Origin of the sequence: Bacillus cereus group sp. MYBK101-2 (genome assembly GCF_051918845.1) — a bacterium.
Taxonomy (GTDB): domain Bacteria; phylum Bacillota; class Bacilli; order Bacillales; family Bacillaceae_G; genus Bacillus_A; species Bacillus_A paranthracis.
Genome location: NZ_JBQAIE010000001.1, coordinates 630,032 through 998,710, shown reverse-complemented (window position 1 = coordinate 998,710; position 368,679 = coordinate 630,032). Strand labels below are relative to the sequence as shown.

The window sequence follows — 368,679 nt, the reverse complement described above, 5'->3', positions numbered from 1 at the left end:
ATTTGGTTGTGGTGACTTAATTATATCAAAGATGGACGATTCTTTTTTATATTTTCTGTAAAGAAAGAGGTTGCCCAAAAGTAGCTATTCAGCTACTTTTGGGACAACCTCTTAAGGTAAAAAAGCAATTATGTTGGTCAAAATATGTAATATTATAGCTGGAATAATAGATTTAGTTTGTTTGTACAATAAACAAGCGAAAATTCCAGTCACAAATGCACTAACCATAATTCCTACAGAATACGTATGGGCAATACCGAAAAGTAAACTGGAGAGAATTGCAGCTGGCCAAAAAGTAAACTTTTCTTCAAAAAAACGAAGAAAAATACCTCTGCATATAAGTTCTTCAAAAATAGGCGCAAAAATTCCACCAGCTAGAAGTAAGAGAAGTGGATAGTGCTCTAGTGTTGAAAGTTGTAATGCATTAGACTGTTCTTGTATGGATGAAGGGAATAATTTATCTAGCACAAACATATCTACAAACAAGGTGATTACATAATAAATGAGAACATAGATGTACATCCGAAAAGATTTTAAAACTCGAAAATCGAATATAGGTAATACTAGTTCTTTCAGTGGTTTATATTTCGTGATAAATGCAATTAGTAAAAGTAAGGCAACTAATTCATAACTTACATTTTCTATGGAATTAAGCAAAAATTTATTTGTATTTGGGTTAATGTATCCATATAACTCAATAGGTAAAAATGTAAGAATTATATTTATTAATGAGAGACATGGAAAGAGAATGAATAAAACTCCAAGAAATTGTAACCATGACATAGAGTATTTTTTTTCATAAGGAAGTTGTGTAGCGGGTTGCATATGTAAAATCACCTCTTTATATTTGTATATTTGATTATAAAGCATTTTATTTTCGAGTGTAATATTAAAATATTACATATAAAGGTGTATTTTCCATAAAATAATAAAAGAGGTATCACCCTATAGTGATGCCTCTTTCTCATTGATAACTATGTTCTGCCTTGTTATTTGATTTTGATTGCTCTATTTGCAATTCACGCTCTACTAATCGATCTAACTGCTGAATAGCTTTTAATGCTTTTTCATAAGAAATTGTTCTATAATGGTGCGCTCCGCCCGGTTCTTCATCTGCTTCGTCTGCCCATTTAATAATGTTTTGAAGAGATGTTCTTTCAATTTCTTGTTGTACTAAGAAAGAATCTGTATGAAGAAGAATTGCGATAGAAATTTCTTTTGCTAGTTTCGGATGTTCTCCTAATCTAATAAGCAATTTATGAGCTCGTTCTGCTCCTTTAATTGCGTGTATATCATTCTTTTTGTATAAATCATAGTCCCATTCGCCGCCTGTGTACCACGTATGATGTCCGATATCATGAAGGAAACCAGCTTTTGTAGCAGCATCGACTGAGGCGTGATGCTTTTTAGCTAAGTGAAACGCATGGTAAGCGACAGCGATCGCGTGGACCATTCCAGAACGGTTTACGTATTTTTGTGTAATGTGGTGTTTAAAAATTTGTTCAAGCGTAATACGGTGCATAAAACATTCACTCCTTTTATCTAATGGTGTCTATAAAGAAAATCGATCGGTTTAAATGTATTTTGAACATTGTACTCCATCATAGTTCGTTAGTAAAGTAGAAATGTTTAGGAGAAGAAAAAATTTTCTGCAAAAAAATCACCTTAGCTTATGCAAAGGTGATTTTCAAATTGCTTATTTTTTTAATCCTTGCTCTAGTGTTTCTAACATTTCGTGCTTTTCATTTTCATCAGCATTTTTCCAAATGACTTCAAATAAAACACCCAGACCTGGAAGCATCTTTTCTTCACCACTTTGAATTGCATCGACAATTGTTTCTTGTAATTGATCTTGTGTATTACCAGATACATTTGCTAATACAGCACCGCGTAAATTAAAACTCATTGTTTTCACCTCTTCTTCAGAATTGAAACTGACATTAGTTTTTGTTCTTTTTTATGTAAATATGTATGAAAAATAGGCTATAATGATAAGACAAGAAGAGAGGGAAATACATATTATGAAAAACATTGATTCAGTACAAAATCCGCGTGTGAAGCAGTGGAAAAAGCTGCAAACGAAAAAAGAGCGCGATAAAAAAGGTTTATTTTTTGTAGAAGGATTCCATTTAGTAGAGGAAGCTTTAAAAGCAGGAGTTGTAACAGAACTTATCGTTTCAGATCAGACAGACCTTCCGAAAGATTGGACAGTTAATGATGTAGAAATGTATATCGTACCTGAAGCTATCGTAAAAGTACTTCGTGAAACAGAAACGACGCAAGGTGTATTTGCTGTTTGTGAAAAGCATGAGAAGGAAGTAGCTCTTGCTGATGGGAAATTTCTTTTATTGGATGGCTTGCAAGATCCAGGTAACTTAGGGACAATTATTCGTACAGCTGATGCAGCCGGTATTCATGCCGTTGTGCTTGGAGAAGGATGCGTTGATGCATATAATAGTAAAGTGCTTCGCTCTACACAAGGTTCTATTTTCCACTTACCAGTTGTAAAAGGTAACTTAGAAGAATGGGTAGACAAGCTAAAAGAAAATAACGTTCCTGTATATGGAACAGCTCTTGAAAATGGAGTTCCTTATGGTGAAGTAACACCAGCTGGTAGTTTTGCATTAATTGTAGGAAATGAAGGAAATGGCGTACGCCAAGAAATTCTTGCGAAAACGGATCAAAACTTGTATATTCCGATTTACGGCGGGGCAGAATCATTAAATGTTGCAGTTGCAGCAGGGATTTTAACGTATTATTTGCAAAGCCCAGTTGCGAACAAATAAAAAACTTCTTATAATAAGTTGAAGTACATTATATTAAAAGTTAAATAACGAAAAACGTTGATAGAGAAGAGTAGCTTACAAAATCGCCATATAGGGAGAGAATGCCGTAGACTGAAAGCATTCTTATGGTAGACGGAAGTGAATTCACCTCTGGAGTTGACGCCAGGACCATGTAAATGTAAAGGCGTTCCGGTCAGAATTGATCGTTATAACTAATGAGTGGGCAGACATGTTCTGTCAATTTAGGGTGGTACCGCGAATTTACCTCGTCCCTTTTTGGGAGCGAGGTTTTTTTATTTTTAAAATTAGGAGGGTTCCAAAATGGAAGCACGTTTAAAAGAGCTAAAGCAAAAAGCGTTAGAGCTTATTGAAGAAGCGAAAGAGCTAAAAGGCTTAAACGACGTACGCGTAGCGTATTTAGGAAAAAAAGGTCCAATTACAGAAGTATTACGCGGTATGGGAAAATTATCAGCAGAAGAGCGTCCACGTATGGGAGCATTAGTAAATGAAGTACGTGAAGCGATTCAAACTCGTTTAGACGACAAAATTAGTAATTTAGAAAAAGCAGTAATCGAAGCGAAATTAGCTAATGAAACAATTGATGTTACATTGCCAGGTCGTCCTGTTGAAACAGGTTGTCATCATCCGTTAACAGCTGTTGTTGAACAAATTGAAGATGTATTCATCGGTATGGGTTATGAAGTAGCTGAAGGAACAGAAGTAGAAAAAGACTACTACAACTTCGAAGCATTAAACTTACCGAAAGATCACCCAGCGCGTGATATGCAAGATACATTCTACATTACAGAAGAAACGTTATTACGTACACATACATCTTCTGTGCAAGCGCGTACGATGGAAAATAATAAAGAAAAAGGCCCAATTAAAATTATTTGTCCTGGTAAAGTGTATCGCCGCGATGACGATGATGCGACTCATTCACACCAGTTCATGCAAATTGAAGGTCTTGTAATCGATAAAAACATTCGCATGAGTGACTTAAAAGGTACACTGCAAGTATTCGTGAAAAAGATGTTCGGTGAAGATCGTGAAATCCGTCTTCGTCCAAGTTTCTTCCCATTCACAGAGCCATCTGTAGAGATGGACATTTCTTGTATGATGTGTCATGGCAAAGGTTGCGGCACTTGTAAAGGAACTGGTTGGATTGAAATTTTAGGCGCAGGTATGGTTCACCCGAACGTACTTGAAATGGCTGGTTATGATTCGAAAGAATATCAAGGTTTCGCATTCGGTATGGGCGCAGAGCGTATCGCAATGTTGAAATACGGCGTAGATGACATTCGTCATTTCTATACAAATGATGTACGTTTCTTACAACAATTCAAACGAGCGTAAGGGAAGGAGAGGATAAGTATGTTCGTATCATATCGTTGGTTACAAGAGTATGTAGATATTAAAGATGTAACAGCACAAGAACTAGCAGACAAAATCACGAAAAGTGGTATTGAAGTAGAAGGTGTTGAAGTATTAAATAAAGGTGTAAAAGGTGTTGTAGTTGGTCACGTATTAGAATGTGAAAAACACCCAGAAGCTGATAAATTAAGCAAATGCTTAATTGACATCGGTGAAGAAGAACCAGTTCAAATTATTTGTGGAGCTGCTAACATTGCAAAAGGTTTAAAAGTACCAGTTGCAAAAGTTGGCGCTGTACTTCCTGGTAATTTCAAAATTAAAAAAGCAAAACTACGTGGTGAAGCTTCTCACGGTATGGTTTGTGCTCTTCAAGAGCTTGGCATTGATGGAAAGTTAGTTTCAAAAGAATACGCAGATGGTATCTTCATCTTCCCAAGTGACGCTGAAGTTGGTGCAGATGCACTTGAAATTTTAAACTTACATGATGAAGTACTTGAGCTTGGTTTAACACCAAACCGTGCAGATTGCTTAAACATGTTAGGGGTTGCATATGAAGTAGCTGCTATTTACGGCCGTGAAGTAAAACTTCCAGCTATCGATTTACAAGAAACAGCAGAAAAAACTGCCGATTACATTTCTGTAAGTGTAGAAGCGAAAGAAGAAAATCCATTATACATTGCAAAAATGGTGAAGAACGTAAAAATTGGTCCATCACCAATGTGGATGCAAACTCGCCTTATGGCAGCTGGCATTCGTCCGATTAGCAACGTAGTTGATATTACAAACTACATTTTAATGGAATACGGTCAACCGTTACATGCATTCGATTACGATAAATTAGGTTCAAAAGAAATCGTTGTTCGTCTTGCAAAAGAAGGCGAAAAAATTGAAACGTTAGATGATCAAGAGCGTACGTTACAAGACCATCATCTTGTAATTACAAACGGAACAAAAGCTTTAGCTGTTGCTGGTGTAATGGGCGGAGCGGATTCAGAAGTTACAAATGAGACAGTAAACGTTCTAATTGAGTCTGCATACTTTGCAGGTCAAACAGTACGTCGTACATCAAAAGACTTAGGTCTTCGCAGTGAATCAAGTGCACGTTTCGAAAAAGGAATCGATCCAACACGTACATTTGAAGCAATTCAACACGCAGCCGCTTTAATGGCGAAATATGCTGGCGGAGAAGCGCTTGAAGGTGTAGTAGAAGTTGATAACTTACAAGTACAGGAGCGTACAGTATCTGTTACTGCTGAAAAAGTAAACCGTGTATTAGGTACAAATATTTCTGCAAGTGAAATGGGTACAATGTTCACAAACTTAAAATTCCCATTCACAGAAGTAGAAGGAACATTCCACGTGAATGTACCAGCACGTCGTCCTGATATTACAATTTCAGAAGACTTAGTAGAAGAAGTGGGCCGTCTATACGGTTATGATCACATTCCGGTTACATTACCTTCTGGAACGATGACACGTGGTAAATTAACAGCAGCGCAAACGAAACGTCGTAAAGTACGTCGCTTCTTAGAAGGTGCTGGTTTATATGAAGCAATCACATATTCATTAACAAGCGCTGACAAAGCGAAACAATATATGGTGGAGCCAAACGAAAAAGCGCCTGTAGCTCTTGCACTTCCAATGAGTGAAGAACGCAGCCAACTTCGTTTAAGCCTAGTGCCACAATTGTTAGAAGCAGTTTCATACAACGTTGCACGTAAAAACGATAGCGTTGCTTTATATGAAGTAGGTTCTATCTTCTTACCAACAGAAGATGGAGAACTTCCGAAAGAAGAACAACATCTTGCAGGTGTTATGACAGGTCTTGCTCTTCACCATGCATGGCAAGGTGAGAAGAAAGTAGTAGACTTCTTCGTTGTGAAAGGTGTACTAGAAGGATTATTCGACGTACTTGGCGTTTCAAACCAAATCACTTATGCACCAGCAAAACGTGAAGGTATGCACCCAGGGCGTACAGCTGACATCGTATTAGATGGCGAAGTAATTGGTTATATCGGTCAATTGCACCCAGAAGCAGAAAAACAATTAGATGTGAAAAATACATTCGTATTCGAACTATCTCTTGTAAAAGTATTCGGTGCAGACGCAGAAGAAACTTACTACTCAGCAATTCCACGTTTCCCATCTATGACACGTGACATGGCTGTTGTCGTAACGAAAGAAACAAAAGCTGGCGAAATGAAGCAAGTTATTGCTGAAGCTGGTGGAGAACTGCTGAAAGACGTAACGCTATTTGACTTATACGAAGGTGAAAAAATGGAAGAAGGCAAGAAATCACTTGCATTCTCTATGAACTACTTCGATCCAGAGCGTACGTTAACAGACGAAGAAGTAACAGAAGCACATAACCGTGTATTAACAGCGGTAGAAGAGAAATTTGGTGCGGAGTTACGTAAGTAATAAGAAATTGCCGGATCTATTCCGGCAATTTTTTTAGTGGATTGGTTGTCGGAAAATGTCGGTAAGTCGATATATTACAAAAATCGCCGATATATTTTCCGACATCTTGCATCTTTCTCTCGAATGTAGTACATTAATTTTAGTTTAACAAAATGAAAGACGATGATAAGGAAAAGTAGTATATACTATAATCCAAAGCGAGTCAGGGACGGTGAGAGCCTGATGAGGCGGTATATGTGAAGAACACCTTGGAGTTGCTAACCGAAATTGAATCTTGTATTCAAGAGTAGACTTAGACGGGAATCCGGCCTGTTACAAACCGGGAAGTATGTATTACATACGAGTTAAAGTTGGTCTTTATGACAAATTGGGTGGTACCGCGAAGTTTAACCTTTCGTCCCTTTATGGATGAAAGGTTTTTTTGTATTTAAATATATCAGCAAAGGAGAATTTCACTATGGAAAACACATTAGTAAAAAGTCTGTATAGAGATACAGATAAATACGCAGGTCAAACAGTACAAGTATCAGGGTGGATTCGTAATTTACGTGATTCAAAAGCATTTGGCTTCATCGAATTAAACGACGGTAGCTTCTTCAAAAGCGTTCAAATCGTTTTCGATACAGAATTAGATAACTTCAAAGAAATTGCAAAACTTCCACTTAGCTCTTCAGTTAAAGTAGAAGGTAAAGTAATTGTAACGCCTGGAGCGAAACAACCATTTGAAATTAAAGCAGAAAAAATTGATATTGAGGGCTTATCAGATTCTGATTACCCACTTCAAAAGAAGCGTCATACGTTTGAATACTTACGTACAATCGCTCACTTACGTCCAAGAACAAATGCATTCTCTGCAACGTTCCGCGTACGTTCTATCGCAGCATTTGCAATTCACCAATTCTTCCAAGAGCGTGGATTCGTACATGTTCACACACCAATCATTACTGGTAGTGATACAGAAGGTGCGGGCGAAATGTTCCGCGTAACAACGCAAGATTTAAACAACGTACCAAAAGGTGAAGACGGACAAGTTGATGAATCAAAAGACTTCTTCGGCAAAGAAACAAACTTAACAGTAAGTGGACAGCTGAACGCTGAAGCTTATGCATTAGCATTCCGTGATGTATACACATTCGGACCTACATTCCGTGCAGAAAACTCAAACACAACTCGCCACGCAGCTGAGTTCTGGATGGTTGAGCCTGAGATTGCATTTGCTGAACTAGGTGACGTAATGAACCTTACAGAAGATATGCTGAAATATGCAATGAAATACGTATTAGAGCATGCACCAGAAGAAATGGAATTCTTCAACAGCTTCGTTGATAAAACAGTTCTAGAGCGTATGAACAACGTAATTAACTCTGACTTCGGTCGCATCACTTATACAGAAGCAATTAAAGTACTTCAAGAATCAGGTGCTGACTTCAAATACCCAGTAGAATGGGGTATTGATTTACAAACAGAGCATGAAAGATACTTATCAGAAGAAATCTTCAAACGCCCTGTATTCGTAACGGACTATCCGAAAGACATTAAAGCATTCTACATGCGCTTAAATGATGACGGTAAAACAGTAGCTGCTACTGACCTTCTAGTTCCTGGCATCGGCGAATTAATCGGCGGAAGTCAACGTGAAGAAAGAATGGACGTTTTAGTAGATAGAATTAAAGAATTAGGCATGAAAGAAGAGGACTACTGGTGGTACTTAGAACTTAGAAAATACGGCGGTACAAAACACGCTGGATTCGGTCTAGGTTTCGAGCGCTTCCTAATGTACATCACTGGCATGGCTAACATCCGTGACGTAATTCCATTCCCAAGAACTCCAGGTTCTTCTGAATTCTAAAATATGAAAAAAGCGAGAGGATTTCCTCTCGCTTTTTATTTTGCATAGTTTATTCTCCCGTAGCAAAAAGTAACGCGAAGGGGTGAATATAAATGAGTAAAAAAGTGAAAAAAGATCATTCAAGATCGGGCCTAGGTTCTCCAGAAGTAGAAGGACAAGGAACGACAACACATGAAACAGGTTCTCATAAAGTATCTTCATCTAATAAGAAGCAGAAACAAAGCTAACATAAAAAGGAGAGTCTTGGCGACTCTCCTTTTTTTATGTATTACATCTTCTTATCGTTAATTTCTTTTGTAATGTTATCTACATCTTTGTCTATTCGATCTAAATAGAAAAACCAAAGTAAGCTCATGAGCACATAATAGATGGCCATCACACCAAGATTATCAGATATATTTTCGAATGTAGATTTAGTAGTGAAAAAAGCGCCCCAAATGGTAGAAATAGTGAGGTAAGAAAGTGGACCTACGAGGTGTACGAAAGCATATAATACTTTTTTTACTTTTACAGCGTTCATATGAAAAACCTCCTTTTTCTAATCATACATTCAAGTTCCTCACAGAAGTGTTGTAGTTTTGTTGGATTATGTATTAACAAGCGGGCATCGTGTTTTCCGATAAATCTGCGAATCCGCAAGTTTAATAAGAAAGATCGGCCATAACGCTCTATTAAATCGTTGAACTCTCGTTGTTCACTTAGCAGCTGAATGTTTTCTCTAATTTCAAACTGCCTTTCGTGTGGATCACCTAGTAAAATATTTAGAATCATTTGTAGAAGTAGCAATGGGGATCTCCTCCTATGTTAGAATAATCTGTATATTATGATTATAACAAAACTATAAGAACAATAGTAGGATAAAATAAAAAACAGGAGTTTGTAGGCTCCTGTTTTTGTCGATACTATTTTAGTAAGCGAAACGCCTTTTCCGTATTAGCAAAATGCAGTTTCACAAACTCAGGTAATCGTTCTTTACCAAGCTTTTGAATTAATTTAGCGGCGGCGATATCAACTTGTTTACCTGCACCTTTTGGAAGGGGCATACCAGCTTTTTTGCTTAGTTCGTTAAATTGTTTTACGAATGAGTAACGAGCTAAAATGGAGGCGGCGGCTACTGCTAAATGGACGCTTTCGCCTTTCGTCGCAAAATAAACATTTTCACGCTGTACCTGTTTTTGTTTTGCTAAATATTTGTAGTATGTATCAGGTTGTGTAAATTGGTCGATTAAGACGCCTTCAGGTTTTGTAGGTGCCATTTTAGCTAATAAGTTTGTAATAGCTTTATTGTGTAGTAAAGCTTTTAACTTACCTTGGTTGTTTCCTTTATCAAATAGCTCGTTATATTTTTCGTTATGAAGAACGAGAGAGCTGTAAGGGACAACGTGAAGAAGTTGTTTCGCAATGGCAGTAATTTGTTCGTCATTTAAGTTTTTAGAGTCTTTTACACCAAGCTCTTTTAGTAGTGGGATTTGCTTCGCATCTACATATACAGCAACGACTGTCATTGGTCCGAAGAAATCACCAGTACCCACTTCATCTGACCCTACGATCGACATTGTACCGATGGAAGCAGGCGGTGCATAACGGTGTGAATCAACAGATCTTTTTACAGCTGTTTTCGGTGTTTGAGAGACAGTTTGCCAACGAGAAGCTTCTGCTTCAGCACGTCCACCTTGGAACATTACTTTTCCAGATTTATACGCTGTGATTGTGCAAGATGGCACTTTTGCCATGAAGATTCCGCCTTGTGGAGTTTTCGGGCTAAGCGAATGTTTATATTGTTGTTTCATGTCTTCAATTACTGTAGAATTTGTTTGAATTACGATAGAATTTGACATAATGGTCACCCCTTTTTTTATATTGTTATTTTTATCATATCGGATTGTTCTTTCTGTTTCCATATTATGAAGGTTCATGGTATGATAAACTTTAGGATTCTGTACGTGATTGGAGGCCGGTGAGTTGTCACAACAAAAGGGAAAGAAAAGTCGAATTAATGTAGAAATCTATGGTCAGCAATATTCAGTTGTTGGCGATGAAAGTACAAGTCATATCCGCATGGTAGCAGCGATTGTGGATGATAAAATGCGCGAACTCAATGCCAAGAATCCTTCGCTTGACACGAGTAGACTAGCGGTATTGACGGCGGTAAACGTCATACACGATTACATAAAATTAAAAGAAGAACATGAGAAATTGAAAGAAAGTATGACAAAAAAAGGAATGGAATAACATGATTGATATTATTATCATTTTACTGCTTGTTATGGGATTTTTCCTCGGCTTACGCAGAGGGTTTATTCTGCAACTTGTAAAGTTAACAAGCTTTATTATCGCATACCTTGTTGCATACTGGTACTGTAAAGATTTAGCGCCAGCACTTGCGAAATTTATTCCGTATCCATTTGATAAAAACGTATCTGTTCCAGAATGGATTGATGCAAATAATATTGAGACAGTATTTTATCAAGCGCTTGCGTTTATCATATTGTTTATTATTACAAAAATTGCACTTTCATTACTTGGTAATTTGTTAAATATGTTTGCAGAAATACCGGTTTTAAAGCAAGTAAATGCGTTTGCGGGGGCACTCCTCGGATTTTTAGAAGTATATATTATTTTGTTTGTCTTAATTATCATTGGAAACATTCTTCCGATTGAACAATTACAAACACCATTACAACAATCATCAATTAGCAAAATAATTGTAGACGATACACCGATTCTCTCTGAAAAGGTGAAGGAACTATGGCAGACAGGTAGCAGAGTATAACTTCTCTTTTTTCGGAAAGAGAAGTTTTTTTCTATGAAAGAAAGGCGGGGTAATGATGAAAGTAAATAAAAAACAAGTTATCAAATTATTAGAGACAATCGGGCTTTTTATGGAACTAAAGGGCGCGAATCCATTTAAAATATCTGCATTTCGTAAAGCGGCAGCAGCATTAGAAAGTGATGATCGTAGTCTTTCTGAGATTGAAGATTTCACGAAGATTCCGGGCATTGGAAAAGGAACAGCGGCAGTTATTCAAGAATATATAGAGTCGGGAACATCTGAAGTATTACAAGAGCTTGAACAAGAAGTGCCAAGTAGCTTATTACCGTTATTAAAATTGCCAGGCCTTGGTGGTAAAAAGGTAGCTAAGTTATATAAAGAACTTGGTGTTGTTGATATGGAATCGCTAAAAGCGGTTTGTGAGGAAAATAAAGTACAAGCTTTAGCTGGTTTCGGCAAAAAAACAGAAGAGAAAATATTAGAAGCAATCGATCAAGTAGGATCTCGTCCAGAGCGTTTACCAATCGCGATGGTATTGCCTATTGCCGGGGAAATAGAAGAGAAATTGTCGAATATTGCTGAGGTAATTCGTTTCTCTCGCGCTGGTAGTTTGCGCCGCGTTCGTGAAACAGTAAAAGATTTAGACTTTATTATTGCAACGACAGAACCAGCTGCAGTACGTGAGCATTTACTACAATTTGATAATATGATTGAAGTAATCGCGAGCGGGGATACGAAAGTTTCTGTTCGTCTTCAATATGAATATGATATTTCAATTGATTTTCGCTTAGTAAAACCAGAAGAGTTTATTACAACTCTTCACCATTTCACAGGATCAAAAGACCATAACGTAAAAATGCGTCAAATCGCAAAAGATAAAGGCGAGAAAATTAGTGAGTACGGTGTAGAGAACTTGGAAACAGGTGAAGTGAAAACATTTGAGACGGAAGAAGAATTCTTTGCTCATTTCGGTCTTCCATTTATCCCGCCAGAAGTGCGTGAAGATGGAAAAGAAATTGAATTAATTAAAGAGTATCCGAACTTAATTCAGTTTTCCGATATACAAGGTGATTTACATATGCATACAACATGGAGTGACGGTGCTTTTTCTATTGAAGAGATGGTACAAGCATGCCGTGCTCGTGGATATAAGTTTATGGCGATTACTGATCACTCACAATACTTGAAAGTAGCGAACGGTTTAACGAAAGAGCGCCTTCGTGAACAAGCGAAAGAAATTGAACGTATGAACGAAAAGTATCCAGACATTACAATTTTACGCGGAATTGAAATGGACATTTTACCGGATGCCTCGCTTGATTTTGATGATGAAGTATTAGCAGAATTAGATTATGTCATTGGAGCAATTCACTCTAGCTTCTCACAAGACCGTGAAACGATTATGAAACGTCTTCGTGCTGCGCTAGAGAATAAGCATGTCACAATGATTGCTCATCCGACAGGACGTCTTCTTGGACGCCGTGAAGGTTATGATGTAGATACAGACTTATTAATCGAACTCGCAAAAGAAACAAATACAGTTTTAGAATTAAATGCGAATCCAAACCGTTTAGATTTAAGCGCAAAATTATTAAAACAAGCACAAGATGCTGGTGTAAAAGTAGCGATTAATACGGATGCTCATACACTTGAAATGTTAGAAGATATGGAAACAGGCGTAGCGGCAGCACGTAAAGGTTGGATTCAAAAAGATAACGTGATTAACACGTGGGATATTGAACGTTTATTAGACTATATTAAACGTAATAAGTAACACAAGGGGGACCTGCAACATGTTAGAAAGAACGTTGCGTGTATTAGAATACAATAAAGTAAAAGAACAATTACTTGAACATACAGCCTCTTCACTTGGTCGTGACAAAGTGAAGCATTTAGTGCCGAGCACTGATTTTGAAGAAATTGTAGAAATGCAAGATACAACGGATGAAGCAGCGAAAGTTATTCGTCTAAAGGGTAGTGCACCATTAGGGGGTATTACGGATATTCGCTCCAATGTGAAGCGTGCAAAGATTGGAAGTATGTTAAGTCCGAATGAACTACTTGATATTGCAAATACGATGTATGGTAGTCGCAATATGAAACGTTTCATTGAAGATATGGTTGATAATGGTGTCGAGCTTCCGATTTTAGAAACTCATGTCGCTCAAATTGTATCTTTATATGATTTAGAAAAGAAAATTACAAATTGCATCGGTGACGGCGGTGAAGTAGTCGATAGCGCAAGTGATAAACTGCGTGGTATTCGTACTCAAATTCGTACTGCGGAAAGCCGTATTCGTGAAAAGTTAGAAAATATGACGCGTTCTTCAAACGCGCAAAAGATGCTGTCTGACTCGATTGTAACGATTCGTAATGAGCGTTACGTAATCCCAGTAAAACAAGAATACCGCGGCGTATATGGCGGTATTGTTCATGATCAATCAGCTTCTGGACAAACGTTATTTATTGAACCGCAAGTCATTGTAGAATTAAATAACGCGCTTCAAGAAGCACGTGTGAAAGAAAAACAAGAAATCGAACGCATCTTATTAATGTTAACAGAAGAAGTGGCAGTGGAAGCGGATATCGTTTTATCAAACGTAGAAGTAGTTGCAAATCTTGACTTCATCTTTGCGAAAGCTTTCTATGCGAAGCGAATTAAAGCAACAAAACCAATCGTAAATAACGAGCGTTATATGGATTTAAGACAGGCACGTCATCCGCTTATTGATCCAGAAGTTATTGTGCCAAATAACATTATGTTAGGGAAAGATTTCACGACAATTGTTATTACGGGACCGAATACAGGTGGTAAAACAGTTACACTGAAAACAGTTGGTATTTGTGTTTTAATGGCGCAATCTGGTCTTCACATTCCAGTAATGGATGAGTCAGAGATTTGTGTATTCAAAAATATCTTTGCTGATATCGGTGATGAGCAATCGATTGAACAAAGCTTAAGTACGTTCTCCTCACATATGGTGAACATTGTTGATATTTTAGAAAAAGCTGATTTTGAAAGCTTAGTTTTATTCGATGAGTTAGGTGCTGGAACAGACCCACAAGAAGGGGCTGCACTAGCCATTTCAATTTTAGATGAAGTATGTAATCGTGGTGCTCGCGTTGTTGCTACGACGCATTATCCAGAATTAAAAGCATACGGATATAACCGTGAGCAAGTTATTAATGCGAGCGTTGAGTTTGACGTAAACACGTTAAGTCCAACGTATAAATTATTAATCGGTGTACCAGGACGTAGTAATGCCTTTGAAATTTCGAAACGCCTTGGATTATCTGATCGCGTCATTGAACAAGCGCGTAACCACATTAGTACAGATACAAACAAAATTGAAAATATGATTGCGAAGCTAGAAGAAAGTCAAAAGAATGCAGAGCGTGACTGGAACGAAGCAGAAGCGCTTCGCAAGCAATCTGAAAAACTGCATCGCGAATTACAACGTCAAATTATTGAATTTAACGAAGAACGTGATGAACGATTATTAAAAGCGCAAAAAGAAGGAGAAGAAAAAGTCGAAGCTGCAAAGAAAGAAGCAGAAGGCATTATTCAAGAACTTCGTCAATTGCGCAAAGCACAGCTTGCAAACGTGAAAGATCACGAGCTAATTGAAGCGAAGAGCCGTCTAGAAGGCGCAGCGCCAGAGCTTGTGAAGAAACAAAAAGTAAACGTGAAAAACACTGCGCCGAAACAACAGTTGCGCGCAGGTGATGAAGTAAAAGTATTAACGTTCGGTCAAAAAGGTCAATTACTTGAAAAAGTAAGCGATACAGAGTGGAGCGTACAAATCGGTATTCTGAAGATGAAAGTAAAAGAGTCCGATATGGAATACATTAACACACCGAAGCAAACAGAGAAAAAAGCAGTTGCAACAGTAAAAGGTAGAGACTATCACGTTTCTTTAGAACTTGACCTTCGTGGTGAACGATTTGAAAATGCAATGGCGCGCGTTGAGAAATATTTAGACGATGCCCAGCTTGCAAGCTATCCTCGCGTATCAATCATTCACGGTAAAGGAACAGGAGCACTTCGCCAAGGTGTACAAGATTACTTGAAGAAGCATCGTGGTGTGAAAACATTCCGTTACGGTGATATGGGCGAGGGAGGCCTAGGTGTAACAGTTGTCGAATTAAAATAGAAAACAACGAAACAAAGGGGAAACCATTATATGTTTATGGACAAACTTGCAAAAGTATTGTTAGCTTGTTGCGGAATATTTTTGGTGATTGGGGTTATTTATTTAGTTGTTTTTGCGAAGTAAACGAGCGTCAATCGTGGCATAATGATATTGCCATAGATTGACGCTTTTAATATATATGAAAAGGAATAAGCTATGAAAATCAACCAATATATAAGCGAAGCAAAATCCTGCTCAAGACGCGAAACAGATAGCCTTATTAAAGCCGGGCGCGTAGCGATTAACGGCGAAATATGTACGCACGGTGCACTTGTTAATGAAGGTGATGTTGTAACGATTGATGGACAGGTTATTGCAAAAGAAGAGAAAGAAAAGGTGTATATCGCCTTTCATAAGCCAGTTGGTATTACTTGTACAGCAGCTGATCATATTGAAGGTAATATTATTGATTATATTAATTACCCAGGGCGTATCTTTCCTGTTGGACGATTAGATAAAGCGTCAGAAGGACTTATTTTATTAACGAATGACGGCGGGATTGCCAATCAAATTTTACACGGTGATCATGAGCACGAGAAAGAATATGTTGTTACAGTTGATAAACCTTTTACAGATTGGTTTATTAATGAGATGTCCAGCGGTGTAAAGATTAAAGATGGAATGACGAAGCCGTGTAAAGTGACGAGAGTAGATCAGTCTACGTTTCGCATCGTTTTAACGCAAGGAATGAACAGACAAATTCGTAGAATGAGCCGGGTTTTCGGGTTTACTGTAAAAAAGTTAAAGCGAGAACGTATTATGAATATAGAGCTAAATGATCTTGAAGTAGGAAAGTGGCGAGACATTACAGCTGAAGAATTAGAATTATTAATAGGACAGTTATAGGGAGGAAAAATTTTCTCCCTATATTTTTTTGTCAGAAAAAATAAAACTATTGATTTTTTAAAAAATAGCCCATATAATAAAAAACAACAAGTTTCGACAAGATATTTTATAAAAGTAATGATGAGGACATGAGTTGTATTTTACGATTCTCAGAGAGGGAAGCCTTAGGCTGTGAGCTTCCTAATACGAAAAGACAAGCTTACCACCTCTAAACTTCAAGAGTGAACTGCATGTATAATGCATTGTAATTCTTGGCGGATAAAACCGTTATCAATTTACACGAGCTATAAAATGAGCTTATTTCGTTATAAATTCATTTTATTAGAATAAGGGTGGAACCACGATTTCAACACTCGTCCCTTTGTTAGGGACGGGTGTTTTTTGCGTTCTTTTACGGGGAAGTATGCTTGAAAGAGGATATATGACGGATTTTAATTCAGAATATTTTGTTAAATTTAAATTAGGAGGTTAGTAGAAATGAAATCATCTTTAAAGTTTTCTGAGATGTTTGCAATAAGTTTAATGTTATTTGCACTATTTTTCGGTGCGGGTAATATGATTTTTCCACCAGCATTAGGACAAGGCGCTGGAACAGATGTATGGATCGCACTATTTGGTTTTGTCGTAACAGGCGTTGGATTGCCTTTATTAGGCGTTATCGTTATAGCTTTAAAGGGAGATATTAATGAGCTAGCAGGGCGTGTACACCCTATATTCGCACTAGTTTTTATTACTGCAATTTATTTATGTTTAGGCGTATTTGTAAGTGTGCCGCGTACAGGAACGGTTGCTTATGAAATGAGTGTTGCACCATTTTTACCAAGTGAAATAGCTGGTCAATCGTATCCACTTGTTATCTTTACATTTATTTTCTTTGCTCTCACTTTCTATTTAGCTTTAAACCCATCAAAATTAGTGGGCCGCATCGGTAAAGTATTAACTCCGATTTTATTAGCTGTTATTGCAATTATTGTAGTGAAAGCACTTATTACACCAATGGGTGAATTTGGTGCACCAACAGAAGCATATAGTGCTCCGCTATTTAAAGGTTTTATTGACGGATATTTAACTTTAGATGGACTTGCAGCACTTGTATTCGGAAATGTTGTAATTCATGCGTTAAAAGAAAAAGGTATTACAAATAAAAATAGCATTGCAAAAGTAACAATTTTTGCAGGATTTATTGCGGCACTTGGTTTACTACTCGTTTACTTAGCGCTTGCTTATCTTGGAGCTTCTAGTGTCTCTCTTGGAATGGGAGCCAACGGAGGGATTATTTTAACAAACGTTGTAAATCATTTATTCGGTAGTTACGGAACTCTATTATTAGGAATCGCAATTACAGCAGCATGTTTAACAACTTCTGTAGGTATTGTTGCAGCTTGCGGAGAATATTTCTCTTCTTTATTACCAAAACTTTCTTATCAAAAGGTTGTTTTCATTTTCTGCGTATTAGCATTTATGGTAGCGAATCTTGGATTAACTCAGTTAAATGCATTAGCATTACCGATTTTAATTGCAATTTACCCAATTGGTATCGTGCTTATTGTATTATCACTTGTTGAAAACTATATTCGTCTTCCTTTAGTCATGTATGTAGGTGGTATTGTAGGAGCATTCATGATTAGTTTCTTTGATGGGTTACACAATGCAAATCTTGAGATTGCAGCATTAACACCAATTTTAAATAAAATTCCATTATATAGTGTTGGGATTGGTTGGTTCGTTCCTGCTCTAGTAGGTATTGTAATTGGATATGTCTTTTCATTGTTTCAAAAGAAAGAAGTTGCTGTAGAAAAATAGAGAAAAGAGGCTTTCTATGAAAGAAAGCCTCTTTTTTTGTAGAAAAAGCCATATATAAGGAAATTCAGATATTTAAAGTTTTATACGTAATATAGTTGACAAAAAAATTATGAGTAGGCTAAGATTGATTTAGTTGTGGAAATATTGGAAGGAAAGTGAGGAGTGAAAGGTATAAGACTTTCTATAACGATATCATTTTGGTAGATAGAGGTGATAGAGTAGAAAAATGGTTAGTTTTATTTTTTTGAGCTTTATTGAGAATGATAATCAAAGGAAAATAGGGACTTATGTTAAAATACGAATCGCTCTTTATAAAGAATAGAGAGGGATATTATTTTTAACATGAATTGAGAATGATAATCAATAATATCTGTATTACATAAACAAATTACAATTAAATAAGGATAGAAGATTATTATTTTTTTCTAATATAATGAGAATAATTATCATTTTCAAAAAAGTATGGATGAAAGATAAACAAGGAGGAAGTAAGCCAAATGAGAAAGATTTCTGTATTACCCGCTTTTATTATAACGTTCGTATGTATGCTAGCTTTTCTTGTCATGCCATATGAGAAAGTTGCAGCACAACTAGCTGACGGTACTTACGATATTAACTATGTCATTCAAAAAGCGGAAAATGATTCAGCTTCAATGGCAAATGATTATTTTGAAAAACCAGCTAAGCTAGTTGTGAAAAATGGTGAGATGAGAGTGCAAATCCCGATGAATCATAGTGCTTGGATTACAGAATTTAAAGCACCTGAGAACGGGAATTTTGTTGATGCAAAAGTCGTTAGTAAAGATGAATCGGCAGATAAAAGAACAGTAGAGTTTAAAATAGATGATTTATCTAAACCAGCAGCTGCAAAAATTCATGTTGTTGTACCAAACGTAAATTATGACCATAACTACACAATTCGCTTTGCATTTGATGCAAATGTAAAAGCGGTAGGTGGAGAAAATAAAGCAACAGCTGTAACAAAGAATAACGATCAAACAAAAACAGATACAAAACTAAAAGAAGAAGTGAAAAAAGAAGAGAGTAAAGAAGCAAATAAAGAAGCGAACAAAGGAACAAATGAAAGTGGTAAAGCTGAAAAAACAGATAACCCAAAAACAGGCGATGAAGCAAGTATCGGATTATTTGCAGCGTTAATCCTTATTTCAGGAGTTTTCTTCATTCGTAAAGTACGTCAAAACTAAATAAAGGAGCGGTATTCCATTGAATAGATATTTTAAAATTGTTGTTGCGATGTTCTTAATGATATTTACATTCGTATCAACATTACAACCTCTTGCAGTTCAAGCAGCGACTCAATTAGCTGACGGTGAATATTCAATCGGTTTTAAAGTTCTTAAAGATACATCGGATGAAGTATCTAAGATGAATGATTATGTTATAAGTCCAGCTACTTTAAAAGTAAAAGATGGCAAACAAAAAGTCTCATTTACTTTAAAAAATAGTGAATGGATTACGAAGTTTATAACAGAAAAAGATGGTCAGTTTGTTGATGTAAATGTGATTGAAGAGAATAAAGAGAAGAATACTAGAGTAGTAGAATTCGATGTGGCAGATGTAGCAAACGTTTTAAATGGAAAAGTCAAAGTCGATATCGATGCGATGAATTATCATCATGTTTTTGATGTTCGCATCAAATTTGATTCAAGCAGTATTACACCAGTTCATGTAGAAAAGCCAAATGAAAAAGAGGATCCAGCAAATAAGCCAGATCCAAATGAAAAACCGGATCCAAGTCAGAAGCCCGACCAAAAGCCTGACCCAGATCAACAACCAAATTCTAACACAATTACAGATGGAGAGTACAGCATTCCATTTAAAGTGTTAAAAGATCAAACAGATGAAGAATCTAAGATGAATACTTACATGGTAAATCCAGGAGTATTAAAAGTAGAAAACGGTAAGAAAAAAGCATTTGTAACACTAAAAAGTAGCTCATTAATTAAAAATTTTCAAACGGAAAAAAATGGTGCATTTATTGATGCAAAAGTAGTGAGTGAAGATAAAGAAAAAGATACAAGAGTCGTAGAATTTGAAGTAGACGATGTATCTAAAAAACTAAATGCAAAAGTTTTTATTGAAATGGCATCAAGAAATTATAAACAAACGCATGAGGTACAGCTTTCATTTGATCAAGAAAAACTTGAGCCAATTAAGAACGAAGAAAAGCAACCGGATGAAGATAAAAAGCCAGAAGTAGAAAAACCAGATGGAAACAAGAATCCAGATGCTGACACAATAAAAGATGGTGAATACAGCATCGATTTCAAAGCTTTAAAAGATCAAACAGAAGAAATTTCAATGATGAATACGTATACAAAAAGTCCAGGCGTGTTAAAGGTAAAAAACGGTAAAAAATATGTATCATTCACATTAACGAATAGTGCATGGATTACAAAGTTTGAATTTGAGAAAAATGGTTCGTTTATTGATGCAAGTGTATTAAGTGAAGATAAAAAGGCTGATACACGCGTAGTGGAAGTAGAAGTAAACGATTTATCTAAAAAGTTAAATGCAAAAGTGAAAGTAGATATTGATTCAATGAATTACCATCATTTCTACAATATCCAATTTGCATTTGATAAAGATAGCATTCAGCCAGTAGAAAACCAAGGTGGAAACAACAACGAAGGCGGAAACGAAAACCAAGGTGGAAACAACAACGAAGGCGGAAACGAAAACCAAGGTGGAAACAACAACGAAGGTGGAAACGAAAACCAAGGTGGAAACAACAACGAAGGTGGAAACGAAAACCAAGGTGGAAACAACAACGAAGGTGGAAACGAAAACCAAGGTGGAAACGAAAACCAAGGTGGAAACAACAACGAAGGCGGAAACGAAAACCAAGGTGGAAACAACAACGAAGGCGGAAACAATAACCAAGGTGGGAACAACAACGAAGGCGGAAACGAAAACCAAGGTGGAAACAATAACCAAGGCAATAACACAACCATTGATCCAAAAGCTCTTAAAGATGGTGAATATAGCATTGGTTTTAAAGTTTTAAAAGATAAAACAGAAGAAATTTCAATCATGGACACATATACAAAGAGTCCAGGTGTATTAAAAGTAAAAGATGGTAAGAAGTATGTATCGTTTACATTAACGAATAGTGCGTGGATTACAAAGTTTGAGTATGAAAAAAATGGTTCTTTCGTTGACGCGAAAGCGTTAAGTGAGAACAAAGAAAAAAACACAAAGGTAGTAGAAATAGAAGTAGATGATTTATCAAAAAAATTAAATGCAAAAGTAAAAGTAGATATTGATGCGATGAATTATCACCATTTCTACGATGTTCAATTTGTGTTTGATCAAAATAGTATTAAAGTTTCAGGTAACGAAGATGGAAACAACAACCAAGGTGGAAACAACAACGAAGGTGGAAACGACAACCAGGGCGGAAACGATAGCCAAGGTGGAAATGACAACCAAGGTGGAAACAATAACCAAGAAGGAGATAATAAGCCGAAAGTAATCGTTGATCCGAAAAATTTAGTAGATGGTCAATACGATATTCCATTTAAAGTGTTAAAAGACAAAACAAATGAACTTTCAAAGATGCATGACTATACTGTGCATCCAGCAAAATTAATCGTTAAAGATGGTAAAAAGTACATTGAGATGACACTGAAAAATAGTGCGTGGATTACGAAATTCCAAACAGAAAACAATGGTCTATTTGCTGATGCGAAAATAGTGAGCGAAGATAAAAATGCAAATACGAGAGTAGTGCAATTTGAAGTAAGTGATTTATTTGCAAAATTAAATGCAAAAGTAAAAGTAGATATTAACGAAATGAACTACCATCATTTCTACGATGTACAAATCCAATTTGATACAAATAATATTGGTGCGTTAGGAACGATTAAAGAGGATCCCCAAAAAAATCCGAAGAATGATTCGAAAAATCCAGTAACTACACCGAAAGTAGATAATGTAAAAACAGTAGGAACTCCTGATTTTAACCGAAATGCAGATGGTAAAAAGAAAAACGAAGCTACAAATAATGATGCGAAAAAAGAGAAAAACTCAAAAACTGCAGATACAGCACAGCTTGGTTTATACATGGTGCTACTGCTTGGGTCACTCGCTTTACTAGTTCGTAAATATAGAGCTGGTAGATTGTAATTTTGGGAGTCTTGATGCGTTTTCGGGCGCATCAAGACTTGTTTCATATTGTTTGGAAAGGAGTGGTGATTAAGAGTGAAGAAAATTGCAAGTGTACTAATGGCTATCATTTTATTAGTGAGTATAGCTGGTTGCTCCCCACAAAAAAAAGAAACAGCGAAGCCGGCAAAGAGTGAAGATAAAGAGAGGGTTGTTGCAACGACCGTCGCTGTTACTGAAATTATGGATGCGTTAGAAGTAGATTTAGTTGGTGTGCCAACGAGTACGAAAGATTTACCAAAAAGATATAAAGGTTTAGCTGAAGTCGGGAATCCGATGAGTCCTGATATGGAAAAAGTAAAGTCGTTAAAGCCGTCAGAAGTATTATCCGTGACAACACTTGAATATGAATTAAAGCCAGTGTTTGACGGTGTAGGTATGAAAGCAAATTTTGTGGACTTAACTAGTTTAAAAAATATGCAAAATTCCATTAGTAATTTAGGTAAGCAATATGGACGCGAAAAGCAGGCTGAAGCAGTTGTAACGAAGTTAGATAAAAAGGTTGCTAGCATTCAAAAAGAAGTAAAAGGAAAGAAAGAACCGACAGTGCTTATTTTATTAGGTGTACCGGGGAGCTATTTAGTAGCAACTGAGCATTCCTATATTGGTGATTTAGTGAAACAATTAGGTGGTAAAAACATTGTACAAGGTGAACAAGTAGAATATTTAGCTTCTAATACAGAGTATTTAAAGAAAGCTGATCCGGATATTATTTTACGAGCAGCTCATGGTATGCCTGATGAAGTTGTAAAAATGTTTGATAAAGAATTTAAAACAAATGATATTTGGAAACACTTCGCTGCAGTTAAAAATAATCGTGTTTACGATTTAGAAGAGCGTTTATTTGGAACGACAGGAAATTTAGCAGCAATCGAAGCTTTAGATGAATTGAAGAAAATGATGTATCCGTGATGCATTTTCATATAAAGGAAGAGTGAAATGAATAAAAAAACTTGGAGTTTCTTCATTGTTACTGTATTGCTTATTGTTATGACGTCATTGTCAGCAATGAAAGGGAGTTTAGAAGTAGGTATTGTTGACCTTGTGCAAGGGATATTTACAGGGGCAAATGAAGATGTTGAAGTCATTAAAGATTTACGTTTCCCACGTATTATTATTGCACTGTTTACTGGGGCGGCTCTTGCTGTTTCTGGTGTGCTTTTTCAAGCTGTTATGAAAAATCCACTCGCTGATGCTGGAGTGATCGGTATATCTTCAGGAGCAAGTTTTATGACACTTGTTATTATTACGTTATTCCCGCAATTCTTTTTCTGGACACCAGTATTCGCCTTTTTAGGTGGTGCGTTTGCGTGTTATCTCGTTTATGCCTTTTCATGGAAGTCAGGGTTAAGTCCACTTCGTATTATTTTAGTTGGTATAGCTATTAATGCGATGTTTACTGGATTAAATGAATCTTTCATTACGATTTGTGGATATTTCATTAAGAGTATTAAGCAAACGACGACTTCTAATATAACGATGAAGACGTGGAGCGATGTAGAAATAATGGTTACGTATGGAACAATTGGTCTTATTCTTGCACTGTTTGTAGGAGCTTGGTGTAATTTATTATCGCTACAAGATAAGACTGCGAAAAACTTAGGTTTGCACGTGACGAGAGTTCGTCTTATTATTTCTGCTATTGCAGTACTTTTAGCGGCAGTATCAACAGCGATTGCAGGAGTCATTGCTTTTGTTGGATTACTTGTTCCGCATATTTCGAGACAACTAGTTGGTTCAGACCATAAAGTGTTGATTCCATTTTCTGCACTTGCAGGAGCGTTATTAATTTTGACGGCGGATACGATTGGAAGGTTAATTGTGCCACCTAATGAAATTCCAGCAGCAACAATTATGGCAGTCATTGGTGGACCATTCTTAATATTCTTGCTTAGAAAGAGTGATAAAGTTCATGGAAATTAAAAATGTAACCTTTTCGTATGATAATGTAACAAATCGTTTAAAGTCTGTTAGTAGTGAAATAGAGATTGGGAAAATTACAACAATCATTGGTCCGAATGGTTGCGGAAAATCAACATTACTTGGTGTTATGTCTAGAAATCATGCTCCTAATAGTGGGGAAGTAATACTTGATGGAAAAACGATTAGTGAGTATAAACCGAAAGAGTTTGCTAGAAAGTTAGCTGTTGTCCATCAACAAAATGAGGCGCCAGCAGATATTACAGTGGAAAAACTAATAAGCTTTGGGCGTATGCCATATAAAAATGTTTTTTCTTCGCAAACTGATGAAGATAGAGAAGCAATTGAGCGTGCACTAACATGTACAAATTTGCAAAGTAAGCGTGAAAAGCCAATTCATGCTTTATCGGGCGGAGAGAGACAGCGAGTTTGGATCGCGATGACATTAGCTCAAAGTACACCAATGCTTTTCTTAGATGAACCGACAACATATTTAGATATTTATTATCAGCTAGAAATATTAGAGTTAGTGAAAGAGTTAAATGAAGTGTATGGATTAACGATTGTGATGGTACTACATGATATTAATCAAGCCATTCGTTATAGTGATCATATTATCGTTATGAAAGATGGGGAAATTGTTACGAAAGGTAATCCTAATGAGGTAATAACAGAAGAAATGGTTAAAGCAATATATGGTGTAGATGTCGTTGTAAAACAAGACGAAGATACAGGGTTATACATGGTACCAATGGGAATTTAAAGGCTGGGCATAATCCGTTTTGAGGTGATAATTTGAATAGTAAGAAAGAACGGAAAAAGAATTCTTTTTTTCAACGAATACTTACAATTGTATTTTTAGGAATCTTTTTCTATTCAATGTATGAATTGGGTGGGATTTTCATGGATTATTATGAAAATCGTAAAGTAATGGCTGAAGCGCAACATATTTATAAGAGAAGTCCAATGGAAGGAAAATCAGAAGATGGGGAAGTACGTAAACAGTTTCAAGCTCTCCAAAAAATTAATCCAGAAATAGTGGGATGGATTACGATGGATGATACACAAATCAATTATCCAATCGTTCAAGCGAAGGATAATGATTACTATTTATTTCGTAATTATAAAGGCGAGGATATGAGAGCGGGAAGTATTTTTATGGATTATCGTAATGATGTGAAATCTCAAAACCGAAATACTATTTTATATGGTCATCGTATGAAGGACGGTTCTATGTTTGGAAGTTTAAAAAAGATGTTGGATGAAGATTTCTTCATGTCCCATCGTAAATTGTATTACGATACATTATTTGAAGGATACGACGTTGAAGTTTTTTCAGTATATACGACAACGACGGACTTTTATTACATTGAAACGGATTTTGAAAGCGATGCAGCGTATACAGCGTTCTTAAAGCAAATTCAAGATAAATCCCTTTACAAAACGGATACGAAATTGACGGCTAATGATGAAATTATAACACTTTCTACATGTGACTATGCACTTGATCCAGAAGCAGGAAGATTAGTCGTACATGCGAAACTAGTAAAAAGACAGTAAATAAAAAAGTATAGAATAGGAGAAGTGGTAACGCTTCTCCTATTCTATACTTTAAAAAAGAAATATGTTTACTGTGCTGCAGCCATTGGCATACGTACAACTTTTACATCATAGTAAGAGATTTTATTATCAAGAATATAATCTGGCATTCCGCCTTGATGGGAGTGAGCAGCTTTAAATGCTGGGCTCTTCGTCCAACCTTGGAAATCTTCTTTTGCATTCCAGCGTGTGCTAATTGTTACTTCATCATAATCAACTGTATTTTGCGTTAGAAGAACTTCTAATCCTAAAAATCCTGGCATTGTTTCCACTTGACCTACTTTATTAAAACGATCAATTAATTTATGTCCATTTCCCTTTGTAATTTTAGCTGTATTTGTAACAATAATCATGTTTATTCCTCCTATAAGTTGTAGCCTTTATTTTCGAGAACTCATATACATTAAATGATAATGAAAATCATTATCAATGTCAATGGTAATCTTAAATTATGATAATATTTTTAATCCCGCTATTTGTTGGGCAGTAAGACCCCCACCTCAAAATTTAGCGAAAGCGAAGAAGTTAGGTGGGGGGCGGGCTGATTAAAGTTTCACTTTATGTAGTATAATATCCTCCTGTTGACTATATATTTAACTTGGTTATATATTATGTAAATAGAATCAATCGAAAATATATAGAAGTAAAGTATGGTTTATACTTTGCTGTCGCAATACTATGAACAAGGAGGGCATTATGGTTGAATCACTTTTACTTAGTATCGTTATTATTATTACATTAGGTATTGCTTCACAATGGACTGCATGGCGCTTCCAGCTTCCTGCGATTGTTGTTATGGCAGTTGCTGGATTATTAATTGGTCCGGTTTTCGGTATTATTAATCCAAAAGAGGTGCTTGGGGATGTTTTTAGTCCACTCGTATCACTCTCTGTTGCGATTATATTGTTTGAGGGTAGTTTAAGTTTAGATATACGTGAACTGAGGGGGCTATCAAAACCAGTATTTCGTATCGTTACGTTTGGTGCGTTTATCGCGTGGATTGCTGGCTCGCTTGCAGCTCATTACGTCGCTGGATTAGATTGGGCGGTTGCATTTATTATTGGAGGACTTTTTATTGTGACAGGTCCAACGGTAATTATTCCGTTGTTACGCCAAGCGCGATTAAAACCAAGAACAGCTGCAATTTTAAAATGGGAAGGGATTATCGTTGATCCATTTGGCGCTTTGCTTGCTGTATTCGCCTTTCAAATTGTAAATTTCTTAACGAAAGAAAATGTACAATTACATACGTTGCTGTACTTCTTTGCAGGTTCATTATTTGCAATGGTACTCGGTTATGTATTTAGTATTTTTATGAGCTATATGATTTTAAAGGGAAAAGTACCAGAATATTTAAAAGCCCCAATTTTGCTAGTTACGGTACTGTTATGTTTTGGCATTGCGGATGAAGTGATGCATGAAACAGGTATGCTAGCTGTGACAGTAATGGGGATTACGCTTGCGCGGATGAAAAAATATATTTCTTCTATCGGTGATATTCGTCATTTTAACGAAAATATTTCTGTGCTACTAACGTCGACTGTTTTTATCATATTAACAGCATCCCTTCCAAGAACAACGATTATGGAGATTTTCAGCTGGCCTATTATAAGCTTCGTACTTATGATGCTATTTGTTGTACGCCCTTTATCGATTTGGATATCGACAATCGGCACAGAGTTAACAAAAGCAGAACGGGCGCTAGTTGGCTGGATTGCGCCGCGAGGTATTGTTGCATTAACGGTTTCAAGTTACTTTGCGACGGAGTTATTACAAGAAGGTTATAAAGATGCTTCTATATTAACGGCACTTACATTTGCACTCGTTATTACGACCGTTTGTGCTCATGGATTTTCAATTGGATTTTTAGCGAAAAGATTGGGATTGGCGAATACGGAGCCACCAGGAATTTTAATTTCAGGTGCGAGTACATTCTCATCTGCTTTTGCATTGCACTGTAAAGAGATGGGTATTCCAAGCTTAATTGTAGATGTATCAGAAGAGCATTTGCAATGTGCAAAGGTGAAAGGGCTTAATACATATAATGGCCAAGTACTTTCTGAACAATTACAATTTGAAGTTGATATGAATCAGTACGAATACTTAATTGCAGTTACAGATACGGATTCTTATAATGTATTAGTCGCAAATACATACGTACCGCAGTTTGGACATCATAATACATTTTTACTTCCAATCCATGATGTGGAAAAGATTGAACAAGAACGCATTTCCCTTTCGAAAAAAGCTCATTTACTGTTTGGTCAAAATGAAATTTATGAAGAATTAAATAGAAAAATTGAAGATGGTTATACGTTTAAAACGATACAAGTTGCAGAAGAACAAAAGATTAATAAAGAAGAAATCGATTCAGAGGATTTAATACTATTTATTCGCCATAGAGATGGTAGTCTTACTTTTTCAACATTGTATAAATATATAGCTGTTATGCCAGGGGATGAGCTAGTTGTACTAGCAAAGCAATAATATGGTATAGTGAAACGAGGCTGTTTTTCAGTCTCGTTTTTTAAGTGCTTCCTATAGAGAAAGCATGCAAATGGAAAGGAAGTTTTTATATGCGATCAGAAGTAACTGTAAAAATAAAACCGAAATTTATAAAAGAAATTAAAAGTGGGTATCCACTTATTTTAAAAGATGCAATCCAAAATTTAAATGATGTTCAGGAAGAAGGAACAATCATTAAAGTAGTAGATGAGAAGAACCAATTCATCGGAAAAGGCTATTATGGAAAACAAAATAAAGGGTACGGCTGGATTTTAACGAGAAAAGAGAGTGAACAAATTAATCAATCTTTCTTTGAAAGTAAAATTAAATCTGCCTTACATAAACGAAAACAATTTTATAAATCAAGTGATACGACAGCATTCCGTGTGGTGAATGGTGAAGGTGATGGTCTTGGCGGACTAATTATCGATTATTATGATGGCTATTATGTAGTAAGTTGGTATAGTGAAGGGATTTATACTTTCAGAGATGAGATTATAGCAGCTCTTCAAAAAGTAGCAAACTTTAAAGGCATTTATGAGAAGAAGCGTTTTGATACGAAAGGGAAATACATTGAAGGCGATGATTTCGTAGCAGGAGAGCGCGGTGAGTTCCCGCTTATCGTAAAAGAGAATGGTGTGAATTTCGCTGTTTATTTAAATGACGGAGCGATGGTTGGTGTATTTTTAGATCAGCGTAATGTTCGAAAACAAATTCGTGATAAGTATGCAAAGGGAAGAACTGTTTTAAATATGTTCTCTTATACAGGTGCTTTCTCCGTATTTGCAGCGCTTGGCGGAGCGAGCAAAACGACGAGTGTGGATCTTGCCAATCGTAGTTTAAGTAAAACGATTGAGCAGTTTAGTGTAAATGAAATTGATTATGAAGCGCAAGACATTATTGTAGAAGATGTCTTTCTTTACTTCAAATATGCAGCGAAGAAAAAGATGAAGTTTGATATGGTCGTACTGGATCCTCCAAGCTTTGCACGCTCAAAAAAATATACATTTAGTGCAGCGAAAGATTATAAAAACTTATTAAAAGAAACAATTGCCATTACAGAAAATAACGGGATTATCGTTGCTTCTACAAATTGTAGCGCATTCGATATGAAAAAGTTTAAAGGCTTTATCGATACGGCATTTAAAGAAATGAATGGCAAATATAAAATATTAGAAGAACATTCTTTACCGGAAGATTTCCGTACCATTGATCAATTTAAAGAAGGAGACTATTTAAAAGTAGTTTTCATCGAGAAAATTAAAGGTTAATAAAGAAAAGGAGCTCGCGTTTACTTGAGCTCCTTTTTCTTATTGAACGATATTTTGTACTCTACCGACTTGCCCGTCCTGTAATCGCACTTTAATGCCATGCGGATGGGAAGGGGAGTTTGTTAAAATATCTTTTACAATTCCACGTGTTAGTTTGCCTGTGCGTTGATCTTGTTTTAATACAATATCAACTTCAAGGCCGGGTGCGATATTAGAACGTTTTTGGCCGTTCATTTATACACCTGTACGTCTACGTTGGTTGTTTGTTTTTTTCGTTTGTTGGTTTTGTAATTTTTTTGTTTCTTGGCTTTGGTTTTTGGCATTCTGACCATTACCGTTACCTTGCTTTTTCTTTGCAAGTTGTTCACGCATTAAATCAGCTAAGCTTACTTTTTTGTTTTCTGACATGATAAGTCTCCTTTATATAAAGTTAATTATGAACTATCGTAGTAAATTTCATCATATCATTGTTAGGGAAGGAAGGGAAGTTGGTTTGAAAATTCATATAATTCTTCACAGTATTCATTCGTTACGATACAATTAAAATGTTAATGTTTGTAAAAAAGGGGATAGACATATGTCACATCATATTTTATTAGTTGAAGATGATATTTCAATTCAAGAGATGGTGGAAAAGTATTTAATAAAAGAAGGATTTCAAGTAACAATTGCGTCTGATGGAGAAGAGGGCGTGAATACATATTTAAAAGGTTCATTTGATTTGATTATCCTCGACATTATGATGCCGAAGTTAGATGGCTTAGAGGTTGTGCGAATCATTCGAGAAAAGAGTGCTGTTCCGATTTTAATGATGTCGGCAAAAGATACAGATGTTGATAAAGCTGTTGGATTAGGACTTGGAGCAGATGATTACATTTGTAAGCCATTTTCTATGATTGAATTAGCTGCACGTGTAAAGGCAGGTATTCGGAGGTCTACGAAGTATTCAGCTACAGAAGAAACAGAAAAGATGATTCAAATTGGTGATCTAACAATTGATCCAATTAATTTTACGGTTGAAAAAAACGGGAAGTCGCTCAAACTTACTTTAAAAGAATTTGAGATTTTAAAGCTATTCGTAAAGAATCAAAATCGTGTATTTACGAAAGCACAAATATACACGTTAGTTTGGAACGAAGAGTATTACGGTGATGATAACGTTATTAATGTTCATATGAGAAGATTGCGTGAGAAAATCGAAAGCGATCCATCTAATCCAGAATACATTAAAACGTTATGGGGCATCGGTTATAAGTTGGAAGTGATGTAATATGGTCAATTTGTTAATAAGTATTATTTTTATATTGTTATGTGTCATTTACATACAATATAAAATGAGAAAAAATAGTAGTAAAAATTTACGATACACATATGAAAAATTAGAAAGTATTGTAAATCAACAAACAGGCGAGAAGTTACTCGTTATGACAGATGATCTAGAATTGCAAAAATTATTAGTAGCAATTAATCAATTATTAGATGCAAAACAGAAAACGAATGCAGATCATGCAAAAGTAGAAATTTCGATGAGAAAAATGCTTTCAAATATTTCACATGATTTAAAGACGCCGCTAACAGTTATTCTTGGATATACAGAAATGTTAAATAAGGATAAAACGATAACTAAAGAAGAACAGCAAATATTACTTGAAAAGGTGCATGTGAAAACATTAGAAGTAATGGAACTAATTCATAAGTTTTTTGACTTAGCAAAACTAGAATCTGGTGACAAGGCAATTGAAATGACAAAAGTAAATATGAATGAAGTTTGCCGCGAGAAGATTTTATCTTTTTATGATTTAGTGACGACGAAAGGGTTTCAAGTTCATATTGATATACCAGAAAAAAATATATATGCACTTGGAAATGTAGAAGTATTAGGTAGAGTATTGAATAATTTAATATCAAATGCAATTACATATGGAGACGATGGAAAGACACTTGGTGTGACGTTAAGAGGTGATGAAACGAGTGTGTATATAGATGTATGGGATACAGGAAAAGGAATCGATGAATCTCATATTGATAAAGTGTTTGAGCGTATGTACACCCTTGAAGATTCAAGAAATAGATTGTACCAAGGAAGCGGTTTAGGATTAACGATTACGAAAAGGCTTGTGGAAGCGATGGATGGAAAAATACATCTTTCTAGTAAGCCATATAAAAAAACGATTTTTACAGTTGTATTAAAAAAGATGTTGTTTTAGCTTGTAGAGAATTAGATTCTACAAGCTTTTTTTCAGCGTAAGGAATTTGTAAGGAATGGGTAAGAAAAAAGAGATTTCCATTGTCTATTATAGAAATATAAAGTAGTGCGAAAGGAGAAAGCGATATGACATATATATTAAAAACAAATCAGTTAACGAAAGTGTTTAAAGGGAAGGAAGTTATTTCTAGCGTTAACATGCATGTGAAAAAAGGAGAGATATACGGTTTCTTAGGACCAAATGGTGCAGGTAAAACAACGATTATGAAAATGATTACAAATTTAATAAAACCGACGAGCGGTGATATTGAAATTTTCGGTGAGAAGTTAACGGATACATCTTATGAATTGTTAAAGCGCATGGGGACAATTATCGAATATCCAATCTTTTATGATAAATTAACGGCGAAGGAAAACCTAGAATTACATTGTGAATATATGGGGTATTACGATAAGAACGCAATTGATCATGCTTTACATTTAGTGAAACTGCACGGTATAGATGATAAAAAAGTAAAAGATTTTTCATTAGGGATGAAGCAACGACTAGGTATTGCAAGGGCGATCATGACGAAGCCGGAACTACTCATTTTAGATGAGCCAATTAACGGTTTAGATCCAATTGGTATTAAAGAATTAAGAGACTTATTTAAAATGCTTTGCAAAGAATATGGTATTACGTTATTAGTCTCTAGTCATATTTTAGGCGAGATGGAGCTAATGGCGGATACAATTGGTGTCATTCAAAATGGAAAACTAATAAAAGAAGTTTCAATGAAGAGTATTAACGGAAAACAAACAGAGTACATTGAAATCACTGTTCCTGATGTGAAGCGTGCAGCTTATATTTTAGAAGATAAACTTGGCATAAAAAATTATAAAATAATGAGTGGAAATATGATTCGTGTGTATGATACAGCAGTGTCTCAGCAAGCCATTTCAAAAGCGCTTATTATGAACGATGTGGAAATTGAAAGTATTAATAAGAAACATAGTTCCTTAGAGGAATATTTCTTAAATGTAATGGATGGAGAGGGCATTCATGCTTAATGGATTGTTAGTGAATCTAGTAAGTGGATTGGTCGTAATGTTCATAAGCGGGATTTTATATTATAGGAAACCAGAGCGGAAATGGTTGTTAATTCTACTAATGATAGGAATGTTAAGCGTAGTTACTGCTGGAATTAGAATGTTAACAGTGTAGAGACAGTTATATAAAGAATGGAGGCGTGGTTTATATGTTTAAATTAATGAAGCTCGAATGGAAAAAACATCAATTATCTAGTTACTTTAAAAGTGTAGCAATTTGTATTATAGCAATTTTCGCTGTAGTAAGTCTTATGGCATGGGGAATGAAAGCTGAGGAAGACGTGCTCTTCTCTGACTTTACACAGAACATGGCTTTAGTAAATATTTTTATTAGAATAACATTCATTATTTTTAGTTCGGTCATTTTATCACGTTTAGTAATTGATGAGTATAAGAACAAAACGATCCAACTATCATTTATGTATCCGCTGCAAAGGAAACTGCTAATGAGCGCGAAATTAACAATTGTTTTTTGTTTTTGTTTTGTGAGCACGATTATCGCTACTTTCATTATTAGTTTGCTCGTATATTTTGTGAGCCCAATGATGGGACTGATTGAAACACCTGCTACGATAGGTGAAATAATCGCTATCATTCCAGCTACTTTTATAAGTGCATTTATGATATCTGGTATAAGTTTAATTCCTTTATTTTTTGGGATGAGAAAGAAATCGACACCGACAACGATTACTTCGGCAGTAATAATTAGTATGCTGATTAGTGGTAACGTTGGGGCTGAAAGCAATCAAGTAAGCATGTTTGATTTTATAGCTATCCCAATCGTGCTCTGTTTATTAGGGATTTTCATTAGTTATCTATCGTTTCGTAAAATCGACAAGATCGATGTGGCGTGAAGCAAGCCTAAAACAATAACGAACTGGGGTATGGGTAGTGAAAAAGATAATAGTAATTGCAATATTATTCATTACAATTGCTAGTGTAGTTTTTGGTTTTAAGGTATTTAAGGGAAAAGATTTTAAGAAAGAAAAGTCTTTTGAGATCAATAATATAAAAGAAATAGAAGTAGACAATGAAAACTGGGATATTGAATTTAGAAGTACAGACGCTAATAAAATAGTAATTTCCGCTCAAGGTGAACGTTTAGATAAAGAGGTAGATCCTGTCGAAATAGAACAGGCAGGGAATAAAGTTATAGTTAAGCAAAAACAAAAGTCGACCAAATTCTTTAATGGTTTTACGTTTAGGAAGAAAAATAGTATATGTATAGCTATTCCGAAGAAAGAAATAGATGAAATTGTATTAAATAATAAATCGGGTGATGTGAAAATAAGCGATATAGAAGTGAAAAATATCGTGACAAAAAGTAAGTCTGGAGATGAAATGGTTGTAGGACTATCAGCCGAGAAAGGTGAATTCATATCGAAAAGTGGAGAGTTAGCTGTAAAAGATAGTTCAGTACAAGAGTTAAACATAAAGTCTACGACTGGCGATAACTATATAACAAATGTAAACAACTTAAATATGAACATCACTTCAACATCTGGGGAAGTATTACTGAAAGATATGACAGAAGGAAAATCATTATTTATAGAAACAAAATCAGCGGATATTGGCGTACGGTATAAAGGTGTCCCGGCATCATTGAAGCTTATGGCTAAAAGTAATTCGGCTGACGTAATAGTGGATTTAAAAGGACTTAAGAAAGATAAAAATACAGAAAAAATAAAAGTAGGAACGGTTGGTGATGCGAAAAATAAAGTGGAGATTTTAAGTGAAACAGGGGTAATTTATATCGATTAAAATGTAAATGAAAGGAGGACTATTATGCTACGTCTTATGAAGTTAGAACTGAAGAAGTTTAAGATTGGATGGTATGTGAGGGGAGCGATTATTGCAAATATCGCTATACTGGCATTACTGATCTTTACGAGCATCGTTTCTCAAATAGAAGGAGAACCAGAAATGAGAGATCCACAGATGGTTTTGTTAATGGCTAGTACATTAGTAAGAGCAACATTTATTATTTTTGGTAGTGTGTTAATCGCAAGGTTAATCATTAGTGAATATAAAAACAAAACAATACTACTTATGTTTTCTTATCCAATTAACCGAAAAAAAATGCTGGTTAGTAAGTTGGTTATTACAGCAACATTAACATTTATAACAGTTATTTTATCTAATATTTTAGTAGTAGGAATGTTCTTTGGGATAGATAGCTATTTTTCAATTCTTCCTAATTCATTCACAGTAGATCAATTGACACGAGAAGGGATAAACCTTGTCCCTTTAGCTATTGCTACTGCGGGAATAAGTTTAATCCCATTATATTTTGGAATGCGTAAACGTTCGGTGCCGACTACAATTGTTTCATCTCTTATCGTTGTATCCATTGCAATTAATAATACTCCGATGTTTTCTACAGCAACTTTTCTTCCCCTTCAACTAGCACTTGCTGTAATTGGAGTTGCGATTGCATATTACGGAATTAAAAATATAGAGAAGGAAGATGTAACTGTATGACAAGAATACGAAAAATAGTTTCACATGAAACAAGTTACAGAAAAAGACAAGATGTGTAAACACCTTGTCTTTTTTTGTTGTTACATTTTAGGAGCAACCATTCCAGCTGCAGCCCATTCTTCTTTTGCAGGACCATATACGCCAGGGACTGTTAAGCCGGCTTGTCGCATTAAAACCGTCATTTGCCCGCGGTGATGATTTTGATGATTAATAAGTGTCATTAAAAATATAGAATTCGGCATAGGGCGGCCGAAGAAGTCATTAATAGTAGTTAAGTCTTTATCAGTCCATTCGCTTTGAAGTGCTTCAACAAAAGCCGCATTCACTTTACGATACCTATCTGCAATTGTTTTAGCTGAAGTTGGTACAGGATAATCTTTCGTTTCTCCTTCAAATTTAAGTCCCGTACCAGATAGTATAACTGGTATTGCCGTCACGATATGCCAAGAGACTCTGCCTAACGTCCAGTGCCCAGGTGCAATTTCTTGTGATAAAGACTCATCGGTTAATGCATCGAGTATCTTTTGAGTAGACTCAGCCTCGTATGTCCATGATTGCAAGAAACCTTCAATAGTTTGATACATATTTATCCCCCCTAGTTATGTTCATAGGTTAAATTCGTGAAAAAAAGATAGTTTCCTTTGGGCTTATGAAAATGAATAAAAAAAGAGGCTTCTCACATAAGAAGCCTCTTTTTTTAATTAATCTTCTTTCCACTCTTCCTTATTAACCATAGGAAATAAGTTGATCCAAGTACAGCAACGTTCAAATCTGTGTTAACAATAAAGGGGTGAATAATCGCTGAGCCGGGAGTTGAAATACCGATTCCTATTAAAGTAAGGGATGTTGAGCTAAACTCTAATTTTCATGAAAAGAAAAGTAAAATTCCAACTGCAAGTAATCCACCAATGAATATACCAATTGGATTGAAATTTATATGTATATGCAGAATGGAGAAAAAGAATTTCGTTTGAGCAAGAAGGCGAAAGTACAAGCAAAAGGAGAGCAAATTGCATGTAATAATTACTAGAATGTATGGAATAAATCTGCGTTTATCCCCACTAGACAAAGTATGTCTTTGTTATTTAGATAGTTGTTTTCTAACTCGTTGATTGTACTTAAAAGATCGAATGTAAAGGAAGTGATCAACATGTCTTCATGGCTCAATAATACAAATGGATATTGTAGTTGTAATAATCAAAATGGTGTACATGTTGATTCATGCTGTTTTAGTTGTGATGGGACAGTACCTAAGGTTGGTCCAACCGGTCCGACGGGGGCAACAGGATCAACGGGAGCGACAGGCCCAACAGGAGCAACAGGTGACATAGGTCCAACGGGATCAACGGGATCAACGGGAGCAACAGGATCAACAGGGTCAACAGGCGCGACAGGGGTAACAGGGTCAACGGGGGCAACCGGATCAACGGGATCAACGGGAGCAACAGGAGCAACAGGAGCAACAGGAGCAACAGGATCAACAGGGTCAACAGGTCCAACGGGAGCGACGGGAGTAACAGGAGCGACAGGGTCAACAGGTCCAACGGGAGCGACGGGAGTAACAGGAGCGACAGGGTCAACAGGTCCAACGGGAGCGACGGGAGTAACAGGATCAACAGGTCCAACGGGAGCGACGGGAGTAACAGGATCAACAGGTCCAACGGGAGCGACGGGAGTAACAGGATCAACAGGTCCAACGGGAGCGACGGGAGTAACAGGAGCGACAGGGTCAACAGGTCCAACGGGAGCGACGGGAGTAACAGGGTCAACAGGCCCAACGGGAGCGACAGGGTCAACAGGCCCAACGGGAGCGACGGGAGTAACAGGATCAACAGGTCCAACAGGAGCGACGGGAATAACGGGAGCAACAGGAATAACGGGTCCAACAGGAGCAACAGGTTCAACGGGTTCAACAGGAGCGACCGGTCCAACGGGAGTAACAGGTACAAGTATCACGGCGACGTATGCATTTGCAAATAATACGTCGGGAACAGCAATATCGGTACTTCTTGGTGGAACGAATGTCCCGCTTCCAAATAATCAAAACATCGGTCCAGGAATTACTGTTTCTGGTGGAAATACAGTATTTACGGTTGCAAATGCTGGGAATTATTATATTTCATATACGATTAATATAACGGCTTCATTGTTAGTCAGTTCTCGTATTACAATTAATGGAGCACCACTTGCTGGAACGATCAATTCTCCTGCGTTAGCAACTACATCATTTAGCGCAACAATTATTACAACTCTTGCAGCAGGAGATGCTATTAGTTTGCAACTATTTGGTTTGTTAGCTGTTGCAACATTATCAACAACTACACCAGGAGCTGTGTTAACGATAATAAGATTAAGCTAAATAATAACTCTCTTATTTTTTTATAGATTAGGAGAGTTTGTACATATAATAAGAAGTTAATGAAGTAAAGCATAGTTATATAAAAGTCAGAATATTATGATTGTAACGTTATGGTGACTATAATATAATGAAAACAACCTCATGAATGAACATTCATTTATTTTTATGTATTTGAAGGGGGAATGAAGGTGGAAAAACCATGGTTGAAAAATTATCCAGAGGAAATTCCAAGTACAATTTCTTATGATATTCAGCCGCTTCATAAATATGTAGAACAGATGGCTTCTCGCTACCCAGAAAAGAAAGCGCTTCACTTTTTAGGGAAGGATATTACATTTTCAGACTTTCATGATAAGGTGAAGAGATTTGCAAATTATCTTCAAAAGCTCGGTGTGGAAAAGGGTGATCGAGTTGCTATTATGTTGCCGAATTGTCCGCAAGCTGTAATCGGTTATTACGGTACATTACTTGCGGGAGGTATCGTAGTCCAAACAAATCCACTATATACAGAAAGAGAATTAGAATATCAACTTCATGACTCGGGAGCAAAAGTAATTCTTTGCCTCGATTTAGTGTTCCCAAGAGTAACGAATGTTCAATCTGCTACAAAAATTGAGCATATTATCGTAACTCGTATTGCGGACTTTTTGCCCTTCCCTAAAAATCTATTGTATCCATTTGTGCAGAAAAAACAGTCAAATTTAGTTGTGAAAGTATCAGAGAGTGAAACGATTCACCTTTGGAACTCAGTAGAAAAAGAAGTGAATACAGGTGTTGAGGTGCCTTGTGATCCTGAAAATGATCTAGCTCTTTTACAGTACACAGGAGGAACAACTGGATTTCCGAAAGGCGTTATGTTAACGCATAAAAACCTCGTTTCTAACACTTTGATGGGAGTTCAATGGTTATATAATTGCAAAGAAGGAGAAGAAGTCGTTCTTGGGGTTCTTCCATTTTTCCACGTGTATGGCATGACGGCTGTCATGAATTTAAGTATTATGCAAGGATACAAAATGGTTCTTATTCCAAAATTTGATATGAAGATGGTTTTTGAAGCGATTAAGAAGCATAAAGTGACATTGTTTCCAGGAGCACCAACTATTTATATCGCTCTTTTAAATAGCCCGCTTTTAAAACAATACGATATTTCGTCTATTCGTGCTTGTATTAGTGGATCAGCACCACTGCCAGTAGAAGTACAGGAAAAGTTCGAAACAGTTACAGGGGGTAAATTAGTAGAGGGATATGGTTTAACAGAATCATCTCCAGTTACACATAGTAATTTTTTATGGGAAAAGCGAGTGCCAGGTAGCATTGGAGTTCCGTGGCCAGATACAGAAGCAATGATTATGTCGCTTGAAACTGGCGAGGCATTACCACCGGGAGAAATTGGTGAAATTGTAGTAAAAGGCCCTCAAATTATGAAAGGATATTGGAATAAGCCAGAAGAAACAGCAGCTGTACTGCAAGATGGATGGCTCCATACAGGGGACGTTGGCTACATGGATGAAGATGGCTTCTTCTATGTGAAAGATCGTAAGAAAGATATGATTGTTGCGAGTGGATTTAATGTGTATCCTCGTGAAGTAGAAGAGGTATTATATGAGCATGAAAAGGTGCAAGAAGTAGTGACAATTGGAGTTCCTGATCCGTATAGGGGAGAGACAGTTAAAGCGTTTGTTGTGTTAAAAGAAGGTACGGAGTGTTCTGAGGAAGAATTAAATCAGTTTGCTCGTAAATATTTAGCGGCCTATAAAGTTCCGAAAGTATATGAGTTTAGAGATGAACTGCCGAAAACGACAGTTGGGAAAATTTTGCGCCGTGTCCTAATTGAGGAAGAGAAAAGAAAGAATGAGGATGAGCAAACGGGCTAAGGCCCTTTCTTTTTGAAAAAATGGGATTGACACTTTTCTAAATAGTCAGTATTATAAGAATATGAATGACTATTCATTCAGTCATCTTCTTGAAGGGGACAGTAAAGTGAAGAAAAATAGACCGAAATACAATCAAATTATTGATGCGGCAGTCATTGTGATTGCGGAGAATGGGTACCACCAAGCGCAAGTTTCTAAAATAGCAAAGCAAGCTGGGGTAGCTGATGGCACGATTTATTTATATTTTAAAAATAAAGAAGATATATTAATATCCTTATTTCAAGAGAAGATGGGAGAATTTGTCGAAACAATTCGTCAAAAAACAGCAGGAATTGAAAGCGCTGTATCGAAGTTATTCATGTTGGTAGAAACGCACTTCTTGCTGTTGTCGCAAAATGATCCTCTTGCTATCGTTACGCAATTAGAGCTAAGACAGTCCAATCAAGACTTACGCCTGAAAATAAATGAAGTATTAAAAGGCTACTTACAAGTTATTGATGAGATTTTAGAGACAGGTATAAAGCAAGGTGAATTCCAAGCGGATTTAAATGTTCGCGTGGCAAGACAAATGATCTTTGGAACAGTAGATGAAGTTGTGACCAATTGGGTAATGAGCGATCATAAGTATGATCTGGTCGCACTTTCAAAAACGGTACATGGGCTACTTATTGCAGCTTGTGGTTATCGTCAATAATGGGAGGGATCATGTTGAAATTCCTATCTGTAAGAGTTGAAGATCATATCGCGGTGGCTACGTTAAATCATGCGCCAGCTAACGCGATGTCTTCACAAGTTATGCATGACGTTACTGAATTAATTGATCAAGTGGAGAAGGATGATAACATTCGTGTTGTTGTTATTCACGGTGAAGGGCGCTTCTTCTCGGCGGGAGCAGATATTAAAGAATTTACATCTGTTACTGAAGCGAAGCAAGCGACTGAATTAGCGCAGCTTGGACAAGTTACGTTTGAGCGCGTTGAAAAATGTTCAAAACCAGTTATCGCGGCAATTCATGGAGCGGCACTTGGCGGCGGCCTTGAGTTTGCTATGTCTTGCCACATGCGCTTTGCAACTGAAAGTGCAAAACTTGGTTTACCTGAATTAACACTTGGATTAATTCCTGGATTTGCAGGTACACAGCGATTACCGCGTTATGTTGGGAAAGCGAAAGCTTGTGAAATGATGTTAACAAGTACACCGATTACTGGTGCAGAAGCATTAAAATGGGGACTAGTTAACGGAGTTTTTGCTGAAGAAACATTTTTAGATGATACGCTTAAAGTTGCAAAACAGATTGCTGGAAAAAGCCCAGCGACGACTCGTGCTGTACTAGAGTTATTGCAAACGACGAAATCGTCTCATTATTATGAAGGTGTACAACGCGAAGCTCAAATCTTTGGTGAAGTATTTACGAGTGAAGATGGAAGAGAAGGTGTAGCGGCGTTTTTAGAAAAACGTAAGCCTTCATTTAGCGGCAGGTAGTTCAATTATTTTTTTAATATAAATTAACAGAAAATTAGAATTGATAGAATCTTTCTGAAAAACAAGGGGGTAAATGGAATGAACATCTACGTACTCATGAAACGAACATTTGATACAGAAGAAAAAATCGTAATTAAAAACGGTGCAATTTACGATGGCGAAGCGGAATTCATCATCAACCCTTACGATGAATATGCAATTGAAGAAGCAATTCAAGTAAGAGACGCACAAGGTGGAGAAGTTACTGTCGTAACAGTTGGTGGCGAAGATAGTGAGAAAGAACTTCGTACGGCGTTAGCGATGGGCTGCGATAAAGCGGTATTAATTAATATTGAAGATGATGTAGAAAATGGTGACCAGTTCACGACAGCAAAAGTGCTTGCTGAATATTTAAAAGATAAAGATGCAGATTTAATTTTAGGCGGAAACGTTGCAATTGATGGTGCATCTGGACAGGTTGGTCCGCGTGTAGCTGAAGCATTAAATATTCCGTACGTAACGACAATTACAAAACTTGAAATTGACGGTACAAACGTGAAGATTGAGCGCGATGTTGAAGGTGATACAGAAGTGATTGAAACTTCATTACCAGTTTTAGTAACAGCACAGCAAGGTTTAAATGAACCTCGTTATCCATCGCTTCCAGGTATTATGAAAGCGAAGAAAAAGCCACTAGAAGAATTAGAATTAGATGATTTAGATTTAGAAGAAGATGATGTGGAAGCAAAGACAAAAACAATTGAAATCTATTTGCCTCCTAAGAAAGATGCAGGAAAAGTGTTACAAGGCGAGCTGCAAGATCAAGTAAAAGAACTTGTATCGTTGCTCCATACAGAAGCGAAAGTAATCTAATAAAATACGAAATTATATATGCAGGAGGGAAAATCTATGGCTCGTAAAGTATTAGTAATGGGTGAAGTTCGTGATGGATCGCTACGTAACGTTTCGTTTGAAGCGGTAGCAGCAGCAAAAACAATTGCAGAAGGCGGTGAAGTAGTAGGTCTTCTAGTTGGAGACAGCGTTGCTTCTTTTGCAAATGAATTGATTCATTACGGTGCAGATCGCGTTGTGACAGTTGAAAATGATAAATTAAAATCATATACATCTGATGGCTATGCACAAGCATTTTTAGCTGTATATGCTGAAGAAAATCCAGAAGGTATTGTATTTGGACATACAGCACTTGGGAAAGATTTATCACCAAAATTAGCAGCGAAGCTTGAGGCTGGTCTAGTTTCTGACGTAACTGCTTTAGAAGTTGAAGGTGGAAATGTTATCTTTACTCGTCCAATTTACTCTGGTAAAGCGTTTGAGAAGAAGATTGTAACAGACGGCATCTTATTTGCGACAGTGCGTCCAAATAACATCGCAACGCTTGAAAAAGATGAGTCTCGCAGTGGTGACGTGTCTTCTATTACAGTAGATGTGAAAGACTTACGTACAATCATTCAAGATGTCGTCCGTAAGACGGCAGAAGGCGTTGATCTTTCTGAAGCAAAAGTTATTATCGCTGGCGGACGCGGTGTGAAGAGCGAAGAAGGATTCAAACCATTAAAAGAGTTAGCTGACGTATTAGGCGGCGCTGTTGGAGCATCTCGTGGTGCTTGTGACGCTGAGTATTGCGATTACTCATTACAAATTGGTCAAACTGGTAAAGTTGTTACGCCAGACCTATACATTGCATGCGGTATTTCTGGAGCGATTCAGCATTTAGCTGGTATGTCTAACTCAAAAATAATCGTTGCGATTAATAAAGACCCAGAAGCAAGTATATTCAAAGTAGCTGACTACGGTATTGTTGGCGATCTATTTGAAGTCGTACCTCTTTTAACAGAAGAGTTTAAAAAGTTAAAAGTACATTCATGATTTGAGTACCCTTGAGTTCCAAGTGAAGTACCCCTATATATAGAAAAAGGTGAGAGATCCCCTGTCTCTCATCTTTTTAGTATTTAATCCGTATTTTTATATAGTATAAAGGAACACTTTTTTGTTACAATACATAACGATACATATTATTCGCCACGTATATAAGTTAATGATATACTCTTGGTAGAATATACTTGAAGGAGGAAATAAAATGGCAATTGTAAACGCAAATGACCAAAGCTTCGCAGCAGAAACTAGCGAAGGTGTTGTATTATTAGATTTCTGGGCACCTTGGTGTGGACCTTGTAAAATGATCGCTCCTGTATTAGAGGAAATTGATGCAGAACTAGGCGAAAAAGTAAAAGTAGTAAAAGTAGACGTGGATGAAAACCAAGAAACTGCTCGTCAATTCGAAGTAATGAGCATTCCAGCTCTTTTCGTATTAAAAGACGGTAAAGTAGTTGATCAAGCGTTAGGTTACAAACCGAAAGAAGCGTTAGTAGAATTAGTTTCTAAACACTTCTAAAATAAAAAAGGCTACCATTTGGTAGCCTTTTTTATTTTCCTTTTTTACACCTTTCCGTTACAATGAAAGAACGTATGTTGGGTATTTTGGCATAGTATGTTTTCATGTGAAAATAAAAATGCTAAGCATGTAGAAATGGAGGGTAACGAGTGCACGAACATTTAAAAGAGAAGTTGGCTATTTTACCAGATCAACCTGGTTGTTATTTAATGAAAGATAAGCAAGGAACGGTTATATATGTCGGAAAGGCAAAAGTGCTTAAAAATCGTGTGCGCTCGTACTTTACTGGTTCGCATGATGGAAAAACACTTCGGCTAGTAGGAGAAATTGTAGATTTTGAATATATTGTAACCTCCTCAAATCTAGAGGCGCTCATTTTGGAGTTAAACTTAATAAAAAAACATGACCCAAAATATAATATTCAATTAAAAGATGATAAAACATATCCTTTTATTAAAATTACAGCTGAGAAACAACCGCGATTACTTATTACGCGAAATGTAAAAAAGGATAAGGGAAAGTATTTTGGTCCTTATCCGAATGCACAATCAGCTCATGAAACGAAAAAACTGCTAGATCGTATGTACCCGCTTCGTAAGTGCTCAAATATGCCCGATAAAGTTTGTTTATATTATCATATGGGTCAATGTTTAGCACCTTGTGTGAAAGAAGTTACGGAAGAACAAAATAAAGAAATTGTAGATGAAATTATTAAGTTTTTAAATGGTGGACATAAAGAAGTTCGTTCGGAATTAGAAACAAAAATGTATGAAGCTTCAGAGAAACTAGAGTTTGAACGTGCAAAAGAGTTACGTGATCAAATCGCTCATATCGATGCGATTATGGAAAAACAAAAGATGATTATGAGTGATTTAGTGGACCGTGATGTGTTTGGCTATGCAGTTGATAAAGGGTGGATGTGTGTTCAAGTTTTCTTCGTTCGAAAAGGAAAGCTAATCGAACGTGATGTTTCTATGTTTCCAATCTACGATGAACCAGAAGAGGGGTTCTTAACGTTTATCGGTCAATTTTATGAAAACAGCAGTCATTTTAAGCCGAAGGAAATTGTCGTTCCAGGAAGTATAGACTCAGAATTAGTAGAACGCTTTTTAGAAGTGGAAGCGACACAGCCGAAACGCGGTAAGAAAAAAGATCTTGTAGAACTGGCAAATAAAAATGCGAAGATTGCCTTGGAAGAGAAATTCTATTTAATTGAACGTGATGAAGAGCGAACGATTAAAGCTGTAGAGAATTTAGGGAAGCAGCTCGGAATTGAAACGCCTTATCGTATTGAAGCGTTTGATAACTCAAATATTCAAGGGACAAATCCCGTTTCGGCAATGATTGCTTTTATTGATGGGAAACCAGCTAAGAAAGAATACAGGAAATATAAAATTAAAACAGTTCAAGGACCAGATGATTATGAGTCTATGAGAGAAGTTGTGAGACGCCGTTATACAAGGGCGCTGAAAGAGGGTTTACCTTTACCCGATTTAATCATTATTGATGGCGGAAAAGGCCATCTGGCGGCTGCAAGTGATGTTTTAGAAAATGAGCTCGGTTTATATATTCCGATGGCAGGTCTTGTAAAAGATGACAAACATAAAACATCTCATTTAATTATTGGAGATCCACCTGAACCTGTGATGCTTGAGAGAAATAGCCAAGAATTTTATTTATTGCAGCGTGTTCAAGATGAAGTACATCGATTTGCGATTACATTTCATCGTCAATTACACGGGAAATCTGTCATTCAATCAGCACTGGATGATATCCCTGGAATCGGTGATAAACGGAAAAAGGTATTGTTAAAACATTTTGGTTCATTAAAGAAGATGAAAGAAGCTTCTATAGAGGAATTTGTCGAAGCAGGTATGCCGAAAAATGTCGCAGAGACAATTTATAGTTATTTAGCGGATAAGAAGGCGTTGTAGTTTACAACGTCTTCTATTTTTTGGTATAATTTCTGAAGATTTAAAATAAATTCAAATGAATGAAAATGCAAAAAGTCAACTAAACTGATATGTCTAGTTGACTGTGGGTAATGCTACACTTCAATGAGATCTTTTATATCCCATTTTACAAGAAATGTAATAGAGTCTGAACGTTTTTTCTTTTCTTCGTAGGACTCTGCAACGACGTTTCGTTGCTTTTGAATTTGTTCAGCGATGAAGCCAGCTTCTAATTGATAAGAAGAATGTCTTTTTTGTTTTTGACGTTCAGCGATGAGTGTGCCTTTAAGTTGGAACTGCATTTCACGACGCTTATGTTCAATAATGCTTAAAGTGCCCCAGCCAGCTTTTTCAAAGAACTGAATGACTTCTTCAATTGTGTCTAGTGGATATTTTCTTGCAAGGTTTCTACCGGACCAGTATAAAATACCATCTAGATCGTTACCGATTAAATCAGGTAGTAATTCTTCACGTAGCAATTCGTAAGCGAAGGCGTTCAATGAAACATCTTCTAAAGATGTTGTATCGATTGTATTTTTACTCACAATATTCCCCTCTTTCTATAGGGATTATTATATAACATTTCTCATTTATAAAAACAGATTTTTCTTTGGGAAAATCTGAATATATAAGAAGAAAAAAAGAATTGGCAAATTATATGCAAATTATGTATACGTTTTCTTGACGCTTCGACAAAAATAGGAGTAAAATGAACTTGGTATCAAATTATGCTGAAATATTTCGAATAATTTTTTCAGTTTTTCTTATGCCAATAGTGAAAAAACATTATTGCCATAAACTAATCTGAAAACAGCAGTCAATCATTCAAGGGGGGTAATGGGGACATGAAAGGCCGCGAGTATACGTTTCGTAAGTGGCACTCATTAATGGGGGTCATCCCGGTTGGTGTCTTTTTGACGCAACATTTAATTGTAAACAACTTTGCAACACGAGGAGCAGAGGCTTTTAACAAAGCTGCAGGCTTTATGGAGCTCCTTCCATTCCGGTATGCGCTAGAAATTTTCATTATCTTTTTACCAATACTGTACCATGCTATATATGGCTTATATATTGCATTTACAGCTAAGAACAATGCGGTTTCTTACGGTTATTTCCGTAACTGGATGTTCGTCTTCCAAAGAATTTCAGGTATCGTTACACTGATTTTCATTTCTTGGCACGTCTGGGAAACTCGTATTCAAGCAGCGTTAGGTAAAGAGGTAAACTATGACATGATGGCAGATATTTTAAACAATCCAGCTATGTTTGCATTCTACTTAGTTGGTGTTGTTTCAACAATTTTCCACTTTGCAAATGGTCTATGGACATTCTGCATCAGCTGGGGAATTACAGTATCTCCACGTTCACAAAGAATCTCTACTTATGTAACATTAGCTATTTTCTTAGGTCTATCTTATGTAGGTGTGAGTGCATTATTAGCGTTCATCGATCCACAGCTAGCAAACCAGTAAGGAGTGGGAGAGCATGAAAGGGAAACTTATAGTAGTCGGCGGTGGCTTGGCTGGCTTAATGGCAACGATTAAAGCGGCGGAAGCAGGAGTAAATGTTGAACTGTTCTCTTTAGTACCAGTAAAACGTTCGCATTCTGTATGTGCCCAAGGTGGAATTAACGGTGCCGTAAATACGAAAGGTGAAGGGGATTCTCCATGGATCCACTTTGACGATACAATTTATGGTGGGGACTTCTTAGCGAACCAACCACCAGTTAAAGCAATGTGTGAAGCAGCACCTGGTATCATTCATTTAATGGACCGTATGGGTGTTATGTTCAACCGTACGGAAGAAGGACTTCTTGATTTCCGTCGTTTTGGTGGAACTCAACATCACCGTACAGCATTTGCTGGTGCAACAACTGGACAGCAATTACTATACGCATTAGATGAGCAAGTACGTCGTCACGAAGTAGCAGGACTTGTAACGAAATATGAAGGTTGGGATTTCTTACGAGCTGTTATTGATGATGAAGGTGTGTGCCGAGGAATCGTTGCACAAGACTTACAAACTATGGAGATTAGAAGTTTCCGAGCTGATGCCGTGATTATGGCAACAGGGGGCCCTGGTATCATTTTCGGAAAATCAACTAACTCTATTATTAATACAGGTACAGCAGCTTCTGCTGTATATCAACAAGGCGCATATTATGCAAACGGTGAGTTCATTCAAATTCACCCAACGGCAATTCCTGGAGACGATAAATTACGTCTGATGAGTGAATCTGCACGTGGTGAAGGTGGACGTGTTTGGACATATAAAGATGGTAAACCATGGTACTTCTTAGAAGAAAAATATCCGGCTTACGGAAACCTTGTACCTCGTGATATCGCAACGCGTGAAATCTTTGATGTTTGCGTAGAGCAAAAACTAGGTATTAACGGTGAAAACATGGTGTACTTAGATCTTTCTCATAAAGATCCGAAAGAACTAGATATTAAACTTGGTGGAATTATTGAAATCTATGAGAAATTTACAGGTGACGATCCTCGTAAACTACCAATGAAAATCTTCCCAGCTGTTCACTATTCAATGGGCGGGCTATGGGTTGATTATAAGCAGATGACAAGCATTCCAGGTTTATTTGCAGCAGGTGAGTGTGATTATTCTATGCACGGTGGTAACCGTCTTGGCGCGAACTCACTATTATCAGCAATTTACGGTGGTATGGTAGCAGGACCAAATGCAATTGAATATATGAAAGGTCTTTCTAAATCATCAGATGCTGTTTCATCTACTGTGTATGAACAAAATGAATTAATCGAAACAGAGAAATTTAACAATATTTTAACGCTCGATGGTAACGAAAATGCGTATGTTCTTCATAAAGAGCTTGGAGAATGGATGACAGATAACGTTACAGTAGTTCGTGAAAATAAAAAATTATTAGAAACAGATGCAAAAATTGAAGAGTTAATGGCTCGCTACAAACGTATTAACATTAACGATACAGCGAGATGGAGCAACCAAGGTGCTTCATTTACACGCCAACTTGCAAATATGTTTGAATTAGCACGTGTTATTACAATTGGCGCATATAACCGTAATGAGAGTCGTGGGGCGCATTACAAACCTGAATTCCCAAATCGTGATGATGCAAACTTCTTAAAAACTACGATGGCGAAATTTGAAGGAGAAGGAAATGCACCGGCATTCCATTACGAAGACGTGGATATTTCATTAATTAAACCACGTAAACGTGATTATTCTTCAAAACACGATGTAGCTGCTAAGAGTGAAGAGAAGGGGGATAAACAACATGTCTGAGAAAACAATCCGCCTCATCATTACGAGACAAGACGGACCAGATGCGCAAGCGTTTGACCAAGAGTTTGAAATTCCGTATCGTCCGAATATGAATATTATTTCGGCGCTTATGGAAATTCGTCGTAATCCTGTTGATTCAAAAGGAAACAAAACAACTCCGATTGCATGGGATATGAACTGTTTAGAGGAAGTATGTGGTGCATGTTCGATGGTGATTAATGGAAAACCACGTCAATCATGTACAGCGCTTATCGATCAATTAGAACAACCAATTCGCTTAAAACCGATGAAGACATTCCCGGTTGTTCGTGACTTACAAGTTGACCGTAGTCGCATGTTTAATGCTCTAAAACGTGTTAAAGCTTGGATTCCAATTGATGGTACGTATGACTTAGGACCAGGACCAAGAATGCCAGAGAAGAAACGTCAATGGGCTTATGAGCTTTCAAAATGTATGACATGTGGTGTTTGCTTAGAATCATGTCCAAACGTAAATAGTAAATCGGACTTTATTGGACCAGCACCGTTATCACAAGCTCGTTTATTTAACTCACATCCAACGGGTGAAATGCATAAAGCAGATCGCTTACGTGCAATTATGGGTGATGGAGGACTTGCAAACTGTGGTAACTCTCAAAACTGTGTGCAATCATGTCCAAAGGGTATTCCATTAACAACTTCAATTGCGGCGTTAAACCGTGATACAACAATTCAATCGTTCAAAGATTTCTTTGGTAGCGACAATAACTATTAAAAAATATTGCCTCTTCATTTCGAAGGGGCAATATTTATAACTATATTTTTCTGTTTATTCTGTTTATTTCAAAGTGAAAAGGAGAGGGAACAATGAAGAGGATTTCTTATATTGAAGACTTTGAGCAATGGGAAAGTGGTTTTTCGTTTTACAATCCTGTAAAGGTTCGTTTTGGTGAAGTAGATATGTTTGGACATGTAAATAATGTCGTTGCCTTCACCTATTTTGAAGAAGCGCGTATCGCATTGTTTAAAGAACTTGGATTTATGCAAGAATGGACGCATGAATCTTCAGAAACGATGATTGTTGTTGCGGATTTACAATGTAATTTTATTAAACAAATATATTTTGATGAACAGTTGAAGGTGTATGTAAAAGCGGGATCAGTTGGAAATTCTTCATTAGATTTGCATTATATGGTGAAGAATGCAGAAGGAGAGGTTTGTTTAGTTGGTCGTGGAATGATGGTCCAAGCGTCGAAAAAAACGGGAAGAGGCGAACCGTGGCCTGAAGAGTGGAAGGAAAAATTAATACAATGATAGAATGAAAGAAAAATAAGAGAGCAAATTGCTCTCTTATTTTTTGTCTTCCAGCGCCTCTTCTAATGTTAAATGATGTTTATATATGTATGTAGCGTATGGATTTCCAACGTAGCGCAAATGCCACGGTTCATATGAGTATTCTGTTGTTTCTGTTTTATCTTCTAAATAACGAATGACAAAGCCAAATTCATGAGCATGTTTTGCAATCCATTTACCTTCGTTTGTCTCTCCAAAAATAGGCTCTAATTGGAATTTAGCAGATTTTGAACTAATATCCATTGCTAAACCAGTTTGATGTTCACTCGTACCGGGAATGGCACTTACTGAATCCGCCTCAGCTTTTCCTTGGCGTCTAACGTATGTATCATGTAATGATTTTTGGCGTTTGTATGAACGATAACCAGATACAGCTGTAAGTTCAAGTCCTTCTTTCTTTGCCGCTTCAAACATACTTTCAAGCGCATCTGCAGCATCTTTGCGCAGCAATGTTTTTTCTTTATCTTTTGGACTAGTAAATGGTACGTTTGGTCTCGTTAAGTCTTCAGGTGTGTATCCGTCTGGTAGTTTTCGATGTTTATTAACTAATACAAGATTAGACTCTGGATTTGTTACAACGGAAAAATCATTGTCTAGCTTCTTTGCATTATCATCAGCTTTTGGAAAAGCAGGAATCTCTTCTTTTTGGTGGTTACTATGCTGTTGACTTTCGACAGCTTTCGCATTATTTTGTAGTGGTGATTTAGAACTAAAGTAAGCGAAAGAAGTGATACCGATTACAATAGTAGTGGCAGAAATAATAATTATCTTTTTCATGATGCCTTGTAATCACAGTCCTTTCTTAATAAAATGTGTATCGTTTCTTATTATAAGTCTAGTTTAATGAAAAAGAAATATAAGAGTCGTAACGTAATAGAAATGCAAAGAAAATGTCAGAAAATGTGTGAAATTGTAGTATTTTTTTATATAATTCATTTCTTGTCTTTCATGAAATTCATTTTTTATGTAATATATATACATAAGAAGATGTAGCGATTATCGAGAATAAAGAACTTCTTGTATAGACTAGGAGTGAATGGGAATGGATTTTGCAACACTTATTGGAATCATTTTAGGAGTAGTGGCGGTAGTTGTAGGGATGGTCGTCAAGGGCGCTGACGTAATGGCCTTAGTTAATCCTGCCGCAGCATTAATTATTTTTGTTGGTACATTTGCTGCAGTATGTATCGCATTTCCGATGGATCAATTAAAAAAGATTCCAAAATTATTTAAAGTTCTTTTTGGTTCTAATAAAAAAGATTTAAGTTATGAACAGTTGCTAGAATTGTTTGTTCATTGGACATCTGAAAGTAGAAAATACGGTATTTTGTCTTTAGAGCAGCAATTAGACAAAATTCAAGATGAATTTCTTTTGCGTGGTATGAAGTTTGTGATTGATGGCGTATCTGCAGAAGATTTAGAACAGATTTTAGAAGCTGAATTAGAAGCAATTGAAGAAAGGCATGCAAAGGGGGCAGCAATTTTTTCTCAAGCTGGTACATATGCACCAACATTAGGGGTTTTAGGTGCTGTTATTGGTCTTGTAGCTGCACTTGGTAATTTAACTGATATTGAAAAGTTAGGTCACGCTATTTCGGGTGCATTTATTGCAACGATTTTTGGTATTTTCTCAGGTTATATACTATGGCATCCATTTGCAAATAAATTAAAGCAAAAATCTGCAGCTGAATTAGAGAAAAAACGTTTAATTATTGATTGTCTATTAATGTTACAAGAAGGTACATATCCGTTTATTATGAAGAACCGCATTTTAGGTGCACTTTCTGCAACTGAGCGCAAAAAGCTTGAAAAAGGGGCAGAAAAAAATGCGGAGTAAAAAAAATAGAAGAAGTAAAAAGAAAAAACACGAAGAACATATCGATGAAACTTGGCTAATCCCTTATTCTGATATGTTAACGTTGTTGTTTGCATTGTTCATCGTTTTATTCGCAATGAGCAGTATAGATGCTGCTAAGTTTAAACAGATGGCTGTTGCTTTTCGAAGTGAATTAGCTGGTGGAACAGGTAACAAAGAATTTTTAAGTGATCAGAAGCCAAATGATGAAAAGGAATTATCAGCAAGTAGTTTAGAGTCTGAGAAGATTAAAAAGAATGCTGAAGCTGAAGTAAAGCAACAAGAAATGAACGAATTAAAAGCGGTACAAAAAGGTATTGATAAGTATATTGAGGAAAATCGATTATCTTCTTCTTTTAAAACTGATTTAACAGAAAAGGGATTGAAGGTAACGATATTAGAAAATGTACTATTTGATTCTGGGAAAGCGGACGTAAAATTAGAATCGTTAAGTATTGCGAAAGAAATGTCTAATTTACTTGTTTCAGCATCACCTCGTGAAATCACAGTATCTGGACATACAGATAATGTTCCTATTGCAAATGCGCAATTTGCATCGAACTGGGAATTAAGTACGCAGCGGGCAGTTAATTTTATGCAAGTATTACTGCAAAATAAAGAATTACAACCAGGAAAATTTAGTGCAGTTGGTTACGGAGAATACCGGTCAATTGCTCCAAATGATACGCAAGAAGGAAAAGCGAAAAATAGACGTGTAGAAGTGTTTATTTTACCTTTAACGAGAAATATGCAATAAAAGAGGAGGGCACATGCCATCCTCTTTTATTTTGCATCAAATGATTTTAAGTTGTCATGGCGGATTTTATTTTTTTCTGCATCTGATTTTTTGAAATCATAATCATATAAAGCGCCTTCCCAATCACCATACATCGGATTAGGGAAAATAATAAATTTCTCACCAAATTGTGCTTTTGAATCTGCTACTGCTTGATTGCGATCTTTTACAGACTTTCCATCAAAACCAGTGAAGTCAGATAAGTTATCACCGAAGAATAAGACGATATCATGTGTTTGAGAAACGAGTTCACGTCGTTTTTCTTTTCCTTTTTCTTTCGGGTCTTGTAGTAATATATGTTCTTTTGTTGCTTGAGGAGCGCCTACACGCTCAAGATTTTTAATTGTTGCATCTAGTTGGTTTGTTTTACGATTTGAGATGTAGTAAATATCTACACCTTTAGACTCTGTATATTTTAAGAAATCAATTGCACCTGGAAGGGCCTCAGCTTCAGCCTTATTAATCCAATCATCCCATTTATACGGATAGCCTTTTCCTGTTTTTACGCTCATTGCTTGATGAGGACTGTTATCTAAAACAGTTTCATCTAAATCAAGTACGATAGCGGGTTTTTTCTCGGTTCCTTTTGCAAGAGCTGCATCAAGTTTCAATTGACCGATATTGTATCCTTGGTAGTACAGTGCTTTCGTTTCACCGGCTGTTTGATACCATAAATCAGCCATTAATTGCTGGTCTGTTAATTTTACTTTCTCTTCTTTCGCCACTGTTTTCTCTTGTGTTCCTGAACATGCTACAAGCGATGTAGATAGAACCGCTACAGATAATAAAGTGGTAATGCTCCTCTTCATCTTCATATGTACCCTCCTTGATGTTAGAAAACCAGTTAATATTATATATCGAAAAATAATATTTTTTGTATGAACATTTGCATATTGTCTTTTATATATATAGTAGTATGTCCTATATTAGAAAGATGAGAAAAAATGATGGGAATTATTTTGTCAATTATAATTGTCGGAATGACAATTATAATTGACAAATCACGTGATTTTATTTACAATTTTAACTAAATGAAACAAATGATGGATTAGAGAGATGCTACATAATAAGAGGATGGAGTGTAGTGCTATATTTTATCCTGAATAAACATAGTCTTTGAAAGAGAGTATGAATGATACTAAAGGGGAGGCTTTATACTTTGAGTTTACAAATTCAAAACTTAACGAAACAATTTGGGGAATCAAAAGCTGTTAACAGCTTGCAAATTTCATTACCAAAAGGTGAAGTGTTAGGATTACTTGGACGAAACGGTGCAGGAAAAACAACGACAATCAAAATGCTTCTCGGACTATTAACGCCTAATGAAGGCTCTATTACATGGGATGGAAAACCATTTGGGACTAGTGGGGTAACGATAGGATACTTACCAGAAGAAAGAGGTTTATATACTAAAAGTAGAGTAATAGACCAGTTGCGATATTTTGGTAGATTAGAAGGAATGACGAAAAAAGAAGTAGATCTTGCTATTGATCACTGGTTAGATCGATTAGCAATACCAGAATATAAATTTAAAACAGCAGGAGAGCTTTCAAAAGGGAACCAGCAAAAAATTCAATTAATTGCTGCTCTTCTTCATAATCCAGAACTTCTCATTTTAGATGAGCCATTTAGCGGACTGGATCCAGTGAATGCTGGAATGTTAGCTAGCATTATTGAAGAACAAGTACAGAGCGGAAAGACAATTATTTTATCTAGTCATCGTATGGAACAAGTAGAGGCTTTTTGCCAACATGTATGTATTTTGAAAAAAGGCGAAGCAGTCGTAAAAGGCCAATTAAGTGATATTAAAAAACAATATGGTTTTCGTAATTTAACGATTGAAGATACAGAAGTGAATGAGAAGGGATTAGAAGCTATACATGTATCGTATGAAAAACAACAAGGCCTTCTTTATGTGCGAGTACAAGATGATGCAGAAGCTCTAAACATTTTACAACAATTACAAGAACAAGGTGTTACCTTACGACAATTTAAAATGTTAGAGCCGACGTTAAACGAAATCTTTGTAGAGAGGGCGAAATAACGATGCGTAAATTTTCTCACGTATTTTCATTTTATTTTAGAGAAGCATTTTTATCTAAAAAATCATTAATTATGAGCGCAATTTTATTTTTAATTGTTTTTGGAATTTTTGCGTTCAATCATCTTACTTCAAATAATGATAAAAATAAGGATAAAGATAAAATTGCAGTTGTGTCAGAGAGTTCTACATATAAAATCCAAAAAGAAGAGTTAACTAAGTTATTACCATCAGCTAAATTAACAATTGGTTCAAAAGAAGATTTCAATAAACTACATAAACAAGTAGAAGAAGGCGAGTTAGACGGCTTGTTTCGTGTAACTGAAAAGAATGGAGTTCCAGAAATTACGTATATGTTTAATGGGTTCGCTAGTGAAACAACTTCTACAATTATAGGTAGTTATTTAAAGGGACAATATATGGCGGTAACTGTTGCTAAGCATAATGTTTCACCAGAAATTGCACAACAATTACAAACGGACATTTCCGTGAAACAAGAAGCAATAAAAGATCGTTCTGCCTCTGCCGGAATCGCATATTTCTTCATATTCGCTTTATATATGTTTATTGTTGCGTTCGGAAGCACAATTGCGATGAATATTGCTTCTGAAAAAGCTTCTCGTGTTATGGAAGTTATGATTCCGAAAGTAAAACCTCTTACGATGATGTATGCAAAAATTTTAGCGGTTGTTTCAACGGCGTTATTGCAACTTATCATATTAGCATGTGGTTATTTAGTTCCTTATTTACTAGGGTGGATAGATTTAGAAAATGGTTCATTATTTGGCGTAATTGATGTTACAAAGTTAGATGCAAAAATAATCGGTATGTTCTTAATTTATTTTGTTACAGGATATTTCCTGTATGCGATGATGTATGCAGCTGCTGGTGCGGTTGTTTCTAAGACTGAGGATTTGCAAGGTGTAATGCTACCGATTTCAATTTTAATAATTGCAGCATTCTTTATAAGTCTTAAATCATTAGGTGACCCAAATAGTACTATCGTTGTTATAAGTTCTTATGTTCCATTCTTTACCCCGATGGTTACATTCTCACGCTTTGTAGCTGGCGAAACTGGTATGTTAGAAATTATGATAACATTGGCGGGGCTTTTAGCGACAATCGGTATATTAAGTGCTGTTACAAGCCGCATTTACGTAAACGGCGTAATGAATTACTCAGACAAAGTGAAATTTAAAGACTTAGCGAAATTTATAAAGCGTCAATAATGAGAGAAAAGCATGATTTCCTATTGAAATCATGCTTTTTCTTTATGTATAAATTAAAAATAGTATATAATAATAAGAGTCGTCTTTTAATAGAATGAATAAAAAGGAGGGTGTGCAGATGGGAATTAGTAGTCGTTTTACAGTAGGTGTTCATATGCTGACATTACTTGCGATAGATCGAAACTCTCGCTGTACCTCTGAATGGATTGCCGGTAGTGTGAATACAAATCCAGTTGTGATTCGTCGCATTACAGGAATGTTGAAGAGAGCAGGACTTGTTGATGTACAAGCTGGTAAAGGTGGTACGACACTTGCTCGTGATTTAGAAGAAATTACATTACTTGATGTATATAAAGCAGTGGAAGTTGTAGAAGAAGGACAGCTATTTTCCTTCCATGAAAATCCCAACATTGAATGTCCAGTAGGAGCTAATATTCAATCAGTATTAGAAATTATTTTAATGCAAGCGCAAGAAGCGATGGAAAATGTACTTGCAAATGTAACGGTAGATCAATTAGTTACAAATTTAAAGTCTAAAATGAAAGAGTAAAAAAGCGAGCATCCTCATAATGAGGGCTCGCTTTTTTTATTTAGAAATATTGAAAATTCTATTTTTCAGTATTTAAAATGAATTTGCCTACGATAGCTGCTACGATACCGCCAAGAATTGGTGCAACGATGAATACCCATAGTTGAGAAAGTGCTTCTCCGCCAACGAATAAAGCTGGTGCGATACTACGAGCTGGGTTAACAGAAGTTCCAGTTAACGGAATACCTAATAAGTGGACTAAAACTAATGTGAAACCAATTACTAATCCTGCTAGAGAAGAACTTCCTTTTTTACCTGTTACAGCGACGATTACTAAAATGAATACGAAAGTTAAAATAAATTCAACTAGAAATGCTCCAGATAAACCAAGAGTTCCAAAACCATTTTGTCCTAAATTATCTAAAGGTGTTTTAGCGGATTGTAAAATTGTTACCAATGTTGCAGTTCCTAATAAACCACCTAAAATTTGAGCTAATACATAATAACAAAGTTCCATAGCGTTCATTCTTTTATTGATGAACATAGCTACTGATACTGCTGGGTTAATGTGACATCCAGAAATTGTTCCGATACTATATGCCATAGCCACAATAGATAGACCGAAAGCCATAGCGATTCCTAATGTTCCAATTCCTTCAATTCCGCCGCCAATGACAGCTACTCCAGTTCCGAATAATACTAGTACAAATGTACCAATAAATTCAGCGATTGCTTTTTTTAACATAATTTACCTCCTATTATTGCGCATGAACCGTATTATAACATAGGTTTTAGTATAAACAGCCAATGAAATACTATTCTGATAAGGCGAAATAGGGGGACAATAAAAAAAGAATATGGTTCTTTGTCACAGAACCATACTCTTTTTTATGCTGTTTTTTTCTGTTTAACGACTGGAACAGAACGGTTTAAAATGCTATTTGCAACCATTCCTAACATAATAATAATCATTCCAAGTAGGGAAAGCCCGCCAGGAAATGAACCATTTAAGAAAACAATTTCGCCAAGCACGGTAAAGACCATCGTTCCAGCTTGTGTTGCTTCAACAGCTCCAAGCAGAGCGAGATTATCTTTTGCTAAGTCAGTAGCAAAGAAAAATGTCATTGTCGCTATAACGCCAGAACATAATGCTAATAAAAATCCTTGCAGCATTTGGCTTGATGTTGGAATACCGGTAGTAGAAAATCCGTATATAACAAGTAAAATGGTTATAGGAAGACTGCCTATTGCCATGCCTAATACACGTTGGAATGTATCAAGACGCCCGCCAACAAGTTCCATCATTTTTCGATTACCGAACGGATATAAGAAAGCAGCTAACACGACAGGTAAAAAACCTGAAATGAACTGAGTTATTGTAATGTGACCTGCAGCAGTTGCTTGCATACAAATTACACCAAGTAAAATAAATAAGGCGACATATAAACTACGAAGTGGAATTTTTCCGCGTACAAGTTTTGTACCTGATTTCGTTTCTATTTTAACGAAAAATAGTGGTGATAGTAGTAAACCTGCTAATATCGTAACTTGCCAAGTTCCAGCAACGAGCCAAGCTGGAGAAAAGACAGCTGCAAAACTTAATAAAGAATAGAAACCAATACCAGCAACAGACCCCCACCCGATCCAAGCCAATGGATGTTTCTTTAATTCTTCCCATAACCCCCTTAAGTTTTTGCGAAATAAAACGATAAGGAATAAAATAGGGAGAGCAAATAAAAAACGGAAGGAAGCTGTCCAAGCCCAGCTCGTTCCAGATATATTCATCGCTCGATTAATAATAAAGGTTGCGGAAAAAAAGGCTGATGATAAAAGGCCTAATAAAATTGCGCGCATGAAGTATAGCACTCCTTTCGAAATTTGAACAATATGTATAGTATAATATACTTTAATGTTATAAAAGTAAACTATTTTATATTTTAAGGTGGTTTTATAGATGAAAGAACATGAAGATATGCAAACGAAAGAAGTCATTCAGCAAGTAGGTCAGTTATTAAGGCAAATTCGAAATGAGCAAAAATTAAGTTTAGAAGAATTAGCTCAAAAAACAGGAGTTAGTAAATTAACATTAGGAAAGATTGAAAGAGGCGAAACGAATCCGACGTTAGCCGTCATTTGGAAAATAACGAAAGGATTATCGATTCCTTTATCGAGATTGATGGTTGTTGGAGAACCTGTAGCGGTTGCGCGCTGCGGAGAAGGATTTGCAGTAGATGTAGGACAAGCATGGCATTTAGAAACAATGTTCCGTTATACGAAAGAAACGGGGATGGAAATGCACCGTGCTTGTTTACGATCGAATAGTATATATGAACCAGAAGCGCATCATGAAGGTGCTATTGAGCTTGTAACGGTAATGAAAGGGAAAGTATCGATTCAAGTAGAAAGCGATGTATACGAATTAAATGAGTTTGACTCTATTCAATTTGAAGCGAATAAGAAACATAGTTATAAGAATGAAGAAGATGAAGTGGCAGTATTACATTTAACGATGAAATATTCTTCGTGAAAAAATCACCTATAGAATGCTATAGGTGATTTTTTATATTTCCATTAAGTATATGCATAATGTCACTAGTACGAACGCGGCATAAGTAATAAACAAATGAAATAAACTAAAAAACCAGTCCCAAAACATAAAATAGCAATAACCCAAAGTATGCGAATAAGAGTAGAGCTAATATCAAAATATTCTCCTAAACCACCACATACACCAAATAACATTTTATCAGTTTCGGATTTATATAATTTTTTTGACATATTACGATCAACTCCTTTTTATAGCAAACTATATACTTCTATTCTATATGGAAATTTATGAGAAGACTATGAGGTTGTATGACATTTTTTTTAGGAACAGTCATATTAATTGTCTTAATTTTCAGTTGATATTAAAATTATGGTAAGAGGTAACTTTTAATAAAGGGTGGGGAAATAGAGATGGCAGTATATTGGTTGACTAATGTAATGCTTGAATCGGGATATACATATGAAGAGGGGATAATTTCCCGAACAGAAACAGAATTATGTAGTTTACTTATTGAGGATGGTCGAATAAAAAAAATTATAGCTGGGGCTGTTCAAGAGGAAGGAGTACTCATTCTTGATGCCAATCGCTTATTAATTTTACCGGCTTTTGAAGAGATGCATATTCATATTGATAAAACCTATTATAGTGGCCAGTGGAAAGCTTGTATGCCAGCAGAAAGTATCTTTACACGTTTGAAAGAAGAAGAAAAGATTTTGCCAAAGCAACTAGCAACAGCTCAAGATAGAGCGGAAAATATGCTAGCGTTATTGCTTCGAAACGGTGCGACGAATATAAGAACGCATTGTAATGTTGATCCGATTATTGGGCTTGGTAATTTGGAGGCGACGTTAGCGGCATTGAAAACATATAAAAATCAAGTTTCTGGTAGAATCGTTGCGTTTCCGCAACATGGATTATTGCGCAGTAATTCTGTGCAACTCGTGAAAGACGCGATGCGTATGGGTGCGCAACTAGTTGGTGGAGTGGATCCAGCTACAGTGGATAATGATATTGAAAAATCATTACATACCATTATGGATATCGCGGTAGAATTTAATGCGGACGTTGATATTCATCTGCATGATGCGAACAATCTTGGAACGTTTACGATGAAAAGATTGGCAAGTGTAACAGAAGAAGCGGGATGGCAAGGGCGCGTAACGATTAGTCATGCGCTTGGACTTGGTGGTGTTACGGATAAAGAAGCTGAAGAAGTGGCAGAAAGACTAGCTGCTTTAAACATTGATATTACTTCAACGGTGCCAATTGGGAAACAAGTAATTCCAATTCCGTTATTAGATAAAAAAGGTGTGAAAGTTTCGTTAGGAAATGATAGTATTACTGATCATTGGTCACCGTTTGGAACAGGTGATATGCTGCAAAAGGCAAATCGGTTAGCGGAACGTTTCGGATGGAGTGATGAAAGGTCTTTAGGAAAAGCTCTTCGCTTTATTACGGGAGGAAAAGAAACGTTAAACAATGAAGGGAAGCGAACATGGCCGAATGTAGGAGATGAAGCGAGTTTTGTTTTGACGAATGCAACATGCGCTGCGGAAGCGGTAGCGCGTCAAACAGAGAAGCGTTTAGTCGTGCATAAAGGAAATGTTGTTGTTGGCAGTTTAAATGAGGTGGAATTAAATAATCTTGTGTAAAAGAATCGTTTAAATGTTTTGAAGAGGGTTCTAATTGTGAGTGTAGAACCTTTCTTTTTTATGCTTACAACATATTTTTTATAGGAAAGCTAGAAGGGATGAACAATTTGGACAATCAACATAACCAAAATCATATTATGGGAATTTTGCAATGGTTTATATTTTTATTAGCGAATTCAATCGCATTACCAATTGTCGTTGGCGGATTATTTCATCTTACGACGGAAGAAATATTTTATTTAATGCAGCGTACATTTTTTGTAGTTGGTATATCTTCTTTTTTACAAGGGTGGCTTGGACATAGACTACCAATTGCGGATGGGCCAGCTGGATCTTGGGTTGGAGTATTTACCGTACTTGCATACGCAACTGCCGGGCAAGATCAATTACATAGTACGTTGCAAATTTTAGAATTAGGAATGATAATTTCCGGTGTTATTTTAATAGGATTAGGAGTAACTGGTTTTATCGGACGTATTTTATTTTTATTTACGCCGCTTGTGACAGGGACGTTTTTACTTTTATTATGTTTACAATTAAGCGGTGTATTCCTAAAAGGAATGCTAGGGATTACTGCTACTGCTTCCCAAATCGGTGGATTTACAGCGATAATCGCGTTTAGTATATTTTTGTTCGTTATTTTACTATCTAATTTTGGAAAAGGTTTTGTCAAAAGTTATGCGGTTTTAATAGGATTAATTAGTGGATGGATTCTTTTTCTAATGGCAGGGAAAGTTACGATTCCATCTCAAGTAACTCAGTTTGTGCAACTTCCACAAATATTTGCTTGGGGACTTCCAAAGTGGAATACAGGTATGGCAGTATCAAGTTTCGTTATGGTATGTATTTTAGTTTCAAATACAGTAGCAGCTATTATAGCAATTAATCAAGCTACCATTCAAAAAGCGACTATTGAACAGAAACAGTTGAAGGATGGTACGTGGGTTGGAGGGATTTCGCACATCATTTCTTCCGTATTTTCAACTGTAGGTGTCGTTCCGTTACCAGCAACGGCAGGATTTATTCGCTTAACAAAACAAAAATATATACGATCGTTCTTATTAGCGTGTATGTTACTAGTCATAATGTCGATGTTTCCGAGTGTTATTCGTTATTTAGCATCGTTACCATCCGCTGTTGCATCTGCAGTTTTAATGGCTTCATTCGTACAGCTAATTGGAATTGGATTAAATAATATAAAACAAGTGGAGCTTAATGAAAGGAATGTAACAATTTTAGGTATTGCAGTATTATTTGGCAGCGGTGTTATGTTTTTACCGTCTGGAGCACTCCAATCATTGCCGTCTGTTATGCAATATATATTTGGAAATGGTTTGTTCGTAGGTACAGTTGTCAGCATATTACTAGAACAAATATGGCGTACCGAAAAGTAAGTGGATATAAAGAGTGAACGCACTGTATAAAAGTCTAAAATAACATGTGAAATAAAGCCCATTTTCATTCACCACCCGCACATTTCGTTCATACAATATCTTGACTAAATAAACACCCAACTTACACATACACAGCTCTGGCTTAAGCAAGGAGGGTTATACCAGTTGAAGGAAAAAGCGTATCAATCTAAACCTTTACTCACAAAGAGAGAGAGAGAAGTATTTGAATTACTGGTTCAAGATAAAACAACGAAAGAAATTGCAGGTGAACTTTTTATCAGTGAAAAGACAGTTCGTAACCACATCTCAAATGTGATGTGTAGGGATTGCAAAGAAATAGAGATTTAAGAAGAGAGAGAATTAGAAATATCCATTATTACAATCCTTAGGAAGAATAATGGATATTTCTAAGGATTGTAATAATGGATAAATAAGAGTATACATTTTTATAAAGAAGATGATGGTAATCTAGAGGAAGAAATATACTCTCTTGTAATTACACGCCATAGATGTGATGCAAATAAATCAGGTAGTGCAATCATAGTTTGATTGAATTTGATTGAAAATTTCGGGTCAATTTGTTGTAAAGTTCGTGTAATAACAGCAGCTTCCATAGGAGTATCTAATTGTACAAATGAACTTAATTCCATGTAGTGTTCTTCTTCAATATTATTTTCATAATCTGCTGTTTCTACTATGCCTGTAGCAATTCCCCTTGCGATAATTCCTTTTCCGTTGCTATATAAAAAAACTAAGTCATTTGGGCGAATAAGGCTAATGTAGTGTTTCCAAGGTGAATAGTATGCTGCACATTTTTCTTGTTGAAGCATTTGTTGTTCACAATTCGGATTATGGGTAAGATTGGTATTAATAATATAGGCATTTCGCATTTTATGTTCTCCCCTCATATTTGAATTCAATTTATTATACCACATATATCCAATTTTGACGGTTACGTTAAACATACAATATATGAAGTTCATTTGCCATTAATGGCTTACTATTTTGATATACTAAATAGAAAGTTTAGTTACCAGAACTGATGGGGAGAAGAAGCGTGCTCACATTAGAGGAGTATATTGTCCGACGAAAGCGAGAAAATCAAATAAACGAATTTGATAAAGATGCACGAATGGAAAATTTACAAAAGTGTGTGAGTTATGTCTTTGAGTATTTTAATAATTATTTGGACATTACCAAAGTGGAAGAACGAACAAATCTTAATAATGAAAGACTGGAAAAGTACAGAAATCAGCTGAACCAATATGAACCCGAAGTACAAGAATGGCTGGTTGACCTTTATGAAGAGTATATAAACAACTGAATCGTTCTATCATTCATTTTTTGAAAAAAGAAAAGTTGTTTCTTTTATGCAACATGGATAGTGAATTTAGGGGTATTTCGTATGAGTGTTATGCTCACTTGAAGAAAAAATATTCGTTTTTACGAGATCAAACTGAAATGCTGTTCTTATTTATTAAGAATCATCATCAAATTCAAAGTCAGATTTTTATGGAGTATAATAAAATTTTCATTACAGAAGAAACAAACGAATGGATTGAAAAATCATGGTTGAAACATCAGGTTAATGTGGCGGCATTTGCTTTTGATTGGATTAATCGTTTTCACGCCAATCCAGATATGTGGCAGGGAAAGCATAAGCGAAAAAGTCGAAGTGATTTTAGGGAGTATGAATACGATATAAAACAGAAAAACAACTTGTTTAACCTCGACACTCTTTATAAAAGGATGCCGAAGAAATCGTTTGTTAAGGGGAGAAAACAAGAGTTTGAAATTTTAATGATATACTTTTGGCTGTATGAAATAGAAGGTGATGACGAGAATTATTGGTAGGAATATTTAAATAAAATGTTAATAGAAAGGAGCAATTCTTTGTGAGTTGCTTCTTTCTTATTTATTAAAGGATTTGTTTTTATTTTTTACAAGTAAAATGAGGATGAAAAGCAAAAGAGGTTACTGTACAATTATAACGTGTGTGTATAAAAGAATTTGAATAGATAACCTCAAAAGTTTTATGAGAAAATCTATTATTAGAAGAGGTGTCCAAATGGAACGAATACAAAATAATGAATTTGTTAATTTTATATGGAAAAATGCAGAAATTTTACGAGGACCATACAAAAAAGAAGAGTATCAGGAAGTTGTTTTACCACTTTGTGTATTGCGTCGATTTGATTGCTTATTACAGCCTACAAAGCAACAGGTTTTAGAGAGAGCAAAAGTAGTGAAACATGATGCAATTTTAAATAAAATTACTGGTTATGATTTTAACAATACAAGCCAATTTGATTTTCAAACACTTTTAAAAGACCCAGATAATATAGCAGCAAATCTTCGTAACTATATACAAGGTTTTTCTGTGGATATTCGAACGATTTTCGAACGATTTGGATTTGATACACAAATTCAAAAAATGGACGAACATAATTTACTTTATAGTGTAGTTCAAGTGTTTTCAGGTATCGATTTAAGTATTCAACGTGTATCCAATATACAAATGGGCTACATATTCGAAGAATTTATTCGTCGTTTTTCTGAGAATGCCGAGGCTGGTGATCATTATACACCGCGTGAAGTTATTCAATTAATGGTGAATCTTGTATTAAATGAAGATCAATCTGAATTGATGCAAGAAGGTAAAATCGTTCAGATCGGGGATTTTGCTTGTGGAACAGGCGGGATGTTGTCAGAAGCAACTCGTTATATCCAAGAGTTAAATCCTAATGCGCAAGTTGAAGTATTTGGGCAAGAAATTAATCCAAAGTCATATGCAATTGCATGTGCAGATTTACTCATTAAAGGACAAAATGCAGGGCATATTGCATTTGGTAACTCTTTAACTAATACAGATGGGCATAAGGACTTACAGGTTCGCTATGCTTTAATGAATCCACCTTTTGGTGTAGATTGGAAGCACTATGGAGAAGGCATTAAAGAAGAGCATGAAGAAAAAGGAAAAGATGGTCGTTATGGTGCAGGTCTTCCTCGAACTTCCGATGGGTCTTTATTGTTTCTACAACATATGATTTCAAAAATGAAACGCGATGAAAAAGGTAGTCGAATGGCGATTATTTTTAATGGTTCTCCTTTGTTTACTGGAGATGCTGGAAGTGGCGAAAGTGAAATTCGTCGCTGGATTATTGAAGAGGATTTATTAGAAGGTATTGTAGCATTACCAGATCAATTATTCTATAACACAGGCATTTCAACGTACATCTGGATATTATCTAACCGTAAAAACGATGATTTAGTAAAAGGAGCGGTTCGTAAAGGGAAGATTCAACTTGTAGATGCGACAAGTTTTGCAGAAAAGATGCGTAAGAGTTTAGGAAATAAACGTAATGAAATTACGGAACCTCAAATTGCTGGAATTACGCGCATGTATGGAGAATTTAAAGAAAACGAATACTGTAAAATTTTCGATTTAGAAGACTTTGGTTATCATAAAATTACAGTAGAAAGACCTCTACAACTTAACTTTATGATTTCACCAAAGCGTATTGAAAATCTATATAATGAAGCTACTTTTGCGAAATTATATGATAAAGAAGCATATACGGAACTTAGCCGTAAGAAAGACAAGAAGCCAGCAGATATGAAAAAGTTGGAGAAGTGGGACGAAGGCAAGATGTTGCAAGAGAAAATACTTGCAATACTCCAAGAAAACATTTCTGATACATTGTATAAGAACCGAGAAGATTTTTTAAAAGGGTTAAAACCGTTATTCAAAAATGTTCCTGAAGTGAAAGCAGGATTATGGAAAGCAATATATATGGGATTATCTGAACGTGATGAAATTGCGGATGTATGTAAAGATACTAAAAGAAAAGTAGAAGCCGACCCAACGCTTCGTGACACAGAAAATATTTCATTAAAAGAGGATATTCAAGAATACTTCGGGCGCGAGGTGCTAACACATGTACCTGATGCATGGATTGATGAAAGTAAAACAAAGATTGGCTATGAAATTCCATTCACACGCTATTTTTATAAGTATGAGCAACTTGAAAGTTCTTCTGTTTTGAAACAACGTGCCATCCAGTTGGAAGAAAATATTCAAGAGCTGTTAAAGAAGGTGCTTGTATAATGAGTTATAAACAATACAAACAGCACAAAGATAGTAGTGTAGAATGGATTGGAGAAATACCACAACATTGGGAAATAAAAAAAGTATCGGCAATATTTGAACAAAGAAGTGAAAAAGTGAGTGATAAAGACTTTGAACCACTTTCCGTAACAAAAATGGGGATTTTAAAACAATTAGAAAATGTAGCAAAAACAGATAATAATGACAATAGAAAAAAAGTGTTGAAAAATGATTTTGTTATTAATAGCCGTTCAGATAGAAAAGGGTCTTGTGGTGTATCACAATTTGATGGTTCAGTTTCTTTAATTTGTACAGTAATTAAGCCTAAAACAAAAAATACTTACATGGATTACTACCATCACTTGTTTAGAAATAAAATGTTTTCAGAGGAGTTTTATAGGTGGGGAAGAGGAATAGTAGATGATTTATGGTCAACTAGATGGGATGAATTCAAAAGGATTTTAATTCCATCTCCTCCATATGAAGAACAAAAAAGTATAGCGAATTACTTAAACTATATTTACGAAACAATTGAAAACCTTATTAATAATAAAAAACAACAAATGGCAACACTTCAACAATATCGTCAATCTCTCATTACGGAAACAGTGACGTGTGGATTAAATCCGTACGCAAAAATGAAAGACAGCGGTTTAGAATGGATTGGACAAATACCAAGTCATTGGGAAATTAAGAAAAATAAAATGATAACTAATAGTATAACTGTTGGTATAGTAATAACACCATCCAAATATTACATTGAAGGGGAAGGAGGTATTCCGTGCCTTAGGTCTCTTAATGTAAAGGAAGGAGAAATTATTAATACTGACTTAGTTTATATCAGTAATGAGAGTAATGAATTATTAAGTAAATCAAAGATTTACGAAGGAGATTTGGTTTCTATAAGGACTGGAGATACTGGAGTGACTTCTGTAGTGCCTAAGGAGTATGACGGAGCCAACTGTATAGACTTAATAATTATTAGAAAATCGACTAAAATAAATTCTGCTTTTTTGTGCTACCTTTTAAATTCAAATGTGGCAAAACAACAATATAGAAACTTATCTGGAGGGGCTATCCAACAACATTTTAATATTGAGATGGCTAAAAATACTTATATTACTTATCCACCTTTTGAAGAGCAGTTAGAAATTGTTAATTATTTAGATTTAAAAACAACAGAAATAGATTCAGTTATTAAGAAGATTAAAGAGCAAATTATCTTATTAGAGAAATATCGTCAATCCCTGATTTATGAAGCGGTAACTGGGAAAATTGATGTCAGAAGTTATACTGAAAGCGAACAGGAGGTGAGATTGTGATATTAACACCAGATATTTTAAAAGAACGTGCATTTCAAACAGTGGTTAAAGAATACTTAACCACTGTACATGGATATATAGAGGGAACAAATCAAGAGTATAACCGTCAATATGCATTAGATGAAACTCAGTTATTTTTGTTTCTTGAAGATACGCAAGCAAAATCTCTAGAAAAATTAAAAGAAATTTATAAAGGGCAATACAAACAAAAAGTCTTATTTCGCTTAGATAATGAATTAAAACGACGCGGAATGGTTGATGTGCTCCGAAATGGGATTAAAGATTATGGAGTTCAATTACATTTAGCTTATTTCCGACCGCCCACAACATTAAATCAAGATTTAATTGCACTTTACAATAAAAATCGTCTCTCCGTTACTGAAGAACTTATTCATAAGGAAGGAGAGCGAATTGATCTAGTTTTATTTCTGAACGGATTACCTGTTTTAGCATTTGAATTAAAGAATGAATTTACAGGTCAAGATGTGCAAGATGCAAAACATCAATGGATATATGATAGAAGTGGAAAAGACAATCTATTTCGTTTTAAACAACGTTTGATTGCATGTTTTGCAATGGATACAAACGAAGTGTATATGACTACCAAATTAAACGGAATAAAAACGTTCTTCCTTCCTTTTAATAAAGGGTACAACAATGGAAAAGGAAATCCACCAGTTGAAGGAAAGCTTAAGACACATTATATGTGGGAAGATGTATTGTCGAGGGATGGTTTGCTGGAAATTTTGGATAAGTTTGTGTATTTGAAAGTTGATGAAGAGGAAGATGATGAAGGAAATATTAAAATAAAAGAAACATTGATTTTCCCTCGTTATCATCAACGAGATGCGGTAAAAGAAGTGTTAGCGCATGCGAAAACATTTGGTTCAGGTCAATCGTACCTAATTCAGCATAGTGCTGGAAGTGGGAAAACAAATTCTATTTCATGGTTATCACATCGTCTAGCAACATTGCACAATGACAATAATCAATCTGTATTTGATGGAGTTATCGTAGTTACAGACCGCAAAGTGCTAGATAAACAATTACAAAAAGCAGTGTATCAACTAGAACATAAAGCAGGAATGGTTGCAAAAATTGAAGAAGATTCAACACAACTAGCTGAATCCTTGAACAAGGGTACAAAAATTATTATTACAACGATTCAAAAGTTTCCGTATATCATAGATAAACTTGGTACATTAAAGGATAAAAATTATGCAATCATTATTGATGAAGCTCATTCGTCTACTAGTGGTAAGAATATGGCGGCACTCACTACAAGTTTAACACTTGAAGAAGCACATAAATTAGATGAAGAAGCAGAAGCAAATGAGACAGATGCAGAAGAAAAAATTATTGCAGAAATTACTCGTGTTGGTAAACAACCAAACATTAGTTTTTTTGCATTTACAGCTACGCCAAAAGGCAGCACGTTAAAAATGTTTGGTACAGAAGATGCAGAAGGTAAACCACATCCATTTCATATTTATAGTATGAAACAAGCTATACAAGAAGGGTTTATCTTAGATGTACTTCGAAACTATGTTACTTACAAAACATATTTTCGAATCGCAAAAAAAATAGAAGAAGATCCCGAGTTTGAAAGCGCAAAAGCGACAAAGGCAATTTCTCGTTTTGTTAGTTTACATCCACATAATATTGAACAAAAAACAGAAATTATGATTGAACACTTCCGAAATATTACGAGAAAAAAACTAAATGGACAAGCAAAAGCGATGGTCGTGACAGCTTCTCGTTTACATGCAGTACGATATAAACTAGCATTTGATGCTTATATAAAGAAAAAAGGTTATGCAGATATGAAAGCACTCGTTGCTTTTTCAGGAAAAGTAAAGGATAGTGGTGACGAGTATGCTGAGAATGAAATGAACGGTTTTCCTGAAAAACAATTACCTAAAAAATTTGATAGCGATGAGTATCAAGTGCTACTTGTTGCAGAAAAATATCAAACAGGTTTTGACCAACCAAAACTACATACAATGTTTGTTGATAAGAAGTTAACGGGTTTAAAAGCAGTACAAACGTTATCACGTCTTAATCGTACTTATCCTGGTAAAGAAGATACGTTTATCTTGGATTTTGTAAATGAACCAGAAGACATTCGAAAGTCGTTTGAACCGTATTACGAAGATACAATTTTAGAAGGCGATATTGATCCAAACGAGCTATACAGTATCCAACAGGAATTGGAAAATTATATGATTATTCGAGAAGAAGAAATCGAAAAGTTCGTAGCGATTATTTATAAAGAAAAGCCAACCAAACGTGACACTGAATTGTCTAATAGTTATATTGATTCTGCAGTTCAACGATATCTCGACTTATCAGAAGAGGAACAACGAGATTTTATTAGTAAAGCAAGAAAATTTAATAGCATTTACATGTTTGTTTTACAAATTACACCGTTCCAAGATATTGAGTTACATAAATTGTTTATATATCTTCGCTATTTCTTAAAGAAAGTAGCATTGAAGCCAGGTAATAAAATAGATTTAGAGGACAAAGTAGTCTTAGAATATTACTCTATAAAAAAGAAAAACGAGGGCAATATTTCTTTAGGTGAAGATAACGAGGGTTACACAGTTTCAATTTCTATCAGTGGGGGACGCGCAAACGAGGAACCACCACAAGACCCCCTTACAGTAATACTTGAAAGATTGAACTCCAAAAATGGTACAGAATTTGGTGAACACGAGAGATTAAATATCCAACAAATTGTCGATATAGCAAGAGAAGATGAAACGTTGCGTACACAAGCGCAAAACAATCCTTATGATGATTTTATTTTAGGATTTCGAAAGCGTTTTATGGATTATGTGGTAGAAGGATTTGAAAAAAACCAAGGCTTCTTTGGAAAGGTGCTGGAGGATGACCTGTTTCGTACTCAACTAGAAGAGTATATGGGCGAACATGTATATGGATTATTAAATAAGGAGCAATAACAGAGAAAATTTTATTTCTCTTTACTATTTTTTCACTTAAGCAATGCAGTACTATCTTTACGGGTGTTTATGCAGAACTAGCACATATAAAGAAGGGTAGTCCATAATGTTTTCTTGCATATAGTGGAGATGAGGTGATGTCAAATGACTAAGAAAACATCTCCACTCAAACTTGGAAACGAAGCATACGGGACATTAAATGTGGAAGAAGCATTCCTAAAGGCTTTAGAATTGTATTTTATAAAGTATACAGAAGAAAGACCTCCTAGTTAAAAGGAGGTCTTAAGTTTTTTGGGATTGCCCTAATTAAAATAACTATTATTGTTAGAAAATAGTGGGATGAAATAATTAAGATAATCATAAGCGTGTTTATATCATTTATTTATACAACCACACGAAATTTTTACCTACATAAATATTCCAATATTGCCATTCCCAAGGTAGGGGCGGATTTTCTGGATAATATAATTGGTGAAAGGTGGTAAGCCATTTAATAGACCATTTATCAATTTTTAAAGAGTAATATAAATCGGTCGGAATTGGAAAAGCATAGTTGTTTTTAATGAAGCCTATTGTTTCATAGTAGTACAAATCAAACTGAGTGTCTTGTGAGAGTGTATTTAAATCTTCTTTATAAAAAATGTATCCATTTTGTTTTTGGGCCTCTAAAAATGACACGATTGCCTCCGAACCTTTTATTCCTAATTTTTTAACGCATTCCGTAAGTGAAAGAGAATCCATTATTTTCCCTCCTAGTGTATATGGAAAAGAGAAACTGTTATAAACGTAGGTTCTCCCTTTTTTGGAACCTTTATTCATATTTATAAAATTAATTCATAAATATGAATAATAAATAGACAAGTTATTTATCACGATGATAAGGTGCCCGATTGGTATTGATATAGTTCTAACCTTTTCTCGACATGTGCAATAAGATAATCCGCTAATTCTGGATGTATATCATGGGCTTATTGTAATACCTTTGTGTTTTCGTAAGACACGAATTGTTTGCCTGAAATTTTGTAACAAATAAACATCGCCCCTATTTGTGAAACGAACGTTTCATTCTTTACAGTGTATAAAGTTAATTTGAAAAACAAACTATTTATGAATAACTTTTATCAAAATGAATAAAAGAAAATTCGTAACAGAAATGTAAAAAGTTAAATAGGTTTCAATATATCTATTATGTAAATAAGACTTTGTTCTAAAGGGAATGAAGTCTTATTTACAATTCTTCTTTTCACATTTGTATAGTTATATCTTTCTTATTACATTCATAAAGTAACTAAAAAAATGGTGTGAGGTGAGATATGACAAAATGGATAGGTGTTCAAGAAGCAATGGAGATTTTGGAAGAACATTATATAAAAGTGAGCTATAAAACATTTACAGATTGGCTTCGTAAGTTAGAAATTCCAGCAGTGCCATCAGATAATCGGAAGGAGGGATGGGCGATCCGACAAGATGATATATTTGAATTTATTGATAAAAAACGTCCAGGGCTACGTCAAATTCTTCAAGAGTATCAAGGCTTGGTCGAAGATATGGAACAAATAAAGCAGCAAATACAAGTATTGATGGAAAGCAAAGAAGATGTGGCTACATATGTAGGAACACTGAATGGGGAGGAAAAGTTTAATTCTTTACCAGAAGAGAGTATGATTCGTAGCGATGATGTAAAATTTTTATATGATTTTCTGAATGAAGTGTTGGATGAATTGCAGGAAGTAAAGGAACAAAATAGGTGGATGAATCAAGCATATGAACAAATTATAGGTGAGTATAATTTGTTATACGAGGAATTAAAAACACCTTATGTACGGGATGAGAAAACATCTTCAGCTGAAGAATTGGAAAACGAAATAATTGCTAAAATAAGTGAAGAAGAATTTCATGAGTTATTAAAGGATCAATTAAAGCAAAAATTCCCCTACAAACAAGTTCTATTAGAAAATGAAACAGTAACACAGTTATATGTAGTATTTTGTAATAAGGTATTTCCGCAGGGTGAAAACACGTCATCATTTATTATAAAAGAAGGGGACTCTTATATTTGTCCTGTTACAAAAAAGCGGTATAAACATATCAATCGAATTTATAATCCTGTTATTCGTAAGATATTGGACAATATCATACAAGAAGAAAACGGGCAACAGAATGATATGATTTCAGCAGAAAATGCGTTATAGGAGCCTTAGTGAGACCAATGTTATTTAGCGAGTATAAAGTGAGGAAAACGAAATAACGAAGGTACAATGTCTGGTGATAAAGAACATTGTACCTTCGTTATTTTTATGGAATCAATTGAATCTCATTGATAAGAAAATCTTGTTTTTCATAGGAATGAGGTGTATACAAAATGTCCATTCGATTATAACGATTCCAATTTTGAAATAAGTGACCATGTGAATAGGCATAAGCCTTCTTTTTTGAGAAAAAGAACTCAACATGTTCGTTATTTTTCCCAAAATAGGAGTGACCACAAGCGAAGACGTTTTGGCTCCGAAAAGCAGGTTTTGGATGTCCGTTTCCGAATGGCTCCAATGCCATTAAATCATCAAATAAATGACTAGGAAAGTTATAGATTGGCAACTCGCTCATAAAATATGAGACAGGTTTACTATTTGTTTGTTGTTTAGCTACTTCTTGTATATGTCCCCTAAACCGTTGGATGTGTGACTCTTCTGGAACAATGGATAATCCAGCCGCCGCAGCATGTCCTCCGAATTTTTTCAATAGTTCACTGCAAGATTGAATAGCTTGTATAATTGAAAACTTACTTCCATTTCCACTTCTTGCAGAGCCCACTCCGTCTTGGGTAAGTACAATTGTAGGTTTTTTATAATGGCTAGAGATTTTGGAAGCTAGTATACCTATAATGCCTTTGTGAAAATTTCCTTGTACAACGAGTAATGAATCTTTTTCTAATGATTGTTGTTGAATGATTTCAGATGCCATTTGAAATTGTTCATTTGTCAGTTGCTTGCGTTTGTTATTTAAATTCATAAGAAGCTGAATATCCTCTGTTGTGGGTTCTACTTTTTGGAGGATAGCTCCACCGATATTAGGATCAGATATACGCCCGCAGGAATTTAACATCGGTCCGATTAAAAAACCAATGGTAGTGCTGTCAATATGTTTGAGTTGTAATTGTTCCAGAAACAATTTTATAAGTGGATTTGGACAATTTCGCATTTTGTATAGACCGTACCAACAGAGAACTCTATTTTCTCCAGTTAGTGGCATGACATCAGCAATGGTTCCAATGGTTGCGTACTCAATATAATTCCATGTTTCTTTCACCCAGTCTTGCTTTAATGTCATAAAAAGTGCTTGGATTAGCTTTAATGCGACACCAGCTCCGCATAAATTTGTATACGGATAGGTATTATCTTTTCTTTTTGGATTAATGAATGCTAAACAAGTTGGATGTTCTCCCAATACCTCATGATGATCTGTAACAATCACGTCAATCCCCTTTTCTTTGGCCCGTTGTATTGCTGAATGTGCACTTGATCCATTGTCAACGGTAATTAATAGAGCAACATTTTCGGGAAGACAGTCAACAGCATAGGGAGATAATCCGTACCCTTCTTCCCGAAGAGGAAGCCGTGTCATTACATGTGCACCAAGCTTCTCTAATGCTTGTTTTAAAATTGTAGAAGAAGTAATTCCATCACAATCATAGTCACCAAATACATAAATGAGTTCCTTTTGTTGTATAGATTTTAAAATTCGTTCTACGGCATGTTTCATGTCATTTAACAAAAATGGATCATGAAACTGCGAAGGGTCTGGATATAGAAATGACCATAGCTGTTCTTCGGTTTGAATGCCGTGGAGAAAAAGGTGATAGCCGAGTAAAGGATGGATATTTACATGTTTCGCTAAATAAAGCATATTTTTGCAATGCGGATGATTTTCAAATGGAATATCAAGTTGTTTCCAATACATAATGAACCTCCTTATATAGAAATGAAAAAGAGAACCTGCTGATAAACAGGTTCTCTTTTTTGAATTAATTTTATTCATTTTAATAAAATTAATTTACTTAGATGAATAAAAGGTGATTTATTTGACAATATTAACCATAAAGGAGGTTATTTCTGTTTGAATAATTCTAAACCTTCTTCGATATGAGAGATAAAATAATTAGCTAACTTTGGATCAGTATCATGCAGTGACTTTAGCAACTGGCACATACGATCCAGGCGGAAATGTAATTCGTGATAAGGAGAAGAAGTTTGATTCAGTGAAGGAAATAAATCAAGTTCTTCATTTAGTTTTACAAGTAATTGTAAGGAGATAGTATCTGTTTTGGCTGTTTCCAGATTGCTTAAGTAACCTGCCGAAATATCAAGCTTTTCAGCAAAATCGTTTAAAGTAATATTTTTTTGTTTTCGTAAATTTCGAATGGTTTGTCCGAGGTTTTGTATCATATGATTTTCCTCCTCATTTATTAGATAAAGGGTGTGTGAAAGATGGCAAAGCGTAAGGAAGTAAGATATGTCACATTGGGTTCGATTCAATATGTTCATGATCCTAAAGCGGCAGAGAAATGGTTTGCTTTATATATAGAGTGTTTACATGAAAAGTTGATGCAAGATGCTTCTAAAGTAGAAGGACAAGTGCATATTGTAAGTAGAAAGGATGGTGATGCTGAAAATGAAAAAGACAATAGCTTATTACAGAAGTTCGACTGATCTTCAAGAAAATTCGATTGAGATGCAACAAATAAAAGCTTTTGAGTATAGCATGAAAAAACGTATAACAATCGATGAAGAATATGTAGATAAAGATGTTTCTGCTCGAAAAAAAACTTTGATGCAACGACCTGGTATGAATAAGTTAATGAAAGAAATCGAAGCTGGAGTTGTGGGTAGTATTATTGTTTATAAAAGAGATAGATTCGCGCGTAAGTTACAAGAGCATATGCAGTTATATCGTCTATTTCAAGAGTATGATATTAATGTTCATTTTTCATCAGATAGTGAAGTGCAAATGAATTATTCACCCGTTGGTGAATACATTGAAGCGATTCTCGGTTCTATATGTGAAAATGAAGGTTCACTGATTGCGCAGCGCATTCAAGAAACAAAGATTGCAAAGTTTTTGAGCGGAAAGTATGCAGGGAATTTACCCTATGGATATGAAAAAGGTGAACCGAATGCTGATGGGCAAGTGAATATTTTACAAGTATCACATGAAATTGAAGTAGTGAAAGAAATATATAACGTATTACTAAATAAAGAATGTAAAAGTATACAAGAATTGTGTAACAATCTAAATGAAAAATATAAAACAGAAGAGACTAAAGATTGGGATCAATCTAAAGTTGTTAACATCGTAAAAAATCCTATTTATCACGGTTTGCGAGTGATGAACTTTGGAAGTAAAGAATATAAAAAAGCATACAAAAACATTAAAGTAGTTGAAAAAACAGATTGGGATATAGCGAATGAACAATTAGATAAAATGATTGTGAAGCGAGAGACTGGTAAGGAAACAATTCAATTTTTACTAGAAAATATCCTTTATTGTCATGAATGTCAAAAGCCACTTATTGCCAAAAAACGTATGAGAAGTTATCAGGATTACTATATATATGAGTGTAAAGAACATGACGTTTGTGTCGAAGCTGGGTATATAGAAGAAGAAATATTGAAACATGCAAAAACTTTTTTTCATCGTCTATTGGATGGGAATTTTAATGAATTATATGAAAGAAGTACATATCAAAACGTACGAAAGATTAAAAAACTTATTGGAAGCCAGGAGATGGTTATTAAGGGTGTGACGAAAAAAGTTGGTAAATTAATAGATCAGTGGTTGAATTGTCAAAAGATGCAACGAGAACATGAGGGAAATGATTGTGCGAAATGCCAAAGCAATCAACATATAGGAGAAATAAAGGAAGCAAATGAAATTTTAAAGAGTGAAAAAAGAAAGTTACAACATTTGGAGATGCGATTATATGAAATTAAGAATTTTAAAGAGAAAGCAAAAGAATGGATAACTCATTTAGAGTGTCCAAAAGATATTTTGCTTCTTGAGAAAGAAGAACGAAAGCGTTTTTATCGTGACATGATCCATTGCATTCAGGTGGATTCGTGGGAATACCATATTGTGTTTAAGCATCCTTTTATGCTGATACAGGAGGTGCATCAAAATAGTGAAACAGTATAATGAAATGCGCTTAGAAGACATTTTACAACCAGGAAAACGAGTTGCTTTCTATGCACGTTATTCTACGAAAGATCAAGGATATGAAATGCAAAAGCATTCTGTAGAAGTTTTGTTAGAAAGATATGGGTGTGAAATTAAAAAGGAGTATGTGGATGCAGGAGTTTCTGCTACAAAGGTTCCATTTGAAGAGAGACCTCATTTACAAAAATTAATTTGTGATGCAGCAGATAAAAAGTTTGATTGTATTGTTGTGTATAAAAATGATCGTATTGCAAGACACATTGAAGAGCATGATAAATTTCGAAAACAAATGTGTGAATTGGATATGCATGTAGTAGTGAGTAGTTCTCATGAACTATATACCGTTGGAGAAATCGTGCCACAAACTGTGAAGGATGGATTGACAAGAATTGAAGCTGCTTTAATTCAAGAGCGTACAAAAGATACATTTCATAGTAAGGCTAAGAGAGGTGCATGGCTAGGTGGTAAAGCGTCATATGGATATGAGTATCGAGTAATAGTAGAGAATATCGGTGGTATAAAGAGTCGGATAGAACAATTTGATGATGTAGAACAGGAACAACAAGTTGTAAAGGAAATATATCGATTATTTGAATTAGGGTTTGGGTTTCAGCAAATTGCAGATGAGATAAGAAATAAAAAATGTGACGAAAGAATTAAATGGACAAAAGAACGGATACGGTATATTATTACAAATCCATTTTACTGTGGTTTGATAACAATGAATCGTTATTATAAGGGAGTATTAAATGATAAAAGTAAATGGATTATAGGGAAAGTGCCTAATATGAATCCTATATTTTCGCAAGAGTATTGGGAATATATAATAGGGCTATTTGAGGAACGTAAAGAAAGAAAAATTCACTCGAAAGATTATAGCACGCCTTTTTTATTAAGAAACATTTTGCATTGTGAACATTGCAAAGAATTAATGACAACAAAAAATCAAGAACCAGGTAGAACAAAATCCAGAAATAAAAAAGAAAAGAAAATAAGACGTATATATGATTGCAAGAACTGTAACTTTAAGTTGCAAGCAGAGATGGTTCATGAACAATTCCGAAAGAAATATCTTCCATATGTATTAGAACAAGTAACACAAGGAAAAAAAGAGCAAGTTGAACTTTCTATAGAAAAAAGATTTAAGAAAGAACTAAGTGATTTGAGAAGCGCGAATCGAAAGTTAGAGATTGAAGCAATAGAATTAAATCAGCAAATTGAGGAATTGAATCGAGAAATAAAATTGCATTATGAACAAGAAATAATTCAAGAAGAAGTATTAGAATTTATGAAGATATTAATGTCTCATCGTTCTAATAAGATGCATGAACTAAATGCGATAAAGGATAATCAAGATGAATTAAAGAAGAGAATGAATCGTATTGAACAGATTGTAAAAGAAAAAAGTTATCTTCCTCCGCACGATCTACTCAGTGAATTTGCACAAGAAAATGTGAATCCGCAAAAATTAAGAGCATTTTTACTTCAATTTTTTAAATGTGTATATATTACAAGTGACGGTGAATTGTTAATGACCGTAAATAATTCTTTAATTGAATCATAAAAACTCTTTCTAAAAATGAGAAAGAGTTTTTTTTTTGAGATTTTCTCTGTGTAAAAATAAGAAAAATATATTTTGTGTGTAGTAGCGAAAGGGCCACTGTTCATGCTTATTCCAAATAGAGCGGTGGAGAAAAATTTCATGGTTGGATTTTGAAATTTTTTTCTTATTTTTATGAAGGTAAAATATTCCAAGAAAAATAAATGTCGAATAGGTTGTCGAATATAGGGGGAATCACAAAGGAAAACGGATTTTAGTTTTGAAATACCAGCAATTATGCCAATTTTCCCTCTGGAATCTACACAATTAGCATTTTGTACTATGAAAATACTAAATTAGGACAAGCGGTATTTCGGTTTTGGGAGAAGTTATTGTGAAGTCAGTTGTCCATTTATTCGGTTTGTCGTTATGTAACCCATGCCAATCATAACTCAAAACCGAATGGATAGAGAAAAAGAGGGCTTATCCTATGGTATTACTGGATTCTTGTCCTTCACTTGTAAATAAAAGAAACTTATGTAAGTGATCTTTCGGTTTTGGGAACTGGTCAAGCCTAACAAGCTATCTGTATTTCGGTTTTGAGTGTATAGATATTAGGATGTAGTTTCAAAGTTTGATAGGAGTTCCTAGAAAGATAAGGATTGCTGGGATGGAATAGGTAGTACGAGCTTGAAAATGTGAGTGGAATATAGATGTGAAGTCAATATGTTTTAAGATAAGAGTTATGTAATTACTGTTAAGAGAACTTTTGGGTATGAAGAGATAAATAAAACATGTGTTTTATAACGTTCTTAATGTGAAGATACTTATAAAATAACTTCTTATGTAGGTTGAAATAAGAAAATTCATTAAGAACTTTAAGTAGTTACGTCTGTAACCTTACAAGTTTTACTACTGGACCGATTCTATGTTCTGTGTTATACTACCTCTAGGATTTTAGAGTCGGAGGTAAGACATATGAACTGTATTAGTTTTTTTGCGGGTGCGGGTGGACTGGATATGGGGATTCACAAAGCTGGATTTGACGTGCGAGTTTCTGTGGAACTTGAACCTGTATACTGTGAAACATTGCGGACAAATCATCCTAATTGGAATGTGGTAGAGGGTGATATTATGACGTATACACCAGAGCAAGTATTGGAACAAGCGGACTTACAAGAAGGAGAAGTCGATTTGATGATTGGCGGCAGCCCATGTCAATCCTTTAGTACGGCAGGAAAGCGTCAAGCATTTTCAGATCCACGCGGACAAGCAATGTTGAAATTTGCAAAACTTGTTCGTGATATTCGACCAAAAGCTTTTATGATAGAGAACGTACGAGGTTTATTGTCTGCGGCTTTAAAGCATCGTCCATTAAGTGAGAGAGGGAAAGATGCTTTGCCATTTACTGAGGAAGAGCAACCAGGAAGTGCATTGGCATATGTATTACAACAATTTGAGGGGTATGACATTCAAGAACCTACTCTATTAAATGCAGCGAATTATGGGGTTCCTCAAAAACGTGAACGTGTATTTATTATAGGAGTTCGCCAAGACTTAGAGAAAACATTTGTATTTCCTGAACCTACACATAATGAAAAAGGAACGGATGGGAAAAAGCCATGGGTTACAGTAGGAGAAGTGTTAAAACAGATTGAAACAAAGGAACATCACTATCAGTCATATTCTCCAGAACGATTAAAATATATGAAGATGATTCCAACAGGTGGTGGGAATTGGCGTGACCTTCCAGAAGAAGTAGTAAAAGATGCTATGGGAGGAGCCTATACAAGTGGAGGAGGAAAGGTAGGATTCTTCCGCCGATTAAATATAGATAAGCCATCTCCAACGTTGTTAACGTCACCAGCTCAAAAGAGTACCAACTTAGGGCATCCATTTGAAAATCGTCCACTGAGCATTGAAGAGTACTTAGCTATTCAAGAATTTCCTGAAGATTATCATGTAGCGGGTACACTTATGAAGCAATACACTCAAATTGGAAATGCAGTACCTGTCCGCTTGGCGGAGATTTTAGGGAATGCCATTCGAGAGACATTAGAAGCGTAAGAAGCCATAAATTTACTATGGCTTTTTATTTTTTTCTATTTTTTTATTTTGTCTTATGAAATAATGGAATTATGTATTTGATGGATGTAAAGGGAGAGAAAGAAAATGAATGAACAGACAAAGCAGCGAATACGCGAACATTTATCTACAGTTATGGAGCGCCTCATACAGAAAAGAACAGTTGACGAACCATTTTCAGAAGCTGACATTGAAAGAAATAATCCATTTGGTTACTACTTAGTCCCAATTGAAGTATGGAAAGGTGCTAAATTTGAACGCTCGTTTGTAACAAGTTTGGGGCAAGGAATTCTAGAGCAATTAGGGAAAATAATTGCAGAAGGAACAGGTGCTACAGCTATTAATCAGTATGATACAGTTATGACTATTAATACATGGAGAATAGAAAAGATTGAAGAAATCTTAAAATCTCAGCGCGGAAAAGGAAAAAATCAAAAAAGTCCAAATTGGGATGAAGAAGTAAAAGAAATATTAGTATTAGAAAATCAACGTTTTGAAGAAATTACGGTGAAAAGTGATTTATACATAAGAAGACAAGATGGAAGAGAAGAGTATTATAGTTTTAAAACTGTTAAACCTAACCTGGATCAAACAGAAACTGCCAAACGGGACATGCTGTCTTTAAAAGCGGGAAATCCAGATTGTGAGCCATACTTTGCACTACCGTTTAATCCAGCAGGAGAAGGTAACATATATCGTAAAGCACATACATTGCCGTATAAACTGTTTAATATGGATGAGGATCCAAGTGTGTTAATTGGTGCGGCTATGTGGAATAAGATTGGCGATTGTGAAAGTACATATGATGAGTTGATACAAATTTTTAAAGAAGTTGGAGAAGTATATTCTAGAAGGATTAGAACTGAATATTTAAGTATTTAATGAGGATGATTGGAAACAATCATCCTTTTTGTAATATTTGGGCAAACTAAATGATATTTATAAGTATTTGGAATTAAAAAACAAGGTATTTGACTCGAAGTAACTGTTTATTTTTATAGGAAGGTTTAGATTTTTATGATTTTTTAGTTGAGCAAAATATAGATATAATAAAATTACCTTTTTTCACCATTATAAAAAATCATCTATATAATTTGAAATGAATTTGATGTTTTTAAAAGAAAAATGGCAGAGAAAGAAGAGGATGACATTATGGAAAATGAAAAAAAGTTAAGAGTAAGAATGTTAATTGAAAGTGATGTGATATTGGATGAAGTGATAAAATCTAGAATAGAGAAGGAATATGGAAGAGAAATGAGCGATTTTGAAGCAGCTGAATGCTTACTATATGCTTATTTAAATCCTAAAGTATATTCTTTAAACGAAAATGAAATATCGGGCGAATGGGATAATGTATGCAGTTTTAACGGGAGAGTGCAAAATTTTTCATTAGAAGTAAATTGAAGACAGGATATCATATCCTGTCTTTTTTGTTCAATTAAATGGAAGGTTATGCTAAGATTTAATTAGTTTTATGTCTATAAGGAGAGAGTGACTAGTGGGGAATATTGAGATTAAGAGAGTGATTGCGCACCATATGGATTTAGGGGCAACGAAGCCTACCTTTTTAAATAATGTAATCGATATAAGTCAAGAAGAAATGCAAGATGTAATTGTATTTTTTGGAAATCATGTAAAGAAAGCTTTAACAACGGCACAATTAAAAACATGTGTTTTTAAAAATGAAGATGATGAGGTATACAAATATTGTAAAGAATTAGCGGAAGATCAATCTGATGATAAATTATTTGTTAGAGTTACTAGGCGAATGACAATTAAACTTTTCTACAATATGAAAAGAACAAGTAGTACTAGTTCAGCTACGTTAATTTTCTTACATTATTTTAACGTGGATTCAGGGAAGGACTACTTAGGAATATTAAAGATGGATCCAAATGATGGGATCGAATTAGACCCTGAGCGTGTGGTTTTTAAAGTTCGGAAACATATGTTACCCAATGTAAAAGAAAGGTTGCATAAATCTGCTTTTATAAAGCTGGATGAAAAATTGTTTGCGGAAGAATCACATTTATATGTTTTAGACAAACAACAAAAGATGGATGGCATATCAAAATTCTTCCTAGAAGCCTTCTTAAATGCAAAAGAAGTTAATAGTGATAAAAAAACAACTGCATTTTTTAATACAGCTGTAATGGAAGTAGCTAGAAGTGAAAAGGTACCTAATATGTTTGCTATTGCAAAAAAAGTTAGTGATTCGATGACTGAAGGGAAATATATTAAAGTTGATTCAATGCTTGAAGAGGTGCTACATGATTTTATACCAGGAGAAGAAGATAGATTTGATTTTATAGAGCGTGTTAAACAACAAATGAAGAAAAAAAATGAAGATGTACAGTTTGAATTTACAGTTGAGAAAGAAAAAGAGGCTATCTCTTTTCTTCATAATGATGATAAGAGTATACAACTACGATTTAAATCCATTCTGTTAGGAACGGATGTATTTTATGACGAAGAAGAGGATGAAGATGGAAACAAATTTATTGTTCTAAAAATTAGGGAGAAAAATATAGAGAGTAATTTTGAATTTAAAAAGTGATGGGGCTGGTCATGAGAAACCTTTTTGATGTTTTTTTAGAGTTGTTGGAAAAGTTAAAAGATAGGGATATTTTGAGTGATTGGGAAGAGGATTATCAAAATCTTAGCTTTACGGTTCAAGATAGTTATGGTTATTTTAAAGAATTGTTTTCAGATGAATCCTATAGAGCGGAATTAAATGCAAGTCGTATTAGCTTTAAATTTTGTATAGAAGAACAGATATTTCGTAATGGGCAATTTTATGAATTCGACTTTTTTGAAAAGGAACAGTCAACACAGTTAACTATAGCTTTAAATAAAGCGGGTGGTTTTAATATTGGTAAAAATGAGGTTGTATTTTTATCAAAAGATTCATTTATAAAACATTTTGAAATTACTCGTAGAAAATGTACTTCTTTTTTTGAGAAATTGGATTTTGGAAAATATATTCATATTTATTTGCCTATTGATAAAATTTTTGGGAATAATTATATGAAAATATTACCGTTAAAAGAATTTGGGAAGTCTCCTGTTGAGGATTTGGATGAGAAGATATATGAAAATGTAAAATCTGTTCAAAAGAAAAGAGAAGAATATACAAGATTAGGTGAGTTTTATCCAATACCAACTGTTTTTGATATTAGGATCGAAGATACGGAATTGCTAAGATTGTTTGATTTTAATTTGTTTTTTACTTGTTTATTACATATTGCTAATAAATTTACTGAAAGAAAGTTTCTGATTCGTGGTCAAAAAAATGTTGAATTAAGTTATGAAACTACATCTGTTTTTAAGCATGCAAAAGAATTACATAATATATATTGTTTTACTTATAAATTAGAAAAATTTGTGCAAGACAAGTTGGAAATTGTTAGGAATGTTATTTCTCTATATTGTCAAAGTGAAGATGACCTTAGAGCTTTGGATATTCAATTAACGAAAATTGAAGCAACTGCCAATCGTTATTTTAATGCCTATATTTCAGATGAAGTGAAAAGTTTTTTGAAAGATACAAAAGAGGCAATCGAATTAGCTCACAAACATGCAATAGGTGCTCACGAAAGTGCTGATAAAATAATGACGAATATAAATACAGCAATTATTGCGATAGTAACTGCCGTTTTTACAGCTGTAGTCACTATGTCGAAAGGCGATATCCTATTTTTAATCGTAGCATTAGGACTCCATGCATTTTATTTTTGTATCTCTTATTGGTACAATAAATCATTTGTCATTCAAAAGAAAAAAGACATACTTAATATGTATGAAATTTCAAGTGAGAAAGTACCTGTAGTATCTGAAGAAGAACGTGAAGAAATTAAAGACAGTATTTTGAAACCAGCTATACAAAATATTGACAATAATTTAAAGAAATATAAAACGTTGACCATCCGTTCGGTTATTGGAATCGTTATTTTAGCAAGTGTTCTTTCAGGTATATTAATATATCTTAATTCTGTAAAAAAAGCTCAACCCTCAAATCCAAAAGAACGTATACTTATTATTTATGCAGATAGTCCATCACAAAAAAACTCATTTACTATATAAAATAAAAATGGCAGCAAGGTTCCTTTAAGTAAGGAGACTTTGCTGTCATTTTTCATTCTGTCTGTTTTATATGAATTTAAAGCTACATCTTTAGTGATTGTACAATTCAAATTAATGGTTTATTTCATAGGAAGACAAAATGAAGGATGAAACAATTAATTCATTTATGTGAATCTTATTTATTAGAATGAATTAATTGATGTCTAATGGTACAAACTAATAAGGATAAGGCGATTTAAGGGGGGATGATTAAATAAAGATAAATTTAGCTAGTAAGCAGGTGAAATGAATCATATGTATGTTAGTAAAGCCTAGATATTTACAGAAGTGGGTGATTGATTTTTGGAATCGTATGCAGTTTATGTCCGCGTATCAACTGATCGTGATGAACAAATTTCATCTGTGGAAAACCAAATTGATATTTGTCGAAATTGGCTGGAACGAAATGGATTTAAATGGGATGAACGATGTATTTACAAAGATGAAGGGATTAGTGGGACTTTATTTACAGATCGCCCAGCTATTCAATTACTTTTGCAAAAAGCAAAAGCAAAAAAAATTAATACAGTTGTATTTAAATCGATTTCTCGTTTAGCGCGTGATTTGAAGGATTCATTGGAAATTCGAGAAGTGTTTCTTGGTCATGGTGTAAGGATTATTTCTGTTGAGGAAGGTTACGACTCAACCAAGGCAGGGAAAAATGACATGGCATTTGAGCTATGGTCGCTATTTTCAGCGCAATATAGTCGAACTTTATCTTCGAGTATCACAGCTGCATTGGCGGTGAAGGTGAGAAGAGGAGAACATATTGGTAAGGTTCCTTATGGATACAATCGTGTTAATCAAAAATTAGTAATAAATAAAGAAGAAGCAGAAGTGGTTCAAAGAATGTACAAGTGGTATAACAGTGGGTGGGGATATAAAAAAATTACAAATGAACTGAATAAACTAGGTGTGCGATCAAAGACCAACAAGGTTTGGCAGATGACATCTGTGCAGAGAATTCTTCAAAATCCAATCTATAAAGGAACTTTTATTTTAAATCAATATACTAACGTCAAAATTGGTGGTAAGAAAAAACAAATTCGAAACCCGAAAGAAAAATGGTTTATTTTCACAAATCATCATCCGAAAGTTGTAGATGAACAAACGTGGGATCAAGCGAACCAAAAGAATATTACTTTACAAAAAACAAAAATTACTCCGTGGAATGAATTCCGTGAATTAGCAAAGTGCGCTGTTTGTGGTTCGAATATGATAATTGTGCAATCTCATCTGAAAAAGAAAAATGGAGAACGAACAGAGTGGAAATATTTAAAGTGTTCACAATATCGTAGAGCGGGAAAATCGGGATGCATAAACCATGTACCAATTCAGTATCGTTACTTTCGCCAGTTCATTATCGAATTGTTGATAAAAAAGGGAGAGTCAGTTACTTTAAAACTACAAAATAATGTGGAACAAGGGAAAAAGGAGAAAATAAAAAAACTACAACAGCTTATGAATGTGAATGAACAAAAAAAACAGTCACTACTAGATTTATATTTGGAAGGACTTATTAATAAAGAGGAATTTGAAAAAAAGCGGAATGACCTAGAAAAAGTAGTGATGAAAGCAAGTCAAGAATTGTTTATCATTCAACAAAATGACGCAGTACAAATCGATATTAAAACAATAAAAGAAGCTTTCGAACAATTGCATAAGCGAAAACAAGAGTTATTTCATGTGTTTAATACGCTTATTGAAAAAATTATTATTCATCAAGATGGCACAATTGATATCACATATACATTTGAGAAACCGTAAAGACTTGTTTTATTGGTTATTTAAAACAAGTCTTTACTTTTTTTATTTAAACTGGGTTTTTAATGTTGGAAAATACCGAACATTCATTGATAATATTTTTATATTGGTTAATTTATTAATAAGATTTATAATTAAACTGATATTTTGGATGGATTTTACAATTTTTGTTTTATCGTTTTAAAGCGATAAAATGATTAAGTGGTGGAATTATAGGCAGAGGATAGTTATTCAATTAGAGCTTGATACTATTCAAATCGATAGAAATTTTGGTTTTAAAAACTTTAGTTAATGCTTGATTCATGAGGGAATATTGAAATGTGGATGAGGAGAATCTGTATATAAATAGGGAGAGGTACAGAGTGGAAGATATAATCAATTATTTAAATAAAGGACAAGAATTAAGAAATGCTTATTCCTCAATAGATGGGTATTTTTATCAGTTTGATTTAACCTTACTTCACCTTCTTCAAGATGCTTCGAAAGATGATTTGTTTGATGGCGAGCGTACTGTAAACGCTACGTTTAAGATTGAAGAAGTTGAAGATTATGTGAAATACTATGAATTAGATGGTAAATCACATATTAGGTTAGCGCAAATAAAGCATCATAATAAAACTGCTGGTGGATCAGAGTATAGGGAGGCAGTTCTTTATCTTTATAGGCATTTTCTGAAATATAGAAAACTAGGAAATGATGAAATTATATTTAAAGCGAAGATTTTTCATTACGATATGTCTCCAGAAAATAAAGACACATTAAAGATTTTGAATGAAGCTATAGAGAAAGAAGAGGGGAAAAAGAAAAAAAGTTCTATATATTTAGAAGTCAGCGAATTAGAATTAGATATTTCTAAAAGAGAAGAATTTGCTCGGCATTGTGATTTTAAAAAATGTGACAGTTTGAAAGATACCACTTTAAAGGTGAAAGAAATGTTAGTGGATAAATTTTCTTCATATAAGAAGAAATATGCGAATCCAGACGATATATACGCTATAGCTATTAATAAGGTAATTGAGACTGGAAGACAAGGTGAAAGTTTGTCTGTAGAAATATTCAAAAATTACTTACGGAGAAATGATATAAAAGTTGTAAAAGAGTATTATGAAAAATCTACAATTAGAGTGGTATTTGATGCAGCTGAACAACAAAAAGAGGATATTAGAAGTTTTTCGCGGGGGAGCCTCTTTAATCCATCAAAAGTTACTTACAATGAAGTTGATTTACAGAAATATTTCGATGTTATTTCTAGAATTCAATATTTTTTATGTGAAAAACTAAAAGATTCAAAGGTAAGAGTAGCATTTTTAAATACTATTGTTCCTGGAAAAATAAGTGATTATTTATCAAGCACAGAGGAAGAATATAAGGAATATTTGAAACATTGGAGTGCTATTAGACAAATGATAAACAAGCTCTCTAAAATCATGTATTACTATGAGAAATTCCTAAATAAAAATGCTAATTTGGATGAATGGTTTAAAATTGATGATTCGATATGGTTATTTACATATCCTTTTGAAGAACGGGATAACGGAATTATTATGGGGGACTTAAGCCAGAGTATGATCGCTTTCACTGATTTAGGAGAAATTAGTGAAAGATTATTACAAGTAAAGATTAAACCTAATGTTTGGTATCTTGGAGTAGGTCATGCGGAAGAACTAGGTATTGTGTCATCTCGACAATACCCTTATAAACTAGATATCATGAATGTTGAGGAAGAAATGACTCCGTGTGAACCAGATGTGGATTATTTTTATATACAGTGTTTGCAATGTTTGGCTGCATATAATCCTTTTATCACTGAAAAAATACCTAATATCTTTATTTCTGAATGCATAAGGGGGACAAGTGATGCTTCATAAAGTGATTGAATTATTAAAACAAAATGGGTTTCAGAAAAAAGAATATATTCCTAATAGGATAGTTTATAACCAAGAGACTCAAAAAAGTGAAGAAAAAGCCATAAGGTTATTAAACTTTGATCATGTTTATCTAAATAAAACTGAAACTGAATTGTATATTTTGATAGAGAAAGACACTGTCTTTACTCATCAGGATATTAAAGAGTATGAGAAAAAGATGTTTGACTTTATTATATGGTTAGGAAATAAACCCCTAAAGTATAATATTAATTTGATTTTATTATGTCCTTTGGGATTAGGAAGTAAATCCAAGCAAGATAGGCAAGGGATTGATGAAATTATTAATTATGAGAGAGATAAGTATTACTGTAGGAAAATATTTATAGATGTTTCTAATCCGAATTTTGAAGAGGAGCTTTTGATTTTGCCGTCATTTCCATTAAAAGTGAGTTTTGATGGAATGATGAAGGGGTATGATGGGGTTATTCAAGCGATAAATGAAATTCTGCCTGAGCAATTATACAACGAATTAAAACAGAAAGAAATTAAGCCAGATATTGATAAAATATTATCTATGATATCGAAATAGATATTACTTTGATTTAAAGGAAGGAACTATATGAATAAATCACGCTTTTTTATAAGTGAAGTGAATATGGAGAATTTCAGGGGGTATAAAAGTCAAAAGGTTAAATTTTTTGAAGAGCAGTCAGATAAAACAGGTGTAGTTTTAATTAGTGGACCTAATGGTTATGGGAAAACAACCTTATTAGATGCAATTGAATGGTGTCTCACTGGTACTGTAAAGCGTTTAGAAAGAGAATACAATATCCGTAATGAAAAAGGGAAAATGTTACAAAGGGCGTTATTAAGGCATACCGAGGGAGAAGGAATTGTTAAAGTTGAAGTAAGTGGATTTTGGTTAGGAGAAAGAATATCTTTATATAGGATTTTTGATGGTGATAAAGATAGTGATGGTTTTAACTTTAAACATACAGATTTTATTATTTCTTTAGGAAATAAGGAGAATGGTAAGGAGTTTAAGTGTAATACAATAGATGATGTTATTAAGCAGTCATTGTCTCAATACTTTTATGATCGACATATTTGTTCTTATGAAAAAAATATAAGCATGTATGAGAAGGGGAGAGAAGATTTTTATAGTATGTTTTCTTCTTTTTTTGGTGGAGTAGATGTTATTGAGAACATTATGGATAATTTTGAAGGGTATGGTAGTAGAGGAGATAAATATGTTGGTATATTGGCTGAAATTACTTCCGAAATAAAATCTTCACACAAAATTGCAGAGGATAAAAAAGAAAAATATCATTTAGCACGAAACGAATTAAATGATTTATTGTCAGAAAAAGGTGGGAATTCAACAGGGGTATCTGTTTTGGTAAAAGAGTATCCTAATGAAAAAATATTTGAAGATGAGAATGATTTGGATATCATTTATCAAACAGAGGGTAGTTTCTCGATAATTTATAATATATTTAATGAGCAATATGAAACATTAAAAGAAATTTATGATGTTGTTAAACATAGTGATATATTGGTATGGAGTAACGATTACATAAAAAGTATAAATGAAAAAATTTATCTGCAAGAGTTTCAGGAACAGTTGGTACAGCCGTTTCGAGAAAACGAAAGTAAAGTTCTCATAGTGCAAAGCCAAGATATTAAATCGCTCGAAAGAAAGAATGATTTACTTAAAGAAGAACTAAAAGAAATAAAAAGTTTAAATTTAGATTCAAAAGAATCATTAAAACAATTAGAGATATATGAGGGAAAATATATTGGAACAGAAGAGAAACGCTATTTCCATTTTCAATATAAACTCGAATATATTAATCAATTGTTTTTACAATTAAAATCGTATGAGAATGTAAATAATGCAACGAAAGCTTTAAGGAGTATTATAGATCATTTGGAGGGATTTCATGAATTACAAGAAGGGAATCAATCTAAATGTCCCTTATGTGGCAGTGAAGATTTATTTTTAAATTTAGAGAATCCCCTTGGGCATGAAGCGAAAGAATTATTAGGGAAAATAGACATAGAAAGAGCTATACTTAGAAAAAAATATGATAATGAGAGAAAAGATTTAAATGAGGAAGTTGAGCATTTGAAAAATGATTTAACAGAAAAAATTAATAATCAAAAATTCGAAATGCAAATCATATTAAAGGCTTTTGAAGAAACAAAATTCATTAAATTAGCTGCCAAAAGGTTTAAAATGAACTTTGGGGAACTTACACTAAAAAAATTGCTACAACAAGAAAAACAATTAATCTCTCACTTAGAAAAACATGAGGAGCTTTTTTTAATTTTAGAAGAACTAATGCTGCGGGAGCTTGTTGAGAAGGATGACATCATCTACAAAATCCCTAGTCTTATTGATAAAGGAAAAGCAATGCATTTAGAAGAGTTTTTAGCTTTAGATATAAAAAGTAAAAGAGAATGTATTAATCAGGTCTTGAAAGAATTTGGGCGTAAAACTAAAGAGGTTCAAAATTTATTAGGTGATAGACAAGTTAAGGACATAAATATAGATATTTTAAAAGTTAAGCTAGAAATTTTACATTCAATTATGAAAGAACTGAATAGTAATTATTTAATAGCAACAAAACAGAAATTATTTGAAAAAGCAAAGGAAGATTATGAAACATATAATTTAGAATTGGTATCTAAACAAAATGCTTTAGAAAAGTTGAAGTATTTGTCTAAACAAATTAAAAAAATTAGAACAGATTGGGACAAAAAGATAGCAAGTCAAATAAATGAACCTCTACGGAAAATATACAAGAGGTTAAATAGGCATACTAATATTCAAACTATAGATTTTATGACCGAGGGGAGAACGACTCAAAAGGCTAAGATGACTGTTAAAGTTAATGATACTGAGGTGTTTATACCCAATATTTTAAGCACAGGGCAATTATCAATTGTTTCTTTAGCTATTTTTCTGACTATTGCAATGGGACAAAAAGAGAATCCTTTTCGATGTTATTTTATGGATGACCCAATACAAACCTTAGACGATTTGAATGTATTATCATTTGTCGATTTAATAAGAACAGAACTAACAAATGATAATCAAGAAAATCGATTTATGGATCAGCTTTTCATCACGACTTGCGATGAATCTTTCGAAAAGTTAATTTCACATAAGATGAGATATTTTAATGTTAATTTAACTCATATTCGTTTTAATAGTTATCACGATTTTACAATTGTAAAAAATAAAAAGAGCTAACAGCTCTTTTTTTATTTAAGGAATTTCTTATATTTCTATTTTGCAGTGTCGTAGTGCCGCTAAACAAATGGCTTCTTCTAAGGTTTTGCAACAACTGTAAATGGGTGTTTTTGTAATACTATGGAAGCAGCACATGAATTCTTTGCCATTATACTTCACAGCAAATTGTATATCATTGTCTTTTGTTAATACTCGTACAAGGGTTAAAGCGTCTGGAAGGAAAGTTGTATAATGAAATCCTCCTTCTAGATATTTATTATAATACCACTCAATGTTTGGTTCTGTCCCTACAATAGAATCTAACTCCATAACAAAAATAGCTACCAATTCATCTTTTTCAAAATTATTTAATTCGTCCCAAGTATATTCTTTATTCCAAACATATTTTTCCTTTTTCATCTTTTTTCCTCCTCACTTTAAAATCTTCCTAAATAATAGCGCTGATTTTTAAAAAGTGTAAAAAAAGTAAAAAATATTGGTTTTACTCAGTATATTCGTTTGAGGAGTTTTTAATCTTTGTATTAGATACAATGAAATTGAATTGTTGTTATGAAATTTATCTTGTGATTGAATAAGGGAAGAGGATGTTATTTTTTGCAAACACTACGCATCTCAAACGCAATGCAAAAGCTAGGGGTTAAAGGACGTTCACAAGCAGTTGTTGAGCTTCTTCGCATGGGAGAGCTCGAGTTATAAAAAGAAAGCCGACTTTTATAAGAGAGTCGGCTATTTTTCTGTTTATATTTTGAACTTAAAAAAGGTATCTCAGACTGTGAGGGGGAAGATATGTTAAAAATAACTATTTTAAAATATGATGAGGTGTCCTTGTCATTCATGGATAAGAAGGTGCAAATATGAAGTTGTATTTTAAAGATATGGAGATAGGTGAAATTAAAGATGTTTTTGGAGATATGCCATGGATGTATGGAACAATTCGTCTATACGATAATAGTAAACCGTTCCAAAAATATTTTCGTGAGATGGTAGACGAAGATAGTGCATTTGATTTTGAAAGCATAGACCCTGAATTTTTATATGAAGAAAATTGGTCTATTTTTGATGAGGATGCTCAGCGGCATTTAGGGATTGATATACCTGCTATTCATATGGAGGATACAACAATTGCGTGGCGTTGGAGATAAAAGCTATACAGTTGTGAACATCTTCGTATGAAAGAATTCAAACGATAACAATAAGTTCACTTTTTACAAAAGGTCAGCTTATTGTTATCGTTTTTTCGCTTGCTATATGAATGATAAGAACACTCCATACATAAATAGGTAGTAAGGAGGGGGATATGTTGAAAAGGATATTGTTAGTTTCAACAAGCGCTCATGATATGAATGGACACCCGACTGGTTTGTGGCTGGAAGAGCTTGCAGCTCCGTATCATGTATTTAAAAAGGCTAAGTTCGATGTTGATATTGTGTCGATAAAGGGCGGTAAAGTACCTATTGATAGAGTGTCTATTCCGAACGGGATACCTCGTGAATTTAAGCATGTCGCTTCTTTATTGCAAAATACGAAGCTGATCTCAACGGTTCATTTTTCGGATTATGATGCGGTTTTATTTGGTGGTGGACACGGGGCAATTGTAGATTTTCCAGGTAATCCATATGTTGCAAATTTAATTGTGAATATGTACAACAACAACCGAATTGTAGCGGCTGTTTGTCACGGAGTAAGTTCTTTAGTCGGTGTGAAAAATAAGGACGGATCGTTTTTTGTTGCCGGCAAGCGTATAACAGGTTATACAAATGATGAGGAAAAAGCCGTGCATTTAGAAAAGCGAGTACCGTTTTTGTTAGAAAGTAAATTGAAAGAAGAAGGGGCTTTGTTTTATGTTGCTCCAAAATTCACGCCGCACGTCGTAGTAGATGGGCATTTAATTACAGGGCAAAACCCGCAGTCTAGTATGGAAATAGGGAAAGCTATAAGAAGAGCTGTAAGTCAACTACCTCCACTGAGATAAAGCCTTTCAGTGGGGGCTTGAGTTCAAACGCTAGGTCTTTTCGTCTATCGCTAGACAGGTTGACGCTCTAGCATTCATGCCACCTTATGGTAACACCCCAAGTATGTTTTTGGTTGGTACTGGCAACGAACGATTGTTTTCCCACTTGCACCACCCTTTCGAAAAAGAGCAGTTCTTCCTTGTGGAAGAAGCCACCACTCAGATGAGCCCGGCGTGTGCTACAAGCCCCGACAAGTCGAGTACACATGGATGGTTGACGCACCCACTAAGCTATGCGCGAAGCAACAGCCTTACGTTTTTGCACTTCTAATAGAATCGGAGTTTTCACTTTAAAATTTTCATCCAATTCTACAACTTTTGATTTTTCCAATGTATTCAGCGCGCCATTAATATCAGCATGGATACATGTTCCTGCCTTACTTTGGTACAGACCACGAGTGATTCGTTTGCCACTAAAGCGATAATGGGTCTTATCATCCTTAGGCCAAACTGGAACCTTGTCTTTATCCAGAAAACTAGCTTTTGAAGTATAGCTTTCTTCTTGTTTAAAAAATCGTATACCTTCTTTTATACATTTATTCTCAATTGCTGCAATCAGTTTATGGAACGGGATTTGAACAAACTTTTGATTATTCTTTTTCCCCATATGAGAGTTTTGTTTCCAACCAGCGTTATACCCTACAACAATCGTATCTATATCGAATTCTTTCACTTTTTTGAACAATAGGCCTACCGTTTGTGCAATGTAACCGTTTATTTGTCTTTCTCGTTTATGCCAAAGTGCGGCCATTTTATTCGTTACAATACGTTTTGAAATTCCATTGTCCATATTTTTCCGCCCTAGATTACCTATCATTTTGTTGAAGTATTGATTTATGGATTTTAGTTTTTTTCCATCAATTAAGAAGGCATCACCTGTATTGGTCACGCAACTTACTAATCTATCTACACCTAAATCGCAACTCAAAGCGTTACTAGTGGTCGTGGGTGGTTTCTTCATTTGAGAAACGTGCATTTCATATGTATAATGCACCTCAAAGAACCGACCTTTTTGCTTCGGTACAATCTCAATGTAAGAGATTTTTTTATTTCTTAAGTTCTTTGGCATACGTATTTTAATGGAACCGAATTTTTTTCTGAATGCAATACTCATCGGAATCATCCAATACCCGTTATCATCCACTTTTGGAACTTGATAGATTTCAATGACTCGTTTGTCCGTTGAACGAGAATAATTCGGAAACTTAGGACGACCTGTGAAAGTTTCAGGTTTTTTCTTCCATTGTTCCAGTGCTTTAAAAAAACTCTTCACTTCTGTAAATAAGGCTCTACGAATCGCTTGAACAGAGTTTGATTGCACGCCCCAGTAATTCATATCGGCTTGCATGGCAGTGTCCACTTCTTTTACAGTAGCCACCTTATTATGGTTCAAATAACTTTGTTTAATGGTATACAATCCAACATTTCGCAACGCTTTTGAACTATGTGACATGCGCTGAAGTAAACGAAATTCTTTTGCAGTCAAACAAGCTCGTCCTATATTTTGTTTCTGTGTGAATCGTTGCATAGTTTCCCTTTTCTTTTGTTTACGTAATACTTTCACTGCTTTCTTTCTAGCCATTGTTTTCACCACCTTTCTTAGAGAGTTCATTACAATTATTTCTTTCTTAAGATTGTGTTTCTTCTTAGGAAAGAAATGTTTTTGTAACTGTTAACTACTTTTGACAAATCAATATTTAGAACGGAACAAAATGTGAACATGGTCTTCATCGTAAGTCCTTTTGGTTCAAATAACCAAATGATTATGATTATCATTATTCAATTTCGTTGTCCTACGATATATTCCCTCCTTATCTAGGGCAGATTATATCGTAAGACAAAAGAAACAAAATTGTTTCGTCTTCTTGCCGAAAAGGATAAATTATAGAAAAAGTGCTCGTTACGCATAAAGGTAGCGGGCATTTTTTCTATAGTATAAATGACTCCTTAAACTAAAAAGATGTATTACGTATAGTGACTTCATTTATAATTAATCGTGAATTTGCTATACTATTTTGTATGGACAAAAGGGGAGGCTCCTTTAATGAGAAAAGTTGCGTGCGCAAATACTTATATTAATAAAATAAAGCCCGTTATTAGAAAAACGAGTTTTAGCCAATTGAAAATAGATGAAATTGCGAAATATATGGATATTAGTAAAGCTACTTTATATAAACGCTTTTCTTCAAAAGATGAGATTATTGAAGCTGTGGTAGAAGATTTTATGAACTATCTTCTTGAAGGAGATGCGGATAATCAAGATGAAAGTATGTCTTTTGCAGAACGTTTCCAAAAGACGTTTATTCACTCTTTAAAATGTGTGACGTATATTTCAGATGTCTTTTTACAAGATTTGAAAGAGGCATATCCGCACTTATCTGATCAGTTAGTCGCTGCACAACAAAATCGTAATCATAATTTGCAAATGTTTTTTGAAGCTGGTATGGAACAAGGTTACTTTAATAAAATGAACGCACAATTATTTATGGTGCAAGATGATGTGATGTTAAGACGTATAATAGATCATTCTTTTTGTATTCAGTACGATATTACGTTAAAAAAAGCGATACTTGATTTTTATCAACTAAAGAAGTATCAACTTTTTAAACCAGAGTATATAGACGCAATTGATGATTCGGAAATTGAAAAAGAAGTTATTGCTATTTTGCAAATGATTTCGTAAAAAAGCAGGTTTTCCTATAGTAATGGAAAACCTGCTTTTTTATTATCTGTTATTTGTTTACGTGTTGTAATACTAATTCAGCTACTGGACCACCTGAAGCTGGGTTTTGGCCAGTTATAACGCGATTATCTTCTACAGCGTAAGCTTCCCAAGGCTGCGCAGCTTTTTCGTAAAGTCCTCCATTTTTAATAAGCTCATCTTCTGTTAAAAATGGAACGAATTGATCTAATTCAGCTAGTTTTTCCTCTTCATTTGAGAATCCTGTTACTTTTTTACCGCTAATTAAACGTTCCCCATTACTTAATGTAATATGAAATAAACCAGCAGCTCCGTGACAAACAGAGGAAACAATTCCGCCATTTTCATAAATGCTACGGCTAATCATTTGGAGTTCTTTATTTTCAGGGAAGTCCCAAATCACACCGTGACCACCTGCGTAATAAATAACAGCATAGTCTTCTGGATTCACCTCACTCGGTTTCATTGTAGAACCGAGGCGATTCATAAATTCTTTCTTTTGATACCATTCCCAATCGATGCTCTCCGCCATTGCTAAACTATGCGGATCAATCGGTGTATAACCACCTTGTGGGCTAACATAATCTACTTCGTAACCAGCTTCTTCAACTTTTTTAACGAAATGAACAGCTTCACCAAGCCAAAGGCCAGTAGCTCGATTTAAATTTGGATATTTTTCAACGCTCGTTAATACAACTAACATTTTTTTCTTCATCATAATCCTCCTGTAATGTTTCTTCTGTATACAAGTTCATTGTTTTATTAAGTTAGAAATTGCAAATTTGAATAACCGTGTTAGTCCTCCTTATATCGGATTCGAAATTAGTGTATAACAATTTTTGAACAAAGTAAACTAAAAACACTAAATTAGTTTACTTTGTATATTTTTCGTTGACAAACTGTAATGCTGAAACTATGATAGTTCCATGGATATCGAACAACGTACATGTTTCGTTTCGAATTCAATTTGTCGCGCGATAAATGTATACATTTGATGAAGTTGTTTAGCAGCGATAGAAGCGCTAAACAACTTTATTTTCATTTACAGTTACTACAATCAGGAGAGGTGTTACACATGGGGAAAGATATAAGTAACCATTCAAAATGGTTTGTTTTCACATTATGTTTTATCGTTTTATTAGGACCGATGAATGCGGTTTTATTTAATGTTGCGTTAGAGGAGATTGCTCATGATTTATCTATTAGTCAATCGAAAGTAAGTTGGGTTGTAGTAGGTTATTCTTTAGTTGTCGGTATTGGTTCAATGATATACGGGAAGCTTGCTGATCGTTATAGTGTGAAAAAACTATTAATTATTTCGATTATCATATTTGTAGTGGGTTCTATTATTGGATTTGTAAATCAATCTTATGCGATTGTCATTTTTGCAAGATTAGTGCAAGCGAGCGGGGGTGCAGCGTTTATTGCGCTTAGTATGATTGCAGTGGCCAAATTAGTTGTTCCTCATAAGAAGCCTGGTGCGTTAGCGATGATTAGTTCTTCTATTGCATTAGCAGTAGGTATTGGCCCTTTAGTTGGCGGGGCTATTACAAATACACTAGGGTGGCCATATTTATTTTTATTTATGGTTATTTCAGTAGTGGGGATTTTCTTGCTTATAAAATTTATGCCAGAAGAAGCACGGCAAACGGATGAAGCGTTTCATTTTGATTACATTGGAGCGGCGTTACTATTTGCATTCATTACGACTGTTTTATTAGGTGTCAATATGAATCGTTGGCTATTTGTGTTAGCGATAATTTCTTTACTTTTATTCACGGTTCGTATGAAGAAAGCGGAGCATCCATTTATCGATATTGAGTTGTTTTCGAACAAAGCATTTCTTCGTTTAATAACAGTCGGATTTATAATTAATGTGGCGTTATGTGCTAATTTATTATTGTTGCCATTACTGTTAGGAAGAGAGCACGGATTGTCTCCATTTGTTATCGGAATTGTATTATTTGTTGCATCAATCTTTGGTATTGTGTCTAGTTTTATTACTGGAAAGATTGTCCCTTCGTTTGGAAATGTGAATATGATTTATGTAGCGTCTGTCATTATGATTGTTGGCTTTTTAATTTTAGGGTTTATTCCGAATGGAAGTATAGTCGTTATTGTATTGGCGATTATTTTGACATTTATGAGTTATTCTGCCATTCAAGTATCATTGAACACATTTATACCGAAAACATTACATGCAGCTAAAGTTGGAGTCGGTCTTGGCTTATATAATTTAATTAACTTTTTCGGTATGGCATTTGGACCAGCTGTTGCGAGCAAAATTATGGAATCTACAAATAGTTATCGTTTCAATTTTATTTTAATCGTCATGTTAATTTCTGCTCATTTCTTCTTATTAATAGGAATGTCTTCTTTCCAAAAAAAGATGGAGCATTAAAGATGTACTTTATTATAGAAGAAACCGACTTTCATATAGAAGGTCGGTTATTTTTCTGTCTTGCAAATTATGAAAAAAAGGAGCAAAATAAAAAAGGTCCTAGTCTATACAGGTACAAATGAAAATTTTCATACAGAAGCAGTTTAAGTGCGCGAACTTAAAGTGTGTAAAATATAATGATAAAATAAGATGATGAATGAGAAAACGGGTGATGAAGTTGAATAGAGCAATCGGTGTTATCGATTCAGGAGTTGGCGGCTTAACAGTAGCGAAGGAATTAATTCGTCAGTTGCCGAAAGAGCGCATTATATATTTAGGGGATACAGCACGTTGCCCTTATGGTCCACGTTCTCGAGAAGAAGTGCGCCAATTCACGTGGGAAATGACGGAGCATTTACTAGATTTAAATATCAAAATGTTAGTTATTGCATGCAATACAGCAACTGCAGTTGTATTAGAAGAGATGCAGAAACAATTACCCATTCCAGTGGTAGGAGTTATTCACCCAGGATCACGTACAGCTTTAAAAATGACAAACACGTATCATGTTGGGATTATTGGAACGATTGGAACGGTGAAAAGTGGTGCATACGAAGAAGCGTTAAAGTCTATTAATAATCGTGTTATGGTAGAAAGTTTAGCGTGTCCACCTTTTGTTGAGCTTGTAGAGAGCGGTAATTTCGAAAGTGAAATGGCGTATGAAGTTGTAAGAGAAACGTTGCAACCGCTGAAAAACACTGATATTGATACGCTTATTTTAGGCTGTACACATTATCCAATTTTAGGTCCTGTTATTAAACAAGTAATGGGAGATAAAGTGCAACTCATTAGTTCTGGTGATGAAACGGCGCGTGAAGTAAGTACTATTTTATACCATAGTAAAATGTTGAATGAGGGAGAGGAACAAAGTGATCATCTCTTCTTAACAACAGGGAAAATAGGTCTATTTAAAGAAATTGCATCAAAATGGTTCGGTCAACCGATTGAAAATGTGAAACATATTTATTTAGAAAAAGAATAATAATAGAATGCATATAAGTGAACTCCTGAGAAATCAGGAGTTTTTTTGTTTATAGGGAGCACAGCTTGTTCTAAAACATGAAACAGCTCGTATACATAATAGTACAAACTTAGATTTTAGGGGGGAATGGCATGCCTAAATCCACTTTTAAATGGGTTATTGGTGCTACTGTGAGCGCTGTTTTACTAACAGGGTGTGGCTTTATAAATCAAGAGAAAGCAACGGAACAAATTGATCCACCAAAACAAGTTACGTATACAGAGGGTGGAAAGAAAGAAGTATCTAAAAAAGATAAGCAAGGACAAACGGTGAATAGAGAATTATACCTTGTTGATAAAAATGGCTATGTTGTACCGCAGACGTTAGCTATACCTACTCCGAAAGCAAATGAGGTTATTCAGCAAACGTTAGAGTACCTTGTGAAAGATGGGCCGGTAACCAATTTATTACCGAATGGGTTCCGTGCAGTCATTCCGGCGAATACATCGATGACCCTTAACTTGAAAAAAGATGGGACGGCAGTCATTGATTTTTCTAAAGAAATGAAAAACTATGCGAAAGAGGAAGAACGTCAAATCGTTGAATCTATTGCATGGACGTTGACGCAATTTAAAGAAATAAAACAAGTGCAGTTCCAAATAAATGGTGAAAAATTAGCGAAGATGCCTGTTGGTGGTACACCGCTTGGTGAAGGGGTGAGCCGTGCGAACGGTATTAACTTCGATGATGAGCAAGTAGCGGATGTAACAAATACAAAACCAGTAACACTTTATTTTATGGCACAAAATAATAATAAACAGCAATACTACGTACCAGTAACACGCCGCGTTGTAGAAGGAAAAGAAAATGATTATGCAGCAATTGTAGATGAACTTGTAAAAGGACCGATTCATCAATCACTCCTAAATGATTTTAATCCAGGAGTTAAGCTGATTACGAATCCGAAATTACAAGACGGAAATCTTACATTAAACTTTAATGAAAATATATTTATAAACCCAGATAAAAATATGATTTCAAATTACGTATTGAAGTCGTTAGTTTTATCTTTAACAGAAAAGAAAGGCGTGAAAAGCGTTTCTATTGAAGTAAATGGTAAAGCGAATCTTATAGATGAAAAGGGCGGAAAGTTAATAAAACCTGTAGATCGTCCAGAAAACGTGAATACAGGTAGTTTTTAATCGCCAATAATTTGATATACTTAAGTAAGAAAGGGGAATTGCTTTTTGGGTTCCCCTTCTTTTATTGTATACATATCATACATTTAAATTTGGCTATACTAACAAGTAGTTATGAGGAGGTTATTGTTATGCGAGTAGATGGTAGAGAAAAAACAGAATTACGCCATATACATATTCATACGAATTATTTAAAACATCCAGAAGGATCAGTGTTAATTGAGGTTGGGGATACTAAGGTAATTTGCTCAGCGACAATTGAAGAGCGTGTCCCGCCTTTTATGCGTGGAGAAGGTAAGGGCTGGGTAACAGCTGAATATGCAATGATTCCACGTGCGACAGAACAACGTACAATTAGGGAGTCAAGTAAAGGGAAAGTAACAGGACGTACAATGGAAATCCAGCGCTTAATTGGACGAGCATTACGTGCGGTAGTTGACTTAGAAGCGCTTGGTGAGAGAACGGTTTGGATTGATTGTGATGTTATTCAAGCGGATGGTGGAACGAGAACAGCTTCTATTACAGGTGCATATGTAGCAATGGTATTAGCGTTTGAGAAATTATTACAAGCAGAAAAAGTATCTAAAATTCCAGTAAAAGATTATTTAGCAGCAACGTCAGTAGGAATTGTTGAAGAACAAGGTGTTGTTTTAGATTTAAACTATGCAGAAGATTCTAAAGCAGACGTTGATATGAACGTAATTATGACTGGAAAAGGTCAGTTCGTTGAAGTGCAAGGAACTGGAGAAGAAGCGACGTTTAGTAGAGCGCAGTTAAATGAATTACTTGATGCTGCAGAACAAGGCATTTTCCAACTGATTGATATGCAAAAAGAAGCGTTAGGTGACATCGTATCTCATATAGAGTAGAGGTGGAAAAAATGAAACAAGTTGTTGTAGCGACAAAAAATATGGGGAAAGTACGTGAATTTGCTGAGTTATTTGAGCGATTTGATTTAGAAGTGAAATCATTACACGATTTTCCTCATATTGAAGAAGTCGAAGAAACTGGTGAAACATTTGAAGAAAATGCAATCTTAAAAGCGGACAGTTTGAGTAGACAATTGAATGCAATTGTAATTGCGGATGATTCAGGTCTTATTGTAGATGCTTTAAACGGGAAACCAGGTGTGTATTCAGCACGTTTTGCTGGAGAGCCGAAAGATGATCAAGCAAATATTGATAAAGTTTTACAAGAATTAAATGACGTAGCGTTTGAAAAGCGTAAAGCTCGTTTCTACTGTGCATTAGCAGTGGCTTTCCCTGAAGGGGATAAAAAGCCTGTCATTGTAAATGGGACGTGCGAAGGGTTTATTTTAGAACAACGCCGCGGGGAAAACGGCTTCGGATATGATCCGATTTTTTATGTGGAAGAATATAAAAAAGCGATGGCCGAACTAAGTTCAGATGAGAAAAATGCTATTAGTCACCGTGGACGTGCTCTACGTAAGCTAGAAGAAAAAATCCCTGAATGGTTTTTAGGAGAATAAGGGAGAGAGATTGATGAAAGCTTTAATCGTAAGCGATAGTCATAGCTCTGTGAAGGAATTACAGCAGTTAAAAGAGAAGTATGAAGGGAAAGTAGATATCATGATTCATTGCGGTGATTCAGAGCTAACGCCTGCTCATGAAGAGTTGCAAAGTTTCCATGTTGTAAAAGGGAATTGTGATTATGCTAACTTTCAAGATGAAATTGTAACTGATGTAGATGGTGTTCGTTTCGTAGTTGTGCACGGACATCGTCATAACGTGAAAATGACGTTACAAACATTAGCGTACCGTGCTGAAGAGGTAGGAGCGCAAGTTGCATGCTTCGGACACTCTCACGTATTAGGTGCGGAATTAATCGACGGCGTTTTATTTATTAATCCAGGCAGTATTTTATTACCGCGTCAGCGTGTAGAAAAAACATTTGCTTTATTAGAAATGGATGAAAATCAAATAGAAGTTCGTTTTGAAACACTAGACGGACAGCTAGTTGAACAAGCAGTTTTTAAAAGAGGATAAGAAAAATTATCCTCTTTTAAAAAAGGTGTTGACTTTATGTATGGTTATACATATAATAAATATTGTCGATAGGGCAACGGCGCTAACGAATGAAAATAAAATAACATATGCGGGTGTAGTTTAGTGGTAAAACAAGAGCCTTCCAAGCTCTGGTCGAGAGTTCGATTCTCTTCACCCGCTCCATGTCCCAGTAGCTCAGCAGGATAGAGCAACGGCCTTCAAGAAAAATAGGAGCCTTTATAGGGAAACAAGAACCTATAAAGTGGACGACACTATATCGGTGAAGCCTTAACAGTTCGGCTGATGGTAATACCGAGGAAACTTACGATCTTGAAAAAGATTAAGGAGTTTTGAATGATTAAGTGAAACTTAATGGTAAAGACTCTGAAGTATGATGAAAATCATCGTGAGGTTCCGTAGAGACTACACGTGTCGCACCTGAAATGGTGAAGATATAGTCCAGACTACAAACAGTAATTGCTGGTAGCGAAAGCTATGGTGGTAAGCTAAGCCGTCGGTCGGGAGTTCGAATCTCTCCTGGGACGCTAAGAAAACCTTGTTATCTTTTGATAACAAGGTTTTTTGTTTGTCTACAAATTGATGTATGTGCAAAAGGTGTAAAAAAATAACGTAATATATGGTAATTATTATGTGTAACGGATTAAAGTGCATGAAGAAAAGAGCGCCATTTACGCGCCCTATTCCTCTTATTTCATTTCAAGAATCAATAGGTTTATGATGGAACTCAAATCCATATCCAGATTCTCCTAACTGTTCACTTACAATATTATAAAACTTTTTCCCGCAAAAACCATGACACCAGCACCGGTGCGTTCCCACCATGAAAGTTTTTCGCCAGTATCGGGATCAACACCTTCTATAACACGTCGTACATCGTATTCTCCTAATTTTCACTTAGAATGTTATAACTTTTTACCATTCTAGTACGATTGAGCAGTCGTTATCGAAACTTATCCCTGTCAGTGTGTTACAATGAATAGAAGCGGAAAACGAGAATCTCCAATTGACTAGACCTGTGATTGGTTAGATGGTTTAAGAAGGTCGTATAAAAAGGGAGATGGCGCAAAGATGGCGAGATCAAATGAGAATGATTTAACAGAGAAATTGGCAGAAGGTCAACGGAAATATGGTGATGGCAACTTTACAGTACAGAACATCGGTGATGAAACTAACCCGAACTGGACTGTCGTAAAAAATGTGAGGAAGGGATCAGCAGGCATTCGCGAAGGAGAAGATATATTAAGACTGCGATCAAAATATATAAAATAGTACGGAAATGAGCGGACTGAGAGTTCGAACCCCTCCTAGGACGCTAAAAAACCTTGTTATTTTTTGATAACAAGGTTTTTTGTTTATTTTAAATTAGTTATTAATAAATTTCTCAAATACAAAACCATAATCTTTCACATTATATTGTTTCTTCGTATCAACAAGCCAGTTAAAGGCAATCTCGTTCATTTCTTTAAACTGCTCTGCTAAATTTACTTGTGCATTTGAAATCTTACAATTCTGTAAGGTAACTGTAAGGTAGTTCGATGGTAACAAATTGTTAATCCTCTATAATGAAGGTAACAACGATAAAACGAGGAGGAAGAAATAATGAAGGGATTAATCGTAACGGGTTTAACAGTTGCTTTTGGATTTGTAGCGTATGAGAAATTAACGTATGTAGTTGATGTTGTAAAACATTTAATCGCGTAGAGGAAACTACCATGAGAGGGAAAGGGAATGAGTGAATGAATGGAATGGTTATTTGGAATTATAGGTACTTGTAGTGTTGTGTTATTGTTCTTTGTCCCAAGTGGTATACTTAGTTCGACAACGAGTTTGTTCTTCTTAAGTTTGTTTGCTTGTACAATGCTCATCATTATGTTTTTAATGAAGCGAAGTAAACCAATCTTCTACTTTAGCATGATTGTTATGGCAATTATTGTTCTCCAAATTATTACCCTTGTTATATACCCCACTATTATAAAAGCTTTCCATTAATGATGAATCCTCTGCTTGAATTGCTGAGGGTTTTTATTTGCATATTTTTAATTTTGAGTAGGAATTCACTTGTATTGAAATGTAAAAATTAAATATTTCTATATTTCAAACAAAGGGTTTCGGGATGTTGTGTTCTCATTACTCATTTGATATATTTACTTTAAAGATAATTAAAATCTAGAAAAAGAGGCGGACGTATGGATAAAAAAGAAAATACGGTCGTATTGTTTCCGCAACTATCAGAGCGCTATATTGATGAAGGTTTTTTAGCGCTGAAAGAGCGGAAATTCGAAGATGCATTGCGCTGCTTTGAAATATTACGTCAGTATAATGCAGAAACGGAACAAACGGAACTAGCTTCGGTTATTTGTTTGTTAGAATTAAAACATATGGAAGAAGCGAAAGAGAAATGTGAACAGTTACTGGAAACAGGAGCGGTCTTATTTGGTGATATTCTTGAAACGTATGTGACAATTTTAGTTCAAACAAATGATTATGAAGGCGTTATTGAAACTGTTGAAAAAGTTTTGCAAACGAAAGATATAATGCCTGAGCAAAAGGAAAAATTAGCACAGCTCGCTTTATTTGCAGAAGGTATGTTAAATGAAGTAGATACATCACGAGTTGATTCGAATTTTGAGTTAGATGAATTTACTAATGAAATATTTGGAGAAAACTTTGGGCAAAAGCTAAGGGCGATTCAGCAACTTTCGTTAAAAGACTTAGATCTTGCATTACCTATTTTAAAGAAATTTTTAATAGACGAAAAACAGCACCCTTATTTGAAAACTTCTATTTTATATAAAATGATAGAAAATCAAATAGAAGAAGAGATAGAGGTAGAAAAGTTTGGGAATACAATCAAGGTAATTCCGGCATTTACAGGTCATAATGAGGAGCAATCCGATAACATTATACATAGATTATCAAGTCGATTAGAGCAAAATTATCCTGATATATTTGATGCGATGGTTACATATTGGAAAGAATTACAAATTAGCATTTTCCCATTCGCTCTATTAATGGATAAAGTGGAGATTTGGGCTGCTGTTTTAGAGAGAATTGGTAGAAAGCGTTTCGGGTTGACTATTGATGAAGAAGAGCTTATGACAGCGTATAATATTGAATTAGAAGAGTTTCATATTGCCTATCAATGGTTATTACGTGTTGAAAGAGAAGGATATTTGCCCGTATAATTATGAAAAAGAATCGTTCGGTTCTTGAAACGAGCATATTCTATGTTATAATGTAAGGGTTGCAAAAGGCAGAAATCTGCCTGTTTGTAAGAGAAGAGAAGTGTAATTCTCTTACTTAATATGTTTCATATTATTCTCGAACAAAATATACCGTAGTTGTCTTTTAGGCAATTAGTAGATTGGAACATTATATCTGAAAGCTTTTGCTAGAGGATTATTTGTACTTTTGTTATTTCAAAAAAGAGATAATGAAGATCTTAATCTATAGAGGTATGTGCATACATTATTATAGTTGGAGGGAAAGAATAAATGGCTGCAAAATGGGAAAAATTAGAAGGTAACGTAGGCGTTTTAACAATCGAAGTTGATGCTAAAGAAGTAAACAACTCTATCGACGCTGCGTTCAAAAAAGTAGTAAAAACAATCAACGTACCAGGTTTCCGTAAAGGAAAAATGCCTCGTCCGTTATTCGAACAACGCTTTGGTGTTGAATCTTTATACCAAGATGCTTTAGATATCATCTTACCAAAAGCATACGGTGAAGCAATCGATGAAGCTGGTATCTTCCCAGTTGCTCATCCTGAAATCGACATTGAGAAGTTCGAAAAAAATGCTAACCTTATCTTCACTGCAAAAGTTACAGTGAAACCTGAAGTTAAATTAGGTGAGTACAAAGGTTTAGCAGTAGAAAAAGTTGAAACAACTGTAACTGACGAAGATGTAGAGAACGAATTAAAATCTTTACAAGAGCGTCAAGCTGAGCTAGTTGTTAAAGAAGAAGGAACTGTTGAAAACGGTGATACAGCTGTAATCGACTTCGAAGGTTTCGTTGATGGCGAAGCATTTGAAGGCGGAAAAGGCGAAAACTACTCTCTAGCAATCGGTTCTGGTACATTCATCCCAGGTTTCGAAGAGCAATTAATTGGTCTTAAATCTGGTGAGTCTAAAGACGTTGAAGTATCATTCCCAGAAGAGTACCATGCTGCTGAATTAGCTGGCAAACCAGCAACATTCAAAGTAACAGTTCACGAAATCAAAACAAAAGAACTTCCTGAGTTAAACGACGAGTTCGCTAAAGAAGCTGACGAAGCGGTTGCAACTCTTGATGAATTAAAAGCAAAACTTCGCACAAACTTAGAAGAAGGCAAAAAGCATGAAGCTGAGCACAAAGTACGTGACGAAGTAGTAGAATTAGCTGCTGCTAACGCTGAAATCGACATTCCAGAAGCTATGATCGACACTGAGTTAGATCGTATGGTTCGTGAATTCGAGCAACGTTTAAGCCAACAAGGTATGAACCTTGAGCTTTACTATCAATTCACAGGTACTGATGCTGACAAGTTAAAAGAGCAAATGAAAGAAGACGCTCAAAAACGCGTAAGAATCAACCTTGTTCTTGAAGCTATCATTGAAGCTGAAAACATCGAAGTTACTGAAGAAGAAGTAACTGCAGAAGTTGAAAAAATGGCTGAAATGTACGGTATGCCAGTAGACGCTATCAAGCAAGCTCTTGGAAGCGTAGACGCTTTAGCTGAAGATCTTAAAGTTCGTAAAGCTGTAGACTTCTTAGTAGAAAACGCTGCATAATAAAATAACAAGGCGCGATTTTAATCGTGCCTTGTTTTATAAATATAGAAATATATTTATAAAACTTTTCGATGAAGAAGGAAAACTTCCTTAATAAGTCGAATATACATATTTCAAAAGTTTTAAAAACTTTTTATTTGTACATAACTAGTCATATTATTTGTATTTCTCGCCACGTAGTGACATAATATGTATTTACATACGATACATTTATCGTGTACATACGAAGGCAAGAGGTTAGCACTTTGTAAGGGGTGTGAAAATATGTTTAAATTTAATGATGAAAAAGGGCAATTAAAATGTTCTTTCTGTGGTAAAACACAAACGCAAGTCCGAAAGTTAGTTGCAGGTCCAGGTGTTTACATTTGTGACGAGTGTATCGAACTTTGTACTGAAATTGTACAAGAGGAGCTTGCGAAAGATGAAGAAGTAGAATTCAAAGATGTACCGAAACCGGTAGAAATTCGTGAAATTTTAGATGAGTATGTCATCGGACAAGATAACGCGAAAAAAGCACTAGCGGTAGCGGTATATAACCATTACAAACGCATTAATTCTAACAGCAAAATTGATGATGTAGAATTAGCGAAGAGTAATATCGCACTTATCGGGCCAACAGGTAGTGGTAAAACATTACTGGCACAAACGTTAGCGCGTATTTTAAATGTTCCATTTGCAATCGCGGACGCAACATCTTTAACTGAAGCTGGGTACGTTGGGGAAGATGTAGAAAACATCTTACTTAAATTAATCCAAGCAGCTGATTATGATGTAGAGAAAGCGGAAAAAGGAATCATTTATATTGATGAGATTGATAAAGTGGCACGTAAGTCCGAAAATCCATCAATTACACGCGATGTATCTGGTGAAGGTGTGCAGCAGGCACTTCTGAAAATTTTAGAAGGTACTGTAGCAAGCGTTCCACCTCAAGGTGGCCGTAAGCATCCGCATCAAGAGTTTATTCAAATTGATACAACGAATATCTTATTCATCTGTGGTGGAGCGTTTGATGGCATCGAGCCAATTATTAAACGTCGTCTTGGTGAAAAAGTAATTGGATTTGGTTCTGAGAAGAAAAATGCTGATGTAAATGAGAAGCATGTTTTATCTCACGTATTACCAGAGGACCTTTTAAGATTTGGTTTAATTCCAGAGTTTATCGGTCGTCTTCCAGTTATTGCGAACCTAGAGCCGCTTGATGAAGATGCTCTTGTTGATATTTTAACGAAACCGAAAAATGCACTTGTTAAGCAATTCCAAAAACTATTGGAGCTTGACGATGTTGAGTTAGAGTTTGAAGAAGGCGCACTAATTGAGATTGCGAAAAAAGCAATTGAACGTAAAACAGGTGCTCGTGGACTTCGTTCTATTATTGAAGGCTTAATGCTTGAGGTAATGTTCGAGCTACCATCTCGCAAAGATATCGAGAAGTGTATTCTTACAAAAGAAACAGTAGCTGATAATGCAGCACCAAAATTGGTGTTACAAGACGGTACTGTACTTGATACAAAAACATCTGCATAATGCGAAGGAGAAACAGCAATTTTTATAATTGCTGTTTTTCTTTATGTTTAGCTATGTTCCTCCGCGGAAATACTAAGAGATAAAACATTGCGGGAGGAAATAAATGATGAGCTGGACAAATATATTTTTACTTGTTCAACTTGTTTTTGGTGTAATTGTCGGATTGTATTTTTGGCATTTACTTCGAAATCAGCGAACACAAAAAGTTTCAATTGATCGAGAATCGAAAAAAGAATTAGAACAGCTTCGTAAAATGCGCGAGATTTCTTTAACAGAGCCGCTTGCGGAAAAGGTGCGTCCTACATCCTTTTTAGATATTGTAGGGCAAGAGGACGGGATTAAGTCGTTAAAAGCGGCTCTTTGTGGTCCAAACCCGCAACATGTGATTATATATGGTCCGCCAGGTGTCGGAAAGACAGCAGCAGCGCGTCTCGTATTAGAAGAAGCAAAACGAAATCCAAAATCTCCATTTCGCACAAATGCAACATTTATTGAACTGGATGCGACGACAGCTCGGTTTGATGAACGTGGTATTGCAGACCCTTTAATTGGTTCGGTGCATGATCCAATTTATCAAGGTGCTGGTGCGATGGGGCAAGCAGGTATTCCGCAACCGAAAAAAGGTGCGGTAACAGATGCTCACGGTGGTATTTTGTTTATTGATGAGATAGGTGAACTACATCCGATTCAAATGAACAAAATGTTAAAGGTGCTAGAAGATCGAAAAGTGTTTTTGGAAAGTGCATACTATAGTGAAGAAAATACGATGATTCCGACGTATATACATGATATTTTTCAAAAAGGTTTACCAGCCGATTTTCGCTTAGTTGGGGCGACGACACGTTCGCCAGATGAGATACCTCCTGCTATTCGGTCGCGCTGTTTAGAAGTGTTCTTCCGTGAGTTAGATACAGAAGAAATTCAAAAAGTAGCGAAGAATGCGGCTGAAAAAGTGGAAATGCAAATCGGTGAAAATGGTATTGAAATGATTGGAATGTATGCGAGAAATGGGCGAGAAGCGATTAATCTTGTACAAATTTCTGCTGGAATGGCAATAAATGAAGAACGTCCTTTCATTAAAGATGAAGATATAGAGTGGGTTGTTCACTCTAGTCAGCTCACACCGAAGTATGAAAAACGCATTTACCCTATTCCGAGAATCGGTCTTGTAAATGGACTTGCTGTATACGGACCAAATACAGGTGCGTTATTAGAAATTGAAGTAACAGCAATCAAGGCGAAAGATAAAGGATCGGTAAATGTTACCGGAATTGTTGAAGAGGAAAGTATTGGTAGTCAAACGAAATCCATTCGTCGTAAAAGTATGGCGAAAGGTTCTGTAGATAATGTATTAACAGTGCTTCGATCTCTAGATGTATTGCCAGAAGGGTACGATATACATATTAATTTTCCAGGTGGTATCCCGATTGATGGGCCTTCGGCGGGAATTGCTATGGCAACAGGTGTGTATTCAGCAGTGCATCATACGTATGTGAATAATGAAGTAGCGATGACTGGTGAGATAAGTATACACGGGGAAGTGAAACCTATCGGTGGTGTGTACGCAAAAATAAAAGCTGCGAAAAAGGCAGGAGCTAAGAAAGTTATCATTCCTGCTGAAAACATGCAACCATTTTTGTATACAATAAAAGGAATTGAAATTATTCCTGTTCGGAAGTTGAAGGAAGTATTTGAGCTAACGTTTATACAGGAAAATATACATCGAGAGCTCGATGTACATACTACGATAGACGAAACAGATGCACAATCAATGTGAGAATGAACGATAATAGTATTTGCCAGACTTCGTTTAAGTTTGTATGCTTAAGCGGAGTCTTTTTTCTTTTATAAGGGAGAAAAAACGAGGGATTTACAGTTGCGGAGAATCTCTGCAATTGCATCTAGATGTATTGTAATATAAAATAGTTGAACAGGAGTTTAATTTATTATGGAGGTGCTATGTCTAGTATGAATACGAATGAAAGAATCGTGCCCCTCCTACCATTAAGAGGCGTTCTCGTATATCCAACGATGGTTCTGCATCTTGATGTAGGACGTGATAAATCGATACAAGCACTAGAGCAGGCGGCAATGGATGAAAATATCATCTTTTTAGCAATGCAAAAAGAAATGAATATCGATGATCCGAAAGAAGATGACATATATAGTGTAGGTACAGTGGCGAAAGTGAAGCAAATGTTAAAATTGCCGAACGGTACGCTTCGTGTCCTTGTAGAAGGTTTACATAGAGCAGAAGTAGTAGAGTTTATCGAAGAAGAAAATGTAGTGCAAGTTTCTATTAAAACGATAACGGAAGAAGTGGAAGCTGATTTAGAAGAGAAAGCTCTTATGCGCACATTACTGGAGCATTTCGAACAATATATTAAAGTTTCGAAAAAAGTTTCAAATGAAACATTTGCAACGGTAGCCGATGTAGAAGAGCCAGGAAGATTAGCGGATTTAATTGCTTCTCACTTGCCAATTAAAACGAAGCAGAAACAAGAGATTTTAGAAATCATATCTGTGAAAGAACGATTACATACACTTATTTCAATTATTCAAGATGAACAAGAATTACTTAGTTTAGAAAAGAAAATTGGACAAAAAGTGAAACGTTCAATGGAGCGCACGCAAAAAGAATATTTTTTACGTGAGCAAATGAAGGCGATTCAAACTGAACTTGGCGATAAAGAAGGTAAGGGCGGAGAAGTTGAAGAACTTCGTGAGAAAATTGAACAGTCAGGAATGCCTGAAGAAACAATGAAGGCTGCGCTGAAAGAATTAGATCGTTATGAAAAGTTACCAGCAAGTTCTGCGGAGAGCGGTGTTATTCGTAATTATATGGATTGGTTATTAGCACTTCCGTGGACAGAGGCAACAGAAGATATGATTGATCTTGCTCATTCTGAAGAGATTTTAAACAAAGATCATTACGGTCTTGAGAAAGTGAAAGAGCGCGTACTTGAATATTTAGCGGTACAGAAGTTAACGAATTCATTAAAAGGGCCTATCCTTTGTTTAGTAGGACCACCTGGGGTCGGAAAAACTTCGTTAGCGCGTTCTATTGCAACATCATTAAATCGTAATTTTGTCCGTGTATCCCTTGGTGGTGTGCGTGATGAATCTGAAATTCGTGGTCACCGTCGTACGTACGTTGGAGCAATGCCAGGACGCATTATTCAAGGTATGAAAAAGGCGAAATCAGTTAATCCAGTCTTTTTATTAGATGAGATTGATAAAATGTCTAACGATTTCCGTGGAGATCCATCAGCTGCATTACTTGAAGTGTTAGATCCAGAACAAAATCATAACTTCAGTGATCATTACATTGAAGAACCATATGATTTATCCAAGGTTATGTTTGTGGCAACTGCAAATACACTTTCCAGTATTCCAGGCCCATTACTTGATCGTATGGAAATTATTTCGATTGCTGGCTATACAGAGCTTGAAAAAGTTCACATTGCTCGTGAACATTTATTGCCGAAACAATTACAAGAGCATGGTTTACGAAAAGGTAATTTACAAGTACGTGATGAAGCGCTTCTTGAAATTATCCGCTATTATACACGTGAGGCTGGTGTTCGTACACTAGAGCGCCAAATTGCAAAAGTTTGTCGTAAAGCAGCAAAGATTATCGTTACAGCAGAACGTAAGCGTATTGTAGTAACAGAGAAAAACGTTGTTGATTTACTTGGTAAGCACATATTCCGTTATGGGCAAGCTGAAAAAACAGACCAAGTTGGTATGGCGACAGGTTTAGCGTATACGGCAGCAGGTGGCGATACACTGGCGATTGAAGTGTCTGTAGCGCCAGGTAAAGGGAAATTAATTTTAACAGGGAAACTTGGGGATGTTATGAAAGAATCCGCACAAGCAGCGTTTAGCTATATTCGTTCTCGTGCAGAAGAGCTTCAGATTGATCCTGATTTCCATGAGAAAAATGATATTCATATTCATGTTCCAGAAGGAGCAGTTCCAAAGGATGGACCGTCAGCAGGTATTACGATGGCAACGGCACTTATTTCTGCGCTAACAGGTATTCCTGTAAGTAAAGAAGTGGGGATGACAGGTGAAATTACACTTCGTGGTCGTGTATTACCGATTGGTGGTTTAAAAGAAAAAACATTAAGTGCTCACCGCGCAGGTTTAACAAAGATTATTTTACCAGCGGAAAATGAGAAAGATTTAGATGATATTCCAGAGAGCGTAAAAGAAAACCTTACGTTTGTGCTTGCATCTCATTTAGATGAAGTATTGGAGCACGCATTAGTAGGAGTGAAACAATGAAAGTAACAAAAGCAGACATTGTAATTAGTGCTGTTAAACCAGAACAATATCCAGACGGTGACTTACCAGAAATTGCATTAGCAGGTCGTTCAAATGTCGGGAAGTCTTCCTTTATTAATAAAATTTTAAATCGTAAAAAGTTAGTACGTATTTCTTCTAAACCAGGAAAAACACAAACATTAAACTTCTTCTTAATTAATGAGATGATGCACTTTGTGGACGTTCCAGGTTACGGATATGCGAAAGTATCTAAAACAGAGCGCGCGGCTTGGGGTAAAATGATTGAAACGTATTTTACAACACGTGAGCAATTAGATGCAGCTGTATTAGTAGTTGATTTACGTCACAAACCAACAAATGATGATGTAATGATGTATGATTTCTTAAAGCATTATGACATTCCAACCATTATTATTGCAACGAAAGCCGATAAAATTCCGAAAGGGAAATGGCAAAAGCATTTAAAAGTTGTAAAAGAAACGCTTGATATTGAAAGTGGCGATGAAGTCGTTCTATTCTCTTCTGAAACAGGACTTGGGAAAGAAGAAGCATGGAAAGCAATTCATAAATTTACAAAAACAAAAAACGCGTGACGAATGTCGCGCGTTTTTTTCTTTATACACTTTTAGCGTACGTTTAATGTAACCTCAATATTTCCTCGTGTTGCTTTCGAATAAGGACATACGCCGTGAGCGGCTTGTACAAGTTCTTGTGCTTCGCTATGTGAAACGCCAGCGACATGTACATCAAGTACAGCAGATAGGCCGAAACCACCATCTGTATCTTTTCCGATAGAAACGTGAGCAGTTACTTCTGTACTTTCTACTTTCACACGTTTCGTACGAATGACAAGTTGTAATGCACTATCAAAACAAGCAGCGTAACCAGCAGCAAATAGTTGTTCTGGATTTGTTGCCTCTCCGCCTGCACCACCTAGTGCTTTCGGCATTTTCACATCAAGATTTAATATGCCATCATCTGATACTACTTTTCCATTTCTTCCACCTGTAGCAGTTACTGAAGCAGTATATAATTTATCCATGTTTATTCCCCTTTTCTATCATTAATTGTTTTCATTGTTTCAATTAGTTTATTTAATTGAATTAATAAAGAACGATATTCTTGTTCTGTAATTCCTAAATTTGTTGCCATCGTTGTCGGCAATGAACAAGCCTTATCTTGTAAATCTTTTCCTTGTTCTGTTAATTCAATACACACTTTTCGCTCATCTTCTTTGGAACGAACGCGTTTTACAAGGTTTAATGATTCCATTCGTTTTAACATAGGTGTTAACGTACCGGAATCTAAAAATAGACGTTCTCCAATTTCTTTTACTGTTAGTCCATCTTGCTCCCATAGTACGAGTAAAGTAATGTACTGTGGATACGTAATGCCCATTTCTTCTAAATATGGTCGGTAAAAGCGTGTAACCTCTCTAGAACAAGCATAAATAGAAAAACAAAGTTGATTATCTAGATGCAAAGAATCTTCTGTCATGAATGACTCCTTTCTAATTAAGTTGTACACAATTTAATTTTGTAAAATCAATATAACGAAAAAGAAATACAATGTCAAATACATTGTATTGAGAAAGTTTGTGCTACAATTTGGAACAATCATACATATTTTCCTTCATGATGAAAGAAGATAGGAAAGATGATGTTATAATTTATATGGAATAGTTTCCATCACTTGATTATGAGGGCTTTTTTTGGTAACGTACAAATAGAGTTATTAATTTATAATCATTATAAAGTAGAAAAATTTTATTCATTTTACTGAATCTCCTTTCTTACATATGGAGAATAAATAAAAAAATAATCGGTTGTTCACACGATTGTCAGATTCATAAGAGGAAAGTTGTATTATGATAGTAGATAAAGTGATAAAACGGGTGAAGGGGGACATGCTGCGTGCATATTCTTGTTGTTAGTGTAAATTATCGAACAGCCCCTGTAGAATTTCGTGAGAAACTCACATTTCAGGCAGCAGAGCTAGAGCAAGCAATGACTACATTACAAAATCAAAAGAGCGTGTTAGAGAATGTCATTGTATCAACTTGTAATCGCACTGAGGTTTATGCTGTTGTCGATCAATTACACACGGGACGGTATTATATTAAGAAGTTTTTAGCTGATTGGTTTCAGCTTGAAATAGAAGAAGTCGCACCATATTTAACTATTTTTGAACAAGATGGTGCAATCGATCATTTATTCCGCGTAACGTGCGGTTTAGATTCTATGGTAGTTGGAGAGACGCAAATTTTAGGTCAAATAAAAGATAGCTTTTTAGAAGCGCAACAAGTAAAAGCAACAGGGACAATTTTTAATGAATTGTTTAAGCAAGTTATTACATTAGCGAAACGTGCTCACTCAGAAACGACAATTGGTGAAAGTGCGATGTCTGTTAGTTATGCTGCTGTTGAGCTTGGGAAGAAAATATTTGGCGAGTTAACAGATTGTCACGTACTTATTCTCGGTGCTGGTAAAATGGGTGAACTTGCACTACAAAACTTATATGGAAGTGGTGCTCGTAAAGTAACAGTCATGAATAGAACGCTTTCAAAAGCAGAAATAATGGCTGAGAAATATATGGGACACGCAAAACCTTTAAGTGAATTACAATGTGCATTATTAGAAGCTGATATTTTAATTAGTTCAACTGGTGCATCGGATTATGTCATTACGAAAGAGATGATGACAAAGGTAGAGAAAATGCGCTCTGGTCGTCCATTATTTATGGTTGATATTGCAGTGCCGCGTGATATTGATCCAGCAATTGATGAGCTAGAAGGTTCTTTCTTGTATGACATTGATGATTTGCAAGGAGTAGTGGAAGCGAACCGTGCTGAACGTTTAAAAGAAGCAGAGAAAATTCAATTTATGATTGAAGAGGAAATTGTTGTATTTAAAACGTGGTTAAGTACACTTGGTGTCGTTCCGTTAATATCAGCTCTTCGTGATAAGGCACTTGCTATTCAAAGTGAAACGATGGAAAGTTTGGAACGAAAAATACCAACTCTTAGTGATCGTGAGAGAAAAGTAATTAGTAAGCATACGAAAAGTATTATTAATCAATTATTAAAAGACCCAATTCTAGTAGCGAAAGAAATAGCTGCTGAAGAGGGAGCAGGCGAAAAATTAGCGTTATTTGCAAAGATTTTCGATTTAGAAATGGAAGACGTAGAGAGTCGTGCGGAAGAAGTAGAACATAAAAGAGCGTGGACACCATCCGTTCCATCTTTATAATTTGGAAGGATGATCGGATGAGTTTTTTAAATAACAGTATTATTTATCATATTGCAATTATTTTATATGCTTGTAGCATTAGTTTATATTTTATAGATTATTTCCAAAGTAACCGAAAGGCGAACCGATTTGCTTTTTGGTTACTTTCGATTGTATGGGTTCTGCATTCTATTTTTATGTTGCTTAGAGCTACAGATTCAGAAACGAACCCCCTTTTAACCTTATTATCAGGCATTTATTTTTATGTTTGGCTATTGATTACGATGTCGTTAGTCATTAATCGATTTATGAGAATCGATTTTTTAGTCTTTTTTACAAATGTTGTTGCATTTGGCGTAAGCGCTTTTTCTATTTTTACGCCGCTTGGAAAGATGTCGCCGGTACTTGCAGAGCAATTAGTTTCGGAGCTTGTATATGTACATGTCGGTATGGCTATTATTTCTTATGCAACTTTTACTGTATCGTTCATTTTTTCTATTATGTATTTATTGCAATATCGCCTATTAAAAAAGAAAAAATGGAATGCGAGATTAAGAAGATTAGGGAATTTACCGAAGCTAGAATCGATGTCTTACGGATTAAATTTATTTTCTGTTCCATTTTTCTTACTAGCTATTTTATTAGGATGCATATGGGGATATACAAAATTGGACAATTTCCATTGGTATGATACGAAAGTAATCGGGTCTTTTGTCGTTCTATTTGTATATTGTGCTGGCCTATATTTACGCGCGGCAGATGTGTTGCAAGGGAAGAAAATCGTGCAGTGGAACATCGGAGCATTTCTCGTAATGCTAATTAATATTTTTCTATTAAGCAGTTTATCCAACTTCCACTTTTGGTATTTATAATGAGGAGAGAAAATTATGCGCAAAATTATTGTAGGGTCACGAAAGAGTAAATTAGCATTAACGCAAACAAATTGGTTTATTGATCAGTTAAAAGCGCTAGGTTTACCATATGAATTTGAAGTGAAAGAAATCGTCACAAAAGGCGATGTAATTTTAGATGTTACTCTTTCAAAAGTAGGTGGCAAAGGCTTGTTTGTGAAAGAGATTGAACATGCGCTACTTACGAAAGAAATTGATATGGCTGTACATAGTATGAAAGATATGCCGGCCGTACTTCCAGAAGGATTAATGATTGGTTGTACACCAAAGCGTGTTGACCCTCGTGATGCTTTTATCTCAAAAAACGGAGCGTCGTTTAAAGAGTTAGCAGAAGGCGCTATTTTAGGTACGAGTAGTTTAAGACGTAGTGCACAGTTACTCGCTGCGAGACCAGACTTACAAGTGAAGTGGATTCGCGGAAATATCGATACACGTTTACGCAAATTAAAAGAAGAAGATTACGATGCAATTATTTTAGCGACAGCGGGATTACAAAGAATGGGCTGGGATAATGAAGTTATTACAGAACATTTAGATGAGACGTTATGTGTACCTGCTGTAGGACAAGGTGCATTAGCGATTGAGTGTCGTGAGGATGATAAAGATTTACTGCAGTTGTTAGCTCATATGAATGATGGAGTAACAGAAAAAACAGTGGCAGCAGAACGCGTATTTCTTCATAAACTTGAAGGGGGATGCCAAGTTCCGATCGCTGGATATGCAACTCTTACAGAAAACGATGCAATCGAATTAACAGCTCTTGTCGGGTCTATGGACGGTTCTGTTTTATTGAAAGAGACAGTAGTAGGGACTGATCCAGAGAAAGTAGGATTAGAGGCTGCGGACCGTTTAATTAACCAAGGCGCAAAAGAACTCATTCTTGCTGCAAATAAGGGGCAACAATAAGTATGAACGCTCTCGCTGGCAAAACGGTATTGGTTACGCGTGCCCAGCATCAAGCAAAACAAATGAGTGTAGCGGTGAAAGAAAAGGGCGGAATTCCATTGGAAATTCCGCTTTTGCGTATGGAAGGTATGTTTCATAGGCAAATTCAACATATAGCAGGGCAGTTACATTCGTATGATTGGGTTATTTTTACGAGTAAAAATGGGGTAGCTTTTTTTCTAGATTGTTTAGGAAAGAAGCTCCCCGTAACGACTAAAATTGCTGCAGTAGGTGTGAAAACAAAGTTAGAGTTAGAAAAGCGAGGCTATCGAGTGGATTTTGTTCCAACTTCATTTGTTGCAGAAGTATTTGCAGAAGAGTTTGTAAAAAGATTAAGTGGAAACGAACGTATTTTATTTCCGAAAGGGAATTTAGCAAGAGACGTAATTCCAGTTGCGCTTCGTGAAATGGGTGTTTCTCTAGATGAGCTTATCGTATATGGTACGAAAGAAAATGTAGAGAAAAAGCAAGAGCTTATAGAAGCGTTGAAGTTAGGGAAAGTAGACATTATTACATTTACGAGCCCTTCCACTGTTACTAGTTTTGTTCGTTTACTTGAGGATACAAACTGGAGAGAATGGACAAAAAAATGTACAATTGCTTGTATAGGGCCTATTACGGAAAAAGAGGCGAGCCTTTATTTTCCGCATATTATTATGCCGAAAGAGTACACTGTAGAAGCATTACTACAATGTGTTTGTGAATCTATAAAATAAAAGAATGGGGATAGAAATCTATGAACTCTTTACAATTTAATCGTCATCGTCGCTTAAGACAAAGCGGGGGCATGCGTGCGCTTGTGCGTGAAACGTTTTTACATACGGAAGATTTTATTTACCCTATTTTTGTATTAGAAGGTGAAAATGTTCGTAATGAAGTACCTTCTATGCCAGGCGTATATCAAATGTCTTTAGATTTATTGCAAGCTGAAATGCAAGAAGTTGTTGATTTAGGTATTCGTTCTGTTATTGTATTTGGTTTACCTGCTGAAAAAGATGAAGTTGGATCATCAGCATATTGTGATCATGGAATTGTGCAACGTGCGATTCAGCAAATTAAAGGTGAATTCCCTGATCTAGTAGTAGTTGCGGATACATGTTTATGTCAATTCACAAGCCATGGTCATTGCGGTGTAATTGAAGATGGTATTATTTTAAATGACGAGTCTCTTGCAGTTCTTGCAAAAATAGCTGTAAGCCAAGCGAAAGCAGGAGCGGACATTATTGCGCCATCAAACATGATGGACGGATTCGTAACAGCAATTCGCCACGCATTAGATGAAAATGGTTTTGGACATGTACCAGTTATGTCGTACGCTGTTAAATATTCATCAGCATTTTACGGACCATTCCGTGATGCGGCGCATGGTGCACCGCAATTTGGTGATCGTAAAACATATCAAATGGACCCAGCGAACCGCATGGAAGCATTCCGTGAAGCAGAATCAGATGTAATGGAAGGGGCAGATTTCTTAATTGTAAAGCCAGCTCTTTCTTACTTAGATATCGTTCGTGATGTGAAAAATAACTTTAATTTACCAGTCGTTGCTTATAACGTAAGCGGTGAATATTCAATGATTAAAGCGGCAGCGCAAAATGGCTGGATTAATGAAAAAGAAGTTGTACTTGAAAAATTAATTAGTATGAAACGCGCAGGAGCAGATTTAATTATTACGTATCATGCGAAAGATGCAGCAAGATGGTTACAAGAAGGAGGCGCTAAATAATGAAAAAGTTTGATAAGTCGATTGCAGCGTTTGAAGAGGCTCAAGATTTAATGCCTGGTGGCGTAAATAGCCCAGTTCGTGCTTTTAAGTCTGTCGGTATGAATCCGTTGTTTATGGAGCGTGGAAAAGGCTCTAAAGTATATGATATCGATGGAAATGAATACATCGATTACGTATTATCATGGGGTCCATTAATTCATGGTCATGCAAATGATCGTGTTGTTGAGGCTTTAAAAGCTGTTGCTGAAAAAGGTACGAGCTTCGGTGCTCCAACGGAAATTGAAAATAAATTAGCGAAACTTGTTATTGAGCGTGTTCCATCAATTGAGATTGTGCGTATGGTTAACTCTGGAACAGAAGCGACAATGAGTGCGCTACGTTTAGCTCGTGGTTATACAGGGCGTAACAAAATTTTGAAATTTATCGGTTGTTATCACGGTCATGGTGACTCGTTATTAATTAAAGCGGGTTCTGGTGTAGCAACGCTAGGTTTACCAGATAGCCCTGGTGTACCAGAAGGTGTAGCGAAAAATACGATTACAGTAGCGTATAACGATTTAGAAAGTGTGAAATACGCTTTCGAACAATTCGGTGATGATATTGCTTGTGTCATTGTAGAACCAGTAGCAGGGAATATGGGTGTTGTTCCTCCGCAACCAGGATTTTTAGAAGGTCTTCGTAAAGTAACAGAGCAAAATGGTGCATTGCTTATTTTTGATGAAGTAATGACAGGATTCCGTGTTGCTTATAATTGTGGACAAGGTTATTACGGTGTAACACCTGATTTAACTTGTTTAGGTAAAGTAATCGGTGGTGGATTACCGGTAGGAGCATACGGTGGTAAAGCAGAAATTATGCGCCAAGTTGCACCGAGCGGACCGATTTATCAAGCAGGTACTTTATCAGGTAACCCACTAGCAATGGCAGCAGGTTATGAAACGTTAGTACAGTTAACGCCAGAATCGTATGTAGAATTTGAGCGTAAAGCTGAAATGTTAGAAGCTGGCTTACGTAAAGCGGCTGAAAAACATGGCATTCCACATCATATCAATCGTGCGGGTTCTATGATTGGTATCTTCTTTACAGATGAACCAGTTATTAATTACGATGCAGCAAAATCTTCAAACTTAGAGTTCTTTGCGGCTTACTATCGTGAAATGGTAGAACAAGGTGTATTTTTACCGCCATCCCAGTTTGAAGGTTTATTCTTATCGACAGCACATAGTGATGCAGATATTGAAGCGACGATTGCAGCGGCTGAAATTGCAATGTCAAAATTAAAAGCTTAATTGAATAAAAAAATCGCTCTCTGTAAGGGGAGCGATTTTTTTTATTCATAAAGTCAGCTTTCCGTACATAAATCTGTAATGACATATAGTTTGGGAGGGGGAAAAGAAGTGGCAACAGATCATTCATTACGTTTTTCATTAAAAGAATCTGTTTGGTTCCAAAAAGGACAGGAAGTCGAAGAACTTTTGTCAATTTCGTTAGATCCAGACGTTGAGATAGAAGAGCTTGATCATGAGGTAATTGTGAGAGGGCAATTAGATTTAACGGGAGAGTATGTTGCAAGGCAAGATGATTCAGCTTATTCATTAAGAGATCTATCGCCAGCGAAGTCCATTGATTATGTAGAAACGAGAGAAGATGGGGTTAATGAACTTGTTCATTCCTTCCCACTTGAAATATCAATCCCAAGAAACCGTGTGAAAGTAATTGAAGAACTATATGTATCTATCGAGGAATTTGATTATGAACTAAAGGAAAATGGTTGCTTACAATTATTAGCGGATATATCTATTACAGGTTTATGTGATGAAGAAAGAATTGAGGATGAGGAGGAAGAAACGGCGTATGCTGAGTTAGAGGATGATTCTGCGCAAGAGCATGAAACTAGACCAACGCCACAAGTCGAAGAGCCAGCCTATAAGGAATCAGATGAGTGGGAAGATTACGCATTTGAACCGTTCCAACTAGAAGAAAGAAAAGAGCAGGAAGTAGAAGAAGAGGAAATAGAAGAACATGAATTTGTAGAGCGTGAAGAGGAGAAAGAAACAACGCCGCAATTTGAATTGTTCGGAAGAAAAGATTTTAAGAAAGAACAAGCGAAAAAACAAGAAGTACAAGAAGAGGAAACGTATTCACAGCGGGATGAAAATGCGCTTTATTTAACGAAATTATTTACGAAAGAACCGGAAGAAGAATTTACAAAGTTAAGAATGTATTTTGTGCAAGAAGGAGATACGATCGAATCTGTTGCAGAACGTTATGAAACATCTGTACAAAACTTATACCGTGTCAATCAAACAGAAGATATATATTTAACTACAGGACAAATTATTTATATTCCTGTTTCAAGAGCAAAAGCGAAATAAGTGAGTGTTTTCACTCACTTATTTTTCTAAAGGCTATGTTTTGAATAGAAAGGGTTATTCGTATGGATATGGAATTACGAAATCGTTATGAACCCATTGTAAGGCAATATAGATTGGATACGCAGCATATGGAAGAGCACGGAAGTGTGACGAAAATTTATACGAATCAAGGTCCATATGCGCTCAAGAAAATAGAAGGCAGGAAGTTAGAGCGGAATAACTTTTTGCATCATATTCAATATTTGAAGGAGAAAGGTTTTTCAAATTATGTACCTATATATCATGCGACGGACGGAAATTATATTTTAAGTGATGGTACGTATAATTATTATTTAATGCCTTGGTTAGAGCGTGCGGAAGGGAACGGCGAGGATAATGATCAATACCATAAAATGTTTCAGACTCTCGGAACGTTGCACCAAAAAACGGTAAAAGAAGAAACGTATACAGAAGAGGATTTAGAAAAACATTATACAAATATATCCAATCGTTGGGAAAATGATGGAGAGATGTTAGAAGAGTTTCTTGTAGAATCGGAAGCGAAGTGGTATATGTCTCCGTTTGAATTGCAGTATTGTACGTACTATCATCATGTAATGAGAGCGCGTGAGTTTGCAACGAAGCAATTAAATGAGTGGAACGATGCAATGAAAGAAAAAGAAACAACGCGCATTACTTTTGTACATGGTAACGTATCGCTTAATCATTTTTTATTTGATTATGAACGGAATGGCTATTTTATTAGTTTAGAAAAATCGAAGTTTGCAACACCTGTGCAAGATATTGTAGGCTTTTATTCTCGGTCTTTAAACACATATCCAATTGCGCGAAGTGATCGGTTTGAATGGTATCAAATGTATCAAAAAAATTTCCCTTTTACGAAAGAAGAGCAACTACTCATGTTTGCGTATATGACGTATCCATCGCAATTTATTCGGCAAATCCAGTCTTATAAGAAAAGAAGAGAGCGGCGTAATGAGGAAAATGAACTTCTCGGAGTAAAGAGTTTGCAACAAGCGCATTGGCTCGTTAGTAATATAGAATATTTTCTTTCGCAATTACAAGCTGCCCAGCAAGGGAACGGATAAAGAAGGTAAGTAGAGGGTGCTACTTATCTTCTTTTTTTTACTCAAAAAGCTGTAGTCTTAAATTTATCTTGACGAATAAGGTTTCGTTTTTTACACTATTGTATATAATAATTAACAATCATATAAATGCCTTGAAGGGGAAGAGTATAACAAGAAACGTCTTCAGAGAGGAGAATCATTAGCTGAGAGATTCTCTAGATAGTTATGTTAGAAGGTAGCCCTGGAGCATCTTTTCTGAACGGAATAGTTCTCATTAGGAAAAGACGGATTTGTCCGTTATCAAATTAAGAGTATAAGCAAATTCCTGAATTTGTTTGTAAATAAAGGTGGTACCGCGATGTCCCTCGTCCTTTTTTGGATGAGGGGCATTTTTTATTTTAAGGAGGGAAAATAATGTCAAACACGGAAAAGAATTTACCAACTAAATATGATCATATGTCCGTTGAAGAAGGCCTTTATCAGTGGTGGTTAGAAGGCAAATATTTTGAAGCAACAGGAGACGAGAAGAAACAACCGTATACAATTGTAATTCCACCTCCGAACGTAACTGGTAAGTTACACTTAGGTCATGCTTGGGATACAACTCTTCAAGATATTTTAACTCGTACGAAGCGTATGCAAGGTTACGATGTATTGTGGCTTCCAGGAATGGACCATGCGGGTATCGCAACACAAGCGAAAGTAGAAGGGAAACTTCGTGAAGAAGGTATGTCACGTTACGATCTTGGCCGTGAGAAATTCCTTGAAAAGGCTTGGGAATGGAAAGAAGAATACGCTTCTCACATTCGTCAACAATGGGGGAAAGTTGGTTTAGGACTAGACTATTCTCGCGAACGTTTCACATTAGACGAAGGTTTATCTGATGCGGTTAATAAAGTATTCGTTCAATTATACGAAAAAGGCTTAATTTACCGCGGTGAATATATTATCAACTGGGACCCGGCAACACGCACAGCTCTTTCTGATATTGAAGTAATTCATAAAGAAGTTCAAGGTGCATTCTACCATATGAACTATCCGTTAACAGATGGATCTGGTCACATTCGTCTTGCAACAACTCGTCCAGAAACGATGCTTGGTGATACAGCGGTAGCGGTTCATCCAGAAGACGATCGTTACAAGCATTTAATCGGAAAAACAGTTACACTTCCAATCGTAGGCCGTGAGATTCCGATTATTGCTGATGAGTATGTAGAAAAAGATTTCGGAACAGGTGTTGTAAAAATTACGCCAGCTCATGACCCGAATGACTTTGAAGTAGGTAACCGTCATGACTTACCACGTATCTTAGTAATGAACGAAGATGGAACGATGAACGAAAAAGCTGGTAAGTATAACGGTATGGATCGTTTCGAGTGCCGTAAAGCGTTAGTAAAAGATTTACAAGAAGCGGGCGTATTAGTAGAAATCGAGCCTCATATGCATTCAGTAGGTCATAGTGAGCGTAGTGGTGCAGTTGTTGAGCCTTACTTATCAACACAATGGTTCGTAAAAATGGCTCCACTTGCTGAGAAGGCAGTAGCGCTTCAGCAAAAAGAAGAAGAGAAAGTAACGTTCGTACCAGATCGTTTCGAAAACACATATTTACGTTGGATGGAAAACATTCACGACTGGTGTATTTCTCGTCAATTATGGTGGGGACACCGCATTCCAGCTTGGTATCATAAAGAAACTGGTGAAGTATACGTAGGTACAGAAGCGCCAGCAGATATTGAAAATTGGAATCAAGATAACGACGTACTTGATACATGGTTCAGTTCAGCGTTATGGCCATTTTCAACACTTGGTTGGCCAAATGAAGATGCAGCGGACTTCAAACGTTACTATTCAACTGATGCACTAGTAACGGGTTATGACATCATCTTCTTCTGGGTATCTCGTATGATTTTCCAAGGTTTAGAGTTTACAGGCGAGCGTCCATTTAAAGATGTATTAATTCACGGTTTAGTTCGTGATGAGCAAGGACGTAAAATGAGTAAATCTCTTGGTAACGGTATTGACCCAATGGAAGTTATCGAGAAGTACGGTGCAGATGCAATGCGTTTCTTCTTATCAACGGGAAGTGCACCAGGTCAAGACTTACGTTTCAGCATGGAAAAAGTAGAATCTACTTGGAACTTCATTAATAAAATTTGGAATGCATCACGTTTCGTATTAATGAACATGGATGACATGAAGTATGAAGAAATCGATTTAACTGGTGAAAAATCAGTTGCAGATAAGTGGATTTTAACTCGTTTAAATGAAACAATCGAAAGTGTAACGCGAAACATGGATAAATATGAGTTCGGTGAAGCTGGTCGTTCATTATACAACTTCATCTGGGACGATTTCTGTGACTGGTACATTGAAATGGCGAAACTTCCACTATACGGTGAAGATGAAGCAGCTAAGAAAACAACTCGTTCTATTTTAGCTTACGTATTAGACCAAACAATGCGTCTATTACACCCATTCATGCCATTCGTAACAGAGAAGATTTGGCAACATTTACCGCATGAAGGCGAATCTATTACAGTAGCAGCATGGCCAACAGTTCGCGAAGATTTACAAGATGCAGAAGCTGCAGCAGAAATGCACCTTCTAGTTGATATTATTCGCTCTGTTCGTAACATCCGTGCAGAAGTTAATACGCCAATGAGCAAAAAAGTTCAAATGCAAATTAAAGCAAAAGATGAGGCTGTACTTGCTCAACTTACGAAAAACAGCTCTTACATTGAGCGTTTCTGTAACCCAAGCGAATTAACAATTCAAACGGATTTACAAGCGCCAGAAAAAGCAATGACTGCAATCGTAACAGGTGCAGAGTTATTCTTACCGTTAGCTGATCTTATCAATCTTGATGAAGAGAGAGCACGTCTTGAGAAAGAGCTTGAGAAGTTCGACAAAGAAGTAGAACGTGTACAGAAGAAACTTTCAAACCAAGGTTTCGTAGCGAAAGCTCCTGCAGCAGTTATTGAAGGAGAGCGTGCGAAAGAGCAAGATTACCTAGAAAAACGCGAAGCAGTTCGCCAACGTCTAGCGGATCTTGAGAAATAAAAATGTTTTTTAGAGACTCACTATATTGGTGAGTCTCTTTTCTTTGCGTATAATAGAAAGGTGAAGGTTGTCTTTTGAAAGGGGAAAGCATACGTGATACATACATACGAAGAAGCGATAGGGTGGATTCATAGCCGATTGAAATTTGGTATTAAACCGGGATTAGAAAGAATGAGATGGATGCTAGAAGAACTCGGAAATCCAGAACGTCACATAAAATGTGTTCATCTTGCTGGTACAAATGGAAAAGGTTCAACGTTAACATATATGCGCTACATGTTAGAAAATGCAAAATATAAGGTAGGAACATTTACCTCCCCTTATATTGAAACATTTAACGAGCGTATTAGTGTGAATGGAACACCAATTGCAGATGAAGAGATTACTGAACTTGTAAAGATGGTAAAGCCAGTCGTTGAAAAACTAGATGAAACGGATTTAGGGGAAGCGACTGAGTTTGAAATTATTACTGTTATGGCAATTTGTTACTTCGGTAAAGTTAATTTCTGTGATGTTGTTTTATTTGAAACAGGGCTTGGAGGGCGCTTTGATTCTACGAATGTGATTCATCCAGTTCTCACGATTATTACGAATATCGGTCACGATCATATGCATATTTTAGGTAATACATTAGGAGAAATTGCATATGAAAAGGCGGGAATTATTAAGTCTGGTGTTCCGGTTATTACTGGTGTGCAAGATGAGGAAGCGTTGCAAGTCATTCAAAAAGTTGCAAAGGAAAATCATGCAAATGTATACGAGATGGGCAACCATTTTACATCGTTACATAAACAGTCTAGCGAAGATGGAGAACATTTCGATTTCACTTGCCCTTTCGCCTCTTTTGAAGATGTGCGAATTTCAATGAAAGGCAGCCATCAAGTAGGAAACGCAGCACTTGCACTTATGGCAGTCATGTATGTAAAAACATACTTATCATTTTTAATTGAGGAAGAAGAAATAAGAACGGGATTACAGGAAGCGTATTGGGTGGGGCGCTTTGAAAAACTGCAAAGTAATCCGGATATTATTATAGATGGTGCTCATAACCCAGAAGGTATTGAAAGTCTTGTGAAAACGGTAGAATCACATTACAAAGATAAAAATGTAATAGTTTTATTTACTGCCCTTGGTGATAAACAATTGCACAATATGGTAGGTCAATTAGAAAGCATCGCCGATGAAATTATTTTTACAACATTCGCCTTTGATCGTGCGATTTCTGCTGACAAACTTGCATCGTATGCAAAGGAAGAGTCAAAATTAGTTTTTGAAAATTGGAAAGAGGCAATTGATACGAAGGTTGAAATGCTTGGAGAAAATGATGTTTTTATCATAACAGGTTCTCTTTATTTCATTTCGGAAGTTCGAAAATATATTCGCGAAAAAACTAGATAGTCTTTGCTATCTAGTTTTTTTGTTCTACAAATGAAGTCAAATGCATACATATAAGATAAATATATAGGGTTATTTGGCGAATTCCTCTGACAAATATCTCGTTTTTTTGTGAAATGAATATGATATGATGCGGACAACGATAAGAGGTGAGGTGTGAGTGTATGGACAAGCAATCACGAACGATCTCAGTGAAAGTGAATGGAACAGAAGCGAAGTATGAGGAGAAGAAGAAAGATGAATTTGATTGGATGGTAGTAGAAAGTGAAAGGCCAAAAAACGTTGTTCTGTTTCAAAAATCGAAAGTAGCGTCTACGGAAAAAAATCGAAAGAAGTGGAGCAATACGTTAATTGCAATCGTTGCAACTGCAATTATTATTGGTACGGCGTTTGGGATGGGGATGCTACAGTTACTGAAAGGACAAGGTGCGACAGGAGGAAGCGAAGTAACAGCTTCGAAGCAGATGCGAAAGGAAGAATCAAAGGTGGGTGGAACGGCAGAACAAACACCAGCACCAAAAGAGGAAAAAACAAAAGCACAGACAGGAACGTCATTAGATCCAATGAAATTATTTTTTGTTCAAGGAGGAATCTATTCTTCTGAAGAAAAGGGACAGGCCGCTCTTGAAGAGTGGAAAGGTAATGGAGGTGTAGCAGCCTTAAAACCGAGCGGCGATAAGTATGCATTAGTTGTTGGTATTGCTAGCGATGAACAAGGCATAAACCAATTAATGACGCAGTATAAAAAAGATAATGTCTCCGTATTGAAAAAGGACTGGGATATAACAGATAAAGCGTTACTTAAAGATGATAAAGAAGTCGGGGCGTTTTTAACAAAATTACAGCCATTATATACTCATTTAGCAAAATATGCTTCTAGCGTACAAGCTAGTGAAAAAAGTAATACAAAAGATATAGGTGCGATCGAAAAAGAGTGGAAAGCGATTGAAAAAGAAGGGAAAAGTATGAAGCAGGAAGAAGCGAAGAAATTGTATATGTATACGTCGGTAGCTGTGCAAACAGTGAAGGACGGAAAAGATGATAAGGAATCATTAGCGAAATTAAATCAAGTTATCATTGATGGTATACTTTCATACGAAAAAATTGTTTCACAAAAGGTGAAATAATAGGATAATGAAATGACGAAGGAAGAAGTGTAAAGGCTTCTTTCTTTTCTTTTGAATTTAGAGTAAAGTGCTTTCTCTATGACAGGAATATAATCGTGTTTTGGTAAGGAAGTATTATTTTGTTTAGAGAAAATAATATTTCTTTTATTTGTGGACAAACTATTCCTTTGATACGATTGATATAAATGATTCTGCTTCATGTGAGAAAGGAAGGAGAAAATATGAAAAAAATTATTTTAGCTTCAGGATCACCTCGCAGGAAGGAATTGCTGGAGTTAGCGGGTGTACCATTTGAAATTGTTGTAAGTGAAGTAGAAGAAACGATTGGTGCGTATTCATCGCCTTCTGATATTGTTATGTCCCTTGCCCTGCAAAAAGCATCTGCGGTAGCAGAAAATAACAGTGATTATATTGTGTTAGGTGCAGACACAATTGTTACATATGAGTCGCGTATTCTTGGAAAGCCATCTAATGAGGCTGAGGCGAAAGAAATGTTGCAATTATTATCAGGGAAAACACATGAGGTGTATACAGGTGTTGCAATTATAGCAAAGGACAAAACAGTCACTTTTTACGAGCGTACAGAAGTTACGTTTTGGGAATTAACAGAAGAGGAAATTGACACATACATTGCATCAAAAGAGCCTTTGGATAAAGCAGGAAGTTATGGGATTCAAGGTAAAGGATCTATTTTTGTTCAACATATTCAAGGGGACTACTATAGTGTAGTTGGGTTACCAATTTCACGTCTTGTTCGGGAATTAAAACAATTTAATATTGATGTAACCCATGCGTAAAACTGCATGGGATTTTCTTTGAGAGAACAAATAAAGGGGTGGAGGAATGAACGGTATTCGTGATGTTGTCAAAGAAGAACAGCCACGGGAGCGTTTATTGTTAGAAGGGGCTGGAAGTTTATCCAATCGGGAGCTTCTTGCAGTGTTACTCAGAACAGGTTCTAAAGAAGAAACAGTTTTAAAGTTATCGGATAAAATTTTGCATCATTTTGATGGTTTACGTATGTTGAAAGACGCAACGCTAGAAGAGTTAGTGAGTATACATGGTGTTGGAGTTGCGAAGGCATCACAGCTCATCGCTGCTTTTGAACTCGGTAGAAGAATGGTGCGTTTAGAATATCAAAATAGATACAGCATTCGAAGCCCGGAAGATTGCGCCAGATATATGATGGAAGAAATGCGCTTCCTGCAGCAGGAGCATTTTGTATGTCTATATTTGAACACAAAGAATCAAGTTATACATAGGCAAACGATTTTCATTGGAAGTTTAAACTCATCAATTGTACATCCAAGGGAAGTTTTTAAAGAAGCGTTTCGCCGTGCAGCAGCCTCTATCATATGTCTTCATAACCATCCCTCAGGAGACCCTGCGCCGAGCCGAGAAGATATTGAAGTAACAAAACGCTTAGTAGAATGCGGCCGGATTATCGGAATTGAAGTGCTCGATCATATTATAATAGGTGACCATAAATTCGTGAGTTTAAAGGAAAAAGGTCATATTTAAGACTATGCTTTTTACTTATTTTGTTTTATAATGTGATTTATGAGTTTTTTGTAGAAAATTATCTACAAAAAGGATAAAGATATAAAAAACGTACTGTTTTTATAATATAAAGTAAGAAAAAATGAGTCCGTGAAAACAAGAAAGGAAGATAAATAATATGTTTGGATTTGGTGGCTTTACTCGCGATCTTGGAATAGACTTAGGAACTGCGAACACGCTTGTATATGTAAAGGGAAAAGGTGTAGTTTTACGTGAACCTTCAGTAGTAGCGTTACAAACTGATACGAAACAAATCGTTGCTGTAGGTAGCGATGCAAAACAAATGATTGGTCGTACACCAGGAAACGTTGTGGCACTTCGCCCGATGAAAGACGGTGTAATTGCTGATTACGAAACAACAGCAACAATGATGAAATATTACATTCAACAAGCTCAAAAATCAAATGGATTCTTCTCACGTAAGCCTTATGTAATGGTATGTGTACCATCTGGTATTACAGCTGTAGAAAGACGTGCAGTAATCGATGCGACTCGTCAAGCTGGTGCTCGTGATGCTTATCCTATCGAAGAACCATTTGCAGCAGCAATTGGTGCAAACTTACCTGTTTGGGAACCAACTGGTAGCATGGTTGTTGATATTGGTGGCGGTACAACAGAAGTTGCAATCATTTCTTTAGGTGGTATTGTAACAAGTCAATCAGTTCGTGTTGCTGGTGATGATATGGATGATTCAATCATTCAGTACATTAAGAAAAGCTACAACTTAATGATCGGTGAAAGAACAGCTGAAGCATTAAAATTAGAAATCGGTTCTGCAGGCGAGCCAGAAGGTATCGAGCCTATGGAAATTCGTGGTCGTGATTTAGTAAGTGGTTTACCAAAAACAGTACTAATTCAACCAGAAGAAATTGCAGATGCATTAAAAGATACAGTAGATGCCATTGTAGAATCTGTTAAAAATACGTTAGAGAAAACTCCACCAGAATTAGCGGCAGACATTATGGACCGTGGCATCGTATTAACAGGTGGCGGAGCATTACTACGTAATTTAGATAAAGTAATTAGTGAAGAAACAAATATGCCAGTTCTTGTTGCAGAAGATCCATTAGATTGCGTAGCAATTGGAACGGGTAAAGCATTAGACAATATCGATCTTTTCAAAACTGCTGCTCGATAATATTGCAAAATAAAAATCAATGAAATTAAGAGGGTGTGAACGTGCCACAGTTTTTCTTAAACAAAAGATTAATTGTTTTGTTAGTTAGTATTATTCTTCTCGTGGCATTGATTGGAATCTCATTGAAAGAACGGAACAGTTTAACATGGCCAGAGCAGTTTGTTAAAGACACTGTCGGTGTTGTAGAACGTGTATTCCAAAAGCCAGCGAAATACGTAGCTGGATTCTTCGAAAATGTAGAGGATGTAAAGCGCACGTATGAAGAGAATAAAGAATTAAAAGCAAAATTAGACAATTATGCAGGTCTATCAGGGAAAGTAAAACAATTAGAAGATGATAACAAGAAGTTACAAGAGTTAACGGGTAAAGATAAGTTAAATAGCGGTTATACTGAAATTCCAGCGACTGTTGTTTCTCGTAATCCAGATAAATGGTACGATTTAGTTGGACTTGATAAAGGGGCACAGCAAGGAATAAAAAAAGATATGGCTGTATTAACTCCACAAGGTTTAGTGGGACGAGTGAAAAGTGTATCTCAGTTTACATCATCAGTAGAATTGTTAAGTTCTATGAGCCGAACAAATCGTGTTTCTGCTATCGTACAAGGGAATGAGAAAATCTTTGGATTGATTGAAGGTTACGATAAAGAAAAGCACTTACTTCTTTTCACAAAGATTGGTTCTGATGCACCGGTAGATAAGGATCAACTAGTTGTAACATCTGGGCTCGGTGATATTTTCCCGAAAGGTCTTGTAATTGGAAAAATCGTTGAAGTTCAGCAGGATCCATACGGTTTAACAAAAACAGCTTATGTAAAGCCAGCCGCTGATTTAAATGACGTAGAGCATGTTGTAGTTGCGAAACGTGAAACGCCTTCAGCGCCATTAGAATAGGAGGGGGAGAAGAGATGATGAAGATTTTAAAAAGAGCAGCTCTTCCTCTTTTGCTCCTTTTTGCTTTTTTATTTGAAAATATGTTTGCTACTATTGTTCCAACAGAGGTTTTTTGGAAAGACAGTATAGCATCACCTCATTTCTTTATCATTGTGTTATGTTTTATTACTGTGTACTATAGTCCGGTCCAAGGGATTTATTACGGACTATTATTTGGTTTCTTATTTGATACCGTATACACGGAACTTGTTGGTATATATATTTTTGCGTATCCGATTTTAGTTTATTTAGTTTATAGTGTGATGAAGGTACTACAATTGAATTTATTTATTGTTACTTCTATCGTACTAGCTAGCATAGTAGCATTAGAGTATTATGTGTATGGATTTTTAACTTTGTTAGGACGTACTCATATGTCGGCGTATGTCTTTTTCACAGATCGTCTCCTGTCTACTTTATTGCTAAATGCAATTTTCTTATTGATAGTTTGTTTCCCACTGAGACGATATTTAGTGCGTCTTTCAAAAGCGATGGAAGAAAAAGAAAAAAGGATTTTCTAATTTTATGTCGAATTGAATCGGTGGGGTGAACTTTAGTGGAAGAAAAAAAGCAACAAAATGTAACAATAAAAGGGACAAAAGACGGAATAACCCTTCATTTAGATGATTGTTGTTCATTCTCTGAATTATTGAAGGAATTAGATGAAAAGCTTTCTACACATTACTATGATGGTGATGGACGCTCTTTAATTGAAGTGCATGTGAAAGTAGGAAACCGTTATTTAACAGAAGTCCAACAAGAAGAGATTCGTACGTTAATTCGTAATAAAAAGAATCTCGTTGTGGATTCGATTGAAAGTGATGTTATAACGAAAGAGGAAGCAATAGCTTGGAAAGAAGAAACAGAAATCGTCCCTATTTCCAAAATTGTTCGCTCTGGACAAGTTTTACATGTAAAAGGAAATTTATTGTTAATTGGTGATGTTAATCCAGGCGGAACGGTTATCGCTGGGGGGAATATTTTTGTCGTAGGATCATTAAGAGGAATTGCACATGCGGGGTATTATGGGGATTCAGATGCTGTAATCGCTGCATCTGTTATGAACCCGATGCAACTTCGAATTAGTGATGTGGCAATGCGGGCTCCGGAAGAGAAAGAAGACGGAGCGGAGGCGGCAGAATGTGCGTATATTAATGAGAACAATCACATTGTTGTCGATCGACTGCAACTTCTCACTCATCTTAGACCTAATTTAACAAAGTTAGAAAGGGGAATTGTATAGCTGTGGGAGAGGCAATAGTAATTACATCTGGAAAAGGCGGTGTAGGTAAAACTACAACGTCTGCGAACATTGGGACAGCCCTAGCGTTATCTGGAAAGAAAGTGTGCTTAATTGACACAGATATCGGTCTTCGAAACTTAGACGTAGTAATGGGGCTGGAAAATCGTATTGTATTTGATCTTGTTGATGTCGTTGAAGGGCGTTGCCGTTTACCTCAGGCTCTTATTAAAGATAAACGTTTTGATGATCTTTATTTATTACCTGCAGCACAAACGAGTGATAAATCAGCGGTAACACCTGAACAAATGGATGAATTAATACAAGTATTACGTCAAGATTATGATTACATATTAATTGATTGTCCTGCGGGGATTGAGCAGGGATTTAAAAACGCGGTAGCTGGTGCGGATAAAGCAATTGTTGTTACGACGCCAGAAGTATCCTCAATGCGCGATGCGGATCGTATTATCGGGCTTTTAGAAAAAGAGGATATTGAACCACCGAAACTTGTTATTAATCGTGTGCGTAGTCATATGCTTCATGAACAGGATATGTTAGATGTTGATGAAATCGTACGTACATTGTCAATCGAGCTTCTTGGTGTTGTGGAAGATGATGATGAAGTTATTCGTGCTACAAATACAGGTGAGCCTGTAGCGTTGCAACCGAGCGGAAAAGCAGCGTTAGCTTATCGTAATATTGCAAGACGTTTGTTGGGTGAGAATGTCCCATTACAAGCATTTGAACAAGAAAAGGTATCGGTATTTACAAAGGTGAAAAACTTCTTTGGAATCCGTTAAAAGCACTTCGCATATTTGCGGAGTGCTTTCTTTTTTCTTCACACGAATATCTTCCATACCTAGCTCATACATATGTACAAACTGTATACAACTGTTTCTATGTACATTAGCTTAACGAAAGAAAGGAGACAGTATGAAGAATAGACGTGTAGAAGAAATTAAAAAACGGATTGCGAAGAGGAAGGCAGAGCAAGAAAGGATGGAGGAAGAGCAGTATTTTGCTGGAGGGAATTTTGATAGTGAAACAGTATTTATTGAAGATGGAGAAAAGGAAATTCATCCTTTATTTCGAAAAGAAGTGTTTTTCTTCAAAGTATTGTTATCAGCAATATTAGTTCTTTCTGTCGCTATTTTATATAAGAATGCACCAGCTTCTTTCGACGGTGCTAAAGCTGTTACAGAAAAAGTGATGAAAGAAGAATTTCAGTTTGCTACTGTAGCGAAATGGTACGAAAAACAGTTTGGAAAACCGCTCGTGTTTTATTCGCCTAATGAGAAAAAAGAAGAAACGATTCAGCAAAAAGATTATGCCATTCCTGCTTCCGGAAAGGTGATGCAAGGGTTTCAAAAAAATGGCCAAGGTGTATTTGTACAAACAGCTACAAATGCAACTGTTGAGTCAGTGAATGAAGGGCTAGTAGTTTTTGCAGGCAAGAAAGAGGAACTTGGTAATACAGTTCAAATTCAGCATGCAGATGGTACGGAGTCATGGTATGCAAATTTAAATGATATGTCAGTGAAATTATATGATTACGTTTCAAAGAAACAAAAAATTGGAACAGTGAATAATGATGCGAATAATAAAAATGGTAAGTTTTATTTCGCAATAAAAAAGGATGAAAAATTTATTGATCCGATTCAGGTGATTTCATTTGATTAAATATAGAGATGTTTTAACAAAGATTTCAGTGCATCCATTGTTTTGGGTTATTATTGTCATTGGTATTTTCACGGCACGTTTTAAAGAGTTACTACTGTTATTTTGTATCGTTCTCATCCATGAACTTGGGCATGCTTTTGCAGCGGCACACTATAATTGGCGTATTAAGAAGATTCAACTTTTGCCGTTTGGTGGTGTGGCTGAGCTTGAGGAACATGGGAATAAATCATTGAAAGAGGAACTAGTTGTTGTAATTGCAGGACCTATTCAACATATTTGGATGATGGCGGTAGGCTATATGTTGTTTGAAGCTGGTTGGCTTCATGCGGAATTATATTATTTCTTTATGTGGAATAATATAATTATTTTAGCGTTTAATTTACTACCTATTTGGCCTCTTGATGGTGGAAAAGTATTGTTTAACGTACTATCATATCGTTTTCCTTATTTACAAGCACATGAAAAGATGATGCAATTATCATGTGTTTTTTTTAGTGTCATACTAGGATGGCAGTTACTTTGGAATAGTAATAATATTATGATGTGGGTACTACTCATATTTTTAGCGGTGTCGTTATATCAAGAATGGAAGCAAAGACGGTATGCCTTTATGCGTTTTTTATTAGAACGTTATTATGGGAACAAAAGAGGAATTGAAAAGATTGCACCGATTGAGGTGCAATCAGAAGATCATTTATATAAGATATTCACAAAATTTCGTAGAGGCTATAAGCATTCTATTATCGTCCGCGGAAAATATAAAGAACGTTACACATTGGATGAAAATGAATTGCTTTATGCGTATTTTACTGAAAAACGAACAACTTCATCTGTTGAAGAATTAATCGGTTAGTGTTGACGTTAGCACTAACCTTTTATTATTGTAAAAGCAAAGAAGATTATAAAGTGAGGAAAGTATTTTGAAAACGTTATATATTAACTATGCTGGATCGGAAAAACGCGTTGCAATTGAAGAGAAGAAGAAAATTGTTGAGTTTTTATGGAAACGAAATGAAGAACAAGAGATTGTTGGGCATATTTATGTTGGACGTATCGTAAGAACGATTGCTGGAATGAATGCAGCTTTTGTAAATATAGGTTTAGAAAAACATGCGTATCTTTCGTACGATGATGTACCATCTTCTTATCATATACATGAAGGAAAAGCGGTACTCGTACAAGTTGTAAAAGAGGCAATTGATACGAAAGGGCCAAAATTGACAGCAAATATAGAATTTACCGGGAAATATGTCGTTTATATGCCATATGATGAAATGCGTGCGGTTTCTCGGAAAATAAAAAACAATAAAAGAAGGCAACAATTACTCCAAATTGAAGTAGAAGGGAAAGGAGGTTATATTTTCCGCTCAGCTTCTGAAAAAGGAGAAATTGAAGAAATACAAGCTGAAATGCAAAGGTTACAGCAGTTATATGAAGAGTTAAAAAGAAAAGAGGGCCAAGGAAAGGCACCGTTACTACTTCATCGGCCAGCAACCTTTTTAGATCGTGTATTTCAAGAGAATCCAATTGAAACGATTGAAAAAGTAGTTGTAGATACAAGAAGTATAGTAAAAGAATTAGAAGAAAAAGTCGGCAAAGAAAAAATATCTTTTTATAATGAAAAGTCTTCAATATTTAACCATTTTGGCATAGAGCGTGAGATTGAGAAAGCACTTCAAAAAATTGTTTGGCTCCCAAATGGTGCTTATTTAATTATGGAACAAATGGAGACGATGACTGTAATTGATGTGAATACAGGTAAGTTTACTGGAAAACAGAATTTACAAGATACAGTCCTTCGTACAAATGAAGTAGCAGCTGAAGAGATAGCGCGTCAATTAAGACTCCGTGATATTGGTGGTATGATATTAATTGACTTTATTAATATGAAAAGAAGAGAAGATAAAGAAAAGATAAGAGAATGTCTCATCGCTGCTATGCAAAATGATCGCACATATACAAGAGTGCTCGGGTTCACAGAGTTAGGGATTTTAGAGATGACACGTAAACGTAAAAAACATTCTTTACGTGACGTATTACTTGAAGAGTGTGCACCGTGCAAAGCGACGGGTTATGTCATGTCATATGAAACGATTGCGTATGAGCTAGAGAGAGAGCTAATTTCATATGGCAATATAGAAGATGAGGCAGTATTAATCTCTGCACCTAAAGAATTACAAAAACAATTTTTGCAAAAAGAATTACAAAAAAATATTCCATTTGAAATTTATTTCAAAGATGATATGATCGAAAAGTACGCTATTATCCGTTTTGGAAGTAAAAAAGAAATTATAGAACGGAAAAAATAGTTATTAGAACTTTCATTGACAATAGTCTATGATTCATGATAACATCTTTATGTTATAGTTTATAGCACCTAAACGGCTATATGCTACAACCGCACAAGACAGGTTCCTTAAAGGCATTTATGTCTACCTCGTTTTTGGCGAGTCTTAGTAATTAAGAGGAGGTGCAAGTATGTACGCAATTATCGAAACAGGTGGAAAACAAATCAAAGTTGAAGCTGGTCAAGAAATCTACATTGAAAAATTAGATGTTGAAGCTGGTGAAACTGTTACTTTTGACAAAGTTCTTTTCGTTGGTGGCGAAAACGTGAAAGTTGGTAGCCCAGTTGTAGAAGGTGCAACAGTTACTGCGAAAGTTGAAAAACACGGTCGCGCTAAGAAAATCATCGTTTTCAAATACAAAGCGAAAAAGAACAATCGTAAGAAACAAGGTCATCGTCAACCTTACACTAAGCTAGTTGTTGAAGCTATCAACGCTTAATTCTGGTTAACATGATTAAAATTACGATAAGTCGCACGAAATTAGGAAGTATCCAATCATTTAAAATGACTGGACATGCCGATTATGCGCCACATGGACAAGATCTTGTCTGTGCTGGAACTACAGCGGTTGTGTTTGGTTCCATAAATGCTGTGGAAGAACTTTGTAATGTGCAGGCAACTATTGAACTCGGAAGTGATGGTGGATTCTTAACGTATGAATTGCCTAATGATTTAGACGTTCATACAGCAGAAAAAGCACAGATACTTTTAGAAGGATTGGTTGTTTCGCTTAAGACGATCGAACTTGATTACGGAAAGTATATCCGTTTAATAGAAAAAGTGCAGGAGGTGTAACGTATGTTAAGATTAGATCTTCAGTTTTTCGCATCTAAGAAAGGTGTAGGTAGTACAAAGAACGGTCGTGACTCTCAGTCAAAACGTCTTGGTGCTAAACGCGCAGATGGTCAAACGGTTACAGGTGGTTCAATTCTTTACCGTCAACGCGGTACAAAAATTTATCCAGGTGTTAACGTTGGTCGTGGTGGCGATGACACTTTATACGCGAAAGTTGACGGCGTAGTACGCTTCGAGCGTCTTGGCCGTGACCGCAAACAAGTGAGCGTATATCCTGTTGCTCAAGAAGCATAAGAACTCACGGAAAACTCTAACCTGAGTGCAGGTTAGAGTTTTTCTATATTAAGGAGTATCTAAATGAATAAAAAATGGACAATTATAGATGCATTGCGCCATTCAAGACATGATTGGCTCAATCGTATGCAGATGGTGAAAGGAAACCTTTCCCTTGGAAAAGTGGAAGAAATTCATAGTCTCATCGATCGTTTTGTCCAAGAAGCGAGACAAGAATCCAATCTGATGGGGCTATCAATGCCTTTATTTTCAGAGTGGATTTTAACATATAATTGGAAACAGCAGCCGTGCTTATTGGAGTACGAAGTATTAGGGAATTTACATAACTTATCTCACTTAGATGAGACTGTATGTACATGGACGAATCAATTTTTCTCAATGCTTCAGCATAGTTTAGACGTATATGTTGAAAATTATGTTTGTATCACAATTGAATGTGACGCGGAGAATGCTCGTTTCTTTTTTGATTTTCGTGGTAAGCTAACGAGTGTAGAAGAACTACAGAATTGGCTTGCGAACCAAAACAATAAATGGTATTCCATTTCTTATACAGTAAGAGACGAAGAAGTCTCAGTTATATTACAACCAATTGAAAAAAGTGTGGTGAAATAATGTTTGTAGATCAGGTCAAGATATATGTAAAAGGCGGCGACGGTGGTAACGGAATGGTTGCGTATCGTCGTGAGAAGTATGTTCCAAAAGGTGGTCCAGCAGGTGGCGACGGTGGTAAAGGTGCAGATGTTGTTTTCGTTGTTGAAGAAGGCTTACGTACATTAATGGACTTCCGCTACCAACGTCATTTCAAAGCTGATCGTGGTCAGCACGGAATGAGTAAAGGGCAGCACGGTCGCAAAGCTGAAGATTTAATCGTTAAAGTTCCGCCAGGAACAGTAGTAAAAGATGAAAAAACTGGTCAAATTCTTGCCGATTTAGTAACGCATGGACAAACAGCTGTAATTGCAAAAGGTGGCCGCGGTGGCCGTGGTAACTCACGTTTCGCAACAGCTACGAACCCAGCGCCAGAAATCGCTGAGAATGGGGAACCAGGTCAAGAACGTGATGTCATTCTAGAACTTAAAGTACTAGCAGACGTTGGACTTGTTGGATTCCCAAGTGTAGGTAAATCTACATTATTATCTGTCGTATCATCAGCACGTCCGAAAATTGCAGAGTATCACTTTACAACAATCGTTCCAAATCTTGGTGTTGTTGAAACTGGTGATAACCGCAGCTTCGTTATGGCTGACCTTCCTGGACTAATTGAAGGCGCACATGCTGGCGTCGGACTTGGTCATCAATTCCTACGTCATATTGAGCGTACACGTGTAATCGTGCATGTAATTGATATGTCTGGTTTAGAAGGCCGTGATCCATATGAAGATTACGTAACGATTAATAATGAATTAAAAGAATACAATCTTCGCCTAACGGAGCGTCCACAAGTTGTTGTTGCAAACAAAATGGATATGCCAGATGCAGAAGAAAACTTACAAGCATTTAAAGAGAAAGTGGGAGACGAAGTAAAAATCTTCCCAATCTCAGCTGTAACGAAACAAGGTGTTCGTGATTTACTATTTGAAGTAGCGAACTTATTAGAAACAACACCTGAATTCCCAATACATGAAGTAGCGGATGAGTCTGATACAAGTGTAATGTACAAACTTGAGACTGAAGGTGTTAAATTTGACATTACACGTGAAAGTGATGGCACGTTTGTTATCTCTGGTTATGATATCGAGAAAACATTCAAGATGACAGACTTCTCACGTGATGAATCTGTACGTCGTTTCGCTCGCCAAATGCGCGGAATGGGTATTGATGAAGCGCTTCGTGCACGTGGTGCAAAAGACGGAGATATTGTAAAAATTCTTGAATATGAATTTGAATTTATCGACTAAGACTGCCGAAATATGGCAGTCTTTTTTTATATCGTAAAAGTCTGATTTATACAGGAAAAAATCCCCACTAATTAAATTTTCAATTTATAATAGAAAAGGAGTAGTTTTATAAGAACTTTTTATGGGGAGAAAGTGAACATGTATAAAATATTAATTGTAGAAGATGACGAGAAAATCGCGGGGATATTAGAGGAGCATTTAGAAAGGTATGGCTATCAGTCATTTCGAGCAAGTGATTTACGACATATAAAAGATGAGTTTGTAAAAGTAAATCCACATCTTGTGTTACTTGATATTAATTTACCGTATTTTGATGGTTTTTATTGGTGTCGTCAAATCCGCACTGTATCGAATGCACCGATTATTTTTGTTTCTGCAAGAACGGGGGAAATGGATCAAGTAATGGCAATTGAAAATGGAGGAGATGATTACATTACGAAGCCATTCCATTTAGACATTGTAATGGCTAAGGTGAAAAGTGCACTTCGTCGTGGGTATGGTGAGTATGCTTCTGCGGCAGAAAGCGATTGTTTAGGTGTAAATGGACTGTTGTTATTCCCATCTCAGCACGTTGTTGAGTGGCAAGGGCAACAAACAGAACTGACAAAAAATGAATTTTACTTATTAGAGTGTTTAATGAAACAAGCAAATCAATATGTAACGCGCGAAGAATTGTTAGAAGCCCTCTGGGATGAGGTAGCTTTTGTTGATGATAATACATTAACCGTAAATGTAAAACGTGTAAGAAAGAAACTAGAGGAGCTAGGTATTAAAAATGCAATTGTAACGAAACGTGGATACGGTTATGCGCTTCTTACAGAGTGGGGAGAAGGACATGAAGGTTAAAGATTACCTCATGGACCGCTTTTCTTTAATTCTTTCTTACATTGTTAGTCTCTGTTTATTTGGGCTCGTTTTGCAGTTGCAAAGTCTTTTAGAAAAGCGATCTATTGATTGGAATACGTGGTTATACGGACTTTTATTAGGGACAGTTGTTTTTACTGTATATCTCATTTACGATTACCGAAAACGGAGTGTGTTTTTAAAGAGGATTGAAAAGTATGTTACTGGCGGAAATACATTACATGATTCCTTACTTATTGATACTTCTTATACGGCAGAGCAAGAGATGGTCGTTGAATCGTTTACGCTATTAAGACAGCAATATATGAATGAAGTTCATAAACAACATGCAAAAGAACAACAGCAAATGATATTTATGAACCAATGGATTCATCAAATGAAAACACCGGTATCTGTTATTGAGTTACTATTACAGAAGTTTGGTAAAGAGCATCGTGTAGCAAGGGCAACAGTTGAAAGTATTCGTGAAGAAAATAATCGCATACTAAATGGTTTAGATTTAGCGTTACATATGGCAAGGTTAGAGCAGTTTGCGAAAGATTATAAAGTAGAAGTAGTAAATGTGATAGATATTATTAGAGGTATTATTAATGAAAATAGAAAGTCCTTCATTCAATCGTCTGTATTTCCGAAAGTGATGTTTGAGGAAGATACTTGTATGGTTGCCTCTGATAGAAAATGGCTCAGTATTGCTATAGGACAAATTGTTGTAAATGCAATTAAGTATACAAAAATTTCGGAAGCAGAGAAAAAGGAAATTCAATTTCAAATTGAAGAGAAAGATCAAAAGGTGTTATTACATATTAAGGACAATGGAATCGGTATTCCAGAGCAAGATGTAAAGCGTATATTTGATCCATTCTTTACAGGGGTAAATGGTCGGAAAACGAGAGAAGCGACTGGAATGGGTTTATATATCGTGAAGGAAATTTGTGGTAATTTACATCACGGTATGTATGTGCAATCGGCTGAAGGGGAAGGGACAACATTCACGTTCCAATTTGCGAAAGATGAAGAATATCATACATTAATGAGAAAAATGACAAAACTGTAAGATAACAAAACGTTTTGTAAGGGAAATCACTCGTTTCTTTTTCTTATTTTTCTTATAGTAAATGTAAGAAGAAAACACATAGGGGGATTAGAAATGAGTGTTCTTGAAGTAAAAGGATTAACGAAGGTGTACCAATCGAAAGGTTCAGTAGCAACGACTGCTTTAAATGATATAAATTTTAAAATAGAAGAAGGCGAATTTGTAGGGATTATGGGTCCTTCAGGGAGCGGAAAAACAACGCTTTTAAATTTATTAGCAACAATTGATAAGCAAACTTCAGGTCATGTGCTTGTAAATGGTGAAGAAATTAATCAAATGCGTGCTGCAAAATTAGCGGAGTTTCGCCGTACACATTTAGGATTCATTTTCCAAGATTTTAACTTACTTGATACGTTATCGATTAAAGAAAATATCATTTTACCACTTGTAATGGCGAAGAAATCTGTAAATGAAATCGATGCAAAAGTGCTTGAGATTGCAAAGTTTTTAAATATCGAGGGCATTTTAAATAAAAAGGTATATGAAGTATCAGGCGGGCAACAACAACGTGCAGCAGCTGCGAGAGCGATCATTCATGAACCGACGCTAATTTTAGCAGATGAGCCAACTGGAAACTTAGATTCTAAGTCGGCAAAATCATTAATGAGCGCGTTGCAAGATTTGCATGAACAAAAGAAAGTAACAATTGCAATGGTAACGCATGATCCAGTAGCGGCGAGTTATTGCGAACGTATTCTTTTCATACGTGATGGAGAGATTTTCTCAGAAATACATAAGGGAAGAACGAAACAAGCCTTTTTCCAAGAAATTCTGGACGTACTTGCGATGCTAGGAGGGGAATATCATGAACTTTCGCCAGCTCGCGCTTAATAATGTAAAAGGAAATTGGCGTAATTATAAAGCGTTTCTTATAAGTAGTTGTTTATCGATAGTCGTATTTTTCATGTATGCTTCCTTCATTTATCATCCAGATGTTGTAGGCGGTAATATTAGTATGAGGGAGATGATTTCAAAAGGGCTAGAATCAATGAATTATATTGTAGTCATCTTCTCAGCACTCTTTATTTTATATGCAAATTCAACGTTTTTACGAGCAAGGAAAAAAGAGTTTGGTCTATTAACATTAATAGGTGGAACAAAATCGCAGCTCGGCCGAATGATTATATTAGAGCAGCTTATGTTAGGTAGTATTGCAATTGTAGTAGGTATTGGACTTGGTATGCTTTGTTCAAAATTATTCTTCCAAGCATTAAGCGTAATATTGAAAATAGATAAAACACTTCCACTCGTATGGAATAGTAAAGCGGTTTTGATTACAGCAGGTGTATACTTTATTCTATTTTTAATCTTATCATTGTTTAGCGTTTGGACAGTAGGACGCTTGCAAATTATCGATTTATTAAGAGAAGCAAGAAAACAAAAAGTAGAGCCTTTTGCATTTACATGGTTATGCGTAGTTGGTATAGGATGTATTATTGTTGCATATGTACTTAGCTTCCAAGTAACATTTATGAATTTTATCATTCTGTTTTTACCGATTGTAGGGCTGACGATAGGCGGAACTTATTTGCTGTTTACACAAGGTAGTACAGTCGTATTAAAGGCGTTACAAAAACGAAAAAAATCTTTTTATACATATCCAAATATGTTTGTACTTAGCAATCTTATTTATAAAATGAAAGATAATGCTCGTTTTCTATTTGTAATTTCTATCATTACGGCGGTTGTATCTTCAGCAGTCGGTACACTGTATGTATTCTTTGAAGATATGAGCTATAAGACAGTAACTAGTACCCCGCATGCTATTTCGTATGAGGAAAAGGGAATACATACGCATAATGTCATCAAAGAAGGAAAAACAAAACAATTAATAAAAAAACACGGATTTGAAGAAGCGCGAGAAGTAACGTACGTAAAACTTCCTGGAACTCAAAAAATCACGATGTTTAACAGTGAACATGAGATGCCAATGGCGATTGTTTCAGAAAAAGAATATAACGCTGAAGTACGTAAACAAAAAAGAGAGCAAGTTAGAGAAGTTCATAATGCACCAGGTAGTGCAACGATGGTTATAATGGATATGGCGAACGATATGATGAAGATAGATCGTTCGAAACCGCATGAAATTAAAATTAACGGACAAACGCAATCTGTTCAATTAAATAAGCCAACTTCATTTTCTGTTTTTAATGATAGTGAATATCTCATTGTAAATGATCAAGATTTTGAGAAATACGCAAAGCTCGTACCGGATGAAAAAAAGACGAAATATTACGGTTATTATATAGAAGACTGGAAAAGTACAGAAGACCTTGTGTTAGATTTGAAAAAGGAAGTTGCACCAGATAAGCAAGAGGAATTGCATAACTCAGTGTTCGCTTATAAAAATATAAGAGAATCAGGGGCAATTACAATGTTTATCGGTTTCTTCGTAGCAGTACTATTCTTCTTCTTCGCTTGTAGTATGACGTACTTTAAATGGTTTAACGATAAAGAACAAGATCGTATTCAATTTAAATCGTTAAAGAGAATTGGCATGACAGATAAAGAAATTCGCAAAATTGCAATTCGACAAATGGGCGTTATCTTCTTTATCCCAATTGTCATCGGCGCTATTCATAGTGGATTTGCTCTTCATACGTTAGGAAAAATGCTTTATCTCGATTTATGGAAATCAGGTGCGCTTGTAATTGGAGCATACATTTTAGCTTCTGCGATTTACTTTATGATCGCGCAAAGAGGATATTTAAAACACGTAAAAAGCTAGGGGAACCTCTAGCTTTTTGCCTATGTAGTAAGTTACAGGAGGACGATAGATGAACATTCGGCAACTAGCGCTGCAAAATATAAAAGGAAATTGGCGTAATTATAAAGTGTTTTTCTTAAGTAGTTGTTTTGCGATATTTGCGTCTTTTGCATACATGTCCGTCATTGTACATCCGTATATGCAAGAGACGATGTGGTATCAAAACGTACGCTGGGGACTGATCATATGTAATGTTATTATCATTTCTTTTTTCGTCATATTTATTTTGTATTCTACTTCTATTTTCATAGAGGCACGTAAGAAAGAATTAGGATTATATATGTTAATGGGAGCAACGAAATCTAACGTAATTGGCGTAATTATGACCGAGCAAATGTTGATCGGGGTATTTGCTAATATTTTTGGTATTGGGCTTGGCATGATTTTTTTAAAGCTCTTCTTTATGGTGTTTAGTATGTTACTGGGGCTTCCGAAAGAACTCCCTGTCATATTTGACTTGAGAGCAATTGGGGGAACATTTATTGCGTATATGGTCGTATTTGTTGTCTTATCATTTATAAGTGCTTTACGTATATGGAATATAAAAATCATTCGGTTATTGAAAGAATTTCGAGCAGATAAAAAAGAGAAGAAAACATCAATGTGGCTTTGTATATTCGGATTTATTTGTTTAGGTATAGGATATGCGTTAGCGTTACAAGCGACCATACTAACGATAGCGGTCTATTTTTTCCCTGTGTCTATACTTGTCTCTTTCGGAACGTATTTTTCTTTTACACACGGCACTGCTCAAATATTAGAAATAATAAAACGAAATAAAAAGATTATGTATACATATCCGTATTTATTTATAGTGAATCAATTGTCACATCGAATGAAGGAAAATGGTCGCTTTTTCTTTCTAATGTCGATGGCAACGACGTTTGTAGTTACAGCAACAGGTACGGTGTTCTTATATTTTTCTGGTATGCAAGATATGTGGCGTGGCGGGGGCGTGCATTCATTTTCTTACATAGAAAAAGGTGCTTCTTCTCATGAAGTCTTTACGGAGGGCACGGTTGAACAATTATTGCACCAATATGGGTATGATGATTTTCAATCTATGAGTTTTGTTGGAGTGTATGCATCTTTTCAGACCAATAAGGGAGAAACAGAAGTAGCGCCACTCATTAAACAAAGTGAATACAATCAAGAGGCGAGAAAACAAAAACAGAAAACGTATCATCCTAAAAAAGGTACAGTGACACTCGTTTATTATAATAAATATAATAATTCAAATGTATATAATCAAAAAGAGATTCAATTGCAAGTAATGAATCAACCATATCAATTCGTATTTAACGGCCAGAAAGAAGGGGTTCAATTTAACCATCATCCTTCGTACATTAATGGTCTGTTCTTCGTTATGAATGATGAAGATTTTGATAGTATAGCAAATCAGGTTCCTGATTCTGAAAAAATGATATATAGAGGCTATACATTACCAAATATCGAAAATACGAAAAAATTAAATGAAGATTTACGGAAACATATGAAACAAGATAAAGATAATGCATTTCGAAGTAATATGGAGTTATATGTGAATATGAAAGAGTTTGGCAATATTACTCTATTTATAGGCTCATTCATTAGTATATTATTTTTCCTTACTTCATGTAGCATCGTATATTTTAAATGGTTTCATAATATTGCATCGGACCGAAAGCAGTACGGGGTACTCTCTAAACTTGGAATGACAAAGGAAGAAGTATGGAAGATTTCCCGCTGGCAATTATGTATGCTATTTTTTGCGCCAATTATAGTAGGGAGTATGCATAGTGCAGTTGCGTTATATACGTTTCATAATACGATGTTTATGGATGGTTCCTTACGAAAAGTAGGCTTGTTTATTCTATTTTATATCGCCGCATGCATCATGTATTTCTTTTTTGCTCAAAGAGAATATAGGAAACATTTAGACTAGCGAATGCTAGTCTTTTTTAAATATTCGAAATTTACATAGAAGAATATAAAAAAGTATGGTATAACAGTAAGAAAACGAAAAAGAGGGGAAAAGACGATGATTCGAGTAGGATATTTAGGACCAGAAGCAACATTTACAAATATGGCGGTGAGTCGTTTTTTTCCGGAAGCAGAGCATGTACCGTATCGAACGATTCCAGATTGTATAGATGCAGCTGCAAATGAAAATGTAGACTTCGCAGTTGTACCGTTAGAAAATGCAATAGAAGGTTCCGTGAATATAACAGTTGATTATCTCGTGCATGAGCAACCACTTTCTATTGTAGGAGAAATTACAGTGCCCATTCAGCAACATTTACTTGTACATCCGCAGTATGCAGAAGTGTGGGAAGAAGTATATGCAGTGCATTCTCATCCACACGCTATTGCACAATGTCATAAGTTTTTAAATGAAGAATTAAAAGGGATAACTGCTCGAGATATGACATCAACAAGTGCCGCTGCACAATATGTGAAAGAACATCCTGAAGAAAAAATTGCTGCCATTGCAAATGAAGCAGCTGCAGAGAAATACGGATTAACGATTGTAAGACGAAGCATTCATACACATAAAAATAATCATACACGTTTCCTAGTGCTCCATAAGAAAAAGAAAGCAATACTCTCAAATAATGGAGAAAACCGCGGAGAGAAAACGACGCTTATGATAACGTTACCTGCTGATTATGCAGGGGCACTATATCAAGTGTTATCAGCTTTCGCATGGAGGAAATTAAATTTATCAAAAATCGAATCTCGTCCGATGAAAACAGGACTTGGAAATTACTTTTTCTTAATCGATGTCGATAAAGCATACGATGACGTATTATTGCCAGGCGTAACGATGGAACTTGAAGCACTCGGTTTTTCTGTTACGGTGCTGGGGAGTTATTCTTCTTATTGGTTATAAGGGAGAATTAGGCTATAACGTGTGATAGATCAATAAAATCCCACCTATAAATGGTGGGATTCTTTATTTTAACTTCGCAAGACGCTCTTCTAATTGACCACGCCAAACGTCAGCTAGTTCTGGAACAGCAAGAATCTTTTCGATGCCATCTCTATCTTTTCTATTATGAAAATAAATTTCGTTAGAGAACAAGACAGAAACATTGCTCGGTTGACGTTTTAGTAATGTGATTTTTGAATCTTTACGTACAGTACCTTCTTGAAGAACGCGGCATAGGTAGCCAGTATAGCCAGTTGCTACAATGCGCGGCAGTATGCCAGGAATACCGAGGCGTTTTGAAATCGTGCTACAAGGTACTCTTGCTTGTGTCACCTGAATGATTGCTTCACCTAATTTGTATGTATCTCCGATGCAAACATCACGCTCTAACATATTTGTTACGGTAATGTTTTCGCCAAATGCAGAAGCGGGGAGTGTTGTTTGGAATTCTTCTTCCCATAGTGCGTAATGCTCGTGTGGATACACGCAAACGGCGCGATCAGGTCCACCATGGTGTTTTAAATCAGCTACATCATCACCAAGGAAGCCATCTTTTGAGAGAAAAGCTTCTTCTGTAGAATCTTTACATATACCTGTTATCATTTCTTTATCTTCGCTATATTTCATTTGTTTCGGTTTGCCAATGCTAAAGTGAACGAGTTCAATTCTCATATTTGATCTCCTTTACAATTGATTACAATATTATAGCATTAAAAAAGCACAGAGAATGATAAAAACTCTGTGCTTTACATTAATAAACGAGAAATCCTGCTTTATCTAAAGCTTCGCAAGCAGCATCTAATTTTTCTTTTGAATCTGCCTCAATAGTATGTAAGTGAATACCGTCTGTTAATTGCGATAGATAGGAAGCATTTGTGTTTTCGATTTTTTGTAAATATTGCTCTACATCAAAGCGATTGCTTACCATGATGGATGCTGTTAAGTCACCGTATACAGGATGCTCAACTTTTACATCTTTAATCGTAACGCCGTGGTCAACAAGCATTGTAAGTTCTTGACGTACTTCTGCTGGTTTATGTTGGCATACAATTACGCGTTCGAAAGCTTGTTGTTTCTCTTGTGGTTTTAAATATAAATATCCTTGGGCAGTTGCGATAATTGGTTCGTTTCTTGCTTTAAGCAAGGAAATATCTTGCACGATAACTTGTCTACTTACGTTCGTTTTTTTCGATAGCTCATTCCCAGATAACGGTTCATTTGCAGCAAGAAGCCACTGAAGGATAAGTTGTCGTCTTTCTTCACCTAAAATCTTTTTTTGTTCATTTTGTTTCATTATGATTTAACACCTCTATAAAATTGATTTCCAATTGTGTGTAGTGCATGAATAGTAGTATCAATTTGATCTTTCGTTGTTTGTTGTCCGAAAGAGAAGCGGACATATTGTTTTGCCTCTTCATACGTTTTTCCAATTGCAAGCATTGTTTTCGAAGGTTCTTGTTTACCGACTTGGCAAGCACTTCCGGTGGAAATGGCAATACCATGGCGATTGCATTCTAGCATTGTATACTGACCTTCTATTCCTTTTATTGTAACCCCAATAATATGTGGTAAACAAGAAGTAGAATGACCTTCTACTTCAATTTCTAGCGGAAGTGTTCGTATTTGCTCTAAAAAGTAGGATCGTAACTCTTTAAAACGTAAACTTTCTTCCTGTTGATTTTTTAATATATTCTCAGCAGCTGTTAAAAAAGATGCGATGCCAGGAACGTTCACTGTGCCAGGGCGAAACCCTTTTTCGTGAGAGGTTCCCGGGAATATTTCTGTCCAGCGAACTTGCGGATTGATATAGCAAGCGCCAACACCCTTCGGTCCGTATATTTTATGTGCTGAAACAGAAAGACTATCAATCCCCATCTCAAAAACATGGATAGGAAGTTTACCAAAGGTTTGTACACAATCTGAATGAAATAAAACGTTATATTTTTTCAAAAGTGCCCCAATCTCTGCGATATTTTGAACGGTTCCGATTTCAGAGTTTCCGTGCTGTATACTTGCTAGCACAGTATCTTCTGTAATAGCTGCTTCTAAATCTATTAAACGAATGAGTCCATTTTTATCAACAGGAATTTCAGTAATTGTATACCCTTTTGATTGTAAGGTTTGAAAATAACTTCGAATGGATGCATGTTCCATAGGTGTCGTAATAATATGCTTCTTATTTTGGGCATTGAGAAGGGACTGAATCGCAAGATAGTTCGATTCTGACCCACCGCTCGTGAAGAATATCCCTTGTTCCTTTCCGCCAATCATTTCGGCAAATGTTTTTCTACAAACTTGTAATAAAGAAGAGGCCGTTCCTCCAATATCGTGTAAACTTTGTTCATTTCCGAAGTATTGCGATGCTGCTTTCGTATATGTTTGTAATGCTTCCGCGCTCATAGGTGTAGTAGCTGCATAGTCAAGATATATCATCATGTAAGTTCCTCTCTCTAGTAAGAGTTACATTTCTTTTATTTTTAAATGGTAGTGAAAATAACAATTATAAAAAAACTCTTGTCATTATTTTAAAACTATGTAAATATAGGTGTCAAGACAGTTGAAAAGTGTAAAGTAGGAGGCAACAATTATGCCAAGTGCAGATGTCTTAATTATTGGAAGTGGCGTTGCGGCACTTCGTGTTGCAAAAGAGATTTGTCACGAAAAGAATGTGATTATTATCACAAAGGAAACGAATCGTAATAATAATACATATTTAGCGCAAGGTGGAATTGCCGCAGCCGTAGCTACATATGACAATCCAAATGATCATTTTGAAGATACGTTAGTAGCAGGATGTCATTATAACAATGAAGATGCGGTTCGTTATTTAGTTGAAGAAGGGCCGAAAGAAATGAATCATCTCATTGAAAATGGAATGAAATTTGATGGAGATGAAACGGGCCCTCACCTTGGAAAAGAAGGTGCACATCGGAAGCGGCGTATTTTACATGCAGGTGGCGATGCAACAGGAAAGAATTTATTGGAGCATTTCATTCAAGAAGTAGTTCCGTACGTTACGGTAGTGGAACAGGAAATGGTGCTTGATTTTATTATAGAAAACGAAAAATGTGCTGGAGTTTTAACGCGAGATAGTGAAGGGGAGTTAAAGCGTTATGATGCAGATTATACGGTGTTAGCCTCAGGCGGGATTGGTGGTTTATATGCCTTTACTTCTAATGACAAAACAATTACGGGTGATGGACTTGCGATGGTGTACCGCGCGGGTGGGGAGCTTGCAGATTTAGAATTTGTACAATTCCATCCAACGATGTTATACGCGGGCGGACGATGCTGTGGCCTCGTTTCTGAAGCTGTCCGTGGTGAAGGAGCTGTCCTTATAAATGGAAAAGGGCAGCGTTTTATGATGGATATACATCCAGATCATGATCTCGCACCGCGTGATGTAGTGGCAAGAGCGATTCATGAACAGCTTTTGGCGGGTGAAAAAGTGTATTTGAATATCGAGTCTATCCAAAATTTTGAAGAACGTTTTCCGACTGTATCATCATTGTGTAAAAAGAATGGTGTTCATATAAATGAAAAACGTATTCCGGTCGTACCGGGTGCTCATTTCCATATGGGCGGCGTGAAAACAAACTGTGATGGAGAGACGTCCATTCCACATTTATATGCGGTTGGTGAAGTAGCTTGTAACGGTGTTCATGGAGCAAATAGATTAGCGAGTAATTCATTATTAGAAGGTCTTGTGTTTGGAAAAAGAATAGGACAGCATCTTTTAACGAAAGCGACAAAAGACAGATTGAACAACTTTGCTGAGAAGGAAAAGAAGTTTATCGTTCTGAATCATTTGCCGACCAAAGAGGAAATACAAGAATGCATGATGAAATATGTTGGGATTGTGCGAACAGAGCAAAGTTTATCTTATGCAAAGAGATGGCTTAGTAAGTACGGTGTTCGAAATATGATATTACAACATGATGTTCTTACAAATGAAGAGATAACGCTTATTAATATGTTAACAGTTTGTGAGCTTATCGTCGTATCAGCTTTGCAAAGAGAAGAAAGCATTGGTGGCCATTATCGAAGTGATTATCCACATAGAAATAGCGTAAAAAAAGAAATCGTTCGAGTGAAAAGAAAACTACAACTTGTGTAATGAGGGGAAGAGGGGTTTTATGAATACGATAAAGGTTAAAGAAGCATTAAATCGATTTTTTCTAGAAGATATAGGAGAAAGAGATGTAACATCTCAGCTTATTTTTCCAGATAATTTACTTTCAAAAGGAACGTTTCTTGCAAAGGATACAGGAGTCTTTGCGGGACGTTTAGTCATTGAAGAAGGGTTTAAATTAATTGATGAGAGAATTAAAGTGGAGCTTCATAAAAAAGATGGAGATCTTGTAGAAAAAGGCGAAATAATTGCAACTGTCCAAGGACCAATCGCATCGTTATTAACGGCAGAGCGCGTTATATTAAACGTTATCCAGCGTATGAGTGGGATAGCGACAATGACATACGAGGCTGTTCGTGCCTTAGATAGCAGCCATACACGTATTTGTGATACGCGAAAAACGATGCCAGGGCTACGTATGTTTGATAAGTATGCAGTCGTGTGCGGAGGCGGATTTAATCACCGTTTCGGCTTATATGACGGTGTCATGATCAAAGATAATCATATTGCTTTTGCTGGTTCTATTACGAAAGCTGTTACATCAGTGAAAGAAAAGTTAGGACATATGGTGAAAGTAGAAGTTGAAACGGAAACAGAGGAGCAAGTGAGAGAGGCTGTAGCTGCTGGTGCAGATATTATTATGTTTGATAACCGTACGCCAGATGAGATTCGGGAGTTTTCAAAGATTGTGCCAAGCGCTATCGTGACGGAAGCTTCAGGGGGCATTACAATTGAAGATTTATCGAAATACGGAAAAACAGGGGTAGATTATATTTCACTTGGAGCGTTAACACATTCAGTGAAAGCACTTGATATTAGTTTCAATATTGAGGCGTAAGGAAAGTGGCTTAGAGGGGGAGAAAGAAATATGAGTATTTTAGAAAAAGTACAACCGATTGAAACGATGTTACCAGAGCGTTATTACACGATGTCAACAGAAAACATGGAAAAGCGGGTTCGTGAAATTAAAGAAAAAATGGGGGAAACGCTATTTATTCCAGGACATCATTACCAAAAAGATGAAGTGGTACAATTTTCTGATGCGGCAGGAGATTCACTTCAGCTTGCGCAAGTTGCAGCGAGCAATAAAGACGCAAAATATATTGTATTTTGTGGTGTACACTTTATGGCAGAAACAGCAGATATGTTAACGACAGATGATCAAATTGTTATTTTGCCAGATATGCGTGCAGGGTGTTCGATGGCAGATATGGCAGATATAGAACAAACAGAAATAGCGTGGAAAGAGCTCACAAAATTATTTGGAGATACGATGATTCCGTTAACGTATGTGAACTCTACGGCTGCAATTAAAGCGTTTTGTGGTCGTAATGGCGGAGCAACAGTAACTTCTTCTAATGCAAAACAAATGGTATCATGGGCTTTTACGCAAAAAGAGCGTCTCGTTTTTTTACCGGATCAACATTTAGGAAGAAATACAGCGTACGATTTAGGTATCCCGTTAGATAAAATGGCAGTATGGGATCCACATACTGATTCATTAGAGTATGATGGAGATATAGAAGAAATTCAAGTGATTTTATGGAAAGGGCATTGTTCAGTTCATCAAAACTTTACAGTGAAAAATATAGAGAATGTACGGAGAAATCATCCGGATATGAATATTATTGTACATCCGGAATGTTGCTACGAAGTTGTAGCTGCTTCGGATTATGCAGGTTCAACGAAATACATTATTGATATGATTGAAGCGGCTCCATCCGGAAGTAAATGGGCGATTGGTACAGAAATGAATTTAGTGAACCGAATTATTCAACAACATCCAGATAAAGAAATTGTTTCACTTAACCCCTTTATGTGTCCATGTTTAACAATGAACCGAATCGATCTGCCGCACTTATTATGGGCACTTGAAAAGATAGAAAAAGGAGAAGAAATTAACGTTATTAGCGTAGATAAACAAGTGACTGAAGAGGCAGTTCTTGCATTAAATCGTATGTTAGAGCGTGTGTAAAGCAGCGGATTCCCGTTGCTTTTTTTCGTACATATAATCATAACGAGAACAAAATGGGCATACATTGTTTTGAAGAAATCATTGCGATTATCTTATACTTATTCCGCTTCTAATGATATCGAAAATCGAAGAAGTGATACAAGTGAAAAGAGGTTAACGTTATTTAGAAAGGGTTACTTCATGAGATTTGTTACTTATAGATAAGTTATACAGGAGGGGGAAAATTTGAAAATTCATATCGTGCAAAAAGGGGATACCCTTTGGAAAATTGCGAAAAAGTACGGAGTGGATTTTGATACGTTGAAAAAAACAAATACACAACTTAGCAATCCAGATTTAATTATGCCAGGTATGAAAATTAAAGTACCATCAAACAGTGTACACGTAAAACAGCATGCTGGAGCAGGTTCAGCACCTCCAAAACAATATGTAAAAGAAGTGCAACAAAAAGAATTTGCAGCAACGCCAACGCCGCTTGGAATAGAAGACGAGGAAGAAGTTACGTATCAATCAGCACCAATTACACAAGAGCCTGCCATGCAACAAACACAAAAAGAAGTGCAAGTAAAACCACAGAAGGAAATGCAAGTGAAATCACAAAAAGAAGTACAGGTAAAACCACAGAAGGAAATACAAGTGAAGCCACAAAAGGAAGTACAGGTGAAACCGCAAAAAGAGGTGCAAAAAGAACAGCCAATTCAAAAAGAAAAACCAGTTGAAAAACCGTCAGTTATTCAAAAACCACCTGTTATAGAAAAACAAAAACCAGCGGAAAAAGAAAATACGAAGTTTTCGGTAAATGTGTTACCGCAGCCGCCGCAACCACCAATAAAAACGAAAAAAGAATATAAAATTTCAGATGTAATTAAAAAAGGAAGCGAGTTAATTGCTCCTCAAATTACTAAAATGAAACCTAATAACATTATTTCTCCGCAAACGAAAAAAGATAATATAATATCACCGCAAGTAAAGAAAGAAAATGTAGGAAACATAGTGTCACCGCAAGTAAAGAAAGAAAATGTAGGAAACATAGTGTCACCGCAAGTAAAGAAAGAAAATGTAGGAAACATAGTGTCACCGCAAGTAAAGAAAGAAAATGTAGGGAACATAGTGTCGCCGCAAGTGAAGAAAGAAAATGTAGGGAACATAGTGTCGCCGCAAGTGAAGAAAGAAAATGTAGGAAACATAGTATCACCACAAGTAAAGAAAGAAAATGTAGGAAATATAGTGTCACCAAATGTATCGAAAGAAAATGTAGTTATTCCGCAAGTAAAACCACCAAATATTCAAGTGCCAAACATCATGCCAATCATGGATAATAATCAGCCACCAAACATCATGCCAATTATGGATAATAATCAGCCACCAAACATCATGCCAATCATGGATAATAATCAGCCACCAAACATCATGCCAATCATGGATAACAATCAGCCACCAAACATGATGCCAATTATGGATAATAATCAGCCACCAAACATGATGCCAATTATGGATAATAATCAGCCACCAAACATGATGCCAATCATGGATAACAATCAGCCGCCAAACATGATGCCAATTATGGATAATAATCAGCCACCAAACATGATGCCAATTATCGATAACAATCAAATGCCAAATATGATGCCAATCATGGATAACAATCAACCGCCGAATATGATGCCATATCAAATGCCGTACCAACAGCCTATGATGCCGCCGAATCCGTATTATCAACAACAAAATCCATATCAAATGCCATATCAGCAAGGAGCACCGTTTGGACCGCAATATACGTCTATGCCAAATCCAAATATGATGCCGATAGATAATAATATGCCGCCGCTCGTGCAAGGAGAGGAAGATTGTGGATGCGGAGGAGAGAGTAGGCTATATAGTCCGCAACCTGGAGGGCCACAATACGCGAATCCTTTATATTATCAACCAACTCAATCAGCATATGCACCACAGCCAGGAACGATGTATTATCAACCAGATCCGCCAAATGTATTTGGGGAGCCAGTTTCAGAAGAAGAGGATGAAGAAGTTTAAAAAAGGTGGGATTATTCCCACCTTTTTTGTATGTAGATTCATTCCGGAAACGAAAGATTTACACCAAATGTTAGAAAATCCCCAGTGAAATATTAACAGTGTAAAAACCTTCTCTGTTACTCATCATAAGAGGGAGCTTTTCAGAAGAGAAGCTCATTCTAACAGAGGGGGTTTTTGTATTGAATACGAAAGTAAAAGTGATTGCTGCTTCTTTGTTAGTTACTAGTGCATTAGCTGCATGTGGTACACCAAAAGATAACAATGCAATGGATGGACGTAACTACAATTACGAGCGTACATCTTATAATGATACGCACCAGTATCGTGATAATGTGGCGCGTAACGATCGTTATACAGACTATGTGACATATAGAAATGGTCGTAACGATACAGGATACAACTATTACCGTGATGTAAATTACAACGGTCAAATTGCTAATCCGCATCCAACACGTAATATTACAATGAACAATTCATACATTAACAATGATGGTAAAACTGCAGAAAGAATTACGAATCGTGTGAAACGTATGAATAACGTAGACCGCGTGTCTACAGTTGTATATGGAAACGATGTAGCGATTGCAGTAAAACCACGTAACACGGTGACAAATGAAACGGCGATGGCGAACGAAATTCGTCAAGCTGTTGCAAATGAAGTTGGAAACAGAAACGTATATGTTTCTGTAAGAAATGACATGTTTACTCGTGTCGATGCAATGAGTACACGCTTGCGTAACGGTACAGTTACAAACGATTTTAATCGTGACATAGTAAATATGTTCCGAGACATTCGTTACGGTTTAACTGGTACAGTGCGATAGCAAAATAAAAGAGGAAGGATAGCCCTTCCTCTTTATTCATCGTTGTCTTGTAAACGACGCTTTTTTATAAAATAACTAACGGAGTAAGAGACTAAAAAGCATATGAAGAGAATGCTACCTGTTAAAATAGCTTCAAAGAGAGGTCTTTCTGGACTGAAAATAATATAAATAATAGCCATAATAATTCCAACGATAAGGGAGCGAAAGACAAGTTTATAGTAAGGAGTTAATTGGATATCCTTTTCGCTTTCTTCTACATCAATTGAAACGCTTAACTGTAAATAACTAAGCACAATACTTGTAAGAATAAATAATAGCCATAATGGAGATTTCGTAATTTGATCTAGTCCTTTAGTGAATCCGATATAGCCTAAAATTCCAATTATACCAAGTGATTGAAAAAGAAAGGCAATACGTATATTTTTTAATGTTTGCAGAATGAGACGTTCATCTTTTATTTTTTTCACAATATCCATCTCCTGTTTATGATGATTTCGCTGTTACGTTAATTGTAACATATATATTGCATTTATCAATTTATAATTTACATATAATTTGTTTGGATGAAAGAGGAAATAAAATTTTTTTATAAACGTGTTGCACTTATACGTTATTAATGTTATATTAGCAAAGCGATGAGCTAATTTACGTAAGACGAGAGATATGCTTAAGTGCTAAACACGCGAATGTGGTCGCCTGGTCTCTCGCCGTAAACGCATCAAGACGCCTGCTTTGCAGGCGTCTTTCATTTTATATGAATGTAATGGGAAGAATGGAGAAATCCAAGCTTCCCTTTTTTATTGGAATAAAAGTCGGAAAATAAAGTTATTTACAAGTGTATATGAAAGAGTTACTATTTAATGGTAATATATTACATGTTTTTTATATATAAAAGGTTGGGATGAATAGGATATGGAGAATTTTGAATGTAGAAATACAGAAGTTGTATTAGAGAAATTTCAGGTCGTAACACCTATATTTCAGGCGTTGGGGGATGAGAATCGTCAGCAAATTATTATGCTATTGTTAGAAAACAAACAGATGAATGTAACGCAAATAACAGATAAAATGGGGATTTCTAGACCAGCTGTTTCACACCATTTAAAAATTTTAAAACAAGCAGAACTAATTGTAGCGGATCGACATGGAAAAGAAATTTTTTATTCTATAATAGCCGGAGAATTTTTAAAACAGGTGAAGGATTTACTTCAAGCAATAGAATCGAATTATTAATTTTTTTTAACTAACAAGTAAATAAGTTTAAACTTTTAAACTTATTTACTTGAAAGGGGTAATAAAAATGAAAAAAATAAATCGTATGTATGTCATTATGTTACTTGTTCCTTTATTTTGGGGTGGCTCTTTTGCAACAGCAGAGCATGTTATTACTGAAATTCCACCGATTACTGCGGCAACAATTCGTTTTGGCTTAGCAGGTTGTATTTTAATAGGCATAGTTTTTATGAAATCTGAATGGAATACAAGTTTGTTATTAAAGAATTGGAAAGGGCTGTTATTTGTATCATTAACAGGTATTTTTGGCTATAATGTTTTTTTCTTTATGGGACTTAACTATACTTCTACTCTGAATGGCTCGCTTATTATTGCTACAATGCCCGTTTTTGTAACCTTAGGAGCAATATTATTTTTTAAAGAGTCTTGGAGTATAAAAGTCGGAATAAGTTTAATGTTGTCCCTTATCGGTGTCATAGTTGTGATTACGAGTGGTTCAATGAATACACTTATGTCTTTGTCATTTAATAAGGGAGATCTTTTATTTATAGCTGCTTTAATCTGTGGGGTGTTATATAGTTTAACAGGAAAAAAAGTTATGAGTGGTGTCTCCCCTTTGTTAACTACAATGAGTATGACGGTATTAGGTACTGTGTTTTTAGCGGGCCTTTCTCTATATGAAGATGGATGGGGAAAGGTTGGGGCGTTTTCTTTACAGGGATGGATAGAAATGTTGTATATGGTCATATGCGGGACGTTAATTGGATATATCGTGTTTAATAAAGGAGTAGAAGAGCTAGGTGCAAGCAAAGCGAGTATGTATTTAAATCTAACTCCTATTGTAGCTACTTGTATATCAGTTGTCCTATATGGAGCAGCTGTTACGTGGCAACAAATAGTTGGAATGGCAATCGTATTAATTGGAGTCTATATAGCGACGGTACAATCCAATAAAGATATAAAAAAGCTTTCAAGTAATCAATATGTTTCGAAATAGGTAGAAATCATTGGACTCTATAAGTCTTAATGAGAGTAATCTATGAATTAGGGATAAAACCCCCATTTCCGGAAAAACTACTAATGAAAGTATGATCTTGCCTAAAAGAGGTGAACGGAAATGAAATGGATACTGATTGCGATGCAAGCTTTCGTTATGATGTTTTGTTTCGTTTATGGAACGAATGCGAAGGCGGAAGGGCCAGTACCAGAAGTAACAGAGAAAGACCCTCAAGTTACAATTTTATTAGAGCGAATGTATGTTGATGGAGAAGTAAGTGAGGAAATCTTTACAGAAAAAGTAGCAGACTTAGAAAAGTTTTTACAGCAGTATAAAGAATGGCAGCTCGTTGATCGTGATGATGTACAAATCGTATTACAAAAGAAAGTTGACGATATTTCTCCGTTATTAAAAACGAGCGGTTATTTTGGAGTGTCAGAGGAAGGGATATTACAAATTTTCAAAGGTGTACCGAAAAGCGATAATGCGATTCATTCCTTCTTTCAAATTGATATGAAAAAGCTTGAGAGTTATGAGCGTGCGAAATTGAAACGTGGTATTCGTATTAAATCAAAAGAAGGTTTTGTGAAGACGATTGAAAAAATGAAACAATATGCAGTGCAAAATAAGAAAAAAAGCAGCTCATGGTGAGCTGCTTTTTTTCTTATTTATTTTTATCTAAAATTTGTTTTGCGATTTCATCGATTAGCATATCTTTTCCGATTGGATTGAAAGCTTTCGTATTGAAGATTTCGTTTGATACTTCATATACATGATTGTTTTTCACAGCTTTATTGTCTTTCCAAACGGCACTGTTTTTGTAGTCTTCGTAAACTTTATCAGCTTCGCCGCCAAAGTTTACAATAAACATTTGATCAGGTTGGAATGCAACAAGACCTTCTAGCGATACTTGCGCCATCGTTTGTTTTAAATCTGTACCTTTTGTTGCTGGAAGTTTTAAGTCGTTAAAGATGATGTCACCGTACCCGAAGCTACCGTATACACGGAAGTTTTGTGGTGTAACTGCGATGAACATAAAGCTCTCATCTTTTGTTTTCTCTTTAATCTTTTTAGATAAAGAGTCGGCTTTTTTATCGTAGTCTGCAATCCATTTGTCGGCTTTCTTTTCTTCGTCAAATAGTTTACCTACTTCTTTAAACTTACCACGCCAGTCTTCTAAGTTTGTTTCTAGAACAACTGTCGGTGCTACTTTTTCTAGTTGATCATAAATTTTTAATTGACGGTTGTTCAAAATAATTAAGTCTGGTTTTAAAGCAGTAACAGCTTCTAAATCAACTTTAGGTGCCCAATACCAACCTACTGCTTTTACTCCGTCTAGCTTTTCTGTCAAATGCTTTTGGATTTTATCTTTATATGTATTTGCTGTACCAACAGGTTTGTGTCCAAGAAGTAATAATTCTTCTGTTGAACCAGATAAATCAACAATTCTCTTTGGATTTACTGGAATTGTAGCTTCCCCTTTAGCGTGTTTTACAATTTTTGTTTTCGGTTGTTCTTTTGCTTTTGATTCTTCTTTTTGAGAAGAACAGCCAACGATAGAAAGAACAACTAGCATAATAGTAAATAAAATAAATAGTTTCTGTTTCATCCTGATGTAACCCCTTTAATTAGTATTGATAATCATTATCGACTTCTGTATATTAATGTGCTTTAACCTTTCTGTCAATGAAAATAACAGAAGTTTCAAATAGAGAACATTTGTTGGGGCAGTCTCGCTTTTCTATCATTAAATATGTTAAAATGGAATACATGATTTAAGAGGGAGAGATTGTATTTTGTTTGAATATGTTACAGGTTACGTGGAGTATGTAGGACCGGAATATGTCGTAATTGATCATAATGGAATTGGTTATCAAATTTTCACACCGAATCCGTATGTATTTCAAAGAAGTAAGCAAGAAATCCGTGTCTATACATATCATTATGTGAGAGAAGATATTATGGCGCTTTACGGGTTTAAAACACGTGAAGAGCGTTTATTATTTACAAAGTTGTTAGGTGTGTCTGGTATTGGACCAAAAGGCGCTCTTGCAATATTAGCTTCTGGTCAAACAGGACAGGTCGTTCAAGCGATTGAACATGAGGACGAGAAGTTTTTAGTGAAGTTCCCGGGCGTAGGAAAGAAAACAGCGCGCCAAATGATTTTAGATTTAAAAGGAAAACTAGCAGACGTTGTACCAGATGCATTTGTTGATTTATTCTCAGACGAAGAACGTTTTGATGAGAAGAAAGGTTCGTCAGCTGAGCTTGATGAGGCGCTGGAAGCTCTGCGCGCACTTGGATACGCGGAACGAGAAGTTTCTCGCGTTGTACCAGAGTTATTAAAAGAATCATTAACGACGGATCAGTATATTAAAAAGGCACTTAGTCTTTTACTAAATGGTAAGAGGTGAGTATAATGGACGAACGTCTCCTTTCAGGGGAATCTGCATATGAAGATGCGGATTTAGAATATTCATTACGGCCACAGACGCTCCGTCAGTATATTGGCCAAGATAAAGCGAAACATAATTTAGAAGTGTTTATTGAAGCGGCGAAAATGCGTGAAGAAACGTTAGATCACGTGCTTTTATATGGACCACCAGGACTTGGTAAAACGACGCTTGCAAATATTATTGCCAATGAAATGGGCGTAAATGTTAGAACAACTTCAGGTCCAGCAATCGAAAGGCCAGGAGATTTAGCAGCTGTATTAACATCGCTTCAACCAGGGGATGTATTATTTATTGATGAAATTCATCGTTTGCATAGATCAATTGAAGAAGTACTATATCCTGCGATGGAAGATTTTTGCCTTGATATTGTCATTGGAAAAGGACCGTCAGCAAGGTCTGTACGTTTAGATTTACCGCCATTTACATTAGTTGGAGCAACGACGCGTGCGGGAGCATTATCAGCGCCATTACGTGACCGTTTCGGTGTACTTTCAAGATTAGAGTATTACACAGTAGATCAGCTTTCTGCGATTGTGGAACGTACAGGAGAAGTATTTGAAGTTGAAATTGATTCGTTAGCTGCACTAGAAATTGCAAGACGCGCTCGTGGTACACCTCGTATTGCGAATCGTTTATTACGACGTGTACGAGATTTCGCACAAGTTCGTGGTAACGGAACAGTTACGATGGAAATTACACAAATGGCGTTAGAACTACTGCAAGTAGATAAATTAGGTCTAGATCATATTGACCATAAATTATTGCTTGGTATTATTGAGAAATTCCGCGGTGGCCCAGTTGGATTAGAAACGGTTTCGGCAACGATTGGAGAAGAATCTCATACGATTGAAGATGTGTATGAGCCGTATTTATTACAAATTGGCTTTTTACAACGAACGCCAAGGGGTCGAATTGTAACGCCACTTGCATATGAGCATTTTGGAATGGAGATGCCAGAAGTATGACGGAGATGCCAAAATTGCTTATTACAGCAGGGATCTTACTTATCGTTGTTGGCTTAGCTTGGAAGTTCATTGGAAGACTTCCAGGCGATATTTTTGTGAAAAAAGGAAACGTTACCTTTTATTTTCCTATCATTACATGTATTGTGTTAAGTATTGTATTATCTTTTATTATGTATATAATAAATCGATTCAAATAAGAAATAGGTGGATATAGTTATGGATATTAATCTGTTTGATTTTCATTTACCAGAAGAACTTATTGCACAAGTCCCATTAGAAGAGCGTGAAACATCAAGATTAATGGTGTTAGACCGTGAAACAGGCGATATTGAGCATAAACATTTTACAGACATTCTTTCTTACTTACATGAGGGGGATTGCTTAGTTTTAAATGAAACGAAAGTAATGCCTGCTCGTCTGCATGGTGTGAAAGAAGATACAGGCGCACACATTGAAGTACTTCTTTTAAAACAAGAAGAAGGCGATAAGTGGGAGACGCTTGTTAAGCCAGCGAAACGTGTAAAAGAAGGAACTGTTATCTCTTTTGGCGAAGGAAAATTAAAAGCAACTTGCACAGGAACTGCAGATCAAGGTGGACGTCAGCTTGAATTTTCATATGACGGCATCTTCTATGAAATTTTAGATGAACTTGGAGAAATGCCACTTCCTCCATATATTAAAGAGACGCTAGAAGATCGCGATCGCTATCAAACAGTATATGCGAAAGAAATCGGTTCAGCAGCAGCGCCGACTGCAGGACTTCATTTTACAGAAGAGTTACTGGAAAAGTTAAAACAAAAAGGCGTTGAGTTAGCATTTATTACACTTCACGTAGGGCTTGGAACATTTAGACCAGTTTCTGCTGATACGATTGAAGAGCACCATATGCACGCAGAATATTACCATATGTCTGAAGAGACGGCGGCATTATTAAACCGTGTAAGAGAGAATGGTGGCCGTATTATTACGGTAGGTACGACTTCAACTCGTACGTTAGAAACAATTGCGACAGATCATGACGGCAAGCTTTGTGCTGCTTCTGGCTGGACAGACATTTTTATGTACCCAGGTTACGAATTTAAAGCAATTGATGGTTTAATTACAAACTTCCACTTACCGAAATCAACATTAATTATGCTTGTAAGTGCATTTGCAAACAGAGATAATGTACTTCATGCTTATAATGAAGCAGTAAAAGAAAAATATCGTTTCTTTAGCTTTGGTGATGCAATGTTCGTTGCCTCTCACGCTAAAATGGGAAACAAATAAAAGGAGTAAATTATGACAGCAATTCGTTATGAATTTATTAAAACTTGTAAACAAACAGGTGCCCGTTTAGGACGTGTACATACGCCACACGGTTCATTTGATACACCAACATTTATGCCAGTTGGTACGCTTGCAACAGTTAAGACAATGTCACCAGAAGAATTAAAAGCAATGGATTCTGGCATTATTTTAAGTAATACGTATCATTTATGGCTACGTCCAGGTCACGAAATCATTCGTGAAGCAGGCGGTTTGCATAAATTTATGAACTGGGATCGTGCAATCTTAACGGACTCTGGTGGTTTCCAAGTATTCAGTTTAAGTGACTTCCGTCGCATTGAAGAGGAAGGTGTTCATTTCCGTAACCACTTAAATGGAGATAAATTATTCTTATCACCAGAAAAAGCGATGGAAATTCAAAATGCATTAGGTTCAGATATTATGATGGCATTTGATGAGTGCCCACCGTTCCCAGCTACTTTTGAATATATGAAGAAGTCTGTAGAGCGTACAAGCCGTTGGGCAGAGCGTTGCTTAAAAGCACATGAACGTCCGCAAGATCAAGGTTTATTCGGTATTGTACAGGGTGGGGAGTTCGAAGAGCTTCGTCGCCAAAGTGCAAAAGATCTTGTTTCAATGGACTTCCCTGGTTACGCGGTAGGTGGTTTATCTGTAGGTGAGCCGAAAGATATTATGAACCGTGTACTTGAGTTTACAACACCGCTTCTTCCAGATAATAAGCCACGTTACTTAATGGGAGTAGGTTCTCCTGACTCGTTAATCGATGGTGCAATTCGTGGTATTGATATGTTTGACTGCGTACTTCCAACTCGTATCGCTCGAAATGGTACATGTATGACAAGTGAAGGCCGTCTAGTTGTCAAAAATGCGAAATTCGCAAGAGATTTCGGTCCGCTTGATCCAAACTGTGATTGCTACACATGTAAGAATTATTCTCGTGCGTACATTCGTCACTTAATGAAATGTGATGAAACGTTCGGAATTCGTTTAACGTCTTATCACAACCTTCATTTTCTGTTAAACTTAATGGAGCAGGTGAGACAAGCTATTCGTGAAGACCGTCTTGGCGATTTCCGCGAAGAATTCTTTGAACAGTATGGCTTTAATAAACCGAATGCTAAAAACTTCTAATACATAATTTAAAAGGAGGAACAAAAGATGAATCCAGGTATGATGAATATCGTTATGATCGTTGCGATGTTTGCGATTTTCTATTTCTTATTAATTCGCCCGCAACAAAAACGTCAAAAAGCAGTTGCTCAAATGCAAAGTGAGTTAAAAAAAGGTGATGCTATCGTAACAATCGGTGGCTTACACGGTACAATTGAATCAGTAGATGAGACGAAAATCGTTATTAAATCTGGTGGTTCACACTTAACTTTCGATCGTAATGCGATTCGTGAAGTTGTGAAAAACTAATGAGGAAGGCCCTGCATGAAATGTGCAGGGCCTTTTTTTAGTTATTTTGTTTGGACATATTTACACCGAAAATGCCACCAAGTGTACTCGCGCCCATTAATGCTAATTGGTAAAGTAACTGCGAGTTCGATAAAGTTTGAGAGAAGCCTAAATAGTTAACTAGAAAAACAAGTATGGTGAATGTAAGTCCTGTTGTGAAGCCTACTAGCCAACCTTTCCCTTGTGCTTTTTTGCCGGCAGTAAATCCGGATATAAGCATTGATAAAAGAGCTAGTATAAAAATAGTAACGGCTAACGTCCCTTCAGTCATATCAGTAAACTTTAATAAAAGAGCCATAACCATGCTAGTAATTGATGCGAGAATTAATAAGGTAATGATACCGAAGCCGATTGCAGTTGATAATTTTTTCGTTCCACCCATTTATACATTCCCCCTTTTTAATACAAGCATATTTTCCTTTTGCCTAAGTTAGACTATTTTCTTTTTTATAGGGGAGTCTATATGTAAAAAGGAGATGTAGAAATGGAATGGCTATCAGTAATTGGCCGGACGATGCTGCTGTATATTATCATTTTAATTATCTTTCGTCTTATGGGTAAACGTGAAATAGGAGAATTAAGTGTATTAGATTTAGTCGTATTCATTATGCTTGGTGAAATGGCTGTAGTCGCAATTGAAAATACGGATAAATCACTTTGGCATCAATTAGTCCCGATGGTCTTTCTTATGTGTATACAGATCATTTTGTCTGTCATTTCTTTAAAGTTTCAACGATTTCGGCATTTAATAGAAGGCGAACCAGCAATCATTATTAATGCTGGAAAAATTGATGAAAAAAAGATGAGAAACCAGCGATATAATATAGATGATTTAATGATGCAATTAAGAGAGCAGGGAGTCGGAGATATTAGGGATGTAGAATATGCTATTTTAGAACCATCTGGGAAGTTATCTGTTTTTCAAAAACAAAAAGGCGGGCAGGATGCATTGCAGTTTACTCTTCCGCTTATTATTGATGGAGAAATTCAATCTAGTCATTTACAAATGATTGAACATACAGATGAATGGCTTATTGGGAAATTAAAAAACTTAGGTTATAACGATACAACACAAATTTTATACTGTAGCTTTCAAAATGGACAATTTTTTGTTGATTCGAAAGAAAGCTAGAGGCTTACTATACGACATAGTAAGCCCGTTCACTTCAAAAATGAAAGCTTTCGAATGATAGGAAGGCGGCTTAACTCTTCTTTTCGAATGAGTTTGAAAATGAAGAGGAGCACAATATAAACGAGTGTTGTTAAAGTGATTTCCCATAATGTTTGTATGCCAAGTGAATGAGAGAAAACTATATACTTATGAAGGTAAAAACCGAAGGAGCCTGCGATACCGATAGCAAGTCCGCCGAAAATATAGTCTTTTGCGTAAATGGTAAATGTAATTTTCTTTAAAACAGTAGCATAATGAAGAAATGTTACCGTTACGATATTTGCTGCAATTGCAAGGGCAACCCCCATCATTTGAAACTCTGGCCTTGAGGCTAGTACGAAAATAACAATTAATTTCACGATTGCACCAATAAACGTATTCATCATGGCCGCACGTGCTAAGTTTAAAGCTTGTAAGACAGAGGTAAGTGGACTTTGAAAATAATGAAATAAAAAGCAAGGTGCAAGAAGCTGGATGAACGCTGTTGCACTATCCGATCCATACATAAGAGTTAAAACAGGAGAAGCAAATACGTATAATATAACGACTGACCACCCGCCAGTAATGAGTGAGATTCGAAGAGCTTGTTGTAAGCGGTGTTCTACTAATTTATGTTGTCTTTTTGCCATTGCCTCGCTAATAGATGGAACGAGTGCTGTCGAAAGAGCGTATGTAATAAAGGCTGGTAGTGAAAGAAGCGGGAATGCATACCCGTTTAATATACCGTATTGCTGAGTTGCGACGGAGGCAGCAACGCCGGCAATCGCTAAGCTTTGCATAACGACGATAGGTTCAAAAAAATAGGAAACGGAACCGATTAAACGACTTCCTGTAGTTGGAAGTGCAATATCCATAAGAGAATAAAATGTCCCCTTGCTTTCCTTTACGGTAGTGAAAAATCCAGAGCGTATAGATAAATGTTTTTCACGCTGGAATAAAGTGAGTAAAAATAATAACGATGCCACTTCACCGAGAACGGCTGATAACATAGCACCAGCTGCAGCATATTCTACGCCGTAAGGTAAAAATAATTGAATACATATAGCGATAATTGTAATGCGGACAATTTGTTCTATCACTTGGGCGTAAGCGCTAGGTTTCATATTTTGTTTCCCTTGGAAATAGCCACGTAAAACAGAAGAAACAGCAATAACAGGAACGACAGGCAAAATGGCCATTAATGGATAGTACGTTCGTTCATCAGTTAATAATGTTTTTGCTAAAATAGGTGTGAGGAGCATAATTCCAATTGTTAAAATGATACTAATAACAGATGTAACAGCTAATGATACTGTTAATATTTTTTTAACTTTTTGTTTATCATTCACAGCTTCTGCTTCTGCTACAAATTTTGCGATTGCGACAGGAAGACCGATTTGTGTTAATGTAATTGCTAGAATAAATGTAGGGACGGCCATCATATAAAGGCCAACGCCTTCTTCTCCTAAAATACGTGCCATTACAATACGATTAATAAATCCTAGAATTTTGGTAATAAAGCCGGCTATCATTAAAATAAATGCGCCTTTTAAAAAGCTTTGTCTCGTCATGGTCTTCTCCTACCTTCTCAAAATCAGTGGAATGATTTACAATAATTTATATGCACGTACGAGACAAGAATGACAAGCATTTAAGAGAGTGCTCTTGAAAGTAGTTATTGCTGTCCATTAGAGCGGGATTAAAAGCGACTTTTCGTGCTGAAATAAGAAGGAGATGTTATATATGTTAGATAGAGAGGCTTTGGTAGAATCATACCGCGGACAGTTACAAGTCGTTTTAGAAAGTAAAGTAGAAGAGTTCCAAATGTTCGGCTACGACCGAGTAACAGATGATGACATTTGGAAGTTTCTTAAAGTGAAAAAGTGGAAGAAGATAGACAGTGACGTTAGATTGTATGAATTAGTTAATGACGTATTAACAGTAACAGCTAATGAATATATGACGTATTTAACTGTTGAAGCATATCAAGCGCCACTTTGGTCATTTGATGAATATGAAAATAAATAACCGACTGCAATTGGTTTGTTCTTCCTTTTGCAGTATAATGATAGGTATTGATAATGAGGAAATAATTATGTCTAAGATTATATATAAAGGGGGTAGTGAAGAGAGAAAACAAATAATGAAAGTGTAGGTAATGTGAAAACTTACCGGCACAGCTAGTGATGAGCTAGCAAAATTATAGAAAGGAAGTCTACTAACTAGGCGTATGCACACGTGTGAAAGTGAATCGTAAAAGATTTATTTGAAGTGTTAGTAGCGGAAAGAGGGTACATATGGCAAAGCGTGGTACGAGAATTGCCGCCTTTTTCCTCATCGTTTTATTAATCGGTGGAGTAATTGGTGCGGCAGGAAAAGACATAGCAAAAGGAATTAGTCTAGGACTAGACCTTCGCGGTGGTTTTGAAATTCTTTATGAAGTAAAACCAGCCAAAAAAGGTGATAAAATTGACCGAGAGGCACTTGTAAGTACAGTAGGTGCTCTTGAAAATCGTGTCAATGTACTCGGTGTAAGTGAACCGAACATTCAAATCGAAGGGCAGGACCGAATTCGTGTACAGCTTGCTGGTGTACAAGATCAGCAAAAAGCACGTGAAATGTTATCAACGCAAGCGAAATTAACATTCCGTGATGTAGATGACAACCTTCTTATGGATGGAACGGATTTAAAAGGCGGCGGAGCGAAGCAAACATTTGATGACCAAGGCCGTGCGAGCGTAGGCCTTACATTAAAGAGTGCTGAAAAATTCCGCGAAGTAACTGAAAAAATTTCAAAAATGCCACCACCAACGAATTTAATGGTAATTTGGCTTGATTTTGAAGAAGGAAAAGATTCGTACAAAGCAGAATCTGCAAAACCGAATCCGAAGTTCTTATCAGCAGCAACAGTAAACCAAGTGTTTAACCAAGCTGAAGTATCTATCGTAGGTGGAAACTTTACAGTTGAAAGCGCGAAACAACTTTCATCTTTATTAAATGCAGGTGCACTTCCTGTTGATTTAAAAGAAATGTATTCAACATCTGTTGGAGCGAAGTTTGGTCAACAAGCGTTAGAGCAAACAATTTTCGCTAGTGCGATTGGTATCGCTCTTATTTTCTTATTTATGCTTGTATTCTACCGTTTACCAGGACTTGTAGCGGTTATTATGTTAGGTCTATACATTTTCGTTACATTACTTGTCTTTAACTGGATGCATGCAGTTCTTACGTTGCCAGGTATTGCGGCGTTAGTGCTCGGGGTAGGTATCGCGGTTGATGCGAATATTATTACTTACGAGAGACTGAAAGAAGAGTTGAAAATTGGTAAGTCAATGATGTCGGCATTCCGTGCTGGTAACCACCGTTCATTAGCAACCATTTTAGATGCGAACATTACAACACTTGCAGCAGCTGGTGTATTATTCGTTTATGGTAATAGCTCTGTAAAAGGGTTCGCAACAAGTTTAATCGTAAGTATTTTAGTCGGTTTTATTACGAACGTATTCGGTACTCGTTTCTTACTAAGTTTACTAGTAAAGAGCCGTTACTTCGATAAAAAACCAGGATACTTTGGTGTGAAGCAAAAGGATATTATTCCATTAACAAAAGGTGTAGTACATCCACCAACGAAATTTGATCGTATTAATTTCGTAAATGTCGGTCATAAATTCCTTATCTTCTCGATTGTAGTTGTAATTGCAGGTGCAATTATCTTGCCAATTTTCAAATTGAATCTTGGTATTGACTTTGCGAGTGGTACACGTATCGACTTGCAATCAAAACAAGCAGTTACTGTGTCTGATGTTCATAAAGATTTTAAAGAATTGAACATTGACGTGAAGGAAGAAAATATTGTACCGACTGGAGATGACAATAAAGGATTCGCAGTTCGTACATTAGGTGTTCTATCAAAAGATGAAATTGCGAAAACAAAAACATTCTTCCATGATAAATATGGTACAGATCCAAACGTAAGTACAGTTTCACCAACAATCGGGAAAGAGATTGCACGAAATGCATTTATCGCAGTATTAATTGCTTCTGCGGTTATCATTTTATACGTAAGTATTCGATTCCGATTTACGTATGCATTATCTGCAGTGCTTGCATTATTACATGATGCATTCGTTATGATTGTTATATTTAGTATTTTCCAGTTAGAGGTAGACTTAACGTTTATCGCTGCGGTATTAACAATCATTGGTTATTCTATTAATGACTCGATCGTTACATTTGATAGAAACCGTGAATTATACAAACAGAAAAAACGAGTACGTGATATAAAAGACTTAGAAGAGATCGTAAATGCAAGTATTCGTCAAACGCTTGGTCGTTCGATTAATACCGTATTAACAGTGCTATTCCCAGTAATTGCATTGCTTATCTTCGGTAGTGAGTCACTACGTAACTTCTCGTTTGCGTTACTTGTTGGATTAGTTGTAGGTACGTATTCTTCTGTTTTCGTTGCTTCTCAAATTTGGTTAATGCTTGAAAACCGTCGTTTGAAAAAGGGCAAAAACAAGAAAAAGGTTGAGAAAGTAGAATCTGAACCGCAAGTATAGAAAAGATGATGTCTCTTTATGAGGCATCTCTTTTTTCGTTTGTGGATACAATAAGATAGTTACTTTGAAATGATGAAATGGAAGAAAGTGGTGATGTTATCGCTGTTTTTGTTACAATAAAAAGATAGGTTAAGAAAAGAAGGGATTTTAATGATGGAAAAAGATGAACGTTTTAAACAGGCCGAGTTTGGTGCTATTGTCGGGATCGTTGGTAATATTATATTAGCGATTATAAAGGCGGTAATTGGTTATATTGGGAACAGTAAAGCGCTATTAGCAGATGCGGTGCATTCTGCATCAGATGTAATTGGTTCGCTAGCTGTACTGTTTGGGTTACGAGCAGCAAAGCAGCCGCCCGATGAAGATCATCCGTATGGTCATGGTAAAGCGGAATCGATTTCAGCGATTATTGTTGCAGTATTATTATTTATTGTGGGAATCGAGATAGCGATTTCGTCCATAAAAGCTTTTTCGCAGGAACTAGAACCACCGAAAGGGATTACAATTTTTGCTGTCGTTCTTTCAATTATCGTGAAAGAGGGAATGTTTCAATATAAATTCCGATTAGGGAAAAGGGTAAATAGTGATGCAATTATTGCAAATGCATATGAGCACCGTTCAGATGTGTTTTCTTCAATTGCAGCTTTAATCGGTATTTGTGCAGCGATTATTGGTGGTAAGTTCGGGTTAGATTGGCTTGTATATGCCGATCCAATTGCAGGATTATTTGTTTCACTTCTTGTTGCAAAAATGGCATGGAGTATTGGGGCAGAAGCAATTCATGCAACGCTTGATCATGTTCTTCATGAGGAAGATGTTGTTCCGCTTAGAGAAGCAGTACTTCAAATAGATGGTGTGAAAAAAATCGGTTCGTTATATGCGAGGGAGCATGGTCATTACGTTATTGTAGATATTAAAGTTTCTGTAGATCCATATATTACTGTAGAAGAAGGGCATCGCATTGGAAAGCATGTGAAAGAAACGCTTATGCTGCAAGATAACGTACAAAATGTATTTGTACATATAAATCCGTATTCTCCAAATTAAACATTAGTAACATTTTAGTATACAGATATTACATCGTAGTTTGCATGATATTGTCACCCCTTAATCTGTCTTGTATAATGAACAGGTTAAGGGGTGATTTCGTGTTACAACCGAAGACGCGTTGGAAAGAAAAAGAATATAATAGCGAGCGAGTGAGTGAATTAGCAAGTAAATTACAATTATCACCACTTGTCGTTTCGTTATTCCTCGGTAGAGGACTAGATACAGAAGATAAGATTTTAGATTTTTTAAATACAGAAAATCAAGAATTTCATGATCCATTTTTATTAGAAGGAATGGATAGAACGGTAGAACGTGTAAATAAGGCGATTCAAAATGGAGAGCAAATATTAATATTTGGTGACTACGATGCGGACGGAGTAAGTAGTACAACTGTTTTATATATTGCCTTACAAGAATTAGGTGCAGACGTAGAATTTTATATCCCAAACCGTTTTACAGAAGGTTATGGACCGAATGAAGAAGCATTTCGTTGGGCGCATAGCGCAGGATTTTCACTCATTATTACTGTCGATACTGGTATCGCAGCTGTACATGAAGCGAAGGTAGCGAAGGAACTTGGGATAGATCTAATTATTACAGATCACCATGAGCCACCACCACAATTGCCAGAAGCACTTGCGATTATTCACCCGAAATTAGATGGCGGTGTGTATCCGTTTCACTATTTAGCGGGCGTTGGTGTTGCGTTTAAAGTTGCACATGCACTACTGGGCCGTGTACCAGAACATTTATTAGAAATTGCAGTAATTGGTACGGTAGCCGATTTAGTATCACTTCACGGTGAGAATAGATTGCTAGTGAAGCGCGGTTTAAAACATATGCGCATGACGAAAAATATCGGACTAAAGGCGCTATTTAAAGTTGCTAACGTTTCGCAAAGTGAAATTACAGAAGAGAGCATTGGCTTCTCAATCGCACCTCGTATTAATGCAGTTGGACGTTTAGAAGATGCTACGCCGGCTGTACATCTTTTATTATCAGAGGATCCCGAAGAAGCGAAAGAGCTGGCTGAAGAAATTGATGAGCTGAACAAACTGCGAAAAGATATTGTAAAGCAAATTACAGAAGAAGCTATCGCTGAAGTGGAAACGAATTTTCCGCCTGAAGACAATAAAGTATTAGTGCTTGCAAAAGAAGGATGGAATCCAGGTGTAATTGGAATTGTCGCTTCTAAATTAGTTGAACGTTTTTATCGTCCAACGATTGTATTATGCATTGATCCTGTAAAAGAAACTGCAAAAGGTTCAGCGCGTAGTATTGCAGGATTTGATTTGTTTGCAAACTTGTCAGATTGTAGAGAGTTATTGCCACACTTCGGAGGACATCCGATGGCAGCGGGAATGACGCTACATATGAATGATGTAGATGAATTACGCCGCCGTTTAAATGAACAGGCAGATACAATTTTAACAGAAGAAGATTTTATTCCAATTACAGCTGTCGATGCCTTTTGCAAAGTGGAGGACGTAACACTTGCAGCGATTGAAGATATGCAAAAGTTAGCGCCATTTGGTGTTGGAAATCCAAAGCCACGTATTGCGGTGAAAGATGCGGAGTTAGAAAGTATTCGTGCAATCGGATCAGATGGTTCTCATTTAAAGATGTCTCTTCGTGATGGACAAGCAACATTGGATACAATTGGATTCGGTTTTGGCGCATATGCGAAAGAAATTTCTCCAGTTGCAAAAGTATCTGTAATAGGAGAAGCGTCTATTAATGAATGGAATAATTTTAAGAAGCCGCAATTAATGGTGCAAGATATTGCTGTAGAGGCATGGCAATTATTTGATTGGCGTAGTATGCGTAACGTAGAAGCAAATTTAGCAGAACTTCCGAAAGAAAAAATCACGATGTTGTATTTTTCTAAAGAGGTATTGAATAAATTTTCTTTAGAAGACTATAAAGAGCATATGATGCATGCATCAGAAGTAACCGAGTTAGATGAGCAATACATCGTATTACTTGATTTACCAAAAGGAACAGATGAATTACGAGATCTATTTAAAGTTGGGTTCCCATCGCGAATCTATACGCTATTTTATCAAGAGAATAATCATTTATTTAGCACTGTTCCAACGAGGGATCACTTTAAATGGTACTATTCATTCTTGAGCCAAAAATCACCATTTTCTTTAAGACAATATGGAGAACAACTATGTCAACATAAAGGTTGGTCAAAAGATACAGTAAATTTCATGACACAGGTGTTTTTTGAGTTAGAATTTGTTACAATAAAAGATGGCGTCATTTTTATGGCAGACAAAAAACAAAAGCGTGATTTAATTGAATCGAACACATATCGTGAGAAAATGAACCACTTACAATTAGAAAAAGAATTGGTTTATAGCACATATCAGCAACTATATACATGGTTTGAAACGATTCGTAATCATAAAGAAGTAGAACAGTTAGGGTAAAGGATTTGTATTTACAAACCTTTTAGATCTGAGGAGGATTCAGAAATATGGATTTCAAGCAACATATCGCAATTGTACCGGATTATCCAAAAGAAGGTATTGTGTTTAAAGACATTACACCGTTAATGAACGACGGTAAAGCATACAAAGCAGCAACAGATGCAATCGTTGAGTATGCAAAAGAGAGAGACATCGATCTTGTAGTAGGACCAGAAGCTCGTGGTTTCATTATCGGTTGCCCAGTTTCTTATGCATTAGAAGTAGGATTTGCGCCAGTTCGTAAATTAGGAAAATTACCACGTGAAGTAATTACAGTTGACTACGGTAAAGAATATGGTAAAGATGTTTTAACGATCCATAAAGATGCAATTAAACCAGGTCAACGCGTATTAATTACAGATGACTTATTAGCTACAGGTGGAACAATTGAAGCGACAATTAAGTTAGTTGAAGAGCTAGGCGGAGTTGTAGCAGGAATTGCATTCTTAGTAGAACTTACTTACTTAGATGGTCGTAAAATGTTAGATGGTTACGATGTATTAGTATTAGAAAAATACTAATCACTATATAGGTAAAACTACGGTGATAAAAAGTACCCGTGAATCTCTTGGAGAGGAGCGGGTACTTTTGTATAATTGAACAAAAAATTATAGTGAAATGTCAGTAAAATCTTTTCCTTTTCACAATTCACAATCATTGGGTTATAATGATAGAATATAATTTATTCTATTTAATAAAGATAAAGTCAATTTTCAATAAAAGGTGATTCGATGGCAAATGAGCAGGTACTAACAGCTGAACAGGTACTCGAGAAAGCAAGTCAATATTTAGTGGATGAAGATATTGAGCTAGTAGCACGTGCCTATGAATATGCACGCGATGCGCATAGCGAACAATACAGAAAATCGGGTGAACCATACATTATTCATCCAATTCAAGTTGCAGGTATTTTAGTTGATTTACACATGGATCCAGCTACAGTATCAGCAGGTTTCTTACATGATGTAGTAGAAGATACAGAGATTACATTAGAAGATATTGAACGGGAATTTAATAAAGAAATTGCTATGCTTGTTGATGGTGTGACAAAGCTTGGAAAGATTAAATATAAATCTCATGAGCAACAACAAGCAGAAAACCATCGCAAAATGTTTATTGCAATGGCTCAAGATATTCGAGTTATTTTAATTAAACTAGCCGATCGTCTTCATAACATGCGTACATTGAAACATTTGCCTCAAGAGAAGCAGCGTCGCATTGCGAATGAAACGTTAGAAATCTTTGCACCTTTAGCACATAGACTCGGAATTAGTACTATTAAATGGGAGCTAGAGGATACTTCACTTCGCTACTTAAATCCACAGCAATATTATCGTATTGTAAATTTAATGAAGCGTAAACGTGCAGAACGTGAAGAGTATTTAGAGGAAGTAATGACTGGTATTCGTGAGAAATTAGATGAAGTTGCAATTCAACCTGAAATTTCTGGAAGACCAAAACATATTTACAGCATTTATCGTAAAATGGCACTGCAAAATAAACAGTTCAATGAAATTTACGATTTATTAGCTGTACGTGTCGTTGTAAATAGTATTAAAGATTGTTATGCAGTACTTGGAATTATTCATACGTGCTGGAAGCCGATGCCAGGTCGTTTTAAAGATTATATTGCAATGCCGAAAGCAAACCTATATCAATCTCTTCATACGACTGTAATTGGGCCGAAAGGTGATCCGCTTGAAGTGCAAATTCGTACGAAAGAAATGCATGAGATCGCAGAATTCGGGATCGCGGCACACTGGGCGTATAAAGAAGGAAAAACAGCAGAAACAGCAGGTACATTAGAGAAGAAACTTACATGGTTCCGTCAAATATTAGAATGGCAAAATGAAGCTTCTAATGCAGAAGAGTTTATGGAGTCATTAAAAATTGATTTATTCTCTGACATGGTATTCGTCTTTACACCGAAAGGCGATGTAATGGAATTACCACTTGGATCTGTTCCAATTGACTTTGCATATCGTGTGCATTCAGAAATTGGAAATAAAACAATTGGTGCAAAAGTAAACGGGAAAATGGTGACGCTTGATTATAAATTAAAAACAGGTGACATCATTGAGATTTTAACATCGAAACATTCGTATGGACCAAGTCAAGATTGGGTGAAACTTGCTCAAACATCTCATGCAAAAAACAAAATACGTCAGTTCTTTAAGAAACAACGTAGAGATGAAAATATTGAAAAAGGCCGTGAACTTGTTGAGAAAGAAGTGCGTAGCCTAGAGTATGAGATGAAAGAAGTATTAGCTCCTGATAATTTAAAACGAGTTGCTGAAAAATTCAACTTTGCAAATGAAGAAGATATGTTTGCGGCAGTTGGATATAATGGTATCACTGCATCGCAAATTGTTACGCGACTAACGGACAAGTTCCGTAAGCAACGTGAAGAAGAAGAGATTGTTGAAGTTAAAGAAGTTCGTAAACCGATGAAAATTCGAAAATGGGATTCTGGCGTTAAAGTAAGTGGTGCAGATAATTTATTAATTCGTTTATCAAAATGCTGTAACCCAGTACCTGGTGATGATATCGTTGGGTATATTACGAAAGGCCGAGGCGTATCGATTCACCGCCGTGACTGTGTAAATGTTCATACAGAAGAAGCTATAGAACGTTTATTAGAAGTAGAGTGGGAAGGTAGCCCTGAAAAAGAAATTGAGTATAACGTTGATATTGAAATTTCAGGTTACGATCGTCGTGGTTTATTAAACGAAGTATTACAAGCTGTTACAGAGACGAAAACGTACATTTCGGCAGTTTCTGGTAGAAGTGACCGTAATAAGATGGCGACAATTAATATGTCAATCTCTATTCGTAACTTACAGCACTTGAAAAAAGTAGTAGAACGCATTAAACGTGTTCCAGAAATTTATGCAGTACGACGCATGATGCATTAATAGGGAGTGTAGAAAAGATGAGAGTTGTTTTACAACGATCAAAGGAAGCGTCTGTCACAGTAGACGGTGAGATCGTAGGACAAATTCCGTTCGGTTTAACATTACTAGTTGGCATTACGCATGAAGATACAGAAAAAGATGCAACTTACATCGCAGAAAAAATTGCGAACTTACGTATTTTTGAAGATGAGAGCGGAAAGATGAACCATTCTGTACTCGATGTAGAAGGACAAGTTCTATCCATTTCGCAATTCACATTATACGGAGATTGCCGCAAGGGAAGACGTCCAAACTTTATGGATGCTGCCAAACCTGACTATGCAGAGCGTTTATATGATTTCTTTAATGAAGAAGTACGTAAGCAAGGATTGCATGTAGAAACAGGGAAGTTCGGGGCAATGATGGATGTTTCTTTAATCAATGATGGTCCGGTGACCTTAATTGTAGAAAGTAAATAGTGCTGCTGAAGAAGAGAGGGGATGAGCCCCTCTCTTCTTTTGTGGTTTTTAATGGTATATTTTGCTAGTTATTGTTATGATAGTTAAGAAAATAAACGATATAATCGGGGGATTATGGGAGGGAAATCTTATGGAAACATTTGTACTCGTTCATGGAGCATGGGATGGCGGTTATGTTTGGAAAAAACTAGCTAAACTTTTAAGGGAAGAGGGTCATAGTGTATATACTCCTACATTAACTGGACTTGGGGAACGAACACATCTTATGCAACCTAATATAGGGCTGAAAACATTTATTCAAGACATTGTTAATACTATTAAATATGAGGGTCTAAGAGATGTAATTTTAGTAGGGCATAGTTATTCTGGTATGGTAATTACAGGTGTAGCAGAAGAGATTCCTGAGTTTATTAAAGAGCTAGTATATGTGGATGCAATGCTTCCGGAAAATGGTGATTCTGTTATGGATATTTCTGGACCGGAAATGGCCGCACATTTTATAGAAGAAGTAAAAGTACACGGGGAAGGATGGCGTGTTCTTCCTAGAAATACAACAGATGAAAAAAAATCAGCGATGTCATTGTTGGCTTTTACACAATCGGTTGAAATAAAAAACTCTAAAGCACAACTTATACCGCATATATACGTAGAAGTAAAGGATAATCCAGAACATTGGCCAATGACGCCTATCTTTTTAGAATCAGCAAAAAAAGCAAGGGAAAGAAAATGGGAAGTTTTTTCTATTGAAGTTGGTGGGCATTGGGTAATGGAAACTAATCCAGAGGCGTTGGTTCGTATATTGAATCAGAGTGTAGAAGTGTAGAAGTAGTTTAATGTATGCTTTACTTCCTATAGAAGAATTGGAAGCATCATATGCTAGCAAGTGGACTAGCTCATTGTTATAAATCCAATACTAATGTTTATTTTGAGTCAATAGCTTTTTCGTTTATGTATAACTCTCTAATCAATATGGAACAATAAAAAGTAAAACATCCATATTGAATGTGAGGGATATACGTATGCGCATGAATGAAAAAGGGCATTCTGTTACAAATGGTGCAAATCAACTGTTTAACGTAAATTTTCATGATTTTATTTCAAAAGAGCAAAACAATACTTCGATGGAGCTTGCTTCTGAGTTTGGGATTTCTCTTCAAGATGTAAAGCGTCTAAAGAAGCAGATTGAACGCTCTTAGAGCACTTGACAATCCTACTGAACAAACGTATAGTAATTTTATATTTACATATGAATATAACCTTTGATAGAGAAGAGTAAATGAGACACACATGGAAAGAGAAGAAATGTCTTAGGCTGAAAACATTTCTACATGATGACTGATTGAATGACACTCTAGAGGTTTCAACTTGAACGGCGTATACGCTTAGTAGGGATGAACGCACATTTAAGCGTTATTAAAAAAGTGGAAGCATACGTGCTTCAATTAGGGTGGCACCACGGGTATAATACTCTCGTCCCTACTGTTCAAACAGTAGAGGCGGGAGTTTTTTTATTTTTATTAAGATTAAAACAATTTGAGGAGGAACTGAATATGTCTATTCAAATCCCACGCGGAACGCAAGATATTCTTCCAGGTACTGTTGAGTTATGGCAGTATATCGAAGGGCAAGCACGCGAAATTTGCCGTCGTTACAATTACAAAGAAATTCGTACACCAATTTTTGAACACACTGAGCTATTTTTACGTGGTGTTGGTGATACGACAGATATCGTACAAAAAGAAATGTACTCATTCCAAGATCGTGGAGAGCGTAGTTTAACATTACGTCCAGAAGGTACTGCACCTGTTGTACGTTCTTACGTTGAAAATAAAATGTTCGGTGACGCAACACAACCGACGAAATTATACTATATCGGCCAAATGTTCCGTTACGAAAGACCACAAGCAGGTCGCTATCGTCAATTCGTACAATTTGGTATTGAAGCAATCGGCAGTAACGATCCTGCAATTGATGCAGAAGTAATTGCACTTGCTGTAGAGTTTTACCGCGGCATGGGCTTAAAAAATATTAAAGTTGTATTAAACAGCTTAGGTGATGCAGCAAGCCGTCAAGCACACCGTGATGCGTTAATTGCACACTTCGAGCCACGTATCGGTGAGTTCTGTTCTGACTGTCAATCTCGTTTAGAAAAGAACCCTCTTCGTATTTTAGATTGTAAGAAGGACCGTAACCATGAATTAATGGGACCGGCACCATCTATTACAGAATACTTAAACGAAGATTCAGCAGTATACTACGAAAAAGTTCAAGAACTATTAACGATGATGGATGTTCCATTTGAAAAAGATCCGAACTTAGTACGTGGTTTAGACTACTACCAACACACTGTATTTGAAATTATGAGTGAGGCAGAAGGTTTCGGTGCTATTACTACATTAAGCGGTGGTGGACGTTACAACGGACTTGTACAAGAAATCGGTGGACCAGAAATGCCAGGTATCGGTTTTGCGATGAGTATTGAACGTTTAATTATGGCGCTAAAAGCTGAAAACATTGAATTGCCAATCGAACATAGCATTGATTGTTACGTTGTAGCGCTTGGTGAAAAAGCAAAAGACCATGCTGCGAAAGTTGCGTTTGATCTTCGTAAAGCTGGATTATCAGTTGAAAAAGATTATTTAGATCGCAAAATGAAAGCACAATTTAAATCAGCAGATCGTCTAAAAGCGAAATTTGTAGCTGTATTAGGGGAAGATGAGCTAGATAAAGGCATCATTAACTTAAAAGATATGGCAACAGGCGAACAAGAAGAAGTGGCGTTAGATGTATTTGCTTCATACGTAGCAGAGAAATTAATATAGGGGGAACTTACAGTGGCTGAAAGAACACATGCATGTGGAAAAGTAACAGTAGAAGCAGTTGGACAAACAGTTCAATTAAAAGGTTGGGTACAAAAACGCCGTGATTTAGGTGGATTAATCTTTATCGACTTACGTGACCGTACAGGTATCGTACAAGTTGTATTTAACCCAGAAACATCAAAAGAGGCGCTAGAAGTAGCAGAAACAATTCGTAGCGAATACGTATTACACGTAGAAGGTACAGTTGTTGAGCGTGGTGAAGGCGCAATTAATGACAATATGGCAACTGGTCGTATTGAAGTACAAGCAACAAAGGTAAACGTATTAAACGCAGCGAAAACAACGCCAATCATTATCGCTGATGATACAGATGCATCAGAAGATGTGCGTTTAAAATATCGTTACTTAGACTTACGTCGTCCTGTAATGTTCAACACATTCAAAATGCGTCATGACGTAACAAAAACAATTCGTAACTTCTTAGATACAGAAGAGTTCCTAGAAGTGGAAACACCAATTTTAACGAAGAGCACGCCAGAAGGCGCTCGTGATTATTTAGTACCAAGCCGTGTGCATGACGGTGAATTTTATGCATTACCACAATCTCCACAGCTATTTAAACAGCTTCTTATGGTCGGTGGATTTGAGCGTTACTATCAAGTAGCACGTTGTTTCCGTGACGAAGATTTACGTGCGGATCGTCAACCAGAATTCACGCAAATCGATATCGAGGCTTCATTCTTAACACAAGATGAAATTTTAGATATGATGGAGCGCATGATGACGAAAGTTATGAAGGATGCAAAAGGTGTAGAAGTTAGCGCACCATTCCCTCGTATGAAATATGCTGATGCAATGGCTCGTTACGGTTCTGATAAACCAGATACACGTTTTGAAATGGAACTAACAGACTTATCTGAATTTGCAGCAGGCTGTGGCTTTAAAGTATTTACAAGTGCTGTAGAAAGCGGCGGACAAGTAAAAGCAATTAATGCAAAAGGTGCTGCGAGCAAATACTCTCGTAAAGACATTGATGCATTAACTGAATTCGTAAAAGTATACGGTGCAAAAGGTTTAGCTTGGCTTAAAGTGGAAGAAGACGGTTTAAAAGGACCAATCGCGAAATTCTTCGGTGAAGAAGATGCAAATGTGTTAATGACTACACTAGAAGCTACTGCTGGCGACTTATTATTATTCGTAGCAGATAAGAAGAGCGTTGTTGCAGACAGCTTAGGTGCACTTCGTTTACGTCTAGGTAAAGAGCTTGAGTTAATTGATGAAAGTAAATTTAACTTCCTATGGGTAACGGATTGGCCACTTCTTGAGTACGATGAAGATGCAGATCGTTACTTCGCAGCTCACCACCCATTCACAATGCCATTCCGTGAAGATGTTGAGCTATTAGAAACAGCACCAGAAAAAGCACGTGCGCAAGCATATGACCTTGTATTAAACGGTTATGAGCTTGGTGGTGGATCACTTCGTATTTACGAGCGTGACGTACAAGAAAAAATGTTCAAAGCACTTGGATTCTCACAAGAAGAAGCGCAAGAGCAATTCGGATTCTTATTAGAAGCATTCGAATACGGTACTCCACCACACGGTGGTATTGCATTAGGTTTAGACCGTCTTGTTATGTTACTTGCAGGTCGTACGAACCTTCGCGACACAATTGCATTCCCGAAAACAGCAAGCGCAAGCTGCTTATTAACAGAAGCTCCAAGCCCAGTTGCAGAAGCACAGCTTGAAGAACTGAACTTAAAGTTGAACGTGAAAGAAGAGAAGTAAGAAAAAAGTCTAGATGGTTATACTATAGCCGTCTAGACTTTTTTTGAGAGGTTGTTTAAAAAGTCCGGTTCAGATGGCTGTCGCATCTCGTCGTTACGTATGCTAGTCCGGTGCTCGAGTAGTAACGCTACACTGCGCTCCTCCTAGCATACGTGCCTCGATCTGCTCGGCCCTCTGGATCCTCCTTTTTAAACGTGTATTGGAAGGAAGTTTAAAAAGTCCGGTTTACACTATGTTTTCATTCTCGAAATATGTATTTTTAGGAATTCTATAACTTTTTCTATACAAATAGTCGGAAAAACGCTAGAATACATGGTAGACCATTTTTGTAATAGGAGTGTAGAGCTGAATGTTACATCAATTTTCACGTAATGAATTAGCCTTCGGTAAAGAAGGACTTGAAATATTAAAAAATAGTACAGTCGGTATTTTAGGAATTGGCGGCGTAGGTTCTTTTGCAGCTGAAGCGTTAGCGCGTTCTGGAGTTGGGCGTCTCGTATTAGTAGATAAAGATGTTGTAGATATTACAAACGTAAACCGTCAAATTCACGCTTTAGTATCTACTGTAGGACGTTCAAAAGTAGAATTAATGAAAGAGCGTATTGCAGACATTAACCCAGAGTGTGAAGTAATTGGACTAGAAATGTTTTACACAGATGAAACATATGAAGAGTTCTTTAAGTACGGTTTAGACTTTGTAGTGGATGCATCTGATACGATTACGTTCAAAATTCATTTAATTAAACAATGTTTACGTCGTAAAATTAAAATTATCTCAAGTATGGGTGCAGCAAATAAAATGGACCCAACTCGTTTCCGTATTGCGGACATCTCTAAAACACATACAGATCCAATTGCGAAAGTCATTCGTACGAAGCTTCGTAAAGAGGGCATTAAAAAAGGTGTAAAAGTTGTCTTCTCTGACGAAAACCCAATCGTAATTCGTGAAGAAGTACGTAAAGAAATCGTACCAGACGAAAATGCAAAAATTCGTAAAGCGAAATTACCACCTTCATCAAATGCATTCGTACCATCTGTGGCAGGCTTAATTATGGCAAGTCACGTTGTACGGGAACGCATTAAAAATGTAGAAGTGAAACGTGTAGGGCAAGAATAAAATGAAAGCATATATCCATTTCGGATATATGCTTTTTTATATGTGCTAAAGAAATAGGGGTATTTGCATTGCTACTAGTTCAAATGTAAGCAAGGCCAGTAAGTAATAATCATATTTGTCTGATTTATAACCTGAGGTCTTTTTTAAACTGTGAATGGTAAAAAGACCTAACGTTAGAACGAGAATACCGAGAGTTATTTTGAAGGCTACTAATGAAATGGCAATCAGCTCCTTTCAATCGTATATGTTTATAGTAACATTTAAGTAAAAAATATCCAGTTGATTCGGGGAGTTCTTTGTATAGCAGGTTTACTTATTTTGTAAATATTTGTCGGTAAATCGATATTCCTTGTCGAATAGTCGATATAATTAAAAAATCGTTGATATATTGTAAGTTACGATAGATATATTCGAAAAATCATCGATATAATTTCATTTACCAATATGCTATCCATCGAAGAGACAAAAAAGGATGTCACTTAGCCGGAAAATTGGGCTAGGTGACATCTTTTTTAATTCTCTGCAGAATAAATAATATCTAAATTTCCATTTTGATCTGTCTTGAAAATGGGAGCGATCTGCTCTTCTTGTTCTTCAACTGAAACGAGTTTTCGAGCACGATCCATAATTCTAACGAGCATTGCATAATCTTCTTCGATTGCTTGTTGTTTTTTTGTGAGTACAGCTAATTTAGTTTCGAGCTCATCATTCGTTTTTTGCAAGGAAGTGAGCTGAGTTTGTAATACTTCATTTTCAGTTTGTAACTTTGCGAGTGAAGGATTATTGTGCTCCAAGTTTTGCAAAAACGAGATGACATTTTGCATTGTAAGTTCTTGTTTACTTGGTACAATATCTTCTGAAAACTCAGCGTCGATTACGAGTTGTTTCGTTTTTGTGAACTGATTTTTTTCTATTTTAGCTTCAGAACGCTTTAATTCTTTACGTTGTTTTTTCGCAAGCTGCACCGCATCTTCATAATTCGGCCTTACTTCAGCATTCCATCTAAAACCGCAAGCTGCGGAAGTGCGGTTTAAAGCATCGCCGACTTCATCGAATGCTTTTATTTGTGTACTGCCGCTGCGAATATGTCGTAAAACAGTTTCTGCTAAAAGGAGATCGTCTTCTTTTGTCCATGCATCTTGACGTGTTTTCATAAGCGAAGCCTCCATAATGGTGACGTTTTCGCTTATGTTACCCTTTATTTTTCGTTTTATTCGAACTTTGTAATCTTTCATATACAGTAGAAAGTGCTTGTTCAAATTTCCCTGTCGTTTTCGGTTTATAATATTGTTTGTTTTTTATTTTATCAGGTAAGTATTGTTGCTGTACCCAACCATTTGGATGGTCGTGTGGATATAAGTATCCAATGCCTCTTCCAAGTGCCTCTGCGCCTTTGTAATGACTATCTTTTAAATGACTTGGGATGTCGCCTGTTTGCCCGTTCCGTAAATCGTGTAAGGCAGCGTCAAGTGCTTTATAAGCTGAGTTTGATTTTGGTGATAGGCAAAGCTCAATAACGGCATTTGCAAGTGGTATGCGTGCCTCTGGGAATCCAACGCGTTCAGCTGATTCTATCGCGGCTAGTGTACGCGGTCCAGCTTGCGGGCTAGCAAGTCCAATATCTTCATATGCCATAATAAGAAGACGTCTACCGATGCTTTGCAGGTCACCAGCTTCAATAAGACGTGCTAAATAGTGAAGTGCTGCATTTACATCACTTCCGCGCACCGATTTTTGAAATGCTGATAATACGTCATAATGAGCATCTCCGCCTTTGTCATGAACGAAGCTCTTTTTTTGTAAGCATTCTTCGGCGATTTCCAGCGTAATTTCCGCAGCTTTGTCATCAGTTGTAAAGCTAGATAAAACAGCTAGTTCCAGTGCATTATAAGCGGAACGCATATCTCCGCCTGATGCATTTGCGAAGTGATGTAATGCTTCAGGCGTAACAGTTACATCATATTCCCCAAGACCTTTTTCTTTATCTTCAAGTGCTCGTTTTAAGCCAATTAAAAGATCATCTTCTGTTAATGCGTGTAATTCGAAGATTTGACACCGACTTCGAATAGCAGAATTAATAGCATGGAACGGATTACTCGTCGTCGCACCAATTAAGGTAAGGAGTCCACTTTCTAAATGAGGTAATAGAAAATCCTGTTTTGCTTTATCTAGACGGTGTACTTCATCTAAAATTAAAACGAGGTGTCGATGCATTTTTGCCTCTTGTACGACAACTTCCATATCTTTTTTATTATGAGTAACAGCGTTTAATAAGCGAAAAGGGGTTCCGGTACTTCCTGCAATTGCGCTCGCGATGGATGTTTTTCCAGTGCCTGGAGGGCCATATAAAATCATAGATTGAAAATGATTTGCTTGGACCATTCGCCATAAAATTTTTCCTTCACCAACTAAATGTTGTTGTCCGATAATTTCTTGAATATTTGTAGGGCGCATTCGATGTGCGAGTGGTTGTTTCATTTTTACCGTCTCCCTTAATGTATAATCTCTTTCTATCGTATCATTTTTTTTAGTGGAATTTGAAATAGGATGCTGTTTTGTGGGAAAAATGAATATGAATATTTTCATTTTTCTTTCAATTGTAATAATTTCCGAGTTTTTCAATGTGATTTTATGTTATCATTTTGATACACAAGTTGAAATTTCTTATAATACTATATTATGCTATAATTTCATAGGATTTTAAATTGTGTTCTTTTATAAATAAGATATAACCAATAGAAGTGAAAATTTGAAAAGAGGTGCAAAATAGATGAAGATTTCAACGAAAGGCCGTTACGGCTTAACAATTATGATCGATCTTGCAAAAAAGTTTGGTGAAGGTCCAATTTCCTTAAAATCAATTGCGCAGGCACATGATTTATCGGAACATTACTTAGAGCAATTAATTTCACCACTTCGTAACGCGCGTCTAGTAAAGAGTACACGCGGAGCATATGGCGGGTATGTATTATCAGATCAGCCAGCTAATATTACAGCTGGGGATGTAATCCGTGTATTAGAGGGTCCGATTAGTGTTGTAGAAATGATAGAAGAAGAAGAACCAGCACAACGCCAATTATGGATGCGTGTTCGTGATGCGGTGCAAGAAGTGTTAGATAGTACAACGTTAGAAGATTTAGTACGTTATGAGGAAGAAAATCACGGGGGCTATATGTTTTACATTTAATTCCTTGTGAAACGATTTGGAAAGAAGGAGATTTAATGGAACGCATTTATTTAGATCATGCTGCGACATCTCCGACTCACCCGGAAGTGGTCGAAAAGATGATTCCATATATGACAGAAACATTCGGAAATCCGTCTAGTATTCACTTTTATGGACGTCAAACGCGCCATGCAGTAGATGAGGCGAGACGCGCATGTGCACGTAGCATTCATGCGAATCCGAATGAAATTATATTTACGAGCGGTGGTACGGAAGCTGATAATTTAGCGCTTATCGGTGTAGCGCGTGCGAACCGTCATAAAGGTAACCATATTATAACGACACAAATTGAACATCATGCAATTTTGCATACGTGTGAATTGTTAGAGCGTGAAGGATTTGAAGTGACATATTTACCTGTTGATGAAACAGGACGCGTTCAAGTTTCTGACATACAAAAGGCATTAACAGAAGAGACAATTCTTGTATCTATTATGTTTGGGAATAATGAAGTTGGGACGATGCAACCAATTGCGGAAATAGGTAAGCTGCTAAAAGAGCATCAAGCTTATTTCCATACAGATGCGGTACAAGCTTACGGTTTAGTAGAAATTGATGTGAAAGAGTTTGGTATTGATTTATTATCAATTTCGGCTCATAAAATTAACGGGCCAAAAGGTGTCGGGTTCTTATACGCTGGTGCAGACGTGAAATTTGAACCGTTATTAATAGGCGGGGAGCAAGAGAGAAAACGCCGTGCTGGTACTGAAAATGTGCCGAGCATCGTTGGGTTGCAACATGCAATTTTGCTAGCTGAAAAAACTCGTGAGCAAAAAAATGCCCAATATGAAGAGTTTAAAGATATAATGGTATCTGTCTTCAAAAATGAAGACATTACTTTCGAGGTAAACGGAAACTTAGAATATCGCTTACCACATGTGCTTAATATTAGTTTTACAGGAATGAACATTGAACCGTTTCTTGTGAACTTAGACTTAGCTGGCATTGCAGTGTCAAGTGGTTCGGCTTGTACAGCTGGTTCGATTGATCCATCACATGTATTAGTAGCGATGTTCGGAAAAGACTCCGATCAAATACGTTCATCCGTACGCTTTAGTTTCGGGCTTGGAAATACGAAAGAGCAAATTGAGAAAGCGGCGTACGAAACAGTGAAAATCGTGAAGCGATTAACACAAAATTAGCATGGGAGGTGACATGATGAACAAACTACCTCACGAAACACGCGTTGTCATCGGGATGTCCGGTGGCGTCGATTCATCTGTAGCGGCTCTTTTATTAAAAGAGCAAGGTTATGATGTAATCGGAATTTTTATGAAAAACTGGGATGATACAGATGAGAATGGTGTCTGCACAGCAACAGAAGATTACAATGATGTAATTGAAGTGTGTAACCAAATTGGTATTCCGTATTATGCAGTAAACTTTGAAAAACAATACTGGGATAAAGTATTTACGTACTTCTTAGATGAATACCGAGCTGGTCGTACACCAAACCCAGATGTAATGTGTAATAAAGAAATTAAATTTAAAGCATTTTTAGAGCATGCCATTGCGCTCGGTGCTGATTATGTAGCAACAGGTCATTATGCACGCGTTGCTTATATGGACGGCGAATATAAAATGCTTCGCGGCGTTGATGACAATAAAGACCAAACGTATTTCTTAAATCAATTAAGCCAAGAGCAATTATCAAAAACAATGTTCCCGCTTGGTGAACTGAAGAAACCACAAATTCGTGAAATGGCGAAAGAAGCTGGTTTAGCGACAGCGGCGAAGAAAGATAGTACTGGTATTTGCTTCATTGGTGAGCGTAACTTTAAAGATTTCTTAAGTAACTATTTACCAGCACAACCAGGTGTGATGCAAACGTTATCTGGCGAAGTGAAAGGGAAGCATGACGGTTTAATGTACTATACAATTGGACAACGTCATGGCCTTGGTATTGGTGGTAACGGTGATCCGTGGTTTGCTGTTGGGAAAAACTTGAAAGAAAACATTTTATATGTTGATCAAGGATTCCATAACGAACTTCTATATGGCGATGAAGTTATTGCTACGAATGTTGGCTGGGTAAGTAATGAAGCGAAAGAAAAAGAATTTAAGTGCACAGCGAAATTCCGTTATCGTCAAGAAGACAATAAAGTAACGGTTCAAATCGTTGATGAAAATACAGTTCGTATTCTTTGTGACGAGCCAATTCGTGCAATTACACCAGGACAAGCAGTTGTTTTCTATGATGGAGATGAGTGTTTAGGCGGTGCTACAATTGATGAAGTGTACCGTAGCGGTAAGAAATTGGATTATTTAGGATAAAAGAGAAGCCTCTGCCGATTCGCGGTTAGAGGTTTCTTTTATATAAGGCGAATTTTCGTTCGCTTGGAAAATACATTCTTTGTTATAATTTGTTGTAGAGGTGAAGGACATGTCAAACAAACTTGAAACAGGTATTCAATATATGCAAGAAGGAAACTGGGAAGAAGCTGCTAAAAATTTCACAGAAGCAATCGAAGAAAATCCGAAAGATGCGCTTGGATATATTAATTTTGCGAACTTATTAGATGTACTAGGTGACAGTGAGAGAGCAATTTTATTTTATAAACGTGCATTGGAGTTAGATGATAAATCAGCGGCTGCGTATTATGGATTAGGAAATGTATATTACGGTCAAGAGCAATTTGCAGAGGCTAAAGCTGTATTTGAACAAGCGATGCAAGCTGGATTACAATCAGCTGATGTAACATTTATGCTAGGTATTACACATGTGCAACTTGGAAATGACCGTCTTGCACTGCCGTTTTTACAAAGAGCAACAGAATTAGATGAAAACGATGTAGAAGCTGTGTTCCAGTGTGGACTTTGCTTTGCGCGACTGGAACATATTCAAGAGGCGAAGCCTTACTTTGAAAAAGTATTAGAAATGGATGAAGAGCATGCAGATGCGTATTATAATTTAGGTGTTGCATACGTATTTGAAGATAATAACGAGAAAGCTCTCGCTTTATTTAAGAAAGCAACTGAAATTCAGCCAGATCACTTTTTAGCTGGTAATGGTGTTCGTTTATTAGAGCAAGAAGCTGAATAAGATGAAAATATAGTTAATGAGTAGTTATCCCTCATCTAAATAGGTGGGGGATGTACTGCTCATTAAAGTGAAATGAAACCGGAAAGGAGAGGAAAGATGGGAAATCAACATGCAATGGATTTGTTTGAGGAAGAAAAAAAGTTTATAAAAGCGCAAGTTCTTCATACCATTTTCCACAACGAAGAAAACCTCTATTCCGTTGTCAGTATGAAAGTCATTGAAACGAATGAAACGTACGACGAAAAGAAAGTAATGATAAACGGTCATTTTCCTCGCATGCATGAAGATGAAGTGTTTACGTTGACAGGTCATTTTAAAGACCATCCGAAGTATGGAAAACAATATATGGTCGAAACGTTTAAGAAAGAATTGCCGCAAACGAAAGCTGGTATGGTGCAATATTTAGCGAGTGATTTATTTAAAGGGATAGGAAAGCGTACAGCTGAAAAAATTGTGGACCATCTGGGGGAACATGCTATTTCTAAAATTATGGATGATCCTGAGGCTTTAAATGGTGTTGTCAACAAGCAAAAAGCACAAGAAATTTATGAGACAATTGTTGAACATCAAGGATTAGAGAAAGTAATGAGCTTTTTAAATGGCTACGGTTTTGGAACGAAGCTTTCTATTAAGATTTACCAACAATATAAAGAGATGACATTAGAAGTGATTCGTAATAACCCGTACCAACTTATCGAAGAAGTGGACGGGATTGGTTTTGGAAGAGCGGATGATATAGGGCGTGCGTTAGGGATATCGGGTAATCACGACGACCGTGTACGCGCAGGGTGTTTTTACACGTTAGAGAATGTCTCATTACAACTTGGTCACGTTTATATGAGGAAAGACCAACTTGTAAGAGAAACGATGTCACTTTTAAACAATCAAGAAGGAAGAGTGACTGAGGAAGATATTGTAGGCTGTATTGAAACGATGCAAAGTGAAGGGAAAGTCATCATAGAAGAAGAGCGAGTGTATTTAGCAACGTTATTCTACTCTGAAAAAGGTGTTGTAAAGTCCATTCGCAGGCTTATGAATCAAGAAGAAACACCTTCATTTCCTGAAGCAGAAGTGCTAAAGACGTTAGGTGAAATTGAAGAACAACTGAGCGTACAGTATGCACCACTTCAGCAAGAAGCAATTCAAACGGCACTTCATAAACCGATGATGTTATTGACAGGTGGACCAGGAACAGGGAAAACAACAGTTATTAAAGGAATTGTTGAAATGTATGCGTCACTTCACGGGCTATCGTTAAATCCGAATGAATATAGTGATGATAATCCATTTCCGATATTATTAACGGCTCCAACAGGAAGAGCAGCGAAGCGAATGAGTGAATCAACAGGGCTTCCAGCTTGTACAATTCACCGTTTACTTGGATGGACGCCAGAAGGGTCTTTCCAGCGTAATGAAACAGATCCGGTACAAGGGAAGTTGCTTATTATTGATGAATTTTCAATGGTTGATATTTGGCTTGCAAATCAGCTGTTTAAGTCATTGCCGACGAACATTCAAGTTATCGTTGTAGGTGATGAAGATCAATTACCATCTGTAGGGCCTGGACAAGTATTGAAAGATTTATTGAATGCAGGTGCAGTTCCAACTGTAAAGCTTACTGAAATTTATCGTCAAGCAGAAGGTTCATCAGTAATTCAACTTGCCCATGCGATAAAAAATGGAACGCTCCCACCAGATTTAGCGCAAAACCAAAAAGATCGTTCATTTATCGGCTGCACAGGAGCTCAAATTGTTGAAGTTGTTAAGAAGGTTTGCGAAAACGCTAAGACAAAAGGGTTTAGCGCAAGAGATGTACAAGTATTGGCCCCGATGTATCGTGGACCGGCTGGTATTAATGTACTAAACGAAGCGTTGCAAGAAGTGTTTAATCCGAAAAGAGAAAAGAGTAAAGAAATTGCTTACGGTGATGTTGTATACCGAAGAGGCGATAAAGTTTTGCAACTCGTTAATCAGCCGGAGAGCCAAGTATTTAATGGTGATATCGGCGAAATTGTTTCGGTGTTTTATGCGAAAGAGAACGTTGAGCAACAAGATATGATTATCGTTTCATTTGATGGAATTGAGGTAACATATACAAAACCAGATTTAAATCAAATTACACATGCCTATTGCTGTTCGATTCATAAATCACAAGGTAGTGAATTTCCGATTGTGATTATGCCGATAGTAAAAAGTTATAATCGTATGTTACGTCGTAATTTAATTTATACTGGTATTACAAGAAGTAAGAAGTTCCTTATTATTTGCGGGGAGGAAGCTGCTTTCCAGTCTGGTGTAAATCGCCTTGATGATGCAATGCGTCAAACGACTTTAGCTAGTCGATTGCAAGAATCACAAGGAGAAGTACAGATGGTAACGGTTAACGGCGAAGAAATGGACGTGGAAAACATTTCACCGTATGATTTCATGTAACAAGGTGAAATTATATAGTGAAACTTTCAAACGTATAACGTTGAAAGGCTCCAGCAATGTATAAATGAATGCAGTTTGGACATAATGGCGAATAGAATCCGGGAGACTGTAAGGAGATGAACGCCATATGTTTATTTGTCCAAATTGCAAAGGGAAAGACATTGGAAAAATAGGTGTCAACCAATTTTATTGCTGGAATTGTTATATCGAATTATCGGTTTCAAAGGGGAAAATCCATACGCATCAAGTAGAAGAAGATGGTTCACTAAGCTCTCTTGATGATTTATTTGATGAGAATGAAAGAACGATCGGATAACGAAAAGGGGGATTTACTTTGAATCTACGCAATTCATTAATCGCATTAGGTGTTGGAGCGGCAGCATATCAATATGCTCGCAAACAAGATGTATTTTCAAAACGTAATATGAAAAAAGCACGTAAGATGATTAAATCTTATTTATAAGCGTAAAAAACTCCCTTCATGATGAGGGAGTTTTTTTATGCACTTGTATGCAAATATAAAAGTCCAATTTCAGAGAAGAGATAAGATAGGCCGTAACATCCAACGCCAAGCATTCCGTAATGAAATAATTGCTTCGCTTTTTCTTTTCGTGAGGAACGAATAAAGAAGCCTTTCCAAATACCAAACCCGATACAAATCCATTCAAGAATCATAAAAAGTGCAGATAATATGAGCATAAATAAAACCATTATGAGCCCTCCTGATTATATTGTTTCATGCTGCATTCTCACGGGTGGTTGTCCTTGTTACGTTATGGATATGTACATCTTTACAAAACAGTATGGTCTGCACGAAAAGATTTTAAAACTTTTGCACATAACCTACCCTATTTATTTTCAAAATAAAGGTGGAGGAGGTTTTTCGTGTGAAGAATCTTAAAATCATTTGGATATATCGTTTAGGGTTATTGTTACTTGTTTTTCTTTGTTTGCTCGTTTTTTTAAAAATTAAGCCGCTATGGGCACCGATTATTTTTGTATGTAAAGTGGCCATTACACCGTTTCTTATTGCATGTTTCATTGCGTATTTATTGCATCCTTTAATTGAAAAAATTCATAAGGAAGGGATGCCGCGTACACTCGCTATTTTGCTTATTTACATCCTTTTCTTTGGCGGGATTGGTTATGGAATTTATAAAGGAACGCCAGTTGTGATTAAGCAATTACAAGAAATCAATGAACAATTCCCGCAGTTTACAAAGATGTATGATTCGTGGATGGATGGTGTTACAGAACAAACAGCGAATTTTCCGTCATTTATTCATGAAAAGGTGAAACAAATTTTTGTCGGAGTAGAGACGAAGATACAAGCACTTTTAAATAAAGTGATGAGCACAGCTCGTGGTGTACTAGATTCGTTACTCATTATTTTCTTAATTCCGTTCATTGTATTTTACATATTAAAAGATTACGGCGAGTTTTATCATATCTTTTGGAAACTAGTCCCGAGTAAGTGGCGTAGTACGGGGCAAATGTTGGCGAAAGAAATTGATAAGTCACTTGGAAGTTATATTCGCGGACAGTTATTCGTTTGTTTAGTATTAGGAGGAGTATCGGTTCTTTCTTTTTGGTTTATCGGTATGAAATATCCATTATTACTTGGCATCATCATCGGGATAACAGATATAATCCCATACTTTGGCCCTATTTTAGGAGCGATTCCAGCATTGATGATTGCAGCAACGGTATCAACAAGTTTACTCATTAAAGCGGGGATTACGATTGCTATTTTGCAATTCGTAGAAAGTAACATTTTATCCCCTTATATCGTTGGTAAGTCGCTTCGCATGCATCCTGTTATTATTATGCTTGCATTATTAGTTGGGGGAGAAGTGGCAGGAATTGTAGGGTTATTAATATCAGTTCCTATTTTAGCGGTCATTCGTACAGTGATCGTTCATGTAAGGCCTCTTTGGAAAAAAGAAGATGTGTAAAATGATTATCTACATTGACAAACTTAAGAGAATTCTATTATATTTAGTCATATAATACATTAAATCAATGACGGAACAAGTACGTTACAGTCCATTTATAGAGAGAAGCTTCCATATGGCTGAAAGAAGCTTTAAATGAAGGGTAACAGAAAGCTAATCCTGAGAGCAGCTAATCACTGCCGTCTTGCCACGTTACGGCACCATGAGGTGATGAATTGATTGTTATAGTAATCAATTCATAATTAGGGTGGTATCGCGAGTTAACTCTCGTCCCTTTTATAGGGGCGGGAGTTTTTTATATTTAAGGAGGAAAATACAATGAAACAACTAACAGGCGCACAAATTCGTCAAATGTTTTTAGACTTTTTCCAAGAAAAAGGACATGCAGTAGAACCTAGTGCATCACTAGTTCCACATGAAGATCCATCTCTTCTATGGATTAACAGTGGTGTAGCAACATTAAAAAAATATTTTGATGGACGTGTAATCCCGCAAAATCCACGTATTACAAATGCTCAAAAATCAATTCGTACAAACGATATTGAAAACGTAGGGAAAACAGCTCGTCACCATACATTCTTTGAAATGTTAGGGAACTTCTCAATCGGCGATTACTTCAAAGAAGAGGCAATTACTTGGGCTTGGGAATTCTTAACGAGCGACAAATGGATCGGATTCGATAAAGAATTACTATCCGTTACAATCCATCCAGAAGATGAAGAAGCATTCACAATTTGGAATGAGAAAATGGGTGTTCCAAAAGAGCGTATCATCCGCTTAGAAGAAAACTTCTGGGACATCGGTGAAGGACCAAGTGGACCGAATACAGAGATTTTCTATGACCGCGGAGAAGCTTACGGTAATGACTTTAGTGACCCAGAATTATATCCAGGAGGAGAAAACGAGCGTTACTTAGAAGTATGGAACCTTGTATTCTCTCAATTTAACCATAATCCAGATGGTTCATATACACCACTTCCTAAGAAAAACATCGATACAGGAATGGGTCTAGAGCGTATGACATCTATCGTTCAAGATGTACCTACGAACTTTGACACGGACTTATTCATGCCGATGATTGGTGCAACAGAAACAATCTCTGGTGAGAAGTATCGTAATGGTGACTTAGAAAAAGATATGGCGTTTAAAGTAATCGCTGACCATATCCGTACAGTAACATTCGCTGTTGGTGACGGTGCTCTTCCATCTAACGAAGGCCGTGGTTATGTGTTACGTCGTTTATTACGCCGTGCTGTTCGTTACTCTAAGAAATTAAACATTAATCGTCCGTTCATGTTTGAATTAGTACCGGTTGTTGGAGAAGTAATGAAAGACTTCTATCCAGAAGTACTTGAAAAGAAAGATTTCATCGCAAAAGTTGTGAAAAATGAAGAAGAGCGTTTCCACGAAACACTTCATGATGGTGAAGCAATTTTAGCTGAAGTTATTGCAAAAGCGAAAGAAGAAAAAACAGCTGTTATTTCTGGAGTAGATGCGTTCCGTCTATATGACACATACGGTTTCCCAATTGAATTAACAGAAGAATATGCAGAAGAAGCTGGTATGACAGTTGATCATGAAGGCTTTGAAAATGAAATGGAAAAACAACGTGAGCGCGCACGTGCTGCTCGTCAAGACGTTGATTCTATGCAAGTTCAAGGCGGTGTCCTTGGAGAAGTGAAAGTAGCGAGCGAGTTCGTTGGTTACGGTACGGTTGCAACAGAAAGTAACGTTGTTGCACTTGTGAAAAACGGTGAATACGCAGACAGCTTACAAGCAGGTGAAGAAGGACAATTAATGCTTGATGTAACACCATTCTATGCTGAGAGCGGCGGGCAAATTGCAGACCGTGGTTACCTTCTTGCTGACGGCGTGAAAGTTCTTGTAAAAGACGTACAAAAAGCACCAAACGGCCAAAACTTGCACAAAGTTGTAGTTGAAGAAGGTACATTAACGAAAGATGCGGCTGTAAAAGCTATTATCGATACGAAAAACCGTAGTAGCGTTGTGAAGAACCATACAGCAACTCACTTACTACACCAAGCATTAAAAGACGTACTTGGAACACACGTTAACCAAGCAGGTTCTCTTGTAACTTCTGAACGTTTACGCTTTGACTTCTCTCACTTTGGTCAAGTACAAGCTGACGAATTAGAAAAAATTGAGCGTATCGTAAACGAGAAAATTTGGGAAAGTATTGATGTTGAGATTTCTCAAAAAGCAATTGAAGAAGCGAAAGAAATGGGCGCAATGGCATTATTCGGTGAAAAATACGGTGATGTTGTACGCGTTGTACAAGTTGGCGACTATAGCTTAGAGCTTTGCGGTGGTTGTCACGTTGATAACACAGCTTCTATCGGTATTTTCAAAATCGTTGCTGAGTCTGGTATCGGTGCAGGAACTCGTCGTATTGAAGCAGTAACTGGTAAGTCTGCTTATGAATTAATGAACGATCAAGTAGGTTTATTAAAAGAAGCAGCTGGAAAAATGAAAACAAATCCAAAAGACATTTTAACAAGAGTAGATGGTTTATTTGCTGAAGTAAAACAACTTCAAAAAGAAAACGAATCTCTTGCAGCAAAATTAAGCAATATTGAAGCTGGAAACTTAACTGATTCAGTAATGACAGTTGATGGCGTGAACGTATTAGCGGCAAAAGTAAATGTTGCAGATATGAACAACTTACGCACGATGATGGATGACCTAAAAAATAAATTACAATCTGCAGTTGTCGTATTAGCGTCTGTAAATGATGATAAAGTAAACATCTTAGCTGGCGTAACGAAAGATTTAATTAGCCAAGGATATCATGCTGGTAAACTTGTGAAAGAAGTAGCTTCTCGTTGTGGTGGTGGCGGTGGTGGCCGTCCTGATATGGCACAAGCGGGCGGTAAAAACCCAGCGCAAGTTGAGGAAGCTTTAGCATTTGTACAAGAGTACGTTAAATCTGTTTCAAAATAAAGAGATAGTAGTGTACAATGGTAGGGAGAGGAGAAGTTCTTCTCCCTATACTTACTATATAAGTGAGGTGCTTGAAATGGACGGTTTTGATAAAACAATGAAGTTTAGCATTCAAGATGAAAAACAGAGTGTCCATGTAAATGATGTACTTTTAACTGTGTATGATGCACTTCAAGAAAAAGGCTATAATCCGATTAACCAAATCGTCGGTTATTTATTAAGTGGAGACCCAGCATACATACCTCGCCATAAAGATGCGCGAAGCATCATTCGCAAGCTTGAACGTGATGAATTAATTGAAGAGCTTGTGAAGTCTTACTTGAAACATCATCGTGAGGAGTAATTTATGCGGATATTAGGTTTAGATGTAGGTACAAAAACAGTCGGGGTTGCAATTAGTGACGAAATGGGCTGGACAGCGCAAGGGCTTGAAACAATCAAGATTAACGAAGAACGAGGTCAATTTGGTTTTGACCGCATTTCTGAGTTAGTAAAACAGTATGATGTGGACAAGATAGTAGTAGGTTTACCTAAAAATATGAATGGTACAATTGGCCCGCGTGGTGAAGCATGCCAACAATTTGCAGAAAACCTACGAGAGCTGTTACAATTAGACGTTGTAATGTGGGACGAGCGTTTGTCAACGATGGCAGCGGAACGTCTACTCATTTCGGCCGATGTAAGCCGTAAGAAGCGAAAGCAAGTAATTGATAAGATGGCTGCAGTCGTAATCTTACAAGGATTTTTAGATAGTAAATAAGAGGTGACCAAAATGGAAGAAAATCAAATTACAATTGTAGACGAAAAAGGTAACGAACATTTATGTGAAATTATTTTCACTTTTGACGCTGAAAAATTTGGCAAAAAATCATACGTAGTCTTCTCTCCAATCGGTGAAGTAGACGAAGATGGAGACCAAATTTATGATGCAATGGCTTATGAGCAAAATGAAGAAGAGGGCGGAACTTTACTTCCAATCGAATCTGAAGAAGAGTGGGAAATGGTACAAGAAATGTTCAACACTCTAGCTGATGAGCAAGAAGCTGAATAATAAGTACTGAAAAGGTGGACGGTATATCGTCCGCCTTTTTTATATGTAAAATGAAAGATTTTTTGTCGAAACTGCGTAATCCTTTGTAGTATAATGAGACGGATTGTAGAAAATAAAGTATCTGTCAAAAATGATAGGTAAATGTATTGTGATTTTTTATCATGTTGTATAGAAAGATGTACATATGGCCTACAATTGAATAAGGAGGAAGAGTTTTGGTAGAGAATCAAGTGAAAAAGAAGCGTAGACGCATTTTTTTATTCTCGATAATTGCACTGCTTTTAGTTTGTGGTTCAGTCTATGCGTATATTTCATCCGCATTAGGACCGGTTGATAGCGGGAATAAAAAAGAGATTGAAGTAGAAATTCCAAAGGGATCATCTACTAGTAAAATTGGTGAGATTTTAGAAGAAAAAGGTGCTGTGAAAAACGGTACAGTTTTTAGTTTTTATACAAAGGCTAAATCTAAAAATTTACAAGCGGGTACATATTTATTAAATCCTTCAATGAGTGCAAAAGATGTTATGGAGCAAATGTCATCTGGTAATGTACATCGTCCAGCTCTTTATAAAGTGACGGTAAAAGAAGGGGCACAAGTAACTGAAATTGCAGAAACGGTTGCAAACGAATTAAAGTGGAATAAAGATGATATTGTACGTCAATTAAACGATAAAGCATTTATTCAAAAAATGCAGCAAAAGTATCCCAAGCTGTTAACGGATAAAATCTTTGATAGCAATATTAAATATCCATTAGAAGGTTATTTATATCCTGCGACGTACTCTTTCTATAAAAAAGATACAACTTTGGAGGAAATTGTCATTCCGATGCTTGAGAAAACGAATGCAATCATTGTTCAAAACGAAGCAAAAATGAAAGCGAAAAACTGGGATGTTCATCAGCTTTTAACATTGTCTTCACTTATTGAAGAAGAGGCAACAGGCTTTACAGATCGTCAAAAGATCTCTAGTGTCTTTTATAATCGTTTAGCAAAAGGTATGCCGCTTCAAACGGATCCAACGGTATTATATGCACTTGGAAAGCATAAACAACGTGTGTTATACGAAGATTTAAAGGTTAACTCACCGTTCAATACGTATGTTGTGAAAGGATTACCTGTCGGTCCGATTGCAAACTCTGGCAAACATTCAGTGGAAGCGGCGTTAGAACCTGCGCAAACAGATTATTATTATTTCTTAGCTGCACCAACTGGTGAAGTGTATTATGCGAAAACATTGGAAGAGCATAATGCATTAAAGCAAAAATATATTACGAAAAAGCAGTGAAATGGGGAGGGATAGCGAAAAAGGTCGCACATCCCTCTTTTTTGTGGTAAAATATATCGGGTTAAAAACTGGCAGAAGAATCGTTTTTAATATCAAAACGGGACGTACAAGCTAAGGATAAAGCTGGCTTGTATTTTTATTGCATTCTATGTGTGAAAAGACGTCATAGAGGCACTTCTCCATGTAAATAAGGAGGACCATTATGGAGGATGCAGTTAACGAGTACCTATTATCATTTATTGATCCGAAAGATAAATTAATTCTTGAAATGGAAGACTATGCGAAAGAAAATCATGTGCCAATTATGGATCGACTTGGAATGGAATTTATGTTGCAATTTTTACGTTTAATTGGACCGAAGAGCATTTTAGAGCTAGGTACAGCAATTGGCTATTCTAGTATTCGTATGATGCAAGCTATTCCAAATTCTCGCATTGTGACAGTTGAGCGCAATCGCGATCGATATGAAAAAGCACTTGAATATATAGAACGTTCACCAGTTAAAGAACGTATTTCCGTTATTTACGGTGATGCGTTAGAAACAGGCGAGCAAGTAGAAGAACATGGAACATTTGACGTTATTTTTATTGACGCAGCAAAAGGACAATATCGTCGCTTTTTTGACTTATATGAACCGTTATTAAATCCTGGTGGCGTAATTATTTCAGATAATGTTATGTACCATGGTCTTGTAACAACGAAAGAGAAAATTGAAAACAGACGTACACGTGGTTTAATCCGTCGTATTAAGACGTACAATGAATGGCTTATGAACCATGAAGGATATGATACAACGATTTTCCCAATTGGTGATGGAGTAGCTGTTAGTAAAAAGAAAGGGTGACCAAGGTATGAAGAAACCAGAATTGTTAGTAACACCAAAAGCAGTGGCGGATATCGAACCTCTTGCGAAAGCAGGAGCAGATGCGGTAATGATCGGTGAGCAAAAGTTTGGTTTACGTTTAGCAGGGGAATTTTCACGTGAAGATGTGAAACAAGCTGTGAAGATTGCACATGAAAATGGTGTAAAAGTATACGTAGCAATGAACGCTATGTTCCACAACGATAAAGTAGAAGAATTAACAGACTATGTTGCATTTTTAAACGAAGTACATGTAGATGCAATTGTTTTTGGAGACCCAGCAGTATTAATGGCGGTCCGCGAAGTAGCGCCAAATATGCAATTGCACTGGAATACAGAAACAACAGCAACAAACTGGTTTACTTGTAACTACTGGGGACAAAGAGGAGCAAAACGTGCTGTATTAGCTCGTGAGCTTAGCTTAGATGAAATTGTTGAGTTAAAAGAAAATGCTGAAGTGGAACTTGAAGTACAAATTCACGGTATGACTTGTATGTTCCAATCGAAGCGTTCGTTAGTAGGAAACTACTTTGAGTATCAAGGACGTCATCTTGACATTGAAAAGAAAAAATATGAAGAGAATATGTTCTTATATGACCCAGAGCGTAACAATAAATATCCAATTTATGAAGATGAAAATGGTACTCACATTATGAGTCCAAACGATATTTGTTTCATCGATGAGTTAGAAGAGCTAATTGATGCTGAAATCGATAGCTTAAAAGTTGATGGTGTACTAAAAAGCTCTGCATACATTATTGAGGTAACGAAGAAATATCGTAAAGCAATTGATTTATGTGTAGAAGATCGTGATGCGTATTATGACGTGAAAGACGATTTATATAAAGAGATAGAAGAAATGCAACCGGTGAATCGTCCGTTAGATACAGGATTCTTCTTTAAAGAGACGGTTTACTAAACGAGGAGGGTGTAGGAAATGACTGTACAAGAAATTTCACGAGTGATCGATGGCAAACGCGTTATTGTGAAGAAACCTGAACTGTTAATCCCTGCGGGTAACTTAGAAAAATTAAAAGTAGCTATCCATTACGGGGCAGATGCTGTATATTTAGGTGGACAAGAATTTGGTCTTCGTTCGAATGCAGGTAACTTTACACTGGAAGAAATGGCAGAAGGTGTGGAATTTGCAAAGAAATATGGAGCAAAAATATATGTAACAACAAATATCTTTGCACATAATGAAAATATGGACGGGCTAGAGGAATATTTAAAAGGGATTGAAAAAGCTGGCGTAACGGGAATTATCGTTGCTGATCCGCTTATCATTGAGACTTGTAAACGTGTAGCGCCTTCTGTTGAGGTGCATTTAAGCACACAGCAATCACTATCCAACTGGAAAGCAGCACAGTATTGGAAAGAAGAAGGTTTACATCGTCTTGTATTAGCTCGTGAAGCAAGCTATGAAGAAATGAAAGAGATTAAAGAAAAAGTGGATATTGAAATTGAAGCATTCGTCCATGGTGCAATGTGTATCGCATATTCAGGAAGATGTACGCTAAGTAACCATATGACAGCGCGTGACTCTAACCGTGGTGGTTGTTGTCAATCTTGTCGCTGGGATTATGATTTAGTTCAAACAGTATCACAACATAAAGATGCAAAAGAGCTTCCTCTATTCCAAGAAGAAGATGCTCACTTTGCAATGAGTCCAAAAGACTTAAATTTAATTTTATCAATTCCGAAAATGATTGAAATTGGAATTGATAGCTTAAAAGTTGAAGGACGTATGAAATCAATCCATTACGTAGCGACTGTAGCGACAGTATACCGTAAAGTAATTGATGCATATTGTGCGGATCCTGATAACTTTGAGTTTAAGCAAGAATGGTTAGATGAGCTTGATAAATGTGCAAATCGTGATACAGCTCCTGCATTCTTTGAAGGGGTTCCAGGACATCAAGAGCAAATGTTTGGAAATCATAGTAAGAAAACAACGTATGATTTCGCTGGTTTAGTGTTAGATTATAATGAAGAAACGGGCATCGTAACGATTGAGCAACGTAATCATTTCAAACCAGGACATGAAGTGGAGTTCTTTGGACCAGAAATAGAAAACTTTACGCAGACGGTGGAGAAAATTTGGGATGAGGATGGAAACGAATTAGATGCAGCGAGACATCCGTTGCAAATCGTGAAATTCAAAGTGGATCAACCAGTGTATGTGAATAATATGATGCGCAAAAGCATACTTCAATAAGAAAGAGTGATAGTCGAATGGGGACGAATAAGCCTGTTGTAATTGGAATTGCTGGTGGTTCAGGGTCAGGTAAGACAAGTGTAACGAAAGCGATTTTTGACCATTTTAAAGGTCATTCCATTTTAATCTTAGAGCAAGATTATTATTACAAAGATCAAAGCCATTTACCAATGGAAGAGCGTTTAAAAACAAATTATGATCATCCATTAGCGTTTGATAATGATTTGTTAATTGAACATTTGCAGCAGTTGCTTGCATATAAACAAGTAGAGAAACCTGTATATGACTATACATTGCATACGCGTTCAGATGAAATTATTCCAGTTGAGCCGAAAGATGTAATCATTTTAGAAGGAATTCTTATTTTAGAAGACCCACGTCTTTGTGAGTTAATGGACATTAAGCTATTCGTTGATACAGATGCGGACCTTCGTATCCTGCGCCGCATGCAGCGTGATATTAAAGAACGCGGTCGTACGATGGATTCAGTTATTGATCAATATGTAAATGTTGTACGTCCAATGCACAATCAATTTATTGAGCCTTCTAAGAAGTTTGCGGATATTATTATCCCTGAAGGTGGACAAAACCACGTTGCAATTGATATTATGGTTACAAAAATTGCAACAATTCTTGAACAAAAAGTAAATTTGTAATAGCATAGTAAAAGATATACGATAGGAAGGGATTTTTTCCCTTCCTATCGAATACAATGAAACATGCAACCTCATCTATATATAGGTGAGGGCATATTTATATCAACTTTCCATACATATCTTCTTTATATAAAGAAGAATTGGAAATACGGGGTTGTATGTGACAACTCCGCTAGTACAGGCGTGCTAGAAACCTCCGCTCTCTATATAAGCGGAGGAGTTTTCATATGGAACTCCTCTTTTTTTCGGGGGATTGGTATATAAAAGGAGTGGAAAATATGGCAACAGAAAAAACATACCCTATGACGCAAGAGGGTAAGCAAAAACTAGAGAACGAACTTGAGGATTTAAAAACGGTAAAACGTAAAGAGGTTGTAGAGCGCATTAAGATTGCACGTAGCTTCGGAGATCTTTCTGAGAACTCTGAGTATGATGCAGCGAAAGATGAGCAAGCGTTCGTAGAAGGACGTATTACACAATTAGAAAACATGATCCGTAACGCAGTTATCATCACAGATAATGGCGAAGAATCTACTGTTGTTACATTAGGTAAGACAGTAACATTTAAAGAATTACCAGATGGAGATGAAGAAGCTTACACAATCGTAGGTAGCGCAGAAGCAGACCCATTTGAAGGAAGAATTTCTAACGATTCTCCAATCGCAAAAAGCTTATTAGGTAAGCAAATTGGCGAAAAGGTAGCAATCCAAACTCCAGGTGGAGAAATGCAAGTAGAGATTATCTCTGTAAAATAAAAAAAAGATTCTCCTATCGGGAGAATCTTTTTTTTCTGTAGAATTTTATGTAACCTTTAGAGTGATTCGACAAAAAATGTCAAAAAAATACTTTAAACTTTGATATCATAATTAGAGACTATAGGTTTTAAAAGGGAAAAGGGGCTAATTATGAAACATAAAATCTTTACGGGATTAGTTTGTAGTATATCCATATTAGGACTTGCTGCATGCGGAACGAATGAGGAAACTACATCATCAAAGGGAGAAAAGGTAAAGCAAGAAGAAAAAAAGGATATTAAAGCAACTGAGGGTTCAAAAACCTTAGAAACTCCGCAAGGTAAAAAGGAATTTAATGATTTTGATGTAGCGTATCAATTAGCTATTGTGATGAAAATATTTCAAGATGTAACGATTAAGTACGATTATGCGATTGGGAATCCAGATTATTTATTGCGAGATTCTATGGATCAAAAAACAATAGATGATATGAAGAATATGTTACAAGAACAGGCGAAGAATAATGATAAGATTTTAAAAGATGAAGTGAATCAAGCGTATACATATTTAAAACAATCAAAAGTAAGTAATAAAGATGATATTCAAAAAATAATAGATGCACAAAATAATTATTTACATATTGTAGATAAAATGATTACTTGTATTGATTCTGTAACAGTTGAGAATGCAAAAGAAAAAAGAAATGAAATGGATAATTTCAGTAAGGAATATTTAAAAGTAGCTGCTAATGTAACAACTACTGTAATTGAAGTTGCTAAAAACACTGGAGTGAATGAAACTGAATTTAGATCGCTTCTTATGAAATTTTTAGAAAAACCAAAGAAACAATAATAGCTTTATATAATATCTATTTTTATTTCGGAGCTTGTATAAATAAAATAGTACCTCGTCTAAACTACAATAGACGAGGTGTTTTTTTATGAAAATAAAACGGAGAATTACAATTGTTTTAATTTGTTTTATATGTGTCATGTTTATATTACTTTGTCGTTTAATTCAAATACAAATTATCGATACGGAATCATTTACGGATCGTAAGATTAACTTAATTGAAAAAAGTGTTACACAACGGACGCAATCCATTACGGTAGATGATGGACGCGGCCATTTTATAGATCGTAATGGTAAGGAGATAGGTGAGAAAAAGTATCCTGTTTTAATTGTTTTTCCATTTCTACAATTAAAAAATAACATGTTGGAGAAAATTGCGCATATCATTGGTATGTCGAGACAAGAGATTGAAAGTCAAATGAAACATAAGAAAAGTGCATTTATCCTGCAAAGAGGAAATGAACCACTTCGCTTGGAACGAGAGCAGATGGAGAAGGTGAATCAATTAAATGTATTAGGCATTGTAGCAGCTGAAGTTCGTTTGCGACAAACTAGCATGATGAATCATTTAATTGGTGATGTGGGTGAGAATGAGCGAGAATTTCAAAAACGATACGGAGAAGTTAGAAAAATTTCAAAACAAACACCGATTGGCATTTCAGGATTGCAGCAATCATTTGATGAATTTCTTTTGACCGATGGAGAGGCAAAAGTATTGTATCAAGTGGATCGGCAAGGAGAACCGATTTTTGGAAAACAAGCGAAATATACATCGCCTGGAAATCCGTTTTATCCAGTGACGATTCAAACTACTTTACATAACGAGTTACAGAAAAAAGCAGAAGAAGTAGTTGAAGCAAGTGAAATTAAGAAGGGAGGAGTAGTGCTACTTGATGTAAAGAAAAATGAAATTTTAGCAATGGTTAGCAAACCAGCTGTACAGGTGAAAGATGAGAGTTTATATAAAACTACACTTGAAAATCAAATGTTAACACCACACTTTCCCGGTTCTGTTTTTAAAACAATCATTGCGGCGGCAGCGATTGATCAGAATGAAAATGTTTTTAATCGCGTATTTAATTGTAATAAAGATTTATATGGTGAAGATCACCCACAAGTTAGGATGGGGACACTTAGTTTTAAAGAGAGCTTTGCTAGAAGCTGTAACAGGACATTTTCAGAGTTAGGAAATGAGCTAATACAAAAGGATAAGATGGTGTTAGAAACTTATGTAGAGGCTTTAGGAGGCGCTGAGAAGGTTGGATGGAGAGGTTCTGTATTTCATACAACTCATTTTGAGCAAATGCCAGAGGAGAAAAGTGTTACGATTTGGGGGAGTGAAGGAAATAAGAATAGTAAAAAAGCGGTAGCGCAAACAGTAATTGGACAGAAAGATGTACGTATGTCACCTCTAGCGATTGCAAATATGATGGCGACGATTGCTAGAGGAGGAGAAAAGATGGAAGTGAAAGCTGTTGAAAAAATAATGTATAAAAATGGAACGGATTTTTATACATTTGAAGACCATACATTAGGTGGAAAACAGCTTTCATATGAAACAGTGAAAACATTACAAAAGTTATTAAGGAGCGTTGTAACAACGGAAAAAGGCACAGGATCAGCATTCAAGTCGTTACCACTAAGTGTCGCTGGAAAATCTGGGACAGCACAAACAGGAAAAGGAAAGAAAGAGAATCGATGGTTTGCAGGTTATTTTCCATATGAAAATCCAAGGTATGCTTTAGTTGTCGTGGATATAGAAACGAATAGCGATGTAAATAAAGTTACACCTATTTTCAAATCTATCGTAGAATCAATCTATCGATTAGAGAATGAAAAGTAATCTTGCAATTCATAGTAAAATGTTTTCATTTCATGAAAATATTATTGTAAATGTTCAACCTTTCTAGATTTAATGTTACAATAGCAAGTATGAAAAACTGCATGGAGGTTTGAAGAATGGCAGGAGGATCTAGATTCCAACAGAAACAACAAAAACGTCGTCAAAACGGTGTTTTAAATATTGCAATCGCTATTGTACTAGTAGCAGTAGCTATTGTAGCATATCAATTGTTTGTTCCTGACACGAAAGAGCAAGCGTCTTCTAGCGATAAAAAGGTAGCTCAGCAAACAACGAAAGAGAATAAGTCTGAGAAAGCTAAAGGCAAAGAAGAGACGAAGAAGAATGAACAAGAGAAAACAGAGGCTAAGAAGAAAGAAGAAGAAGAGAAGCTAAAGGCTGAAGAAGAACAGAAAAAAGCTGAAGAAGAAGCGAAAGCTAACGAGAAAGTACCAGCTGAAAAAACACAGCCAAAGGCAACTGACGCTTATACGAAACCTTCTTGGAAGCCAGTAGGCACAGAGCAAGGTGCAACACCTGCGATGACGTTTAAAAAAGGTACAGCAGATTGGAATGAGATGAATCAAGCGATTTCAGCTGCAATTGACGTTCCAGTAGAGCAATTAATTATTCATCGAATCGGAAATAACGGTAAGAATAAAGCTTACGGTAACGTACAAGATAAACAAACAGGTAAAAGATATTATGTAAATATTGATTGGGTAGACAATGAAGGCTGGAAACCAGTACTTGTTCAAACTCTAAACTAAAAAAGAGAAGCTCCTAAGGAGCTTCTCTTTTTTAGTTAGCGTAATTTCTTTAATTTAAAATGAACAACCGCGCTATAATATGGTCTTTTACTTTCAGGATCCATAACCATTTGATGCGAGATGTGATGAACTTCAAGCATAAGTGCTTTATTATTATCGATTTGTTCACTGATTTTACGTTCTAAAGAAGCTAAGTCTCCCGCTTCAAAAAATTCTACTTTATCTTCTAACATTTCAAAGGTAAATGACATGAAGACGGCCCCTCTCCTATGTAATCAACTATAGTGTAACAAAGAAAAGAAGGAAATACCATGTACATTTCAATTGACATTTTTAGAAAGAGGGAATATCATACTGATAAAACCGATAAGAAAAAGGGGAATTTTTATGGGTACAGAATTTAATGGTTTATTTGATGAGTGGGCTCATACGTACGACTCATTTGTACAAGGCGAAGATATACAATATAAAGAAGTTTTCGCCCATTATGAGGACATTCTAGAGGATGTAGTTAACAAGTCATTTGGTAACGTATTAGAATTTGGTGTCGGTACAGGTAATTTAACAAATAAATTATTACTTGCTGGCCGCACAGTTTACGGTATAGAACCGTCACGTGAAATGCGCATGATTGCAAAAGAGAAATTGCCAAAAGAGTTTTCCATTACAGAAGGTGATTTTCTTTCGTTTGAAGTCCCGAATTCCATTGATACCATAGTAAGCACCTATGCATTTCATCATTTAACAGATGATGAAAAAAATGTAGCGATTGCGAAGTATAGTCAATTGCTAAACAAAGGTGGTAAAATAGTGTTTGCTGATACGATATTTGCAGATCAAGATGCATATGATAAAACTGTTGAAGCAGCAAAACAAAGAGGTTTTCATCAGTTAGCAAACGATTTGCAAACGGAATACTATACACGTATTCCAGTTATGCAGACTATTTTTGAAAACAATGGCTTCCATGTAACGTTTACGAGATTAAATCATTTCGTGTGGGTAATGGAGGCAACTAAGCAATAGAAAGAGGGATTAGATTGAGAATTGCTGTAATTGGAGCAATGGAAGAAGAAGTACGTATTTTACGTGATAAATTAGAACAAGCAGAAACAGAAACGGTTGCGGGTTGTGAATTTACGAAAGGGCAATTAGCAGGACATGAAGTAATCTTGTTAAAGTCTGGTATTGGTAAAGTAAACGCAGCGATGTCAACGACAATTTTATTAGAAAGATATAAGCCTGAAAAAGTCATTAATACTGGTTCAGCTGGTGGCTTCCATCATTCTCTAAATGTTGGGGATGTCGTTATTTCAACAGAAGTTCGTCACCATGACGTAGATGTAACAGCATTTAACTATGAGTATGGGCAAGTACCAGGGATGCCGCCTGGATTTAAAGCTGATGAAGCATTAGTTGCATTAGCTGAAAAATGTATGCAGGCAGAAGAAAATATTCAAGTTGTAAAAGGTATGATTGCAACAGGTGATTCATTTATGAGTGATCCGAACCGAGTTGCAGCAATTCGTGATAAATTTGAAAACCTTTATGCAGTAGAAATGGAAGCAGCAGCTGTTGCACAAGTATGCCACCAATATGAAGTTCCGTTTGTTATCATTCGTGCACTTTCTGATATTGCTGGTAAAGAATCAAATGTTTCATTTGATCAATTTTTAGATCAAGCAGCTCTTCATTCTACAAACTTTATCGTAAAAGTACTAGAAGAGTTAAAGTAATGTAACAAAAAGGCAACTGTCTCATATAAAGAAAATACATACAGTTGCCTTTTCTTTATTGGCAAATAAGGGGGAGAACACGATGAATGTATATCGTGGAGTTCATGAGTTAATTGGTCATACACCAATTGTGGAAATTACTCGTTTTTCACTTCCAGAAGGGGTCCGTTTATTTGCAAAGCTTGAATTTTATAACCCAGGCGGAAGTGTTAAGGACCGATTAGGAAGAGAATTAATCGAAGATGCGCTAGAAAAAGGGCTTGTTACAGAGGGCGGAACAATTATTGAACCGACAGCTGGAAATACTGGTATTGGACTGGCACTCGCAGCGTTACAACATGATTTACACGTTATGGTTTGTGTACCAGAGAAATTTAGCATTGAAAAACAAGAATTAATGAAAGCACTAGGCGCAACGGTCGTGCATACGCCGACTGAGCAAGGAATGACCGGTGCAATTGCAAAAGCAAAAGAGTTAGTAAATGAGATACCGAATTCATACTCTCCAAGTCAGTTCGCAAATGAGGCAAATCCTCGTGCATATTTTAAAACATTAGGACCTGAACTGTGGGACGCATTGAATGGAGAGATTAACATATTTGTTGCTGGAGCAGGAACTGGCGGTACGTTTATGGGGACTGCATCTTACTTGAAAGAAAAAAATGTAGATATAAAAACGGTTATTGTGGAACCAGAAGGATCTATTTTAAATGGTGGTAAGGCTGGTTCACATGAGACCGAAGGAATTGGACTGGAATTTATCCCGCCATTTTTGAAGACATCTTATTTTGATGAAATTCATACGATTTCTGATCGAAATGCATTTTTACGAGTGAAAGAATTAGCGCAAAAAGAAGGACTTCTTGTTGGGAGCTCTTCAGGAGCAGCATTTCATGCAAGTTTACTTGAAGCAGAGAAAGCGGCGCCAGGTACAAATATTGTAACGATTTTTCCTGATAGTAGTGAGCGCTATTTAAGTAAAGACATATACAAAGGATGGGAATAAAAAATGAGAGCAAAGACAAAGTTAATTCATGGTATTCGCATAGGAGAACCTTCAACTGGATCTGTAAATGTACCGATTTATCAAACGAGTACGTACAAACAAGAAGCAGTTGGTAAGCATCAAGGATATGAATATTCACGTACAGGAAACCCAACACGTGCAGCTTTAGAAGAAATGATTGCGGTATTAGAAAACGGCCATGCTGGTTTCGCATTTGGTTCAGGAATGGCGGCTATTACAGCTACAATTATGTTGTTCTCAAAAGGTGACCACGTTATTTTAACAGATGATGTGTATGGCGGAACGTACCGCGTGATTACGAAAGTGTTAAACCGCTTCGGTATTGAGCATACATTTGTAGATACAACAAACTTAGAGGACGTTGAAAAAGCGATTCGTCCAAATACGAAAGCGATTTATGTAGAAACACCAACGAATCCGTTACTAAAAATTACTGATATTAAAAAAATATCTACTCTTGCTAAAGAGAAAGATTTATTAACAATTATTGATAACACATTCATGACGCCATATTGGCAGTCGCCGATTTCTTTAGGAGCAGACATTGTACTTCATAGTGCAACGAAATATTTAGGAGGTCATAGTGACGTAGTTGCAGGTCTAGTAGTTGTAAATAGCCCGCAATTAGCAGAAGACCTTCACTTTGTACAAAACTCAACAGGTGGCATTCTTGGCCCACAAGATAGTTTCTTACTACTTCGTGGTTTAAAAACATTAGGAATTCGAATGGAAGAGCATGAAACGAATTCACGCGCAATTGCTGAGTTTTTAAATAACCACCCAAAAGTAAATAAAGTATATTACCCAGGCCTTGAGTCACATCAAAACCATGAACTGGCAACAGAACAGGCAAATGGATTTGGTGCTATTATCTCATTTGATGTAGATAGCGAAGAAACATTAAATAAAGTACTTGAGAGATTACAATACTTTACGCTGGCTGAAAGTTTAGGAGCAGTAGAAAGTTTAATTTCTATCCCCTCTCAAATGACGCATGCATCAATTCCAGCAGATCGTCGTAAAGAATTAGGAATTACAGATACATTAATTCGAATTTCTGTCGGTATTGAAGACGGAGAAGATTTAATTGAAGATTTAGCACAAGCGTTAGCATAGTAAAAATGCACTGCTAGTATAGGCAGTGCATTTTTACTATATTAATTTGTGAAATATTTCACAAATTAGACAAACACAAATAAAATAAATTCATGTATATTAAGTTCATGTATATTAAGTTCATGAAGTGTTACTCACGAACAAACTTGTGAAATATTTCACAAACAATGAGGTTCATGTAGGAAAGCAATTCTATTTTTTTGCGCTAATCGGGACTGATTATGACCTATAGGGTCTTATTTAGTCCAAGATAGCAGAATAGGAGGAATTTACATGGTAGTCAAAGAGAAAGTTGTAAATGAAATGCAGGAAGTAAAAGAGATGATTGATACGTTAGTGAATAACGGTCAGAGAGCTTTACAAGCATTAGAAAGTTTTACACAAGAGCAAATTGACAACATTGTTCATGAAATGGCATTAGCAGGTGTTGATCAACATATGCCGCTTGCGAAGTTGGCTGTTGAAGAAACAGGTCGTGGTGTATACGAAGATAAATGTATTAAAAATATTTTTGCTACTGAATATATTTGGCATAGCATAAAGAAAGATAAAACAGTAGGGATTATTCACGAAGATCCTCATGAAGAAATAATAGAAATTGCGGAGCCTGTCGGTGTAGTAGCTGGGGTAACACCAGTAACGAATCCAACATCGACAACAATGTTTAAAGCATTAATCGCGATAAAAACGAGAAATCCAATTATTTTCGCATTTCATCCTTCAGCACAAAACTGTTCTATTGCAGCCGCGAAAGCAGTATACGATGCAGCGGTGAAGGCGGGGGCACCAAAACATTGTATACAGTGGATTGAAAAGCCTTCTGTCGAAGCAACGAAACAATTAATGAACCATGAAGGTGTTGCGCTTGTTTTGGCAACTGGAGGGGCTGGTATGGTGAAATCAGCTTATTCTACTGGAAAACCAGCGCTAGGTGTAGGTCCTGGTAATGTACCATGTTATATAGAGAAATCAGCGCATATAAAACGAGCGGTTAATGATTTGATTTTATCTAAAACATTTGATAATGGTATGATTTGTGCATCAGAACAAGCGATTATTGTAGACAAGGAAATTTATGATGATGTGAAAACAGAAATGATTGCAAATGATTGTTATTTTGTAACCGAGGAAGAGAGAAGTAAATTAGAAAAGCTTGTTATTAATGAAAATACATGTGCAGTAAATAGTGATATTGTAGGGAAATCCGCACAGTATATTGCCGAATTAGTTGGAATTACTGTACCTAAAAATACAAAAATGCTTGTAGCTGAAATACAAGGCATCGGAGCCGCATATCCACTATCTCGTGAGAAGTTAAGTCCAGTATTAGCTTGTGTGAAAGCAAATTCATTAGAAGAAGGGTTTACATATTGTGAAGAAATGTTAAACCTCGGTGGTTTAGGACATTCAGCAGTTATCCATTCTGTAAATAAAGAAGTGCAAAAGCAATTTGGATTACGTATGAAAGCTTGCCGCCTTATTATAAATGCCCCTTCATCACAAGGTGGAATCGGTGACATATATAATGGATTTATTCCATCACTTACGCTTGGCTGCGGTTCCTACGGGAAAAACTCGGTTTCTCAAAACGTAACAGCGACGCACTTATTAAATATAAAAAGGTTGGCAAATAGAAAAAAGAATATGCAGTGGTTCAAATTACCACCAAAAATTTATTTTGAAAAACATGCGACATCATATTTAGCAAATATGCCTAACATTTCACGTGCGTTTATTGTAACGGATCCAGGAATGGTTGAGCACGGATATGTAGATACGGTTACGCATTATTTACGTAAACATGCAAATGATGTGAAAGTTGAAGTTTTCTTTGAGGTCGAGCCAGATCCGTCAGATGAAACTGTGTTTAAAGGTGCGGAAATGATGAGAAGTTTTCAGCCTGATGTCATTATCGCACTTGGTGGTGGTTCAGCGATGGATGCAGCGAAAGGGATGTGGCTTTTCTATGAGCACCCAGAAACAACATTCTATGGAATTAAACAGAAGTTTTTAGATATAAGAAAACGTACATGTAAATATCCGGAATTAGGAAGTAAGGCGCAGTTTGTTGCTATTCCAACAACATCTGGAACAGGATCAGAAGTGACACCATTTGCGGTTATTACAGATAAGAAAAATAATATAAAGTATCCACTTGCCGATTATGAATTAACGCCAGATGTAGCAATTGTTGATCCACAATTTGTAATGACAGTACCACCACATGTAACAGCAGACACTGGGATGGACGTATTAACGCATGCAATCGAGGCGTATGTGTCTGTTTTAGCAAATGACTATACAGATGGATTAGCATTAAAGGCCATTGATCTCGTATTTAAATATTTACCAAGAGCATTTAAAGATGGACATGATGAAGAAGCACGAGAAAAAATGCATAATGCTTCTGCAATTGCAGGAATGGCATTTGCAAATGCTTTTCTAGGTATTAATCACAGCTTAGCACATAAAATTGGACCAGAATTTCATATTCCACATGGGCGTGCGAATGCAATTCTTATGCCGCACGTAGTTCGCTATAATGCTATTAAGCCAAGAAAACACGCATTGTTCCCAAAATATGAGCACTTTGTAGCCGATGAACGCTATGCACATATTGCGAGAATGCTCGGGCTTCCAGCAAGTTCGACCGCAGAAGGTGTGGAATCACTTGTCAAAGCAATTATTGAGCTCGGAAAAAGTTTAAATATAAATATGAGTATTGCAGGACAAGGAGTTGCTAAAGACCAATTTGAAGAGGTTGTTGGATTATTGGCAGAAAGAGCTTTTGAAGATCAATGTACAACAGCTAATCCAAAATTACCTCTCATTTCAGAGTTAAAAGAAATTTATATGAAAGCATATAAAGGTGAGTAATGGTTATAAAAGAGTCGCCATAAAGCGGCTCTTTTTCTTTTGGAAAACATCTCCCAGAATGGCTGTATTTACTTGTCTTTCAGTTTAATAGAATATGATACAGTGAAATGGAGGAGTGAGAATATAATGAAGGAATTACAAGAAAAGATAGAAGATTATACTCGGTTCGGACAAATTCTTCTCGCTGTCAGTACATTGTTAATGGTTGGCTTATTGATTCCGACTGGAGCAAAAGAAACGATACAATTTTTTGTTATGATTGGGAGCATCGTTATATTTTTAAGTTTATCTTTCTTTTTCTTTCAGCGTGTGAAAGTGATGCGAGACAAGTTAGAGGGAAACGAATGCGAATAATATTGATAAATAGTGCGTTACAAAAAGAAGGAATCTTTTTTGTAACGCTTTTTGTTTTTTTTTTTTTTCTAGAAAATGTATGCGTTTTATATTGACAATGATAATCCTTATCAATTAAAGTAGAATGGTAGTTAATGATTATCATTATCAATTAGAGGTGGGAGAATGAAAAAATCTATTACGCTATTTACAGCGATTTTATCTATTTTTTTCTTATTAATAGGTTGCAGTGCAAAAGGAGACGAAAAAGCAGCGGCAACAAAAACAGAAAAAGGAAAAGAGAAAATAGAAGTTACCGACCTGTCAGGAAGAAAGGTAACATTCGATAAAGTGCCAGAGAGTTTTGCAACATTAAGTATGGGAGACATGAATATTATTCATGCTTTAGGCGGAAAAATAGTGGGTCGTCCGGATGCAAAAATAACTCTTCCAGAGGATATAAAGAAAGTACAAGTAATCGGGAATGCACATCAGCCGAATTTTGAGCAAATTGCTAGCTTAAAGCCCGATGTACTTATTGCTAATAATGGGTTCCAAAAGAATGTTCCAACGGTTGAAGGGCAAGGAACGAAAGTAATGATTTCTTCTGCGAATTCTGTACAAGATATTCTAAAGAATATTGAACTATACGGAGCGATAATGAAAAAAGAAGATAAAGCAAAAGAACTTAACCAAAAAATTACGAATCAAATGAAGACATATGAGAAAAAGAGTGATGTGAAAGCATTGCTAGTGTATGGAGCACCTGGTACTTATTTAGCAGCATTACCAACCTCTTTATCAGGTGATATTTTAGAAAAAACAGGTGGGAAAAATATTGCAGCTGATTTTCCAGAAATGAAGGAATATCCGCAATATGCACAGCTAAGTGTAGAACGCATTATTGAGGCGAATCCTGATGTGATTTATTTAATTACACATGGAGATCCAAATAGCGTTAAAAAAGCATTTGAAGGCGAAATGATGAAAAATGAAGCGTGGAAAAATTTAGATGCATTAAAACAAAATCGCGTAGTTATTTTGCCACCAGACTTGTTTGGATCAAATCCTGGAACAAAAGTTACAGAAGCGATGGACTTTATGTATAAAAGTATACAAGATGTAAGGAAATGATAAGTATGGAAAGTAGTGAAGTAGTAAGGGAAAAGGAACATCCTTTTGCGAAAAAAAGATGGATCATAGCAGTTACTTTAGTTGTATTAACGGTTTTATGTCTTTTTTACGGTCTTTTCGCAGGAAGCCTATCCTTTTCTTTACGAGATATTGTAACAGGGATACAAGATGAAGGTTCGACAGTTCATCGAATTGTATGGGACCTTCGTATACCGAGAGTGCTCGTTGGATTTATAGTAGGAACATGTTTAGCTGCATCTGGTGCACTGCTGCAAGGGGTGATGAGAAATCCTCTTGCAGACCCTGGTATTATCGGGGTGTCATCTGGAGCAGGCCTTGTCGCAATTGTAATTATGATTTTATTCCCTCAGCATATGGCGTTTTTACCACTCGGTGCGTTTTTAGGAGCTTTCATAACGGCGATGATCATTTATGCTTTATCATGGCAAAAAGGGGCACCACCTTCAAGAATTGTCTTAGTAGGTGTGTCAATTAATGCATTAATAGGTGCAGCGACGTCAGCATTAATGTTATTACATAGTGACAAAGTACAATCCGTGTTACCGTGGTTAGCGGGTGGTATTAGCGGTGTAAGTTGGGCGCATTTACATATGATTATTTATTATGCAATATTCGCTATTATATTGGCCTTCTTCGGTATCAAGCATATTCGAGTATTAATGCTTGGAGATGAAATGGCGAAATTATTAGGTCATAACGTGGAGAGAAGCCGTTTTTATTTAATAGTAGTAAGCACATTATTAGCTGGAATAGCAGTTAGTGTTTCTGGTCTTATTGGATTTGTCGGCCTTGTCGTACCACATATGTTACGTTTATTAGTTGGAAATGACTATAAATATTTACTGCCATTGTCATGCCTTGGCGGAGGGATATTACTTGTTTTCGCGGATGCGATAGCTCGAAGTTGGTTTGATCCAATTGAATTGCCTGTCGGTATTTTATTATCCTTCTTAGGCGGTCCGTTCTTCTTATATTTAATTCATAGAGGGGGAAAACAGCGTGATTTCCGTTAATAAAGTGTTTTACGCACATTCTGAAAGATTTCAAATGCAAAATATGAATGTACATATTAAAGCTGGAGAAGTCGTTAGTTTGATTGGACCGAATGGATCTGGGAAATCTACTTTGCTTCGTTTAATAGCAAGACTACTTAAACAAAGCGAAGGGGATATCGTTTTAGATGGAAAAAGTATTCATACGATGAAAAGTGCCGATGTAGCGAAGCAATTAGCGATGTTACCACAAATGCATGATCATCAATTAGATTTAACAGTGAAAGAATTAATCGAATTTGGAAGAGGCCCTCATAAGTCATGGAGAGGTCGCTTAAATAAAGAAGATGAAGAAATTGTTGATTGGGCATTGTCTGTTACAAATCTTAAAGGGTATGAATATCGTCTTTTACAATCTTTATCAGGAGGAGAAAGACAACGCGCTTGGATTGCAATGACGCTAGCACAACGTACGAACGTCTTATTATTGGATGAGCCAACAACTTTTTTAGATATCGTTCATCAGTTGGAAGTAATGGAACTTGTGAAACGACTAAACGAGGAATTTGGCATGACAATTATAATGGTTTTACATGATATTAACCAAGCAGCTCAATATAGTGATCGTTTACTCGTATTAAAGCGAGGGAAGCTTCAGTATGACGGTATACCAGAAGAAGTGTTATGTCATGAAATGTTTCAACATGTATTTGGCATAGATGTAGATATTTTTCAAGGAAGCGATAAGCCATTTTTTACACCGAAACGAATTTCTAAAAAAGGAGGAGCAAGATGCGAACAGAAGAATGTGTTACCACTGAGTTAGTAAGGGAATTTGTTATGGCAGCTCACGGAGATTTAGAAAAAGTACAAGAACTGTTGGCTGAATCGCCAAGTTTACTTCATGCCTCTTACAATTGGGGTGGATCAGATTGGGAAAGTGCGTTAGGAGCAGCGGCACATGTAGGGCGTAAAGATATTGCTCTTTACTTATTAGAAAAGGGTGCTCGAATGGATATTTTCGCGGCCGCTATGCTGGGGGAATTAGAAGTTGTACAAGCTATTTTAGTAGCACAACCAGAAGCATTACGTGCATATGGTCCACATGGTATTTCTCTTCTTCAACATGCACGAATGGGTGGAGAAAAAGCACAGCGTGTATTTGACTACTTAACGGTGCTTTCTTACTGACCGCCAAAGTTCTTATGTGCGGTAAACTTTTCACTTTTATATAATTGGAAAGTTTACCGCCCGTTAGAACGGGATAAGTATCTAGTGTATTTGAAAATCCTACACCCCCCTCAATTGTAGTTTTCTTTATGCTAGTTATGATATGGATGCAGTAGACAATATTTGTCTACTGCCTTTTTTAAATTCTTTTTAGATTGAATATTCTGTATTTTAATGTTAGTTCATTTATAATAGATAGTAACATTTAGTATGGATACAAGACGTGAGCGTGTAATTAAGTACAAGTTCGTGGGAAGGAGTGCAGAAATGTTTCATACAGATCGTTTACAAATTCGCAAATATACAATGGATGATTTACAGTTCTACGCTTCACTATGGGGAAATGAGAAGGTAATGCGCTATATCGGAAATGGGACGTTAAAAACATATATGCAGTGTAAAAAAAGTTTGGAGGAGTGGGTGATTCCTAGCTATAAAAACGGTCTCGGTTTATTTGTATTGATTGAAAAGGGAACGGGAATACGAATTGGTCATGCAGGATTAGTAAAGCAGCAAATAGATGGAAAAGAGGAAATTGAAATTGGTTATTGGTTATTACCTCAGTATTGGGGAAAAGGGTATGCGAAAGAAGCAGCGGCAGCATTTCGAGATTATGGCTTCCAAGCGTTACGAATGAATAAATTAATCTCTCTTATTAATCCGGATCACCCCGCCTCAATCTTTGTTGCTAGAAAAACGGGGCTTAGTTATGAGAAAACAACTTCATTTCATGGGATGGATGTTCTCGTTTATTCCATTAGACGCATTGGATGAAAAAAGGTTAATTGCATCTTTTGAAGAATGGTATATAAAAATAAAGGGGGGATTACATGTACATTTATCATAATGGACTTATTATTCGTGAGGGAACGAATGGTGTACCTGCATATGCAATTAAAACTTTATTCGAAGATGCCGGTTGGAGCAATGATAATATCCCTTCTTGGCAAATTGAAAAATTCACGATAGCATTTGAAAATTCAACATGGGCATTCACAATTTGGGATGAGGAAGAGATGATTGCGATGGTTAGAGTCATTTCTGATGGAATCATGGTCGCCAACATAGTAAATTTAGTTGTGAAATGTGAATATAGAGGGAAGGGATTAGGTAAGAAACTTGTTGCTCTTTGTTTGCAAAAATTGCCACATGGTGACTGGTTTGCGCATACTTCTGCGAGTAATTTTGATTTTTATAGAAGTTGTGGTTTTGAGGTGAGAGAGTTATCGAGAAATGGAACATGTGCGTACTATGGATATCAAATAGCCAAAAAAGAGGGGCACCGATAAGGAGAAAAAGTAGAACAGAAAAAGGCTTACTATTTTAATAATATAAACTGAACTAAGATTCATTTTATGATAAAATGAAAGAAAATTCTGTTTATTATTAGGGGGATAAAAATGAGTATAAAAGTTGGGGATGTATTTAAATATGAAAGAAGATTTACTGAGGAAGAGGTTTTTGAATTTGCAAATATTACAGGGGATAAAGGTAGGCATCATATGGAATATGATGAAAATGGACGTTTAATGGTTCATGGTTTATTGACTGCTAGTATTGGAACGAAAGTAGGCGAAGAATTACATTACATAGCAAGAGAATTAGTAAGTGAGTTTATTAGACCAGTTTTTACAGGAGATACAATCACTTGTGAATTAACTTTAACGAATGTTGAACAGATGGAAGGATACAAAAAGGTTTCAATCGAGTCAGTTTATCGTAATCAACACGAAAAGACTGTACTAGTTGGGACAAGCTATGGAGTTATAAGAGGATAAAAAGAAGCCTGATTTACAGGCTTCTTTTTTTAATAAACACGTTTTCGATTTTCTGCATGACTAGAGATGAGTAATAATGCAGTTTCTTCTCCTATATTACGAACAATATGAGGAACACATGCATTCCAGGAGAAAGAATCTCCTTCTTCTACAATTGCAACATCTTCTCCATGTTGAACTTCTAGTTTTCCGCGTAATACAAGGTGACATTCTTCTCCTTCATGGGCATTTGGTGTGTTTTCTTTCGGAAACCCAGCAGGAATTTCTACGAGATTGAGGCGAAGGCCACCTTGCTCTGCAACATGTTCGATTCTTTGTTCATCTTTTCCGTATACACTATATTTACGCTCTACCTTTTTGACAACTTTCAATCGATCTTTTTGTTCTAACAATAAATAGGGAAGAGGAACGTTTAAAAAATTGGAGATCGTTTCTAAAGTTGAGATAGATGGTGATGTTTTATTATTTTCAACCTGACTCATAAACCCTTTAGAAAGACCTGTTCCTTCACAAATTTGCGCGATTGTTATGCCTCTACGCTGACGAATTTCACGTATTGCAGAACCAATATTCATAAAATCAAGCTCCTTTTTATAAACAACTATTTGTATCATAGCAAAAAAAATATATATTTTCCCAGTGAAAATGAATTGACGAATAAAAAAAATTAGTGTATGTTTTGTAATGTAAATAAAAGTTTTGTATAAGAAAACTATAAAGGAGAGAAAGAAATGAATCAACATATTGGTAACTTAATTATTCGTATCGTGTTAGGGGTAACGTTCTTTATGCACGGTTTAACAAAATTCCAATCGGGGATTGACAATATTGCAGGATGGTTCACAAGCATTGGTTTACCAGGAGGACTTGCATACGGTGTAGCAACAGTTGAATTAGTTGGCGGTCTATTATTAATTCTAGGTTTAGGTGTAAGATATATTGGATTATTATTTGCACTAGTTATGGTTGGAGCAATTGTAAAAGTAAAATGGTCAGCTGGTTTATTAGGAGATGGAAAAAATCCTGGCTTCGAATTAGAGCTTGCATTGTTAGCAATGGGTGCGTACTTATTTGTTGCGAAAGCGGATGGTTTTGTAGATAATTTCTTAAAAGAGAAAATGTCAAAGAAGAACTAATTTACATGGGAGGCTAACAAGATGAGTTTTCAACTTCATCCCGATACAACACTTGATGTTGTTCATTTATATGTATCAAATATAAAGAAATCACTAGAGTTTTATACAGAAGTACTAAGTATGAAAGTACTAAAAGAAGATGAAATGGTCGTTACATTTGGGAATGAAAATAACGAACCACTCCTGATCATTGAAGAAAAGAAGGAAGCCTTACCAAAGCAAAGAGGGAGAACGGGTTTATATCATTACGCAATTTTATTACCGAGCAGACAGGATTTAGCGAATATCCTTCGTCATCTTGTAGAAATGGTTTATCCACTGCACGGCGGAGCTGACCATTACTTTAGTGAGGCCCTTTATTTAGCTGATCCAGATGGAAACGGGATTGAAATTTATCATGATCGTCAAAAAGAAGTTTGGCGTGATGAGAATGGAGAGCTACCATTTGTTAGTAACCCGTTAGCTGGTGAAGAATTATTGCAACAAGGAAGTACATGGAACGGATTTCCAGCTGGTACTGTGATGGGACATATTCATTTCCATGTAGCTGATTTGGAAGAAGCGAAACGTTTCTATGTGGATGGTCTTGGCTTTGAAGTAACGATCCCAGCTCGTAATGGGGCGCTCTTTGTATCGGCAGGTGGCTACCATCACCATATCGGTTTAAATACGTGGCAAGGTGAAGGAATACTACCGCAAATGCCAAATTCCGTTGGCTTGAAATATTTCACAATTGTATTAGCAAATGAAAAACAAAAAGAGCAAGTATGTGAAAGCTTAAAAAATATTGGCAAGATTGCTACGTACAAAGATGGAATATTACAAGTAGAGGATCCATTTGGACATTGTATCCATTTCAAAATAAAAGGAGAAGCCTAATAAAGGCTTCTCCTTTTTACTTTCTTATAATGGCTTTTTCATTTTGGACAAATAGTTCATCAAATTGCTTCGCAAGCTCAAAATCGAGTTTCGTTAAACCTTTTGCATTCCAAGATGACAAAGTAATAATGACTGCTTTATACTGGATAAGGATAAATGGGTGGTGATTATGTTCTTCTGATAGTTTGGCGGCTTCAGAGACAAATTCGACTCCTTTTAAGTAGTCGGAAAACATATATTTTCTTTCAATCCATTTTTCATCTTTTACTACCCATTTATCTAACTTCAATAATTCCTCTTGAACTTCTTTTTCAGTTAATCGTAGCATCATTTTTCACATCCTTTACTGGAAGTAGCGTAAGACCATTGTTAATAAGACGTGTTACAGCTTCATCCGTTGTGAAAGTAGAAAGTTGTTGTAATAATGCTGCTGATGTTTCATGCCCTTTGTTATGCTCTAAAAGCAATTCTAATATTTCAAGGCGAAGTAACCATTCTTTCGGATACAATTTATTTAATACTTCTTGAATTGCTATTAATTGCTCGATATGCGCGTCGTGTAAAATACCTTCATTTCGAATGTCACGAACGGTTTGATACATATGTTCAAGTTCATTCAGTACAAGTGGAGCAGGTATTTCTTGGATTTCTTCATCCATTGGGAAAAATGCTGCAGCATCTGCGGCACCTGGGAATACCGAAGTAATTGTTGAACCAACAGCCATATCAAATGAGCCCCATGAAGCATCAAATAAAACGCGGTCGTTATAAGTAACTGTGCAATTGATAAAGGAAATAAGCGCAATTTTTTTATCGTTTTTTACAATATCTGTTACTGTTCCTTTTACATGAATACCACTTGCAAAAGTAAACTCAGCAACATTTCCAATTGTAATTCCTAATGATTGTAATTGTTCATCTGTACAATTTTCTAATGCAATATTTTCAGTGAGTAATCCAATTGGTGTTCCAAACCCGTCACTGTGTACAGACGTAGAATGATTCGCTAGCTGTTTATTGTGAATTGCTAATGCTGTTGGCGAGCTCGTTCGCATATAAATCAATTCACCTGCATCGTTTTCAATTGTCTCGGTAAATGTACCTGTAATTTGTAAGCCGCTATTTAATTCAGCAGTTGCATGATTTTCAGAGCGAATTGCTTTTTCTAATCCTTCTTTACCACCTGTTTTAAAGGCCATCGTTTCAGAGAATTTCTCAAGTGCTTCTGTTAATTCTTCAAATGATTCACAAACAAATAGTTGTGGTTGCATTTTTGTTACGTCATAAGTTGTACTTGTACATGCCTCTATAGAGAATGGAACCTTTTCTACAGCGTCTGTTAAGCAATATTTGCTTTCGCCAACAGAAGAAAGGAGACCAGCACCATATATTTTTGGAGCATCTATATTTCCAATTAATCCATATTCTACTGTCCACCAGAAAAGACGTGAAATTTGTTCCGCTTCTGATAAGCCAGAAACTAACTTTTGTTTTTCAAGTACATTATTCTCAGCAGCTGTAACTTCATCAGGAGTAGAAGTAGGGCTTTCTTTTACAATTGTTAATGTACGAACAGCTTCGAATGCATCATGTTCTTCTTTTGTTGAGAAAGCTTTTGCACCAATTTGTCCAAATCGTTTCACATATTTTGCATATGTAGGATCAAGTAAAATAGGTGCGTGTCCTGCTGCTTCGTGTACAATATCTGGAGCTGGTGTATACTCGATATTCTCTACCTTGCGAATATCTGTTGCGATTGGTAATAATCCGTGTCCTTGAAAATCGAAGAAGGCTACGCCAGGAATAAGCCCGTCAATCGTTACAGCACCCCAGCCGCTTGGTGCTAAACACTCATTCATTTCTTCTACCTTTGGAATTGCATCTATATTAATACCAGATGATTGTAATCCGTTCACATAGGCTGGATGAGCAACGTCTTTTAAGAAACTATGATTTTGTCTCATAATGTAACGCCACACAGCGTGATTCACCGGTGTGTATTGATCATAATGCTGTGTGGATACGAATGGTTTTAAATGCGATGGAATTTCTGTTTTCTTTGTCATTTAGACATCCTCCTTTTTTCTATAAAACTGTATATCGATTCTGTATAGCTTGTATCACCTCTCTTTAAATTGAAAGCGCTTATAAAAATTCTATCACAACATTCGGAATTGTTTAACAAATGTTTATATGAGAAATAGAAAAAGCCCCTATCGGAACATTGGATAGGGGCGAAAGAATCTTCGTATGACCTTATTTTACTTCTAAATCAACATTTAAATTAGTTGTATTTCCAGCTGCATCTGTTGCTACAATATGAATTGTGTTTTTTCCTTGTTGTAATTGATTACGATCGAAATAAATTTCATAGTTTTTCTCCCAAGTGTTTAGGAAGGCACTTTCCCATACGCCATTTCCGTTAATTTCATATTGCATTTTCACTGGAATACCAGGTGCAATCCAGCCAGATTCACTCATCCAATCTAGCAGAATATCATCAACGTTTCCTCTAATAACAAGATTTTCTTGATCAATTTCGTGTGTTAACTTAGGTGCTGTTCGGTCAATAAACACCGCTCCTGTTTGCTTTGTTTCTCCGCCAGAGTTAGAAGCAACAGCTTCGATTTGGTACAAGCCATCAGGTAACGGGGATCCATCAGTTTTTGTACCATTCCATTTGAAAGATTTATAACCAGGTGTTTCGTTTTTACCTTGATATACCGTGCCTTGATATGTCACGCGGTCTTTCGTAATTAAATTAGCATGAAAGGCTATGTCTTCAACTGGTGTAACTAAATAGTAATTGATTAAGTTGTCATCTAATATTTTGTCATTATTTGGGCTGAAAGTAGAATTAACGATTTCAAGACCATCAATACGCTTGTATTCTTTCGGATCGATGCTAAATGTAAATGGAATACGCATTTCTTCTTTTGTTCCTTGGTCTTTTACATACAGATTTCCTGTATATACGCCTTGTGGTAAGGAGCTATCTACAGTGATCGTAAAAGGTTTTTCGATGTTACTATTTGCTTTTAAACTAATTGAAGAAGGGAAAGAAGTCTGGATTTTTGTTTTTGTATCTAGTAATTCAATACGAGTTGAAAAGTTTTTCTTTTTGTTAGAAAGATTTTGTAACGTAATATTTTGTGTTAGTTTCACTTTGCCGCTATTTGGTTTAACAAGACCGAAACTTACGTTGTTCGGTTTCACTAACGCGTCCGTTTGAGCTGCTTTTGGAATGTTAATTAAACCAGATCCTTGTGCCATGACAGGATATGTATTTTCATTGACGTCCTTTAATGTTTTTGCAGTGTTGGCAAGAGCAGATTTCAATTGTTCTGTCGTCCAATCAGGATGCATCTGGCGCAGTAAGGCAACGGCTCCTGCTACTTGTGGCGCAGCCATACTTGTTCCGTTGTGAGATTCATAGCCACCTCGTGGTACTGTGCTTGTAATCTTTACTCCAGGTGCAATAACATCAGGCTTTATAAGCCAACTTCCTTGTGATGGTCCTCTTGAGCTGAAGTTACCAATCAGTTCGGTTTGGTTCGGTTGTCCAATTTTTATATTTTTCTTTCGTTTTGTAATTACATTTTTCAACTCTTCGCCATTTGTATTTGATAGTTGCATAACTGGAAGAGCTATATCTGCACGTTCGAAATATTCTGGCATAAGATCAATTTCTTTTTCATTAGAAATTAGTAGAACGCCGATAGCGCCAGCTTGTTTCGCTTGTTCTGCTTTTACTAATGTGCTTGAAGTTCCTTGTAAAACAAGGGCAAACTTTCCTTTCACATCTTGTTTCGCGTAATCGCTTGAATTACCGTAGCCAACATAGACAAGTTGGGCATCGTTTCCTACTTGGAAATCTGCTTTTGATAATGGTAAGCCTTGGTAAGATTTATTAGAACCAGCTACTTGGAATGTTGGGAATGGAATAGAAACAGTAGATGCACCAACAGAGATGACGCTACTTGCGTTACCAGGAGCATCAACAGACCAAGGTTTTGGTCCATCATTTCCATTTGAAACGACTGTAGTAACACCAAGTTTTGCTGCACGTTCTAACGTCATTGTTACAGGTTGATCAGGGACATTCAAATCTTGACCGAGAGATAGATTTAAAACATCTGCACCATCTTGAATAGCGCGCTCAATACCTTGAATAATATCATCGGTCGTACCAGTTCCGCCATCATTCATAACACGGTAAGCGAGTATAGAAGCGTTCGGAGCAATCCCTTTTATCTTTCCGTTACCAGCAATAATTCCAGCTACATGAGTACCGTGTACGTTACCATCCATTGGATCATCATCTTCATCCACTGTGTCGTATCCACCAATATAATTTGCCTTTAAGTCAGGATGTGTATAGTCTACGCCAGAATCGATAATCGCTACTTTCATACCTTTTCCATCAAGCGGTTTGCCAGATGGGTCTTTTAAATTCCATGCTTCAGTTGCACCAATTGTCGGTCCGCCGATATTTGGTGCCTCTTCATTAGTAGTGCTTTTTGATGTTTCATGTAATTTATATGTTAAGTTCGGGTAGACTGCTTTTACTTCGGGTAAAGAAGCAAGAGCGGTAATTTGATCTCCAGGAACTGAAATAGAGAATCCAGAAAATAACGTATTATACACTTCTTTAATTTTTGCACCAGGTGCTTTTTCTTTTATTTTCTTAGTCGTATCTTCTTGTGCTTTTTTAAGCTCGGTATGATAAGACTGTGCAAGATTATTTTGTAAATCTGGAGCATGCTGAATGTTACTTTGTGAAGCGAGTGGAGCATGTTGCAATTCTACAATGACAGAAATTTCTTTTGATGTTTTTGTTTCAACATTTTGCGCAATTTTGTTTTCTCCCCATTGTTCAATGTTCGCTTTTAACTGTGGACTAAATTGTTTCTCCTTTTGCAGCGATTCAGCATGTGCGCTTAAAGCTCCAAAACTGGAAAAGACGAGCGCCATACTTAATAGTGTAGATGTAGTTTTTTTCATTGAAACTCCCCCCTAATAAAAAGTGCTAATATTCCGAAAAAACATCTTACAAATTGATCTCGAATTACATAATCGGATGTTAGCTAAACTATATTTTCGACATAATTCATACCAATCCTCTATGAATTTGAAATTTCTTGGGAAATTTTTTCTGATTATGTCGAATAGGTATCTTTTACATATTGTAGGTGGAGATTGAGGAATGCTATGAGGGAAATGGAGGGGTGTTATGAAACGGTTCATAGTAAGCGTTGGTACAATGTTAGTCGTATTTTTATGTTCAACCATTAATAGTAGCGCAGAAAATAATGAATTTAAAATTGCTTTTATTCGTCATCATGACCTCTGGATTAAAGTTGATGGAAAAGAAAAACAACTTACAAAAGGAGAGTATATAACAGGGCCAAAGTGGTCTCATGATGGAGAGTGGCTGGCATATGTAAAAGGAAAGAAACAAAGTAATCTTGAGTTATATCGGCTAAAAGATGGAAAGAAAGTTACGCCGTTTCACTCAGAAGTATCAAATTATCAATGGTCACCAACAGAAAATATAATTGCATTTATATTTACAGGTACATTACATACCTTCGAGGTAGAAAAAAAGAATGCAGATTTTGAAAATGTATCGGCTGGTGTAGGTGATTATGCATGGTACCCGAATGGAAAGAAGTTTCTTGTATCTTCTGAAGCACACTTACTTCCAACTGGATGGACAGGAGCACAGCTATATGAAGTGCAAAAAGATGCCCATATGAACCCTCATAAAATGAAGCATTTGTATGCATTGCCAAATGAACATGATGATTTCCTAGCGCTAGTTGCAAGTGGCTTTAAGTGGTCACCAGATCAAAAGTGGATTTCATTTTTAGCAGTACCGACAGCTTCATGGTCAGCTGATAGCAATACGCTTTGTTTAGTTCGTGCAGATGGTAGTCGTTTTGAAAAGGTAGATCAAATGTTATTAAACACACAATGGTTCAAATGGGCGCCAGCCAACAATATATTGGCCTATATTGAAGGAAGTGGGAGAGTTGCGTTAGAGAATAAACATTTAAAAGTAAAAGAACTGCCAGCACTTCAGCAGAACACATTTACGCCGCAAGGATATGTTGATTGGGATTTTACATGGAAGAACGATAACATAATTATCGTCTCTCGAGCAAAAGAGGGAGGATTTGAAACATTGCCAGAAAAAAGGCCACTACCATCTTTATATGAGGTTGATAGTACAAGCAATGTACAGCATCGAATCACAAAGCCACCTCATAAGCAGGGTGATTATCATCCAATCTTTATGAAGAAGAGCAATCAATTAATATGGATACGTTCAGACCGTAAGAAAGCAGATGTATGGCTTGCTCATAGAGATGGAAAGCATGAAGTGAAGTGGATTGAAAATATAGATGTACCAGAGTGGTATTATGAGAAATGGAATTGGGGAAATGTCATCTCGGTAAAAGAAGAATAAAAAATGTGCCTAAAAGATAATTTTAGGCACATTTTTTTATTGGTTATTTATGCGTTTTATTTGGCTTTTTTTTCGCTGGGTTTCCGTTTCCCTGACGTTTTCTATTTTGTTCATCTTTTGCTTGTTTTTCATGCAGCGTATCTAAAAAATCATTCGAGTTACTCATTTTTCTATCGCTCCTTTCATTTCGTCCTAATTACTATAACCATTTAGGAGGACAATCATGAGATAAAAAGTTAAGCGCTTAGTTTTCTTCGGTAGTATATGTAAAATATGCCATACGTAATAAATAGCATAAATAAAATTTGTAACTCTACATTTTCTTTTAAAATAGTTGCGATAGAAGATGGTAAGTAAGGTGATGTATTGTTTGTTTCTACACCTAACCATTTGTTTAGGAGGTTAATGGTACAAAACATAAAAACACCGGACCAGCTTGCAATAATTGCTTTCTGTTTAATTTTTGTTTCCCGTTCATCATCTGTAATCCAAGGATTAGCAGTTTTATCGCTGCTAAAAAATCCGTTTATATATCCCCATATAATCATGCCAATTAAGATGGTTATCCATTTCATATGTATGATTCCCCTTTCTCCTGTAAAAAGTATTTTACATATACAATTGTAATATTTCCTAATTTATTATGTCAAATCTTTTTTACATATTGCTTTTTCTTATAGCAGGAATAAAGGATCAAATAGGGAAGAAATATGTGAGAGAATTTCATAGTGAGAGGAGGATGGGCATGAAACTCGTCTTTGTTCGGCACGGTGAAGGAGAACATACAAAAGATTTGCCAGCAAGTTTACAAAGGTTGAATCCATCATTAACAGATGAGGGAAGGAATCAAGCTAAATTACTTCAATGCAATGTACCCTTGCAAGAAACGGATATATTAATCGCTAGCCCTACACTTAGAACTTTGCAAACGGCGGCGATATGGAGTGAGAAGGTAGCTTGTCAAAAAATTGTCCATCCATATGTATCCCCGCGTATTTTTCCTTATCGAGAAGGAGCGAAAACATTACCATGTGATCACATAGTAGATCAGGGAATAATAACAAATTCATTTCCACATTTTTCGATAGAGAAAAACACAAATCAGCAGTTATGGAAGGAAGGTATAAATACTATTTCAGAACATAGCTTTCAGCAAATAGTAGATGAATTTCTTCTTTTTTGTTATGAGCTAGGTGCGGAAAGAGTTTGTATTGTATCTCACGACGGGACAATTACAGCATATAGGCAATATTTACAGAAGGTCGTTTTAACTAGAGCTGATTTTTTGCAAGAAACGGGTATATATGAAATGGATGTATCCTTTAAAAGTCTAATTGGTGAAATCTAATTATAGGATGGAGGGTGTATGTTGAATGTTGCACTAGTAGTTGGTTTTAATTCGGATTTAGAGGCGCAATCAATCCGAGCATCACTTGAGTATTTTGGGGCGAAAGTTATAACGTACTGGATTGGTAGGCCGAAAGAGTTCATCGATATTCTTTCTGGAAAGGGTTTATATAATGATATCGATTATGTTGTCTTTTGCTTTCATGGTGAGGAAGGAAAATTTGTCATGGAAGAGTTAGGTGAAGATATATATGAACAAGATGAACCGCGGGGATACTTTGGTTCAGCAGAAATTTATAAATATGCAAAATTGCATAATGTAAATATTGTAAATAGTGGTTGTACGTTAGGGGAGCGAAAATTAGCAGAATCTTTCTTACGTAGTGGCGCAAAATCGTATATTGGATCAATAGATTATGTAGATGGGAATGCAGCACTTATGTTTACAATACGCTTATTTTACGGGCTTATTAACCATGAAAAAACGTTAGGAGAGGCTTTTGAAGAAGCACGGTTAATTGATAAAGAGACACATACATTTCAATTATATAAGTAGTGTGAAACACGTTTATTCTATATTCGAATAAACGTGTTTCACATTTAACTCACATTTTTTTTACATTTTCTTCAATGAAAACCATTATCACTTATGGTATGATATGTTCAAGTTTTTACAGGTAATAAAAGTTACTATATAAACGTTAGTTTTTAATGTTTCATACACATGTCACGAATTATTCATAATTAACGTTTGAAAAATAAGTAACTAATGTTATTATATTATCTGTAACTAACTTAATTACAACTTTAGGAGGAAGATATGGTTATTCAATTTTTAAGAGAAAACAAAGCAGTTTCTTTTGTGTTAGCGGTAATTCGAGTGTATCTTGGTTACACATGGTTAATGGCTGGAATCGGTAAACTACAAGGAAAAGGATTCGATGCAACTGGTTATTTACAAGGTGCAATTGAAAAATCTAAAGGAGCACAACCGGCTGTTCAATCTTGGTGGGCATCATTTTTACAAGATTTCGCAATTCCAAACGTTGATCTATTTAATACACTTGTAACGTGGGGAGAAATTTTAGTCGGAATTGGTTTAATTGTAGGATGTTTAACAAAAACAGCGGTCTTTTTCGGTCTTGTAATGAACTTTTCCTATATGTTTAGTGGGTCAATTGGTGTGAATCCTGAAATGGTTATTCTATCAATGTTCGTTCTAGTTTCTGGTATGAATGCTGGTAAATTTGGAATAGATGGTTTCGTTATTCCGAAAGTATTAGGTTCAAAAACTCAAAAACGCCAAAAGCAAGCTGCTTAATATATGAAAGCGGGTATCTCAAAATGAGATACCCGCTTATTTTTCAGTTATTATAGGGTTTTTGTCAAAGAATTCTTTTACATACCCTACAAACTCCTGTGGTTCCTGACGAAATGGTGCGTGATAACCTTTTTCGATAATATGGAAAGTACTATTTTTTAAAAATTGATGGTACGTTTCGCCCTCTTTCCAAGAAACGCTACTATCATTTCTTCCCCATATAATTAAGGTTGGTTGTTTTATTTCATTTGCATTAATTTGAAGACGTCTAGGCCATAATTTCATTTTATTGTAATGCTCTTCATCATTACGTTTAAATCTCACTTTGCTCTCATCATAATCTGCAATGGCAGAAACGGTATTTAAATCAGTCGACAACTGTGGTCTTGGTGATCCTTGTTTATTAACGAGTGTATGAGGACCGCCCGTAGCATCAGTTAAAATAAGGTGTGTAACGGATTCTGGATATAAATATGTTAAATTAAGAGAAATTTCTCCGCCCATTGAGTGGCCCAATATTGCAAACGAATCGTAACCTAGTTTTTTCATTAATTTATAATACAAATTTGCATGAGTCGGGAAAGAATAATAAAAATCCATCGGCTTAGATGAGCGCCCGAATCCTAAAGCATCTACAGAAATAATTGTATGATCTTTTGCTAAGTCTGAGTAAATCTTTTGAAAACCATCTGACGATCCTCCAAATCCATGGATCATAAGTAAAGGTGGTTTTTCATTACCAATCTTTTTGAAGTAAATGGTTTGACCATCTATTTCTACCATTTTTTCCTCGGTAGCTAGTTTTGCTGTAAGTGTATTTTTAACTTGTTTTACTTGTTCTACTGGCTTTTCTGCTGCACTACATCCTACTAATAGTGTAAGAGTAAGACAACCTACCATAAAATAGCTAAATCGCTTCAATTAGGTGTCCCCTTTCTAACATAACGCTGTATCTATCATAGCAAATAGCATATTACGATTTCCAGGAAGTTCGCTACCATTTTTTATCATAAGAGGTGAAAGGAGCGTTTCTTGGAAATCTTCTATTTGAAGAAATTTGCGAAATGAAAATTGTGAATGTGGGACATCAATTCTTACTGTGCCATTCCAACATTCACATATCTTTTGTAGTAATTGAATAGCATCTTCTTCTCTTTTGGCGATAAGTGGATTGATACATAATATACTATCTTTTTGTATGCATAAGGAAAAAGCTTCTATACAGTTATGTCTCTCAATTTTAAAAGAGTGGCTCGTTCTTGGTAATAGTAATGAATAAAGTAAAGAACGATCGGCACCAGTTGTAATTTGATCGAGGGAAATAAGCGATATAAGATCTTTTTCTTCTATTTGTTTTGTATGAGTGATATGTGTCTTAGTAGTTTGTTTTTCAAAACGATGAATCGTCGTTATTGTTTGAAATCCGCATGATGTATAAAGAGGCTCGCCAGCTTTTGTTGCAATAAGTGCAATTGGTTGTTTTGTAAGAGTGTGTTCTAAGCAGTGATTAAGCAAAATACGCCCGATGCCTCGGCCTTGAAAATGAGGATGGACGATTAACATACCAATAGTAGAAAACCTATCTTTAAAAGGAAATGCGCCTCCAGCTGCAATCAGTTTATTTTCATGCATATAACCGACAAGTGTACCGAGAGAAAGGTACATTTCGAATTGTTTTTTCATAAATGCTTTATTTTGTAACCATCCAATAGATTTGCAAAGGTCGAGTAAATCAAAAATAAAAGTTTCATCTAGCTTTATTATTTTCATACATGTTCACCACGTTTCTATTAATTTTCATAAAAGTAGATTGAAAATGTTAAATAAGAGATTTACGTTAAATGAAATCCAACTTGTTTATATTTTGATTGTAAAGGAGAAGATGGTTGATATGAAAAGACAAAGTTATACAAATTATAACTGATATTTACATAAGTTAACAAAAAATTTACATATAACTAATTTTCTCTTAACAGTCTTCTATTAAATTTGATAGTGGGAAATGAATAACCTAATTAGGGGGACAAGACAGTGAAAAAGTTTGTGAAAAAAGCATGGCCATTTGCAGTTGTGGCGTCGTTAGCAGTTACTTCGGTAGCAACATGGAATTTTACACGTTCTAGTGAAGTGAGTGCAGATGAGAGCGGAAGCAATGCAAAGATTAAAAATGTCATTGTATTAATTGGGGATGGTATGGGCCCTTCATATATGACGGCTCACCGTTATATGAAAGATAATCCAAAAACTTTTGAGATGGAATCTACAGAGTTTGATAAACATCTTGTAGGAACACAAAAAACATATCCGGAAGATGAACATGAAAATATCACAGACTCTGCATCTGCAGCAACAGCTATGTCAGCAGGAATTAAAACATATAATGCGGCAATTGCAGTTGATAACGATAAAGCAGAAGTAAAAACTGTTCTTGAACAAGCGAAGGAAAAAGGGAAATCGACAGGATTAGTTGCTACTTCTGAAATTACACATGCAACACCAGCTGCTTTCGGTGCGCATGACATTAGTCGTAAAAATATGGACGCAATTGCAAATGATTATTTTGATGAGAAAATTAAAGGGAAGCATAAAGTAGATGTTATGCTTGGCGGCGGCGTAAAAAACTTTGTTAGAAAAGATCGCAATCTTACAGAAGAGTTTAAGAAATCTGGTTATAGCTACGTAACAGATCGAGATCAATTGTTAAATGATAAAAATGATCAAATCCTTGGTTTATTTGCACCAGGCGGTTTAGATAAAATGATTGATCGCACTGATAAAACACCTTCATTAGAAGAAATGACAAATGCAGCAATTGAGCGTTTGAACAAAAATAAAAAAGGTTTCTTCTTAATGGTTGAAGGAAGTCAAATTGACTGGGCAGGACATGATAATGATATCGTTGGCGCAATGAGTGAAATGGAAGACTTTGAAAAAGCATTTAAAGCAGCGATTGAGTTTGCGAAAAAAGATAAAAATACGTTAGTCGTTGCAACGGCAGACCACGCTACTGGTGGATTATCTTTAGGTGCAAATGGTGAGTATAACTTTAAAGTAGATCCAATTAAAGCTGCAAAACGCACACCAGACTTTATGGCAAATGAGATTGCAAACGGTGCGAATGTAGAAGAAACATTGAAAAAATATATTGATTTACAATTAACACCTGAAGAAATTAAAGCGGTAAATGATATTGCTCCTTCAAAAGATGTAACAAAGATTGATAATGCGATTGAAGATATTTTCAATAAGCGTTCGGTTACAGGATGGACAACAGGTGGACATACAGGAGAAGATGTAAACGTATATGCATTTGGCCCTGGTAAATACTTGTTCTCTGGCGTTCAAGAGAATACAAATATCGCTAAACGTGTCTTTGATATTGTTGGCGGTGGCGACCCGAATAAAGGAAGACGCTAATTAGAAACGAAAGTGAGGCGAAATGCCTCACTTTTCTTTTTAGGAGATGGGAAGATGAGAGCTTTTTTCATAGGGATATTATCCTTTCTAATAGGTGTATTATTGCTAGTTGGATGTCAATCCAAAGAGAATCAGATAGAACAAAAAGCTACTACTACAAAAGCTGAAGGAAAGGTACAAATAACGAAAGAAGAAGAGAAAACGATTCAAGGTGTGATAGAGAAATTTGTACGGACGACAAATGAAAAAAATCTTACTGAACATATGGAGTTATTTTCAAAGAACATGCCTAGTGCTGAAGACTTAAAAACGCAAAAAGAAGCAGCTTTTCAAAAGGGAAATAAAAAAATTGAATTGGAACATATAGACATAAAAGCTAGTAAAGCAGGATATGTTGTTGTTGAAACAAAAGAAAAGGAAATAGAAGGAGAGGTCACTATTCAGAAGAAAGTACAGTATGCACTTGGAAAAGAAGAGGATGGCTGGAAAATTGAAGAGGTTCGCACGATAGAGAAGAAATAAAGTGAAACTTTCCGTAAATAGCGCAAAAAAGGTTCTCATTGGCGAGAACCTTTTTTTATAGTGGTAACATAATTTGATCTGAGCATGCTTCGATATCATCAATATCTTGGCGAATGGTTGCCATTTTATTATCGAGATCTTCAGCTTTCATTGCTGCATCATGTAGTTCATCTTTTAAATACTCAGGTATTTTCCCCTCATATTTATAATAAAGTTTATGTTCTAAACTTGCCCAAAAGTCCATTGCAAGCGTACGTAATTGAATTTCTGCAAAGACTTCTTTTGTACCAGAATTTAGTGATAAAGGGTATTTGATAATCATGTGTAAACTTTTATAGCCATTTTGTTTTGGGTTAGCGATATAATCTTTTACTTCTATGATTTCCATATCTTCACGCTTTTGAATGACATTTTTTAAATGATAGATATCTTCTACGAAGCAACATGTAATACGAATGCCGATGATGTCTTGTAAATGCGTTTGCGCATTTTCAACTGTCGGTAATAAATTTTTACGCTCAAGTTTTTTAATAATACTTTCAGGTTGTTTTAATCTTGTTTTTATATGTTCAAACGGGTTGTAATCCTCTAAAAATTGGGCTTCCCGGTTCATAATTTCAAATTTAGTTTTTAACTCTTCTAAAGCAAATGTATATGGTAGTACAAAAGCTTTCCAGTAGTTAACTGTTGATTGATTATATTCCATTTATATACACACCTTTTCCTATTTACAAGTGAGGTTGTTATTATACTAAACACCAAATCATGTAGGCGCAAGCAGCAAATGATGAGATCATAAAACGATATTTAGTTTTCATATTTTCAACTCCTTTCAAATAAAATTTTATATAAATAAACGTGATTGTTAATAAGTTCACTATGTACAGTTTCTATAGTAATAGATTCGTGTGAATTTCGTATGAACTAATTGTTTCAGCTTTTTGTCTTTTTTTGCAATTGACAAATAGAATGAAGTTATATAATATATAAATCGTAATCATTACGATTTAGTTTGCGATCTTTAAAAGAAAGGAGAATTACATATGCGTGTAAATATTACACTAGCTTGTACAGAGTGCGGTGATCGTAATTATATTTCTAAAAAAAATAAACGAAACAATCCAGAGCGCATCGAACTAAAAAAATATTGTCCACGATTAAAGCGAGTAACGTTACATCGTGAAACGAAGTAAAAGACTAGAGATATCTCTAGTCTTTTTTCGTTTATCCCGCTATTTGCCGGGCAGTAAGGCCTTTATCTCAAAATTCAGCGAAAGCAAAGAAGGGAGGTGGGGGTCTTACTGCCCGTAAAATCCCGATTGGTGAGGGCTGATTATAGTTTCACTTTATATTTCTTTTGTTTGTTATAATTACCTTAAATTGTAATAAAGGGAGCGGTATGATGAATCAAAAAGATAAAGAAAGAAAAGAGCAAGTGGCTCATATTATGGACATTCCAGATGATTATAGGCTTGTTGTAGATGATCAAGAAGGTGTGGATGACCCATATCATCTATTATGGTGGGAACATAAAGGGGATGGGGAGAGAACGATACAGATTACGTTGAATAGACATACTGGTAATTTAATTGACTTTAGGATAGAGGATGAAAAAGCTTTTTCGAGCGGTAAGGAAGCGATAGAAGAGAATAAAGCAAGAGAGGTTGCAAATACATTCTTAAAAAAATATACAAAAGAAGGATATGAATTTTATACATATGTAACTGTTAAGGATGATTGGCGCGGTTGGAAAGAAGTAAATTATATGCAAGAAGTGAATGGCTATCCATTGCCGAATACGGGGTGTGTTGTGCAAGTACATCCATTAGGTGATGTGATGCATTTTCATTATAATGGACAAAAAGCTATCGAGAAAAAACCGTTATGGCCAAGTGATATTGTTGAGGAGAACGTCGTCTTAGAAAATTTGAAGGCTAGACAAGATATGAGACTTGCATTTGTAGATTTAACACACTCCTCATGTGAGTATGAAAATGGAGAAGAAGTAAAAGGGTACCATCTTGTATATGAACCAGAGCCTAGTCATGCATGTATTGATGCAAGTACAGGTAAAGATTTATATGGGCCAGAACATTATAAATTACCACCAACAGTAGTTGTTGAAAAAATAGAAAAAGGTAGCCGGCAAGATGACATATTCGAATTATTTGACTGGGATAAAGAAAGTTTTGCAAAAGTAGATGAGACGGAAAATAATTATGAAATAAGGATGAAATTTGTTCCGAAAGAGGAATTACAAAAACAGAAAGAAGAAAAGAATCCATATTTAATGAATGAATTCTTTAAAAAGCATTTACCGATGTTAAAATATAATAATTTGATTGGTATTACGGTTGACAAATTAACCAATGAATTAATTGGCTTTATAAAACTGACAGAAGATAAAGAAGCAAAACAAATACTGTCTAGAGAGGAATGTTTACAAAAAGCAATTCAATTTTTAGAGTGTGTTATTCCGGATATCACACAATATCTTCGTCTTTGGGAGGAACGTGAAGAAGCAGAAGATGGGGTTGAAAGATTTAACTTCTCCGTATATGTGAATGGTATTCCGACAGAGTATAAGCACTTTATGATCAATATCAACGCGGAAAATGGTGCTGTGATGCACTACTCTGGAGAGTCTAGCAATTTTATAAAAGAATTGCTCACATACGAAACAACACCAAAAGTAACAAAGGAAAAAGCGTTAGAAATATACAGAAGGGCTATGCGAGTTCATTTAGAATGGTTTTTAGAAAATGAGGTAGAGGAAACAAATTACGAACTATTGTATAAACAAACAACGGATGAAAATCATAAAGAATCCTTCGACTGTAGTCGAGAAATTCGTTATATTGATGCGCATACTGGTGAGAAAATTTGGAGCAAGTAAAATAAAAAGAGTTATTTTTCAAAGAAAATAACTCTTTTTATTTTTATAATTTGCCTGTTCGTTTTTCAAATGTAAATGTGATAGGAAGGTTGGAAGGAGAACTATCACTTTTAAATGTTACTTTCCATTCTTTAGAGTGGGCTTTAATTTCGAAATCAAGAAGATTCATTGCTCTACGTTTATCTATTTCTAAAAACATATTATGAATTTCTGGTTCCTGCTGTAAATTAAGAGCCTTTAGTGTGACTGTTAATGTGAAAAAATCTCGCCCTTCATATACTATTTTTGATATTTTTGTTTTTTGTGTATTTAACAGTATATAAAAACGGTCTGATGGAGTTAATTGTACAGAGTCATCAGTAATTTCATCCTCCATATTATGAAGTTCAACTAAGAAAGATGTACTATGGGAAGAATCTTTTTTGCTTGTAATCTGTAATTCAGTAGGAATCATCGGTATTTCATAAAAATCATTCCTTATTATGTTGTTGTAATCCTCCGAAAATTTACGGACTTCTTTTGGGAAAGAGTCTTCTTCTTGTGTATTTAAAAAAGTTTTATATTGTTTTGGAATTTTTTTACTAAACTTTAATGTTTCTTTAAAGTAATAATTGGATCCAGTTAAAAATAAAAAACTACAAATTAATAAAAAAATTCGATAGGGATTTTGAAAGTGAAAGAACAATAGTATACATGTAATAAATCCAATTACATAGAAAATAAAGATAAGTAGTTCTAATTTTGAGTGAAAGGAGAAACCATAGTTATGAAAAAATTTCATTCCAATTATAATTTGAGCTCCAAAAAACAAGGAAATTCCAAATTGAAAAAATAATAAATCAGGCCCTCTCTTAATAACAAAAGTAATGAATGAAATGAAAAGTAAAAATACCCCTAAATAAATTGTTACATTTAATAATCGATCTAATGTGAGCATGAATAGTGTCCCCTTTAATAGCATATTCATATATAAATAACAATTTTATATAATTATAATATAACAATAAAATATTTTAAATGTTGGAAGTGGTGAGTTTTATAAATAAACTGTACAGACACAAACAACCTCATGCCCACATACACTTAGTAAAGACCACTATTTTGGCGGAGGTGAAAGGTTTGAGTCTATTCGCCGCAATTGGATATATGGTTCGAGAAGTGTTTGTTTTTGTTTCTTATGTGAAGAACAATGCGTTTCCGCAGCCATTATCATCAGACGATGAGAGAAAGTACTTAGAGTTAATGGAGCAAGGTGATGCTCAAGCGAGGAATCTGTTAATTGAACATAATTTACGGCTTGTAGCTCATATCGTTAAAAAATTTGAAAATACAGGGGAAGATGCAGAAGATTTAATTTCAATTGGTACAATCGGGCTCATTAAAGCAATCGAGAGCTATTCGGCAGGAAAAGGTACAAAACTTGCGACGTACGCAGCACGCTGTATTGAAAATGAAATTTTGATGCATTTACGTGTATTAAAGAAAACGAAAAAGGACGTTTCACTTCATGATCCAATTGGGCAAGATAAAGAGGGGAATGAAATATCGCTTATTGATATATTAAAATCAGAGTCTGAAGATGTAATTGATATGATCCAGCTTAGTATGGAGTTAGAAAAGATTAAAGAGTATATCGATATTTTAGACGAACGAGAGAAAGAAGTAATCGTGAAGCGTTTTGGACTGGGGCTTGATAAGGAGAAAACGCAACGAGAGATTGCGAAGGCACTTGGTATTTCCAGAAGCTACGTATCAAGAATTGAAAAGCGCGCTTTAATGAAAATGTTCCATGAATTTGTAAGAGCAGAGAAAGAGAAAAAAGCAAAAGAATAATGTACATTACAAGCAGCCGTATTTTAAAATGGGCTGCTTTTCTTTTTGGAAATAAGGAAAGAAAAAGAGTTGTGTTCAGAAGAAATCCATGTTCACTGTTGAAAATGACGGATTCTATCTGTAATATTAGAAGGTGCTAAACAATTTAAGAATGATACCGTACTTAGTTTTCTGCATGTATAATATGGCGGTTCTATATGATATGTGGGAATAAGAACTAATTTTACATATGATATAGAAGGAAAAGAAGGGGAAGCTAAAGTTATAGACTGATTAGGAGGTTCCGCAATTTGCGACGTACATTATATCGACTTATGATCGAACTTACAAATGGTCGTTTTACTTCTTATATATTACGTAAATTTGCACAATCTCGTTTGAGCTCTATCATTATTCCATCGTATGCGAAAGTATTTCAAATTAATCAAGATGAGATGGAAAAGGGTTTGAAGGAATATAGAACATTGCATGAATTATTTACACGTAAGCTAAAAGAAGGAAAGCGTAGTATTGATACAGATGCATCGAGTATCGTTAGTCCTGTTGATGGTGTTTTTGCTGATCACGGTCCTATTGAGGACACAAAAACATTTGATATTAAAGGCAAGCGTTATTCGATTGTGGATATGCTAGGTAATGAAGAACGTGCACAGCGATATGCAGGTGGTACATATATGGTTATTTATTTAAGCCCAAGTCATTATCATCGTATTCATAGTCCGCTTTCTGGTTCTGTGACTGAAAGATTTGTACTCGGTAGAAAATCATATCCGGTAAATGCAGCTGGTATGGAATACGGGAAAGAACCATTGTCAAAAAACTATCGCTCCGTTACAGAAGTGAATAGTGACGGTGAACATATGGCGCTTGTAAAAGTAGGAGCTATGTTTGTAAATAGTATTGAGCTGCTGCATGAAAGAGACACTGTTCAAAAAGGTGAAGAAATGGCATACTTTACATTCGGTTCAACAGTTGTGTTATTGTTTGAAAAAGATATGATAGAAGTAGTGCAAGAATTGAAGAGTGGGCAAGAGCTTCGCCTTGGTGAAAAAATTGCTACTCGATTGGCTCATAAGTAAAAAAGATTTTATAACTGTAAGCAAGATTTATGGACAAAGATGCGTAATGATGAAATTCCCTAGATGGGAGTACTTGTTTATTCGAGAGCCATCGCAGGATGGCTCTTTTTACAAGTTAGTTAATTAAAATTCCACTTTATATGTAATCAAGACGATTTAACAAGCTTGTCCTCTAATGAGCGTCTAATAATTTCTTGTTTTATAAGTAAAATGAAGTCGGGATTTAATTTTAGTTCTTTTGCTTTATAATAAGACTCAGTGAGTAACTCAGTAGATAACTGTTCCATATGTTTTGTTTTCAAGGTGAGTCACCTCCTAATAATATAAGGATTGATTCGTTGTTGCATTTAATGTACCAAAAAAATATGACAGTCACAAACGAGTGGTTATCCACATACCTAGGTGGATAAAATGTGTATAGATTGTTAGTAAATTCCAAATTAACTGAAATATTAATGTGGAAAATGTGTACAATTTTATCCACAGGCCATATATCGAAATATGTTGTCGAAAAATTTTTATGAAAACTCCTCAAAGAGGTGAAAGAAATTGAAACTATTTTTACCAAATGAATATGTGAAAAATGTATATCATGTTCAACCAGAAGATTTGAAGAAACGTGGAATTAAAGGTGTTATTACTGATTTAGATAACACTTTAATTGAATGGGATCGTCCAAATGCAACGCCACAACTTGAAGAATGGTTTTTGAAAATGAAAGAGCAAGGCATTCAAGTAACGGTCGTTTCAAATAATAATGAGCAACGAGTGAAAGATTTTGCTGATCCATTAGGCATTCCATTTATTCATAGTGCGCGTAAGCCATTTGTTCGTGCGTTTAAGCGTGCGATACGAGAGATGCAGTTGCAACCAGATGAAGTTGTAGTAATTGGGGATCAGTTACTGACAGATGTGCTAGGTGGAAACCGAGTTGGACTGCATACAATTTTAGTTGTACCAGTAGCACAAACAGACGGATTAGTAACGCGCTTTAATCGAAAAATTGAACGAAGAATTATGAGAAACATGAAGAAAAAAGGTTTAATTAACTGGGAGGAATAAAGTTTGACTGAAACAATTAAATGTATTGGTTGCGGTGTAGAAATTCAAACAGAAGATAAAAATGAAGTGGGATATGCTCCTGCCTCATCTTTAGAAAAAGAACAAGTAATTTGTCAACGCTGTTTCCGATTGAAACATTATAACGAAATTCAAGATGTCTCATTAACAGATGATGATTTCCTACGTATTCTAAACGGTATTGGAAAATCGGATGCGTTAGTAGTTAAAATTGTAGATATTTTCGACTTTAATGGTAGCTGGTTACCTGGCTTACATCGTTTCGTGGGAAATAATAAAGTATTACTTGTTGGGAATAAAGCTGATTTAATTCCTAAGTCAGTAAAACATGATAAAGTAAAGCATTGGATGCGCTATAGTGCAAAGCAGCTAGGATTAAAGCCAGAAGATGTCTTTTTAATTAGTGCAGCGAAGGGACAAGGGATTGCTGAGCTGGCAGATGCGATTGAGTATTACCGCGGCGGAAAAGATGTTTACGTTGTTGGATGTACAAATGTAGGGAAATCAACATTCATTAATCGTATGATTAAAGAATTTAGTGATGAGACTGAAAATGTAATTACAACATCTCATTTCCCAGGAACAACGCTTGATTTAATTGATATCCCGTTAGACGAAGAATCTTCTTTATATGATACGCCAGGTATTATTAACCACCATCAAATGGCTCATTATGTTGGAAAACAAAGCTTAAAGCTTATTACACCAACAAAAGAAATTAAGCCAATGGTATTCCAATTAAATGAAGAACAAACATTGTTCTTTAGCGGATTGGCACGTTTTGATTACGTAAGTGGCGGTCGTCGCGCATTTACTTGTCACTTCTCAAATCGTTTAACAATCCATCGTACAAAGCTTGAGAAAGCAGATGAATTGTATAAAAATCATGCAGGGGATTTACTAAGCCCGCCAACACCAGAAGAATTAGAAAATATGCCAGAGCTAGTGAAATACGAGTTTAATATTCGTGAACCAAAAACGGATGTTGTATTCTCTGGATTAGGATGGGTTACTGTGAACGAACCGGGAGCAAAAATTGTTGCACACGTACCAAAAGGAGTAAGTGTTTCATTGCGTAAATCTTTAATTTAATATGGAGAGGGATTTATGAAACAATTATATGGTGTAATCGGAAATCCAATTGGACATTCATTATCACCCGTTATGCATAACGATGCATTTGAACACTTGAATATGGATGCCCATTATCATGCCTTTCTTGTTAAAGAGGAAGTGCTAGGGGAAGCAGTAAGAGGTTTAAAAGCGTTAGGTATTTCAGGATTTAATGTAACAACTCCGCACAAAGTTGCGATTATGGATTATTTGGATGAGATTGACCCGCTAGCAAAACAAATTGGTGCAGTAAATACGGTGGTTCATAAGGATGGGAAATTGATTGGCTACAATACAGATGGAATTGGTTTTGTCCGAGCATTGCAGTCCATTAGTAGTGAACCACTTCAAGAGAAACGTATTTTATTGCTTGGCGCAGGTGGTGCTAGTCGAGCTATTTATTTTTCACTTGCTGATGTAGGTGTGAAAGAGATTGATGTAGCGAATCGTACAGTAGATAAGGCGAAAGAACTTATTACTGCATGTACGGCTACTGTTCATTCTGTTGCTTTATCGTTAGAGAAAGCAACAGAAGAACAAGAGAATTATGATATTATCATTCAGACGACAACAATAGGTATGCATCCACGTGTCGAACATACGCCGTTACAAATTTCTTCGTTGAAAAAGGGAACGATTGTATCAGATATAATTTATAATCCATTTGAAACTAAAATTTTATGTGAGGCGAAAGAGCAAGGTGCAATGATTCAAAATGGTATTGATATGTTTGTTTATCAAGGAGCGCTTGCATTTGAAATGTGGACAGGGCGCACGCCAAATATCGAACGAATGAAACAATTAGTTATAAGAAAGCTTGGAGGCTAACATATATGTTAACAGGAAAACAAAAAAGATTTTTACGTGCACAGGCACATCATTTAACACCAATTTTTCAAGTAGGAAAAGGCGGAGTAAATGAAAATATGATTAAACAAATCGCAGATACTTTAGAAGCTCGTGAGCTATTTAAAGTAAGTGTGCTACAAAACTGTGAATTCGATCGCCGTGAAGTTGCGGAAGAACTTGCAAAAGGTGCACGTGCGGAAATCGTTCAAGTAATTGGAAGCACAATCGTTTTATACAAAGAGTCAAGAGAAAATAAACAAATTAAGCTTCCTCGATAAAAAGATTAGCATGCGCTATTTTTATCGTTGATGCGTAATGATGTAGAGAGCGAAACCAATTGAACTTTTATTAATAGCAACTCTCTTCTGTTAGGAATGAAGAGAGTTGCTGTATGTAAAAGGAAGGGGCGTTTCTTTTGAGGAAAATTGGCATCATTGGCGGTACATTTGATCCGCCACATTATGGACATTTGCTCATTGCAAATGAAGTATATCATGCTTTGAATTTAGAAGAAGTATGGTTCTTACCGAACCAAATTCCGCCGCATAAACAAGGGCGGAATATTACAAGTGTAGAAAGTCGCTTACAAATGTTAGAACTTGCGACTGAGGAAGAGGAACATTTTTCTATTTGTTTAGAAGAGCTAAGCAGGAAGGGCCCATCTTATACGTATGACACTATGCTACAATTAACGAAGAAGCATCCGGATGTGCAGTTTCACTTTATTATTGGTGGAGATATGGTTGAGTATTTACCGAAGTGGTATAACATTGAAGCGTTACTTGATCTTGTAACGTTTGTTGGGGTTGCAAGACCGGGTTATACATTGCATACACCTTATCCTATCACCACTGTGGAAATTCCGGAGTTTGCAGTTTCTTCATCTTTATTACGTGAGAGATATAAAGAGAAGAAAACATGCAAATATTTACTTCCTGAAAAAGTACAGGTATATATCGAGAGGAATGGGTTGTATGAATCGTGAGGAAGCACTTCATATTGTGAAACAACAAATGCATGAAAAACGTTATATACACACAATTGGTGTAATGGAGACGGCAATTGAACTCGCTAAATTATACGGTGTGGATGAAAAAAAGGCTGAAGTTGCAGCTATATTCCATGATTATGCGAAGTGTAGAGCGATTTCAGAGATGGAAGAGATCATTAAAAGTGAAGGTTTGCCGAAAGATTTACTTTGTTATAACAAAGAGTTATGGCATGCACCTGTTGGGGCATACTTAGTAGAAAAAGAAGTAGGTATTACAGATCCTGAAATCCTGCAAGCTATTACATATCATACAAGTGGTCATGAGAAAATGACGATGTTAGATAAAGTAATTTATGTAGCTGATTATATTGAGCCTGGGCGAAAGTTTCCAGGGGTGGAGGAAGCTCGTAAACTCGCATATACGGATATAGATCAAGCTTTATTATTTGCGTTAAAGAGAACAATTCAATTTTTAATGGAAAAAGATCAAACGATTTATCCATTAACATTCCAAACATACAATGCAGTTATCAAGGAGGAAATGAGTAAATGAAAGATAAAGATTTATTAGTATTAGCAGCAAAAGCAGCTGATGATAAGAGAGCAGAAGATATGGTGGTCCTAAATATGCAAGGTATTTCACCAATCGCAGATTATTTCATTATTTGTCACGGTAACTCAGATAAGCAAGTGCAAGCAATTGCACGTGAAATTAAAGCGAAAGCACACGAGTTCCAAATCGACGTACAACGTATGGAAGGTTTTGACGAAGCTCGCTGGGTATTAGTTGACCTTGGAGATGTAGTTGCTCATGTATTCCATAAAGATGAGCGTAATCACTATAATTTAGAGCGTCTATGGGGCGATGTGCCACGTGAAGATATTACAGAAGAGTTAGGCCAATGAACTACGAGCAATTTGCGTTGCTGTACGATGAACTAATGAATGATGTCCCTTATGATAAATGGGTGGAATTCACAGAGGAAAGCTTGCAGCAAGCGGATATGAAAGAGGCAAAGATTCTTGATGTAGCATGCGGTACTGGTAATGTAACGCTTCCGCTTATACAAAAGGGTTACGATGTAATCGGTGTCGATCTTTCGGAAGAAATGTTAGCAGTCGCACAGCAAAAACTAGGCGAGGCAGGATATTTTATTCCTTTTTACCAACAAGATATGCGGGAGCTTGATGTTCCAGGTGAGTTTGACTGTGTAACGATCTTTTGTGATTCATTAAACTATGTATTGCAAGAAGATGGAGTGCAAGAAACATTCCGAAGAGTGTTTCATCATTTACGTCAAGATGGTTTGTTTTTATTTGATGTACATTCTTTATATAAAATACATCATGTATTTCAAAATGAAACATACACAGTGAATGGAGAAGAAATATCTCTTATTTGGAATTGCTTCCCTGGTGAAGATTCAAATAGTGTAGAACATGATTTAACATTCTTTGTTCAAGACCCAGAAGAAGATGTGTACCATCGTTTTGACGAATGTCACGTACAACGTGCATATCCGGTTGAAGAGTTAACGAAATGGCTTGAAGAAGCTGGTTTTACAGTGCTTCGTGTAACTGGTGACTTTGAGCGACTTGAAGTTACAGAACAAACAGAGCGTATTTTCTTCATGGCGAAGAAAAACGGATAAAACAAAAGCAACCGAGAAGGTTGCTTTTGTTTTGTGAAGAAGCTGTAATTTTAGTTCTAGGATAATAAGAAAATGACATACGTGAATTGTGAAAATGCTAGTTTAAGTAAAAATGTAATGTGAAAAATTAAGTATTTATAAAAAGGATTTGGAATGACGATGACGTATTTATTATGTGTGTTTATTGAATTGCTGATCAACGCATTTTAAATCTTCATCAAATTTCTCGTGTGTCCGCTCGATTAATTTATGAAACATATCTCCAACATGTTCTTCTAAAACCTGAATACCTTCTCCTGTAACGCCGCCTTTCACACATACTTTTTCTTGTAAAGTAGGCAATGTGAAAATTCCTTTTTCGAGTAGTTTCCCCATTCCAACGACCATTTCACTTACTAAAGTAGTGGCTTCTTCATGTGTAATATTTGTTTTATCTACAGCAGCATTAATGAAACATTGTAATAAATAACTAAAGAATGCAGGGCCGCAGCTTGCTATATCAGATGAAACGCGCGTTATATCTTCTTCTATTACAAGGGGAGTAGAAATGTTTTTGAATAAGCGAAATAGTTTTTGTTGCCATTCTTTAGAGCAGTTACTTCCAAATGTAAATAGTGATGCGCCGGATAGGGCGCGGTTTGTAATGCTCGGAATAATACGAGCAACATGGCAAGGTACAAGTGTCTCTAATTGTGATGGAGATATTGGACTTGTGATAGAAACTAAGCACTTTTCATCAGAAAAATGTTCGGCGTATTTTTGTAAGATTGGGTATATATCTATCGGCTTTACACAAATAAAAATAAGATGTGATCGTTCGATTACCTCATCAATAGTTTTGGCTATATGAACAGAAGGGTATTTTTCCTTTATATGATATGCTTTGGCGGGCGTTCGATTAATGATCGTAAGGCACGAAGGTTTGGTAGCACGGGTTTCTAAAAATGCATCGATTAGTATATTCCCCATGTTTCCTGTCCCTATAATTCCTATGTTCAATGTTTCATCCCTCCTTCGTAACAGCTTTCTCCTAAACAATATGAATGATGTTATAAATTTATGATTAGAGGTGAAAAATGATGTGGGATTTTCCAAAGAAATGGTTAGGATTAGCAGCTATTATTGGAACTGTGCTTTTTCTTCTTTTCTGGAAAACGAACGAGCATACAGAGCGATCAGCTATTGCAACGGATGTTCAAGCGAAAGATATAGAGAAGAAAAGTAAACCGAAAATATCGGATACAAAGCAGCAGAAAAAAATAATTGTAATTGATATGAAAGGGGCTGTTGTTAAAGAGGGGGTGTATGAAATGAAAGAAGGGGACCGGGTCAAGGATGCCATTGAAAAAGCAGGTGGTTTTTTGCCTGAGGCAGATAGGATGAAGGTAAATTTAGCGCAAATGGTACAAGACCAAATGCTTCTTTATGTACCGAATAAAAACGAACAAGTGCAAGAGGTAGCTGCTGTTTCAAAGGGAGAGGGAAAAGTTCAAATAAATGCAGCTTCTAAAGAACAACTTGAAAAAATTACAGGTATTGGTTCTCGGAAAGCAGAAAGTATTTTGAAATATCGAGAGGAACATGGTCCGTTTCAAAAAATAGAAGATTTGTTAGAGATTGATGGGATTGGTGTGAAGTCTTTGGAGAAAATAAAAGATCAAATTATTATTCCGTAAAAGATTGACGAAGTTTTTCTTCATTCGCTACACTACAAGTAGACGAAAAAGTAGGTGAAGAATATGGAACGAATTTCATGGGATCAATATTTTATGACGCAAAGCCATTTGTTATCTTTACGTAGTACATGTACAAGGCTTGCAGTAGGAGCGACAATTGTTCGTGATAAACGAATTATTGCTGGTGGATATAATGGTTCAATTAAAGGTGGCGTACATTGTATAGATGATGGATGCTACGTTATTGATAATCATTGTGTTCGTACAATTCATGCAGAAATGAATGCTTTATTACAGTGTGCAAAATTTGGCGTGAAAACGGAGGAAGCGGAAATTTATGTTACGCATTTTCCTTGTTTACAATGTTGTAAGGCGATTATTCAAAGTGGTATTACAGCAGTTTATTATGCACAGGATTATAAAAATCATCCGTATGCCGTAGAGTTATTTGAAAAAGCGAATGTAACAGTGAAACACGTTCCGCTAGAATACGATATTGCAGCATTAGAGGATCAAAAGCGTCATATGGAGTTAAAAGAACTATTTGCATCTTTAGAAAAAGAGAACTTATCAATGGAAGAATTACAGCATGTATTCACGAAAGCAAAAATGATGCTATAAGGAGTGAGTATGAGTTGCAAGGACAATGGGGCTATGTTGCAATCTCATTTATAATTGGGATTGCAATTGCCTTCTCCTCTTCAGTTGTATGGCTAATTTGTTGTCTCGTTCTAAATGTTTTCTTTTGTTTGTATCGTACTTCGCGTAAAACCTTCTTTTATTGTATGATAGCGTGTTTAAGTGGCGCTATATACACCACGTATGTTCAAGGGCAAAACAAGCCTCTGGGAGAGTCCTACGAAGCTACAAGAGGGATGATACATAATACACCTCTTATTAATGGAGATCGCCTCTCGTTTCAAATTGAAGATCAGAATAAAAATATAGTGCAGTTAAGTTACAAAATGAAATCAGCCTTGGAAAAGAAACAGATGCGACAATTACATGCAGGAGTATCATGTGTATTCGAAGGTGAGAGGAAAGAACCACAAATAGCTCGGAATTTTCATGGGTTTAATTATCGTGATTATTTATATAAGCAAAATATTCATTTCATATTGGACGCTACATATATTTCTGAATGCCATAAAACATCGTTATCACTCGTGCAATGGATTCTTCTTTTGAGGCAACAAGCAATCTCAGAAGTTACAGAAATGTTTCCAGAACAATCAGGCGCTTTTATGAATGCATTAGTATTTGGTGATAGACAACAAATGACATTTGAAGTTGAAGAGCAATATCAACAATTCGGTCTCGTGCATTTGTTGGCGATTTCAGGATCGCATATCGTATTGTTAATGGTAATCGTGTATTTTATTTTGCTAAGAAGCGGTGTGACAAGGGAGGTAACAACAGTATGTCTTATCTTCTGCATTCCGCTATATATGATTTTAGCAGGAGCGTCACCATCTGTTATAAGAGCTTCTATAACAGGAGTTTTCATGTTAATTGCTTTTATGTGTTCTATTCGTTTATCTAGCTTAGATGCTTTAAGTATAACAGCTATATGTATGCTTATATTTGATCCATATCTCGTGTTTAATATTGGTTTTCAGTTTTCTTTCGTCGGTAGTTTTGCTTTACTTTTATCTGCCTCGCTTTTACTAGAGAGTGGTAATGGAGTAATTCGAAATTCTATTTATATTTCTTTCATTTCACAGCTCGTTAGTACTCCGATTTTGTTATATCACTTCGGTTATTTTTCTCCATATAGTATTTTCTTAAATATCCTATACGTTCCGTTTTTATCTCTCGTTGTATTGCCGTGCAGTATTGTTATTTTGATATGTATACCGATCATTCCGTTTCTTGCAAAAAGGCTTGGGAATGTATTATCAATAGGTTTGAATCTTTCTAATGATTTTTTAAGTTATTGCGAAAACTTACCATTTACCCGTCTTAATTTCGGACAAACACCTATACTTCTTGTAGCCCTATATTGCGTGAGTATTATTAGTATATTGATGGTTTGGGAAAGGCGAATGACGAAGGGGATTCTGTTTATATCTGCGGGTGTATTTCTTTTTATTAGTACATGCCATTATGTATATCCGTATTTTCGAGAAAGTGGGAGTGTTACCTTTCTCGATGTTGGACAGGGAGATGCAATATTAATTCGCCTCCCGTATGATCAAGAGATTTACCTTATTGATACTGGTGGAACAATTCGTCCAAACAAGGAAGAATGGCAACGTAAAAAGCATGAATTTTCTATCGGAAATGATATTTTGATTCCTTATTTACAAAAGGAAGGTATTAAAAAGATCGATAAATTAATTATAACGCATGGAGATGCGGATCATATAGGTGCTGCGCAACAGTTATTATCAAATATAACCGTAAAAGAAGTTGTATTTGGCCGAAAGGAACAAGATGCGGAATTAGAAAAAATAGTAAAGAAACAGGCTTTAGAAAAGGAAGTGAAAATAAGAGAAGTGAGAGAAGGAGAAAGTTGGAGCATAAATGGAGCGGAATTTTTCGTATTAGCGCCAACAGGGAAGGAGAGCAGTGAAAATAACGCTTCAATTGTAATGTTGGCAAAATTAGGAGGACTAAGGTGGTTGTTTACAGGTGATTTAGAAGAAGAAGGTGAGAAATTTTTAGTAGCTACGTATCCAGAGTTGCGAGCGGATGTTTTAAAGGTTGCTCATCATGGGAGTAATACGTCATCTACAACAACTTTTCTGAGCGTCGTACAGCCTAATATAGCGGTTATTTCTGCCGGTGAGCGTAATAGGTATGGGCACCCTCATAAGGACGTTATAGAGCGTTTTGAGAAGAGGGGGATTGAAATATGGCGTACGGATAAGCAAGGGGCTATTTCCTATGTTTTTAAAGGGGAAAACGGAACCTTTCGCAGCAAAATCACATATGATGAAACACATAATAGATAAAAAAGACTGCCAGTAAGCAGCAGTCTTTAAGAACCGATAAATTTAATAACAGTTGCAATGATGAAAAGTGTTGCGAAAAAACCAAATGAGACGATAAATCCTACCCCTGAATCAATAGCGTCATTGCGTTTACTTTGAACGTTTTGTTCAAAATCATTCATTTAGAATCCCTCCCCAACATTCCACTTTAGTATAAAATATTGTCAGAAAAAAATCTACAATTTCCATGTGAGGAGAAATAGAGCGTTTTTACTACTTTTAGATCATGAAGTAATGTAAATTTTTGTTTCCAAGCATGTTAACAGTTGGCACTTATACTCGAATTTTTATTGCGAATAATAAAGGGAAGGTGATTACCGCACACCAATAAGAAACCCGGGGCTTATTGCGTGGCGTTTAATATAAATAAAGGGACGGGTTATATTGCCTGTTCCTTTGTACTTGTAAAACAAAAGCTAGGGCATTAGTATAAATATATATTGCCAAGTTAGGGAGTAGGAAAAGTATGAGTGATATACATAAAAAGATTAAAAAGAAGCAGTTTGCTCCGTTATATTTACTGTATGGAACGGAAGCGTTTTTTATAAATGAAACGATAAAGCTTATTACAACAGAAGCGCTTGAAGAGGAAGATCGCGAGTTTAATGTTGTTACATATGATTTAGAAGAAGCATATTTAGAAGATGTGGTTGAGGATGCACGTACACTTCCTTTTTTCGGAGAACGTAAAGTGTTATTAATAAAATCACCACTCTTTTTAACTTCACAAAAAGAAAAGTTAGAACAAAATATAAAAATTTTAGAAGAATATATCGGGGAACCTTCTCCCTTTTCTATTCTTGTTTTTGTTGCGCCTTACGAAAAGCTGGATGAACGAAAAAAAATTACAAAACTATTAAAGAAAACAGCGGATGTAGTAGAAGCGAATGCAATGCAAGTGCAGGATGTTCAGAAGTGGATTGTTGCTCGGGCAGATGAAGTGCATGTGCATATTGATCATGCGGCTGTTAGTTTGTTGTTAGAGCTTGTGGGAAGTAATGTAACGATGTTGGCGAAGGAAATGGACAAGTTAACGTTATATGTCGGTATGGGCGGAGACATTACACCGAAACTCGTTGCAGAGCTTGTGCCAAAATCAGTTGAACAAAATGTGTTTGCTTTGACAGAAAAAGTGGTAAAAAAAGATATCGCGGGTGCAATGCAAATTTTGGATGGATTATTTACGCAACAGGAGGAACCTATTAAATTACTTGCGTTATTAGTAAGTCAATTTCGTTTACTGCATCAAGTGAAAGAGTTACAGCAGCGTGGTTACGGCCAAAATCAAATCGCGTCTCATATTGGTGTGCATCCATATCGTGTAAAATTAGCGATGAATCAAACGAAGTTTTTCTCTTTTGAAGAATTAAAAAAAGTGATAATGGAATTAGCGGAAGCTGATTATAGTATGAAAACGGGAAAAATGGATAAAAAACTTGTGCTCGAGTTTTTCTTAATGCGGTTAAATCATATGTGATGAAACAAAAAAAGTTCACGTGCTAAGAGCGTGAACTTTTTTGTATATAAAAAAACGATCCGAATGGATCGTTTTTTAAACGCCTTACGCGTTTACTTGTTTCGCTAAGCGAGATTTTTGACGAGCTGCAGCGTTTTGGTGGATAAGACCTTTACGAGCTGCTTTGTCAAGTTTTTTAGAAGCAGTTTTGAAAGCTTCTTTAGCATTTTCAAGATCGTTATTAGTAACTAAAGCTTCTACAGTTTTAACAGCAGAACGCATGTCAGACTTGATAGAAGCGTTATGTGCACGACGCTCTTCGCTAAGTTTAGCGCGTTTGATAGCAGATTTGATGTTTGCCATACTTTTCACCTCCCTGGTGCAATCGAATGACTCGATTCTTAACATAGAACAAGTGATATTCTATCAAACGGTGAAGAGAATTGCAATAGTATATCTATGAAATTTCACGTAAAGGAAAGAATGACCTTATATAACTTTGGGAAATCTAACGATATTTACTATGAATGACGGAGGAGATACGATGAAAGAACCATTAGATTTAAGTAAATATAGTGTTAGAACGGATCTTGCTGTAGAGGCGCATCAAATGCTGCAAGAGCGTCAAGAAGAGCAAAAAGGGATACAAGGCGTTATTGTAAAAGAGAGGGAAGAAGAAGGTATTACCATTACAAAAGTTACAATTGATGAAGCTGCCTCTGACTCGATGGGTAAAAAACCTGGAAATTATTTAACGCTTGAAGTACAAGGTATACGTCAACAAGATACGGAGCTGCAACAAAAAGTAGAGCGTATTTTTGCAAAAGAATTTTCTTATTTCTTAGAAGAGGTTGGCGTTACGAAAGAAGCGAGTTGTTTAATTGTTGGTCTTGGAAATTGGAATGTAACGCCGGATGCGCTTGGACCGATAGTTGTAGAAAATGTATTGGTAACGAGACATTTGTTTCAATTGCAGCCTGAAAGTGTAGAAGAAGGGTTTAGGCCTGTTAGTGCAATTCGGCCGGGGGTAATGGGGATTACAGGAATTGAAACGAGCGATGTTATTTATGGAATCATTGAGAAGACAAAGCCAGACTTTGTCATTGCAATTGATGCATTAGCTGCTCGTTCTATTGAAAGGGTAAATAGTACGATACAAATTTCTGATACAGGAATTCATCCAGGGTCGGGTGTTGGGAATAAACGTAAGGAACTCAGTAAAGAAACATTAGGTATTCCTGTTATCGCAATTGGTGTTCCGACTGTGGTGGATGCCGTTTCGATTACAAGCGATACAATTGATTTTATTTTGAAACATTTTGGACGGGAGATGAAAGAAGGAAATAAACCTTCCCGATCTTTGTTGCCGGCTGGTTTTACATTTGGAGAAAAGAAAAAATTAACAGAAGAGGATATGCCGGATGAAAAGAGCCGGAATATGTTTTTAGGTGCTGTAGGTACACTGGAAGATGAAGAGAAGAGAAAATTAATTTATGAAGTGTTATCTCCTCTTGGTCATAATTTAATGGTGACTCCGAAAGAAGTGGATGCCTTCATAGAGGATATGGCAAATGTAATAGCAAGTGGTTTAAATGCAGCGCTGCATCATCAAATTGACCAAGATAATACAGGAGCATATACACATTGATGGGAAGTGACGATAATCATGTAAGCCGCTTTTCGCTTTTATGTATATGTAGTGTGGCTATATGCTTACTTATGGTAATAGCAGGGGTGGCACTTGCAAATCATGGGTTGAAAAGTATGAAAGGTTATCAGCAAATGTCGTATGAACAAATCGCTCATATGACAGGAACAAAAGGTGAGGCCACTGAATCAGAAACTTTGGAAGGTTCGTTTTCCGCTACTGAAAAACAAAAACAATTAGAAAGCTTAAAAAGTTTTAATATTGTAGAAGGAATGGGTATGGCGATAGCAAGCGTTGCCTATGAAATAACAAAGTTTGGAACAGATATAGTTGTTGGGAAAGTAAAAGGGATTTTTAGTTAAGAGTCAAACGGAGGACGGTTGTTTTACAGGTTTGTAAGACAGCCGTTCTTTAATTTGAAAAAGGTTTGTCTCTTATGGTTTGTTCGCATAAGATATAAATAGAATGATTTGTATTGTAAGCAGCACGAGTTTTCATTGAATCTTTGCTGCTCTATTGATATAATCAGTGCTAGTGTATATTGGCGAGACTATTAGGAGTTGAGAACATAGATGAACAAAGAAGAAAGAGCAAAAAGACAGTCCAAAATTCGTAATTTCTCTATCATTGCTCATATTGACCACGGAAAGTCAACGTTAGCAGACCGTATTTTAGAGAAAACAAACGCGTTAACACAACGTGAAATGAAAGCTCAGTTGCTTGACTCTATGGATTTAGAGCGTGAGCGTGGTATTACAATTAAATTAAACGCAGTACAATTAAACTATAAAGCAAAAGACGGCGAAGAATATATTCTTCACTTAATTGATACACCAGGACACGTCGACTTTACGTACGAAGTATCTCGTAGTTTAGCGGCTTGTGAAGGTGCAATTCTTGTAGTAGATGCAGCGCAAGGTATTGAAGCGCAAACGTTAGCAAACGTATACTTAGCGCTTGATAACAATTTAGAAATTTTACCGGTTATTAATAAAATCGATTTACCAAGTGCAGACCCAGAGCGTGTACGCCAAGAGGTGGAAGATGTAATTGGGTTAGATGCATCAGAAGCTGTACTTGCTTCGGCAAAAGCTGGGATTGGTATCGAAGAGATTTTAGAACAAATCGTTGAAAAAGTGCCAGCACCAACAGGTGATTCAGAAGAACCGTTACAATGTATGATCTTTGACTCTTTATATGATCCATACCGCGGTGTAATTGCGTATATCCGTGTTGTAAATGGAACGGTAAAAGTTGGCGATAAAGTACGTATGATGGCAACTGGAAAAGAATTTGAAGTAACAGAAGTAGGTGTGTTTACACCGAAAACTACGCAACGTGATGAGTTAACAGTAGGTGATGTAGGTTTCTTAGCGGCATCGATTAAAAATGTTGGTGACACACGCGTTGGTGATACGATTACACATGCGAAACGTCCAGCAGCTGAGCCATTACCTGGTTACCGTAAATTAAATCCAATGGTATTCTGTGGTCTGTACCCGATTGACTCTGCACGTTACAACGACTTACGTGATGCGCTAGAGAAATTAGAATTAAACGATTCTGCTCTTGAGTTTGAGCCAGAAACATCTCAAGCGCTAGGATTTGGTTTCCGTTGTGGATTCTTAGGACTTCTTCATATGGAAATCATTCAAGAGCGTATTGAACGTGAATTTAAAATTGATTTAATTACAACAGCGCCAAGTGTTATTTATAAAGTATTCTTAACGAATGGTGAAGACATGATTGTCGATAACCCGTCTAATATGCCGGATCCACAGACAATTGATCGTGTTGAAGAGCCATTTGTTAAAGCAGCAATTATGGTTCCGAATGACTATGTTGGAGCTGTAATGGAAATTTGCCAAGGTAAACGCGGAACGTTTATTGATATGCAATATTTAGATGAAACGCGTGTTACATTGACATATGAAATCCCATTATCAGAAATCGTATATGACTTCTTCGATCAGTTGAAATCAAATACGAAAGGATATGCATCATTTGATTATGAGTTAATTGGTTACAAGCCATCTAAACTTGTGAAAATGGATATTCTTTTAAATTCTGAGCAAGTCGATGCTCTATCATTTATCGTACACCGTGATTCAGCGTATGACCGTGGTAAAGTAATCGTAGAAAAATTAAAAGAATTAATTCCAAGACAGCAGTTCGAAGTGCCAATTCAAGCGACGATCGGAAACAAAGTTGTAGCGCGTTCTACAATTAAAGCGATGCGTAAAAACGTACTTGCGAAATGTTACGGTGGTGACATTTCTCGTAAGCGTAAACTTCTTGATAAGCAAAAAGAAGGTAAAAAACGTATGAAGTCTGTTGGTTCTGTAGAAGTACCGCAAGAAGCATTCATGGCTGTACTGAAAATGGATGACAACTAATAGTTGGAATGAAAAAAAGAAGTCGTTTATGCGGCTTCTTTTTTACGTATAATTACTTTTTAGACATCTGAGTAGCTCTCATTTACAATAGTGAGAGAGCTTTTTAGTTCATATAAAGTTAGGAGTTTGTTAATGTCCGAAAATATTCGAAAAGATATTCAAGAAAAAATACAAAATGGCAATTTTAATTGTGAAAAGGAATTGACGCTTTCTATTATTAGTGGAAAGTGGAAGGTTGTAATATTGTGGCATCTTGGTGTGGAAGGGCCTCATCGTTTTAGTGAATTACAGCGATTATTTCCGAGCATTTCTCATAAAGTTTTATCAAACCAATTAAAAGAGTTAATGGAAGATGGGATTGTTGATCGAACAGTATACCCGGAAATTCCACCGCGAGTGGAATATTATATGACGGAATTAGGCATGTCGCTTTTACCAATCGTTGAAATGATGTATGATTGGGGAAAAATGCGAATGGAACAAATTCGTAATACGTTAGAGAAGTAAAAGAAGCCTCCCGAGCGCGGAGGTTTTCTTTTTAGAAAGGTAGGAGTTATTTTTGGTGCAAGCTGCATATATTCATATTCCGTTTTGTCAGCATATTTGTCACTATTGTGATTTTAATAAAGTGTTTATTGAACGCCAGCCGGTCGATCAATATTTAGAGTATTTAGAGAAAGAAATAATAAATACAGTTCAAAAGGTACCGTTTGATAGTATGAAAACGATTTTTGTTGGCGGGGGAACTCCAACAGCATTAAATATGGAACAGACAAAGAAATTATTAAATATTATAAATCGTCGTTTACGTCCGTTTGCCCCGAATTGTGAATTAACATTTGAAGCGAATCCAGGTGATTTGCCGAAAGAGAAATTAAATGTATTGCTAGAAGGTGGAGTGAACCGAATTAGTTTTGGGGTGCAAACATTTCGAGATGAATTGCTTGAGAAAATTGGACGTAAGCATACGAGAGAAGATGCGTTTGTAGCAATTAGAGAAGCGCAGGAAGTAGGCTTTAAAAATATAAATGTAGATATTATTTATGCTCTGCCAGGACAGACGATAGAAGATGTAAAAGAAACATTAGACATTGCTTTTACGCTTGGTGTACAACATTTCTCGGCATATTCATTAATTGTGGAACCGAAAACAGTATTTTATAACTTAATGAATAAAGGGAAATTAAGACTTCCAGGTGAAGACCATGAAGCGAAAATGTACGAAATGGTAATGGATGAAATGGAGAAACATGGCTATACCCAGTATGAAATTAGTAATTTTTCAAAAGGTAATAATGAAAGTAGACATAATCTCACATACTGGAATAATGAAGAGTATTATGGATTTGGAGCTGGAGCGCATAGTTATGTAAATGGAGAACGTATCCAAAATGTAGGGCCGCTCAAGCAATATTTCAATAAAATCGATGAAACCGGATTTCCGTATTTAGATGTTCACGTGGTGACGGAGAAAGAAAAAATGGAAGAAGAGTTGTTCTTAGGACTCCGAAAAACAAAAGGTGTATCTAAAATAGCGTTTCAAAAGAAATTTAATATGGAAATGGATCAAGTTTTCGCGAAGCAGTTACAAAACAACCAAGAACAAGGATTGCTTGAAGAGAGCGATGGATATGTTCGTTTAACGCGAAAAGGAAAATTATTAGGGAATGAAGTATTCCAATCATTTTTGATTGACTAATTAAATGTTCCATTAACGTGAAAAAGTTTCATTATTTCGTGACGTTTCCGTTGACAATTGAATGTCAATTTTGGTAAGTTATTAATAGATTTAGCACTCGAAGACAAAGAGTGCTAACAGAGGTGATGATGAGATGCTTACGGAACGTCAGCTCTTAATTTTACAAACAATTATTGATGACTTTATTGGATCAGCGCAACCTGTTGGGTCAAGGACGTTGGCTAAAAAAGATGAAATTACATTTAGTTCAGCTACTATACGAAATGAAATGGCTGATTTAGAGGAACTAGGATTTATTGAGAAAACGCATAGTTCTTCTGGACGCGTTCCTTCTGAAAAAGGATACCGATTTTATGTAGACCATCTTTTAGCGCCGCAAAATTTACCGAACGATGAAATTGTACAAATTAAAGATTTATTTGCTGAAAGAATTTTTGAAGCGGAAAAGATTGCACAACAATCAGCTCAAATTTTATCAGAGCTTACAAATTATACGGCCATTGTTCTTGGACCGAAGTTAAGCACAAATAAACTTAAAAACGTACAAATTGTTCCGCTTGATCGTCAAACCGCAGTCGCTATTATTGTAACGGATACAGGGCATGTACAAAGCAAAACGATTACCGTTCCGGAATCTGTTGATTTATCAGATTTAGAAAAAATGGTTAATATTTTAAATGAAAAGCTATCGGGCGTACCAATGTCGGAACTCCATAATAAAATCTTTAAGGAGATTGTTACGGTATTGCGTGGGTATGTTCATAATTACGATAGTGCAATAAAAATATTGGATGGTACATTTCAAGTTCCGTTATCGGAAAAGATATACTTTGGAGGGAAGGCAAATATGCTTTCGCAACCAGAGTTTCATGACATTCAAAAAGTTAGATCTTTACTTACCATGATTGATAACGAAGCTGAGTTTTATGATATTTTGCGTCATAAACAAGTTGGTATTCAAGTGAAAATTGGTAGGGAAAACTCTGCGACAGCCATGGAAGATTGTAGTTTGATTTCTGCAACATATTCGATTGGAGAAGAACAACTTGGAACAATTGCAATTTTAGGTCCAACGAGAATGCAATACTCTCGTGTAATTAGTTTGTTGCAGTTATTTACAAGGCAAATTACAGATGGACTAAAAAAATAAAGAATAAAGAAGAATACATTCGCTCAAGTGATAAGCAATACATCACTGTGTGTAATATATAACTATACTTAGGTAATCATGCTATGCATGATACCTAATACCTTTTAAGGAGGTGAAAATTGTGGAAGAGCGTAACGAACAAGTTGTAGAAGAAGTGAAAGAAGAAGTAAAAGAAGCACAAGTTGAAGAAGCCGTAACATCTGAAGACAGCGAAGAAACTGTTGAAGAAAAAAGTGAGGCTGCTCTTTTACAAGAAAAAGTAGATGAATTGCAAGCGAAACTGACGGAAACGGAAGGCCGTATGCTACGTCTACAAGCTGATTTTGAAAATTATAAGCGTCGTGTTCAAATGGATAAACAGGCTGCTGAAAAATATAGAGCACAAAGTCTTGTTTCAGATATTTTGCCAGCTCTTGATAATTTTGAAAGAGCGATGCAAGTAGAAGCAACTGATGAGCAAATGAAGTCCTTATTACAAGGGATGGAAATGGTATATCGTCAATTGTTAGAAGCGATGACAAAAGAGGGTGTAGAAGCGATTGAAGCTGTTGGTAAACAGTTTGATCCTCATGAACACCAAGCTGTTATGCAAGTAGAAGACAGCGAATTTGAATCAAATGCGGTTGTGGAAGAATTCCAAAAAGGTTATAAATTAAAAGACCGTGTAATTCGCCCATCGATGGTAAAAGTAAATCAATAATTTACATAAAAGTAGGAGGATTAGCCATGAGTAAAATTATCGGTATTGACTTAGGTACAACAAACTCTTGTGTAGCTGTTATGGAAGGTGGAGAACCAAAGGTTATCCCAAATCCAGAAGGAAACCGTACAACACCTTCTGTTGTAGCTTTCAAAAATGAAGAACGTCAAGTTGGGGAAGTAGCAAAGCGTCAAGCAATTACAAACCCAAATACAATCATGTCTGTTAAACGTCATATGGGTACAGACTACAAAGTAGAAATCGAAGGTAAAGAATATACACCTCAAGAAATTTCTGCAATCATTTTACAAAACTTAAAAGCTTCTGCTGAAGCATATTTAGGTGAAACAGTAACGAAAGCTGTTATTACAGTACCTGCATACTTCAACGATGCAGAGCGTCAAGCAACGAAAGATGCTGGTCGTATCGCTGGTTTAGAAGTTGAGCGTATCATTAACGAACCAACAGCAGCAGCGCTTGCTTATGGTTTAGAAAAACAAGATGAAGAGCAAAAAATCTTAGTATATGACTTAGGTGGCGGTACATTTGACGTATCTATCCTTGAGTTAGCAGATGGGACATTTGAAGTTATTTCAACTGCTGGTGACAACCGTCTTGGTGGAGATGACTTTGACCAAGTTATCATCGATCACTTAGTAGCTGAGTTCAAAAAAGAAAATAACATTGATTTAAGCCAAGATAAAATGGCACTTCAACGTTTGAAAGATGCAGCTGAAAAAGCGAAAAAAGATCTTTCAGGTGTAACACAAACACAAATTTCATTGCCATTCATTAGTGCTGGAGCTGCTGGTCCATTACACTTAGAATTAACATTAACAAGAGCGAAATTCGAAGAGCTTTCAGCAAACCTTGTTGAAAGAACATTAGAACCAACTCGTCGTGCTTTAAAAGATGCTGGTCTATCTGCAAGTGAATTAGATCGCGTTATCCTTGTTGGTGGTTCTACTCGTATTCCAGCTGTACAAGAAGCTATTAAACGTGAAACTGGTAAAGAACCATATAAAGGTGTAAACCCGGATGAAGTTGTAGCATTAGGTGCTGCAGTTCAAGGTGGCGTACTTACTGGTGATGTAGAAGGCGTACTATTATTAGATGTAACTCCACTTTCTTTAGGTATTGAAACTATGGGTGGTGTGTTCACGAAATTAATCGAGCGTAACACTACAATTCCAACAAGTAAGTCACAAGTATTCTCAACAGCTGCTGATAACCAACCAGCAGTAGACATTCACGTATTACAAGGTGAGCGTCCAATGTCAGCTGACAACAAAACGTTAGGACGTTTCCAATTAACGGATATCCCACCAGCACCACGTGGTATTCCACAAATCGAAGTAACATTCGATATTGATGCGAACGGTATCGTTAACGTACGTGCAAAAGATTTAGGAACAAGCAAAGAACAAGCTATTACAATCCAATCTTCTTCAGGTCTTTCTGATGAAGAAGTAGATCGTATGGTAAAAGAAGCAGAAGCAAATGCTGACGCTGACCAAAAACGTAAGGAAGAAGTTGAACTTCGTAACGAAGCTGACCAACTTGTATTCCAAACAGATAAAGTTGTAAAAGATTTAGAAGGTAAAGTAGATGCAGCTGAAGTTGCAAAAGCAACAGAAGCAAAAGAAGCATTACAAGCTGCGATTGAGAAGAACGAGCTTGAGGAAATCCGTGCGAAAAAAGACGCTTTACAAGAAATTGTACAACAACTAACTGTTAAACTATATGAGCAAGCTCAAGCAGCTGCAGGGCAAGCAGAAGGTGCACAAGGAGCACAAGATGCTGGCGCGAAGAAAGACAATGTAGTAGACGCTGAGTTTGAAGAAGTAAAAGAAGACAAGTAATTCAACTTTAAACATAATAAGTAAGATGACAAAAAGTCAAAGTCAAGCGTGCCTTGGCTTTGGCTTTTTTCACGAATGAGAAGGAATGTGTGAGGGTCTTAAGTTTTTCACTTTGCATACTGTAAGTGAGGAAACTTTGTTGCAAAGCACTTTCTTTCGGTGTTAAAATTACGTTTATGTGAAAGATTCGGGGGTTGTAAATTTATGAGTAAACGAGATTATTATGAGGTCCTTGGACTTAGCAAGGGTGCTTCAAAAGATGAAATAAAAAAAGCGTATCGTCGTTTGGCTAAAAAATACCATCCAGACGTAAGTAAAGAAGAAAATGCAATTGAAAAGTTTAAAGAAGTACAAGAAGCATACGAAGTATTAAGCGACGATCAAAAGCGTGCACAATATGATCAATTTGGTCATGCTGGTGCTAATCAAGGCTTCGGTGGCTTTGGCGGCGGAGGAGACTTCGGCGGTGGCTTCGGTTTTGAAGATATCTTTAGTTCATTCTTTGGCGGCGGTGGCGGCAGACGTCGTGATCCAAACGCTCCGCGTCAAGGTGCTGACTTACAATATCAAGTTACTTTAGATTTTGAAGAAGCTATTTTTGGTAAAGAGTTAAATGTTGAGATTCCAGTAGAAGATCCATGTGATACTTGTAAAGGTAGCGGGGCAAAACCAGGAACTTCAAAAGAAACATGTAAACATTGCTCAGGATCAGGGCAAGTAAGTGTAGAACAAAATACACCATTTGGTCGTATCGTAAACCGTCAAGCTTGCGGTCATTGTTCAGGAACTGGGCAAATCATTAAAGAAAAATGTACAACATGTCACGGTTCAGGTAAAGTTCGTAAACGTAAAAAAATCAATGTTAAAATTCCAGCAGGTATCGATAATGGTCAACAAATCCGCGTATCTGGAAAAGGGGAAGCGGGCGTAAATGGCGGACCAGCAGGAGATTTATATGTTGTTGTTCATGTAAGAAATCATGAATTCTTTGAGCGCGAAGGAGATCACATTATTTGCGAAATGCCATTAACATTTGCGCAAATGGCACTTGGTGATGAAGTAGAAGTTCCTACTGTTCATGGTAAAGTGAAGCTGAAAATTCCAGCAGGAACACAAACAGGAACAGAATTCCGCCTAAAAGGAAAGGGTGCTCCGAACGTACGTGGATACGGTCAAGGAGATCAATATGTAGTTGTGCGTGTTGTTGTACCGACGAAATTAACTTCACAGCAAAAAGATTTATTGCGTGAATTTGCAGGACAAGAAGAGCAGGATGATAGTTTATTCGGAAAGCTTAAACGTGCTTTCAAAGGGGAATAATGGAAATAAAAATTGGAGTTGGTAAATTGTGAAATGGTCAGAAATTAGTATTCATACAACAGAAGAAGCAGTAGAAGCTGTCTCTCATATTTTACATGAAGCTGGTGCTAGTGGAGTTGCGATTGAGGATCCAGCAGAGTTGACGAAAGAGCGCGAGCAACAATATGGTGAAATTTATGCATTGAACCCAGATGAGTATCCGGCAGAAGGTGTGTTAATAAAAGCATATTTCCCGCAAACGGATTCTTTACATGAAACAATTGCAAGTGTAAAATCATCTATTGATGTGCTTCCATCTTACGACATCGAAATTGGTACTGGAAATATTACCGTTAACGAAGTCAATGAAGAAGATTGGGCTACTGCTTGGAAAAAATATTACCATCCAGTACAAATTTCTGATACATTCACAATTGTGCCGACGTGGGAAGAATATACACCATCTTCTCCGGAAGAAAAAATTATTGAATTAGATCCAGGTATGGCATTTGGAACGGGAACTCATCCGACAACAACGATGTGTATCCGTGCTTTAGAAAAAACAGTACAGCAAGGTGATACGATCATTGATGTAGGAACAGGCTCTGGTGTACTGAGTATTGCAGCAGCCAAATTAGGTGCGTCTTCTGTTCAAGCATATGATTTAGATCCGGTTGCAGTTGAAAGTGCAGAAATGAATGTACGTTTAAATAAAACAGATGATATCGTATCTGTTGGACAAAATAGTCTTTTAGAAGGTATTGAAGGTCCTGTTGATTTAATCGTAGCTAACTTATTAGCAGAAATTATTCTTTTATTCCCTGAAGATGCAGCGAGAGTTGTGAAGTCAGGCGGATTATTTATTACATCGGGCATTATTGCTGCGAAGGAAAAAGTAATTTCTGAAGCGCTAGAAAAAGCTGGATTTACAATTGAAGAAGTGTTACGAATGGAAGATTGGGTAGCAATTATTGCACGAAATGCGTAATATAGATTTTAGTCTATAATGAAAAGGGGAGTCTCTCACTATAGGGTGAGGGACTTGCCGTTTGTTATATGAAAAATGATAACGTTTCGTTCTTTTCGTAAGTATTGGCTTACGAAAGGAACGAAACTCTACTAAGGTGATTATATGCAACGTTATTTTGTAGAAGAGAAATATGTAAATGAGACAAGTATTCGCATTGTAGGTGATGACGTCCATCATATCGCAAGAGTGATGCGTATGTCAGCTGGAGATCACATTTATTGCTGTGTAAACGGAAAAACAGCCGTATGTTCAATTGATGAAATTACCAGTGAATTTATTCATACTGCTATTGTAGAATGGGTAGAGGCGTCAAGTGAACTTCCTGTTTTCGTGACGATTGCAAGTGGACTGCCGAAAGGAGACAAGCTAGAGTTAATTTTTCAAAAAGGAACTGAGCTTGGGGCAGCTGCATTCTTACCATTTCAAGCATCTCGCTCTATCGTAAAATGGGATGCGAAAAAAGCGGATAAAAAAGTTGAACGTTTAAGAAAAATTGTGAAAGAAGCTGCGGAACAATCACATAGAAGTGAAATTCCAGAAGTACACGCCCCAGCATCGTTTAAACAATTGCTATCAATGAGTGGTGAGTATGATGTTTGTCTTGTTGCTTACGAAGAGGAAGCGAAACAAGGCGAGAAATCTAATTTTGCGAAAGCTTTAACGATGATGAAACCAGGTCAAAAGTTATTGATTGTATTTGGCCCAGAAGGCGGTTTGGCTGAGGAAGAGATTACAGCGCTTCGTGAACATAAATTTGTACCATGTAGTTTAGGACCAAGAATTTTAAGAACAGAAACGGCGCCGTTATATGCGTTAAGTGCTGCTTCGTATCATTTTGAATTGATGGGGTGATGATCAATGTCAACTGTTGCGTTCCATACGTTAGGTTGTAAAGTAAACCACTATGAAACAGAAGCCATTTGGCAATTGTTTAAACAAGGTGGATATGAAAGAACTGAATATGAAAAAAAAGCTGATGTATATGTTATTAATACATGTACAGTAACGAATACGGGGGATAAGAAAAGTCGTCAAGTTATTAGACGTGCTGTTCGTCAAAACCCAGATGCGGTTATTTGTGTAACAGGATGTTATGCACAAACATCTCCAGCGGAAATTATGGCGATTCCAGGTGTAGATATTGTAGTTGGTACACAAGATCGTGAAAAGATGTTAGGATACATCGAAGAATTCCGTAAAGAGCGTCAGCCAATTAATGCTGTGCGTAACATTATGAAAACACGTGTATATGAAGAACTTGATGTACCTTACTTCACGGACCGTACACGTGCATCTTTAAAAATACAAGAAGGTTGTAATAACTTCTGTACATTCTGTATTATTCCTTGGGCGCGTGGTTTAATGCGCTCTCGCGATGGGAAAGAAGTTATTAAACAAGCGCAACAATTAGTAGATGCAGGCTATAAGGAAATCGTATTAACAGGTATTCATACAGGTGGGTACGGTGAAGATATTAAAGATTATAACTTAGCTGGATTACTTCGTGATATGGAAGCGGAAGTAGACGGATTAAAACGTCTTCGTATTTCTTCTATTGAAGCGAGTCAGATTTCAGATGAAGTAATTGAAGTGTTAGATAAGTCTGAAGTAGTTGTACGTCACTTACACATTCCGTTGCAATCTGGATCTAATACTGTATTAAAGCGTATGCGTCGTAAATATACGATGGAATTTTTCCAAGAGCGCTTAGATCGTTTGAAAGAAGCGTTACCAGGTCTTGCGATTACATCAGACGTAATCGTTGGTTTCCCAGGTGAAACAGAAGAAGAATTCATGGAAACATACAATTTCATTAAAGAGAATCGCTTCTCTGAGTTGCACGTATTCCCGTACTCAAAACGTACAGGAACACCTGCAGCGCGTATGGAAGATCAAGTTCCTGAAGATGTGAAGAATGATCGTGTTCACCGTTTAATTGAACTATCTAATCAATTAGCGAAAGAGTATGCATCACAGTTTGAAGGAGAAGTACTTGAAATTATTCCAGAAGAACAATTTAAAGAGGGCGACCGTGAAGGCCTATATGTGGGTTATACAGATAACTACTTGAAAATTGTATTTGAAGGATCAGAAGAATTAATCGGTAAACTAGTGAAAGTAAAAATCACAAAAGCTGGTTATCCATATAACGAAGCGCAATTTGTTCGTGTCCTTGAAGATGATGTGAAAAAGGAATCAGCAAGCGCATAAAGTGAAACTTTAATGAGCGTGGGATTCATTCCCCGCTCATTATTAGCCCGGACCAATCGGGATAAAAAAGCATGCAAACGGAAACGATTTGCATGCTTTCTTTTTTAGTGGAGAAGTTAAGTACTGAAAATGTATGAAATGAGTAGTTGTTTCGTACGTTCCTGCATGAAAAAAGGTGTAATGATAAAAATATAGTTGCCTTCAGGGGAAAGGATAACAGCTATCTGCATAGTTTTTGAAAAAGGAAGAGCATCTATTCTTCTTTTATTCTGCCAAATAGTTGACCTGAAGTGATAAAATGTATTATAATCGTAAAAGACATGCTGAAGAAGTGTTTCTTTTTGCATGCTGGAGTTAGTATGTAAGTGTGATGTTTCGGAGGGAGGGAAAGAGAATGTCAAAAACAGTCGTTCGTAAAAACGAGTCTTTGGAGGATGCACTTCGCCGTTTTAAAAGATCGGTTTCTAAAACTGGTACACTTGCTGAAGCAAGAAAGCGCGAGTTTTATGAAAAACCAAGTGTAAAACGTAAGAAGAAATCTGAAGCGGCAAGAAAGCGTAAATTCTAAGAGAGGGTGTAAGTTATGAGTCTTCTCGGTCGTTTAAACGATGATATGAAACAAGCGATGAAGAATAAACAAAAAGAAAAATTAACCGTCATTCGTATGGTTAAGGCTGCTTTACAAAATGAAGGTATTAAACTACAGCATACTCTTACTGAAGAAGAGGAACTAACAGTTTTAGCTCGTGAAGTAAAACAGCATAAGGACTCCCTCCTTGAATTTAAAAAAGCTGGTCGTGAAGACCTTGTTAATAAACTGCAAAGTGAAATTCAGATTTTAAGCGCATATTTGCCGGAGCAATTAACGGAAGAAGAGCTAGTTGATATAATCAAGCAAGTTATTTCTGAAGTTGGTGCGACGTCTAAAGCAGATATGGGTAAGGTGATGACTGCTGTTATGCCGAAAGTAAAAGGTAAAACAGATGGATCGCTTGTGAATAAGCTGGTTATCCAGCTATTAGCATAAAAAAACGTCTCATTTCGTATGAGACGTTTTTTTATGCTTTTTTCAGTTTGGACGTGATATTACAAGCTCTTTTTTCATACATATGGGATGAGAGGGGGTCTTTTGGGATGAAAAAATTAGAACAAATGAAGAATTGGTTAACGAAGCAAATAGACCTACCAGTGGATGTGCTAATGGATCTACCTCGGATCACGCTTGTTGGGCAAGTGCATATCTATATAGAAAATCATCGAGGTTTATTAGTGTTTTCAGATAAAGAAGTAAGATTGTTGTTAAAGCATGGTCAGTTATTAATTAAGGGGCAGTCCTTTGTTATTAAAACAATCCTTCCGGAAGAACTTTTGCTTGAAGGGATAATTGAGCAAGTGACGTTTTTAGAAGACGAACAGAAAGAGAAGTAAGGGAAACTTCCGTATGTGAAGTTTTTCTTCTTTATTCTAATGATTTGCCCCTACTATTTAAGTTTATCCCGCTTTAATGGGCAATAAGCCCCCGCCTCAAAATTCAGCGAAAGCAAAGAAGTTAGGTGGGGGTCGGGCTGTCCGTTAAAGTCCAATTGGTGAGGGCTGATTAAAGTCTCACTTTATCCCGCTATTTATGGAAAATAAAACTCTTTATTTTATTTTCGTACGAGCTATTTTGCTAATTAAAGTGAAAAGTAGTGTGTCTACTTTTGGAAAGGTAGTGAAGGTAGTAGATGAAAAATAAATGGTTTATAAAGTGGCTTGGATATGTAAAGGTACGAATTGAAGGTAGAGGAGCGGAGCGGTTTGTTAACGAATGTGTGCGTAGAAAATTATTAGTTTGGGACGTTAAGAAAATCGCCGATGAAACGTTAGTCTTTTGTATGCTATTACGAGATGTGAAAAAAATAAAGCCGATTTATAGAAAAAATGAGTGTAAACTATATTTTATTGGGCGTTACGGTTTTCCATTTTGGAATAAGCGCTTAATTAAAAATAGTGGATTCTTAATTGGTTTTTTAATTTTCTTCTTTGGCATGATTGCATTATCGAATATGGTTTGGAAAATTGAAATTACGGGAGCGAAACCTGAAACAGAATATATATTGATGAAAGAATTGGACAAAATGGGTATTAAAAAAGGAAAATTACAATTCCAAATGCCTAGTGTAGAAGATGTACAACGTCATTTGACGGACAATATTAATGCGATTACTTGGGCAGGACTAGAAGTAAGGGGAACGACGTACCATTTTAAAATTGTTGAAAAAAATGAGCCGAAAAAAGAAAAAGAACAAAGGCCGCAAAATTTAGTGGCAAAAAAAGAAGCGATTGTTACAAAAACATTTGTTGAAGTTGGAAAACCAGTCGTTTTAAAAAATGATCATGTAGAAAAAGGGCAGCTTCTCGTATCAGGGATATACGGTAATGAGGAGAGTCCAACCATTGTTTCGGCGAAAGGTATTGTATATGGAGAAACGTGGTACACATCTGAGGTGAATGTACCACTGAAGACGCAATTTCAAGTATATACTGGTAATACGTATAATGAGCATTACCTTACATTTGGGAGTACAAAAATAAAAATATGGGGATTTCAGCATGATAAGTATAAACGTTCTCGTACGGAAAGTGTAAAACATGATGTGAAATTATTTGGTTTTACACTGCCGATTGCATATGAAAAAGATGTAGTGCGAGAAGAGGAAGAGGCGAACCGAGAATATACAGAAAAACAGGCAATGAAAGTAGCGAAAGAAATGGCTGAAAAAGAACTAAAGAAAAAATTGGATGAACATGCTATGATTGTAAGTGATAAGATTTTGAGTAAAGAGGTTGAGGCGGATCAACTAAAAGTCACTTTGCATTATACTGTGATTGAAAATATTGCAGAGCCACAACCAATATCCGAATCCGATATTCAAGGAGACTGAGTAATGGCAGAACAATTAGTAGAAATGAACCAACAATTGGAAAATACTAACGAAGCAATCGCTCTTTTTGGAGTCAATGATGCTCATTTGAAAGTAATTGAACGGGAACTGAATGTATCAATTGTAACTAGAGGTGAAACTGTTCATGCATCTGGAGCAGTTGAAACTGTGACACTCGTAGAAAAAATCTTACAACAACTACTTGTTGTTATTCGAAAAGGTGTGTCAATTACAGAAAGAGATGTTGCGTATGCAATTCAGCTCGCGCAACAAGGGAAAATTGCTCAATTTGAAGAGTTATATGAAGAAGAAATCTTTAAAACGGCAAAAGGTAAATCCATTCGTGTAAAAACGATGGGACAAAGAAGATATATTCATGCAATGAAGAAAAATGATATTGTATTTGGAATAGGACCTGCCGGGACTGGGAAAACATACTTAGCTGTAGTAATGGCTGTAAGAGCTTTAAAGCAAGGGTATGTAAAGAAAATCATTTTAACGAGACCGGCTGTAGAAGCTGGAGAAAGTTTAGGATTTTTACCAGGTGATTTGAAAGAGAAGGTAGATCCGTACTTACGTCCATTGTATGATGCTCTGCACGATATTCTTGGACAAGAATATACGCAGCGTATGATGGAGAGAGGTGTAATTGAAATCGCGCCTCTTGCTTATATGAGAGGACGTACGCTCGATGATTCATTTGTTATTTTAGATGAAGCGCAAAATACAACGGGTGCACAAATAAAAATGTTTTTAACTAGATTAGGTTTTAGTTCTAAAATGGTTATTACGGGGGACCCTTCACAAGTAGACTTACCAAAAGGGGTAAAATCAGGGCTTACGCTAGCCGCTAACATTTTATCTGGTGTATCAGGTCTTTCATTCATTACGTTAGAACAAACGGACGTTGTAAGGCATCCACTGGTACAACGTATTATTGAGGCATATGATAAAATGGAATGATCCTATTTGTCAGGATCATTTCTTTTTGTATTAAGGTTGGCGAACGGCATATTTTTTACTATCATAAAAGATAAGAGAAATAAACTATAGGTACTGGTGTATAAAAATGTTACCTAAAAGTATCGTTGGCTAGAAGAAATGAAAGCTATAAATAGTTTCACTTTATTTCTAGAGAGGAGAAGGTATTGAAATCATGTTAAGATCTCAAGAAATTTCTAAGTGGTTTCGTAATTTACAACATTCGAAAAAACTAAGTTGGATTTCTTACGTTTTATTAGGGGCGGTGCTGTTTTTTGCACTTATGAATAATGTGAAACCAGAGCAATTAGATGTTGATATGTATTCTATTGCGAAAAAAACAATTCATTCTCCTATTAAAATTGAAGATAAGGTTATAACGGAAAGAAAAAAACAAGAGGCCGCTCAAAAAGTCGGGGATCAATATACATATAGAAGTGAATATAAACAAAATAGAGTAGATATTGTAAATGATGTTTTTGCTAAGGTGAATGAAGTAATTCAGGAGATGAAAGCTGCTGGACCTGAAGAGCAAAAAAAGATGACCGATGCGAATAAATTAGAAAAGTTGAAGAAGAAGTTGCCATCCAATTTAACGAAGGAATTATCGGATGAGAATTTATTATACTTTATTAATGCAGAACCGGATCAATTAGAATTAGCAAAGAATGCTGCTTTAACGTCTGTTAGCGTTATCATGGGTGGAAATATTAAAATGTCCGAAGAAATGGCGGCGAAAGAGCGATTTGTTAATGAAATGAAAAGCCTGAATGTGAATAGCGGATTGAAAGAAGCTGTGAATGCGCTAGGATCATATGCGATTACAGCAAATTATTTCTATGATCCGGCTGTAACGAAAGAGAAGAAGAAAGCAGAAGAAGATTTAGTTCCACCTGTTTATATTCTTCAAGGACAAGTTATTGTTAGAGAAGGTGAAACAATTTCAAGTGATATGTATAATCAGTTGAAATTAGTCGGTTTATTAGAAAAAGGTAATAGTTTTCAGCCTTATGTTGGATTAGCGGTGCTCATTGGTGTGTTACTATACTTTATGCATAAACAGTTTGAAGTATTTTTACAGCGGAAAAGAGAAGACAAACCGTACATTTTAGCGTATATTACAATTTTGTCTATCACGATTGTTTTAATGAAAATCATTAGTTTGTTTCAAAAGCTTGAATATGCAGGAATTGCGTATGTTGTCCCAGTTGCGATGGGAACGATACTTGTAAAACTAATGATTGGCGATCGATTTGTATTTTTAACAAGTATGATTTTTTCTGTGTGCGGAAGTATTATGTTTAATGAAGGAGTAACAAGTACACTAAATTATAGTGTAGGCATTTATGTGTTATTAAGTTCATTATCAGTGAGCATTTTCTTAAGAGAAAAAAATCGTCGTACGATGATTTTACAAGCTGGTATACTCGTTTCAATCTTAAATGTAGTCGTCTTGGCGGCGTTATTATTATTACGTAATGGGAATTTTTCGCCTCTTGAAATTGGTACCCAATTATTAATGGCTTCCCTTTCAGGAATTATCTCATCCGTTTTGGCTATGGGGATATTACCATATTTAGAAAGTGGACTTGGAATTGTATCAAGTATGAAGCTTATGGAATTATCAAGTCCGAATCATCCGCTGTTGCGTAGAATTTTATTAGAAGCGCCAGGGACATATCACCATAGTGTAATGGTAGCGAATCTTTCTGAGGCGGCTTGTGAAGCAGTTGGAGCAAATGGTGTATTAGCGCGTGTAGGGGCGTACTATCATGATGTAGGAAAAACAGTACAACCACAATTCTTTATTGAAAACCAGATGGGAATTGAAAATCCGCATGATAAATTAGATCCTGTGACGAGTAAAGATATTATCATTGCTCATGTAACCGATGGAGTAAAGATGCTCGAAGAATACCATATTCCGCAAGAAATTATCGATATTGCTGGACAACACCATGGTACAACGCTCCTGAAATATTTTTATTATAAGGCGATTAAAGAAGATAAAGAAAAATATACAGAAGAGATGTTCCGTTATCCGGGATCAAAAGCAACTTCTAAAGAATCGGCAATCGTTGGTATTGCGGATAGTGTTGAGGCAGCGGTACGTTCTATGAATCACCCAACGCCAGATCAAATTAATAATTTAGTACAAAGTATTATTAAAGATCGCCTGCAAGATGGGCAATTTAGTGAATGTGATTTGACATTTAAGGAACTACAAATCGTTGGAAAAACGTTATGTGAAACGTTAAATGGTATTTTCCATTCGCGTATTACATATCCGGAACCACCGGAAGATAAGGAGAAAGAATGAGTTTATTAATTGATTTCATTGATGAAACAGAAGAAGTGAAAGAAGAGTATGTGAATTTAATTCGTGAGATATTAGGAAAAGCAGCTCAAATGGAAAAAATAGAGGATGGTGCAGAGTTATCAGTAACATTTGTAGATAACGAACGCATTCGCGAGATTAATCGTGATTACCGAGATAAGGATCAGCCTACTGATGTCATTTCTTTTGCTATGGAAGAAATGGGAGAAGGAGAAATGGAAATTGTAGGTGTAGAGATGCCGCGTATGTTAGGCGATCTTATTATTTCTATTCCGAGAGCGAAAGAACAAGCTGAAGAGTATGGGCACTCTTTTGATCGTGAACTTGGCTTTTTAGCGTTACATGGCTTTTTACATTTACTTGGTTATGACCACATGACAGAAGAGGATGAAAAAGAAATGTTCGGAAGACAAAAAGAAATTTTAGAAGCATTTGGATTAGGACGATGAAAAAAGGAAAACTTATAGATAGTTTTGGGTATGCTATAGTCGGTATATTCTTTTGTCTTCGTCATGAACGAAATATGAAAATTCATTATTTAGCCGCAGTTGTTGTTATATGCTGCGGCTTTTATTTCCATATTACAAAAGTAGAATGGATGGTATTACTTATTGTAATGGGAATTGTAATGAGTTTAGAGATGGTAAATACGGCTGTGGAAAAAACAGTAGATTTAGCGACTACCGATATACATCCGTTTGCGAAAGTCGCAAAGGATGTCGCAGCGGGAGCTGTTTTATTGTTTGCGATCATAGCCGTTATAATTGGTGCTATTATCTTTTTACCGTATGTGGTATAGTTGCATTCCAAAGCTTTTCTTAAGCTTTGAAGGTGCCGTAAAGGCCTTTAGTAAGAGAGTGTATCTATTCACAGCTGTGAACAGGAAGGATGCGGGAATATGAATGGTCAACAATTAATTCAAGAAGCAATCGAAGCGCGTAAACAAGCGTACGTACCATATTCTAAATTTCAAGTAGGTGCAGCATTATTAACGCAGGATGGAAAAGTATATCGTGGATGTAATGTTGAGAATGCTTCATATGGCTTATGTAACTGTGCAGAAAGAACAGCTTTATTTAAGGCGGTTTCTGAAGGAGATAAAGAGTTTGTAGCTATCGCAATTGTGGCGGATACGAAGCGTCCAGTACCTCCTTGTGGAGCATGTCGACAAGTTATGGTAGAATTATGTAAACAGGATACGAAAGTATACCTATCAAATTTACATGGTGACGTTCAAGAGACAACAGTCGGGGAATTGTTACCAGGAGCATTTTTAGCGGAGGATTTACATGAATAGAAAAGGTTATAAATCAGGTTTTGTCTCTATTATTGGCAGACCGAATGTTGGGAAATCTACATTTTTAAATCGTATTATTGGTCAAAAAATTGCTATTATGAGTGACAAGCCACAAACAACTCGTAATAAAATTCAAGGCGTATATACAGAAAATGATTCACAAGTAATTTTTATTGATACACCAGGAATACATAAACCGAAACATAAACTAGGCGACTTCATGGTGAAGATGGCGCAAACGACATTAAAAGAAGTTGATATCGTTCTGTTTATGGTGAATGCTGTTGAAGGCTTTGGTCGTGGTGAAGAATTCATCATCGAGAAGTTAAAAGAAACGAAACAACCAGTATTTTTAGTTATTAATAAAATTGACCAAGTTCACCCAGAACAATTATTAGAGTTAATTGATCAATATCGCAAATTACATGATTTTGCAGAAATCGTACCAATTTCTGCATTAGACGGTAATAACGTGGAGGCTCTAATTGGTACAATTAAAAAGTATTTACCAGAAGGACCACAATACTACCCGGATAATCAAGTAACGGATCATCCCGAGAGATTTATTATTGCAGAGCTTATTCGTGAGAAAGTACTACATTTAACACGTGAAGAAGTGCCGCATTCTGTGGCTGTTGTTATCGATGCAATTCAAAAACGCGAAGGCGGGGCAGTTTATATTAATGCAACGATTGTTGTTGAACGTCCGTCGCAAAAAGGGATTATTATCGGAAAACAAGGGAAGATGTTAAAAGAAGTCGGTAAGCGAGCTCGTTTTGATATTGAAGCATTACTTGGTTCTAAAGTATTTTTAGAAGTATGGGTAAAAGTGCAAAAAGATTGGCGAAATAAAATGTCTCAGCTTCGTGACCTTGGTTTCCGCGAAGACGAGTATTAAAATAGAGTAAAGCTGTAATCAGCGGATGTTTTGTTCATCCGCTGATTATTGGTTTTTACGAGTTTTGATAAATTAGGAAAAATTTTTCTCACATGAAAATGGACAAAATGGGTCAATTTAATAACAACAAAGGAAATTGGTTTATAGGCTACGCTTATTGAGAAAGGTGGATTCTTATGCTAGATTTTACCTGGAAGTTTTTCTCCAAAACAGGAAGCATTGAGACGTATTTGCTTTTGAAAGAAATGGAAAAAGACGTAAACGATGAGATGGATCAACATGAAGAGGAGCTAGCGCATCTAGACTCTCCAATTTCTTGACCCGTTTTGTTCAAACCTTGGATGGTGACGAACATGTTTCAAAAAGTTGAGGGCATCGTTATCCGTACGACAGATTACGGAGAAACGAACAAGATTGTTACAATATTCTCAAGAGAATTGGGTAAGGTAAGTGCAATGGCAAGAGGAGCGAAAAAACCGAAAAGCCGGTTAGCATCTGTTTCGCAACTTATGACACATGGTCATTTTCTTATTCAAATGGGATCTGGACTTGGAACTTTGCAACAAGGCGAGATTATTTCAACTATGAAAGAAATTCGCGAGGATATATTTTTAACTGCTTATGCATCATTTATTGTTGAGTTAACTGATAAAGCAACAGAAGATAAAAAACATAATCCATATTTATTTGAAATGTTATATCAAACGTTGCATTATATGTGTGAGGGTGTTGATCCAGAAGTATTATCATTAATTTATCAAACGAAAATGCTTCCGGTATTAGGGATGCGCCCGTACTTTGATACATGTGCGATTTGTCATCAAGAAACAGATTTTGTCGCCTTCTCTGTTAGGGAGGGCGGTTTTCTGTGCTCACGTCATGCTGAGCAAGATCAATATCGTATACCAGTGGGGGAAGCCGTTCATAAATTATTGCGTCTTTTCTACCACTTCGATTTACATAGACTTGGCAATGTATCAGTGAAGGATAGCACAAAAAAACAAATGCGTTTAGTATTGAATACATATTATGATGAATATTGCGGGATTTATTTGAAATCAAGACGTTTCTTAGAACAACTTGATAAGTTTCAAATATAATTTGGGGCCGTATACGGTCCTTTTTACATCCTTTCTTTTTCGAATAGCATATTTAGTATATAATATTTAAGAGATAGTATAACTTTTTTCGTTGTGCATTAAAGGTGGTGATTATCATAGAGCTGAATAAACGGCAAGAACATATCATTCAGATTGTAAAAGATCACGGTCCTATTACAGGGGAGTCAATTGCTGCGCAATTGGGATTAACACGTGCAACGCTAAGACCAGACTTAGCAATTTTAACGATGGCTGGTTATTTAGAAGCACGTCCACGCGTAGGTTATTTTTATACGGGTAAAACTGGGGGACAGTTATTATCTGAAGCTGTTAAGAAAATTAAAGTACAAGATTATCAATCTAGACCGGTTGTAATTGATAAAAATGTATCGGTATACGATGCGATTTGTACTATGTTTTTAGAGGATGTAGGTACATTATTCGTTGTAGATCAATCGACTCTATTAGTAGGCGTTGTATCTCGTAAAGATTTATTACGAGCTAGCTTAGGGAAGCAGGATTTAACCTCACTTCCGGTTAATATTATCATGACAAGGATGCCAAACATTGCGATGTGTCGTAGAGAAGATTCTTTATATGATATTGCGATGGAATTAATAGAAAGACAGATTGATGCGATGCCAGTTGTAAAAGATACGAAACAAGGTTTAGAAGTGGTTGGACGAATTACAAAAACAAATATTACACGTGCGTTTGTAAACTTAGTAAATAACGAATAAGTGTAATTTGTTTAAAGTGAGGTAATGTAATGGATAATAAAATCGTATATGTCGTATCTGACTCTGTAGGAGAAACGGCTGATTTGGTTGTTCGAGCAGCAATGGGGCAATTCCCATTTGCTCCTGATATTAGACGTGTGCCGTATGTAGAGGATACAGGGACATTAAAAGAAGTGATTTCGATTGCTAAGAGCAATCAAGCACTTATTTGTTTTACGTTAGTAAAGCCTGACATGCGCCAATATTTAGTGACAGAGGCTGCAAAAGAAGGTGTAGAGGCATATGATATTATTGGCCCTCTAATCGATCAAATTGAAGAAATTACCGGGCAAGTGCCTAGATATGAGCCTGGTGTTGTTCGTAGGTTAGATGAAGAATACTTTAAAAAGATTGAAGCGATTGAGTTTGCTGTGAAGTATGATGATGGTAGAGATGCACGTGGTATTTTAAAAGCAGATATCGTGTTAATTGGGATTTCGCGCACATCAAAAACACCACTTTCTCAATATTTAGCTCATAACAAACGTTTGAAAGTTGCCAACGTACCACTAGTACCAGAAGTAGATCCGCCTGAAGAATTATATCAAGTGGCTAAAGAAAAATGCTTCGGTTTGAAAATTACGCCAGAGAAGTTAAATCATATTCGAAAAGAGCGATTGAAATCACTTGGACTAAGTGATGGAGCAACATATGCCAATATTAATCGTATTAAAGAAGAGATTGATCACTTTGAGAATGTAGTTAATAAAATAAATTGTCAAGTAATTGATGTATCGAACAAAGCGATTGAAGAAACAGCTAACATTATTGTGAATGCAGTGCAAAACCAAAAAATGTTTTAGCACATTTACCAAAGGTGAATGTGCTTTTTTCGCTCGTGAGAAACACAGTGCCTGCTGATTTTGTAATAGATGATAGCGAAGTGGTTATGCTTATATTTTTCGGTCTTTTTATTATGCTAAAGGTAGGGTTTCGCTATCCTGAAATAGAAGATGAAAAAATAAAGGGATATGTAGCGTAGTTGAAGAAAATATATTATAATAAAAAATTGTGATAAAAACCTATATTTTACGTTTAGACTTTAATTTTTCAGAATAAACTAGGGATAGGATTTAAGAAATGACATGTAATTACGTTAAATCGACAAAATCTATACAAGAAAACGCACATTATGGAAGGATTCGCAGAAGGGATGTAGAATACAGAAATATGAAAAACATCAATATGGTATGAGTTGATGCAGATGCATATACTGTGAAGGCTGACAATTGTGCGAGCTGGAACGAAATTTCATGTCAAAATTTTGTTTGTCACATCGTATGCTCATCGTTTAAGGAAGTAGCGAGGGAATTTGGATCTATGTAGATGCTGAATAAGCAAAAGTTGATTTCTTTATATGTATCAACATGCAAAAAACAGATCTCGTGATCACATAGGATATGGTGCTTGCTAGTCTTCTTATGAAAAAGTGCATATGTATTGTCTTCATGAGGTACATTTGTAATAGATGAGCAAATGGATACAATTTTATATAGTAGGTACGTATCTGCGAAGTTACGCAGAAAAGGGTCTGCAAAATCGCTTGATAACGTGATCGACAACATTTTCTAATAAGTTTAGAAAAAATATTGTCGAATTATAAAGGAATTTTTTAATTTATATCGAATACAAAATACGACACGGAGATGGAGTTATGGGGAACAGAATTCCTGAAGAAGTTGTTGAACAAATTCGGACATCATCCGATATTGTCGAAGTGATTGGTGAATACGTTCAACTTAGAAAACAGGGACGTAACTATTTCGGCCTTTGTCCGTTTCATGGTGAGAATTCTCCTTCATTCTCTGTTTCATCTGACAAGCAAATTTTTCATTGCTTCGGATGTGGAGAAGGTGGAAATGTATTTTCCTTTCTAATGAAAATGGAAGGACTGGCTTTTACCGAAGCTGTTCAAAAGCTAGGTGAAAGAAATGGAATTGCGGTTGCAGAGTATACATCAGGGCAAGGACAACAAGAAGACATATCTGATGACACTGTCATCATGCAACAGGCTCATGAACTTTTGAAAAAGTATTATCATCATTTATTAGTAAATACAGAAGAAGGAAATGAAGCACTTTCGTATTTGTTAAAACGTGGTATTACAAAAGAGATGATTGAGAAGTTTGAAATTGGTTATGCGTCACCTGCTTGGGATGCAGCAACGAAAATCTTACAAAAAAGAGGTTTATCGCTATCAAGTATGGAACAAGCTGGTCTTCTCATAAGAAGCGAGAAGGATGGTAGTCATTATGATCGCTTCCGTGGAAGAGTTATGTTTCCAATCTATACGTTACAAGGTAAAGTGATAGCGTTTAGTGGAAGGGCATTAGGAGATGACACTCCGAAATATTTAAATAGCCCAGAAACACCAATTTTTCACAAAAGTAAATTGTTGTATAACTTCCACCAAGCGAGGCCGTTTATTAGAAAACGTGGGCAAGTGGTCCTTTTTGAAGGGTATGCTGACGTACTAGCTGCGGTAAAAAGTGGTGTGGAAGAAGCTGTTGCGACAATGGGAACAGCTTTAACTGAAGAACAAGCAAAACTTCTGCGACGTAACGTTGAAACTGTTGTTCTTTGCTATGATGGTGATAAAGCAGGGCGAGAAGCGACGATGAAAGCAGGGCAATTATTGTTGCAAGTTGGTTGCCAAGTGAAAGTTACATCCTTGCCAGATAAGCTTGATCCTGATGAATATGTGCAACAATATGGGACAACTGCTTTTGAAAATCTTGTGAAATCAAGTATAAGTTTTGTTGGTTTTAAAATAAATTATTTGCGTTTAGGGAAAAATTTGCAAGATGAGTCGGGCAAAGAAGAGTATGTGAAAAGTGTTTTAAAAGAGTTATCGTTGTTACAGGATGCGATGCAGGCAGAATCATATTTGAAGTCATTATCGCAAGAATTTTCGTATTCAATGGAAACACTTTTGAATCAATTGCACCAATATCGCAAAGAACAAAAGGTACAGCAAAAACAAGTAAAGCAGGTTTCTAAGCCGTCTCAAATTGTTCAAACAAAACCGAAGTTAACAGGTTTTGAAAGGGCAGAAAGAGAAATTATTTACCATATGTTGCAAAGTCCAGAAGTGGCCGTTCGTATGGAATCCCACATAGAAGATTTTCATACAGAAGAACATAAAGGGATTTTATATGAACTATACGCATATTATGAAAAGGGAAATGAACCTTCAGTCGGAACATTTTTAAGTTGGCTCTCTGATGAAAAGTTGAAAAATATTATTACTGATATTTCGACGGATGAATTTATTAATCCAGAATACACAGAAGAAGTGTTACAAGGCCATTTGGAGACGCTTAGACGTCATCAAGAAAAACTTGAAAAGATGGAAATCATCTTCAAGATAAAACAAATGGAAAAAACAGATCCTGTAGAGGCTGCTAAATATTATGTAGCATATTTACAAAATCAAAAAGCGAGAAAATAGCTTTTTTGATAAATTTTTAGTATAATGAATGTTTGTATCTCGCGTAAGGAGGGGAACAGATGGCTGACAAACCAGCTCGTTCTAAACAAATTGAAACTGAAATGACCCTTGAGCAAGTGAAAGAACAACTCACTGAGCTCGGAAAAAAACGTGGCGTTCTTACATATGAAGAGATTGCAGAACGCATGAATGGATTTGAAATTGAATCCGATCAAATGGATGAATACTATGAATATTTAGGTGAACAAGGGATTGACTTAGTTGGCGACAATGACAACGACGAAGGCCCTAATAATCGCCAAATAGCAAAATCGGAAGAAGAATTCGACCTCAATGATTTAAGTGTACCACCAGGGGTTAAAATCAACGATCCTGTTCGTATGTATTTAAAAGAAATTGGTCGTGTAGATTTACTATCTGCAGAAGAAGAAATTCGACTTGCAACGCGTATTGAAGAAGGCGATGAAGAAGCGAAACGTCGTCTTGCAGAAGCAAACTTACGTCTTGTAGTAAGTATTGCAAAGCGCTACGTGGGCCGTGGTATGCTTTTCTTAGACTTAATTCAAGAAGGGAATATGGGTCTAATTAAAGCGGTTGAAAAGTTCGATTATCGTAAAGGTTTCAAATTTAGTACGTATGCAACTTGGTGGATTCGCCAAGCAATTACACGTGCGATTGCAGACCAAGCAAGAACAATTCGTATCCCAGTTCATATGGTTGAAACGATTAATAAGTTAATTCGTGTACAACGTCAATTATTACAAGATTTAGGACGTGAACCATCTCCTGAAGAGATAGGTGAAGAAATGGATCTTGCTCCAGAAAAAGTACGTGAAATCTTGAAAATTGCACAGGAGCCAGTTTCTCTTGAAACACCGATTGGTGAAGAAGATGACTCCCATTTAGGTGATTTCATTGAAGACCAAGAAGCAACATCGCCTGCGGACCATGCAGCGTATGAATTGCTAAAAGAACAATTAGAAGATGTGTTAGATACACTAACAGATCGTGAAGAAAATGTTCTACGTCTTCGTTTTGGTTTAGATGATGGACGAACTCGTACGCTTGAAGAAGTTGGGAAAGTATTCGGCGTAACGAGAGAACGTATCCGTCAAATTGAAGCAAAAGCACTTCGTAAATTGAGACATCCAAGCCGTAGTAAGCGTCTTAAGGATTTCTTAGAATAGGCTACCTTTAAGTTTACTTCACTTTTGTGAAGTAAACTTTTTTATTTTGTTAATTTTTGTTAAACTTTAGCTGTCAGCAACGATTACAATTTCTTGTAATTTATTTTACAGAATTGTCTTTTGATTTGCAAATGCTCATTTTTCGATTTTTCGATTAATTTTGTTTATTCTATACAAAAATATATGTAGAAAAGTGAAAAATATGATGAGAAACGTTAATAATTATCGAAATAATAAGCGATATAACAATAAAAAACAATAAACTGAATTTATGGAATATTTTTAACGATTAGTAGTTTACTCTTTTCTGATAGAGCGTTTTCAAGTACAATGGAAATGACTGAATCATCTAACTATTTAGGGGTATAGAGGGGGGAGAAGAGATATGAAACGTAATCCGCTGATTCCGTTCGCTCTTATTGCAGCATTGGGTATTATCGTTATGTTTGTATTTTCATTTCAGGGGCTAAATAAATCTAAAGAGTTAGCTGATGCAAAAAATGGCGGGAAGCCAGCACAAACAGCATCCAAGCCAGAGGATATTGTGAAGCAAAGCTGTACGAGCTGCCACGGTGATCAATTACAAGGGGCGGTAGGACCTAATTTACAAAAAATTGGTGGGAAACTTTCAAAGGATGAAATTAAAGAAATTCTTTCGAAAGGAAAAGGCAATATGCCACCGAATATAGTTCCAGCTGATCAAGCCGCTAAAGTAGCTGATTGGTTATCGAAGAAAAAATAAAGTTCCGTATGACAAGCCTTTTGCTTAAGCAAAAGGCTTGTTTTTCTATATTTTCTAAAATACGATGAATGATAGAGAAGTGAATTGTTGTTATAGGCTTGCAACAACTACTATAAATTCATTATCATGGAGACAGACTGACAAGAGAAGGAGTAATGGAAATACATGAATGAAGTAAAGCTTTCAAAACGATTAGAAGAAGTTGTGCGTGAAATACCAGTAGGATCTACAGTTGCCGATATTGGATCGGATCATGCGTATTTACCGTGTTATACAATTATAAATAATATTGCTACTAAAGCAGTTGCTGGAGAGGTTGTAGATGGACCATTTCGCTCTGCGCAGGCAACTGTAGCTGAAAGTGGCTTACAAGATCAAGTAGATGTGCGTAAAGGGAATGGATTAGCTGTTATCGCGCCAGGAGAAGTAGATGTAATTACGGTTGCCGGAATGGGCGGAGCGTTAATTCGTGATATTTTAGAAAGTGGTAAAGAAAAATTAGAAGGTGTAACACGTTTAATCTTACAGCCGAATATTGCAGCGCATCACATTCGTGAATGGTTTATTGAGAATGGATGGGAGCTTATCCATGAAAAAATCGTAAAAGAAGATGGGAAAATTTACGAGATTTTAGTAGGGGAGCGAGGAAATATCACGGTTCCTTACTCTGAAAATAAACAGGCTGAATTATTTATGGGACCATTTTTAATGAAAGAAAAAAGTGAAGCTTTCGTTGAAAAGTGGGAAGGAGAATTAAAAAACTTCCAAAATATTTTAAAGCAGTTAGAACGTGCGGCTGATTCTGAAGAAACAAAAGCGAAGCGTGCGGAAGTAGAAGCGAAAATGAAAATGATAGGGGAGGTTTTATCATGAGTAAAATTCCAAATGGCCATGAAATTATTTCGTTATTTGAAAGTATGTATCCGAAGCATTTGGCGATGGAAGGAGATAAGATTGGCTTGCAGATTGGAGCGCTTAATAAACCCGTGCAACACGTATTAATTGCGTTAGATGTAACGGAAGAAGTTGTGGATGAAGCAATTCAATTAGGAGCGAATGTCATTATTGCGCATCATCCTTTAATTTTTAACCCGCTAAAAGCGATTCATACAGATAAGGCATATGGGAAAATTATTGAAAAGTGTATTAAAAATGATATTGCAATCTATGCCGCACATACAAATGTGGATGTTGCTAAGGGCGGGGTAAATGATTTACTTGCTGAGGCGTTAGGATTGCAAAATACAGAAGTTTTGGCACCGACATATGCAGAAGAAATGAAAAAAATTGTTGTGTTTGTGCCTGAAACTCATGCAGAAGAAGTACGAAAAGCATTAGGAGACGCAGGTGCTGGTCATATCGGCAATTATAGTCACTGTACGTTTAATAGCGAGGGTACAGGTACATTTGTACCTCAAGAGGGGACAAATCCTTATATCGGGGAAACTGGACAGTTAGAGCGCGTAGAAGAAGTGCGAATCGAAACGATTATTCCAGCTTCACTACAACGAAAAGTGATTAAAGCAATGGTAACAGCACATCCATATGAAGAAGTAGCCTATGATGTGTATCCACTTGATAACAAAGGTGAAACGTTAGGGCTTGGAAAAATAGGGTATTTACAAGAAGAAATGACACTTGGACAGTTTGCGGAACATGTAAAGCAATCGTTAGATGTAAAGGGTGCGCGAGTTGTTGGGAAATTAGATGATAAAGTGCGCAAAGTAGCTGTACTTGGTGGCGATGGTAACAAATACATCAATCAAGCTAAATTTAAAGGTGCGGATGTATATGTAACAGGTGACATGTATTATCATGTTGCCCATGATGCGATGATGCTCGGTTTAAATATCGTCGACCCAGGACATAACGTTGAAAAGGTAATGAAGCAAGGTGTACAAAAGCAATTACAAGAAAAAGCAGATGCAAAGAAACTGAATGTACATATTCATGCTTCGCAGTTACATACAGATCCATTTACATTTGTATAAGAAAAATAAAAACCGTTGCTCATATAGGCAACGGTTTTTATTATTGTTCTTTTTTCACTTTTACACGAGGTAATATTTTTTGTAACGGTACTTTTCGAACTCTTTCCCATGTAGCAGGATTCATTGGGTCATATTGCTCTAAGAAAGCGATAACCTCTTTTGTAATTGGTGTTGGAGTAGAAGCGCCTGCTGTAACAGCTACGTTCTCGACACCTTGTAGCCATTCTAATTTGATTTCACTTACGTCCGCAACGCGGTATGCTTTCGTACCAGCGATTTCTTGCGATACTTGTGCTAAACGGTTTGAGTTATTACTTTTCGGGTCACCAACAACAATTGTTAAGTCTGCAACATCAGCTTGTTTGGCAACAGCTTCTTGGCGAACTTGAGTTGCTAAACAAATTTCCTTATGGAACTCTGCTGTTGGGAATTTCTTCTGAATGTCCTCCATTAAATGTTGAACATCCCATTGACTCATCGTTGTTTGATTTGTAACTAAAATTTTATCCGTTGGGATTTCTAATGTTTTTAAATCATCGGCTCTTTCGATAAGATGAACGATGTCAGGTGCGATACCAACTGCGCCTTCTGGTTCTGGATGATTTTTTTTGCCGATATAAATGACATGGTAACCTTCAGCTTTCTTTGCTTCAATAAGGTCATGTGTTTTTGTAACATCTGGGCAAGTGGCATCGATTGTTGTTAAACCTTTTTCTTTTGCACGCTGTTTAACTTCTGGAGAAACACCGTGTGCAGTGAAAATAACAGTACCAGAATCAATTTTATCTAAAATGTCTAATCGACTTGGACCGTCTAATGTAATGATACCATCTTCTTCGAATGCATCTGTTACATGTTTGTTGTGAACAATCATACCTAAAATATAAATAGGTCTTGGTAATGATGTATCTAATGCGGCGTTACGTGCAATAACCATCGCGTCCACAACACCGTAGCAATAACCACGAGGGGAAATTTTAACAATTTTCATATGAGTAATCCTCTCCTTCTAAACAAGAGATACTTTTGTGCATAGTCTTTTACATTATAAAGGAGGAGTGGATAGAAAACAAAGGATTGTTACACATATAGTTTTGGTTTTGTTGCTATTTTTTGAACAGGCTCCTCGCGCACTTCTTTTTCTATAACTGGCTCAATCACCATTTTTTTTCTTTTTCTTTTTTTTTGTGGAGGAGGTGGAGTTGCTACTTCAACCTTTTCTGTTACGTCTTCAGTTTGATCTTCGGTTGGATTTTCTTCCGTACTTTTTCCAGAGGTGAGGATTTTAACGATGCTTGGTAGGTTACGCATAATGGGACCGTACTGTTCGACGACAGGGCTTACAGATTGAACGACTTGTGATACTTTTTCGATATTATTTATCATATTAGTTGGATTCGAAATTAAATTCGAAAAAAAACTACCGATGCCGCTACTTGATGCGGTTGTAGTTGCTGCACCGCCGCGCGTTTCGTTTGATTCATACATTTGAGGAGGGATCATTTGCTCGGGATGATGCTGCATGTATGGTTGATATTGCTGTTGATATTGTTGCGGGTATTGGTGTTGGTATTGTTGCTGATATTGCTGTCGATATTGAGGTGGCGGTTGCTGGTGCATCATTGGCGGTCCTTCCATTTGTCGATAAGGCGGAACCATTTGCATGAAAGCTTCGGTTGGATCGTGTTTTTTAAAGAGTTTAGCAAGAAATCCTTTCTTTTTTTGTGCCATCGGTGGTAGTTGTGGAATTGGATATGGTGTATAAGGTTGCTGCCCTGGATTCGGATACATTTGCCTCATGGGGGATTTTGGAAACATGTGAGAAATCCTCCTTTCTTCAGTTAGGTATATACACATACAATATGCAATAAGAGGGAAGAAGGTTAGTTTTTGAAGTAAAAACCTAAACTAAAGATAGATTTTACTTGTAGATTTCGATATAATGTAGACTTGACTGATTTGTGCGCGCAGTAGAAATTTAGAAAGAAGGTGTAACTTATGACACAACAAACTTTTACACAGTATGATTTTAAACCATTTTTAATAGATGCAGTTCGTGAACTACGCTTTACAGAGCCGACAGGAATTCAACAGAAAATTTTCCCGGTCGTGAAAAAAGGTGTAAGTGTAATTGGACAATCCCAAACAGGTTCTGGGAAAACACATGCATACTTACTTCCTACATTGAACAGAATTAACCCAGGTCGTGAAGAAGTACAACTTGTTATTACAGCGCCTACTCGTGAGTTAGCACAACAAATTTACGAAGAAATCGTGAAATTAACAAAGTTCTGTGCGGAAGATCAAATGATTACAGCACGTTGTTTAATTGGTGGAACTGATAAACAACGATCAATTGAAAAGTTGAAAAAACAACCTCATATTGTAGTTGGAACACCAGGACGTATTAAAGACTTAGTAGAAGAACAAGCACTGTTTGTTCATAAAGCAAATACAATTATTGTCGATGAAGCAGACTTAATGCTTGATATGGGATTCATTCATGATGTAGATAAGATTGCAGCACGCATGCCTAAAAACTTGCAAATGTTAGTTTTCTCTGCAACAATTCCTCAAAAACTAAAACCGTTTCTGAAGAAATACATGGAGAATCCAGAGCATATTCATATCAATCCAAAACAAGTTGCGGCTGGAAATATCGAGCATTATTTAGTGCCTTCTAAACATCGTAACAAAATCGATTTAGTGAAAAGAATGTTGCTACAATTTAAGCCGTATTTAGCAGTTGTTTTCACGAATACGAAGAAAATGGCAGATCAAGTTGCTGACGGATTAACGGAACGCGGCTTAAAAGTTGGACGAATTCACGGAGATTTATCACCTCGTGATCGTAAAAAAATGATGAAACAAATTCGTGACCTTGAATTCCAATATATTGTTGCAACTGATTTAGCAGCTCGTGGTATTGATATTGAAGGAATTAGTCATGTTATTAACTACGAACTTCCATCAGATTTAGATTTCTTCGTTCACCGAGTGGGAAGAACAGCACGTGCAGGCTATTCAGGTATTGCAGTGACGATTTATGATCCAGCAAACGAAGAAGCGTTAGATAGTTTAGAAAAACAACGCCATATCGAGTTTAAACATGTAGATTTACGCGGAGATGAGTGGGCGGATTTAGGTGAACGTCGTCGTCGTAAGAGCCGTAAAAAACCAAATGATGAACTTGATGTTATGGCAACGAAAGTTGTTAAAAAACCGAAAAAAGTAAAACCAAATTATAAACGTAAACTTGCAACAGAACGTGACAAAGTGAAAAGAAAATATAGCAATAAAAAAAGATAAGGGATTTCCCTTATCTTTTTTTATCTAGCTATTTACGAGGATAATAATCAGTGGAGAATGGAAAAACAATTCACTACATATTTCTACAAATTATGCTATCATTATATCTATTGTATATTGAAGAGGTGATTGTATGTTAAAGATTGGATCTCATGTTTCTATGAGTGGTAAGAAAATGTTATTAGCAGCAAGTGAAGAGGCTGTTTCATACGGTGCAACGACGTTTATGATTTATACAGGTGCACCGCAAAATACAAGAAGAAAACCAATTGAAGAATTGAATATAGAAGCAGGAAGAAAACATATGGAACAAAACGGTATCGAAGAGATTATCGTACATGCGCCATATATTATTAATGTTGGAAATACGACGAAGCCAGAAACATTCCAATTAGGTGTAGATTTCCTTCGTATGGAAATTGAAAGAACATCAGCATTAGGTATGGCAAAACAAATCGTTCTTCACCCAGGTGCGCACGTTGGTGCAGGGGCAGACGCTGGTATTCAACAAATTATTAAAGGACTGAATGAAGTATTAACGCCAGATCAGACGGTGAACATTGCGTTAGAAACGATGGCAGGAAAAGGAACAGAATGCGGCCGTAGCTTTGAAGAAATTGCAAAAATTATTGATGGTGTAACATATAATGAAAAACTATCGGTATGCTTTGATACATGCCATACGCACGATGCAGGATATGACATTGTAAATGACTTTGACGGTGTATTAAACGAATTTGATAAGATTGTTGGTATCGATCGTTTACAAGTACTTCATATTAATGATAGTAAAAATGTACGCGGCGCAGGAAAGGACCGTCATGAAAATATCGGTTTCGGTCATATCGGTTATAAAGCATTGCATCATATTGTGCATCATCCGCAATTAATGCACGTACCAAAAATTCTGGAAACACCATATGTAGGTGAAGATAAAAAGGACAAGAAGCCGCCATATAAATTGGAAATCGAAATGCTGAAAAATGGTACTTTTGATGAAGGACTCCTTGAGAAAATTAAAGCGCAATAAGCAATAAGGAGGGGAATATCCCCTCCTTATTTTAGTAGTTGTTGAAATAAAGTATTTACTTGTTGGGCAGTAGCGGGCGAGGTTACTTGAGCTATTTGTTTTAAGAGCGCTAGTCGTTCGTCATTATCGTAAATGTTAATATTCTTTCCTTTCATAAGTCCAACAATTTGATCAGCTTGTGCAGTCGTAATTGGAACATCATATTCTTTACTATATTTCAATAATTCCTTTGTAGAAATATGATTTAATTTTTTATTTACAAGTTGTTTAATGAGGTTCATCGAGTTATCCTCCTTCACACGTTCTTCTATCGAAATATATGAGTACGTAGCTTGTACATATTCATATAGAGCTTCTTTTTTCATGAGAAAAAGAAGCGTATGTTATAATATAAGGACAAAAATATAGAAAAAGAGTATAGGGAGGACTTATGGAGCAGAAGCAACATCGAAAAGAAAGTGTTATCCATCTTATGTATCGTTTAGTTATGATTATTTTTGGAGCAGCATGCGCAGCGGTAGCGATTGAATTATTTTTAATGCCAAATAAAATTATTGATGGTGGAATTATTGGTATTTCTCTTATATTAGATTATCTTACTCCTAATATTTGGTGGTTAAGTTTCTCTACTTTGGTCGTTATTCTCAATATCCCATTTATGTATTCGGGTTATAAGCAAATTGGAAAAACGTTCATGTTATCTTCGGCGTTCGGTATTGTAGCTTTAGCGTTTATTGAATCAACGTTACATGCTGTTCCGCCATTTACAACAGAGCCAATTTTAGCTACAGTGTTTGGTGGTCTTATTTTAGGTCTTGGTGTAGGGCTCGTTATTCGTCATGGTGGATCAATGGACGGAACAGAAATTATGGGTATTTTATTAACGAAGAAATTACCTTTCTCCGTAGGCGAATTTGTAATGTTTGTGAACTTATTCATTTTTGCATGGGCAGCATTTGTATTTGGTGTTGAACAAGCGATGTATTCTGTTATGACGTACTACATTGCATTCAAAACAATTGATACAGTCATTCAAGGTTTAGATGAAACGAAAGCTGTTTTAATTGTATCAGATCAATATGAGGAAGTATCAAATGCGATTTTGCATCGTCTTGGTCGTGGAACTACAAAGCTTGTAGCGAAAGGCGGTTACACGGATAAAGAAAAAGAAGTTATTTATGCAGTGGTAACACGTCTAGAAGTGACAAAGTTAAAATCAATTGTGTATGAAATTGATGCGAATGCGTTTGTTACGATTATGAGTACACAAGAGACAAATGGTGGTAAGTTTAAATCGGCTATTCACTAAAAAATTAATTATAATATCTTTTGAAAGCAGAGAATTTTTCTCTGCTTTTTGTTATAATAGTAAGGTTTCTTGAAAAAGTAGATATATTTTAGGCAGATTGGTTTACAACTATAATAAGCTGTACTATAATTCAAATAGATATAAATCGGAATCATTCTGAATTAAAATAGGTGAGATGCTATGAACAATATATTAGAAATAGAAGGATTGTCATTTCGATATGAAGATCGAAATGTGTTAGAAGATATAAATTTGCAAGTTCCGAAGGGAGCTTTTTTAGGTTTAGTTGGGCCAAATGGTTCAGGGAAATCCACTTTGCTAAAATGTTTATTAGGCGTTTTAAAGCCAAAACAGGGAAGCATTCGTTTGTTTGGTGTTGATAGTAAGAAGTTTAAAGAATGGAACAAAGTTGGTTATGTGTCGCAAAAGGCAAATAGCTTTAATTCTGGTTTTCCGGCAACTGTGTTTGAAGTTGTGTCAATGGGACTCGTTTCGAAAAAAGGGCTGTTTCGCTTTTTTACGAAAAACGATAAGAAAAAGGTAGAAAAAGCGATTGCTGATGTAGGAATGAGTGAGTTTCAAGGGCGTAATATTGGAGAACTTTCTGGTGGACAACAACAGCGCGTATTTATTGCTCGTGCGCTCGTTAGTGATCCTGAATTACTTATTTTGGACGAGCCCACTGTTGGAATTGATGTGAAGAATGTAGAAAGTTTTTATGAGATATTAGAGGATTTAAACAAAAGGCTAGGAATCACATTAATTCTCGTTACGCATGATATGGGAGCTGTTACCGAGAAAGTAACACATGTTGCATGCTTAAACAAACATTTACATTTCCATGGAAATGTAGAAAAGTTCCGAGAGTTAGAAGATGCAGAAATGTCCGTCTTATATGGACACCATGTTCATCGTTTAGAACACGAGCATGAGCATCACGGGAGGATATAATGATACAAGATTTTTTACAATATGACTTTTTACGTAACTCTTTATATGCAGGAATTTTAATAGGACTTGTTGCACCGCTTATAGGTGTATTTGTTGTCATTCGCCGCATGTCGCTTATTGCGGATGCATTAAGCCACGTGACATTATCGGGTATTGCTGCAAGTTTACTACTAGAAAAAACAATTTTCACAGGGGGATTTTTAAATCCGTTATATATGGGGATGATTTTTTCTATTGGTGGGGCGTTACTTATTGAAAAACTACGTACTGTATATAAACATTATCAAGAATTAGCAATTCCAATTATTCTTTCAGCAGGAATGGGGATTGGCGTTATTTTTATTTCACTTGCAAATGGGTTTAACACAGATTTATTTAGTTATTTATTTGGTAGTGTAAGTGCTGTAACAAGTACGGATTTAATAATTATCGGCATTGTAGCAATTGTTGTTATTGTAACGATTACTTTATTATACAAAGAGTTATTTTTACTATCGTTTGATGAAGAATACGCTGTATCAACCGGTTTGAGTGCAAAGTGGATTCACTTTATTTTCATTATATTGGTTGCGCTTGTCATTGCGGTATCAATGCGTGTAGTGGGGGTTCTTCTCGTATCATCATTAATGACGTTACCAGTTGCAGCAAGTATTCGTATTGCGAATGGATTTAAACAAACAATTTTCTTCTCCATTTTATTTGGTGAAATTGCAGTAATTGGTGGAATGTTTGCTTCGTATCAACTTGATTTAGCACCAGGTGGTACAATTGTTATGATAGCAGTTCTTATTTTAATTGGTGCGATTTTATGGAAGAAGAAAAAAACTGCATAAAGTAGGGATAGATATGAATCTAACAGAAGCTTTACGCCTAATGAAAGATAAAGGATACAAACATACTGGGAAAAGGGAAGAAATGCTCAGGTTATTTGCAGCTCACAATCGTTATTTAACGGCGAAGGACGTTTTAGAGCATATGAAGGATGATTATCCAGGTCTTAGCTTTGACACGATTTATCGTAACTTAACGGTGTTTGCTGAAATCGGTGTTTTAGAACAAACGGAATTAAACGGTGAAAAACATTTTCGTTTTACATGTTCTATTATGGAACATCATCATCATTTTATTTGTTTAGATTGCGGAGGGACGAAAGAGATTACTTCTTGCCCGATGGATTTTATGAATAAAGATTTTAATGGTTATGAAGTAACAGGTCATAAGTTTGAAATATACGGACGTTGTCCAAAATGTGCAAAGTAAAAGCTCGTTAGTTCTATAACTGACGAGCTTTTTTACGTAGAAAAGAAGGTTGCTCACAAATGTTGTGGGCAACCTTCTTTTTATTGTTCTTGTGTTTCTTTTTCTTTTTCTCGTTCAGCAGCCATTTCAGCAGCAATTACGTCGATTTCTTTTTTCAGTTCTTCTACCATTATTTCTTCTGGTACTTTACGAACGACTTGCCCTTTGCGGAATAATAGTCCTTCTCCGCGCGCGCCGGCAATACCGATATCAGCTTCACGAGCTTCACCAGGACCATTTACAGCGCAGCCAAGTACTGCAACCTTAATTGGTACTTGTAGTGTAGAAATGTACTCTTCCACTTCGTTAGCGATGCTAATTAAATCAATTTCAATACGACCGCAAGTTGGACAAGAAATAAGTGTTGCTGCATTAGATGCAAGGCCGAATGACTTTAATAGTTCACGCGCAACTTTTACTTCTTCAACTGGGTCAGCACTTAATGAAATACGTAGTGTATTCCCGATGCCTTTGCTTAAGATTGCTCCAAGACCAGCGGCACTTTTTACAGTTCCGGCAAATAACGTTCCAGATTCTGTGATACCTAAATGTAGTGGATAATCAAAAGCACGTGCAGCTTTTTCGTATGCTTCAATTGCCAAGTTAACATCAGAGGCTTTCATAGATACGATAATATCATGGAAATCTAAGTCCTCTAAAATTTTAATGTGATGCAGGGCGCTCTCAACCATACCATCTGCAGTTGGGTATCCGTACTTTTCTAAAATGTGACGCTCTAATGAACCTGCGTTTACACCGATACGGATTGGAATGCCGCGTTCTTTTGCTGCATTTACAACAGCTTCTACTTTATGGCGACGACCAATGTTACCTGGATTGATACGTACTTTATCAATGCCGCCTTCAATTGCTTTTAAAGCAAGGCGATAATCAAAATGAATATCAGCAACAAGTGGAATGTTGATTTGTTTTTTAATATCAGCAATAGCATTTGCTGCGCGTTCGTCTGGAACAGCAACACGCACGACTTGGCAGCCAGCTTCTTCTAAACGTTTAATTTCAGCAACTGTTGCTTCAACATCATGTGTTTTTGTTGTTGTCATACTTTGTATAATTAATTCATTATTACCGCCAATTGTTAAATTACCGACTTTAACTGGACGTGTTTTTGTACGATGAGTCATTTCATTCACGAATAGATCGCTCTCCTTATAAAAGAAGTTTCTTATTTAGTCCCTTATATCAATGATAGTATACGTGATACAGGGCTATAGAAACCGAAGTGCTCGGTTTCACTTTTACTATTGTATCAGCGCCTTTATGTAATTGACAAGGATTAAGTGATTGCTTATTGATATAACGGGAATTTATAAGACTTTCCAAGTTGTATTTTTGTAGCAGGTGTATTTTTATTTAATTGTTTAAAATCATCAATTACTTTTTCGATAGAAGGAATTTTCTTCTTATTAATCGCTTCTGTAATGGAAAGAACCGTATCACCTGTTTTGACTTCAATTGTTTTATAAGTGACATCTGTTTCTTTTTCCGCTTTGTTTTCTTTCTTTTGTTTTGTATTTGTACTTTCTTGTTTTATCGTTTCGGCCGCATTTGTCTTTTTATATGAACTTAACATCGGTAAAGTGCCGATTTTTATATCGTAATAAAATATATAACCAAGAACAAGCACGAATAAGAATATACCTAATCTCTTCATATTCTTCACTCCTTTGCTAGGAATATATGCTTGTCCAAAAAAAAAATGCCTATTTAGGCATTTTTTTCGTTCGGTTTTGGAACTTCTTTAATTGTTAAGTATAGAACAATTAAAACAACTGCGATATAAATGAATGTTGAGCCAGGTACAACGATTTTGAATAAATCCATAATCATAAAGAAGATGGTTGGAATTGTGTAGCTGTAGGCAGTTAACGTCCATACTTGCTTATAAGATAATTTACGTTGACCACTCATAGCAGAACCGATAAACGCAAGTAAAGTAATTCCTAAGAAAGTAATGAACAATTGGAATAGATATACTAACACTCCGATAACAGCTAGTAAAATTGGATAAATACTATCGAATACAGAAATGAAATCTTGCAAATCTTTTTTCTCAAGAGATGTCCCTAATAAATCATTGTAGGAGTATGTTTGCGTCTGGCCATTTCCTATAGAAACTACTTTATCTTTTAAAATAAATAAACCAGTTTTATTTTGATACTTTTCGATATCTGTTGTATTTGGATCAAATACGAAAAGAGCATCTCCCTCTTCTTTTTGAATAGGTTGTTCAATATCAGCTTTTAGTTCACCATTTTCGATTTTAAAATCAGGTAAATCTTTTTCAATTGCTTGATTTACCATAGTAACACTATCTTGGATAAAGCTACCGTAAAAGAATGTTCTTGGAATAGTAGTGATTAGACAAAGTAGCATAATATACAAAATGGTTTTTCCGATTTTTTGAAAACGGAATAGCGCCATATCTTTAGGCGAATATACGCTTTTGACTAATTGGGTAAATATGGACATAGATTCACTTCCTTTATGTATGTATAAAATCATTGTAACGTAGGAATCTAGGGAATCTCAAGATATATTATATTTACATATAGTAGAGATAACTAAATTTCTTTTTATTAATTTTCTTCTTTTAAATGAGAAAAATACAATTGACACTTTTCTTTTCTATATGGTAAATTTATCTTACATTTCTTAAAGGATATATCCGATAGGAATTCCTTTATTTGATGTATTATTACATACATAATTGTGGACCCTTAGCTCAGCTGGTTAGAGCAGACGGCTCATAACCGTCCGGTCGTAGGTTCGAGTCCTACAGGGTCCATATCCATTTCACATGTTTATTATGTCAGTAGGAAGCTTCCTTGTAGAAGGGAGCTTTTTTTATGAAATATATGAGCATTTTAATTGAAAAGAAGTGGGAATTTTGCTACTTTAATGATAGCAAGACAATGTGATTTATTTGTTTGCACCCTATGGCAATTAGGGTAGAATGTAGTTGTATGTCACTTAAGTGGCAATACATAAACTGGGAGGAATATAACAATGGCAAAACACGAATTACCAAATTTACCTTATGCGTATGATGCTTTAGAGCCTCACTTTGACAAAGAAACAATGAACATCCATCATACAAAACACCATAACACGTACATCACAAACTTAAACGCTGCTTTAGAAGGTCATGCAGAATTAGCTGACAAAAGCGTAGAAGAATTAGTTGCAAACTTAAACGAAGTACCAGAAGCAATCCGTACAGCAGTACGTAACAATGGTGGCGGACATGCTAACCACACATTCTTCTGGACAATCTTATCTCCAAACGGCGGCGGACAACCAGTAGGCGAACTTGCAACTGCAATTGAAGCGAAATTCGGTAGCTTCGATGCATTCAAAGAAGAATTCGCAAAAGCTGGCGCAACTCGCTTCGGTTCTGGTTGGGCTTGGTTAGTAGTAAATAATGGTGAGTTAGAAGTAACAAGCACGCCAAACCAAGATTCTCCTCTAACTGAAGGTAAAACTCCAGTTATCGGTTTAGATGTTTGGGAACATGCTTACTACTTAAATTATCAAAACCGTCGTCCAGACTACATCGGTGCATTCTGGAACGTTGTAGATTGGAACGCTGCTGAAAAACGTTACCAAGAAGCAAAATAATTGTAATAACGATAGAAAAAGCTAGGAGAATGCTCCTAGCTTTTTTCTATGCTTTCCTTTTACATAATTGAGCTTGTCTTTGGAAGACTAGAACATGAAGTAAAGGAGAGTTGTGTATGAAGTGGAAACATATAATTGGTGACGTTGAAGTGAATCGGGATTTAGTGTTATTACTCCTTATTGGAGGTTTATACACGCTCGCAATTTCTTTATCGAATACGTTTGTTAACATTTATTTATGGAAACAAACACAAAATTATGTGAATCTCGGCTTGTATAATTTGGCCAGCGTTGTATTGCAGCCCCTCACATTTCTTATAGGTGGGAAATTAGCGAAGCGTATTGATCGCTCGATCTTGTTACGAATAGGCGTAGGCACGTTAGCGATTTTTTTTATCGTTGTTTTAGTAGCGGGGAAAAGCGCTTCTCACTATATTTTATTAATGGGGGCTCTTTTAGGAGTCGGATATGGTTTTTACTGGCTCGCGTTTAACTTATTAACATTTGAGATTACAGAACCAGAAACAAGAGATTTCTTTAACGGGTTTCTTGGGCTTCTTACATCCTTCTCTGGCATGATTGGACCGATAGCAGCTGGATACACAATTTCACGTATGGAGAAGTGGAGTGGTTATACGGTCATATTCTTTCTCTCGTTATTGTTATTTGCAATTGCTGTCGTTTTAAGCTTTTTTGTATCTAAGAGAGAATGTGAAGGTCGTTATGAGGTTACACAAGTTTTGAAAGAGCGACGGATTGATAAAAATTGGGGGAGAATTACACGTGCTCATTTTTTCCAAGGATTGAGAGAGGGGACATTCATTTTTGTTATTTCAGTATATGTGTACTTAGCAACCGATAGTGAGCTTGCATTAGGGAAATATAGCTTAGTAAATTCTGCTGTATCATTTGTATGTTACTATTTAGTTGCCCGTATGTTAAAGAAAGAGTGGCGAAAAAAAGCAATTTTACTTGGAGGCATTATTTTATATGCTGTTGTATTTTTAGTTATATTCAATGTTACATACACAAAATTACTTATTTATGCAGCATGCATTGCGATTGCATACCCTATTTTACTCGTTCCATATGGATCGATGACATATGATGTAATTGGTAGAGCGAAAAATGCGAGAGAGTGGCGTGTAGAGTATGTTGTTGTCCGAGAATTATGGTTAAATGCCGGGAGAATTTGTTCAGTTTTAAGTTTTTTATGTGCTGTATTATTCTTTCCGCCTGAAAAGAGTTTACCTGTCTTACTATGTATTTTAGGTGCTGGACATTTTCTTATTTATTTTGCAGTTAAAAATGTCAAATATGATGAAGGAAATGCAGGGAACACAAGTGTCGTAGCGCAAGGAACCACGCAGAATCAAACAGAACCAGAAGGTTAACTTATCGTTTGTTTTATGCTAGAATAGAAAAAGATGTAAGACAGCAGTGAGGACACCTGTATGAAGGTGTCCCTTTCAAATTACATAGCTGTTGGTAGAGGGGGTTTGTATGGGCAAGAAGCAGAAACAACAAAAGAAAAAGACTCACGTTCCTTTTCGGTTAAACGTGCTGTTTTTCTGCGTGTTTTTAATGTTCTCCGCGGTTATTGTAAGGCTTGGTTATGTACAAATTGTTCGCGGTGAGGAATATAAGAATGAAGTGGAGAGGAAAGAAAACTCGACGATAAGTAATCCTGTACCACGTGGGAAAATATTTGACCGTTATGGGCGAGCTGTAGTAGATAATGCAGCTGTACGTACGATTACATTTACAAAAATGAAAGGATCAACTGCAGAGGCTCGCTTAGAAACAGCGAAAAAATTAGCAGATTTGATTGAAGTACCGACAGATAAATTAACAGATCGCGATAAAAAAGATTATTGGCTTGCTATTCATAAAGAAGAAGCGCAAGAAAAAATTACGAAAAAAGATCGTCAAGAGTTTAAAGATAAAAAAATTGACGATAAAGAATTAGATGAGCGTCAACGAAATCGCGTGACAGAAGAAGAAGTGAATCAATTATCCGCAAAAGATTTAGAAGTGCTAGCGATTAAAAGCAAAATGGACGGCGGATATGCGATGACACCACAAGTCATTAAAAAGGATGCTACAGAACAAGAATATGCGATTATTAGTGAAAATCTAGCAGCATTACCGGGTGTAGATACGAATGTTGATTGGGATCGAAAGTATATTTATGATGATTTATTCCGAAGTGTACTTGGCGGCGTGTCAACGTCTGATGAAGGTTTACCGAGAGAAAGACTAGATTACTATCTTGTTCGTGATTATAATCGAAATGACCGCGTAGGGAAAAGTTATCTTGAGCAGCAATATGAAGATAGTTTGCACGGTAATAAAGCGGAAGTGAGAAATATTACAGATAAAAACGGTAATATTTTAGAAACGATTAATGTATCAAAAGGGCAAAGTGGTAACAATCTGAATTTAACAATTGATATGGAATTACAAAAGCGTGTAGAAGAAATTATCACGAAAAATTTATTGAGATATAAAGGGGGACAACCTCTTTTAGATCGTGCATTCGTTGTAATGATGAATCCAAAAAATGGTGAAGTTTTATCTATGGCAGGGAAACAGTTAGTAGAAGAAAATGGTGAAACGAAAGTGCAAGATTTCGCATTAGGAACGATGACAAGTTCTTATCCGATGGGATCAACTGTAAAAGGTGCGACAGTACTTACTGGGTATCAGACAGGTGCCATTCAACCAGGTTCAGTTCAACTTGATGAACCAATCAGATTAAAGGGAACGCCACAAAAATCTTCTTGGAAGACGATGGGATACATTAATGATTTAACAGCATTAAAAATGTCTTCTAACGTATATATGTTTAAAACAGCGATGAATATCGCAGGTGTTCCATATGTAAGAGGTGGTACGTTAGATATACCACAAAAAGCATTTGATACGATGCGTTATTATTTCGGGCAGTTTGGACTTGGTGTAAAAACAGGTATCGATTTACCAAATGAATCTGCGGGTCAAACAGGTAGAGGAAATCAGCCAGGTTTCTTATTAGATTTATCAATTGGGCAGTATGACACGTACACACCACTTCAATTAGCACAGTATGTTTCAACAATTGCAAATGGTGGTTACCGTATGCAGCCGCAAGTTGTAAAGGAAATTCGTCAACCGGAAGCGAAACAAGGCGAAGTTGGAAAAGTCGTTCATTCAATGGAACCAAAAGTACTAAACCGTATTGATATGCCTGAATCACAAATTAAACGTGTTCAGGAAGGATTTAGACAAGTATTTAATGAGTCTGGTGGTACAGCTGCGAAATACTTTACAGGCGCATCCTATAAAGCTGCTGGTAAAACAGGTACAGCTCAAACTGTGTATGGCGGAGATAAAGAGATTGGTAGAAAAGCAAACGGTGAGCGTAAAGAAACATATAACTTAACATTAGTAGGTTATGCGCCACTTGAAGACCCTGAAGTAGCATTTTCTGTTGTTGTACCTTGGGTAGATGATAAATCAGGTATTAACGGTTATATTAGTCGTGACATTATGGACGCGTACTTTGATTTGAAAAAGGTAGAAAATGGCGAAGCTACACAAGAGGAAATAGATAAGAAAAATAAAAAGCAAGATGATGAATAAAAAAGTTGTAAAAAAAGCACACTATCTGAAAAGATAGTGTGCTTTTTTTTTGATTCATGCATACGTTTTAATAAAGTGGACAAGCAGATCATATCGGAATTTTAAGGGACCTTGCAAATAATACGTATGCATTCACTATGGAAGTTATGGACCAATCCTCAGTGAAGATGAACAGTGGCTACGGATTAATAATTTACCTAATGTTGATTCTTGTGGAACTTTACAAAACTTTTACAAACAATTAAAACCGAATTAATAGTTTAGCAGTATTCTTATATCTGTAATCCTGTTATTTCCGGTTACTTCTAGGAGGAAGAACACGTGAAATGGATAAGTGCATCAATTAAAGTTTTCATACTGTCAACATGTTTCTTTTATGTTGGCACGTCTACTGCATTTGCTGCGAATGAAATGGGAGAAGTGAGAGTTGATGGATCCTCAACGGTTTTTCCTATTATAGAAGCGGTAGCGGAGGAATATACAAAGGTGCATCCAAGCGTGAAAATTTCCATCAGTGTTTCTGGAACAGGAGGAGGATTTAATCGTTTCAGTAAAGGAGAAGTCGATATAAATAATGCTTCGAGAGTAATGAAACAAGTGGAAGAAAATGAAATGAAGAGAAACTCCATTCAGTTTACACCATTTGAAGTTGCTTACGACGGTCTTACGATCGTTGTGAATCGCGAAAATACTTGGGTAGACAATATGACGGTAGACGAGTTACGTCTATTATGGAGTGAAGATGGAAACGAAAAGCGATGGTCACAAATTCATTCTTCATGGCCACGTGAACAGGTGAAGTTTTATGCGCCAGGTGTAGACTCTGGTACGTATGATTATTTTCAAAACGTCATCTTACAAAATAATCGCATTGTAAAAAAAGTCTCTTTGTCTGAAGATGATCAAGTTATTATGCAAGGGGTAATGAATGATAAAAATGCCATTGCTTTTGTAGGATATGCTTATTATATGGCCAATCGAGATAAGGTGAGAGCAATAAAAGTGGATGGTGTACTTCCGACGAAAGATACGATTCAATCAGGTAAATATAAGCCATTATCTAGGTCGCTATTTGCTTATGTAAATGATGCATCTATCCGAAATAAAATGAATGTAGCGAATTATGTTGAGTTTATGATTCAGCATGTTGGTAATCTTGCTGAAGAGGTAGGATATGTAAAATTACCAAAAGAAAAATACAATGAACAGCTGCGGATGTTAACAGAAATAAAAAGGTAATGTCAGGGTGGAAAGGGGTTTTCATCTTTGGCTCATAATGACAAAAGTCAAATTACATTTTCTGTACAACATTTGATTGAGAGAAATACAAAACAAAGAAAAAAAACGCAGCGAATCAATCAAATCGTTCCATTATTACTAAAAATAATTGCTAGTGTGTCTATTGTGACGACACTTGGAATTATTTTTACGCTGGCAAATGAAACAATGATGTTTTTTCAAAAAATACCATTGCTCTCCTTTTTGACAGAGAAAGAATGGTTACCTTTTTTTGAAGATCCTAAATTCGGTATATTACCACTTATATGTGGAACGTTCCTTGTAACAACAATTGCTATGTTCGTAGCAATTCCTATCGGTTTAGCGTGTGCCGTATTTTTAAGTGAATATGCTTCAAACAGTGTAAGAAAAGTATTAAAACCGATGTTAGAACTATTAGCAGGTATCCCGACGATTGTATATGGTTTTTTTGCATTAACAGTTGTCACACCGCTTTTACAGCGGATTATACCAGATTTACAGTTTTTTAATGCGATTAGTCCAGGTATTGTTATTGGCTTTATGATGATACCGACAATTGCATCTCTGTCTGAAGATGCAATGAGAGCTGTAGCGAAAGGGACGAAAGAAGCTTCGTTAGCACTTGGAGCAACTCGGTTTGAAATGGTAAAACAAGTCGTGTTTCCTTCAGCTTTCGCAGGGATTATGGCAGCGATTATATTAGCTGCTTCAAGAGCAATCGGTGAAACGATGATCGTTGTAATTGCAGCAGGGTCCACACCGAACGTATCTCTCGATCCGACACACTCTATTCAAACGTTAACAGCTTATATTGTGCAAGTGAGTTTAGGTGATGCTCCGCATGGAACAATTACTTATTACAGCATGTACGCTGTAGGCGCAATGTTATTCTTGTTTACTTTTATAATGAACATCATTTCGCAGTTTATTATGCGCCGCTTTAGGAGGGTGACATAATATGCGCATGTTGAATCATAAAAAAATACAAGAAAATATGGCATCACGTTTTTTAAAAGATCGAATTTACAAATTGTTATTTTATATGGCAATTTTGTTTTCGATAGTAATCCTGCTTATTTTGCTTTTTCAAATTTTTGAAAAAGGTGTCAGTTACCTTTCGTTAGATTTCTTTACAAACTTCGCTTCGCGTAATCCGAAAGAAGCTGGGATTGTTGCAGCTTTGTCAGGAACAATATTATTTATGAGTATTGTTATACCACTCTCCTTTATATTTGGGGTCGGAACTGCTCTTTATTTAGAGCAATATGCGAAGGAATCTATATTTAAAAAGGTAATAGAAATTAATAATCAAACGTTAGCGGGAGTACCTTCCGTCGTATTTGGATTACTCGGCTTAACCATTTTTGTATACGCTCTTCACTTAGGTGAGAGTATTATTGCAGCGGCACTGACGATGAGCTTACTCGTCTTACCGACAGTTGTTGTAGCGAGTCAAGAAGCGATACGATCTGTACCGAGGTCATTATTAGAAGCTTCTTACGGGTTAGGTGCTACGAAGTGGCAAACGATGTATCAAGTTGTATTGCCATATGCGTTCCCAGGAATTATAACAGGTTGTACGTTAGCGATATCAAGAGCGATTGGAGAAGCGGCACCGTTATTAGTTATCGGGGCACTTGCATTTGCAAATTATGTTCCGTTTAGTATGTTTGATAGATTTACAGTTTTACCAATTCAAATTTTTAATTGGATGAGTAGACCACAGGAAGAATTTCAGTATGTAGCAGCTGCTGGGATGATTGTTTTGTTAGGTTTGTTGCTCTTGATCAATATAGTTGTCCTATGGTTACGAAATCGAAAATAAGTTGGAAATGGATGAAAGGGGAATTCAAATGGTAGCAACAGTAGTAAATGTACAGGTGAAAAACGAGGAGAAAATCGAGACTGCGCCAAAGAAAGTAGTATTTGATACGAAAAACTTAAATTTATGGTATGGAGAAGACCATGCTTTAAAAGATATCAACTTAAGTATTCATGAGAATGAAGTTACAGCAATTATCGGGCCAAGTGGTTGTGGTAAATCAACGTACTTAAAAACATTAAATCGTATGGTAGAGTTAGTACCAATCGTGCGAACTACAGGCGTAATTGAATATAGAGAGCGCAATATATTTGATAAATCATATCCAGTTGAAGAATTACGAACACATGTAGGAATGGTGTTCCAAAAACCAAATCCATTTCCAAAATCTATTTATGAAAATGTAGCATATGGCCCGAAAATTCATGGGATTAGCGACAAGAAAACGTTAGATGAAATTGTTGAAAAAAGTTTACGTGGAGCAGCGATTTGGGATGAGTTAAAAGATCGTTTGCATGATAATGCATACGGTTTATCTGGTGGACAGCAACAGCGTCTATGTATTGCACGTTGTTTAGCGATTGAACCAGACGTTATTTTAATGGATGAGCCAACATCAGCACTAGATCCAATTTCAACATTAAAAGTAGAAGAATTAATTCAAGAGTTAAAGAAAGATTTTAGTATCGTTATCGTAACGCATAACATGCAACAAGCTGCGCGTATTTCAGATAAAACTGCTTTCTTCTTAAGTGGAGAAGTTGTAGAGTATACAGATACAAATAAATTATTTACGACACCTTCAGATAAGCGTACAGAAGATTATATTACAGGCCGATTCGGTTGATGTCGCTAGCAAGGCTAAGAGCAAATACCCTCTTAACAGAGGGTATTTCTTATTTTTACCTTATTTAAGATAGGAGAAGTAATACTCCTCCTATCTTAAGGTTTATTATAAGTAGGCTAGGTAGGAGAGTTATATATAGTGGTACATAATATTGAGGGGGAAGAAACAATGGTACGAGAACAATTTCAATGTGATTTAAAAACGTTACAGCAAAAGGTGATTGAGCTTGGTGAACTAGCGAGAGAAGCTTTATTGCTTGCTATGGAAGGGCTTCATAAAAAGGATGTAGAGAAAGCGTTAGAGGTAATAGATGGTGATTATCGTATGGATAATTTAGAAGAGGAAATAAATGATCTTGCGCTTATGCTCATTACGAAGCAGCAACCTGTAGCGAGTGATTTAAGAAGGATTTTCATTTCAATTAAAACAGCGACAGATTTAGAACGGATTGCAGATCATGCTGTTAATATTGCGAAATCAACCATTCGTCTCGGGGAAAAAGACGTGTCTGTTAGTTTGCACAATCTTGATGAGATGTTTGCGATTGCAAATAAGATGTTACAGTTAGCGCTAGATGCATATGAGCAAGAAAATTTAACTTTTGCGAAACAAATTGCCGAAATGGATGATTCTGTTGATGAAATATATGGGAAAGCGATTCGTGAATTTATATCTTCAGTTCCAGAACAACCAGAAGCAATTACACAAATTACACAATTATCCTTTGTAGCGAGATATATCGAACGTGTAGCAGACCATATTACAAATATTGCTGAAAATGTTTTTTATTTAGTAAAGGGAAAGCATTACTTATTAAATGAATAAAGAAAAAAGCAGGTGAAACATCACCTGCTTTTTTTAGTCAAAACATGACAAAAAAAGCTCGTTGTTTCCTTTAGTTTATGATGATAAGATGTATCATAATATAATGGAAAAAATAGGGCGTATATGTTATTCGCTTATTAAGTAATATTTTAAAAATTAATAGTAAGCGCTTTCTTAAGTTGTTGAAAGGTGAATGTATATAAGGGGAACTTTACTGCCTGCCGGCCCGATTGGTCAAGGCTAATAATCAGTAGGGGAGGAAGAAAACCCCCACTGATTAAAGTTTCACTTTATTTTATACTGCTAGTTAATGCTGGGTAGATAATATACATATCGTATATGAAGTTACTGAACATTATATAAGTGGAGGCTGAAGTATATGAAGGGGGTTATTTTAGCTGGAGGAAAAGGACGACGCCTTAGACCATTAACATGTAATACTCCAAAGCCGATGTTGCCATTATTAGAAAAGCCAGTTTTAGAATACAACATTGAATTATTGCGTCAGCATGGTATACGTGAGATTGCCATTACTGTTCAGTATATGAGTGCGGCTATTAAGCAATATTTTGGTGACGGTAGCAAATGGGGCGTTAACTTGTACTACTTTGAAGACTCTCCACCGCTTGGAACTGCAGGGAGTATTAAACAAGCGGAAAAATTTTTGGATGAACCGTTTGTTGTCATAAGTGGGGATGCGTTAACTGATTTTCAATTATCAGAAGGAATTACGTTTCATGAACAAAAGAAAAGAATGGTAACTATGTTTGTAAAGGAAGTAGAAAATCCACTCTCATTTGGTTTAGTTGTAATGAACAAAGAACAAGAGGTTACACGATACATAGAAAAACCGAGTTGGAATGAAGTAGTCTCTAATATTGTGAATACAGGTATATATATTATGGAGCCAGAAATTTTTTCTTACATACCGCCCCGAGAATTTTTTGATTTTAGTCAAGATGTGTTTCCGTTATTGGCAAATAAGAACGCATTATTTGCATATTTGTCAGAAGGTTACTGGTTAGATATCGGTACATTTGATCAATATCGACAAGCACAATTTGATTTGTTAACGAAAAAATTGCAAGTACCTATCCCATATACGGAAGTATTACCGATGGTATGGATGGGAGAAGGGGTAACGATTGGAAAAGGAACGAAAATTCACGGCCCTTCTTTTATTGGAGAAGGAGCAAAAATTGGTGCCGGGGCTGTAATTGAGCCGTACTCTATTATCGGGAAAAATAGTATTGTTTCGAGTTATTCTCATCTTCAAAAAAGTATTATTTTTGCAAATGCGCACATTGGGAAATATTGTGAGTTACTAGAAACGACAATAGGAGAACATACAATGGTGGAAGATGATGTTACATTGTTTCAAAAAAGCATTGTAGCGGACCATTGTCATATAGGGAAAAGTACGGTAATTAAGCAAAAGGGAAAACTATGGCCATATAAGGCGATTGATAGTCATTCGGTAGTAGGATCGGCTGGTGTTCAAGAAAGTGAGAAGAGTGCAGGATGGTTGCAAAAAAGCCGCATTGTAGGAAGAGGGAACGTTGAAATCACCCCTCAATTTATTGTAAAGGTTGCGATGGCGTACGGATCTCTTTTTACAAAAGGGGAAAGTATATTAATCGGGAGTCAAGAACATATAGAAACGACTTCTTATAAAAATCTTTTTCTTCATGCCATTCATGGTATTGGGATTCATACGATGGAATGCAAAGAAATGAACGAATCACTTTTTCAGTACAGCATTCAAGATTTGCAATGTGCGGGCGGGGTTTTCATTCAAGCGGAAAAAGAAAAAGAGATTGTTATAAAGTTGTATGGTAAGGATGGGGCACAGTTAACGTATAAGCAGCAAAAAGCGATAGAACAAGTATATATGTCTGAGTCGTTTTATTACGTATGTGAGAAGGAAATGGGGCGGAATAAGCTAGTACACGTTTCTTTACATAATTATATAGAGGCTGTATTAGAGCGTATTGATATTGAGAAAATAAAAAAACAGAAGTTCCATCTTCTTATTAATAAGAGAAATGATATGTTACAACATTTGCTTATGCTCTTTTTGCAAAGGCTCGGATGCACAGTTACGTGGATTTATGCGGGCGAACAAAAGGATCATGTGAAAGCTTTGATGAAATCAAGTAAAGCAAATATGGCGCTTATGTTTTCAGAGCAAGGAAATTATTTCGAGTTATATGATAATCATAGTAATATTTACCAAGGGACGGATTTTGAAGAGATTGATATTCCAGATTTATTACTGGAATCGGCAGGAAATATTTACCCAATGTCTTTGAAATTAGGAGAATGTTATCTTCTATTTTATACGCAGGATGAAAAAAAATCGTTTCAAGCGAGATGGAAGCGAGATATTTTATATCGAATTGGAAAATTATTCGAGTTAATAGCATTGCAGGGAAAAACCTTTCTCAGCATAGTAGAGCAATCGCCGCCGCTTTATTTACTTTGTGATGAAGTTGTATGTTCATGGAATGAAAAAGGAAAAGTGATGAGGAAATTATTGGCTGATATCGAAAGGAAGGAAGAAGGCATATTTGAAGGAGTACAGTTCAAATATACCGAAAAAGAGTGGTCTTATATCGTTTCTGACACAAAACAACCGAAATTTTTAGTGTATTCACATGCTAGAAACCCAGTAATAGCAAGGGAAAACATGAAAAATCTTATAGAAAAAATTAGACAATATCAAAAGGTGTAGAATTTTTATTTTAAAAGTGGTATTATAGTATAGTCTGATTTAAGTTATTAGTACTGGAGGGAAATAAGAATGCGTGTGAATATTACTCTAGCATGTACAGAATGCGGAGATCGTAACTATATCTCAAAGAAAAACAAACGTAACAACGCTGAGCGTATCGAGCTTAAAAAGTATTGCAAGCGTGACAAGAAGTCTACGTTACACCGTGAAACAAAGTAAGCAGTAGGAATATTTTCCTACTGTTTCTTTTTTTATTCGATTCCTCTCTTAAAAGTGATACACTATCATCGTAGAGCAAAGTATCACTGTGAGGGGGGAAATGTGTGAGAGAAGAGAAACTACGTTTACGTAAACAAATAATAGAGCACATGAATTCTTTATCAAAAGAACGGTATACAACTTTATCAGAGCAAATTGCATGTTCGTTGTATGCACAAAAAGAGTGGGCTGAAGCTAAAACAATTGGAATCACTCTTTCAATGGAAAATGAAGTGAATACATATCCTATTATCGAAAAAGCTTGGGAAGAAGGAAAGAAAGTTGTTGTTCCGAAGTGTAATAAAGAAACAAGAACAATGTCCTTTAGGCAAATTAGTAATTTTGATCAATTGGAAACAGTGTATATGAATTTACGTGAGCCAATTCCAGCGCTTACGGAAGAAGTGAATGCAGATGAAATTGACCTTCAAATTGTACCAGGTGTAGCTTATACAGAGCGAGGAGAACGGATTGGATATGGTGGTGGCTATTATGATCGTTATCTCATGCATTATAAAGGGAAAACGCTATCATTAGCTTATAGTTTTCAAATGGTAGACCATATTCCAATAGAGCCGTTTGATAAAAATATAGAAAAAATTATTACAGAAAAAGGAACAATGGTTAAAAATGGGCTTGTATAGACAAATAAAAATTGACGAGACTTTTTCTTCTTGATTATAATAAAATATGTGAACGTTTTCTTATTATAATTTTTTATAGTAAGTGAGCATAGAGGGTGATGAAATGTTATCTATATATGATATTCAGCAATTGCTAAAGAAATTTGGTACGATTATTTATACGGGAGATCGAATTGCAGATTTACAATTAATGCAAGATGAATTGCGTGAATTAAATCAATCACAGCTAATCGATTCACAAGACTATCAAACAGCTTTATTTTTATTGAAGCAAGAAATTCAAAAAGAGCTAAATAAGAATTAGATAAAGGTAGGTAAGTAACATGGAAGAGAAATGGTTAGTTGGTGTTGACCTTGGTGGTACAACGATTAAATTAGCATTTATTAATGTATACGGTGAAATTTTACATAAGTGGGAAATCCCTACGAATACAAATGAGCAAGGAAAACATATTACACTTGATGTAGCGAAAGCTATTGATAAAAAGTTAGAAGAGTTAGGCGAATTAAAAAGTAAGTTAATCGGTATTGGTATGGGAGCTCCTGGCCCTGTACACGTGGCGTCTGGAATGATTTATGAAGCGGTTAACTTAGGATGGAAGAACTATCCGTTAAAAGATTTATTAGAAGTAGAAACAGGATTACCTGTTGTGATTGATAATGATGCGAACTTAGCAGCGCTTGGTGAAATGTGGAAAGGTGCTGGTGAAGGAGCAAAAGATTTAATTTGTATGACGCTTGGCACTGGTGTTGGCGGCGGTGTAATTGCCAATGGAGAGATTGTACACGGCGTAAGCGGTGCTGCTGGTGAAATCGGACACATTACAGTCGTTACAGAGAACGCTTTCCCATGTAATTGCGGGAAGTCTGGTTGCCTAGAAACTGTAGCATCTGCAACAGGTATTGTGCGTGTTGCTATGCAAAAAATACAAGAGACTGATAAAGAAAGTATTCTACGTTCTATGTTAGCAGAAGAAGGACGTATTACATCAAAAGACGTATTTGAAGCACATGGACAAGGTGATGAACTAGCAGGCGAAGTAGTAGAAAAGGTAGCTTCTTATTTAGGATTAGCTGTAGCGAACCTTTCTAGCACGTTGAACCCAGAGAAAATCGTTATTGGCGGAGGCGTTTCTAAAGCTGGAGATGCACTTTTAGAACCAATTCAACGCTATTTTGAACAATATGCTTTCTCACGTGCTGTAAAGAGCACGAAGTTAGCTATTGCAACACTTGGTAATGATGCAGGTGTTATCGGAGGAGCTTGGCTTGTAAAAAAGCACAAATACGAAGCGAAGATGATATAAGTTGTGAAGTATGAAAAGAGGAAGGGGAAACCCTTCCTCTTTTTGTGCGAAATCTTGATGAAGACGAGCATGTAAATGAATTAAGCTGCTGGTGGGTACCCGTTATATAGAACAGTCATGATTGTAAACCATCCGAAAACGAGTACAGTTGCAATTGCAAAGCCGCCCGCGAGAAAATTCTTTTCGCGAAGTGTTCTAAGCGTAGCAAATACAGCTAACAGAGTGACTAATGCAAAAATAATAACAAGGCCCATACAATATCCTCCTCTGTCTCCCCATTCCTTAATGTGAGTTTTTGGAATATTTACTCTTTTATATTGTACATGTTTTAAAAATGATTGTCGAGATAGCATCCTTTCTTTTCCTAAGAGAAAAAAATGTTGTATCATTGAAAGTAAGTTTAATAATTGGAGGAGATTTTCATATGAAATGGATACAAATGCCGTTAGGCCCATTACAAACAAATGCTTATATTTTAACGAATGAGCAAAATGAGTGTATTATCTTTGATCCTGGTCACGAAGGAGAGAAGCTCGTTACATATTTACAAGAAGAACAATTAAAGCCACTGGCTGTTTTATTAACACATGCTCACTTTGATCATATTGGTGCTGTTGATGCGGTAAGAGACGCTTTTCATATTCCTGTGTACGTACATAAAGAAGAAGCAGATTGGTTAGGCGATGCAACTGTAAATGGTTCTCAAATCTTTATGATGAATCGCAGCATTACAGCAAAACCAGCAGATCATATTATTGATGCAGAAGGTGCATTAACAATTGGTTCATTTAACTTTGAAATTTTTGAGACACCAGGACATTCTCCAGGCAGTATTTCTTATTACTGTAAAGAGGCGAATGCTGTATTTTCTGGAGATGTATTATTCCAAATGAGTATTGGAAGAACAGATTTACCTGGTGGAAGTTTTGCAGAGTTGATTGGAAGTATTGAAGAGAAATTATTTGTATTACCTGATGAAACAGCGGTGTTATGTGGACATGGTCCAGAAACAAGCATTGGTTTTGAAAAAGAAAATAATCCATTTTTACAGTAAGGAGCTAGTGTGGAGATGGAGCTCATTTTAAAAGAATGGATGGAAAAAGAAAAGGATTATTCAATTTCATACAGTACATATATGAACCTCGCATTATACGCAGAGGAACATGGATATTATATGAAAGAACGTGAAAAAATAGGAAGACAAGGGGATTTTTTTACAAGTAGCAACGTATCCTCTGTGTTTGCAAAAACTTTTGCTAAGTTTTTTATTCGTCTTGTTGAAAATGGTGAAGTTGCTCCACATATTTGTGAGATTGGTGGGGGGACAGGAAGGTTTGCCTATGATGTTTTACAAGAATGGAAGCAATTATCACCGGAAACCTTTATTGATTTAAACTATTCGATAATTGAAATGAGCCCTTTTCATAGAAAATTGCAGCAAAAGACTCTTTGTTCGTTTTCTAATGTGTCATATTATACGTCGCATAGTGAAATGGGAGAATCGTTCGAGGGGATTCTTTTTTCGAATGAGTTATTTGATGCATTTCCTGTTGAAGTAATTGAGAAGAGAAATGGAATATTGTATGAAGTACGTGTTACGTACACAGAAGAAGGGAAACTTGCAGAAGTATGTAGACCGTTACATAAACGAATTGGTCGATACTTATTGAAATATAATATTCATCTCGCTGAAGGCCAGCGTTTTGAAGTGCCAATTGCGATGGAAGAATATATAAAAGAAATGGCGAAATGGTTTCAACGAGGTGTATGTATTACAGTTGATTATGGATATACAAAAGAAGAATGGATGCATCCTGCACATCAAGAAGGGAGTTTACGAGGATATTACGAGCATAAGTTAATTCGTAATCCTTTAGCGTATCCAGGTGAAATGGATCTTACTACTCATATTCATTGGGACGAACTGAAAGAAATGTTTAGCCTGCAAGGTATGAATATGGTATGGCATAAGAAACAATCTGAGTTTTTGTTAGCAGCAGGAATACTAGAGCTGCTTACGAATCATCAAGATCGGGATCCTTTTTCTGAAATTCAAAAACAAAATCGTGCAGTTCATTCTATGATTTTGAGTGGAGGATTAGGGAGTGCATGTGATGTTGTTATACATACGAAACATATGCAACAGTTACACTTGGATCGGTATTTGAAAATATAAAAAACAAGACACAGCATAGTTCTGTGTCTTGTTTTTTAATACGACTTATGTAGCATCATATATTTCCTCTCATGATATATATTTATATTAAAGATATGAGATGAAAAATATAAAATACGTCCTTTTTCTCTGTCTATGAGTCCCTAACCCAATAATACGCGAACGAGTTGAATAATTGTCTCGTTTTCTACTTTGTAATAAATTTCTAATCCTTTTCTTTCACTTGAAACGATTTTAGCACTTTTTAACTTTGCTAAATGCTGTGAAATTGTAGATTGTGGCATGTTTAAGCCAGTGTACATTGTAGAAACGTTGCTTGGACCGCGTTCAATTAATCCTTTTACAATACATAAGCGAACAGGATGAGCAAGTACTTTCAATAATTCTGCATTGCTTTCATATAGTTCTATTTCTTTTTGAAAGGTTTCTAACATGTTCTTTTCCACCTCCGTGTGAGCTGTTATACCATACTATACATACCAAAAAATTAAAGAAAAGAAAACAGTTGTTGCAGAAAAACATTCCTAAAGTAAAGAAATTGTAAGAAAAGAGACCCTGATGTAAATAAAGTAGATAATTTAGCACGGTTTTGTAAAATGACATTTTTGGGTGAAAATTTCGATGCGTTTTAAAAATTGAAAGATATAGATATATTTGTAACACAATTTTATCATGATTTTCTTATTCTTTCAAATGAATATACAAAATTTTTAAAATAATATGACAAAGGAATTGTAATGTTATATATAGAATATAAAACAGGTTAAAAGAAAAGAAGCCGAATGTAGTCAGCTTCTTTATGGTGAAAATGAAATGTTTGAATATAGCTGATACATCTTAGAATTACCAAGACGTTAGTTATGTATTCTAGATTTCATCTTTCATCAATTTTAAAAATCTGTGGTTCCATATATTTTCATAAAAATCAATTGTCTCTTTTGCGGACATAAATGGATTATTTAACGTAGAGGTTGCTTTCTGGAACATGAAGTTTTCGTACCCTAGTCCATGGGCAAATTTAATCGTGGTATCCATACAGTACTCTGTTTGGGCACCACAAAATTCAATACGATGTACAGATAATTGATCTAAAATCTCTTTCAAGTTTGTGTTATAAAAAGAATTGGCATGTGTTTTTCTTACAAAAAAATCTTGTTTTTGAACATCTAAATCTGAATGAATAGCCCAAAGTTCTTTTTCAGGTACTAAATCATCATCACAATGTTGAACGAAAAGAATTGGTTTATTTGATTTTCTGTATGAAGAAATTCTTTTATTTACTTTTGTAAGTAAATTTTGTAAATTAAATAAATGCTCCTCACTATAACATACTCCATTTTGTAAATCGATAACGATTAAAACATCTGCACATGTATCCATTATTTTTGCCCCTTTTTTTACTTCTTAATATATCAATTAATTCATTACTTGGAAATAGATAGTGATCTGTCATTTTTTTTATGAATTATACGAAGGGTTGACAAATATACTTATCAGCGTAAAAAAGAAGATATGATAACTTAATTTCATATCTTCTCTGCTCTCTATGCATTTACAGGCTCTTCTACATAAGAAAGGGCATTTTCAAAATCGGATATTAAATCGTCAACATTTTCAAGACCGACGGATAGCCGAAGTAATGAATTTGAAATCCCTCTTTCATCACGAGCTTCTTGCGATAGTGCTGCATGTGACATTTTAGCTGGGTAGGAAAGGATCGATTCGACAGCCCCTAAACTAACCGCAAAGACAGGTAATTTTACTTTTGATAAAAATTGGCGAAGTGCGTCTTCTGATTGTAAAGTGAAAGATAGGACAGCTCCTGCTGATGTAGCTTGAGATTGTTGAATGTTAAATCCAAGATGTGTTTGTAATCCTGGATAATAGACATTTTGAACTTTAGCGTGCTCTTGTAAATAGTGTGCAATTTTATTGGCATTAGCAGCTGAATGCTCAAGACGTACATGCAATGTTTTTAGACCACGAAGTACGAGAGAACAATCTTGCGGGCCTAGAATAGCGCCGAATGAATTTTGTAAAAAGCCAAGTTTTTGAGCGAGATCGGTATCTTTTACAACTGCTAATCCGGCAGTAACATCACTATGACCGGCAATGAATTTTGTGGCACTATGAAGAACGACATCAGCGCCAAGGTCAAGTGGTTTCTGGAATAGTGGTGTCAAAAATGTATTATCAACAAAAGTAAGGGCGCCAATAGATTTTGCAAGTTTAGAAACAGCACGAATATCTGTCACTTTTAAAAGTGGATTGGAAGGTGTTTCTACATAAAAGAGTTTTGTATTTGGCTTAATGTTTTGCTTTATTTCTTCTAAATTGGTCATATCAACAAATGTATGTGAAACACCGTAACGGGAGAGAACTTCAGTTATCATTCGATAAGTTCCTCCGTATACGTCTTCTGAAATGAGTACGTGATCACCTTGTGAAAGGAGGAGGAATGCAGTAGAAATCGCTGCAATTCCTGATGCGAAGGCAAATCCTTTTGTTCCGCCTTCTAATAAAGCAATGATGTCTTCAAGAGCTTCACGAGTTGGATTGCCTGACCTGCTATAGTCATATTTCCCGAACGTATCTACATCAAATTGGTGAAATGTTGATGTGTTATAGATGGGAACGTTAACAGCTCCTGTTTGCGAGTCATGTTTATATTGGTTGTGCAGTAAGAGTGTATCTATAGAATAACTCATATTCTTACACCTTCTTTTACAAGTTTAATGGCTTGCTTTAAGTCTTGAATTAAATCGTTACTATTTTCAATACCAACGGAAAATCGAAGAAGACGATTACATACACCGTTTGCTGTTCTAATTTCTTCAGGAATATCAGCGTGTGTTTGTGTTGCTGGATATGTCATTAAACTTTCAACACCACCGAGACTTTCGGCAAATGTAATTAAGGATAAAGATTGTAAGAATGGATTAATCCATGTTTCATCTTTCAGACGAAACGAGATCATGCCGCCTCTTCCAGGATAAAATACATCTGTCACCCCATCCTCATCATTTAAATAAGCAACAACTGCTTTTGCATTTTCTTCATGTTGTCTCATGCGAAGCGCTAACGTTTTCATACCACGAATTAATAGCCATGAGTCAAATGGACTTAAGACTGCACCAGAGGCATTATGATAATGAGCGATTTCCTCACAAAGTTCCTTTCCTTTTGCAACGACAAGTCCGCTTAGTACATCGTTATGACCACCTAAATATTTCGTTGCACTATGAAGTACAATATCGGCACCTTCTGTTAATGGCTGCTGTATATAAGGTGTGTAGAATGTGTTGTCTACAATAAGAAGTAGTCCGTGTCTTTTCGCTACAGTTGCAACAGCGGCAATATCGGTAACTTGCATTAATGGATTAGTTGGAGTTTCTATGAAAATAGCCTTCGTTTTCGTTGTGATGGCTTGCTCAATTTGTTTAATAGATTGTGTATTTACGTATCTACATCGAACGTTCCACTTTTTTTCGTGCTCAGAAAATAATCGATAAGTGCCACCGTATAAATCTTCGGAAACAATAAGTTCGTCTCCAGAGCGGAATAGGGAAAGGACAAGAAGAACGGCTGCCATCCCTGAACTACAGGCATAACCTTGTTCACCGCATTCTAAGTCTGCGATTGCCTGTTCTAATAGGCCGCGCGTTGGATTTCCAGTTCGTGAATAATCAAATCCAGTAGATTTACCAATTCCTTCGTGACGATAAGCAGTTGAAAAATAAACAGGTGGATTAACAGTTCCTGTTGTAGTTTCACTCCGGTTTCCGATTTGCGCTAATTTTGTTTCGATAGTTGACATGTGAAAATTCCTCCTTTTTAAATTGAACCATTAGTTGAATATAAAATAAAAAAGCCTTCTAAGAAGAAGGCTTTCGGTTTGAATAGAGTCTTCTTCTCATCTGTCAAATCTTTCACAATTTGCTGGAATTAGCACCTTATTAACAAATGTTAATGGTTGCTGAGGCGTCATAGGGCCAGTCCCTCTACCTCTCTAGATAAGAATGTTCGTATGAAATTTTATTATGTTTTTAACTTTACAACAAAAGATAATTGAATTGCAACTTTATTTTAAATAATTTTTATTTTTCCGCAAGTGTCATTGACTTTTATATTTGTGCGTGCTAAATTTATAAAAAAATTAACAAACATTGTTAAAAGGGGAACGCATTTCCTTTTAGCTACATAAATAAAATAATAAAGACAAACTCTTATTGAGAGCGGTGGAGGGAAAGGCCCTGTGAAACCCGGCAACCTTCAAACGAAATGTTTGAAACGGTGCTAATACCTGCAAAACGAATGTTTTGCATAATAAGAGGAGGATCGATTATGTCCCCCTCTTCAAAGTGAAGAGGGGGTTTTTATATTGATAGAAATGAGGGAGATTTGTGAAATTACTAGATTTATTATCAAAAGGAATTGTAATAGGTGATGGTGCGGTTGGGACGTTATTACATTCACATGGTTTGCAAAGTAGTTTTGAAGAATTGAATATATCTGATCCAGATTTAATTATATCGATTCATAAGCAATATGTAGCGGCTGGGGCAGATGTGATTCAAACAAATACGTACGGAGCAAATGAAGCGAAATTACGTATGTATGGATTAGAAAATCAAGTTACTGAAATTAATAGAGCGGCAGTAAAACTGGCGAAAGCATCTGTTACAGACAGAAATGCAATTTTAGGCACAATTGGTGGTATGAAACATATCGGGGCGGTTACGACAACTGATATGGAGCGAGAATTTATGTTACTGGAACAGGCAAGTGCATTATTAGAAGAACAGGTTGATGGACTGCTATTAGAGACTTTTTATGATGAGTTTGAATTACTTCATGCTGTCCAGGTGTTACGAAAAGAAACAAATATTCCAATTGTAGCGCAATTGGCGTTACATGAGGCGGGTACGACTCAAAATGGAAATGATGTAAATGAAATATTAAAACAGCTTTTAGATTACGGTGCAAATGTTGTTGGATTGAACTGCCAACTAGGGCCACTTCATATGACGGAAGCTTTTAAAATGATATCGATTCCGAAAAATGGTTACTTGTCAGCATATCCAAATGCAGGTCTCCCAAATTATGTAGAGGGACGATACGTATATGAGGGAAGTCCAGCTTATTTTGAAGCGATGACACCGAAATTTATTGAGCAAGGTATTCGTTTATTGGGCGGTTGTTGTGGCACGACTCCAGAACATATTGAAAGTATGAAACGTGCTACTCTAAATGTTACGCCTGTAATAGAAAAGGATACGGTTCAAAGACCGAAAGTAGTTCATACACATGAGAAACGTTCAAAAGCTCATGTCACTTTAGCAGAGAAAGCAAAAAAACAAACGACCGTAGTAGTGGAATTAGATCCACCAAAAACGTTAGATACGCAGCGGTTTTTTGAAGGCGCAAGAGCATTGAAAAGAGCTGGAGCAGATGCTATTACTCTAGCAGATAATTCATTAGCATCGCCCCGTATCTCGAATATGGCAATGGGAGCATTATTAACGAAGCACGATATTCCGGTATTGACGCACTTAACATGTAGAGACCATAACGTCATCGGACTACAATCTCATTTACTAGGATTATCAGCGTTAGGCATGGAAGAAGTGTTAGCTTTAACTGGAGATCCAGCGCGCGTTGGTGATTTTCCAGGTGCCACTTCTGTATATGATTTGTCCTCTATCGAGCTCATTAAAATGATTAAAGAAATGAACGATGGGCGTTCCGTTTTAGGGAAATCCATTGGACCGGCAACAAGGTTTTCTGTGGGCGGTGCATTTAACCCGCATGTAAGACATTTAAAAGCAGCGGTTAAGCGAATGGAACGGAAAATAGATGCTGGAGCAGAATATTTCTTAACGCAGCCAATCTATGATATCGCGTTAATTGAAGAAGTGTATGAAGCGACAAAGCATTTAGAACAACCTATTTTTATTGGAATTATGCCATTAATAAGTAAACGGAATGCAGATTTTCTTCATTTTGAGGTGCCCGGTATTACTTTACCTGAAGCAGTAAGAGAGAGAATGGATGGACATGAAACGAAAGAGGCAGCAATTGAGGAAGGGATTCGTATTTCTCAAGAATTAATCGATGCGGCGATGAAATACTTTAACGGCATTTATCTTATTACACCATTTTTAAAATATGAAATTACAGAACATCTTGTTAAATATGTGAGAGAAAAGCAAGAAGTGAAAGAAGGTATTAATTGATGAAATGTATAGAAGAAAAATTACAAAATAACATCTTACTATTAGATGGTGCAATGGGAACAATGATCCAGCAAGAGGACTTAACTGCGGAAGATTTCGGAGGAGAGGAGTACGAAGGGTGTAATGAGTATTTAGTAGAAACAAGACCAGATGTTATTTTAAAGATTCATAAAGCCTATATTGAAGCTGGAGCGGATATTATTGAAACAAATACATTTGGGGCAACCAATATTGTACTAAGTGATTATGAGTTATCTCATTTAGACGAGGAGCTAAATGAGAAGGCAGCGCGTTTAGCGAAGCAAGCAGTCGAAGAAAGCGGGAAGGAAGTATATGTTGCGGGAGCAATGGGACCGACAACGAAAGCGATTAGTGTTACTGGTGGTGTAACGTTTGAAGAATTAATTGAAGCTTATACACGGCAGGCAAGAGGATTGTTGAAAGGAGAAGTGGATGTATTACTCGTTGAGACGAGTCAAGATATGCGTAACGTGAAGGCTGCTTATATTGGAATTCAAGCGGCTTTTGATGAACTAAATACAGTTGTACCTATCATGATTTCGGGAACGATTGAACCGATGGGAACGACTCTAGCTGGGCAAACAATTGAGGCTTTTTACTTATCGGTAGAACATATGAAGCCATTATCTGTTGGATTAAACTGTGCGACTGGTCCGGAGTTTATGAGAGACCATATTCGTTCTCTATCTGATTTATCGGAGTGTTACATTTCTTGTTATCCAAATGCAGGTCTTCCTGATGAAGATGGACATTATCATGAATCTCCATCCTCGCTTGCCGAGAAAGTGAAGCGATTTGCAGAAGAAGGATGGGTTAATATTATCGGTGGTTGTTGTGGTACAACACCAGAACATATAAAAGCAATGAAATCCGCATTAATGTCTCTTAAACCTCGTGAACAGCAAGAGAGAGCGGGACATGGGGTTAGTGGATTAGAGGCACTGCAATATGATGACTCTATGAGACCGTTATTTGTTGGTGAAAGAACAAATGTTATTGGATCACGTAAATTTAAAAGATTAGTAGCAGAAGGGAAATTTGAAGAGGCTGCTGAAATCGCTAGAGCGCAAGTGAAGAAAAATGCTCATATTATTGATATTTGTATGGCAGACCCGGACCGCGATGAAATAGAAGATATGGAAAACTTCTTGGCAGAAGTTACGAAAGTGTTAAAAGTACCGATTATGATTGACTCAACAGATGAACATGTGATGGAGCGAGCTCTTACTTATATTCAAGGGAAAGCTGTTATTAATTCAATTAATTTAGAAGATGGAGAAGAGCGATTTAAAAAAGTGACACCGCTTCTTCGTAAATATGGTGCTGCAATTGTAGTTGGAACAATCGATGAAGATGGAATGGCAGTAAGTGCGGAAAGAAAATTAGAAATTGCGAAAAGAAGTTATGAGTTATTGACGACGAAATATGGTATACGCCCATCAGATATTATTTTTGATGCACTTGTATTTCCTGTAGGGACAGGTGATGAAGAGTATATTGGCTCGGCGGCTGCGACGATAGAAGGGATTCGCCTTATTAAAGAAGCATTACCAGAGTGTTTAACGATTTTAGGTGTAAGTAACATATCATTTGGTTTACCACCAGCTGGTCGCGAAGTGTTAAATTCCGTCTTTTTATATCATGCAACGAAAGCAGGGTTAGATTACGCGATTGTAAATACGGAAAAATTAGAGCGCTATGCGTCAATTCCTGATGAAGAAAAACGCCTTGCAGATGCATTGCTTTTTGAAACGACGCAAGAGACGTTAGAAAAATTTACAAACTTCTATCGCGTGGCAAAAAAGAAAGATGTTGTTGTCCAAGAAACATTAACACTTGATGAAAGGCTCGCAAATTACATTGTAGAAGGTACGAAACAAGGTTTACACGAAGATTTAAGTCTCGCACTTACAGAAGGAAGAAAACCTTTGGATATTATTAATGGCCCACTTATGACAGGAATGGATGAGGTAGGACGATTATTTAATAATAATGAGCTTATCGTTGCTGAAGTATTGCAAAGTGCTGAAAGTATGAAAGCTGCTGTAAGTTATTTAGAGCCACATATGGAATCTAGCGATAGTGCGAAAAAAGGGAAAGTATTATTAGCAACTGTAAAAGGTGATGTGCATGATATTGGGAAAAATCTCGTTGAAATTATTTTAGCAAATAACGGATATGAGATTATTAATTTAGGAATTAATGTTCGCTCGGATCGAATTGTGCAAGAAGTACAAGAAAAGAAGCCTGATATTATAGGTCTTTCTGGTTTATTAGTAAAATCGGCGCAACAAATGGTAACGACTGCTGAAGATTTAAAAGCGGCGGATATTGATATTCCAATTGTTGTAGGCGGGGCAGCGTTAACGAGAAAGTTTACAGATAATCGCATTTCGCCATCTTATAAAGGGCTCGTATGTTATGCGAGTGATGCGATGACGGGGCTGGATATTATTAATAAGCTTCAAAAAGAAGAAGAGCGTGAGAAGATGAAGCAGGATAAAAAAGAACGTCATCTTCATATCGTAACAAAAGAAGAGAAGAAAGTAGAAATTCCAGCAGTAATTGAGCCATTGCCGAAGGCTGAGGTTATCGTGCCGGATTCAACAAAACGAATTGTATTAAGAGATGTTCCTGTTTCACATCTCGCGCCATTTCTCAATAGACAAATGCTGCTTGGACATCACCTTGGCCTAAAGGGAAGTGTGAAGAAACTTTTGCGAGAGGGAGATAAAAGAGCGCATGAATTAAATGATTTAATAGATGAATTATTGCAGGAAGGACAATCTTGGTTAAAACCAAAAGCGGTGTATCAATTTTTCCCAGCGCAAAGCGACGGACAGAATATTGTAATATATGATCCAGAAGATCATACGCGTGTTATAGAGCGTTTCACATTCCCAAGACAAGGAAAAGCACCATATCGTACTTTAGGTGACTATTTACGCCCAGTTGGAGATGAAATGGACTATGTTGCTTTCCTATCTGTTACGGTGGGAGAAGGTGTTCGGGACATTGCTGAAGAGTGGAAGGCGAAAGGTGATTATTTACGCAGTCATGCTATTCAATCGTTAGCGCTCGAACTAGCAGAAGGACTTGCTGAAAAAACACATATGCTCATTCGCGATCGCTGGGGGATTCCAGATTCGCCAGAATTGACGATGGAAGAACGCTTCCGTACGAAATATAGAGGGATACGAGTGTCCTTCGGTTATCCAGCATGTCCAGAACTCGCAGATCAAGAAAAGTTATTTCGCTTAATTCATCCAGAGGAAATAGGTATTTCATTAACGGAAGGATTTATGATGGAGCCAGAAGCGTCTGTAACGGCTATGGTATTTTCTCACCCCGAGGCAAGATATTTTAGTGTATTATAGTCTAGAAGGGGGAGACGTATGAAAAAAATAGTCTTTACAGGTGGCGGTTCGGCAGGGCATGTAACACCTAATTTAGCCATCATTCCACATTTACAAGAACAGAATTGGGATATTTCTTATATTGGTTCTCATCAAGGAATTGAGAAAACGATTATAGAAAAGGAAGGTATTCCGTACTATAGTATTGCGAGCGGAAAGCTACGCCGTTATTTTGATTTGAAAAATATAAAAGATCCTTTTCTTGTAATGAAAGGTGTTATGGATGCGTATGTAAGGATTCGAAAACTAAAACCGGATGTGATTTTTTCAAAAGGTGGTTTCGTATCTGTACCAGTCGTAATAGGCGGATGGTTAAACAGGGTACCAGTTTTATTACATGAATCTGATATGACGCCAGGACTAGCAAACAAAATTGCGCTCCGTTTCGCTTCGAAAATATTTGTTACATTTGAAGAAGCTGCGAAACATTTACCGAAAGAAAAAGTAATTTATACAGGATCTCCTGTACGTGAAGAAGTACTAAAGGGAAATCGTGAAAAAGGTTTAGCATTTTTAGGTTTTTCACGTAAAAAGCCAGTTATTACAATCATGGGAGGAAGTTTGGGCGCAAAAAAAATTAATGAAACGGTTCGAGAAGCGTTACCAGAACTTCTGAAAAAATATCAAATTGTTCACCTTTGCGGAAAAGGTAATCTTGATGATAGTTTACAAAATAAAGAAGGATATAAACAATTTGAGTATGTACACGGAGAACTGCCAGATATATTAGCCATAACAGATTTTGTTATTTCACGTGCGGGCTCTAATGCCATTTTTGAGTTTTTAACATTGCAAAAGCCGATGGTTTTAATTCCACTATCGAAATTTGCAAGTCGTGGAGATCAAATACTAAATGCAGAGTCTTTTGAGAGACAAGGATATGCTTCCGTATTGTATGAAGAAGATGTGACTGTGAAATCTCTTATAAAGCATGTCGAAGAATTAAATCAAAATAATGAAGTGTATAAAACAGCTCTAAAAAAATATAATGGAAAAGAAGCAATTCAAACAATCATTCAACATATTTCAGAGGCATGATGAAACAATCATGCCTCTTTTAGTAGGATGAAAGATTCCAAGAAACGGTGTTTTTATGTTACAATAGCAAATGGATTAGTAGGGAAATTCCAATTAATGAAGCGTGAAAATACGAATGGATTAGGAGTGACTGTGTTGGAGCTAAGTCTCTATGAAAATACTGCACTTATTATATGCTTTGTGTTGTACGTTGGTAGTGTTATTGTTTATATTTCAAGGAAATTTTCGCAAGAAAGAGAGCTTGAAAAATCAGAAATAACAGCTGAACTAGAAATGTTAGCTGATGAAAGTTATAAAAAACAAAAAATAAAAGAAGACCATGAGGCATCCCATCATTTAAACGCAAATAAGTTTTAAAGATGGGGATTTTTTTTGAAGGAGATGCAACTGAATTTGCATCTTATGTTATGAATCATGTGAAATAATAGTAACTATCTAAAAGGTTATAAAAGTGATCTTTTGGGTACAGTGATGATAAGAAACATATATAAAGGAGTACATAATATGAAATTAGAAAATGGATGGGAAACGAGTTTTTTAGAAGTCGTACAAAATAGTGAATTTAAGAAAGAGGCACTTCTTAGCCAATTACTTTTTGCAGATAGTGAAGAAGTTGAGGAGCTTGTAGATGATTATGGTTATGAAGAAATCATTGACCGCGAACATGATGATGAATTAGCTCATATTTTAGGAGAAGAACTTTTTAGTGAGATGGAACGACACGTATTCTTATCTTCACAGCCAGAAGAAAAACTTATTTCATTCGTAAATGGATTAGGTTTTCATGTGTTAGATTGGATCGTTCTTCTTGAAACAGAATTTGGCATCGATAGTGCACACTTTACGTCGGATGCTGTGAAAATGTTAGAAAAGCGTTTTAGACAATTTCCATACATAGAAGATAAAACAATTTTTGACATGACATTTGGAGAAGCAATGGATGTATTAGAGTCTATTACAGGATTACAACTGAAAGAAAAGATGAATGTATAATGTAAAAAAAGAACGTGAGGCTATCACGTTCTTTTTTTACATTATAATAATTTTATCATCTAGTTTCGTTTGTCCGCTAAGAAGTGCGTTTAAATATTCCACTTTTCTTATACAGGCTTGTATATGTCTTTCAACCTCTTGTAACTCTGCTTGGTGATGCGTTTCAATAGGATGAATTTGTACGTTGAATTTTTCAAATTGACTACTATATGTTATTTCTGCATAGCCGCTCATAATATCTGTTTCGTTATGAAATAAAAATTGCTTCGTTTTGTCACAGAATGATACATTCTGAAAGCCATATACTTTTAATGCTTCAATTACTTTTTTTATCATTTTTCTATTCATTTTTTTTAACCCTCTTTACGAAGTTCTACTTATACATTATAACATAAAAAATTACATAGAAAGCGCTTCCAAGTGTATTTTATTATAAACTTTACGTTTCAATCACAAAAATGAAACAAAGAAAAAATAATTGTAAAGAAGGGAGGACTCTTTTATTGTTTCGTCATATATATAGAGAAATAGTGCAATGAAAGGAAATTTTCCGAGGTGGAGATCGTATTTCCAATTTGAGCGCAGTAAAAGAGGTGAAGATCTTGAACTTTGATATTGTAGGACAAAAAGCATATATAAAAGATGGACCGCATCGGAACCGAATTGGAATTGTAAAGAAAAACGAGACAAAATTAGAATCGCAGTTTGCTATTGTAATTGGAGAACAAATCATTGATGTAGAGCTAAAGGATATCGTATTAGTTGGAGTAGACGTAGGACAATTTCATAAATGGTGCGAACAAAATGGTTATTTGTGAAAAGGACGGGCTGTGAGATAAAGAGGAAGATGAAAAGAACTAAAAAAGGACGCTAACAAAACTGTTAGCGTCCTTTTCATTATGAAGCAATTTCACCAGTTTTTATCTCATCTTGATTGTACGTATCTTGATCTAATTCACCAAGCCATTTACTCGAAATAAGACCTGCTGTCATAGAACCACTTACGTTAAGAGCTGTACGACCCATATCGATTAATGGTTCAACTGAGATAACAAGAGCGACAATACCGATTGGTAAGTTCATTGTAGATAGTACGATTAACGCTGCGAATGTTGCACCGCCACCAACACCGGCAACACCGAATGAGCTAATCGCAACAACAGCGATTAAAGTTAAAATAAATTGTGGTTGTAATGGATCAATTCCTACAGTTGGAGCGACCATCATTGCAAGCATTGCTGGATAAATACCTGCGCAACCGTTTTGTCCGATAGATACTCCAAATGATGCTGCGAAGTTTGCAATCCCTTCAGAAATACCAAGTTTTTCTTTTTGAGCTTCAATATTTAATGGCATTGCACCAGCACTAGAGCGAGATGTGAATGCAAATGTTAATACAGGGAACACCTTTTTCAAATATTGAATTGGATTTAAACCAGATAGAGCAATTAATAATAAGTGGATAACGAACATTATGATAAGTGCCACGTAAGACGCTAACACGAAGTTACCAAGTTTTAAAATAGCATTTATGTCGCTACCAGCAACTGTTTTTGCCATAAGAGCTAATACGCCGTATGGAGTAAGACGTAAAATTAATGTTACCATACGCATTACAATTGCATATACAGCATCAAGCATTTTCTTAAATAGCTCTGCTTGTTCTGGATATTTTCGTTTTACACCTATAAAGGCGATACCGATAAATGCTGCAAATATTACAACAGAAATTGTTGAAGTTGGACGAGCACCTGTTAAATCAAGAAATGGATTTGTAGGTAACAGCTCTAATAATTTATCTGGAATTGTTGTCTTCTCAATAGAAGTAAATCTTTCTTCAACTAGCTTCAGACGAGCAGATTCTGCATCACCTTGTTGCAGACCAGTTGCAGATACATCAAATCCTGCACTTGCAGCGATACCGACAGCTGCAGCAATTCCTGTAGTCAGAATTAAAATTCCGATAATAAGACCACTAATTTTACCAAGGTTTTTCGTTAACTGTAATTTTGTAAATGCTGAAATAATAGATACTAAAATAAGTGGCATAACGATCATTTGAAGTAACTTCACATAACCGTTACCGATTAAGCCAAACCAAGTATTTGATTCAATAATGACTTTAGAAGTTGGCTCATAAATAAATTGTAATATAAGACCGAAGATAATTCCGACTCCTAAAGCGGTAAATACACGTTTATTAAAAGATACATGCTTACGTTGCATATAATATAATACGCCAACTAAAATGAGCATGACTGCAACGTTAATTCCGACAAGCAGTGTATTCATGATGATTCCCCCTAATTCCAATCTGTTATATAGAATATAAATCAATAAAACCTATAAGTCAACTAGGGAATTCCGGAATTAAAAAAAGATGGCGAAATGCCACCTTTTAATGTCCAGCCCCTGGGACAAGTAAAAACGTCGTGTAGTATGTAAATCCTATGAAGAAAACAGTCAAATATGCCCCGAATACGTATATATACATACGCTCTGTTAATTTTAAATAGCTTAAAAGTACGAAGAATCCTGTTTGGCCTAAAAATAGTAGTGCAGCCGAATGCATATCCCCTACGTAAAACATAACCGAGAAAATTCCAGTCCAAAAGCCGAGAACGCGAAACATGCGCTCCATGCCATCTCCCTCCTTTTCTAAAAAAAGTAAACCTCACTTCATTATAGTTTATTTTTCTTACTATTGTAAATATTCGTTCATATAAAAAGAAGCCAATTATAATTGGCTTCTTTTTATATGAGAAATTAAATTGTTAGTTTATAATTACAAGATTTACATCCATCTAGTAAACTATCGTTTCGTGTTAATTCCGTGTTAGGGAATAGGATTTCAAAAATCCCTTTCATCATATCTCCGTGCATATTACAAATTTCAGTTGGATGATGAACGGCAACTTCTTTAAATGGACAATTGTGTACATCATAGAAAATTTTCGTTCCATCTGCACTTAATTCAAATGCGGGTGATAAGCCAGCTGTCGAAAAGGCTTCTTTTGCAATTTGAATTTTTTGTTCCACTGTTAAAGCATCTTCACTCACATTTAAACGCTGCATATGTTGTTGCATTAATTCGGCCCCGAATTGTTTCCCTGTTTCGTAGAGCGCTTTTTCACCAGCAGTACCAAGGCTAAGTAAAGAATTAAACGCGATTTTTGCTAACAATTGATAGTCACGGAATGGAAATTGTAATTGGATAACATCTTCAGATAATACATATAATCTGCTTGGTCTTCCGCCTTTTCCAGTTTTCTTCGTTTCGGATTTCAGCATATGAACATCTTCTAATTTAGATAAATGTAAACGCGCTACGTTTGGATGAATTTCAAACTCATCTGCAATTTCTTGTACAGTTACGTAACTATGTTTTTGAGAAATATATTTATAAATGTAATAACGAGTTGGGTCAGCTAAAACACCTGTAATTTTTAAAGCTTGTTCCATGAGGATCTCCACCTTTATCACTTTATCCAAGATAATAACATTATAATACAGATAAACATGAGTATAGGTAATTTCAGACAATAATTCGGAAATTGTTCATAATTTCACAAACATATTTTTCCTTTTTCATCTAGTGAAAATGCAAAAATACCGATTTTTCAGATGGATTTCTTCATGCTATATACATAGTGGGGAGGGAAAAATGATGAATGGAATTGAAAGCTTTGCGAATATGATTTTAAAAGAAGCGTGCAGGGTACAAGCGTCGGACTTACATATTGTGCCCCGGCAGAAGGATGTAGTGGTTCAGTTGCGTATAGGAAAAGATTTAATGACGAAACAATGCATTGAAAAGGAGTTTGGAGAAAAACTTGTTTCACACTTTAAATTTTTAGCATCCATGGATATAGGGGAGAGGCGGAAGCCACAAAATGGCTCACTGTATTTACAAATGGACGGACAAGAAGTGTATTTACGTCTTTCCACGCTTCCAACTGTATATCAAGAAAGTCTCGTTATTCGTCTTCATTTACAAGCATCTATTCAGCCGTTATCTCATCTTTCGTTATTTCCAAGTACAGCGAAGAAACTACTTTCTTTTTTACATTATTCCCATGGGTTACTCGTATTTACTGGACCGACTGAGTCGGGGAAGACAACAACAATGTATGCATTATTAGAGGTAATTAGAAAAAAGAAAACACGCCGCATCGTTACACTGGAAGATCCAGTTGAAAAAAGAAATGACGGTGTATTACAAATTCAAATAAATGAAAAAGCAGGTATCACATATGAGGCGGGACTAAAGGCTATTTTGCGTCATGATCCAGATGTTATTTTAGTGGGTGAAATTCGTGATGAAGAAACAGCAAAAATCGCTATAAGAGCAAGTTTGACTGGCCATTTAGTAATGACGACATTGCATACGAACGATGCGAAAGGAGCGATACTTCGGTTTATGGACTTTGGCATAACGAGGCAAGAGATTGAACAATCTTTATTGGCTATAGCTGCACAGCGACTTGTTGAATTGAAGTGTCCGTTTTGTAAAAGAAAGTGCTCAACTGTATGTAAATCAATGAGGCAAGTAAGGCAAGCGAGTATTTATGAGTTGTTATATGGATATGAGTTAAAACAAGCGATTAAAGAAGCAAACGGGGAATGTGTCACGTACAAGCATGAGACATTAGAGTCTTCGTTGCGAAAAGGATACGCTTTAGGATTTTTAGAAGAGGATGTTTATGTTTAAGAAAATATGGAGTTTAAGTGATCAAGTAATATTACTGAAACGATTAGGAGAACTATTAGAAAAAGGATACTCTCTTTTGCAGGCATTAGAATTTTTACGGTTTCAATTACCTTTAGAAAAGAAAGTACAATTGCAGCGCATGATTGATGGATTAAAAAATGGAAAAAATCTACACGATTCTTTTCATCAATTAAAGTTTCATCAGGAGATGTTAAGCTATTTATTTTATGCCGAGCAACATGGTGATATTTCTTTTGCGTTGCAACAAGGGAGTGCACTTCTTTATAAAAAGGATAAGTATAGGAAAGATATGATGAAAATAATGCAGTATCCTATGTTTTTGGCGTTCTTTTTAATAATCATGATTTTGATTTTTAACCGCATTTTATTACCACAAGTTGACATGGTATATAGTTCATTTGGTTCTACAGCACCGTTATTCACAGAACAAATATTAAGTACAATTAAGCTACTACCCTATCTTATTTTTAGCACTATTTTTATTGTTATGGTGGGTTGTAGTGTATATATATTGTACTTTCGGAAACTCCCGCATATGAAGCAGATAAAAATTATGCTTTGTATCCCCCTTGTAAAAACATTTCTTATTTTAAAGCATTCGCATTATTTCGCTACTCAATTGAGCGGCTTATTACACGGAGGACTATCAGTACTTGAGGCTCTAACAATAATGATGGAGCAAAAGTATCAGCCGTTCTTTCAATATGAAGCGGGTCGAGTTAAACACCAATTAATTGCGGGAGAATCGTTGCAATCTATTATTGCTAAAAGCGGATATTATGAGGAAGAACTTTCTTATATTATTACACATGGTCAAGCAAACGGTAATTTGGCGATTGAATTAGGTGATTATAGTGATCTGATTATGGAAAAGATGGAGCAAAAAATTAAACGTATGTTAGTGATTATTCAACCGATTTTATTTACGTGTATTGGAGCAATAGTTGTTCTTATGTATTTAGCGATGATTATGCCAATGTTTCAAATGATGAATTCTATATAGGAGGCATTTACATGCAGAATGAGGAAGGGTTTACCCTTTTAGAAATGTTATTAGTTATGGTCGTCATCACTGTATTATTACTATTAATTATTCCAAATGTAGTTACGCAGCGCTCATCCGTCGAAGGAAAAGGATGTAAAGCCTATGTGAAATCTATAGAAGCGCAAATACAAGTATATCAACTACAACATAATAAAATTCCCTCGCTAAAAGAGCTAATTGATGGGAAATATATTACAAAGGATGAGTGTCCGAATGGTGAAGCTATTCATATTTCCAATGATGGCACGGTAACAAGTGGGAAACTGTGAAGCAAAAAGGTTTTACACTTTTAGAAATGCTACTCGTTTTATTTGCCATTTCTGTATTAAGTATGGTCACGTATTTTCATGTACATTCATTATACGAAAAACAAAAAATCGAACAATTTTTAAGACAGTTTTCAAATGATATTTTGTATATGCAACAATTAGCTATAAACCGTCAAAAACACTATACATTACGATGGCATAAAGATAGACATATGTATTATATAGGGGAATCGAGTACGGATCATTCTATCATTAAAAGAGAATATGATAGCGATATACAATTGGATTTGAATACTTTTCCAAATCCGATGACATATAATCCGAGTGGGAATATTAATAGAGGTGGCACGATTTTACTTTCGTATCGAAGTTATAAATATGAGATTGTATTCCAGCTTGGAAGAGGGAGATTTACGTATCGTGAAATGTCAAAAAGGGTCAGTGATGGCTGAAATGCTTGTAGCATTAAGTATAGTAATGATGATGGTATCTTTACTACTTCCGCAAACAGTATTGATTATGCAAGAACGAAAAAACATACAAATTCGTTATAAGGCATTTGTATTATTAAAAAAAGAAGCAGCTTTATATATGTATGAGAATGAGGCAAAACAACAGAAAGAAAAAGTCATAAATGGAAATGTATATTACACATATTGGGGAGGAAATGAAGTTTGTGCGATGTGGAAAGATGTGAGAGGAAAAATGATGGAACAATGCTTTTATGCGGGAGAAAAAATGAATTAGAAGTTGGATTTACATTAATTGAAATGATCGTATGTTTTTTTCTGTTATCACTTTTCTTTTTACTCTTACCACGTCTAAGCTTTATTGGAATAGAAAACAAGCAATCAAAAGGGTTAAATAATTGGGAATGGGATGTGTTTGTAGGACAAGTACAGTTAGAGTTTCGGGAAGTATCATTTGTGGAAAAAATAGTTCCTGAAAATAGAGAGAGTATGTTGCGCTTCCGTCTTCGCACTGGAGATGAAGTGACGTATGAAAAATTGAATAATCACCTTATAAGAAAAGTGAACATGCGCGGAAGAGAAGTTATATTACAAAATGTTGAAATGGTTTCGTATGAAGTAACACCTCATTTGCTCTTTATCAATGTGAAAGATAGGAGCGGGAAAAAATATGAAGGTGTAGCTATAAGGTATAGCGAAATGGGAATACATGTATGATAAAACAAGATGGATTTACGATGCCAGGAACAATCATTTTTCTTATATTATTAACTTCGTTCTTTATATACGAAACGAATATGTTGCTTATAGATAAAAAATTTTATATTGAAATAGAGCAAAAGTTTGTACTGGAGGAAATACTAAATCAATCTATTACAAATATAAAAAAAGACTTACGGCAAAAAGAAAAGGAAGATACTTTTTTCTTTTCATATGAAAAGGGCGAAGCGAGTGGAAATTACGTATTTGAAAACGACGTTATTCTCGTTTCATTGCAGTGCAAAATAAAACAGGAAGTTTTCTATAAAGTAAGCTTTCGGTATAGAAAAAAAGATGAGAAAATATTCGATTGGATAGAAGGATAGTATGTGAAATATATGGATAAAAAACCATGATTTATCATTTGAAAATAGGCTGTTTTTTAAAAGGAAATGGATAAATAAAACAATTAAAAGTTTAAATTTTCTCAAAAAAGAGAAAGGTAGAAAGAATATGATATATTCATGCTATCCAATCATTATTTTTAGGGAGAATAGGGAAATGACAAACAACAATCAAATAGGTGAAAATAAGGAACAAACTATTTTTGATCATAAAGGAAATGCAATTATGACAGAAGATAGGGAAATACAAATTATTTCAAAATTCGAAGAACCTCTTATTGTCGTGTTAGGAAATGTATTAAGTGATGAAGAGTGCGATGAATTAATTGAATTGTCTAAAAATAAATTAGCGCGTTCTAAAGTTGGTTCATCACGTGATGTAAATGATATTCGAACGAGTAGTGGTGCATTTTTAGATGATAATGAACTTACTGCGAAGATTGAAAAACGAATTTCATCTATCATGAATGTTCCTGTTTCGCATGGAGAAGGATTACACATTTTAAATTATGAAGTGGATCAACAATATAAAGCACACTATGATTATTTTGCGGAACATAGTAGATCAGCTGCTAATAATCGTATTAGTACGCTTGTCATGTACTTAAATGATGTAGAAGAAGGCGGAGAAACTTTCTTTCCGAAATTAAATCTTTCTGTGCACCCTAGAAAGGGAATGGCAGTATACTTTGAGTATTTCTATCAAGATCGATCACTAAATGAGCTTACGTTACACGGAGGGGCACCTGTAACGAAAGGTGAGAAATGGATTGCAACACAGTGGGTGAGAAGAGGTACTTATAGATAAAGCGAGTATGTTACGTTTTGTTCTTCAGTGTATAAGAAGAACAAAACGTTTTTTTATTAAATAAAGTAGCATCTTTCGTTATAATAACAAGTAATACATGACGATTGAGAGGAACGAAAATGAAATCTATATACATAACCGGCTATATGGGAGCTGGGAAAACAACAATTGGAAAAGCATTAAGTAAAGAACTTCATATGGATGTTATAGATACAGATCAAAAAATTGAAGAGAAGCAAGAGAAGGAGATTCGTGATATTTTTGCCGAAGAAGGTGAAATGGCTTTTCGGGAATATGAAAGTGAGATGTTACGTTCACTACCTGTTGAAAATGTAATCATTACAACTGGCGGCGGAATCATTGAGCGAGAGGAAAACCGAAAGTGGATGAAGGAAAATGGAAATGTCGTGTATTTATATTGTGATCCACATGTAATTGCAGAAAGGCTTCGTGAAGATACGACACGCCCACTATTTCAGAAGAAAGATATAGATGCATTTGTAATGAAATTCGAATTGCGCCGAGCTTATTATGAAGAGGCTCATATTCATATCGATACGACGAATAAGTCTGTAAAACAAATTATGGATGAATTAAAAGAAAAGATTAATGAATAAAAAAGTGGACATACTAATCAAGTAGAGGTGATGATAATATGTCTACTAATGATTATGTTCGCTTTGTGACACAGCAGTTTGTGTCGTATATGGATGCTCCAAAAGAAGATCGTAAACAAAAGAAAGAACAACGCCGTGCTGAAAAAGAGCCATTTATGAATAAGTGGTTTGGTGTTATGCCGCTAAGTGCTGCTTTGTTTTATCAAAACGTAAAAAATAAAAGAAAAAAATCAAGTTAAAGATTTCGTAATATGTGTAGCAAAATGAAAATCCCCTAGTAGCATCATACTACTAGGGGATTTTCATTTACTGCATAGACTCTTTTTCTTCTGTAACGGCATGTATTTTATTGTTTACCCAGACAAATCCAATTCCAATACAAATGGAAATGCCCCATCCAACAGCGGTCATAATTGCTCTCATTTCACCGTAGCCATCTACACCGAAAACAGAGATGAAATAAATTTTTAAGAAGCTTTTTAATATGAATTGGAGACCGAAAAAGAGCGTTAAATATTGCAATGCTGGATAGATACGACTATCACGATACAGTTCACGACTTTTATCACGGTCATGGCCTTGCAGTGCAGCAATATCTGCTGCGAAATATAACATAAGTGGTTTTTTTATAAAAATTGTACATATAACGATAATACCGAGTACGATGTGATAATACGCATCGTTCCACAACATTCGTTCAGCTGATCCAGATAATAGATCTACCGTTGTATTAGAAATGAGTGTAATTAAAATAAAGAACCCTGTCACGTTAAACTGCTTTTCTTTTTTAAAGGTATACAGTGTATAAATAATTCCCGGAACAGAGGAAAGTAACATCGCATAATACGGATCGATATAAGGTTTTGCGAATTTCCAAATGAGGAATGGGATTACGAGATAAAAGACAAGATCTAATATAGCTTTTTTATTTTGATTCATATACAGCCTCCTTAAGTCATACATATATTTTATAATATAATTTCTGAAAATTGTATAAGGTTTATTGAAAAAAGAAAAAGTATATGATTAGTAGATTGAAAAAATTGCCCCTAGCGTAGTAAGTTTTTTTAGTATATAATAAAGGAAACGCTTTCATTTTTAGTTTGTTCACAAAATGGACGGAAAATCACATATTTACTATCGATATGTTGCTTTATAATGAAACTAATTAAATATACATGCATACAATATTGTGAAATAAATAACATAAATAATTTATATAAATGTAAACGTTATCAAAAGAGAGAGGTGGAGGCAATGAGTAAATTTTTCTTCAATCATAATCCAGCAACAGTAGAGGATGGAAGGCTTGTTGAATATGCGGAAATTATTTATGGAGAAGGCGGCCGTTCTGTATTAGAAAATTTAATGGTGAAGGCATCTATCAGATTGCGTGATCGTTATCCGAATAAATCTGACGAGCAGATCTCGAACCTCGTAAATAAAGGCATCCATGATATGTTTCAAAAATATGTGAGTGAGTAAGAGTAGCCATTGGCTACTCTTATTTTTTTGTATAAGGATGGTGTCTCTAGCTGAAAATAAGGGTGTATTTTGAAAGATATAAAAAGGAGGGGAAAAGATGAGCAATGGAATTGGCCGTTCAAAAGAAAATCTTCCAACTGATGCTAATCATGTGAGCGCAAAGGATCGTGCGTATCAAAAACGCATGGCAAAGCAAAAACAACAAGAGCGTAATGGCGATAGAGGATAACTAAAAAAAGCTCCTTCTAAAACAGAAGGGGCTTTTTAAGTTAGAAAATGATTCGCGGTAACATAAAAGAGTCCACCGTTAATAATTTGTACTGTAATGCGGGGTTCATATTGTTCTTGCAAAGCTTGCTTTTCAATTTCATAGCTTTCGGGAAGTTCATCACTTTCTTCATAAAAACGATTTAAAAGGTCTAAATCGTGATTCCAGCGCACTCTTGCTTCTTTCGCCCACGTATGGTCATCTTCTGCAATGATATTTTTTAAAGCGTCCTCTATACGTTGTAAACCGCTTTGCGGTTTAATAATAGGCGAGAGCGTAAAACAAAAGTCAGGTATTTTCGGTGTAAGTTTAATTTTCGTTAATGTTTCATGAAAGTTTGCAATCATTGTGCCAGAAATAAGATGAATGCCAATGGAGTGGAGGATATCTTTTTTTCGATCACATTGATAGGAAACTTTTATATTTACACCGAGCCACGGATGGAGCGGTGTATGTGTCGCTCCGCTATGCCGTACTTCCTCATATAAGCGTATGTAAGAGCCTAATTCTTTTGTCGTTTGAAAAATTTGATGAAGACGTGGTGAACCGTAGTGGATAAGCTCACCATCGTTTTCTTCATTTTCTGGATTTGTAATAAGAGTAAGGCGCATCGGATTCGGTACGCCTCCTGTTTTTTCAAGATAGTGCCAATAAAAAGGGCGATTCATTAATAATTTATCCATCTCAATTGTTAATTGCACATCCAATAGATGAGGAGAACGTTCTAAAATTTCACAGTTATTCGCCTCAAAAAAATTGTATAAGTAATTATGAATTTCATGTTGCTGCATAGCCGTGCACCTCAGCTTCATTTCGCTTCGCAAAGTCGATAATAGATGTTAAGTTTTCCATCTTAATTCGGATTTCTCCTTCGCTTTTTGATTGCGCAAATATTTCTTGAATGTGTGCGTCGATGTTTTTCATATTAATTCTCGTTAAAATTTCATCAAGTTCACCGATCACACGCTCAAATAAATTAATTTTTTCATATAACAGTTTCAAAATATGTTCTTCCACAGTGTGTTTTGTAGCTAAGTTATAAATATGAACATCATTCTTTTGACCAAGGCGGTGAATACGTCCGATTCTTTGTTCAAGGCGCATTGGGTTCCATGGTAAATCGTAATTGATCATATGGCTACAAAATTGTAAGTTAATTCCTTCACCACCAGCTTCCGTTGCGATTAGCACTTGCGCATGATTTTGGAAAAGTTCCTTCATCCAATCTTTCTTTCCTCGTTTAAATCCGCCGCGGAATGGGACAGAAGAAATACCGTGCTGTTGTAAAAACCATTGTAAGTACATTTGTGACGCTCGGTATTCTGTGAAAATGACGACTTTATCGTCAATTTCTTTTATAAGCTCTAGCGCTTTATTTGCTTTTGAGTTAAAAGGAATACGGTTAATTTTGTCCATTAGCACATCAATATGCGGATCTTTTACGTAATTCTCATTTTCCTTCTGTCGTTTTTCTACATGTTTTTTTAATGAATAGTAAACGGCCTCGCGACTACTACACGCTTCCCGTTTTAAAGTTAATGATGAGAAAGCAGATGTGAAGGCGTCTTGTCCTCGCCAATTTTCGATATCATTATATAGAGCTTGCTCTTCTTCATTAAACTCAACAAAAATTGTACGTACATGTCTCTTTGGCCAATCAATCCCGGTATTATGACGCCGATTTCGGACCATTACTTTGTTAATAAGAGCTTTTAAATCTTCATCAGATTCGGCTGAACGATTTTTTGAAGCATAATATTCTTCAAAATTGGATTGATTGCCTAAATGTCCTGGTTTTAATAAAGAAACGAGGTTGAAAATTTCATCAATCTTATTTTGGACAGGAGTAGCGGTTAATAATAAACAAAATTTCTTTTTTAATCGCTGTGCAAATTCATAGTTTTTTGTTTTATTATTTTTAAGTTTATGTGCTTCATCGATAATAATAAGGTCATATTCTAAGTTCAAAACGATATCACGATGTGGTGAACGTTTTGCAGTATCAATTGATGATACAATCACATCGGCTTGTTCCCACGAGTAGCTTTTCTTTTGAGCTACAGCTGGAATGAAAAACTTTGTATTTAATTCGTATGCCCATTGTGATACGAGAGAGGCTGGAACGAGTATAAGTACTTTTTTCACAAGGCCGCGGACCATATATTCTTTTAAAATAAGTCCAGCTTCAATCGTTTTTCCAAGTCCTACTTCATCTGCTAGAATCGCTTTACCATTCATTTGTTCAATAACATTTTGAGCGACTTCTAATTGATGAGGAAGTGGTGTGAAATGGGATAAATGTTTCGGTGCTTGTAATCCATCAAAAGTAGGAACAAGTAATGATTTTTCTGTTTCATAAGCTAAATGATATAAATCCCAATTTGTCCAAGGACCATCTTCATCAATTCTATTTAAAAAATTGTTTTGCCACGTTCGATCTATGGAAATATCGACATTCATTACGACTCTCCCACCTTTTATAAACTAAAGTAATTATGAAAAAATCTTTAATATATAAGCCTTGTAATAAGGCGCTATTACACTTACTGAAAGGTAAACAATAAGTAAAGATAAAGAACTAAATCTTAAAAACTGTATGTAATAAGATTAAGCGTAAAAAATTCTAAATTATTTTTTATGCTAGAATATTGATGAAATATAGCGAATAATGTTAGGATAATGGTGTGAAATGTGTGGAATCTTTCGTATTTTATCCAAGAAAGTGATTTTTTATTTACGCTTTCATAAAAAAATATAATGAGATTCCGTATATCCTATCTTTTTAGAATGAAAATGTTTAGAAATGAGTAACAACTTTTATTGATTTGTCAGAGCATAAGGGGGAGAGATCATGATTACATTACAACGTACACCGTTATTTGATGTATACGCGAAGTATGGTGGGAAAACAATCGACTTCGGTGGTTGGGAGTTACCAGTTCAATTTTCAAGCATTAAAGAAGAACATGAAGCTGTACGTACAGCGGCAGGTTTGTTCGATGTGTCTCATATGGGAGAAGTTGAGGTAAAAGGTGTAGATAGTTTAGCATTTTTACAACGTGTTGTTACAAATGACGTATCTACCTTAAAGGTAGGGGGCGCACAATATACAGCAATGTGCTACGAAAATGGTGGTACAGTAGATGATTTATTAATCTACAAACGTGGTGAAGAAGACTATTTATTAGTTATCAACGCATCAAATATCGAGAAAGATTACGAATGGTTAGCTAGCCATGTAATTGGCGATGCGACAGTAGTCAATGTTTCTAGTGAAGTTGCACAGCTTGCAATTCAAGGACCAAAAGCAGAAGGCATTTTACAAAAAGTTGTGTCAGAAGATTTGAAAGAAATTAAGTTCTTTAAATTTAAAAACGATATTCTTGTAGATGGAATTCCAGCACTTGTATCTCGTACAGGTTATACAGGTGAAGATGGATTTGAAATTTACTGTAAGAGTGAAGATGCTGCAAAACTTTGGGAGAAACTTCTTGAAGTTGGAGCAGAAGAGGGCTTAAAACCATGTGGTTTAGGTGCTCGTGATACACTTCGTTTCGAAGCAACATTACCACTTTACGGTCAAGAATTATCAAAAGATATTACACCGGTTGAAGCTGGGATTGGCTTTGCGGTAAAACCAAATAAAGAAGCAGACTTCTTTGGGAAAGCGACTTTAAAAGAGCAAAAAGAAAACGGTGCGCCTCGTAAGTTAGTCGGCATCGAAGTAATCGAACGTGGAATTCCTCGTACGCATTACCCTGTATTTATTGGAGAAGAAAAAATCGGGGAAGTAACGAGTGGTACACAATCTCCAACGTTAAAGAAAAGCATTGGTTTAGCACTAATTGATGTAAAATACGCAGCAGTTGATACAGAAGTAGAAATTGAAATTCGTAATAAACGCGTCAAAGCAGTAGTTGTTCCAACACCATTTTATAAACGTTCAAAGTAACGGGGAGAGGGGTAGATTTCATGTTGCATCGTTATCTTCCAATGACAGAAGAAGACAAAAAAGAAATGTTACAAACGATCGGCGTTCAAACGATCGATGAGTTATTCTCTGATATTCCAGAGAGTGTTCGTTTTAAAGGGGATTTAAAAATTAAAGAAGCAAAATCAGAGCCAGAGCTTTTAAAAGAGTTATCTCAAATGGCTAGTAAAAATGCTAACTTAAAAGAGTACGCTTCTTTCTTAGGAGCAGGCGTATACGACCATTACGCTCCAGTAATCGTAGATCATGTTATCTCTCGCTCAGAATTTTATACAGCTTACACGCCATACCAACCAGAAATTTCACAAGGGGAATTACAAGCAATCTTTGAATTCCAAACGATGATTTGTGAATTAACAGGAATGGATGTAGCAAACTCTTCTATGTACGACGGTGGTACAGCTTTAGCTGAAGCGGCAATGCTAGCAGCTGGCCATACTCGTAAAAAGAAAATTCTTGTATCTAGCGCAGTTCATCCAGAATCAAGAGCTGTACTTGAAACATATGCAAAAGGTCAACATCTTGAAGTTGTTGAAATTAATCATAAAGATGGTGTAACAGATTTAGATGTATTACAAAGTGAAGTAGATGATACAGTTGCTTGTGTAATCGTTCAATATCCAAACTTCTTTGGACAAGTTGAAAAATTAGCTGATATTGAAAAAATCGTTCATCAACAAAAATCATTATTTATCGTTTCTTCAAATCCATTATCATTAGGCGCATTAACACCACCAGGAAAATTTGGTGCTGATATTGTAATCGGTGATGCACAACCATTTGGTATTCCAACGCAGTTTGGTGGACCACACTGTGGTTACTTTGCAACAACGAAAGCATTTATGCGTAAAATTCCAGGACGTCTTGTTGGACAAACTGTAGATTCAGATGGGAAACGTGGGTTTGTATTAACGTTACAAGCACGTGAACAGCACATTCGTCGTGATAAAGCGACGTCTAACATTTGTTCAAACCAAGCGTTAAATGCATTAGCAGCATCAGTTGCAATGACGGCACTTGGTAAACAAGGTGTGAAAGAAATGGCGCGTCAAAACATTTCTAAAGCACAATATGCAAAACGTCAATTTGAAGCGAAAGGCTTCACAGTTACATTTGCTGGACCATTCTTTAATGAGTTCGTTGTAGATTGCAAGCGCCCAGTGAAAGAAGTAAACGATGCATTATTACAAAAGAATATTATCGGCGGTTACGACCTAGGCCGTGATTATAAAGAGCATGAGAACCATATGCTTGTAGCAGTAACTGAGCTTCGTACAAAAGAGGAAATTGACACACTTGTAAACGAAATGGGGGCTATCCAATGAAGAACCAAGACCAAGCACTTATCTTTGAAGTAAGTAAAGAAGGACGCATAGGATATAGCCTACCAAAATTAGATGTAGAAGAAGTGAAACTAGAAGATGTATTTGAGAGCGATTATATTCGAGTAGAAGATGCAGAGCTACCAGAAGTATCTGAACTTGATATTATGCGCCACTATACAGCACTTTCAAACCGTAACCACGGCGTTGATTCTGGATTCTATCCACTTGGATCTTGTACGATGAAATATAATCCGAAAATTAATGAGAGTGTAGCTCGTTTCGCAGGATTTGCAAATATTCATCCGTTGCAAGATGAAAAGACAGTACAAGGTGCAATGGAATTAATGTACGATTTACAAGAGCATTTAATTGAAATTACAGGTATGGATACTGTTACATTACAACCAGCAGCTGGTGCACACGGAGAATGGACAGGCTTAATGTTAATTCGTGCATACCATGAAGCAAATGGTGACTTTAACCGTACGAAAGTAATTGTTCCTGACTCTGCTCACGGAACGAATCCAGCATCTGCAACTGTAGCTGGTTTTGAAACAATTACGGTAAAATCAAATGAACATGGTCTTGTTGACTTAGAAGACTTAAAACGTGTTGTAAATGAAGAAACAGCAGCACTTATGTTAACAAACCCTAATACATTAGGTTTATTCGAAGAAAATATTTTAGAAATGGCAGAAATCGTCCATAACGCAGGCGGTAAATTATACTATGATGGTGCAAACTTAAATGCGGTATTAAGCCAAGCGCGCCCAGGAGATATGGGATTTGACGTTGTGCATTTAAACCTTCATAAAACATTTACAGGCCCTCACGGCGGCGGTGGCCCAGGTTCTGGTCCAGTAGGTGTGAAAGCTGATTTAATTCCGTACTTACCAAAACCAATTTTAGAGAAAACGGAAGATGGCTATCGCTTTAACTATGATCGTCCAGAAGCAATTGGGCGCGTAAAACCATTCTACGGTAACTTCGGAATTAACGTTCGTGCATACACATACATTCGTTCTATGGGTCCAGATGGATTACGTGCAGTAACGGAGTATGCGGTATTAAATGCGAACTATATGATGAGAAGATTAGCACCATTCTATGATCTTCCGTTCGATAGACATTGTAAGCATGAGTTTGTATTATCAGGTCGTCGTCAAAAGAAACTTGGTGTACGTACATTAGATATCGCAAAACGCCTGCTTGATTTCGGTTACCATCCACCGACAATTTACTTCCCATTAAATGTGGAAGAATGTATTATGATTGAGCCGACGGAAACAGAATCAAAAGAAACATTAGACGGTTTCATTGATAAGATGATTCAAATCGCTAAAGAAGTAGAAGAAAATCCAGAAGTTGTACAAGAAGCACCTCATACAACAGTCATTAAACGTTTAGACGAAACGATGGCTGCACGTAAACCAGTTTTACGTTATGAAAAGCCAGCTCCTGTACAAGTTTGATTAGAATAACAAAGGAAGAACTCGCTATATGCGAGTTCTTTTTTTGTATGGAGAATTTGTTCCGCAATTTGTGGCCTGGTAATCAGTAGAGATGAACAAAAACACCCACTGATTAAAGTTTCACTTTATGCAGAAGTGGTGAAGAAAATGTTAAAAATTTATATTTTTTGTTTCATAATGGTGTAAAGAGGCAGTTTTATAGGTGATTTTGTTGAAAAAGTCAGTTTGATAAAAGTATTTATTTTTGTTAGAATTTTATTGAAATTAAGAAGATGTGATGAGGCAAAAATTACTCATTTTTATGTATATGTGAAAAAACGAGCAAGACGGGGGTGAAAGTGTGGGATATCGGTGTTATAGAATGGTATACCATTTAGAAAATGGAGAAACAATTAAAGATGTAAAAGAATTTTGCTATCGAGACCAAGGAAAAGTGTTAGAAAGAGTAGCGCATCGTGTAATGGATAATAGAGAAGTGACGGCAATTGATAAGCAAGGAACGATCATTTCAATAGCATGTGAGGACATTGTAAAGGTGGAACTTGATTACATAACAGAAAGTTAACCTTGAGTCATATCGAATTATTCGATAAAATATACTGTTGAATGGTGAAGTGAGAAGAGAGGAGTTTATCATGGGTAGTACAAGACACTTTTATATGTTTATCTTAGCGTTTGTTCTTGTTGTGGCATTAACGATTTATTTAATTGTTGATAGCACTTGGTACAACACAGTTCATCCGGCGTTCCTTCTGTTTATGTATGTAGGAATTGCGGTAGTGAGTTTCGGAATGAGAGATGAGATGTTAGATCGCTTTGAAAAGTGATACATATACGAAAGACCAACAGGAAAATGTTGGTCTTTTTTTCTTGCCAAAAATAGGATAATGTGTATATACTGTATATATAAGGTATATACAGTATATACACACTGGAGGAAAACATGAATATTATTATTTCGAATTCTTCCCAAGACCCTATTTATGTACAGATAAGAAAACAATTAAGCCAGCTTATTTTAAATGGTGGTTTAAAGGGTGGAGACCAATTACCGTCTATTCGTAGCTTAGCAAAGGAATTACAGATTAGTGTAATTACTACGAAGCGTGCGTACGAGGAGCTTGAGAAAGAAGGATATATAGAAACTGTTGCTGGGAAGGGGACTTATGTTTCACGTAAAAATAATGAACTATTAAAAGAACAAAGGCTTCGTCTATTGGAAAGCAAAGCGGAAGAGATTGTAAATGAAAGTAAAGCGTTACAGCTTTCACTTGAAGAATTACAGCAGATGATTGCGTGTTTATATGAGGGGGAATAAGAGATGTTAGAGTTAAAAAACGTATGTAAAAGTTATGAAGATTTTGCAGTAAAAAATATAAGTTTTACATTACCACGCGGATATATTATGGGATTTGTCGGACCGAACGGGGCCGGGAAAAGTACGACGATCAAAATGATTATGAATTTAATTAGAAAAGATAGCGGCGATATAAAAATTTTTGGCAAGGGCAACAAGAAAGCCGAAAAGGAAATAAAGCAAAATATCGGCTTTGTATATGATGAAAATCATTATTACGAAGATTTAACGTGTGAGCAAATGAAGCGTATTATTGCACCGTTATATAAAAAGTGGGACGAAGAGCAGTATCAATCGTATATGCATAGATTGCAAGTTCCAAAGTATAAAAAAATTAAAGAACTATCAAAAGGGATGAAAATGAAATTTGCGATTGCCATCGCACTTTCGCACCACGCGGAGTTTATCATTATGGACGAACCGACAGCAGGATTAGATCCAGTTGTTCGAAGTGAATTACTTGATATGCTGCAAGAAATTGTAATGGAAGAAGAAGTATCTGTTTTATTCTCAACGCACATTACAACAGACTTAGAGCGCATCGCAGATTATATTACGTTTATCAACGATGGCGAAATTATATTTACTGGTGAGAAAGATGAATTAATGGAGAACTACGTAATCGTAAAAGGAAGTAACGATTTATTAGACCGAGAAGGAAAAGAGCTATTTGTTGGATTACGAAAAAATAAATTTGGTTTTGAAGGTTTAGCGAAGGATAAACAAGCAATTATTGACTGGTTTGGAAATGAGGTTGTACTAGAAAAGCCTACATTAGATGATATTATCGTTTACACTGCGAAAGGGAGAAGTGCCTATGCGTCAGCTCGTATATAAGGATTTGATCTTTTTTCGGGGGATATGGTTCGTATACTTTATTATACCCTTTATATTCTTTTTATTTGAACCCGGTGAGGGAATGCTGTTTCCTATGAGTTGTTTATTTATAACTCTTTCCTCAGTTATTATATTAATCATAATAGATGAACGGAATACAAGTGACATTATGATGAATAGTTTACCGCTAAGTAGAAAGGATATCATAATTGCTAGATATATTTCCTGTGCAATATTCATTGTAGGGGGCATGATTTCTACTATGTTGATTGTTTTTCTTATAAGAGGTATTACTTTTATTGCGGATATCGGTACATACCACCCTAATCTATATATTGAGATTTCATGGTATGAAGTAATAAATGGAGCTGTTTACGCCATATTTTTTGTTGTAATATTCCTTCCTAGTTATTATGTTACAAGGTCACAGATAGCACGGAGTATAGTGTCAGGAGCATCAATGGTAGTTGGTGGAATTGCTTGGATATTCATAGGAGATGGATTGGATGAAACAGCACCTTCATTCATTGAGTGGATTATGAATCCGCTGCATATTGGTGTATTTATAATTGGAGGAATTATATTAGCTAGTGTCTATATCGTTTCTATGCTTCTTACAATTAAAATTTATGAAACGCGTGATTTATAGAGAGGAGAATTCATATGCAACAGTTGATTTTGAAGGAGTTTTTTTTACAGAAGAAGATGTTTCCTTTTTATTTTTTAATCCCTATTTTATCTATTTTTAAGAATTCCGTCGAACCAATGGGGATTGCAATAGGATTATTTATAACATGTAGTACGATTATATATATTTCTTTTTATTATGACGAGAAAAGTAAAGCGGAAAAAGTATTAGTGAGTTTACCTATAACGAGAAAAGAGATAATTATAGCTAAATATATTTCAAGCACATTATTTATTATGGCTGGTTTAAGTGTAACTTTTATAGTCGTAATATTAGGAAATATTTTATTGGACAGGGATATAGTCATGCCTGGATATGCAGTGTTTTCAGCGATAGTAGCAACTTTGATTTATTGTGTAGTAACGATACCGACTAATTACATTGGGGGATATAAAGTTATTACAGTCTTGAATTTGATTATGCTGTTTCCTTTAATAGGTATGATTGGTCTTATGTGCAATATTTTTGGTGATAAAACAATTATGTTAAAAGTACTTCACTCTCAAGAGGCTACACAAGCAATGAGTGTTCTTGGTATTGGAGTATTAGTGAGTATATTCATATCAATGTTCCTCTCAATGAAAATGTTTCAGGAGGCAGAGTTATAGATGGGACATTTTCATATTAGGAGGTGCAAAACATGATCAAGCAATTAGTTTTAAAAGATATGATGATGCAAAGAAAGTTAGGGTTTGTTTATCTTATATGTTTTTTGTTCCTGCTCATTGTTGATTTTAGTAGTGATAGTTTTTTGATGACATTTAGTATGTTTGTACCTGCTCTTGGCATGATACTGTCAATGAGTTATGAGGGGAAAAATAAAAGTGAACTGATAGTAAATAGTTTACCGTTTGACCGTAAAGATCTTGTCATAGGGAAATACATATTTGTAAGTATTTTAGTTGCTCTAGGTGGATGTTTCTCCCTAGTGGTTGGTTTCATACAGCTACAAAATGAGCATATGACTGGATTTATGCTGTGGGGAGAAATTCTCGGTGGTATAACAGGTGGGGTTGTTTGTAGCATAATTGTACTTCCGATTGAATTTTCAGTAGGATATAACAGTGCAAAACAAATTGCTCCGTTCGCTGGACTTGCGTTGGGGTATTTAAGTGGACTGATTGTAAGTAACGTCTGGTTAGATGTAGAAAATGCTTGGAACACGAGTCTAGTCGTAAATATTTGTTTTATAGCAGGACTCATTCTTTTGTATATCATGTCCATGTTGCTTTCAGTTAGCTTATATAATGAGCGTGATTTATGAGGGGAGGAGTAATCGTGAGGCAACTCATAATAAAGGATTTTATCATGCAATGGAAGCATTTAATATGGTACTTAATATACCCTCTTTTCTTGTATATGACATTAACAGATGTTAAAAGCTTTTACGTAATTATGTCAGCTATAATTCCAGTTATAGCAATTTTAAAAACATTTAATGATGATAAAAAATATGATGGTGAAGTAATGTTAAATAGTTTACCGCTAGCAAAAAAAGAAATTGTAGTAGCAAAATACATAATGGCATTTATTGTTTTTATTATAAGTATGATAGTGTCTAGTCCTTTAGTAATCAATCAGTTTGAAGGTGGAACTTTTGAATTTATAACGACAACATTAGTTACGATTACTGGCTTTGTTTTTATATATTTAAGTCTTGTCTTACCGATATCGTTTTGGCTAGGATATAAAAAATCTATTTTTATTACGCTTTTTATACTAATGGCACCGATTGTTATTATAGAAATGTTCTTTCAAGTTAATATAGAACAAATTCATTTACATAATGGAGTATTGTTAAGTTGTTCTATTTGTATGTTGCTTTTATCTGTACTTGCTTCGGTAAAGCTATATGAAAAAAGAGAATTTTAAAAGGTGCCCTATATAAGGCACCTTATTCAATAACGACAATAGGAAAGTAAAAGTTTATAAACAGAAAGATTACTCGGTATAACATCTTTCGGAGTATGTAATATAAAGCTGAAAACGATAACGAGAATAAGAAAGAGGAAAAATAAAAATAGGATCTGCTTATGTACGGAATTTTGCATATTATCCACTCCTTTTTTAGGTAGTATGTCCAAAAGAAAGGAGTGTATGAAAAATTTTAGGAGGGGAGAATAATGAACAAAAGAAAATGGTTATATAGAATAGGGATATTTTTCGTTTCAATCGGTCTCATATTAGCAAATGTTTATTCAGATATACCACCGTTATTTCCTAGTTTGCATAAAGGGGTTGGTATAAGTATTGCCATAGTCGGTCTTCTTTGTCTTATCACATCAAACTTCTACAAAAAGTCTGAAGGAATATAAAAAAGGACAGTTACTCTTTTTCAGAAGTACTGTCCTTTTTAAATAACTTATTCCACAGCTTGGCGATACTCCATATAATGACGATTGAAATGGAGGCAATAATGGACCAAACGATTGATATCATTTCAAGTGTCAAGTTAGGAAGGAATGTGAGAATGGATACTATTTTATGAAACAACCATTCTATTATGTGAAAACTGATTTGTAATAGAATGACGATACTAAGCGTGATCCATGCTAACAGTTGCTTCCCTTTTTCTTTCCACATGACATTCACCTCACGTTAGCTCAATAGTTTTAAGCCAACAGCGCCGCATAGAATGCAGCTTAAGAAAGCAAGACGACGCCAATCCGCTGATTCGCGGAAAATAAGGATGCCTAGAAGTGCACTTCCGGCAGTTCCGATTCCAGTCCAAATCGCGTAAGCAGTTCCCATCGGTAATGTGTTCATCGCAAGGGATAAGAAGAAGAAGCTTACGCCGAAGTTAGCGATTAAAATAACTTTTGGTGCCCAGCCTTTCTTTTCAGTGGCTACTTTCATAAAGAGTACACCAATAATTTCACAAATACCAGCTAGAATTAAAAATACCCAAGCCATTTTATGCGGCCTCCTTCGCTTCTTTTTCTTCTGTTACTCGCTTTAAACCAATTACGCCAAAGAAGATTAAACCAATTAATAATACTTTTACGATAGAGAATGGCTCTCCGAAAACGAAAATTTCTGTAAGAACGATTCCACCAGCTCCAATTCCAGTGAAGACTGCGTATACAGTACCAACAGGTAAATCTTTATAAGCTCTAAATAATAAGACGAAACTAACTGTAATTAATAACGCAACACCAGCCCATTCAAGTGGAGCCTCCGCGTGTTTTAATCCAATTACCCAAAAGATTTCAATAATACCAGCTAAGATTACATAAATCCATGCCATATGTCATCTCTCCTTCCTACCAGTCGTTAGGTAAAGGGCTTAAAAACGACGCATTGCAAAGGAGCAATCCGTCAGTTTGAAAGTCCACGCCAAAATACTTTCCAAGAAGCGTCTAAACGTGTCTCAAAACGATTTAAACCTGCGTATAGTAGTTCAACCATAAGACCGTCAAGTAAGCATAGAAAAGCCTCTAAGGCGTCTTTTACTTCAATGTTATGCAACTCATCTCGTTCGCTTGCTCTTTTAAATATAGGGAATAAAAGTTTTCCGACGTTTTCAATGTGTACATTTGCTTTATTAATAATTTGTTCGCGAAATGCATCAGGCGGAAAATAAGAAGTTCGTAACCAAAACATTGATTCTTCACTTTCACCAAATCGTTTTGCATAGCCCTTTAGTAGCTGTAAGAGCAATTCTTCAGTAGACGAATTGGAAAACTTTTCGATATCGCCTGTGAAGCTTTGTAAATCTTTTTGAAGAGCGGATTCTAAGCATATAAAATATAGCTCTTCTTTTCCTTTAAAGTGTGCGTAAATTGATGGTTTTTTAATCCCGACTTCTTGAGCAATATTTGCTAATGAAGTTCCTTCGTAGCCGTAGCGTGCGAAATGAGAAAGTGCTACAGCTTTAATGCGGTTTGCTGTCATTTTCATCCCCTACCTACCGTTCGTTAGGTTCATTATATGCGAGTAAAAATACAAAGTCAATAGGTGAAGAACTGAAAAAGAGCGCTATAGATAACGCTCTTATTAGACAGTATCTCGTTCAATTAAATGGAATGAAAGCTCTTTTGCGTTCCCGATAATTTGCTCGCTTTGGATTTGTTTATGGAATAAAGAAAACGCATGTGAGCCCATTTCGAGACCGGGATGTTCAATTGTTGAAATTTCTAACGCCTTTGAAATTTCATGATTATCAAATCCGAGGATAGCAAGATCTTCGGGTACTCGAAGACCTTGCTTTCGAGCCTCTGTTAATAAACCAGCTGCAACTTGATCGTTAGCTGTAAAAATAGCGGTTGGACGATTTTTCATGTTTACAATACGATGGAGTATTTGTGCACCGTCTTGCATTGTATAGCATTGATGAAAAATCCATTCGGGATGTAACGTTTTGCCTTCGTTACGAAGTGTATCAGCAAACGCTTTTTCACGTTCCATAGAATTTACACTTGTTTTTCTTGCTAAACAAATCCCGATTTTTTCATGGCCTTTATTGAGTAAATAGGCGGTGCCGAGACGGAAGCCTTCATAATGATCTACGTAGACAGATGAAATGAGGGGGTGCTTCATTTTTTCGCATGAAATAATAGGAGCAAATTTTGCGAAAGGTTCAATTTGTTCCCATGAACTCGTTCGAGAGCAAATAATCATCCCGTCGAATTGTTTCATTTTCATCATTTCAAGAACACGAATTTCTTCAATACTATCGTAATTCGTTTGACATAAATTAATGTGATAGCCAGCAGCTAACGCTTCGTTTCCGATTCCTTCAATAATGGTACTGAAGTATGGAAGGTTAATGAAAGGGAGCATAACGCCGATCGTATATGTTTTTCCCTTTATTAAATGAATAGCATTTATATTTTTGGCATAGTTCAATTCTTCAACAGCATCTAGAACACGCTTACGTTTTTCTTCTTTTACGTAAGGGTGATTATTCAGGACACGAGAAACAGTTGATATGGATACACCAGCGGTTTTTGCAATTTGTTTTATATTGGCCATATGTATCACCTCTCTCCTTATTATAAAGGGAAAATAATAAGAATGAAAAAATCTTGACCTGAAAAGCTTTTCACAAACTATGTTATAAATATGACTTCTGTTATTCGCGTAACCTTTTTATTTGGGCGTGAGAATGATAGGGGTCTTTTTTGCGTTTATAAAAGAAGTTTTGTCAAAATGTGTGAGAATAACGTGGAAAGTTTTCAAATGAAAAAACTAGCTGAATTATTCAGCTAGTTTTTGTATGTTATTATTTCTTTTTAATTTTTCCAGTCCACGTTTTGAATCCACCTTGTAATTGGTAGAAATCTTTGTAGCCTTGTTTCTTTAAGTATTGAGCCGCACGACCAGTACGGAATCCGCTTTGACAGTATAAGTAAACTGGTTGATCTTTACGAAGTTCTTTATGACGAAGGCGAATTTGTGATAATGGAATGTTACGTGCGCCTAAAATATGCCCTGCAGTATATTCGTCTGCTTCGCGAATATCGATAAGCTGTGCTTTACGGTAGCCAGCGCGAAACTCTTCTTCTGAAAGTGTTGTAATTAATTTTTTCTGATAGAAATACATCCATACAGTGTAACCGATGAACGCTACGATTACGGCTAATAAAATAATCCAAGTTGTTGACACGATTCTATCGCTCCCTTTTTTCTTATCCTACTTTCAATATTATAATGCCCGTATGTATTTATGCAACAGATTCATTTGTATATAAGAAGAAATTTCGTATTCTTTCACAAATTTTGTCGAATTTGGTAGACTAGAGAATGTGAAAAATAATTGGTTATATGAGGTGCAGGATGGGAAAAGAAAAATGGTGTTATATTAACTCTGGTCAATGTTCACCGGCATTTAATATGGCGTTAGATGAATGTTTATTAAATTGGCAAAGTGAAAAGAAAATGCCACCAACCATTCGTTTTTACGAATGGGAAGTACCAACATTAACAGTCGGGTATTTCCAACGTGTTGAAAAAGATATTAATATGGATGTAGTTAACGAAAAGAAATATGGATTCGTTCGTCGTCAAACAGGCGGTAGGGGTGTACTACATGATAAAGAATTAACGTACAGTGTTATTGTGTCTGAAGATCATCCGAATATGCCAAAAACAGTTACAGAAGCGTATCGTGTTATTTCGCAAGGTTTATTAGATGGTTTTAAAGCATTAGGGTTAGAAGCGTATTATGCAGTTCCAAAAACAGAAGCAGATCGTGAAAATTTAAAAAATCCACGCTCAGGCGTATGTTTTGATGCGCCGTCTTGGTATGAAATTGTAGTAGAAGGAAGAAAAATCGCAGGTAGTGCGCAAACACGTCAAAAAGGTGTTATTTTACAGCACGGGTCGATTCCATTAGAAATAGATTTAGATGAGTTATATGATCTGTTTTTATTCCCGAATGAACGTGTAAAAGAACGTATGAAGAGTATGTTCTCTTCTAAAGCGGTAGCAATTAATGAATTAACAGACCGTACGTTTACAATCGAGCAGTTAATTAAAGCGTTTGAGGTTGGGTTTGAAAAAGGATTAGATGTAGAGCTTGTTCCGTATGAATTAACAGAAGAACAATTACATGAAGTGCAAACATTAGCAAAAGAAAAGTATGAAAGCAAAGAATGGAATTATAAAAAATAAGAGGTGGCAATTGCCGCCTCTTATTTTTTTTATAGTAAATTAAGTACTTTTTCTACTTTGATTCCTTTATCTTGTAAAGAACGAAGGCGATTGACAACGTCCATAATTTCTTTGTCAAATGTAACGCTAATACCTTGGCTTTGTAGTTCTTCTTTTAAGCCTTCAATAGAATCATCTATGTCGATGCCAAGCTCGTAATCTTGACAAACTTCAATTGTCTTTTTCACGAGTTTCACATAATTTTCTTGTAGTTTTGAATTTGTTTCAGTCAAAGCAGGTTGCTTCGGTTTTGCAGGCGCGACCGGTGCTGTCTCTTGCTTTGTAACTGGAGTTGGTACTTCTCGTTTCACAGGTGCTGGAGTAGATAATTCCACAGCTGCTTCTACACTTACTGGCTTCGGTGCCGGAGTAGGCTTCGGTGTTGGTGCGGTAGCAGGTGTTTCTACACGTGTAACAGGCTTTGGAGCAGGTGTAACTGCTTTTGGAGCTTCTACAACTACTTCTTTTTTCGGAGTAGCTTCTACAACTGTTTCTTCTTGTTCAGCAGCCTCTTTATTTTCTTTACTCCACATAACGCGTTCTATCTCTAGAGAAACATTATTTTTGTTCATCGCTGTTAATGTAACTTTACCAACTTCAGCGTTTCCAGTGAAATCAACAATTTTATAAATAACACTCTTGTTCCAATCCACGTTTCCGCTCAAAAATAATTCTTCGTTACATTTCGGCGTTAAGCCCTCGATTTTAATTTCTGCGTTTACACCGTTTTCACTATATACCATAATTAGCGAAGCATTTACATCTTCGTCTGCTAACATTAGTTCACGTACCATTTTGCCGGTGCGTACTTGCGTTTTCTTCTTAACTGACATCTAATTTCTCCTCTCAAAAATTCAGTAATAATAAAAAAATCGTATAACGAAAAATAATTGCTCACGAAGATTTATGATACCGATAATAAAAGCATCACGTCAACAATTAACTTTAATTATTTTGCATTTTTCTTATTTTCTTTATGAAATTTTTCAATTTGTAAAATTAGACAGAAGAAAAACAGCCTTTTGAAGGGCTGTTAAAACGTGGAAAACTTTAATGCGTGTTAAATTTTCAGCGTTTCCCATACTAACGAGAGGAGGGAAGCGTATGAAACCATTTATGCCAAAAATCGTTTACTTTGAACCGAAGGCACTTGAATATCCACTTGGAAAAGAGCTATATGAGAAGTTTACGAAGATGGGATTAGAAATTCGTGAAACGACATCCCATAATCAAATTAGAAATTTACCAGGTGAAAATGATTTGCAAAAGTACCGTAATGCAAAGGCAACGCTTGTTGTTGGGGTAAGGAAGACATTAAAGTTCGATACGTCAAAACCGTCAGCTGAATATGCAATCCCGCTCGCAACAGGGTGTATGGGGCATTGTCATTATTGTTATTTGCAAACGACACTTGGGAGTAAGCCTTACGTTCGCGTGTATGTGAATCTTGAAGAAATATTTGAGAAAGCACAGCAATATATGGATGAAAGAGCACCTGAAATAACAAGGTTTGAAGCTGCTTGTACATCAGATATCGTTGGGATCGATCATTTAACACATGCATTAAAGCGCGCGATCGAATTCATTGGAGAAAGTGAGCATGGACGTTTACGTTTCGTTACGAAATATTCGCACGTTGATCATTTGTTAGATGCAAAACATAACGGGAAAACTCGTTTCAGGTTTAGTATTAATTCACGGTATGTAATTAAAAATTTTGAACCAGGGACATCACCGTTTGAAGAAAGAATTGAAGCGGCTCGTAAAGTAGCAGGCGCGGGTTATCCACTTGGATTTATAGTGGCGCCGCTTTATATGCATGAAGGATGGGAAGAAGGATACCGTGAATTATTTGAGCGATTGTACAATGCATTAAAAGATTTGTCGATACCGAATTTAACATTTGAATTAATTCAACATCGCTTTACAAAGCCTGCAAAAAAAGTCATTCAAGAGCGTTATCCGAATACGAAACTTGAAATGGATGAAGAGAAGCGTAAATATAAATGGGGACGATATGGAATCGGGAAATACGTATATAAAAAAGATGATGCGGAAGTATTAGAAGAAACGATAAGAGGTTATATACATGAGTTTTTTCCTGATGCAGAAATACAATACTTTACTTAAGAGGAGTCTGTATACAAATACAGATTCTTTTTTGTTTTATATATTTAGGTTTGTTTTCAACTTGTCACGTTATTCTTTCTGGTGTATCATTTTATTGATTGCTTCGTACGGAATGAGCAAAATGAAATTGGATGGAGGAAACCGATGCCTACCCCTAGTATGGAAGATTATATTGAACAAATTTATTTGTTGATTGATGAAAAGGGTTATGCCCGCGTATCTGATATTGCTGAAGCGCTTAGTGTACATCCATCCTCTGTAACAAAAATGGTGCAAAAATTAGACAAAGATGAATATCTAATTTATGAAAAATATAGAGGGCTTGTATTAACATCAAAAGGTAAAAAAATTGGAGAACGTCTCGTATATCGTCATGAATTGTTAGAGCAATTTATGCGTATTATCGGTGTGGATGAAAGTAAGATTTACAATGATGTAGAAGGAATTGAACATCATTTAAGCTGGGAAGCAATTGACCGCATTGGTGATTTAGTGCAATACTTTGAACAAGATGAGGTTCGAGTGGAAACACTTCGTGGTGTTCAAAAGGCAAATGAAGAGAAAAGTAATTAAGGGGAACGTAAGTCGTTTCCTTTTTTATTTCAATCGAAAAGGATGGGAGAATGATGAAAGCAATTATTTTTGATTTTGATGGATTAATTGTGGACACAGAAACAATATGGTTTCACTCTTTCAGAGACGCCGTTCGTGAGTACGGTGGAGATTTACCTTTAGAGGAATTTACAAAGTGTATTGGAACGACAGATGATGTACTGTATGCATATTTAAATGAGCAATTAAAAGAGAAGTTTAACAAGCATGCATTAAAAGAAAAAGTGAAAATTTTACATAAAGAAAAAATGAAAACACCAGAAGCTCGTGACGGAGTAAAAGAATACTTACAAGAAGCGAAAGAAATGGGATTAAAAATCGCATTAGCTTCCAGTTCATCTAAAGAATGGGTGATTCCTTTTTTGGAAGAACTACAAATTCGAGATTATTTTGAAGTTATTAAAACGAGAGAAGATGTTGAGAAGGTAAAACCAGATCCAGCACTTTACCGAGTAGCAATAGAAGATTTAGGAGTAGATTCGTCTGAAGCAGTTGTATTTGAAGACTCGTTAAACGGATTAAAAGCAGCGATTGCAGCGGGATTAACGTGCGTTGTTGTACCTAATGATGTGACACGTAATTTACCATTTGAAAATCATCACCTTCGAATTGAAAGTATGAAAGATAAAAGTTTGAAAGAAGTACTGCAAAATATAAAGAAAGACCGTATTTCCTAAAAGGAAGCACGGTCTTTCTTTTTGTTTTTTTTACCTTCAATGACAGTTAAATGAGATTGTTTTCTTTTTCGCTTTAAAGAAGAAAGATTCCCTTTTTTCCCTTTGTCATTAGAAGCGTTTGATTTAAAGAAAGAATTGCTTAGGGGTGCTACATTTTGTTTCCCATGCTTGCGGCTCGATTGTTTTGCAGCGCGCTTATATGAGCTTTGCGAATTTGCTGAACCGCTAGAGTTTGTAAACATTTTGTAGAGTAAATAAAAGATACCAACGACAGCCAACATAATACCAATATTTCTTAACACTCCCATTGGGTTTGTAATGACAGATGAAACAAGGCCGAATATTGCTAATCCGATAATAAGCACAAATATAGCGAAAGTAAACGAACGACCGTTCATAAGGAACACCTCCTAAAAACATATATTAAAATTAGTATATTAACGATGAGGAAAGGAGTTGAACACCATTTTTAAATAATTATTGTTTGTTTTCTAAACGTAATAATTCTTCAAACGATGCAATAGCTACTTCCACTTGATCATCTGTTGGTTCTTTCGTTGTTAATAGTTGTAGCCATAATCCGGGATATCCAAGTATGCGTAATACTGGAATATCGCGTAATCGATTCGTAAATTGTAACACTTCAAAAGAAATGCCGAGAACGACAGGGATTAATAAAATTCGGTTTACCACTCTGGCCCAAAGTGGATCTGTAGGGACAAGGAAATAAACAAACATTCCGATAATGACTGTAAATATAATAAAGCTACTGCCACAGCGATAATGAAGGCGAGTTTGTTTTTGCACATTTTCTACAGTCAATGAAAGATTATTCTCATAGGCATTAATTACTTTATGCTCCGCACCATGGTACTGAAATACCCGCTTAATGAGTGGCGTTAAAGAAATAAAGTATATATAGCTCAATAATAACATGAGCTTAATAACACTTTCGACAATGATTTGCCCTGTATGAGATGGGAAAATCGGTCTCGTTAATTCAGCTAGTAATGCAGGAACTGCTGTGAAAATGACTTTACCGAATATGAAAGATAAAACGCCAACTGCTGCAACTCCTAATACCATCGTTAACTTCGATTGTTCTTCTTTTTTATTTGCAATTTGTTCATCTTCTTCTGGGTGAACATCAAATCGTTCTGAAGCAAAGTTTAAATGTTTTGCCCCGTTCGCGCTTGCATCCACAATAGCGGCAATCCCTCGTAAAAATGGAATTTTTTTTAGGATAGATAATGCTTTATTACGAACGCGTGGTAATCGATAAAATTCAATCGATTTATCTTTACGACGAACCGCTGTAACAGTATATTCTCTACCGCCAAACATAACTCCTTCTATGACTGCTTGCCCGCCATATATTTGTTTTGACTCTTCTGCCATGTTAACACCAACCTGTATTTGTTTCTCTCTTATGTAGAAAAAGAGGCAATTGTCATACTGGGTTCTGTCATTTTGAAATAAGACAATCACCGAGTTTCCTTTATTTTATCGACAAATACAAGTATATGACAAGGAAAAATGTTACGAGAGTCGGACATTTCTTATTCTTTTTATAGACAAATTTCGCAGTATTTAAACATGGTTCAAAATAGTTTCGGGCATACTATTGAGCGGAGGTGTTGATGTGAGTCAAGAACATATAGGAACAAGAAATTTTGTGCAAATTGGTTTATTTGGTGGACTGTTTTGGGGAGGGATATGGTATTTCCTTCATATATTTTCATTTACGGAAGCCGGACCGAACTATTTACTTCTACCATTTGCCTTTGGAAGCTGGAAAGAAGGGGTATGGGGCAATGTGTCAGGAATTGTTTGTATGGGAATACTTTCGATTTTAATTGCCTTTTTGTATAAAGCGTTTTTGGCAAAGTTTGAAGGAGTTCTTCCAGGGATGATTTATGGTCTATTTTGGTGGGCATTACTATTTTTCGGAATGGGGTTAATAGCGCCTGCTATTAAAAGCGCACTCCGTTTACCGAAAGAAACAATTGTGACGACGATATGCATTTTTATATTGTATGGTGTATTTATAGCATACTCTGTTTCTTACGCAGTAAATACCAATAAGGCCGAGCGAAAAGGGGAAGAGAAGACAAACTATTCAAACAAGTAACTCCTATGTTAAAATGTTATATAGACATTTAATATTAAGGAGTTTTAAGCATATGAAAAAGGTACTCCTCGTAAACGGTCCTAACCTAAATCGCCTCGGTGTCAGAGAGGTAAATGTATATGGAAAGGGCACGCTAGCGACACTTGAAGCAGATATGAAGCAAGAAGCAGAAACAATGGGAGTGGAGTTAGAATGTTTCCAATCGAATCATGAAGGTGCGATTATCGATCGTATTCATGAGGCGGAAGATATATATGAAGGGATCATTTTAAATCCTGGAGCATTTACGCATTATAGCTATGCGATTCGAGATGCAATTGCGAGCATTTCGATTCCTGTTATTGAAGTACATATTTCTAACATTCATCAGCGTGAGTCGTTCCGTCACGAATCTGTGACGGCAGCTGTTTGTGCGGGACAAATTGTTGGATTTGGTTTTTATGGCTATAAGTTAGCGTTATTTGCATTAATGGAGAAATTGAGGGAGGCATAAAGTAATGGAGAAAATCGAAAGATTAAGAAGTGCATTTGATGAGGCTGGTATTGACGGTATTTTGTTAACAAATGAACATAGTCGTAGATATATGGCTAACTTCACAGGAACAGCTGGTGTTGTACTCATTTCGAAAAACCGCGCTCAATTTATTACAGATTTCCGTTACGTAGAGCAAGCTACTAAACAAGCGGTTGGATACGAGATTGTACAGCATGCGGGATTAATTATCGATGAAGTTGCAAAGCAAGTGAAAGAATTAGGAATTCAAAAGCTTGGCTTTGAGCAAGATACTCTTACATATAGTTCTTATTCAGCTCATAAAGAAGCGATCGATGCTGAATTTATCCCAACTTCTGGGCTTGTAGAAAAGTTACGCTTGATAAAGACTGATTCAGAGATTAAGATATTAAAGGAAGCTGCACAGATTGCAGATGCTGCCTTTGAACATATTCTATCATTCATTCGCCCGGGAGTATCTGAAATTGAAGTGTCAAATGAACTTGAATTTTTCATGAGAAAACAAGGAGCAACATCTTCTTCGTTTGATATTATCGTTGCTTCAGGTCTTCGTTCGGCATTACCGCACGGCGTGGCATCTGAAAAAGTGATAGAAACAGGAGATTTCGTTACATTAGACTTCGGCGCTTATTACAAAGGATATTGCTCTGATATTACTCGTACGATTGCAGTTGGTGAACCATCTGATAAATTGAAAGAAATTTATAATATCGTTTTAGAAGCACAATTACGTGGTGTGAACGGTATTAAAGCTGGTTTAACTGGCCGTGAAGCGGATGCGTTAACGCGCGATTACATAACGGAAAAAGGATACGGTGAATACTTCGGACATTCTACTGGTCATGGAATCGGTCTTGAAATCCATGAAGCACCAGGTTTAGCATTCCGTTCTGATACAGTACTTGAACCAGGTATGGCTGTAACAGTAGAGCCAGGTATTTATATTCCAGGTATTGGCGGCGTACGTATTGAAGATGATATCATTGTGACAAGTGAAGGTAATGAAGTAATTACGAAATCACCAAAAGAACTTATTATTTTGTAATACACAGGAGGATTTTTTTACATGATTTCAGTAAACGATTTTCGTACAGGTTTAACAATTGCAGTGGATAATGGCCTTTGGCAAGTACTTGATTTCCAACACGTAAAGCCAGGTAAAGGTGCTGCATTCGTTCGTTCTAAACTACGTAACCTTCGCACAGGTTCTGTTCAAGAGAAAACATTCCGTGCTGGTGAGAAAGTGGAAAAAGCACACATCGAAAACCGTCGTATGCAATACTTATACGCAAGCGGTGAGTCTCACGTATTTATGGATAACGGAACTTATGAGCAAATCGAACTTGGTGAAAAACAAATCGAGCGCGAGCTTAAATTCCTAAAAGAAAACATGGAAGTATCTATTATGACTTACCAAGGCGAAGTACTTGGTGTTGAACTTCCAAACACAGTTGAATTACAAGTTACAGAAACAGAGCCAGGTATTAAAGGTGATACTGCTTCTAACGTAACAAAACCAGCTACATTAGAAACTGGCCTTGTTGTACAAGTACCAATCTTCATTAACGAAGGTGAAACACTTATCATCAACACTGGTGAAGGTAAATACGTTTCTCGTGCATAGTAGAAAAGCACTCGTGATTATCACGAGTGCTTTTTTTATAGAAAATAGGGTAAATAATAAATAGTAGTTATTATAAAACTGAAAGCTGTAAGACTAGCAGCACCTGTTGTGTAAGGACCCCATGTCATTTGAAAAGGTTTTACTGTACCTGTTTTATATATAGTGTGATCAATGTTGTTATTTTGGCTTATATTTAAAGCAACGAGCCAAATTGCCCCGAATATCGCTAAACTACCAAGGAAAAAGGCTTCCATGAATGACCAGCCGACCAATGATGAAAAAAGATAAATAAGAGTTACTTCTACTACGACTGTTAAACTAATTTTTAATCTCTTCATATTTTTCCTCCTCATTCTGTAATTCCAACCAGTTTAAAAATTTTTCACGTGACACGACGTGCAGAGAACAAGGTGACCTTACTTCTTTCTCTAGTGCAGCGTGTTCGTCTGGAAATTTGTTTTCCACATGCAATGAAATATAAGGTAGTTTTTCTTGTGCTTTTAAAGAGCGAATATTATTCGTTTTAGCACCAGCAAATACATAGGAAAGTTGTAAGTCTAAAAAAGCAATCTTAAAAATTTCTTTTTTTGCAGCCTCATTATATCCTTTTCCCCAGTATGGATAGCCGAGCCAGCTGCCAATGTGAGATTGTTTCTTCTCGTAATTAATATGTTTAAGTGTGGTGAGACCAATTATTTCATTCTCTGCATTTACAATCACTCTCGATAAAGACTTCTTTTGGCGTTCTTCTTCTATGGCGAAAAGAAGGAATGCTTTCGTGTCTTCGATTGTTTCTACTTTTATTCCTAATGCGTTTTTTACATGTGGATCACTTGATAGCTTGAAAATCGCATTTGCATAACGGAAATCGAGTGGTAATAAAGTAACTCGTTGCATCATTTTCCCTCCTTTTCAATAAATATACCATAAAATACCACTATTATTAAGGATATTCAAATTATTATAGGCGGTAGATAAAAATTATGTTTTTAATTCTGAAATAGACAACCTCTGCATATGGTTGTACAAATATATTCTTTTTTAGCACACGCACTAGTAACCGTTATGGGAGAAGGTGGGAGAATGAAACAGTGGCTAGCGGCAATGGAAACATCTGTGCTTGTAATGGGGCTGCTTCGGTTGTTTTCAGGTAGCGCGGAAATATTCGCCGCTTTGCTTATGCTTTATGTGAATGATGCGAAGAAAGCATTGTTTATAAATGGTATGTTGGCGTTTGTTGGACCGACCGTATTAATTTTAACAATGACAATAGGCATAGCGAGTGTGGCAAGTGAGATCTCTTTCTTGAAACTCTTTTTTCTAGCGCTTGGAATTGGCTGCATTTTTATCGCGTTGTTGAAATAAGTAAGTCGAGTATAGTGGGGCGAAGCTGATGAAAGAAGTATTAGAAGTTTTACCAAAAACGATGAAGCAGTTAGTGGAAAATTGTAAGCAGTACGATGCTCTAGAGGAAATCCGTGTTCGAATTGGAAGACCGCTAGAGTGTATTGCTCAAGGTGAAGTGTTTTTTTATGACTATATCGTTACAGCAGAGGATGCTATTTACTTATTGAATAAGTTAAGTCACTTCTCAATTTATACAATGGAAGAAGAATTAAAGCGTGGGTATGTGACACTCCGAGGTGGGCATAGAATAGGCTTAGCAGGAAAAGTTATTACAGAAAAAAGCACAGTGAAAATGATTCGAGATGTCTCTTCTTTCAATATTCGTATTGCTCGTCAAAAAATAGGCATTGCTGAACCACTTTTACCGTATTTGTATGGATCACGATGGTTAAACACGATGGTAATTGGCCCGCCACAAACGGGAAAAACAACACTTTTAAGAGATGTAGCGCGTTGCATGAGTCAAGGTGTAAGTGCTTCGAAAATTCCTTCTTGTAAAGTCGGGATTGTTGATGAACGGTCAGAAATTGCTGGCTGTGTGAAAGGCATCCCGCAATATGACTTTGGCACACGAGTAGATGTGTTAGATGCATGTCCAAAAGCTGAAGGAATGATGATGATGATCCGTTCTATGAGCCCAGATATATTAATTGTGGATGAAATTGGTCGTAAAGAAGATAGTGAAGCAATTATGGAGGCTGTACATGCAGGGGTTCAGCTTTTTATAAGTGCACATGGATTTTCCTATGATGATGTTGTGAAACGCCCATCATTAAAGGCAGTGCTAGAGCTCGGCATTTTTGATAGGTTTGTGGAATTGTCAAAAGCAAGAGGGCCAGGAACAGTTATGCAAGTGAAAGATAAATATGGAAAACCGGTATTACCTCATAGAAAGGCTGAGGGCGTATGGTGAAAATATTTGGTGCAGTGTTAATCGTTGCGGTCAGCACCTTTTTCGGGTTTTCATACGCCAAAAGATACAGTGAGAGACCGAGGCAACTTAGATTATTAAAAGCGGCACTGCAATCATTAGAGGCAGAAATTATGTATGGGCATACACCATTGTCTGAAGCCGCTGAGCGATTAGTGAAACAAATGCCGAAGCCGTTAAATTGGATATTTCAAAGTTTCGCTAGCAGGCTAGAAAGTGGAGAACAAACAGTTAGAGAAGCTTGGATAGATAGTTTGAAAGAAAATTGGAAGCTAACAGCATTTCAACAAACTGAGTATGAGATTTTGCAGCAATTTGGTGAAACGCTCGGACAACATGATCGTGAATCACAACAAAAACATATTCGGTTATGTATTACACATTTAGAGAGAGAAGAAGAAGAAGCGAAAGCATTACAGCTGCAATATGAAAAGATGATTAAGAGCTTAGGAGTACTAGCGGGGCTACTTATCGTAATTTTACTGCTATAGGGGGGAGAAAGGCGATGTCCATTGATGTTGGATTAATATTTCAAATCGCCGGAATCGGCATTGTTTTAGCTTTCATTCATACTGTACTAAAAGAATTAAAGCGTGAGGATATTGCAAATTGGGTTATCCTCGTCGGTTTTGTCGTTATTTTATTTCATGTCGCATTTTTAATTAATACACTATTCGACAAGATTAAAAGTGTCTTTCTCTTCCAGTAAAGGGGGCGGTTCGAATCGAAATTATACAAATTGTCGGATTAGGCCTCGTTGCTACGTTTTTAGCGGCTGTATTGAATCAGCATAAATCTAGCATTACGTCATTATTTATTGTGTTCGTAGGTAGCGTAATGTTCCTTCTTTTAATCGATCAAATTCACGCTATTTTACAAATGATTGAGAGAGTAGCGAGTGAAGCGAAAGTTAGTAACGTATATGTAGAAACGTTGCTGAAAATTATTGGGATTGCTTATATCGCTGAGTTTGGAGCGCAAATTACAAAGGATGCAGGGCAGGGGGCAATCGCTTCGAAAATTGAATTAGCTGGAAAGATTTTAATTCTCGTTATGGCGATCCCTATTTTGACGGTTGTAATTGAAACTATTCTCGGATTTTTACCGACGGGATAAGGGGGAGTGAATGTTGAGGGGGTTTGGAGCTAAGCTGCTATTTGCTTGCTTCCTTTTCTTTTCTTTACCGGTTGTTGTACAAGCTTCTCCTGTAGAGACAAACGTCGTTGATCAACAATTGGATAAGCTCGGAATTGAAGATGTGAAGCAATTTTGGGACGGGCTTGTTACAAAATATGGAGGTTACTTACCAGAGAGTCAAAAAGGTAGCTTTATGGAGTTTGTAAAGGGAGAAAAAGAAATCTCTATAAAAGAGTGGATGCTAGGTTTATTAAAGTACTTGTTTCACGAACTTGTTGCAAATGGGAAACTACTCGGAACGCTCATTATGCTCACAATTTTTAGTGCATTGTTGCAATCACTGCAATCTGCATTTTCAAAGAGTAGCGTAAGCAAAATAGCCGATGCAGTTGTATATATGGTACTGGTTATTTTCGCTTTAAATAGCTTTTATGTCGTTATGACATATGCAAGAGAAACGATACAAACAATGGTAGATTTCATATTAGCGTTATTGCCTATCTTGCTTGCACTCATAGCGACAGGCGGTGGTGTTGTATCCGTATCGTTTTTTCATCCGATTATCATCTTCTTAATGAATACGAGTGGGCTTTTGATGAATTATATCGTGCTACCACTTTTATTACTTGCAACGATATTAAGTATTGTAAGTACGATGAGTGATCAATATAAAGTTACGAAATTGTCCAAGCTTCTGCAAAACATTAGCGTCGGGATTATCGGTATTTTTTTAACGATTTTTTTAGGCGTATTATCTGTACAAGGAACAGCGACAGCTGTTGCTGATGGAATCGCTGTGAAAACAGCTAAATTTGTAACAGGAAACTTTATTCCCGTAGTAGGAAGAATGTTTACAGAGGCGGCGGATACAGTTATTAGTGCGTCGGGATTATTAAAAAACACAGTCGGGATTATCGGACTCGTCATTCTATGTTTAATTGTCGCTTTTCCAGCGATTCAAATTTTTTGCATAGCATTTATTTATAAGTTCGCAGCAGCAGTATTGCAACCAGTTGGCGGCGGAGCAATTATTCAATGTTTAGATATCATTGGACGGAGCATTATTTATGTATTTGCTTGCTTAGCTATCGTATCGTTTATGTTCTTTTTAAGTATCACAATTATTATTGCTGCGGGGAACATTACACTTATGATGCGGTAGGAGGTGAAGGGTATGCAATTTGTTACAGAGTGGATTCGAAATATTATCGTTTTTTTACTTTTAGCGACAATGCTTCATCTTATTCTTCCAAATTCCAATTTGCAAAAGTACGTTAAATTCGTTGTAAGTCTATTATTAGTTGTTTTAATTTTAACGCCCCTTTTTAAACTATTGCAAACAGATGTAAATGAAGTAATCGCAAATTTTAATGAAGAGAAGTACGTAGCAGAAGGATCTGTAAAAAATTCAATAGATTCGAAGAAAAAAGAAATACAAGCTCTAACACGTGCATATAGTTTAGAAGAGATGGCTACCAAAATGAAAAAAGAAGTAGGAAAAGAGTTTGAGAAACAGTATGGTATGTCAGTCTCTGAAATACAAATAGTCGCAGCGGAAAGCACAGCGGAAGTAAAGTCAGCGAAAGATATTCAATCTGTGGTTGTGACGTTGAAAGAAAAAGAACGTAGTAAAAATGATGCAATCGAAACAGTAAAACCAGTTGAAATTAATACGAAAGAACCACCGAAAAAAGTAGAGGAAACGAATGGAGAAATGAAAGACTTCTTTTCAAGCAGGTGGCAACTAGAGAATAAACAAATCCAAGTTCAAATGGAAGGGAGGACAGGTAGAGTAAATGGACAATAAAGATAAAAATTCGAAGTTCTCATTTTTTCGAAACTTATTGAATGGAGATGAAAAAGAAAGTAATGAGAAGGGAAAAAAGGTAACACCTAAGTTCTTACTTGTCCTACTCATACTTGGAATGTTGCTTATGTTTTCTAGTAGTTTCTTTTCAAGTAAAAAAGAAGAAGTACCTGTATTTAAAGAACAAAAAACTCAAAACCAAGAAAAAGACGTACCAACTTTTGGACAAAAAAATAACGATAATATGTCAAATGTAGAAAAATATGAAAAAGCGTATGAACAAGAATTAAAAGCAGCCTTAGAAGAAATAGCAGGAGTAAAAGATGTAACGATTAATGTAAATTTAGACTCATCAGAGGAAAAAATATTAGAAAAAAATACAGTGAAACGTTCACAAACAACAGGTGAAACAGATAAAACAGGTGGCAAGAGGGAAGTAGAAGATGAGTCTCTTGATGAAAAGACAGTCATTATACGTGAAGGGGATAAAGAAACTCCCGTTGTTTTACGAACAGAGAAACCGAAAGTGCGAGGTGTTCTTGTCGTAGCAAAGGGAGTGGATAATATACAAGTTAAAGCGATGGTAAAAGAAGCTGTCATACGGCTACTAGATGTACCAGCCCATCGCGTTTCAGTTTCACCGAAAAATTGATAGGGAGGAAATAAAGTGTTAAAAAAACAAACGGTTTGGCTATTAACGATGTTAAGTTTAGTTGTTGTACTATCTGTGTATTACGTAACAACTCCAGACAAAATGAATACAGCATCGCCGGCAACAGGTGAAAAGATTGGACAAGAAAAACAAGGTACTGATAAAGCAGTAACAAACGAAGCACCTAAAGAAACGCCTAAAAAAGAAAATACAAACAAGGAAACATCAAATAAAGAAACAAACAAAGAAACAGATAAAAAAGAGAGTGCTACAAAAGAAACAAGCAAAAAAGAAGCTAACGTAACAGTTCAATCAAGTGATGAAAATTTCACAGCATTACGTATGCAAATGGAAGATCAGCGAAGTGAACAAAAAGCAAAATTACAAGAAGTGATGAGTTCAACAAAAGCTTCAGCAACAGAAAAGAATAAAGCGAAAGAAAATTTTGATGCAATCACTACAATGGAAACGAAGCAAGAATTACTTGAGACAGTAATTAAATCTCAAGGTGGATATAAAGATGCCCTTGTAAGAGCTGATGGAACTGACATTAAAGTAACTGTAAAAGCAGCAAAACATTCACAAAAAGAAGCGAATAAAATTATACAACTTGTAAGAAGTGAAGGCGGATCAAAAGATGTAGGTGTAAAATTTGATCCACCAACAAAATAAAACGAATAATCCGCGGGGAATTCCTCCGCGGATTATTCGTTTTTAGTAATCGGATTGTTTGAAAATAGTTAGATAAAAATAATAATAGAAAAAAGCTATCATTTTCGATAGCTTTTTTCTGTTTCGTCTTTGTTTTTACTATGTTCAACTCGGAACGGAGAAATACGTTGTGAGTAAAAGATTAGCGGTTCATGGTAGTGATGATTACTTTTTCCGGATTTGACGTGGATGAAGAGAACGAATGCCCAGACCATTACGGCAGGTAAGAAGAGAATGAGCCATATCATATGTCCACACCTCGATACGATATATTTTCTACACTTTGAACATACTATTCTTATATGAAGGAATGATGAACGACGTGTAAACAAAAAAATAATATTTGGTAAAAATATGTTATTGACTATAGATGAGGTGACGAGTAAAGCGGTAATGGTAGGTTTACTTTATAGTATTTTGAAAAGTAAGGAATGTTTTTTCGGAAGTGGTCTTGCCAATTTTGTGTGAAACTTGGTATTATTACTAGGTAATAAATTTTTAATGGAATAATATTTTTACAGGAGTTTCGATTTATTATAAAGAAATATAAATTGGAATGTTTAAAAAATTTATCGTAAGATGGAAATAGTAACTATTTCTATTAGTAAATGAAATACATTTTCTAATAGAGTACATCGTATTTTTACAGTCAATCTAGTTTTAGTGAAGAGAAATCTGTAAAAACGGGACAAACAAGAGTATGGGAGTGGATTTTACATGTTTAAAATTCAAGAAGTTCGTGAATTAATTAAATTAATTGATAGCTCTAATATTGATGAATTTGAATACAAAAAAGATGGTACGACAATCAAAATGAAAAAGCGTGGTAATGAAGTTGTTGCGGTGCAAGCCCCTGTAGCAAAACAAGCCGTACAACCAGTAGCACCTGTTGAAGTTGAAACAACAGTAGCGGCAGCACAAGTGGAAGTGCCAAAACAAGAAGAGAAAAAAGCTGTTCAGAATGAAAACCTACATAAAATTACATCACCAATGGTAGGTACATTCTATTCTTCTTCTTCTCCTGATACGCCTCCATATGTAAGTGTTGGGGATAGAGTATCGAAAGATTCTATCGTATGTATTGTCGAGGCTATGAAGTTATTTAACGAAATCGATGCAGATGTAGATGGAGAAATTGTTGAGATTCTTGTTAATAACGGACAGCTTGTTGAGTATGGACAACCGCTATTTCTTGTAAAAGCGTAATAAGGGAGTCTTTGTGATGATAAAAAAAGTATTAATAGCCAATCGTGGGGAAATTGCTGTACGAATTATTCGTGCTTGTAAAGAAATGGATATTGAAACAGTCGCAATTTATTCAGAAGCAGATAAAGAGTCACTTCACGTACAAATCGCTGATGAGGCGTATTGTGTAGGACCAACGATTTCGAAAGAAAGCTATTTAAATTTGACGAACATTATTAGTGTTGCGAAGTTAACAGGCTGCGATGCAATTCATCCGGGATACGGATTTTTAGCAGAGAATGCAGATTTTGCAGAGTTATGCCGTGAGTGTAACTTAATTTTTATCGGTCCAAGTCCAGAAGCTATTTCAAAGATGGGCACAAAAGACGTTGCTCGTGATACAATGAAAGAAGCAGGGGTTCCGATTGTACCAGGTTCACAAGGAATTATTAAAAATACCGAAGAAGCGATCGAACTTGCGAATCAAATTGGATATCCTGTTATTATTAAAGCGACTGCAGGTGGCGGCGGAAAAGGTATTCGTGTTGCGCGCCATGAAGAAGAGCTTGTAAAAGGAATTCAAATTACACAGCAAGAAGCTAGTACCGCTTTTGGGAACCCTGGTGTATACTTAGAAAAGTACGTTGAAGATTTCCGCCATGTTGAGATTCAAATAATGGCAGATACACACGGAAATGCCATTCATTTAGGAGAGCGTGATTGTACGATTCAGCGCCGCTTGCAAAAACTACTAGAAGAAAGTCCATCACCAGCACTTGATGAAAATGTGCGTAAGCAGATGGGTGAGGCGGCAGTTAAAGCGGCGGTAGCGGTTGATTATACAGGTGCTGGTACGGTTGAGTTTATTTATGAATATAAAACGAAAAGCTTTTATTTCATGGAGATGAATACGAGAATCCAAGTTGAGCATCCAGTTACTGAAATGGTAACAGGGGTAGACTTAATTAAAGAACAAATTCTTGTTGCTTCTGGAGAAAAGTTATCGTTACAGCAAGAAGAAGTACAATTTAATGGTTGGGCAATTGAATGCCGAATTAATGCGGAAAACCCTGCCAAAAAATTTATGCCATCTCCAGGTAAAGTAGAAATGTACTTGCCACCAGGCGGATTTGGTATTCGCGTCGATTCAGCTGTATATCCGGGATATTCAATCCCACCTTTCTATGATTCGATGGTTGCTAAATTAATTGTTCACGGAAAAACACGTGAAGAGGCAATTGCAAAAATGAAGCGTGCACTCAGTGAGTTTGTCGTTGAAGGCGTACATACAACAATCCCGTTCCATTTGCAATTGTTAGATCATCCTGATTTTGTAAAAGGTGAGTTTAATACGAAATTTTTGGAAGAGCATGAACTTGTGACGCAGTGATACATTAAAGGAGGTTTTTTTCATGGCTGAACATATGTTAGATATGGGTCAAGATACAACTCTTGGTAAAGTAGAAATTGCACCAGAAGTAATTGAAGTAATCGCAGGTATTGCAGCTGCTGAGGTAGAAGGCGTAGCGGCAATGCGTGGTAATTTTGCTACAGATGTTGTTGAGAAGTTAGGTAAGAAAAATCATGGTAAAGGTGTAAAGGTTGAATTAGCAAACGAAGATATTATCGTTGACCTTTATGTTGTAATGTATTTTGGCGTAGCAATTCCAGTTGTTGCACAAAAGATTCAAGACAACATTCGCCAAGCACTCTTTACAATGACAGGGCTTGAGCCAAAAGAAGTGAATGTTCACATCGTTGGCGTAACATTCGAAACACAAAAAACAGAAATCGAACCAGTGTAAGAATGAAAAAGGTGCCTAGTAACATAGGCATCTTTTTTATCGTTTCATTTCTTCACAAATTACAACCCTCTAATTATTATACTATTTCAAAAAATGAGAAATAAAAAAGAAAATGTTTCGTTTTACCAAAAAACGTACATTGTGATAAGATATGGAACTTGAAGTTAATCTTTTTATTATTTTTCAGCCTTGTAACCCGTGTGTGAAACGATAAATTGTGTTATTATCATTGTATTATAAGGTTGGAAAATCAATGAAAACTGTAAGAGTAAGTGAATTGACGGCTTATAAATTATAATAATATAACAAAGCATAAGGAAAGACTTGAAGCATAAAGGAGAGTTACAATGAAACGTAGGACGGCTAGAGAAAGAGCTATGCAAGCATTATATCAAATGGATATTACAGGTGAATTAGAACCGAAAGTAGCAGTGGAAAACACGCTAGATGAAGGTGAAGAAACAAATGAGTTTCTAGAATCACTTGTTGTAGGTTTTGTAGAAAATAAAGAAGTAATTGATGAAGCGATTCGTCAAAATTTAAAAAAGTGGAAGCTTGAGCGTATTAGTATTGTTGATCGCAGTATTTTACGTGTAGCTGTGTATGAAATGAAATACATGGAAGAAATTCCACACAACGTAACAATTAACGAGGCCATTGAAATTGCTAAAACATTTGGGGATGAGGAATCTCGTCGTTTTATTAACGGCGTTTTATCT

Annotated in this window: 383 protein-coding genes, 2 tRNA genes, 7 pseudogenes, 2 riboswitches and 7 other annotated features (1 of these 401 running past the window's edge); of the genes and pseudogenes, 306 read left to right on the top strand and 86 right to left on the bottom strand. The window is 36.1% G+C overall.

Translation table 11 applies throughout. The features are described from left to right. Window positions 1–111: 111 nt before the first annotated feature. The 3 genes from ACTFSI_RS05260 to sspI form a co-directional block, all read right to left on the bottom strand. The gene (locus tag ACTFSI_RS05260) at window positions 112–825 is read right to left on the bottom strand and encodes a CPBP family intramembrane glutamic endopeptidase (protein ID WP_001182105.1); all 714 of its coding nucleotides are present in this window, start codon (window positions 823–825) and stop codon (window positions 112–114) included. A gap of 139 nt (window positions 826–964) precedes the next feature. Next, complete coding sequence (locus ACTFSI_RS05255; RefSeq protein WP_000554791.1) at window positions 965–1,522, bottom strand: HD domain-containing protein; 558 nt, start codon at window positions 1,520–1,522, stop codon at window positions 965–967. A 174-nt stretch (window positions 1,523–1,696) separates the two neighbouring features. Continuing rightward, window positions 1,697–1,906 (bottom strand): small acid-soluble spore protein SspI, encoded by a 210-nt coding sequence (sspI, locus tag ACTFSI_RS05250; protein WP_000009513.1) that lies wholly within the window; start codon window positions 1,904–1,906, stop codon window positions 1,697–1,699. An 82-nt stretch (window positions 1,907–1,988) separates the two neighbouring features. On the opposite strand from sspI, the gene ACTFSI_RS05245 reads away from it, so the two are divergent. From ACTFSI_RS05245 to ACTFSI_RS05225, 5 genes are all read left to right on the top strand, one after another. After that, on the top strand, window positions 1,989–2,786 hold the full coding sequence (locus ACTFSI_RS05245) for a TrmH family RNA methyltransferase (RefSeq protein WP_033682110.1): 798 nt from the start codon (window positions 1,989–1,991) through the stop codon (window positions 2,784–2,786). Between the two features lie 48 nt (window positions 2,787–2,834). Further along, window positions 2,835–3,063 (top strand) — a binding site (T-box leader). A gap of 44 nt (window positions 3,064–3,107) precedes the next feature. Next, window positions 3,108–4,142, top strand: a complete 1,035-nt coding sequence (pheS, locus tag ACTFSI_RS05240) for a phenylalanine--tRNA ligase subunit alpha (protein ID WP_044790621.1) — start codon at window positions 3,108–3,110, stop codon at window positions 4,140–4,142. 18 nt (window positions 4,143–4,160) lie between these two features. Beyond that, on the top strand, window positions 4,161–6,581 hold the full coding sequence (gene pheT / locus ACTFSI_RS05235) for a phenylalanine--tRNA ligase subunit beta (RefSeq protein ID WP_138321034.1): 2,421 nt from the start codon (window positions 4,161–4,163) through the stop codon (window positions 6,579–6,581). Between the two features lie 153 nt (window positions 6,582–6,734). Continuing rightward, window positions 6,735–6,986 (top strand) — a binding site (T-box leader). 52 nt (window positions 6,987–7,038) lie between these two features. Continuing rightward, a complete protein-coding gene (gene asnS / locus ACTFSI_RS05230) occupies window positions 7,039–8,430 on the top strand; it encodes an asparagine--tRNA ligase (RefSeq protein ID WP_000432166.1) in 1,392 nt (463 codons plus the stop codon). Window positions 8,431–8,522: 92 nt separating this feature from the next. Further along, window positions 8,523–8,657, top strand: a complete 135-nt coding sequence (locus tag ACTFSI_RS05225; protein ID WP_000039589.1) for a YuzL family protein — start codon at window positions 8,523–8,525, stop codon at window positions 8,655–8,657. Window positions 8,658–8,698: 41 nt separating this feature from the next. Here the strand turns inward: ACTFSI_RS05225 and ACTFSI_RS05220 are convergent, their stop codons facing one another. From ACTFSI_RS05220 to rnhC, 3 genes are all read right to left on the bottom strand, one after another. Continuing rightward, window positions 8,699–8,950, bottom strand: a complete 252-nt coding sequence (locus ACTFSI_RS05220; RefSeq protein ID WP_138321036.1) for a hypothetical protein — start codon at window positions 8,948–8,950, stop codon at window positions 8,699–8,701. Further along, complete coding sequence (locus tag ACTFSI_RS05215; RefSeq protein WP_044790618.1) at window positions 8,947–9,216, bottom strand: hypothetical protein; 270 nt, start codon at window positions 9,214–9,216, stop codon at window positions 8,947–8,949. Before ACTFSI_RS05215 ends, ACTFSI_RS05220 begins: the two co-directional genes overlap by 4 nt. 116 nt (window positions 9,217–9,332) lie before the next feature. Further along, window positions 9,333–10,268 (bottom strand): ribonuclease HIII, encoded by a 936-nt coding sequence (rnhC, locus tag ACTFSI_RS05210; protein WP_262734732.1) that lies wholly within the window; start codon window positions 10,266–10,268, stop codon window positions 9,333–9,335. 124 nt (window positions 10,269–10,392) lie between these two features. Here rnhC and zapA point away from each other — a divergent pair, with 124 nt between their 5' ends. The 12 genes from zapA (at window position 10,393) to srtB (ending at window position 25,713) form a co-directional block, all read left to right on the top strand. Next, complete coding sequence (zapA, locus tag ACTFSI_RS05205) at window positions 10,393–10,662, top strand: cell division protein ZapA (RefSeq protein ID WP_000082701.1); 270 nt, start codon at window positions 10,393–10,395, stop codon at window positions 10,660–10,662. A 1-nt stretch (window position 10,663) separates the two neighbouring features. Continuing rightward, window positions 10,664–11,203, top strand: coding sequence for a CvpA family protein (locus ACTFSI_RS05200; RefSeq protein ID WP_000565413.1), 540 nt, complete (start codon window positions 10,664–10,666; stop codon window positions 11,201–11,203). Between the two features lie 55 nt (window positions 11,204–11,258). Further along, window positions 11,259–12,977 carry a DNA polymerase/3'-5' exonuclease PolX gene (polX, locus tag ACTFSI_RS05195; RefSeq protein WP_000867555.1) on the top strand — a complete coding sequence of 573 codons (1,719 nt, stop codon included), beginning with the start codon at window positions 11,259–11,261 and terminating at the stop codon, window positions 12,975–12,977. Between the two features lie 19 nt (window positions 12,978–12,996). Next, the gene (locus ACTFSI_RS05190) at window positions 12,997–15,357 is read left to right on the top strand and encodes an endonuclease MutS2 (RefSeq protein ID WP_000893733.1); all 2,361 of its coding nucleotides are present in this window, start codon (window positions 12,997–12,999) and stop codon (window positions 15,355–15,357) included. Window positions 15,358–15,552: 195 nt separating this feature from the next. Next, complete coding sequence (locus ACTFSI_RS05185) at window positions 15,553–16,242, top strand: 23S rRNA pseudouridine(2604) synthase RluF (protein ID WP_000700755.1); 690 nt, start codon at window positions 15,553–15,555, stop codon at window positions 16,240–16,242. 108 nt (window positions 16,243–16,350) lie between these two features. Next, window positions 16,351–16,606 (top strand) — a binding site (T-box leader). Window positions 16,607–16,719: 113 nt separating this feature from the next. Further along, entirely contained in the window at window positions 16,720–18,045 is a 1,326-nt protein-coding gene (brnQ6, locus tag ACTFSI_RS05180; RefSeq protein WP_000842665.1) for a branched-chain amino acid transport system II carrier protein BrnQ6, read from the top strand. 497 nt (window positions 18,046–18,542) lie between these two features. After that, window positions 18,543–19,250 (top strand): heme uptake protein IsdC, encoded by a 708-nt coding sequence (isdC, locus tag ACTFSI_RS05175; RefSeq protein WP_044790616.1) that lies wholly within the window; start codon window positions 18,543–18,545, stop codon window positions 19,248–19,250. 19 nt (window positions 19,251–19,269) lie between these two features. After that, window positions 19,270–22,194: an NEAT domain-containing protein gene (locus ACTFSI_RS05170; RefSeq protein ID WP_440045254.1), complete on the top strand. Its 2,925-nt coding sequence runs from the start codon at window positions 19,270–19,272 to the stop codon at window positions 22,192–22,194. Window positions 22,195–22,269: 75 nt separating this feature from the next. Beyond that, window positions 22,270–23,145, top strand: a complete 876-nt coding sequence (gene isdE, locus ACTFSI_RS05165) for a heme ABC transporter substrate-binding protein IsdE (RefSeq protein ID WP_000717360.1) — start codon at window positions 22,270–22,272, stop codon at window positions 23,143–23,145. Between the two features lie 27 nt (window positions 23,146–23,172). Continuing rightward, a complete protein-coding gene (locus ACTFSI_RS05160; protein ID WP_001036822.1) occupies window positions 23,173–24,156 on the top strand; it encodes a FecCD family ABC transporter permease in 984 nt (327 codons plus the stop codon). Continuing rightward, on the top strand, window positions 24,146–24,916 hold the full coding sequence (locus ACTFSI_RS05155; protein WP_000403755.1) for an ABC transporter ATP-binding protein: 771 nt from the start codon (window positions 24,146–24,148) through the stop codon (window positions 24,914–24,916). Before ACTFSI_RS05160 ends, ACTFSI_RS05155 begins: the two co-directional genes overlap by 11 nt. 32 nt (window positions 24,917–24,948) lie before the next feature. Next, window positions 24,949–25,713: a class B sortase gene (gene srtB, locus ACTFSI_RS05150; RefSeq protein ID WP_001086117.1), complete on the top strand. Its 765-nt coding sequence runs from the start codon at window positions 24,949–24,951 to the stop codon at window positions 25,711–25,713. 68 nt (window positions 25,714–25,781) lie between these two features. Here the strand turns inward: srtB and isdG are convergent, their stop codons facing one another. Next, window positions 25,782–26,105 carry a heme oxygenase gene (gene isdG, locus ACTFSI_RS05145; protein ID WP_000587815.1) on the bottom strand — a complete coding sequence of 108 codons (324 nt, stop codon included), beginning with the start codon at window positions 26,103–26,105 and terminating at the stop codon, window positions 25,782–25,784. 343 nt (window positions 26,106–26,448) lie between these two features. On the opposite strand from isdG, the gene ACTFSI_RS05140 reads away from it, so the two are divergent. Further along, window positions 26,449–28,239 (top strand): cation:proton antiporter, encoded by a 1,791-nt coding sequence (locus tag ACTFSI_RS05140; protein WP_000230341.1) that lies wholly within the window; start codon window positions 26,449–26,451, stop codon window positions 28,237–28,239. Between the two features lie 89 nt (window positions 28,240–28,328). Beyond that, window positions 28,329–29,528: a class I SAM-dependent rRNA methyltransferase gene (locus tag ACTFSI_RS05135; protein WP_001255965.1), complete on the top strand. Its 1,200-nt coding sequence runs from the start codon at window positions 28,329–28,331 to the stop codon at window positions 29,526–29,528. A gap of 39 nt (window positions 29,529–29,567) precedes the next feature. Here ACTFSI_RS05135 and ACTFSI_RS05130 read toward each other — a convergent pair whose 3' ends face one another. Both ACTFSI_RS05130 and ACTFSI_RS05125 read right to left on the bottom strand, forming a co-directional pair. Then, window positions 29,568–29,762, bottom strand: a complete 195-nt coding sequence (locus ACTFSI_RS05130; RefSeq protein WP_001014310.1) for a YwbE family protein — start codon at window positions 29,760–29,762, stop codon at window positions 29,568–29,570. Continuing rightward, a complete protein-coding gene (locus ACTFSI_RS05125) occupies window positions 29,763–29,936 on the bottom strand; it encodes a hypothetical protein (protein WP_001293578.1) in 174 nt (57 codons plus the stop codon). 169 nt (window positions 29,937–30,105) lie between these two features. On the opposite strand from ACTFSI_RS05125, the gene ACTFSI_RS05120 reads away from it, so the two are divergent. The 7 genes from ACTFSI_RS05120 (at window position 30,106) to ACTFSI_RS05090 (ending at window position 35,304) form a co-directional block, all read left to right on the top strand. Then, on the top strand, window positions 30,106–30,798 hold the full coding sequence (locus ACTFSI_RS05120; protein WP_000018027.1) for a response regulator transcription factor: 693 nt from the start codon (window positions 30,106–30,108) through the stop codon (window positions 30,796–30,798). A gap of 1 nt (window position 30,799) precedes the next feature. Next, window positions 30,800–31,735: a HAMP domain-containing histidine kinase gene (locus tag ACTFSI_RS05115; protein WP_000247687.1), complete on the top strand. Its 936-nt coding sequence runs from the start codon at window positions 30,800–30,802 to the stop codon at window positions 31,733–31,735. Between the two features lie 125 nt (window positions 31,736–31,860). Next, window positions 31,861–32,784 (top strand): ABC transporter ATP-binding protein, encoded by a 924-nt coding sequence (locus tag ACTFSI_RS05110; RefSeq protein ID WP_000221076.1) that lies wholly within the window; start codon window positions 31,861–31,863, stop codon window positions 32,782–32,784. Beyond that, window positions 32,777–32,938: a hypothetical protein gene (locus tag ACTFSI_RS05105; protein WP_000931775.1), complete on the top strand. Its 162-nt coding sequence runs from the start codon at window positions 32,777–32,779 to the stop codon at window positions 32,936–32,938. The genes ACTFSI_RS05110 and ACTFSI_RS05105 overlap by 8 nt, the downstream gene beginning before the upstream one ends. 34 nt (window positions 32,939–32,972) lie before the next feature. Beyond that, entirely contained in the window at window positions 32,973–33,677 is a 705-nt protein-coding gene (locus ACTFSI_RS05100; protein WP_000475556.1) for an ABC transporter permease, read from the top strand. A gap of 37 nt (window positions 33,678–33,714) precedes the next feature. After that, complete coding sequence (locus ACTFSI_RS05095) at window positions 33,715–34,584, top strand: DUF4097 family beta strand repeat-containing protein (protein ID WP_000720996.1); 870 nt, start codon at window positions 33,715–33,717, stop codon at window positions 34,582–34,584. Window positions 34,585–34,608: 24 nt separating this feature from the next. After that, window positions 34,609–35,304 (top strand): ABC transporter permease, encoded by a 696-nt coding sequence (locus ACTFSI_RS05090; protein ID WP_000945184.1) that lies wholly within the window; start codon window positions 34,609–34,611, stop codon window positions 35,302–35,304. 80 nt (window positions 35,305–35,384) lie between these two features. On the opposite strand, the gene ACTFSI_RS05085 is transcribed toward ACTFSI_RS05090, so the two are convergent. Both ACTFSI_RS05085 and ACTFSI_RS05080 read right to left on the bottom strand, forming a co-directional pair. Then, on the bottom strand, window positions 35,385–35,888 hold the full coding sequence (locus ACTFSI_RS05085; protein ID WP_044790614.1) for a DinB family protein: 504 nt from the start codon (window positions 35,886–35,888) through the stop codon (window positions 35,385–35,387). Window positions 35,889–36,043: 155 nt separating this feature from the next. After that, window positions 36,044–36,235, bottom strand: a pseudogene (locus ACTFSI_RS05080) (hypothetical protein); the annotation flags it as partial. Between the two features lie 219 nt (window positions 36,236–36,454). Here ACTFSI_RS05080 and ACTFSI_RS05075 point away from each other — a divergent pair. The 8 genes from ACTFSI_RS05075 to uvrC all read left to right on the top strand — a co-directional run bounded on the left by ACTFSI_RS05075 (window position 36,455) and on the right by uvrC (window position 45,345). After that, complete coding sequence (locus tag ACTFSI_RS05075; RefSeq protein WP_138321042.1) at window positions 36,455–37,663, top strand: BclA C-terminal domain-containing protein; 1,209 nt, start codon at window positions 36,455–36,457, stop codon at window positions 37,661–37,663. Window positions 37,664–37,851: 188 nt separating this feature from the next. Further along, window positions 37,852–39,537, top strand: a complete 1,686-nt coding sequence (locus ACTFSI_RS05070) for a long-chain-fatty-acid--CoA ligase (protein ID WP_138321044.1) — start codon at window positions 37,852–37,854, stop codon at window positions 39,535–39,537. Between the two features lie 106 nt (window positions 39,538–39,643). Continuing rightward, entirely contained in the window at window positions 39,644–40,231 is a 588-nt protein-coding gene (locus ACTFSI_RS05065) for a TetR/AcrR family transcriptional regulator (protein WP_000742222.1), read from the top strand. An 11-nt stretch (window positions 40,232–40,242) separates the two neighbouring features. Further along, entirely contained in the window at window positions 40,243–41,019 is a 777-nt protein-coding gene (locus tag ACTFSI_RS05060; protein ID WP_000911295.1) for an enoyl-CoA hydratase, read from the top strand. A 78-nt stretch (window positions 41,020–41,097) separates the two neighbouring features. After that, window positions 41,098–41,871, top strand: a complete 774-nt coding sequence (etfB, locus tag ACTFSI_RS05055) for an electron transfer flavoprotein subunit beta (protein WP_001029030.1) — start codon at window positions 41,098–41,100, stop codon at window positions 41,869–41,871. A gap of 36 nt (window positions 41,872–41,907) precedes the next feature. Beyond that, window positions 41,908–42,885 carry an electron transfer flavoprotein subunit alpha gene (etfA, locus tag ACTFSI_RS05050; protein WP_000101965.1) on the top strand — a complete coding sequence of 326 codons (978 nt, stop codon included), beginning with the start codon at window positions 41,908–41,910 and terminating at the stop codon, window positions 42,883–42,885. A gap of 211 nt (window positions 42,886–43,096) precedes the next feature. Further along, the gene (gene trxA, locus ACTFSI_RS05045; RefSeq protein WP_001018943.1) at window positions 43,097–43,411 is read left to right on the top strand and encodes a thioredoxin; all 315 of its coding nucleotides are present in this window, start codon (window positions 43,097–43,099) and stop codon (window positions 43,409–43,411) included. A gap of 149 nt (window positions 43,412–43,560) precedes the next feature. Continuing rightward, window positions 43,561–45,345 carry an excinuclease ABC subunit C gene (gene uvrC / locus ACTFSI_RS05040; RefSeq protein WP_000544274.1) on the top strand — a complete coding sequence of 595 codons (1,785 nt, stop codon included), beginning with the start codon at window positions 43,561–43,563 and terminating at the stop codon, window positions 45,343–45,345. Window positions 45,346–45,458: 113 nt separating this feature from the next. Here the strand turns inward: uvrC and ACTFSI_RS05035 are convergent, their stop codons facing one another. Next, window positions 45,459–45,908 (bottom strand): YslB family protein, encoded by a 450-nt coding sequence (locus ACTFSI_RS05035; protein WP_000042220.1) that lies wholly within the window; start codon window positions 45,906–45,908, stop codon window positions 45,459–45,461. A gap of 300 nt (window positions 45,909–46,208) precedes the next feature. On the opposite strand from ACTFSI_RS05035, the gene sdhC reads away from it, so the two are divergent. The 4 genes from sdhC (at window position 46,209) to ACTFSI_RS05015 (ending at window position 49,935) form a co-directional block, all read left to right on the top strand. Further along, complete coding sequence (sdhC, locus tag ACTFSI_RS05030) at window positions 46,209–46,835, top strand: succinate dehydrogenase cytochrome B558 (RefSeq protein ID WP_000678352.1); 627 nt, start codon at window positions 46,209–46,211, stop codon at window positions 46,833–46,835. A 13-nt stretch (window positions 46,836–46,848) separates the two neighbouring features. Beyond that, window positions 46,849–48,642: a succinate dehydrogenase flavoprotein subunit gene (sdhA, locus tag ACTFSI_RS05025; RefSeq protein ID WP_000676735.1), complete on the top strand. Its 1,794-nt coding sequence runs from the start codon at window positions 46,849–46,851 to the stop codon at window positions 48,640–48,642. After that, window positions 48,635–49,396 carry a succinate dehydrogenase iron-sulfur subunit gene (sdhB, locus tag ACTFSI_RS05020; protein WP_001291826.1) on the top strand — a complete coding sequence of 254 codons (762 nt, stop codon included), beginning with the start codon at window positions 48,635–48,637 and terminating at the stop codon, window positions 49,394–49,396. Before sdhA ends, sdhB begins: the two co-directional genes overlap by 8 nt. 92 nt (window positions 49,397–49,488) lie before the next feature. Continuing rightward, a complete protein-coding gene (locus tag ACTFSI_RS05015) occupies window positions 49,489–49,935 on the top strand; it encodes an acyl-CoA thioesterase (RefSeq protein WP_000822738.1) in 447 nt (148 codons plus the stop codon). Window positions 49,936–49,971: 36 nt separating this feature from the next. Here ACTFSI_RS05015 and ACTFSI_RS05010 read toward each other — a convergent pair whose 3' ends face one another. Further along, window positions 49,972–50,751 carry a M15 family metallopeptidase gene (locus ACTFSI_RS05010; RefSeq protein ID WP_138321046.1) on the bottom strand — a complete coding sequence of 260 codons (780 nt, stop codon included), beginning with the start codon at window positions 50,749–50,751 and terminating at the stop codon, window positions 49,972–49,974. 265 nt (window positions 50,752–51,016) lie between these two features. On the opposite strand from ACTFSI_RS05010, the gene motA reads away from it, so the two are divergent. Next, a complete protein-coding gene (gene motA / locus ACTFSI_RS05005; protein WP_000344867.1) occupies window positions 51,017–51,811 on the top strand; it encodes a flagellar motor stator protein MotA in 795 nt (264 codons plus the stop codon). Next, window positions 51,801–52,586 (top strand): flagellar motor protein MotB, encoded by a 786-nt coding sequence (gene motB, locus ACTFSI_RS05000; RefSeq protein ID WP_001256753.1) that lies wholly within the window; start codon window positions 51,801–51,803, stop codon window positions 52,584–52,586. The genes motA and motB overlap by 11 nt, the downstream gene beginning before the upstream one ends. A gap of 26 nt (window positions 52,587–52,612) precedes the next feature. Here motB and ACTFSI_RS04995 read toward each other — a convergent pair whose 3' ends face one another. Further along, window positions 52,613–53,440: a 5'-nucleotidase, lipoprotein e(P4) family gene (locus ACTFSI_RS04995; RefSeq protein ID WP_000782823.1), complete on the bottom strand. Its 828-nt coding sequence runs from the start codon at window positions 53,438–53,440 to the stop codon at window positions 52,613–52,615. A 344-nt stretch (window positions 53,441–53,784) separates the two neighbouring features. Between ACTFSI_RS04995 and ACTFSI_RS04990 the strand changes: the two genes are divergently transcribed. From ACTFSI_RS04990 to ACTFSI_RS04980, 3 genes are all read left to right on the top strand, one after another. Then, window positions 53,785–54,669: an ABC transporter ATP-binding protein gene (locus ACTFSI_RS04990; RefSeq protein ID WP_138321048.1), complete on the top strand. Its 885-nt coding sequence runs from the start codon at window positions 53,785–53,787 to the stop codon at window positions 54,667–54,669. A 2-nt stretch (window positions 54,670–54,671) separates the two neighbouring features. Beyond that, window positions 54,672–55,895, top strand: a complete 1,224-nt coding sequence (locus tag ACTFSI_RS04985) for an ABC transporter permease (RefSeq protein WP_001224962.1) — start codon at window positions 54,672–54,674, stop codon at window positions 55,893–55,895. A gap of 118 nt (window positions 55,896–56,013) precedes the next feature. Continuing rightward, entirely contained in the window at window positions 56,014–56,445 is a 432-nt protein-coding gene (locus ACTFSI_RS04980; RefSeq protein ID WP_000512998.1) for an Rrf2 family transcriptional regulator, read from the top strand. Between the two features lie 58 nt (window positions 56,446–56,503). Here ACTFSI_RS04980 and ACTFSI_RS04975 read toward each other — a convergent pair whose 3' ends face one another. Further along, window positions 56,504–57,169, bottom strand: a complete 666-nt coding sequence (locus tag ACTFSI_RS04975) for an aquaporin (protein WP_000913202.1) — start codon at window positions 57,167–57,169, stop codon at window positions 56,504–56,506. Window positions 57,170–57,312: 143 nt separating this feature from the next. Further along, on the bottom strand, window positions 57,313–58,278 hold the full coding sequence (locus tag ACTFSI_RS04970) for a DMT family transporter (protein WP_044790610.1): 966 nt from the start codon (window positions 58,276–58,278) through the stop codon (window positions 57,313–57,315). 100 nt (window positions 58,279–58,378) lie between these two features. On the opposite strand from ACTFSI_RS04970, the gene ACTFSI_RS04965 reads away from it, so the two are divergent. Beyond that, window positions 58,379–58,951: a helix-turn-helix domain-containing protein gene (locus ACTFSI_RS04965; RefSeq protein ID WP_000658051.1), complete on the top strand. Its 573-nt coding sequence runs from the start codon at window positions 58,379–58,381 to the stop codon at window positions 58,949–58,951. Between the two features lie 65 nt (window positions 58,952–59,016). On the opposite strand, the gene ACTFSI_RS04960 is transcribed toward ACTFSI_RS04965, so the two are convergent. Further along, on the bottom strand, window positions 59,017–59,202 hold the full coding sequence (locus ACTFSI_RS04960; protein WP_000038792.1) for a PspC domain-containing protein: 186 nt from the start codon (window positions 59,200–59,202) through the stop codon (window positions 59,017–59,019). Between the two features lie 180 nt (window positions 59,203–59,382). Here ACTFSI_RS04960 and ACTFSI_RS04955 point away from each other — a divergent pair, with 180 nt between their 5' ends. The 3 genes from ACTFSI_RS04955 (at window position 59,383) to ACTFSI_RS04945 (ending at window position 62,366) form a co-directional block, all read left to right on the top strand. After that, the gene (locus ACTFSI_RS04955) at window positions 59,383–60,624 is read left to right on the top strand and encodes an amidohydrolase family protein (protein ID WP_138321050.1); all 1,242 of its coding nucleotides are present in this window, start codon (window positions 59,383–59,385) and stop codon (window positions 60,622–60,624) included. A 98-nt stretch (window positions 60,625–60,722) separates the two neighbouring features. Further along, entirely contained in the window at window positions 60,723–62,018 is a 1,296-nt protein-coding gene (locus ACTFSI_RS04950; protein WP_138321052.1) for a purine/pyrimidine permease, read from the top strand. A gap of 165 nt (window positions 62,019–62,183) precedes the next feature. After that, the gene (locus ACTFSI_RS04945) at window positions 62,184–62,366 is read left to right on the top strand and encodes a helix-turn-helix domain-containing protein (RefSeq protein WP_088356233.1); all 183 of its coding nucleotides are present in this window, start codon (window positions 62,184–62,186) and stop codon (window positions 62,364–62,366) included. A gap of 98 nt (window positions 62,367–62,464) precedes the next feature. On the opposite strand, the gene ACTFSI_RS04940 is transcribed toward ACTFSI_RS04945, so the two are convergent. Next, window positions 62,465–62,908, bottom strand: a complete 444-nt coding sequence (locus ACTFSI_RS04940; protein WP_249277928.1) for a hypothetical protein — start codon at window positions 62,906–62,908, stop codon at window positions 62,465–62,467. Window positions 62,909–63,075: 167 nt separating this feature from the next. Here ACTFSI_RS04940 and ACTFSI_RS04935 point away from each other — a divergent pair. From ACTFSI_RS04935 to ACTFSI_RS04915, 5 genes and pseudogenes are all read left to right on the top strand, one after another. Then, a pseudogene (locus tag ACTFSI_RS04935) lies at window positions 63,076–63,872 on the top strand (hypothetical protein). A gap of 214 nt (window positions 63,873–64,086) precedes the next feature. Then, window positions 64,087–66,126, top strand: a complete 2,040-nt coding sequence (locus ACTFSI_RS04930) for a type I restriction-modification system subunit M (protein ID WP_000439711.1) — start codon at window positions 64,087–64,089, stop codon at window positions 66,124–66,126. Next, window positions 66,126–67,448 carry a restriction endonuclease subunit S gene (locus ACTFSI_RS04925; RefSeq protein WP_000120686.1) on the top strand — a complete coding sequence of 441 codons (1,323 nt, stop codon included), beginning with the start codon at window positions 66,126–66,128 and terminating at the stop codon, window positions 67,446–67,448. The genes ACTFSI_RS04930 and ACTFSI_RS04925 overlap by 1 nt, the downstream gene beginning before the upstream one ends. Next, window positions 67,445–70,414: a type I restriction endonuclease subunit R gene (locus ACTFSI_RS04920; protein ID WP_088339437.1), complete on the top strand. Its 2,970-nt coding sequence runs from the start codon at window positions 67,445–67,447 to the stop codon at window positions 70,412–70,414. Before ACTFSI_RS04925 ends, ACTFSI_RS04920 begins: the two co-directional genes overlap by 4 nt. 144 nt (window positions 70,415–70,558) lie before the next feature. Next, window positions 70,559–70,687, top strand: a complete 129-nt coding sequence (locus ACTFSI_RS04915) for a hypothetical protein (RefSeq protein WP_000163272.1) — start codon at window positions 70,559–70,561, stop codon at window positions 70,685–70,687. 105 nt (window positions 70,688–70,792) lie between these two features. On the opposite strand, the gene ACTFSI_RS04910 is transcribed toward ACTFSI_RS04915, so the two are convergent. Then, on the bottom strand, window positions 70,793–71,155 hold the full coding sequence (locus ACTFSI_RS04910) for a hypothetical protein (protein WP_000377849.1): 363 nt from the start codon (window positions 71,153–71,155) through the stop codon (window positions 70,793–70,795). 572 nt (window positions 71,156–71,727) lie between these two features. Between ACTFSI_RS04910 and ACTFSI_RS04905 the strand changes: the two genes are divergently transcribed. After that, entirely contained in the window at window positions 71,728–72,606 is an 879-nt protein-coding gene (locus ACTFSI_RS04905) for a helix-turn-helix domain-containing protein (protein WP_076872350.1), read from the top strand. A 103-nt stretch (window positions 72,607–72,709) separates the two neighbouring features. Here the strand turns inward: ACTFSI_RS04905 and recJ (ACTFSI_RS04900) are convergent, their stop codons facing one another. Together recJ (ACTFSI_RS04900) and ACTFSI_RS04895 are read right to left on the bottom strand one after the other, a co-directional pair. Continuing rightward, window positions 72,710–74,371, bottom strand: a complete 1,662-nt coding sequence (gene recJ, locus ACTFSI_RS04900; protein WP_000289869.1) for a single-stranded-DNA-specific exonuclease RecJ — start codon at window positions 74,369–74,371, stop codon at window positions 72,710–72,712. A 146-nt stretch (window positions 74,372–74,517) separates the two neighbouring features. Further along, on the bottom strand, window positions 74,518–74,856 hold the full coding sequence (locus ACTFSI_RS04895) for a helix-turn-helix domain-containing protein (protein ID WP_000615665.1): 339 nt from the start codon (window positions 74,854–74,856) through the stop codon (window positions 74,518–74,520). Window positions 74,857–74,898: 42 nt separating this feature from the next. Here ACTFSI_RS04895 and ACTFSI_RS04890 point away from each other — a divergent pair, with 42 nt between their 5' ends. The 12 genes from ACTFSI_RS04890 (at window position 74,899) to ACTFSI_RS04835 (ending at window position 91,262) form a co-directional block, all read left to right on the top strand. After that, on the top strand, window positions 74,899–75,120 hold the full coding sequence (locus tag ACTFSI_RS04890) for a hypothetical protein (protein WP_001129134.1): 222 nt from the start codon (window positions 74,899–74,901) through the stop codon (window positions 75,118–75,120). Then, window positions 75,083–76,603, top strand: a complete 1,521-nt coding sequence (locus tag ACTFSI_RS04885; protein WP_000750830.1) for a recombinase family protein — start codon at window positions 75,083–75,085, stop codon at window positions 76,601–76,603. Before ACTFSI_RS04890 ends, ACTFSI_RS04885 begins: the two co-directional genes overlap by 38 nt. Beyond that, window positions 76,590–78,188: a recombinase family protein gene (locus ACTFSI_RS04880; protein ID WP_249277927.1), complete on the top strand. Its 1,599-nt coding sequence runs from the start codon at window positions 76,590–76,592 to the stop codon at window positions 78,186–78,188. The genes ACTFSI_RS04885 and ACTFSI_RS04880 overlap by 14 nt, the downstream gene beginning before the upstream one ends. Window positions 78,189–79,142: 954 nt before the next feature. Beyond that, complete coding sequence (locus ACTFSI_RS04875) at window positions 79,143–80,231, top strand: DNA cytosine methyltransferase (RefSeq protein WP_000995643.1); 1,089 nt, start codon at window positions 79,143–79,145, stop codon at window positions 80,229–80,231. Between the two features lie 105 nt (window positions 80,232–80,336). Beyond that, window positions 80,337–81,131: a TdeIII family type II restriction endonuclease gene (locus ACTFSI_RS04870; RefSeq protein WP_001005468.1), complete on the top strand. Its 795-nt coding sequence runs from the start codon at window positions 80,337–80,339 to the stop codon at window positions 81,129–81,131. A 270-nt stretch (window positions 81,132–81,401) separates the two neighbouring features. Next, window positions 81,402–81,653 carry a hypothetical protein gene (locus ACTFSI_RS04865; protein WP_000426711.1) on the top strand — a complete coding sequence of 84 codons (252 nt, stop codon included), beginning with the start codon at window positions 81,402–81,404 and terminating at the stop codon, window positions 81,651–81,653. A gap of 94 nt (window positions 81,654–81,747) precedes the next feature. Further along, window positions 81,748–82,806 (top strand): nucleoid-associated protein, encoded by a 1,059-nt coding sequence (locus ACTFSI_RS04860; protein WP_000526759.1) that lies wholly within the window; start codon window positions 81,748–81,750, stop codon window positions 82,804–82,806. Window positions 82,807–82,817: 11 nt separating this feature from the next. Next, window positions 82,818–84,332, top strand: a complete 1,515-nt coding sequence (locus ACTFSI_RS04855) for a hypothetical protein (protein WP_001245041.1) — start codon at window positions 82,818–82,820, stop codon at window positions 84,330–84,332. Window positions 84,333–84,674: 342 nt separating this feature from the next. Then, window positions 84,675–86,138, top strand: a complete 1,464-nt coding sequence (locus ACTFSI_RS04850) for a recombinase family protein (RefSeq protein ID WP_000446796.1) — start codon at window positions 84,675–84,677, stop codon at window positions 86,136–86,138. Window positions 86,139–86,497: 359 nt separating this feature from the next. Next, entirely contained in the window at window positions 86,498–88,003 is a 1,506-nt protein-coding gene (locus ACTFSI_RS04845) for a hypothetical protein (RefSeq protein ID WP_076872836.1), read from the top strand. Further along, window positions 87,993–88,592, top strand: a complete 600-nt coding sequence (locus ACTFSI_RS04840; RefSeq protein ID WP_000902741.1) for a hypothetical protein — start codon at window positions 87,993–87,995, stop codon at window positions 88,590–88,592. The genes ACTFSI_RS04845 and ACTFSI_RS04840 overlap by 11 nt, the downstream gene beginning before the upstream one ends. Before the next feature lie 30 nt (window positions 88,593–88,622). Continuing rightward, window positions 88,623–91,262 (top strand): AAA family ATPase, encoded by a 2,640-nt coding sequence (locus tag ACTFSI_RS04835; RefSeq protein ID WP_001043548.1) that lies wholly within the window; start codon window positions 88,623–88,625, stop codon window positions 91,260–91,262. Between the two features lie 27 nt (window positions 91,263–91,289). On the opposite strand, the gene ACTFSI_RS04830 is transcribed toward ACTFSI_RS04835, so the two are convergent. After that, window positions 91,290–91,661, bottom strand: coding sequence for a BC1872 family protein (locus ACTFSI_RS04830; RefSeq protein ID WP_000711877.1), 372 nt, complete (start codon window positions 91,659–91,661; stop codon window positions 91,290–91,292). Between the two features lie 210 nt (window positions 91,662–91,871). On the opposite strand from ACTFSI_RS04830, the pseudogene gerE reads away from it, so the two are divergent. From gerE to ACTFSI_RS04815, 3 genes and pseudogenes are all read left to right on the top strand, one after another. Then, window positions 91,872–91,958, top strand: a pseudogene (gene gerE / locus ACTFSI_RS04825) (spore germination transcription factor GerE); the annotation flags it as partial. A gap of 158 nt (window positions 91,959–92,116) precedes the next feature. Next, window positions 92,117–92,404: a hypothetical protein gene (locus ACTFSI_RS04820; protein WP_044790607.1), complete on the top strand. Its 288-nt coding sequence runs from the start codon at window positions 92,117–92,119 to the stop codon at window positions 92,402–92,404. 155 nt (window positions 92,405–92,559) lie between these two features. After that, window positions 92,560–93,234 (top strand): type 1 glutamine amidotransferase domain-containing protein, encoded by a 675-nt coding sequence (locus ACTFSI_RS04815; protein WP_044790606.1) that lies wholly within the window; start codon window positions 92,560–92,562, stop codon window positions 93,232–93,234. A gap of 265 nt (window positions 93,235–93,499) precedes the next feature. Here ACTFSI_RS04815 and ACTFSI_RS04810 read toward each other — a convergent pair whose 3' ends face one another. Further along, window positions 93,500–94,855 (bottom strand): RNA-guided endonuclease TnpB family protein, encoded by a 1,356-nt coding sequence (locus ACTFSI_RS04810; protein ID WP_044790605.1) that lies wholly within the window; start codon window positions 94,853–94,855, stop codon window positions 93,500–93,502. A gap of 56 nt (window positions 94,856–94,911) precedes the next feature. Further along, window positions 94,912–95,008: pseudogene (locus ACTFSI_RS04805) on the bottom strand (transposase); the annotation flags it as partial. Between the two features lie 309 nt (window positions 95,009–95,317). On the opposite strand from ACTFSI_RS04805, the gene ACTFSI_RS04800 reads away from it, so the two are divergent. Next, entirely contained in the window at window positions 95,318–95,956 is a 639-nt protein-coding gene (locus tag ACTFSI_RS04800; RefSeq protein WP_001233020.1) for a TetR/AcrR family transcriptional regulator, read from the top strand. 49 nt (window positions 95,957–96,005) lie between these two features. Here ACTFSI_RS04800 and ACTFSI_RS04795 read toward each other — a convergent pair whose 3' ends face one another. Continuing rightward, complete coding sequence (locus ACTFSI_RS04795) at window positions 96,006–96,689, bottom strand: type 1 glutamine amidotransferase domain-containing protein (RefSeq protein WP_000728512.1); 684 nt, start codon at window positions 96,687–96,689, stop codon at window positions 96,006–96,008. A gap of 360 nt (window positions 96,690–97,049) precedes the next feature. Between ACTFSI_RS04795 and ACTFSI_RS04790 the strand changes: the two genes are divergently transcribed. The 7 genes from ACTFSI_RS04790 (at window position 97,050) to ACTFSI_RS04760 (ending at window position 102,763) form a co-directional block, all read left to right on the top strand. Further along, on the top strand, window positions 97,050–98,375 hold the full coding sequence (locus ACTFSI_RS04790; RefSeq protein WP_440045253.1) for an MFS transporter: 1,326 nt from the start codon (window positions 97,050–97,052) through the stop codon (window positions 98,373–98,375). Window positions 98,376–98,586: 211 nt separating this feature from the next. Continuing rightward, window positions 98,587–99,396, top strand: coding sequence for a glutamate racemase (racE, locus tag ACTFSI_RS04785; protein WP_000773996.1), 810 nt, complete (start codon window positions 98,587–98,589; stop codon window positions 99,394–99,396). A gap of 131 nt (window positions 99,397–99,527) precedes the next feature. After that, window positions 99,528–100,577, top strand: a complete 1,050-nt coding sequence (gerM, locus tag ACTFSI_RS04780; RefSeq protein WP_001126737.1) for a spore germination protein GerM — start codon at window positions 99,528–99,530, stop codon at window positions 100,575–100,577. A 128-nt stretch (window positions 100,578–100,705) separates the two neighbouring features. Next, complete coding sequence (rph, locus tag ACTFSI_RS04775) at window positions 100,706–101,443, top strand: ribonuclease PH (RefSeq protein WP_001261765.1); 738 nt, start codon at window positions 100,706–100,708, stop codon at window positions 101,441–101,443. Window positions 101,444–101,454: 11 nt separating this feature from the next. Continuing rightward, a complete protein-coding gene (locus tag ACTFSI_RS04770) occupies window positions 101,455–102,063 on the top strand; it encodes an XTP/dITP diphosphatase (protein WP_000815935.1) in 609 nt (202 codons plus the stop codon). A 13-nt stretch (window positions 102,064–102,076) separates the two neighbouring features. Continuing rightward, window positions 102,077–102,580, top strand: coding sequence for a metallophosphoesterase (locus tag ACTFSI_RS04765; RefSeq protein ID WP_440045252.1), 504 nt, complete (start codon window positions 102,077–102,079; stop codon window positions 102,578–102,580). A gap of 109 nt (window positions 102,581–102,689) precedes the next feature. Continuing rightward, window positions 102,690–102,763 (top strand) — tRNA-Gly (locus ACTFSI_RS04760). A gap of 534 nt (window positions 102,764–103,297) precedes the next feature. Here ACTFSI_RS04760 and ACTFSI_RS04755 read toward each other — a convergent pair. Together ACTFSI_RS04755 and ACTFSI_RS04750 are read right to left on the bottom strand one after the other, a co-directional pair. After that, window positions 103,298–103,390 (bottom strand): annotated as a pseudogene (locus ACTFSI_RS04755) (DUF6572 domain-containing protein); the annotation flags it as partial. Further along, the gene (locus tag ACTFSI_RS04750; RefSeq protein WP_410560942.1) at window positions 103,360–103,461 is read right to left on the bottom strand and encodes a pre-toxin TG domain-containing protein; all 102 of its coding nucleotides are present in this window, start codon (window positions 103,459–103,461) and stop codon (window positions 103,360–103,362) included. The pseudogene ACTFSI_RS04755 and the gene ACTFSI_RS04750, both read right to left, overlap by 31 nt. Window positions 103,462–103,669: 208 nt before the next feature. Here ACTFSI_RS04750 and ACTFSI_RS04745 point away from each other — a divergent pair, with 208 nt between their 5' ends. Continuing rightward, window positions 103,670–103,870, top strand: coding sequence for a hypothetical protein (locus tag ACTFSI_RS04745; RefSeq protein WP_000124461.1), 201 nt, complete (start codon window positions 103,670–103,672; stop codon window positions 103,868–103,870). Between the two features lie 93 nt (window positions 103,871–103,963). On the opposite strand, the pseudogene ACTFSI_RS04740 reads toward ACTFSI_RS04745, so the two are convergent. Further along, window positions 103,964–104,104, bottom strand: a pseudogene (locus tag ACTFSI_RS04740) (YvbH-like oligomerization domain-containing protein); the annotation flags it as partial. Between the two features lie 237 nt (window positions 104,105–104,341). Here ACTFSI_RS04740 and ACTFSI_RS04735 point away from each other — a divergent pair. The 7 genes from ACTFSI_RS04735 to ysxC all read left to right on the top strand — a co-directional run bounded on the left by ACTFSI_RS04735 (window position 104,342) and on the right by ysxC (window position 113,780). Beyond that, window positions 104,342–104,590 (top strand): hypothetical protein, encoded by a 249-nt coding sequence (locus ACTFSI_RS04735; protein WP_001983650.1) that lies wholly within the window; start codon window positions 104,342–104,344, stop codon window positions 104,588–104,590. A 197-nt stretch (window positions 104,591–104,787) separates the two neighbouring features. Further along, window positions 104,788–105,786, top strand: a complete 999-nt coding sequence (locus tag ACTFSI_RS04730; protein WP_044791184.1) for a hypothetical protein — start codon at window positions 104,788–104,790, stop codon at window positions 105,784–105,786. A 309-nt stretch (window positions 105,787–106,095) separates the two neighbouring features. Beyond that, on the top strand, window positions 106,096–107,373 hold the full coding sequence (gene tig / locus ACTFSI_RS04725) for a trigger factor (protein WP_000729258.1): 1,278 nt from the start codon (window positions 106,096–106,098) through the stop codon (window positions 107,371–107,373). A 264-nt stretch (window positions 107,374–107,637) separates the two neighbouring features. Continuing rightward, window positions 107,638–108,897 (top strand): ATP-dependent protease ATP-binding subunit ClpX, encoded by a 1,260-nt coding sequence (gene clpX / locus ACTFSI_RS04720; protein WP_000472282.1) that lies wholly within the window; start codon window positions 107,638–107,640, stop codon window positions 108,895–108,897. Between the two features lie 106 nt (window positions 108,898–109,003). Continuing rightward, a complete protein-coding gene (gene lonB, locus ACTFSI_RS04715) occupies window positions 109,004–110,674 on the top strand; it encodes an ATP-dependent protease LonB (protein ID WP_014481760.1) in 1,671 nt (556 codons plus the stop codon). A 182-nt stretch (window positions 110,675–110,856) separates the two neighbouring features. Beyond that, window positions 110,857–113,187, top strand: coding sequence for an endopeptidase La (gene lon, locus ACTFSI_RS04710; RefSeq protein WP_000097297.1), 2,331 nt, complete (start codon window positions 110,857–110,859; stop codon window positions 113,185–113,187). Further along, a complete protein-coding gene (gene ysxC / locus ACTFSI_RS04705) occupies window positions 113,184–113,780 on the top strand; it encodes a ribosome biogenesis GTP-binding protein YsxC (protein ID WP_000869113.1) in 597 nt (198 codons plus the stop codon). Before lon ends, ysxC begins: the two co-directional genes overlap by 4 nt. 32 nt (window positions 113,781–113,812) lie before the next feature. On the opposite strand, the gene ACTFSI_RS04700 is transcribed toward ysxC, so the two are convergent. Together ACTFSI_RS04700 and ACTFSI_RS04695 are read right to left on the bottom strand one after the other, a co-directional pair. Continuing rightward, window positions 113,813–114,229 (bottom strand): organic hydroperoxide resistance protein, encoded by a 417-nt coding sequence (locus ACTFSI_RS04700; RefSeq protein ID WP_000359782.1) that lies wholly within the window; start codon window positions 114,227–114,229, stop codon window positions 113,813–113,815. A gap of 2 nt (window positions 114,230–114,231) precedes the next feature. Next, the gene (locus ACTFSI_RS04695) at window positions 114,232–114,684 is read right to left on the bottom strand and encodes a MarR family winged helix-turn-helix transcriptional regulator (RefSeq protein WP_000133920.1); all 453 of its coding nucleotides are present in this window, start codon (window positions 114,682–114,684) and stop codon (window positions 114,232–114,234) included. 416 nt (window positions 114,685–115,100) lie between these two features. Here ACTFSI_RS04695 and hemA point away from each other — a divergent pair, with 416 nt between their 5' ends. The 32 genes from hemA (at window position 115,101) to pheA (ending at window position 148,504) form a co-directional block, all read left to right on the top strand. Further along, complete coding sequence (hemA, locus tag ACTFSI_RS04690) at window positions 115,101–116,435, top strand: glutamyl-tRNA reductase (protein ID WP_440045251.1); 1,335 nt, start codon at window positions 115,101–115,103, stop codon at window positions 116,433–116,435. A 17-nt stretch (window positions 116,436–116,452) separates the two neighbouring features. Further along, entirely contained in the window at window positions 116,453–117,286 is an 834-nt protein-coding gene (locus ACTFSI_RS04685) for a cytochrome C assembly family protein (RefSeq protein WP_000008996.1), read from the top strand. Between the two features lie 15 nt (window positions 117,287–117,301). Further along, window positions 117,302–118,231 (top strand): hydroxymethylbilane synthase, encoded by a 930-nt coding sequence (gene hemC, locus ACTFSI_RS04680; RefSeq protein WP_001226412.1) that lies wholly within the window; start codon window positions 117,302–117,304, stop codon window positions 118,229–118,231. A 2-nt stretch (window positions 118,232–118,233) separates the two neighbouring features. Continuing rightward, a complete protein-coding gene (hemD, locus tag ACTFSI_RS04675; RefSeq protein ID WP_440045250.1) occupies window positions 118,234–118,986 on the top strand; it encodes a uroporphyrinogen-III synthase in 753 nt (250 codons plus the stop codon). Between the two features lie 20 nt (window positions 118,987–119,006). Continuing rightward, window positions 119,007–119,996 (top strand): porphobilinogen synthase, encoded by a 990-nt coding sequence (gene hemB, locus ACTFSI_RS04670; RefSeq protein WP_440045249.1) that lies wholly within the window; start codon window positions 119,007–119,009, stop codon window positions 119,994–119,996. Then, window positions 119,996–121,285, top strand: coding sequence for a glutamate-1-semialdehyde 2,1-aminomutase (gene hemL / locus ACTFSI_RS04665; RefSeq protein WP_440045248.1), 1,290 nt, complete (start codon window positions 119,996–119,998; stop codon window positions 121,283–121,285). Before hemB ends, hemL begins: the two co-directional genes overlap by 1 nt. 108 nt (window positions 121,286–121,393) lie before the next feature. Continuing rightward, the gene (gene spoVID, locus ACTFSI_RS04660; protein ID WP_000179737.1) at window positions 121,394–122,371 is read left to right on the top strand and encodes a stage VI sporulation protein D; all 978 of its coding nucleotides are present in this window, start codon (window positions 121,394–121,396) and stop codon (window positions 122,369–122,371) included. A gap of 62 nt (window positions 122,372–122,433) precedes the next feature. Further along, on the top strand, window positions 122,434–123,459 hold the full coding sequence (gene ysxE / locus ACTFSI_RS04655; RefSeq protein ID WP_000367002.1) for a spore coat protein YsxE: 1,026 nt from the start codon (window positions 122,434–122,436) through the stop codon (window positions 123,457–123,459). A 122-nt stretch (window positions 123,460–123,581) separates the two neighbouring features. Beyond that, window positions 123,582–123,814: a binding site (T-box leader), on the top strand. A 38-nt stretch (window positions 123,815–123,852) separates the two neighbouring features. After that, window positions 123,853–126,498 (top strand): valine--tRNA ligase, encoded by a 2,646-nt coding sequence (locus ACTFSI_RS04650; RefSeq protein WP_000072255.1) that lies wholly within the window; start codon window positions 123,853–123,855, stop codon window positions 126,496–126,498. Window positions 126,499–126,591: 93 nt separating this feature from the next. After that, window positions 126,592–127,896: a bifunctional folylpolyglutamate synthase/dihydrofolate synthase gene (locus tag ACTFSI_RS04645; protein WP_138321055.1), complete on the top strand. Its 1,305-nt coding sequence runs from the start codon at window positions 126,592–126,594 to the stop codon at window positions 127,894–127,896. A 161-nt stretch (window positions 127,897–128,057) separates the two neighbouring features. Continuing rightward, entirely contained in the window at window positions 128,058–129,020 is a 963-nt protein-coding gene (locus tag ACTFSI_RS04640; protein ID WP_000360981.1) for a hypothetical protein, read from the top strand. A 221-nt stretch (window positions 129,021–129,241) separates the two neighbouring features. Continuing rightward, window positions 129,242–129,817, top strand: coding sequence for a Maf family protein (locus ACTFSI_RS04635; protein ID WP_000720488.1), 576 nt, complete (start codon window positions 129,242–129,244; stop codon window positions 129,815–129,817). 46 nt (window positions 129,818–129,863) lie between these two features. Then, window positions 129,864–130,541 carry a DNA repair protein RadC gene (gene radC / locus ACTFSI_RS04630; protein ID WP_001013381.1) on the top strand — a complete coding sequence of 226 codons (678 nt, stop codon included), beginning with the start codon at window positions 129,864–129,866 and terminating at the stop codon, window positions 130,539–130,541. Between the two features lie 157 nt (window positions 130,542–130,698). Next, window positions 130,699–131,718 carry a cell shape-determining protein MreB gene (mreB, locus tag ACTFSI_RS04625; RefSeq protein ID WP_000466737.1) on the top strand — a complete coding sequence of 340 codons (1,020 nt, stop codon included), beginning with the start codon at window positions 130,699–130,701 and terminating at the stop codon, window positions 131,716–131,718. Window positions 131,719–131,759: 41 nt separating this feature from the next. Further along, on the top strand, window positions 131,760–132,611 hold the full coding sequence (gene mreC, locus ACTFSI_RS04620) for a rod shape-determining protein MreC (protein ID WP_001135483.1): 852 nt from the start codon (window positions 131,760–131,762) through the stop codon (window positions 132,609–132,611). A 14-nt stretch (window positions 132,612–132,625) separates the two neighbouring features. Further along, window positions 132,626–133,171 carry a rod shape-determining protein MreD gene (gene mreD, locus ACTFSI_RS04615; protein WP_000975746.1) on the top strand — a complete coding sequence of 182 codons (546 nt, stop codon included), beginning with the start codon at window positions 132,626–132,628 and terminating at the stop codon, window positions 133,169–133,171. A gap of 35 nt (window positions 133,172–133,206) precedes the next feature. Beyond that, window positions 133,207–133,893: a septum site-determining protein MinC gene (gene minC / locus ACTFSI_RS04610; protein WP_000391517.1), complete on the top strand. Its 687-nt coding sequence runs from the start codon at window positions 133,207–133,209 to the stop codon at window positions 133,891–133,893. A 2-nt stretch (window positions 133,894–133,895) separates the two neighbouring features. Next, window positions 133,896–134,693 carry a septum site-determining protein MinD gene (gene minD / locus ACTFSI_RS04605; protein ID WP_000503311.1) on the top strand — a complete coding sequence of 266 codons (798 nt, stop codon included), beginning with the start codon at window positions 133,896–133,898 and terminating at the stop codon, window positions 134,691–134,693. A gap of 133 nt (window positions 134,694–134,826) precedes the next feature. After that, window positions 134,827–135,573 carry a stage IV sporulation protein SpoIVFA gene (spoIVFA, locus tag ACTFSI_RS04600; RefSeq protein ID WP_000797468.1) on the top strand — a complete coding sequence of 249 codons (747 nt, stop codon included), beginning with the start codon at window positions 134,827–134,829 and terminating at the stop codon, window positions 135,571–135,573. Next, on the top strand, window positions 135,566–136,426 hold the full coding sequence (spoIVFB, locus tag ACTFSI_RS04595; protein ID WP_000599051.1) for a stage IV sporulation intramembrane metalloprotease SpoIVFB: 861 nt from the start codon (window positions 135,566–135,568) through the stop codon (window positions 136,424–136,426). The genes spoIVFA and spoIVFB overlap by 8 nt, the downstream gene beginning before the upstream one ends. Window positions 136,427–136,493: 67 nt before the next feature. Further along, window positions 136,494–137,882: an Rne/Rng family ribonuclease gene (locus ACTFSI_RS04590; protein WP_000855420.1), complete on the top strand. Its 1,389-nt coding sequence runs from the start codon at window positions 136,494–136,496 to the stop codon at window positions 137,880–137,882. 77 nt (window positions 137,883–137,959) lie between these two features. Further along, window positions 137,960–138,037, top strand: a sequence feature (ribosomal protein L21 leader region). Between the two features lie 14 nt (window positions 138,038–138,051). Continuing rightward, a complete protein-coding gene (rplU, locus tag ACTFSI_RS04585) occupies window positions 138,052–138,360 on the top strand; it encodes a 50S ribosomal protein L21 (protein ID WP_000270908.1) in 309 nt (102 codons plus the stop codon). Window positions 138,361–138,371: 11 nt separating this feature from the next. After that, window positions 138,372–138,716 (top strand): ribosomal-processing cysteine protease Prp, encoded by a 345-nt coding sequence (locus tag ACTFSI_RS04580; protein ID WP_001993153.1) that lies wholly within the window; start codon window positions 138,372–138,374, stop codon window positions 138,714–138,716. 3 nt (window positions 138,717–138,719) lie between these two features. Continuing rightward, entirely contained in the window at window positions 138,720–139,010 is a 291-nt protein-coding gene (gene rpmA / locus ACTFSI_RS04575; protein ID WP_000944958.1) for a 50S ribosomal protein L27, read from the top strand. Between the two features lie 63 nt (window positions 139,011–139,073). Next, window positions 139,074–139,622 carry a sporulation initiation phosphotransferase B gene (locus ACTFSI_RS04570; RefSeq protein ID WP_001037006.1) on the top strand — a complete coding sequence of 183 codons (549 nt, stop codon included), beginning with the start codon at window positions 139,074–139,076 and terminating at the stop codon, window positions 139,620–139,622. After that, window positions 139,622–140,908, top strand: a complete 1,287-nt coding sequence (gene obgE / locus ACTFSI_RS04565) for a GTPase ObgE (RefSeq protein WP_000497115.1) — start codon at window positions 139,622–139,624, stop codon at window positions 140,906–140,908. The genes ACTFSI_RS04570 and obgE overlap by 1 nt, the downstream gene beginning before the upstream one ends. A 138-nt stretch (window positions 140,909–141,046) precedes the next feature. Then, complete coding sequence (locus tag ACTFSI_RS04560) at window positions 141,047–141,754, top strand: response regulator transcription factor (RefSeq protein ID WP_000276717.1); 708 nt, start codon at window positions 141,047–141,049, stop codon at window positions 141,752–141,754. After that, on the top strand, window positions 141,744–142,826 hold the full coding sequence (locus ACTFSI_RS04555; protein ID WP_440045247.1) for a HAMP domain-containing histidine kinase: 1,083 nt from the start codon (window positions 141,744–141,746) through the stop codon (window positions 142,824–142,826). Before ACTFSI_RS04560 ends, ACTFSI_RS04555 begins: the two co-directional genes overlap by 11 nt. A gap of 93 nt (window positions 142,827–142,919) precedes the next feature. Further along, on the top strand, window positions 142,920–143,696 hold the full coding sequence (locus ACTFSI_RS04550) for an ABC transporter ATP-binding protein (RefSeq protein ID WP_000114533.1): 777 nt from the start codon (window positions 142,920–142,922) through the stop codon (window positions 143,694–143,696). After that, on the top strand, window positions 143,671–145,593 hold the full coding sequence (locus tag ACTFSI_RS04545) for an FtsX-like permease family protein (protein ID WP_440045246.1): 1,923 nt from the start codon (window positions 143,671–143,673) through the stop codon (window positions 145,591–145,593). Before ACTFSI_RS04550 ends, ACTFSI_RS04545 begins: the two co-directional genes overlap by 26 nt. A gap of 49 nt (window positions 145,594–145,642) precedes the next feature. Beyond that, window positions 145,643–147,556: an FtsX-like permease family protein gene (locus ACTFSI_RS04540; RefSeq protein WP_440045245.1), complete on the top strand. Its 1,914-nt coding sequence runs from the start codon at window positions 145,643–145,645 to the stop codon at window positions 147,554–147,556. Between the two features lie 96 nt (window positions 147,557–147,652). Beyond that, window positions 147,653–148,504 (top strand): prephenate dehydratase, encoded by an 852-nt coding sequence (gene pheA / locus ACTFSI_RS04535; protein ID WP_000621702.1) that lies wholly within the window; start codon window positions 147,653–147,655, stop codon window positions 148,502–148,504. A gap of 63 nt (window positions 148,505–148,567) precedes the next feature. Here pheA and ACTFSI_RS04530 read toward each other — a convergent pair whose 3' ends face one another. The 3 genes from ACTFSI_RS04530 to ACTFSI_RS04520 form a co-directional block, all read right to left on the bottom strand. Beyond that, entirely contained in the window at window positions 148,568–149,215 is a 648-nt protein-coding gene (locus ACTFSI_RS04530) for an MOSC domain-containing protein (protein WP_139895931.1), read from the bottom strand. A gap of 79 nt (window positions 149,216–149,294) precedes the next feature. Further along, on the bottom strand, window positions 149,295–149,837 hold the full coding sequence (locus ACTFSI_RS04525) for a transcription repressor NadR (RefSeq protein ID WP_000812272.1): 543 nt from the start codon (window positions 149,835–149,837) through the stop codon (window positions 149,295–149,297). Beyond that, window positions 149,837–150,979: an IscS subfamily cysteine desulfurase gene (locus tag ACTFSI_RS04520; RefSeq protein WP_197225562.1), complete on the bottom strand. Its 1,143-nt coding sequence runs from the start codon at window positions 150,977–150,979 to the stop codon at window positions 149,837–149,839. Before ACTFSI_RS04520 ends, ACTFSI_RS04525 begins: the two co-directional genes overlap by 1 nt. A gap of 151 nt (window positions 150,980–151,130) precedes the next feature. Between ACTFSI_RS04520 and nadB the strand changes: the two genes are divergently transcribed. From nadB to ACTFSI_RS04495, 5 genes and pseudogenes are all read left to right on the top strand, one after another. Next, complete coding sequence (nadB, locus tag ACTFSI_RS04515) at window positions 151,131–152,660, top strand: L-aspartate oxidase (RefSeq protein WP_440045244.1); 1,530 nt, start codon at window positions 151,131–151,133, stop codon at window positions 152,658–152,660. A gap of 19 nt (window positions 152,661–152,679) precedes the next feature. Beyond that, window positions 152,680–153,513: a carboxylating nicotinate-nucleotide diphosphorylase gene (nadC, locus tag ACTFSI_RS04510; protein ID WP_001092219.1), complete on the top strand. Its 834-nt coding sequence runs from the start codon at window positions 152,680–152,682 to the stop codon at window positions 153,511–153,513. 30 nt (window positions 153,514–153,543) lie between these two features. Next, a complete protein-coding gene (gene nadA, locus ACTFSI_RS04505) occupies window positions 153,544–154,650 on the top strand; it encodes a quinolinate synthase NadA (RefSeq protein WP_044791209.1) in 1,107 nt (368 codons plus the stop codon). Window positions 154,651–154,875: 225 nt separating this feature from the next. Then, window positions 154,876–155,032, top strand: a pseudogene (gene safA, locus ACTFSI_RS04500) (SafA/ExsA family spore coat assembly protein); the annotation flags it as partial. Window positions 155,033–156,863: 1,831 nt separating this feature from the next. Then, window positions 156,864–157,508 carry a YhcN/YlaJ family sporulation lipoprotein gene (locus ACTFSI_RS04495; protein ID WP_001093528.1) on the top strand — a complete coding sequence of 215 codons (645 nt, stop codon included), beginning with the start codon at window positions 156,864–156,866 and terminating at the stop codon, window positions 157,506–157,508. 32 nt (window positions 157,509–157,540) lie between these two features. Here ACTFSI_RS04495 and ACTFSI_RS04490 read toward each other — a convergent pair whose 3' ends face one another. After that, entirely contained in the window at window positions 157,541–157,975 is a 435-nt protein-coding gene (locus ACTFSI_RS04490) for a hypothetical protein (protein ID WP_014893501.1), read from the bottom strand. A 445-nt stretch (window positions 157,976–158,420) separates the two neighbouring features. Between ACTFSI_RS04490 and ACTFSI_RS04485 the strand changes: the two genes are divergently transcribed. The 3 genes from ACTFSI_RS04485 (at window position 158,421) to ACTFSI_RS04475 (ending at window position 160,389) form a co-directional block, all read left to right on the top strand. Then, window positions 158,421–158,741: an ArsR/SmtB family transcription factor gene (locus tag ACTFSI_RS04485; protein WP_000426918.1), complete on the top strand. Its 321-nt coding sequence runs from the start codon at window positions 158,421–158,423 to the stop codon at window positions 158,739–158,741. Window positions 158,742–158,808: 67 nt separating this feature from the next. Next, a complete protein-coding gene (locus ACTFSI_RS04480; RefSeq protein WP_000723577.1) occupies window positions 158,809–159,738 on the top strand; it encodes a DMT family transporter in 930 nt (309 codons plus the stop codon). A gap of 120 nt (window positions 159,739–159,858) precedes the next feature. Continuing rightward, on the top strand, window positions 159,859–160,389 hold the full coding sequence (locus ACTFSI_RS04475; protein ID WP_000871180.1) for a BofC C-terminal domain-containing protein: 531 nt from the start codon (window positions 159,859–159,861) through the stop codon (window positions 160,387–160,389). Between the two features lie 13 nt (window positions 160,390–160,402). On the opposite strand, the gene ACTFSI_RS04470 is transcribed toward ACTFSI_RS04475, so the two are convergent. Beyond that, window positions 160,403–161,347: an iron-hydroxamate ABC transporter substrate-binding protein gene (locus tag ACTFSI_RS04470; RefSeq protein ID WP_000810668.1), complete on the bottom strand. Its 945-nt coding sequence runs from the start codon at window positions 161,345–161,347 to the stop codon at window positions 160,403–160,405. A 187-nt stretch (window positions 161,348–161,534) separates the two neighbouring features. Here ACTFSI_RS04470 and ruvA point away from each other — a divergent pair, with 187 nt between their 5' ends. The 6 genes from ruvA to yajC are packed head-to-tail and all read left to right on the top strand — an operon-like array spanning window position 161,535 to window position 165,868. Then, complete coding sequence (gene ruvA, locus ACTFSI_RS04465) at window positions 161,535–162,152, top strand: Holliday junction DNA helicase RuvA (protein ID WP_000464508.1); 618 nt, start codon at window positions 161,535–161,537, stop codon at window positions 162,150–162,152. 5 nt (window positions 162,153–162,157) lie between these two features. After that, window positions 162,158–163,159 carry a Holliday junction branch migration DNA helicase RuvB gene (gene ruvB / locus ACTFSI_RS04460; protein ID WP_000344458.1) on the top strand — a complete coding sequence of 334 codons (1,002 nt, stop codon included), beginning with the start codon at window positions 162,158–162,160 and terminating at the stop codon, window positions 163,157–163,159. Beyond that, window positions 163,156–163,356 (top strand): DUF2905 domain-containing protein, encoded by a 201-nt coding sequence (locus ACTFSI_RS04455; RefSeq protein WP_000138162.1) that lies wholly within the window; start codon window positions 163,156–163,158, stop codon window positions 163,354–163,356. Before ruvB ends, ACTFSI_RS04455 begins: the two co-directional genes overlap by 4 nt. A gap of 19 nt (window positions 163,357–163,375) precedes the next feature. Next, window positions 163,376–164,428, top strand: coding sequence for a tRNA preQ1(34) S-adenosylmethionine ribosyltransferase-isomerase QueA (gene queA / locus ACTFSI_RS04450; RefSeq protein WP_000354031.1), 1,053 nt, complete (start codon window positions 163,376–163,378; stop codon window positions 164,426–164,428). 12 nt (window positions 164,429–164,440) lie between these two features. Then, entirely contained in the window at window positions 164,441–165,580 is a 1,140-nt protein-coding gene (gene tgt / locus ACTFSI_RS04445) for a tRNA guanosine(34) transglycosylase Tgt (protein WP_000125362.1), read from the top strand. Between the two features lie 27 nt (window positions 165,581–165,607). Further along, window positions 165,608–165,868 carry a preprotein translocase subunit YajC gene (yajC, locus tag ACTFSI_RS04440; RefSeq protein WP_001068066.1) on the top strand — a complete coding sequence of 87 codons (261 nt, stop codon included), beginning with the start codon at window positions 165,608–165,610 and terminating at the stop codon, window positions 165,866–165,868. Between the two features lie 37 nt (window positions 165,869–165,905). Here the strand turns inward: yajC and ACTFSI_RS04435 are convergent, their stop codons facing one another. Continuing rightward, window positions 165,906–166,289, bottom strand: a complete 384-nt coding sequence (locus ACTFSI_RS04435; protein ID WP_044793743.1) for a TIGR04086 family membrane protein — start codon at window positions 166,287–166,289, stop codon at window positions 165,906–165,908. 102 nt (window positions 166,290–166,391) lie between these two features. Between ACTFSI_RS04435 and ACTFSI_RS04430 the strand changes: the two genes are divergently transcribed. Continuing rightward, on the top strand, window positions 166,392–167,039 hold the full coding sequence (locus ACTFSI_RS04430; protein ID WP_138321066.1) for a DUF421 domain-containing protein: 648 nt from the start codon (window positions 166,392–166,394) through the stop codon (window positions 167,037–167,039). 29 nt (window positions 167,040–167,068) lie between these two features. Here the strand turns inward: ACTFSI_RS04430 and spoVB are convergent, their stop codons facing one another. Further along, the gene (spoVB, locus tag ACTFSI_RS04425) at window positions 167,069–168,628 is read right to left on the bottom strand and encodes a stage V sporulation protein B (RefSeq protein ID WP_000198281.1); all 1,560 of its coding nucleotides are present in this window, start codon (window positions 168,626–168,628) and stop codon (window positions 167,069–167,071) included. A gap of 172 nt (window positions 168,629–168,800) precedes the next feature. On the opposite strand from spoVB, the gene ACTFSI_RS04420 reads away from it, so the two are divergent. From ACTFSI_RS04420 to ACTFSI_RS04365, 12 genes are all read left to right on the top strand, one after another. Further along, on the top strand, window positions 168,801–169,085 hold the full coding sequence (locus ACTFSI_RS04420; protein WP_000886980.1) for a post-transcriptional regulator: 285 nt from the start codon (window positions 168,801–168,803) through the stop codon (window positions 169,083–169,085). 269 nt (window positions 169,086–169,354) lie between these two features. Next, window positions 169,355–171,619 carry a protein translocase subunit SecDF gene (gene secDF, locus ACTFSI_RS04415; RefSeq protein WP_138321068.1) on the top strand — a complete coding sequence of 755 codons (2,265 nt, stop codon included), beginning with the start codon at window positions 169,355–169,357 and terminating at the stop codon, window positions 171,617–171,619. A gap of 153 nt (window positions 171,620–171,772) precedes the next feature. Continuing rightward, window positions 171,773–172,666, top strand: coding sequence for a cation diffusion facilitator family transporter (locus tag ACTFSI_RS04410; RefSeq protein WP_014481757.1), 894 nt, complete (start codon window positions 171,773–171,775; stop codon window positions 172,664–172,666). Between the two features lie 101 nt (window positions 172,667–172,767). Further along, complete coding sequence (gene recJ / locus ACTFSI_RS04405; RefSeq protein WP_070806869.1) at window positions 172,768–175,107, top strand: single-stranded-DNA-specific exonuclease RecJ; 2,340 nt, start codon at window positions 172,768–172,770, stop codon at window positions 175,105–175,107. 47 nt (window positions 175,108–175,154) lie between these two features. Next, window positions 175,155–175,667: an adenine phosphoribosyltransferase gene (locus tag ACTFSI_RS04400; protein WP_000346214.1), complete on the top strand. Its 513-nt coding sequence runs from the start codon at window positions 175,155–175,157 to the stop codon at window positions 175,665–175,667. Window positions 175,668–175,877: 210 nt separating this feature from the next. Beyond that, window positions 175,878–178,061 carry a GTP diphosphokinase gene (relA, locus tag ACTFSI_RS04395; protein ID WP_001262814.1) on the top strand — a complete coding sequence of 728 codons (2,184 nt, stop codon included), beginning with the start codon at window positions 175,878–175,880 and terminating at the stop codon, window positions 178,059–178,061. A 17-nt stretch (window positions 178,062–178,078) separates the two neighbouring features. Then, window positions 178,079–178,519 (top strand): D-tyrosyl-tRNA(Tyr) deacylase, encoded by a 441-nt coding sequence (locus ACTFSI_RS04390; RefSeq protein WP_001266956.1) that lies wholly within the window; start codon window positions 178,079–178,081, stop codon window positions 178,517–178,519. A gap of 130 nt (window positions 178,520–178,649) precedes the next feature. Further along, window positions 178,650–179,342 carry an alpha/beta fold hydrolase gene (locus ACTFSI_RS04385; protein WP_000447392.1) on the top strand — a complete coding sequence of 231 codons (693 nt, stop codon included), beginning with the start codon at window positions 178,650–178,652 and terminating at the stop codon, window positions 179,340–179,342. A 196-nt stretch (window positions 179,343–179,538) separates the two neighbouring features. Beyond that, complete coding sequence (locus tag ACTFSI_RS04380; protein ID WP_001242605.1) at window positions 179,539–179,715, top strand: hypothetical protein; 177 nt, start codon at window positions 179,539–179,541, stop codon at window positions 179,713–179,715. Window positions 179,716–179,769: 54 nt separating this feature from the next. After that, window positions 179,770–180,000: a binding site (T-box leader), on the top strand. A gap of 69 nt (window positions 180,001–180,069) precedes the next feature. Beyond that, window positions 180,070–181,341, top strand: coding sequence for a histidine--tRNA ligase (gene hisS, locus ACTFSI_RS04375; protein WP_440045243.1), 1,272 nt, complete (start codon window positions 180,070–180,072; stop codon window positions 181,339–181,341). Window positions 181,342–181,353: 12 nt separating this feature from the next. Next, on the top strand, window positions 181,354–183,129 hold the full coding sequence (gene aspS, locus ACTFSI_RS04370) for an aspartate--tRNA ligase (protein WP_000840900.1): 1,776 nt from the start codon (window positions 181,354–181,356) through the stop codon (window positions 183,127–183,129). Between the two features lie 349 nt (window positions 183,130–183,478). Next, complete coding sequence (locus ACTFSI_RS04365; protein WP_000903179.1) at window positions 183,479–184,246, top strand: tRNA threonylcarbamoyladenosine dehydratase; 768 nt, start codon at window positions 183,479–183,481, stop codon at window positions 184,244–184,246. A gap of 512 nt (window positions 184,247–184,758) precedes the next feature. Here ACTFSI_RS04365 and ACTFSI_RS04360 read toward each other — a convergent pair. After that, window positions 184,759–185,400 (bottom strand): RsfA family transcriptional regulator, encoded by a 642-nt coding sequence (locus tag ACTFSI_RS04360; protein ID WP_440045242.1) that lies wholly within the window; start codon window positions 185,398–185,400, stop codon window positions 184,759–184,761. Between the two features lie 37 nt (window positions 185,401–185,437). Then, a complete protein-coding gene (locus tag ACTFSI_RS04355; RefSeq protein WP_000812933.1) occupies window positions 185,438–186,724 on the bottom strand; it encodes a replication-associated recombination protein A in 1,287 nt (428 codons plus the stop codon). 292 nt (window positions 186,725–187,016) lie between these two features. Between ACTFSI_RS04355 and cymR the strand changes: the two genes are divergently transcribed. The 7 genes from cymR to ACTFSI_RS04320 all read left to right on the top strand — a co-directional run bounded on the left by cymR (window position 187,017) and on the right by ACTFSI_RS04320 (window position 193,411). After that, window positions 187,017–187,433: a cysteine metabolism transcriptional regulator CymR gene (gene cymR / locus ACTFSI_RS04350; protein ID WP_000704116.1), complete on the top strand. Its 417-nt coding sequence runs from the start codon at window positions 187,017–187,019 to the stop codon at window positions 187,431–187,433. Window positions 187,434–187,468: 35 nt separating this feature from the next. Then, a complete protein-coding gene (locus ACTFSI_RS04345) occupies window positions 187,469–188,614 on the top strand; it encodes a cysteine desulfurase family protein (protein ID WP_000439904.1) in 1,146 nt (381 codons plus the stop codon). A 16-nt stretch (window positions 188,615–188,630) separates the two neighbouring features. Further along, window positions 188,631–189,746, top strand: a complete 1,116-nt coding sequence (mnmA, locus tag ACTFSI_RS04340; protein WP_001038006.1) for a tRNA 2-thiouridine(34) synthase MnmA — start codon at window positions 188,631–188,633, stop codon at window positions 189,744–189,746. A gap of 109 nt (window positions 189,747–189,855) precedes the next feature. Beyond that, window positions 189,856–190,515, top strand: a complete 660-nt coding sequence (locus tag ACTFSI_RS04335) for a tetratricopeptide repeat protein (RefSeq protein WP_000066393.1) — start codon at window positions 189,856–189,858, stop codon at window positions 190,513–190,515. 96 nt (window positions 190,516–190,611) lie between these two features. Beyond that, window positions 190,612–192,948: an SF1B family DNA helicase RecD2 gene (recD2, locus tag ACTFSI_RS04330; protein ID WP_000528090.1), complete on the top strand. Its 2,337-nt coding sequence runs from the start codon at window positions 190,612–190,614 to the stop codon at window positions 192,946–192,948. A 127-nt stretch (window positions 192,949–193,075) separates the two neighbouring features. After that, on the top strand, window positions 193,076–193,264 hold the full coding sequence (locus tag ACTFSI_RS04325) for a hypothetical protein (RefSeq protein ID WP_000469281.1): 189 nt from the start codon (window positions 193,076–193,078) through the stop codon (window positions 193,262–193,264). An 18-nt stretch (window positions 193,265–193,282) separates the two neighbouring features. After that, a complete protein-coding gene (locus ACTFSI_RS04320; RefSeq protein ID WP_001053553.1) occupies window positions 193,283–193,411 on the top strand; it encodes a YrzQ family protein in 129 nt (42 codons plus the stop codon). A gap of 35 nt (window positions 193,412–193,446) precedes the next feature. Here the strand turns inward: ACTFSI_RS04320 and ACTFSI_RS04315 are convergent, their stop codons facing one another. After that, window positions 193,447–193,659: a hypothetical protein gene (locus ACTFSI_RS04315; RefSeq protein ID WP_000242543.1), complete on the bottom strand. Its 213-nt coding sequence runs from the start codon at window positions 193,657–193,659 to the stop codon at window positions 193,447–193,449. Between the two features lie 176 nt (window positions 193,660–193,835). Between ACTFSI_RS04315 and ACTFSI_RS04310 the strand changes: the two genes are divergently transcribed. The 14 genes from ACTFSI_RS04310 (at window position 193,836) to ACTFSI_RS04245 (ending at window position 208,133) form a co-directional block, all read left to right on the top strand. Further along, entirely contained in the window at window positions 193,836–194,903 is a 1,068-nt protein-coding gene (locus ACTFSI_RS04310; RefSeq protein WP_000793117.1) for an AI-2E family transporter, read from the top strand. Window positions 194,904–194,961: 58 nt separating this feature from the next. Beyond that, window positions 194,962–195,181: a binding site (T-box leader), on the top strand. A 40-nt stretch (window positions 195,182–195,221) separates the two neighbouring features. Then, window positions 195,222–197,864, top strand: coding sequence for an alanine--tRNA ligase (gene alaS, locus ACTFSI_RS04305; RefSeq protein WP_000811819.1), 2,643 nt, complete (start codon window positions 195,222–195,224; stop codon window positions 197,862–197,864). Window positions 197,865–197,940: 76 nt separating this feature from the next. Next, window positions 197,941–198,207, top strand: coding sequence for an IreB family regulatory phosphoprotein (locus ACTFSI_RS04300; RefSeq protein WP_000348590.1), 267 nt, complete (start codon window positions 197,941–197,943; stop codon window positions 198,205–198,207). Window positions 198,208–198,210: 3 nt separating this feature from the next. After that, entirely contained in the window at window positions 198,211–198,624 is a 414-nt protein-coding gene (gene ruvX / locus ACTFSI_RS04295; RefSeq protein ID WP_001221197.1) for a Holliday junction resolvase RuvX, read from the top strand. Window positions 198,625–198,636: 12 nt separating this feature from the next. Continuing rightward, window positions 198,637–198,915 (top strand): DUF1292 domain-containing protein, encoded by a 279-nt coding sequence (locus ACTFSI_RS04290; protein ID WP_000392247.1) that lies wholly within the window; start codon window positions 198,637–198,639, stop codon window positions 198,913–198,915. Between the two features lie 215 nt (window positions 198,916–199,130). Continuing rightward, window positions 199,131–200,201 carry an endolytic transglycosylase MltG gene (gene mltG / locus ACTFSI_RS04285; RefSeq protein WP_000230084.1) on the top strand — a complete coding sequence of 357 codons (1,071 nt, stop codon included), beginning with the start codon at window positions 199,131–199,133 and terminating at the stop codon, window positions 200,199–200,201. Window positions 200,202–200,403: 202 nt separating this feature from the next. Next, window positions 200,404–201,045, top strand: a complete 642-nt coding sequence (locus ACTFSI_RS04280; RefSeq protein WP_000389089.1) for an O-methyltransferase — start codon at window positions 200,404–200,406, stop codon at window positions 201,043–201,045. 7 nt (window positions 201,046–201,052) lie between these two features. Then, window positions 201,053–201,982: a peptidase U32 family protein gene (locus tag ACTFSI_RS04275; protein ID WP_000742781.1), complete on the top strand. Its 930-nt coding sequence runs from the start codon at window positions 201,053–201,055 to the stop codon at window positions 201,980–201,982. 18 nt (window positions 201,983–202,000) lie between these two features. Then, entirely contained in the window at window positions 202,001–203,281 is a 1,281-nt protein-coding gene (locus ACTFSI_RS04270; RefSeq protein WP_000217969.1) for a peptidase U32 family protein, read from the top strand. Window positions 203,282–203,298: 17 nt separating this feature from the next. Further along, entirely contained in the window at window positions 203,299–203,937 is a 639-nt protein-coding gene (gene udk / locus ACTFSI_RS04265; protein ID WP_000537087.1) for a uridine kinase, read from the top strand. Window positions 203,938–204,215: 278 nt separating this feature from the next. Continuing rightward, window positions 204,216–204,692, top strand: a complete 477-nt coding sequence (gene greA / locus ACTFSI_RS04260) for a transcription elongation factor GreA (RefSeq protein WP_000179963.1) — start codon at window positions 204,216–204,218, stop codon at window positions 204,690–204,692. A gap of 150 nt (window positions 204,693–204,842) precedes the next feature. After that, window positions 204,843–205,523: a hypothetical protein gene (locus tag ACTFSI_RS04255; protein WP_000680874.1), complete on the top strand. Its 681-nt coding sequence runs from the start codon at window positions 204,843–204,845 to the stop codon at window positions 205,521–205,523. A gap of 88 nt (window positions 205,524–205,611) precedes the next feature. Further along, window positions 205,612–207,366, top strand: coding sequence for a peptidoglycan D,D-transpeptidase FtsI family protein (locus tag ACTFSI_RS04250; RefSeq protein WP_265152970.1), 1,755 nt, complete (start codon window positions 205,612–205,614; stop codon window positions 207,364–207,366). A gap of 116 nt (window positions 207,367–207,482) precedes the next feature. After that, on the top strand, window positions 207,483–208,133 hold the full coding sequence (locus ACTFSI_RS04245; RefSeq protein WP_000897107.1) for a YrrS family protein: 651 nt from the start codon (window positions 207,483–207,485) through the stop codon (window positions 208,131–208,133). 35 nt (window positions 208,134–208,168) lie between these two features. On the opposite strand, the gene ACTFSI_RS04240 is transcribed toward ACTFSI_RS04245, so the two are convergent. Beyond that, window positions 208,169–208,384: a YrzA family protein gene (locus ACTFSI_RS04240; RefSeq protein ID WP_000010984.1), complete on the bottom strand. Its 216-nt coding sequence runs from the start codon at window positions 208,382–208,384 to the stop codon at window positions 208,169–208,171. Window positions 208,385–208,520: 136 nt separating this feature from the next. Here ACTFSI_RS04240 and ACTFSI_RS04235 point away from each other — a divergent pair, with 136 nt between their 5' ends. From ACTFSI_RS04235 to ACTFSI_RS04175, 13 genes are all read left to right on the top strand, one after another. Further along, window positions 208,521–209,159, top strand: a complete 639-nt coding sequence (locus tag ACTFSI_RS04235; RefSeq protein ID WP_000536319.1) for a class I SAM-dependent methyltransferase — start codon at window positions 208,521–208,523, stop codon at window positions 209,157–209,159. 14 nt (window positions 209,160–209,173) lie between these two features. Further along, window positions 209,174–209,869, top strand: a complete 696-nt coding sequence (gene mtnN / locus ACTFSI_RS04230; RefSeq protein ID WP_001217039.1) for a 5'-methylthioadenosine/S-adenosylhomocysteine nucleosidase — start codon at window positions 209,174–209,176, stop codon at window positions 209,867–209,869. Window positions 209,870–209,951: 82 nt separating this feature from the next. Then, a complete protein-coding gene (locus tag ACTFSI_RS04225; protein WP_001103858.1) occupies window positions 209,952–210,875 on the top strand; it encodes an O-acetylserine dependent cystathionine beta-synthase in 924 nt (307 codons plus the stop codon). Window positions 210,876–210,878: 3 nt separating this feature from the next. Further along, window positions 210,879–212,012 (top strand): bifunctional cystathionine gamma-lyase/homocysteine desulfhydrase, encoded by a 1,134-nt coding sequence (locus ACTFSI_RS04220; protein WP_265152966.1) that lies wholly within the window; start codon window positions 210,879–210,881, stop codon window positions 212,010–212,012. A gap of 273 nt (window positions 212,013–212,285) precedes the next feature. Beyond that, complete coding sequence (adhE, locus tag ACTFSI_RS04215; protein ID WP_242260523.1) at window positions 212,286–214,889, top strand: bifunctional acetaldehyde-CoA/alcohol dehydrogenase; 2,604 nt, start codon at window positions 212,286–212,288, stop codon at window positions 214,887–214,889. A gap of 126 nt (window positions 214,890–215,015) precedes the next feature. Beyond that, a complete protein-coding gene (locus ACTFSI_RS04210; RefSeq protein WP_000661447.1) occupies window positions 215,016–215,243 on the top strand; it encodes a YrhC family protein in 228 nt (75 codons plus the stop codon). Between the two features lie 165 nt (window positions 215,244–215,408). Beyond that, window positions 215,409–216,356, top strand: coding sequence for a helical backbone metal receptor (locus ACTFSI_RS04205; RefSeq protein WP_440045241.1), 948 nt, complete (start codon window positions 215,409–215,411; stop codon window positions 216,354–216,356). A gap of 5 nt (window positions 216,357–216,361) precedes the next feature. Further along, window positions 216,362–217,390, top strand: a complete 1,029-nt coding sequence (locus tag ACTFSI_RS04200; protein ID WP_044793758.1) for a FecCD family ABC transporter permease — start codon at window positions 216,362–216,364, stop codon at window positions 217,388–217,390. Next, window positions 217,377–218,195: an ABC transporter ATP-binding protein gene (locus tag ACTFSI_RS04195; protein ID WP_000626538.1), complete on the top strand. Its 819-nt coding sequence runs from the start codon at window positions 217,377–217,379 to the stop codon at window positions 218,193–218,195. The genes ACTFSI_RS04200 and ACTFSI_RS04195 overlap by 14 nt, the downstream gene beginning before the upstream one ends. Further along, a complete protein-coding gene (locus ACTFSI_RS04190; RefSeq protein WP_044793760.1) occupies window positions 218,162–218,560 on the top strand; it encodes an ankyrin repeat domain-containing protein in 399 nt (132 codons plus the stop codon). The genes ACTFSI_RS04195 and ACTFSI_RS04190 overlap by 34 nt, the downstream gene beginning before the upstream one ends. A 249-nt stretch (window positions 218,561–218,809) precedes the next feature. Further along, complete coding sequence (locus tag ACTFSI_RS04185; protein ID WP_138321077.1) at window positions 218,810–219,373, top strand: GNAT family N-acetyltransferase; 564 nt, start codon at window positions 218,810–218,812, stop codon at window positions 219,371–219,373. A gap of 56 nt (window positions 219,374–219,429) precedes the next feature. Next, window positions 219,430–219,888 (top strand): GNAT family N-acetyltransferase, encoded by a 459-nt coding sequence (locus ACTFSI_RS04180; RefSeq protein WP_000276116.1) that lies wholly within the window; start codon window positions 219,430–219,432, stop codon window positions 219,886–219,888. A 111-nt stretch (window positions 219,889–219,999) separates the two neighbouring features. Continuing rightward, window positions 220,000–220,377, top strand: a complete 378-nt coding sequence (locus ACTFSI_RS04175) for a MaoC/PaaZ C-terminal domain-containing protein (RefSeq protein ID WP_000025011.1) — start codon at window positions 220,000–220,002, stop codon at window positions 220,375–220,377. 29 nt (window positions 220,378–220,406) lie between these two features. Here the strand turns inward: ACTFSI_RS04175 and ACTFSI_RS04170 are convergent, their stop codons facing one another. Then, window positions 220,407–220,952 (bottom strand): helix-turn-helix domain-containing protein, encoded by a 546-nt coding sequence (locus tag ACTFSI_RS04170; RefSeq protein WP_001020702.1) that lies wholly within the window; start codon window positions 220,950–220,952, stop codon window positions 220,407–220,409. A gap of 156 nt (window positions 220,953–221,108) precedes the next feature. Between ACTFSI_RS04170 and ACTFSI_RS04165 the strand changes: the two genes are divergently transcribed. Further along, window positions 221,109–221,513 carry a DoxX family protein gene (locus ACTFSI_RS04165; protein WP_001071557.1) on the top strand — a complete coding sequence of 135 codons (405 nt, stop codon included), beginning with the start codon at window positions 221,109–221,111 and terminating at the stop codon, window positions 221,511–221,513. A 21-nt stretch (window positions 221,514–221,534) separates the two neighbouring features. Next, window positions 221,535–222,392 carry a VOC family protein gene (locus ACTFSI_RS04160; RefSeq protein ID WP_000009825.1) on the top strand — a complete coding sequence of 286 codons (858 nt, stop codon included), beginning with the start codon at window positions 221,535–221,537 and terminating at the stop codon, window positions 222,390–222,392. Window positions 222,393–222,408: 16 nt separating this feature from the next. Here the strand turns inward: ACTFSI_RS04160 and ACTFSI_RS04155 are convergent, their stop codons facing one another. The 3 genes from ACTFSI_RS04155 to ACTFSI_RS04145 all read right to left on the bottom strand — a co-directional run bounded on the left by ACTFSI_RS04155 (window position 222,409) and on the right by ACTFSI_RS04145 (window position 227,396). Continuing rightward, window positions 222,409–222,723 carry a 4a-hydroxytetrahydrobiopterin dehydratase gene (locus ACTFSI_RS04155; protein WP_044793763.1) on the bottom strand — a complete coding sequence of 105 codons (315 nt, stop codon included), beginning with the start codon at window positions 222,721–222,723 and terminating at the stop codon, window positions 222,409–222,411. Beyond that, window positions 222,704–224,458: an aromatic amino acid hydroxylase gene (locus ACTFSI_RS04150; RefSeq protein WP_000163206.1), complete on the bottom strand. Its 1,755-nt coding sequence runs from the start codon at window positions 224,456–224,458 to the stop codon at window positions 222,704–222,706. The genes ACTFSI_RS04155 and ACTFSI_RS04150 overlap by 20 nt, the downstream gene beginning before the upstream one ends. A gap of 190 nt (window positions 224,459–224,648) precedes the next feature. Continuing rightward, entirely contained in the window at window positions 224,649–227,396 is a 2,748-nt protein-coding gene (locus ACTFSI_RS04145; protein ID WP_000754139.1) for a S8 family serine peptidase, read from the bottom strand. A 229-nt stretch (window positions 227,397–227,625) separates the two neighbouring features. On the opposite strand from ACTFSI_RS04145, the gene ACTFSI_RS04140 reads away from it, so the two are divergent. Next, a complete protein-coding gene (locus tag ACTFSI_RS04140; RefSeq protein WP_000819450.1) occupies window positions 227,626–228,864 on the top strand; it encodes a TolB family protein in 1,239 nt (412 codons plus the stop codon). Between the two features lie 43 nt (window positions 228,865–228,907). Here the strand turns inward: ACTFSI_RS04140 and ACTFSI_RS04135 are convergent, their stop codons facing one another. Next, on the bottom strand, window positions 228,908–229,030 hold the full coding sequence (locus ACTFSI_RS04135; RefSeq protein WP_000071861.1) for a DUF4023 domain-containing protein: 123 nt from the start codon (window positions 229,028–229,030) through the stop codon (window positions 228,908–228,910). Between the two features lie 70 nt (window positions 229,031–229,100). Continuing rightward, on the bottom strand, window positions 229,101–229,439 hold the full coding sequence (locus ACTFSI_RS04130) for a hypothetical protein (protein WP_000871279.1): 339 nt from the start codon (window positions 229,437–229,439) through the stop codon (window positions 229,101–229,103). A 68-nt stretch (window positions 229,440–229,507) separates the two neighbouring features. Between ACTFSI_RS04130 and ACTFSI_RS04125 the strand changes: the two genes are divergently transcribed. The 3 genes from ACTFSI_RS04125 to ACTFSI_RS04115 all read left to right on the top strand — a co-directional run bounded on the left by ACTFSI_RS04125 (window position 229,508) and on the right by ACTFSI_RS04115 (window position 231,532). Beyond that, on the top strand, window positions 229,508–230,212 hold the full coding sequence (locus tag ACTFSI_RS04125) for a histidine phosphatase family protein (protein WP_138321079.1): 705 nt from the start codon (window positions 229,508–229,510) through the stop codon (window positions 230,210–230,212). Between the two features lie 18 nt (window positions 230,213–230,230). Next, a complete protein-coding gene (locus ACTFSI_RS04120) occupies window positions 230,231–230,767 on the top strand; it encodes a delta-aminolevulinic acid dehydratase (RefSeq protein ID WP_044793769.1) in 537 nt (178 codons plus the stop codon). A 264-nt stretch (window positions 230,768–231,031) separates the two neighbouring features. After that, the gene (locus ACTFSI_RS04115; protein WP_000236600.1) at window positions 231,032–231,532 is read left to right on the top strand and encodes a DoxX family protein; all 501 of its coding nucleotides are present in this window, start codon (window positions 231,032–231,034) and stop codon (window positions 231,530–231,532) included. A gap of 36 nt (window positions 231,533–231,568) precedes the next feature. Here the strand turns inward: ACTFSI_RS04115 and ACTFSI_RS04110 are convergent, their stop codons facing one another. Both ACTFSI_RS04110 and ACTFSI_RS04105 read right to left on the bottom strand, forming a co-directional pair. Further along, window positions 231,569–232,453: an alpha/beta fold hydrolase gene (locus ACTFSI_RS04110; protein WP_000819829.1), complete on the bottom strand. Its 885-nt coding sequence runs from the start codon at window positions 232,451–232,453 to the stop codon at window positions 231,569–231,571. Window positions 232,454–232,468: 15 nt separating this feature from the next. Further along, window positions 232,469–233,302: a GNAT family N-acetyltransferase gene (locus ACTFSI_RS04105; protein WP_000691515.1), complete on the bottom strand. Its 834-nt coding sequence runs from the start codon at window positions 233,300–233,302 to the stop codon at window positions 232,469–232,471. Window positions 233,303–233,563: 261 nt separating this feature from the next. Here ACTFSI_RS04105 and ACTFSI_RS04100 point away from each other — a divergent pair, with 261 nt between their 5' ends. Beyond that, the gene (locus tag ACTFSI_RS04100; RefSeq protein WP_000714935.1) at window positions 233,564–234,949 is read left to right on the top strand and encodes an alkaline phosphatase; all 1,386 of its coding nucleotides are present in this window, start codon (window positions 233,564–233,566) and stop codon (window positions 234,947–234,949) included. Window positions 234,950–235,003: 54 nt separating this feature from the next. Beyond that, on the top strand, window positions 235,004–235,471 hold the full coding sequence (locus ACTFSI_RS04095; RefSeq protein WP_001201006.1) for a hypothetical protein: 468 nt from the start codon (window positions 235,004–235,006) through the stop codon (window positions 235,469–235,471). 55 nt (window positions 235,472–235,526) lie between these two features. On the opposite strand, the gene ACTFSI_RS04090 is transcribed toward ACTFSI_RS04095, so the two are convergent. Then, a complete protein-coding gene (locus ACTFSI_RS04090; protein ID WP_000456224.1) occupies window positions 235,527–236,177 on the bottom strand; it encodes a GTP pyrophosphokinase in 651 nt (216 codons plus the stop codon). 337 nt (window positions 236,178–236,514) lie between these two features. Here ACTFSI_RS04090 and rpmG (ACTFSI_RS04085) point away from each other — a divergent pair, with 337 nt between their 5' ends. Together rpmG (ACTFSI_RS04085) and ACTFSI_RS04080 are read left to right on the top strand one after the other, a co-directional pair. Further along, on the top strand, window positions 236,515–236,664 hold the full coding sequence (gene rpmG / locus ACTFSI_RS04085) for a 50S ribosomal protein L33 (protein WP_001265617.1): 150 nt from the start codon (window positions 236,515–236,517) through the stop codon (window positions 236,662–236,664). Window positions 236,665–236,873: 209 nt separating this feature from the next. Further along, window positions 236,874–238,367 (top strand): YcdB/YcdC domain-containing protein, encoded by a 1,494-nt coding sequence (locus ACTFSI_RS04080; protein WP_440045240.1) that lies wholly within the window; start codon window positions 236,874–236,876, stop codon window positions 238,365–238,367. Window positions 238,368–238,410: 43 nt separating this feature from the next. Here the strand turns inward: ACTFSI_RS04080 and ACTFSI_RS04075 are convergent, their stop codons facing one another. Next, entirely contained in the window at window positions 238,411–239,304 is an 894-nt protein-coding gene (locus ACTFSI_RS04075) for a hypothetical protein (RefSeq protein ID WP_044793773.1), read from the bottom strand. 182 nt (window positions 239,305–239,486) lie between these two features. Here ACTFSI_RS04075 and sigK point away from each other — a divergent pair, with 182 nt between their 5' ends. Together sigK and ACTFSI_RS04065 are read left to right on the top strand one after the other, a co-directional pair. Further along, a complete protein-coding gene (gene sigK, locus ACTFSI_RS04070) occupies window positions 239,487–240,200 on the top strand; it encodes an RNA polymerase sporulation sigma factor SigK (protein WP_000051382.1) in 714 nt (237 codons plus the stop codon). 290 nt (window positions 240,201–240,490) lie between these two features. Beyond that, entirely contained in the window at window positions 240,491–241,279 is a 789-nt protein-coding gene (locus tag ACTFSI_RS04065) for a phosphatidylserine decarboxylase (RefSeq protein WP_001254997.1), read from the top strand. Between the two features lie 146 nt (window positions 241,280–241,425). Here ACTFSI_RS04065 and ACTFSI_RS04060 read toward each other — a convergent pair whose 3' ends face one another. After that, window positions 241,426–241,581: a sporulation histidine kinase inhibitor Sda gene (locus ACTFSI_RS04060; protein WP_000850094.1), complete on the bottom strand. Its 156-nt coding sequence runs from the start codon at window positions 241,579–241,581 to the stop codon at window positions 241,426–241,428. Window positions 241,582–241,828: 247 nt separating this feature from the next. Here ACTFSI_RS04060 and ACTFSI_RS04055 point away from each other — a divergent pair, with 247 nt between their 5' ends. The 8 genes from ACTFSI_RS04055 (at window position 241,829) to ACTFSI_RS04020 (ending at window position 246,964) form a co-directional block, all read left to right on the top strand. After that, window positions 241,829–242,341, top strand: a complete 513-nt coding sequence (locus ACTFSI_RS04055; protein ID WP_000765311.1) for a YqeG family HAD IIIA-type phosphatase — start codon at window positions 241,829–241,831, stop codon at window positions 242,339–242,341. 3 nt (window positions 242,342–242,344) lie between these two features. After that, complete coding sequence (gene yqeH, locus ACTFSI_RS04050) at window positions 242,345–243,451, top strand: ribosome biogenesis GTPase YqeH (RefSeq protein ID WP_000140795.1); 1,107 nt, start codon at window positions 242,345–242,347, stop codon at window positions 243,449–243,451. Window positions 243,452–243,466: 15 nt separating this feature from the next. Further along, window positions 243,467–244,300 carry a shikimate dehydrogenase gene (gene aroE, locus ACTFSI_RS04045; protein ID WP_044793776.1) on the top strand — a complete coding sequence of 278 codons (834 nt, stop codon included), beginning with the start codon at window positions 243,467–243,469 and terminating at the stop codon, window positions 244,298–244,300. A 5-nt stretch (window positions 244,301–244,305) separates the two neighbouring features. Continuing rightward, a complete protein-coding gene (yhbY, locus tag ACTFSI_RS04040) occupies window positions 244,306–244,599 on the top strand; it encodes a ribosome assembly RNA-binding protein YhbY (RefSeq protein ID WP_000955224.1) in 294 nt (97 codons plus the stop codon). 137 nt (window positions 244,600–244,736) lie between these two features. Continuing rightward, window positions 244,737–245,306, top strand: a complete 570-nt coding sequence (gene nadD, locus ACTFSI_RS04035) for a nicotinate-nucleotide adenylyltransferase (protein ID WP_001226058.1) — start codon at window positions 244,737–244,739, stop codon at window positions 245,304–245,306. Further along, entirely contained in the window at window positions 245,296–245,865 is a 570-nt protein-coding gene (yqeK, locus tag ACTFSI_RS04030; RefSeq protein WP_001078246.1) for a bis(5'-nucleosyl)-tetraphosphatase (symmetrical) YqeK, read from the top strand. Before nadD ends, yqeK begins: the two co-directional genes overlap by 11 nt. Then, window positions 245,862–246,218 (top strand): ribosome silencing factor, encoded by a 357-nt coding sequence (rsfS, locus tag ACTFSI_RS04025; protein WP_000653200.1) that lies wholly within the window; start codon window positions 245,862–245,864, stop codon window positions 246,216–246,218. Before yqeK ends, rsfS begins: the two co-directional genes overlap by 4 nt. Beyond that, complete coding sequence (locus ACTFSI_RS04020; RefSeq protein ID WP_001105566.1) at window positions 246,215–246,964, top strand: class I SAM-dependent DNA methyltransferase; 750 nt, start codon at window positions 246,215–246,217, stop codon at window positions 246,962–246,964. The genes rsfS and ACTFSI_RS04020 overlap by 4 nt, the downstream gene beginning before the upstream one ends. 171 nt (window positions 246,965–247,135) lie before the next feature. Here ACTFSI_RS04020 and comER read toward each other — a convergent pair whose 3' ends face one another. Beyond that, window positions 247,136–247,963 (bottom strand): late competence protein ComER, encoded by an 828-nt coding sequence (gene comER, locus ACTFSI_RS04015; RefSeq protein WP_275893769.1) that lies wholly within the window; start codon window positions 247,961–247,963, stop codon window positions 247,136–247,138. A 77-nt stretch (window positions 247,964–248,040) separates the two neighbouring features. On the opposite strand from comER, the gene ACTFSI_RS04010 reads away from it, so the two are divergent. From ACTFSI_RS04010 to ACTFSI_RS04000, 3 genes are all read left to right on the top strand, one after another. After that, window positions 248,041–248,640 carry a helix-hairpin-helix domain-containing protein gene (locus ACTFSI_RS04010; protein ID WP_070806850.1) on the top strand — a complete coding sequence of 200 codons (600 nt, stop codon included), beginning with the start codon at window positions 248,041–248,043 and terminating at the stop codon, window positions 248,638–248,640. Window positions 248,641–248,703: 63 nt separating this feature from the next. Continuing rightward, the gene (locus tag ACTFSI_RS04005; protein WP_000439783.1) at window positions 248,704–249,261 is read left to right on the top strand and encodes a ComE operon protein 2; all 558 of its coding nucleotides are present in this window, start codon (window positions 248,704–248,706) and stop codon (window positions 249,259–249,261) included. A gap of 14 nt (window positions 249,262–249,275) precedes the next feature. Beyond that, entirely contained in the window at window positions 249,276–251,597 is a 2,322-nt protein-coding gene (locus ACTFSI_RS04000; RefSeq protein ID WP_044793780.1) for a DNA internalization-related competence protein ComEC/Rec2, read from the top strand. Between the two features lie 26 nt (window positions 251,598–251,623). Here the strand turns inward: ACTFSI_RS04000 and ACTFSI_RS03995 are convergent, their stop codons facing one another. Beyond that, a complete protein-coding gene (locus ACTFSI_RS03995; RefSeq protein ID WP_000997609.1) occupies window positions 251,624–251,758 on the bottom strand; it encodes a YqzM family protein in 135 nt (44 codons plus the stop codon). A gap of 344 nt (window positions 251,759–252,102) precedes the next feature. Between ACTFSI_RS03995 and holA the strand changes: the two genes are divergently transcribed. After that, window positions 252,103–253,113 (top strand): DNA polymerase III subunit delta, encoded by a 1,011-nt coding sequence (gene holA / locus ACTFSI_RS03990; RefSeq protein WP_001279918.1) that lies wholly within the window; start codon window positions 252,103–252,105, stop codon window positions 253,111–253,113. Window positions 253,114–253,197: 84 nt separating this feature from the next. On the opposite strand, the gene rpsT is transcribed toward holA, so the two are convergent. Continuing rightward, window positions 253,198–253,455: a 30S ribosomal protein S20 gene (rpsT, locus tag ACTFSI_RS03985; protein ID WP_001274011.1), complete on the bottom strand. Its 258-nt coding sequence runs from the start codon at window positions 253,453–253,455 to the stop codon at window positions 253,198–253,200. 181 nt (window positions 253,456–253,636) lie between these two features. Between rpsT and gpr the strand changes: the two genes are divergently transcribed. The 32 genes from gpr (at window position 253,637) to ACTFSI_RS03825 (ending at window position 284,775) form a co-directional block, all read left to right on the top strand. Continuing rightward, on the top strand, window positions 253,637–254,740 hold the full coding sequence (gpr, locus tag ACTFSI_RS03980) for a GPR endopeptidase (RefSeq protein ID WP_000662632.1): 1,104 nt from the start codon (window positions 253,637–253,639) through the stop codon (window positions 254,738–254,740). Next, on the top strand, window positions 254,740–255,102 hold the full coding sequence (locus ACTFSI_RS03975; RefSeq protein WP_000534316.1) for a YqxA family protein: 363 nt from the start codon (window positions 254,740–254,742) through the stop codon (window positions 255,100–255,102). The genes gpr and ACTFSI_RS03975 overlap by 1 nt, the downstream gene beginning before the upstream one ends. A 210-nt stretch (window positions 255,103–255,312) precedes the next feature. Then, the gene (gene lepA, locus ACTFSI_RS03970; protein ID WP_001030957.1) at window positions 255,313–257,136 is read left to right on the top strand and encodes an elongation factor 4; all 1,824 of its coding nucleotides are present in this window, start codon (window positions 255,313–255,315) and stop codon (window positions 257,134–257,136) included. 132 nt (window positions 257,137–257,268) lie between these two features. After that, window positions 257,269–257,643 carry a winged helix-turn-helix transcriptional regulator gene (locus ACTFSI_RS03965; protein ID WP_001293546.1) on the top strand — a complete coding sequence of 125 codons (375 nt, stop codon included), beginning with the start codon at window positions 257,269–257,271 and terminating at the stop codon, window positions 257,641–257,643. Window positions 257,644–257,695: 52 nt separating this feature from the next. Then, window positions 257,696–258,835 (top strand): radical SAM family heme chaperone HemW, encoded by a 1,140-nt coding sequence (gene hemW / locus ACTFSI_RS03960; RefSeq protein ID WP_025991619.1) that lies wholly within the window; start codon window positions 257,696–257,698, stop codon window positions 258,833–258,835. A gap of 133 nt (window positions 258,836–258,968) precedes the next feature. Beyond that, the gene (gene hrcA, locus ACTFSI_RS03955) at window positions 258,969–259,985 is read left to right on the top strand and encodes a heat-inducible transcriptional repressor HrcA (RefSeq protein WP_000954950.1); all 1,017 of its coding nucleotides are present in this window, start codon (window positions 258,969–258,971) and stop codon (window positions 259,983–259,985) included. Window positions 259,986–260,106: 121 nt separating this feature from the next. Further along, entirely contained in the window at window positions 260,107–260,685 is a 579-nt protein-coding gene (gene grpE / locus ACTFSI_RS03950; protein ID WP_000392720.1) for a nucleotide exchange factor GrpE, read from the top strand. 26 nt (window positions 260,686–260,711) lie between these two features. Then, complete coding sequence (gene dnaK / locus ACTFSI_RS03945) at window positions 260,712–262,547, top strand: chaperone protein DnaK (protein ID WP_000034690.1); 1,836 nt, start codon at window positions 260,712–260,714, stop codon at window positions 262,545–262,547. A gap of 204 nt (window positions 262,548–262,751) precedes the next feature. Beyond that, window positions 262,752–263,867 (top strand): chaperone protein DnaJ, encoded by a 1,116-nt coding sequence (dnaJ, locus tag ACTFSI_RS03940; RefSeq protein ID WP_000043935.1) that lies wholly within the window; start codon window positions 262,752–262,754, stop codon window positions 263,865–263,867. A 28-nt stretch (window positions 263,868–263,895) separates the two neighbouring features. Beyond that, window positions 263,896–264,834 carry a 50S ribosomal protein L11 methyltransferase gene (gene prmA, locus ACTFSI_RS03935; RefSeq protein WP_265152925.1) on the top strand — a complete coding sequence of 313 codons (939 nt, stop codon included), beginning with the start codon at window positions 263,896–263,898 and terminating at the stop codon, window positions 264,832–264,834. 144 nt (window positions 264,835–264,978) lie between these two features. Then, window positions 264,979–265,728, top strand: a complete 750-nt coding sequence (locus tag ACTFSI_RS03930) for a 16S rRNA (uracil(1498)-N(3))-methyltransferase (protein ID WP_098923745.1) — start codon at window positions 264,979–264,981, stop codon at window positions 265,726–265,728. 6 nt (window positions 265,729–265,734) lie between these two features. Beyond that, window positions 265,735–267,087 carry a tRNA (N(6)-L-threonylcarbamoyladenosine(37)-C(2))-methylthiotransferase MtaB gene (gene mtaB, locus ACTFSI_RS03925; RefSeq protein ID WP_000108677.1) on the top strand — a complete coding sequence of 451 codons (1,353 nt, stop codon included), beginning with the start codon at window positions 265,735–265,737 and terminating at the stop codon, window positions 267,085–267,087. A gap of 394 nt (window positions 267,088–267,481) precedes the next feature. Next, window positions 267,482–267,655, top strand: a complete 174-nt coding sequence (gene rpsU / locus ACTFSI_RS03920) for a 30S ribosomal protein S21 (protein ID WP_000048061.1) — start codon at window positions 267,482–267,484, stop codon at window positions 267,653–267,655. A gap of 15 nt (window positions 267,656–267,670) precedes the next feature. Further along, window positions 267,671–268,114, top strand: coding sequence for a GatB/YqeY domain-containing protein (locus ACTFSI_RS03915; RefSeq protein WP_000054571.1), 444 nt, complete (start codon window positions 267,671–267,673; stop codon window positions 268,112–268,114). Window positions 268,115–268,221: 107 nt separating this feature from the next. After that, complete coding sequence (gene yqfC, locus ACTFSI_RS03910) at window positions 268,222–268,515, top strand: sporulation protein YqfC (RefSeq protein ID WP_000732266.1); 294 nt, start codon at window positions 268,222–268,224, stop codon at window positions 268,513–268,515. Between the two features lie 296 nt (window positions 268,516–268,811). Beyond that, window positions 268,812–270,011, top strand: a complete 1,200-nt coding sequence (gene yqfD / locus ACTFSI_RS03905) for a sporulation protein YqfD (protein WP_000792485.1) — start codon at window positions 268,812–268,814, stop codon at window positions 270,009–270,011. Window positions 270,012–270,014: 3 nt separating this feature from the next. Then, entirely contained in the window at window positions 270,015–270,974 is a 960-nt protein-coding gene (locus tag ACTFSI_RS03900) for a PhoH family protein (RefSeq protein ID WP_000840516.1), read from the top strand. Window positions 270,975–271,167: 193 nt separating this feature from the next. After that, a complete protein-coding gene (locus tag ACTFSI_RS03895) occupies window positions 271,168–273,312 on the top strand; it encodes an HD family phosphohydrolase (protein WP_000946450.1) in 2,145 nt (714 codons plus the stop codon). Further along, entirely contained in the window at window positions 273,309–273,779 is a 471-nt protein-coding gene (ybeY, locus tag ACTFSI_RS03890) for an rRNA maturation RNase YbeY (RefSeq protein ID WP_000054692.1), read from the top strand. Before ACTFSI_RS03895 ends, ybeY begins: the two co-directional genes overlap by 4 nt. Then, window positions 273,776–274,129, top strand: coding sequence for a diacylglycerol kinase family protein (locus ACTFSI_RS03885; RefSeq protein WP_044793784.1), 354 nt, complete (start codon window positions 273,776–273,778; stop codon window positions 274,127–274,129). The genes ybeY and ACTFSI_RS03885 overlap by 4 nt, the downstream gene beginning before the upstream one ends. Before the next feature lie 99 nt (window positions 274,130–274,228). Beyond that, window positions 274,229–274,627 (top strand): cytidine deaminase, encoded by a 399-nt coding sequence (locus ACTFSI_RS03880; protein ID WP_001014347.1) that lies wholly within the window; start codon window positions 274,229–274,231, stop codon window positions 274,625–274,627. Then, complete coding sequence (era, locus tag ACTFSI_RS03875; protein ID WP_001080241.1) at window positions 274,620–275,525, top strand: GTPase Era; 906 nt, start codon at window positions 274,620–274,622, stop codon at window positions 275,523–275,525. Before ACTFSI_RS03880 ends, era begins: the two co-directional genes overlap by 8 nt. A gap of 176 nt (window positions 275,526–275,701) precedes the next feature. Further along, window positions 275,702–275,845 carry a YqzL family protein gene (locus ACTFSI_RS03870; protein ID WP_000883924.1) on the top strand — a complete coding sequence of 48 codons (144 nt, stop codon included), beginning with the start codon at window positions 275,702–275,704 and terminating at the stop codon, window positions 275,843–275,845. 33 nt (window positions 275,846–275,878) lie between these two features. After that, window positions 275,879–276,625: a DNA repair protein RecO gene (gene recO, locus ACTFSI_RS03865; protein ID WP_000487010.1), complete on the top strand. Its 747-nt coding sequence runs from the start codon at window positions 275,879–275,881 to the stop codon at window positions 276,623–276,625. A 107-nt stretch (window positions 276,626–276,732) separates the two neighbouring features. Further along, the gene (locus ACTFSI_RS03860; RefSeq protein ID WP_000583759.1) at window positions 276,733–277,365 is read left to right on the top strand and encodes a helix-turn-helix transcriptional regulator; all 633 of its coding nucleotides are present in this window, start codon (window positions 276,733–276,735) and stop codon (window positions 277,363–277,365) included. 29 nt (window positions 277,366–277,394) lie between these two features. Further along, on the top strand, window positions 277,395–278,207 hold the full coding sequence (locus tag ACTFSI_RS03855) for a pyruvate, water dikinase regulatory protein (protein WP_000368942.1): 813 nt from the start codon (window positions 277,395–277,397) through the stop codon (window positions 278,205–278,207). A 47-nt stretch (window positions 278,208–278,254) separates the two neighbouring features. Next, window positions 278,255–278,386, top strand: a complete 132-nt coding sequence (locus ACTFSI_RS03850; protein WP_001110543.1) for a hypothetical protein — start codon at window positions 278,255–278,257, stop codon at window positions 278,384–278,386. A 672-nt stretch (window positions 278,387–279,058) separates the two neighbouring features. Further along, window positions 279,059–280,855: a DNA primase gene (dnaG, locus tag ACTFSI_RS03845; protein WP_000528216.1), complete on the top strand. Its 1,797-nt coding sequence runs from the start codon at window positions 279,059–279,061 to the stop codon at window positions 280,853–280,855. A 59-nt stretch (window positions 280,856–280,914) separates the two neighbouring features. Beyond that, on the top strand, window positions 280,915–282,042 hold the full coding sequence (rpoD, locus tag ACTFSI_RS03840; RefSeq protein WP_000764060.1) for an RNA polymerase sigma factor RpoD: 1,128 nt from the start codon (window positions 280,915–280,917) through the stop codon (window positions 282,040–282,042). 385 nt (window positions 282,043–282,427) lie between these two features. Next, window positions 282,428–282,784 carry a cytochrome c550 gene (gene cccA / locus ACTFSI_RS03835; protein WP_000828145.1) on the top strand — a complete coding sequence of 119 codons (357 nt, stop codon included), beginning with the start codon at window positions 282,428–282,430 and terminating at the stop codon, window positions 282,782–282,784. 165 nt (window positions 282,785–282,949) lie between these two features. After that, a complete protein-coding gene (locus ACTFSI_RS03830; RefSeq protein WP_001006560.1) occupies window positions 282,950–283,657 on the top strand; it encodes a tRNA (adenine(22)-N(1))-methyltransferase in 708 nt (235 codons plus the stop codon). Then, on the top strand, window positions 283,654–284,775 hold the full coding sequence (locus ACTFSI_RS03825) for a Nif3-like dinuclear metal center hexameric protein (RefSeq protein WP_000036211.1): 1,122 nt from the start codon (window positions 283,654–283,656) through the stop codon (window positions 284,773–284,775). Before ACTFSI_RS03830 ends, ACTFSI_RS03825 begins: the two co-directional genes overlap by 4 nt. 40 nt (window positions 284,776–284,815) lie before the next feature. Here the strand turns inward: ACTFSI_RS03825 and ACTFSI_RS03820 are convergent, their stop codons facing one another. Both ACTFSI_RS03820 and vrrA read right to left on the bottom strand, forming a co-directional pair. Further along, a complete protein-coding gene (locus tag ACTFSI_RS03820) occupies window positions 284,816–285,766 on the bottom strand; it encodes a 4-hydroxy-3-methylbut-2-enyl diphosphate reductase (protein WP_000706669.1) in 951 nt (316 codons plus the stop codon). Window positions 285,767–285,855: 89 nt separating this feature from the next. Further along, a complete protein-coding gene (vrrA, locus tag ACTFSI_RS03815; RefSeq protein WP_000484139.1) occupies window positions 285,856–286,593 on the bottom strand; it encodes a VrrA/YqfQ family protein in 738 nt (245 codons plus the stop codon). 180 nt (window positions 286,594–286,773) lie between these two features. On the opposite strand from vrrA, the gene ACTFSI_RS03810 reads away from it, so the two are divergent. Continuing rightward, complete coding sequence (locus tag ACTFSI_RS03810) at window positions 286,774–288,084, top strand: DEAD/DEAH box helicase (protein WP_000194027.1); 1,311 nt, start codon at window positions 286,774–286,776, stop codon at window positions 288,082–288,084. Window positions 288,085–288,217: 133 nt separating this feature from the next. Then, the gene (locus ACTFSI_RS03805; RefSeq protein ID WP_000912464.1) at window positions 288,218–289,114 is read left to right on the top strand and encodes a deoxyribonuclease IV; all 897 of its coding nucleotides are present in this window, start codon (window positions 288,218–288,220) and stop codon (window positions 289,112–289,114) included. A 26-nt stretch (window positions 289,115–289,140) separates the two neighbouring features. Here the strand turns inward: ACTFSI_RS03805 and ACTFSI_RS03800 are convergent, their stop codons facing one another. Next, window positions 289,141–289,395: a DUF2624 domain-containing protein gene (locus ACTFSI_RS03800; RefSeq protein ID WP_001048963.1), complete on the bottom strand. Its 255-nt coding sequence runs from the start codon at window positions 289,393–289,395 to the stop codon at window positions 289,141–289,143. Window positions 289,396–289,544: 149 nt separating this feature from the next. On the opposite strand from ACTFSI_RS03800, the gene ACTFSI_RS03795 reads away from it, so the two are divergent. The 4 genes from ACTFSI_RS03795 to ACTFSI_RS03780 all read left to right on the top strand — a co-directional run bounded on the left by ACTFSI_RS03795 (window position 289,545) and on the right by ACTFSI_RS03780 (window position 292,634). Beyond that, the gene (locus ACTFSI_RS03795; RefSeq protein WP_000435966.1) at window positions 289,545–290,423 is read left to right on the top strand and encodes a YitT family protein; all 879 of its coding nucleotides are present in this window, start codon (window positions 289,545–289,547) and stop codon (window positions 290,421–290,423) included. A gap of 180 nt (window positions 290,424–290,603) precedes the next feature. Continuing rightward, on the top strand, window positions 290,604–291,374 hold the full coding sequence (locus ACTFSI_RS03790; protein WP_001059652.1) for a metal ABC transporter ATP-binding protein: 771 nt from the start codon (window positions 290,604–290,606) through the stop codon (window positions 291,372–291,374). Then, window positions 291,374–292,207, top strand: a complete 834-nt coding sequence (locus ACTFSI_RS03785) for a metal ABC transporter permease (RefSeq protein ID WP_000613823.1) — start codon at window positions 291,374–291,376, stop codon at window positions 292,205–292,207. The genes ACTFSI_RS03790 and ACTFSI_RS03785 overlap by 1 nt, the downstream gene beginning before the upstream one ends. Before the next feature lie 13 nt (window positions 292,208–292,220). After that, window positions 292,221–292,634 (top strand): Fur family transcriptional regulator, encoded by a 414-nt coding sequence (locus ACTFSI_RS03780; RefSeq protein ID WP_001054512.1) that lies wholly within the window; start codon window positions 292,221–292,223, stop codon window positions 292,632–292,634. A gap of 80 nt (window positions 292,635–292,714) precedes the next feature. Here ACTFSI_RS03780 and ispG read toward each other — a convergent pair whose 3' ends face one another. The 3 genes from ispG to ACTFSI_RS03765 form a co-directional block, all read right to left on the bottom strand. After that, entirely contained in the window at window positions 292,715–293,818 is a 1,104-nt protein-coding gene (ispG, locus tag ACTFSI_RS03775; RefSeq protein WP_011040674.1) for a flavodoxin-dependent (E)-4-hydroxy-3-methylbut-2-enyl-diphosphate synthase, read from the bottom strand. 164 nt (window positions 293,819–293,982) lie between these two features. Next, on the bottom strand, window positions 293,983–294,348 hold the full coding sequence (locus tag ACTFSI_RS03770) for a hypothetical protein (protein WP_000825406.1): 366 nt from the start codon (window positions 294,346–294,348) through the stop codon (window positions 293,983–293,985). 53 nt (window positions 294,349–294,401) lie between these two features. Beyond that, window positions 294,402–295,166 (bottom strand): DUF1189 domain-containing protein, encoded by a 765-nt coding sequence (locus ACTFSI_RS03765; protein ID WP_000021910.1) that lies wholly within the window; start codon window positions 295,164–295,166, stop codon window positions 294,402–294,404. A 242-nt stretch (window positions 295,167–295,408) separates the two neighbouring features. Between ACTFSI_RS03765 and ACTFSI_RS03760 the strand changes: the two genes are divergently transcribed. From ACTFSI_RS03760 to glcK, 14 genes are all read left to right on the top strand, one after another. Further along, a tRNA-Ile gene (locus tag ACTFSI_RS03760) sits at window positions 295,409–295,482 on the top strand. 221 nt (window positions 295,483–295,703) lie between these two features. Next, the gene (sodA, locus tag ACTFSI_RS03755; protein ID WP_001052031.1) at window positions 295,704–296,315 is read left to right on the top strand and encodes a superoxide dismutase [Mn]; all 612 of its coding nucleotides are present in this window, start codon (window positions 295,704–295,706) and stop codon (window positions 296,313–296,315) included. Between the two features lie 116 nt (window positions 296,316–296,431). Continuing rightward, complete coding sequence (locus ACTFSI_RS03750; RefSeq protein WP_000871368.1) at window positions 296,432–297,709, top strand: MFS transporter; 1,278 nt, start codon at window positions 296,432–296,434, stop codon at window positions 297,707–297,709. A 109-nt stretch (window positions 297,710–297,818) separates the two neighbouring features. Continuing rightward, window positions 297,819–299,939, top strand: a complete 2,121-nt coding sequence (locus ACTFSI_RS03745; RefSeq protein WP_000516825.1) for a peptidoglycan D,D-transpeptidase FtsI family protein — start codon at window positions 297,819–297,821, stop codon at window positions 299,937–299,939. Window positions 299,940–300,260: 321 nt separating this feature from the next. After that, window positions 300,261–301,178 carry a phosphate ABC transporter substrate-binding protein PhoX gene (gene phoX, locus ACTFSI_RS03740; protein ID WP_000871254.1) on the top strand — a complete coding sequence of 306 codons (918 nt, stop codon included), beginning with the start codon at window positions 300,261–300,263 and terminating at the stop codon, window positions 301,176–301,178. A gap of 27 nt (window positions 301,179–301,205) precedes the next feature. Further along, window positions 301,206–302,156: a phosphate ABC transporter permease subunit PstC gene (gene pstC, locus ACTFSI_RS03735; RefSeq protein WP_000940902.1), complete on the top strand. Its 951-nt coding sequence runs from the start codon at window positions 301,206–301,208 to the stop codon at window positions 302,154–302,156. Window position 302,157: 1 nt separating this feature from the next. Beyond that, the gene (pstA, locus tag ACTFSI_RS03730) at window positions 302,158–303,024 is read left to right on the top strand and encodes a phosphate ABC transporter permease PstA (RefSeq protein WP_001242546.1); all 867 of its coding nucleotides are present in this window, start codon (window positions 302,158–302,160) and stop codon (window positions 303,022–303,024) included. A gap of 28 nt (window positions 303,025–303,052) precedes the next feature. Continuing rightward, the gene (gene pstB / locus ACTFSI_RS03725) at window positions 303,053–303,868 is read left to right on the top strand and encodes a phosphate ABC transporter ATP-binding protein (protein WP_000226683.1); all 816 of its coding nucleotides are present in this window, start codon (window positions 303,053–303,055) and stop codon (window positions 303,866–303,868) included. A gap of 168 nt (window positions 303,869–304,036) precedes the next feature. Next, window positions 304,037–304,693: a phosphate signaling complex protein PhoU gene (gene phoU / locus ACTFSI_RS03720; RefSeq protein ID WP_000251231.1), complete on the top strand. Its 657-nt coding sequence runs from the start codon at window positions 304,037–304,039 to the stop codon at window positions 304,691–304,693. 379 nt (window positions 304,694–305,072) lie between these two features. Beyond that, window positions 305,073–307,427, top strand: coding sequence for a sugar phosphate nucleotidyltransferase (locus ACTFSI_RS03715; RefSeq protein WP_044793786.1), 2,355 nt, complete (start codon window positions 305,073–305,075; stop codon window positions 307,425–307,427). Window positions 307,428–307,496: 69 nt separating this feature from the next. Then, on the top strand, window positions 307,497–307,646 hold the full coding sequence (rpmG, locus tag ACTFSI_RS03710) for a 50S ribosomal protein L33 (RefSeq protein WP_001265616.1): 150 nt from the start codon (window positions 307,497–307,499) through the stop codon (window positions 307,644–307,646). Window positions 307,647–307,750: 104 nt separating this feature from the next. Next, a complete protein-coding gene (locus ACTFSI_RS03705) occupies window positions 307,751–308,329 on the top strand; it encodes a 5-formyltetrahydrofolate cyclo-ligase (protein WP_139895897.1) in 579 nt (192 codons plus the stop codon). Window positions 308,330–308,432: 103 nt separating this feature from the next. Beyond that, complete coding sequence (locus tag ACTFSI_RS03700; RefSeq protein ID WP_000949156.1) at window positions 308,433–308,633, top strand: YqgQ family protein; 201 nt, start codon at window positions 308,433–308,435, stop codon at window positions 308,631–308,633. A 19-nt stretch (window positions 308,634–308,652) separates the two neighbouring features. After that, on the top strand, window positions 308,653–309,636 hold the full coding sequence (gene glcK / locus ACTFSI_RS03695; RefSeq protein ID WP_000391706.1) for a glucokinase: 984 nt from the start codon (window positions 308,653–308,655) through the stop codon (window positions 309,634–309,636). Window positions 309,637–309,716: 80 nt separating this feature from the next. Here the strand turns inward: glcK and ACTFSI_RS03690 are convergent, their stop codons facing one another. Further along, window positions 309,717–309,890, bottom strand: a complete 174-nt coding sequence (locus tag ACTFSI_RS03690; RefSeq protein WP_044793788.1) for a DUF2759 domain-containing protein — start codon at window positions 309,888–309,890, stop codon at window positions 309,717–309,719. Between the two features lie 170 nt (window positions 309,891–310,060). Here ACTFSI_RS03690 and ACTFSI_RS03685 point away from each other — a divergent pair, with 170 nt between their 5' ends. Together ACTFSI_RS03685 and ACTFSI_RS03680 are read left to right on the top strand one after the other, a co-directional pair. Further along, on the top strand, window positions 310,061–310,690 hold the full coding sequence (locus ACTFSI_RS03685; RefSeq protein ID WP_265152907.1) for an MBL fold metallo-hydrolase: 630 nt from the start codon (window positions 310,061–310,063) through the stop codon (window positions 310,688–310,690). Between the two features lie 9 nt (window positions 310,691–310,699). Beyond that, the gene (locus ACTFSI_RS03680) at window positions 310,700–311,812 is read left to right on the top strand and encodes a class I SAM-dependent methyltransferase (RefSeq protein WP_041184141.1); all 1,113 of its coding nucleotides are present in this window, start codon (window positions 310,700–310,702) and stop codon (window positions 311,810–311,812) included. A gap of 143 nt (window positions 311,813–311,955) precedes the next feature. On the opposite strand, the gene ACTFSI_RS03675 is transcribed toward ACTFSI_RS03680, so the two are convergent. The 4 genes from ACTFSI_RS03675 to metI form a co-directional block, all read right to left on the bottom strand. Next, on the bottom strand, window positions 311,956–312,246 hold the full coding sequence (locus ACTFSI_RS03675; protein WP_000894375.1) for an ArsR/SmtB family transcription factor: 291 nt from the start codon (window positions 312,244–312,246) through the stop codon (window positions 311,956–311,958). 433 nt (window positions 312,247–312,679) lie between these two features. Next, window positions 312,680–313,192 carry a cysteine hydrolase family protein gene (locus ACTFSI_RS03670; protein ID WP_016718484.1) on the bottom strand — a complete coding sequence of 171 codons (513 nt, stop codon included), beginning with the start codon at window positions 313,190–313,192 and terminating at the stop codon, window positions 312,680–312,682. A gap of 164 nt (window positions 313,193–313,356) precedes the next feature. Next, on the bottom strand, window positions 313,357–314,520 hold the full coding sequence (gene metC, locus ACTFSI_RS03665) for a cystathionine beta-lyase (RefSeq protein ID WP_000122291.1): 1,164 nt from the start codon (window positions 314,518–314,520) through the stop codon (window positions 313,357–313,359). Continuing rightward, window positions 314,517–315,629, bottom strand: coding sequence for a cystathionine gamma-synthase/O-acetylhomoserine thiolyase (metI, locus tag ACTFSI_RS03660; RefSeq protein ID WP_000103875.1), 1,113 nt, complete (start codon window positions 315,627–315,629; stop codon window positions 314,517–314,519). The genes metC and metI overlap by 4 nt, the downstream gene beginning before the upstream one ends. Before the next feature lie 93 nt (window positions 315,630–315,722). After that, a riboswitch (SAM riboswitch) is annotated at window positions 315,723–315,832 on the bottom strand. A gap of 203 nt (window positions 315,833–316,035) precedes the next feature. Further along, window positions 316,036–316,145, top strand: a riboswitch (SAM riboswitch). A 70-nt stretch (window positions 316,146–316,215) separates the two neighbouring features. Here metI and ACTFSI_RS03655 point away from each other — a divergent pair. The 5 genes from ACTFSI_RS03655 (at window position 316,216) to ACTFSI_RS03635 (ending at window position 323,516) form a co-directional block, all read left to right on the top strand. Next, window positions 316,216–318,048 carry a bifunctional homocysteine S-methyltransferase/methylenetetrahydrofolate reductase gene (locus ACTFSI_RS03655; RefSeq protein ID WP_000770334.1) on the top strand — a complete coding sequence of 611 codons (1,833 nt, stop codon included), beginning with the start codon at window positions 316,216–316,218 and terminating at the stop codon, window positions 318,046–318,048. After that, the gene (gene metH, locus ACTFSI_RS03650) at window positions 318,048–321,446 is read left to right on the top strand and encodes a methionine synthase (protein ID WP_270362660.1); all 3,399 of its coding nucleotides are present in this window, start codon (window positions 318,048–318,050) and stop codon (window positions 321,444–321,446) included. Before ACTFSI_RS03655 ends, metH begins: the two co-directional genes overlap by 1 nt. 18 nt (window positions 321,447–321,464) lie before the next feature. Further along, window positions 321,465–322,523: an undecaprenyldiphospho-muramoylpentapeptide beta-N-acetylglucosaminyltransferase gene (gene murG, locus ACTFSI_RS03645; protein ID WP_000724748.1), complete on the top strand. Its 1,059-nt coding sequence runs from the start codon at window positions 321,465–321,467 to the stop codon at window positions 322,521–322,523. A gap of 96 nt (window positions 322,524–322,619) precedes the next feature. Continuing rightward, window positions 322,620–322,880 carry a DUF3966 domain-containing protein gene (locus tag ACTFSI_RS03640; RefSeq protein WP_000817964.1) on the top strand — a complete coding sequence of 87 codons (261 nt, stop codon included), beginning with the start codon at window positions 322,620–322,622 and terminating at the stop codon, window positions 322,878–322,880. Window positions 322,881–323,027: 147 nt separating this feature from the next. After that, a complete protein-coding gene (locus ACTFSI_RS03635) occupies window positions 323,028–323,516 on the top strand; it encodes a hypothetical protein (protein ID WP_000764273.1) in 489 nt (162 codons plus the stop codon). 36 nt (window positions 323,517–323,552) lie between these two features. On the opposite strand, the gene ACTFSI_RS03630 is transcribed toward ACTFSI_RS03635, so the two are convergent. Further along, window positions 323,553–323,864, bottom strand: coding sequence for a hypothetical protein (locus ACTFSI_RS03630; protein ID WP_001080447.1), 312 nt, complete (start codon window positions 323,862–323,864; stop codon window positions 323,553–323,555). Between the two features lie 254 nt (window positions 323,865–324,118). Here ACTFSI_RS03630 and ACTFSI_RS03625 point away from each other — a divergent pair, with 254 nt between their 5' ends. Next, on the top strand, window positions 324,119–324,334 hold the full coding sequence (locus ACTFSI_RS03625; RefSeq protein WP_001008330.1) for a DUF3912 family protein: 216 nt from the start codon (window positions 324,119–324,121) through the stop codon (window positions 324,332–324,334). 79 nt (window positions 324,335–324,413) lie between these two features. On the opposite strand, the gene ACTFSI_RS03620 is transcribed toward ACTFSI_RS03625, so the two are convergent. The 3 genes from ACTFSI_RS03620 to ACTFSI_RS03610 form a co-directional block, all read right to left on the bottom strand. Then, complete coding sequence (locus ACTFSI_RS03620; protein WP_440045239.1) at window positions 324,414–325,808, bottom strand: L-cystine transporter; 1,395 nt, start codon at window positions 325,806–325,808, stop codon at window positions 324,414–324,416. A 106-nt stretch (window positions 325,809–325,914) separates the two neighbouring features. After that, window positions 325,915–326,157, bottom strand: coding sequence for a DUF2626 domain-containing protein (locus tag ACTFSI_RS03615; RefSeq protein ID WP_044793797.1), 243 nt, complete (start codon window positions 326,155–326,157; stop codon window positions 325,915–325,917). A gap of 125 nt (window positions 326,158–326,282) precedes the next feature. Next, window positions 326,283–326,978, bottom strand: a complete 696-nt coding sequence (locus tag ACTFSI_RS03610; RefSeq protein ID WP_044793798.1) for a helix-turn-helix transcriptional regulator — start codon at window positions 326,976–326,978, stop codon at window positions 326,283–326,285. A 205-nt stretch (window positions 326,979–327,183) separates the two neighbouring features. Here ACTFSI_RS03610 and comGA point away from each other — a divergent pair, with 205 nt between their 5' ends. The 10 genes from comGA (at window position 327,184) to ACTFSI_RS03560 (ending at window position 332,799) form a co-directional block, all read left to right on the top strand. After that, window positions 327,184–328,227 carry a competence protein ComGA gene (comGA, locus tag ACTFSI_RS03605; protein WP_440045238.1) on the top strand — a complete coding sequence of 348 codons (1,044 nt, stop codon included), beginning with the start codon at window positions 327,184–327,186 and terminating at the stop codon, window positions 328,225–328,227. Further along, window positions 328,220–329,251: a competence type IV pilus assembly protein ComGB gene (gene comGB, locus ACTFSI_RS03600; protein WP_265152896.1), complete on the top strand. Its 1,032-nt coding sequence runs from the start codon at window positions 328,220–328,222 to the stop codon at window positions 329,249–329,251. Before comGA ends, comGB begins: the two co-directional genes overlap by 8 nt. Window positions 329,252–329,262: 11 nt before the next feature. Next, the gene (comGC, locus tag ACTFSI_RS03595) at window positions 329,263–329,562 is read left to right on the top strand and encodes a competence type IV pilus major pilin ComGC (protein WP_001178694.1); all 300 of its coding nucleotides are present in this window, start codon (window positions 329,263–329,265) and stop codon (window positions 329,560–329,562) included. After that, the gene (comGD, locus tag ACTFSI_RS03590; protein WP_000810387.1) at window positions 329,559–330,014 is read left to right on the top strand and encodes a comG operon protein ComGD; all 456 of its coding nucleotides are present in this window, start codon (window positions 329,559–329,561) and stop codon (window positions 330,012–330,014) included. The genes comGC and comGD overlap by 4 nt, the downstream gene beginning before the upstream one ends. After that, entirely contained in the window at window positions 330,007–330,309 is a 303-nt protein-coding gene (gene comGE / locus ACTFSI_RS03585; protein ID WP_070806834.1) for a competence type IV pilus minor pilin ComGE, read from the top strand. Before comGD ends, comGE begins: the two co-directional genes overlap by 8 nt. Then, a complete protein-coding gene (gene comGF, locus ACTFSI_RS03580; protein WP_000923058.1) occupies window positions 330,279–330,749 on the top strand; it encodes a competence type IV pilus minor pilin ComGF in 471 nt (156 codons plus the stop codon). The genes comGE and comGF overlap by 31 nt, the downstream gene beginning before the upstream one ends. Beyond that, entirely contained in the window at window positions 330,746–331,117 is a 372-nt protein-coding gene (gene comGG / locus ACTFSI_RS03575; RefSeq protein ID WP_000595196.1) for a competence type IV pilus minor pilin ComGG, read from the top strand. The genes comGF and comGG overlap by 4 nt, the downstream gene beginning before the upstream one ends. Window positions 331,118–331,292: 175 nt before the next feature. Further along, a complete protein-coding gene (locus ACTFSI_RS03570; protein ID WP_044793803.1) occupies window positions 331,293–331,943 on the top strand; it encodes a 2OG-Fe(II) oxygenase in 651 nt (216 codons plus the stop codon). Between the two features lie 119 nt (window positions 331,944–332,062). Continuing rightward, window positions 332,063–332,560, top strand: coding sequence for a shikimate kinase (locus ACTFSI_RS03565; protein WP_044793804.1), 498 nt, complete (start codon window positions 332,063–332,065; stop codon window positions 332,558–332,560). Window positions 332,561–332,598: 38 nt separating this feature from the next. Then, entirely contained in the window at window positions 332,599–332,799 is a 201-nt protein-coding gene (locus ACTFSI_RS03560; protein WP_000106079.1) for a YqzE family protein, read from the top strand. 67 nt (window positions 332,800–332,866) lie between these two features. On the opposite strand, the gene ACTFSI_RS03555 is transcribed toward ACTFSI_RS03560, so the two are convergent. Then, complete coding sequence (locus ACTFSI_RS03555; protein WP_001073109.1) at window positions 332,867–333,499, bottom strand: VC0807 family protein; 633 nt, start codon at window positions 333,497–333,499, stop codon at window positions 332,867–332,869. 128 nt (window positions 333,500–333,627) lie between these two features. Continuing rightward, window positions 333,628–333,744 (bottom strand): hypothetical protein, encoded by a 117-nt coding sequence (locus ACTFSI_RS03550; protein WP_003279814.1) that lies wholly within the window; start codon window positions 333,742–333,744, stop codon window positions 333,628–333,630. A 73-nt stretch (window positions 333,745–333,817) separates the two neighbouring features. On the opposite strand from ACTFSI_RS03550, the gene ACTFSI_RS03545 reads away from it, so the two are divergent. Further along, a complete protein-coding gene (locus tag ACTFSI_RS03545; protein WP_000032699.1) occupies window positions 333,818–334,045 on the top strand; it encodes a hypothetical protein in 228 nt (75 codons plus the stop codon). 97 nt (window positions 334,046–334,142) lie between these two features. Beyond that, window positions 334,143–334,274: a hypothetical protein gene (locus tag ACTFSI_RS03540; protein WP_000064669.1), complete on the top strand. Its 132-nt coding sequence runs from the start codon at window positions 334,143–334,145 to the stop codon at window positions 334,272–334,274. 35 nt (window positions 334,275–334,309) lie between these two features. On the opposite strand, the gene ACTFSI_RS03535 is transcribed toward ACTFSI_RS03540, so the two are convergent. After that, window positions 334,310–335,104 (bottom strand): YqhG family protein, encoded by a 795-nt coding sequence (locus ACTFSI_RS03535; protein WP_001183969.1) that lies wholly within the window; start codon window positions 335,102–335,104, stop codon window positions 334,310–334,312. Beyond that, on the bottom strand, window positions 335,091–336,773 hold the full coding sequence (locus ACTFSI_RS03530) for a DEAD/DEAH box helicase (protein ID WP_001100018.1): 1,683 nt from the start codon (window positions 336,771–336,773) through the stop codon (window positions 335,091–335,093). Before ACTFSI_RS03530 ends, ACTFSI_RS03535 begins: the two co-directional genes overlap by 14 nt. A gap of 391 nt (window positions 336,774–337,164) precedes the next feature. Here ACTFSI_RS03530 and gcvT point away from each other — a divergent pair, with 391 nt between their 5' ends. From gcvT to ACTFSI_RS03470, 12 genes are all read left to right on the top strand, one after another. Further along, on the top strand, window positions 337,165–338,265 hold the full coding sequence (gene gcvT, locus ACTFSI_RS03525; RefSeq protein WP_000631772.1) for a glycine cleavage system aminomethyltransferase GcvT: 1,101 nt from the start codon (window positions 337,165–337,167) through the stop codon (window positions 338,263–338,265). 20 nt (window positions 338,266–338,285) lie between these two features. Then, window positions 338,286–339,629 (top strand): aminomethyl-transferring glycine dehydrogenase subunit 1, encoded by a 1,344-nt coding sequence (gene gcvPA / locus ACTFSI_RS03520; RefSeq protein ID WP_000903231.1) that lies wholly within the window; start codon window positions 338,286–338,288, stop codon window positions 339,627–339,629. Beyond that, the gene (gene gcvPB / locus ACTFSI_RS03515) at window positions 339,626–341,101 is read left to right on the top strand and encodes an aminomethyl-transferring glycine dehydrogenase subunit 2 (RefSeq protein WP_000795696.1); all 1,476 of its coding nucleotides are present in this window, start codon (window positions 339,626–339,628) and stop codon (window positions 341,099–341,101) included. The genes gcvPA and gcvPB overlap by 4 nt, the downstream gene beginning before the upstream one ends. A gap of 361 nt (window positions 341,102–341,462) precedes the next feature. Continuing rightward, window positions 341,463–341,666, top strand: coding sequence for a DUF3929 family protein (locus tag ACTFSI_RS03510; RefSeq protein WP_000262495.1), 204 nt, complete (start codon window positions 341,463–341,465; stop codon window positions 341,664–341,666). 70 nt (window positions 341,667–341,736) lie between these two features. After that, on the top strand, window positions 341,737–341,928 hold the full coding sequence (locus ACTFSI_RS03505) for a hypothetical protein (protein WP_000535935.1): 192 nt from the start codon (window positions 341,737–341,739) through the stop codon (window positions 341,926–341,928). A 116-nt stretch (window positions 341,929–342,044) separates the two neighbouring features. Then, the gene (locus ACTFSI_RS03500) at window positions 342,045–342,419 is read left to right on the top strand and encodes a GntR family transcriptional regulator (protein WP_001021352.1); all 375 of its coding nucleotides are present in this window, start codon (window positions 342,045–342,047) and stop codon (window positions 342,417–342,419) included. A gap of 3 nt (window positions 342,420–342,422) precedes the next feature. After that, window positions 342,423–343,295 carry an ABC transporter ATP-binding protein gene (locus tag ACTFSI_RS03495; protein WP_440045237.1) on the top strand — a complete coding sequence of 291 codons (873 nt, stop codon included), beginning with the start codon at window positions 342,423–342,425 and terminating at the stop codon, window positions 343,293–343,295. After that, window positions 343,276–343,944, top strand: a complete 669-nt coding sequence (locus ACTFSI_RS03490; protein WP_044793807.1) for an ABC-2 transporter permease — start codon at window positions 343,276–343,278, stop codon at window positions 343,942–343,944. The genes ACTFSI_RS03495 and ACTFSI_RS03490 overlap by 20 nt, the downstream gene beginning before the upstream one ends. 14 nt (window positions 343,945–343,958) lie before the next feature. After that, window positions 343,959–344,591 carry an ABC-2 transporter permease gene (locus tag ACTFSI_RS03485; protein WP_440045236.1) on the top strand — a complete coding sequence of 211 codons (633 nt, stop codon included), beginning with the start codon at window positions 343,959–343,961 and terminating at the stop codon, window positions 344,589–344,591. A 32-nt stretch (window positions 344,592–344,623) separates the two neighbouring features. Continuing rightward, complete coding sequence (locus ACTFSI_RS03480) at window positions 344,624–345,247, top strand: ABC-2 transporter permease (protein WP_070806829.1); 624 nt, start codon at window positions 344,624–344,626, stop codon at window positions 345,245–345,247. Window positions 345,248–345,261: 14 nt separating this feature from the next. Continuing rightward, a complete protein-coding gene (locus ACTFSI_RS03475; protein WP_001249400.1) occupies window positions 345,262–345,855 on the top strand; it encodes an ABC-2 transporter permease in 594 nt (197 codons plus the stop codon). Window positions 345,856–346,106: 251 nt separating this feature from the next. After that, on the top strand, window positions 346,107–346,298 hold the full coding sequence (locus ACTFSI_RS03470) for a hypothetical protein (RefSeq protein ID WP_139895890.1): 192 nt from the start codon (window positions 346,107–346,109) through the stop codon (window positions 346,296–346,298). A 10-nt stretch (window positions 346,299–346,308) separates the two neighbouring features. Here the strand turns inward: ACTFSI_RS03470 and ACTFSI_RS03465 are convergent, their stop codons facing one another. The 6 genes from ACTFSI_RS03465 to ACTFSI_RS03440 form a co-directional block, all read right to left on the bottom strand. Continuing rightward, on the bottom strand, window positions 346,309–346,566 hold the full coding sequence (locus ACTFSI_RS03465; protein WP_000265384.1) for a DUF3975 family protein: 258 nt from the start codon (window positions 346,564–346,566) through the stop codon (window positions 346,309–346,311). A gap of 15 nt (window positions 346,567–346,581) precedes the next feature. Next, the gene (locus tag ACTFSI_RS03460; protein ID WP_000312623.1) at window positions 346,582–346,896 is read right to left on the bottom strand and encodes a DMT family transporter; all 315 of its coding nucleotides are present in this window, start codon (window positions 346,894–346,896) and stop codon (window positions 346,582–346,584) included. A gap of 1 nt (window position 346,897) precedes the next feature. Next, window positions 346,898–347,230 carry a DMT family transporter gene (locus tag ACTFSI_RS03455; protein ID WP_000312351.1) on the bottom strand — a complete coding sequence of 111 codons (333 nt, stop codon included), beginning with the start codon at window positions 347,228–347,230 and terminating at the stop codon, window positions 346,898–346,900. A gap of 71 nt (window positions 347,231–347,301) precedes the next feature. Continuing rightward, entirely contained in the window at window positions 347,302–347,883 is a 582-nt protein-coding gene (locus ACTFSI_RS03450; RefSeq protein ID WP_139895889.1) for a TetR/AcrR family transcriptional regulator, read from the bottom strand. A 96-nt stretch (window positions 347,884–347,979) separates the two neighbouring features. Beyond that, complete coding sequence (locus ACTFSI_RS03445) at window positions 347,980–348,957, bottom strand: LacI family DNA-binding transcriptional regulator (protein ID WP_001273962.1); 978 nt, start codon at window positions 348,955–348,957, stop codon at window positions 347,980–347,982. Window positions 348,958–349,207: 250 nt separating this feature from the next. Beyond that, window positions 349,208–349,591: a rhodanese-like domain-containing protein gene (locus ACTFSI_RS03440; RefSeq protein ID WP_000108655.1), complete on the bottom strand. Its 384-nt coding sequence runs from the start codon at window positions 349,589–349,591 to the stop codon at window positions 349,208–349,210. A gap of 170 nt (window positions 349,592–349,761) precedes the next feature. On the opposite strand from ACTFSI_RS03440, the gene ACTFSI_RS03435 reads away from it, so the two are divergent. Continuing rightward, window positions 349,762–350,598: a lipoate--protein ligase family protein gene (locus tag ACTFSI_RS03435; protein ID WP_000514079.1), complete on the top strand. Its 837-nt coding sequence runs from the start codon at window positions 349,762–349,764 to the stop codon at window positions 350,596–350,598. A gap of 29 nt (window positions 350,599–350,627) precedes the next feature. On the opposite strand, the gene ACTFSI_RS03430 is transcribed toward ACTFSI_RS03435, so the two are convergent. After that, window positions 350,628–351,470 carry a hypothetical protein gene (locus tag ACTFSI_RS03430; protein WP_000111909.1) on the bottom strand — a complete coding sequence of 281 codons (843 nt, stop codon included), beginning with the start codon at window positions 351,468–351,470 and terminating at the stop codon, window positions 350,628–350,630. A gap of 271 nt (window positions 351,471–351,741) precedes the next feature. Here ACTFSI_RS03430 and splB point away from each other — a divergent pair, with 271 nt between their 5' ends. The 3 genes from splB (at window position 351,742) to ACTFSI_RS03415 (ending at window position 354,056) form a co-directional block, all read left to right on the top strand. Then, entirely contained in the window at window positions 351,742–352,767 is a 1,026-nt protein-coding gene (gene splB / locus ACTFSI_RS03425) for a spore photoproduct lyase (RefSeq protein ID WP_044793819.1), read from the top strand. A gap of 144 nt (window positions 352,768–352,911) precedes the next feature. Next, window positions 352,912–353,340, top strand: a complete 429-nt coding sequence (mntR, locus tag ACTFSI_RS03420) for a transcriptional regulator MntR (RefSeq protein WP_001143076.1) — start codon at window positions 352,912–352,914, stop codon at window positions 353,338–353,340. A 53-nt stretch (window positions 353,341–353,393) separates the two neighbouring features. Continuing rightward, a complete protein-coding gene (locus ACTFSI_RS03415; protein WP_265152883.1) occupies window positions 353,394–354,056 on the top strand; it encodes an HAD family hydrolase in 663 nt (220 codons plus the stop codon). Here ACTFSI_RS03415 and ACTFSI_RS03410 read toward each other — a convergent pair. Both ACTFSI_RS03410 and ACTFSI_RS03405 read right to left on the bottom strand, forming a co-directional pair. Beyond that, window positions 354,053–354,454: an SA1362 family protein gene (locus tag ACTFSI_RS03410; RefSeq protein ID WP_139895886.1), complete on the bottom strand. Its 402-nt coding sequence runs from the start codon at window positions 354,452–354,454 to the stop codon at window positions 354,053–354,055. The two genes, ACTFSI_RS03415 and ACTFSI_RS03410, sit on opposite strands and share 4 nt — an antisense overlap. Before the next feature lie 79 nt (window positions 354,455–354,533). Next, window positions 354,534–355,454 carry a DUF1385 domain-containing protein gene (locus ACTFSI_RS03405; RefSeq protein ID WP_000807112.1) on the bottom strand — a complete coding sequence of 307 codons (921 nt, stop codon included), beginning with the start codon at window positions 355,452–355,454 and terminating at the stop codon, window positions 354,534–354,536. 244 nt (window positions 355,455–355,698) lie between these two features. On the opposite strand from ACTFSI_RS03405, the gene ACTFSI_RS03400 reads away from it, so the two are divergent. The 4 genes from ACTFSI_RS03400 to efp are packed head-to-tail and all read left to right on the top strand — an operon-like array spanning window position 355,699 to window position 358,325. Beyond that, window positions 355,699–356,187, top strand: a complete 489-nt coding sequence (locus ACTFSI_RS03400; protein ID WP_139895885.1) for a YqhR family membrane protein — start codon at window positions 355,699–355,701, stop codon at window positions 356,185–356,187. 52 nt (window positions 356,188–356,239) lie between these two features. Continuing rightward, the gene (gene aroQ / locus ACTFSI_RS03395; RefSeq protein ID WP_000757087.1) at window positions 356,240–356,680 is read left to right on the top strand and encodes a type II 3-dehydroquinate dehydratase; all 441 of its coding nucleotides are present in this window, start codon (window positions 356,240–356,242) and stop codon (window positions 356,678–356,680) included. Window positions 356,681–356,684: 4 nt separating this feature from the next. Then, on the top strand, window positions 356,685–357,746 hold the full coding sequence (pepQ, locus tag ACTFSI_RS03390; protein ID WP_000411051.1) for a Xaa-Pro dipeptidase: 1,062 nt from the start codon (window positions 356,685–356,687) through the stop codon (window positions 357,744–357,746). A 21-nt stretch (window positions 357,747–357,767) separates the two neighbouring features. Next, window positions 357,768–358,325 (top strand): elongation factor P, encoded by a 558-nt coding sequence (gene efp, locus ACTFSI_RS03385; RefSeq protein WP_000626512.1) that lies wholly within the window; start codon window positions 357,768–357,770, stop codon window positions 358,323–358,325. Window positions 358,326–358,360: 35 nt separating this feature from the next. Here efp and ACTFSI_RS03380 read toward each other — a convergent pair whose 3' ends face one another. Both ACTFSI_RS03380 and ACTFSI_RS03375 read right to left on the bottom strand, forming a co-directional pair. Continuing rightward, window positions 358,361–358,663 carry a hypothetical protein gene (locus ACTFSI_RS03380; RefSeq protein WP_000825748.1) on the bottom strand — a complete coding sequence of 101 codons (303 nt, stop codon included), beginning with the start codon at window positions 358,661–358,663 and terminating at the stop codon, window positions 358,361–358,363. Next, window positions 358,644–359,222 carry a GNAT family N-acetyltransferase gene (locus tag ACTFSI_RS03375; RefSeq protein ID WP_001190071.1) on the bottom strand — a complete coding sequence of 193 codons (579 nt, stop codon included), beginning with the start codon at window positions 359,220–359,222 and terminating at the stop codon, window positions 358,644–358,646. The genes ACTFSI_RS03380 and ACTFSI_RS03375 overlap by 20 nt, the downstream gene beginning before the upstream one ends. Window positions 359,223–359,408: 186 nt before the next feature. Between ACTFSI_RS03375 and ACTFSI_RS03370 the strand changes: the two genes are divergently transcribed. Genes ACTFSI_RS03370 through ACTFSI_RS03330 form a run of 9 tightly spaced genes read left to right on the top strand, consistent with a single transcriptional unit; the run spans window position 359,409 to window position 364,931 of the window. Then, a complete protein-coding gene (locus ACTFSI_RS03370) occupies window positions 359,409–359,690 on the top strand; it encodes a YqhV family protein (protein WP_000816054.1) in 282 nt (93 codons plus the stop codon). A 28-nt stretch (window positions 359,691–359,718) separates the two neighbouring features. Beyond that, complete coding sequence (spoIIIAA, locus tag ACTFSI_RS03365; protein ID WP_139895883.1) at window positions 359,719–360,645, top strand: stage III sporulation protein AA; 927 nt, start codon at window positions 359,719–359,721, stop codon at window positions 360,643–360,645. Then, window positions 360,639–361,154, top strand: coding sequence for a stage III sporulation protein SpoIIIAB (gene spoIIIAB / locus ACTFSI_RS03360; protein WP_000238697.1), 516 nt, complete (start codon window positions 360,639–360,641; stop codon window positions 361,152–361,154). The genes spoIIIAA and spoIIIAB overlap by 7 nt, the downstream gene beginning before the upstream one ends. 14 nt (window positions 361,155–361,168) lie before the next feature. After that, window positions 361,169–361,372: a stage III sporulation protein AC gene (gene spoIIIAC, locus ACTFSI_RS03355; protein ID WP_000020914.1), complete on the top strand. Its 204-nt coding sequence runs from the start codon at window positions 361,169–361,171 to the stop codon at window positions 361,370–361,372. A gap of 23 nt (window positions 361,373–361,395) precedes the next feature. Then, window positions 361,396–361,779, top strand: coding sequence for a stage III sporulation protein AD (gene spoIIIAD / locus ACTFSI_RS03350; protein WP_077317075.1), 384 nt, complete (start codon window positions 361,396–361,398; stop codon window positions 361,777–361,779). A gap of 10 nt (window positions 361,780–361,789) precedes the next feature. Beyond that, window positions 361,790–362,962 (top strand): stage III sporulation protein AE, encoded by a 1,173-nt coding sequence (spoIIIAE, locus tag ACTFSI_RS03345; RefSeq protein WP_000943698.1) that lies wholly within the window; start codon window positions 361,790–361,792, stop codon window positions 362,960–362,962. A 12-nt stretch (window positions 362,963–362,974) separates the two neighbouring features. After that, window positions 362,975–363,607, top strand: a complete 633-nt coding sequence (gene spoIIIAF, locus ACTFSI_RS03340; RefSeq protein WP_001161050.1) for a stage III sporulation protein AF — start codon at window positions 362,975–362,977, stop codon at window positions 363,605–363,607. Next, window positions 363,597–364,259, top strand: coding sequence for a stage III sporulation protein AG (spoIIIAG, locus tag ACTFSI_RS03335; RefSeq protein ID WP_000368876.1), 663 nt, complete (start codon window positions 363,597–363,599; stop codon window positions 364,257–364,259). Before spoIIIAF ends, spoIIIAG begins: the two co-directional genes overlap by 11 nt. A 15-nt stretch (window positions 364,260–364,274) precedes the next feature. After that, window positions 364,275–364,931 (top strand): SpoIIIAH-like family protein, encoded by a 657-nt coding sequence (locus ACTFSI_RS03330; protein WP_000914701.1) that lies wholly within the window; start codon window positions 364,275–364,277, stop codon window positions 364,929–364,931. Between the two features lie 98 nt (window positions 364,932–365,029). Here the strand turns inward: ACTFSI_RS03330 and ACTFSI_RS03325 are convergent, their stop codons facing one another. Further along, on the bottom strand, window positions 365,030–365,218 hold the full coding sequence (locus ACTFSI_RS03325) for a hypothetical protein (RefSeq protein WP_002081027.1): 189 nt from the start codon (window positions 365,216–365,218) through the stop codon (window positions 365,030–365,032). Window positions 365,219–365,687: 469 nt separating this feature from the next. Here ACTFSI_RS03325 and accB point away from each other — a divergent pair, with 469 nt between their 5' ends. The 4 genes from accB to nusB all read left to right on the top strand — a co-directional run. Next, window positions 365,688–366,176, top strand: a complete 489-nt coding sequence (accB, locus tag ACTFSI_RS03320) for an acetyl-CoA carboxylase biotin carboxyl carrier protein (RefSeq protein WP_000472870.1) — start codon at window positions 365,688–365,690, stop codon at window positions 366,174–366,176. A gap of 16 nt (window positions 366,177–366,192) precedes the next feature. Further along, window positions 366,193–367,545 (top strand): acetyl-CoA carboxylase biotin carboxylase subunit, encoded by a 1,353-nt coding sequence (gene accC / locus ACTFSI_RS03315; RefSeq protein ID WP_000592876.1) that lies wholly within the window; start codon window positions 366,193–366,195, stop codon window positions 367,543–367,545. Window positions 367,546–367,567: 22 nt separating this feature from the next. After that, window positions 367,568–367,960, top strand: coding sequence for an Asp23/Gls24 family envelope stress response protein (locus tag ACTFSI_RS03310; protein WP_000807630.1), 393 nt, complete (start codon window positions 367,568–367,570; stop codon window positions 367,958–367,960). Window positions 367,961–368,307: 347 nt separating this feature from the next. Next, on the top strand, window positions 368,308–368,679 hold the 5' portion of the coding sequence (gene nusB, locus ACTFSI_RS03305; RefSeq protein WP_000830249.1) for a N utilization substance protein NusB. The gene runs 21 nt beyond the window's last position; only the first 372 of its 393 coding nucleotides appear in the window; it begins with the start codon at window positions 368,308–368,310; its stop codon lies beyond the right edge, outside the window.

Excerpts from the sequence above, each read along its gene's own strand:
- ACTFSI_RS05260 (WP_001182105.1), bottom strand. The coding sequence starts at position 825 with ATGCAACCCGCTACACAACTTCCTTATGAAAAAAAATACTCTATGTCA.
- ACTFSI_RS05255 (WP_000554791.1), bottom strand. The coding sequence starts at position 1,522 with ATGCACCGTATTACGCTTGAACAAATTTTTAAACACCACATTACACAA.
- sspI (WP_000009513.1), bottom strand. The coding sequence starts at position 1,906 with ATGAGTTTTAATTTACGCGGTGCTGTATTAGCAAATGTATCTGGTAAT.
- ACTFSI_RS05245 (WP_033682110.1), top strand. The coding sequence starts at position 1,989 with ATGATAAGACAAGAAGAGAGGGAAATACATATTATGAAAAACATTGAT.
- pheS (WP_044790621.1), top strand. The coding sequence starts at position 3,108 with ATGGAAGCACGTTTAAAAGAGCTAAAGCAAAAAGCGTTAGAGCTTATT.
- pheT (WP_138321034.1), top strand. The coding sequence starts at position 4,161 with ATGTTCGTATCATATCGTTGGTTACAAGAGTATGTAGATATTAAAGAT.
- asnS (WP_000432166.1), top strand. The coding sequence starts at position 7,039 with ATGGAAAACACATTAGTAAAAAGTCTGTATAGAGATACAGATAAATAC.
- ACTFSI_RS05225 (WP_000039589.1), top strand. The coding sequence starts at position 8,523 with ATGAGTAAAAAAGTGAAAAAAGATCATTCAAGATCGGGCCTAGGTTCT.
- ACTFSI_RS05220 (WP_138321036.1), bottom strand. The coding sequence starts at position 8,950 with ATGAACGCTGTAAAAGTAAAAAAAGTATTATATGCTTTCGTACACCTC.
- rnhC (WP_262734732.1), bottom strand. The coding sequence starts at position 10,268 with ATGTCAAATTCTATCGTAATTCAAACAAATTCTACAGTAATTGAAGAC.
- ACTFSI_RS05200 (WP_000565413.1), top strand. The coding sequence starts at position 10,664 with ATGATTGATATTATTATCATTTTACTGCTTGTTATGGGATTTTTCCTC.
- polX (WP_000867555.1), top strand. The coding sequence starts at position 11,259 with ATGAAAGTAAATAAAAAACAAGTTATCAAATTATTAGAGACAATCGGG.
- ACTFSI_RS05190 (WP_000893733.1), top strand. The coding sequence starts at position 12,997 with ATGTTAGAAAGAACGTTGCGTGTATTAGAATACAATAAAGTAAAAGAA.
- ACTFSI_RS05185 (WP_000700755.1), top strand. The coding sequence starts at position 15,553 with ATGAAAATCAACCAATATATAAGCGAAGCAAAATCCTGCTCAAGACGC.
- brnQ6 (WP_000842665.1), top strand. The coding sequence starts at position 16,720 with ATGAAATCATCTTTAAAGTTTTCTGAGATGTTTGCAATAAGTTTAATG.
- isdC (WP_044790616.1), top strand. The coding sequence starts at position 18,543 with ATGAGAAAGATTTCTGTATTACCCGCTTTTATTATAACGTTCGTATGT.
- ACTFSI_RS05160 (WP_001036822.1), top strand. The coding sequence starts at position 23,173 with ATGAATAAAAAAACTTGGAGTTTCTTCATTGTTACTGTATTGCTTATT.
- ACTFSI_RS05155 (WP_000403755.1), top strand. The coding sequence starts at position 24,146 with ATGGAAATTAAAAATGTAACCTTTTCGTATGATAATGTAACAAATCGT.
- isdG (WP_000587815.1), bottom strand. The coding sequence starts at position 26,105 with ATGATTATTGTTACAAATACAGCTAAAATTACAAAGGGAAATGGACAT.
- ACTFSI_RS05140 (WP_000230341.1), top strand. The coding sequence starts at position 26,449 with ATGGTTGAATCACTTTTACTTAGTATCGTTATTATTATTACATTAGGT.
- ACTFSI_RS05135 (WP_001255965.1), top strand. The coding sequence starts at position 28,329 with ATGCGATCAGAAGTAACTGTAAAAATAAAACCGAAATTTATAAAAGAA.
- ACTFSI_RS05130 (WP_001014310.1), bottom strand. The coding sequence starts at position 29,762 with ATGAACGGCCAAAAACGTTCTAATATCGCACCCGGCCTTGAAGTTGAT.
- ACTFSI_RS05125 (WP_001293578.1), bottom strand. The coding sequence starts at position 29,936 with ATGTCAGAAAACAAAAAAGTAAGCTTAGCTGATTTAATGCGTGAACAA.
- ACTFSI_RS05120 (WP_000018027.1), top strand. The coding sequence starts at position 30,106 with ATGTCACATCATATTTTATTAGTTGAAGATGATATTTCAATTCAAGAG.
- ACTFSI_RS05115 (WP_000247687.1), top strand. The coding sequence starts at position 30,800 with ATGGTCAATTTGTTAATAAGTATTATTTTTATATTGTTATGTGTCATT.
- ACTFSI_RS05110 (WP_000221076.1), top strand. The coding sequence starts at position 31,861 with ATGACATATATATTAAAAACAAATCAGTTAACGAAAGTGTTTAAAGGG.
- ACTFSI_RS05105 (WP_000931775.1), top strand. The coding sequence starts at position 32,777 with ATGCTTAATGGATTGTTAGTGAATCTAGTAAGTGGATTGGTCGTAATG.
- ACTFSI_RS05100 (WP_000475556.1), top strand. The coding sequence starts at position 32,973 with ATGTTTAAATTAATGAAGCTCGAATGGAAAAAACATCAATTATCTAGT.
- ACTFSI_RS05090 (WP_000945184.1), top strand. The coding sequence starts at position 34,609 with ATGCTACGTCTTATGAAGTTAGAACTGAAGAAGTTTAAGATTGGATGG.
- ACTFSI_RS05085 (WP_044790614.1), bottom strand. The coding sequence starts at position 35,888 with ATGTATCAAACTATTGAAGGTTTCTTGCAATCATGGACATACGAGGCT.
- ACTFSI_RS05075 (WP_138321042.1), top strand. The coding sequence starts at position 36,455 with ATGTCTTCATGGCTCAATAATACAAATGGATATTGTAGTTGTAATAAT.
- ACTFSI_RS05060 (WP_000911295.1), top strand. The coding sequence starts at position 40,243 with ATGTTGAAATTCCTATCTGTAAGAGTTGAAGATCATATCGCGGTGGCT.
- etfB (WP_001029030.1), top strand. The coding sequence starts at position 41,098 with ATGAACATCTACGTACTCATGAAACGAACATTTGATACAGAAGAAAAA.
- etfA (WP_000101965.1), top strand. The coding sequence starts at position 41,908 with ATGGCTCGTAAAGTATTAGTAATGGGTGAAGTTCGTGATGGATCGCTA.
- trxA (WP_001018943.1), top strand. The coding sequence starts at position 43,097 with ATGGCAATTGTAAACGCAAATGACCAAAGCTTCGCAGCAGAAACTAGC.
- sdhC (WP_000678352.1), top strand. The coding sequence starts at position 46,209 with ATGAAAGGCCGCGAGTATACGTTTCGTAAGTGGCACTCATTAATGGGG.
- sdhA (WP_000676735.1), top strand. The coding sequence starts at position 46,849 with ATGAAAGGGAAACTTATAGTAGTCGGCGGTGGCTTGGCTGGCTTAATG.
- sdhB (WP_001291826.1), top strand. The coding sequence starts at position 48,635 with ATGTCTGAGAAAACAATCCGCCTCATCATTACGAGACAAGACGGACCA.
- ACTFSI_RS05015 (WP_000822738.1), top strand. The coding sequence starts at position 49,489 with ATGAAGAGGATTTCTTATATTGAAGACTTTGAGCAATGGGAAAGTGGT.
- ACTFSI_RS05010 (WP_138321046.1), bottom strand. The coding sequence starts at position 50,751 with ATGAAAAAGATAATTATTATTTCTGCCACTACTATTGTAATCGGTATC.
- motA (WP_000344867.1), top strand. The coding sequence starts at position 51,017 with ATGGATTTTGCAACACTTATTGGAATCATTTTAGGAGTAGTGGCGGTA.
- motB (WP_001256753.1), top strand. The coding sequence starts at position 51,801 with ATGCGGAGTAAAAAAAATAGAAGAAGTAAAAAGAAAAAACACGAAGAA.
- ACTFSI_RS04995 (WP_000782823.1), bottom strand. The coding sequence starts at position 53,440 with ATGAAGATGAAGAGGAGCATTACCACTTTATTATCTGTAGCGGTTCTA.
- ACTFSI_RS04985 (WP_001224962.1), top strand. The coding sequence starts at position 54,672 with ATGCGTAAATTTTCTCACGTATTTTCATTTTATTTTAGAGAAGCATTT.
- ACTFSI_RS04980 (WP_000512998.1), top strand. The coding sequence starts at position 56,014 with ATGGGAATTAGTAGTCGTTTTACAGTAGGTGTTCATATGCTGACATTA.
- ACTFSI_RS04975 (WP_000913202.1), bottom strand. The coding sequence starts at position 57,169 with ATGTTAAAAAAAGCAATCGCTGAATTTATTGGTACATTTGTACTAGTA.
- ACTFSI_RS04970 (WP_044790610.1), bottom strand. The coding sequence starts at position 58,278 with ATGCGCGCAATTTTATTAGGCCTTTTATCATCAGCCTTTTTTTCCGCA.
- ACTFSI_RS04965 (WP_000658051.1), top strand. The coding sequence starts at position 58,379 with ATGAAAGAACATGAAGATATGCAAACGAAAGAAGTCATTCAGCAAGTA.
- ACTFSI_RS04960 (WP_000038792.1), bottom strand. The coding sequence starts at position 59,202 with ATGTCAAAAAAATTATATAAATCCGAAACTGATAAAATGTTATTTGGT.
- ACTFSI_RS04955 (WP_138321050.1), top strand. The coding sequence starts at position 59,383 with ATGGCAGTATATTGGTTGACTAATGTAATGCTTGAATCGGGATATACA.
- ACTFSI_RS04950 (WP_138321052.1), top strand. The coding sequence starts at position 60,723 with ATGAACAATTTGGACAATCAACATAACCAAAATCATATTATGGGAATT.
- ACTFSI_RS04940 (WP_249277928.1), bottom strand. The coding sequence starts at position 62,908 with ATGCGAAATGCCTATATTATTAATACCAATCTTACCCATAATCCGAAT.
- ACTFSI_RS04930 (WP_000439711.1), top strand. The coding sequence starts at position 64,087 with ATGGAACGAATACAAAATAATGAATTTGTTAATTTTATATGGAAAAAT.
- ACTFSI_RS04925 (WP_000120686.1), top strand. The coding sequence starts at position 66,126 with ATGAGTTATAAACAATACAAACAGCACAAAGATAGTAGTGTAGAATGG.
- ACTFSI_RS04915 (WP_000163272.1), top strand. The coding sequence starts at position 70,559 with ATGACTAAGAAAACATCTCCACTCAAACTTGGAAACGAAGCATACGGG.
- ACTFSI_RS04910 (WP_000377849.1), bottom strand. The coding sequence starts at position 71,155 with ATGGATTCTCTTTCACTTACGGAATGCGTTAAAAAATTAGGAATAAAA.
- ACTFSI_RS04905 (WP_076872350.1), top strand. The coding sequence starts at position 71,728 with ATGACAAAATGGATAGGTGTTCAAGAAGCAATGGAGATTTTGGAAGAA.
- recJ (WP_000289869.1), bottom strand. The coding sequence starts at position 74,371 with ATGTATTGGAAACAACTTGATATTCCATTTGAAAATCATCCGCATTGC.
- ACTFSI_RS04895 (WP_000615665.1), bottom strand. The coding sequence starts at position 74,856 with ATGATACAAAACCTCGGACAAACCATTCGAAATTTACGAAAACAAAAA.
- ACTFSI_RS04890 (WP_001129134.1), top strand. The coding sequence starts at position 74,899 with ATGGCAAAGCGTAAGGAAGTAAGATATGTCACATTGGGTTCGATTCAA.
- ACTFSI_RS04885 (WP_000750830.1), top strand. The coding sequence starts at position 75,083 with ATGAAAAAGACAATAGCTTATTACAGAAGTTCGACTGATCTTCAAGAA.
- ACTFSI_RS04875 (WP_000995643.1), top strand. The coding sequence starts at position 79,143 with ATGAACTGTATTAGTTTTTTTGCGGGTGCGGGTGGACTGGATATGGGG.
- ACTFSI_RS04870 (WP_001005468.1), top strand. The coding sequence starts at position 80,337 with ATGAATGAACAGACAAAGCAGCGAATACGCGAACATTTATCTACAGTT.
- ACTFSI_RS04865 (WP_000426711.1), top strand. The coding sequence starts at position 81,402 with ATGGAAAATGAAAAAAAGTTAAGAGTAAGAATGTTAATTGAAAGTGAT.
- ACTFSI_RS04855 (WP_001245041.1), top strand. The coding sequence starts at position 82,818 with ATGAGAAACCTTTTTGATGTTTTTTTAGAGTTGTTGGAAAAGTTAAAA.
- ACTFSI_RS04840 (WP_000902741.1), top strand. The coding sequence starts at position 87,993 with ATGCTTCATAAAGTGATTGAATTATTAAAACAAAATGGGTTTCAGAAA.
- ACTFSI_RS04835 (WP_001043548.1), top strand. The coding sequence starts at position 88,623 with ATGAATAAATCACGCTTTTTTATAAGTGAAGTGAATATGGAGAATTTC.
- ACTFSI_RS04830 (WP_000711877.1), bottom strand. The coding sequence starts at position 91,661 with ATGAAAAAGGAAAAATATGTTTGGAATAAAGAATATACTTGGGACGAA.
- ACTFSI_RS04820 (WP_044790607.1), top strand. The coding sequence starts at position 92,117 with ATGAAGTTGTATTTTAAAGATATGGAGATAGGTGAAATTAAAGATGTT.
- ACTFSI_RS04815 (WP_044790606.1), top strand. The coding sequence starts at position 92,560 with ATGTTGAAAAGGATATTGTTAGTTTCAACAAGCGCTCATGATATGAAT.
- ACTFSI_RS04810 (WP_044790605.1), bottom strand. The coding sequence starts at position 94,855 with ATGGCTAGAAAGAAAGCAGTGAAAGTATTACGTAAACAAAAGAAAAGG.
- ACTFSI_RS04800 (WP_001233020.1), top strand. The coding sequence starts at position 95,318 with ATGAGAAAAGTTGCGTGCGCAAATACTTATATTAATAAAATAAAGCCC.
- ACTFSI_RS04795 (WP_000728512.1), bottom strand. The coding sequence starts at position 96,689 with ATGAAGAAAAAAATGTTAGTTGTATTAACGAGCGTTGAAAAATATCCA.
- ACTFSI_RS04790 (WP_440045253.1), top strand. The coding sequence starts at position 97,050 with ATGGGGAAAGATATAAGTAACCATTCAAAATGGTTTGTTTTCACATTA.
- racE (WP_000773996.1), top strand. The coding sequence starts at position 98,587 with ATGAAGTTGAATAGAGCAATCGGTGTTATCGATTCAGGAGTTGGCGGC.
- gerM (WP_001126737.1), top strand. The coding sequence starts at position 99,528 with ATGCCTAAATCCACTTTTAAATGGGTTATTGGTGCTACTGTGAGCGCT.
- rph (WP_001261765.1), top strand. The coding sequence starts at position 100,706 with ATGCGAGTAGATGGTAGAGAAAAAACAGAATTACGCCATATACATATT.
- ACTFSI_RS04770 (WP_000815935.1), top strand. The coding sequence starts at position 101,455 with ATGAAACAAGTTGTTGTAGCGACAAAAAATATGGGGAAAGTACGTGAA.
- ACTFSI_RS04765 (WP_440045252.1), top strand. The coding sequence starts at position 102,077 with ATGAAAGCTTTAATCGTAAGCGATAGTCATAGCTCTGTGAAGGAATTA.
- ACTFSI_RS04745 (WP_000124461.1), top strand. The coding sequence starts at position 103,670 with ATGGCGAGATCAAATGAGAATGATTTAACAGAGAAATTGGCAGAAGGT.
- ACTFSI_RS04735 (WP_001983650.1), top strand. The coding sequence starts at position 104,342 with ATGGAATGGTTATTTGGAATTATAGGTACTTGTAGTGTTGTGTTATTG.
- ACTFSI_RS04730 (WP_044791184.1), top strand. The coding sequence starts at position 104,788 with ATGGATAAAAAAGAAAATACGGTCGTATTGTTTCCGCAACTATCAGAG.
- tig (WP_000729258.1), top strand. The coding sequence starts at position 106,096 with ATGGCTGCAAAATGGGAAAAATTAGAAGGTAACGTAGGCGTTTTAACA.
- clpX (WP_000472282.1), top strand. The coding sequence starts at position 107,638 with ATGTTTAAATTTAATGATGAAAAAGGGCAATTAAAATGTTCTTTCTGT.
- lonB (WP_014481760.1), top strand. The coding sequence starts at position 109,004 with ATGAGCTGGACAAATATATTTTTACTTGTTCAACTTGTTTTTGGTGTA.
- lon (WP_000097297.1), top strand. The coding sequence starts at position 110,857 with ATGTCTAGTATGAATACGAATGAAAGAATCGTGCCCCTCCTACCATTA.
- ysxC (WP_000869113.1), top strand. The coding sequence starts at position 113,184 with ATGAAAGTAACAAAAGCAGACATTGTAATTAGTGCTGTTAAACCAGAA.
- ACTFSI_RS04700 (WP_000359782.1), bottom strand. The coding sequence starts at position 114,229 with ATGGATAAATTATATACTGCTTCAGTAACTGCTACAGGTGGAAGAAAT.
- ACTFSI_RS04695 (WP_000133920.1), bottom strand. The coding sequence starts at position 114,684 with ATGACAGAAGATTCTTTGCATCTAGATAATCAACTTTGTTTTTCTATT.
- ACTFSI_RS04685 (WP_000008996.1), top strand. The coding sequence starts at position 116,453 with ATGAGTTTTTTAAATAACAGTATTATTTATCATATTGCAATTATTTTA.
- hemC (WP_001226412.1), top strand. The coding sequence starts at position 117,302 with ATGCGCAAAATTATTGTAGGGTCACGAAAGAGTAAATTAGCATTAACG.
- hemD (WP_440045250.1), top strand. The coding sequence starts at position 118,234 with ATGAACGCTCTCGCTGGCAAAACGGTATTGGTTACGCGTGCCCAGCAT.
- hemB (WP_440045249.1), top strand. The coding sequence starts at position 119,007 with ATGAACTCTTTACAATTTAATCGTCATCGTCGCTTAAGACAAAGCGGG.
- hemL (WP_440045248.1), top strand. The coding sequence starts at position 119,996 with ATGAAAAAGTTTGATAAGTCGATTGCAGCGTTTGAAGAGGCTCAAGAT.
- ysxE (WP_000367002.1), top strand. The coding sequence starts at position 122,434 with ATGGATATGGAATTACGAAATCGTTATGAACCCATTGTAAGGCAATAT.
- ACTFSI_RS04650 (WP_000072255.1), top strand. The coding sequence starts at position 123,853 with ATGTCAAACACGGAAAAGAATTTACCAACTAAATATGATCATATGTCC.
- ACTFSI_RS04640 (WP_000360981.1), top strand. The coding sequence starts at position 128,058 with ATGGACAAGCAATCACGAACGATCTCAGTGAAAGTGAATGGAACAGAA.
- ACTFSI_RS04635 (WP_000720488.1), top strand. The coding sequence starts at position 129,242 with ATGAAAAAAATTATTTTAGCTTCAGGATCACCTCGCAGGAAGGAATTG.
- radC (WP_001013381.1), top strand. The coding sequence starts at position 129,864 with ATGAACGGTATTCGTGATGTTGTCAAAGAAGAACAGCCACGGGAGCGT.
- mreB (WP_000466737.1), top strand. The coding sequence starts at position 130,699 with ATGTTTGGATTTGGTGGCTTTACTCGCGATCTTGGAATAGACTTAGGA.
- mreD (WP_000975746.1), top strand. The coding sequence starts at position 132,626 with ATGATGAAGATTTTAAAAAGAGCAGCTCTTCCTCTTTTGCTCCTTTTT.
- spoIVFA (WP_000797468.1), top strand. The coding sequence starts at position 134,827 with ATGAAGAATAGACGTGTAGAAGAAATTAAAAAACGGATTGCGAAGAGG.
- rplU (WP_000270908.1), top strand. The coding sequence starts at position 138,052 with ATGTACGCAATTATCGAAACAGGTGGAAAACAAATCAAAGTTGAAGCT.
- ACTFSI_RS04580 (WP_001993153.1), top strand. The coding sequence starts at position 138,372 with ATGATTAAAATTACGATAAGTCGCACGAAATTAGGAAGTATCCAATCA.
- rpmA (WP_000944958.1), top strand. The coding sequence starts at position 138,720 with ATGTTAAGATTAGATCTTCAGTTTTTCGCATCTAAGAAAGGTGTAGGT.
- ACTFSI_RS04570 (WP_001037006.1), top strand. The coding sequence starts at position 139,074 with ATGAATAAAAAATGGACAATTATAGATGCATTGCGCCATTCAAGACAT.
- obgE (WP_000497115.1), top strand. The coding sequence starts at position 139,622 with ATGTTTGTAGATCAGGTCAAGATATATGTAAAAGGCGGCGACGGTGGT.
- ACTFSI_RS04560 (WP_000276717.1), top strand. The coding sequence starts at position 141,047 with ATGTATAAAATATTAATTGTAGAAGATGACGAGAAAATCGCGGGGATA.
- ACTFSI_RS04555 (WP_440045247.1), top strand. The coding sequence starts at position 141,744 with ATGAAGGTTAAAGATTACCTCATGGACCGCTTTTCTTTAATTCTTTCT.
- ACTFSI_RS04550 (WP_000114533.1), top strand. The coding sequence starts at position 142,920 with ATGAGTGTTCTTGAAGTAAAAGGATTAACGAAGGTGTACCAATCGAAA.
- ACTFSI_RS04545 (WP_440045246.1), top strand. The coding sequence starts at position 143,671 with ATGAACTTTCGCCAGCTCGCGCTTAATAATGTAAAAGGAAATTGGCGT.
- ACTFSI_RS04540 (WP_440045245.1), top strand. The coding sequence starts at position 145,643 with ATGAACATTCGGCAACTAGCGCTGCAAAATATAAAAGGAAATTGGCGT.
- pheA (WP_000621702.1), top strand. The coding sequence starts at position 147,653 with ATGATTCGAGTAGGATATTTAGGACCAGAAGCAACATTTACAAATATG.
- ACTFSI_RS04530 (WP_139895931.1), bottom strand. The coding sequence starts at position 149,215 with ATGAGAATTGAACTCGTTCACTTTAGCATTGGCAAACCGAAACAAATG.
- ACTFSI_RS04525 (WP_000812272.1), bottom strand. The coding sequence starts at position 149,837 with ATGAAACAAAATGAACAAAAAAAGATTTTAGGTGAAGAAAGACGACAA.
- ACTFSI_RS04520 (WP_197225562.1), bottom strand. The coding sequence starts at position 150,979 with ATGATGATATATCTTGACTATGCAGCTACTACACCTATGAGCGCGGAA.
- nadB (WP_440045244.1), top strand. The coding sequence starts at position 151,131 with ATGCCAAGTGCAGATGTCTTAATTATTGGAAGTGGCGTTGCGGCACTT.
- nadC (WP_001092219.1), top strand. The coding sequence starts at position 152,680 with ATGAATACGATAAAGGTTAAAGAAGCATTAAATCGATTTTTTCTAGAA.
- nadA (WP_044791209.1), top strand. The coding sequence starts at position 153,544 with ATGAGTATTTTAGAAAAAGTACAACCGATTGAAACGATGTTACCAGAG.
- ACTFSI_RS04485 (WP_000426918.1), top strand. The coding sequence starts at position 158,421 with ATGGAGAATTTTGAATGTAGAAATACAGAAGTTGTATTAGAGAAATTT.
- ACTFSI_RS04480 (WP_000723577.1), top strand. The coding sequence starts at position 158,809 with ATGAAAAAAATAAATCGTATGTATGTCATTATGTTACTTGTTCCTTTA.
- ACTFSI_RS04475 (WP_000871180.1), top strand. The coding sequence starts at position 159,859 with ATGAAATGGATACTGATTGCGATGCAAGCTTTCGTTATGATGTTTTGT.
- ACTFSI_RS04470 (WP_000810668.1), bottom strand. The coding sequence starts at position 161,347 with ATGAAACAGAAACTATTTATTTTATTTACTATTATGCTAGTTGTTCTT.
- ruvB (WP_000344458.1), top strand. The coding sequence starts at position 162,158 with ATGGACGAACGTCTCCTTTCAGGGGAATCTGCATATGAAGATGCGGAT.
- ACTFSI_RS04455 (WP_000138162.1), top strand. The coding sequence starts at position 163,156 with ATGACGGAGATGCCAAAATTGCTTATTACAGCAGGGATCTTACTTATC.
- queA (WP_000354031.1), top strand. The coding sequence starts at position 163,376 with ATGGATATTAATCTGTTTGATTTTCATTTACCAGAAGAACTTATTGCA.
- tgt (WP_000125362.1), top strand. The coding sequence starts at position 164,441 with ATGACAGCAATTCGTTATGAATTTATTAAAACTTGTAAACAAACAGGT.
- yajC (WP_001068066.1), top strand. The coding sequence starts at position 165,608 with ATGAATCCAGGTATGATGAATATCGTTATGATCGTTGCGATGTTTGCG.
- ACTFSI_RS04435 (WP_044793743.1), bottom strand. The coding sequence starts at position 166,289 with ATGGGTGGAACGAAAAAATTATCAACTGCAATCGGCTTCGGTATCATT.
- ACTFSI_RS04430 (WP_138321066.1), top strand. The coding sequence starts at position 166,392 with ATGGAATGGCTATCAGTAATTGGCCGGACGATGCTGCTGTATATTATC.
- spoVB (WP_000198281.1), bottom strand. The coding sequence starts at position 168,628 with ATGACGAGACAAAGCTTTTTAAAAGGCGCATTTATTTTAATGATAGCC.
- ACTFSI_RS04420 (WP_000886980.1), top strand. The coding sequence starts at position 168,801 with ATGTTAGATAGAGAGGCTTTGGTAGAATCATACCGCGGACAGTTACAA.
- secDF (WP_138321068.1), top strand. The coding sequence starts at position 169,355 with ATGGCAAAGCGTGGTACGAGAATTGCCGCCTTTTTCCTCATCGTTTTA.
- ACTFSI_RS04410 (WP_014481757.1), top strand. The coding sequence starts at position 171,773 with ATGGAAAAAGATGAACGTTTTAAACAGGCCGAGTTTGGTGCTATTGTC.
- ACTFSI_RS04400 (WP_000346214.1), top strand. The coding sequence starts at position 175,155 with ATGGATTTCAAGCAACATATCGCAATTGTACCGGATTATCCAAAAGAA.
- relA (WP_001262814.1), top strand. The coding sequence starts at position 175,878 with ATGGCAAATGAGCAGGTACTAACAGCTGAACAGGTACTCGAGAAAGCA.
- ACTFSI_RS04390 (WP_001266956.1), top strand. The coding sequence starts at position 178,079 with ATGAGAGTTGTTTTACAACGATCAAAGGAAGCGTCTGTCACAGTAGAC.
- ACTFSI_RS04385 (WP_000447392.1), top strand. The coding sequence starts at position 178,650 with ATGGAAACATTTGTACTCGTTCATGGAGCATGGGATGGCGGTTATGTT.
- ACTFSI_RS04380 (WP_001242605.1), top strand. The coding sequence starts at position 179,539 with ATGCGCATGAATGAAAAAGGGCATTCTGTTACAAATGGTGCAAATCAA.
- hisS (WP_440045243.1), top strand. The coding sequence starts at position 180,070 with ATGTCTATTCAAATCCCACGCGGAACGCAAGATATTCTTCCAGGTACT.
- ACTFSI_RS04365 (WP_000903179.1), top strand. The coding sequence starts at position 183,479 with ATGTTACATCAATTTTCACGTAATGAATTAGCCTTCGGTAAAGAAGGA.
- ACTFSI_RS04360 (WP_440045242.1), bottom strand. The coding sequence starts at position 185,400 with ATGAAAACACGTCAAGATGCATGGACAAAAGAAGACGATCTCCTTTTA.
- ACTFSI_RS04355 (WP_000812933.1), bottom strand. The coding sequence starts at position 186,724 with ATGAAACAACCACTCGCACATCGAATGCGCCCTACAAATATTCAAGAA.
- cymR (WP_000704116.1), top strand. The coding sequence starts at position 187,017 with ATGAAGATTTCAACGAAAGGCCGTTACGGCTTAACAATTATGATCGAT.
- ACTFSI_RS04345 (WP_000439904.1), top strand. The coding sequence starts at position 187,469 with ATGGAACGCATTTATTTAGATCATGCTGCGACATCTCCGACTCACCCG.
- mnmA (WP_001038006.1), top strand. The coding sequence starts at position 188,631 with ATGAACAAACTACCTCACGAAACACGCGTTGTCATCGGGATGTCCGGT.
- ACTFSI_RS04335 (WP_000066393.1), top strand. The coding sequence starts at position 189,856 with ATGTCAAACAAACTTGAAACAGGTATTCAATATATGCAAGAAGGAAAC.
- recD2 (WP_000528090.1), top strand. The coding sequence starts at position 190,612 with ATGGGAAATCAACATGCAATGGATTTGTTTGAGGAAGAAAAAAAGTTT.
- ACTFSI_RS04325 (WP_000469281.1), top strand. The coding sequence starts at position 193,076 with ATGTTTATTTGTCCAAATTGCAAAGGGAAAGACATTGGAAAAATAGGT.
- ACTFSI_RS04315 (WP_000242543.1), bottom strand. The coding sequence starts at position 193,659 with ATGGTTTTATTTATGCTCATATTATCTGCACTTTTTATGATTCTTGAA.
- alaS (WP_000811819.1), top strand. The coding sequence starts at position 195,222 with ATGAAACAACTAACAGGCGCACAAATTCGTCAAATGTTTTTAGACTTT.
- ACTFSI_RS04300 (WP_000348590.1), top strand. The coding sequence starts at position 197,941 with ATGGACGGTTTTGATAAAACAATGAAGTTTAGCATTCAAGATGAAAAA.
- ruvX (WP_001221197.1), top strand. The coding sequence starts at position 198,211 with ATGCGGATATTAGGTTTAGATGTAGGTACAAAAACAGTCGGGGTTGCA.
- ACTFSI_RS04290 (WP_000392247.1), top strand. The coding sequence starts at position 198,637 with ATGGAAGAAAATCAAATTACAATTGTAGACGAAAAAGGTAACGAACAT.
- ACTFSI_RS04280 (WP_000389089.1), top strand. The coding sequence starts at position 200,404 with ATGGAGGATGCAGTTAACGAGTACCTATTATCATTTATTGATCCGAAA.
- ACTFSI_RS04275 (WP_000742781.1), top strand. The coding sequence starts at position 201,053 with ATGAAGAAACCAGAATTGTTAGTAACACCAAAAGCAGTGGCGGATATC.
- ACTFSI_RS04270 (WP_000217969.1), top strand. The coding sequence starts at position 202,001 with ATGACTGTACAAGAAATTTCACGAGTGATCGATGGCAAACGCGTTATT.
- udk (WP_000537087.1), top strand. The coding sequence starts at position 203,299 with ATGGGGACGAATAAGCCTGTTGTAATTGGAATTGCTGGTGGTTCAGGG.
- greA (WP_000179963.1), top strand. The coding sequence starts at position 204,216 with ATGGCAACAGAAAAAACATACCCTATGACGCAAGAGGGTAAGCAAAAA.
- ACTFSI_RS04255 (WP_000680874.1), top strand. The coding sequence starts at position 204,843 with ATGAAACATAAAATCTTTACGGGATTAGTTTGTAGTATATCCATATTA.
- ACTFSI_RS04250 (WP_265152970.1), top strand. The coding sequence starts at position 205,612 with ATGAAAATAAAACGGAGAATTACAATTGTTTTAATTTGTTTTATATGT.
- ACTFSI_RS04245 (WP_000897107.1), top strand. The coding sequence starts at position 207,483 with ATGGCAGGAGGATCTAGATTCCAACAGAAACAACAAAAACGTCGTCAA.
- ACTFSI_RS04240 (WP_000010984.1), bottom strand. The coding sequence starts at position 208,384 with ATGTCATTTACCTTTGAAATGTTAGAAGATAAAGTAGAATTTTTTGAA.
- ACTFSI_RS04235 (WP_000536319.1), top strand. The coding sequence starts at position 208,521 with ATGGGTACAGAATTTAATGGTTTATTTGATGAGTGGGCTCATACGTAC.
- ACTFSI_RS04225 (WP_001103858.1), top strand. The coding sequence starts at position 209,952 with ATGAATGTATATCGTGGAGTTCATGAGTTAATTGGTCATACACCAATT.
- ACTFSI_RS04220 (WP_265152966.1), top strand. The coding sequence starts at position 210,879 with ATGAGAGCAAAGACAAAGTTAATTCATGGTATTCGCATAGGAGAACCT.
- adhE (WP_242260523.1), top strand. The coding sequence starts at position 212,286 with ATGGTAGTCAAAGAGAAAGTTGTAAATGAAATGCAGGAAGTAAAAGAG.
- ACTFSI_RS04210 (WP_000661447.1), top strand. The coding sequence starts at position 215,016 with ATGAAGGAATTACAAGAAAAGATAGAAGATTATACTCGGTTCGGACAA.
- ACTFSI_RS04205 (WP_440045241.1), top strand. The coding sequence starts at position 215,409 with ATGAAAAAATCTATTACGCTATTTACAGCGATTTTATCTATTTTTTTC.
- ACTFSI_RS04200 (WP_044793758.1), top strand. The coding sequence starts at position 216,362 with ATGGAAAGTAGTGAAGTAGTAAGGGAAAAGGAACATCCTTTTGCGAAA.
- ACTFSI_RS04190 (WP_044793760.1), top strand. The coding sequence starts at position 218,162 with ATGCGAACAGAAGAATGTGTTACCACTGAGTTAGTAAGGGAATTTGTT.
- ACTFSI_RS04185 (WP_138321077.1), top strand. The coding sequence starts at position 218,810 with ATGGATACAAGACGTGAGCGTGTAATTAAGTACAAGTTCGTGGGAAGG.
- ACTFSI_RS04180 (WP_000276116.1), top strand. The coding sequence starts at position 219,430 with ATGTACATTTATCATAATGGACTTATTATTCGTGAGGGAACGAATGGT.
- ACTFSI_RS04175 (WP_000025011.1), top strand. The coding sequence starts at position 220,000 with ATGAGTATAAAAGTTGGGGATGTATTTAAATATGAAAGAAGATTTACT.
- ACTFSI_RS04170 (WP_001020702.1), bottom strand. The coding sequence starts at position 220,952 with ATGAATATTGGTTCTGCAATACGTGAAATTCGTCAGCGTAGAGGCATA.
- ACTFSI_RS04165 (WP_001071557.1), top strand. The coding sequence starts at position 221,109 with ATGAATCAACATATTGGTAACTTAATTATTCGTATCGTGTTAGGGGTA.
- ACTFSI_RS04160 (WP_000009825.1), top strand. The coding sequence starts at position 221,535 with ATGAGTTTTCAACTTCATCCCGATACAACACTTGATGTTGTTCATTTA.
- ACTFSI_RS04155 (WP_044793763.1), bottom strand. The coding sequence starts at position 222,723 with ATGATGCTACGATTAACTGAAAAAGAAGTTCAAGAGGAATTATTGAAG.
- ACTFSI_RS04150 (WP_000163206.1), bottom strand. The coding sequence starts at position 224,458 with ATGACAAAGAAAACAGAAATTCCATCGCATTTAAAACCATTCGTATCC.
- ACTFSI_RS04145 (WP_000754139.1), bottom strand. The coding sequence starts at position 227,396 with ATGAAAAAAACTACATCTACACTATTAAGTATGGCGCTCGTCTTTTCC.
- ACTFSI_RS04140 (WP_000819450.1), top strand. The coding sequence starts at position 227,626 with ATGAAACGGTTCATAGTAAGCGTTGGTACAATGTTAGTCGTATTTTTA.
- ACTFSI_RS04135 (WP_000071861.1), bottom strand. The coding sequence starts at position 229,030 with ATGAGTAACTCGAATGATTTTTTAGATACGCTGCATGAAAAACAAGCA.
- ACTFSI_RS04130 (WP_000871279.1), bottom strand. The coding sequence starts at position 229,439 with ATGAAATGGATAACCATCTTAATTGGCATGATTATATGGGGATATATA.
- ACTFSI_RS04125 (WP_138321079.1), top strand. The coding sequence starts at position 229,508 with ATGTCAAATCTTTTTTACATATTGCTTTTTCTTATAGCAGGAATAAAG.
- ACTFSI_RS04120 (WP_044793769.1), top strand. The coding sequence starts at position 230,231 with ATGTTGAATGTTGCACTAGTAGTTGGTTTTAATTCGGATTTAGAGGCG.
- ACTFSI_RS04115 (WP_000236600.1), top strand. The coding sequence starts at position 231,032 with ATGGTTATTCAATTTTTAAGAGAAAACAAAGCAGTTTCTTTTGTGTTA.
- ACTFSI_RS04105 (WP_000691515.1), bottom strand. The coding sequence starts at position 233,302 with ATGAAAATAATAAAGCTAGATGAAACTTTTATTTTTGATTTACTCGAC.
- ACTFSI_RS04095 (WP_001201006.1), top strand. The coding sequence starts at position 235,004 with ATGAGAGCTTTTTTCATAGGGATATTATCCTTTCTAATAGGTGTATTA.
- ACTFSI_RS04090 (WP_000456224.1), bottom strand. The coding sequence starts at position 236,177 with ATGGAATATAATCAATCAACAGTTAACTACTGGAAAGCTTTTGTACTA.
- rpmG (WP_001265617.1), top strand. The coding sequence starts at position 236,515 with ATGCGTGTAAATATTACACTAGCTTGTACAGAGTGCGGTGATCGTAAT.
- ACTFSI_RS04080 (WP_440045240.1), top strand. The coding sequence starts at position 236,874 with ATGAATCAAAAAGATAAAGAAAGAAAAGAGCAAGTGGCTCATATTATG.
- ACTFSI_RS04075 (WP_044793773.1), bottom strand. The coding sequence starts at position 239,304 with ATGCTCACATTAGATCGATTATTAAATGTAACAATTTATTTAGGGGTA.
- aroE (WP_044793776.1), top strand. The coding sequence starts at position 243,467 with ATGAAACAATTATATGGTGTAATCGGAAATCCAATTGGACATTCATTA.
- yhbY (WP_000955224.1), top strand. The coding sequence starts at position 244,306 with ATGTTAACAGGAAAACAAAAAAGATTTTTACGTGCACAGGCACATCAT.
- yqeK (WP_001078246.1), top strand. The coding sequence starts at position 245,296 with ATGAATCGTGAGGAAGCACTTCATATTGTGAAACAACAAATGCATGAA.
- rsfS (WP_000653200.1), top strand. The coding sequence starts at position 245,862 with ATGAAAGATAAAGATTTATTAGTATTAGCAGCAAAAGCAGCTGATGAT.
- ACTFSI_RS04020 (WP_001105566.1), top strand. The coding sequence starts at position 246,215 with ATGAACTACGAGCAATTTGCGTTGCTGTACGATGAACTAATGAATGAT.
- ACTFSI_RS04010 (WP_070806850.1), top strand. The coding sequence starts at position 248,041 with ATGATGTGGGATTTTCCAAAGAAATGGTTAGGATTAGCAGCTATTATT.
- ACTFSI_RS04005 (WP_000439783.1), top strand. The coding sequence starts at position 248,704 with ATGGAACGAATTTCATGGGATCAATATTTTATGACGCAAAGCCATTTG.
- ACTFSI_RS03995 (WP_000997609.1), bottom strand. The coding sequence starts at position 251,758 with ATGAATGATTTTGAACAAAACGTTCAAAGTAAACGCAATGACGCTATT.
- holA (WP_001279918.1), top strand. The coding sequence starts at position 252,103 with ATGAGTGATATACATAAAAAGATTAAAAAGAAGCAGTTTGCTCCGTTA.
- rpsT (WP_001274011.1), bottom strand. The coding sequence starts at position 253,455 with ATGGCAAACATCAAATCTGCTATCAAACGCGCTAAACTTAGCGAAGAG.
- gpr (WP_000662632.1), top strand. The coding sequence starts at position 253,637 with ATGAAAGAACCATTAGATTTAAGTAAATATAGTGTTAGAACGGATCTT.
- ACTFSI_RS03975 (WP_000534316.1), top strand. The coding sequence starts at position 254,740 with ATGGGAAGTGACGATAATCATGTAAGCCGCTTTTCGCTTTTATGTATA.
- lepA (WP_001030957.1), top strand. The coding sequence starts at position 255,313 with ATGAACAAAGAAGAAAGAGCAAAAAGACAGTCCAAAATTCGTAATTTC.
- ACTFSI_RS03965 (WP_001293546.1), top strand. The coding sequence starts at position 257,269 with ATGTCCGAAAATATTCGAAAAGATATTCAAGAAAAAATACAAAATGGC.
- hrcA (WP_000954950.1), top strand. The coding sequence starts at position 258,969 with ATGCTTACGGAACGTCAGCTCTTAATTTTACAAACAATTATTGATGAC.
- dnaK (WP_000034690.1), top strand. The coding sequence starts at position 260,712 with ATGAGTAAAATTATCGGTATTGACTTAGGTACAACAAACTCTTGTGTA.
- dnaJ (WP_000043935.1), top strand. The coding sequence starts at position 262,752 with ATGAGTAAACGAGATTATTATGAGGTCCTTGGACTTAGCAAGGGTGCT.
- ACTFSI_RS03930 (WP_098923745.1), top strand. The coding sequence starts at position 264,979 with ATGCAACGTTATTTTGTAGAAGAGAAATATGTAAATGAGACAAGTATT.
- mtaB (WP_000108677.1), top strand. The coding sequence starts at position 265,735 with ATGTCAACTGTTGCGTTCCATACGTTAGGTTGTAAAGTAAACCACTAT.
- rpsU (WP_000048061.1), top strand. The coding sequence starts at position 267,482 with ATGTCAAAAACAGTCGTTCGTAAAAACGAGTCTTTGGAGGATGCACTT.
- ACTFSI_RS03915 (WP_000054571.1), top strand. The coding sequence starts at position 267,671 with ATGAGTCTTCTCGGTCGTTTAAACGATGATATGAAACAAGCGATGAAG.
- yqfC (WP_000732266.1), top strand. The coding sequence starts at position 268,222 with ATGAAAAAATTAGAACAAATGAAGAATTGGTTAACGAAGCAAATAGAC.
- yqfD (WP_000792485.1), top strand. The coding sequence starts at position 268,812 with ATGAAAAATAAATGGTTTATAAAGTGGCTTGGATATGTAAAGGTACGA.
- ACTFSI_RS03900 (WP_000840516.1), top strand. The coding sequence starts at position 270,015 with ATGGCAGAACAATTAGTAGAAATGAACCAACAATTGGAAAATACTAAC.
- ACTFSI_RS03895 (WP_000946450.1), top strand. The coding sequence starts at position 271,168 with ATGTTAAGATCTCAAGAAATTTCTAAGTGGTTTCGTAATTTACAACAT.
- ybeY (WP_000054692.1), top strand. The coding sequence starts at position 273,309 with ATGAGTTTATTAATTGATTTCATTGATGAAACAGAAGAAGTGAAAGAA.
- ACTFSI_RS03885 (WP_044793784.1), top strand. The coding sequence starts at position 273,776 with ATGAAAAAAGGAAAACTTATAGATAGTTTTGGGTATGCTATAGTCGGT.
- ACTFSI_RS03880 (WP_001014347.1), top strand. The coding sequence starts at position 274,229 with ATGAATGGTCAACAATTAATTCAAGAAGCAATCGAAGCGCGTAAACAA.
- era (WP_001080241.1), top strand. The coding sequence starts at position 274,620 with ATGAATAGAAAAGGTTATAAATCAGGTTTTGTCTCTATTATTGGCAGA.
- ACTFSI_RS03870 (WP_000883924.1), top strand. The coding sequence starts at position 275,702 with ATGCTAGATTTTACCTGGAAGTTTTTCTCCAAAACAGGAAGCATTGAG.
- recO (WP_000487010.1), top strand. The coding sequence starts at position 275,879 with ATGTTTCAAAAAGTTGAGGGCATCGTTATCCGTACGACAGATTACGGA.
- ACTFSI_RS03855 (WP_000368942.1), top strand. The coding sequence starts at position 277,395 with ATGGATAATAAAATCGTATATGTCGTATCTGACTCTGTAGGAGAAACG.
- dnaG (WP_000528216.1), top strand. The coding sequence starts at position 279,059 with ATGGGGAACAGAATTCCTGAAGAAGTTGTTGAACAAATTCGGACATCA.
- rpoD (WP_000764060.1), top strand. The coding sequence starts at position 280,915 with ATGGCTGACAAACCAGCTCGTTCTAAACAAATTGAAACTGAAATGACC.
- cccA (WP_000828145.1), top strand. The coding sequence starts at position 282,428 with ATGAAACGTAATCCGCTGATTCCGTTCGCTCTTATTGCAGCATTGGGT.
- ACTFSI_RS03830 (WP_001006560.1), top strand. The coding sequence starts at position 282,950 with ATGAATGAAGTAAAGCTTTCAAAACGATTAGAAGAAGTTGTGCGTGAA.
- ACTFSI_RS03825 (WP_000036211.1), top strand. The coding sequence starts at position 283,654 with ATGAGTAAAATTCCAAATGGCCATGAAATTATTTCGTTATTTGAAAGT.
- ACTFSI_RS03820 (WP_000706669.1), bottom strand. The coding sequence starts at position 285,766 with ATGAAAATTGTTAAAATTTCCCCTCGTGGTTATTGCTACGGTGTTGTG.
- vrrA (WP_000484139.1), bottom strand. The coding sequence starts at position 286,593 with ATGTTTCCAAAATCCCCCATGAGGCAAATGTATCCGAATCCAGGGCAG.
- ACTFSI_RS03810 (WP_000194027.1), top strand. The coding sequence starts at position 286,774 with ATGACACAACAAACTTTTACACAGTATGATTTTAAACCATTTTTAATA.
- ACTFSI_RS03805 (WP_000912464.1), top strand. The coding sequence starts at position 288,218 with ATGTTAAAGATTGGATCTCATGTTTCTATGAGTGGTAAGAAAATGTTA.
- ACTFSI_RS03800 (WP_001048963.1), bottom strand. The coding sequence starts at position 289,395 with ATGAACCTCATTAAACAACTTGTAAATAAAAAATTAAATCATATTTCT.
- ACTFSI_RS03795 (WP_000435966.1), top strand. The coding sequence starts at position 289,545 with ATGGAGCAGAAGCAACATCGAAAAGAAAGTGTTATCCATCTTATGTAT.
- ACTFSI_RS03790 (WP_001059652.1), top strand. The coding sequence starts at position 290,604 with ATGAACAATATATTAGAAATAGAAGGATTGTCATTTCGATATGAAGAT.
- ACTFSI_RS03785 (WP_000613823.1), top strand. The coding sequence starts at position 291,374 with ATGATACAAGATTTTTTACAATATGACTTTTTACGTAACTCTTTATAT.
- ACTFSI_RS03780 (WP_001054512.1), top strand. The coding sequence starts at position 292,221 with ATGAATCTAACAGAAGCTTTACGCCTAATGAAAGATAAAGGATACAAA.
- ispG (WP_011040674.1), bottom strand. The coding sequence starts at position 293,818 with ATGACTCATCGTACAAAAACACGTCCAGTTAAAGTCGGTAATTTAACA.
- ACTFSI_RS03770 (WP_000825406.1), bottom strand. The coding sequence starts at position 294,348 with ATGAAGAGATTAGGTATATTCTTATTCGTGCTTGTTCTTGGTTATATA.
- ACTFSI_RS03765 (WP_000021910.1), bottom strand. The coding sequence starts at position 295,166 with ATGTCCATATTTACCCAATTAGTCAAAAGCGTATATTCGCCTAAAGAT.
- sodA (WP_001052031.1), top strand. The coding sequence starts at position 295,704 with ATGGCAAAACACGAATTACCAAATTTACCTTATGCGTATGATGCTTTA.
- ACTFSI_RS03750 (WP_000871368.1), top strand. The coding sequence starts at position 296,432 with ATGAAGTGGAAACATATAATTGGTGACGTTGAAGTGAATCGGGATTTA.
- ACTFSI_RS03745 (WP_000516825.1), top strand. The coding sequence starts at position 297,819 with ATGGGCAAGAAGCAGAAACAACAAAAGAAAAAGACTCACGTTCCTTTT.
- pstA (WP_001242546.1), top strand. The coding sequence starts at position 302,158 with ATGCGCATGTTGAATCATAAAAAAATACAAGAAAATATGGCATCACGT.
- pstB (WP_000226683.1), top strand. The coding sequence starts at position 303,053 with ATGGTAGCAACAGTAGTAAATGTACAGGTGAAAAACGAGGAGAAAATC.
- phoU (WP_000251231.1), top strand. The coding sequence starts at position 304,037 with ATGGTACGAGAACAATTTCAATGTGATTTAAAAACGTTACAGCAAAAG.
- ACTFSI_RS03715 (WP_044793786.1), top strand. The coding sequence starts at position 305,073 with ATGAAGGGGGTTATTTTAGCTGGAGGAAAAGGACGACGCCTTAGACCA.
- rpmG (WP_001265616.1), top strand. The coding sequence starts at position 307,497 with ATGCGTGTGAATATTACTCTAGCATGTACAGAATGCGGAGATCGTAAC.
- ACTFSI_RS03700 (WP_000949156.1), top strand. The coding sequence starts at position 308,433 with ATGTTATCTATATATGATATTCAGCAATTGCTAAAGAAATTTGGTACG.
- glcK (WP_000391706.1), top strand. The coding sequence starts at position 308,653 with ATGGAAGAGAAATGGTTAGTTGGTGTTGACCTTGGTGGTACAACGATT.
- ACTFSI_RS03690 (WP_044793788.1), bottom strand. The coding sequence starts at position 309,890 with ATGGGCCTTGTTATTATTTTTGCATTAGTCACTCTGTTAGCTGTATTT.
- ACTFSI_RS03685 (WP_265152907.1), top strand. The coding sequence starts at position 310,061 with ATGAAATGGATACAAATGCCGTTAGGCCCATTACAAACAAATGCTTAT.
- ACTFSI_RS03675 (WP_000894375.1), bottom strand. The coding sequence starts at position 312,246 with ATGTTAGAAACCTTTCAAAAAGAAATAGAACTATATGAAAGCAATGCA.
- ACTFSI_RS03670 (WP_016718484.1), bottom strand. The coding sequence starts at position 313,192 with ATGGATACATGTGCAGATGTTTTAATCGTTATCGATTTACAAAATGGA.
- metC (WP_000122291.1), bottom strand. The coding sequence starts at position 314,520 with ATGAGTTATTCTATAGATACACTCTTACTGCACAACCAATATAAACAT.
- metI (WP_000103875.1), bottom strand. The coding sequence starts at position 315,629 with ATGTCAACTATCGAAACAAAATTAGCGCAAATCGGAAACCGGAGTGAA.
- metH (WP_270362660.1), top strand. The coding sequence starts at position 318,048 with ATGAAATGTATAGAAGAAAAATTACAAAATAACATCTTACTATTAGAT.
- murG (WP_000724748.1), top strand. The coding sequence starts at position 321,465 with ATGAAAAAAATAGTCTTTACAGGTGGCGGTTCGGCAGGGCATGTAACA.
- ACTFSI_RS03640 (WP_000817964.1), top strand. The coding sequence starts at position 322,620 with ATGAAGCGTGAAAATACGAATGGATTAGGAGTGACTGTGTTGGAGCTA.
- ACTFSI_RS03635 (WP_000764273.1), top strand. The coding sequence starts at position 323,028 with ATGAAATTAGAAAATGGATGGGAAACGAGTTTTTTAGAAGTCGTACAA.
- ACTFSI_RS03630 (WP_001080447.1), bottom strand. The coding sequence starts at position 323,864 with ATGAATAGAAAAATGATAAAAAAAGTAATTGAAGCATTAAAAGTATAT.
- ACTFSI_RS03620 (WP_440045239.1), bottom strand. The coding sequence starts at position 325,808 with ATGAATACACTGCTTGTCGGAATTAACGTTGCAGTCATGCTCATTTTA.
- ACTFSI_RS03615 (WP_044793797.1), bottom strand. The coding sequence starts at position 326,157 with ATGGAGCGCATGTTTCGCGTTCTCGGCTTTTGGACTGGAATTTTCTCG.
- ACTFSI_RS03610 (WP_044793798.1), bottom strand. The coding sequence starts at position 326,978 with ATGGAACAAGCTTTAAAAATTACAGGTGTTTTAGCTGACCCAACTCGT.
- comGA (WP_440045238.1), top strand. The coding sequence starts at position 327,184 with ATGAATGGAATTGAAAGCTTTGCGAATATGATTTTAAAAGAAGCGTGC.
- comGB (WP_265152896.1), top strand. The coding sequence starts at position 328,220 with ATGTTTAAGAAAATATGGAGTTTAAGTGATCAAGTAATATTACTGAAA.
- comGC (WP_001178694.1), top strand. The coding sequence starts at position 329,263 with ATGCAGAATGAGGAAGGGTTTACCCTTTTAGAAATGTTATTAGTTATG.
- comGE (WP_070806834.1), top strand. The coding sequence starts at position 330,007 with ATGGCTGAAATGCTTGTAGCATTAAGTATAGTAATGATGATGGTATCT.
- comGF (WP_000923058.1), top strand. The coding sequence starts at position 330,279 with ATGCTTTTATGCGGGAGAAAAAATGAATTAGAAGTTGGATTTACATTA.
- comGG (WP_000595196.1), top strand. The coding sequence starts at position 330,746 with ATGATAAAACAAGATGGATTTACGATGCCAGGAACAATCATTTTTCTT.
- ACTFSI_RS03570 (WP_044793803.1), top strand. The coding sequence starts at position 331,293 with ATGACAAACAACAATCAAATAGGTGAAAATAAGGAACAAACTATTTTT.
- ACTFSI_RS03565 (WP_044793804.1), top strand. The coding sequence starts at position 332,063 with ATGAAATCTATATACATAACCGGCTATATGGGAGCTGGGAAAACAACA.
- ACTFSI_RS03560 (WP_000106079.1), top strand. The coding sequence starts at position 332,599 with ATGTCTACTAATGATTATGTTCGCTTTGTGACACAGCAGTTTGTGTCG.
- ACTFSI_RS03555 (WP_001073109.1), bottom strand. The coding sequence starts at position 333,499 with ATGAATCAAAATAAAAAAGCTATATTAGATCTTGTCTTTTATCTCGTA.
- ACTFSI_RS03550 (WP_003279814.1), bottom strand. The coding sequence starts at position 333,744 with ATGCATGTATATTTAATTAGTTTCATTATAAAGCAACATATCGATAGT.
- ACTFSI_RS03545 (WP_000032699.1), top strand. The coding sequence starts at position 333,818 with ATGAGTAAATTTTTCTTCAATCATAATCCAGCAACAGTAGAGGATGGA.
- ACTFSI_RS03540 (WP_000064669.1), top strand. The coding sequence starts at position 334,143 with ATGAGCAATGGAATTGGCCGTTCAAAAGAAAATCTTCCAACTGATGCT.
- ACTFSI_RS03535 (WP_001183969.1), bottom strand. The coding sequence starts at position 335,104 with ATGCAGCAACATGAAATTCATAATTACTTATACAATTTTTTTGAGGCG.
- ACTFSI_RS03530 (WP_001100018.1), bottom strand. The coding sequence starts at position 336,773 with ATGAATGTCGATATTTCCATAGATCGAACGTGGCAAAACAATTTTTTA.
- gcvT (WP_000631772.1), top strand. The coding sequence starts at position 337,165 with ATGATTACATTACAACGTACACCGTTATTTGATGTATACGCGAAGTAT.
- gcvPA (WP_000903231.1), top strand. The coding sequence starts at position 338,286 with ATGTTGCATCGTTATCTTCCAATGACAGAAGAAGACAAAAAAGAAATG.
- gcvPB (WP_000795696.1), top strand. The coding sequence starts at position 339,626 with ATGAAGAACCAAGACCAAGCACTTATCTTTGAAGTAAGTAAAGAAGGA.
- ACTFSI_RS03510 (WP_000262495.1), top strand. The coding sequence starts at position 341,463 with ATGGTATACCATTTAGAAAATGGAGAAACAATTAAAGATGTAAAAGAA.
- ACTFSI_RS03505 (WP_000535935.1), top strand. The coding sequence starts at position 341,737 with ATGGGTAGTACAAGACACTTTTATATGTTTATCTTAGCGTTTGTTCTT.
- ACTFSI_RS03500 (WP_001021352.1), top strand. The coding sequence starts at position 342,045 with ATGAATATTATTATTTCGAATTCTTCCCAAGACCCTATTTATGTACAG.
- ACTFSI_RS03495 (WP_440045237.1), top strand. The coding sequence starts at position 342,423 with ATGTTAGAGTTAAAAAACGTATGTAAAAGTTATGAAGATTTTGCAGTA.
- ACTFSI_RS03490 (WP_044793807.1), top strand. The coding sequence starts at position 343,276 with ATGCGTCAGCTCGTATATAAGGATTTGATCTTTTTTCGGGGGATATGG.
- ACTFSI_RS03485 (WP_440045236.1), top strand. The coding sequence starts at position 343,959 with ATGCAACAGTTGATTTTGAAGGAGTTTTTTTTACAGAAGAAGATGTTT.
- ACTFSI_RS03480 (WP_070806829.1), top strand. The coding sequence starts at position 344,624 with ATGATCAAGCAATTAGTTTTAAAAGATATGATGATGCAAAGAAAGTTA.
- ACTFSI_RS03470 (WP_139895890.1), top strand. The coding sequence starts at position 346,107 with ATGAACAAAAGAAAATGGTTATATAGAATAGGGATATTTTTCGTTTCA.
- ACTFSI_RS03465 (WP_000265384.1), bottom strand. The coding sequence starts at position 346,566 with ATGTGGAAAGAAAAAGGGAAGCAACTGTTAGCATGGATCACGCTTAGT.
- ACTFSI_RS03460 (WP_000312623.1), bottom strand. The coding sequence starts at position 346,896 with ATGGCTTGGGTATTTTTAATTCTAGCTGGTATTTGTGAAATTATTGGT.
- ACTFSI_RS03455 (WP_000312351.1), bottom strand. The coding sequence starts at position 347,230 with ATGGCATGGATTTATGTAATCTTAGCTGGTATTATTGAAATCTTTTGG.
- ACTFSI_RS03450 (WP_139895889.1), bottom strand. The coding sequence starts at position 347,883 with ATGAAAATGACAGCAAACCGCATTAAAGCTGTAGCACTTTCTCATTTC.
- ACTFSI_RS03445 (WP_001273962.1), bottom strand. The coding sequence starts at position 348,957 with ATGGCCAATATAAAACAAATTGCAAAAACCGCTGGTGTATCCATATCA.
- ACTFSI_RS03435 (WP_000514079.1), top strand. The coding sequence starts at position 349,762 with ATGGGAAAAGAAAAATGGTGTTATATTAACTCTGGTCAATGTTCACCG.
- ACTFSI_RS03430 (WP_000111909.1), bottom strand. The coding sequence starts at position 351,470 with ATGTCAGTTAAGAAGAAAACGCAAGTACGCACCGGCAAAATGGTACGT.
- splB (WP_044793819.1), top strand. The coding sequence starts at position 351,742 with ATGAAACCATTTATGCCAAAAATCGTTTACTTTGAACCGAAGGCACTT.
- mntR (WP_001143076.1), top strand. The coding sequence starts at position 352,912 with ATGCCTACCCCTAGTATGGAAGATTATATTGAACAAATTTATTTGTTG.
- ACTFSI_RS03415 (WP_265152883.1), top strand. The coding sequence starts at position 353,394 with ATGAAAGCAATTATTTTTGATTTTGATGGATTAATTGTGGACACAGAA.
- ACTFSI_RS03410 (WP_139895886.1), bottom strand. The coding sequence starts at position 354,454 with ATGAACGGTCGTTCGTTTACTTTCGCTATATTTGTGCTTATTATCGGA.
- ACTFSI_RS03405 (WP_000807112.1), bottom strand. The coding sequence starts at position 355,454 with ATGGCAGAAGAGTCAAAACAAATATATGGCGGGCAAGCAGTCATAGAA.
- aroQ (WP_000757087.1), top strand. The coding sequence starts at position 356,240 with ATGAAAAAGGTACTCCTCGTAAACGGTCCTAACCTAAATCGCCTCGGT.
- pepQ (WP_000411051.1), top strand. The coding sequence starts at position 356,685 with ATGGAGAAAATCGAAAGATTAAGAAGTGCATTTGATGAGGCTGGTATT.
- efp (WP_000626512.1), top strand. The coding sequence starts at position 357,768 with ATGATTTCAGTAAACGATTTTCGTACAGGTTTAACAATTGCAGTGGAT.
- ACTFSI_RS03380 (WP_000825748.1), bottom strand. The coding sequence starts at position 358,663 with ATGAAGAGATTAAAAATTAGTTTAACAGTCGTAGTAGAAGTAACTCTT.
- ACTFSI_RS03375 (WP_001190071.1), bottom strand. The coding sequence starts at position 359,222 with ATGCAACGAGTTACTTTATTACCACTCGATTTCCGTTATGCAAATGCG.
- ACTFSI_RS03370 (WP_000816054.1), top strand. The coding sequence starts at position 359,409 with ATGAAACAGTGGCTAGCGGCAATGGAAACATCTGTGCTTGTAATGGGG.
- spoIIIAA (WP_139895883.1), top strand. The coding sequence starts at position 359,719 with ATGAAAGAAGTATTAGAAGTTTTACCAAAAACGATGAAGCAGTTAGTG.
- spoIIIAB (WP_000238697.1), top strand. The coding sequence starts at position 360,639 with ATGGTGAAAATATTTGGTGCAGTGTTAATCGTTGCGGTCAGCACCTTT.
- spoIIIAC (WP_000020914.1), top strand. The coding sequence starts at position 361,169 with ATGTCCATTGATGTTGGATTAATATTTCAAATCGCCGGAATCGGCATT.
- spoIIIAE (WP_000943698.1), top strand. The coding sequence starts at position 361,790 with ATGTTGAGGGGGTTTGGAGCTAAGCTGCTATTTGCTTGCTTCCTTTTC.
- spoIIIAF (WP_001161050.1), top strand. The coding sequence starts at position 362,975 with ATGCAATTTGTTACAGAGTGGATTCGAAATATTATCGTTTTTTTACTT.
- spoIIIAG (WP_000368876.1), top strand. The coding sequence starts at position 363,597 with ATGGACAATAAAGATAAAAATTCGAAGTTCTCATTTTTTCGAAACTTA.
- ACTFSI_RS03325 (WP_002081027.1), bottom strand. The coding sequence starts at position 365,218 with ATGATATGGCTCATTCTCTTCTTACCTGCCGTAATGGTCTGGGCATTC.
- accB (WP_000472870.1), top strand. The coding sequence starts at position 365,688 with ATGTTTAAAATTCAAGAAGTTCGTGAATTAATTAAATTAATTGATAGC.
- accC (WP_000592876.1), top strand. The coding sequence starts at position 366,193 with ATGATAAAAAAAGTATTAATAGCCAATCGTGGGGAAATTGCTGTACGA.
- ACTFSI_RS03310 (WP_000807630.1), top strand. The coding sequence starts at position 367,568 with ATGGCTGAACATATGTTAGATATGGGTCAAGATACAACTCTTGGTAAA.